Below are 461,373 nucleotides of genomic sequence, written 5' to 3'. Positions count from 1 at the left end.
GCGATCTTTCGCATCGGCTCCATCAAGTTGCCCATCCCTATTTTTATCCATTTCATCAAAGCGGGAATCACTTCCTCTAAATTCGTCTTTGGAGACCAATCCGTTTTTATCGGTATCAAACCGATCAATCATGGTTTGCCAACGACTGGTTGATCCCTCGCGATATTTTTGTGCCATAACTCCGGTTGTCAGCAGTATCAATGCAAGGCCGACTACAATGGGACTCTGTTTTTTTGTCATGGTTTTCTCCTTGGTTTCATTTTTTAATGGTTACGTTCTGCCCGACTTCAATCTTCATCATGTCTTCGCCGATGACCAATGAGCCCTTGTATGTCTTTTTTGTTTCCGCGATGATTTTTTCCAGCGAGCCGCGCGGCCCTACGATTAAATGCGTGTAGACCACCAGTTGGGGTCGAACTTGCTCGAAAACCTTTCCCGCATCGGTGGCATTGGTATGATGCCATCGCGACAGCAAACCTTTGCGTGATGATTCTCTGGTGGATTCCCGCTGACTTTCAGAGATGGCACCCGGCATTACTTCATGAATCAGTAAATCTGTACCTTTCGCGTATTTAATCAGGTTCTCGGAATACATGGTATCGCCGGAAATTACCACGGAGCATTCTTTGTAGTTAATACGATAGCCGAGCGCCGGATACAGGTTCTTTTGCTCGGAAGAGATGCTTGCTGGATGATGCGGTACGTCGAATGCGATTACTCGTACGCCCTCTTTCTCATAAACGATTCCTTCTCCGATATTCTGGGGAATTATCTCGGGTTTTCGTTTCCCCCCCATTGCCATGTAGTCAATGTCATACCGATAGGTCGCCTTAATATTCGCTACTAGCTCTTCCGTTCCCTCCGGTCCAAAAACATATAACGCCCCCTTTCGTTGCATGCTTCTTCCGCTTAAAAAAAGAACGTCGAGATCGCAGATATGGTCAAAATGGTGGTGCGTGAGAAATACGTTGGTTGTCTCTTTGATATAGGATGGACCAAGTTTTACCAATTGTTCCACCATGCCTCGGCCCGCATCAAAGAGCAATTTTTGCCCTCCAGCTTCTATCAGCGTAACTGCATGCTTACGCCCGTACAGCGCATTGTCCTGAAGTCCACCATGAGCACCGCCTGCGGTGCCCAATAGGGTTACCAGTATCTTGGGTTCCATGGTGTTCGGTGTGGCGGATAGACTCCACATCGTCACGGCCATTAACAAGGTTCGGCGGAACAGTCGTGCTATCATTATTTTTTGATCCTCTCTATGGATTGGTTGTTTCATCTTAAACAAACGTAGCGGTATCGGATGAATTGTTGCCTTTTTTTGAATTTTGGACGGAAAATGGGCGCACGTTATGTCGCATTATGACCCTGTGGTTATGAGCGAAATTGTGGGAAACTGATTCGTCATTTCTTCACCGCACAGATTCAACCCGAAGGCAATAGAGCTATGGAAAACACAAAGTTAACATTGATCCGTCTGATTGCGGCCGTTTTAGTGGTTGGCAGCCTGAGTACGCAGGCTGCGCTATTGGCCTATGAAGGGTTCGACTCCACGGGAGATGTCCAGGTCCAGAATGTGATAAGTAGTGTGGGCTTCACCAACAATTCGGATCTGACCAGTTATAGGATGAGAACCTACAACTCCGCCGGTCTTTCTTATGAGGATGGCAATGGGAATACCTTGGATGTGATGGGCCAGTACGGGGGGATGAATTCGCTGGTGGGCGGCACCAAAAACCTGCAAATGGAACTCACCGGCGGTGCGATTAGTAGTGGAACCGTTTATATGAGCTTCCTGTTTGATGCCGATAACGCCACAGGCGGCTTCAACGCAGGGCTTTTGAGCGGGGCGGTGGGAACCGCCAGCAGCATGGGTTCGGTTATGCAAGCTATGGTTCGCGCGACGTCCACAGGATGGGGCAACTTTGGAGTCCCGAGCGGTATTGACGATGTTGGCGGCCCCACGAATGCAGGGCTTCATTTCGTCGTTTCTGAGGTCGATCTGGATGCGGGTACGATGACTACTTACTTTGATCCGAGCGATCTGACCGATGTGGTCGGCAATGCCTCTCATACAGTAGTCTCGGCGGGCGCCACTTTTTCGCCAATCACGCATTTCGGGTTCAGCTTGGGCGCTAATATTGGCTACGTGGACGAAGTCCGGATCGGTACGACACTTGCGGACGTAGCGCCTGTTGCCCCAGTTCTTTATGCTTATGAAGGATTCGACGCGGTTGGGAATATCCGGATCCGGGATATGATCAGCGGCGAGGGCTTTACGAACAATTATGATCTCACCAGCTATCGGATGAGAACCTACGACTCCACGGGGCTATCCTACACCGACGGCCTGGGAAACACTTTGGATGTGATGGGCCAGTACGGGGGGATGGACGGGTTGGTGAGCGGTACCAAGAACCTGCAACTGGAACTCACCGGCGGTGCGATCAGTAGTGGAACCGTTTATATGAGCTTCCTGTTCGATGCCGATAACGCCACGGGCGGCTTCAACGCAGGGCTTTTGAGCGGGGCGGTGGGAGTCTCCAGCAGCATGGGCTCGGTTATGCAAGCTATGGTTCGTGCGACGTCCACAGGATGGGGCAACTATGGAAACACGAGCGGTATTAACGACATGGGCGGCCCCACGACCGCCGGGCTTCATTTCGTCGTTTCCGAGGTGAATCTAGATGCGGGTACGATGACGACCTATTTCGATCCGACCGATTTGTCCGACGTGGCCGGGAGTGCTTCCCATACGGTAGCCTCGTCGGGGGCTACCTTTTCGCCGATAACGCATTTCGGGTTCAGCCTGGGCGCGAATATTGGTTATGTAGACGAAATTCGTATCGGCGACGCAATGGAAGCGGTGATCCCCTATAATCAACTTTCTGGAATCCTCGGCATAAGTGACGATTTCGATACAGATGCCCAGACCTATTCCAACTGGGTGAGCGTGGGATCCGTCGTTACCCGGGTTCAATATGACGGGGGGCTGAAGCTGAACACGCAGGATGCGACCCCGCAGAACGAAGCGATCGGCCTGACGCTTGTCGGCACGATGGTGCCCGGCGAGGAAATCGTTTTTTCCGGCAGCGTCTACAACGATGGTGATCGCGAAGGTTCCTATATCGTTCAACTATGGAACCTGACGGAAGATACCCTGCTGGAGGAATCTGAATATATAATTAAGGCTTCTGATGACGTGGCCTATGTGCCTGTGGATTTTAATGTGCGTTTTGTTGCCCGGTACCGCGACCTTGGGGATGCGGTGCAGGTTCGTCTTGTTGAAATGGCCGACCAACCTTCACGGGATATTTTCCTCGACCATTTTTCCGTGACAGGCGGGAACTTCGACGCCACCCCCAGCGACCTTTCGGCGCCGCCCGGCGCCACCTTTCCCTGGGGGGATCAGTTTCCATTTGGCTTCTATTCTACCTCGGAGGCCGACTCGGACTATGTGCTTGCACATGGGGCAACCGTGCTTGGCCCCTACTATGGGAGTGCCCAGCCTGCTAGCTTGACGCTGGCGGCGAGCAAGGATGCCAACTATTTTTATAAGGTGACTCCCGAATGCATGCAGGGGGTTAATGCTGCCGTGTTTGATACGCCAGGTTATGTCTTACCCAGTGATGCCACCATTGTCGCGGATACGTTGGAAGCCATCAAAGACGTAAAATACAGCAAGAAGGTCGTCATGTGGGACCTGGGCCCCGAGGAGCTGCGCCCCTGGAGAGTGGCTGAAATGCACTACCTCAATGTTGCCTCGTCGGCCTTGCGGGCCAACGACCCCTACGGCCGGCCGATCTTTATGTATGAGCCCGGTAACCGCACGGTTGACTCTTTATCGAAAACGCTTCCCTTTTTGGATCTCTGCGGTAAAGGAACCTACCTGCCGACCGATGGGAACGATAGAAAGTATAACCGTATCTGGGTGCGGTGGTCGATGGAGCAGGAGATCAATGCCATTGCTGCAGTAAAAACGAATGCGGTTCCATTGATAGTGCTTTGGATGGCCGCAGATGCACTCCCCGGGGAGGAACATCTGATTGAAACCTGGTGCCGGCATGATACCTACATGGGGCTCATTATGGGAGGAAAAGGGGTCAGCATTTGGTCGGGATTCAGAAATAGGACCGGATTCCAAAATGATTTCCAGGCTTACCTTGATGGCTACCTCACGGTTGCGGACGATCTGAATAACGATCGCAATCTTGCACCGGTCTTTCTGTACGGTGTAACGGTAGCCGGGGTTTCCTCGGCGGTTACGTCCGGCCCCACTGAGCTATATGAGCCGGAGCAAGGGATGACCTACCCGTCGATCACCTATACCATGCGCGACTATTTCGGCCAGCAATATCTCTTCATGGTCAACTCCGCCACGCAGAACGTATCCGTCACGTTTAGCGGGGTGCCCGATACCCCTCGAACTGACCTTTTCGAGGAGATGGAGTATGCCGCTTCCGGCGGGTCGTTCTCCATTGACCTGGCTCCCTTGCAGGTTGCGGGCTTTCGGTTCGATGGCTATGAGGCGTGGCGCGATCAGCATTTTACGCAGCCGGAGATCGGCGCGGGGCTGGCCGACCCCGGAGCCGACCCCGATGGCGACGGTCACGACAATCGCGATGAGTTCGACGCCGGAACCGACCCGAACAATGGAGACGACTATTTCCATGCCACTATCGAACCTTTAAGTGCAGGAATGGATCTTGTTTTTTCTACGTCGAGCAATCGGTTCTACGACGTCGATTACTCTACGAATCTGATCGGTGGCAACTGGCTGTCCATGCTTGGAAACGAGCAGGGCACCGGGGATGATCTGTCGGTTGAGGACACCCGCCAGTTCCCTGCCGCATACTACCGCGTTCGCGTCAGTCGCCCTTGACGACTCGTGGCTTTTTAAGCGGGTATTGATGCAGTACACATGAGAATGACTCGAGATAAATTTCAGCGATTCCATGTGATGGGAGTGATACAAAATTTTACCGATTGAAAAGAATGCATATGAGGACGAGAGCTATTTTGACGATGGGGTTTGTTGCGGCATTATTTACAGGGTGCGTGCCTGAAAATCCGGTCGAACCTGCTGAAAATATAATTCAAGGAGACTCTTCGCAAGCAGAGGGCACTCCTGCGGGAAAGAAAGCAGTTGATCCAGCATTCTCTCTGCAAACGGATGATGCCTTCGAAAAAGAGAACGTCGTTCTTCAGGTGCTTCCGTGGGTTCATGCGGCGCCTGCACCCATTAAGCTCGGTGCTCCTTTGCCGATTGAGCCCGACTCCGATGGCCTTTTTCTGCTTGAATTTGAAGGCAGTGGACTGCCCAAGGGATTGGACGCCAGTAATTCAAAGGTCTCGATCGATACCGCCCGCCGGATCCGTGGCGATCAGGCGTTGCGCTGGGATTGGAACGCCGGTGCGGAGCTAAAATTCCAGCTGCCTATTGCTTGTGCCCCGAAATGGGATATCAGGGATCAAAATAATTTTCCCGCAACCCGTGTGTTTAAGTTCTGGATCTACAACGAAGAGCCGTTGCCCGAAAAACAACTAAAAATTGTTTTTGGCGATGAGCAGGGCGAGCCCTGTTCTTTTCCTGTTAATCTCGACTTTTCCGGTTGGCGAACGGCGTGGGTTTCCTATCAGCGCGATATGCAGGGAAAGCCTGACCGCGACCTGGCCTATGTCCGTTTTATTGCGCCGGAAGATGTGGAATCCGGGACCTTCTGGATCGATGATATTTCCCCGTCGCTCTTGATCGACAAGCGCCACCAGACCGCCGATTGGCAAGTACCTTTCCTTAGCAAGCACAAGCAGTCCGTGTATGCGTTCGGGGCAGGCGATGTTAACCTGATGTTAGATCGATCGGTCGACAAAGCGTCCTTCGAGGGGAAACTGAGCGCTGCCGACCGTGCTGCTTTCAGCCTGATTGAAGAAAAACTAAGCGCGTTCTATGATCCGAAGGCAGGCGATGTCGATGCCCTTGAACGCAGATTTCTGAACTATGGAATCGTCAAAGATGCCACGGGCGTAATTCGGGGTGCATACCTCCCGTACATTCCCTGTCATAGCGTTGGCTACCCCAAGAGGTTGAAAGCGCAACTCAATGCCATGAAAAAAAATAAATCCGATATGTACGGGTACAGCTCACTCATGCTTGACATCGCGCGAAACTATCTTTACTGGAAGGACGAGCCCTCTGGCAACCGCAACGCAGAGCGGCTCAAGACCCTGTTTGTGCTCATGAGCGAGCACCTACTCGACCAAGGCTGGCAGGCGGGTAGTTCTCAGGGCACCACACACCATTTCGGCTATGCCTCGCGTAATTGGTCTGCAGCTGTTTTCCTGATGCGCAACGAATTGGAACAGGCTGGATTGTTAGAATCCATGACCGATTCTATGGTCTGGTATTTCAGCACAAAGAGGCATTTTCTGGATCCACCGTCCAAAGTGGTTTACAACATGGATTATTTAAATACCTTCGCCTTTTCCGATCTGCTGACGTTGGCCTCGCTGCCAGATTCCCCGTGGAAAGCCCACTTTTTGGGCACATTTTCAAAATCGTTGAGTACTGGCCTTTGCGTGCCATCGCCAGGGAATCAAGGCGGGATTAAGAGCGACGGAAGTTTGTTCCACCATCATATGCACTATACGGGTTACGGATTGCCTGCGATGGGCGGAGTAGTCAAGTTGGTGGATATTTTCGATGGTACGCCCTACGAGTTTTCAACGGAAGTCTATGGGGTTCTCAAGCTGGCCTTTCTTCGTGCACAACTTTGGGGGTACCCGTGGTCGGGTTTAAATGCTTGTGGCCGTCATCCTTTGGTAGCGGAAAATGAGCTAATCAGTTCAATCACGAAGCAGCTGGCTCTGAGTAAGCCGGGAACGGACGGGTGCGACATCGAGCTTGCCGCGGCATATCTCAGCATGGAAGGGGGCGAGGCTCAGAAAATATTTGGGCAAACGATAGAAGCAGAAGACCTTCCCCTAGGAGCTTGGAGTATGAATTATCACGGAGGAGGGATCTACAAGTATGGGAATTCCTCGGTGCAACTTAAAGGGTATGGGAATGGCGTGCGCTCCCACGAAACCTACAAAGACGATAACCGCTACGGTCGCTACGGAAGCCACGGCACCATTATGGTGTTTAAAAACACCCGCAAGCACCCATCGGGGTTTCTCCAACCCGGTTGGGCTTGGTCGCAACCGCCTGGAGCAACCACACTCATGCTTAATCCCGATCAGCTTGAAGGGCACAAAGGCAATAGTGGATTGAGGGTGCCGCAAAATACCCCATTTGGGGGCAGTGCCCATCTCGACAACGAAATTGGCTTATTTGGCTTCCAGCTGGATCGAGTTGATGGGAAGCCCCACGAACAATCCATCCAGATGCGCAAGTCCGTGCTGTCCATCGACGGCAAGCTTATCTGCCTCGGAAGCGACCTTTCCGGTAGTTCGAAATATCCACTCGCCACGACACTTTTCCAGAGTGGTTTGCGCAAGGGCAACGATATCGTGATCGTTGAGGGCTCGAAAATGCCGCTGAAACAACCGATCTCGAAAGGTTGGAAGACGGGCGGAATCTTGCCCTCATGGCTCATTGATCCCTATGGCACTGGCCACTATATTGCTCCAGGTAGCCAGTTTAAGCTAACGATCGGTAAACAGGTTTCAAAGCACAACAAGACGAGAAAACTGACCGAGGGCGAGTTTTCCCTAGCTTGGCTAGAGCATGGTATTTTTGCCAAAAATGCGAGCTACGAATATGTCAGCCTGCTTGATGCTGATGTCGGAATGATGCAGCGGTTCGACAAGCAGATGGCGTCGTCGAAACCGTTCTATTATGTAAAACGTAAAAACGCCGCCACCCATGCGATCCACGTGCCGGAACACAAGGTGTGGGCGCTCGTTAACTTTGAGCCGCTGGCCGATCCGGTCGGCCCGATTCTTGAGGTAAGCCAGCCCTGCTTCGTTTTAATGAAGCAGCTGCCGGATGAATCCATTCGCTTAAGCGTTACGGATCCCCGACTCGAATTGACCGAAACAACGACCGCTGCGCCGGTGGATGTGGTGCTCAGAATCAAAGGGCGCTACAGGCTGACAGGGTCGGAGGAAGGGGTTCTTGCCACGGTGGTTTCAGGGAATACCGAGCTCACCGTTCGCTGTGCCGAAGGCCAGTCTACCGCATTCACGATTGAGTCCATGTAGGTGGGTCGGAAGTCGCAGGCATCATAAAAATGGGTGCCTCCGGCGCCGATCTGCATGTTTCCCTGATTCGATGAAGATCAGCATCCAACGGCTGCTGTAGAACGGAATCGCACCCTCTGATCACGTCCCTATAATCAGCGATATTATCCAATCTTTATCCGCATGCTAGTATCTCGCGAAAACAACGTTGAAACCAAAGGTTAATCTACGACATGCAGCAGATATTTATCACATTTGTTTTTCTTGGACTGGTTGCAGGAACCGGATTTGGCTTCGCCGACTTCGAGTCGGCCCGTTCGTTGAAAAAACGGACGCAGGGATCGATGGAGGACGCGACAATTGAACCGGTATGGGCACCGGACGACTCCGCTCTCTATTACCAGCAGCAGGGCAGTATTGTCCGGATCGATACACAAACCGGAACCAAAGAGTCAGTACTGGATGCCAAGCAACTCAACGGCCGATTCGACGGGAAACAACCGGTAATTCAGCGTTTCAAGATTACCGAAGACGGATCGATCACCTGTCTCGCCGATGTCGGCGGCGTGATCAGGGTGCTCCGAGTGGAGGAGGGCGGCATCCGTCCCGTCGCACCGGAGAAAGACCCGTTCGCCCTCCTGGCACACAAGTCGGCGAAAAATTTAAAGAGCGGCAAGGGCAGCGGCGCGTCTAAAATCTATTTTGTGAACAACTCCAGCGAACCCGGGGAAATCGTCTGGGTTTCCGGAACAGGGGAGCACAAAACCTACGTCACGCTCGAACCCGGGGAAACCTACGTCCAGAATACCCATGCAGGACATCTATTCTCCTGCGGAGAAGTTGCCTTCCGCGCCGAAAAAAAACCGGGCGTCGCCTATCTGGGCTCGGAACCGGAAAAACAGACCGGAAGCACGACGGATCCCCGTCAATGGAAGGCGGAGTTCAAGGATTACAACCTGCACGTCACCAATAGGAAAACCGGCAAAACCATGCAGTTAACGTCCGACGGTTCCGAAGGTTGGAAATATCGAGGTCCTGGACATTGGTCGCCGGATGGAAAATATGTCGTGGTCTTTCGCGAAAAAAAGGGAACCGACCGGCACATTGATATCATCGAATCAGCACCCAAAGGCCAGCTTCAGCCTAGGACCAAATCCATCCGCTACCTCAAACCCGGCGACGAGCTGGACGTGGCCACGCCCTGTCTTTTCGATCTCCGGACCGGAACTGAAATTACGTTGGATAATTCGTTGTTTTCCAACCCCTGGAACATTACGCGCCTGCATTGGGCTCCCGATCGTTTCTTCTTTCTCTACAACGAGCGTGGGCACCAGACCCTGCGACTGGTCGCCGTCCAGGCCGCGACCGGAAAAACTGCCACTTTGATCGAAGAGACAAGCCCCACCTTCATCGATTATTCCCAGAAAACTTTTCTTCATCAGCTCGACGAAACCGACGAAGCCATCTGGATGTCGGAGCGCAGCGGGTGGAACCATCTCTATCTGGTTAACCGCAAAACCGGAAAGACCAAGCCCATCACCGCCGGCGAATGGGTGGTTCGCGAAGTCGAACATGTCGACCCGGAAAAACGGCAGCTCTGGCTCAGGGTTTTCGGGGTTTATAAAGATCAGGATTCCTGCTATTCCCACTTCGCCCGCGTCAATTTCGACGGATCGGACTTTACCATTCTCACCGAAGGAAACGGTGAGCACGAGGTTGCGTTCTCCGGCAACCGGAAGTTCCTGGTCGATACATGGTCACGCGTCGATCACCCGCCCGCCCAGGAACTGCGGAGATCGGCTGACGGACAAAAAGTTACCGACCTTGGAACAGCCGACACCTCAAAACTTCTCGCCATCCACCCGCACTTGCCGGAACCCTTTGTGACCAAAGGCCGCGACGGAAAAACCGACATCCACGGCGTTATTTTCCGCCCGTCCCATTTCGATTCCAAAAAGAAATATCCCGTCATAGAGTCCATCTACGCGGGACCCCACGGCTTTTTTGTGCCCAAAAAGTTTTCCGCCTACCACGGCCCGCAGCAGATGGCTGAGCTGGGGTTCATCGTCGTGAAGATCGATGGCATGGGCACCAATTGGCGCTCCAGGACCTTCCACGACGTCTGCTGGAAAAACCTGAAGGATTCCGGATTCCCCGACCGGATCGCCTGGCTGAAAGCCGCCGCAAAGAAATATCCGTATATGGATTTGTCCCGCGTCGGCATCTATGGCGGCTCCGCCGGCGGCCAGAGCGCCATGCGCGCCGTGCTCGACTATTCGGATTTCTACAAGGCGGCCGCAGCCGACTGCGGATGCCACGACAACCGCATGGACAAAATCTGGTGGAACGAGGCGTGGATGGGCTGGCCGGTCGACGAGAGCTACGAAAAAAGCTCGAACCTCGCCGATGCCTATAAGCTCGGCGGCAAGCTCCTGCTGACCGTCGGCATGATGGACACCAACGTCGATCCTTCCTCAACGATGCAAGTGGTCGAAGCGCTCATCAAGGCCGGCAAGGAGTTCGAGTTCATTCCCTTCCCCTCCCGCGGCCACGGGGCGGGCGGCAGTAACTACGGAGTGCAACAGCGCGCAGAGTTTTTCATTCGACACCTCGGCACGTGCGACCTTCCGCCCGGGGAAAGTTAAAAAATCGACGTGAATAGCGCGAGGTTTAAGAGGGGGTTCTCGGATTATGTCCAGGGCATACTTGATGAGTATTCATTCTTTGGAGGCGCTGGACTCATTCATGCATCTGGAATACGACGGATCGCATATTAGTTTAACCGGCCCGGTATCTGACTCGCTCTGATTCGGCGCCACGTCCCGAAGTCTCTTTTGCCAACAAACCGCTCCTCTGGCTGGAACGGTTTATTGGTTCGGTCTACTTGGACCGGATCGTTATGAATGCGCTTTTCAGCGTTGGAACCTGAAGGTCGAATAGAATTTCCGCCACGCCATCGGACACCGTTACTTTCGGTGTGGTCGTTTCCCATTCAGCCTTTTCATTCAGGACGCGGAAGGTTTTATTCGCGATATCCCGTTCAGGCAGTTTTAGGCATATTTGTTCCGCTGTGTCGTACACCACATTGCTGGCCGCACAGAAGATTCCGTCTTCGATGTCGAGGGCGTGGACGTGCATCGGGTGTCCCGTTGCAATTGTTTGGTCGGAATCCTCGTTGCCCATGGTGAAGAGCAATTTGGTCCAGTATTCCTGACGTACGCGGTTGAAATAGGCCATGTAGAATTGAGCGGTTCCTAACGGATAGCAGCAGGTGTAGATGCTGCCGCCCAGTTCGTTTTTAAACAGGCCGGAGGCGGGGAAGAGTTCTTCGAGACTGGCATTCTTGATGGTCGACAGCACGCGGGTTTCCGGTGCGTAGGCTAGAACGCCGATCGGATCGGTGCATCGCTGAGCACACATACGTGCGTTGACTCCGCCTTCGAGTTCGCCAAAGAAGTCGGGCTCGATTTCTTCGAGGGAATAGGCCGAGTCGTCGAGTTTTGTCCGGTCAATGTCTTTTACTCCGATCAGGGCACCAAAACCGCGTTCCACCAGAATCTCGATGCTTTGCAGGTCCAGGATCAACGGATAGCTGAGCAGCTTTTTGATTTCCTCATCATTGAAGCAGCGCAGGGTCTGGTCGGACACGGCAAAGATGGTTCCGGGGGCGGCATCGATGCTTTTTGTGAATCCATGGCTGATGCCGAGGATGTAGAAGACTTTGCTCCAGTCTACCGAATGTCCTTCGAGTTCGTTGAGCGAGGCCGACGAGGATCCTGAAAGATCTTCGCCGGTGTTGAGTTTTGCGGCAGCCTGTGCAATTCCGTTGCCGGTCTGTTTGTGAGCAGCAATGTCAGGGGAAAAGAGGATTTTTACGCCGCGCGCTTTACGATCGTTCAGTTTCAATGGCATGAGGGCATCGAACAGCGGGCGTTGCTTGGCGAGGGCTTTGCCCATGCCGCGGTCATAGTAGGTGTTCATCCCCATGTTATCAAAGTGGTTGATCGTAATGCCTCGTGATCCGAAACAGATGGCATTGAACATTTCCCATGCGGTATAGGCATGCGTTCCGCTGTACGCACCGCAGCGAGGGGAGTTTTCCAGTTCGGGATAGATGTCGGCATCGCGATCCAGATTGGCAATGGTGTGCCGTGAATACCCCGGGGTGGTAATAAGGGGCAGCTCCTCGGTGTAGGGCGGCATGTGCGGGCGGATGAGATAGCGTTCATCGTCTTGGGTCCAAATATCCATTAGGCCATTCCAGTCGCGACCTTCGATGCTCTGCACATCCGGGATGCTCGACATCAAGCCGATGCGCATTTCGGGCGAAGCGGCTTTGAGGGCCTTAGTCAGCTTTTCGGCCGGCTCGCTCAAGCCCTGTCGCGCCACCTCGAGCCACTGGGCGCGCCAAGGGTGTGGTTTGCCCGGCTGTGTTATTGCGGCAACGGCCTGTTCGCGCGTCACGTCTTCGCCGACCCGCTTGGAAAAGCGGTCAAGGCAGTGATCGCAAAAGCAGCCTCCATAGCCCATTTCGCCGCCATGATTGTGCAATCGCCAGTCGTCTTCGATCCACATGGCCACGGGATTGATTTCCTGGGTCAGGTAGACGAAGTATTCGTTCAGATAGGTCTGCCAGTTCTCGCAGAGCGGGCAAGCGGTCATGCCGTTTGCCACACCGGTTTCGCCGACCATTGGACGGAAGTCCTGTCCTTTGTGAAGCGTCCGGCCGCGAGAGCAGTGGTAAGTGGTGGTCCAGGGGTTCAGGCTCACTTCCACGCCGCGTTCGTTGAGCAGAACTTTGGCCCGTTTGATGGCCTCGACCCAGGGTTTGATCAGTTCGATGGTTGGGTGTCCTGAACTGCGTTCTTCCGGCATGAGCAGGAACATAACTTCGTTGGTGGTGGATTCTTCCACAAAGTTTGTTAGCTGCTTGAGGTTTTGTTCCAGCACATTGAACGGGTCGAGTCCGTAGCGCAGGATAATTTTAAAAGGTTTTGTAGTTCTATTCTCGTCCCGGCTAATCGCACTCATTCTAAATCTCCATATCGATATCTATATTAAAGTTGAGAGATAGATAGTATATGGTCAACCGGGAAGCGCAACGGGGATTTTGCGTACTTATATGGGTCCGAATTGCGTCGGGTTCCTATTCTGGTTATACTGCTTATTGATCCGTATTGATGGGGGACGTTTTACTCTTTGGGGCGGACTGCGCCACCCTTTCGATATGCCGTCGCGGAAAGGCCTGTTATTTTTCGAAACATATCTTTAAATCGGTTGATGGTGTTAAATCCAGACTCCTGCGCAATCCGCGAAATAGGCCAATTGGTCTGCTTGAGTAGTTCCTTGGCCCGCTCGACATGGCAACGACCAATTTCCTGATAGATGCCGTGTCCGACGATATCCTGAAAACGCCGTTCTAGGACTCGCCGGGAAGGAGGCACAGCGTTCACCACGTTCGATACGTCAATAAAGCCCCCGGCATGATTACGGATATATCGCAGCGCATCGGCGACATTTGTGTCTTCAATATTGAGGAAGTCTGAAGAGTTTCGTAAAATAATGCCTTCCGGTGGAATTATAATCACACTCTCTTTCGGTTGTTTCCCCCGCATTTGGGCATCCAGCATTTGGGCGGCTTTATATCCAAATTTTTTCCCCGACAGAGCAATGCTGGACAGGTTGGGGTAGGCGAACTTGCAAAGAATATGGTCATTATCTGCGCCGATGAGGCAGATATCTTCGGGAATCCTGAGCCCCAAGCGTCGGCAGGCGCGTATAATCCCGTACCCCACCCGGTCGTTGGATGCAAAGACTCCAATGGGGGGCTGTAGCTGGCGTACGGCATCAAGATAGTAGTTGGTCTCTATCCAGCTGTCGTCGAGTTGTTTGGAGGGGGATAATGGGCGGATCCATAGCTTTGTGCAGGGTGCATTATTCTGGGCAAGGGTGTCGGCAAAACTATTGCAACGCAGAACGCTGTAATGCCAATCCTTCGGCCCGATAAAGGCGAAACGATCCAGATTGTGGTGCAACAGATGTTCTGCCGCCATTCTGCCGATGGCTGCATTGTCGAACGAGATGGTCGGGAAGGGCATTTCTTGCAATGCGGCTGCAACATTAACGACGGGGATTCCCTTTTCCTGCAGCATGCGAACCTGCTCTTTGTTGTAGACGGGAGCCATAATGCCGTCTCCGTCCCACTGTTTTAGCTCTGCCCAAGAGGTGAGGGAAATGGGTTCCTCGCAATGAATATCAATCTCCCATGGCCCATGTTTTTCCGTATACAAAATAACCCCATCAATGATATCCCGCATAATCTCGGAACTTAGGGAGAACCGTAACGCCACCTTTTTTACTTCTAACATGCCAAACCTCTCATATTTCTTAAATATTTAGCACAGCAGTCGATATTGTCAATCGCATGTTTGAAGTGGATGATGGGGCCGGCGTGCATTTTTTGGCGTGAGTGGAATGGACGGCTTTGGGTCTGGGAGAGTGAATTTAGCTTCCGTCGCAAATAGGGACCAGTTTAGGTCGTGTTTCGAGCACTGTTCCGGCGCGGTGATTTTTGACAACATGTTTGGCAGTTATGGAAACGATGAAACAGAAGAGGGCCGTGAGCGTGAGTAAAAAACCAAATGTCATGGTTGTTCTCACTGTTGATGAACGCAGAAGCCCGCTCAGCAAAAGAGAACTAGAGGTGATATAATGCAGAACACACACGGCCTTGCTTGGGGAATTATATTTTGTTTGCTAGGAAGTCTGGAGGCGAGATCATCGTCGTCCCCAGTGGATTTTTTACGGGCAACTTCGTTCGAGCGCGCTGCCGATCTCGATCATTTTCGGTCGGCGGTTCCGGACGCGATTGAAATGAGCGCCAAGCGTTGTCAGTTTGGACAGCAATCTCTTCATTGGAGGTGCGATGTTGAAAAAGTGCTCGTTGCCGAGCGATTGCAGACGGTGGGGATTGATGAAAGCGGCACCGCATATGGGGGGCACTTTTCGGCCAGTCCTACCTTTATCTTATCGATCTATAATCCATCGAAACAGGACGAGCCGTTGCGGATTGAATTTGGTGCGGGAAATACATTTAACCTGCATTTCGATTTGAGTTTGGACTTTGTCGGCTGGCGTACTTTTTGGGTTCCGTTTTTCGAGATGCAGGGCCTAGCCCCGGAGCCGAAAGCTGCGGTTCAGTTTGATGCCGTGCGGTTTGTCGCACCCGCTTCAGCGAAAGAGTTGTTTTTGGACGACATTGTATTTTCGCAATATGTAGATGACCGTCATGTGTACACGGACCTGCAGGTTCCCTTCATTAAGAAGGGGGGGGAGGGGTCGACGGATCACTGGATGCCCAAGTTGAAGAACTGGCGATTGCTGAAAGAACCCCGCTCAAGTTCGTTTGCCCCAGAAGCGCACGATGAGATGAGCCGAATCTATAATCAGCTGCGCAGTCAATTTTTCGGGCGAGCCTCCGGGAAGCTGTCACCTGCCTATTTTCAGAAGAAGTTTGCGGAATTGGGTGTGGGCGACAAGGGCAAGCCGTTGCGATTCGGTTTTCAGGTTGATCCCATTCGGTATGATTTGGGAGTGGTGGATGAACCGGTGTATCTGAGCATCAAGGAGCTGGGTTCGGAACTTATGAAATTGGTTCAAGCCCATCATGCCTGTGAGACAGCCGATCAGAAGGCGTTGCTGGAAAAGCTGTTTGTCGATGCCGTACAGTATAGTCTGGATCAGGGGTGGCAGAGCGGGAGTTCAATGGGAACCCTTCATCACATCGGGTATTGGATGCGGGACTTCAATACGTCGCTGTTTCTGATGCGCGATGTATTGGAAAGAAATCAGCTTTTGACCGCAGTGGCGGATTCGATGCAATGGCGCCTGAATTTGGGCGAGGTGTTTTTGCCAGCGGAAGAACTCCATGCCGATATTGATTATTACATGACTGAGGCGACCTATCGTCTCATGTCTGTATTTATGACGAAGGATGCTGAACGCAGAGCGATGCTGTTGGAGGCGTTTTCAAGAAATCTCACCACGACATTGGCGATGACCGGCGAGTCGGGGCGGTTGAAGGCGGATGGCACCGCCTGGCATCATCATGGGCATTATCCAGCCTACGCCGTAGGGGCCTTTAATAGATTGCCGAATATTCTGCAGTTACTCAGTGGCACCTCGTTCCGCATTGGAGAAGCCGGGCATGCCAATTTGAAGCGCGCCATGATGGCGGCCACGATTTACAGCAATCCAACCTACTGGGGATTGGGTCAGGCAGGGCGTCATCCGTTGGGCGGGAATATGGATGGGTTAAGTAGAGCCTACCTTCAGCTGGCGCGGAGTGGTTCGCCGGATGGAACGGAAAGGTTGGATCGGGACGTTGCCGCTGCTTATCTTCGAATCTGGGGGGAACCAAAAGATTCCGAAATACGGCAGTTGTTTGCGCAGCAGGCAATCGCTAAACCCGCGGCTCCATCGGGGCATTGGACGTTTCCGTATGCCGCCATGTCCGTGCATCGGCGCGATGATTGGTCGGTCAACTTAAAGGGCTACAACCGCTATGTATGGGCATCTGAAATCTATGTCTTGAACAACCGCTACGGGCGCTACCAATCCAATGGACTGGTGCAGATCTTGCCGAATAAGAGCAAACGCGATAGCGGCTATGAGGAACAAGGCTGGGATTGGAATCATCCGCCGGGAGCCACCACTATTGAGTTGCCGTATGAAGAGTTGGAACCGAAAAAAGAGTTGGTAATGTTCAATTCGTACGAAACGTTTGCTGGTGGCAGCTCGCTGGATGGCAACGGGGTGTGGGCGATGAAGATAAACGAAGCCGATGGATTTACGGTGGATCCGGTCAAGGAAGAGATGAGTTTTCCTGGAAAGCTCAAGGCCCGTAAATCAGTCCATTGCTTTGGGGGTCGCCTGCTCTGTCTCGGATCCGGCATTGAAAGTGTGGATCGTGAACATCCGGTGCATACCACGCTATTTCAAGCCTTTTTGGAAAGCCCTGCGAATGAAATCCAAATCAGTGGCGCACCTACGATTAGCGAGTTCCCGTATCGTACGGAAATCAAGAACGGCAAGAGTACATGGATCATCGATCCGATCGGCAACGCCTATCGGATGTTGGAACCGTCCAGGTTGTTGGTGGCGAAGCGAGAACAGACGGCACCACATAACCGGTATTCAATTTGGACGGGAAAGGACAAAAACCTGAACGGCGATCGGATACAGTCTGGTGATTTCGCTGTAGCGTGGATCGATCACGGAGTGGCTCCGAAAGGAGCCGGATACGCGTATTTGGTTTATCCACAGGTTGGGTCGGTGGATATCGAGACCTTGGAAGAGCGCTTTGCTTCCGATCCGAGGCTGCAGATTGAACGGAAGGATGATCGGGCTCACATTGTTTCCGATCCGGCGCTGAAACTGACAAGCTATGCCTGCTTCGAGGCCGGAACGGTGGGGGATTCTCTGGTGAAATCGGTTTCCACCCCCTGCTTTATCATGGCGAAAGAAGACGGCAGTCAGCTGAGTCTTGCGGTGAGCAATCCCGACCTGAATGCGCCGTTGAGTAAAAAGACAGGACGCTTCGCGGGCGATGCTGAAATGTCAACCGTCGTGTTGGTTCTGGAAGGTGCATGGGGGGGGCTGGCGGGGGATGGAATAAAATCCGTTCAGCGAGGAACCCAAACGGAAGTCACGTTAGATTGCACGCATGGCCTGCCAACCACGGTTACGCTTGCAAGGCATGAAATTAACAACAAGAAGTAGACGAGGAACAGATGAAAAATAAATTTATATTTGTAATTGTACTATTGACCATGCTGGGACTGAAGGCTTCGGCTGCTGAGTCTCCCGCTCCCTCATTCGAGAGGATCTATGAAAACCGGGAAATTCCTTCGTGGTTCAATGAGGATAAGTTTGGAATCTTCGTGGTCTGGGGCGTCTATTCCGTTCCCTCTTTTTATGAAGGGGGTTATTCCGAATGGTACTGGCATTTGCTTGGAACCTCTCCCGCGAATCGGGAGTTTCACGAACGCGTGTATGGCCCGGACTTTACATACGAGCAATTTGCCCCTCAATTTAAGGCGGAATTATGGGATCCCGATTTCTGGTGCAAGCTCTTTAAGGAATCCGGAGCCAAATATGTGGTTACGACCGCGAACTACCACGATGGATTTGCCATGTATCCGACCGCCTATTCTAAAACACAAAATGCAGGGGCTTGGAATAGTATGGAAGTGGGGCCCAAACGGGACCTTATTGGTGAACTGAATGTTGCGGGCGAAAAACTGGGATTAAAGATGGGTCTCTATTACTCCCTGTATGAATGGTATCACCCAAAGTGGTTAAGTGATCCCGCTGATTTTGCTACGAATTGGTTCCACCCAAAATTCAAGGAAGTCGTTTCCCGCTACAAGCCCTGGCATATTTTTCTGGATGGAGACTGGGAGAAAGGGAAGGAAGTTTGGCAGACGGAGGAGCTCGCCCGGTGGCTGTATGATGAATCGCCGGTGAAAGATACGGTCGTCGTTAATGATCGGTGGGCCGGTGGCGATAGCCGCGGCTATTTTGGCGATGTATTTGAAAGTGAATATGGTAATGGGAAATACACGACTCCAGCACACCCATGGCAGGAGGACCGGGGCATCGGAAAGAGCTATGCGTATAACCGGGCGGAAAGTGTCTATGACTATGAATCGCGGGATGAACTGTTGCAGACCTTTAGCAGTATCGTGGGCGGTGGCGGGAATTTCTTGTTAAGCATCGGCCCGCGAGCGGATGGAATCATCCCCTCGTTAATGCAGGAACGCTTGCTGCAAATTGGTGCCTGGCTGAAGATAAACGGCGAGGCCATCTATGGCACAACCGCGAGCCCGTTTTGGCCCCGGACATACGGATGGGGAACCATGTCGCAGAAACCCGGAAAACTTTATCTGCACATTTATAAGGATGACTTAGGTCAACTCCTTCTCCACGACTTTGGCGGAACAGTAAAAAAGGCGGAGTTGCTGCATAAAAAAGGAAGAGTTCCTGTTGAATTTGAAAAAAATGGGGAGCAGCTCTCATTAAGCTGGCCGAATTATTTAAATGACAGCGGGGTGACCATCATCGCTCTTGATGTGCAAGGCGAAATCGCTCGGAATACAATTCCGGTACAGCATGAAAATGGGCAACTTGAATTTAATTGCCAAGCGATGCAAATACATGGGGAAAAAGCCTATGTAAATTATCGGGGATACAGAAACCAACTGGGAATTCAGGATTGGAACGACTCCATGGAGTTTGTCACCGCTGAATACATAATAACAAAACCCGGAAAATATAAGCTCAGCATCATCTATGCATGCGGGGACAAAAGACGAGATTCTGGCGCTGCGCATATTAATGGGGCTGGTAGCGAGTATGTTCTTTCTACGGCAGGATCGACCTTTACAGAAACCGTTGTGGGTACAAAATACTCCAATGACTATCAGCTTTTTGAACTTGGAGAGGTTGAGTTTACAGCTGCTGGAAAATATCACTTGGAAGTTAAGCCTAAAGAAAATGGCGTATGGAAGAATTTTGCATTCCAAGGAATCAAACTGGATCCCATTAAATAAAATAATGGGAAGGACAGAAGTGTGGCGCGGGGAATGATCGGGGCAGTGAAGTCTTTCGCGTTGTTAAGACATAATCCAATAGAAGGGGTATATGTTATGTTTGAAAGTAGAACTATGCGGCATGCTAAAATGAAGCTCAGTTTTTTGAGTTTTTTGCTTATTTGCTGCACGACGATAACCATCTCAGCAACTGCAGAGCAAGCATCGGAGCCGTTTGTTGGCACGGTGGAATCTCTCGAACGCTATGAATGCCCGGAGTGGTTTGGCGATGCCAAATTCGGTATTTGGTCCTGTTGGAATGCCTACACGGTTCCGGGCGTTGGGGACTGGTATGCGCGTCTCATGTATATAGAAGGCTCCTCTCATTACAAATATCATGTAGCTAACTATGGCCATCCCTCCGAATTTGGCTACAAAGACATCATCCCTCTGTGGAAGGGGGAAAAGTTCAACCCCGAAGAACAAATCGAGCTCTTCAAAAAAGCCGGTGCAAAATATTTCGTGGCGATGGCGAATCACCATGACAATTTTGATTTATGGGACTCCAAGCATCAGAAGTGGAATAGCGTAAATTATGGACCCAAGATCGATATTATCGGTGCATGGCGGAAAGCAACTCTCAGATCAGGACTTCGATTTGGACTCACGAGCCATCTGGAACGCACGTGGAGCTGGTTTCAGACGAATAAAGGAGCGGATAAAAACGGCCCTTACGCTGGGATTCCCTACGATGGTAACGATCCGAAATACCAGGATTTGTACCTGAAGCCGGATCTGAATGGTGATGATAACGCAGCGCACCCTGTCAATGCCCCCGTCGAGTGGCGGGAACACTGGCTCGAACGCTGCCAGGATGTGATCCAGCAGCACGATCCGGATATGTTTTATGTCGATGGGGGGGTACCCTTCTATGGAGACGACGAAGGCCGTACGGGTCTCGAAATGATCGCTTATCTATACAACAACAGCCTACGCACGAATGAGGGCAAAAACGAAGCGGTTATGTGTATCAAGAACTGGGCGGCCAAAAAAGGAAGATGGGGCTACTACTGGCCCGGCATTGCAACGCTGGACGTTGAACGGGGTCGCCTGGAGAAGATCAATCCGGATCCGTGGCAAACAGACACGTCGATCGGCGACTGGACCTGGAACCGGAATACCACCTACCGCTCGGCTCGTGAGATCATTCACGAGCTCGTCGATATCGTCTCCAAAAACGGGAACCTCTTGCTCAACGTTTCGCCTCGCGATGATGGTTCTCTCGACGCCGATGCCGTGCAACTCCTAGAAGACATTGGCGACTGGATGGCGGTGAACAGCGAATCGATCTATGAAAGTCGCTATTGGAAAATTTGGGGAATCGACGATTTTCGTATCGTGCAAAAAGAAGGCGCGCTTTATGTCACTACATTTGATTGGCCAACGAGTCGTTCTTTGACGGTTCCTTTTCTGGCTCTTCACGATAGCCCGGCAAAAATAGCTAAGGTTGAGTTGCTCGGGCATAACGGGGCCTTACGTTTTGAAAATCAAGAGAAGGGGCTCGTCATAAGGCTTCCCGAGTGCAAACCATGTGACCATGCGTGGGTCTTTAAAATCAGTGGGGAACGATTTGACGAAATGGATCTGACAGAATTTAATAAAACCCATGTCAATAAAGCCGATAAGACTAAAATCTGGTTTCAGGTTTCTAAAAAACAGACGGTCAAACCTGGAAATAAGGCGGTAAGTTTTGGGAAAGATGACGCCCTCTGGGGCATCAATGCCGAGGGGTTTATCTTCACTAAGATGGGCGACTCAATCGAGATCAGTAAACAACGCGGCATCGATATTGGCGCGGGCTTGGACGGCACTGTCGCAGCAGTTGGAATCGATGGATTGGTCTACTCGCTTAGCCATGATGGGTGGCAACGGGTTGAAGGTATTACGGGGGCAACACGTATTGATGTGGATAAAAAAGGAAAGATTTGGGTATTACACCGTGAGGGCAAAATTGCCTATTACGACGGCAGTTGGCATACGATTACTGGCACCGGAAAAGATATCGGGTGTGGCCCGGACGGCCTGATCGCAATTGTCGCTGGCAACGGTCGTATTCATACCTACGCTGAAGGAGTGTGGACGAAGCACCAAGGGGGGAAATTCGCCCGAATAGACGTTTCTCCGAAGACGGGTCACATGGTAATGGTTGATGTTTCAGGGAAGGTATTTGTTAATAGAATTGGTAATGCCGACGGCACATGGAAAGATTTGCCGATTAGAAAATGGCAACGTATTCAAGAGCAAGCTACAGACGTTTCCTGCGGACAAGTCAACGACGATGAAATTATCGGATGGATCAATCCCGAATAGCAGCAGGGTACAGAAATAAATCCTAGCGGGAATGGATTGGAAAGATAATCGTCCGGAGCAAGTACGTTATGGAAAGTCTATAGAGAACAACGGAGAGTAAAGTTAAAATAGATTGTTAAAACTGAACGCTCCGAAAACTAATCCACGGAAAAAATAATGCACCCCGACCTACAGGTCGGGGGCTGAGCACGAAGCACGTCAACGAGATTGAAGAATATGAAAAATAATTTTAGGTTAACAATTAAAACCATCAGTAAATCCGCTTTGGTGGTTGTGATAGGGGCTTTGGCTGCTACATCCCACGGGGGTGCTAATAAGCTTTCGGGGAATGCGATGGATAGGCCGAATGTCTTGATTGTGATGACCGATGACCAAGGATATGGCGATATGTCCTGCCACGGGAATCCCGTATTGAAGACGCCACATCTGGATCGACTCCATGAGCAGTCGATCCGCTTTACAGATTTTCACAGTGCGCCAGTCTGCACGCCTTCCAGAGGGCAGTTATTGACCGGAATGGACGCGATGCGAAACGGGGCCTGGGCGTGGGCCTTCGGGCATGAAATGATTCGGAGGGATGTGGTAACCATGCCGCAGGTATTTAAGAAGAACGGATATCGCACCGGACATTTTGGGAAGTGGCATTTGGGCGATAACTATCCATACCGCCCGAAGGAGAAGGGTTTTGATGAGTCCATTACCCATGGAGGCGCCGCCACGCACCAGACCCCTGATTATTGGCAAAATGATAATTTCGATGATTTCTATCGTCATAACGACGGGTCGTTCCAGCAGCATAAAGGCTACTGCACCGATGTCTGGTTTGATCTGAGCATGGATTTTATGAAGCGCTGCCAAAAAGCAGGGACGCCTTTTTTCTGCTACCTGCCGACCAATGCGCCGCACACCCCGTATTATGTTGAAAAGAAATACAGCAAGCCTTTTCTGGCTGCAGGGATGGACGAGGAAGTCGCTAAGTATTTAGGAATGGTGGTCAACTTGGATGAAAACATGGGGCGGCTCAACGCCTTTCTTGATGCGAATGATCTAGCCGATAATACGATTGTGATCTTCATGACGGATAACGGGGGAACGACTGGAACCAAAGTCTTTACGGCCGGAATGCGCGGCAGAAAGCAACAGTATTACGAAGGCGGTCATCGCGTTCCGTGTTTTATCCGTTGGCCCCGGGGGGCGTTTGGATCGCCGCGTGATGCTGAGGATCCAGCACAAATGCAGGATTTGTTGCCGACACTTATCGACCTATGCGACTTAAAAGTTGGGAACGCTGCACGTCAGCAGTTTGATGGCATAAGCCTTGCGGATTTACTGTGCGGAGAAACGGAACACTTATCGGATCGCAAGTTGGTTGTGCAATGGTCGAAGCTTGATTTCCCCGCCTATGGCGATGCCGCTGTGATATGGAAAGAATGGCGGCTGGTCCATGACCGAGAACTCTACAACATCGCGTCTGATCCGGGGCAGCAAAACGATGTGGCCAGTCAGCACCCGGAAATAGTTGAGACCCTCAAAGCCCATTATGCCGATTGGTGGAAAGGGGTTGAACCGCTGGTGGCGGACTACGGACGCCCCATACTAGGGGGTGCGGAAAATCCCGTTCGCCTCACGTGTTTTGAATGGCGGAAAAAAACCACTAAAGCTAATGTGACGGTTCAGTATTCTGTGTGGGACGGGCTCAAGGCAAATGGCGAGTGGATGCTTGAAGTAGAGACCCCGGGAAAATACCGGATTGAGTTACGACGCTATCCGCTGGAAGCAAATGCCGCCATCTGCGCTGCGTATCCAGCTAGACAGCGCGAGTTCGTTCACTTTAACGAGTGCAAGGCGTTGCCCATTCTATCCGCGCGACTACGCATCGGGGATTTCGACCAGACGCTTGCGGTTAAGCCGACAGATAAAGCGGTGCCTTTTGAGGTCAATCTTCCTGCCGGGGAGATTCCCCTTAAAACCTGGTTCATGGATGAGACCGGGGAAGAACTCTGCGGCGCTTATTATGTGGATGTAACAAAGCGTTAGGCGGGAATTGCGGAAATTAATTCAAGAACACGGAATGGTAAGCCGCTTGTTTGGAGCCGTGAATAATACGACCTGTTGATGAAGTAAAAATAATCGGCACGGGAACAGCTCCCCGCCAAAAGGAAAATCAATATGAAACTAACGAACACCCTTTATCTTGCCGTACTGATCGGCCTTTTGGGCCGTCAGGATGCGGGGGCGTCGTCGCGTCCAATGGATCTCTTGCGGGCAACCTCGTTCGAGCGAGCGGCCGATCTTGATCACTTCCAAGCGGAGGAGCCTTCAGCGGTTGAGATGAGCCGCCTGCATTCGCAATTCGGTATGCAGTCGCTTTGTTGGAAGTGCGATTCAGCAAACGTGTTGGTTGCAAAGAATATACGACCCTTGTCCGGGAGTGATGGCCAGGCCGGGGAGGCCAAGAGTCATTTTTTATCCAGTCCCACGTTTGTTTTTTCGATTTATAATCCAGAGGCGCAGGTAGAACCGTTGCGGGTTGAGTTTGGTGATGGCGATGGATTCCCCATACATTTTGATTTCCAACTCAATTTCACTGGATGGAGGACGGCCTGGGTTCCTTTTTATGAAATGGAAGGTGCGGTTCCGGAAGCGGGGGCTGGAGTTCAGTTCAGCACCATGCGGTTCATCGCACCGGCCTCGACCTCCAAATTGTTCTTAGACGATATTATCTTTGCTAGCTATTTGGATAACCGACTTGCCTATCCAGATTTTCAGGTCCCGTTCATCAAAAAGAATCGGATTACAAAACTAAGTGGCGGAATGTGGGTCCCAAAACAGGTGAACTTGGACTTGCTGGCGCAAGCTGCCTCGAAAAGAGTTGCTCCGGAAATCCAGGCGGAAATGGATCTGATCTACGACAGATTGTTCAACAATTCGATGGGTGGAAAAGTAAAATCACGGTCGCCGAGTTATTTCCAGGAAAAGTTTTCTGATCTGGGGATTGGTGATCGTGGAATGCCTTTGCGCTACGTTAAACAGGTCTCCGATGTTTGCTATGACCTGATCTTTGACGGTACGCCGGAGTATTTGGATATGCGCTCCTTTGGCACGCTTCTTCTTGAACTAGCGCGAAGTTATCATTCCTGTGATCAATCCGCGGATAAGGCTTTGCTGGAAAAACTATTCATCACAGCGATGCAGTACAGTCTGGAGCAGGGATGGCAGACCGGCAGTGTTCACGGAACCTTTCATCATATTGGATACTGGATGAAGAATTTTGATACCGCCCTCTTTTTGATGCGCGATGTCCTGATGGAAAACAACCTTTTAGAGTCGGTGGGCGATGCCATGCAGTGGCGCCTGAATCTGGGAGAGGTTTTTGTGTCTGCGGAGAAACTTCGGGCAAACATTGACTACTACAATACTCAGGCTACGTTTTGTCTTATGTCTGTATTTATGGAAAGCGATACAGGTCGCCAAGCAACGCTATTAGAGGCCTATGCCAGAAGTTTGACTTCCACGTTGGCCATGACTGGCGAATCCGGCATGTTTAAGGAGGATGGTACGGTCTGGCATCATAAAGGACATTATCCCGCCTATGGCAATGGGGCCTTCGCGAAATTGCCGGATATTCTGCAGGCCTTCTCGGGGACGTCGTTCAGAATCGGCACGGCGGGACATGCCAATTTAAAGAAAGCCATGATGGCGGCCACAATTTACAGCAATCCAACCTGCTGGGGATTGGGTCAGGCAGGGCGTCATCCGTTAGGCGGAAATATTGATGGTTTAAGTAAAGCCTACCTTCAGCTGGCGCGGAGTGGTTCGCCGGATGGAACGGAAAGGTTGGATCGGGAAGTTGCCGCTGCTTATCTTCGAATCTGGGGGGAACCCAAAGATGCCAAAACCCGGCAGTTGTTTGCGCAACAGGCGATCACCAAAGTCGATGCGCCTTCGGGGCACTGGACGTTCCCGTATGCCGCCATGTCCGTGCATCGGCGCGCGGATTGGTCGGTCAACTTAAAGGGCTACAATCAATATGTCTGGGCATCTGAAATTTATGTCTTGAACAACCGCTACGGGCGCTACCAATCCAATGGCCTGGTGCAGATCATGCCGAATAAGAGCAAGCGCGAAAGTGGCTATGTGGAACAAGGCTGGGATTGGAATCATCCGCCCGGAGCCACTACTATTGAATTGCCGTATGAAGAATTAGAGCCGAAAAAAGATTTGGTAATGTTTAAATCCGCCGAAACTTTTGCGGGAGGATGCGCACTGGATGGAGACGGCGTGTGGGCCATGAAGCTGAATGAAGCCGATGGGTTTACGGTTGATCCGGTCAAGGAAGAGATGAGTTTTCCCGGAAAGTTAAAGGCCCGGAAGTCGGTGCATTGCTTTAGGGATCGACTGCTCTGTCTTGGATCCAATATTGAAAGCGTGGATCGTGAACATCCGGTACATACCACATTATTTCAGGCCTTTTTGGAAAGCCCTGCGAATGAACTCCAAATCAGTGGCGAACCTTCGATTAGCGAGTTTCCGTATCGTACGGAAATTAAGAACGGCAAGAGTACATGGATTATCGATCCGATCGGCAACGCCTATCGGATGTTGGAACCGTCCAGGTTGTTGGTGGCGAAGCGAGAACAGACTGCGCCACATAACCGGTATTCAATATGGACGGGAAAGGACAATAACCTGAAGGGCGATCGGATACAGTCGGGTGATTTCGCTATAGCGTGGATTGATCACGGAGTTGCTCCGCAAGGAGAGGGATATGCGTATCTGGTTTATCCACAAGTCGGGTCGGTGAATATCGAGACCTTGGAAGAGCGCTTTGGTTCCGATGCGGCGTTGCAGATTGAACGGAAGGATGATCGGGGTCACATTGTTTCCGATCCGGCCTTGAAGCTTACAAGCTATGCCTGTTTCGAGGGTGGAATTCTGGATGATGCACTACTGAAATCGGTTTCCATCCCTTGCTTTGTCATGGCGAAAGAAGACGGCAATCAGCTGAGTCTCGCGGTGAGCAATCCCGACCTGAATGCACCGTTAGGTGACAAGACGGGGTGGTTTTCGGGCGATCTAGAAATGTCAACCGTCGTGTTGGTTCTGGAAGGTTCATGGGGAGGGCTGGCGAGTGATAAAGTAAAATTCGTTCAGCAAGGAACCCAAACGGAACTCACGGTGGATTGCATGCACGGCCTACCAACCACGGTTGCGCTTGCAAGGCATGAAATTAACAACAAGAAGTAGAGGAGGAACATATGAAGAGAAAATGTATATTAATAATTGTACTATTGACCATGCTGGGACTGAAGGCTTCGGCTACTGAGTCTCCCGCTCCCACATTCGAGACGATCTATGAAAACCGGGAGATTCCTTCGTGGTTCAATGAGGATAAGTTTGGGATTTTCGTGGTGTGGGGTCTCTATTCCATTCCGTCTTTTTATCTAGATGGATACGCGGAATGGTACTGGTATAAGCTTGGACTGAAACCCGAGCTTAAAGATTTTCATGATAGAGTTTATGGTGCGGACTTTCAGTATGAACAATTTGCCCCTCAATTTAAGGCGGAATTGTGGGATCCCGATTTTTGGTGCAAGCTCTTTAAGGACTCTGGAGCAAAATATGTGGTTACGACCGCGAACTACCACGATGGCTTTGCCATGTATCCGACCGCCTATTCAAAAACACAAAACGCAGGCGCTTGGAATAGTATGGAAGTGGGTCCCAAACGGGACATCATTGGCGAAATGAATGTGGCCGGGGAAAAACAAGGATTGAAGATGGGGATCTATTATTCCTTGTACGAATGGTATCACCCCGAATGGATGTCCGATCCCGCAGGTTTTGCCACGAATTGGTTCCATCCAAAATTCAAGGAAGTCGTTTCCCGCTACAAGCCCTGGCATATTTTTCTGGATGGAGACTGGGAGAAGGGGAAAGACGTTTGGCAGACCGAGGATCTTGCTCAATGGCTGTACTCGGAATCGTCGGTGAAAGATACGGTCGTCGTCAATGATCGCTGGGCCGGAGAAGATAGCCGGGAACATTTTGGCGATGTGTTTGAGAGTGAATATGGTCAAACAAAATATATGTCGCCAGAGCACCCATGGCAGGAAGATCGTGGCATGGGAAAAAGCTATGGATATAATCGGACTGAGACTGTCTATGATTATGCGTCGCGGGATGAACTACTGGGAACCTTCAGTAGTGTTGTCGGCGGGGGTGGAAATTTTCTGCTGTGTGTCGGACCGAGGGCAGACGGAATTATCCCGTCCTTAATGCAGGAGCGTTTGCTGCAAATTGGCGATTGGTTGAAGATAAACGGCGAGGCGATCTATGGCACAACAGCCAACCCATTTTGGCCCCGGACATACGAATGGGGAACGATGTCTAAAAAAGAGGGTAAATTATACCTTCATATCCACGACGATGATGTGAGTCAGTTAACCCTTCGCGACTTTGGCGGAAAAATCAAAAAGGCCGAGTTGTTGCATAAAAAAGGAAGAATTCCTGTTGAATTTGAAAAAAAGGGGGAGCAACTCTCATTAAGCTGGCCTAATTATTTAAATGACACTGCGGTGACCATCATTGCTCTTGATGTGCAAGGCAAAATGGCTCGGGAGACGATTCCCCTTCAGTATGAAAACGGCCAGCTTGAATTCAATTGCCTCGCCATGCAGATACATGGAGAAAAAGCCTATATCAGAAATCGTCGATACAAAAAGGAACTGGGCATTCAGGACTGGCACGATTCCACGGAGTTTGTCTCGGGGGAGTATAGGATAACCCAACCTGGTAAATATAAGATCAGCATCATTTACGCATGCGGGATAAGAACAGACCTGCTTAAGGATTCCCATATTATTGGAGAAGGTAGCGAATTTGTTGTCTCTACCGCAGGACAGACCTTTGCGGGAACGGTTGAGAGTACAGACGGATTCAAAAAATATACACCTTTTGAGCTCGGAGAGGTTGTCTTTGATAAGGCTGGAAAATATCACATAGAAGTTAAGTCCAAAGAAAATGGTATGTGGAAAAACTTTGGATTTCAAGGAATCAAACTGGATCCCGTTAAATAAAATAATGGGGAGGACACTTCCGGAGAAACCTCCCTTAAAACCTGGTTCATGGATGAGGCCGGGGAAGAACTCTGCGGCGCTTATTATGTGGATGTAACAAAACGGTAGGTGGGAATTGTGGAAATTAATTCAAGAATACTGAAATGGTGAGACGCTAAAAATGAAATCAAAGTATTGAACGATGAATGACCATCCGATTATTAAGGCGGTTTATGTGCCTGAGTGTCCCGAGATCACCGGAAGCCCCGATGAAGGCATCTGGAGCTCCGCAACCGGCTATCCGCTGTCTAACAGTAAAGATAAAGCCGGTTGTCCTCAGGAGGGGGGCCTGGTGAAGTTTGCGTGGAACCAGCATGGATTGTATGTGGCTGCCAAGTTGGAAGACTCTTGTGTGGTGGCGAAAAACAAACGAGATGAGCAGTTTCATTATATGTTCGGAGATGTATTCGAGCTTTTTTTGAAACCTCGTAATGATGAGTATTACTGGGAAATGTATGCCACTCCACGAGGAAACAAGACGACCTTGTTTTTTCCCGCAGAGCGATCCGGCGTCACCCTCGATAGATGTCTGAACGATCATGACTTTCATGGCTTGGAAACGGCTGCAATCATCCACCGATCAGAGCATGAAAGCGGGTCGAGTGAGCAGGGGTGGAGTGCTGAAATGTGGATTCCGGCGAGTCAGCTTTCACATTACGGTGAACCTTGGGGCGAAACCTCCAACTGGTCGATTTTATGTGGCCGCTACAACTATAGCAATGAAGCGCTGACTGATCCCGAACTGAGTATGCTGCCATCGCTCTCAAAGACAAATTTTCATCTAACGAATGAGTATGCGTCTCTTTATTTTTCGAGGAGTTGAGAGGCGGACTTGAGAATCTGGACCACCGGTTAAGTTAGGTTTTGGCGCATGGCGCCATAAATGAGAAGGATAGGAGCTATGACGAATCAAAGACGAAAACATACGGCAGAGTTCAATGCCTAGGTCGCACTTGAAGCCTTGAGAGGGATCAATACGGTCAGCGAGATCACGGCTAAATATGAAGTGCACCCGGTGCAGGCCGTCGTTGGCATTAAAGAGATTGGGAATTAAAAAGGAATGAATATTTGGTTGGCCTGATGAGTACGGGCTTCGAATTCATCCCGGCGAATTAGGAGAAGGTCATGCGTAAAGAAGGGTTGTTTATCGGATGTTTATTGGTTTCGTTTTCGGCGTTGGCCGATGTTCGGCTCGGGTCGCTTTTTTCTGATGGCATGGTGATTCAGCGTGAAACTTTAGCGCCCATATGGGGGTGGGCGGATCCGGGCGAAAAAATAGAGGTATCCGCGACCTGGGGCGCGAAGGCGATGACCAAGGCGGGGAAGGATGGTTCCTGGCAGGTGGTTCTAAAAACGCCGAAGGCTGGCGTTGGACATGTCATCTCGGTGGTTGGAGATAACAAGGTGGTTATCAAGGATGTGGCGTCGGGCGAGGTGTGGTTCTGTGGCGGGCAGTCGAACATGGATGCGCCCATGAAGGGCTTCGCCGCGAATGCCAAGGAGGAAAAATATCAACCGATTTCTGAGTACACCAAAAAAGAAATTGCCACGGCCAATGATCCGCTGCTTCGACATATAGAAGTGCCAAACATGCCTTCGCCCTACGAAAAAAAGTATAATTTTAAAGGATCATGGAAGGCGGTTGCTCCGGCGAATACATCGGACATGACTGCCACCGGATATTTCTTTGGTCGGGAACTTCGTAAACACCTGAAAGATGTGCCCATCGGGTTGCTGGAATGTGCATGGAGCGGCACCCGCATACAACCGTGGATTTCAACGGGAACCTATCTATCCAACCCAGAAACGGCCGCGTACTATAAACGAGAAATGGCGGATCTGAAGAAACGTTCCTCGGTCTGGACCCTGGAAGATGCCAAAGCAAACCATCAAGTCGCGCTCGAAAAATGGAACGCCAATGGAAAGAAGGGGTATCGTCCAAAGATGCAAGGTGATCCGGTCGAGGATAAGAAGTGTCCTGCCTCGTTGCACAATGGAATGGTTTCCGTCGTTGTGCCCTACGCCATCAAGGGGGTCATTTGGTATCAGGGTGAATCGAATGCGGGCTACATGACCGAATGCTACGAGGACTACTTCAGCACGTTGATCCGCAGCTGGCGCTCGGAGTGGAATCGCGGTGATGTGCCGTTTTACTGGGTGCAGCTTGCCTCATACCGTAATCCGAAGCCTGGGCCGATCGAAAACGATGAATGGGCGAGCATATGCGATCAGCAGCGGCGCTGCCTTAAGCTGCCAAACACGGGAATGGCGGTGGCTATCGATATTGGTGAGGCAAAGGATGTTCATCCACGCAATAAGATCGATATCGGCAAACGCCTCGCTCTTTGGGCTTTGGCAAAAGATTATGATGTGAAGGTCCCTGCCTATAGCGGACCGCTTTACCAAGGATATGAGATTAGTGGACGTAACGTGTTGATCAAATTCAGTCATGTCGGTTCGGGCCTGATGGCGGGGCATAAAAATCTGTTGGAAGACCCCATCGAAGTCGACGCGCCGCTCAAGCGTTTTCAGGTTTGCGGAAAGGATCGGGTTTGGAAATGGGCCGATGTCAAAATTATTTCCAAGGATGCCATCGAAGTATCGCATCCCGAGATTGGGAATCCGATGGTGGTGCGTTATGCATGGTCATCGAATCCCGAAGGCGCCAACCTTTACAACAAGGAAGGTCTGCCTGCATCGATGTTTACAACGGAGTGAAGGCCTGCCTGACATCTTTACCGAGAATGATTGTATGGTTAACTGCTCTACCTGAAGGAATGTATAAGCCAACGAGCTCAGACGGACAGGTTCGCGCAAAAATAACGTTTGCCAGAGAGGGCCAAGGTTATGGATATGAGGAGTTCTATGCCTGGGGACAACCTGTTTTTACCAACTGAGTGGTTTTTCACGACGTGCATTTTAAAAGCCCTCTGATCATTTTAATAGCCGCCGTTTTTTTCTGCCACATTGAATAGATTTCGTGAGCGGCCTCGATGGAGGGGGCCGTAGTTTCAATAACCAACCCGCGTCCATTTTTACGCGCCACATTGCGAATGGGCTCCCACGTCAGGAAGTTGTCCATTTTTTCTTCGGTGGTTAGGTCAACATCAAAGAGCAACGCGGTTTTTGATTGTAATCTCACGTTGATGTCATCCCCAATAAAGGCATCGGGCCCTTGCCAGGTGTCAACGGCTTTAACCGCGGCGCATTCACACAAGACGGGCAGGATATGTCCGGAAGGCGCGGGCTTGGAACAGTAGTGAATCATCAGGTTGCCGTAGCGGTCGGAATAACGGTTGAGAATCGGCAGCACGAAGGCGCGAATGAGGTCGGGCGATAGGTTGACGATTGAATCGCTCGGCAAACGATGGCCATGAAAGGAGGTACCGCGGTTGGTGATGTGTTCGCTTGTGGTTCCCGCAAGTTGACTGCGAACCTGATCGGTCAGTTCCAGGCAAAGGTCGGTCAGGTTGTTGAGAAACTGCATGGTGGCATCGGGCTCATAGATGAGGGACACCATGAATTCGTCGGCAGGGAGCAGCAGCTGGGCGAGGTCGAACGGCGACGCGGAGGGCGGGAAGGAGAGGGCAAATCCTGCGGGAAGATGCTTCAGTGCGGTTTGCAGCGAGTTAAACATTTGGTCGATGATCGGCCCGGCGAGTTCCGGGGTTCCCGCCGCGACGGCGCCTTCCATGCTGGAGAAGATGGGTTCGATGATCGGCTCCGAACCTGCGGGATAGAATGGTTCGGCTCCAAAAAGGCTCGGGACGGCAATACATTGATACCATCCAAAATTCACGGTTGGAATCCAGTCGGATTTCGCCTCCACCTTGGGCTGACGTGCTGCGGCAACCTGCGCCATCGCGGCTTCCGTATGGAGTACCAACTCTTTCTTGTCGGGCTCCGCCCCGCAAGGCGGTGTGATAATGAGAGGAATACGGCCGGTTATGCCTTGAAACACTTCGGCGTAGAGCTTTTTACATCCATTGATTTGTTCTGTTTCGATATCCATTCTATTACCCCTGTAGGTGTCATTTTTCGACAGTTATGAACAAATTATTGCATGTTATGCGCGGAGTGTGAATGGAGTCGAAGAGCATATTTTTGCACTATACAATCAAGTTGTTAAATTGGCTCTTTTCTACTTTGCGTGGATCAATGGAGAGTTTCCGATCGGATAACAGGATTGAGAGGATGTCTTTGAGTGGGCGGTTCATCCGGTTGATCGGCATATTCCCCTTATTCAAAATCTCTCTTTCTCCATCTGGAATCCTTGCTTCGGTACACTAAATGGGATTCGCTTTAGTTAATAATAGAGCCTTCTCTTAGATTAATCGTCTCCACCCCGCCCGGTTTCAGCATTACTTTGGCGACCGGTGTTTTCTTGAAATGTGATTAACAAGATCTAGATCCTTAATATCCAGTTATCCGGTCAAAAAATTGTTCCGGCCTATTTCTATCCATTCAAAGTGACGAAGAGCCCCCACTTGGTCATGCGTAGTAAATGGATTTGCCAATCAATGGTTTGCATTATAAATTTACCAAATGAAATCATTGTTGTTTCTCCATGGGGCTCATGTTCCGCATTGTCATGCGACCGTGGACAAGGCATTGGACTACTACTCGCTGCAGTTGATGCTCGGCGGAGGAGTGGAGCTGTTTTACGATAATGACCGCTATGAGCTGAATTCCCCCTCAATCTGGCCAGGATTTCCTGGGCCACGCATGCGCTTTCACCCGCGAGCATCCAGCGATTCCTGGGATCACCGCTACATTGCCTTTACGGGGCCGCTTTCAATGCAATGGGCGGCAGAGGGCATTATTCCGCGCCTACCCGTAACCCTGGAACAAAAGGATGCCCAGTGGCTGGCGCATCGCTTCGACCAGTTGTTTGTGGAACTGGAGCGTCCGGGCCGCTGGGGACAGGCGTGGGCCGTGCACCATCTGGAAGCCATAATGCTTTATTTGGGCGAGCGAACAGTTACGGCAGGCAAACAAGATCCCCCGTGGCTAGAGTCGGTAATGGAGGAGCTTGGGGCGCTGAATAATAAGATAGATTATGCCGTGCTGGCGCTGAAATATCATATGTCGATGGCCACTTTGCGCCGCCACTTTCGCAGTGAAACCGGGGTTTCTCCGCATCAATACCGGCTCGAGTGTCGAATCGCGGAAGCTCGCCGGTTGCTGGTGGAAACGGAATTGCGGATCCAGGAAATTGCCGATAAATTGGGATATCAGGATGTTTATTATTTCTCCCGGCAGTTTTCAAGCTTCGTGGGCGTGTCCCCTATGTGTTATCGCAAGAGTCGTCAGATTTAGCCATTTGCGCGACTCTATGGGTACTGGTGGCATTCGTCTTTATTTTGAATCTCCTGAACCCAGGCTTTGAGGGTTTTTGCATCTTGCAGAAACTGTACGGGATCATCGTTTCGTACAGACTCAAGCAGTGCAAAATGATCACCTGGGGGAAGGGACACTCCCAGGTGTTTTTTTCAGCAGGCCGCCCCGTCGCATATCCAGCCCGGCATCGCGGGTGCGCCGTTCGGTAATGTTCACGTGGCGTTTCTCGCCAAAGGATTCCACTTAAGCCGATGGTCCTAAAATCGGGGTTAAGCGGAAGAGCCCTGATGTAATTACTTGCTTAATACCGGACTCGACTCCGGGAAGTTTGAAGTCATTACCTTTAGATTGCGGAACAGCATACTCGTGCGAATCATGCATCGTATGGCAATGTAACCCGCTTGCAGAATGCCTCCGGTCCCGGCTGTGGGACTATCGGTTGCTTCGATCACAATTTCCCCGTCGATGGCGCCTGTGATTTTTCCGCCTATCTGCAAGTATTCCAGTCGATGCCATTGATTCTTCTCAATGGGTTTCTGCGTACATCCGTAGGCGACTCCGCGCCAAAACGGATTTTTCAGCATGGCATGGGAGGCAACGTCGTTTCGTGTGTCATTCATTTCTCGGTAATACTCCCAGTGGTAGTCCCGAATGGCGTCGGAGTGTACCGAGTCCATGCTGCCGGTTGTTTTGGGTTCATAGTCATCCATGAATCGTTCGCGGTTCATTCCGCTAGCCTGGGTCACGAGGAGACTGAGTCCGCTTTCTTTCAAGGGGTTGAATTCATATGATACATAGAGGTCCCCTTCAAAAAACTGACGGGTCCAGAGATAGACCTGTTTTTCAAGCGTTGCCGATTGCTGGGGGAGGTTTGGGGTTTCAACCAGCAGGCCATCTTCGGTGATGCTCGGGGCGTCGGTGAATCCCTGGATGTAGAAGGAGTCGAGATCTTTCGGTTTGGTCAGGCTGAGATCTTCGCGTGTTACCCATGTTTCGTCGGGCTTCCAGTCCAGTGTTTTTCGCCCCTCTCCGGCATGCTCCAAACGCAATTCCTTTTGAAATTCTTCGTCGCAATCCGTCGCCTGATCCCGATAGAGTTTCTCGGTTTCGGCCGGCGAAAGAACATGGTCGTAGAATTCGATGCCCGAGTAGCACAGGGTTGGGTTTCCGGTATATAAAGATTCTCCGCAAGGATCTCTGTGGAATGCATCGTGGTATACATCTTCCCGGGCGGCAAGAACCCCGTTGATATAGAGGAAGGCCTGCTCTTGATCAAAATCCCATGCCAAAGTAAGCATGTGCCATTGATTTTTTTTGAAGATGAAGTCTCCGACGCCCACCAGTGCTTTCTGAGGGGATTCCACCAGATCCGGCCAGAAGTTTCCCTTGTAGAATTTGGCATAGAGTTGGACGCTCCATTGGAGTCGATAGTGTAGTGAAAAGTTGGCTTTTTCGTAGTCGGCGGGATTGGGGTTGTCGCTCAGAAAGGGATAGACATCGAAATCCGGATTATCAATCGACATGCATTCCCGGGAGTTATAATAGCTCAGGTCTTCCAGCGACAGGACCCACATGGAGAGTGTTCCACGTTTGTCGTTGAGGTTGTGCTTCGGCAACACGAGCCGGGAGTGAATGCTGGTAGGGTTTAGGCCTTGTCTTCCGCTCAGGGAGAGGGTGCGCCAAGGGCCATTCATGCCCAGGTTCTTCTCGGGTTGGCTCGGATCTTTCAGGTAGTTTATTATGGGTGTTTTCATTTTCTCCTTCGGTTGTTTTTGTTGGAAGTTAATGGCTCTCCACCAAAGACGGGGGCGAGGGCGGATTTTCTTTAACCACACATTACGATTACTCTCAACCGGTAATTCGTAAAATTCTTGAACCCATACGCCCGGCGCTGGATCACTTCCATCTTCGTATGGAACCCTTCCGTGATTCCATTGTTTTTCGTGAACCGCCACATGCAGGCGATTTCTGAACTCCAGTTGTCGAGGGTCTCAGCCAACGTCTCCATGGCCGGGAAGCCGGAGTAGCGTAGCTTCCATATCCAGTTGACCAGCCGCCTGATCAGCGGTTGGCATTGTTTCTTTGTGCGATGCTTGATGTTCAGCAATGCGCAGAGCGATTCCTTGGCCTCGTAGAGGATCCGGACGGCTGGATGGGCATCGAGGTAGCGGTTGAGCCGGAGCTTCTGGTCAGGACGAAGCTTCGAGGCATGCCGGCGCATCAGCGAGAGCAGGCCGCGGTTCGCACGGCCGTCGGGGTCAAGCTGCTTCCATGTCGCCAGAAAGTGGCGAAGCACGGTGCGCACTACATGGAAGCGGTCCGCCACGATGCGGGCATTGGGGAAGTATTTACGGACGATGGCGCGGTAGGAGCCCGACAGATCGATGCAGACCACCTTGACGCGCTCTCGGCCTTTAAGCCCTTTAAGAAAGGGCTCCAACGCCTTTTCCGACCGTCCTAAGGCGAGCTCGAACACCCGATGCTTCTTAAGGTCGCAGAAGGTGGTGACATAGCCGTTCTTCTTCGAAAAGAAGTGTTCGTCGATGCCCAGCACCTCCGGGCATTCCCGGCCGGAGAACATACGCTCCTTGAGCTCAAGGTGGTCGTGGAACCAGCGTTCAACCGTGGCCGTTCCAATCCTGCAGTTGCGGCGCAGCTGCTCCCTGGATATGCCGTCGCGGTGATCCAGATAGACCTGTCGGCGGAACTGTTCCGTGCTTCGGCGGTACGGCAGGATGCCGGGCATCCTGGGACGGAAGTAGCGACCGCAACGCCGGCAATGGTACTTGCGCACGGTCAGGTGCAGTCGGGTTGCGGAACGTCCCAGGCTGGCATGATGCAGCCGTCGGAGGATGCGGTCCTTCGTTCTGAGTTCAGTCCCCTCACAGCCGGGACAGGCCACCGGGCCGACATATTCGGCCTCAATGATCTTCGGGTTGCTGCCGGTCACGGAATGAATCTTGAACCCCGGACCAATGAGCTCTATCTTTCTTTCGGGCATGGCGATCTCCTTTGTTTATCCAACTGCTATGATAGCAGTCAGGGATCGCCCTCGCCCCCGTCTTTGATGGAGAGCCAAGTTAATATCTTAATTTGATAATGAGTATTTCGGCTGTGGAAAAAGGGGTTATCCCATTAGCAACGGCAATTTGGATGTCTTTTCTGAAAATCCCATAGACTACCCATAAATTCAGCTCCTGCTGTAAGTGCCGTGCACCAAACTATCCGCTTTACTTTTCTTGCGGTAGATGGAGAGCAGGATTCCGCCGATGCTGGTCACGACTCCGCCGCAATAGATGAAGACCATGCGCTCGCTAAAGCTATTGGGGATCAGGCATCCGACCATCAAAAGACATCCGAGGATCAAGTTTAACATTCCGACGATGTGATACTGAGTGGCATCATTGTTTTCGGAGTGCTCGGCCACATGGTCGATGGGCGTGCGCATATCCTTGAACAGGGCGTCGATCGATTCCTTGTGCTCGGGCGTTACACGTTTGTAGAAGAGCGACGTGAAGAAGAACCACGAGATGCTGCAAACGAGCGTTACAGCTGTAATGACCATGAAGGTGACGTCCCCGCTCTCGAGCGAATTCATCGGTTGGTCGCCGAATCCGAAAATATATTTTCCGGCGGCATCGGTCGAAATAAACGTCTTGGTGAAAAACGCGGCCGAGAAACCAACGATGACGGTACTCCATCCCGTCCAGACAGGGGTCTTCTTATAAACAAAACCAAACACGGCGGGCACCACCATTGGGGGAATGACCAGCGAGAAGACCAGGTTGGAAAACTCGAACAGCCCAATCGTGCGATTGTTCGCGAGTGTGGTTGCAAGCGTAATGAGCGCAACCGCCAGAATCACGGTAAAGACTCGTCCCATCAGCAGCTGTTCCTTTTCATCGGCTTCGGGCCGGATAAATTCCTTATAGAAATTTTTCACGCAGAAACCGGCGTTGCGATTCAGGGCGGTATCCATGCTCGAAATTGACGCGGCAAACATGGCGCAGACGATCAGGCCCACCATCCCGGTCGGCAGGACGTGCGCCGCAATCGCCATATAGGCGCCCTCGGTCGGGTTCTCCATATTGGGAAAGATCTCCGATAAATCCGGGTAGATGAAGGAGCAGATCATGACCGGAACAAACGCAATGATGGGAACGAGTAAATAGCCCAGGGTGAGCATGGCCGCCGACTTTTTGGCCTCCCGCCCGTCTTTGACTGAAAGAAACTTGGCCCCTTCCTGTGAAAGGTCGGAAGCCTGCATAATGCGCATGATCATGCTCAACAATAAGAACGCGATCCAGATGCTGGGCGATTCGACCACCGAGAAGTTGGTGAATCCTTCAGGGATCTGTTCCATGAAACCATCCACGCCGCCCACGGCCGGCAGGGTGACGGCGCGGATCAACACCGTGGTTGCCCCGACAATAATAATGGTCATCTGCACAAAGTCGCTGGCAATGACCGACCAGGCCCCGGCCCCGAGCGAAACGCACGTGACCACGATGCCGAGGATCAGAATACACCAGTTGAGCGGAACACCGACGGCGGCGCTCATGAAAATGGAAACCGTCATTAGCCACATCGCACCAATCATCATGTTGGCGGGAATCTGCACCCAGATCCAGAACTGCTCCGTAAAGCGGCCGTAACGGCGTTTGATGCCATCGGCTACGGTAATGATTCGCATCTGGCGGTAGCGCTGGGCCAGATAGAAGAAGATGATCAGATAAGCAGGCACCCACAACCAATAGAGATAGATCATGAAAAAGCCCATGTCGTAGACCCGCGTGGCCGCCGCCGTGAAGGTCCACGCCGAAAGCCCCGAAGCCAGCCCGGACATCCCTGTCATCCACCACATCATATTTCCGCCGCCACGGAAAAAGTCGGACGAGTTTTTCGCTACCTTGCGGCACACCATCCCGATCGACATGGTAAAGAGAAGATACAATCCTATCACTAAATAATCCCAATTTCCTAACATGACATTCGCCTGCCTTTTCTCTTACGTTATGTTAAATTCGCTTTGCTGTTCGCCAACAGCATCCAAACGTCCTGCGACGCTCCGTGGTTTCATATTCGAAACCCGCTGAGCCCGTTCATCTGTGGAGAGAGTCGCCTCCTCACTGAACAGCAATCGATGCATAGAGTTTACAGTCTGCCCCGTCATAAAAACCAATTAGCCCGTAATCCCATCCTGATAACATCAAAGACCGCTCTATTTTTCAAATCACACGAATAATGACAGTAACTCTATCTCATATACCAACCGTGAATAGGCTGTATGATGCGAGAGTTCAGGGGTCCGATTTGCGTCAGTTATTTAACATTCTCGACCAAGCAGGGATATGATATGTGCAGGCATTGGGGGTTTCTGGATCAATCGGGGGGCGTGTGAAGGTTTTCTTCGCGAAATCGAAATCAAACTTAGGCGGTGAAAGGCGGTCTTCCGCGCAGAGCTCGGTTGGCGGAGGAGGCCAGCATGCTGGAGCAGGGTGGCGCTTCCTTGACCACGCCATCTTCCCCCAATCTCTTTTTCATGGTGGAAACTAGTCCTTCCCGGTGTAGTCCTGAATTTCTTCAAGGCCGGCGATGGTCTGATAATCTCCTTTACACAAACTCGTCAACTTACCGAAATTCTCCGAAGACCGTCCACTGGGCTGTCCGTTGGACTTCACGAACTGAATCACATTAAATGAAAAATCAACTTTACCCTTTTTTTTCTTCAGACCGCTTTGGAGCTGGATACTGGAAGGTTCATGTTTTCCCCGAGTCAAAAGGAATGCTTCCACAAAATCCTTCGGTTCAAAATAGTGCCATTCCGGACCCGGCATACCTGGGGTATTCGGGAAATAGGTGTGAACTAATGACCAACGACCGGTAAGCACTTTGGGCGGTTGCCCTGCCGCAATACGTTTTTTATTTTCTTCAGCATACAGTTTTTTTGCTTTAACCAGATTTTCAGCCCATTTCCGTCCAGCGGATGTGTTTTTAATCCAATCCTCGGAATCCATTGTCTTCGACAGAGCAACACGCTGATAACGCCAGTCGTTAGTCAATAGAAAGATCGTGTCCGCCTGCTGCTGCATGGCAATCATGGTTGACCGGAACCATTTTTCACCTTGTTTGTAGTGGTTGCCGTAAATATTTCCGCCCTTCTTAATCGGTTCGGCAAATTTACCAATGCGCATATCTTCACTATGATTAGCTCCTCCGGCACCCAAGGTTTTAATCCCATAAGCATTCGATTTTGACCAATCATCCGAGGTGTTCAACGGCTCTAACCAGGCTTTTATCTTTTGCTTATTGATCTGCGTTCCGGTAACCAAGTTAGGAAAGGCAGTCTGTACTCCTCCCGCGAATACACACACATTAAAAAGTGCAGTTGGCCGGACGACCGCGTCGTCGTCATCGATACCGATCTCGGTAAGTCCGGCGCGTCCACCGACCGCGAAGGGTTTCAGCGTCTGGTAGGTGATGTGGGGATGGGCAAGGCGGGAATTGTACTGGGGCTTGAGGTGTCGCGTCTGGCGCGTAACTCCAGCGATTGGCACCGCCTGCTGGAAATCTGCGCGCTCACCGATACGCTGATCCTTGACGAAGACGGCCTGTACAACCCCGCCGATTTCAACGACCGCCTGCTGTTGGGCATGAAGGGCACGATGAGCGAGGCGGAGCTGCATGTGCTGCGTGCGCGTTTGCAGGGAGGGCTTATGAACAAAGCGCGACGCGGAGAGCTGCGCATGCCCCTGCCTGTCGGTTTTTGTTGCGACGCGCGCGACCAGGTCGTCCTGCATCCGGATCGGCAGGTACAGGAGGTGATTGGCGTGTTCTTCAAAACCTATCGGCGCACCGGATCAGCCATGGGGGTGGTGAAATGGTTTCGCGAACAAAAGATTCTGTTTCCCCGAGCCCTTAAAAACGGGCCGAACCGCGGCCAGATCGATTGGACGCCCCTTTCGCATTCACGGGCGGTGCATACCCTGCGCAATCCGCGTTATGCTGGAGTCTATGTGTTTGGCCGTACCAAAACACGAAAGCAGATAAACGGCCCTGCGCAAACCAAACCCAAGCCGATGGAGGAATGGGATGTGGTCATCCCCGATGCCCATGCCGGTTATATCACTTGGCAGGAATACAACGACAACCTTAAAACCCTGCAGGCCTGCGCCAAGGCCCACGGCAGCGACCGGCGCGACCATCCGCCGGGAGAAGGTCCTGCGCTTCTGCAGGGAATGGTCGGTTGCGGAGTATGTGGAAAACGGATGACTGTCAAGTACCACTCAGGGCACGGGAAAACCGTCCCGGACTACCTTTGCCAGAGCAAATCCACCCAATACGGAGCCGATAAATGCCAGGCCATGAACGGGGGCGGGATCGACCGCGCCGTCGGCGAACTCCTGCTCGAACTTGTCGAGCCTATGACGCTCGATCTCTCCATGCACGTACAGCATGAAGTGCAGGCCAGGCTTGAGGAGGCCGACTCCATTCGCCGCCAAGGTGTCGATCGAGCCCGTTACCAGGCCGACCTGGCCCGCGAACGCTTCATGAATGTCGATCCGCGCAACCGCCTGGTTGCCGACCAGCTCGAAGCGGACTGGAACGAGAAGCTCCGTGAGGCAACCCGCATGCAACAGGATTACGAAGAGCAACGGGAAAAGGACCGTCTGAACCTGGATGAGGCAGCCCGTCGGAAGATACGCGCGCTTGCCAAGGACTTCCCACGCATATGGAACGATCCATCAACCTCCGACAAGCAGCGCAAGCGCATGGCCCGCCTGCTCATCGAAGACGTAACACTTACGCGTTTTCCCGAATATGCCCGTGTTCAGATACGGTTCAGGGGAGGGCAGACCCGGTCATTGGACGTCCCGCACCCGCCGACCGCATGGCAGATGCGCAAGACCCCGCCAGAGATGATCACTGAAATCGACCGCCTACTGGATCATTACACCGAGTCCGAAATCGTTCAAATCTTCGTCCAGCGCGGCCGGAAATCCGCTGCGGGATGCGAGTTTAACCGCAGAATCATATTCAAGATATGCAACACCCACGGACTTGCCAACCGCAAAGACCGGCTCCTCGCCAAGGGGTGGAAAACCGCCAAAGAGCTTGCAATAGAGCACCGGGTCGCTCAAACAACAATTAGAAAATGTTCAGACCAATTTGAGAGACGCGCGTGCGGAGGAGAGAGGTATTTATACAAACTAAAGGAAGACCACCATCCAGAAAAATGAAAGGTTGAAGCAATGCGAAACAATGCCGCCAAACAAAACCGTAGATTCCAATGTTCCAATGAGGTGCAGTATGAAGCATAATCGTTCGCTTGGGGGGTGCGTGGCGGAGTTTTCACGATCTCCGTACCCGAACATTCCCAGAAGGCATCGAAGCTCGCAGCGAACTTTCCGTCCCGATCCCTGATCAAATGCTTCGCTTCCACCCCGATCTCACCCATCCATATGGATGCGTTCCGAGCTTGTTGAAGTACCCATTTTTCATCGGGATGGAACGTGGCTGGACTCATAAAAACGCGACGACTTCCAAGGTGAATAAACACCAGCACGTATGCGTCGAATTTCCCTTTCAGCGTATAAACCGGCTTGGTGAAAAAATCAATCGCGACCAAAGTTTCAATGTGAGAAGAAATGAACTTCGACCAAGTACTGTCGGGATTCTTGTACGCCTTATCCGGCACCGGATTTATGCCGTTGCGCTTCATGATATCCCTAATCGTTGTTCGTCCGATTTTAATACCCAGCTTTTTAAGCTCCCCGTGAATTCTTTTGTATCCCCATCCAAGGTTTTCTTTAGCGAATCGAAGGATCAATTGGATGATTCCCTCATTCGTTTCCGGGCGGCCACCTTTTCGCTTAGGTTTCTTGCCCGCCTTCTTCCGCAGCCAACTGCGATAGGTACCCGGCTTAACCACCAGTATGACATCGGAGATTTGATGGTCGATCAGCCCACCCAGCCGCATCAACTCTGTACGTTCTTCGGACGTTGTGATTATTCGCGGATCATCAATTCGATCACGAAGCATTTTTACCTGATGTTTCAGTATCTGAATTCGCGCATCATATCTCGGCATGAAAAATCGCGATATGAGAATGAAAACCACCTGCAGAAACCAAGAATTCTCTTTCAAATTATCCAAATCGTAAATCCCCTAAAACCTCTATCAGTCAATTATTTGCGGGAGGTGATACCTTTCCGCACCCCTATGAAATCAACAAAGTGCAAAAGTATACTGACAAGGAATGAATCGAGCCATCGAAAAGCTGGATTTGTCGGTGGGTTTGTGGGATTCTCCGGATCGTTGATTTATTTGAGAGGTTAGGATTATGCCGACAATTTCCATATTTTACGGGATTCTGATTAAGATGTTTTTCTATGACACGGAAAAACATCATATGCCGCATATTCATGCAGAGTACCAAGGTGATATGGCCGTGTATTCCATCGAGAACGGAGACGTGCTGGCCGGAAAACTTCCGCCTAAAAAGAACAAACTGGTTGTCGCGTGGATCGAAATTCATGAAGAAGATCTTATGGCCGATTGGGAACTTGCTGTTAATGGCCAAAATCCTTTACCAATCCGGGGGTTGGATCAATGATTATTCAGGAAGTAAAACCTCTGGAGGCTGGAGTGCTCCAAGTCGTAGCTGAAGATGGCCGTTCGGGAACAGTCGATGTCAGCCCGTATCTTGATTCTCCTGCGTTTGCTCCTTTGAAGAACTGGGATGCCTTTGTTCAGATTAGGAATGGGAAGTATTACGTTGAATGGACCTGTGGGGCAGATCTGTCTGCCGACACACTTGAGGCCAAAATGAAATGGTCGTGAATGGTTCGAAATGCTGTTCGGGAAACTGGGGTTTCGGAAGGGCCTAAGTTCGCATTGTTATCCAGTCAGGAGTACCGGCATGGATGGTCTTTCAAAAAGCGAAAACTGGGTCGATCTGACCCGGTTTTGCGCTTTTTTATTGCAACGTGTTGCCATCACGAAGCTTAACTGTTCGGAGAACAGGTTCGCATTGCCATCCACATCGTAGCGACCCGGATGGAGAGTCGTTTTTAGAAGGTTCGCATTGCTGTCCAACCGGGCCGACCAATCTTTCTAACGGCGAACTCTACTCGGGTTAGCCTTTTTCATTTCTACGCGTGTTTTCGCCAGTAAATGCGGTATTTTCGGATTCTCCAATGTCGGTATTGTCAATTACCTATGCGGCGGAAGGTGGAACGACATATCCGAGGCGACTGCGCAGGTTTTGGTCAATGAAGGTCCGTTGGCGGAACAGTTTGTGGGCCAGCATCTGGCCTATTTGGATCGCGGGAAGCCGCAGCTCAGTTACTGGTTGAGGGAAGGGCGAGCCAACAATGCCGAGGTTGACTATGTTATCTCGAGGGGAACGCAGATTCTTCCTATAGAAGTGAAGGCTGGGGCCAGCGGATCGCTGAAGTCGCTTCAGCAGTTTGTGTTGGAGAAAGGGAGTGCTCAGGCCATCCGCTTTGACTTGAATCCTCCATCGAAAATGATGGTTGATGTCAAAGCGCGATCTGGAGACTCGGTAGAGGATGTCAGGTTCGAACTGTTGTCACTTCCTCTTTATGCCGTGGAAGCATTGCCATTGCTGTAGCATGCTACGTGAAGAACTGAATATCGCACCACACAGCAATCGGGGTGTGGAGGTTGCAGTTCGTTATCCAGCCAGGTCGACCACGGTTGGGATATGTGGGAGGGCCCCTATGGCGACTTCGGCAGCCGGAAATATCTGATCGCCTCCCTCGATCAGTCGCTGCAGCGCATGGGGCTGGACTATGTCGACATCTATTACCTGGTCCCTACGAAAACTAATCCGTAGCGAAAATGCCTGCAAACATTGAATGAAACCGGAGGATTGGGCTAGAAAGATATCCGTTAGGAGCGGGTAAACAGCTAATAAAGGGTGGTTTCTCTGTGGGACGTGAAATGTGGAAGGCAGGATGCTTGCCGAGAGCGGTACGTGTGTCTCATTGCAGGTCGAGGATCATCTGTTTAATGGTCGCGTGCAGTGGCGGAAGATGAGTTTCGCAGATATCGAAAATTTCTTCTGCATCCAGATCAAAGTAGTGGTGAGAAATGATGTCTCTTACTCCTTTGACACCTTTCCAGTCGATATCCGGATAGTCGGCAAGTAATCGGTTGTCGGTGTGCTTATCGATGTTTTTAACGCTTTCCCCGATTGCGATCAGCTTCATGCAGATGCTGTCCAGCTTTTCCAATCCCTCGGGGGTACTCAAAAAGTCATCGATGGAGTGAATGACAGAAAAGCGGGTGCGAACGACTTCAATCGCATCATCGATTTGGGACAGGATTTCAATAACCAGTTCCTGATCAAACATACACCGCATCCTGTTCAATTCGTTTTTTCAGGAAGGGGTTCATGGTTGGTCTTTTTCTGACGATATCTATCTCGGTATTCAACAGGTTTTTCAGCTCGTCCTTTAAATGGACCATTTGAAATGCATCTACATTCAGCGTTTCAACCACCACATCCACATCGCTGTTTTCTGATGCCTGATTTCGGGCTAAGGAACCAAATACACCGAGCGAGACAATTCCGTATTTGGAACCGTTGGTCTCTTTAAATCCCTGAAGTCGGATCAGTGCCTGTTTCTTACTAATCATGCGGTTCAAATTAGGTCAAAATACGTTATTTGCCAACAGAAATGCTGTTTCAAATGAAAGGAAATGATTCTTTGACCGGAAAACCGAATAAGGTGGTCCACCTGTACGGAAAGTCGTCCGGGGCGAATAGGTCTGAAAATAAAGGACGAAGTGAGTGAATTCGGTGGAAAAGATATCCGGATAGCGTGAGCAAAGTGATAGAAATGAACGATGGAGCCCCGAATAACAGTCGAAGATTTGAAATCAGGGTATAATGGAGCACCACCTTCTGCGACCTTAAGAAGCATCGGGTGTTCGAGCTCGCCTTAGGACGGTCGGAAAAGGCGTTGGAGCCCTTTCTTAAAGGGCTTAAAGGCCGAGAGCGCGTCAAGGTGGTCTGCATCGATCTGTCGGGCTCCTACCGCGCCATCGTCCGTAAATACTTCCCCAATGCCCGCATCGTGGCGGACCGCTTCCATGTAGTGCGCACCGTGCTTCGCCACTTTCTGGCGACATGGAAGCAGCTTGACCCCGACGGCCGTGCGAACCGCGGCCTGCTCTCGCTGATGCGGCGGCATGCCTCGAAGCTTCGTCCTGATCAGAAGCTCCGGCTCGACCGCTACCTCGATGCCCACCCAGCCGTCCGGATCCTCTACGAGGCCAAAGAATCGCTCTGTGCGCTGTTGAATATAAAGCATCGAACCAAGAAGCAATGCCAGCCGCTGATCCAGCGCTTAATGGACTGGATATGGAAATTGCGCTACTCCGGCCTTCCGGCCATGGAGACGTTGGCTGAGACCCTCGACAACTGGAGTTCAGAGATCGCCTGCATGTGGCGGTTCACGAAAAACAACGGCATCACAGAAGGGTTCCATACGAAGATGGAAGTGATCCAGCGTCGTGCGTATGGATTTAAGAATTTTACGAATTACCGGTTGAGAGTAATCGTAATGTGTGGTTAAAGAAAATCCGCCCTCGCCCCCGTCTTTGGTGGAGAGCCCAGAATTTCGGCTAGGGGGGAGAGCCGAGAGCCAGAATCTCGGGCGCTTACCACCATTCGCGTGTTTGCCGGAAATCAAATGCCTGCCTTTCACGATCCGGTAGCTCTTCAGGCTTAGATCCTGACGAGCTACCGATCTGGTCGCTCTCAAAATGTTTGCCTGATTGTTTGCATGACGAGGCAAATGATCGCAGGTCATGTCAATCGATGTCATATTTCGGGGAGAGTAGCGCATCAGGCGTTAGGACTAACAAAAACGGGCCTGAAATGAATTTCAGACCCGTTCAAATTGGTAGCGGGGCTCGGATTTGAACCGAGGACCTTCAGGTTATGAGCCTGACGAGCTACCGGACTGCTCTACCCCGCAATTTTTTGTGTTACAAGGCGAGTGAAAGTATCGGATTTCCGTTTTGATGCAAGGGGTATTTTTATTTTTTTTCGTTTGTTTTAGGCGGGGGGTTGAGGGGCAGGGAAATAATGAATGTGCTGCCTTCGCCTACCTGGCTTTCAACCCGGATGGAGCCGTCGTGGGCTTGGATGATGTGTTTGACGATGGAGAGGCCTAGCCCGGTTCCCCCGAGCTTGCGGCTTCGGGCGGTATCGACGCGGTAGAAGCGTTCGAACAGGCGGTCAAGGTGCTTGCGCTCGATGCCGAATCCTTCGTCTTTGACGTAGATTACGGCGAGTTCTTTTTGTTTTTCGGCGAAGAGCATCACCTTTTTATCGGGGTCGGAATATTTGATGCTGTTAATGATGAGGTTCACCAGGGCTTGCTCGAGCAGGGGCGCGTTGATGGATAGGGTCAGATCATCGGGGCAGGTCAGTTCGATGCAGATGTTTTTCTTGGAGGCCTGCAGCTGGCAGAGGTAAATGGCGTTTTCTAAAACCCCTGCAAGCTGGCTGTCCTCTTTCATGACGCGGCCTTCTTTCTGCTCTAGGCGGGAAAGGGTGAGCAGGTCGTCGATGATGGCGTTCAGACGGCTGGACTGCTGGTTGATGATTTCGAGGAAGCGAAGTATATCGGGCTGATGGTTCCATTCGTCGGAAAGAAGGGTTTCAACAAAGCCTTTGATAGACGTGATGGGAGTCTTTAGTTCGTGCGAAACGTTGGCCACGAAGTCGGAGCGGACGGTTTCGAGATGACGCAGCTGGGTGACGTCCCGCAGGACGATCAGTGCGCCAATGGAGTGGCCGTCGTCATTGAGCAGGACGCGGCCGCTGGCGAGGATCTGTTTTTCGGAGTCGGCGATGAGAGTCATGTCGCGCGAAAGCGGTTTTTGCGAACCGAGTACGGCTTTGATGAATTCTTGAAGGTTGGCAAAGCGAACGGCCTGCTGAATCAATTCCCGGTTGGTTTCTTTGTGGTTCACGCCCAGTATTTCACCCGCCACGCGGTTCATCTGGATGATCCGCTCGCGTTTGTCGATGGCCAGTACGCCTTCGTCCATGCTGGAGAGCACGGCGTTTTGTTCGTTGCGCTGCTCACTGATGGTGGAAAGGGTCTTGTTGAGTTGTTCCGACATGCTGTTGAGCGATTCCGCCAACTGATTGAATTCAACGGTCTGCTGTGCAGGAATGCGGTGGTGGAAGTCGCCTTCGGCAAATCGCCGGGCGGCGCGTTCCATGCCGCGTAAGGGATTGGTGATGCGGCGGACGACGACAATACAAACGGCCATTGAAAGAATGCCGGTCAAAATCGAGGCCACAATGACCCGCTGCGTCATCGTGTTGAGTTCGGCTTTGATCGCTGTCATTGGAAGCGAGGCGCGAACAGCGCAGAGCGTTTCGTGGTTGGCGTCGAGCAACGGGGCCGCAATATACATCATCTCCTGTTTAACCGTTCGGCTGTAGCGCCGATCGAGGCCAACGCTTCCTCCGAGAGCTTGCCGGATTTCCGGCCGGTCGCCATGATATTCCATCATGGCGGGGTTTTCGTCGGAGTCGCCAACGACCTTTCCGTCGGGCATGATGATGGTGAATCGGGTTTCGGCGACCTGCCCGAGTTTTTTACAAAGCGCATGAATAGCGGCTTCGTTGGAGGTTTCAACGAGGGGGGCTATTTGTTCCGCAAACAGGACGGTGCGGGTGTGGATGTCTTTTTCGAGCGCTTGAAAATACAGCTCCGACATCGAGTGGAAGGCATAAAAGGCCACTACGAGGATCGCCAACGCAGTCAGAACCCAATAGGAGGGCAACAGCAACCAGAAGAGGTGCTTCTTTTTCATTCCTCTTCCTTAAAACGGTAGCCTATGCCTCGGACGGTTTCAATGCAGGTGCCGGCTTCGCCCAGTTTCTTGCGCAGTCCGACGATCTGGACATCGACGGAGCGGTCGGTGACGGGGTAGTCGTCGCCGTGAACAGCGTCAACGATTTGATAGCGGGTGAATACGCGACCCGGCTGACTGGCCATGAGCTGTAGCACCTTGAATTCGGTGAAGGTCAGGGTCACATCCGCTCCGCCGACCGCCACTTTATGCCTCGCGACATCGATTGAAATGTCATGCATGCGGATCAAGTCGTCGTTGGCGGCTGGGGCAGAGGACTCAATGCGTCGCAGCGCCGCCTTTACGCGGGCGAGGAGTACGCGGGGGCTGAAGGGCTTGGTTACATAGTCGTCAGCGCCAAGCTCCAGACCCGTAACAATGTCGGCTTCTTCGCAGAGGGCCGTCAGCATGATGATTGGGATGCGCGCGGTTTTGGGGTCGGCTTTGATGCGTTTGCAGACCTCCAGCCCGTCGGCGCCGGGAAGCATGATGTCGAGCAGGATCAGGTCCGGCTGGTACTGGCTCGCCATCGACAGCGCCTCCTCGCCGGAATCGACCACTTTGACGCGGTACTTTTTCCGTTCCAGATTAAACTGCAGCAGCTCCTGAATCGGGGCTTCGTCCTCGACCACTAAAATTTTAATCTTTTCCATGCGCCCAATCTTCCCTATTTACCGAAGGCTAACAAACCTTTAAATGTTAGAATCCTATGAGCCATCTCCGCTTCGCTGCGATGGAACTACGAAGGGGAATTCCTTTGTAGTGTTCCCGAAGTGAAGCGTTGGGAATATCCACGCGGAGAGTGAATTTGACAATGAGGCAAGTTCACCCACATACTCTTTTTCTTTATCAGGAGTAGTAAATGAGTGAATTTGCGCAAATTCCAATGAAGCTGGTCGGGCCGGTTCGTCTTTCCGGCCCCGTGATGGAGGGTGAGTACGAGGTGCCGCTGGCGACCTATGAGGCGCCGTTGTGGCCGTCAGTCAATCGCGGTGCCCGCGTTTCGATGAACTGCGAGGAAGGCATCCAATGCACCGTTGTCGATGAGCGCATGACCCGCTCCGTCCTGTTCGAAGCTGCCGATGCCTCCGCCGCTTTTCAGGCCCTGGAAAAAATCAAGGCGGTGTTCCCGGCGCTTCAAACGGTAGTCGAGGGCACCAGCCGCTTTGCCAAGCTGATCAACCTAAATTCCCAGATTGCCGGGAACCTGCTCTTTCTGCGTTTTGAATTCACCACCGGCGACGCCGCCGGCCACAACATGTGCACCCAGGCGGCTGAAGCGTTGATGAACCAGATCCTCGAACTCCATCCCGAACTAAAATACGGTTCGATCTCCGGCAACTATTGCTCCGACAAAAAGGCCACCGCCGTCAACGGCATTCTCGGCCGCGGCAAATATGTGATCGCAGAACTGACCATCCCCGAAAAAATCTGCCGACGCTACCTCAAGACCACACCCGCCCAGTTGGTGCAACTCAATATTCGCAAAAACCTGATCGGCACGATGCTCGCCGGCGGCTTGCGCAGCGCCAACGCGCATTTTGCCAACATGCTGCTTGGCTTCTACCTTGCCACCGGGCAAGACGCCGCCAACATTGTCGAAGGTTCGCAGGGCCTCACCATGGCCGAGGTGCGCGATGGCGATCTCTACTTTTCCGTCACGCTGCCCAATCTCATTGTTGGCACTGTCGGCAATGGCAAGGGGCTGGACTTTGTTCTGGAAAACATGAAGCGCATGGGATTGACCGAAGACCGCGAGCCCGGCGAAAACTCTCGCCGCCTCGCCTGCCTCTGCGCCGCCACGGTCCTTTGCGGCGAACTCTCCCTGCTCGCCGCCCAGACCAACTCCGGCGAACTCATGGACGCCCATCGCCGCATCGAGCGCGGGCAAAAGGATTGAGCTTGTTTCCGAACTCTTGCGGGGCTAAATTCAGTCCGAATTAAACCGGAGGTTGTTATGTTGCTTTCAGAGTCGGTCAAACCCATCAGCTACATCAAGGCGCACGCATCAGAGATGCTGGCGGACATCGCGAAAACCCGCAATCCGGTGATCATCACCCAAAACGGCCACGCCAAGGCGATCATCCAGGATCTGAAAACGTATGAGCAGACGCAGGAAACGCTTGCGATGCTCAAAATTGTTGCCGCCGGCGAAAAAGCGGTGGCTGAAGGCCGGGTTAAGCCTCTCGACGAGGCCTTCGCGGAAATTCATCGACGCACCCGAGCGGAATGAAGGCTCTCTTTACAGAAGAGGCCATCGACGATCTGGTCGATTTGCATGGTTTTTTGACTTTTGCAGAAAGCCCGGGCCGTGCGACCGAGATTCTCGCCGGCATCCGGGGCGCTTGTCAAAAACTCGCGGAATTCCCTGAGCAAGGGCATGTCTCTCCAGAACTCGAAGGCTACAAGGCGAAGTATCGCGAAATACGGTTCAAAGCATGGCGAATCATCTGCCGCACCGAAGAGAAAAAACTGCATGTTTTCGCCATCGTCGACAGCCGCCGCGACGTGCAGTCCTTTTTGCAGCACCGCCTGTTGAGGTAGCGGCCATTGCCTTGGGAAGAGTTTTTACATGGTTTTTCGCAATGATTTATCCAGCTTTAGTCCAAACGAATCCTTATGAACAGGACATATAATGATGTTTCAATTTAAGCAGGCCGGCTGCGTTGCCGGCGTTCTCCTTGGCATTCTGATTTCGCAGGCGTCCGGTGAGCCGGATGATCCTTGGGAGCGGTTTGTGCCACCGCCGGACAAAAAATTCGATTGGCTGCAGCTAACGTCGGGGGAATGGCTGAAGGGCGATTTTAAGGTGATGTATGCTCATGAGTTGGAGTTCGACAGCGATGAGATGGATCTGCAGACCTTCGACTTCGAGGATGTTAAGCGGCTGCGTACGAGAAACCGGCAGAACGTATTGGTTGAACGGAAAGGCGGTCAGGGAACGATCGTCAGGCGGGGGTTGCTTGAAATCACGGATGGCCAAGTGGTGGTTCTTGACACGGAGGAAAGATTCGAAGTCGAGCGCAAGCGGGTGGTTGCCATTGCATCCGGACGCCGGAGATGGTGGGACATGTGGTCGGGCTCGTTGTCGTATGGACTCAACAAGCGCAGCGGCAATACGGAAACCACCGATCAGACGGTTATGGTTGGTTTGAAGCGGCGTACCGCTCGGAGCCAGCTGCTTATTGACTATTTGGCAAACTACAGCGAGAGCAACGGCGATAAGACCACCGACAATCAGCGGTTGACGAGCAGCTACAGCTGGTTTTTGACCTCCCGGTTTTACTGGCGGATTTTGCAGGGCGAATACTATAGCGATGAGTTTACCAATATTGACAATGAATATTCGATTGGCAGCGGGCCGGGCTATGATTTGATCCGAACCTCGAGAACGGAGTGGTCCATTTACTCTGGATTGGGCTACCAGAAAAAGGAGTTTGAATCCGTCGAGGCCGGGGAAGACACTTCGTCCACTTCTGCGTTTTTTGCGTCTGGGCTGTACTTTGACCAGGACATCACGAGCCGGGTTGATTTTTTGGTGGATTACAGCATGCGCTGGCTCAACGATGAAAACGGACGGTACACCCATCATACGGTTGCCACGCTTTCGATTGATCTCATCAACGACTTTGATATTGACCTGTCTTATATTTGGGATCGTGTTGAGAGTCCTCAGCGCTCCTCGGGCGGCGATCTTCCCGATAAAGACGACTTCCAGTATGTGGTCAGCATTACGTATGAATTCTGACTTCAACGCTCTGCTTTTAGGGTTTCCATCACTTAGATAAACGGTATAAGGTCCTCCGCATTATGGAACCTATTAACCAGCGTAAGCTCGACCACATTAATATTGTTTCGGAAGGCGGGGCGATTGATCGTCGGCAAACCTATTTTGACCGCATCCACCTGACCCATCGAGCGCTGCCCGAGCTCAATCTGGCCGACGTCGATTCGTCCTGCCAATTCCTCGGCAAGGATTTGTCGTTCCCCTTGCTGATCTCCTCTATGACCGGTGGCGCGGACAAGGAACTGGTGAAGATCAACCGCAACCTGGCCATCGCAGCCGAGGCGGAGGGCGTCGCGCTGGCGATCGGCTCGCAGCGCGTCTTCCTGTCCGACGATGCGGCGCGGGCGAGCTTCGAGCTCCGGGAGCATGCGCCGAATGCGTTGCTGCTGGGCAACCTCGGCGCTGTGCAGCTCAACTATGATCTGGGCCTCGCCGACTGCAAAGCGGCCGTGAAGGTGCTGGACGCCGACGGCCTGTATCTGCACCTGAATCCGTTGCAGGAGGCGGTGCAACCCGAGGGCGATACGGATTTTTCCAGCCTTCTGAACAAGATTGCCGAGATTGTGCGATCCTTGAAAAAACCGGTTATCATCAAAGAGGTTGGCGCCGGCATTTCGTCGCGGGATGTCGAACATCTGTTGGCGGCGGGCATAAAGTATATCGATGTGGCGGGGAGTGGCGGGACGTCGTGGAGCATGGTGGAAAGCAAGCGCTCCGACAATCCATCGCTAGGCGAACTGTTCAAGGACTGGGGCATCCCGACACCGGTGGCGCTACGGCAGATGAAGCCCTATCGCCATGAGGTGGAACTGATTGCCTCCGGCGGCATTCGCAATGGAATCGACATGGTCAAGAGCATTATTTTTGGCGCATCGCTGTGCGGTGTGGCGCGGCCGTTCCTGAACCCGGCACGCGAGTCGGCCGAGGCCGTTCAGGTTGCGATCCGTCGCCTGAAGCGCGAGTTCACAACAGCCATGTTCCTGCTGGGCGCAGGGTGCATCAACGATATTAAAGGCAGGGAGGAGCTAGTTCTTAATGAATATTGGAATTGATAGAATCAGCTTCCACACTTCGCACTATTATGTGGATTTAAAGACCCTTGCGGAAGTACGCTCGGTCGAGGTTAACAAATACTATGTCGGGATCGGACAGGAAAAAATGGGCATTCCTTCGCCCGACGAAGACGTAGTGACGCTGGCTGCCAGCGCGGCTTATCCTTTGATGCAGGCCGGCGAACTCGATGAAGTTGAACTGCTGCTCTTCGCCACCGAAAGCGGGATCGATCAGTCGAAGTCGGCTGGAGTTTATGTGCACGGCCTGTTGGAGATGCCTGCGCGCTGCCGGACGGTTGAGTTGAAGCAGGCGTGTTACAGCGGTACTGCCGGCCTGCAGCTGGCGATCGCCTTTGTGGCCCGCAACCCCGGCAAGAAAGCGCTGGTGATTGCCTCCGACATTGCCCGCTACGAGCTGGGCAGCCCCGGCGAAGCCACGCAGGGCTGCGGTTCGGTCGCGATGCTGGTTTCAGCTAACCCGCGGTTGCTGGCCATAGAGCCGGAGAGCGGCTACGTTACGGAAGACGTGATGGATTTCTGGCGGCCGAACTACCGTTCAGAAGCTTTCGTCGACGGCAAGTATTCCACGATGGTCTATATCCATACGCTGGTCGAATCGTGGAAACAGTATGCCGAACTGACCGGCCGGTTGCTCAGCGATTTCGACCGTTTCTGCTACCATATCCCGTTTACAAAAATGGCTGAAAAGGCGCACCAGAAGCTGTGCCGCAAGTTTAAGGTCGAAGCTGACAACGCGACGATGTACACCTTGCTCGACGAGTCGCTGCGCTACAGCCGGGTCACGGGAAACTGCTATTCCGGTTCGATGTATGTTGGCCTAGCTTCGCTGCTTGAGACGGCGGCGGAGGATCTTTCCGGCAAGCGTGTCGGATTCTACAGCTACGGCTCCGGCTGCGTGGGCGAATTTTTCAGTGGCGTGGTTCAACCCGGATACGGCGACTTCCTCTTTGCTGATCAGCATCGGAATTTGCTGGAGAACCGCACCGAGCTGACGTATCAACAATACGAAGACATCTTTAATTACGGCGTGCCGACCGACGGAGGGGAATATGTGTTCCCCCAATACAAGACCGGACCCTTCCGGTTCTCGGGCATCAGCCAGCACAAGCGTGAATATGAATCGTTGGTGGATTAGCGAATGAAAGCAGTGGCGCCAGGCAAAATAATCTTGAGCGGCGAGCATGCCGTGGTCTACGGCAAGCCGGCCATTGCCATGGCGATCGACCGCAGCGCGGTTTTTGAGCTGACGCCCCAGACCGGCGACAAAATTTCGTTTGATCTGCCCGGCGACACCGACAATGGATCGCACACGCTGCTGGCCTTGCGCGACTTCAAGCGTCGCGCAGAAAGGAAATACCGGGAATTCCTGAACGGCGAAATCGGCATCGGCTACGTACTGGCGGCACCGGCCGATCTATTCCGCTTCGCCTTTATTCATACGCTGGACGGGCTGCACCGCAAACTCGATTCCGGGCTCGTGCTCAAACTGCGCTCCAGCATTCCGGTGGGATGCGGGATGGGCTCATCCGCCGCCACGGTGCTGAGCGAAATTCGGGCGATCGGGCACTACTTGCGCACGGATTTCAAGCCGGACTGGTATTATGAATACAGTCTGGAAGCCGAAAAGATGCAGCACGGAAAACCGAGCGGCGTCGATTCCTACATTTCTCTATACGGCGGTTGCGCGCGGTTTCAGCAAGGCGAGGCCGTTTCTATTTCGCTTCCCCGCATGAAGATGTTCATGGTGCAGACCGGTATTCCGGAATCGACGACAGGCGAGTGCGTGATGGAGGTCGAGCGCCGTTTCCGCAACAGCGAAATCTGGAGTGAGTTCGAGAGCGTCACCAATGCCTTTGAGGAGGCGCTTCGCCATAACGACGAGCAGAAACTCCATTGGCTTGTTCGGGAAAACAACCGCTTGCTGGCCACCATAGGCGTGGTGCCGCAGCGCGTACAGTGCTTCATCGCCGAGATTGAGGCGTGGGGCGGTTCCGCCAAGGTGTGTGGCGCGGGTTCAGTGAGTGGAGACCAAGGCGGCATCGTTCTGGTGTTCGGCGATGTTGCTCCTGTTGTGCTCTGTCAAAAATACGGTTATACGGTTTCGCCCGTTCGTGGGGACCCGCTTGGCACCCGCATGGTCTAGCCGATGGCCGATGCGCCCACCATTACAACTTCAGCGCCCGGCAGCCTGATGCTGCTGGGCGAACATGCCGTGCTTCACGGGCGCCATGCTTTGGTTGGCGCCATCAATCGGCGTATCACCGTTCGGTTGCTTCCGAGCAAGGACGATTCCTTCCGCATTATGTCCAGCCTAGGGGAGTATGAAAGCCCGCTCGAGGACCTTGCCGACCACCCCTCGTTCCGCTTTGTGCTGCAGGCGATCCGGCAGCACTTCGGGCAATTCCCATCCGGTTTTGAGTTGCGTATCGACTCCGAATTCTCCGCCGACATTGGCTTCGGTTCGTCGGCCGCGGTAACGGTTGCAACGCACGTCGCCATACTGAATTGGCTCCTCGGCGAGCCACCGGAAAAGGAGTTGTTGTTTTCCGAATCGTTGAAGACGGTTCATGCCGTTCAGGGGCGGGGATCCGGTGCTGATGTAGCGGCGAGCGTGTATGGCGGCATGGTCGGCTATACCACCGCACCGGAGTTCCTGCCCGTGGCGGTTTCGGTGCCGCTGACGGCGGTCTATTGCGGCTACAAGACCCCGACGCCGGAAGTGATTCTGAAGGTCGAACAGCTGCGCGCCGTGAACCTCATAAAATATGAGCGCATCTATTCCGAGATCGACGCCGGCGTGCAAGAGGCGGTGGCCTGCCTTCAGCGCCGCGACCTCGCCGCCTTCGGAAAAATCCTCAACCGCAACCAGCAGCTGATGGCCGAGATGGGCGTCAACACGCCGGAGCTGCAGGAGATTGTCTGGACACTGCAAAGCGATCCCGAAGTGTTTGGCGCCAAGATTTCGGGCTCGGGTCTGGGCGACTGTGCCATCGGAATCGGCAATGCGGAGCTGCCGGGCTTAAACTATCCCGTCCACCATTTGGAAATCACCCCTGTCGGATGCGAATGCCATGAGTGACCAATCCCTTAAAGAGCGGCTCTACACCATTATTTTCGAGGCCGACACACCGGCCGGCAAGCTGTTCGACGTACTGCTGTTTGTTGCCATCATGGCCAGCGTTGTCCTCACCATGCTGAGCAGCGTTTCGGAGATCCGCGCCGCGCACGGGGTTTGGCTGTTTCCGCTGAATGCACTGTTTACAGGATTGTTCACGGTTGAGTATGCCCTGCGCCTGTATTGCACCCGCAAGCCGTTGCGCTATGCCCGCAGTTTTTTCGGCGTGGTCGACCTCTTGGCGATTCTTCCGTTCTACATCGGCATTTTTATCCCGGGGACGCGTTTTCTCGATGTCGTCAAGGTGCTGCGGATGCTGCGCATTTTCCGGGTGCTTAAGATGGCGCAGTATGTGGGCGAGGCGGATCTGCTTAAAAATGCACTGGTGTCGAGCCGTCGCAAAATCGGCATCTTTTTGGTGGTTGTAATGACCATCGTTGTGATCATCGGCTCCTTGATGTATGTTATTGAGGGCGAAGCCAACGGCTTCTCCAGCATTCCGCAATCGGTCTATTGGGCCATTGTTACGCTCACCACGGTGGGGTATGGCGACGTCTCGCCGCACACCCCGCTGGGGCAGACCTTGGCGGCGTGCATCATGATCATCGGCTACAGTATTATCGCCGTCCCGTCGGGCATCATCACCGCCGAACTCGGGCTTTCCGCCGCACAGCATAAAAACGGCCGGAAATGCGGAGCATGCGGCCACGCCGAGCACGACATCGATGCAAAGTTCTGCAAAAGCTGCGGCGAAAAACTGTAGTTCAGTTCCTTATAAAATTGAGCGGAACGCCGGTTTCACTGTCTAACTGAACGCATTGCATGGGAGGGAAACGTTCCCGACCGGAATGCGGTTAATAGTGGAAAGGAGTGTTCAAGATGAGGGCTAACAGGCATGTGCTTGCAATCCTGCTCGGCGGCTTGTTCCTAGCGGGATCCGGTTGTCAATCATGGAGAACGGATGAGGTTGAAGTTCGGAAAAACAACTTTGATTTTGACGGCATCCCCGGACGCGAATATCTGGTAGGCGGTGGATATACGATTATCTACAGAGCTCCGGTTGAAGGCGACCTGTACCTTGCCGATGAGAGCAGCGAACGGCTTTTAGCGACTGTTTCCCTTCAAGCAGGTGAAGAGCATGAAATGGAGTTTGATATCCAAGACGAAAAGCTGTCGGCAAATCTGGATGCGATAGGCATTGATCCCCAAAAGGCGCAGTTCAAGCTGTATTTCGTGCCGCGCTAGGGAAGCTTCACTCGATCTCGGCTGTTCCGATGTGGGGCCGGATTCCGATCCGGCGCCCGTCGTTCGGGAGACGCCGGATCGGAATCCGGCCCCACCATTAACGTGCTAGCAAGTCGAGGCTATTGAACCAGGTTTGACCAAGCTTCTTCCAGCCTCTGGGCGGAAACTTTCTGAGGGGTCTTGATTTCCGGAGCGAAGCGGTTGACGCGGAACTCTTCGAGCATCATTGCAAATTCGATCAGACCGTGCGCCTCGGCAATGTTGTCGTTTTTGAGCAGCGTTTCGTTGAGTCGGTTCTGGAACGGCTCCACTTCAGCCAGTTTGCGGGTGTCGGTCTGGGCGTTGTTGCGGATGCGCTGGATGCGGATCTGCATGGCTTTCAGATAGCGCGGGTAGCGACTGAATACATCGAGGGTCTTCAGGAAGCCGGGGCGGAATAAAAACTCCAGCTGCATTTTCAGATCATGCATCGTGTCAAATTCGGCGCTGAGGCTTCCGATCGCCACCACAATTGTTTCTCGTTGTTCGAGCATGTTTTCGAGAATTGCCGCCGCCTCTGCCGCGGTTTCGTAGAGTGTAGAGCGGGCAGCCAGCGACCGTTCTTTGAAGAGGGTTGCATCCCGTATTTCAATTCGCCCATCCTTTGTTAGCGCATCGACAATCGCGACATCAAAAAGATCGGTCAGGAAATCGCTGTCGATGGACGACAGGGTCAGCTGCATCATCGGGGTGAGCGGGGGACGCTTTTCCACATACTTCACTTGGTCGGCCTGCTGGATGCGGAACAGCTGGGCCAGTCCGGCCCGGTGCGAATGGTCCGCATCGATCGGGCTCAAGAAAACGCAGCGCCCAACACCGGCGGCTTCGGCAGTCAGAGCCGGATAGCCGCGTGTTTTTTTGCTGTCGTCGCTGGTAATGAATTCCGGCAGCGCATCGCCCGGCCATGATTTTTGCGGGGGGAGCGTCCACTTGGCGAACGTCAGCTCGGTGCTGCTGCGGTACGCATTCAGGCGGTGGTCGGCGGAGATGGAGGTATGCACCCGGACAATCTCGTCGTTCTGCGTTTCAATCACCTTCATGCGCAGGAATTCAGGGAAACCCGATTCATCAAAGTCGGATGCATCGACCGGCAGCTTGAATTCGCTCTGAAGGAAATTCGAAAGCGCGGTGAGCAGCGGGCGGTCTGTCACACCTGCGCAGGTGTGACAAAAAGCGCGTGCCGTCTGGTCGATCGGGGCAATGGTGGTCCGCAGGTTTCTCGGCAGGGTGCGCAGCAGGCGGTTGACCTTTTCCTCCAGCCAGCCCGGAACGAGCCAGTCGGGCGCCCAGTCGGGCAGGAAGGCCAGCTTGTCCGTCGGGCAGACGATCGCCATGCCGTCGAGCTCTGTGCCGGGATCGAAGGTGTAGATGAGGTGGAATTCCTCGTGATGGAACGTCAGCTTGTCGGGAAAGTTTTCCAGCGTGATCGGTGTGGCTTGCGGATACATCGCATCCTGTAGGCGCATCGCAATCCGGGCCTTTGATTTGCGAATCCACTGTTCCAGGGTTTGAACGGAATAGACGTCCGGCGGAAGCAAGGCGTCGAAATGCTCGGAGATTGCGTCGAAGTCAAGCAGGGCGCCGGGGCGGCGAATCTTTTCCTCCAGCCCGTGGATGTCGTCGAGCATGCGTTGGTGCAGCTTAAGCCATCCGCCGTGCGTGCTCAGGTTGCCGGGAACCATGCCTTCGCGGATGAACATCTTCCGCGCTTCTTCGGGGTTGATCGGGCCAAAGTGTACGTTGCGTCCGGATAGCAGGGTGAGGCCGCCCGAAACAATGGATTCTTTCGCATAGACAAAGCCCTTGTCTGCATCCCATGCAGGATTTTTGTAGACCGCTTTGCAGAGGTGCGGCGCAACGGACTCCAGCCATTCCGGTTGGACTTCCGCCACGACGCGCGCATAGAGCCGAGTGGTTTCCACCAGCGCAAAGGTCATCACCCATTCAGGCGGTTTTTTAAACAGGCCGGAGCCGGGAAAGATAAAAAACTTGCGGTTGCGCGCGGCGGTAAACTCGCTGCCTTCGCCCTTCAATCCAATATTGGCCGGCAAGCCTGCCAGCAGGCTGCGGTGGACGAGGTCGTAAGTTTGTGGAGCAGGCTTCCCAGCCTGCTCAGGGCAGGCAGAGATGCCTTCCCCACATTTCCAGCCTAGGTCCCGCACGGTCTGTTTCAAGTCGCGCCAGAGGTTGGTCCACTCCATGATGCGGCGATAGTTGATGAAGTTCTTCTTGCAGTATTTGCGCAGCTTGCCGTGCGAGCCGCCTGCGCCCCGCTCGTCCTCGATGGCGTTCCAGAGGTTGAGGATCGTAATGAAGTCGGATTTCGGCTCAACCCACTGCTTGTGCGCCAAGTCGGCGGCATCGGCCTTTTCCGTCGGGCGCTCGCGCACATCCTGAATGGAGAGGAACGCGACGAGCACGAGGGTTTCCGGCAGTGCGCCTTCGTTGTGCGCCTGCACAATCATGCGGGCCAGATGCGGGTCGGTCGGGAAGGCCGAGATGTCGCGCCCGAGCTTGGTGAGCTTGCGGTCCTCGTCGATTGCGCCGATGTCCTGCAACGCCTTGTAGCCCTCTCGCACCAGCGCAGGCGAGGGTGGATCGATCAGCGGAAACTGTTCGATGGGGGGCAGGGCGAGCAGGTTCATTTGCAGGATCACGCCCGCGAGCGACGTGCGCCGGATTTCGGGGTCGGTGTATTGTGCGCAGTCTTCGAGCGTGTCCTTGTCGTAGAGATAAATGCAGATGCCGTCGGTCACGCGGCCGCACCGGCCGCGCCGCTGGCGGGCGCTGGCCTGCGACACCTGTTCGACCTGCAGGCCCTGCACCTGCGTGCGCGGATTGTAGCGGCTCAGCCGCACCTGCCCGGAATCGATCACATAATGGATGCCCGGAATGGTGATGGAGGTTTCGGCCACGTTGGTCGCCAGAATAATGCGCCGCCGTCCGCCGGTCTTAAAAACGCGCTGCTGTTCGCCCATGCTCAGCCGTCCGAAAAGGGGGAGCACTTCCGTGTTTTTAAAATGCTGGCCGTCGAGCTTTTTGGTGGCGTCTTTGATTTCGCGCTCGCCCGGCAGGAAGATCAGCACGTCGCCTTCGTCGTCCACATCCGAGATCCAACGCATGGCGCGCAGAATATGGTTCGAAAGCTCCTCGTCCTTGCCCGGCGGGAGGAAAAAGTCTTCTACCGGATAGGTGCGGCCTTCCACTTCGATGACCGGCGCGTTGTTGAAAAAGGCCGAAAAGCTTTTGGCGTCGAGCGTGGCCGAGCTGATCACCACTTTCAGATCCGGCCGGACCTTGAGCAGGTTTTTAATGTAGCCGAGCAGGAAGTCAATGTTGAGGCTGCGCTCGTGAGCCTCGTCGATAATGATGCAGTCGTATTGCTGCAGATGGCGGTCGCGCTGGGTTTCGGCCAGCAGGATGCCGTCGGTCATGAATTTGATGATCGTCTCGTCGCAGGTCTGGTCGTCGAAGCGCACTTGGCAGCCGACGCCTTTGCCGTAGTTGGTGTCCATCTCTTCGGCCACGCGCCGCGCCATGCCCGTTGCCGCCAAACGGCGCGGTTGGGTGACGCCGATGCGTCCGGTCTTGCCGGCACCGGCTTCGAGCACAATCTTCGGAAGCTGGGTCGTCTTGCCCGATCCCGTCGTCCCGCAGACAATCACGACCTGGTGGTCTTCGATCAGCTTTTGGATGTCCGCGCGTTTTCCGGAGATGGGAAGATTTTCAGGATAGTCCAGTTTAAGCTGCACCGCCGCCCGCTTTTGCGCGCGTTCCAAGGATTGGACATGCACCTCCTGCAGTTTGGCCACCAGCTTGTCGGCCGGCTTGCTATCGTGGATGCACTGGCGCACCCGCCGCATCAGCGCATTCAGGTGCCCGCGGTCGCGCAGCAGCAAGCCGTCGAGCGACTGTTTCACCGTATTGAGAACTTTCTTTGTTTCCGACTGATCCATAAGAGCCGGACATAAGGACACAGGGGGCAGGGCAGTTCAAGGAAGAAGAGGCAGGATAATCGTTGTTATGAGATTGAGACTTCGAGGTGCTCGGCCGCTTGGCGCAGGCGTTTGTCGCGGGTGAAAAGCTGTGCATTGCCAAGTTTACACGATGCCAGCAGGTGGATGTCGATCAAGCCGATCCCAAGACCCATCAGTTTATGTTTCTCAATGAAAAACAGGATTTCATCGTCATCGGCTTTATCAATATGTGGCAAGGCGTGTAGGAGCGATAAGATCTCTTTACGGTTTTTAAGGTTTCCACACGCCAGTTCACCGATGATGAAGGGGTGGATCGCTGCTTCACCGTCGTTAAGCAATGTGGTGAGTGTTGTGTTGCTGGATCGCAGGTGGTCGATCCAAACGGAAGTATCGACCAACACCATTAGGCGGCGCTCCGTCGGCGCGGAACAGGTTTCAGCTCCTTTTCCGTTCCGCCAAGGCTGGCGAGCCTCCGGCTGCTTTCCATAGCGATGAGCGCCTCAAGTCCACGCCGAACCAACGTCGTCTTTTCCTTGATGCCTGTTAAACGCCCCGCCTCGGCCAGAATGTCATCATCAATGTTTAATGTCGTTTTCATGCATATTCATATGGGCTAAAAGTATGGCTTTGTCAAGTCGGAGGAATATTCCGGTACGGCTTCTCCGCCGTTAGGACGACACGGAGGTCGTCCCTCCAAAAAGACAATTATAACATTGCAGGGAGCAGGCGGGACGCCTGCGACACATTTTAACGGGCTGAGGCCTCGGCGGGGACGTCGAATTCCTCGGGGATCTGAAATTAAGGGGTCGATCCTATGAAATGCCGTTTAGTGCAACGAGGGGTGCCGCGTCAGAATAAACGGGCTTGCTTTGTCAGTAAAAGGGTGTAGTTTGTGACAAATAAAGATCATTATTTGTCTCAATATATGTATGAGTAAAAAGGCCCAACAGATTGGTAAAAGGATTCTTGCGCGGATAAAGTCCCGTGGAAGGGGGTGGGTTTTTACACCGTCCAATTTCGAGGATATGTGTGGGCGCTCAACCGTCTCAACCAATCTTCAGCGGTTGCGCGAAGCGGGCCAAATCCGGCAGTTGGCCCGGGGGCTTTACGACTATCCGGAGACTCATTCCAAACTTGGGGTTCTTGCCCCTTCTGCGGATGCCATTGCAAAGGCTTTGGCGGGACGGGAGGCGATTCGGCTTCAGCCGTCTGGGGCGTATGCCGCTAATTTGCTGGGATTGTCGACACAGGTTCCCGCAAGGATGGTCTATCTGACGGATGGAGCATCGCGCATCGTTCAGGTTGGCAACCGTCAAATCATTTTGAAACGCACAACCCCGCGCAACATGGCCCCCGCCGGAAGAATCAGCGGGCTGGTCATTCAGGCTCTGCGCCATCTCGGGAAAGAGCATGTGGATGACGAAATTATTGCGCAGCTGAACCGCCGTTTGGATAGGGCGGCCTGTGACCAGCTGATGAAGGATATCTGCTATGCCCCGGGCTGGATTGCGGAAATTTTTCGCAAGCTGGCGAATGGAAAGGCGGGTGGCGCATGAATCGGTTTGTGAAGCTACCCCTGTCTGAGCAGGCCCTGTATTTCAGGCAGGCATCCGAACGGATGAGTCTTTCGGCGGAAGCCATCGAAAAGGACTTCTGGGTGGTCTGGGTGTTGGGTCGTCTTTTTTCTTCTGAGCTTCTGGCTCCAAAAATCCTGTTTAAAGGCGGCACATCGCTCTCGAAAGTATTTGGGCTGATCGATCGCTTTTCGGAGGATATCGATCTGATTTTAGATTGGGAGGAAGTGGTTTCAGAGGATCCTATGGCCGACCGTTCCAAAACGAAGCAGGATGAGTTTAACAAATTGGTTCCGGTGCTGTGCCGTGAATATATTGTGCACACGTTTTTGCCAGAGGTGATTCGTCTTGTGGGCGGAGTCTGCGTCGCAACGATCGAGGAGCATGCGCCGGATGTGATTAATATCCGGTATCCCTCCAGTTTTTCGAGCGAATATCTTAGACCGGAAGTGAGATTGGAAATCGGCCCGTTGGCGCAGTGGATTCCGAATGCGCGCTATGAGGTGAGCTCATATGCCGCCGAAGCTTTTCCGGATCTGTTTGAATGCCCTCGATGTTCTGTGAATGCGATTAAGGCTGAGCGCACTTTTTGGGAAAAAGCAACGATCCTTCACCATGAAGCTCATCGGCCGGAAAATTCTCCGGTGCCGGTGCGCTATTCTCGGCATTATTACGACCTGTACCTGATGGCAAAGTCAGAGGTGAAGCAGCGGGCATTAGGTGATCTGCATTTATTGAATGATGTTGTAAAATTTAAGCAACAGTTTTATCCGCGTGGCTGGGCGCAATATGAGCTGGCCAAGCCGGGGTCGCTGAGGCTTCTTCCTCCGGAGCGGATTTTGAATGCCATGCGCAAAGATTATGATGCTATGCAGGAAATGATTTTCGGCCGTCGTCCTTCTTTCGATGAGATGATTGTCGGCCTGCGTGAGCTGGAAACCGTAATCAATGCTTTGGAGCCTAAGAAATGAAGTTTGCCGCAGCCCATCTTAAAGCAGTGGCTGATGGGGCGGCAGGGTGGGGGCAGAGTGGAGGGGCCTCTGTCCCGTCCTAGGACGACACGGAGGTCGTCCCTCCAACTCGGAGGAGATATTTATGGGCGTATCAATTCATTTTAGTGGGACGATTCGGGCGGATATGATTGAACCGCTGTGTGCGGAGCTGGCGGATATTGCGACGTCGTTGGAATTCGAAGAATCGGTTCCGGTGAATGACGACGAGAAGGGGCTGCGGGGGATCATTCTGTGTCCGGCGTCGGAGATGGAGTCGATCCCATTTCTTTTCGATTCCAAGGGGCGGATGCACGCGCTGGGCGATTTGATTGCAGGGTGGACGCGGGAAAATGCGATTTTTAGTGTTGCGGTGAAGACGCAGTATGCAGGGGAGGCCTCCCATATCTGGCTGGTGGGTTTGTTGCGTTATATTCAGCGGAAATATATTCCCAACCTGAAGGTGACGGACGAAGGCGGCTATTGGGAGAGTGACGATCCCGAGGAGTTAAAACGCCGAATCGAGTCGCTGGGTGCAATCATCAAGAGCTTTGGTTCTGAGTTAGAAAGCGCTTTCATGGATGCGGTAGTCGATAAGAACGATCCCAATGCACTGGCTGATTTTATTGAGCGGGTGGTTTGTAATTTTCGTGCCAAGGAACAAAACTAATCGTGCTTCATGCTGAAGTTTGGCTCTGCGAGGAGTTACAGGCCAACTTTTCACCATTTGAGACACTTCGTTATTGAACCGTGCCTGCGACACTATTCCCTGCTGGAATTATACTTCGCGGTTTTACAAATCATGCTTCGAAGCATTCCTCATCAGCTGAAGCGCTGGCAGAAGGTGCAGTTTTGGCAGAAGGGTTCGACTAGGTTCCGCTGATCAAATCCCTTGCGCATGGCGCGGGCTCGGGGGCTGTCGAGTGCGGCTCTAATGCCGTCCTTCAGTACATGCCCCAGTTCTAGGTCTCCCTGATAATCCAGGCAGCAGGCCACTATCCGTCCGTCGGCCAGGATGGCGCAATGTGTTTTCAGTGCCTGGCAGGTTCCGCGGGTCCGGGATGATTCCTTTTCCGAATCCGCCGGCCATTCAAAGCGGGAATCCATATGCAGGCTGATTCGTCCGTTAAGCCGTTGTCTTTTTTTGCGGGGATCGAATGCCGGCGGTAAAGTTGATGATCCGTTAATAGCTGCCGAAATGCGCTGCCATGTTTCCGCATTCCAATGGTGCAGTGCCGGTTCACTGCGGGAATCTTCATTCCACAGCCTGAGATTTATGTAGAGGTCGGGACGCTGCTCCATGGCCTGCGTTGAAAAGCTGAGAATAGCCGTCAGCGCTTGCGATGCTTCTTTTGTCGAAGTCATTTCGTGGAGTGCGTGAACCGAAAAGTTAATCTGCCTCAAGTTGGCTGATTCCAGCAAAACCGATGTGCATGTTTCAATCAGCAACCCGTTGGTTGTGATGTTTACTTTCAGGTTCCGGTCGTTGCAGGCTTTTAGAAAGAATTCAAGGCGGGGATGCAGCAGCGGTTCGCCCAGTACGTGTAGATAAACCTCTTCAACCACACCCTGCAGTCCGTCCAGTGTGGTTTGGAATAACTCGTCCGACATCCACTGCCGCTGTCCGGTGATTCCCGGACTTGGACAAAAGCTGCAACTCAGATTGCAGGCGTTGCTGATTTCGATGTAAGCACGTTTCATGGTTTTTAAAGGCCGGGCAGTCTGGGCAGGCTGAACCCGGCCACGATTACCTTTGGGCAGAGGCTTCTGCCGGGGTATCGAATTCTTCTGGGATCTGAATGAGCTTGAGCGCGTTGCGCGCGTCTTCAGTCAGGGTGCCGTCGCGGTAGAAGGTGCGGATGATATCCAATGCCTGCAAACTTTCCGCCATCTGACTTTCCAATTGTTGGAAGTCCAGCAGGTCGAGATCCTCTTCCTGCATGATGTCTTCGAGCGGAAGGTCGCTTTTGGCGTCTTTCGTTGCGTGGTGCAGCAATGCGCCCAAGGTCTGCAGGATTTCGGCGTGGAGGTCGTCGGGCTGGAAATAAAACTGGTTGTCGCAGAAATATTCATAGCAGACGGAGGGGCGCCCCTGTTTAAGCGAGCAACCGGTTGCGGATAGGAACCCGTTCTGCTCATCGAACTGATCGGCTTGCTGATGCACCAATTTGAGGAAAGGGCTTTTAATGGCTTCGACGCACATGACGATGTCGCAGCAAACGGATGTACATTGCGCGCAAAGCGAACTGCATTTCTTGAGCACCAGCTCCTGCATGCCGGATTCCAACTCGATGTATTGTTTAATATAGGTTTTTAGGGCGTCGTTCATAGGAACTGGAAATTTGGGCACAGGGGGCGGGAGAGTTCAAGGTTGAAGGAGCGATGATTGCAGATATTTGATCTCCGGCGTGTCCAGATGGCGGGTTGGATATCGTTCATGTTTTAATAACCTAGGGAAAAGAAAACGCTATGAAGAAAATGAATCGCAGATCATTTCAGAAAACGGCCGTTGCGGCTTCAACCACCATTCCGTTATTCAGTATCGGGAAACCCGGCCTATCGGCCAACAGCAAGGTCAATGTGGCCATGATTGGCACCGGCAATATTGCGGGGCAGGCGTATGGCGGGACGCAGACAGAAAATATTGTGGCGTTGTGCGATGTCGACTCGAGCATGATTGACAAAAACCTGAAAAAACATCCGAGCAACCCCTCCGCCGCCCGATTCAGCGACTTCCGGGTGATGCTCGATAAGATGGGCAAGGAAATCGACATGGTCTGCGTGAATACGCCCGACCACACGCATTTTGCAGCAACCATGGCCTCCATGGAACACGGGATCAATGTCTTTACGCAGAAGCCGCTGACGCACAATATTTGGCAGGCGCGCACCCTGAAAAAGGCGAAGGATGAATACAAAGTGCTCACGAACATGGGCAATCAAGGGCATACCTACAACGGTATCCGCCAGCTGCGGGAATGGTATGAGGCCGGCATTTTTGGACAGATCTCAGAAGCGCATAGCTACATTAAAGGGCCCAACTGGAGCGGTCCCTATTTTAGGCGTCCCGGCGCGCTTCCTCCGTCAAACGATCCTGTGCCGGAAAACCTGAACTGGGAGCTGTGGCAAGGTCCGACGGGCCCGACAACGTTCAATTCGCTCTATCACCCAAAAACCTGGCGCGGATTCAACCGTTATGGAACCGGCACCTTCGGCGACTGGTTTTGCCATGTGGCCGATGCGCCCATCTGGCTGCTGGATCTCTATGAGCCGGTATCGATTGAAGCTGAAAAAGTGGCCGGCGGCGACAAATGGATGGTGGCCGACGGCTGCCGCGTCCGTTTCGATTTTGAAAAACGCGGCACCAAGGAACCCTGCACCTTCTATTGGTACAACGGCGACTCGAAGATTTTCCGTCCGAGCGCCCCCGACGACTGGACTTGGCCGGGCAACATACCCGGTGCCGGCACCTTCTATTATGGCGACAAGAACAATGGGTTCACCGACAACCGCTCCAACAACCCGCGCCTCACCAATAAGGAAGCAGCCATTGAGTTCAAGGCCGCGGGCTATCCCGACGAAAAATATCCGCGCATCAAGGGTGGCCCGATCCTCGAGTTGGTCAACGCCATCAAAGGCGGGCCGGAGCCGGGCGCTAATTTTGACTACGCCGCTCCGTTCACCGAAATCATGCTGCTCGGCATCATTGCCGTGAACCACGGCGGCAAGATCGAGTGGGACTCCAAGAAGATGAGAATCACCAACCGTCCCGAGCTCAACCAATACCTCAAGGATCCGGTGCGCAAGGGTTGGGAATACGGGGATAGCCTTTGGCGCAGCTAAAAAGAAACGGCGCCTGCTTTCTGAGGAAAGCAAGCGCCGTAAATGGGCCGAGGGTCAGTTGGGCTTATTTCACGCCGAACTTATAGACCGATATCGATTTGAATTGCTCTCCAGGGCGCAGAATTGTGGTCGGGAATTGAGAGTGGTTCGGGCTGTCTGGGAAATGCCGGGGCTCTAGGCAGAAACCGCCGTTCAGGGAATAGCGCTTGCCGGATTTCCCTTTAAGGCGTCCGTCCAGACCATTGCCGCTGTAGAACCGCAGGCCCGGTTCCATTGTGGATACTTGGAGCGTGCGACCGCTTCCCGGTTCGTAGATTGATGCCGCCAAAGTGACGCCGCCTTCACCCTTGCTCAGCACCCAGTTTTGGTCATATCCATCGACCAGCAGAAGTTGTTCGTCTTCGTTGCCGATATCCCGGCCGATCGGTTTCGGAATGCGGAAATCGAAAGGGGTGCCTTTTACGGAGCGTATTTCACCGGTCGGAACCCGCTTCTCATTCACCGGGGTGAACGCTTCCGAGTTGATCATCAGTTCATGGCTGAGAATGGTTCCGTTTCCTTCTCCGGCCAAGTTGATGTAGGTGCGGTTCGACAGGTTCACCGGCGTGGCCTTGTCGGTTTCTGCATAGTATTCAATCTGGAGCGTGTTGTCTGCGTACAGGGTGTAAATCACCTTAACCGACAGATTGCCTTGGTATCCCTCTTCCAAGTCTTTCGACAAATACTTGAATTCTATTGAGTTGCCATACACGCGGGACTGCCAGACCACTTTGTCGAAGCCCATGCTTCCGCCGTTTTCATGGTTTCCGCTCTTGTTGACCGGCAGTTGGAACTGTTTGCCGTCGAGTTGGAATTTTCCGTCGGCGATGGTGCCGCTGTAACGGCCGATGACGCTGCCGAAATAGGGGCGGTCAACTGCGTTGATGTAGCCTTCGGCCATGTTGTAGCCTAGCGCAACATCGGCCATGTTGCCGACCCGGTCAGGCACGACAATCGATGTGATCGTTGCCCCATAGTTGCTGACGCGGACTTCCATGCCGCTCTTGTTGCGCAACGTGTATTCACGGATGGTGCTGAAATTGCTCACCGTGGTTCCGCTGGTGCTGCATCCAGCCACGGTAATGCAAACCGCTGCCGACAGAGTGTTGATTATCAAGTTCTTCATCTTTTTGTCCTTATGTTGTTTCGTTTAATTCGACAGAACGAAAAGCAATGGCTGCGCCAGGTCGCAGGCCGCTTTTCTTCGTGAAACAACGCATTTTTAATGCCACATGCAGGACAATTATTGCGGCGCGGTACTAGGGGGTACTAGGCGTTAGCCGTTTTCCGCTGCCGGACAATTTCGAAGAGGCAGACGCCGGTGGCGACGGAGACGTTGAGGCAGTCCACAAACCCCGCCATTTTGAATGAGACCAGGTAATCGCATTTGTCCCGCGTCAGTTGGCGCATGCCTTTGGCCTCCGAGCCCATCACCAGCGCCAGCGGTCCAGTCAGGTCTGTTTCATAAAGATCCTGGGTGCCCAGGTGATCCGAGGTTCCGGCGATCCAGATGCCGCGTTTTTTGAGGGATTCCATGGTGCGCGCCAGGTTGGTGACGCGGAAGATTGGGGTGTGGCTGGCGCCGCCGCAGCTGACGGAAACGGCGGTCGCGGTCACCGGCGCCGCTTTGTCGCGCGGAATAATCACGGCATCCACGCCGGCGCCGTTGGCGGACCGCAGGCAGGCGCCGAGGTTGTGCGGATCTTGAATGCAGTCGAGAATCAAGACCAGCGGTGTTTTCGTTTGGTCCAGCAATGCTTCGAGTTCGGATTCATCTTTGATCAGCGCCTTGGAGCTGGAGCCATGCTTGTTGGTCCGCGACACGTTGTCGCTGCGTCCGAAGTTTGATCCGCGTTTCTGAAACTGGTTGCCGCCACTTGCCATAACTAGATTACCTTTGATTTAAAGGGCCGGATTATATGAAACCCCCGGATTTATGCGACCGGGATCTTCAAAAAATAAAGGGTCGTCTTTTGGGGCGGCGAGCCGCATTGCATCCAGTTGATTGCAATTTACAGTAGGTTCTCACGCCGTATCCTGCTATAGAAGCGCGCTTCTTTATCAAAATTTATACACAAACTAGGTAGTTTCATATGATCGCGACATCCAAAATCACCATGCGCTTCGGCAAGACCGCCCTTTTCGAGGACGTTTCAGTTAAGTTTACACCCGGCAACCGCTACGGCCTGATCGGGGCCAACGGTTCCGGGAAATCGACATTCATGAAGATCCTGACCGGCCAGCAGGATCAGAGCGAGGGGGATGTGGCTATCGGCCATGGCTGCACGCTCGGGTATCTCCGCCAAGATCATTCGGACTTTGATGAACATACCATTATCGATACTGTTTACATGGGCAACCCCGCGCTTTGGAAGCTGCACTGCGAGCGCGAATACCTCTATTCTAAAGACGAGTTAACGGATGAAGAGAGCGACCGCTGCGGTCATATCGAGGAGGAGTTCGGCGACGCCGGCGGCTATACCATGGAGGCTGAGGCGGCCACGCTGCTGGTTGGCCTGGGCTTTACCGAGGATCTGTTTGAACAAAATATGACCGTGCTGCAGGGGGGCTTCAAGTTGCGGGTGCTGCTGGCGCAGGTGCTGTTTGGCCAGCCCGACATCCTGCTGCTGGACGAACCGACCAACCATCTGGACATGGAGTCGATTGAATGGCTGGTTGAACTGCTCAAGCGCTATACCGGCACCCTTATCACGATTTCGCACGACCGCTTCTTCCTCAACCAGGTGTGCACGCACATTGCCGATTTGGACTATCATGAAATCCGCATGTTCCCCGGCAACTACGACGACTTTACCATTGCCAGCCTCGACGCGCGCGAGCTGCAGGAAAAGGCCAACAAGAAGGTCGAAAAGCAGGCGCACGACTTGAAGGCGTTCATTTCCCGTTTCAGCTCCAATGCCTCGAAGGCCAAGCAGGCCACCTCGCGGAAAAAAACGCTGGATAAGCTGGAAATGACCAAGTTCAAACCCAGCAGCCGCGTCTCGCCCTTTATTCGCTTCGCTCCCAAGACCCGTCTGGGGAATAAAGTGATTGAGGCGTCGTCGGTTTCCAAGTCCTATGACGAGGAGCTGTTCAGCGGTTTTTCCTGCACGATCGGGCCGGAAGAGCGCGTGGCCATTATCGGCAAGAACGGCATTGGGAAAACAACGCTGCTGAACATTCTTTGCAACCAGCTGAAAAGCGACGCCGGAGAGATTGAATTCGGCGAAACCGTTGAGGTGGGCATGTTCCCGCAGGATGCGGCCTCCATTTTAGATCCTGAAGTTAGCGCGCTGGACTGGCTCAGCCGCTTTGCCGAAACCGGCACCTCCGAGGTTGAGCTGCGCTCGTTCATGGGCCGGATGCTTTTCCGCGGCGATGACTGTTGGAAAAAAGTGGGCGTCCTCAGCGGAGGCGAGAAAGCCCGTCTGATCATTTCTAAAATCACGATGGAAGGCGGCAATGTACTTGCCCTTGACGAGCCGACCAACCACCTCGATCTGGAATCCATCGAAGCGCTCAACTTTGGCCTTTCGCTTTTCCCCAATACGCTGCTCTTTGTTTCGCACGACCACCGTTTCATCGCCACGCTGGCCACACGCATTCTTGAGGTAACCGAGGAGGGCATTGTCGACTATCCCGGCACGCTGGATGAATACGAAGCGCTGAAAAAGAGCAAAAAAGGCAAAGGATAGCCTTCCGCTTGTCCCTCCATCAAAAGGTTGCTCATTTTGGGTTTTGGCCGTACTCTTCCGTTGTCGAAAGGAGGCGAAAGCCATGAAAAGTGAACGCATGTGGAAAAAGGTGTTGAAGGAGTTTCCCTGTGATGCTCCTGCGGACAAAATCGAATCGACCGCCAGAGTTCTGGAGGGCATGACCTACGAACCTGTGCTGTTGCTTAAAACACCCGGGTTTCTCCGGATAGGCCGAATGGCGCTGGAGAAGGAACTCGACCGCGTCGTCCAGCTCACAACGAAGGAAATGATGGCCGAGGGCTTCGGACCGAATGCCAACTTCAACGAGTTTAAGGCGAAGCATATTCAGCTGCTGATCTATCACTATAGCCTGCTGTGCCGGCTTCGCTCCGATGACCCCGCTGCATGGGATATCATCAACGAGCTCTACGAAGACGATTGATGGAGCCGGTTGGGCCGAAGTTCCCTTGGGGCGGGTTGCCGTCTGTTCGCAGTTGCGTGGCAGGTGGTTTTGTTTAGAATGCGCCTCCAATGGAAACCATCGATGATATCCGGCATCTGCCCGAACTGGACCAGGACACCATCCATATATGGGGCGTTCATGTGCCTGATGTGCTGGATCGGATCGACGTGCTGCATGCCGTGCTTTGCAATGCCGAGCAGGAAAAGGCCGCGCGTTTCCATCGGGAAGCTGACCGGCACTCTTCTATTGCCGCCCGAGGCGCACTCCGCGTTCTGCTTTCCGGCTATACAGGGGTTCCCTCCTCCGAACTCGAATTCCAATATTCAGAAAACGGCAAGCCCTCTCTCGTACCGCAGGCGTCTCGCCTGCTGCGCGCAGGGCAGGGCAGGCGGGACGCCTGCGATACAATCGCGTTCAATGTTTCCCACTCCGGCGATTGGGTTGTGCTGGCCTTTGGACGCAGCCGTCAAGTTGGCGTCGATGTAGAGATGATCAAAGAGGAGATGGATGTAATGCCGATTGCCTCGCGCTACTTCACTCCCGAGGAAGCCGCCTTGATCGAAAACGCAGAACATTCCTGCGCGGTCTTTTTCCAGCTCTGGGCTCGCAAAGAGGCCTATGTGAAAGCCTGCGGCTCCGGGCTCTTCCGCGAGCTGTCCAGCTTTTCGGTTCCGATTGAAAATGGGCGGCTGCCCGACCGCGGGGAGAAAGACGGTTGGATTTTCCAGCGTCTGGAGGCCGGGTCAAAATATGCATCGGCGGTCGTGACGGATAAAGCATTGGACGATGTGCCGTGCTATGACTTCAATGCGCTGAAGTGGTGAGTTTTAAGAATTGACCAGCCGGAAGGGGGCCTGCCTGCTCTGCATCAAATATGGGTGGAAGCTCGGGGGAGCCGTCCAATGGTTCAACACGCTCTCCGGAAAGTACTCTGAAGTTGAGGGGAGTCAACTGCTCCGTTCTTTACCTCTCCATGGCGCGACGAAGCCGATGCCGTGCTGATTCAGAAACGCCCGCAACTTATTTAATGACCGCAAAGACGCGAAGGCACAAAGTCTGATAACAGGGGGAAATCTTTATTTCTTAGTGTCTTTGCGGTCGAACTCCCTATGGAATCCTGTTATTCCTTGCTCCAGTTATTTTGGAGTTTCTATGGGACAGTTAAAGAATACATTTTCGTGGTCGTTCAGTGCATCGGAAGATTTTGAGCAGTGCCGTCGCCGGCGCTACTGGGGCAAATACGGCATGTGGGGCGGCTGGGACCGCAATGCCACCCCGGAACAAAAGGCCTCCTACCGCTTGAACAAGATGGACAACCGCTGGGGCCTGATGGGGCAGGCGGCGGAAAACGCCATCATGTGGGTGCTCAAGCAGCATCAGGCTGGAAAAACCGTCTCGGTGGATGATGCATGGAAAAACATCGCCCGCCCGTTCATGACCAAAAAGTGGACGGAGTCCACCGAAGGCAATTGGCGCAATTCTCCCAAGCACTATTGCTGCCTGCGCGGGCACTACTACAAGACCCTTGGCGGCGATGAGGAAAAAGAAGCCAAGCGCCAGCTGGCGGCGCAGATCCAAAACTGCATCGCCAACTTTATCGAAAAGGTGCTGCCCCGGGTTGGCTCCATTAACCCCGCCCAGGAGTTCCAGATTGCCACGCCGGAGCAGGGGGGCGATGTTGAGCACTTCATTTATGAAGGCGTGAAGATTTATTCCATTCCCGACTATGCCTACAAGATCGGCGACGAAGTGCACATCCACGACTGGAAGGCCGGCAAGATCAAGGCCGACCAGCATAAGCTTCAGCTTTCGCTCTATGCCCTGTGGGCCATCGTCAAGCACGGTGCTTCGCTGGATAATATCTTTCTCTATGTCGAATATTTGAATGAAGGGCAGGTGCTGCCGTTCCAGATTACGGAACAGGAGCTTGAGGAAACCAAAACCCTGATGAGTGATTCCGTCGGCGAAATGACCGAATACCTCGTTGATCACGACCGCGAAAAAAACGAGCCGCTGCCCAAGGAGGAATGGGAGCTGGCCCTCGATCCGGCCAGCTGCGGCCAGTGCAATTATTATGAGCTCTGCAAGCCCGAGCTGGACGCGCAGGAATAGGCTGCATTTTTTTGCGTTTTTGCCGTTGACCGGAAAACGGGTTCTCTATACATTCCCCACCTCTTAAGCGCATCCAAGCGTTTAAAAAATCTGAATTTAAAGCGCACCCATAGCTCAATTGGATAGAGCACCTGACTACGAATCAGGAGGTTACAGGTTCGACTCCTGTTGGGTGCACCACTTTTTTGCCCCGATCATCCAATGATGACGGGGCTTTTCTTTTGTTTTACTGCATTCCTCCTTTTCGTGATGATTCCTGAATATGGGTGATGAAATCGGATGATCTACCAAAGAAGTGGCAAAGATTTGCCAAAGATCGGGGGAGGGACACCCCCCGCGCACTTTTCCCGCTGCGTATATCCCCCATGAGACCGGCAACCCCAGAAGTTGAATTATTACACTTGAGCCGGTACCGTCTGCCTTTGATGCGTCGGCGTTGCCTGCGTTATGCCAATGGCGAGGGAGAGCCACGCAGATCGGGCCTGCATCCCCTACCTCTGGGAGGGGGGAGGAGGGGACTCGCCCCCTTTAGAGCATAGATATACTTTACGAATAGGTACTGCGATTTTCGGAAGTATATCAATAATCCGGTCAGCTCTGGAAATGGTGCGTCATGGTGCCTTATGTGGTCTCAATGCGAAGATATCTAGGGTTTACAGGGCTGAAACCACGATCTGAAATCGAATGCGCGTTGATATACAGCGGGCGATTTGACTGTTAAAACGGTCTAGACGGTCTCGCGCACAAGATATCATACACTCGCGCGCGCGCAAGAGACGAGGCACCCCCCTGCGCACTTTCCCGCTACATATATCCCCCATGAGAGCGGGTAGTCCAAAAAGCCGTTTATTACACTTCCTGTCTTTATTTTGCCTTTGATGGTCGGAACGGAGCGCGTAACGACAAACGTAGTGATGAGCAGAGGGAGTAAGCCAAGTCATGGGGACTATGCCTTCCATGAGTTATCTTGTCATATTTTATTAATTACCAATACATCTTGCTAGCATGGCGGATACGAGTAAATTATTTGTCAGCGTGTGTAATAAATTCGTTTACGTTTGTGGTGGTAACGATGAATGGCGGTAAAGATAATGCTGACTTGTGGCAGTAAGGAATGATCCCCATCCTCATAGCATCGGTAATGCTTCTTGGCTGTCTGATCGACGGTCTGCCCTACGGTTATTTTCAGATTCTTCGATGGGTGGTTTGCGGGGTTTGTGGATACAGAGCCTATCTTTCCTGCACGCTCGAAAAGAAAGCGTGGATGTGGGGTTTCATTTTTGCTGCCGTTCTGTTCAACCCTATTTCCCCAATCCGGTTAGATCGGGGTGTGTGGGCTGTTACCGATGTTTGTCTCGCTGTTTTGCTTTTGCTTTCTCTGAAAGCAATAAGAAATGGGGGCCGCTAAAGCGATACTACGCATGACAGCCCAAGAACTCAAAGAGACTGGCCAGAAGCTGTGCAAGTCCGGCCAATTCGCGGAGGCGATACCTTTGCTGAAATCGGCTGCTGATGCTCTACCCGATGATGAGCATCTTTGGGAGGAACTTGTCGTGGCGGCCAGAGATAGCGGCCAAGATGGGCAAGCGATTGAGTTTGCAAAGCTAGGGATTCGCCACCATCCCCGTTCTTACTGGCTATGGCAGGAATTAGGAAGTCGGTTGGTAAAGGTTGACAAATTGGACGAGGCTGAGAAGGCACTCGACAATGCAAGGTCGCTAAACCCTGGCTCACCCTGGCTATGGCGTTATCTCATAAGACTCCACCAAAAGCGCGAAAACTACGCAAAGGAAATCGAAGCGTGGGAAAAGCTGCGCGACTTAGGCGAGATGGACGGAGCTGATCTAAACTCGCTCGGCATCGCCTACTACAACCACGAAAACTTTGCAAAGGCTGTCGAATTTTATCAGCAGTCTGCGACAAAACTCCCGGACACCTCTGCGTTTTTCAATCTTGGGTTGGTTTTCAACCATCCCGAAGTATCGCAAGACGCCGACGCGGCAGATGCATATCGGTGCGCGTTGATGTTGAACCCCAATTATGAAGCCGCCAAAGAGCGGATTGAGGCAACTAAGAAGAAACTGCTTCCTTTGGCAGAGTCGGCGCGCATCGAAGCGGGCGGTTTGATAAAGCCTGATGAGTGTTTCCAGTTTTACCTGAATCCATTCGAGGTGTTTCAGGTCACGGAGTTGCACGGCAACGAGAACCAGAATAAAAGCATTGAAGTAGATGCGGACGGCGTCGCGCGGCCACAATTACTACCTCGTTCTGGAAGTGCGCTGGACATTAAAGCAATCCAGCGGGCGAAGAAGCGGCTGCTTCAGGAGATTGAACTTAATGATGGCCGAGTACCTTGGTTGGAGAACCAGCCGATTGACAAGTCTCGCGCCTTGGCCTTGGAGGACGAGTTTTTAGGTGAAGAAAAGCAGGGGTTTCATCGGGCGGTGTTCAACAGTCCGCGATTGCTTCGATTCCTTACGCGCGGCGACATTGAGCATTTTCTTTACTCAGACGAATACTTTCCTGAAGAGATTCTGGAACTCTTGGACAACGAGCCGGAGTTTCGCCGTTTTATCAGCAAGCCTTTCGCGCGCCAATACAACTTCTTATTCGCGCGTGCGATCAATAGTCATAAGCTGGCCGTTGTTGAAGCATTGCTCGACGGTCGGCGCTGGGTTGAACCTGAAGACGAGGATATTTGTTTTGCGGGTGCTTACAAACACACCAAAATGCTGATTGAATGGGTCGAAACAAAAGTGCTGAACGCTGCCAAGACGAAACCAGATTATTCTGAAATCGCAGAGTTCATCGAGCATCTAGCCGTGGCCGAAACTTTCAATCTCCTGCCGACTGCGTTCTTTCGGGATGATCAGAGTCGGCTTGTTGAACAAATCCGTTTGATTGCGGTTGCAGCTTACAACAAACATTCCGATTCGGAGTTGTCAAACCGGATTCTTCGCCTTTGCAAAAGATTCAATTTCAAGAGCGCCGATTTAAACAAGCAGCTTGATGAGGATTTCAAGGCGATTGAGGAGATACTTACTGAAAATCGAAAGCACTCCTTTTCCGCTTGGGGTCAGCAAGACCAGGCAATTTACGTTACGCACACTGGAATAAAATTTGCGGGCGTTGCAATCAGCGCCGCCGATGATGATCAAATTCGAATCATTGTTGTCGAGGGACCGGCAGAAAACCATTTCACGACAAACAAGAAAGTTGGCTACCTGGAGATTTCAGGCAAGGATCTCAAGCGCGATCTTCTTCGCGGTACGGAAATTGACCTCACCTTTGAGGTTTCTGAATCACGCGACCTGACATTTCATGCCTACGTCAATTCGTCCGGCCAGGAGTTTTCACAAATCTTCAATCCGACTTATCGCGCCGTACCTGTGAAAGCACTCGCTAAAGAAGCGGAGCTGCTAGATGGACAACTCGAAAAGGAAAAAGCCGAGGCGATGGAGAATGAAAACTATGATGTGGTCGAAAAACTGGAAAAACTCGTTGCTCCGGTGCAGGAACTTACGGGCGCAGCGATGCTGCTCAGCCTGACGCCGGATGATGAAACGGATGAGCGTTATATACTCGAAGATCGAAAACGCAAGCTCGCCCAAGAACTAAGCCAGCTCACGTCCGGCAAACGAATCGAGCGATTGCGGAACGAGTACAGGACGGAGAAAGACGAGGTTGCAGGCATCGTCAACGAAAGCGGAAACGACCATGAACGGCGACAGCTACACGAGGTGGTTGCGCAAGAGCACACGTTCATGAACTCGACAAACTCGCAAAAAATCCAGGCGGCGATTGACCAACTTCACCGGATCAGAGGCCAGATTCTTCGTCGGACGCCGGATTTCTTGGTCAATTGGTTTCAGTTTCTGGCGAACATGCGCGAATCCCTCAACGACCAGCTCCAAGCGAAAAACCTGATCGAAGCGGGCAAGAGACACATAGCTGCCGAAGACTACGACAAGCTGTTGGAGGTGAATGAACGGCTTCACAGTCTTTTGCCGGAAGACGAAAAAGACTCGAAAGAGATGCGGCACTTTACAAATATCACTTGATTTTCTGCTTGTTAGCCATAACGGCGGGATCCGTAGAGCCTTAAATATTGACTTTGCGGGATCTCTTCAACTTGATAAACCTACCTTTGATTTCAATGATGCCCAGTGAAAGAAAAGCAGCGAGGATAATCACAGATAGAGATGAGCGCCAAAGCCATTTCATAATACATTGACTGCCCTCTCCTTTGATTCTGCTGATCTTCGGCTTGCTTGAGACATATTCGATTTCTACGGGGACGGCTTGCGTTAGATCATGTATGCCCCCTTGGTGTCCGTAGAATCTAAACCGCAGGCTTTCGGAGGGCAAGGTTGATTAAGTTCTAATCAGGCCTTGAGGGTTAAGTACATCGCGCGCGCGCGTCAGGACTCTACACGGGGGGACTATTCTGTCGGGAGTAAGGTTTTTGGATCGCTACCGTTTTTTCAAACATTCAACCGCTTAAGGAGCTTCAAGATGTTGAGAGCTACCTAAAGCAAGCCAACCCAACGTATCGCTTCAACGAGGATGCGCGGAAGGAGCTCGCCCGGCTCATTTTCAACCTCAAGCGCGGCGTGCCGTTCCAATTTGGCGTCGGGCAGAGCCACACCATCCGGGCAACGCTAAAAAACAAAATGGTGGATGCCGGGATATTCTATTCATTGGTGTGGGTGATTCTAATAATAATTCTTACAACAGAGTGGTTCGTGGATTTAGTAAAGCCCTTCTGAGTAAAGACAAAAAATCCACCACTCACGTATAACGCTCATCCCCCGCAGCACCCGCCCGCCTAATCATCCGATCCAAGGTTACGACGCTGATTGAAAGACGGGAGGCTGTATCCTTGCGGGTTAAAAGTCGTTCGATTTTTTCTTCATCTGGCCTGTATGTAATTGCAGCCACAAGTCCCGCCGATGTAAGTCCGGGGGCGTATGGCTGAAGCATGGCCGTTGCTGCTGTGGTGATCGCGGTGGGGATTTCAGTTGTTTGCATGTCGTGTGCTCCTGTGGGTTGAAGACGGTGCATGTTCTAACATGACAAGCACAAAGTTTGTCAACCTTAGGAGGTGATATCCTGAGAGCACGGGAGAGAAATGGTGTTGTAGTTTGCGTAAGTTTGAAATCAGAAAGCCAATATCTTCAATGGTCTGGTTTTCGAAAAACACGAAAAAGCACTCTCGATTTTTTTTTAACGAGTGAGCACATTCAGAGAGGCACTTTCGGCTTAGTGCGGGTTCTCTTCCAAAATCTTCAATGCTTCATCGGCCACCTTGCGCCAGTTCTTTGCATTGATCCCGTGCAGCGCTTCGGCGGCTCGTTCACTGGCCGGGGCGAATGATTTTGACTCGCTTGTGAGCATGGACGGCAGGCACTTTTGCAGGGCGGTCTTCAACTGTTCGCGCTGGGGTTTGAAATAGTGCTCCATGACAATTTCAGCGGTGGCGTGGCCGGTGACAGTCTGCACCAACTCCAACGGCATGCCCTGCATTAGGGGCATGGAATAGTTCTTAGTGGCATCGATCATCATTTCAACAATGCCGTCTATGTGGCGCGCGACATGGGGCGTTCCGCCTATGTCCATTCCAAGATGGCGGGCAATGGATGAACGTACCTGCTCCGAATCGAGTTGTTCGCCTTCAATGGCGCTCGACTTGACGATATCCGCCGTAATGGTCAGCAGGTTGGCCTCGCCTCTCAATTGGAAACCATGGGATTCCATTTGTCCGAGCAACCGCCCTTGCCGATGCCGTACATCTGCGAGCAGGGGGGCCAGCCGGTCTGAGTCCCATTTGATTTTAGGCCAATCTTCGAGTTGATGGATGTATTTCATAATCACCGCTCCAGTTGCGGGGATTAATGGTGTTATTTACCGCAAAGGCAAGTTTTAATCACCGCATATCATGCGGTGATAAAGGCCATTATTTACTGCAACCTATGTTATATATGCCGGATTCATTGTTTTCTTGCGCTCTTCCGATCCGTAGTAGACGAAAGCTTAAGCAATCCAATATCATCCTTTCGATAGTGGGAATCCCCCCTGCCTTTCAAATACCCCTGCATCGGACGATTTCCTGCTTCCCCATTATTCGTTTTTTTCGGTTGACGCTTTGCCGCCCACACCATTCCGCCGTGTTGCGTCTTGTCGCGTTAAATTCTTTTTCGGTTTCGGATCGGTGCAAAGGGTTTTGCAATGAATTCCATCCCCGTGCGCCGGCGTTCATCTTCCGATTGAAAAACCTTCTATACGTAGGAGAGTGTCATGTGTCAAAAAAACCTAATGGAGATAAACTATGTTACTTGCTATATCGAATCTGTCATCAGACCGTGTGTTTAAATGTCAACCATGGGAAATCCGGTCTGACGCGCCGCCGGAGACGTGTTGGTATCAACTGGATCTGGATCATGTTTTTTTTTCTCAGGCTTTGAGGGGTCGTTTTCTCTGGGCAGAATTTATTCCAAGGATAATCCGGCCACAAAAATACATTGGATCGTGGCGGATTATGACGGCAGTATCGATCGGCACATGCGCGATACCGTTCTGGACCGCTGTACCGCCTTTAAACCTCGGTTTATATGCCGAACAGCTTCGGAGGGGCCCGTCTGCTCTGGAAGCTGGCGGTGCCGCTCCCGTTGCATCGCAATGACCTGACCGCAAAGCTCATGCGGCACATTAAAAAAAAGCTTCAGCTCTCCAAACTACTGATTGGATTTGATGCCGAAGCGTTCGCAGACCCCTGCAAATACTACGAGGCGGGTACGGATTGGGTGAAGCTGTCGGAATGAAATTCCGGCATCCTGCTTGATGCAGTGGTCTATTGAATCGGCTGATAGCTATAAATGGAACCAATTGGGTGATGCATTCGTGTTTTCCATTGTGCAACCTCCTTCCTCTCAACTGCAACGTGGCTGGAAGTTCGCGTCTACATTGCCTCAAACCGCGATGGGATGAATCTTGCTTAGTTCATCCGCCAGCTTTTGCTGGGTTTCGTTGATGTCGAAAAGTTCCTGCAGTCCAAGCCAGAAGATGGGGCGGTTGTTGAAGAAACGGGCAAGGCGTACCGCTGTGCCGGCGGTAATTCCGCGTTCGCCGCGAACGATGGTATTGATTCGGCGCACGGGAACACGAAGTTCCTGCGCTAGCTTGCTCTGGCTAAGACCGTAGTCCTCCAAAAACTCCTGTAGTGCTTCGCCGGGATGTACATTGATGCTCATGGGCATTCTCCTAGTAATTGTGTGGCATCTGGTAATTATTTAATTCTGATTAATGGTAGTTTGTAAATTCAACCTCCTTGGCTCCATGCGAAGTCCAACGAAAACAGATTCGGTATTGTTGGTTGACCCGGATGGAATAGGTTCCCTTTCGGTTGCCGGTCAATTTCTCCAGCCGATTGCCTGGCGCGGAACGCAAATCGTTCACATCAATCGCCACTTCGATGTAGCGCAGTTTCAACTGCGCCTTCGGTTGCAAGGCGGAATCCATGCGGGAAGCCCGCCCTTCCCAGATTTGTTCCGTCCGCTTATCCTTAAAAGATAGGTAACTACTCAGGTGCTGCCGACATAGCCGGGTGGCTTTGGAATAAGCCGGAAAGCGCCTCGAAAGCACCGGTCGTATTCTTGCGCGCCGTGCAGATGTAGCTGCGGATCCGGCAGAAGTCTTCGAAATGTCCTGTGTCGCGGAAGCAACCGGAGATCTTTTGCTTCACCTTGTTCATGCGCAGGTCGCGTTCGGCGAGGTTGTTGTCGAAGGGGATGTATGAGAAGTCCGGGCAATAGTTCGTACGGGCATTCTTGCGTTCGTCAACATCCCGTGCGGGCCATGCCTTCAGATTCGCGGGCGTGCCGGGCATGCGCACTCCAGTGCCATCCGCGATGCCATAAAGCATAATGCGCGTTTTTTAAATGCTCACCAAATGATTTGTAAAAAGTGGCTATATATATTGACGGTTCGGGTTGGGTTTGATGTATTAGGTCGCATCTAGTGCGGGAAGGCATTTTTTGATTGGAGGAATAGGTATGATTGTAGGAAAGAAGGCGGCAATGCTGTTTGCCGGCACGATGCTGGCAGGGATAACGATGGCGGCAGAGCGCCCGAATATTGTGGTGTTAATTGGTGATGATCAAAATATGAGCAGTATTGGTGCGTACGGAGCAAAATATGCTACGCCTCATATTGACCGTCTGGCGAAAGAGGGAGTTCGCCACACGCGTGCCTACACCACGTCGTCGCTGTGCGTGCCGACGCGCTACAGCTGCCTTACGGGTTCTTACCCGAGTCGCTGTCGCAACAAGCTATTCAAGGAATATGATTTTCAGCCGCCGATCCGCAACGGCGCGTTCTTCTGCGAAACCGACCGCACGATTATGCAGGCGCTGCAGAAGGCGGGATACTATACCGGTGCGGCCGGGAAGTGGCATAACGATTTTCATGAACTGCTCCCGCTGCACGTTATTCCGAATGATGCCGATCCAAACGACCCGGCGATCCAGGCGATGATTCAGGAATCGGTCGAGATTCAGCGCGACCTGATCCATGGCTACGGCTTTGATTATGCGGAATGCATTACCGCCGGGAATGTGGTGGATCAGTATCCCGAAGCTCTGGAGCATCACAATGTGGAATACACGGTGAAAGGTGCAATCGATTTTCTCGAGCAGGCACCGGACAACAAGCCTTTTTTTCTTTGGACGGCCTTCACGCCAACGCATGGGCCGATCGAGCCGATCGAAAGTGGCGATTTAACGGTGACTCCTGAAGGGTTTACGGATAAGGCTGTTGGAGTTATGGGGCCCCGTTCCGCCATTCCTAAAAACAAAGGGGTCGTGGCGGAGATGATGATGTGGATGGATGAGGGGATCGGTGTGATTCTCGATAAGCTGGAAGCGATGGGGGAACTCGATAACACATTGGTCATTTACCTCGCGGATCAGCAGGCAACCGGGAAAGCCACTCCGTATGAATGCGGCAATAATATTCCCTTCATCGCACGCTGGCCGGACGGGGGCATTCAGGCGGGACAGGTGAATGATACGCTGATCGATGTGACGGATATGGCGGCGACTTTCATGGATGTGGCCCAGGCTAAGCCGATTGAAGGACTGCATCTCGATGGCATGAGTATTCAGCCGGTTTGGTTGGGGGAAGTTGATGAGCTTAAGGAGGCGATCTATACGGAAAGCGGGTATTCCAAGTCGGTCGTGACCAAGGATTGGAAGTATATCGCCATTCGCTACAACGATCAGATGCTCAAGCGCGGCATGAATCCAAATTTGAGCGGCACGCTGGCAGAAAATATTGATGCGGGCAACTTTGATCGCCTGTGGATCAAGTCACCGTTTGGGCAGACGTATAAGCGGTTTGGTTTTGCAGATCCCGATCAATTGTTTGATCTGGAGCGTGATCCGATGGAGTCGAAAAACATTGCGATGAATCCGGAGTATCAAAAGGTGCTCAAGGAGATGAAGGTGTATTTGTCGGGGTATGTGAATTCGATCGGCCGCCCGTTCGGCGAATTTAAGCAGTAGGGAGAGTTCCAATGCCTGGAAGTGCTCAGTCTATAACTGGAGAAGATGGATAAATATGAGTCTTCCAATGAAAAGAAGTATGATCCTCGCGATGTTCGCGTTGGCGGCCGTATCCATCTCTCAGGCAGCGGTCATTTGTTTTGATGGCTTTGAAACGGCCGGGCCGGCGTTGGTCGGTCGCAGCCCGGATCAGGTGAATGAGGGAAGCGCTGCCTGGGTGACCTCTGGCGGGGGGGCAACGGCTGCCATCGTCGATGTCGCCGGTGACAAGGTCATGGAGGTGGTGAATACGGGAGCGGACTCCTTTGCGTTGGACATTTCGGGGGAGGTTGTGTTCGGGCAGTTTACGTTTGATTTGCGTTTTACCTCGCAAGCCACGGACACCTCCAAAAACGCTAATTTTCGTGTGGTACCCGGGTCAGGTGCCGGCCTGAATGATTTCAAAGGGGGAGTTGGCTTGGGTACGGCCGGCCTGGGCTTGGATACATGGGGAGAGGTGGCTATCGTTTTTAACGCCGGGACAAGCGAGATCACCTACGGAGACAGCAATCAATACAGCGTGCCCGTAGACGCTTTTGATATTTGGGTTAATGGGCAGCTGGATACCGACAATCAGCTTCGGACTTCCAACTATGGAGGCCTCGACTGTTTTGGATTTAAGATGTTCGACGGCGTCGTCGGGATGGAATTTCAGGTCGACGACTTCGAGCTGAACACAGCGATTACGGTGGGCGGCGTTTCTTTGGCGCCCAGCTTGGTCTACTCTTCTGACGGTGTAAACGAAGCCGTCTCCAATGACGGCAGCATTTCCTCCTCCCTTGCAATCACGCTGTCGGACGACCTCTTCACAGCGGATGTGGTTAGCGCCAGTCATGGGGCCGTCAGCAACACCCCGGCGGGCCTGACTCCCGTTTTAACCCGAGATAGCGACACTCAGGTCACGCTGAGTTTCACCGGCAACGCCACGGATCATACCAGTGCAGAGAGCATCAGCAACCTGATGGTCTCCTTTGCCGACGGCGCATTTGTCGGTGGAGATGCCAGCGCGGTAGCGGGTTCGATCCGTGGCGATCTGAGCATCACATTCGCCGATGCGGTGCCCCCCAACATCCTCATGCTCTGCATCGACGACATGAACGACTGGGTCGGCTTTTTGGGCGGACATCCGCAGACCAAAACACCGAATATGGATGCGCTGGCTGAAAAGGGCGTCATTTTTTCCAATGCCCATTGCCCGGCGCCCGGTTGCTCACCCAGTCGCAGTGCCATCATGTTTGGAGCCGAGCCGACGACAACGGGGCTCTATCCGTTTTATACATTGGTCAATCTGGACGCGGCGGATCTCGCGACACTGGATGCCTTTTTGCCCATGCCTCAGTTCTTCCGCGACAACGGCTACTATACGGCCGGTTACACCAAGGTCTGGCACAACCCGGATAAAGACTATAAGCCGACAGAGCAGTGGGATGTGTATAAATCCTACGTAGATAATTCGCTCAACCTGGTCAATGATCCAAAGTACTATTATTCTCCCGGTTCGGACCGCCTGCGTGCGACGCCAGCCACCAATCCAGTGACCGATTTTAAAGACCGCAAGAGCGCGAACTCCGCGGTCGGGATTCTTCAGCAGACTCATGACAAACCCTTCTTTCTTGCCGTCGGTTTTATTCTGCCGCACACGCCGTTCGTTGCGCCGGTCGAGAACTTCGACCGCTTCGACTTTCCGATCGAAGCCCCGCCGATTCTCGCCGGCGACCTGTCGGATGTTCCGCTCGTCGGCCGCGCCAACGCGCAGCTCTATGCTGACATCCCGTTCAAGGAGGATGACGCCTGGGAGAAATCGCGACGCGGCTATTTGGCATCCATCTCCTTCACCGACGATAATGTGGGTGTGGTGCTCGATGCACTGGCTGCCAGCCCGTATGCCGACAATACCGTCGTGGTGCTCTGGAGCGATCACGGCTTTCACCTTGGGGAAAAACAAACCTTTAGTAAGTTTTCTCTTTGGGAGGAGGCCACACGGACGCCGTTTATCATTTATGATCCGCGCGGCAACGCGGCCAATGGCCAGACTATTGCCGAGCCGGTCGGTCTGATCAATATCTACAGAACGTTGGCGGACCTCACCGGACTGACGCCGCCCGCTTATGTGGATGGAATCAGCCTCGTACCGTGGCTTGACGATCCATCCCTGACGAAGACGACCCCGGCACTGACGACCTGGGGGCGGGGCAATTACACGGTGCGGTCTTGCGACTGGCGCTACACCCGTTATCACGATGGAAGCGAAGAACTCTACCACAACGCAATCGACCCCAACGAATGGATGAATCTGGCCGACGACCCGGAGTTCAGCGCAATGAAAACCCAGATGGCCGTTTACCTGCCGACAATCGAAGCGCCGCAGATCCAGTCCGGCATCGATCTGTATAATGTATCCGATTCCGACAAGCCAAATAACCGCGTCAACAGCTACCTGAGTGAGGCGTCCGAGTATGAAACACTCGGTCTCCAGCCGCCGCTCAATGGATATGAATTTTCCGATTGGGTTGAGAAGGCCGGATATACAGGGGATGCCGCGGAGCCCGGCGCGGACCCGAATACAAACGGCGTCCCCAATATCCTCGAATATGCCATCAAGGTGCCTGACGGCGGAGACGTGCGCGACTATTTGCCGGGCCTTGTTTTTGAGCAGGTGGAAACGACGAACTACCTGTCGATCAGTTTTCGGCGCCGTCTGGATGCCCCCGATCTTCTCTACGAGGTTGACGGCTGCAAAGATCTTTCCGAATGGGATCCTCTTTGGAGCAGCGACACGCCGACCAATACCTACATCCTTTCGACCACGTACAACGCGGACGGCACGCAAACCATCACGGTCCGCCACCGAGATGCAATCGTCGACGAGCCGGTAGGATTTCTCCGGCATAGGGTAAGCGCTCCCTGAGTCGGCTACTCAATGCCCATACGAAATGATCGAATCAGATTTGCTGAATAGAAGGAATTATATGAGGAAGCAGTCTTACATTAAGCGCGGTTTGCAGGGGAGAGGTTTTCTTGTTGGCCTGTTGGTCTTCGCGGGCGGGATCTTTTTCTCTGTTCGAGCGGACGAGGTTCCTCCCAATGTCGTGCTGATTGTCGTGGATGATCTGAACGACTGGTCAGATTCTTTTGGCGGTTATGCGGATGCGAAGATGCCGAATCTGGATCGGTTGGCGGCATCCGGCATGAAGTTTAATAATGCGCATTGCACCGCACCTGCCTGCTCACCGTCGCGCACCTCCTTTTTGTCCGGCCTGCTGCCGTCCACGACGGGGCACTATGCGAATGGGCAGGGGACGGAAGAAAACCTGCGTTTGAAAACGGTGACCTTCCTGAATCAATATTTTAGTGAGCGGGGCTATGAGACGCATCGAACCGGCAAGGTTTATCACGGGGACGAACCTTTTCCGGTGAGCGAATGGGATTCGTCTCGCATTAATATCTCATCCCCTCTTCCACCTACGGAAGATCGACCGCTTCATGGGATCTCTAGTTACTCTTCCACCACGACGTTTGATTGGGGGGTCATTGACAAGCAGGCGGAGGATATGGCGGAGTATCGGTGTGCCACATTCGTACTGAACAAGTTGGAGCAATATGAAACCGACCCGGATCCTTTTTTCATCGCCTGTGGTTTTTATAATCCCCACCTGCCGTGGTTTGCGCCTCAGGAATATTTCGATCGTTTCCCGCTCGAGGAAATTAGTCTGCCGATCACGCAGGATAATGATCAAGACGATGTGCCGGAAATCGGGCGCACCCATAGGGATCATGATGCGGTTGTTGCTGCGGGGAAATGGAAGGAGGGCGTGCAGGGCTATCTCGCCGCCTGTGCGGTGACGGATGATGCGATTGGGCGCATTTTGGACGGAATCGACGCCCATCCCAAAAAGAACAATACCATTGTCGTGCTGATTACCGATCACGGCTGGCATCTGGGAGAGAAGCAGACCTGGCGCAAGTTTACCCTCTGGGAGGAGTCCACTCGCACACCGATGGTCTGGGTTGTGCCGGGGGTGACCGCTGCCGGTCAGGTTTGCGACAAGCCGGTGTCTCTTTTGGATCTTTATCCGACGCTGACCGATCTTTGCGGTCTTCCAGATAATCCGGAAAATGAGGGGAATAGTCTGGCTCCGTTATTGGGCGATCCGAGTGCTGATTGGGATCATGTTTCCATCACGGAGGATGGTTATAAGTGCGTCGCGGCCCGGGATGAGCGGTGGCGCTATATTCGCTATATAGATGGGTCGGAAGAGCTTTATGATCATGATGTCGATCCGATGGAGTGGACGAATATCGCGAGCCAGGTTTCCAGCCAGTCGGTCATCGATCGGTTGTCGGCCCGTTTGCCGAAACGATATGCTGAACCGTCTGATGATCGCGAAACGGGGGCTATGAATTATGATTTTTGGAAGGCTGCCACCGGAGGCGGGGCTTTGGATGCGGACTCGGATGGGGATAGCATCACCGATTGGTATGAATTCGTGGCGGGCTCCGATCCACTGGTCTCCGATAAGGATGAATCGCTGGAGTGGGCTGGGGCAATCACGGCGGACGCGAATCACTGGAACTTTCCTGTGACGCGGGATGGCAGTCATACCGGGGCGCCGCCCATTCTGTTCTCCTATGATCTCGAGACGTGGTATCATGGCGGCGTTTTTTCCAATGATAACTACATGCTTCCAGTGCAGGGTTCCCATGGCTTTGTCCGGTTCCTGCAAGATTTTCCTGAAGAGGGGGGAGAAACCAATTCAGTAAATGTCAGCACCGCCTTCGATGGGGTGAAGTATGATTCGATCACTGCGGCTGGGCTGGACGCAGTGACGACTGGGGGTTCCTGGGTTTTGAATACCGCACGCGGCGCGACCTTTGCGTTGGAGGGGCTTCTGGCTGCTGATCTTGCCCTTCTTATGGATGATGAGGTGAATGTGGCGGGCGATGAGTTTTTTGCCCGGCTGGACTTTGATACTGCCTTTAGTTTGACCGGTCAGTCGGTCGAGGTGGATTTTAATTTCCTGATTCGGCGTTATGGTGCTGGCAAGGGAACGGCCTTTGAATTGCGGGATTCGTCTGATGGTGCAATTGCGCGCTTCGAGTGGTCCAGCGTTGATGATCGTATTTATCTGAACAACGTAGATGTTGGGGGAGAGCACTATTACGGAGGCAGTAACTGGGGCAGCGAGTCGCAACTGCCCAATCAGCGAAGTCTTTCATTCCTGGTCGGAGAGGGCGATGTGACAGTGGATTATGATTCGTACGGAACCGACGGTTCGGACGGCACCAATATTTTGGTTTCCTCTCAGGCATTGCTGGGTACGGCGGCGGACCTGAAATCGCTTGTCATTCTCTCCAGCGGGACGACGGATAGTAAAGAGGGTGTCTATCTGGATGATGTAACCGTGCAATCTTTTCCCTGATGGCTTTTAGTGGGAAATGGTGCGTACTTAAGAAATGGGAAAATAATATGAAAATATGTAGTTTGTGTAGAAAGATCATTGGTTGTGTCAGTATTGTGTTGCTGGCTGTCTCGGCGGGAGCGGAGCCGGTTAAACCTAAAAATATCCTCTTTATTGCGGTGGATGATATGAAACCGTTGCTGGGTTGTTATGGGTATGACTATGCAATTACTCCGAATATAGATAAGCTGGCTGATGCGGGGACGGTCTTTCTGAATGCGCACTGTCAGCAGGCGCTCTGCGGCCCGTCGCGGGTCAGCTTGCTGACGGGCTATTATCCTGATACGACCGGGATCTATGGAATGGGGCCGGATCGATATAAGCTGCGGTTGAAATATCCCGATATCGTGACGCTGCCGCAGCTCTTTAAAAACAACGGATACACCGCGATCGGAACCGGCAAGATTTATGATCCTCGCAATGTGGAGGATGATTGGCAGGGGCCGCAGGATGAAATCGCCTGGACCACTTTTTTCGGAAAGAATCCGTATAATAAAAAAACCGGAGGGCCGACGATTAATGGAAATTATCATGATCCTGCGTTGAAAGATCTGGTTGATCGATTGAAGACCGAAGGCAAGGCGAAGGGACTGAAGGGGAAACCGCTTAATCTCTATATTCGAGATCACGGTGGTGGTCCAGCGGTGGAATGCTATGATGTGCCCGACGATGCCTATGGCGATGGCGGTGTCGCCAATCGTGGCGTAGAGCAATTGGAAAAACTAAAGAAGTCGGGGGAACCGTTTTTTCTGGCGCTTGGGTTTAAGAAACCGCATCTGCCCTTTGTGGCGCCCAAGAAGTACTGGGATTTGTATGATCGCAGCGCATTGGAGCTTGCACCGTTTCAGCATTATCCCGAGGGCGCACCGGCCTGTGCGGAGACCGACTATGTTGAAGCGCGCACGTATAGCGGGGTTCCTCAAGAGGGGGTCATTTCCGATTCGACCCAGCGAGAGCTGATTCACGGTTATCTGGCTTGTGTCTCCTACGTGGATGCTCAGATTGGAAAGGTGTTGGAGACGCTCCGTGAGACGGGGCTGGCTCAGGATACCATGGTGGTATTGTGGGGGGACCATGGGTTTCATCTGGGAGACAAGCAGCTCTGGGGCAAGCATACAACCTATGAGGAATCCACGCGAGTTCCGTTAATTATCTCCAATGCTGGAACGCCTCCGGGAAAATCCGTTTCTCCTGTCAACTTTATCGACCTCTTTCCAACGCTTTGCGAGTTGTATGGATTGGAACTGCCGGCTGAACTGGATGGGAAAAGCCTTGTGCCTATTTTGAAGGATCCGAACGTATCGATCCAGCCCTATGCCGCCAGTATTTATCCGCATCAGGGTAGTTGGGGTATTGCGATCCGAACTGAGCGGTATCGCTATGTCGCCTGGTACTGGGCCAGCATGAGTAAAGAGCGGCAGGGCATGCGGTTCGCGAATGAGCCGAACTCCACAGAGTTGTATGATTACAAAAAAGATCCGCTCGAGCGTAAAAACTTATCGGGGCACCCTGAATATGCCGACATCGAGAAAAAGTTGGCAGCGATGAATCGGCAGCATGTCGAGTTCACGCAGGGCAAGCAGTTTAAGATTGCACCTTCGAGGTAGGAGGCTTTTGCGGTTCGGGGCTTTGGGTGAGTAGGGAGCGTTTTTTTTACGCTCCCGTTTCCGTTTAACTCGTGGTGGAGTTGAGGGTGTGGATTTCGTGGTTGAGGATTTGGATCTGTGGAATGTCGGATTTTTCTGCGCGGATTGCGATCAGCATCTGAACCGTGCTTGCACCAATCTCTTCAATGGGTTGGGTTGCGGAGAATCGTATGTTGGTGTGTCCGTGATCCTTTTCGTAGTCGAAGGTGGCGAAGGGGAGTTGCTTTAGCTTGAGTAGGGGCGGTGTCTGGAGCTGGTTGCAGAAGCTGATGATGCCGTCGAGCATGCGTAGGTCGCTGAGTACCACCGCATCGGCATCAAGGTTGCGGGCCGTATAGATCCCGGCGCATTCGCGGCCGGCTTCTTTGAGCGTTACGGGCGTGCTGTTAAAAATGATCAGCTGCTCGCTGACGTCCATGGCGTATTTTTCCAAAGCCGTCTTGTAGCCTTCCATTCGGCGGTTTCGAAAGGTGGTGTTGAGTCTGTAGCTGATGTAGGCGATGTTCTTTGCCCCTGTGTTGATGAGCTTTTCCGTGAGGTCGAACGCGGCCTGATAATCATCAATGTCGATGCAGTGCGCATTCTCTACTCCCTTTTGGGAGGAGCCCGCCCATACGGTAGGGCATTCCAGGTCGGTAAGGAATTCCTGAAGTTTTCCATGTGTGGCCAGAAAGGGGTCGATGACTATGGCTCCCATGAATTCATACGCTTTGTAGATGTCGCGAATTTTGGTGAAGTCGTCGTTTTCGATCTCTTCACCGTGAATGGCGATATTGATGGTGGCCATGCCGTTGTGTATGGCTTCGGTCTGCATCGCGTAGATCAGCCGCGGGTAAAACTGTTCGTCTTTAATGTCCCAGGTCGGCCAAGGCGATATGACGAGAATCATTTTCGTGGAGTTTGATGCGGCCTTGCGCAACAGCATGGTGCCCCGGCCGGCGCGCCGTTCCACGTAGCCTTCATTTTTGAGGGCGGCCATTGCTTTGGAAATGGTCGTTCTGTTTATTCCAAGTTCTTCGCTTAAAGCACTTTCGGTCGGGAGTAGATCGCCCGGTTGAAACCGGTCGGAGTCAATGAGTTTCCGGATGTGCTGGTATGCAAAATCTTCTTTGTTTTTTTGTCGGGCCATGGTTTTCCTCAAAAAGATCACCATTTAAAGCATGTCTGCGCTTCTTCTGCAATACTATAACCTCCATGTTGTGGTATTTCGTTTGCCGATGGTGTCAGGGCTCGGCATTAAAGATTCTTGATTCAGCTCAGGTTTGTACTGACAGGGGATTGGCTCAAGATGCAAAGCATGAGCAAACAAAGGGCTGGAACTGCAAAAAGTGAACAAATAGGAAAAGGTTGGTTGACAAAGAGTGAGCAAATGAATAAACCATGATGTATGTTCCAAATGAGGGATTAGGTTTGGGGCGTTAATGGATCCGGCATGGGGTCGGGTGAAATAAAATGTATAAGGAGAGGTCATGAAAAAGATAAGTACATTAGCAACTCTGATAGCACTAACAGTGCTTTCAATGCAGACTGCTTATGGGCAGTTAGTCGATTATTCCTTCACCGCTGACGAGGGTTTCGAGACGGGAAGCATCGCGCTTCATCCCGATTGGTACGATCAAAACTCAGATTACCAGGTAGATACCAACGGCACGGGCACCGTATCTGTCAATGGGGCTGAAACCTATAGGAAGGCAATCAACCAAGTTGCATTTCCTTCGAACACACAATATTCGGTGGGTATCGAGTTTACCTTCGACCGCATTTTTACCAATGCAAACGATAAGCATGTTATCAGTGTCGGGTTTAAGGAATCGCCGACCTTCGCTGGCGATCGCGTGGAGATGCAGCTTTCGCACGGCGTCGCGGGGTTTTTTAGATTAAAGACGTCGAATTCCGGGCCCCTTGTGGGGAATGAAAAGTCAGGCGGTTTAAAGGAGGAATTACTCGGGTTTTCTACGAATGAAACCTTTTCCTCGTCCGATAACTTATGGTTCGGTTATGCGATCACTCGCGGTGCTGACGCATCTTCCTGGTCCGGTTTTGCGGTGCTCAGCAACCTGACCGCAGGGACCGAGATTCAGTCATTTACTGTGGCGTTCGACACCACGCAGGATTTTTTCACCGACGACAGTCTCTATGCCTATATCAACAGTGTGAATTCGGACGCACAATCATTTACATCTAACCGCAAGATTGATCGCTTCACTGCGGGGTCGGAGGACGTAGATGTATTTGAGCAGGTGGAAGAGGTCGAATTTACAGCGCAACAAGGCTATGAGCCTGGATCGCTCTTCGGTCAGCAGGGATACTGGACCGGTAATAGTGATCAAACCGATACTGAAGTGGACGCGACAATTAACTATGTCCAGCTGACAACAAACAAGTATAAACAAATGACGTATACCTTGCCGCTTTCGACGACCAACGGAATGCTCGAGGTGGGTGGCGAATTTCGTTTCGACCGGAGCATCAACACCAATGCAACAGGATCGTTCATGACTTTTAACTTGGTGGATAATTTCAGCAACTTCCCCAAATTCATCCGTGTCGATCTGCAGCGGACGTCGGCTGATCAGCTCAGAATGGTATTTACTGAGAAGGAAAATGGGTTTTCTGCTTTTTCCGATCTGTTTGACGAAAGCGCATTAGGGTTGGACGGAGGGGTGACCAATGATTCGTCTGACAATCTCAAGCTCTCGCTCAAAGTTTATCCGGGTATGTCGACTAACGATTGGTCTGCGGCAATGGTGCTGAGCAATATGACGGCTGGAACGCAAGTCCATAGCTTCTCGGTAGAAGAAGGCGAATTTATTGTTAAAGAAAGCTGGCTTGATTCGACCTTATACGGTGGTTTTAATTCGTCGGCCAGCGAGACTGACACATATACAACCAACCGCCAGATCGAAAGCTTTTATGTGGCTGTGGCAACGGGAGGTGCTCCTGTCGTGATTCCCTACGAAGAATGGGCGTCTGAATATGGCGTGGGAGGCATGGATGAAGATCCTGATGAAGACTCCCTGAATAATCTGGCCGAATATGCGCTGATGGGCAATCCGACCAATGCGATGGATCAGGGAGTCTTTTCAACCAGTACCTCCTCTGTGGATGGGACCAATTACTTGAACATGATGCATGCCATGCTGATCGATACCGAAGGCGTTGAATATAACGTCGAAGTTAATGACAGCGGTAATCTGGTTATTGGAAGCTGGACCAACACTGGCATCACTGTGACGAGCGGAGCACTTGCCGATGATTATCTCATCGTGACGAACGCTATCGTAACGGATGACGAGAATCAGGGATTCCTGCGTCTGCTGATTGTTGAAGAATAGACGTTCAAATTAACATCATTATGTCGCAAGAGGGGAGGTTCCTCTCTTGCGATCAAATAAAGGAGTACAGAATGAAAAAATGGATGATCGGGTTAGGGCTGGTAGCGGCCATGAATGTGCAAGCTTCGTTGGTGATAGATTTTAGTGGTGATGCAAACGAATTTCCGGGGACGACGGCGGCTATTACCGATAGCGATTTTTCGGATCTTATGACCAATACGACGGAGTCTTCAACGTATACAGTCGGCACGTTTTCTGCGTTGCCTTCCGGTAATTCGGGATCTGGTGTTACGTTTGACATCGTGGGGGTTTCATCGCAAAAGTTCCGTGCTCAGACCAAAGGGCTTGGGGTTGCTGGAGGCAGTGCAGTCTTGGCCATGGATAATAATGGAGATGGATCTGCGTTGGAATGGTTTTCGCTGAAAATCACCAATGTGTCTGGCTTGGGAGCGGGTGATCAGTTGGTCTTTACTGAGATGAATGTGTTGTTTGGCAGTTTATCTGAAACTTATCGCCTCAGCATAGGCGCTTCTGGTGCCGCACCGGCCGTTACGGATGCTTACTTCACCTCAAATAATGATCAAGACTTTTTGATTAATGATGACGAATTCACATTGGGTGCGGGTTATGCGGGAGATAATAAATTTATCATGGGTTCCGTTACTGTGGATGTGATCCCGGAGCCGGCAACGCTGGGTCTGATAGCAGTCAGCAGCGGAGCGATCCTTTTTATCCGTCGCCGTCTAGTGTTGTAATCGCTCTTCCAGAGCCGTCAATAGTTGGAATGGTTACGTTGGGATGAGTCGACCTGTTTGTGATCCGTCGGTTCGGAATCTAATTAACAGCGATCGCTCTGGAAAACCCCGTCTTGAGGCGGGGTTTCCTTTAGAGAGGAAAATGAATAGTCACCTGATATTAGTAAGCGCATTTGTACTCTGTTCTTTAGCCGCCCAGGCAGGAGAGTGGCAGCGCAATACGTTTCCGGGGCAGGGGCATGTGGATCACGGTCATCCGGCGGGTGCTGGATGGGATCATGTGCAGCAGGGCCTGGATATCGCCGTTTCACCCTTCGACCCCGACCGCCAAATTTTCCTGGACAATGAGTGGGCGATGGTGATGACTTCGAATGGTCAGGATTTTCTTCCTCTGCACCACCCTTATCTGGGCACGTATGAAGCCAAGGCGAGAGCGGTTAAGTTTTCCCGCTACGATCCGAATACGATTTATTTGCTGGTGGCGACCCGGTACTGGAAAAATCTCCCGTCCGGTTATTCTCCAGCCGGGCTTTGGCGATCTCAGGATCTGGGCGAGACCTGGCAGCACATCTATGAGCTTCCATCCGGGTCGTATGAACGGATTGTAAATAAAACAGGAAAGAACCGTATTGTTGAAGATCCGACGATGGTTCGTACAAATCATCTTTATCTGGGTACGACTTCAGACGGACTGCTGCGTTCGACCGATGGCGGAAGCACGTGGTCGACCTTGGTGCCGGAATTATCGGATCGCACGATTAAACATTTCGAAGCCGCTTCGACCGGTGCGGATGAGACGGTGCTCTATGTATTGGCCGATACGCGCCGGATGGCGCGGCATATCGCAGGGGAAAAAGTTCCATTGGATAATTTTGAGAACGAAAGCTACACCGAGTCATGGGAGTTTGACACATCGCTTAAGGGAGCCAATAAGGCCTACGACCTTTTGGGAAGCGTTGACGGTTGGGAGGCCTCTTGTGCGGAAGGTTCCCATGCTGCGCGTTTTGATGGGACAATCAATAATAGGCTGACGGTCTCCGGGATGGTTTATACTAACGCTCAGGAACTGCTGACCGTTTCCTGTTGGTTGAAGACCACCAACCGAACGGATCAGGTGCTTGTTTCCGCAGATCGAAACAACTATTTCGAACTAGCCGTTAATGGTGAGGCCGCCGGCGATGGACTTGCGGGCTGGACCGTTATGGCAGAAGATGGATCAACCCATATGCTTTCCTCCACCACACGAGTGGATGATGGGGAATGGCATCATGTTACGGGCGTGTGGAATAAGGGTAGAATGCGCCTGATTGTTGACGCTGAGGAAGAGGCGGAGGTCTGGGTCGGCGGTGATCTGGGTAAAATCGGCAGTGGACAGGTTTACATTGGTGGAGCGGAATCCGGTGGCGGTTATTTTCAAGGCTTGCTGGATGATGTCCGTATTTATGATACCCAGGGATTCTCGGTGCATCAGGCGCGAGGGCTCTATTATGCGGATGGGAATACGACCTATCCTGTTTCGCAAGGCGAGTTCTGGCGAATTATGATCGATGGCTCCGGAGCGGTGAGCTCGACGACGCGCCTTTATGCGGGATATTCCGATTTTGTAGATATGGAGATCAACCCGTCGGATCCATCGCAGGGCTGGGTGATTCGGCAGGCTTATCCCGCCCGGTGGCCGCACGGCGGGCGGCTGTTAAAGCGGTTTACTCAATGGGGAGAGAACCTGGAGTCTACCACTGCGGAACTTGGGAGTTTGAATAGCGATACATTTGCAAGTGTGCATGCCAATCCATCCAATGCAGATCATCTCGTGCTTTTGTGCGGAGGAGAGATCCGGGATGCGGTGCGTTATTCGCTGGATGGCGGGGTGAGCTGGCTTGGAACGGATCGGTCGGTTGGAGGTCACTGTCCTTCCATCATGGGTTGGACGCCGTCGGATCATGATACCTATGGTCTGGGGCTGCGTGCGGATGAGCGGCGGCAATGGGCATCGAATAATTTTTCCTGGGTTCCGGGGAAAACAAACGAGATGATCATCAGTGTAAAGTGGGTGCTGGGCGGCCTGATGAAGAGCACGGATTACGGAGCCAATCTAGCGACCTACGCCAGTGGCGGCCCAAACAAGGCGATGACTCAGATTGCGGTTTCGTCGACCAATCCCGATCATTGGAGTATTGGTGCGAAGGAGTACGGCGTGGTTGTGTCGCAAAACGCTGGCCAGCTGTGGAAGGGCATTTCGCACCATAACAACGACTTGTTCGATGATCTGGGCGATATTGCCAATCCTCTGCCCGGTGTTTCGTGGGGCGATTCGCGCAACATGACCGGCATGGCGTATGATCCAGGCAACCCGGATCATATGATCGGATCGTACTCGGAAGTCGGGAACATTCTGAAGTCGGTTGATGCGGGGGTGAATTGGGTTGATACCGGGATCAAGCAGCCGGATACGCTCTATCAGAATTGCTTGGTTTTTTGGTCGAATGTCGATCCTAACCGCGTCTACGCCGGGCGACTTCGCAGTCTGGATGGCGGAGTTAGTTGGGAGGATATGGATAAATATATCGTGACCGTTTCCTCTTCGGATCCTGATCTCCTGATCGGCTCCGGCGATATCACGGTCGGGGTGGACGCTGCGAGTTTGGGGTTGTACCGGTCGGTGGATGGCGGGGAGAGTTGGACGGTCTTGCCTGAACCAGCCAAAGAGGCCGTGCCCGGCTTGTCGGGGGCGTATTGGCATGTTTCGGGGCTGAGAAGAACATACAGCGTGCCGCCGCTCAATCTGTTGTCGATCGATCCGCTAACCAGCGCGGGCAATCTCCGGATCCTGATGGCCGGACGCAGCGGGATCTATGAATACAACGAAGGTTCCAATGATTGGACGCTGCGGGATACCGGTCTGGAACCGAACATTCATTTCAGCGCGGTCGAACCGGTTCCATGGATGGGGCTGGTGCAGTTTGATCCACGCCCGGGCTATGAGCACATCGTCTATGCTTCAAAAAGTCATAACCATCAGCAGTTGGACCGGTGGGCTGAGGGGGAGAATCTCAATCATCCGGTTCCGGGGGGATTGTTAACCGAGCCGTTCTACCGTTCAACCGATGGGGGAATCAGCTGGAGTAAGCTTCATGGAGCCTCGCAGCCTGACGCGCCGGAGGCCGTATCCATGATCACGTCCATATTGGTGGACACCGAAGGCCGTTTCTTTGCCTCGACAGCGGCAGGGATGTATATCTATACCCATGATGAAACAGCGACCACGGACAAGACCATTGAGTTTGTCGCGGCGGAAGGCTATGTGAACGCCGATCTGTCGGGGCAGCAGGGATGGAGTGGAGACGCTGGCGTTTTTTCGGTGAACACGAATCTGCCCGGGACGGTAACCGTTTCCTCCAATGCCTGGAAAAAGATTCTATACGGGGCAGGTTCTATCGGCTCCAAATCCGTTGTCGGGGCATCTTTTAACTTTAAAGAAGCCACCGTTGCCGACGCGACCAAGATCGGCTTCCGGCTCGAGCTTGTTGGTGCCGACGGCACCAGTGCTGCGCTTGGCCTGCAGCGAAAGGTCTCCGGGAGCTACCAGTTTAACTTTGCTGAAAACTCCGGCGATAGCTCGTGGTTAAGCGGCTCGGTGGTGCTGGCGGCGTCCGCCCTCGGTACGGCCAACGCCGCCGGTTCGGAATCGGATACGATCTATTTTGAACTTTCGCTCGAGAAGGGAGCAACTTCCAACGATTGGAAGGCTACGGTTTCTGCCTATAACCTGACGGTTGACCCAAACAGATCGCAGCCGCTCGATACCTATTCGGTTGCATTCGCCTCCTCCTCGGAATTTTTCAAGGGAAGCTTGTTGCCCGGAGTGAATTCTGCCGCGCAGCTCGATGCGAATCTCTCAGATGTTCTGGTTGATTCCGTCTACGTCAAGTCGGAGACCTCCGCATTTAGCCGGTGGATTTCCGGCTATGGTCTCTTTGGTTCCGATGCAGAGCAAGGGGCGGATCCCGACATGGACCTGTTGAACAACCTTTCGGAATATGCGTTTGGCGGCAATCCGACCAATGCGAACGACGTCGGCTACGTTCCAACCTGTGGAACAGAGGACGGCCTGTTTGCGTTGCGGCACGTGATGCGTCTCGACAGCGGCATCGACTACAGCGTTGAAATGACCTCCAACCTGGTTTCCGGAGTTTGGACGACAAATGACGTCACCACCGTAAGCGGCCCGATGGATTCGACTTTTAATATGGTAACCAACGCGGTTTCGTTGGACGATCGGCCGCAGGCATACATCCGTCTGACCATTAGTGGAGAGAGTGAATGACGCTTTATGGAGTAACGTGGGTAAAAAGGAAATCAGCCGAATGTCCTGTTCGTCGCGCTTCCTGCCAGCAGGTTGCTGTGCTTCAGGATTATTTGAACAAGGCCATCTCATGGGACGGCGATTTGATATGGTAAAAATGACACAAATGCAAAAAATGTTATCTGTGGATGCGACCTTTCCAATGGCAATGACGGTTCGTGACGGAGTCTTGCGTTACGAAGATGGTACGGAGGTGGTTCTGTGGGGGAGCAACTTCCAGCCTAACCTTTATTGGGAGTATAAGTTCCGCATGGAGCATCTGGGCCTGCCCATGACGCTGGAAACCATGCAGACCATGTGCGACGACGGATTCAAGGATCTTGCAATCATGGGCTGCGACTTGATTCGCTGTCATCTGACTCCCGCCGATTTCACCGATGCCGACGGCAATCTGGTGGATACCCTCTGGCTTGACATGCTCGGCTATATGGTGGCCAAGGCGCGTGAAAACAACGTGTATGTCTATATTACGTTTATGAACCAGATGGAGTACGTTTTCCTCGAAGATTCTTTCGTGCCGAAATACACCTGCGAGCAGTGGATCTTTAATCCCGATTGTGTGGCCAAAACGCAGAATATGATTCAGCAGCTGGTTAACTGGACCAACCCCTATAATGGGTTGAAGCTCAAGGACGATAAGGCCATTGCGGTTTGGGGGCTGATTAACGAACCGGAATACAGCACCTTTACCCAGATGCGGGAACATCCCGAACAGAAGGCGCTCTTCTGCGCATGGACGGAAAAAGAGGGTGCGGCGTTCAACGATATTCACTATGCCCGTTATCGGTACGGCGTGGTGAAAACCTATATTGATTCCATGCACAACCTGCTCCGGGCTGAAGGCGCGCAGCAGCCGGTGGTATGGAATTGCAACTGGCCGCGCATGATCGACGGTCGGCGCGATGTATTCACGGCGATTGCCGACTCCAAGGCCGATGCGGTGGCGTTCTGTCTTTATCCCGGACAGGATGATGTCGGAGATCCCTTTATGGAGCATGCCGCGGATATGAGCGATAAGAACTATCTGCCATTTCTGAAGTATTGTTTTGAGGATTATTACCATCTCGGCTGGGTGCGCGATCCGCAATTTGCAGGCAAGGCCAAGCTGGTCTATGAATTTGAGACCATGTACAACGAAAAGAGTTCCTATCTGCATCCCGCTATGGCCAAGCTGTTTCGCGCGCTGGGTGTACAGATGGCCGCCATGTGGACGCATTGCTTCAATATCTACTCCGCCCATATGGGGTGCTCCCATAATTTAAACCTTAAGACCACACCGAAAAAAGCGGTCGGCTACATCATTGCCGGACAGGTCTTTCATCATCTCCCGCGTGGGTTTGAGTATAAGACGCTAAGCGATGTCCACGATGTCTTTGGTGCGTTCGCGCTCTCCTATGAACACGATTTCAGTGTCGCCAGCACGCCGGATCTGTTCATTCATTCCGGTGATGTTTCGTGGTGTCCGGTGGAGGTTCCGACCATGCCGGCGCGGATCATCGGATATGGATCTTCCCCGTTGGTTTCATACAAAGGTCAAGGCCTCTATATTATCGACATTGAAGCGCGTACGATTCGCATTGATCTCTATCCGCACGCCCGGTTTCTTCGCGAAGCGTGGCAGTGGCATGCCGATGGCCGGTTGGTGACAGAGCTCGACGAAGAAACCGCTGTTCCATTTGAACTCCGGATCCCCGGTTTCGAACCCATTGTCTTTAAAAAACCGCCCGGCACCTACACCTTCCGGCTTGTCGTCGATCATCAATCATCATGGGTCGCGGATCACGTATCATCATGAAAACAGCACACAAAACAAAACCGGAAGACCATGTTCCGTTCGGGCAAAAGCTTGCGGTCGGCGCGGGAGGATTTCCTATCCAGAACGGAGGATTGGTTATTCCGTTTATGGCACAGGCCATTTTCCAGATTTTTCTCGGATTGAATCCCATTTTATTTGGTATGGCGATGACCATTCCGCGTATCTGGGATGCCTTTACTGATCCGGTTATGGGGCGTGTTTCTGATCGCTTCAAATCGCGTTGGGGGCGTCGACGTCCGTTTGTGTTCGGCGGGGCGGTTGCCGTGGCATTGGCCTTTATGTCGATCTGGATGGTGCCGCAAGGCCTGAGCGAAATGGCCACCTTCCTGTGGCTGACCATTGGCAGCATTCTGTTCTTTACCGCCTTCACGGTTTATTCCGTACCTTTCAATGCGCTCTTGTATGAGCAGACTCCCGACTATCATGAACGTACGCGTTTGATGGTTTTCCTGGCGCTGTTTTATAACATCGGCAATCTGTGCGTTAATTGGTATCTGCCCGCCACCAACATGGCGTGCTTCTCCAATACGCTGGTGGGAGCGCGATGGGTTTCGTTGGTGCTGGGTCTTGTGGTCTTTTTCGGTTTGGGCGTGCTGCCTGCGATCTTTGGCAAGGAACGCTTCTATGCGGTAGCCGAAAAAGCGGAGAATAAGATCGGATTCTTCAAAGCGATCGGGCAGGCGGCATCGTCGAAACCCATGTTGGGGCTGGTCGGCATTGTGTTTGCACTGAACTTTTGCGGTGCGGTTGCCGGCAGCATTGCGATGTATATTGTGATCTACTACGTGAAGGGCGGTAATGTAGAGCAAGGGATTATCCTGAACGCTTGGAACGGAACCGGATTTGCTGTAGTCGGTTTTGTTGGAATTTATGTGTTGCGCTGGCTGGCGCTCCATTTCGGGAAACGGCGCACGATGTTCATCGTGCTTGCTTTGACCGCATTAGGCGGCGTGTCCAAGTGGTTTATTTTTACTCCAGAGATGCCGCACCTGCTGCTGCTCGATTCCGTTCTGAATGGTCCGGTCTGGGTTTCGCTCGGGGTCATTGTTCCCTCGATGATCGCCGATCTGTGCGATTGGGATGAATACAAGTTCGGTGAACGCCGCGAGGGCATCATCAGCTCCGTATTCACATGGATCACCAAGTTCGGCGGCTCCTTCACCTTTCTTGTTTCAGGGATTGCCATCCATTTCAGTGGATTCGATGAAAAACTCGGAGCGGACCAGCCCGAAGGCACGATGACCATTCTGCGGATCTTTTTTGTCGCCGCGTCCATTCTGGCACCGATTCTCGCCATGTTCTGCTTGAGGCTCTACACGCTCAATGAAAAAGATGCTTATGAAATTCGGGCCGAACTTGAAGCGCGCCGGGGAGAAGTTTAATGAAGATGACTGTTTATTTGTTGTTGCTTGCCGGTCTGGTCGGCATTCCGGTTGTCGAGGCTGCTGGTCTGTTTCAGAAGATTGAGGCCCGCAAGGGTGTGCTTTATTTCGAGGATGGCCGCGAGGTCAACCTGTTTGGGGTGAACTTCCAGCCTTGCATCAGTTTTGAGCACGGTTCTCGGATGCATAATCAAGGGCTGTTGATGCCGCTGAAGGTCAAGGACCTGAAACAGGTGGCGGATGAAAGTTTCGATCAGATACAGCGTCTGGGATCGGAACTGATTCGGGTTCATCTGACGCCGGCCGACTTTACGGATGCCCAGGGCAATCTGGTCGAGACGATCTGGCTCGATATGCTCGACTACACATTGGCTGGAGCATCGAACCGCGGACTCTATATCTATCTGACCTTCTTGAATCATCTCATCAACGACGGCACGCAATTCCCGTTCAATCGTCAGTCGTTTGCCGCTTCTTTTGAGCGGGAGGAATGGATGGTCGATCCGGCGGCCGTTGCTGCAACAAAGAACTGCATTCGACAGCTCCTGAACCGGCGGAATCCATACAATGGTTTGCTCTATAAAGACCACGACGCGTTGGCTGTCGTTGAGCCGGTCAACGAACCCGCCTACTATTGGTTTGAAAAGTGGAAGGAAACAAACGAAGGCGGCACACGCGAGCAGTTCGAGAACTGGAGCTATGAAAATACGCTTGGCTATATCAACGCGCTCGTGGAGTTGTTCCGAAACGAAGGGCTGACCCAGCCGGTAGTCTGGAACTGTGGTTGGACCGGCCTGATCACCAAACACCGCTCGGCCTACCGTGCCGTCGCGGATTCGAAAGTGGATGCGATTTCCTTTTGCCTCTACCCCGGGCAGTCCGACCTGAAGAAGCCGTTTTGGGAAAATCCCGAAGAATTGAGCGATCGGAACTATCTGCCCTATATCCAGCACTGTTCCGATGACGAGGATGGGTTGGGATGGCTGCGCAGTGAAGCGTTCGCCGGGAAGGCCAAGCTGGTTTACGAGTTTGAAACCTTTTGTAATCAAAGCGGGTATCTCTATCCGGCGATGGCGAAGTTTTTCCGGTCCGCCGGCGCGCAAATTGCGGCGCAATGGACCTATGGACTTTCCGGGTCGGCGGAATACCTCGGCGGCTCGCATGTGCTTAATTTAAAGACGACGCCGCGCAAAGCCGCCTCTTTCATGGTGGCCAAGCAGGTCTTCAAAACGCTTCCGCGGCTTGAACCCTATTCGACAAAAACCACAGACGGCGATGCGTTTGACTCCTTTGCGCTCTCGGCATCCTCTGGATCCAGTTGGGGGCTGAAGGACCATGCGCTGATTTATTCCGGGTGGAACACAGACGAGGTTGCGGATGAGGGAACGCCTCCCGAAACCATCATCGGCCTCGGCACTTCCCCGTATGTGGACTATGCCGGTTCGGGGCTCTACTTTATCGAGCCGTCTGAAAACGATGCGCTGCGGGTGACGATTGAGCCGGATGTTGAATGGCTGAGGCCGCACTGGAAGGAATGCCATACCGGCGACCAGGTCGTGAAGCTCATCTGCGATGTGTCGCACCCCTTCAAGCTCAAGCTGCCGGGGACCGAAGCCCCGCGCTGGATCTACCGTAAAGAAGGCTACCGCTGGCAGTTGGTGGCAGCGCCGAAGGATGCCGTCCAGTTCGAGGCGATGCCGGGCGAATACCTGATTGAAAAACAACAAATGCGCATTGATCGAAAGGTGCTGGAAGAAGGGTGGGGAAACTAATGAGAGTTATTGGTTGTTGGTTGCTGGTTGTTGGTTTATTCGCTTCAATTTCATTTGGTGCCGAAAAGCAGCCGAATGTGTTGATGATCTGCATCGACGATATGAACGACTGGGTCGGTTTTCTTGACGGGCACCCGCAGGCTCTGACTCCGAACATGGATCGGTTGGCGGATAAGGGCGTCAACTTTTCGAATGCCCATTGTGCCGCGCCGGGGTGCTCGCCAAGCCGTAACGCGATTCTATTCGGGATCGAACCGCATAATTCCGGACTCTATCCGTTTTACAACATTAACAATATCGATCCTCAGGTGCTGGCTCCCTATATGCCGCTTCCCGAGCTGTTTAAAAAAAACGGATATACCACCTGCGGCCTGACTAAGGTTTGGCACAATCCGGACCGTACCTACCGTCAGGAGGAGCAGTGGGACGACTATAAATACTATGGCAACAGCAAGCTGAATCTGATCAAGGAAAAGGGGTATGTTCCAGATCCGTACAATAAACGGATCGTGGCGTGTCCGGCGAGTAATCCGCTGAAGGATTTTCAGGATTACCAGAGCGCGATGCATGCCGCTCGCTTTTTGAAAAAAGAGCACGAAAAGCCGTTCTTCTTGGCGGTCGGTTTTATTTTGCCTCATACGCCATTTATTCCGCCGGAGGAAAACTGGGATCGTTTTAAGGAGCCGATCAAGGAGCCGCCATTTAAGGCCGACGACCTTGTGGACATCCCGATGGCCGGACAGGCCAACGCACAGATCTATGTTGAAATCCCAGTGCGCAACGATAATGCGTGGGAGGATCTTCGCCGGGCTTATCTGGCTTGCATCAACTTTACCGACGACAACGTAGGGCGCGTGCTTGATGCGCTTGAAGAAAGCCCTTATGCCGGCAACACCATTGTCGTGCTTTGGTCTGATCACGGATTTCATCTAGGCGAAAAGCGCAGTTTCAGCAAGTTTTCGCTCTGGAACGAGGCCACGCGTACGCCGTTCATTATCCTGGATCCGCGCAATAAAAACGGGAATGGCAAGGTCTGCGCCGAACCCGTTGGTTTGATTAACGTATACCGGACGCTTTGCCAGCTCACCGGGTTGGATGCGCCGGAATATGTTGATGGACAGAGTCTTGTGCCGTGGGTGAACGATCCGTTGAAATCGATGGAGCAGCCCGCCATGACTACATGGGGCAGAGGGAACTATACGCTGCGCACCAAAGAGTGGCGCTATACCCGTTATTTCGATGGCTCCGAAGAACTCTATGACGAATCGGGCGATCCGAACGAGTGGACGAACCTGGCCCAGAATCCCGAATACGACGCGATCAAGAAAAAGTTTGCTGCGTGGTTGCCGACGAAAGAGGCTCCGCAGGTTTCGTCCGGAATGGAACTCTACAATGTTGCGGATGCCGATAGTCCAACCAGAATGATCAATAACTACAAGCGGGACGTGAAGAAATATAAGGCACAGGGTCTTCAGCCGCCGTTGGATTAGGGAATTGTAATGGAATTGATGAGATACATGAGATTAATACCATTGTGTATAGCCTTTCTTTGCGTTGCCTCCTTCGGGGGATCCCTTTCAGCATCTGCACCGAAATTTCAAACGCTGCATGTCGAGGACGGCGTGTTGTTGTTTGAGGATGGGGCCGAGGTCAATCTTTTGGGGGTTAACTTTCAACCGGCGCTGTCGTGGGAATACAATCGGATGAAGCATCATGGGGTGCATTCGCCGATGGATCTGGACGCCTATAAGGCCATGATTGACGAGGCCTATGACGAACTTCAGCTCATGGGCTGCAACCTGATCCGAATACATCTTTCACCGGGCGATATCTGCGATGATGAGGGCAATCTGGTGGAGAACCAGTGGCTTGATTTGACGGATTATGTGCTGGCAAAGGCCGAAGAATACGGCATGTACACCTACATCGCTTTTCTCAATACGCTCGGCGCCGCCCGCGGTAAGGAGACGTTTGTTTCAACCCGCGATGAAACCAAGCCGATCTGGATGGTGGATCCTGAATTTATGGCGAAGGCGGATGGCTATATCCATCAACTGCTCAACCGCAAAAACAGATACCGCGGGGGCGTGAAAATTAAGAATAGTCCCGCGTTGGCTCTGGTTGAACCGATCAACGAACCGGGATATTTCAAGCGCGATGAAATCGACGCCTATCCACAGTGCTTCGCAATTTATCAGGGATGGCTGGACGCGGGAGGAAAAACCGATTCGGCGGAGAGTTATACGGCTTGGCGGACCGCGAACACGAAGCAGTATATCAATCGCATGGTGAAGTTTTTTAAGGATGAAGAGGTTGCGGCGGTGATGTCGTGGTCGCTCGAATGGCCGCGAATGATGGAGTGGACCGGAGAGGATGTATTCGAGGCCGCTGCGGAATCGGATGCAGAGATTGTTTCGATTTGTCTCTACCCCGGGCAATCGGAATCGCGGAATAAATCACCCAAGGAAGTTGGCGATATCAATTACCTGCAGATGCTCCAAAAGGTGGTTGACACCCCCACCTATCACGGTTGGCTGCTTGAGGATCGTTTTAAAGGCAAGGCGCGCATTGTCTATGAATTTGAGACCTATTGGAATTCGTCATCCTATCTCTATCCGGCGATGGCTAAACAGCTCCGTGCGCTTGGCATTCAAGCGGCGGCGATGTGGACCTATATTCTTCCAGGGCAGGCGGAATATGTGGCCGTGGCACATAATCTGAATCTCAAAACAACACCGAACAAGGCTGCGGCCTTCATGGCCGCCAGTGAAGTGATGCGCAGCGAACCGCGGTTCCAAAAATATACAACATCGTCCAAAACGGAGGACTATTTTAAGAATACAGCCCTTTCCTATGAGGAGGGCTGCTCCGCGTTCTCTGATGGTAAAACGCTGATCTACAGTGAATCGATGCCGAAGGACTTTGTTGCCCATCTTCCAGCGCTTGCGGATGATTTTGACTGTATCGTGGGACACGGCAATTCTCCCTATGCTAAATACGGTGGAACGGGACTCTACTTCATTGATTCCCAAAACGGGCGTGGCGTGACCGTCAGCATCATGCCCGATGTCGATGTTTTGTTGCCCTACGGCCAGCGCAACGAAAAGGGTGAAAAAGCGGTTGCGCTTACCGTCGACAACACCCATCCATTTGAGTTGAACCTGCCTGGCTATGGTCGCGTCAGCAAAGTGTACCGAAAAGCAGACCGCAAGTGGACACCCGTAAAAACCAGCCCCGGCCGCGTGCGTTTTGATGCGAAGCCAGGCGAAGAATATGCCGTGAAAAAGTAATCGATAAACCAACGAGACGTATTGTTATGATGAAACTGAATATATTCCACCGAACCGACCCCGGCCGCTACGAAATTTTCAAGCGGCAGCAGGACCTGGTTCATTCGCTGGGGATGAAAACCAGTGTTTTTCTGCACTATTTTGACCTGTTTCAGGATCATATTGTGGCCGATGCCCTGGCGTACCAAGCAGCGTTCGGCGATGAAATCGGGCTGGCCTTGAATCGGTTGGAGGGGCCGGGCATGGACGATATTTCGCGCGGTCTGGAGCACATTTGGCTGTTTGACGAAGAGCAGAAACGGCAATTGATGGAGATGGCCTTGAGCAAGTTTAAGGATGTGTTCGGGCGGATGCCGACAGCGGTGACGTCGTATCACTTCGACAGCTCGGCGTTGCGCATTCTCAAAGAAATCGCGCCGGAAGTAGAAGGCATTGTAGGTGGTTGCTTCGAAGAAGGAGTGCGGGTTTTTCACGGCTGCAACCACTCTTGGTATTTATTCAACGAAGGGATGCCGTGGGGGCCGTGGTTCCCGGCGAAAGGGCACACGTTGCGCCCGGCAGCGGAAACAGAGGATTGGTCAGGCGTGGTGGCCGTGCCGCATTTGGCGCGCGATATGAGTCTTTCCTTCGAAGGGCGCAACGATTTCTGGGCCAGCCATCCGCCGAACGTGATTCGCGGCATGGGGAACGATGCATCGTTCTGTCCCTACGATCTGAATTTGATTGACCAATACCGGATGCAGGCCGATTTCAACGGGCACACCTATTACAACACCTTTGTCGGCACGCAGTGGCTGACCTGGAATCACAACAGCGAATATCCCCCGGAGGTGGCATGGGAGCTCTATACTAAGCAGTTGACCTACTTTAAACAGCTGAAGGAGCAGGGCGAACTCGAAGATTTAACCCTGACCGAATATGCCCGCTGGCACAAAGAAAGCCGTCCGTTTGCGGAACCTGAAGTCTATCTGGCCAAAGAGATGTTGTATCAGTCGCACAAGCACTATTTCTGGCACATCGATACCGATCTCCGCGTATTGATCGATGCCAATCAGGGCGGCTCGATCGGTGATCTGCGTGCATACATCGGCCGCGTTGAAAAAGCGACCGGCCCCGATACCCCGAGCCGCGAAAACGGCGCATATCCCTACCTCATTCAGTCGCAATACCGCACCGGCTACCCGAACCATAGTTTTGACGGATCACGGACGACGCTCAAGCTGGTTAAAAACGGGGAGGAAGTGGATCTCTGCTCTACACCAACAAAGGTGGCATCGGTTGAACGCAGCAGTGCCGGAAGCCGAATGGTGCTGACGCCGGCCAAGGCCGTTTTTCCCGATGGAAGCACGGTGGAGGTTGAGACAACCTATACAATCGAGCCGGGTGGAAAAATCACCATCAAGCGCTCTCTCTCTGGCGATACGGAGGGAATTCTTGCCACTGAATATTTCAAAGGGGCCCCGGGCTGTACAGAATATCCGATCGACCTTCATGGGATTCAATTGCAGGTGATGGATGCAACAGGCACGCAGGAGATGGACTATCTATATCGTCGCCGCCGGCTGGAGGTCGATGCGCCGGAATGCGTCGCCGCCGTCGTTCCGCAGGTGAATGCACGCGTCATGATGAGCGCGGCCAAAGGAGCGAAGCCTTCTTCCGGCCTGGCCCGCGAAGGCAATCTTTTCGAACCCTATTTTGTTCTTGAACTAACTTATGATACTAACACTTCAACGGAGTTTTCCACATGTCTGATCATCACCGCATAACCAAACGATGCCCGGTCTGTTTTTCTCGCGATATAGATGTGTTGCTTACTCAGCGCGATGGGATTTGGGCCTGCGTCAAATGTTCCTTTAATGGAACCGAGGCCGAAATTCGCGGCATGTATCGGGATATTCAAAAAAAATATCATGGAATGATCGAGCGCTACACATTGGAAGATCAGCGGAAGCTGTAGGAGGAACGAATCATGAAGAGAATATCTTTGCTTGTAGGGGTCGTCTTAGTTGCATCCTCGCTGTATGCAGCCAAGCCTGACCGGCCGAATATTTTAATGTTGTGCATCGATGATATGAATGATTGGTGCGGTTTTCTGGGGGGGCATCCGCTTGCTCAAACTCCGTTCATGGACAAGCTTGCGGCTAAAGGCGTTAATTTTACCAACGCCCACTGTACTGCACCGGGCTGTTCGCCTAGCCGGAATGCGATTTTGCTCGGGGTGGAACCGCATAAGTCCGGACTCTATCCCTTCTATGATCTGCGGAATGTGGATCGTGTGGTTCTGGATCGCTATACGAATCTGCCCCGCTTCCTGAAGGAAAATGGCTATACCACCTGCGGCGTTTCCAAGGTGTTTCATAATTCGGATAACACCTATGAAGAAAAGGAGAGCTGGGATGAGTATGCCATGTTCGGGGATCTGAACATTAAAGGCGCTCCGGGCAAAGGGCATATGGCCAATTCAAAAGATAAAAAGGACCATCATGTGCGGGTTTGCCCCGGTGTCAATCCGCTCAAGGATTTCATGGATTATCGAACGGCGTCGCATGCCATCGACTTTCTGGAGAAAGAGCACGAGAAACCGTTCTTCCTAGGGGTCGGCTTCATCAGGCCGCATGTGCCGTTTGTCATGCCCGAGGAAAATTATGATCGATTCCCGGATCTGATCCCTCCGCCGCTCATCAAGGAAAACGATATTGAGGATGTCCCGCCCGTGGGGCAGTTAATGTCAAATCCCAAGAATGCGGATCGTTTAGATCAGCATGACTGTTGGAATGAGGTTCGGCGTGGCTACTTAGCCAGCATCTCCTTTGTCGATGACAATGTGGGTCGTGTAATCAATGCCCTCGAAGGGAGTCCTTATGCAGAAAATACCATTATTATGCTTTGGTCGGATCACGGCTTTCATCTCGGGGAGAAACGTGCATACACAAAGTTTACGCTGTGGGAAGAATCCACCCGCGTTCCGTTTATTATCTGGGATCCGCGCGGCCGGGCAGGCCACGGACATTCCTGTGCCGAGCCGGTGGGGCTGATCAATGTGTATAGAACGATCTGCGATCTGGTTGGGTTGAAAGCGCCAGAGTATGTGGATGGGATGAGTCTGGTTCCATGGCTTAACGATCCTGATCAACCCATGGAAAAACCGGCTATGACCACTTGGGGGCGCGGCAACTATACGTTGCGGACAAAAAACTGGCGCTATACCCGCTATTTTGACGGATCAGAAGAGCTCTACGATCACCGCAAAGATCCGCAGGAGTGGACCAATCTGGCGGGAAACCCTGAATATGAAACCATGAAAAAGAAGCTGGCGGCCGAATGGCTGCCCAAGCAAGAAGCGCCAAAGGTACTCTCCGGCAAGAAGCTGGACAGAGCCTGGGATGCGGATTGTCCAGCAAACTATAATCCATTGAAAAAGAAGTGATGATTAATTTTTGACAACAACGTTCGTTTGCCCGCAGCAAGTCTTCGGGCGCGATCGGGGAAAGGCCGCATGCTAAATCCTGTTTTTAAAGTGTTTGGAGCTGTTCGGGATACACTTGTTTCCCGCATGGGGGCCTGTATCTTCTTGATGGCCATGGGGGGCGCCGGCGCGGTTTCGGGGCAGCAATCAGCCGTCTATCAGTCGTTTGTCGCAGATCCGGTTCGTTCGATTCTTCCCGATTTTTCATATGCCGGATATGCGTATGGAGAAAAGCCGATTCCTGAACCGTCGGTTGTGCTGAATGTGGTTGAGTATGGGGTTCTGCCGGATACCGGCGAGGATCTTACCGAGGTCGTTCAGCGGCTCATCGACCAGGCAGGGGAGCGCGGTGGCGGCGTGATCTATTTTCCGCCCGGTGAATATTGCTTTAACACCGGCGACGCGAAACATTATCTGCAGATCAACCACGATCACCTTGTATTGCGGGGTGCCGGAACGTCTACAGTGTTCCGGTTGGTTCGACCTCTGACGCAGCACGAACCGGCACCTTGGTTGACGCCGGCCCTGATCCAGACCGGAACCCGTTTTCAGGGTACGGAAATGTTCTGGGGCGTACCGTCGTTGAGGGCTCTGGAGGAAGCCTGGCCGGCAGGGGCGTTGGGCGTGGGGCAGGATGACCGGGTCTACGAAGCACCCAAGTTGACCGATGTTGTTGCAGGCGCCCGCAAAGGAGATCGGGCGTTGCAGGTGGCGGATAGCTCGGGCATCAAGGCGGGAGATTGCATTTTGCTGTCGATGCGCAATACCTCGGATGAGGGGGCCTTGATCCATGAAATGCTCGCGCCGATCGAATCGTTCCATGAAAAACAACTCGCCGCTCGATCCGCCGGAAAGCTGCGGACGGCCAGTTACCAGTGGCTCGTCGAAGTGGCTGGGGTGCCCGATTCAAAAACACTCGCTCTTCGGCAGCCGCTGCGTCGCGATATCCAAATGCGCTTTGCGCCGGAAGTATACGCCGCGCCGATGCTGCATCACATCGGTATCGAGCACCTCAAAATTTCCAGTGGTTGGGACGGCCCATATAAGCACCATGGGGGTGCGGAGATGGATTATGGCTGGAAGGCCATCAACATGGTCCGGGTTTCCCATGGCTGGATTCGGGATGTGGTCATCGAGAATTTTACGGTTCCGGTTACCTTGAAGGACAGCCGCAATATCACGGTTCGCCATGTGGTGGTGGAAGACCCGTTGAAAATCGGCGGGCACTATGGGATCAAGTGCTATTCCCATGCGTGCGACAACCTGATCGAAGAGATCCAGTTCAATTCATATCGGACCCATGGAACCGGCGTTGAGGGGAATTCGTATGGCAATGTGTTTAGAAATGTGATCGTTCGGCATGGCGGGCGAAAAAGGGCGGAATTTGATTGTCACGGATTTTGCTTTGCTCCGCCGGCGTGCAACCTCTTTGAAAATATTACAGGGCAGGGGGCCATCTCCGGTGGCGGAGCGCTGTTTAATCTGCCTCACGCAGCTCAATACAACACGTTCTGGAACTGCGAGTGCGATGTGCCGAAGGGCGAAGTATTCGAGTCGTGGGCGGCCACCACATTTGATGTCCCCGCGTACCGGCTTTTTCCCAAATCGATTCTGGTCGGTGTCTGCACCAGAACCGGCACCGCCGTGGTCGAGGGGAGCTCCGCCGACCGGAATGACGAATGGCTTTATGTGGAAGATTTAAACCAGACGGCGGTCGAGCCGTCGTCGCTTTACGAGGCTCAGCTGAAGCTGCGTCTGAATAAAAGCAAGCTCGCAGGAAATTGAACGAACAATAAATGATGAGGTTAAACAAGAAATCCGTGCAGAAGATTATCAATTCAGTCGTTATATTTGTTGCTGTGGGTCTTGTGGGGGTCTATTTTCCGATGTTCTGCAAGGAGGATTTTTTCGGGTATGGCATTGAATAAGGCACAGGCAAAGGTTCTGTCAAAAAAAGTATGAAAACGAAGTGAAGGAATGAAACTGAGGCCTCGGATTGAATAGCACGTGTTTCGGGATGGCTTTTATTGGGGTGGGATTGGTTTTTGACGGTAATTTTGAGTGATTTTGAGTAGTGCTGATTTGAGCAACACACAGTGCAGGGCGGTTGGTGAGTGGGAACTGTATGACCTGGAAACCGATCCCAGTGAGATGAAAAACCAGATCGACAATCCTGAATATGCTGATGTGGCCGTGCGTATGCGCCAGGAACTGGACTCTCTTCGCAGGCACTATGAGGTTCCTGAAAATGAACCGATGGATCTGGGAAATGTCAGTCAGTTTTTCCATTCCAGCGAACAGCTCAAGCGGGCCGGGCGGAATGCGACTGGAAAAGCAGAGGGTAAACTGCAATGAACAAATACGGTTTTACACTTTTCGGTTAGCTGTACATTTAGCCAGTAGATACGGGAGGCTGAATTTCGCTATTCTGTTGGTTAGATGCTGGAGAAGCACGATTGCTCCGCATTCAATAAGCACCGAAATAGCTCGGTACATCAATTATTGGAAAAAACAGGACGAAAATATGAAAAGATTATTGGGAATGGTTGTCGTCGCGGTGTTGGCTGGTTTGGTCATGCATGATGCGGCCGCGAATATCAAGAGTGCAGAATGCAAGCCTACGGTAGATATCCGCACTCGCGCCAGGTTGCTGGGCTATTTGTATGCGGAGGGTAGCTGCGCTAATCCGCTAGGGGGTGGCGATAAGTTTGCCATTGGGGTCAAAGGCGCCCAAAATACGCGGGCGTTATGGTGTGCGCAACAGATGGAGGACAAAGGATTGCTGACGATCGTCTCTTCCACCGATAAGCGGATTGTGTTGAAAGATCTTCCCTGGGAAATTTCGTACGCACCTGTTTCGTGGAATACAAACATCTATATGACCTTTAATGAAGGGCTTCCGCATGATCCAGAGAATCCGGAGCAGTGGGCTCCAGAAGTTTATAATGCTCAGTTTATAGCCGCGATTATTGAAGGGGAGGGCTCTGTTGGCGGGCTGATTGATGATCAGTCAGGGTGGGGGGATAATCCTCTTCATGTTACCGAGTTGTGCGATTTGCTGAATAAGCCCGCATATGCCTGTGATGCCTATTTGGCTAGAAAGGGGAAGGATTTGCGGATTCCGGCTGAAAAGTTTAACGTTGTGCGGGAGTTTGAGTATGTGTCCACAGGGCGGGTTCCTGGTGGACCTGATGGGCTGGTGAAAGAGTCAACTCCGCCGAAGTATGCAACGCCTTGACGGGGCATTTCTAATTAATTGATCCGAGACCTTTCTGTCCTCGGATTACTTCTGCCATGGGGCACGGTTAAAATAGAGTAAGGAAACACATTATGACAAAAACACACACAAAAATAGATCGACGATCGGTTTTGGTACTGCTTGCAGGTACGGGGGCCGCTGCCAATGCACAGATAATGAATAGGTTCGTTAAACCTTCGGCGTCCGATGAACGGCAGCCGTTGTCCTATTTTAATGTTTATCGTGGAAACACGCATTCGCACTCGATATTCACCTGGACGCACGGCGCCCATCGCACCAAGTGCATGTCCAAGCTGACTGAACCCACCGAATTCAAGTCTCATTGGAAGGTTCCCGCCGGAACCGATTACAGAGATTGGAACACGATTAATCTGAATCCAGATGCATATACCAACCTGCAGGGGCTGCCTGCAAACCACTACAGGCTGGCGAAAGAAAACGGGTATGATTTTTATGCAATGACGGATCATAGTCAGGAGCCGACATACCAGCCTGTTTCTAAAGACAACCATGTCTGGAAAACCCTTCAGGCAAGTGCCGATGAGTATACCACGAAGGATTTCGTCGCGATTCCCGGTTTTGAGTACAGCAGAAACGTGCAAACGAATGGAGGAAAGGGGCACATCAATGTATTGAATTCAACCGAATACGTGAATGCCGACCATGGGCAACGCGGGCCTGTTCCTGCCTGGCCTGAAGCCCGCTGGAGTATTCCCCAATTCTACAACTGGGCAAAAACGGCGAAACCGCGCCGGAACAAAGGATGTGTCGTCGTTGGGTTCAATCATCCCCAGGCCAATCAATACAATGATTGGGATCACATCGATCCTGAAATCGTCAAATCGATAAGTACGTTTGAGCTTCATACGGGGTATAAATGGACCCGGTGGGAAGCGTATATGCGAGCGCTCAATAAAGGGTGGAAGGTGGCTCCGATCGGGGTTTACGATAATCATAATATTTATGCCATCACTGATCCTGAAGGCTTTCCGCCGACACAGGTCTTGGCGCACGACCTCTCCTTGGAATCAATTACGCGGGCCTTGAGCGAGCGGCGCACCTTTGTTTCATGGATAAGAGGAGTGGAGCTGCGGTACGCCGTCAACGGATATATCATGGGGTCCACGATCAACAAAACCGACCGCTATGCCTTTGAAGTTCAAATCAAAACGCGCGCTTCCCATCCGGAAGAGCGGGTCAGCAAAATTCAGGTTTTAAGAAATCATCCCCAAGGGAAGGATGACTGTGAGATCGCTGCTGAAATCACGTTGGCTGGGGATCAAGACGAAGTAACCTGGCGGCCTGAAATCAAAGACGCGGATGCAAAGTTCTATCTTGTGCGCGTGTTGCACAACTGCGATGTGGAAAAGGATGGAAGACCCAAAAAAATGGCGGGTTCTACGGTATCGGCGCCTGTTTGGATGGAGGCATAAAGGATAAACATATCGTGCGGTGTTGATGGGGAGGAGTATTCATGCGGCGGCCTTAAGCGTCACATCGGTTGCGGCCAACATAGAACTGGGCGGCGCGGTGGATTCTCCTGCTTCATATTTAGGTGGCGGTTTAGTTTAAAGCGAGCCATGTCGCGAATGGGCAAGTAATAGTTCCTTTTGTGGCATGGCAATATTGTGCCTGTTTTGATTGATTGTTGTGGTTTTAAACACCAGGGCGCTCATTCCAGAATTCGTGTCGCGGGAGAAGTTAAGTTAACAACATGCAGAGGAGATCCATGCCTTTTTTCAAATCCTTTAAAACCTGTTTTCTGATTGTAGCGTTCGTATGTCTAACCCTGAATCTCGCGGCCCAATCATTTATGATGAATCCCTATGGCTGCAAGGATGCCGTACTCCTGAACGGCAGGTGGAACGCGATCATCGACCAGTACGGCCGGGGAGAGGCGAAAAAATTCTTTCAGAACCGCAAGCCGCAGAAAAATACGGAGTTCGTGGAGTATTCGTTCGACGGCGGACTCCGTCTTGACGTGCCCGGCGATTTCAACTCGCAACTCCCTGAGTTGAAATACTACGAGGGAAACGTCTGGTATCAGCGCACCTTTATGGCAAAGAAAGATACGAGCCGACGCCAGTATCTCTACTTCGCGGGAGTGAGCTACGAGGCCGCCGTCTGGCTGAATGGCAAGAAGGTGGGCCGCCATGAGGGCGGCTTTACGCCTTTCCAGTTCGATGTTTCCGACCAGCTTGTTGATGGCGAGAACGACCTGGTGATCCTGGTGAACAACAACCGCAGAGTGGATGGCATACCGGCCATGCAGTTTGACTGGTGGAACTATGGGGGAATCCTGCGGGATGTTTTCTTTGTGGATCGGCCCCGGGTGCATGTGCACGATTACAAAGTCCAGCTCAAGAAAGGGTTTGAGGATGTTATCGCCGGATACGTCCAGCTCGAAGGTGCATCCTCTCCGCAACCGGTGGAGCTTTCGGTTCCGGAACTAAACATCAAGCAACAGCTCACCACCGATGCGAAAGGCCGCGCGTCGTTTGAAATCGCCGCTAAACCTCAACTTTGGGAGCCGGCGGCACCCAGGATGTATCAGGTCGCTTTTACCGTCGGCAGCGATGCCGTTTCTGATGAAATCGGCTTCCGCAGCATAGAAGTCAAGGGGAGCGACATCCTTCTCAACGGCAAACCGGTTTTCCTAAAGGGCATCAACTTCCACGAGGAGATTCCTCAGCGCATGGGCCGCGCCTACTCCGATGCCGACGCCGCCATGATCCTCAGCGAGGTTAAGGCACTAGGCTGCAACTTTATTCGCACCGCTCACTATCCGCAGAACGAACACATCGTGCGCGTGGCGGAAAAGATGGGCCTCATGATTTGGGAGGAAATCCCGCTGTGGCAGGGCATCGAATTCTCCAACCCCGTTATTCTCAAAAAAGCGGAAACGATGCTTCGCGAAATGATCTACCGCGATAAAAACCGCGCAGGCATCATTATTTGGAGCATTGCCAATGAAACCGACCCATCCGAATACCGCGACAAGGTGCTAACCGGTTTGGTCGATATGACTCGCCGGTTAGACGGAACCCGCCTCGTCGGAGCAGCCTTTGACAACATGACGTACCACAAGGACGTCTCCACCTTTACCCTCGAAGACCGTCTCGCCGAGGCCGTCGATGTCGTCGGCGTGAACAAATACATGGGCTGGTATATGCCGTTTCCTGTGGAACCGGAAAAGATCATGTGGGATGTGGCCGTTGACAAGCCCCTGATCATGACGGAATTCGGGGGTGAGGCGCTCTACGGCCAGCATGGCTCCAAGGACGTGGCTCATAGCTGGAGCGAGGAGTATCAGGAAGAAATTTATCGCAAGAACTACGTCATGTTCGAAAACATTCCCAACCTGCGCGGCACCTCTCCCTGGGTGTTGTTTGATTTCCGCTCGCCTTACCGCTGCCATCAGCGCAATCAGGAGGGCTGGAACCGCAAAGGACTGGTTTCCGACAAAGGCCAGCGGAAAAAAGCGTGGTGGGTGGTAAAGAACTTTTACGAGGCGCGCTGAGGAATAATAATGAAAGCACCCATGAAAACTCATCACGAGTGCCGGCGGCAGCTTCATCGCTTAAGCTTCAAGCACGCCCTTGGTCTCTTGACCGTGGCGGCGTGGATGATGGTACCGGATGCTTGGGCTCAGACCAGCCGCCTTGTTTGCGAGGCCGGCTTGATGGCTGCCCCGACCGGTCAGGAATCCCTTCATCCAGACTGGGAAACCCCGCTGGTATTCGGTGCGAATAAACTGCCTCCGCGCAATCCCGCCTGGCCATGCCCGGATGCGGATTCGGGCTGGAAGAGCGACTACGACCATTCGCCGTGGGTGCGCTCGCTCAACGGACTTTGGCGCTTCCATTGGTCGCCCGATCCGGATAGCCGACCCGAGGATTTTTTTAAACCTCAGTTTGATTCGGTGGCGTGGAAGACCATTCCGGTGCCGTCCTGCTGGCAGCTGCAAGGCTACGGCGTGCCGATCTACAGCAATTATACGTATCCCTTCCAACCGAATCCTCCATTCGTGATGGACCCGCCACCGACAAATTATACGTCGTTCCTGCATCGCAACCCGGTCGGCTCCTACCTCCGTGAATTTGAAGTTCCAAAGGACTGGCGCGGTCAGCGGGTGCTGCTGCACTTCGCCGGCGTCAGTTCGGCGATGAATGTTTGGGTTAACGGTCGGAAAGCAGGCTATAGCCAGGGCGCCCGGCTTCCGGCGGAGTTTGATATTACAGACCATCTTCATAACGGTGCGAACCGGCTGGCCGTGGAGGTGTATCGTCGGTGCGACGGCTCCTATCTGGAAGATCAGGATATGTGGCGGATGAGCGGAATCTTCCGCGATGTGTTCGTTTACACCGCACCCGATGTTTCGGTCTGGGATTTCTATGTGCATCCGGATCTGGACGCTACGCTGACGAAAGCGGGCGTGGCTATGAGCTACACGCTCCGCAACGCGGGGGACAAGCCGGGACACGATTTGCGGGTCCGGCTGAGTCTTCTCGATCCCGATGGCCATCTGGTCGGCGGCAAACCCTTGCTGGACGAGCCGGTTCCGCCGGTTCCTTCCGGATTTTCTGATGAACAGACCACCCGCAAGGTAACCGTGCAGCATCCCCGGCTGTGGACGTTCGAAACGCCCGATCTTTACAGCGCGCTGGTGGAACTGCTTCAGGATGGCCGGGTGATCGAAACCCGGCGGATGGATGTCGGGTTCCGTACGGTGGAGATTCGGGATCAGCAGTTTTGGGTCAACGGACGTTCCATCAAGCTCAAAGGCGTCAACCGCCATGAATTCGATCCGGCTGGCGGCTATGCCGTGGCGGTCGAATGCATGGAGCAGGATGTCCGCCTGATGAAGCAGGCCAACATCAATGCTGTGCGTACCGCGCATTATCCCAACGACCCGCGCTGGTATGACCTGTGCAACCGGATGGGCCTGATTGTGATGGATGAAGCCAATCTGGAAAGCCACGGCTTGAGCTACCATAAAAAAGTCCTGCCCGCCGATTCGGATATCTGGCGCCCGGCCTGCGTGGATAGGATGCGGCGCATGGTCATCCATAACCGGAACAATCCCTGCGTGATGATCTGGTCGTTGGGCAACGAGGCCGGCTACGGCGATGTGTTTCTCTCGATGCGCGAGGCCACGCTGTGCGCCGACCCGCAACACCGGCCGATTCATTATGCGGATATGAACCTCGCGGCGGACATGGACAGTCAGACGTACCCGACGACCGAATGGTTGCGGCGGCACGTCGTCGACAAAGCCACGCGAAAAGGGGAACATGGTGAAAGTTCCAATGAGGATCAACACGGGGCGTATCCTTCCGGCAAGCCGTTTTTGATGAATGAATACGCCCACGCGATGGGCAACAGTGTCGGCAATCTTCAGGATTACTGGGATGTGATCGACGCCCATCCCATGCTCATCGGCGGCTTCATCTGGGACTGGGTGGATCAGGCGCTCTATCGCGACCGCAACGATCCGTCCGGGGGCTTTATCTACGGCGGCGACTTCGGCGACATCCCTAATAATTCGAATTTCTGTATCAACGGTGTTATTGGCGCCGGGCGGAAGCCGCATCCGCATTATTGGGAGGTTAAAAAAGTTTATCAATACGTCAAGTTCAAGGCCGAGGACGCAAGCCAGGGGAAACTCCGCATCTACAATGGCTATGCCGCGACAAAGCTCGATGCGTTCGACGCGGTCTGGGTGCTGGAGGAAAACGGCAATGTTATTCAAAAGGGAACATTGCCGCCACTGGACATCGCCCCGGGCGCGGAAGCCCTTGTGCAAATTCCCTGGCAGCAACCGGACTTGCGCCCCGGTTCGGAATATTTTCTGACCCTCCAGTTCAGATTGCCCTCGGCAACCGCATGGGCCGAAGCCGGCCACATTGTCGCTTGGGATCAAATTCCCCTTCCCACGCCGCTGGCGGATACCCCCGCGGCTGCGCCGGCGGGTGTGAGCTTTCATCCGGTCGGCGACGACTGGGTGGCCGAGGCCGGCGGCACCTGTGCCGTCGTGGACGGCAGAACCGGCTGGCTGAAATCCTTGAAGGTTGCCGGCGAGGAATATCTGGTTGCGCCGCTGCATCCGAATTTCTGGCGGGTGCCGACCGATAACGACAAAGGCTGGAAGCTACCGAAAAAAATGGGGGCATGGAAAGATGCCGGCGGCCGCACCCGGCTTCAGTCGCTCGATTCTGCTGGGGATGGTCTGGTTGCCCGACTGCAGGTTCCCGTTGGCAAAACAACGGCTGAAATGAGTTATGTGTTGCGCAACGACGGCAGCCTCCGGGTGGGGCTGGTTCTGAACCGCTCCGACGGGGTGCCCGAACTGCCGCGCATGGGCCTTCAGTTTACGCTGCCTGAAAAATTAAGCCGTGTGAGCTGGTATGGCCGCGGCCCGCAGGAAAATTATTGGGATCGCAAAACCGGAGCCGCTGTCGGCATGCATCGCGACACGGTCGACGGATGGATTACGCATTACGTCCGGCCACAGGCCAATGCCAACCGGTCGGATGTGCGCTGGATCGAGTTTTCCGATGGCGAGGGAACCGGTGTGAACATCAAGGCCGATGGTCGGAATCTGGGCGTCAGCGCCTGGCCCTATTCCATGGCGGATCTTGCGGCCGCCACGCACGATGATCAGTTGCCGGAACGCGACTTCATTACCGTGAACGTGGACGGTTGGCAGATGGGCGTAGGCGGCGACAATAGTTGGGGGCTCCCCGTGCATGCGGAATATCGCCTGCCGCAAAGCGGGCCGCTTGAAGTTTCATGCGTCTTTCGCGCCGGTCCCGGGTTGTTAGAAGGGAGAACAGAAAACGAATAAGTACGTTTGAGCTTCATACAGGGCATAAATGGACTCGGTGGGAGGCGTATGTCAGAGCGCTCAATAAAGGTTGGAAAGTGGCTCCTGCCGGCAGGAAGCATAGTAGATGCCTAACGCGGCTGCGCAGCAGAACCGCAGTTTAATAGGTTTACCAACGAATGAATGAAATCTACGAATGGGATGCCGAAAAAAGATTCGTAGGTTTTATAAATTCGCTGGTTAAACCTGCTCCGTCGGAGCGGATTAAGGGTGGCTCGCTAAGGAACGCAAAATGGATAGTGAGAATGGAAGGAACTAAAGAGATAAGGTAATGGGTAAATATTTGAGAAGAATATTGGGTGTGGTCGTTGCATCGATGTTGCTTGGTTTGGTTCTGCATACCTTCGCCACGAGTGTTGCATCGGTTGTGGCCAACATAGAACTGGGCGGCGCGGTGGATGCTCCAGAGGAGCTTGACGCTGTCGTGGTGAATTGGGTGGGCGATTCATCGGCCAAGTACACGCTTCAGAAAAGTTTGGATCTGACGGAAAACTCATGGAGCAATATTGCGGAGAATATTCCGGGGGTTGACGGCATTATGGTTGTCACGAACGGGTTGTCTGAACCGCAGGCTTTTTATCAGGTTATTGCAGAAACAAATGCCGTGCCCGATGTGGATATCACACCTCCGACGGTTTCGCTGACTTCTCCGGCCGATCAGGATACGGTTGGAGGAACCATTTCGGTGGAAGCGAGCGCTTCTGATGCGAGCGGGATAAAGAAGGTCGGGCTTTATATTGATGATGGCTGGGTTGTAACGGACCAGGGAGCCCCGTATCAATTCGATTATGATACAACGGCGCTTCCCGACGGATCGCATCTAATCAAAGTCCGAGCGGTTGATAACGCTGATAACTATACGGTGACTTCCAACATCACGGTGATTGTGGATAACACGGTCGTTGTGGATAATGCACCTCCGACCGTTTCGCTGACTTCTCCCGTCGATCAGGATACGGTGAGCGGAACCATTTCGGTGGAAGCGAGCGCTTCCGATGCGAGCGGGATAAAGCAGGTTGGGTTTTATATTGATGATGGTTGGGTTGAGACGGACCACGGGGCCCCGTATCAATTCGATTATGATACAACGGCGCTCTCCGACGGAGCGCATTTAATCAAAGTCAAAGCGATTGATTTGGCTGATAATTTTGCGTTCACTTCTAATATCACGGTCGTTGTGGATAATGCACCTGCGGTGATAACGATGACCTCGCCTGAGGAATTTGATTTTGTGCGCGGCACCATTGTGGTGGCCGCGGCTGCCGCAGAGGATGTCGAGGTGAAACATGTTGCTCTTTATGTAGATGATGTTTTTCAGACGCTCGATGAATCTGAACCCTATGAAATGTCTTATGATACAACGGGACTTGCCGACGGTGAACATCAGATTCAAGTTGAGATGGTAGATCTTTCGGACAACTCATCCTTTACGGGTAACATCACGATCATGGTTTACAACACGTCGGTAGACATGCGCACTCGCGCCCGGTTGTTGGGCTATTTGTTTGCCGAGGGAAGCTGCGCTAATCCGTTGGGTGACGGCGACAAGTTTGCCATTGCGGTTAAATATGCTCAAAATACACGGGCGTTGTGGTGTGCGCAGCAGATGGAAGACGCAGGGCTGCTGACCATCGTCTCCTCTACTGATAGCAGGATTGTATTGAAAGACCTCCCTTGGGACATCCCGTATGCACCGGTTTCGTGGAATACAGACATCTATATGACCTTTGATGAAGGGCTTCCAGAAGATCCGGATAACCCGGGGCAGTGGGCTCCGGAAGTCTATAACTCCCAGTTTATTGCCGCCATCATCGAAGGCGAAGGTGGAACGGGTGGGCTGATTGATGATCAGTCGGGGTGGGGCGATTATCCTCTTCATATTACCGAGCTGTGCGATTTGCTGAATGAGCCGGTATATGACTGTGATGCCTATCTGGCAAATGCCGGTAAGGATGTGCGGATACCAACCGATAAATTTTACGTCGTGCGGGAGTTTGAATATGTGTCTATCGGACGGGTTCCTGGCGGATCCGATGGGCTGGTGGCAGCACCGACGCCACCGGAGTATGCAACCCCTTGATGGGGTGGCAGCAACCAGGTATTCCTGACCCTGCTGGGAGGCGGCGCCTTTGGCAATGAAACGAGCTGGATCATCGGGGCGCTTCGGTGCGCCCTGGACGTTCACAAAGATTCAGGTCTCGACGTCGGCATCGTCAGCTATGGTTCATCAAACCGCCAGACCCAAGAACTCGTCACGCAATAGCCTCACCTGCGCTTCATGCAAAAAAACAGGGATGAATTTCCATCCTATAATTCGCACTTTCCCCTTATACCTTGCACTTGCGCTCTCCCCGTGCGCACGGAACTAGTAAATTATACCACTAAACACTGGTAAGCCGATACGTATTATAAGTGTTATGGCTTGCTGTGCGGCACTGTTTGCGATATTTTCCTTACATTTAAGGTCTGGAGGGGTTGGAACAAGGTGATATGGAGTTGTATTGTAAGACTCGGCATAAAGAAATCAGGGATGGGCAACCGGAAGCGACGCACCTGCGGAGCTGGCTGAAGGTTGCTGGTTTCACAGGTGGGGAAAATGCGGAAAACATCATTTCATAGGACTGACCCCTTTTCTAAGCTCACACACCTTCGGCAGGGGGTGACTAAGTATGGGCCTGCACCGCATAAGCCAGTGCTGTTGCTGGCGGTAATGCGGGGAATGGATGAGGGTTGGATTTCGGGGAACCGCATTGAACTGACGCCGGAGCTGGTCGGGGCATTTAAATCAATCTGGCAGGAGGTGGTGACGACGGGGCACTCGCCGCTGATCGCCCAGCCGTTCTTTCATCTAAAAGGTGAGAAGTTCTGGCATCATGTTGAGTATCCAGGGTTCAAAGGATGGAGCGCGGCAACGAGCAGTTGTAAAACTATCGGGATGCTTCAAAAAACCATCAGTCATGTTGAATTGGATCCGGAGCTATTTGCTTTAATGGTCTCGCCCGTGGAGCGGGAGGTATTGCGACAGACCTTGCTGAAAACCTATTTCCCGGATGCATCGCTCTCGAACGGGGTGAGTTATTGGGATCAGGTAAGTGATCAGATCCTTGCGGAATCATCCGTTGAATATCAGGCGCAGATAAAATCCCTGCAGGAATCCCTCGATGCGGCCAGCTATGAAGAAGAGGTGTTCGTTCGGGGCGGGGTATTTAAAAAACAGGTGCCGCGGATCTATGATAACACCTGCTGCATTTCCGGTCTGAAAGTTGAAACCAGCATCAACGCATCGCTGATCGACGCATGCCACATCGTCCCCTTCAGCCAGTCGCACGACGATACCATCACCAATGGTCTCGCGCTTTGCCCAACTCTGCACCGCGCCTTCGACCGCGGCCTTATCGCCATCAATCCCGATACCTATCGCGTCATCGTCTCCACCCGCATGACCGAACCCGTCACCAGCACTTATTCCATCCAGCAGTTCCAAGGCCTGGAAATCAATTTGCCGAAGAGCGAAAAATACCACCCGAGTAAAGAGAACCTGACCGCGCACCTAGAGCGCTTTGTCGGGAATTTTTAAAGGGATGTCGGGAAAACGAGAATCAGGACACATGGGAGTGAACCAATATAATCCAGAGCTGCATCACCGTCGGAGCATTCGGCTGAAGGGGCATGATTATGCCGGCGGCGGGGTGTATTTTGTGACGCTTTGCGCGCATCGGGAGGCGGGGAATATTTTCGCGACGGAGATGGCGAAACAGATTGTTGCGGAGCGTCTGCGGATTACGGAAGAAAAGGTTCCGGACGCGCGGTGGAAAGAATGGGTGATTATGCCGGATCATTTCCATGCGTTAATTCAAATGGATGGCGGCGGGTTACGATTGGGCGATATCATCGGCGGATTCAAATCGGCGGTATCGCGTGAATTACGGCGGGCGGCAAGTGGGGCGAGTGGGACGGAAAAAGAGGCCAAAGGGGCGACGCGGATGTCGCCCGTACGTAGGGGCGAGGTCGGCCTCGCTTCCTTTTCGGGGCGGATATGGCATCGGAATTATTATGAAATGATTGTGCGTTCGGCGGAGGCGGAACAGAAGATCGCGGAATATATCCGGATGAATCCGTGGAAGTGTGTGCAGAGTTTTAGCAACGGTCTGCGGGGTATGGGCAATCCGGCGCTGTGGAATGCGGAAAAACTCGGGGTGCTGTGTAGTCGTAATGCGCCGCGCATCGGGCGCATGCCGGAGGCGGCAGTGTATTTCGGAGGGTGGCATTCGCCGAAGGAAAAGGAGATGTTCGATTGGTTGCTGGAACAGAAAAAACGGGTGATTGCTTGTCCGGCGTGGGGAATTGAAGGAGCGGCAAGCATGCCGAGCGTACTGGAGGCGCTGGAGCAGAACCGCCTGTTGATTCTGGAGATGCGCAATAAAGATGGGGATCTGGCGGCTGCAGAGCAACGGAACCGTTTTGTGATTGAGCATGCGGATGAGATTTTTGTGCCGCATACCACGCCCGGCGGAATGTTGGAGCGGCTTTTGAAGGAATGTCGAAAATGAAATCTACTGACCCCGACAACTACCGCGTCATCGTTTCCAACCGCATGACCGAACCCGTCACCAGCACCTATTCCATCCAGCAGTTTGAAGGGCAGGAAATACATTTGCCGAAGAGCGTGAGATATAGACCGAGCAAAGAGAATTTGGCGGAGCATCTGGAACGCTTTACCGGGAATTTTTGAAGGACTTAGATAATGAGAAATAGAATTGAAAAACGACGCGAACCAATATCAAAGGACCGCTCCCTTTTTTTCAGAAGCCGACGATTGAGGAATAATAGATGAGCAGTCCGAAACCGTTTGCTGAAAGTGTATCTGCCGCCGATAAATCAATAGGCTTTGATTAACTACCACTTTTCATCAACAGGTGCTATTCCTGAAGTTCCTGATATCAACAGCGATGAGGGAACCATAAAAAACCTGCTAGAGGCTGAGTTTAGCATAGACAGCAAAGTAGCGGTTCCATTTGGCGGCCGTTATCTCAGGGCGGGATCAAAGTTTTCCTTTCGCTATTTTCTTATGTTCAACACGCTTTCCCAAGACATAATTATTAACAGTGCTGTATTTTTTGATAAGCAGAATAGTGGACGGTATCGGGAAGCTCTTGAACGTATTTTTGACCTTGCGATTGGGGTCGATACTATAGAAAACATTATATCCAGAGAGAAGAAGGCTGAGCTAGAAAAGGAATTGAAAAGGCAGGAGCGTAGGGGTGCTCGCTATGCTGAAAAGAGAATTGAATTTGAGCGAGAGGTCGATGAACTCATCAAACGGGCTAAAGAGTATGAACTGATACCTGATGGTTTGGATGTAGACGCTTCGCTGGATGAGTTGCGCCATGTTATCAAGGAGTTCTCCGGATCACTTCTTCAACGGCCATCGACTGATGTTGATACTCTGAAGCAGTCAGAAAATCAGGCTCGACTAACGATCCGAAATCTTGAGCGCTTAAATCAGGGATACCGGAAATATAAAGATGCACTTACAAAAAGTGTAGATAGCCTGCGACCTCTCGCTTATATCCAGAATAAGAAAAGTGAAATTGTCCAAACCTCCATCTTTTCAGAGCTGGTAAATGCATTAGAAACAGATCTTCTGGATATCAAGGAAGATGTGAAGAAGCGCACGGCCATAGAAAAGAATCTCAACGATCTTATTGCAGAAGAGAATAGTAAGATTGGTCGTATTCAAAAAGATTTAGCAATCTCTGCTCAAGAGCTTCGGGCATTTAATACAGATCGAGAAAAACATTTTTTTATGGGCAAGCTAGCGGCACAGCTCGATTTATATACGGCTTCGGCGAGTAACCCTGATGTCGATATTAAGGCCACGATAGATTCTGTGACTGAAGACCTGAAGCAGATAACAGTCAGGGATGTTGCAGAGCAGAGGGGCATGACCGTCAGGCTACTGGAAGAAATAATGCAGGAGTATATTAACCTGGCTGGTGATGCTCTTGAAAACTACAAAAGTTATCATCCGCAATTCGATTACAAAGAAAAGGTCCTTTCCCTGCGGAAACCTTTTACAGACTATGTTGATTCCGTTGGCAGTAGCTCAAATCATCTATTCCTACACCTCTTTCTTTTCCTTGGGCTCCATGAGCTTGTGAAATCGAAGGATGTTCCATTTATTCCACCTTTCCTGATCATTGACCAACCAAGCAGGCCCTACTGGGGTGATACAGGTGAAGGCAAGGGAGAGGGTGTGCTGAAAACTGGCGATGATGAGAAGATACGCAAAGCATTCGAGCTCCTTGATTCGTTCATGGATAAAATGCTGAAGAATGGTGGCCCCGGTTTTCAGATGATTGTACTGGAGCATGTGCCTGCTAATTATTGGAAGGGCCTTGATAATATTCATCCAGTGGAAGAATTCATAGGAGGAAATGCTCTGATTCGTCCGGAAGATATTAGTGAATTGACAGATCAGGACTCAGAAGGTGAGGAGAGCTAATGGCAGAGTTTAAATCATGGGAGTATAGGCATCGCGCTCTATGCGCATAAGGGGTCGATCCTTTGATATTTGTATATGAATGCAGCAGATAACATTCTAAAAAATAGCCTCCTTCTGGATCTAGAAACCTCTCCGGATGGAAAGGTGCTGAAGGTTGGGGCGGTATGTGGGGGGGAGGAGTGCTTTCTTAAGGGACGCTTTTCCTCGGCTGATGTGTCGCGGGCGTTGGATGGGTTGGGACGCGATGCGAAGTATGTGCTGGGCCATAATATTTTGGATCATGATTTGCCGATCCTGCGAAAGCAATATCCCGATCTACACCTTCATTCGTTGCCGGTAATCGACACCCTTTTCCTGTCGCCGATCACGTTTCCGCAAAATCCGTATCACCACTTGGTGAAGGATGATAAGTTGCTGAACACGGCGTTGAATGATCCGGTAAGCGATGCGCGGAACGCGGGAAAGTTGTTTGAGGATCAGCGCGCTGTTTTTCTGGAATTGATGGACGGCGATCTGGAGTTGGTCCAGTTTTACGCGTGGTCTTTTTCCGAGGCGATGCTGCCGTTGTTTCAGGCGTTGGGTGTGGCACCTTTGTCGGACCGGGATGCTTCAACCTTCTTCCGCGTTCGGGCCGCAGAGTTTGGGTGTCAGACCGCGGCGGAGTCGATTGCCTTGGAATTCGTTTCCGTGGAGGGCGAGGCTCTGTCCGAGCCATCGGGTCTAAGGAAATGGCTCCGACGGAGCGTCGCCCTCCAGAATGAACCCACCTACTCCGTGTTGAAAACGCCAGCGGCCTATGTGTTTGCCTGGCTTCGGGTCGCGGGTTCGAATTCGATTTTGCCGCCGTGGGTTCGGCATCGTTTCCCCGAGGTGGTGGCGATGGCGCGTCGTTTGCGGGACAAGAGTTGCGGGGATCCCTCCTGTTCCTATTGTCAGGCGAACCATAATCCGCAGACGCAGTTGAAGCGCTTCTTTGGTTTTGATGACTTCAGGGCGCAACCGGCCGCTCCGGATGGAGGAAGCCTGCAGGAGTCGATTGTTCGAACGGGCATGAATGATGAGCCTCTACTGGCGATCTTGCCGACGGGGGGCGGGAAGTCGTTGTGCTTTCAATTGCCGGCGTTGGTTCGGAGTCGGCGGATGGGCGTGCTGTCGATCGTGATCTCACCGTTGCAGGCGTTGATGAAGGACCAAGTGGATAATCTGAACCGCATTACGGAGTCTTCCTTCGCGGCGGCCCTCTATGGCATGCTGACGCCTCCCGAGCGCGGGGACGTGATGGAGCGGATTCGGATGGGGGATGTCGCGCTTCTATATGTTTCTCCGGAGCAGTTGCGGAATGGCTCGTTTCGCAAGGTGATTAAACAACGCGAGATTGGGTGCTGGATTTTTGACGAGGCGCATTGCTTGTCGCGCTGGGGCCATTCATTTCGTCCAGACTATTTGTACGCCTCGCGCTTTATTCGCGAGCTCTCCGCGGAGCAGGCGGTTCCATGCCCTCCGGTCGCGTGTTTCACGGCCACGGCGAAACAGGATGTGGTGGAGGAAATATTAAAACATTTCGAGACGGAGTTGTCGCAGAAGCTGAACCTATTTGATGGCGGCGCGGAACGGGTTAATCTTCAGTTTGATGTCGAGGTGGTGAATTCTGCGGAAAAGCGGGCAAGGGTGGTTGAGTTGCTGCGGGAGCGCCTTCCAAACGAGGGGGATGGCGCCTCAGTGGTTTATAGCGCAACCCGCAAGGGCACGGAAGAGATGGCGGCGTGGCTGCGCCAAGCGGGCTTGTCGGCGGAGGCGTTCCACGCGGGATTGGAGGCTCCGCAGAAGCGCCGGATTCAGGAAGAGTTCATCGCGGGGAATATTCAGCACATTTGCGCGACGAACGCATTTGGCATGGGGATTGATAAGGACAACGTCCGCTTGGTGATTCACGCCGATATTCCCGGGTCGCTGGAAAACTATCAACAGGAGGCGGGTCGCGCGGGTCGGGACCGCTCGCAGGCCATGTGCGTTCTTCTGTATGATAAGCAGGATGTGGAATCTCAGTTCGCGATGAGTGCCTTTTCCCGGCTGACCCGGCATGACATCGCGCAGATTCTACGCGGGCTGCGGCGGGCGAGGCGGGATGATAAAAACGAGGTGATCATTACCGCGGGCGAAATTTTGCGGGACGAGGAGGTGGACGCGGGATTCACTTCATTGGATCCCATGGCCTCCACGAAAATCAACACCGCCGTTTCCATGTTGGAGCGGGGGCGATTTGTTCGGCGCGATGACAATAGAACGAGCGTGCTGCAGGTTCAGCCGTTGGTGCGTTCGGTGGAGGACGCGGTCGATATGATCGCCAAGCTCGACCTTTCGGATCGGGTCCGTCGACAATGGCTGGAGGTTTTGGGGGCGATCTTCAACAGCAACCCGAACGAGGGGCTTAGCGCGGATGAGCTGGCGGAACTGCCGTCCATGGCGGTGGCGGAGGACACTCCGGCCTATCGCACGCTGCGGCACGACACGCTGCCGATCATGAAGATCCTGAATGATATGGTGAACGCCCAGCTGGTTAAGAAAGATACGCTGATGAGCGCCTACGTGAAAGTCCGCTGCGCGAACGCTGCGGAAAAGGTGCTAGCGGATATTCGAGCGTTGGAAGCCGCGATGCTGGCGGTGATGCGCGAGGAGGAACCGGATGCGGAGGGCTGGATTTTGCTTGGCCTGCGGCGGTTGAACCAGCGCCTGCATGATGAAGGATTCGCATGCGCGCCGGAAACCATCATCAACCTGCTGCGAAGTCTGGCGCTGGATGGAAAGGGCCTCGCGGGGAACCGTGGAAGCATTGATTTGAAGTATCGGGATAAGGAGCATTACCGCGTGAAGCTCCAACGCTCGTGGGAGGCGCTATCGGAAACCTCTGAAAAACGACATGCTGTCGCGGCGATTGTGTTGGGCGCCATCATTAAAAAAGTTCCTCCTAAATCCAGCGGCGAGCATTTGGTGGAGTTTAGCGAGAGCGATCTGCTAAATGAATTGAAAAGCGATATGCTTCTGGCGGCCCAGATTAAGGATTTCAACGCCGCGATAGAGCGGGGGTTGCTTTTCCTGCATGAACAGAAGGCCATCATTCTTCAGCAGGGTTTAGCCGTATTTAGACAGGCCATGACCATCGCGATTCTTCCCGAAAGTAAAGGGCGGCGTTTCACGGAGGGCGACTATTCCTCGCTCAAAGAGCACTACAGGGAGCGCAACTTCCAGATTCATGTCATGAATCGATATGCCAGCCTCGGCCTCGAGAAAATAACGACCGCGCTGGGGCTGGTGTCGGCCTATTTCACGATGAGCAAAACGGAGTTCGTGAAGAAATATTTCGCGGGCGAGAAGGAGATGCTGAACCGCGCCACCAGCGCGGAATCCTATCAGACGATCGTCGATGATTTAAACAACCCGGTTCAGGCCGCGGTGGTCTCCGCGCGAACGAATATCAATATGCTCGTACTCGCGGGGCCGGGTTCTGGAAAAACGCGGGTGATCGCGCATCGATGCGCATATCTACTCCGGGTGGAGCGGGTGCGGCCACGTGAGATTCTGGTAGTCTGTTTCAACCGTTCCGCTGCGATCAGCCTGCGGCAACGAATTCGAGATCTGGTGGGCAAAGAGGCGTCCCGTGTGACCGTACAGACTTATCATGGGTTGGCGATGCGGTTGATCGGGGCGTCCTACGCGACCCGGCTTGACGGCAAGGCCGAGGAGCTGGATTTGAACGCCATGATTCCTGAAGCCACCAAGATGCTGCGGGGCGAATGCGATATTCCCGGCCTTGAGCGCGATGAAATGCGCGAGCGTCTGCTCGCGGGCTATCGCCATATTCTGATCGATGAATATCAGGATATCGACGAGCCCCAATATGAGATGATCTCAGCCATCGCAGGGCGCGCGCTGGAGTCCGAGAATGAAGACGCCAAGCTTTCGATCCTCGCGGTGGGGGATGATGATCAGAACGTATATACATTCCGCGGCGCGAACATTCAATTCATCCGGCAATTCGAAAAGGATTATACCGCGCGGGCGCACTATTTGATCGAAAACTATCGGTCGACGGAACATATCATTTCCGTTTCGAACCAACTCATCGCGCTGAACAACGATCGGATGAAGACGGATCATCCAATCCAAATCAACGCGGCTCGGCGCTCCGACCCCGCGGGGAAACTGGTCCAAATCACGCGGTGCGAGGATCCGTTGCATCAGGCGCGGTATGTCCTGAGCGAGATCACGCGGTTCCGGCGCGATGGCGGCGGCGTCGCCGTGTTCGCTCGCACGAAGAAGGAGCTGCACTCCATCCGGGCCGCGCTCGAATACGCGGGAATTCCTTCCGTCATGGCGGCGGAAGGGAAAAACAACGTGCCGCTCCATCGGATGCGTGAGCCGCTGGCCCTTATCACATTGGTTAAAGGGTTGGACCAGCAAACCATTATGGCCACCCGTCTCCAAAAGGAATTCCAGGCGATGGATTGCTATGAAGAAAACAATCCGTGGTGCCAGTTGATGGCTGGGCTGCTCCGGGAATGGGAGCATGAGACCAACAACAATGATCGAACTCCGATTGAAGTGGTGGACTTTTTGTATGAGGCGCTGCAAGAACGGCAGCGGGAGCGCGTGGCGGACGACCACGTTTACCTATCGACCGTTCATTCCGCGAAGGGACTCGAGTTCGACCATGTCATCCTTCTTGGAGGCTGGGAAAAACCGCGGGACGCCGCCGCGCTCGAAGAGGAACGGCGATTGTATTATGTGGGAACGACGCGCGCGCGAAAAACACTAATCTTGTGCGAGCTGGAGCGCGTTCTAAATCCATATACCGCCGTGTTGACGGGGCGGGGCGTCGCGCGGGCGCAAGCGGATGTGTTTTCAGCCCCCCCCGCGGAATCGCTAAATTTAAACTACGCGATGATGGATCTTTCCAGTGCTTGGATTGCGTATCCCGCGCTCTCCGGGGGCATTCGCCAGCGCGTCGCGCAACTTTGTCCGGGCGCGTTGGTCCGGCTTGAGAAAAAAGAAGACGGTGATCGAATCTTTATCACGGATGACACGGGGCACCGAGTTGGGGCCCTATCGAATAGTGCCTCCGAGAAATGGAAGGATCGTCTCCAGTTCATCAAGGAGGCGCGGGTTTCTTCCGTCATTAGTTGGCGAAAGGAAATGCTCGACCGCGAGCCCGAGAAAAACTGCCCGGATGATTGGGAGGTTCCATTGCTGGAAATCGTGTTCCACAATGGGCAGGCAAGATGACGAAGAAAGGGTCAGAAGAAAGGGTCAGGAATGGCACTTAGTTAAGCCGCTTTGACACGATATTTACTGCGGTGCTTCGTCTCTTTCATGGTACTTCGATGTTCGGTCAAAAGTTGATAGGGCTTGGGCCTGCGTTTGAGGCAGCGGGGTTCTTTTCGGTTGGGCCTGAGCGGTACGGTTTTGAGGGCAATTCCCCGGTACAACTCGGCAATCAACTTCCGCTTGTCTTGCTGGGTAGTCCTGGGGTGATTGAGCTGCCCTTCCCAGTTTCTGAGTTCCTGAAGCGCGCCCTTAAAGCTGATCCGCATGGGGTCGGCACCGCTCGTGCCGGCTGCCTTGCAAATCATCCAGCGGGCGGCGTTGTAGGCGATGAAGTACATGAGCAGTTCCTTCTCCACCATATCCGGCGTCTGGCAAGGGGTCAGACCTATGAAATGATGTTTTTTGCTTCTGGCCCCGTTGCCCCCTTATTGAAATGCCGTCTAAATTTCTTCCCGAACCAGCCTGTTTTCTAATGTTTCAGCCCGTTGAATCGTTGCTGGGGCCTTAAGTTTTATCCTCTCCGCTACGTTTGTCTATCATCCTTAAACCTTTTTCAGTCTGCCAAGACTTCTAACTCGGATTTTGTCCAAAGTATAATTCCGAATCTTCAAGTTTCTTAATGGTTAACAGGTTTTTCAGTTCCCGGCCCCTTGGGTCGTCCCCTTTGGGTTTGAATTTTCGGCCCGGATCGCTTACAGCTATTAACGACTGTGTCAACATGGAGCTGCTAATGAAACCTTTACTATGCCATGCCGAAACCGGTGTTTGTCCACCCATTGTCCATAGCAAGGGGTCAGACCTATGAAATGATGTTTTTTGAAGAAAGGGTCAGTCCCGTAATAACGTAATTATAGCTAGATTACTAGATTACGGGACGGACCCTTTCGACGGACCCTTTCGACACGAACAGAAGATTTGACAGAAACGAATCAACTAGCAGGAGAGTGGAATGAAACCAACAATGAGAGGGGTTATGCTTTGCGCGGTTATGGTGTCGCTGGCGAATGGAGGAGAGTCCGGAAAAATCGACTACCCGCAAGAGTTGTCTGCTGAAAAGCAGCAGACGCTCGAATGGTTTAGTGAGTCGCGGTTCGGCATGTTCATTCACTGGGGGCTCTATTCGGTTCCTGCTGGAGAATACCACGGGAAGAAAGTGGACGGCATTGGCGAATGGATCATGAAGCGCGGCAATATTCCGACAGAGGAATATGAACAATTTGCCGAGCAGTTTGATCCGGTAAAGTTCGACGCGGATGCGTGGGTGACGCTGGCGAAGGACGCGGGCATGAAATACATGCTCATTACCACCAAGCACCACGATGGATTCTGTCTGTGGGATTCGCCAACCACAGACTATGATGTTGTGGATCGGACACCGGATGGGCAGGACGTCATCAAGGCGCTTTCCAAGGCCTGTAAAAAACACGACATCCAGCTCTGTCTCTATTATTCCGTTTTGGACTGGCACCACCCGGACGTGAGCTATCGCAATAGGGACGCGAAGCAGGACTTCAACCGCTATGTGCAGACCTACATGAAACCGCAATTGAAGGAACTTCTTGGCGGTGAGTATGGAATGATCCCGATGATTTGGTTCGACGGATTCTGGGAAGAGTGGTGGAAACCTGAAATGGGCAAGGAAATCTATGACTATATTAAAGAGATCAGCCCTTCTACCATCGTGAACGACCGAATCAGTAGTGATTTTCCGCGTACAATAATTGGCGACTATGTTACCCCCGAACAGAATATACCGTCCGTGCCAACTTCGAACATCAAGGTAGGCGATTTCTGGGAAACCGTGCTGACCATGAACAACACCTGGGGCTACCGCAAGGACGACAATAGTTGGAAATCGGATCGTGAACTGATCCGCACCCTGATCGAGGTTGCCTCCCGCGGCGGCAACCTGACCCTGAATATTGGACCGAAGGCGGATGGGACCATTCCTCAGCCCAGTGTTGATGGGCTGAACGCAATGGGGCGTTGGTTGAAAGTCAATGGCGAGGCGGTCTACGGTACATCGCACAGCCCGATTGGTATGATGCCTTGGGGGCGTTTGACCACCAAAGGTGACGATAAAGTTTTCCTGCACATTTTCGAGTGGCCACGCGATCGCTTTAATATGCGCCTGGAGCAGATGTCGGGCCGTAAGATCAAGCGCATATATCTGTTGGAACAGCCGGAGAAATCGCTGGAGTTTGTCCGCTCCGGCATGGAAGTTCGGTTTGCGGTTCCCCAGCCCTGTCCCGATCCTATTGCAACGGTGATCGCGATTGAGTTCGAAACTAAAAGGAAAAATAAATAATGAAGTTTATAAAGAAAGGATCAGTCCCGTAATAACGTAATTATGGCTGGATTACTAGATTACGGGACTGACCCTTTCGAGTGACCCTTTCGAGGAATATCACTTGCGCTCACTCTGGTACTCTGACCCTTTCGACCATGATGGAGCGGATGCCTTCGGTGATCTGGTCGAGGGTCGATGATTTGAGCAGGTAGCCGGAAGCGCCGCGGGAAATGGCGCGCAGTACGTCGGCTTCGTCATCCGACTGGGTGAGAATCATAACCTTTGCGTCGGGCAGGGTGGATTTAAAACAGGGCAGGGAGTCGAGGCCATCCATGCCGGGCAGGCGCAGGTCGAGCAGGACGAGGTCGGGCACGCTGCGGGTGCTCATATCCTGCAGGCTGCGCAGGGCAATCGCGGATGTTCCGAACTGACTGATCAGTTCAATGTCGGATTCATCTTCGAGGGCGGGAAAGATTGTGCTCTACAAGGGGTGGCCGGATCATGACATCAATTGGCTCAACAAGGAGTTCATGGCCAAGAGTCCGGCTGAAAAGGAAGCGATTGCCCGGAAGAAGATGACCTATCCGCTGGCCTGCTATCTGATCGGTGCGCGGGAGAATAGCTATTTCTGTTATGGCTGGGGCTATGGCATTGAAGACGGTCATTTGGTAGACTACCTGGAATACAGTAAAAAGCTCGGAGCCCCTAAAGGCGATGCAATTTCCAAAGGCTGGAAGTTTAAACGAGAATTCGAACATGCCATTGTGGCAGTTGATCTGGAAAAACGGGAAGGGAGAATCCAATGGTTGGAAAAATAAGGCGGCTTCGCCGCGGTCGAAGGTTGGTAGGTCAAAAGTCAAAAGTCTTGTGTTTCTTATGCCTCTTTGTGGCTATTGTTTCTGTCGCCAAAGCAGACAAGCCCAACATCATTTTCATCTTTGCGGATGACTGGGGCTATGGCGATCTGGGGATTCACGGCAGCACGTTTTGCAAGACGCCGCGGCTCGACCAAATGGCGAAGGAGGGGATCGACTTCCAGAACTTTACGGTCAACCACCCTGTCTGTTCTCCGAGCCGCACGGCGGTGGTGACGGGGCAGTTTCCGGCGCGGCATTCCGTGCACCAGCATTTTGCATCCACCGAACACCACATCAAAGCCGGCATGCCGGATTGGCTCGACCCCAAAGCGCCAATGCTTCCGCGCATGCTGAAGGAAGCGGGTTATGCCACTGCACACTTCGGCAAATGGCATCTGTGCAACGACCATATTCCGGACGGCCCGATGCCTCCGGTCTATGGCTACGACGAATTCGGAGCATTCAATCTGCCGAACGAAGCGCCCGAGCAAATGAAGACGAGTGCCGCCTGCCCGCGCGCAGTCGATTTTATCAAGCGCCATAAGGGCCAGCCTTTCTTTATCAACCTGTGGCTTCACGAAACGCACACGCCGCATTATCCGTTGGCGCAGTATCTGAAACAGTTTGAAACCCTGGATGAGCAAAAGCAGGTTTATGCGGCTGTAGTCGCCGAGGGCGATGCCGGCGTTGGTCTGGTTCTTGATACGCTGAAGGAGCTCGGGTTGGATGAAAAGACGCTGGTTGTTTTTTCTTCTGACAATGGTCCCGAATGGACGGGGACTAAAAAAGAGACGGATGATACATCCACCGGTCCCGGGCTGGGTTCATATTATTCAGTTGGCGAAAAAGGGAACCTGAAAGGACAGAAGCGGTCGCTTTATGCGGGCGGAATCCGTGTGCCGTTCCTTGCCCGCTGGCCGGGCGTGGTTCCCGCCGGGAAAACCGACCGCAATTCCGTGATCACTGCGGTTGATCTGCTGCCGACCTTCATGGAAATTGCCGGGCAGGATCTTCCAAAAGGCTACCAGCCGGACGGCCAAAGCATGGTCGCGGCGCTGAAAGGCGAGGGATTCACACGCAGCAAACCCGTTTTCTGGGAGTGGGCGCCTGCACGCAAGCATCCCGAGGTTTGGCCGAACCTGGGCATCCGCGAGGGCAAATGGAAGCTGCTCTACAATGAAAAGCTGGGCAAGGCGGAGCTTTATAACATTGATGATGACTGGGCGGAAACCACCGATGTTTCAGCGGCACATCCTGAAACCGTCGAAAAGCTCATCCTGCAATTGAAGGCGTGGAAAAAGACCCTGCCGACGGAACCGCCGGCGAGCTGCTTTTCCAAACTCAGGAACTCAAAATGATACGGCATCCGTTCGGCAGAGGAGGTCGCCACAAAATAGCGCAAAAAGCACAACGACAGAAAATACGTGGAGTCTTGTGCCTCGTGAGCTTCTTTGCGGCCATTAATATTGCGCAAGGTGTTTATTCAGGCGATTACTCGACTGAATGCAACGAGGTGCTGGCGTTGGGGAAGCTTACGGAAGCTCCCGATGTTCGGGATGCCGCCGGTTTTGAATCAACGGATCATTTAAAGGCCATCTATTTCGATGCGCTCGACTGGAAGGGAAAGCCGACCAAGGTATTCGCCTGGCTGGGGCTGCCCGCAAACCGTTCGGGGAAGGTGCCCGGCATCGTGCTGGTGCATGGCGGCGGCGGATCGGCGTTTAAGGAGTGGGTGGAAAAATGGAACGACCAAGGCTTCGCGGCCATCTCCATCGCGGTGGAGGGGCAAACGGATGTAAAGGATCCGAACTCGACGGATCGGGGGAAGTCTTGGAAGCAACATGAGTGGCCTGGTCCACGCCGCTCCGGCATTTATGGCGATTCGGCTGAGCCGCTGAAGGATCAGTGGATGTATCACGCGGTTGCGGACACCATCCTTGCCAATTCGCTGCTGCGTTCGTTGCCGGAAGTGGATGCGGACAAGGTTGGCCTCATGGGCATCTCGTGGGGCGGGGTGATTACCAGCACGGTGATGGGCATCGACGATCGTTTTGCCTTCGCGATCCCGACCTACGGTTGCGGCAATCTTTCGGAGGCCGAAAACCAGTATGGCCGGGCGCTCGGAAACAATGAAATTTACAAACAGGTCTGGGATCCGATTCTTCGGTTGGATAAGGCGACGATGCCGGCGCTGTGGTTCTCTTGGCCGGGCGACCAACATTTTCCGCTGGATAAGCAGGCTTCCTGTTACGCCGCGATGACGGGCGATCACATGGTGTCGCTCATTCCCGGAATGCGGCATGGCCACGGCGCCGGATGGAATCCGCCCGACAGCTATGCCTTTGCAAAAAGCGTCGTTGGGTCGGGCACTCCGTGGTGCCACCAAACCAGCGCGGCGGTCAAGGGTGGAACGGCCATGGTTTCCTTTGCATCTTCAAAGCCGCTGGATGGCGCCGAGTTGATTTCGACGGTCGATACAGGCATCACTGGTTCCCGCAAGTGGGTAGAGTCGTCCGCAAAGCTGAAGCGGGATGGCGACGGGTGGAAGGCTGCCGCTGCCGTGCCTTCGGGAACAACGGCGTGGTTTGTCAATGTCCGTTGCGGAAAATTGATGGCGAGTTCTGATTTTCAGCAAGTTCTGTAAACATGGGATTGCGGCATCATCAGAAAAGATGCTTTTTTGTCAGGCATCATGCATTTGGGGGATGGTGCCATTTTCGATGCGGGGCATAATGGGTTGTTTTTAGGGAAAGAATCTAGAGGTCAGGCAGTAGGAGAGATGTAAAGTTCAAAGGCTGGGCGATCATTGGCACACGGACCGCCATGGCAGCTTAAGAGGGAACAGGCGCATTTGCCTTTACTGGTTTTTTTGAGAACATAACTGGGTAACAGGATGAGGTTGACTATGAAAAATAAAGTGATCGCAGGCATAATGGCTGCATTGGTCATGCAGGGTGTTGCCGCCGAGCAGGGCATGAATGAAATGTGGGGCGAAAGCACGGTGAAGCTCCGGGCCGAGAATGCGGAGCGCGGCCAGCTTTTCAACGACGGAAACTATGCCATGTTTATCCATTGGGGGCTGTATTCCCAGCTCGGCAATCAAGTGGGCGATAAAACCTACTACGGCATTGGAGAATGGATCATGAATCCGCGTATGGCCGGCATTCCGATTCCGGAATACAAAAAACTGGCAGGAACCTTTAATCCGCAGCAGTTTGACGCAAAATTTATTGCGAAGCTGGCCAAGGATGCCGGCATGAAATACATCGTAATCACCAGCAAGCACCACGACGGATTCGCGATGTATGACTCGAAGGCGTGCGATTTCAATATAGTGAACTCCACCCCATGGAAGAAGGATCCCATGAAGGAGCTGGCGGCCGCCTGCCGGGCGGAGGGGCTAGGTTTCGGGTTCTACTATTCCCACAATCAGGACTGGACCTTCCCCGGTGGGGGCCGCGGTCCTACGGTGGATGAAAATGGGAATCCGGCCACGTTCGAAGACTATTTCACAAAAAAATGTCTCCCGCAGGTTGAAGAGATTACCAGTAACTATGGCCCGATTGAACTGGTCTGGTTCGACACCCCCGGGAAGATGCCGAAGAAGTATGTGCAGCAGCTTGTCGATGTGGTTCGCAAGAACCAGCCCAACGCACTCGTTTCCGGTCGTGCCGGACATGGACTGGGCGACTACCAGTCGCTGGGCGATATGGAGGTTCCGCATAAAAATGTGAAGGGCATGTGGGAAGCCGTCGATACCACCAACGATTCCTGGGCCTATGCCTGGTACGACGAATACTGGAAAACGCCTAAGGAAATCCTGCGCCGCCTGATTGCCTGCGTCGGCCGTGGCGGAACGTATATGCTCAACATTGGCCCGCGCGGCGATGGCTCCGTGCCGGAGCGCGCCGCCCGCGCCCTGCGCGAATCTGGCGAGTGGATCCGCACCTATCCGCAAGTGGTCTACGCCGCCGAACCCTCGCCATGGGAACACGCCCTGCCGTGGGGCGATGCCACCGTTAAGGGCAGCAAGCTCTACCTCTCCGTCTTCGAATGGCCGACCGCGGGGAAACTGTATTTGCCCGGACTGAAAACCAAAATCATTGCCGCGAATTTATTAAAGAAAGATCAATCGAATCCGCTCGAATTTTCGGAGTCGAATGGGTGGACTATATTGGAGCTTCCGCCGGTTGCGCCGGAAAAGCTGGTTTCTGTTATCGAGATTGATCTGGCGGGCACACCCAGGGTCGATGCAACCTTTGGAATCGATCCGAATATCGGCACCGAAATTCTTGCTGAGTTTGCGTCGGTTGACGGAGCTGAGCTGTCCCATAAGCGCTGGATGGAAAAATTCGGCGAATGGAAGAGCGTGCACCATGTCCATAACTGGACGCCTGAAGGCAAAGCGATATTTGATGTCGATGTGCTTCGGCCGGGCGACTACGTCGTCAGCCTGACCTATTCAGGCGAGGGGCGTCTGGTTTGGGGGGTTGATGTTGAAGGCGGAGAGCATATTCAGAACGAGCAGAACTCCTCGCATAATTATCAGGAGTTCCCCATTGGCTGGATTAATTTTCCTGAGCCTGGAAAATACAAGGTTTCCGTATCGAGCCTTGAAGGCGACTGTAAAACTTCCAGCCTCAAGTCCATCCGTTTCAGTCCGGTTCAATAATCCTATAAAACGCAGTAGAAATGAATAAAACGGTGATTTACCCAATAGATATGGTGCTTTCGTTTGATTTTTATTTTAACCCTTTGGGTGACTTTTGTTTTCTTCATTGAACCGCTCCTTCGTCGCTGTTTTCTGCGAAAATTATGCGATGCGCTCCCCTTCGGGTTGCCGGTTTTGCCGCATCTACTTTGGTTTGAGCCCCTCGGAGTAGGCGTCTACGCCGTCAGGTCTCAAATCGCGTATCTGCGGCAAACTTGGCAACTGCATTTTTTAGGATAATGCACAGTCGCTTAACTCTGCGGCCCGATGATGGAGGGAGCAAGTAGCACCATTTTTTATTGCCTATAACTCGCCGTTTTTCATGAAATATGTGGCTGTAAAGCCTTGGCGATTGCTTCGCTTCAGAGCTTTGGCATCGAAAAGCCGAGCAGTGGTGAAGGCAATATATGAACCTGCAGAAACTTAAGCCAGTCACCGTCACCCTAGGCGACCACCGATTGAAATCCTCGAAAAGGTTAAGGATTCAAAATACGAAAAGAAGATCTAGTAAGCCATTCAGTTGATTGCCCGAGCCAAAGGGTGGTACAATCCGAATGTTTTGCGGAAAATAACGCGTTAGTTTGAGGGGGTAGGTGTGCGGTTCTTTGTTTTGTTCAGCTCGATCATAGGCTTTAGCGCGTGTGTCTGCGCCCAGCAGATGGGCGATCCGGATTTTAAACCCCGGTTAGCTGCGCCAACCTACACCGAGGGCAAAGGCCCTTTTGTGGTCATAGACGGTGCCCACTTTAATTTCCATAAGGCGGAGGAGCGCTATAAGCCATTCGCCGAGTTGTTGCGGGCGGATGGCTGCCGTATTGGTTCCAACGCGGAAGCGTTTTCTCGCGGGATGCTGGATTTCGTCGATATTCTGGTTGTCGCCAATGCGCTGCATCCCAGCAACGACAGGAACTGGAAGCTGCCAACTCCTTCCGCCTTCAGTGCCGTTGAAATTGTCGCTGTCAACGAGTGGGTTAAGGCGGGGGGATCGTTGATGCTTATTGCCGACCATATGCCCTTTGCGGGAGCCGCGCGGGATCTGGCCGAAACCTTTGGCTTCCAGTTTAATAATGGCTTCGCGTTTGGCCTTGAGAAAAGCGGCGGCATGCAGTTTGACCGGGAAACGGCTACATTGCAGGATCACGAAATAACCAATGGTTCCCAGCCTGCAGAACGAATCGACCATGTTATGACCTTCACGGGGCAGGCTTTCAGTGCGCCTCCCGCCGCCGCCCCGCTTCTGGTCTTCGGCGAGGGGTGCTATTCACTAATGCCGCAGAAGGCATGGAAGTTTGACGAAACTACGCCCCAAGTCCCGGTGGAGGGGTGGCTGCAGGGCGCAGCTCTGGAGTATGGCAAGGGGCGGGTGTGTGTATTCGGCGAAGCCGCCGGGTTTACGGCGCAGGTGTCCGGTGGACAGGCCAGAAAAACAGGCATGAACGCCGACGGGGCCGAACAGAACGCCCAGTTTGTCCTGAATGTACTGCATTGGTTGTCGGCGCCATTGGCATACGATTCCACAATTCCGGTCGCCCAGGGTAAACCCGAGGCCGACGATTCTGCTGAAACCCTGCCCAAAGGCTATCACCAGTTCCATGACCAGGAAGGCCGCGCCGTTGTGGCAAAAGTGCTTGAATGCGATCCAAGGTACGGCACCGTAAAGCTGCGCCTTGAAAACGGGCGCAGCAAGCAGGTCAAAGTCTCCATCTTCAGCGGGGTCGACCGGGAATACCTCAAGCAATGGATCGACGCGCAGGAGTTGCTCTCGAAGCGATTTGCGATTGCGGTCGAACCCAAGGTTACCGAGCGAGAGGAAAATCAATACGCCACCAACAGGGCGTCTGGGGAGAAACGGTTGTTTCGGATATCCACCTTTCAGGACACGGTTCAACAAATCAGCTTGGCTAATCAAACCGGCACGCCGCTTGAAAACATCCAAGTGGAATGGTGCGTCTACTACCAGCAGGAGAAGCGGATGCCGCGCCGTCCAGGCGACTCCGGTCCGTCTGAAAACGAGTGGCAGGATCGTTGCGAAAAAGGGCGCAGCTGGGTGGCGCTTATCGATTCCGCCGCGACCAAAGTGGTCGGTACGGGCCAATACGCCATCGTCAATACCAAGCTCGTTCGGGAGATGTCCAATCCGTTGCCAGGGATGGAACAGGAAGGCCGGACTGTCGGCATTTGGATCAAGCTGTCCATTGCTCTTCCCGACGGGGATGAGGTTGTGCGCCAATATTGCGAGCCGGAAAGCATCCGGAAACTCGGATGGAAACTGTAAGTGCAGCCGCGCATTCATGAAATCTGAATACTCTGCTCAAATGGGCATATCCGCCTTGAAAGAACTTCATCGCGATTCCACTTAAACTGACCGGCAATTCCACCTTGTTATATTGTTAACAATATGCAAAAAAGATTTCTAGTCAAGGATTCATGTCGGTATGATTCATTCATATAGACGCCGCGTAATGGTAGATTGGGATTTGAATATGTTGATAAATAAACGATTAATCATGGTTGGCCTCGGTTGCCTCTTATTGCCGTGTCACCCCGCCTTTTCCCGTGAGGTAAATCCGGGCGATGATCTTCAGGCGGTCCTGAACCGGGGCGATGACCTGGTGCTGGCTAAGGGGAAGATGTATGAAATTACTCAAACGCTGACCTGTAAAAAGCCGGGTCAGAAGATTTACACCAAAAACGCCCGGTTTCCTTCTGAGTACGCCACCCTGCGATTGGTCAACCCGGAGGAAATGATGATTCTCAATGCGTCCTGCGAGGGGGGCTTGATTGAGAAGGTTGTTTTTGATGGGGACCGCTATCACATTTCGGTGGTGCCCAAACCGAAAATCGGCGGCGGGGGTCAACCGGCGCTGGTTCGTTTTGGCGGTCATGGTGGCGACGGCATGGCGGTTCGCGATTGCGTTTTTATGAATACGCGAACCTGGTCGACGCTGAAGATGCAGCAGGGCGCCGAAAAACTGGTGGCTGAGAATAATCTGTTCCTCGGTGCCGGGGTTGATCCGCGGGGGAATGGCCGCGATCTGAATGAAGAACCCTTCGCATGGGCGGATGCGATCTCTTGTGCATCCAGTAATTCAGTGATTCGAAACAACCTCATTATTGATCCGACGGATGTTGGCGTAGTGCTCTATGCCGCGGCCGGAACGGTGGTGGAAGACAATGTCGTAGCCGCCATTTCCCGCGAATCCATGGGCGGCGTAAACATGGTGGATAAATATCAGCTCTATGCACTCAATGAAGAGAAAACCTTGATCAGTTATCGCGGAGTGAAAGTGCGCAACAACATGATCGATGCCTTCGGCGGCCGTATCCATATGATGCTTCCGGTGGGTTGCGTGGTGTGGGTGCCGCATTGGCGCGGCAACATTCTGACGGGCGGGGAAGTGACCGGCAATATTCTCGATGGCGGTGCCGGAGGCTATGGCATTGTGGCGCACGGGATTACCGACTGGAAAATCATCGGCAACATCAGTAAGGCCACCTATTCCGGCCTGGCAGAATATGGAGAACACCCGAATCCCCCGGACGATCCCGCCGCCTTTCTTTACGACGCGCCCTCCGTCATAGACTGCACGCTGCAACCGGAGTTTGTCCCGGCAAAACGGCACATTGAACATTTGCTGCGCACGCAGTTTGCACCGGAAGATGCGAACGGCTATCAGATGCATGATTATGGCGAACCGGAAGGGATTGCGGTCGTGAAGGCGGCCTATCTGGAAATGTTGGGCCGTGCACCGAATCGACAGGAAGTGGCGGAGGGCATTAAACTGCTGGCTTCCAGGAAACTGAATGCCGATGGACTTCGCAGACAGCTGATGACCGGTGTAGAGTTTAAGAAATATTTTGGTGAGGTTGAACCGGAGGAGTTGCATCCTTTCCGAGTCAAACTCTGGTTTGATATCTGTGATAAACTGATACGAAAAAACGGCGGCATGCCTTCGGCAGTTACACTTTACAAAGAAGCACTTGATGAATTGGGGAATAAATAGATGAAAATGAAATTGTTTAAGGTGATTATCCTTGTCCTGTCATGTGCTGCTTTGGGTCAGGTAGAAGGCAAAAGTGAACGTCCCAATATTGTGCTGCTGTTGATCGACGATTGGGCGTGGTACGGCAGTTCCGTGCGAATGGATGACGCAATGTCCAATTCGCAGATGCCCTTGGCGCATATGCCGAATCTGGAAAAGCTGGCGGCACAAGGGATGAAATTCAGGAATGCGTATGCCGGTGCACCACAGTGCGCTCCGTCGCGGGTATGCATCCAGACCGGGAAGACGTCGGCTCGAAGCGGCTATACCCTCGTCCTGGGTAAGAATCAGCCTGATTCTGATTACGACACGCGGAAGACGTATGAAAAGCTGCCGTTGATACCGAATACTTCGGATATATCGATCGATGCCGATGCGTTTACCATTCCCGAGGCGCTGAAGCCGCTCGGCTACGTCAGCGCTCATTTGGGGAAATGGCATATGTACAGCGACCCCGGGGCGGAAGGTTATGTGGTGAATGATGGCGATACGGATAATGTGCCCGGAAGCACCATTGCGAAGCTCAAGCGCATGCCGGAGGATCATTCCGACCCCAAACTCATGTTCAGCATCACAGAGAAGTCGATCAACTTTATGCGCGACCAGGTAAAGGACGGAAATCCGTTCTATCTGCAGGTTTCCCATTATGCGAACCATGCCTTTCATGAATGTCTGCCGGCAACGCGCGAGAAATATGTAAATTTACCGGAGGTGCAGGCCTATTATAAGAAAACAAAAAAGACGGCGGATACCGTCAATTATAAGCAGGATCCGGCGGTCTGGCTGGGTATGCTGGATGATCTGGACGGTCGTATCGGTGCGGTGCTCGATGAGCTCAAAAAGCTGGGTATTGAGGATAACACCTATGTGATTGTGGCTTCGGATAACGGCTATCGACACAAATTTTTCCCCGGGCAGGCGCAACCGATGCACGGTGCCAAGTGGTGGGTCTGGCAGGGCGGTCTTCGCATACCAATGCTTGTTAAGGGCCCGGACATTAAGGCTGGTGCCGTGTTCGATGCGAATGTCATCAACTATGATTTCCTGCCCACGTTTGTCGACTGGGCCGGCGGAAATCCGGAGAGCCTGAAGGATATTGACGGCGTCAGTTTGGCCGGTTACCTGCGCGGTAAAAAACCGGACAGCGCCTTCCTGAACCGCTATCTTTATTTTCACAATCCACACTACCGTTCAACGATGCCGAGTTCGGCGATCGTCAGCGGTTCAAAAAAGGTGATGCATTTTTACGAAAGACCGGACATTCCTATGCTGTTCGATTTGAGTGCCGAAGATGGGGAAGTCTCAAATATTGCAAAGAAAAATCCGGAGCAGCATAAGCAGTTGTTCAATGAGATGATGCGCTATTTTGATCAGGTCGGCGCACGTATGCCGAAAGTCAATCCGGACTATGATCCGGATCATTATAAAAAGCTGAAGGATTACGATCAGCGCATGACCTGGGGTCCTTTCGAAGGAATGCGTGCGTTGGATAATGATGAGCAATAGTCGGGATTTTAGCGTAATCAAGTTCAGCTGTAGTTCGTTTTTAAGCAATAAGGATTTCTTTGAAACAGCTATGGCGGCGACCGTCTCATTTTTTAATTAAAACCTATAATCTCTATCGCCGAACTGCGTTTCCAATGTTTGGAAAAGTTACAGGTATATTTTTCCAAACATTGGAATTCAAGGAGCCAGCTTTCGGGCTGGACGCGTTGCATGATTTAAACGTTAGCGAATGGCTGTCGCCAAATTGGACCATTCGGTGACACCGGCGGCATTCACGGCGCGCACGCGATAGTTGTAGGATTGTCCCGCAATTGCCGAGGTGTCGGTATACTGGTAATTACCGGTTTGGGCCAGTTGGGTAAATGAGCCCGAACCCGCCGCCGCTCGTTCAATGATAAACAGCTCCTGTTCGCTGCCGCTCCATTCGAGCAGAATGCCGTTGTGCGATACGGTGTTGAGGTAGAGCGGGGTGGCTGCCGACGCGATAGAAGGTCTGACTTCTAGCTTGAGAAAGCCCTTCGGTTCATCATCCACGGCATTTCCGCTTCGGGCGGTTACCCGAGTGGTTTCGCCGGAATAACCATTGGTTGCCGCGTTGTCGGAAATGCTCAGTACCATCGGGTTTGTGGAAAGAAGCGCGGTATCGGAATAGGGCGGCTGAAGCACCAGCGTATCTGCCCAGTCGATCAGATTCGTGGATTCGCTGACAACGACTTCAATATCGCCGGCATTGCGGTTGAAATCAAAACTCATGGTCAGAACGTTGTCCTGAATCGCATAGCTTCCAAGCTGCTGCGCCATCGGGGCATTGGTGCCCCGCATGAATCCAGCCGTGTAGGTGGCGGGATCACTTCCTAATCCATATTCCAAAATCAATGGCCATGCGTTTGTTGGCCCGGCTCCGGCAGGATCTATTTCGTTCAGACCTTCGATTCCGGTAATCCATTCAGTGTAGCTTGATTCGCTGCTTGCGGGAGAAGATACCGGTTTGAAATTTAATTCAAGAATCGGATCCCCAACGGAACCTTCAACCGCGTCGAAGGTCAGGTCCGCGTCGAACGTGCCTTCGTTGTCCCAGCGAATCAGAAAGTGGGACATCACTTTGTTTGAGCCTCCGTCGATGGCTGGACGGCCGGGATCATTGTTCAGATCCGCGAGGATCTCGGCGGTAACGTCTATTTCTTTATATCCGATGTCTTCCGTAGGCGTTGCAACCACATTAAGTCCAGTGTTCGTCCATCCGCCCAGATTAAACCAGTCCCTCTGCTCAGAGAGCGGGCTTCCGCTCCAGACATCCGCGGCTTCGCTGTGATAGAGCGAGACTGCTCCACCCGTTGCCTCTGCATTGGCGTTTGCTCCTCGGTAGTAAAGCTTCAGCACAGCGGATTCGATTTTGTCGGGTGTGATGGTGTCATCAACATCAAAAGCAAAAATAGATCGGCGTACATTGTCATCGCCGAACACATCGCCCACCTGCGCGTTACCGGTTGAATTGTTCGATCCATTTCCGGTGGTGTCGGTGGCGTTGTCGGCCCAGACCGGATAGTCGATGCCGATTCCGGTCGCCGGGGTTACGGTCACTTGATTCGTTCCTGTGCCCGGATCAACAACATCCAGCGTGCTGAGGTCGGTCGTGCTTAAGCTGATGTCGCTGAACGGGAAACCTGCGACAGCGCTCGCCTCGGCTAATGTGTTATATTTTACACGGTTATAATAATAGCTCGGAGTCGGGTCGGAATCATTTCCGTTATTCCAGACCATGGCCCGGATGGTTCCGTCTTTTCTGCGGATGACGACATTGTCGATGTAGAAGTGGTAGGTTCCCGGAGAACTGTTGAAAAGACCGATGTACTGTGGCCTGGCCGTCGATGGGGCAATATCTCCGACCCCTGCTGCAACGCGTATCCATTCTCCTTTTGGCATCGAATAGAGATTGAGCATGCTGCCGGAGGAATGGATGCCTCGCTCTGTACTGAACAACGGTTTCGAGCTGCGGGAAGGAGAGCAGAAAAAACCACTCACCTGGTCGGAATCAGCGGCCACATAGAGGTCATATTCGATCACGTCGCTGGCCTGAATATGAATATCGTATGCATTGAGTGATTTGAAGGAGGGGTCGGAAAAGCCAACCGAGACGCCGTTGTTCGGATTTGAAATCGATTCCGTTTGCGTCGCCGTTATTTCGAGAATATCGCCGAAAGGTGCGGGGTTTGTATAGGGGGGCAGGCTGTCACCGGTCAGCGGCATAAAACTGGCCGTAACATCGCCGGAGCCAAACCACTGATCCTGCCGCGCGATCAACGCGTCACGTTCGGAGGTAAAGACCGAGGCAACGTTTGTTGCTTCCCCAATGTCGGTCCACAGGTCATACAATTCCAGCACATGGTCGTCGCCGACCAGCCGGTTGAAGTGTAGCTTCCAACGCTCATTTCGCGTCGATGCCCAATAGTCGTCAAGACCGAAATAGCAACCCTCATAACCCAGCCGGGCCGATGTCCGGCTGAACAGGTTCGAGGTTAAATTAATTCCGTCAAGATCCGTGCCGTACAGGGGCTGCCCCGTCATATTGATCAGCGTGGGATACCAGTCGATGTATTGCGTGAGGTTGCTGTAAACATTGTCCCCGGAGCTATAAGGCGCTTGATTTGCATCCAACATACCCGGCCACCAGATTGCCGCGGGCACATGAATGCCACCTTCCCAAACCTGGGTTTTCCCCCCTCGGAACAGGCCATTATCCCCTCGACCGATTACTCCGCCATTGTCACTGCTGAACACAACAATGGTGTTGGTGGTCAGTCCGAAAGCGCCGATTAAAGTCGGCGGAGAGTAGAGAATGAAAGAGTCTTACATTGAAATCTTAGCGAGAAACAATGGCCCCGAGTCATGCGTCGACGATCCGCGAGGACGTGGCGAAGCGTTGACAGGGGAAAGCATAAGCCGAATTATTGAGCTCCGAAATCACCAGTTACCAGATGGCATACCCAGTGGACTGCAGGGGACGCGAAATGGAATGCCGCGTAATCGCGAGTGGCATACCACTCTGGCGGAGTCAAAGAACCTTGGCCTGTGTGGACACTCTCCGCGCGGAAATCGGGAGATCTCGGGAAGGAGGCTCGCCAAGCTTGAAGCACCTGGTAGAGGCATCGCTGGAAAAGGCTAATCGCCGAATACCAGCGATGAGTTCCCCCGAGAAGTCGGATGACTTCATAGTACCTGAGAAGTTTGCGAACAAGGAGGCTTCGGTTTCTGCGGAGCAGATGGAGGAAAGGAAGTCAACCAAGAGGAAATCAGTGAATGAAGCTGCGGCAAGGACTCAGAGCCGAATAGTCGCATCGAATGAATTTACAGGTTGCGTAGTGGGCATCAAAAGGAAATGGCTTCGATACAGGTTTTCCGCTCAAAACGCCATTACTTGAGGTAGGAGCCGTATGCGTTAATGTCGCACGTACGGATCTGTGCGGGGGGCGGTCGGTGACGACCGTCCCTACCGCGACCAGCTCGTCGAGCTTGTCCAGCATGGCACCGACTGATTTATCCATCGAATAAATCATGGTATAATAAACCAGATCAGCGAACCCATTGATTTGCCCATCCAGCGCTTCTCTATCAAACTCGAAATCGGGGGTGCAGCGCATTTCGTCCGCATCCCGGATCAGAGCGCCCGTCAACGGGCTGGCAAGCATCATGACGTTGGTCCAGGCCAGCGTGGGATGCTCATCATCGATGATGTTGCACATCTCCTCCAGGTCGGAGCGCATAATATCATAGGGCGCATGCACGCACCCGTGAGGAACGTAGCAGAAGAACGGATTGGCCTGGTTGGTTTCAACAAACGCCAGCGAATGCTGTGAAAGCAGATCCGTCAGATAGCCCGGTTCATCAGGCACGTAATCTCCGTCATGCCACCAGTTAACGTCATGATAAAAATTGATGAATTTATCAAAATAATCGACCAGACCGCTGTAAAACCCGACATAGCGATCAAAGCCGTAGGCATTGACGCCTTCGCCCCACGCCCTGGGAAAACTTTTATCAAACAGGCCGTTATCTAATGGGGCGGTATTCATCTGATGCACATCGCTGTAGACCGCTACATCATTATAGTTAACGACCTGACTTTTCCCATTGGTGGGTTCATTGGGATCACTGCTGTGCCATTTTCCAAAACAGCCCGTGGCGTAACCCGCCGCCTGGAAATCCTTGGCAATATTCGGAACGCTGTTGTCCAGTGTGCCGTTTACATTAATCCCTGCCCCGACCCGCGTATAATGCCGACCGGTCAACACGCCGGCCCGGCTGGGCGTGCAGACATGATGCGTCAGGTAGTTGGAAAGATAGATGCCTTCATTGCAGATGCGGTCAATATTCGGCGTGTAAGCCAGGCTGCCGGCCGGCGCGTTGTATCCGATGTCCGCATAGCCGAGATCGTCCGCATAAATAAATACAACATTTGGCGGATGGTTGGTTGCTCCCGCAACGCAGGCGGAAAATATAAAGCATGTTACACACAATTTTAGAAAGATACATTTTACCCCATACGACCGCTTGGGCCCAAGCCCGACTTGTTCTTCCATAACCACACTCCTTGTTTTAATGCAGAATGTTAACAATCTGGCGGTCGTCGTGAAAGTTTAAAGTGTGAAAATGAGCATGAGCGAGGGGCGACCATTCTCACTTCCGCCCCTTTTCATAAGCACTTAGGTTAATACCCCGTTGCTTGCTGCGGGGAGTTTCATTCTATAGGGACTACCGGATCAAGAGGGGGAAGCTGCAACGAATGTAGGAAAAGCAACTAATCCATTTCCTCGAAATATTCGTTGCTGACGTATTTCGGTTTATAGAGTCGGTTGGGGTAGGAACGACCAAAATTACATAGTTTGTTAAGTACGTTTTTATCCGTGGAAACGAGTTAGAATCTATTATTGAAACCTTGACGGATTGTTAACAATATGCAATAAGGGGCGAATGTATGTAATAAACTCTATACTGAAGGTTGGGGTAATGGGATGCGTCCTGTTGTTCTCCAGTTTGCTGACCCGCAATGGATATGGGGAAATACACCCTCTGCAGGCGAAACTGGATGCCGGAAAAAATATCGAGCTGCAACCCGGGCAGGTGGTCAGACTTACTGAATGTCTGACATTTCATAAGGCTGGGCAACGAATAGAGACCCTAGGGGCAAAGACGGCCGCGGACTATGCAAAAATCGTGATGGCTGATGGGGGGCAGGGCGCATTGATTAACGCGCATGGAATTTCCGGCGCCACACTATCGAAGCTGATTCTGGATGGGAATCGGCCGGGTTTCCAATCCTTGGAAGGAAAGCTGACCGGCGAGCCGATGCTGTCGTTTGGCGGAGAAGGGGCAGTGGGTCAGGAAATCCGCAACTGCATTGTCATCGATGGTCGCTGCGCCGGAGGCTGGGGGGCCATTCATGTGCAGGAAGGTGGGGCGGCTATTGTCATCCGCGACAACGTTGTATTTTCCGCCGGAGCCGATATTCGTGGTAATGGACGATCGCCCTACGAAAAACCATTTGGTTGGGGCGATGGGATTTCATCGGCAAGTCGGGATACTAAAATCCTGAACAACCTGATTATTGATGCGACCGATGATGGAATCATGCTTCAGGGCGCGCCCGGGTCGTTGGTGAAGGATAATGTAATTGTCGCACTCTCCCGTGAGATGCTGGGCGGCATTGTCCTGATTGATCCCTTTGGCTATTACGAACTGGATGCTGAAAAAAGAACCTATGATTATCGCGGCATTGTGGTTGAGGATAATCTGATTGTGGCTGCTGGAGGCCGCATTCATGCGGGGTTTCCAATGGGTGGAAGTCCGTGGAATGCCGGCTTTGACGGCACCACGTTGCTGGGCGCGCGGGTACTGAATAATCATATCAGTGGCGGAGCCGCCGGATACGGATATGTTGTTCGCGGGGTCGATAATTTTGAAATTAAAGGCAATACCAGCGATGCAACCTATTCCGGTTTAGGGGACGGACTTCCGGGCAAGCCGCCCGATGCCCCGATGGCGTTCATGTACGATCCGCAGAACATTGGAAACAGTGAATTGCAGTCGGATTTCGTGCCGATGACAAACAGCCTTACCGCGGTGCTGCGCGCAAGTCGCAGCCCCAGGGATTCCCGGAATGCGCTGGGGTATCGCGATCAGCCTTATCCGGATGACGAAGTCCTTGCCGTGGTGAGGATGGCATTTGTTGAGATGCTGGGCCGTGATCCTACTGATGTGGAATCCAGACATTGGAAAAAATGGCTTCAGGAAAATAAAACGAATGCAGATACACTGCGTCGGAATCTGATGGCACGACCTGAATTTGTTCAGAAGCATGGTTATATTGATCCGTTGAATTTGCATGAATGGAGAAACAGCCGCTGGCTGAACTTGCTCAAGGAAACCTGTTCAACCATTCAGTCGGGCGGCATCGACTGGCCGAATGCCCGTGCATGGAATGAGACCTTAATGAAGGCATTGTATGAATAAGCTGTGTCAAACTTTATTGTGTTTTCTTGCTGTTGCTGGGACTTCCTTTTCAAAAGAACCGGTAAAGATTGGCGTGGCCGGATTGTCGCATTCCCATGTTTTGCTTTTGCTTAGGGATCAGGAGCGAACTGATATTAAAATTGTCGGAATTGCAGAGCGGGACGCGGCTCTTGCAGAGCGATATGCCACTAAGTTCAAAATCGATAAAAGCCTGATCTTTGATTCGCTGGAAGACATGCTGGATCAGACGAAGCCCGAGGCGGTGGTCACGTATACTTCGATTTGTGAGCATTTGGCGGTGGTAGAGGCCTGCGCCTCGCGAGGCATTCATGTGATGGTCGAAAAGCCGCTGGCCGTTTCAGTTGAACATGCTGCGAAGATGATTGAACTGAGCAAAGCAGCGGGAACCCTGTTGCTGACCAATTATGAAACCTCCTGGTATCCCTCGAATCATGCGGGGTTCGAAATGGTTGAGCGTGGAGAACTGGGCGACTTACGGAAAATCATTGTCTATGACGGGCATACGGGGCCGAAGGAAATCCGCGTCAATGAAGAGTTCCTCGATTGGCTGACTGATCCCGTTCTTAACGGCGGTGGCGCTGTTACGGATTTCGGGTGTTATGGCGCGGATCTGATCACATGGCTGATGAAAGGGGAGCGGCCCGTTAGTGTGTACGCCAGTTTGAAGCAGTATAAGCCCGACGTATATCCCAAGGTGGATGATGATGCGACGATTGTTCTATCGTATCCGACCATGGAAGGTGTGATTCATGCCTCGTGGAACTGGCCCTTCAGCCGCAAGGATATGCATCTGTATGGAACAACCGGATATGCGTTGCTGGATGACAAAGAAACGATTCGGTATCGGTTTGAAAAAAGAGTTCCGGAGCAAACCAAAATTATACCGAAGGAAAGCGCACCCTTTTCTGATCCGTTTACTTTTTTTGTGTCCGCGATCAGGGGGGATACAAAGGTTGGGAAAACCGATTTGTCATCCCCTGAAATTAATTTGGCGGTGGTTGAAATTCTGGAAGCGGCAAAGGAAAGCAGCCGGACCGGTAAAAAAGTCGTATTGAAATGAAATTCCGCCTCTTCAGAAGAGGGGAATGATTTGCTAATGGAGAAAAAATGATGAATAGAATATTAAATAAAAAGATCGCAGTTGTGGCGACTGTTTTAATGGCCGGTGGTCTTTGTGCCCATGCCGGAGATACGATTCTTGCGGGGGAAAACCTTGCCGAAATTGACGCGAATGTGGCGAAACTTGTTGAGCAGATGACACTGGATGAAAAGATGGTGTTCATGCACGGGGACCCTATCAAGCTGGGCTATGACGGGCCACCGCCGATTGAACGTCTGAACATTCCGCCTTATATGGTTGCCCACGGTCCGCATGGCGCGCGGCCAATTTATCCGGATCCAGAGACCGGCCGTCGGACAGTCACCCCGGGAACCTTTATGGGGGTATCTATGAACTACGCCGCCTCCTGGGATCCGGAACTGGTCGAAAAGGTTGCCCACGGTATGGGGCAGGAGATCCGCAGCATGGGCAACCACGCCGTGGCTGGTCCAGCCTTCAATATTGTGCGCGATCTGCGCTGTGGCCGTTCAACCGAATACTTCACGGAAGATCCCTTCCTCAATGCCCGCATTGCTGTTCCTTTTGTAAAGGGACTGCAGGATGAGCAGGTCATCGTTACCTTGAAGCATCTGATCTGTAACAACCAGGAGTGGTCGCGCGGGTTCCTTGATGTAAAGGTGAGTCATCGTGCCTTAAACGAAATCTATTTCCCGGGATTCGAATATGCCGTTACCGAAGCGGATGCCATGGGCATCATGAGTTCATATAATAAAATTAACGGTAAATGGGCGGCTGAAAATCCGTATGTACTCGATACAACGCTGCGCAAACGCTGGGGCTTCAAGGGCTTTGTTTTGTCCGATTGGGGCGGTACCCATTCAACCGTGGACTCGGTCAAGGCCGGTCTGGATCTGGAAATGCCGCGAACAAGCTGGTACGGCAAAAAACTCAAAGCGGCGGTGGAGTCCGGCGAAGTTTCGATGGAGCTGATTGACGAACGCGTGAGCAATATTCTGCGTACCATGTACGTTGCAAAATGTTTTGACCCGGATTTCAAAAACCCGCCGAAGTCGGTTTTCAAAAGCGCTCCGATGAAAGCCTTGGCGCACGAGCTGGCCCTCAACTCGATTGTGCTGCTTAAGAATGAAGACGGGGTACTCCCGTTTGATAAGGCTGCGGTTAAGAAAGTTGCGGTGATTGGCCCGCATGGGGACTACGGTAAACATTTTGATGAAGGAAAATACGACTACACGTTGTTCCAGCTCGGCGGAAGCGCCAATGTGAAGGCGGACCAGGAGGATATGATCACCCCGCTGAAAGGCATTCAAGCCTATCTCGGTGATGCGGTGGAAGTCGTCTATGCACCAGGGGCCTATGCCGAATTCGGCTGCGGACCGATTGCTTCAAAATACCTAACCACGAAAGAGGGTAAGCCGGGGCTCAGCGCCGTTTATTACGACGGCATCGGTTTTAAAAAAGAGCAGCGCAGCGCTGTGGATTCCTCCATCTCTTTCCAGTGGGATAAGGATCCGCTGATTCCTGAAGCCGGCCGCCGAATGGGTTCGGATCAAAAGTTTTCCGTCCGTTGGGAGGGCCAGCTGAATGCTCCTGTGACACGCGAGTATATGATGGAAGTTCGCTTCGAAGGTCGGGCTTCCCTATACATTGACGGTAAAAAAGTGTTCACCGGTAGAGATATTAACAATCGGTGGGCGCAACAGGTTAAAATCGAGCTGACCGAAGGGCCGCATGATATTCGTGTTGAATACGAAAAAATCGGCCGTAAAGGCATCATGAAGCTTTGGTGGGACTATGAAAATATCGCGTGGACCCAGGAGGCCGTTGAGTTGGCCAAAACATCTGACGCGGTTATTCTCTGTGTGGGTAACTCCGGAAACATGGAGCGCGAAGGACGCGACCGTTATCAGGGACTGCAACTGAGTGAAGCGCAGGAAAATCTGATCAATGCCGTGTCTAAAGTAAACAGCAAGGTTGCGGCCATTACCTTTACCGCCGGTGTGGGCATGGAAGACTGGATTGGTGGTGTTCCTTCGGTGATTCAGGCCATGTATCCGGGTGAACAGGCCGGTAAAGCGCTGGCGGAGATCCTTTTTGGCGATGCCAATCCGAACGGTAAGTTGACGGTATCGATTCCGAAAACGGTTGCGCAGTATCCGGAAGGGTATTGGGGCGCGGATCTGAAGGAAATCGAATACAAGGAAGGCATCTTTGTCGGCTATCGCTACTTCGATGAGCACAACATTGAACCGCAGTTCCCGTTTGGACACGGACTGAGCTACACCTCCTTTGAATACGGTGAGCCGAAGGTCGAAGTAAAAGGGCAGACGGCTAAGGTTACGTTCGATGTTACTAACTCCGGGAAACGAGCTGGTGCCGAAGTGGTACAGCTCTATGTTCACGATGTTGAATGCAGCGTGCCGCGCCCGAAGAAGGAGCTGAAGGCATTTAAGAAGATCGCTCTTCAGCCTGGAGAAACTCAAAGCGTAACGCTGGAACTCGATGATCGCTCATTTGCCTTTTTCGACGAGTCGACCGAAAGCTGGGTGGTGGAGCCGGGGCAATTCGACCTGCTCCTCGGCAGCTCTTCACGCGATATCCGCAAAAAAGCGGCATGCAGTATCAAATAGAAGTTTAATCAAAATCCCCTGCCTTTGAATCAAAGGCAGGGGTTACTTGTTTCGGCCCATGGATACCGCATAAGGGAACGTTGATATGAAAGGTGGGTTGAAGGCTTCGAGAGGATCGCGCTGTGCGCTGAGTTTAACCCTTATACTCAGTTTGGGCGCCTGGAGTGCTGTCGCTGAATTTAAGACGACCGGTCACGACGAGCTGGATGCGATCCGCCAATCCATTGCTTTCGATAAAACCAACCGTGAAAACTACAAGCTCAGGCTGTTTATGCTGAAGCAGTGGGTCTGCAGTCTTCAACAGATGGGCGCCAATACGGAAGCGTTCCTGGAGGTGTCGGAGATTTATAAGAAAAATTCCCCCTGGAACCTGATGCATCTGGGGGGAAAAGAAAAACCATTGACTGTTAAACAGGAAGCCGAGATGTTTCCGGCGATTGATCGAGGCTATGAAATTCTCGATGTCCTCTATGCGGAATGCAATCAGCTGAGCCCCGAACCGGTTGTCCGGACTGACAGCGCGGTTCCAAAGGGTGGAAACAAAACGTCCAATGTTCGGAAAGAAAACTGGCCGCTCTACCAAAAAAATAATCAGCATAAAGGGTTTGTGGAAACTGATGTGGTGTTGGCCGGCAAAGAGGCCTGGAAGTTTCCGGTCGGTTTTGCGGCTTATGCACAGCCCGTGGTGGAAAATGGGATCGTCTATGCCATTTCCCCCGGCATGCGCACGATGATGTACAGCCTTGACCTTGAGACCGGAGAAGAGCGTTGGACCACCAAGCAACTGGCGGACATTGTTCAGGACCAACTCTATTGGACGCCGGCCGCTGGCTCCACACCGCGCGTGCTGAAAGATAAAATCGTTGTGCGTGATATCGGATCGCGCGGCAATAAAGGCGATACGCGCTATGCGATGGTGATTGATAAAAAAACAGGTGAGATCGAAAAACGTGTTGAAACAGGCCATGTGGATTACCGGACCGGTTATGCCCCGATTGTGGCGAACGAACGCTTTATTGTATTCCCGAACGGGCCGCATGATATCCACGAAAATCCGCCGGTAAGTGGAGCTTTTAATCGGCTGACCTGTCGGGATATTGCCTATGGCAGAACCATGTGGAACCAGTATACGGGCGCAACAATGTGCGAGCCGGTGCTCAAGGGAAATACCGTGGTCACCGGAACCATGAACGGAAATATATTCTGTATGAATCTGCGGTCTCCGGTTAAGGGCGAGCGCCCCGGTTCGGTTCGTTGGCAGTTCCAGGCCGAAGGCGGCGTAAACAAGACGCCCCTGATTGCGGATGGAAATGTGATCTTCGGTTCCAACGGCGGGATGATCTATTGTCTGTCAGAGGAAGACGGAACGGTGCTGTGGACGTTCAAGACGGATGCGCCGGAAAAACGGGCGATGATAAATTTCTCCCCGCCGGTTTGTGCCGAAGGTAAAGTATATATCGGCAGTGCGGACACATTTCTCTATTGCCTGAATGCCGAAGACGGCCGCGTTGAGTGGAAATATAAATGCAACGACTGGATCCGTTCCAGGCCTGTCGTTGCCGGCGATCAAATCTATGTTTGTTCGTTCGACGGCACCCTGACCTGTCTCAAGAACACAGGTAGGAAGGCTGAGAAAATCTGGGAGAAAAAAGTCGGCACCCACCAGACGCTAGCGGATCTGACCTGTAGCCAAAACAGGATTCTGGTTTCAACCACGGATCTGTTTCTTTGGTGTTACAGCGATGCAGGGGATTTGCTCTGGAAAAAGAGCCTCATTGAATGTGCGTACGATGGGGAACACAGGATTCTATTGGAACAGGTTGCCGGCGGAGCCTACTTCCAGTCGAAGGTTACCGCGGCGGATGGAACCATTTTCTTCGGTACGCCGTCGCGGTTTACACATGGCGTTGACGCTGAAACCGGAGAGGAGTTGTGGCGCTTCGAGCTAGGAGCGGCCGTCTCGGTGGCACCTTCTTATTCGAACGGAAAAATCTATGTCGGCCAGCAGGGCGTGGAGGAATATTTCTACTGCCTGGATGCCAAAACGGGGCAAAAGATCTGGAAGCAGTCGATCGGCTGGGTATGGGGATCGTGCAACATTGCCGAGGGCAAAGTGCTGGTGCCGTGTATTGACGGATACGCAACCTGTCTGGATGCAGAGACCGGCGCAATTGTTTGGCGGCACCGCACCAACAGTTCGCTGTGCACCGAACCGACAATCGATAACGGCACGGTGACCTTCGGGGGATGGGACCGGTTTATTTATAACTTTGATCTGCACACAGGAAAGGTGAACTGGAGTAAATATTTCGATCACGGTTCCGATTCCGGCGCCATGATCGCCCATGAAGGGAAACTCTACTTCCCGTCGCCTGGCAACGAGTTCCGATGTCTGGATGCCAAGACCGGCGAGCTGGAGTGGAATATTTATGTAGAAGCATCGATCTTCAATGTGACTCCAGCCTTTAAGGATAATCATGTCTTCGCATCCGCGATGATCGGCCGGATGCTGGGCAGCACGCCGGTGTATTGCAATGTCTACCGCATCAATCTGGATACGCAGGAAATCGTCTGGACCCATCCCGGCGGCGGCCACACGGCGCCTTTGGTTGCAGGCGATAGAGTCTATGTCGGCTCGCTGACTTCTCCCTATTTGTACAGCCTGGATGAAAAAGGCAATGGTGACGGCTCCACGGAATGTTTCTGGAAATTCAGAATGGAAAATCGCATGGAAGAAGCTTGTATGGCATTTTATGGCGACAAGGTTTACACACTGAGCTCGGGGGGCTGGGTTTATGCCGTGGAATAAGCCCGAGGCCAGACAAAAGTGACTATTATGAAACAGCTGTTAGATCTAAACATGACGGAACGAATAAAGGCGCTTAGAGAGCGGGCGCTTGCATCGCCTCGTTATTTGTCTCTGGAGCAGGCCAGGATTATAACGCGCGTCTATCGGAAGTCGCCCGATCTGCCCGTAAATCTCAAACGCGCCCGGGCCCTGGCATGCGCCTTGGAGGAGATGCCCATTGCCATTGATCCCGAGGAATTGATCGTAGGCAACCGCACACCCGATGGACGTGCAGGTGTGGTTTTTCCAGAGGCAGGAATCAGCTGGCTTGAGGAGGAGATAGAGACCCTCCCGACCCGCCCGCAGGACACCTTTGAAGTTCGTGAACAGGATATCCATGACTTTCGTACGGCCATTCTACCCTATTGGCGGGGCAAAAATTTGGAGGACGATATCTACGCACAATACGGTGCGGAGATTAAGGCCATTGAGAAGGTTGTGAAAATCAACCAGAAGGATCATGCTCAGGGGCACATCTGTCCCCATGTGGCCAGCTGGCTGCGCCATGGCCCCACAGGACTGCTGCAGCAGGCAAGAGAAAAGCAGACGCAGGCTTCAGCCGAAAAGGTGGAATTCTACCAAGGCGTCTGTCTGGTTTTAGAGGGGGCGATCTGCTTCATCAAACGATATGCGGACCTGGCCGATCAGCTCGCTCAATCCGGGACGGATGAAGCGATCTCGGGGAATTTGAGGAAGGTCGCTGACGTTTGCCGACAGCTTGCCGAGGGGCCGCCGGCGTCGTTTCGTGAGGCGCTCCAATCCGTTTGGTTCCTATTCGTAATCCTCCACATGGAATCCAATGCATCCTCGTTTTCGCCGGGACGCATGGACCAGTATCTCTATCCCTACTACGAACGGGATGTGCGGGATGGGGGACTCACCGAGCAAGCGGCGTTGGAGCTGATCGAATCGATCTGGATCAAGTTCAATCAGATTGTCTATATGCGCAACGCCCATAGCGCCCGTTTTTTTGCGGGCTTTCCCATTGGTTTTAATGTGGCCATCGGCGGACAGACCGATAGGGGTGCGGATGCGACCAACTCGCTTTCCTATCTCTTCCTCAAGGCGCAGGAACATATCGGATTGCCCCAGCCCAACCTATCCGCCCGGCTTCATAAAAACTCGCCCGACGATTTTGTGGATGCCTGTACCCGTGTGATCGGTTTGGGCAGCGGCATGCCGCAGATCTTCAACGACGAAAGCATTGTTCCCGCCCTGGAATCCCAGGGCATCAGTCACCGGGATGCCATGAACTATGCCGTGGTGGGCTGCGTGGAACTCACCACCCAGGGCAACAATCTGGGATGGAGCGATGCGGCCATGTTTAATCTGGTCAAAGCGCTGGAGCTGACCCTGAACAACGGCCGGTGCATGCTGACCGGGCAGCGCATGGGCTTGGAGACGGGAGATCTTTCGGACTATGACAGCTATGTGGATTTGGAAGAAGCCTATGGCCGCCAGATACAGTTCTTCGTCGACAAGATGATCAAGGTCTGCGAGTGGATCGAAGCCATGCACCAAAAACACCTGCCCTCTCCCTTCCTCTCCACGGTCGTCGACGATTGCATGGCAAGGGGACTGGATGTCACCGCCGGCGGGGCGGTTTACAACCTCTCCGGCATCCAGGCCATTCAGGTCGCCAATGTGGCGGACAGTTTGGCCGTATTGAAACAGTTGGTCTATGGGGAGCGGCGACTATCCCGGGAGGAACTGCTCGCGGCCTGCCGGAATAACTTCCAAGGGGAGGAAACCTTGCAACAGGTCTGTCTGCATCAGGCACCCAAGTACGGCAACGACGTGGTATGGGTGGACGAGCTGGGAGCCCGGTGGCTGACGTTCTTTGCCGACCAGTTGCAGCGGTTCACCAATGTGCGCGGCGGACCCTACCACATGGGTCTCTATACCGTATCGGCCCATGTGCCCATGGGAAAAAACGTCGCTGCCACACCGGACGGACGGTTGGCCGAAAGCCCTTTGGCCGACGGCGGCATGTCCCCCATGTACGGCCGCGATTGCCTGGGACCCACGGCGGTGCTTCGTTCCGTAGCCCGCGCGGCTTCGCACCGGGCGAGTAACGGAACCCTTTTAAACATGAAGTTCCTGCCGGTGTTCTTTAAGACGCGGCAGGGGCGGAAACAGTTCTTGGCCCTGCTCAAGGCCTTCGTCCGGATGGGCATTCACCATGTACAGTTCAATGTGTTGCGCAGGGAGGATCTATTGGACGCACAACGGAATCCCGATGCCTACCGGGGGCTCACCGTGCGCGTCGCCGGCTACACGGCCTATTTCACGGAACTCGCCGAGGACTTGCAGGACGAGATCATGGCACGCACGACTTTTGGAGATTAACGAACCTATGGTACGCGGAACAATTTTTGATATCAAACGCTTCGCCGTGCACGACGGTCCGGGTATCCGCACCACGGTTTTCCTGAAAGGCTGTCCCTTGGCCTGCCACTGGTGCCATAACCCCGAGGGCATCGAACCCGGAATTCAACTTTGGTACCATGAAAGTCGCTGCATCCGTTGCGGGCAGTGTGTGGAGGTCTGTCAGGAAAAGGCCTTGCGCGCAGATCCATCCGGAGGATCTTTTATTCAGATCAATCGGGAACGTTGCGCGCTCAACTCTGACTGCGTGAGCCGTTGTCCCACCCATGCCCTGGAATGGGCCGGCAGGGAGGTGACGGTCGGCGAAGTCATGGAGGAGGTTGAGAAGGATCGGCTGTTCTATGAGATGTCCGGCGGCGGTGTCACGTTAAGCGGGGGGGAGCCCCTCCAACAGGCGTCCTTCTGTCGGGAAATCCTAAAGGCCTGCAAGGATAGTGGACTGTCGACCGCCATGGAAACCTGCCTTTTTGCACCTCGGGAAACAGTGGATACGGTGATCCCCCTGGTTGACCACTTTCTGGTTGATCTCAAACTTTGGGATGGGCAGGCCCATCGGCAGTGCACGGGAGAAGACAATACGATCATTCTGGAAAATTTCCGATATCTGGCCGAGCGGCATTCGCATGTGACCGTGCGTATCCCCTTGATAAAAAACTTCACGGATGCGCCGGATAATATTGAGGCCATTGAGCAATTTGTTTTCTCTGTCAAAAGCGACATTCCGATTGAGAAACTGGATTACAATCCATTGACACCCAGTAAATACCGAAGGTTGGGAAAGGAGTTCCAATGCAGCTAAGAGATAACGCGGCTTATGAACAGGATAACCGTGTGGTACTGACCCTTGATGCCGGGGGAACGACGTTGGAATTTTCAGCTTTGCAGGGAGGACGCGAGGTCGCCGAGGCCGTGATTCTCCCGAGTGTGGCCGATGAACTCGAACCCTGTCTGCAACAACTCGAACGCGGCTTTCGCAAGGTGCTGGAACAGATTCCGGGACAGGCCGATGCCATCTCCTTTGCCTTTCCCGGCCCCGCGGATTACAAACAGGGCATCATCGGCGACCTGCCCAACCTGCCGGCCTTTCGCGGCGGGGTGGCGCTCGGCCCCTTCCTTCAGGAGGTTTTCGGATTGCCCGTTTTCATCAATAACGACGGCAACCTCTTTGCTCTTGGGGAATATGTCTTTGGTTTTCTCCCCGACGTCAACCAGCAGATCCAGGCACATGGCGGGAGCAAACGTTTCGAAAACCTGATCGGGCTCACCCTCGGAACCGGTTTCGGCTGCGGTATCGTTTGCGGCGGGCAGCTTCTGTTGGGGGATAACTCCAATACGGCCGAGATTTGGCTGATGCGCAACAAGGTCCAGACCGACTGCTGCGCCGATGCCGGGATCGGCAGGGACAAGCTCCGTGTTTTCTATGCTCAAAAGACGGGGCAGGATCTGACCGACGTTCCCGCACCGGATGTGCTCTACCGTATTGCCAAAGGAGAAGCCGAAGGGGATTCGAAAGCAGCATGTGAAGCTTTTGCACTCATGGGCCAGGTGCTGGGCGATGCGATTGCAAATACCGCCAGTCTCATCGACGGGCTCGTGGTCATCGGCGGTGGGATCAGTGGTGCTGCTGACTTATTCATGCCCGCCGTTATGGCAGAACTCAACGGTCGGATCGGCCACCTCCACGGGGCGCAGCTACAGCGAATGCCCTTCCATGCAAGCTATCTGGAAGATGATGCGGCCATAGCCGCCTTCAGCAAGGGCGATCCGCGCACCTTGGCTGTGCCGCAGTCATCAGCGACCGTAACCTATGACGCGCTGCCGCGGATTGGTGTGGGATTGTCCACCCTCGGCATCAGCCGCGCCACAGCTCTGGGAGCCTATGCTTTCGCAGTAAGCCATCTGGGGTGATCAAAAAAGCTTGCACCGCCTTTAATGGGGATAAATTGTACATACGCAATTCCAGAGGTTGATTTTATGCCGCGGAATAAGATTATAAGGAAAGAAAGACCATGCAGATTAAACCATTAGTTAAACCGATGCTGTTGCCGATGGCGTTTTTCATCCTGTCGTTCCAGATTACATTTGCGGCTCAGGCCAAACGACCGGAGCCGGGAACGCCGCGCATCAACGAGACACAATTCGAGACGCAGGACTATGTTATCGCGACACATGATGTGCGCGACTACGGCGTAATTGCCAATGATAAGGACGATGATACCCAAAGCTTTCAGAAAGCCATTGATGCCTGTGAGCAGGATGGTGGCGGAGTCATTTTTGTTCCGGCTGGATATTATGTTTTTAGAGATCGGCTGATTTTAAAGTCGGGGGTACATCTGCGGGGGGAATGGAGTAGTCCTGATGTCGAAAACCTTCCGCGAACGTCTACGCTATTTGCCATCTATTATGGCAGAGGAGAGCCTGACGCTGAGCCCTTCATCACGCTGGGAGAAAGCTGTGGACTGAAGGACCTTGCGCTTTGGTATCCGGAACAGAACTTTGCTGAACCGGTGCCGTATGCCTGGACCATACAACAACGCTCAGGGCTGAGCGCCGGGTTGGAAAACATCACCGTTTACAATTCATGGAACGGTATTCAGGCCGGTCCGAGCCATAATCAGTTGCTGACCATAAAAAACCTGTTTATGACCACGCTGCATACAGGATTCCTACGGGATGAGATCTATGACTGCCAGAAGCTGCAGAAAATATATATGCGCCCGAAATACTGGATGGAGTCGAATCTTCCCGGATCGCCTAAAACACCGGCTGAGCAGGTCGCGCTGAAAAAACATCTATTGAAGGAATCCACGGGCGCGGTGATCACCCATTATGACTGGACGTGGATGTATGATTGGGTCATTGAGGGGTTCCATACGGGCATCGAGGTCAGTCGCTCCAAAATCAAGACCGAAGATCGGGGTCCCAATGGCGGTTTTGTGAATCTAAAGCTGATTGATAATTTTATCGGTATGCAGGTGGGGGATGTCAACCGATGCGGATGGGCCGATACGGATGTGTATATTCGCTCCCGTCTGAAAAATGCGATCGGTATTAAAGTCACGGCGCCTTTAAAGAGTGTGGCTCAGTTTTTAAATATTACGTTTGAAGGCTCGTTTAAATATTGCGTGCTGTCGGAAGCGTCCCTGGGTGTGGTCAGCATGTCCGGGTGCTCGTTTAACGGTTGGGCGGATGATGGCTATGCGGTGTATGCCGAATCCGGTGTCATTCAGTTGATTCAGAACGATTTTTCACAATCGGGGAATCATATTTATCTGGGGAATGGAATTAAGAGTGCAGCTGTATTGGGCAACCGATTTAAAGGGGTTCCGGACATTGGAAATAACACAACCAAACGTGCGGAAGTCATTATTGATCATACCGGTCTGGATCTTAAACAATGCGATCTATCCCGGTTCGAATATCCGGACGCGATCTATAAGCCGGAAAAGGCCGATCTTTTTAATGTGCGCGATTTCGGGGCCAAAGGGGATGCGGTTACAGATGATTCAACAGCATTCGTCAAAGCCTTAAACGCGGCCGAGAAAAACGGGGGCGGAACCGTTTATATTCCGGTTGGAAAATATGTTCTGAAGAAGGAACTGATTATTCCGTCCAATATTGAAGTGCGCGGGGTGTTTGAGAATTGTCATCACACCAAAAATGGAAACAGCTGGAGAAAACAGTCCAATAAAAAAGTGTATAGCGGACAGAGGGGAAGCGAGCTGTTTGCGTTTCCTGGGAAGGGCGATGAACAAGGCGCCCCGTTTATCCGATTAAATGCGGGAGCATCGCTGCGCGGGCTGACCATTTATTATCCTGAACAGAAATGGTCGGACTACGAAAAAAGCAAAGCCTTTACTCCGTATCCCTGGACGGTCCAGTCGCTCGGCCCTAATGTCCGTATGAAAGATGTGCTGCTGGTTAATTCCTACAAAGGCGCCGATTTTGGAACGTATGACAGCACGGGGCATAATATTGATTATTTATGTGGAGCGGTGCTGAAAACGGGCCTCTACATCGATAACTGTTTCGGAAAAGGGTTTGTAAAAAATGTGCAGTGGAACCCATCGTTCTGGGGATGGTCGGGGTACCCCGACAGCCCGGGCGGCAGCCGGGAACTGCGGGACGTCGTCCGGTACACGCTGACCGGATTTGTTTTCGGTTATTCAGAACAGGAAAACATGCTGCAGAATTTTTCGTTCGGAACCAAAACCGGCATTCATTTTATCGGTAATCCGGAGCACGGTGGAATCAATGGAACCTTGATTGCCCACGGCATTGACCATAGCGGCGTGTCGATGGTGTTTGATGACGTCGGCGATGATGCGCAATTTGTGAATTTCCAGATTGTTTCCATGGAAATGGATGCGCGGCGACGGTATCTCGATATCCGCGACGGCGTGAAAGGGAAAGCGCAATTTTACAGCCTGCTGGGATGGGGTCACAACCCCTGCGCAGAAACCGGGATCGAGATGCACAGTGGTGATTTCTACTTCTTGTTTTCGAGTTTCGCGAGCTTTGGGCTGGACTATGGCATCAAACAAACCGGCGGCACTTTAAAAGCGGTAGGAATGCGCTTCGGCGAACCGATCAGAAGCCCGATTGCCGGCGGGTACGAATCAGGGTTATACGGCTATTTCGGAGAGGGGATCGACGGGGCTGAAATTATCGGCGCCATCAAAAAGAAAAACCCTTCCGATGGAGAGGCCTTTATCAATAAGGCCGGATCAAAGGTAAAGATCATGCACTCGATTCCACATGATGGATTTTGAGAACGGCAATGTGTCAAAGAGTAACTCCATGAGTAGGTTAAAACGGCTCCTCTGGCGTAGCAGGTGGGAGGTCCGGTTTCTCCGAAGTATGAGGAGGGCTTGCCCCTGAACCTCGGATACACGCCCTTTGCGTCCCGCAAAGAAGAGCATGCTACACTTTGAGGAATGCGTTGCGTATATATGTCGCCGTACCGGCGCCTCTCCATATCAGGGAAACTTCCAATCTTTGGAAAAATGATGACGCCCCCGATAACTCCTTTGTTGGTGGGGGTGGGGCGACCTAGACAACGGATGCTTGAGTTCGAGAGCTGAACCTTTCGAGCGTGTGGGTCAGATGAAAATGACGCTGAATGTTGAACGTTTGAGGCCGTGTGTTGAGTAAATCGGATTCCAATATGGTTCAGTTTTATTTGATCGATAATTCTAGAACGATGAAAAGGTGAACATGATGACAAAACAAAATCTATCACGTCGAAGGTTTTCGACGACGGTTGGGGCTGCGGCGGTATGCACCAGTGCTGCTGTAGCGGCACCGAAGTCGCTTTTGGCGGCGGATCATAAAAAAGGAAACATCCAGTTTTCAATGTATCTCTATACCTTGATGAATTGCCCTTGGACCAGAGAGGAAATGGATCTGGTTGAAATCTGCCGAAGAACCAAATCTCTGGGTATCGATGGGCTGGATTTTATCGGGACCGGATACCATAAGTCCTGGGAAAATATTCGGAAGATAACCGATGACCATGGACTGAAAACCATTTGCTTTACGATGGGGGTTGGTCAGCTTGAATCACCGGATGCCAAAGAGCGTATAGTCGGTGTGGAAGAATTTAAAAATCGTCTGGAGGTTGCCCACACCCTGGGTTCGGACCGGATTATGCTCAACCAGGGCGGAGTACGTTCGGGTAATGATTCGGATACAAATCGGAAATGGATGATCGAGGGGCTCAAGGATGCCATGCCGCTTGCCAATGCGGCGGGCATTGAAGTGACGATAGAAACGCACAACAGTCCAACGGCACCGTTCAAAACATCGGCCCATTTTTCGGAAGCCATTGCCGAGGTGCCGGATCTGAAGGTTTGTTTTGATACGGGAAACAGCTTTATAAACGGCGAAGATCCGTTGCAGGGCTATTTGAATAATAAAGAGCACGTCACCCACATGCATTTTAAAGATGTGAAAGGGGAACTCGGTAAAGTGAAGAGCGGTCCCTGTGTGCCGGGAACCGGTGTGGTTGATCTTCCGGCGATCATCAACGCGATGAAAGAAAATCGCTACAATGGCTATGTGAACCTCGAGAAAGGCGGCCCGGATGGATTCGAGGTGTACAAACAATCCATGGAACTCCTAGGGCCGCTTATCGCATAATGTCCCTCAGATGTTCAAAATCATGAACACATTGTAAAAAGTGTTCATGGTTTTTCATCTCCGATTTTCTCGTTAAAAAGACGGTAAATGACTACCCGCGTTTTTTATCTGCCGTTGAATGTAATGCCATAGATCACGGACTCTCTTCTTTCAGGTATTTAGATAATAAAAAAAAGGAAACATGAAAACGATAAAGATGAATACGCAAAAAAAAGGGAGACAGCTGGTTTATGTATTTGTGGCGGCTGTACTGCTGAGTATGGCGGCTTCTGCAGAATTTGACTATATAGGTCAAGATGATGAACCCAGAGTAACCGATAAATTGACACCCTATGAACTGTCTGTGCCCTCGGTACGAACTACCGACCGGATTGGCTGGAGTGCAGATGGGAATAATAATGATCCGGATGACTGGTGTGCAACGCCGGTCGCGTTGTGCATTATTGCGGCCAGTGGATATCGTGATCAGCTGGTTCATTTTTCGTATAATAATCGGCTGGACCAATTCAATACGAAAAAAATGCGGGAGAATAATGAGAGCACGCTGGGGGCGGCGACTCGGTTCGGGTTGGATACGAACCTGTTTTATGATCTGTGGGCATCGGATACGAATACCGGCAAAAGTCCAGCAAACGCCCTTCGTCCCGGTCATGCCGCTTCGGGCGTATATCCTGGATATGACGCGGCTTTTGAGTCGGCCATTCAGGAAGTGTTGGCCAGCAGTGAAACAAACCGTTTTTTCTGGATTCAGGCCGGTCCCTTTGAATTCGCCTACCGGGTTCTTCAAGAGGCCGTCACACATCGGGGCGCTACGGCAGAAAACCTGCGCAACACGATTCTGGTTTCCCATTCCGGAGTCAATGAACAGTCGAATAAGTGGAGAAATGAAATCGATGCGATTTCGGGAAACAAGCGAGCTGCGGCCGGCGCACAGATGTGTGTAGAGGAGTATGGTGTCGGGTTCTACTTCACCGGAGCTCAGGGCAGGGATCGGTTCGGCAGCAAAACGAATATGGAAGCCTGGGACTTCGTGGCGTGGATGAAAGACTCCGATGACGAAGCGTTCCAATGGATGCATAACCGATTTGTCGTTTTTACCGATTTCTTTCAGAATGAAAACCCGAAAAATGCGAACAGAAAGGGACTGGACGCATCGGATGCCGGTATGGCTTATACCTTGTTAATGGGTGATTATAATGGCAACTTAGCAAAGTTTTCCGGAGTCGTGAGTAATTGCAACTGGGAGGCATCAGGAACCGCTCCTGTGGCTTCAAATGACTGATCCGATATGACGGTCAGGATAAACTAGTTCTTCAGGTAGATTCGATCTACAGTCACGAGCTCTCCAATCACCTGAAAAAGTGAATTTCCATCCATTAACCGACAGATTATTTAATATGAAAACTCTTCCTTCCTCCCTAATATTCGTCAGCTGTTTAGCATGCTGCGGCTTCGCAGCACCGGCCGGAAAACCAAATATCATTGTTATCTTTACGGATGACCAAGGCTATGGGGATCTTTCCTCTTATGGAGCGGAGGGGTTTGTAACGGCTGAAATTGATCGCATGGCTGCGGAGGGCATGCGCTTTACGGAATTTTATGCGGCGCACTCGGTGTGTACACCGTCCCGGGCGGGGTTGCTTACCGGGCGATATGCCGCGCGCTGGGGAAATCGCGGAAGTGTGTTCTGGCCCTACAGTAGCGACGGGATGCCACCAAGCGAAGTGACCCTGGCGGAGATGCTCAAGGCCCAGGGCTACGCAACGGCGGCCATCGGGAAATGGCATTTGGGACATCTCCCTGAATATCTCCCGACCGCGCAAGGATTCGACGCTTACCTCGGCCTCCCATATAGCAATGATATGTGCCACGATGGTGGAATGCCACTGGCCGACAACGTGAAGTTCCTCGGGGGGATGACCCTCGAGGATTACAAAGCCTACCAGCCTCAAGGGAAGCATTGGAAAGTGGCTCAAAAGGAAGGTCGCGCATTCAAACACATGCCTCCTCTTGTGTTAAACAACGAGGTAATTGAGTGGCCCGCTGATCAATCGCAACTCACGCGTCGTTACACCGAAAGAGCAATTCAATGGATCGATACAAATAAGGAGCAGCCCTTCTTTATCTATCTTGCGCATTCGATGCCCCATACGCCGCTTGCAGCATCGGAACCCTTCAAAGGAAAAACGGAGCGGGGACTGTATGGTGATGTCATGACGGAAATTGATTGGTCGGTCGGGCAGATATTACAGGCCCTGCGTGAGCGCGGATTGGAGGAAAAGACACTAGTCATCTTCACGTCTGACAACGGCCCATGGCTTCAGCGGGGTGATGACGGCGGAAGTGCCGGTCCACTGAGAGCGGGGAAGCGAAGCAGTTACGAAGGCGGCCACCGTGTCCCGGGTGTCTTCTGGTGGCAGGGCCATATTCCATCCGGTGTGGTTTCCGATTATAATGCAACTGCTCTCGACCTTTTTCCGACGTTGGCCAAGGTGACAGGAAGCGAGCTTCCAACGGATCGCAAACTGGACGGCATGGATATCAGTCAAGTTTTACTAGGAGCCGAAGACCAACAGGCGCTCCGGAAGAATTTTATCTATATGAACGGGCAGGCGATTCGTGTCGGCGATTGGAAATACCGTTTCGCAGATAAATATGGAAGCGGGGTCGAGGTGCCGAATGGAGAGGTAAACGTGAAGGTCGAACAGCTCTTCAATTTGAAAAAAGATATCGGAGAACAAAACAACGTAATCGATCAATATCCGGAAAAGGCGCAGGAGCTGAAGAAGCAGTTGGAACAACACTGGAAGGACGTGGAAAAAGATCGTTAACCAACGATTACTGGCTTTTGCCGCTCATGATAAGGGTTTCACAAAGGGTGATGTTGAATATAAGGTGAGTCGATGAATGTAATAACCGTTATAATCGTGGTTTTCGGGATTGCACTATTTATACTCTTTATTCTTATCGAAGATGCCTTCGATAAACTCGTCGATTGGTTATTCTCCCTCGTGGGTCTGCAATCCGGGAATGGTCCCTTGTTAACGAAAGCTTCCATGGAGGGAGAAACAATCGTTCTCTCTCTGGAAAATCAGGGGAAACACAGGTTTAAGCTAGTAGGGATAGAGGGGCGTGACGGCAATCAAAAAAGGTGCTTCCCGACGCCCTATCTGGATATAAACGATGTTCACAATCCACAGGCTGAGAAGCGCGTTCGTAAACAATTTGCTAAATTCACCCTTGGCTCGGGCGAGTCAAAAAAAGTGATCCTGAACAAGGCCGAACTGATTACAATGAATTGTCAGGCGCTGACTGTTCTTGACACAAAAGGGCGCGCATGGCCCGTAGTCGGTTTCCATGCGGACGCTACCTTTTCCGACACGGGACCCTGAATTGCTTAAGACTTCTCTCATTCCGTTATTTCAGAACGGGTTCGAGAATGATCGTTCTGGGGCTGAACAGCTCCGTGCTGCTGATCCCATCCAATGCGCTCAGCTTGAGGTCGTACTTGCCGGGCTCTAAGCTAAGAGTCCCTAAAGAATCGCCGACCATTACCGTCTTTTTGGATTTGGTGGAATCCATTTTCATCAGCTTCAGCTCTTCGTTGATATAGCGCTCATCGATCTTGCCTTCATAATTGACCGTTCCGGTGAGCTGCTGATCGCCGATGGTGATCTGGTAGGCGTCATCGAATTTTCCTTCAGGTGGAAGGTCATAGATAACGTGAACGTTATACTCGGCCTTTTTTTCTACGCTTACCTTCCAGGTCACGTGATCTTCAGGCTTCTTCCAATTCGTGAAATAGGCTTCAAACCCTTTTCCTTTTTTGTACGATAAACCATCACTGACAAAAGGCGTGTCATAGACATGAAGCCGGTTATTAACAGTAGCTTCAAGCGGGCGGCGGTTTTCCCCCTTTGGCTCAGAGGAAAAACTCAGTTTGATCACGCTATGGTAGGGGGTATCCGGTTCGACAGGTACGTCGATGGTTAGAAGGCCGTCCTTTTGTTTGACGGAAAGCGATTGATTATTTTCCGTTAAGACGACTGAATCCGGCGTACTCATAAGTCCGCCCACTCTGAGCTTACGATCTGCCGGCCAATCAAAGACGTGCAGATAAAGATCGTTGTCCTTGCCCGTAACTACGCCCCAATTATGCACGGCGAGTGGCGTCATGCCGGCCCCACGAATAGAATCGCCGTTGTTTGCCCACCACGTTTCCATTTCTTTATAGGTTGTGATGTCGCCATCGGTCCAGGTGCCATCACCTTTGGGTCCGATATTGATCATCATGACCCCATCCTTGGACACCACCGTGGCCAACATTTTAAGCAAGTAATCGGTAGGACGACGGTTATGTTCATCAAATTTATTATAACCCCAAGAATGTAAGGTGGACTGAATGCACTCCCAGTCGTTGTCTTTATACGGGAAGACGATGGGGCTATCGGGCCCGCCTTCATAATCGCCATAGAAATGCTGAATTCTGTAATTCACAAGCGTGTCAGGCGCTAGTTTTCTGACGGTTTCCAGAACGCGAATGTTATATTCCGGCGGCATCCAGGAGGCCGTATCAAACCAGATAAATTCCACATCATAATCCTGAAGCAGTTCAATGACCTGTGGGATAGATTTATTCACATAGTAATCCCAAGCCTTAATCATATGGGCTTTGACTTCGGGTGTATCCTGCTCATACCATTTGCCATTCCCCATTTTCTTTTCATTAGCACTGGTTGCTGGATTACCCGGAAAATCCCAATTGTTTTGGGTATTGCCCGGCATATACCAATCCTGAGCGTGCGAATAATAAACACCGAATTTAAGGCCATGTTTTTTACACGCCGCTGACAATTCTTTCAGGGGGTCTCTGGACCACTTGGAGGCATCCTCAATATCAAAGTCAGAATGTTTGGAGTGATAGATGGCAAAGCCGTCATGATGTTTTGCGGTGATCACAAAAAACTGCATACCCGCATTTTTTGCGCGGAGCACCCACTCGTCGGCATTAAATTGCTCGGGTTGGAACTTGCTCGCCGCCTGTTCGATGTAATCCTTTTTGGGGATCTTATAGACGCGGGCGATATGCTCGGCATACTGACCGGTCATTTCCTGCCCTTCGTATCCGCCTCCGAGAACTGAATAAGCACCCCAGTGCATAAACTGGCCGAAGCGCGCTTCTTTCCACCACGCGACCCGCTGTTCCCGTGTCTTCATCGACTCGGTCCACCATTCCGGAACATTCGTCTTGTCTCTATAATTTCTGAACTCCAGCGAGGGCCTGGTCGTATCAAAAACAGGTTCTTCAGCCGTTGAGGAAAATGGAATGGAGATCAGTAAGCACGCAATGCCTGTCCCGATTGTTTTAAGATCCTTTATAGCTGGCGTACTAGGATGTACAGGATTCCTTTTATTCATGCCTTTACGCTCCCTCTGAACTGGGTTTTAGACGCATCAAATTCGAATGCCGCCACCGAACCATAGTGGTCAAAGTGCTGAGTTTTCTTTTTTCTTAAAATTGCGGGACGGCTAAGCCGGTTAACCGCAATAGAATGATTATGAATGTGTTTTTAGACGGTTTAGAAAACAACGTAGTTCTTGTGAATCAATATTCCGAAATAGAGCGTTGAGGTCAAGTTGTAAACAATATACAAACTTATGGACAGTGTCAGTCACCCATTCTCCGTCTACAAGGAAAGCAATGATTATTAAAATGAAACGACCAGTATTTTCCAATCTTTGGAATCCCATACGCGGGCTGACCTTGTCTTTCATAAGTCTGCTTTGGTTTGTTTGTGCAGCAGTTTCGGCTCCCGTCGATACTCATCCACACATCATTGTGACAGAGCCGGAATTTGCGCAGTTACGCGCGCGTTCTGGAAAATGGCCGTGGTCGGCCATGAAAGAAAAGGCAATTCATGATGCGACGAACTTATCCTTTCCGCGCACGGAGGAAGTCGCGCCCCCCACGGGTAGAGACAAGCCGATCGCGGCCTATGAACTCGACTGCTATCGCATTCAGGACATCGTTAGCGCGTGCGCGCTAGCCTATATCCTCGACCCGGACCATAAGTCTATTTATCTCCGGAAGATGGAGACGGAGGTAGCCGGCGGGATGAATTATTTACGCGCGGAAAAAGAAAAACAGGGACCGGGCGGCGGAGGTCATCTCTACAGCGTCCGGCCGGCCAGCACTGCCTTTATGACCTATATCGCCCTGGATATCATGCATCACGACCTTTCTGAGTCGGTTCGAAAGGCCATGGAGGAGGACTGCGACTATATTGCCGATCACCACAAACCGTCCTGGCGGGAAAGCCGATATGCCATCGAAGGGATGAAAGAACTGTATCATCAGGGTAATACAAAATTATTCGAAGAGAAGAAGAAGGCCTATCGCAACTATATCCTAAAAGAGACTTCCGAAAGCGGCGTTTTTGCCGCCGGACCGGGCTATACGCGAAGTCGGTTGTACATGGATAAGCGCATCCAGAAAAAAGCCTTTATGGATGTGTGTGAAGTTCAGGGCTATCATGAGTTTTATTCCGAGCCCAAATTTCAGGTGCTGTATGAATGGGTCTTTGGCTATGTGATGACGCCTTTCGGAAAAAGTTATACGTTCGGCGATACCCCGCCGACCAAAGAGTTTGATCACTGGTCCGTCGCCGCGCTGCGGGCCAATCGATTCTCCGAAAAGGCGCAGCGCTATGCCGCCCACACCATTGGCACCTATAGAGACGAGTTTGTTAAAGGGCGCCTGTTGCACTATCTCTTATGCGATGTGGCTCCGTTGGACGCAGAAAGCCCGCCCAGTCGCATTTTTAAAGATGGCGGGGCCTGGCTGATGGAAGATGCCGATTCGGACCGGGCGCTGGCCGTCGCACTATGGAACCTGAACATGCATCCGGTAAGCCATGCCCACAAAGATGTAAACGCGATCCACATCGCCGCATACGGGGAGCATATTTTCCGCAATTCCGGGTACGACGGGTGGGCCAATGGCGAATGGAAGTGGATCCATAATACCGCGGAATCCTCCAATGTCGTTTTAATCAATGGCGTCGACCATGTGGATAAGCAGGGCGCTGGAATTACGGAAGGTTTCGTTGGATGCGACATTGAATACGCCAGTGGCAGTTCCGGTAAGGCCCTGCCCAACGGACACCATCAGCGCAACGTTGTTTTTGTGAAACCGCGGGATGGAAAGAGCGGCTATTTCATCCTCATTGATGAAGTTCATGCCACCGATGCTTCTGCTTCGGTGAATGTGGTACTGCATCCCAACTCCGCATCAGATCCGGTTGTGGTCGCCGAAAAGCAGACCTATCAATGGAATATAGAAGGCTGCAACTACAGTGGCCATCCGGTTCAGTCGACGGTCTTCCAGGGCACCCCGCCAGAGAGCGTGGAGATCAAAGTCGGCTATAAGGGCTCTTATTCTAATTGCAGTCAGTTTTATGGAAAATATCTCTACGCAACCTATCCAACCGATGAACAAGGACAGGCCGGCATCGTCTCCGTCATCTTCCCGCATGATGACGCGCATCCGGTCGCCGGTATGACGCGCGTCTCTTTACCGGAAGCGAGTGGAGTCGCGCTTGATCATGGTGACGGCGTCATGGATACGGTTTTAAGCGCATCGCAACTTGAAGAAGTTACCCGCGAAGGGGTTTGCTTTGAGGGAATGGCGACCGTCTACCGTCAGGTTGCTGGAAGTCTACAAACCTATTTCATTCGCAAAGGAACTAAATTCAATGATGGAGCCTCGGAACGCAGGGGCTTCGAGTCCGATGCGGAGGTCAGCCTGTTTATGAATGATAAACTGGGACGGATCATTTCGGCAGGCGCGAATGTGAAGTTCTTCTGCTCGGGCATCACCGCGGTAAACATAGACGGGAATCCGGCTCCTTTGACAGGTTCCGGAGCTGGATGGCTTGAGGTACACGTGGCATCGGGCTCTCATACGATACAGCTGGTTGTGCGAAGCAGATAAGGAATGGATGAAACGAATGTTAAATAAGCGGTTTGATTTGAATGGTAAAGTGACTTTGGTATTCCTTTTTTGCGCAGCGGTTATGGCCTGCGCGGATCAGAATCCGAAACCGGAATCGGTCAAATCCCTTACGCAGAAGGTGGCCGACTGGCAGATCGAAACCTTTGAGGATTCCGGGGAATATCGCGCGCTTGCTGGTAAAGCCATGCAGCGGTTTCAGGAGACCGGTAAGAGGCCCGGTAAGCACCATGATCTGTCTTGGAACATGGGGGCGCTCTATGCGGGCATGAATGAGTGGCGTTCCATTGCGGATCATCCGGAGAAGTATACCGCTTTCCTGGAAATGATCGGTGAACGCAATGAGTGGCAGTTGTACCGGCGACCCTATCACGCCGACGACCATGCGGTCGGCCAGCTCTACCTGTCGCTCTACGAGGAGTGCAACGATTCGGCTATGCTCCAGCCGACACGACAGCAGTTCGACTCGATTCTGGAAAACCCCAGAACCGGAACGCTGGATTGGAGAGCTCGGCCGACGGATGCCCACCATCGTTGGGGCTGGTGTGATGCGCTGTTTATGGCGCCTCCGGTTTGGGCGCGTTTAGCGAAAGTTACGGGAGACCGAAAATATCTCGATTTCATGGATCAGGAATACCATGCCACCTATGACCTTTTGTGGGACAAAGAAGATCATCTCTTCTGGCGGGATTCTTCCTGCTTCCCGAAGCGAGAAGCCAACGGAAGCAAACTTTATTGGGCGCGAGGAAACGGCTGGGTGTTCGGCGGACTGGCTCTGATGATTCCCGACCTTCCGCGGGATTGGGACGGACGCGCATTTTATATCGACCTCTTTAAGCAGATGGCCAAAAGCCTGGTTACGTGTCAGCGAGAAGATGGCACCTGGTCCATGGGGCTGCTTGGAGGGGTTGAGGGGTATCCCATCAAGGAGGCCAGCGGCACCTCATTCTTTACCTTTGGACTGGCCTGGGGCGTGAATAACGGAATACTTGATCGCGCCACGTTTGAACCTATCATTATCAAAGCATGGAATGCGCTGACGGAATGTGTGAGCGAAGAGGGGATGCTCGGCTACGTTCAGCCGGTCGGTGTGGCGCCCGGGGATTCGTACGGCGAAAAAACTGAGGTCTACGGCATCGGCGCGTTTTTAGTGGCGGGAACCGAGGTTTATAAATTGGTCGGGGGTGAAATTTCGGAGTCATCTGTGGAGCAATAAAAGGTTCTGCTGAAGTGACTTTCGTCGTGCTCGTTTACTACATCCTTTGCGCTTCTTGCGCCTCTTTGCGGCTATCGATTTATCAGCATTGATCCGTTGCACCGATTCCCCTGCAACAGATCAACGCGTGAACCTCTCTCTTTGTTCGTTGTTTTCTGCGCAAATTATCAATCGCAAACTCATGGCCCTGCTTCGCAAAGTGAACCGTTCCTGCACCCTAAAACCTTTTGCGAAATTGGTTGTTATTCGCGCCCAATCATCTGCGCGCAATTGTCTCTCAATTGTGAGGCTAAAAGAACGATGGTTAGAACTTTCATGTCTTATTTTGTGCGCGAAGCGCTTTGGTGCGGAGACCCCGTCTCCGCTCTTTGCTGGGCTGGTCGTGCGAAAAGCGCCGACGGGGTCGGCGCACTCCAGAGCGGCTGCGCCGCACTCCTCAACCAGTCTCAAAAGGCTCGTGACTCCGAACGAACTACGTGCGTTACCCTTTGTAGTGCTCCTGGAGTTTAACGGAGGGAGTATCTGTCAGTCGGTGCAGGGAAGGGGCTTCGCTCGAACGCCAATGGGCTCTGTACATTTTACGCTTGTAAAATGTTAACAATCTGAGATTATGCATCCTGTTAGGTTTAACCAGTGCTTTCTAAATCACTCAACCGAGAGGTCGATCTTAAATGAAGTCATCTACAATCAGGTCTTGGTGTTTCGCCCTTTTGACCATCCTTCTATCCTCGTTGGCCCTGCCTTCAGCGCTGGCGGCGGATAAACCAAACGTCCTTTTCATCTTCATTGATGATCAGGGATATTATGACCTCGGGTGTTATGGCGCGACGGAGGTTAAGACGCCGCGGATTGATGCGCTGGCGAAAAATGGAGTTCGTTTTACCGATTACTATTCCGCCGCGCCGATTTGCAGTCCTTCGCGAGCCGGCCTGATTACAGGGTGTTATCCGCGCAGAACCGGTAACGAAATCTGGGTGCATCGGCCGGATGCGACAGAGGGCATTCCGGCAGAACGGCTGACGGTGGCCGAACTCTTTAAAGGTGCCGGGTACGCCACGGCGTGTATCGGCAAGTGGCACCTGGGTTTCAAGGAAGAGTTCCTGCCGCTCAATCAGGGCTTCGATCATTATTACGGTATTCGGCACAACATGGATTCATTCGAGGTTTCTCATTTTGATGACATGGGCGGTATGCCGTTTTTCAACGACGAAGAGGTGGTCGAGCGCGGCGTGGGACCGGCACAGCTGGCGAAAAAATATACGGATGAAGCCATTTCATGGATTGAAAAACAGGCGGCCGCGGACAAACCGTTCTTTCTTTATTTGCCCCACACCATGTTGCACGATCCACTCGGTGTGAGTCCGGAATTCAGAGGCAGTTCTAACTGGACGGCCCATCAGGAATATGGCGATGCCATTCAGGAAATGGATTACCACGTGGGCCGGCTGATGAAGACGCTCGAACGTCTTAAAATCGATAAGAATACGATCGTCCTGTATGTGTCGGACAATGGACGCTGGCCGGGACGAAACGATCAGCAGCCGCTGCGCGGTTCCAAGCTGACCACCTACGAAGGCGGCCTGAAGGTTCCCGCCATCGCTTACGGGCCGGGGCTTGGCATCCGCAAAGGGTTTGAGGCCGGTGCGGTTTGCCACGCGATGGATTGGTATCCCACGCTGGCTTCCATTGCGGGCATTCCCATTCCTGAGGGAGTCATTCTCGACGGTCGGGACTTGAGCGCAATGCTGGAAGGCAAAACCGACGACATTCCCGCTTTCGACAAATCGGTTTCCCTGAATGCCGAAATACCCCTGCGGCGGTGGTATGAACTGGATCAGGAATGGTCCGGAAAATTTACGCGGGAGGAGTATGCCAACGCCTTTTTCTATCACGGCAGCCATGGCGCGCTGGCCGCCGTGCGTTCTGGGAAATGGAAGCTGGCTTTGCATCCGAATCTCGTGCTGTATGATCTGGAAAACGATCCGGGCGAAACCACAGAGGTTGTCGCCACATGGCCGAAAGCGGGCGAAAAGCAGGCGAAGAGCGTGGCTGAGGCATGGCGGATTAAAACCAAACTGCGCGGCATGGTGATTGAGTTCCAACGAGAGATGAATAAGAAGGCGGCGGAGCCGCGGTCTTAAGGTCGGAATGACGAAAGTCGAAGGTCGGTTGCAAGTGCATCGGGTCGGTTGATTGGACTTTTGACTTTCAGACTTTTGACTTTTTGACGTACGTAAAAACGGAAGGAATGTGATGATGAATCGAATATTTAAATGGATGATTTTTCCAATCATTGGAACTATGACAGCACAGGGCGCGGCACAGCAGGCGCCGCTTCGACAGGCTTCCTCCTCCGCTGAAGCTTCGGCGGACAGGCAGGACCGGCCGAACATTGTGGTGATTCTGGCTGATGACTTTGGCTGCGGCAGCGCCAATTGTTATGGCGCCAGCGTTGAACATATTAAAACACCGAACATGAATCGGTTGGCCGAGGAAGGGCTGCGGTTTACGGATGCCAACACGCCGGCTTCCGTTTGCAGTCCGACCCGCTATGCGTTCCTGACTGGGCGTTATGCCTGGCGCGGCGTGATGAAGCACAGCGTGCTGAGTCCGCCGGAAGGACCGTTGGCGATTGAACCGGAGCTGGTGACGCTGCCGGAATATCTCAAAGAGTTTGGTTATCAGGCGGCACACATCGGTAAGTGGCATCTGGGTTACACGAACATGAAAATGGTGAAGGATCTGTCTGCGCAACCTCTGGAGCCGGGGCCCCGGTCGCTCGGGTTTGATTATCATTTTGCCATACCGAACAATATTGATTGGCTGGACCGGATCTACGTGGAGAACGAATCCATCTGGGGACTGCGTTCCAAAGGTAAAACCCCGTACGGGAAAAGTTTTTACAAGGGACAGCAATATCACGGGTATGACGCGCCTCAGGCGATTGCAAAAAATGTTACGCAGGATCTGTCGGACAAGGCCGGTGAGTGGATTGCTAAAACCGTCAAGGATGAACCGGGCAAACCCTTCTTCCTTTATTTTGCGCCGGTCGCGGTGCATCACCCGATTTCGCCCAGTGATGAATTCATCGGAACGAGCGGGATCGGTGCATATGGCGATTTTATTCAGGATCTGGATAACAGCGTAGGGGATATTATCCAGGCATTGGAAACCGCAGGTGTTCTGGAAAATACCCTCTTGATTTTTACCAGCGACAATGGCGGCGATGTTTGCCCGGAAGAGGAGCTCGCCCGGGAAAAGGGCTTTAAAATGAATGGCGACCTTAAAGGGGATAAGCACCTGATTTGGCAGGGCGGTTTCAAGGTGCCCTTTATTGTCCGATGGCCGGGAAAGATTGCTGCGGGGTCCGAGTCGGATCGCATGATCAATCTGGTCGATATCTATGCCACGCTGCAGGAGCTGCTGTCCGGGAAAGTGCTGGATCCGAAGACCGCCGCGCCGGACAGTTTCAGTTTCTATTCCGAGCTGGTGAATAACGCTGCGAAAAAGGATGCCCGGAAATCGATGGTCCAGAATGATGTGAAGGGCGTTAAAGCGATCCGAATGGGCGATTGGAAATATATCGAGAACAAGGCGCTGCGGCCTGCGGATAAGGCGAGGCAGAAAAAGAATCCCAAGCTGGCCAAACCTGAACTCTACAATTTGAAAAAGGATTCTGCTGAAACGGAAAACGTCATCGATCAGTTCCCGGAGATGGCGGAAAAGATGCAGAAGGCGCTCGATCGTATTCGGGAAAAGGGATCGGAACGCATGGCTGTAAAGGGCTGAACGAATGACTGAGTGCCACATATCAATTTTAACGGCAAGCCTGTTGGCTTTGCCGACGTGTTTTGCCGCCGACGGGATGGATCACCTGAACCTGTTCATAGGAACGGGGTATAACGGGCATACCTTTCCTGCGGCCATCGTTCCATTCGGCGCGGTTGCGCCGGGGCCGGATTGCTCGGTCGGCGAGTGGCATTCTGCAGGGGGGTATCACTACGACAAGACCACCATCCTCGGCTTCAGCCAGACCCATCTGAGCGGCACGGGATTGATTGATTTGGGCGACTTTATGCTCATGCCGACCGTGGGCGATGTCCCCTTGAAGCCTGGCGCGGAGCATAAGCCGGAGAGCGGCTACCGTTCGCGTTTTTCGCACGATGATGAAATGGCGAAGCCGGGCTACTATCAGGTGCGGTTGCAGGATTACGGCATTAACGTCGAGCTGACGGCCACCGAGCGCGTCGCGATGCATCGCTACACGTTTCCAGAAGGCGAGAACCGTCAGGTGCTGATGGATTTTAAACACTACATTCCGGGGGCCAGCGGGGTTAAGCATGCCTACGTCCGCGTAAACGACCCGTATACGGTGACGGGATACCGGATCACCGATTCGCGCTGGGCCACCAGCCGGTTCACGTACTTCGCTTTAAAATTTTCCGAGCCGATGGCGAATTACATGATTCGCGATGAGGTCCGTAACTTGGACTATCCAAATATTCCTGAACTGGCATCATCAAAAATGATCGCCGCCTTCGGTTTTGCGCCCGGCAAGATCCTGCAGGCTAAAATTTCCGTGTCGCCGGTTTCCATGCGAAACGCGATGGAAAATCTTGAAACGGAAATCCCGCATTGGGATTTTGGGAAGGTGCGGAAATCGGCAGAAGCGAAGTGGGCGAAGGAATTAGGAAAAATCACAGCGGATGGCCCAGAGAACGATCTGGAAACCTTTTATTCTGCACTCTACCACACCATGATCCATCCCGGTATTGATCAGGACGTCAATGGCGAGTATCGGGGCATCGATAAAGAGATTCATACAGCCGACGGATTCACCAACTATACAGTTTTCTCGCTGTGGGATACGTTCCGGGCGTTGCATCCGCTCGATACGATCATCCACCCGAAACGCACAGGCGACTTCATTAAATCGATGCTCTCGCACCAGTCGCAAAGCTCGCACCACATGCTGCCGAGTTGGGCGATGCACCATAATGAAAATTTCTGCATGATCGGCTACCATGCGGTGCCGGTCGTGGTGGATGTCTGGATGAAGGGGCTGGTTGATGTTCCATCGGAACAAATTATGGAGGCGCTGCTGGCGACTACCACGCAGCCGGGCGCCCCGAAAATGAAGTTTAATAACTATCCGCAGTGGTACGGCCAGCAGCACTATCTGCGGCTGGGCTATTTCCCCGACGAGTTGACCCGCTCCGGCACTTCGCTCACATTGGAACATGCCTACGATGATTGGACCGTAGCGCTGATGGCTGAAAAAACGGGTAATAAGAAGGTCACCACGGACTACCTCGCCCGAGGGCAGAGTTATCACCGGGTATGGGATCCAAAAACTGGTTTTTTCCGCGGGAAGCTGGAGGACGGGACGTTTTATGAACCCTTCGCTCCACGCGCTTATCATCGTGAAGATCCGAAAGATCGCGAATTCACAGAAGGGAATGCCTGGCAGTATCTCTTTTTTGTCCCGCACGATGTGTACGGCCTGATCGATCTGGTCGGCGGCCCAAAGAAATTCGGCGAGCGTCTCGATACACTATTCACAATGCCGCCCAATGAAGATGGAACGGCGGTAGGCGATGTGTCCGGACTTATTGGCGATTATGCGCACGGAAACGAACCCTGCCACCATGTGGCGTACCTTTACAACTATATCGGCCAGCCCTGGAAGACGCAGGAAAAGGTCCATCAGATTGCACGGGAATTCTATAAACCGGAACCGGCCGGCTACATTGGCAACGAGGATGCCGGACAGATGTCGGCCTGGTATGTGATGAGCGCCATGGGTTTTTATCCCGTCAATCCCTGCGGAGGAATTTATGTGATTGGTTCTCCTCTACTTCCAGACTTTACGCTTCCGTTGGAAAATGGGAAAACCTTCCAGATTAAGGCACAGGGACTATCCGATAAAAATATCTACATCCAGTCCGTGAAACTCAATGGAAGACCCTTGAACAATATGTGGATCACCCATGCGGATATTATGCGTGGCGGCCACTTGGAGTTTAAGATGGGATCCAGGCCCAGTAAATGGGGCGTTAATTCAGAACCGGTCCCGTTGGCGGACGGAAAGTAACGCCGCCACGATGTGTGGTGGCTTCCCGAATTGAATATACATAGCAATAGGTAAAACAATGGATTACAGAAACGTACGCGAACAGGTAACTGACCGGCTCAGAGAAGAAGTGCTTCTGGGCAAATTCGAGACGGGCGAAGCGTTGCGCGAGATTCCCTTGGCCGAACGGTTTAAGGTCAGTCGTGGACCCGTCCGCGACGCGTTGCTTCAGCTTTCACAGGAAGGGCTGCTCGAAAGCGTACCGAATAAGGGCGTGCGGGTCGCAAAACTTTGGGAAGGGAAGCTTGTTCCCGTTATGGCGAAGGTGCGTTTTGATTTAGAATGCTTTGCCATTTCCGAATTGATCAAAAGTACCCCCGAGGGTTTTTTCGATAAGATAAACCGGAATCTGCGGATGTTCAAAATGGCCTGCGAAGACAAGGATATGTCCGCGGTGGTTCAATTGGATCTGCAGTTCCATCGCCTGCTGTTACGAGAATGCGGCCATGTTGGATTGGAATCCGTCTGGCTGCCGCTGCTCGGCGGTATGCGCCTCCCGTATTCCAGGCATGGATTGCTTACGGAAAGCCATCAGGAACATCGGCAGATTGCTGATGCGATCGAGAAGGGCGATAAAAAGGCCGCCATTGCGGCGCTGAAAAAGAATATCGTCAAGCCGTTCGACGGTAAATAATTTATACATTCATCACGTAGGTACGGATGAATGGCGATTTTTTAAGTGTTAACAATGGACAATCAGGAGAGATGCATATGAAAATTCCGGAACAACCCAGATCGTTTGAGTTATGGATTAATGGCGAGTGGACGCCATCTGAAGGCGGGGCAACCATCCCCCGTATGAGCCCGGCGCATGATTGTGAGGTGACCCGGGTTCCGGCAGGAACGGCGGCGGATGTGGACAAAGCCGTAGCGGCGGCTAAAGCCTCTTTTGAATCCGGCACGTGGGCACAAATCTCCGGCGCAGAACGTTCTGCGGTACTTTATGCCGTCGCCGATCGCTTGATTGAGCGCAAAGAAGAACTGGCGCTGTTGGAAACACTGGAAAGCGGCAAACCGTTGACGCAGGCCGGATTCGAAGTCGAATGGGCGGCGGGGCTTTGGAAACATGCTGCGGCACTTTGCCGCCATCTCTACGGCGAAAGCTGCAACACGCTCGGTGCCGGAACCATTTCCATGACCCTTCGGGAGCCGATCGGAGTGGTCGGGCTGATCACGCCGTGGAACTTCCCGTTGCTGATTGCCAGTCAGAAAGCGCCCTATGCCTTGGCCGCTGGTTGTTCCGCGGTTATTAAGCCCTCCGAACTGACCTCGGCCACCACGTTGCTGCTGGCAGAGATCCTGAAGGAGTGCGGCGTGCCGGACGGCGTGTTTAATGTGGTGACCGGTTACGGCAACCCCGTGGGCCAAACCCTGTGTGAACACAAAGATGTCGAAATGATTTCGTTCACCGGATCGATTGTCGTCGGTAAGGCGATTGCCGCGACTGCGGCGTGCAACCTCAAAAAGGTCTGCCTGGAACTGGGCGGTAAAAATCCGATGATTGTGATGGACGACGCCGATCTCGATTCCGTGGTCGATGCAGCCCGTCTTGGCGCGTTCTTCAACATGGGAGAATGCTGTAACGCCAGCAGCCGGATTCTCGTGCAGGAAGGTATTGCCGACGAGTTTGTGAAACGCCTGACAGATTTTGCCAACGAAATGAAGGTCTGTGATCCGCTGGAAGACGATTCCAAAATCGGAGCGATCATCAATGAAACCCAGGAAGCAAAAATCCTTGGTTACGTCCAGACTGGACGCGAAGCAGGAGCAACGGTCTGCATGGGCGGGGGAAAAGTGGAATCTAAAAAGGGGCGTTATCTTGAGGTGACCATCCTTGATCATGTTCCGGCGGATTCTCCGGTGGCGACCGAAGAGGTCTTTGGCCCCGTACTTTCCATCGTGCGTTTCCAAACCTTGGAAGAAGCCATCGCCATTGCCAACGGAACGGACTTCGGTCTCTCAGCGGGCATCTTCACCAACGACTATAATCAGGCCATGACGGCATCGCGCCAGTTGCGAGCCGGAACCGTCTGGGTGAATACCTGGCTGGAGGGCCATGCCGAGCTGTCGTTCGGGGGCTACAAGCAAAGCGGGCTTGGACGGGAACTCGGAAGCCGGGCGGTTGAAGAATATACGGAAGAGAAGAGCATCCTGTTCAGTCTGGGAAAACGGCAACCGTGGTGGTAGCGGATTCGCCGCAGTCTGAAGGTCGGAACGTCAAATATTCCGACTTTCTGATCTTTGACCTTGAGACCTTTGACTAAAAAATAACGGAGAGAGAAAAATGGATACAATAGGAATTATATATGCAGTGATTTGTGTAATGGCTTGGGGGTCATGGTTGGTTCCTTCAGAGAAGGTGAAGTTTCCAAATGAACAGGGGAAAACCTTTTTCGTTGCACTGGCGACCACGATTATCGCGTTTTTGGTTGTTCTAGGCCGCGGCGAGCTCGGCCAATTGTCAACCGGGATCGCATGGGTGCCGGTGCTTGGCGGCCTGATCTGGGCCATCAGTGCCTATTGCGCATTTGTGGCTTGCAACCAGATCGGGATTGCCAAGGCATTCGGGATCTGGGCACCGCTGAATATCATCGTCTCCTTTATCTGGAGTTTGACCCTGTTCGGTCAGTTCCGCGACTGTTCGATCATGACCTGGGTGGTCGGGCTCGTGTCGTTGATTTTGATGATCGTCGGTGTGCTGATGATTATCGGTAAAGGCGGCGAAGAAGAAGACTCCAGCAAGTCCAAGGTGAAAGGACTTCTGGGTGCTGTCGGTGCCGGGATCCTGTGGGGGACCTTCTATATTCCGGCCGCATACGTATCGGAAACGAGTACGGAGCTCGCGCAGATTTCTCCCTGGGCTTCGGCCTTGCCGCTGGCGGTTGGCATGCTGATTGGTACCTCCATTATGGTCGCGCTGACACGCACGGCTCCGAAGCTGGAAAAACCGCTCGATTATATCAAGGCTATGAGTTCAGGCGGACTCTGGGCGTTGGGCTTTTTCATGATGCTGCTGATGGTTGCCGCGATCGGCCCGGGACCGGGCTACACCCTCGCTTCGCTTTGTGTGGCCGTGAATGCGCTGTGGGGCGTCTTCTACTTCAAGGATCCCGCGCCGAAGACCAAAGCGGGCAAGTTAACGCTTCTGGGCGTTTTGATTGCCACGCTGGCCGGCACGGTGCTTGGCAACTTTGGAAGCCTGGATGATATTTTAGGAATCAACGGAAAACCAGTAGTAGAAGAAATACAGAAATAGCATGACAAAAACACATATCAGATATGAGATTGACGGAGACGTGGCAACCATTCTTCTGGCACCCCCGGAAGGCAAGCCACCGACATTGGATAACGATGTTCTGGAAGAACTGGAACGTTGTATTGCGAAAGCGTTGGAAGAGATGCCGAGAATGGTCCTGGTCCGCAGCGCCTCCGAACGTTTCTTCTGTGTGGGAGCCAATATCAATATGCTCCAGCATACCAATGAACAGACGATTGTACCCTGGGTGATGCAGGGGCATCGCGTGCTCAATATGCTCGAAGATCTTCCAATGCCGGTCGTTTCTGTGGTGGAAGGCTTCGCCATGGGTGGTGGGTTGGAACTGGCCGTGGCATGCGACCTAATCTTTGCATCGGACACCGCGCAGCTGGCGCAGTCCGAAGCAGGGCTGGGCTTTATTCCCGGCTGGGGCGGCACGCGTCGCCTGGCCGGCCGGATCGGTTCGGTGAAAGCCAAATATTATTACTACAGTGGAAAAATGATGGATGCTGCGAAGGCCGCAGAGATTGGCTTGGTCGATTTTGTGGGAAACAAAGTAGCGCTGGAACAGGAGCTGGATGAATTTACAGCTTTAGTAATTTCCAACAATCGGAACGCGCTCCAACAATTTAAAACGATATTAAATGATCAGGAACGGGCGGCTCGTGATGAAAACGCCGCCGTGGAGGCGTTCCGTTCTGTCAGCTGCCTGCAGGATCCGGATACCAAACAACGGCTGCATGATTTTTTATCGAAAAAAGGAAAGAAATAGAATGATTACGAAAAACGCATTGGATGGCATTCGCATCCTCGACTTTAGCCATGTGTATCAAGGCCCCGTCGGCACCCAAATTCTGGCGGATTATGGCGCGGACGTCATCAAGGTGGAACGTCCCGGTTCCGGTGACTGGAGCCGGTCATGGGGCCCGTTCATCAAGGATGTATCCCTGCCATTTGCTAACCTGAATCGGAACAAGCGATCCATCACCGTCGATATGAAGCAGGAGGCCGGCAAGGAGATGATCCGCAAGCTGGTCAAAGAGGCCGATGTGCTGGTGCACAACTTTCGCCAGGGCGTTATGGAAAAACTCGGTTTTGGCTATGACGAACTCAAGAAAATCAATCCCGCACTGATTTATGCCTCGTCAAATGGATGGGGCGACACAGGGCCGTATGCTGAGCGCGGGCGCGCCGGGCACGATATGATGGCGCGTGCTGAAGGCGGTTGGTTTACCTTTTATGATGCTGAAAAACCGCCCATTCCCGGTGGCATCAGCATCGACTATCCGGCTGGGCTGAACCTGATGATCGGTATCCTAACCGCCCTGTTGTACCGCAACCGGACCGGCGAAGGGCAGTACCTTTCCACCGACTTGCTCAGTGTGGCGTTCCATGCCCACGCGTGGGATGCGGCATCGCGCTTGAATGCGCAGAAAATTGATCGACCTGCTGCCGTGGGCGGAACCGAGGAGGCTATACACAAGGCGTTTCAGACGCTCGATGGCTTCATTGAAATATCGCCCGTTTTTTCAAAAAATGCTCTGAAGGATATCTCAACCGCCTTGGGACTCGGAGATCTGTCGGAGAAACCGGTGTTCAGCACCGAAGAGCTGCAAATCGAAAATAAAAATCAGCTCAACGCCCTTTTGGCTCGTGCTTTTCTGGGGAAAACCACCGATGACTGGATGGACGAGCTCGAAAGCAAAGGCGTGTTGTGTGCCCGAATCAACAGTTTTGAAGAGGCCGCCCGCGATCCTCAGATTGCCTGCAACAAGATGATTGTCACTATGGAAGATCCCGAGGTGGGCGAGCTGAAGCTTTTAGGCACGCCGGTGCGATTGAAAGGCACGCCGCCCAAACTGAAACAGTTTCCCCCGCGGCTGGGTCAGCACAACCATGATGTGGCGTTGGAAATCGGCTATACGGAAGAAGAGGTTGCTCGCATGACAGAAGATGGAATTTTCGGATGATCGTTGATAATGAAATCAACCTTGGTTGTCTGGCGTCGGACCTGGCAACCTTCTGGGAGCTTTCCGGGCAGAAAATCCGTCTGATAGAAGAGGAATACACCACAACCCAGGGCGCTCCGGTATTTACCTGGCAGGGAAAATATATCCCAAAGGGTTGGACCGACTGGACGCAGGGTTTCCAGTTTGGTTCGGCGATCCTTCAGTATGATGCCTCCGGCGATGAAGAATTTCTGGCGCTGGGGAAACGGCAAACCGTGGAGCAAATGGCCCCGCACGTCAGTCATGTCGGCGTGCACGACCACGGTTTCAACAATGTTTCCACCTACGGAAACCTGTTGCGCCTGATGAACGAAGGGAGGATTCCTTCGGACGAATTTGAACGCCAGTTTTATATGATGGCCCTGAAAGTTTCAGGCGCTGTTCAGGCCAATCGCTGGACCGATCTTCCGGACGGTGGTTATATGTATAGTTTTAATGGTCCGCATTCACTCTTTGTCGACACGGTCCGCAGTTGTCGCAGTCTGATGGTGTCGCATCTGCTCGGCCATTCCCTGATGGGCGAAAATGATCGTAGCATCAGCTTGCTTGGCCGGACGATCGATCATCTGAAAGCCACGGCCAAATATTCCGTCTTCTACGGCGAAGGGCGCGATTCCTATGATGAATGGGGGCGTACGGCGCACGAAAGCATCTTTAATGTGAACGACGGCAACTTCCGCTGCCCGAACTCGCAGCAGGGTTTCAGTGGGTTCACCACCTGGACCCGCGGTGTGGCTTGGGCCATGCTCGGCTTCCCCGAACAACTCGAACTGCTGGCAGTGCTGGATGACGCTGAGCTGGAACCGTTCGGAGGGCGCACAGAACTGGAAGCGATTTGTTTGAAAGCCGCCAAGGCTTCCTGCGATTGGTTTATCGACAATACCCCGACGGATGGTATTCCGTATTGGGACGGTGGCGCGCCGAACCTGCATCGGCTGGGTGATTATCTGAACCGCCCTGCCGATCCATTCAATGAGTGGGAGCCGGTTGATAGTTCCGCTGCAGCAATCGGTGCCCAGGGTCTACTGCGTCTCGGCCGTTATCTGGGGCGGGATACTGAAGAGGGGCAACGCTATTGGCAGGCCGGACTGACTGCCTCAAAAACCATGTTGGGCGATCCGTACATCAGTCGTGACGAAACCCATCAAGGACTCTTGCTGCACTCCATCTATCATCAGCCGAATGGCTGGGATTATGTGCCGGAAGGTAGCAAGATAGCCTATGGTGAATCCTGCATGTGGGGCGACTACCATATGCGAGAGCTCGCGCTGTATCTGCATCGAAACCTCAAGGAACAACCTGATTGTTATTTCTTTGGGGGGTTAGTGAACTGATTCGAAGCCGATACGCTATTGGTTTCATGGTGGGTTCACAGGAAATGTCGTGCCAGATGACGGGATGCAAAATAAACAGCAAGAGCATTCATTTTATGGAGCTATAACATCGAAGGGAAATGCATATGAAAATTAAAACACTGCCTATTTTTATGGCCTTTATTGTGATGGGTGTCGCAGACGCGATGGGGCCGATGTCCGATGCGGTAAAAACACAATATGATCTGAGCAACGTAATGGCTACGATGCTTTCTTTTTTCGTCTTCATTGCTTTTGCGGCCTTCAGTGTGCCGGGCGGATTGCTGGCCGCGCGGATTGGAATGAAAAAGCTTTTGTTGCTCGGACTCGGCCTGAACGCCGCGGCAATGCTGGTGCCGAGCTTGATCGCTCCTGGCTTCGCTCTTCTGCTGCTCTGCATCTTTGTCTTGGGTATCGGGACCACCTTTCTTCAAGTTGCTGGCAATCCGATCATGCGCGAAGTCAGCGGAGAAGGCGCTTATAGCCGCAACCTGAGTTTCGCTCAGGGTTTCAAGGGGCTTGGCAGTACGGCAGCGACCTATCTGGTAACTGCGATCACCGCGATCGCTTTGTTCCAGAATATGGGCTGGCGCGGTATGTTCCCGATCTTTTTTGTCTTGATGGCGGTCGCTTTTGTGACGGTCGCTTTGGTTAAAGTGGAAGAAAGTAAACCTGAAACTCCTCCAAGCATTGGAAGCAGCCTGAGTCTGCTCAAGGAACCTGTCTTCGCATTGGCTGTTCTCGGTATTTTTCTCTATGTCGGAGCGGAAGTCTGTATGGCGCGGTTCCTTTTTCCCATATTGAAAGCCATGGGCATGGATGAGGTTACGGCAGGAAAGTTTGGGCCCGCGCTCTTTTTTGCATTGCTGACAGTCGGCCGTATTGTCGGCGGAATCATTCTGGGCAAGGTAAAACCGCGTCCGGCCTTTCGCGTATCGGCGCTGCTTGGAGCAGTGGGCGCGGGTCTGCTGATGACCGGCAATACCTCGCTGGCGATTGCCGGTGTGATTTTGGGCGGGCTTGGTTTTGCCAACATCTGGCCGCTGCTCTTCTCGATCACGGTTGAAGAACGTCCGGAACGCGCCGGTGAACTGAGCGGACTGATGTGCATGGCCATTTCCGGCGGCGCGCTGGTTCCGCTATTGATGGGCGGCTTGGTTGACGCCGGACTCAACGCAATTTCGTTCGTGATTCCTTGTGTCTGTTTCATCTACCTTTTTGTGCTGTCCCTTAAGGGCGGGAAAGCAAACGCTTAATCTGGAGAGTTGATTATGAATTATGAAAAAGACCAACGTATCGTCCTGACGCTCGATGCCGGCGGAACCAATTTTGTGTTTTCCGCGATCCAGTCGAATAAGGAAATTATTGACCCCGTACGCCTTCCTACTGAAACGCAAGAGCTCGGGAAAAGCCTCGAAACCATCAAAAACGGTTTCCGGAAAGTCATGGATAAGCTGGACGAAAAGCCGGTGGCGATCAGTTTCGCCTTTCCCGGTCCGGCCGACTATCCCAACGGCATCATCGACAATGTCGGCAACCTGCCGGCGTTCGCGGGCGGTGTACCGCTGGGGCCCTGGCTGGAAAAACAGTTTGAAATGCCGGTTTACATCAACAACGATGGCGACCTGTTTGTTTACGGTGAGGCCATCGCAGGGCTGTTGCCGAAGGTGAATCAAATGTTGGAAGAAGCCGGAAGCCCTAAGCGCTATCAGACGCTGTTTGGTGTTACGCTAGGCACCGGGTTTGGTGGTGGAATGGTTCATAAGGGACAGCTCTTCATCGGCGACAACTCCAACGCGACCGAAGTGTGGCTATTACGCAACAAGGTGCGTCCCGAATGTTTTATTGAAGATGGGGCCAGCATTCGCGCCGTGAAAAACAGCTATGCTAAAAATGCCGGTATCGATCCGGCCAATGCCCCGAGTCCAAAGGAGATTGAAGACATTGCGCTCGGAAAGGCTGAAGGCGACAAAGCCGCTGCCATCGAAGCCTACCGGGAACTGGGTGAAGTAGTCGGCGAAGCGCTCTCGGTTGTTGCCACCTTATTTGATGGCCTTATTGTGCTCGGCGGCGGCCTCTCCTATGGGCATAAGCTTTTCATGCCTGCCGTGCTCGAAGCAATGAGGGGTTCGATCAAGAAGTACGATGGAAGCGAACTCGACCGTATCGTTCAGAAAACCTTCAATCTCGAGGATGCTGGCCAGCTTGTTGAATTTACGAAGGGTGAAACCAAGCAAATTACAGTCCCAGGAATCGGCGAAACGCTGGCTTACGATCCACTGAAGCGGATAGGCATCGGTATTTCCGTGCTCGGCACCAGCGAAGCCGTAGGCATCGGTGCCTATGCCTATGCGCTGAATCAACTCGATTCATAAGTTTTCATGAGGCGTCCAATTTATGCAACATGCATCATTTTAATGTTGGCTGTCTGCACTCAGGCGGCGCGCCCGAAGCAACCCAATATTCTGTGGATCTTCAGCGACGATCATTCGCACAACGCGATCAGTGCGTATGGCAGCCACCTAACGGACCTCGCTCCGACACCGAATATTGACCGCATTGCGGACAAGGGGGTGTTGTTTAGAAACAGCTTCGTATGTAACTCCATCTGCGGACCCAGTCGGGCGGCAATCCTGACAGGAAAGCATAGTCACATGAATGGCTTTCGCTCGAACGGAGACCAGTTTGACGGTGGCCAGCAGACCTTTCCACGAATGCTCGGCAAGGCGGGTTACCAGACGGCCGTAATCGGGAAGTGGCATTTGGGCACGGAACCTCAAGGGTTTGATCACTGGGAAATACTTCCCGGGCAGGGGCACTACTATAATCCGGACTTTATTACGGAGAAAGGGGAACACCGCGAACAGGGCTATGTGACGGATCTGATTACGGATAAAGCAGTCTTCCAGCAAGGTCTATCGCCAGGCTCTCTACATAGAGCTATTTATCATCGCGGAAGAAAATCATGGGGGCAAAGGTGTATTGTACTATTCCGGCAAAGAGGAATTCTACATGCCGGAAGGAACAAGGAGTTACTACGAGCTGAAGACCGATATGATTACGATGACCGAATATACGCTCAATGGAAAGCTGCGGGGAGACGCGTTCAAGGGATATATGATTATTGTTACTGATTCCCGTGGGGTAATCATAGCTTCCTAAGCCACTAAAGATGATTGGCTGGGCATGGTCGAAAATCTGAGAGCGCTGCCGGTGGGGAAAACGTTTAATGAAAACGGAGAACGCACTACGCCGTCACGACCTCCGCGTTTTTACTGATTAAATGCCGGATTATGATGCTTTTTGATGAGGAAGGTAAGATATTAGAAGGAAAGAAAAGTGGATGCTTTGCCAAGCACTCGTATCATATCTGGGCTTAAATTTCTCCGGCAAGAGCATCGTGAAAACCTGAAAAATACTCAAATAACCGGTCATATATCTTCGCATTGCGCAGGGTCTTTGTATGCGTCTCTTCGGCGACCGCCTTGACAGGGTTACTTTCCGGCGGTTCCGCGGATTGATTTCCAGCGGGTAGGCGTCCAGTCGGCAACTTCGGACTGTTGCATGGTCGGCAGGGTGCTGAGGGTTTCACGCAGGTAGTCGGCTGGATTGATGTCGAGCTTTCGGCAGGTTTCAATGAGGCTATAGATGACGGCGCTGGTCTGGCCGGATTCCGGACTACCGAAGAAGAGGAAGTTCTTTTTGCCGATGGCGGTCGGGCGAATGGCGTTCTCGACGAGGTTGTTGCAGATTTCGAGTGTGCCATGTTCGAGGTAAAGATTGAGTGCATCCCAACGTTCGATGGTGTAATTGATCGCTTTACCGAAGTTGCTTTGCGGGAGCTGGCGCGGTTTTTCCTGATCGAGGATTTTCTTCATCTGTTCGAGATGGGATTTGGCATGTGCCTGGCGGTAGCCGGTTCTACGTAACGGGATGATTTTGGAACGGGATGTTTTCGGACTACCACCATGTCCAGCCTTTTTCTTGAAGTTGAATTCTACGCAGTCGGCCAGCTGTTCGGGGATAAGTGCGGCATAGTGCCTTCTGCAAATCTCTGGAGAATTGCCCATGAGGGTCGCTATTTTATAAAGCGATACATTGTTCATGGCCAGATGGCTGCCGAACGTGTGGCGGAAATCCAACGCTTTCCATGCCAATCCCTTCCTGCCATTTATTTGACGAAGCATCCGGCTCATGTTGTCCTCTTCCCATCGCTTAATTTTTTGCTTTGGGGCGGGGAAGTGCCATATGGATGATTGGGGGAACTCGTACTCCGATAGGATGTCGTAGAGATCCTGCGAAATGGGAACAACCCGGTTGGTTTTTGTTTTTGGCTGCCAAAACTTGTCCCCATCCTTTTTTGGCCGAATCCGGATCAACCGGTTGTCCATATCGATATCCTGCTTCCGCAGCCAAACGATTTCTCCGCGCCGCAGTCCCGAATAAATCATTGTGGCCACTGCCGCATGAAGTTCAGGTCGGTCGAGCAGCGCTTTCAGCTGTTCGGCGATGTCGCCTGGTTCAAGGAAGCTGATATCTGCCGCCGGGGGCTTCCGCCGGGGAACCGCGCCAGCCGGATTTGGATAGCGTTGGTCTGGGGAAACATATTCATGGACGCGGATCGCGTATTCGAACATGGCATGCAGTGTTTCCCTTGCACGATTGTATGAGGTTGGTGCCCAGTTGCGCAATCGCGCCGCCAAGATAGCGAGACAAAACTGCCGGGGAGATATCTTCGAGGTATTGGCAGGAGATTGTTGTTTTATTCAAAGCCATGCTCAATGGCTTGGCTCCCCGCGTGCCGGGGGCATGGTCAACCAGCTCGGGCAGAATATCGCCAAATGTCGCCCGCAAGTGCGAGCGGCGGTTGCGGTAGTGCCGGTAGCTGATTGAGTTTTCCAGATGTACGAGGAAGTCCTTCAGAAAATCAATGAGCAATGTTTTCTGCGGCCTTATATGCCGGCCGGTCATCAGTTCGTATTCGATTTTCTTGAGCTTGTCCTTCGCTACGCTCTCATTGCGGGTTTCGAGCGAATAGCGGATGCGCTTTCCGTTCTGCCGGTAGTAGACGTGCCAGACGCCTGATCGTTTGTGTATGCTAGCCATGGCCGATTATCCTTTCTTTCCCCAATGATGGGGAATCTGTCCCAGATATTTCGGTGCCCATGGCATCAAGCCAGACTGCCTGTCCGGGCCGCGCATGTCGGCAGATTGGCCGTGCCTGCGGACCGTGTGGGTGGATTTGTGTCCACAAAATGTCCACAAACGCGGTTTCGGAGCAAAAAAGAAACGGCTCCAGGAATCGCATAAATGCTTTCACTGGAGCCGCTTAGGATTGGTAGCGGGGCTCGGATTTGAACCGAGGACCTTCAGGTTATGAGCCTGACGAGCTACCGGACTGCTCTACCCCGCAATCTTCTTGTGTTTAACAAGGCGGATGAAGGTAACGGATTTAGTGAGCCAAACAAGGGTTTATTACAGTTTTTTAGATATCCATATTTTCAATTCAGCCGATTCCTTTCCGTCAACCCCGAAACCCCATTGATCATTTATCTGTCATGGGGTATTTGTAAGTTGACCACTTTCAAAGGTTTATCTAGAGCAATGGCATCCCCCGCCCCCACGGACCTCGTCGTAATGTGTGTAAAACTATTTATTTTTCTAGTGCATCAGGGATACGAGATTTTGTATGCGTCTCTTCGGCGACCGCCTTGACAGGGCTACTCTCCGGCGGTTCCGCGGATTGATTTCCAGCGGGCAGGCGTCCAGTCGGTAGCTTCGGACTGTTGCATGGTCGGCAGGGCGCTGAGGGTTTCACGCAGGTAGTCGGCTGGATTGATGTCGAGCTTTCGGCAGGTTTCAATGAGGCTATAGATAACAGCGCTGGTCTGGCCGGAGTCAGGGCTGCCGAAAAAGAGAAAATTCTTTTTTCCGATGGCGGTCGGCCGAATGGCGTTCTCGACAAGGTTGTTGTCGATTTCGAGCCGCCCATGCTCAAGGTAGAAGTTGAGCGCATCCCAGCGTTCGAGGGTGTAGTTGATCGCTTTACGGCAGCTGCCGGAACCGTTCGGTTTCGAGAATGGTTTTGATTCCTTCCATAACGGGTGTTGCGTGTTCCCGTCGATATGCGGCGGGGTCGAGGTCGGGGTTGTTGCGCAGTTTTCTTTCAACCCGGTAAAGTTTGGCAATGCGTTTCACGATGTCCTCCGCAGTCGGATTGCCCGGAACCTCTCTGAACTTGCGGCGGGCATGCGCCCAGCAGGCGGCATGAATGATTGCGGCTTTTTCTTTTGCATGCGACTTCTTATTCAGCCAGCTGGTATAGCCAGCGTAGCCATCGGTTTGCAGCAGCCCGGCATAATCAACCAACATCGAGTCAAGGCAGGTCGCAGCGCGACTAGCATACCATTCAAAGAGCACACCTTTGCCTGGCGAATGATAAGCCCATAGGTATCCGTTGGGACAGTAGTCCTTTTTCGGATCTTGATATTTGATAAAAGTCTCGTCGGCCTGAATGTATCCGCTCGCGCGGATTTCATTTCGAAGTGCTTCATAGATCAGAGATAACCATTGGGCTACGAGATACATCCATCCGCCCATCGTTTTCCGACTGATCTCAACTCCAAAGCGTTGCTTAAAAATTTGTTCCTGCCGATAAAGCGGGAGGTGGTCGCAGTATTTACTCAGGATGATATGAAGAACCAGTCCGGTGGAAGCGTAGGAGTTTTCGATCAGTTGCTTCGGCGCGGGAGCAATCAGCGGAGCAATGGAACGGTCGTCGCGCTTCTTGTATTTGTTGCGAATGATGACCGTGCGAAAGAAGTGCGTCGGCGTGACATCTAGTTTTTCGGTGCGGACTTCGGCAATCTTTTTGTACAGCTCCGGATGGGCAAGAACTTCATCTGGATCAATAATAATGGTTTCGGTCGGGAGGTCTTTGGGAATGCGCGCATCGAGCCCCTTGCGCTTCCCTCGTTTTGATTCCTTTTGTTCTTCATCCGTATAAGAAGCACGCCCCAACCCATTATTTTCATTCGTATCCATGCCCGATAAATTATCAGGCTTTGGCTGGCTTGCCTATGGGGTCGGGGAAGAGGCGCAGACGAGATTTTGAATGAGCGGTTTATTCACATGGTGGTACTCCGACCTAGTGTGCTTGTTTCAGGCCACCTGATCCCTCCTCGTCAAACTCGGAAGCCCCATGAAGAGTGTGGCTGACGTGGGGCACATGTTAGTTGGCCATGATTAGGTGGTTATGTCGCCTAGAAGGCACCATGCCCCACGACCCCCTCGAAAGGGTGGTGAAATTAAATTGGTTCACTGTCATCCCATAGAGGACGCTAACGGAGTGTCAGCTCCCGTTTTTGTTAAGGTTTCTGATGTTTAGTTTATTTAGTCGATTCCGATTTTTTGTTGAAGAGTAATGATGATTCCCCGTTTTAAACAGTTGGCTGTCCCACAGCATTTAGATGAACCCCGGCAGATACGCCTGTTCCGGTGCTCCTCGGATGCGACCGGGTGGTTTGGCTGTCCCATAGGATTCCAGCAAGGCGGGCAGGTTCCAGCGACGCCAAAGCGAGACCCTTACGACGGTGAACAGGCGCTTGAAGCTGTGATCCCATCCGTGCATGAATTTGAGACAGCGCATCAGCAGATGGACGAGCAGCCCGGTCCATACCTGCCAGCGTACGGCATTAGCGCTGTAGCCGAGAAAGTCGGAGAGCTGGAGCGTCTGTTTGATTTCCTTAAAGAACACCTCGATATCCCACCGGCAGCGGTAGAGCTCCGCGACCGTCCACGCGCTCCACTCCAGATGGTTGGTCAGGAAGACCATTTCGACATCCTTGCCGTTGATCTCCACGAGGGCTACAACGCGGCGCAACTCGCACGGGTAGGCCTTCTTCGATTTTTCGATCATCAGCTCGATGACTTCGTCGCGAAGGATGCGCTTGTTTTTAGTCGTTTCGAGGGAGCGCATCACCGTGTACTGCATGTTGTCTTTCGCTCGACCCGCCCAATTAATGCCGCGCTCCGTTAGCTCAAAGAGATGCTTGAATTTGATATAAGCCTTGTCGAATACAACGATTTCTCCGGCTTCAAGGTCGGCACACAAGCTCAAGGTCTTGCGGCTGTCATGGTGTTTTGCAGTGTCGACAATGGCACATCGTGGAAGGAAGCTTTGCAGGTCCAGACGCATGTGGCACTTCGCGGCGGCCTTGCGGCGGCGGTGCTTTGCCCAGTCCATGCTATTGGCCACCAGCTGTATCGTGGTCGAATCGAGCGCATGGATCGCCTTGCTGAAGCGACGGAGGTATCCACTACGCACCTTTCCCTTCGCAAAACCAGGCACCGTGTCCATCAGATGCTTCATCATGCTCCAATAAAGCTCTTCGGCCATGTTCGCGTCGCGCACTTGATTCGCATGGCTCAGGTTGTTGCGGGACGGTGGAACCGCACCGCGGATGGTGGAGAGCGCCGCCGCATTCATCTGGAGCGCGTCGCATACATCGTTAAGCCCGAGCGCATGAGCAAAGTGGGCATAAAGCAGCGAAACCACATGGCTCCATGGCGTGTACGTCCGGCTTCGGGCATCGACGCCATGCTTCTTCGCAAGGTTCGTGACCATGTGTCCGGGAATCAGATTGCACAATTGCTTCAAGGTTGTATACCTATGTCCGGCTGGTTTGTGTTTTTGTCTCTGTTTTTTCATACCCTCCGAGTGGAGGATTTAGAGCTCACAAGCCAGCCTTTTTATTTAAAATCTATGGGATGACAGTGAAATTGGTTTTAATATTTCTATTACTCAGAGATGACCCGGAAGAATTCCACATTGTTTGTGATCGGGATGATCCACCGGACTTCGATTACCCCTGAGGTCGTCGCAAGAGCAATCCAGTTGGTGTTGACGAGGCTCTCTGTGCCCTGCAGCGCGTATGTGGCTGTTGTGGACAATTCATTTCCTGAAATACTCAGCGCTCCATCGGCGCTCATTTCAATTTGAAGGTTTGCGGGTGCGGTTGATTGCCCAAGAGGCATCAACGTAACCTGATCGTAGTATACAACCTGCTGACTTTTTGCTTGTAAGTATGTGCTAGGGTAAACCAATCCTGCGATGTCCGAGTAGAGCACCGTAGACAGTGTTCCGTTGGTATTGACGTCGATATTCAACCCTGTGGTCGTAACGTTCCACATGTTGTTGCTGTTTACCGTCAGTTTTATGGTAAAGCCGTTTGTGTATGAGTCTGTACTGAGCATTCCGTTACTTAGCAGAGGAATGCTCGAAATAGAATTGCCCGCATTATTCACAAAATCCATACTCGCTGTTGCTGAGATGCGGATTCCCAACGCTTTCGGATCATTATTCCATAAGCTTGTGCCATTTGTCGTGTTGCCGACATTATTCTGTACGCCGAAGAACCAACCATTATTTTTTGGTGCGATAGCATCTGAGGTGCTGTCCACGACCCATGTTAGTGTGAAACCTTCTGCGTTGCGCACATCCACCCCGCCAATGGAGGCGAAGCCAACGGTGGGTATGACGGTTCCTGTTTTCGTGAAGGAAATCAGCCCCGTCGCCACATCCGAGAGATTGGTGTTGCCCGGCTCGAGGCCACCTGCATTCTGAACAATTTGGAACGCGGGACCGATGTCATTGGAATCATTTCCATCAAAGTTGTTGTGCAGTAGAAAGTCGAAGGTTTCCTGATCGTCGGAAACTAATACGGAACAGCTGTCGTTGTATCCGCCGTCCATGGTTGTTGCGGTGATTGTTGCGGAACCTGCTCCCATTCCCTTGACTAAACCATTTGCATCAACGGTCGCGACTGAGGGGGTATCTGAACTCCAATTTACGGTCTGAAAGGTTGCATCGGATGGAACTACTATTGCTGTAAGTTGAACCATGTCGCTTACCTTCAGAATTGCGTTTGTATGAGACAAATTCATGCCTGAAACCGGATTTGCTTCACATAGCCCGAACTGTCTTTCTCCGATAAATATGGGATCATGGATATGCTCGAAACCCTCATACGTTATATTCTGAACATTCGCCAAGGGGATGGAATCGACGTCCAGCCGCACAGGCACGGCAGAAGGGCCTCGGCGGATGTCGCCATATTCTGCCGGCATGTCATCCTCAACCATCCATTGTTGAGAACAGGGGATATCCTTTATGTTATTGCCGTTTTCCGCCATTTCCCCATAGATGGCATGCACGTTTTTGATCGTGGAGGATGGATCCCAGGTTAAAAAATTGTTTTCCCCCGTTTCATTTTCAATGGTGCTCGTCCCGGCACTGACGGCATGCAACGATGACACAGCTAACACGCCATCAATATGAAAGGTGCCTTGCACTGAACCTTTCGTCGAAAGCTGGACCCCGTTATGCCCGTTGGTAATCGATATGTTTTCTGCGTAAACATGATCGTTATCCGGAGCCAACGGCTGATCATCTGCGCCATTAGCGCCTTCAAAGCGAAGCGTTACGCCCCCGGTTCCTGAGAGATTTTTATAGAGTATGTTTCTGCCGGCTCCTTGCTGTACCAATCCGTACCCATAGTGGGCATCTTTAATGTACGCATTTTTAACGATTCCATCTAAGGGTGCATCTGTTTCGTTCCCGGCAACGTGGATGCCGGGCATGCTCGTATGCCAATCAATAATATTAAAATCGGAAAGCATAAAGTTTTGGACAAGAGTCAGGTTGAACGCGACCGCCTTGTTTTTCGAGTTTGGGGTGATATTTTTCATATCCACCGTAAACCTGCCGTTAGAACCTCTAACGCTTATGTTTTCTATCGTACTGCTCGACTTCCCTATTTTGAACAGGCTTCCTGTAGATTCAGTGGGTGTTAGTACGAGGGTAGCTCCGGAATCGATAATGAGGTGGACATTGGATTTTATTTCGACACCAATAAAGTAGAATGTTCCTGCCGGGATCGTAACGATTCCTCCGTTGGGCAATGCCGTCATGGCATTGATTGCGTTTTGTATGGCAACTCTGTCACTGGCGGTATCGGTGCCATTGGCTCCATAATCCGCAACAATATCCACGCTTGGTCCATTGAAATTGATGGTGTCGGTGAAAAAATCGCTTTCCGACACCTCCGCAAGCGATGTGGATAGAATTGAACAAAACGCCAATGCCGAGCCGGTTATCTTGTTTGAAAGTGAACCTTTAGGCATCATGTTATCTCTCCCTTTATTCTTCCCCATTGAGTTGATGTTGATCAGGCACGTGTTTGGTTTGGGATTGGCCTTCTTTCACTTAGTTTCTTCCATGCTAACTTTTTGCCATTATGCGTTCCTAAATAGATTACTCTCAAACCACTCTGGGAGAAGGTGTTTAACCACGAAATACACCAAATACACGAAACCTGTCCTGAGCATCTATTTCGTGGTTCATAAATCTGCTGCGCAGCCGCGTTAGAGACACATGGATGATTGTTTACTTTGAGTTTTTAAAGCCGTTGTTCTGTTCTGTTTTTACATGGGTGGTATCAGCGGATTCAGTGATAACAAGTTCTGTTTTGAATCCAGTAGCGGTATTATTTTCAATGGTAACATGATCACAATATTCCATAGAAAGCGCCGGGTCTCCCTCGGATTGCGGATAAGTGGAGCTGAATTCTATTTTGTTGCCGGAAACGAGAAGCCCATCTACAGAACGAGCTTTGACCATATGGCCATTAAAGCTTTTGATGGTGTTGTTTATGAAATGGATGTTTCGATGGTAACGGCCTTCGCCCAAGTGTTGATCTGATTTGAGCAGAGGGGAGGCTAGTACGGGATAGCGATCGTGGTTGTCGTAACCAATATTTACAAATTCATTATTGCGGATGGTGACGTCCTCAACCGCGCCGGATTCGTACCAGCTGTTATTGTCGCCCTCGATCAGGATGCCGTGCATCTGCGAGGAGAGGTAGTTGTTTTCGATCAGCACCTTGCCCTTGGTGGTCACTAAAATGCTGCGGGCACGATTTTCCCGTACAATGTTGTTGCGGAAAATAAAGTCCGGATACCAGGTCAGATTTTCGACTGACAAGGGAACATCAGGAAGTTGCGTCGGCATTTCGGCTACGGTCATGACGAAGCGGTGTTCGTTCAACTTACGTACGTCGGTGATGGTGGTTTCAAAGAAGGGCAGGACGGTCTTGCGCGATGTCAGGACAATCCGGTCTCCGGCTTCACCGAAGGTCAATCCCCATTGCTGGGAATGGCTGATGTTGCAAAGAAACTCGTTATTGCCGAGATATTCCACCACCGGAACATAAGCGCCATGAACGTTGATGGCGTCGTCGAGCATATGCTCAAACAGGCAGTCTTCCACCTTAATCAATCCCTTGCATCCAATGAAGTGGGTGGCATCTGCCCGGGAGGAAACAACACGTTCTTTTGTGGAAGTCACCTTCATGTCATTCAGGGTACAGTTTTCGGTGCGTTCGACGATCAAGCCCATACCACCGGCTGCATATACGGTCACATTTTCGATTTGCAGGTTTTTGGAATTCGTTACATGAATTGCTGGGCAGAGACGGCTGGTGGGATGTACTCCATAGGAGATCATCACGCTGCCGATCGGCGGCGGCTCTTTTTTGAATCCGCCTTCGAGTTTGATGCGGTTTTTTCCTGTTTTACTGGCCTTGGTTCTGGATGAATTTAAGCTGTATTTATCCGTGTCGAAAATAGGGGCGCGCGTTTGTGGGTCGAACACAATGGTCATGCCAATGGGATCCTTCTGCCCCATCCGGTCGAACAACAGTTGGCCATGCTGGAATATGTGCGGATAAAGTTGTTCGTCGACTTCGAACACAGCGCTGTTTTTTTTCAGGTCTCGTTCAACCACTTTCATTTCTGCGTGGAAGGGCTGTTTCCAATCTATGGAAAAGTTTTTCAGGGTAATGCCATCAACGCTTTCGATGGTGAAAGGGATCACCCGGCCATGCATCATGAAAACCGAGCCGCCGCCATCAATGGTAATATTTTTATGGTTAAACAGAGGGAAAACCATGCGCTTCAGCCCGTTGTCATGGTTGGACACGGCCCGATGCATCTCCAATGCATTTTCTGAGTGAAAATCATATTGCCCTTTTGGGAAGCTGAGCGTGACATCGGGTTCGTCCTGTACGCTTTGAATCAGGTTGTTGAGCGCATAGGTGGAATCTTTTCCCGGAACGACACCATGGCTTGCCACATCAATAATGCGTGCCTGTGAGCAGAGCGTGCTTAAGAATAGTCCGTACAGAATTAGTTTAGTCATACATTTCATAGTCGTCTGTCATGGTTAAATATGTAGTGTGTAGTGAAGAAGCTTGCTGGTAAGAAGATAAAAACGGTGCAAGGAAAAGAGGAGAACCTTGCACCGCCAAACGGGCACCCACGGGGGGGAATCCTGTTTATATAAGGCTGTATATGCTTACAGTAATAAACGTCTGCGAATGAAAAGAATGCCCAGTCCGGTAGCGGTGATGAGTCCCAAGGTAGCTGGCTCCGGAATCGCTGACGTACTTATTTCGTACGAAGAAACTTGGTAGGGTCCCATTATCTCACTGTGTTTTGATGAGCGGAAACCAACGTACACTGTTTCGGCGTCGTATATTGCTGTTTGATCAGTTCTTGTCTCTGAGAAAGAACCGATGAGCGTCATGCTATCATTGTATGCCGCTTGGGTTACCGAAAATTCGCCACTCGTTGCGCTTTTAGTAAAGGTGGAGCTTAAATAATACCAAGTGTCCGCAACGTAATCAGAGTCGGGGAAAAGGGGCGATTGGTCTTTGAGCGACGTGTAAAATTTATTCCCGAAGTCTATGTCGCCCCCGATTCCCATATCCATAATAATTCTTCCAACCTCCGTGCCTGTGGTCTTCACTCTAACCGTCGTTGTGACGGAGTCTCCTGCGTTGAGAGCAATTGCATTAGTGGTAAGCACCAGTTTATAGTCAGTTGCAGGTCCTTCTGCGTAGCCATCTTGATTGATCCAATTCACTCCTTTATAAAAGGTGTCACCATAGGCGGTGTCAAGGCCTTCGCCAATGGTTCCTCCAGTGAAGTCAGTGCTGAATATAACTCCTGCATTTGCAGAAAGCATTCCCAGGCTCATTATGAGGGTTAAGATTGTTTTCATTTCTATCTCCTTGTTATTTGTTTGTTTTTTTTTGTTTTTTGCAAGGTGCCGACCTTGCCTGCCATTGTTGAAAAAGGTCTATGGGGTGTACGAGCAAGCTGTTGTCTTGCAGTGTGCGGTACTCATGCGGTTTGCCGAAATCGGCAAACCGCATGTTTTCCAATTACTGGCTGATCACCCGGAAAAATTCCACCGTGTTCGTTGCTGGAATATCCCAGTTGACTTCGGCAACTCCAGAGGTGGAGGCAATATCAATCCAGTTGGTGTGCACGAGACTTTTTGTTCCCTGCAGGGTGTAGGTGCCATAATCGGATAACTCACTGCCCGAAATGTTCAGGTTTCCGTCTCCCGTTCCCATACCGATCTGAAGTTTTGCCGGGTCTCCGATCCACCGATCTCCCAGTGGCCTTAATGTAACCTGATTGTAATATACATCTTGCTGACTTTTGGCTTGTAAGTAGGTGCTGGGGTAAACCAATTCGGCAATGTCCGAGTAGAGTACCGTTGACAGGGTGCCATTGGTATTGACTTCGACCGTCAAACCTGTGGTCGTAACGTACCACATGTCGTTGCTGGTTACCGTCAATTCGATGGTAAATCCGTCCGTGTATGAATCTTTACTGAGCGATCCGCCAGCCAGCAGCGTCTCGCTTGTAACCGCATTGCCCGCATTATTTACAAAATCCAGACCTTCTGCTGCTGAGATGCGAACTCCCAACGCTTTCGGATCAGCATTCCACAAGCTGCTGCCATTCGTCGGATTGAAAACGCGGTTTTGTACGCCGAAGAACCAGCCATTGTTTTTCGGATCGATAGCATCTGAAGTGTTGTCCACGATCCACGTGAGTTTAAATCCTTCAACTTTGCTTACATCTATACCTCCAGTGGAAGCAAAACCGACGGTGGGTATGAGTGTTCCGGTTTTCGTAAAGGAAATCAGACCCGTGGCCGCATCCGATAGATTCGTGTTGGCCGGATCGTTGGCACCGTTATTCTGGACCAGCTGGAAACCGGGGCCGATGTCATTGGAATCATCCCCGTCAAAGTTATTTGAAAGCGCATCTGTTTGGGTAATTGCTCCGAGCGGAAGAGTGGCGGAGACTGGAATGTTGTTGGTATAGTTTTCAAGATGAGCGGCTTCATTCCAGACTATTTGTAGGGTTCCGTTTGCTGTTTCGCCTCCCTTCAAAATGCTTTCGCTATTATCGAATACAATTGAAACCAGGTAGTTTGATGGGGACTGATCGATGAGGGGTAATGTTGGAGGTACCGTCGGGCAGGAAAATCCGGAGTGAGATGTGTTTACAAAGTTTATGGCGCTAATCTCAACATTGGTTGGGGATATGCTGTCCGCGACATACGACAGGGTGATGTCACCGGAAACCGGTGTGTCATCTAACGCAATCATATAAAGCCCATCTGAAGGTTTCAGGGAAAGCTCAACAGGTGGCGCGTCGTAGATGGCAGATACCGAAAGTATACTGGTCTGGCTAGCCTGACCGATTTCGTTCCAGACGATTTCTACCCGCCCGGTGGACGTTTCTCCATTGGATAAGCCGGTTCCGGACAGATCAAACCGAATGTTGAGGGATCCTTTGTCTGTTTCATTTGTAAGTGTCAGCGGGGATGAAAAGTCAACCATACTGAACGCTCCGGCATGCTGCTGTTCGATTACGTTTACGGCTGTGATTTGCACATCGTTACTGGTGACTATTCCGCGATAAAGTGCGGCAAACACCGTGCCGGTGGTCATGGTTGCGGGGGCGTCCAAGGTCATGGAAAGTGCGTTGGGTGGAGTCAGGAGCAATATAGAATTGTCATTGGTGCGCTTTGCCGGGGCGATGTCTGCATCTATTTGGTACGAACTTACTTGGTAGGGACCAAACACTTCACTGTGTTTTGATGAGCGGAAACCAACATACACACTTGTTGAATTGTATAGTTCCAAATTCGTCTTTGTAAATGAGTTAGAACCCAGAGGTGTCATGCTCTCATCGAACGCCGATAGGGTTACGTCAAAGTTCCCGCTCGTTTCGCTTTTAGTATGGGTGGAGGTTAAATAATACCAAGTGTCTGCACTAAATCCGGCATTGCCGAAAAAGGTTGAGTTTGCTGTGTACGACAAGTAAAATTTATTTCCGTTAATGCCGTTGCTGTCACCGATTCCCACATCCATAACTAATTTTCCTGCGAGCATGGCAGAGGTCTTTACTTTAACCGTCTGTGAGATGGAGTCTCCTGCGGCGAGAGTGACTGAATTCGTGGTAACCACTAGTTGAAAGTCTTTAGCAATCCCTACAATGTAGCCATCGTGATTGGTCCAAGATGGATTCGAATAAGTCCAAGTACTACTATCACCATAGGCGGCTGTAAGGTCTTCGCCAATGGTTCCTCCGGTGAAGTCCGTGCTGAATATGGTTTTGTTTTCTGCATTTGCAGAAAGCATTGTCAGACCTAATATTAGTGTGACGAGTATCTTCATTTCTATCTCCTTGTTATTTATTTGTTCCTTGCAAGGTACCGACCTTGCGAGCCACTGGCTCTTTAATTCAAAATGCGATCCATATTTTTTAATTGTTGATTGCGGGATCAATATTTCTTGTTGAAATTAAATTTTAGTAAATGAATCCAACGGTTGCAGGGTTGTCTGCACATCTTTTTACGGTGTTCAGTAAGGCGGGGGAGTTTGCTGTAAAGATTCCTTCCGTATTCCCATTTATTTTGTCTTTAGCTGTGCCGAAGGTGCTATAGATTTCCGCTGGTGCAAAATGATTGAAGCGGAGATGCCTCTGAGTTGCTTTTTCGTCATACTTGTCTCGTGAGCGCACGGCTCCGGCGAAGTCTCGGCCAGAAAAACATGCTTCGTCAGAAACTTTAGGATTCATCGCGGTGCCCTGGCTTGAGACCATGACGCTGTCCTTCGGTGAGTCTAGTGTGACGACTTCCGCCATCGCATGTCCACATGCCAACAAGGTTGCCCATGGGATTATTGTTTTCATCTTTTTCACTCCATTGTTTGCCGTTGTCTGCCGACCTACTCATCGAAGTGAGATAAATCTGTCACTGATTCTGAAATCTGTAAACCCTGTATTATTACCGTATTGAAAGGGTTGGTTGATTGTGGGATAAATAGTTCTTTGTGAGTTGCGTGGCGGTTCCCGTTTGCGCATTTAGGTGGTGAATTCAATCAGGTGGGAGTGCCGTCGGAATTCTTTTTCGGCGAACATGGAAAACCTTACGATGTACTTGTGAAAGAAGTAAAAAAAGCCGCCTGGTTAGCTCGGGTAATTGAGTCGATCGATCTTTTTATGAGGAATGAAATATGAAATGCATTATTAATTTTTTTTTAATCGCAATAGCGACTTTCTGTGTCGCGGGGGCAAGGGCGCAGGAGAAACCTAATATTCTTTTTATTATGTCGGATGATCATACGTCGCAGTCCATTGGGGTGTATGGAAGCCGCTTGGCCACCCTGAATCCGACACCGACCATCGACTCGATCGCCAAAGAGGGTATGGTGATGGAAAATGCCTTCTGTCAGAATGCGATTTGCACTCCGAGCCGGGCTTCTATCATGACTGGGCAGAGCAGTGCGGTGAATGGAATCTTTACGCTAGGGGGGCACCTGCCTCCTGAGCGGCAATATCTTGCTATTGAAATGAAGAAGGCCGGATATGATACCGCTGTGATTGGTAAATGGCACCTGCACGATAAGCCGGAGGCTTTCGATTATTACAAAGTCCTGCCGGGGCAGGGCCTCTATTTTGATCCTGTTTTTTATGAAAAGGGTGCAACCGGTGTGGTGAATGTGGAAGGTGGTAAAAAACCCGGAAAATTCCAAAATGCTGTAAGAATGAAAGGACATTCTACGGATGCAATTGCCAATTCCGCACTGGATTGGTTTGCGAATAAACGGGATAAGAAGAAGCCGTTTTTCCTGAAGTTACATTTTAAAGCGCCTCATGATTTGTTTGAGTATAACCCTCGCTACGAATCGTATTTAGCCGATGTTACAATTCCTGAGCCTGAAAATATGCGCGATCGTAAAAACCATGGTTCCATTGCAACGCGTGGCTATAATGATGAACTGGTTCCATACCTTGGAACATCTGTGGGTCGCCGTAACCCACGACGTAACTATACGAAATCAGGTGCTTGGGCGAAGGGGCTTGATAAATCAAAAAGCGATGAAGAAATTTTAGGCGATGCGTATCAGGGATATCTGAAGGCTTATCTGCGTTGTGTAAAAGGAGTGGATGACAACCTTAAGCGCATTATTGATTATCTGAAGGCCGAGGGTCTTTATGAGAATACGGTCATTATCTATACCGGAGATCAGGGTTTTTATCTCGGGGAGCATGATTATATAGATAAACGCTGGCCTTATGAAGAATCCATGCGCATGCCGTTTATTGTGCGCTATCCGGAATCCGTCAAAACCGGACGTAGTGATGCCATGGTGGAAAACATTGATTATGCGCCGACCATGCTGGATTTTGCTGGAGTACAAACGCCGGACTATATGCACGGACGAAGTTTCAGAACTGTTCTGGAAACCGGCAGGGAACCTGCAGGCTGGAAGCAGTCTGTTTATTATCATTACTGGCTGCACATGACATCCCACGAGAATCCGGCCTGTATTGCTATCCGCACCAAACGGTACAAGCTGATTATGTTTTATGGAACGAATTGGAAAGGGGAGCCACAACCGGATACTCCGCCGGGTTGGGAGCTTTATGATTTAAAAAACGATCCAACCGAAGACAATAATATTTACGACAATCCGGAATTTGCCGATGTTATTGAAAAGCTGAAGAAGCAACTCAAGGCGCGCCGGGCTGAGCTGGGCGAGGATGACCCGAAATTTGCTTTCAATCGGGTTATTGATGAGTTCTGGGACTATGATGAGGCGGATCGCGCGAAAGCCATAACGATTTCTCATGAGATGCGGGAACGAAAGAGTAGATAAGCAAAGTAATGGCTCTTCTGGAGATAGCTGATGAGTTCAAGGAAAGTTATCGCAACTTCAGGCGTCAGGATGGATATGAATATCAGAAAGAACGGGATTGCGATGGTAGCCGTTGCGGTTTTTATAACGGTCCCCATAGGGATGGCAGCTCAGCAACCTCCCAATATTGTATTTCTTTATGCGGATGACCAGGGATGGAACGCTTTATCCTCCCAAATGGATCCAGATATTCCGGGATCTAAAAGTGATTTTTTCCAGACGCCGAACCTAGACCGTTTATGCAAGGAGGGGATGCGGTTTACGCAAGGGTATGCTCCTGCACCTCTTTGTACCCCGTCGCGCAACAGTGTTCAGTTTGGTGTCACGCCTGCCAAGGCGCGTGTCACGATCATTAATTTTGATGAATCACGCCAGTTTGGCAATCCGGAGCAGGCCCTTGGAAACCTGATTAAACGGGCGGACTCCCGTTATGTGACCGCGCACTTCGGTAAATGGCATATTCATGATGTTTCACCTGCGGAGTGCGGTTATGATTTTTCGGATGGTGAAACAACCAATGTGGAAGGGAACCGAAAGCCAAATGATGACTTGAACGACCCGACCGATCCAAAACGCGTGAAGGAGCTAACTGCTCGAGCTATTGATTTTATCAGAACCCAAAATAACGCAGGCAACCCGTTTTATTTGCAGGTTTCGCACTATGCAGACCATGCTGTATTCAGGTCGTCTCCGGAAATGAGGGCTAAGTATGATAAATTAAAACCCGGCAAGATACATGCCGATGCTAATTTTGCGGCGATGAACGAGGATCTGGATCTTGGTGTTGGAGCGATTCTTGACGAATTGGTCCGGCAGGGCATCGCAGACAATACCTATGTTGTTTATACCTCGGATAATGGATGGCAGCTCGATAAGGAGCGTTTTGCCGTTCCAGAGAATAAGAGCCGTCCTTTGAGATATGGAAAGAACTATGTCTATGAGGGGGGCATTCGAGTACCTTTTATCGTTAGCGGGCCGGGGATTGAACCTGGTTCTGTTTCTCGTGTGCCTGTAATAGGTTATGATTTAATGCCGACCTTTCTCGATATGATTGCGCCCGGAACTAAACCGCCTGCCTACACCGAAGGGGGGAGCATGCTGCCCATCCTGAAAAATGAAGGGAAAGGAATCATTAAGCGTCCTGATGATTTTTTCGTGTTCCATCGTTCGGTTGCAAAAAGGGGCGACGGCACTGCTTTTCGTGAAGGAAGCTATAAAATCATTGTCTATTGGGAAACTCAGAGAATTCTCTTGTTTGATTTGAGTAAGGATATTGGGGAGCAAGATGATATCAGCAGCCAACATCCGGAACTGACCCAGAAAATGTTCAAGAAAGCGCAAAAATACTTAGAACGTGTTAATGCTGAAAAGGTAATTGCACGAAAAATCACACACAAAAGTGCGCGGCATAGAAAAAGGAAGCGTTTTTTTGATTGTTAAAATTTAGGTGTGTGGCCTCCACGTCCGGTCCGTATAGACTGGACTTTTCAGACCAATGAAAGGAGACCACACAATGGATAACGTATCACTGATCGAACTACTGGCACAAGCCGAGGATTTCGAGGCTGGAGCAGCGGTTGAATCATTTCTTCGAATGGCGGCTCAGTAGACCTCAATCTCCCTGATCTGCACGGGCGGGCCGTCTATGAGGTGCAGCAGTTTCAGGCGGACATAGCGTATGGGTGTTGGCTGAAGTTCATACGCATAACAGATGCGGTCTTCGATCGTTTGTCGAAATTTCATGGGCAGGGGATTGAACTCTATGCCGTCTTCAGAATGCGACATCGCATAGCTGGGTTTCGCCCGGTCGAGCCGGTCGACAAAAAGCTTTACCTGTGTAACTTCATGCACTTTGCCAAGGTCGATGGTTATGGTGGCCGGACGTGAGGCGGCAGACCAAAAACTTTCCGGTGCAATGTTTCCATCGACTACAAGATCGGGATTGTGCAGATACTCCATCCCTTTCCTTACAATCGGTTGACCCAGTGCCAGGTTAGCGGGAATAAGGGCTTTGAATCTGCTTTTCGCTGCCGGGTCACGCGTTAACTTCATGCCCAATGTGGCCGGCAGGCGACGTCCGATCCAGTCAGGCGAAGCCTCGAGTTCATGGAGCACATGCAACGTTATGGCATCTACAGCATCCGGGTCTCCATATGCGACAGCAAAGTTGATTGCGCCGGTTAACGTTTCTTTCGGCAGCCTGAGATAGCGTAAGGCAAGCGCACGGAATTCTGGCCTCTCATCAACCGTCCAGTGGAGAAGCACGGAAGTGGTAATAGGAGTCAGAACGCTTTGACTGTAGATTCTCAGCAGTTCTTCAACATGGTCGTATTCCTGTTCGGGCGTTAATGCGTTGTTTAAATAAGCCTCGTTGAGTTTTTTAATCAAACGGTACTGGGGGGTCAGTTTGGCACGGAGTGATTCGTCCGCTTCAGCATATTGACCATTGAAAAAATACAATAGACCCAACAGGTTTGAAGCACTGCTGTTCTTGGGGGCTTGGACGCTCGCCATCTTGGTGAGCCTGAGCGCTTCCTCCAAATTTCCAGCGGCTAATTCGTTCAGTGCTTTGTCAAGTATGGCAGGAGCGGCCTGTCTCCCTCGTTTCTCCAACTCCTTTTGTTTTTTCTGAAGTTCAGCCAGTGTGGATCGGGCTGTCTGTTCGCTTTTGTGTATAGATATGAATGCAATGGTGATTGCTGTGGCGAGGGCCAGCAAAAACAGACCGGATAGGTTTACCACTTTTTTCTGCCGCTTGTAGAAGAGGCGGATTTCTTGCATGAGGCTGGCATTTTCCGCGGCGGTTGAAAATCCGTTCAGGTAGCTGGTAAGGTCGTCACGAAGTTCCCTGACCGAGCGATAGCGTCTCGCGGGATCGGTCGAAAGCGCCTTCATGGCAACCGCCGCGAGTGCGGGCGGTATATTCCGGTTTGGGTATCGTTCATTCGGAGAGATGATATTTCCTTTGGCGGTGTTTTCCAGCATCTCATCCGCGGTCTTTCCGTCAACCGGGGTATGGTTTGTGAGCATGTTGTAGAGAATGGCTCCGAGCGCATAGATATCCGTCTGGCAGGTTTTTTCTCCCCGGGCTTCCACCTGAACTGGAGCCATATATCCGGGGGTTCCCTTAATGTGGCCGGAAAGCGTCATGTTGTTCAGCAGATCTGGGTTGAGGAGCAACCGGTCGAATTCGCCGCCGTCATATTCGGCGTCGCCGATCAGTTTGCCCAAACCCCAGTCGCAGACCACCACTTCCCCGTGCTGGCCAATCTGGATGTTGTCGGGCTTGAGATCCAAGTGCAGCACATTCCGCGAATGGGCATAGTCTATGGCATCGCAGATTTTCAGAAAGATGTTCACGAACTGATTGGTGGTTTCCGGAGGCAGGGCTTTGTTGAGCCGCGAGAACTTTTCCTCGATAATCTGATTCAGGCTTTGGCCGGTTTTCAACTCCATTGTGAAGTAGGGGGTGGAGTTGGTTGCCAGGCCGATATCGTGAATGGTAATGATGTTCGGGTGGTCCAGTAGCGCGGTCAGGCGTGCCTCGCGCAAAAACGGTTCATAAAGCTCTTCAGGAGAATTGGCATTGAGCGTTGCCATGGCGACATACCGGGCGGTCTTCGGATCGTGAACCTTGAATATGGATTTCATGCCGCCGCGCGCAACCAGCGTTTTATCGGTATAGTGGGGGGGCTCCGGTTTTAACCCTGAAAAAATCGGAAGCAGATCCGGTGCGGACAAGGCCGCATCATCTGATTTAGCATCGAAAAGCGACCGCAACCCATCCCGTACCAGGTCTTCCGTTTTATGGTTTTGTTCGGTCATGTCCAAAATCAGCGTCTACGAATTAAAACTCAAGGTCTTCCCGTAATTGTTCAATTTCCTTAATCAGGCGAAGTTTGACCCGGTTTTTCAAGGTACGTACTGATTCTGGGTTGATATCCAGAATTCCGCCGATCTCCTTGGCGGATTTGCCGGCAAGGGAAAGTTCAAAGGCCCGGATGGCCACTCCGGTAAACAAGGTTTTAATGTTATTCAGTGCCAGGGTTGTAATGTGGGTTTCCCACTCAAGCTGGACGATTTTCTCGAGTTCCGGCTGGGAAATGATCTGCTTTTCCTCGTGAAGGTTGGTGGCCATTTCGCGCTTGGTTTCATAGCGTTGGTTTTTCTTGATGGCGTTGATTGCTTGGTTTCGGATCAGGGCGCTCAGCCAGGTACGGAATTTGGTTTTATGCTTTTCGCCGTTGAAGGTGGAAAGGTGCTGCCAAATACGCACCAAGATTTCCTGGGTTACATCATCGATCTCAGTGATTCGGAACGACATCTGGTGCAGAACCACATGGATGAAGTCCGTGTAGTATTTCACGAAATCATTCCACGCCTTCGCATCGTCGGGATTCTTTGCCCGTTGCAGCAGAGTTTGCCTCGTGACCCATCTGTCTGACATATATGTGTCCCTCTTGGAAGATGCCTAGAAATGTATTAATTCACCTGACTGCTATTTTGCACTGTTTCAAACATTATAATTATCACAATTCAGGTTTGGCAGGCGAGACCTCGTCTCGATGAAAACAACTGCTTTTGGTGTCCAGTCAAATCCATGCTCATACATAATACGGATTAAAAATTGGCTCTCGCTGTTTCGTTGCCAGGTTTCGGGTTGTACATGGAATATGAAGGATTCGGCTAAATTGCCCAATGCTATTGTGCTGGCTTTCAAGGTCTCGGTCGGGGACGAGCAGAAACGGTTCTATATCAGGAAAGAAGGTAGGTTTATATGCGAAATTTATTCAACGCAGCGATGTTGGCGGCCATGTTGGTTCTGTCGTCGGTTTCCGCAGAACCGAAGGCGGATCGCCCCAATATCTTATGGATCATGAACGAGGACTGGTCGCCGGACCTTTCGTGCTACGGAACCAAGGGCATTCACACGCCTAATGTGGACAAACTCGCATCGGAGGGCATCCGTTACGAACGGGCGTTTACGACGTCGCCGGTCTGCTCCACATCGCGTTCGGCCATGATGACCGGATTTTATCAAAACTATATCCAAGCCAACCAGCACCGCCTGAAAAAACAGGAGAAGCAGCCTCTCCCATATGGCATTAAACCGATTCCTCAATTATTCCAGGAAGCCGGCTACTATACCTGCCTGTTGAGCCGGAAAATCGACTGCAACTTTCTTCCCAGCGAAAAGGCAGAGCTCTTCATGGGGAGCGACTGGTCCGAACGTGCGCCGGGGCAGCCTTTCTTTGCCCGCGTCACCTTCGGCGGCACCCATCGCGCCTTTCACCGCGATCCCGTTCGACCGATCAACATCAAGGATGTCGAACTGCCTCCTTATTATCCCGACACCGACTTTATCCGTCGCGACTGGGCAACCGGTCTGGAACAGATGCAGCTGGTGGACCGCGAAATCGGCGCGCTGCTCAAACGGCTTGATGCCGAAGGGCTGGCCGACAACACGATAGTCTTTTTTCTTGGCGACCACGGGCGTTGCCATATTCGCGGCAAGCAATTCCTCTACGATGGCGGCATCCTGATTCCGATGATGATGCGTTGGCCGGACAAAGTTAAGCCGGGGCAGGTGAATGATGACATGGTAATGTCGATCGATATTTGCGCCACTATTCTCGAAGCCGCCGGGATTGAAGCGCCGGTTCCGCTGCACGGAAAAAGTCTTTTTAGCAAAGAGGTCAAAGAACGTCAATATGTCTTTGCCGCTCGCGATAAAATGGACCAGACGCACGACTCCATGCGCGCGATCCGCTCCAAGGATTATAAGCTGATCCTCAACTTGATGCCGGAGCGTCCTTGGTGCCAGTTCAATAACTATAAGGAAGGCGCATACCCGATGCTCGCGGAGATGAACGTCATGAACATGAAGGGGCAGCTTACGCCGGAACAGGCCGCCTTTTTTGCGCCAACCAAGCCGGCGATTGAATTGTTTGATCTGCGCAAGGATCCTTTCGAAGTACACAACGTTGCAACCGATCCCGCCTATGCCGAGGTCAAGGCCGAGCTGCTGGCCGAGCTGGAAAACTGGCGTACCCATGTAATCAAGGACCAGGGCGTTTCTGATGAGTTCCGCGCGCTGAATGTTTTTCCGGAAACCTGCCCGACATCCACCGTCACGGAGTGGGTTGAAGCAAACGGCAATAACTATGACTTTAACAAGGTGGGCTGGCCCTCGTGGTATCCCACTCGCACGCTGAAAGAGTGGGAAAAGGTCCGTGCACTGTGGGAACCCTACCTTTTCCAGGGCCCAACAGAAAATCTTCCGAAACCCGCGACCACCAAAAAGGTGAAATCAAAGAAGACTAAATCGAAAAAGAACTGACCGGGTTGAATCAAGCCATAATGCGCGAGGGAGTTAAGCATGTTTACGAATATATCGGGTAAAGCAGTGCTGGTGAGTATTGCATTGGCCTCTAGTTGTATTGCGGCGGATAGGCCGAATATTATTTATATTCTGGCCGATGATATGGGGCCGGGCGATGTGGCGGCCTACAACAAGGACAGTAAAATCCCGACGCCACACCTCGATCGCATGGCGAAAGAGGGCATGATGTTCATGGATTCGCATACGGGTTCCGGAGTTTGCACGCCGACCCGCTACGGCATCATCACCGGCCGCTATGCCTGGCGTACGCGCCTGAAGTCGCAGGTGCTGCAGGGCTTCAGCCCGCACCTGATCGAACCCGGCCGAGAAACGGCCGCTTCGCTGTTAAAGAAGCAGGGATATAATACCGCCTGTTTCGGGAAATGGCACATGGGCATGGACTGGCAAAGCACCGACGGCAACGAGCTCAAATCTTCGAAGCCGGTCAATGTCGATCTTTCTGCACCGATTCAAAATGGTCCGCTGGATGTCGGCTTTGATTATTATTTCGGCATCTCGGCTTCATTGAATATGGATCCGCATGCCTATATTGAAAACCGTATGTTTCAGGGTACGCCGGAATATGTGAAAGATCTGAAGGGCATGGATGCGCTCGGCTACATTCAGCCGGCCAAGCCGGGATGGATTGCCAAGGAGTTTAAACAGGATCAGGTGCTCCCCGATATTGCGAAAAAAACGTGTGAGTGGATTCGCGAGCAGGCCGGAAACCCGTTTTTCATTTATATGCCGCTCAATTCGCCACATTCTCCGATTGTTCCGAGCAGTCTGTTCAAGGACAAAAGCGGCCTCAACGTGCACGGCGATTTCTGCATGGAAACCGACTGGGCGGTGGGTGAAGTGCTCAAGACGCTCGACGAGCTGGGTATTGCCGACAACACTCTTGTCATCTTCACGGCCGACAATGGCACGTCACCCAAGGCCGGCTTTCCAGAAATGGCGAAGAAGGGGCACCACTCCAGCTGGATCTATCGCGGCATGAAGGGAACCAACTGGGAAGGCGGACATCGCACACCGTTCATCGCTCGCTGGCCGGATGAGGTCAAAGCGGGAAGTCGTTCGGATCAGTTGATCTGCACCGCCGACTTCCTGGCCACCTGCGCTGAAATTGGTGGTGCAAAACTGGGCGATGAGGCTGGCGAAGACAGTGTCAGCTTTTTCCCGGCGCTCAAGGGAGAGCAAATCCCCGGCGGAAAAAACCGCCTCGTGATTCATCACTCTGATAAAGGCGTTTTCTCGATCCGCAGCGGGAAATGGAAAGTAATGTTCGATGATTTTGGCGGCTCCGGCCGCGGCGATCCCCGCAAGGATGAAGCGATTATCAACGCAGCTTCACTTCAGCTCTTCGATATGGATACTGATGCGGTTGAAAACGTGAATCTGGCGGCGGCGCATCCGGAGGTGGTGGAACAGCTTAAAATGAAACTGGCGGGTGTAATCAAAAATGGACGCAGTACGTCGGGAGCAGCACAGCCGTATAAAATGATAGGTAGAAAAGGCGAAGAGTGGTCGCAACTCAGCGTGGTTCAGGAATATCTGGATTAAGGAGAGAGCATGAAGACGATTTTAGGAATAGTTATGGCAACGGTGTTGGCTGCCGGTGTTGAGGCCGCGTCGCTTAAAGGTTCGCGGCCCAATATTGTTTTTGTGATGACGGACGATCAGGGGCAAAACCTCTCGTTTTGTGGCCATCCGGATTTGCGCACGCCGCATATTGATAAGTTTGCCGGGAAGGCGCTGCGCTGGAAAGAATTTCATGTCAGCCCGAACTGTGCACCGACCCGTGCGGCTCTGATGAGCGGGGCCCATGAGTTTGGCAGCGGGGTAACGCATACGACCGATGAGAAGGAAATGCTGGCGCTGACGACAACCATTTTTCCGGAGCTGCTCCGTCAGGCCGGTTATGAAACCGGGATCTTCGGCAAGTGGCATTTGGGGGATATTGAGCCGTACCGTCCCGGAAACCGAGGATTCACGGAGGCCCTGACGCACGGTGCCGGAGGAATTGGTCAGAATTATGGCGGAAGCAACGTCGATTTCCCGCCCAACCAAGATCGCAAAACCCGCTATTTTGATTCTGTACTGTTGCACAACAAATCGGTGGTAAAGACCAAAGGCTATTGCGCCGATGTTTTTTTCCATGCCGCGCTGGCCTGGATGAAAGAGCAACATAATGAGAAGAAACCCTTCTTTGCCTATATTTCCTCTAACACGCCGCATGCTCCGTTGATTGCGCCGAAAAAGAATATGAAACGTCTCGAGGAGCGGAACGGTAAAGCAAACGGCCGCTTGGCGATGATCGAAAACATTGACGACAACTTCGGAATCATGATGCAAAAGCTGGAAGCGTGGGGCATGCTCGATAATACACTGGTCATTTTTACAACCGATAACGGCGCGCCGTTTAAAGGGCCGTTGACTCCCGATTCCGGCAAGCCGTCGAAAAAACCAAAATCGATCAAGACGCCCGAGGATTGCCGATTATATAATGCAGGTTACAAGTCGGGCAAAGGCTCTCCGTATGAAGGTGGCGTGCACGTGCCCGCCTTCTGGCAGTGGAAGGGCGTCCTTCCGGAAGGTAAAGACGTGAAGGCGCTGACGGCGCACATCGATCTGTATAAAACCTTCTGTGATCTCGCCGGTGCGGACTACAGCAAGGTTGGACAGAAACTCGAAGGCCGTTCATTGGTGCCACTGCTGGAGAATCCGGATGCCGAGTGGCCGGATCGCATGCTGATTACCCATACCGCCGGGATTGGCAAAGATATTGACGCCGCACGTGACCGCAAGTGGGCCGTTCGGACGCAACGCTGGCGTCTGGTCGGCAAAGAGCTTTACGACATCGAAAACGATCCGTTCCAAGATCACAATGTGGCTGCGGAATATCCGGAAATCGTTGAACGCCTCTCCAAGGTTCATGCCGATTGGTGGGAAGATGTGGTGCCGCTGATGATCAACCAGAACAATACGTGGGACAAAGAACCTCCGATGGTCACGCTCTATAATGAGCAGATCAAAAAAACCGGAACGATTCCGGAATGGATGCCTCCCGAAATTTAGTATGGCGGGCAACAAAAGGGACAAGGATGCAGATGCGAAGTGGAAGCACGGTGGGAATGGTTGTTTTGAGTGCGGCGCTTTTCGCAACTGTCGCCTCAAGTGCTTCCAAGCCAAATATTGTTTATATTTTGGCCGACGATTTGGGTATCGGCGATGTGCAGGTGTACAATCCAGACAGTAAAATCCTGACCCCGAACATCGATCGCCTGGCAAGCGAGGGAATGAAGTTTACCGATGTACATACCGCCGACGGCGTTTGCACACCATCCCGCTATGCCATTCTCACCGGACGCTATTGCTGGCGTTCGGAGTCCAAGGCGGGCGTGCTGCGCGGCATGTCGAAGCACTTGATTGAACCTACCCGGGAAACGGTGGCAAGTTTTCTGAAAAAACAGGGCTATGCGACCGCGTGTGTCGGCAAGTGGCATCTGGGCATGGATTGGAATCCAAAAGACAGAGAGGCGACCCAAGGCAAGGCCACGGATCTTTTCGGGCCGATCCAAAACGGACCGTTGGATTTGGGATTCGATTATTATTTCGGCATGTCCTGTTCGTTTAACCTTTCGCCGCACGCTTTTATTGAAGGGCGCCAAATTCAGGGCACCCTCGAGCGTTTTCAGGACAAGGCTGCTCTCGTTGCTCGCGGCATCGACGGGTCAACCGGATGGGTGGCCAAGGAGTTTGAGCAGGATCAGGTGCTCTCCACGTTTACAGAAAAAACCTGCGACTGGATCAGGCAGCATGCCGATAAACCTTTCTTTGCATACATGCCACTCAACTCGCCGCACTATCCGCTTATTCCGCGCGATGAGTTCAGAGGAAAAAGCGGGCTGAGCCTGCACGGTGATTTTGTGATGGAAACCGATTGGGCCGTGGGCGAAGTTCTGAAGACGCTTGATGAACTGAAGCTGGCCAATAACACCATCGTGATCTTTACGTCCGACAACGGCGTTGCACATAAAGTGGGCAATGCGGAAATGCAGGAGAAAGGACATTTTTCCAGCGGGATCTACCGCGGGTGCAAAGGAAACATATGGGAAGGCGGCCACCGCGTTCCATTCCTCGTTCGTTGGCCGAAAACCGTGAAGGCAGCATCGGTCTGCGATGCGGCCATCGGTACCGTGGACTTGATGGCCACCTGTGCGGAACTCTGCGAAGTTCCAATGGCTGGAAACGCGGGCGAAGACAGCGCGAGTTTTTTGCCGGCGTTGAAGGGCGAATTGATTCCTGGGGTTGAAACCCGGGCGCTTGTGCACCATTCGGACAAAGGCACATTCGCCCTGCGCCGAGGCAGGTGGAAGCTTGTGCTGGATGATGGTGGCCCTTCACCGCGCGTTAACCCCAAGGATCAGCCGATTGCCAACCATGATGTGAAGCAGATGCTGTTCGACATGGACAACGACGTAACCGAATCTACGAACGTTGCCTCGCAGCATCCGGAGACCGTGGAATCGATGAAGAAAGAACTGACAGCATTTGTTGAAAACGGACGCAGCACGCCCGGGCCGAACCTGCCTACCGATGTGGCGACCGCAACCTGGCCGCAGCTGGCCTCGCTTCGCGTCTACATGAGCGGGGAAAACGCCAAGGTTAAAGACGAGGCGCCCAAAGCCAAACGTAAAAAGAAAAAGCAGTCCAAATAAGGAGCATGGTGTGAATTTAAAAGGAAAAATAATCTGTGCGATAGCGCTCTGCGGAGTGGTCTCCGTGTCGTTGGCAAAAAAACCGAACATCGTGCTGATTATGGCCGATGATATGGGGTACGAATGTGTCGGGGCCAATGGCAGCGAGGATTATTTGACTCCGGTGATCGATGACTTGGCGGCCGAGGGACTTCGTTTCGAACAGTGTTTTGCCAATCCCATTTGCACGCCGTCGCGGGTCAAGATCATGACGGGAATTTACAATGCACGGAACTACGTGAGTTTTGGAAAACTCGATCGCTCTCAGACCACGTTTGCCCATTTGTTGAAAGAGGCGGGGTATGCCACGGCAATTGCCGGAAAATGGCAGCTGGGTAGCGAGGTCGATTCCCCGCAGCATTTCGGTTTTGATGAAGCTTGCCTATGGCAGCATACGCGCGGGCGGAAGCGGAAGGGCGGGTTTGATACGCGCTACGCGAATCCGCAGCTGGAGATCAACGGCAAAGAGGTTGATTATCTGAACGGCGAATATGGCCCGGATATCTGCGCGGACTTTATCTGCAGCTTTATTGAAACCAACAAAGATAAACCTTTCTTCGCCTACTACCCGATGATCCTTACGCACTGGCCGTTTGATGCGACGCCGGATTCAGATGACTGGGATCCGAAATATATGGGATCGACCACCAACAAAGGGCCCGGCGACGAGACGGATCAAAAGCGGCACTTCAAGGATATGGTTCAGTATATGGACAAGTTGGTGGGCCGGATTGCGGATGCGCTGGATCGCGCTGGTGTGCGTGAGAATACGCTGGTCATTATCGCGGGCGACAACGGCACCGATAAGCCGATCATCACCCAATGGAATGATCGTGAGGTGGTGGGGCGCAAGAGTGAAACTGTGGATGAAGGCACGCGCGTGACAATGGTGATGAGCTGGCCGGGCGTTCTACAACCCCGGGTTGATAAAACCGAGTTGGTTGAATTTTCAGACATTCTTCCCACCCTATGCGATCTTGCCGGAGCAGCTTTGCCCAAGAATTATCCGGGCGACGGCCAGAGCCTGACGCCCGTCATGTTCGGGAAAGGCGAGCGGCATAAAAAATATGTCTGCCTTAAGTACAGAACCACATGGGTGCGTAACCTGAACTATGGAATTCTTCCTGATAAAGGGAATAGCCAGTACATCTTCCAGAAATACAATGGGCACTATGAGTCGGAAGATCTCGATTTCGCGAACATGACCGAGAAGGAGCGCATGATCTTCGAAGAGTTGAAGCCTGTACTCGACGGGCTGAAAAAGTCGGTCGCTGAAAAGAAGCCTAAAAAGACGAAGAAAAAGAAAAAGGACGCGTAATGAAACTACTGAAATTTATTCCACTGCTGTTTATAGGCTCCTCATTGTATGCAGCGGAACAGCCCAATATCCTTTTTGTAATGTCGGACGATCATACCTCGCAGGCCATTGGCGTCTATGGCGGCCGACTGGCCGGGCTGGACCCGACCCCGACCATCGACTCGCTGGCTAAAGAAGGCATGGTGATGGATAATGCATTTTGTCAGAACGCGATCTGCACGCCGAGCCGTGCGTCGATCATGACGGGGCAGAGCAGCGCGGTGAACGGGTGCGAAACGCTGGGACGCCGGTTGGAAAAGGAAAAGCAGTACCTGGCGATTGAAATGAAGAAGGCCGGATATGACACAGCCGTGATCGGCAAATGGCATCTGGGTGCACGGCCGGAAGCGTTCGACTATTGGAAAGTGCTGCCCGGTCAAGGTGCCTACTTTGACCCCATCTTTGCCGAGACGGGAGCCACGGGTACTTTTACCGGCAACAAAGGCATCATGCACGATGCCGTGCAGATGAAGGGGCACTCCTCGGACTGTATTGCCGATTCGGCACTGGACTGGTTCAAAACCATGCGCAATCCGGACAAACCGTTTTTTCTGAAGTTGCACTTTAAAGCGCCGCACGGTGGGTTCGACTATGCACCGCGCTATGAATCCTATCTGGCGGGTGTCGAAATTCCAGAGCCCGAAAATCTGTTTGAACTGGGGAACCACGGTTCGATCGCCACGCGCGGCCATAATGACGAGCTGCTGACCTATATCGGCTCCTCGGTTAGCCCGCGCCACCGCGAGCGCAACTATTGCATGTCGATTATGAAAAAGGATCCAAGCCTCACGGTCGAGGCCGCAACAAAAATCGCGTACCAGACCTACATGAAAAAATATCTGCGCTGCGTCAAAGGGGTGGATGACAACCTTAAGCGGGTGATTGATTATCTGAAAGCCGAGGGCCTATATGAAAACACAGTAATCATGTACACGGGCGACCAGGGTTTCTATCTCGGCGAGCATGACTATATCGATAAGCGCTGGCCTTATGATGAATCGATGCGCATGCCGTTTATCGTTCGGTTTCCAACGGCTGTAAAAACAGGACGTTCCGACGCCATCGTTGAAAACATCGACTATGCTCCGACCATGCTCGATTTTGCCGGCGTTCCAACCCCGGACTACATGCAGGGCAAAAGCTTTAAGTCCATTCTCGAGACCGGACAGGAGCCGGATGGCTGGAAACAGTCGGCCTACTACCACTACTGGATGCATATGTCGGCCCACTTTAATCCGGCCTGCATTGCGCTTCGCGACAAGCGCTACAAACTGATCCTCTACTATGGTTGCGTTTCCAAGTCAAAGGTGCCGGAAACCCCGCCCGCCTGGGAGTTCTACGATCTTAAAAGCGATCCGAGCGAAATGAACAATCAGGTTGATAATCCGGAATACAAGGACGTGATCGCAAAACTGAAGGTTGAGTTAAAGAACCGCCGCACCGAGCTCGGGGAATATTCAGCCGAGAAAAACCAGTATAACGCGGTGATCGACGAGTTTTGGGACTATGGTCCTGAGCAACGCGCGAAGGCCATCGAAGTTTCGGCGGCCTACGCCACATCGAAGCCGATGCGCAAAGAGATGAAGTCGAAGGGCAAAAAGAAGAAGGAGACCAAATGATTTCATCTGATCCATATGCTTTTAAACGCAAAGGCCTCGCGTCCGCTGAGGTTCGCAAAGGAAATCACTCCTTTGCGATGTTTTATGCCCTTTGCACCATTGCATTAATTTCCGCAGGTTCGGTTCATGCGGCAGAGATGCCGAACATTCTGATTCTCTATGCGGACGATATGGGCTACGGCGACTTTTCGGCTAATGTGGGGAAGGACTCAAAGGTACAGACGCCGGTTCTAGATCATCTGGCTTCCGAAGGCATGCGCTTCACGGATGGGCATTCCTCTTCGGCCAACTGTTCGCCGAGCCGCTATGCGATGCTGACCGGTCGGCACCACTGGCGAAAGTTTTTTGGCATTGTGAATGCGTTCGAAGACAGCCGCTTTTCTCCGGAGCGTCTGACCTTGCCGGAAATGCTGAAGGAAAAAGGGTATGCAACCGGGGCAATCGGAAAGTGGCATCTCGGCTGGAACTGGGAAGCGATTGCCATCAATTCCAAGCTTCGGATCAACACCCCGTATGGCAAAGCAAAGAACCCCGAAGCCTATGACTGGACCAAGCCGGTTCCCAATGGGCCAACCGCCCATGGGTTTGATTATTATTTCGGGGACGATGTCATCAACTATGCACCGTATACCTGGATTGAAAATGACCGGATTCTGGAAATGCCCTCCGAGATGTACGATGACACCAAATGGGAAGCCCCTCCGGGCGGTGGGAAGTTCGGATCGCGGGCGGGGCCGATGGCGCCGGGATACAATCCTTGGGACAACATTCCAAAGACGCGCGACAAAGCCATTGAGTTTATCAATAAACAGGCAAAGAGCGACAATCCGTTCTTCCTCTACTTTGCCTTTCCATCACCCCACGCACCCGTTATTCCACATGCGGCATTCCAAGGGAAGAATCAGGCCGGGCCTCACGGGGACTACGTTTATGAAACGGACTATGTTTGCGGCGAAATTCTCCAGGCATTGGAAAAATCCGGGCAGGCCGATAATACCATCGTGGTTTTCTCCACCGACAACGGGACCGAATCGCTCGGCTATAAAGTGGATGTGGCATATGACCATTGGGTCTCCGGCCCGTTGCGCGGGCTGAAACGCGACATCTATGAAGGCGGACACCGCCTGCCATTTGTTGTGCGCTGGCCGGGTGTGGTCAAACCGGGTTCGGTTTCCGATGCCTTGGTGAACCAGGTGGATCTAATGTCGACCTTTGCTGCTGTGACCGGGTATGAGCTGCCCGATGATCAGGCGGAAGACTCGTTTAATATGCTGCCGGTTTGGAAGGGTGAAACCGGCAAACTGCGCGACATTAGCATTCATAACACCCGCGATGATCAATGGGCGATCCGACAGGGCGATTGGATTCTGGTGAATGTGGATCATGTCACCACGCAGATCCGCGAGCGGGCCAAACCGGACTGGTATAAAAAACATGGATATCCCACCCCCGAAAAATCGGTGGACGAATTATACAATCTAAAATCCGACATTGGTCAGCGGAACAATGTTTCAGCGCAACACCCGGAAAAGGTTCAAGAACTGAAAGCCCTCCTGAAAAAGATCCGTGAGCAGGGTTATTCATCTCCAAGGATTGGAAAACAGCCGCGATAGTTTCCCATGCATTAGAAGTGGCCAAATAAGATATGTTTTTTGCGCATATGTCGGTATCAGCGACCAGCTATGCGGGTATTGTTAGTGCATTGCATGAATTGAGGAAGTGATGATGAATCGATTGGCATTGGTATTGGTTTTATGTGTATCCGCAGCTTATGCGGCAAAGCGCCCGAATGTGATTCTGATGGTGACCGACGACCAGGGCTACGGCGATATTGCCGCGCATGGCAACCCGGTTATTCAGACTCCGGAAATGGACCGGCTCCACAGCCAGTCGATCCGGTTGACCGATTTCCATGTGGATCCGACCTGCGCGCCGACGCGCGGGGCGCTGATGTCCGGCAAGTTTTCGCACCGCGCCCGCGTGTGGCATACGGTTCGTGGCGGAAACCATTTGCGCGAAGGTGAAATCACTATGGCGGATGTCTTTAAGCATAACGGCTACGACACCGCGATGTTCGGCAAGTGGCATCTGGGCGCCAACTATCCCTACCGACCGATGGATCGTGGTTTTGATGAATGGCTGGGGTTGGGCGACGGCGGGCCGAACACCTCCGACTGCTGGTTCTGGAACGACCGCGTGAACGACATGTATTGGCACAACGGCGAGCGGGAATACCGCGAAGGATTCAACCCGGACGTCTTTTACCGCGAAGCCGGGGAATACGTAAAAAAGCACAAAGGCGAAAAGCCGTTCTTTATCTATCTGCCGACCTATGTGCCGCACAAGCCGTATAGCTTCCCTGCTCCCGACTTCCATGAGAAATATCTGGCCATGGGGCTTGAGAAGGAGCTTGTCGCGTTTTATGCGTCGATTGCGCGTGTCGATTGGAACATCGGCCAGCTGCGAAAGACGCTGGAAGAAAAGGGCATTGCGGACAACACGATTCTGATTTTCATGACGGACAACGGCAGCACACACACCGAAGTGTTCAATGCCGGCATGTCCGGGCATAAGGGCAGTACCAACGAGGGCGGCCACCGCGTTCCGTGTTTCATCCATTGGCCGGCCGGGAAACTGGGCGCACCCCGGGATATTTCAAATCTGACCGCGCACATCGATGTGCTCCCGACGCTGATGGAGCTGTGCGGCATGCAGTCGCCTGAGCCGATGGATCTTGATGGCAAGAGTCTGGTTCCGTTGTTCCATGGCAAAACACCCGACTGGCAGAACCGCACGCTGGTGGTTGAAAAGCAGCGCCAGCTCGAATATAACCGCAAGTACAATGCGATCATGAACGGATCGTGGCGGTTGCTGGGTCACAGCAAGCTGTACGATATTTCAAAAGATCCTGCCCAGAAGACAAACGTTGCCAAGGAGCATCCGGAAGTGGTGGAAAAGCTGCTCAAGGATTTTGAGGCGTATTGGAAACGCGTCACGCCGGATGATCGAAGCTTCCCGACGCCGATTGCCGGCACACCGTATGATGAAGAACTGCTGCTGGGCATTTCCGAATTGCGCGACGGAGATGGCTACGCGCATGGGTATTGTGCTGAAGGCCGTGAAGCGAAAGGCATCTGGCATATCGAGGCCGCCGTTGCGGGAATCTACGAGATCGAAGTCCGCCGCTGGCCGAAGGAGGCTGAAGCTCCGTTCGACGGCGTGCCGAAAGTAAATAAAACGGTCGATGCATGGTCAACCCGGGGCCCGAAGACCACCTTTCTCACGTCGGGAAAGATTACCGCGCTTCCCATTGGATCGGTTTCTCTCAAGGCCGGTGAATTTTATGAAAAGAGAGCGGTGGGTCCCGAGGATAAAGCGTTAATCTTCGATGTGGAATTGCCGAAGGGCGTCGTGACAATCGATGCAGTATTTTACGACAAGAATGATAAACGGATGACTAATGCGTACTATGTGTATGTTCGCAAAGGATAGGAGCAAATCATGAAACGAAGAAACTTTAATCAACTCATCACCGCCGGTAGCGCGATGGCGCTCTCCGGTAAAACCCTCGCCAAAAAAAGCAACCGGCCGAATCTGCTTTTCATCGTCACGGACGAGCATAACTTCCGGACACTCGGATGCTATCGCGAACAGCTGAGCAGAGAGCAGGCGGAGATGTGGGGCCCTAGTAACGTGGTTGAAACACCGCACATCGACTCCATTGCAAAACGCGGAACGCTGTTTAACCGCATGTATGCCAGCGCAGCGGTCTGTACGCCGGCGCGGGCTTCGATGTTTACCGGGATGTACGGCCATCAGCTGGGCATGCCGAATAACTCGTCCAAACCAGGCGATGGAAAATATCTGCATGCCGATGTTCCCACGATCGCGAAGACCCTGAAAAACGCCGGCTATATGACGGGCTATTCCGGCAAACTGCATCTGGCAGAAAACACCGAGAAGGAAGAATTCTGGCAACCTTATCCTGTTGATGCTCCGGGCTACAACTACGGCTTTACCGACAATAAATTCATGTTCAATGGCGGACACGATAAATACAAGGGGATCGATAAATCCGGCGCACCGTATCGTTCCAAGCTCAAGAATCCGCAGCCGGCCGGAACCGATGCCGCCGGTCAGCCGATTTTTAAGGACAGTAAATGCAGTGAAGTGAAATTTACTACGGATTGGCTTGCCGACCGCGCCATCGAGTTTATCGAAGAGAACAAGGATAAGCCATTCTACTATGTTTGCTCTATCCCGGATCCGCACACCCCGGACATCGTGCGCGAGCCGTACATCAGCATGTACAAGGATATGAAGTTTGAATTTCCGCGCACGTTCGATGTGGCGCGGTCAAAGGATCTGCCGAGTTGGCAACGGCCGGACGGCAAAGCGAAGCCGGATGAGCTGGCGGCGCATTTGACCCATTATTTTGGCATGGTTAAATGCATCGATGATAATGTCGGCCGCATACTCAGCAAACTCGACGACGAAGGTATTCTGGAAAACACGATTGTTGTCTTTTGTGCCGATCATGGCGATCTGATGTATGAACATGCACGTATGAATAAAGGCACGATTCACGAAACGTCCGCGAAAGTTCCGTTTGTGATTGCGCATGGCAAAGACCTGAAGAATCCGCGTGTTCCGCGTGGCAAGGTTGTTCGGGAAGCGTGCAACACAACGGACTGGATGCCGACCTTCCTGAGTCTGTTGGAGGTGCCTTGTCCGCCCGTGGCCGGACGCGATGTTGCCCCGTTGCTGGCTAAAACACCGCCGGCCGACTGGAACGATGTAACCTTCTCGAAGCTCGGCTATATTGCCGCCATCGATAAGCGCTACAAACTGGTTCTTTCCGGCAAGAATCAGCCCTGGCTCATGGATATTGAGGCGGATCCTGATGAGTTGACCAACTATATGGAGAACTCGGAATACGCGGATGTCGCTAGGCGGATGGCCAAGGAACTGAAACGATTTGTGGAAACCTGCGAAGCAGGGAATCAAACGGATGTGGCAAAACTGGATGCCATTATCAATGGCTAAGTCCCGCGCACGGGCTGTAGCGAGAGAAAAGGATAAACAGGTATGAAACGGATTGTATTAAGCGCTTTGGTTTTGATGCTTGCAGTTGCCGTCGGTGCAAAATCCCTAAAAGGGTCGCGCCCCAATATTGTTCTGGTGATGACCGACGACCAGGGATCGCTGCTGTCGTGCATGGGGCATCCGATGCTCCAGACGCCCAACATCGACCGGTTTTCCAAACAATCGCTTCGGCTGACCGAGTTTCATGTCAGTCCGACCTGCGCGCCAACCCGTGCGGCGATCATGAGCGGGCGCCACGAGTTCAAGAACGGCGTGACGCATACCGTGCAGGAGCGTGAGCGGATGGCGCTGACCACCGTTACGATTGCGCAAACGCTGCAACGCGCGGGTTATGCGACCGGCATCTTTGGAAAATGGCATCTGGGCGATCCGGATCCCTATCTTCCGGGCAATCGCGGCTTCAGCGAAGCGTTGACGCATGGGGCGGGCGGAATCGGACAGCTCTATCCGGGCAGCTGCGCGGATTTTCCGCCGAACGTGAAGTTGCGCTACAATGATCCGGTGCTGCTGCACAACGACACGATTGTGAAATCGAAGGGTTACTGCACCGATATCTTTTTTGCATCCGCCTTGGGATGGATGAAGCAGCAGCTCGATGCTGAGAAGCCGTTCTTTACCTATCTCGTTCCGAATACGCCGCACTCGCCGCTGATTTCGCCTGAAGCAAATCTCAAGCGCCTGAAGGATCGCGGCCTTGATCTGGATAAGAACGTGGAGGGCCGGTTCGGGATGATTGAAAACATCGACGACAACTTTGGCCTGATGATGAAAAAGCTGGAGGAGTGGGGCGCGTTGGAAAACACGCTGGTTATCTTTACCACCGACAATGGATCGCAGGTCAGGGACGGTAAGGCAAGGTCGCCATGGAACAACGGCTTCAAGACGGGCAAAGGGTCGCCCGGCGAAGGCGGTACGCACGTTCCTTGTTTCTGGTACTGGAAAGGGATTTTGAGGGAAGGCGATGTGAATGCCCTTGTGGCGCATATCGACCTCTATAAAACGTTCTGCGATCTGGCCGGAGCAACCCTCGCAGACGATGTCCAGGAGCTGGACGGACGGACCCTGCTGCCGCTGCTGGAAAATACGGATGCAAAATGGGACGACCGCATGCTGTTTGTCCATTCCGGACGATGGGGCAAAGGCGTTGCGCCTCAACGCGATTCCCGCTGTGCAGTGCGCACGCAGCGCTGGCGTCTGGTCGGCGGCAAGCTCTACGACATCGCCAACGATCCCAAAGAGGACACGGATGTTTCCAAACAACATCCCGAGGTGGTGGAACGATTGAACGCCGCCCGTCTGAAATGGTGGGACGAGACGCTCCCGCTCATGATCAACGAAGACCGCTCCTGGGATGAGGACCAGCCCCCGCTTTACACCCGATACTACAAACAGCTGGAAGAAAAGGGCATCCCGCTCTGGACGCCTCCGGAACTTTAAACCCTGCGGATCGCATGATGAAACCAACCTGCTATTTTATTTTTGTGATGTGCCTGGCCCTGAATGCCGGGGCTGTTTTGCTGGATTTTACCCAGGTCGGTTATACGAATATAGGGTTAATATCCTCTGGTTCAGTGGTGGCCGGCGGATCGGATACTTCAACGGTCTATACGGTTTCCGGTCTGGATGTTGACGGGGACGGCACGAATGATTCGTTCTCCATTCAGATCGAAATTTCAAGCGGCAATGGTGCAATCAGCTGGGATGCCGGTGGTGGCGAATACGACCACAACGGTGGGGCATTTTCAGCCGGGGAAGAAATTACACTGTCCTTGATGGGCATCTCCGGAACGGCGTCTGGAGGAGGTGCCATAACCAATGGTGGTTTTGGTTTCGATGACTTAAAGGTAAAACGCTTCCAGTCAGGAGACACATATTCTGTATATGGAGACCAGACGGTTTTATTTACTAATGCGGACAACAACGCCGAACTGAATGGAACCGACCATTCGGTGACCATGACCGGCGTTAGTGGCACTTGGAACCTTGAGTATTATAATTTCACCATTAACGTCGCTTCCGATGGACCGTCACAACCCCCAGTTCCCCCGCCGACTGCGAATGGGAAAAATCTGATTTGGATTATTACCGACGAACATAACCTGAGAACGTTGGGTTGCTATCGTGATACGATGACGCAGGAGATGGCGGAGATGTGGGGCGATGGTTTTGTGGTTGAGACCCCGCACCTGGATTCCATGGCGGATAACGGCACGCTCTTTACGCGCATGCATGCGAGCAGGGCGGTCTGTACGCCTTCGCGGGCCTCTATGTTTTCCGGGCAATATCCATTGGCGTTGGGCATCCCTAATAATTCGAACACCATCGGCGATGGGAAATATCTTCACGCCGACGTGACCACGATTTTCGATGTGCTGAAAAGCGCCGGCTACCTTACCGGTTATGTGGGGAAGTGGCATCTTAGTGAAGGGGGAAAGGTTTTCGAAGAAGCGGCCGGCGGGAAATGGTGGGAGCCTTATCCCGAAGATGATCCCAACGATACGTACGGCATCATGGCCAATAAATTCATGTTCAACGGCGGCCATGACAAATGGTACGGCATCGTCGAAGGCGGGCTACCCGCCACCGCGAACGGAACGAATGTGGCCACGGCCAATGGAGATCCCTATCTGGCCAATAATAATACCATTGCCGTCACTGGCGCCACCGATGCGTGGGGACAGCCTCTTTACACCGACGGCATCACAACAAATGTAAAATTCGCGACGGACTGGTTGACTGACCGGACGATTGATTTTGTCAGCGATTTTAATAGCGGGGCGTATAATACGGTCAGCAATACCTTCGGCTCATTCTTTCACGTGCTGAGTATTCCTGATCCACATACGGCAGATTCGGTTCGGGAGCCTTATGCCAGTATGTATACCCATATGGACTTCCAGCTTCCGCGCACTTGGAATAATCCTAATTATAATCCGGCCGATCCATACTCGCCTTATCTTGATAACCCGGATTCATGGATGGTGGCCGACGATAAGGCCGAGGATTTGTACAATCCTGGCGCTTCCGGCAGCTACACGATTCAGGATGGCATTGCTCAGTATTTCGGCATGGTTAAATGCATCGACGACAATATCGGAAGATTAATTCAACACCTTGATGATGAGGGCTTGCTGCAGGATACCATCCTTATGTTCAGCGCCGACCACGGCGATTTATTTGGGGAACATCAGCGCGTAAATAAAGGGACGCCGTGGGATATGTCGATGCGCATCCCCTGTATTATAGTGGACGGAAGTCAGCTGCTTTCAGCGGTAACCAACAACTACCCGCTGGTTCCTCGTGGAATGATCGTTGAGCAGTCTGGAAATAACACGGACTGGATGGAGACGTTCCTCAGCCTGCTCGACGTGAGCCGAATTCCAGAAACGCACGGCCGCGATTTGACGTCGTTGTTCGCTCCGGCCGCTTCCAAAGAGAGGAATGAGCCCACGGTGCAGAGTCAGGGTTGGATGGCCTCGACCGATTCCCGCTATAAGCTGGTGCTTGATGCCGCCGCTAATAACGCCTCTTGGTTGTTCGATCTCGAGCGCGACCCGAAGGAATTTACGAACTATATCGATCATGCCCAGTATGAAGGCGTCGTGCGCAAGCTGGCCCAAGGGATTAAGGATTACATGGATGCTCATCCGGAAGATGTGGATCCGGATCGGATCACGGAATATAACCGACTGCTGTCTGGCTGGACGCGCTATGCGGAGGTTTACGGCCTCAATCCGGATCAAAGAGGTGACGAGGATGAGGATGGTATTTTGGATCTGAACGAATACATTTTCGGCAGCGATCCGACCAATGGTAATTCAGTGATCGAAACCGGTATTGAATTCAATGGACCCAACAGCTGGCCCGGTTTTACGCATCGTGCCCGTCATCCGGTTGATCCTGCCTATCCCTACAGAGCGGAATGGAGCACCAATCTCGTCTCCGGAGTTTGGAACACCAACTTCGGTGCGATCGCCGAACAGTACGATGAACCCGGATTTATCACTGTTGAGCGCACACTGGAGCGAGAGGATGATGCACTGTATTTCCGCCTTGCCGTTCCTTTGCCCTGATTCACGAGGGAAAAATAGTTGATGAACTGTTCCGTATAGGCGGTGCAGCCTGTAATGGTTTGAAATAAAGGAAGCGGATATGAAGACGTGTTTAAAAATAGTTCTAATGATAGCTGCCAGCGCTCTGAATATTAAGGCTATTAATCTGGTTGATTATTTCCTGCCGATGGAGCCGCAGGGGCCGATGGTTTCCGAGGGTATCTGGGGCGACGCCAATGTGCTCCCCCGCGATATCAACAACGGTTTGGAAGATTCAACGGTCGAAAACTGGTGCTATTGGGATGGATCTATTGTCGAAAGCGACGACGGCCGCTTCCACATCTACGCCAGCCGTTGGACCCAAACCATGTCGCACAGCGAGGGCTGGCATCTGGGGTCGAAAGGGATGCATGCGTCCAGTGACCATATTATGGGGCCATACGAGGATCATGGTTTGGTCTACCCTCAGTGGATGGATGGTCTGGGGCACAATGTTAGCGGGCTGCGGATGCACGATGGTCGCTATGCCGTAGTGACCAGCGAGGTGACCACGGGCGAGGTGTTCGTTGCCGAATCGCCCGACGGCCCGTTTGAGCTGCTCGGCCAGATTAAATGGGACGCCAACGGGTTTGAACCCGGACTGGCGCGCTACAACAAGAACGGCCGCATGTCCAATGTCCGCATTCTGCTTCGCCCGGACGGACGGTATATGCTCATCGGCCGCTCCACCGCCGTCATGATCAGCGACGACGGCATTCTCGGCCCGTACAAGATCATGAACGACCGGGTCTACAAACCGTATCCCGAGCTGCCCCAGACCAAAAACGAAGATCCGACCATCTGGTGCAGCGACGGGATATATCACATTGTCTACAACCACTGGCCCTCCAAAACATCACACCACTTTTCGTCTGAAGATGGGCTCACCGATTGGAAATATCGTGGCATTGCCTTCAAAAAAGAGGAAACCAAAATATTTAAATACACCGACGGAACCATCAATGACTGGCAGTACATTGAGCGCCCGGCCGCCTATGTAGATCCGAAAACCGGCCATGTTACCCACTTCATCTTTTCCGTGATTGATGTGGGTAAAGGGAAGGATCGCGCCAACGATAACCATGCGAGCAAGATCGTTGTGGTTCCATTCGATGGCGAAGCCTTTGATCGCGATATGCAGGCGATCGTCCATGCCGAACAGAAGGGAAATTAAATGAAGGATGTGGTTGTGTTTGAGAGAATCACTTTGGAGTGCGGCGGCTCAACGCCGCTTTTAAATTCAGTACGGCAACTTTTAAAGCGCTGTCGAGTCAGCGCACTCCAAAGCGGCTTCGCAGCATGTTTCATCGCTCTGAGTGCTGTTGCCGAAAATCCAAATATTCTGCTGATTATGATCGATGATCTCAACCGGCAGGTTGGATGTTTTGACGGCCCGGCGATTACGCCCAACATCGACCAATTGGCTGCGTCAGGCATTAAATTCAACAATGCCTATTCAGCCTGTCCGTCCTGCAACCCATCTCGGGTTTCACTCATGACCGGCCAGCGCCCTGAAAAAACCGGCGTTTACAGCAACGTAAATCACTTTCGCTCAACTTCACCGGCGAAGGACCTGACAACATGGCCGCAGCTGATGAAGGCCAACGGTTACAACACCATTGCCGCCGGGAAGATTTTTCACGGTCGAGTAAAGAAGCTCAATCCGAAGAAATCCAAACAAAAGGATGAGTCAGATTCCATTTCCTGGACCTATCAGCCGATTGTTGACGGCGGACAGTTCTTTGGCCCGAATTTTGACGAACAATTCCACGATAAAGACGGATTGCCTCGTTGGGTCTACAACACCACCGGCCCCGAGGGGGTTGATCCCAAAGATCGTAAAGCACTCAAGGGAACCTGGGTCTACGGCCCGATTGATGTTGAACCGTCCAATACACTGGATTTCAACACCTGTGAATTCGGGGCGGCTTGGCTGAATCAGGATCAGTCCGACCCGCAGGTCAAGGCCGCGCCGTCGGCAGATGAAAAGCCGTTCCTGCTGGCCTGCGGTGTATTCCGCCCACACATTCCGATTCTGGCTCCACAGGAGTTTTTCGACCTGTATACCACCGAGGAAAATAAGCACCGGCTGGAACTCCCTTATCTGCCCGCAGACGACTGCGATGATCTGCCCAGCGGGGCCGGAAAAAACAACCATTGGTACAACCGATACCTGAAACCTTTTCCGAAAGAGCAGGTTAATCTGCGCCACGCCTATCTCGCCGCCACATCTTATGCCGATGCCGCCGTCGGCATCCTTTTGGAAGGACTTGCTAAAAGTAAATACGCCGACAACACCATCGTTATCCTGATGGGCGACCACGGGTATGATCTCGGAGAAAAAGACCACCTTGGAAAATCCGTCGTCTGGAAGAATGCTTCCAGCATGCCGATGGTCATTCGAATGCCGAAAGGGGCAAGCGGCACGGTCGCCGCCGCGGTTTCCATGATCGACATCTACCCGACCCTCGTTGAACTGCTTGACCTCAATGCCCCGCAACCGCTCGATGGAACCAGTTTGGTTCCGCTGCTGAAAGATCCGGGGGCAAAGCGCGATGTTCCCGCAGTGATCACCAACACAGGTGGAAACCAGATCGGTGTGGTGTTGGATCAGTGGCATTACATCAGCTACAACGATGGATCGGAAGAGTTGTACGACCACAGTGTCGATCCCCGCGAGATCACCAACCTGATGTACCCGGCCAACTTTTCGGAGAAATATCTCGAAGTAGCCAAGCGCCTGAAAAAGTTTATTCCGGAAAACCGAAAGTAGGGGGCAAATTGTGAACAAAAAAACTTCAATCAAGATGCTGATGGCGCTGGCCTTTTCTGCCCTTGCAGCGGTAGCGGAAAAACAGCTGGTCGATTATTTCCAACCCATGGAACCGCAGGGCCAACTGGTTTCCAATGGAATCTGGGGCGCGGCCAATGTGCTGCCGCGCGACATCCAAAACGGACTGGAAGATCCCACGCTCAAAAACTGGTGCTATTGGGACGGCCGCATTGTCAAAAGCGACGATGGTCGCTACCACATCTATGCCAGCCGCTGGACGCATGCCGTTTCGCATAGTGTCGGGTGGCACGACGAGTCCAAAGGAATCCATGCGGTTAGTGATAACATCATGGGCCCCTATGAAGACCAAGGGCTGACTTGGCCGCATTGGAAGGACGGCATCGGGCACAACGTGGTCGGACTGCGTATGCATGACGGGCGTTATGCAGTTGTGACGAGTGAATTAACGCCCGGAGAAATCTTTGTTTCAGATTCGCCGGACGGTCCGTTTAAACTGCTTGGCCAGATCAAAGTCGATAACAATGGGTTTGATCCGGGACTCGCCCGATATCCGGCGGATAATGCCGGTGCCGCGAAGCACGGTAATACCGGCCACATGTCCAATGTGAAAGTCCTGCTCCGCCCCGATGGGAGGTATATGATCATTCCGCGCTCAACCGCGCCGATGATCAGTGAGGATGGCATCCTTGGCCCGTACAAGATCATGGGCGACCGCGTCTTTGTGAAACAGTTCCCAGAATTGAATGTTCATCATGTGGAAGATCCGACGGTCTGGCACAGCGGCGGCATGTATCATATTGTGGTTAATCACTGGCCTTCAAAAACCTCGTACCACTTTTCATCTATGGATGGCATCCATGACTGGAAATACCGGGGCATCGCGTTCAAAAAGGAAGAAACCAAAATCTTCCGTTATACCGACGGCACCGTGAATGACTGGGTCTATGTGGAGCGTCCGACCGCCTATGTCGACGAGGAAACCGGTCACGTCACCCACTTTATCTTCTCGGTCATCGATGTGAAAAAAGGACAGGATAAGGCCAACGACAACCACGCCAGTAAGATTGTCGTCGTTCCGTTCGACGGCGAAGCCTTCGACCGCGATATGCAAAAGATTGTTGCAGGGGAATAAGGAGCATGATGATGAAAACACACTGGATTTCATTTGGAATTGTGTGCGCTGCAATGGCGCAGGCCGACGCGAAAAACCTGATGGATTATTTTCAACCCATGGAACCGCAGGGGCCGTTGGTTTCGGAAGGGATATTCGGGACTCCGGAGGTGTTTCCGAGGGATTCACTGAATGGACTGGAAGATTCCAATGTAGAGAACTGGGTCTATTGGGATGGTCGGATCGTGAAAGATGATGCGGGAAAATACCACCTGTATGCCAGCCGATGGGATCAGAAATATTCGCATAGCCAAGGCTGGCATGAAGGATCGAAAGCCGTTCATTCGGTCAGCGATAACGTGATGGGCCCCTACAAAGACACCGGGCTCGCCTGGCCGCACTGGCAGGAAGGGAAGGGGCATAATGTCATCGGACTGCGCATGCACGACGGACGCTACGCGATGGTCTGCAGCGGCATCACCTATGGCGAGGTCTTCACCTCGGATAACCCCGATGGTCCATGGGAGCTACTGGGCAAAATACAGGTGGATGAAAACGGGTTCAGCCGCAATCTGGCTCTGCTGGGGCTTGGTGAAGGCGAGCGCGAGCGCCTGTCGAATGTTTCGCTGATCCTCCGCCCAGACGGGCGTTACATGATTGTGCCGCGCTCGACCTGCACCATGATCAGCGATAACGGAATACTCGGACCCTACAAGATTATGCATGATCGCGTTTACCGGAAGTATCCGGATTTGCCGCAGTCGAAGAACGAGGATCCAACCGTTTGGTACAGCGGCGGGATGTATCACATTGTCTACAATAACTGGCCTTCCAAGACCGCCTACCACTTTACCTCTGCGGATGGGATCAACGATTGGACTTATAGAGGTGTTGCCTTCAAAAAAGATGCCATGCCGTTTCGGTATACCGACGGCACGGTGAATGACTGGTCGTTCATTGAGCGTCCGATGGCGTTTGTGGAAGATGGCCACGTGACCCACTTTACGTTCTCGGTCATCGATGTGAAAAAGGGGAAGGATAAAGGCGGGGATAAACACGGCAGTAAGATTCTTGTGGTTCCGTTTGATGGCGAAGCCTTCGACCGCGATATGGAGAAGCTGGTGGCAGATGAAATGGAGTAGTTTATGAAAATAATTGGATATGTTCTGTCAGGATTTGCGATTGTAATATCAATGAGCGGATGCCAGACCACAACAGCAAAGTTGGATGATGGATTTCCTTGGATCCTTCCCTCAGAAAAGCCGGATCGTCAGCTGAGCGCAGCGCTGGAACGCAATTATGATCGTTATCCTGCTGCACGGCCGGAGGATAATGAGTTCTTTTCCCTTTTTAAATACACGGAGCTGAAGGGGCTGGATTACAACAACTTTGACGGCACCATCACCCGTCGCGATCCTTCCAAGGTAATCTTCAAGAACGGGAAATATTATGTCTGGTACACGCATCGCGACACCGGGCATAAGGTCGGTTTTGTTAAAGGGGCTACGGAGGAGGTTCCTACGCGTGACTGGGATCTCAGCGAAATTTGGTATGCGACTTCCGAAGATGGATTTACTTGGGCCGAGCAGGGCGTGGCCATTCCAATGGCCGAAAAGCCAAATCCCGGTTGGCGCTCGGTTTCCACCGCCGATGTTCTGGAGTGGGAAGGAAAATACTACATGTATTACCAGGCCTTCAGTATCTGGCCTGAAGAAGCGGGCGATTACTGCCCGGTTGCCGTTTCCGTGGCCGACTCTGTGGATGGCCCGTGGACGCCGGTCAACCAGGTGGTCATTCCCAATGGTCCCGAAGGAACCTGGGACAGCAAATCCATCCACGATCCGTATCCGCTGGTGCATGACGGCAAAATCTATATCTACTACAAGTCCGACTTTGACGAGAAGACGCACCGCGTTCGGATGCAGGGTGTCGCCATTGCCGACAACCCGCTGGGGCCATTCGAAAAACATCCGCTCAACCCGGTGCTCAACTCCGGGCATGAGACCACGCTGTTCCCATACAAGGAGGGGATTGCCGCTTTGTGCATCCGCGACGGCAACGAGCATTTCACGGTCCAGTGGTCGCTCGACGGCGTGAATTTTGAGGTAAAGGCCATCACTTCTATGATGCCCGCTGCGGGTGGACCATACATTCCGGATGCGTTTACGGATACGAAAGACGGCCGAGGCATCACCTGGGGGCTATGTCATAACATCAGAGCCACCCGTGGCAACAAGGGCGATGGCCGAGCAACCGTGCTGATGCGTTTTGACTGTGACCTGAGCCAGGATGTGCAAGATCCGGGAATGAAGAAGCACAGCAACTATTTCCGCCCCGAAATCTACTATTCCATGGGGTTGAGCAAGGTGCAGAAAGAGCGAATTGAAAAAGAGAATGCAAAGGTCAAACAGGCCTCTGGGGAATAGTGGAGACGAATCGGATGAGATGGATGTTGGCAGTTGTTCTATTTGTAGCAGTGGGCTCGTTGGCCGTGGAAACGCAGGTTCGGCAGCAGCGCCTGTTTAACGAGGGCTGGACGTTTTCATTGTCGGATAATCCGGAATACCGGGAGCCGGGATTTGATGATTCCGATTGGCGAAGGTTAAACGTGCCTCATGACTGGAGCATTGAAGGAGGGTACCAATCCGATAAATATCTGGGCTTCCGCGGCGGATTTTTTCCGGAAGGCATTGGGTGGTACCGCAAAGAATTCACCATTCCGAAAGAGAAGCAGAATAAGCAGTTTACCATCCAGTTTGACGGCGTGTTCCGGAATTCGGAGGTGTGGGTAAACGGGCGCTATCTGGGACGCCGTCCGTTCGGTTATGCTTCGTTTCAATATGATATCACATCGGCGCTGGAATTCGGGGGTAGGAATGTAATTGCGGTACGGGTGGATAATTCTGTGCCGGCTGGATCGCGCTGGTATTCCGGTTCGGGGATCTACCGGAATGTACATCTTATTCAGACCGCATTTGTCCGTTTTCGGAATCGTGACGGCGTGTTTATTACCACACCGGCGGCAGAAGTGGATAAAGCAGTGGTGAATACAAAATATAAAATCATCGGCAGCTTTTTCTCGGACAAGGAAATCAAGCTGTACAAAAAGAATAAATGGCTCCGAGAGGAAGACCGATGGAGCCATGAGCCGATTCCGCATGACTGCACTATCCGCTCCATTATTTATGATGCCGACGGCAACGAAGTTGCGCGCAGAGAAAAGAAGGCTGATATCTACAACTACGACAAGGATTTTACCATCGGTCTCGATATTGAGGTGATGCAGCCGAACCGCTGGTCCGACACCAATCCCTACCTCTATACGCTGAAGAGTGAGATCGAATTCGACGGAAAGGTACTGGACGACCAAGTGACAAGATTCGGTGTTCGCAAGGTGGAATACGTTAATGGGAAGGGGCTGTTTGTTAATGGCGAGCGTACTATTCTGAAAGGGGTATGTCTTCATCATGACGGCGGCAGTGTCGGCTCGGCTGTTCCGGAAAAAGTGCTGCGTTACCGCCTGCAGAAGCTGAAGGATATCGGATGCAACGCAATACGCACCTCACACAATCCGTTTGCGCCGGAGTTTTATGATTTATGTGATGAGATGGGCTTCTATGTAAAGGATGAGATCATTGACGAATGGACCAGCGCGTGGGGCTATAACTTTACAGAGAACAATACCTCTAAAGCGGGTTATGCCTATGGGTTTGATTTTAATCAATGGGCGCAAACGGATTTGACCGAAACCATTCAGCGCGATCGCAACCATCCAAGTGTAGTCATGTACGGTATCGGCAATGAAATTCCCGATTTCCGTTCCGAGCCGGAAAAGACGCAGGAAAACTGCCGCAGATTGCTGGAAATCTGTCGCCGTGCGGACAGCTCCCGACCGGTGGCGCTGGGCAACAACGGGGCACTGGCCGGCAACATGAAAGAGTTTGAGGTGCTCGGCTATAACTATGTCCGGGAAAACTATGGACAGGAAAAACAGGCGGAAGAGTGCTACCGGCTCGAACGAAAACGTTACCCGAACCAGCTGATGCTGGGTAGTGAAACGTCGCGCAACGAAGTCGATTATTATACGGCTTCACGCGATATCCCGTATGTGATCGGCCAGTTTATTTGGACGGGCATTCAGTATTTCGGGGAAGTGAAGGCGCCAAAGAGCGGTCTGCGCGGTTGGCTGGCATCATTGTTGAATATGCAGTGCGAGCTTCTGCCGGGCGGCGCGTTGTTTGACGCGGCCTGGAATGAAGGAGTTAAACCCGTAATCAACATTACCGCTTCCGAGCTCCCGTTTGATACCAGCCGACGGTATGAAACCGTTCCGGTTACCGGCGAGCGGGTCTACAATGATTCCTCTGAGCGGTTTTCCTGGAACTGGAGCAAGGGGGGCAAAAAGTATGTGACCGTCTACAGCAACTGCGAAGAGATTGAACTGAAGTTGAATGGAAAAACGCTGGGCCGGCAGAAGGTGGACTTCATGAAGTTTCGCACGGAATGGGACGTGGAGTATGAAGCCGGTATGTTGGAAGCGGTTGGATATGGCAACGGGAAGACGGTGCTGAGCCAGAAACTCGAAACCGCAGACCAACCGGTGAAAATCATTGCCAAACCCGTTTGGAACTCCATGAAAAAAGACGGCGTGGACATCAACCTGATTGAAGTCTCTCTCGTGGACGCCAAAGGGCGTTTGAATCCGGAAGCAACCAACCGCATTAACGTTGATGTTTCCGGAAGCGCGGAGCTGCTCGGCATCGACACCGGCAACCTGTTCTATAAAGGTTGCTTTCAGGATGCTGAACGCGAAGCCGCCAATGGCACCATGTTGCTGGTTATCCGCTCGAAAGAGGGAACCTCTCCGGCAAAAATCATCCTTACGGGTAAGGGGTTGAAGTCAGCGTCTCTTGAGTTCTGACATTTCTCTGAATCGAAACGGAAATGACGATTCGAATTGCCGGAGAACTGATATGAAATGTGCATTGAGTATTACACTGTTTTTCGCGCTCACGGGTGCAGCTGCGGATGCGTGGCTTGTCCAGAATCAAGATGATTGGACTGAACTGCATACATTTGGTATGTATATTAAAAGTTTATTGTAACTATCCTTCTGGTGACTGGATTGAGCAAGCGAAGTACTTTCTCCGCTATGGTTATATAAGGGAACCCAACCAATCGAGAAAGCCTGCTCCGGTGAATGCCGGCGAATGAGGTCAAAGCGTAATGCAAAGTGGATTTAACGTTTTACACATGAAAGAATATGGAGCTCAAAATCATAACAGATTGTTCTGACGTTGACTGGAAGACCATTACTGAGTCACTGAAAGAAGTTGGAATGGCCTATCATGAACCAGTGGTTCACCGAAGCGCTTTTGAAGCCACTCACACAACGGTGTTTGTTAATGAAATTTCCAACTGCTTGGATTTGGAAGAGCAATATCGGATGGAGAATATCAGGGAGCAATTTACGATGTTGCTGCCCTTCCCGAAACCCAAGGAAAAGGAATTGGAAAAACCATCATTTAAACCATTTCAGATAAACTTCCAACTTGTAACCTTATTCTTTATGCAACCTCTGGAATGGAAGGATTCTATAAGAAATTAGGTTTTCGGTTAATGACTACAGGAATGGCTGTATTCACAAATCCACAAGCAATGGAAAGATTCACGGAATAACATCTCTAACCACCACCAAGCCCCACTAGGTAAAGCGAGGAACTCAACGAAGCGAAAGACAAGCAGGACCGAAGCTCCATCTGTTGAAGAGGTGAGGGCTGGCCGTTTGAACGGAGGTGAGGACGACCTCACCGCTCCATCATTTATCGGGGACGACCCCAAGACTAGAAAGGGAAGAATTATGACTTGGGCTATTCTTGTTCTCGCAGGACTGTTTGAAATGGGATGGGCTATTGGGTTGAAGTACACGGCTGGATTCTCTCGGCTGTGGCCGACTGTTTGGACGGTTTTGGCGATGATTATCAGTCTGTGGCTACTGGGTATTGCTATGGAGACACTCCCGGTCGGCACAGCCTATAGCGTATGGGTCGGCGTAGGTGCTGTCGGCACCGTGATCCTCGGAATCGTACTGTTTGGAGAGCCAGCCAATACGGGGCGCCTGATAAGCGTAGCGTTCATCATTGCGGGTATTGTAGGGCTCAAACTTTCAATGCCGGCTTAATTTCCCTTAAACCCCGCTAGAGGTGGAGCTTCCGACCAACCTGAGCGGAGAGGAAGTCAATACCGGAATTTGCATTAGAATTGCGAATTGTTATTACTGATCCCCAGTATTGAATCATGAATAAAGGCGGGATCGATTATCCCGCCTTTGTCGTGTTCCAATGGTTCGACTGGCTCACCGCGGGTGATTGGGGCTTAGTTGATCAGAACCGATTTTCCGGAGCCGGCAACCACTTCGCCTACGATGATGGTGCGTTGCTTGTTGGCTTTGAGGGTTTTCAGAGTCTGCTCGACGTCCTTCTTTCCGACCATTAGCACGTAGCCGATACCCATGTTGAAGACGCGGTACATTTCTTCGTGGTCGACTTTGCCTTGCTCTTCGATGAATTCGTAGATGGCGGGCGTCTTCCAGGCGGCGCGGTCGAATACGGCGTCAACGTTGTCGGGCAGTACGCGCGGGACGTTGTCGTAGAGACCGCCGCCGGTGATGTGTGCCATGCCGTGGATGCTGACCTTCTTCATGACCGCGCTAACGGGATTGAGGTAGCTCTTGTGAATGGCCAGCAGGGTTTTCTCAAAGGTCACCTTGGTGCCGGGCACGAGGTCGGAGAGCTTCTTGCCGGCGGTCTCGAAAATGACCTTGCGGGCGAGGGAGTAGCCGTTGGTTTGCAGGCCGGTGGAGGGAAGGCCGATGAGGACGTCGCCCTTTTTTATTTTCTGGCCGGTGATGAGCTTCTTTCGCTCAACGGTGCCGACGATGGTGCCGACGAGGTCGTACTCGCCGTTCGGGTAGAGGCCGGGCATTTCAGCGGTTTCGCCGCCGAGCAGGGCCGCGCCGTTTTCTTTGCAGGCTTTGCAGAAGCCGCCGACGACGTCTTCAAACACTTTGGGCGCCAGCGAGGCCGTGCCGAGATAGTCGAGGAAGAAGAGGGGATGCGCGCCCTGAACGAGGATGTCGTTCACGCAGTGGTTGACGAGGTCCTGGCCGACGGTGTTGTGCTTGCCGGCCATGTTGGCGACTTTCAGTTTGGTGCCGACGCCGTCGACGCTGCTGACCAGCAGGTTTTCTTTGCCGGGCGATTTGAACAGTCCGCCGAACGAACCGAGCTCGCTGACCACGCCGGAGGTGTTGGTGGCTTTAACTTTTTTTCCGATCCGCTTGAGCGAATTCATCATTACGTCAATATCCACGCCCGCTTCGGCGTAGGCTGATTTTTTCTTCTTGGCCATTTTAGCAGTCCTCTATCAGTTAAATTTAATCGGGTCAGAATCTATTTCCGACACGCAGATGTCAACCCCGTTGCCCAGCGCTTTGCGGAGAATTTTTCCAAAAACGGGGAGATAGCCGCGTTCGGTGTTGGTATGCTCGCAAAGAATGACGTGCGAACCGTTTAAAGTCGAAGCCAGCACGTTATGGTGGCTCATCTCCCCGGTCAGGTAGCAATCGGCCTGAATGCCCTTGAAAGCATCGGTTCCGGCCCCGGCGCAAAGTGCGACGGTCTGGACGGGTCCATCTTTGGATGCTGATGCGATCCGCAATGTTTTCAACCCTAGATGCTTCTTTATGCGTTGGGTCAGTGTTTTGAGCTTAACCGGTTTTTTCAGCTCAACGAGGCGTCCTTGGCCGGCATCGGAGTTTCCCAAAGGTTGGAGAACCGAAACCTCGCCTTCGCCGACGCCGTCAGCCAGCCAGTCGTTCACGCCGCCGATAACCGCATCGAGCGCGGTGTGGGGGGAGTAGACCGCAACGTTTTTCTGAATCAGCTTCATGACCGTGCGGTCGTAGGCATTGTCCGCATTCAGGCGGCTCGCGGGGCGGAACAGGATCGGGTGGTAGGCCATGATCAGGTCAACCTTTCCTGCAATGGCCTCGTCGGCCACGGCTTCGGTCAGGTCGATCGTCAGCAGGATCTTTTTCACGTTGCGCGGGCGCAGCGGATTGATCAGCAATCCAACATTGTCCCAGTCTTCGGCAATGTGCAGCGGGGCGATGTCTTCCAAGGTTTGAATAACGGTCTGTAGTTTCATGGCGCACATTATGCATAACCCGCCAAAAGCCGGAAAGGCAAATGTGGGAAGGCTGAACTTGATTTCCTGCGTATTGGTTTTAAACTTCATGTTACCTAACTAAGGAGTACAACATGAAGAAATGGAAATGCGAAGTATGCGGATACATTCACGATGGCGACGAGGTTTGTGAGAATTGCCCAAAATGCGGAGCGGCTGCTGAAAAGTTTACTGCACTCGATGATGCTGCGGCCAACTTGATAGAGCGCTCTCGCTATACCAATGCGCTTCATGCGCAGTTGATCGACCTAGCCCGCCAGATTGAGCGCGTTTGCGAAGCCGGCATAAAGGATGCGCTCGATCCGGGATGTGTGAAGGTTTTTGAGCAAAGCCTCAAGGCGTCCTACATTCAGATGAAGCTTTCCATGACGGAAATGCAGGGCCATATGAACAAAGGCAAGTGGGGATAGATAAAAAAGTTCGTAGTCCCGCCTTTAGGCGGCTCTGCGCACGAACCGTCTAAGGGCGGGACTACTTACCTTGAACAAAAAAAACGCCTCGGATTGCTCCGGGGCGTTTTTCGTAGACGAAGCATCTTGCTTCGTTGGGTATTTTCAGGCGTGTAGCCCGTGCAAACGGAGCAGGATGCTCCGTTTACGTTCTTATTTGAGGGCCATCTGGATGAAGATCATCACGAAGAGGGCGACGGTTTCTACGATACCAAGCGTGGTTAGGTAGTTACCGAATCCCTGGCCTGTTTCTGCCATGGCGTCGGAGCCTGCTGCGCCGGCCTTGCCTTGGTACCAAGCAGACATGCCCATGGCAATGCCTCCGATGATGCCTGCGCCAAGAACGGCCGGCCACATAACCGCAGCTGTTTCAGCTAGAGCCATTTTGTTGAAAGACAGAAGCAACAGCAGTCCGTAAATCGTCTGAGACAGTGGCGCGCCGATAAATACGAGTAGAATGAACGGAGCAGGCTTGCCTTGCAGGTAGCATTTTTTCCATGCGCCAATACCAGCCATGCCGGCCGTTCCGGTGCCCAGTGCGGATCCAATGGCTGCGAATGCGAGCGCGGCGGCTCCGCCGAGCTTAATCATTGCGGGTGCAAGTTCAGGTGCTAGATCTAACATAATATTTCCTCCGGTTGATGAATTCTATTTGTTAAAGGTTGTCGTTTGATTTTTTAAAAGGATTGAAGTGTATACCTGCCCACTCAACGCCGGCATGGCTGGAAAATTCGAGAGTGTTCAGTCGAATGCCGTGAACCATCACGCCCATCGCCCCGAGAATAATATTCAAGGCATGGCCGGCGAAAAGAATCAGGGCGCCTCCAATGGTAAACTTAATGGCTTCCCCCTCTGGGAAGGCCATTCCGTTGAAGGCCTGGGCAATCGCCAAAGAGGCGGCGCCTACAGCATACAAGCGAACGTATGAGATGATATCCACGAAGTTGTTGATGACATCCAGCGCAAGCGTAACCAGCCCGAAATAGGATTTGGTCATTACCAGACTCAGGACGATGAGGCCGATGCCGGTTCCAAGCATTGGAAGCTGCGAAGCGGTCACCCAGGTCGGGAGCTCAATATTCAGTACCATGTTCAGCACCACGCCAAAGAGCATCCAAGTGCAGCAGAGCCATCCAAGATCCTGCAGGCAGGCAACGGAATTGATCTTGCGAATCAGATTCCATACATGCGCGATAGAAATATGAATGGTTCCGATGGAGAAGCAGATGAACATGACGTTCTTGGCGGCCAGATCGGAGTTCCAGCTTCCATCAGCCATCTTGCCCGTCATATAGCTGCTCGAGAGCGCCTGAAAAGGAGCGGGAAGGCTTTCAAGCCGGATGCCGAAATAGTTCCCGGTGAGCACGCCGAAGATAACGCAGAAGGCGCTCATGACCATCATCAGGTTCAAGCCCGGCTGTGCAGCGGCGTTGCCTTTGGTTTTTAATTTTCCAAAGAGTGTCAAACCAATGAACAGCAACCCATATCCTGCATCGCCAATGATGAAGGCAAAGAAGATGCTGAGGAAAATAAGGAACAGGGCGCTAACGTCCAGCTCCTTGTAGCCCGGCACCACGCCGATCATATCGAGCGCCGCCTTGATGGGGGAAACCCATTTCGGATTGCGGAGCAGGGTGGGTGGTGCGTCTTCGGCATCAACATCTTCGAGTTGGTAGCCCCAGCCGTTTTCCTGCGCCGCCGCAATAAGGTCATCCTCGCGGTCTACGGGATAGAATCCCTTCAGGTAAGCAACAGCCTGTTCGGCTCCCATTCCGCTCTGCACTTCCAAATATTTAACCGAATCCGCGGCGTTGCTAGCTACCTGCTCGACGAGCAGTTTGTCGCCGGCATATTTCTGGAATTCAATTTCGGTTTCTTCCAGCGCTTTTTTTGTTTTTTCAATGTGGTGGAGGATGCGCGAATGCGAACGATCCGGCAGTTTCACTTCGTGCGCCGGAATAGCGAATTCTTCCCGGCTGACGGCCAGAACGTAGATCAAGGTTTTATCGCGGCTGATTTCGCTGATCGCAATGCCGTCAGGAACTTCTGGCGTGTCCTTGACCGGAAGCTCGTAGAGCTTCACAAAAAGGCCACCTTCGTTGAGCTTGACGATTTCTCGGGGATCAAACTCGCCGAACGGGGTGATGCGGCCGTGTTCGTGTTCCAAGGCTTGGAGGGTTTCCTTCAGTTCCTTTTCCTTGTGGATTAACTTCCAGACGGTGTCTACCAGTTGGTCGCCATCTTTGCCTGTCGGGTCGGCATCGGGGCGCGAGGTGAGCACTTCCCGGGCACGCTGCACATAAAGCAAATGGTTTCGGGCTTGATCAAGCTCGGAACCTTCCGGCGCTTGGACATGCTCCACATGAACCACTTTAAGCTCGCGCAGCTTTTCAAGCGTCTGCTTCTGTTGCGTAGGGGTGCAAAGGAGCGTCAGTTTTTTCATCTTAACGATCATGCGTTTTTCCCTTTGGCAATTTTGGAGCGGGCAACGGCGGCCGTCTGCTGGTCGCCCATAAAGATGCGGATTACGCGGATGTTTTCCTTGGCTTCCGGAATCTTCACTTTTTCGAAGAGGTTCACACGCTGGGTGGTTGTGCGAAGCTCGTCTCCGAGCAGGCGGTGCTGCTCTTCGAGGATCTGGCGCTCAACGCGAAGCCGCGTCAGCTGTTTAAGTGTTCTGGTCCCTTCATCAGTCCAGGGCTCTGTTTCAAACAGGTTAATAGGAATCTTTTTAAACACGAGGTCGTCGAGAATCGGGATGCTCACACCGGCAATATTGCCAAGCGAAGTTTTAAGCGTTTCAAGCTCGGCATACGGGCTGAGATCGATCGGCTCGGAGTAGAGCTGAATCCACGAGCTGAGTTTGGCGCGGGCTTCCTGTTCTTCATCGCGTTTAACCAGAATTTCCTGGTCAAGGCGCCGCATCTCCATCTGAAGCTGTTGCTTCTTAAGCTGGAGTGTCGGGAGGTAGCGACTGAATCGCTTAAGCGAATCACGCTGCGTCTTGAGCTCGTTTTTGGTTAACTTGATTTTGGCCATTTTTACCGTCCGTCCACGGGTTACGCTTTTTTCTCGGGCTTAGCCTTTTCTTTCTTGTCGGATCCAGCCTTCGGTTTTGCGTTTTCTTCCTGCTCGGGCTTAGCCTTCTTTTTCTTGTCGGATTCAGCCTTCGGTTTTGCGTTTTTTTCCTGCTCGGGCTCAGCCTGTTCCTCTGGCACCTGATCGGCCTTGGGGGCGCCGGCCTGCTTCGGCCAGAACTTGTCAGTGTATTTGGACTGAATGCCGGTCTCAGCAGGCTCAAAGCAGTCGGCCAGAATTTTCCAGCCATTATCAAGCGCTTCTTCGAGCGGAGTGTTCATCGAAATGTCCATCATGCTGGCTTCGAACTGTTCGCCATATTTAAGCAGCTTGCTGTCCCAATCCGACATGCGGAATCCCATAGACTGTTTTTCCAGGGTTTCTTTGTAGTTCGCATAAAGCTGAATCATGGTATCCATGATAACACGGTGGTCATCGCGGGTACGGTCGTTAACCTGCTGCTTCAGACGGGACAACGAACCGAACGGCTCGATGCGGCCGTTTTTCAGGTAGAACTGGCCTTCGGTAATATAACCGGTGTTATCCGGTACAGGGTGCGTTACGTCGTCACCCGGCATGGTGGTCACGGCCAGAATGGTGATCGATCCACTGCCTTCAAAGTCAACGGCTTTCTCGTAACGGGCGGCCAGCTGCGAGTAGAGATCGCCCGGATAACCACGGTTCGAAGGAATCTGTTCCATGGTAATCGCCACTTCCTTCATGGAGTCGGCAAAGTTGGTCATATCGGTCAGGAGCACGAGTACGCGCTTGTCTTCCTGGGCATACTTTTCAGCAACGGCCAGCGCTACGTCCGGCACGAGCAGACATTCAACCGTCGGGTCGGATGCGGTGTGAACGAACATAACCGTACGGGAAAGGGCGCCGCTTTCGTCCAGCTTGTCGCGGAAAAAGAGGTAGTCGTCGTGCTTTAGGCCCATGCCGCCGAGAATAATCACGTCTACTTCGGCCTGCAGGGCGATCTGCGCCAGCAGTTCGTTGTAGGGTTCGCCGGCCACCGAGAAGATCGGGAGCTTCTGCGATTCAACGAGCGTGTTGAATACATCAATCATCGGAATGCCGGTACGAACCATGTTGCGCGGAATAATACGCTTGGCGGGGTTAACCGAAGGGCCGCCGATGTCGATCATGTTTTCTTTGATCTCCGGGCCGTTGTCGCGGGGTTCGCCGGATCCTGTGAAAACGCGCCCAAGCAGGTTTTCGGAGAACGGAATCTGCATGGTCCGGCCGAGGAACTTAACCTTGGCGTCGGTTCCGATGCCGCGACCGCCGGCAAACACCTGCAGGAAGACATTTTCGTTTTCTAGGCGTATCACCTGTGCGAGGGAGACGCCTTGTGCCGAGTCAACCTGTGCCAGTTCGCCGTTAATTACTCCGTCGGCTTTAACAACAATCACGTTACCCGTGATCTGATCAATCCGATGATAAACTTTATTCTGCATAGTCAGAAACCTCCGCGAGCGTTTTAGTCATTTGCTCTTCAATCTTATTAAATTCATCAGACTGGAATTCACTGTTGTTCCAGTCTCGGCAGGTCTGTGTGAGCTGCTGGAAGAACGAGCGGGCCTGCCCCTGGTCTTTAAACTTCATTTTGGTGTCTACCAGCTTCAGCAACCGGTCGAATACATATTTCTGGCGCTCCACAGAGTTCGCGGCATCGGTTTCGACAAAGGCGTTCTGTTGAAGATACGTGGCGTCGATGTATTCTGATTTCATGTACTGAATGAAGTCGTCGATCGACGTGCCTTCTTCACCGACCACTTTCATCATCTGTCCAACTTCGGAACCGTCGCGCAGCATCTTGCGGGCTTTGGCCACTTTATCGAGTTCCACCACCGAAGGATATTTGCTCCAGGAATCAAGCGGGTCAATGGCCGGGTAGCGACGGGCATCGGAACGGGCGCGGGAAAGGCCGTGGAAGGCTCCCACCACTTTAAGCGTGGCCTGCGTTACCGGTTCTTCAAAGTTGCCGCCGGCTGGGGAAACGGTTCCGCCGATCGTGACCGATCCGGTTTCGCCGTTGTTCAGGCGAACCACGCCGCCACGTTCGTAGAAGGAGGCGATTACCGATTCGAGGTAGGCCGGGAAGGCTTCCTCTCCGGGAATCTCTTCCAAGCGGCCGGACATTTCACGCAGCGCCTGCGCCCAGCGGGACGTGGAGTCGGCCAGCAGCAGGACGTCGAGGCCCATCTGGCGATAGTATTCGGCCAGCGTCACACCGGTGTATACCGAAGCTTCGCGGGCGGCCACCGGCATGGAAGAGGTGTTGCAAATAATCAGCGTACGTTCCATTAGTGATTTGCCGGTACGCGGGTCGGTCAGTTCGGGGAATTCACGAAGTGTTTCCACCACTTCACCGGCGCGTTCTCCGCAGGCCGCGATGATTACAATGTCGACCTCGGCGTGACGGGACATAATCTGCTGCAATACGGTTTTGCCGGCACCGAAGGGGCCCGGAACACAGAAGGTTCCGCCTTTGGCGACCGGGAAAAAGGTGTCGATCGTGCGCAGGCCGGACGCCATGGATTCGGTCGGGCGCAGGCGTTCCGCGTAGGCCTTGATTGGCATCTTGATGGGCCATCTCTGCATGATCTGGCATTCGCGGGCGTTGCCTTTGTCGTCTTTCAATACAGCAACGACTTCTTCAACCGTGTATTCGCCGGCGGTAACGACGGACTCAACCGTCCATTTGCCGCGGATGCCGAAAGGAACCATTACGCAGTGGTCGAACATGCCTTCAGGAATGGTGCCGAGCGTGTCGCCGGCAGTCACGGTGTCGCCAACGTTGGCGACCGGAGTGTAGGCCCATTTGGTGTCGCGGGGCAGCGCGGGCAGGTATTTGCCACGTTGCAGGAAGAAGCCGCACTCTTCAGCCAGGCGGGGAAGCGGGTTTTGAAGTCCGTCGAAGACCTGGGTCAGCAGGCCTGGCCCCAGTTCCACCGAGAGCAGGTCGCCGGTGAATTCAACCGGGTCGCCGATTTTCAGGCCGACGGTGTCTTCAAACACCTGGAGCTCGGCCGTGTTGCCTCGGATTCGGATGACTTCCGCTTTCAGTTTCAGGTCTCCGTTGCCGACGCAGGCATAGGCCACTTCGTTCTGGATAACAGGCGTGTTGAATTCAACCTTCAGCAGGTTGCCGTTCACCCCGATGATTTTGCCGATGTTTTCGCTCATAGTCTTTTTTCCTCTATCCCTATAAAAGCAACGACCGCAGAGGCTAGGCTTCTGCGGTTTCTTCTTTTTCCGTATTCGCCGTGATGACGGCTTCGATCTTTTCTTTGCCGGTGTGCACGTCCATGCGGTTCCAGCGTTCGACAATTTTCAATTGGATGCCATAGCCCAGCACCTTTTCAAAGCCGAAGAAGTTTTGCCCGATCAGCTCGTCGGTCAGCTTCCAGCGGCCGCGGTCGAGCGTCTGCTCAAGCTCAACGGGGTCGGTGCGGGTGAAAGCGTCCGAGACGAACGTTTCGATGGTGCCGCTGAATCCGTCGTGGGGCTGAAGGTATTCCTTGAAGTCAATCCCCAGCTTCTGTCCGCGGTGGCGCGCAATCGCATTGCGGATCTGGCACTCCAGATCATAAATCATTTTGCAGAGCGGGCAGGGGGCAATGTCGGCTTCTTTGAGCAGTACCTTGCGGAGAATTTCAGTCTCGCGCTCGGTGACCCATTGCGCGCAGTTGCTGACATACTCCTCCGTCGAAAACGGCGGTTCGTCCCCGATCTGGAGGTTCGGCAAGCTGGCGACAAGTGAATAGTAGGCCATCGTCAGTTCCGGTTAGGCGTTGGTGAGCTGTTCGCGGGCAACAACGCTGACCGTTTTTGCGAGTTCTGGACGCAGGAAGGTGGCCAGTGCTTCGGCCACGGCTTCGCCGGTATAGTCGAGGTATACGTTTTTGTCCTTAAAGCTTACTTTGAAGCCGCTCAGGATTTCCGAGTCGGACGTCAGCTCAATGCTCTGTCCGGAACTCTTGGCGATGGATGCGCAGTAGGAGGTCAGGGCGGCTTTGTCGTTTTCGCTTACCACCAGTTGAACGCTTCCGCTTCCCATGGCAACCGCGCTGGTAATCATTTTTTCGAGCACGTTGCCGGAGAGGGCTCCGTCGACTTCTTTGCCGAGAACCGCAGTCACGACTTTTTCGCAACCCTGTCCAACAGTGATCAGCAGGTCGCGGGCGGCCTGTTCAAGGGTTTTAACTGAACGTTCGGCAAATGCTTCCGATTCGGTTTTTGCTTTGGCTAGGGCGGCATTGGATTTTTCTTCAGCTTCGGCAATGATTTTGGCGGCTTTGCCCTTTGCCTGAGAGATGATGGTCTCGGCCTGTTCATTGGCTTTTTCGACCCCTTCTTTTTGGATTTGCTCGATCAAATGCTTCAATTCTTCGGCCATTGTTTTCTCCGGTTCTTTGGTAAAAGGTTATCGATAATATTGGATTGAATGAAACTGGCAAGCCCGTTTTTACAAAAACATATAAAACACCATTGTTTTAGTCGGTATTTAAAAATAGGCTAGTTTTTTCAGTAGTTGAAGTGTAATTTCCCCAGTGATTTCAAGGCTTTCTGTAGAAATGTTGCTGAGGTTGTCCGCCGAGGTGTGCCAGTAGTCATTCAGCCCCGGTTCGGATCCGAATTTAAAATCAATAATGTCGATGGCCGGAACTCGGGCGTCAAGAAAGGGCTGATGGTCGTCGGTGATGATGGAGTCGCGGGCAAGAGAGAAACGATCCCGGTGGCCGGTGGCATGGGCGGCCTTGAGCAGTTCTTTAACCAAAACCTGCGAACTGTTGTAGGGGACCGTGAAATGCAGATCCTTGTCGCCAATCATGTCGAGCAGCACCATGGCCTTAATCGCTTTGATTTCACCGGAACGTTGCATGGATTTAACCATATGGCGGCTTCCGTGCAGTCCGTCGCCCGGAATATATTCAGCAATGCCTTCTTCGCCGTCAAAAAACGTAAAGATGAGTCCAATGTCCGGAACCTGCCCCGCGTCTCGTGCCAGCGCCGCCATCCGCGCGAGCTCCAGCAGCACGCCGGTGCTCGATCCAGAATCGTTCGCCCCCGGAAAATCATCAATTCCGGGCATTGTGTCAAAATGCGACCCTAGAACGATCCAAAGGTTGTTTTTCCCAGGAATTCGGCCGGACACATTGTGGAAGGTTTTTTGACCCTCTGGTGTTTTGTCCTTAAAGGTGTCTATTTCGACCTCAATGCCGAATGCTTCCAGGCGCTGTAAAATATGTTCGGCCGCTTTCTTTCCGTTGGGCGTTCCCGCATCGCGCGGAGTGAACTCCAGCAATGCCGCAACCTCGTCGTAGGCGCGCTGTCCCTCGAAAGGCGGAAGCTCAACCATTTCCGGTTGGCATCCTAGAAAAATGGAGCCCATGACCGCAAAGGCGCAAAGGCGCGAAGCATTAACGGCTTTGCGCCTTAGCGCCTTAGCGGTCGAACGGTTTATTTGCATGGGTTTATTTCCCGGCGACGGCTTCTTCTTTGGACTTGAGGATGCGCTCGACGACCGAATCGCAGAGTGCCTTGTCTTCCTTAAGGGCGCGGACGGCGGAGTCGCGGCCTTGGCCGAGCTGCGTTCCGTCCATCGAAAGCCAAGAGCCTTTCTTGTCGATGATGCCGACTTCGATGGCCATGTCGATCACTGAACCGGTGTAGGAAATGCCTTCAGCGTAGAGAATGTCGAATTCGGCCTGCGTGAACGGCGCCGCCACTTTGTTTTTCACCACTTTAACGCGAGTGCGGTTGCCGAACACTACGCCAGCCGAATCCTTCAGCTGTCCGATGCGGCGGATGTCGAGCCGGACGGAGGAGTAAAACTTGAGTGCGCGTCCGCCGGGGGTGGTTTCCGGGCTGCCGAACATGACGCCCACTTTTTCGCGGATCTGATTGGTGAAGATTACGACGCAGTCGGAGTGGCTGATGGCGGAGACCAGCTTGCGTAGCGCCTGCGACATTAGGCGGGCCTGCAGACCCACGTGGGACTGTCCCATTTCGCCTTCCAGCTCGGCGCGCGGCGCGAGGGCGGCAACGGAGTCGATCACCACTACGTCGAGCGAGTTGCTCTTCACCAGCGCTTCGCAAATGTTAAGCGCCTCTTCGCCGGAATCCGGCTGGGAAACCAGCAGGTTGTCGATGTCGACGCCAATTTTTTTGGCGTAGCCCGGGTCGAGCGCGTGTTCAGTGTCGATAAAGGCCGCCGAACCGCCGGCTTTCTGTGCGTTGGCGATTACGTGCGAAACCAGCGTGGTCTTGCCCGAGGATTCCGGACCGTAGATTTCGACGATGCGACCGCGGGGCAGCCCGCCAATGCCCAGTGCGATGTCGAGGTTCAGTGCGCCGGTGGAAATCGATTTGATATGCCGGTTGGCGCAGGCGTCGCCTAGTTTAACAATCGCCCCCTCGCCATACTGTTTCTGAATTTGCGCGACTACGGTGCTGAGTGCGGAAGCACTGTCTTTGGGGGAATCTTTTTTTGCGGCCATGCTGTTTTCTCCTTGGTCGGCGATACCGGGGTTAAATAAGCCGTGAAATTTATCAAACCCCGGCGAAGTGTCAACGCCACCCGCAGTTAATCCATTAGAATTTTTATCTAATACCAGAGATACGCCGGAAATATGATCCATTAGCTATGGAATTGACGTAGGGAAGGGTATTGTGCAATTTAGCTTTTCAACTAAACGGGATGCATGACCTCTACAGCGGAGAAACAGTTATGAGCATAAAAAACAATAAGTTGGTGATGGTTCTTCTCGCGATCTTCATTTCTCCGCTGGCCGCCTATTTCCAAGTCGGCATAACGTTGCATTTCTGGGTCACCCTCGCGCTCTACTTCCTCGCGCTGGGCTGGATTTATGCGCTGTGGCTGGTGCTGACCGACCAGTCGGCGTAAGCGCTCCGCGTTGCTTGATTTTGAACTGTTGCCATGGATTGGTGGACGACCGGTGTTTGGTCGCCCGCTCCAATAGGCATTTTCCAGACCCTCGCTTAAAACACCCCAAAAAGACTCGCGTTGAAGGGAGAGTGTGGGATAGTCGCGCGCTTTTAGCGAATTAACGGGATTAAAAAATGACCAAAACCAACAAGTTTTTCAAACTGACGATCGAGCGGCCCCGCAACATTAAGAACGACATTCTCTCCGGCCTGACCGTGGCGCTGGCCTTGGTGCCGGAAGCGGTGGCGTTCTCGTTTGTGGCGAAGGTTGATCCGGTGGTCGGCCTCTACGCGGCCTTTATGATGGGCTTGATCACTGCAATCTTCGGCGGTCGGCCGGGAATGATCTCCGGCGCAACCGGTGCAGTGGCCGTCATTTTTGCTCCGCTGATGATTGAGCTGGCTCAGCCGGGCATGCTTCCCGAGGGCGTGACCAAAGAGGGCTACCTGTTTGCCGCCGTTATCCTGATGGGTGTTTTACAGATGCTGTTCGGCATACTGAAGATGGGTAAGTTTATCCGTCTGGTCCCGCATCCGGTCATGCTTGGCTTTGTGAACGGTCTGGCGATTATCATCTTCAAATCGCAATTCGAAATGTTTTATGTCGGCCACGGAGAGCATGCACATCTGCTGCCCATTATTGATTTCTCAATCATGGGAGGCATGATTGCTCTGACCATGGCGATTAGCGTTTACCTGCCCAAGCTTACCAAGGCTGTGCCGGCCACACTGATGGCCATTGTTACGGTAACGGTCATTTCAATCGTGTTGAAAAAAACGGGCATCCACGAAGCCCGCAATGTACTCGATTTTGTCCAAGGCATGGATCCCTCCAAGGAAACCATTGCGGCCGGCCTGCCCACCTTTGGCATTCCTTCTGTCGCCTTCACTTGGGCCAATATTAAGATGATTCTGCCGTATTCGGCGCTCGCGGCGGCGGTTGGCCTGATTGAATCGCTGATGACGCTGACGCTGGTCGATGAAATCACAGAAACCCGCGGACGCGGCAACAAAGAGTGCATTGGCCAAGGGGCTGCCAACCTGGTGAACGGTTTCTTCGGCGGCATGGGGGGCTGCGCGATGATTGGGCAGAGCATGATCAATATCCGAGGCGGTGGCCGAGGACGTCTGTCGGGCATCGCTGCTGCATTGTTCCTGCTCGCTATTCTGCTTGTCGCTGCGCCGTTAGTGGAGATTATTCCGTTGGCCGCACTCGTTGGCGTTATGTTCATGGTGGTGATTGGAACCTTCGAATGGTCGAGCTTCCGGGTATTGCCCAGCGTTCCGAAAATGGATGCTTTCATCATCATCCTTGTTTCCGTTGTAACCGTGCTCCACGACCTCGCGATCGCCGTGCTCGTGGGCATCATTGTTTCCGCGTTGGCATTCGCCTGGGAGCACGGCAAGAAAATCCACGCCAACATTCGAACGGACGAACATGGCACCAAGGTGTATCATCTGGAAAGCGCGCTCTTCTTCGGTTCAGCCCAGTCGTTCAAAGATCTGTTCGATCCGCTCAACGATCCGCAAGACGTGGTGATCGATTTTGAAAATGCGCGCGTCTACGACCATTCCGGTATCGAAGCCATCAACAACATTACCGAACGCTACGCGGATCAAGGCAAGTTCCTGCATCTGCTCAACCTGAGCAAGGAGTGCCTGAAACTGCTCAACAAGGCCGACAACATTGTTGAGTTAAGCTTTATCGAAGACCTCGAATGGCACATCGCTGACGATAGGTTGGCGTAGCCTCCTCGTCATTCCTCCTGATGGCTCGTTCTCGATGAATCGAGAACGAAGATCGAGGACGAGGAGGATTTTTTAATAGATATGCGGCACAAAGTTTTGCTCTTCGTGCGGGGGGCGCTCATAGGCGCTTTTATCTTTCCGGGGGGGAAGCTTGATCGGTTCCGGGGTGAGGTCTTTGTAGGGGATTAAGCTGAGCAGGTGCGAGATGCAGTTCAGTCGCGCCTTCTTTTTGTCGTCTGCCTCAACCACCCACCATGGCGCTTCTGGGATGTCGGTGAACTCGAACATTTCATCCTTGGCCTTTGAATATTCCGCCCACTTCTCGCGCGACTTCATATCCATCGGGCTAAGTTTCCAGCGTTTGGTCGGATCGTCGATCCGCGACAGGAAACGCTTCTCCTGCTCTTCGTCACTGACCGAAAACCAATATTTGACCAGAATGATTCCGGAGCGAATGATCATGCGCTCGAACGAGGGGCAGGACTTAAAGAATTCCATCACCTGCTCCTCCGTTAAGAATCCCATGACGCGGTCGACGCCACCGGCGTTGTACCAAGAGCGGTCGAAGAGAGCGATCTCGCCGGCGGCGGGAAGCTCGGGGACGTAGCGCTGGAAATACCACTGGGTCTCTTCGCGTTCGGACGGTTTGCCGAGGGCGACCACCCGGGCAACGCGCGGGTTGAGGCTTTCGGTGATGCGTTTAATCACGCCGCCCTTGCCGGCGGCATCGCGCCCTTCGAAGAGCACGACCACCTTGAGGCCTTTGTGCTTCACCCATTCCTGCAACTTCACCAGTTCTATCTGAAGGCGTTCCAGTTCGGACTCGTAAAATTCCTTCTCCAGCTTTCCGTTTTTTTTGTATCCCTTTTTCCGCTTCTTATCGTCCGACACAGCACGCCTCCTTTAAATGGAAATAATTCACCGGAAAGTTTAGAACGCGCAGGGAAAAGCGTCAAAGGGAAAGAGCCGCTGAAGCATTAAGCGGAACGCCGTTATTGGCGTTCTTTCTGAAGACGCTTCAGCTTACGACGTTTTTCGGCAGTCTGGATAGCGTCGCCGCCGATGTGCTCCTCGCCTCGGCTGCGGGCAAGTTCGATCTGCCGCTCGCGTTCCATGAAGCGGGCTTTACGGTCGGCGGAAAACTGGCCGTGGCAGTGGGGGCAGCTGGCTCCCTTTTCGTACAGAGGGCTCTGCTTGTCGTTTTCGGTAATCGGCATCCGGCAGGCGTGGCACTGATCATAATCGCCTTTGACCAAGTCGTGCCCGACGGCTACGCGGTTGTCGAAGACAAAGCATTCGCCTTGCCACAAGGAATCTTCTTGAGGGATTTCTTCCAGATATTTTAAAATGCCGCCTTTGAGGTGGTGCACCTCGTCGAAGCCCTGTTCCTTGAGGTAGGCGGTGGACTTTTCGCAGCGGATGCCTCCTGTGCAGAACATGGCAACCTTCCGGTGTTTAGAGGAATGGAGGTGGTTTTCCACATAGCTGGGGAATTCGCGGAAGGATTCCGTTTCGGGGTTAACGGCATTTTTGAACGTGCCGATGCTGACTTCGTAATCGTTGCGCGTGTCGATCAGCAGCGTTTCCGGATCGCTGATCAATGCATTCCAGTCTTTAGGGGCGACGTAGGTTCCCACGGTATGGCGTGGGTCGATGCCCGCAACGCCCATGGTGACGATCTCTTTTTTGAGGCGCACTTTGGTGCAGTAGAAGGGGTTGGCATCGTCGAACGATTCCTTGTGCTCGAGGTCGGCCAGGCGCGGATCCGATTTTAGATGGGCGAGAAGTGCGTCGATCGCCTCGCGCGAACCGGCCACGGTTCCGTTAATGCCTTCGCCGGCCAGCAGCAGCGTGCCGCGTATGCCATGCTGGTTCAGGAAATCGAACAGCGGTTGGCGCAACGCTTCAAAGTCGTCCAAGGCTGCAAATTTATAAAGGGCACATACAACAATTGTTTTCATGGCGGGGTTGTTTATCGGTAAATATGTGCAAGTTCAATGAACAATAACTGAAAACAACGGCTAGCTGTGGAAGAACACCTCTCGATGGATCTGTCGCAGGCCGACGTCGTTGGCTTGCAGCCATTCCGACACCTCGTTCACCATGTTTTCGAGGCCGCAGCAGTAGTAGTGCGTTTCGCTGCAGGAAGGAAGCCGGCCGAGCAGATCGGTAATGCGGCCGTAGTGGTGGCTGGTTTTTTCGCGGGAGACAGCCAGTAGGCTAGGGCAAAATTCACGAAGGCTGGAAAATCCGACGGCATCGGCTTCGCGCCGAACGCCGTAAAGGCAATGGACGGGCGACTTGCTGAAGGTTTGCATGTACGAGAGGAAGGGGGCGATGCCTGTGCCTGTGGCTAGAAAGATAAACGGGGCGTCGCCGATATCCTGTCAGGGACGGAACCAGCCAAAGGGCGGCGTGAGCCGCACGGCGTCGCCGGGCAGTCTGGCCATCAGCCAAGGAGAAACCTCGCCACCCTCCATCATGCGTATCACAAAGCAAAGCTCGTCCTCATTCGAGCCAGACGCAATGCTGTAGGGGCGCGATTTGCCGTCGGCGGTGTAGAGGGCAACACAGTCTCCGGGAATGAATTCCAGTCCGTTGCGCGCCAGAGCCAGTTCAAAAAGCTCGCCACTGATAAGCCGGACCTGTTTTACCGCATGCGTTGTATCGTCTAGGTTAATCATGAAATTCCTCGGGGTGAATGCACGGAGGTTATCCATGAAATCGACGCTAATTGCAACTGCGTCTAAATAGCGGGGTTTAGTGCCAGCAACTGACGGTACAGCTTTTCGGTCTCGGGCATCGCGACGCCGGCGGCTTTGGCAGCCCGGATAGGATTCCCGTAAATGCTCTCGATTTCCATCGGCTGGCTTCGGTCAAAATCAAGCTTCATGCTGGGTGCATAGGGTTCCATCTTTTCGGTATCCGTCATCATTTTTTCGATGAAGGCCGGATCTATTGGACGAGCGCAGGCCGTGGAGGCCGTGGCCACTTCGTTCATTAATGCCATGCACAAGCCACGGGTTTCCGGATTCTTGATCAGTTGGTCGGTCAGCTCGTTCCGGACAACGGACAGACCGTTGAAAGGGATGTTCCAAACCAGTTTTCTCCAGCGGGCAAGCGGGAGGTCTTCAACCAGCTTTATCGGAATGCCGGCGGCGGCCAGTCGCCTTCCCAGTAGTTCAAGACGCGGGGTGATGCCGCCGGGCATGCCGTCGGACCGGTATTCGCCGAGGGTGATTAGTCCATAGTCCAGATGACGGATATGTCCTGGAGCAATCTTGTTGGAGCAAAGAAAGCACAAACCTCCGATCACATTTTGTGCGCCGGCAATGGAAGCCATTTCCTCTTCGCTGCCAAGACCGTTCTGCAAAGTAAGCACAATATTCCCGTCTTTGGCGGCATGTGGGAGTATATCGTGCAACGCTGCGTTGGCCGTGGTCTTCAGCGCCACCACGACAACATCGCAATGCGGCAGGTTGGCTGGGTTGCTGTAGGCCTGAACATTTGGAAGTTGGAACCCGCCGTTAACAGATTCGATGATCAAACCATTGGCGCTGACATGAGCATAGTCGTTATGAAGCAGAAAATGGACGTCCGCTCCCGCGTGTTGAAGCAAGCCTCCGTAGTACCCGCCTACGGCACCGGTTCCAATAATTGTAAAGCTGTTGGGCTCGTTCATGGGAAAAGAGTGTCACAGCATCGGGGGCTAAAAAAAGAAAAACCAGCTTCCTATGTTATTTCCGAAAGCCGGTTCTTTTCCGTTGTTCAGCTGGGGTTCGCTAGGATTCCTGAAGCTTCAGTTTGCTCCCGGATTTAATCCATTCTCCTAGGATAATCTTGCAATACGCTCCTGTTGAGAGCTGCATCGAAGCAGCGCGACGTTCCAGTTCCTCGGCCATCTCCAACTTCATGTTGATACCGATGGTCTTTGTACCTTTTCCTGCCGGATTAGTAGCCATAATCTGCCTCCTTCGCTTTCGTTTCGACTTGTTAAATCATACATCCATATTGAGCATTTGCAACAAAAGTTTTGATTAATAAACTCTTGTTTCGTCAGGCGTCGTTGCCCAACTCTTTCATAAGACAGTATAGAGGGTGGAGCGTTGAACTTTTTTTTGAAAAAAAGTGATTGGCAATAAATACGAGTGTTTTAAGGGGTTTTCCGCCTCTGGCGAACGGCTTCATAGAGGAGGATGGCCGCCGCGGTGGAAACATTTAGCGAATCGTTTCTTCCAAGCATTGGAATGCTGGCTTTATGGTCTGCACCTTCAATCCATGTCTGCGAGAGGCCCTCGTCTTCCGCGCCGACAATGATGGCGGTGCCGTTTTTCATGTCAATGTCCGTGTATTCCTGCGTGGCGCCCGGAACCGCGGCCAGCGATTGGATGCCGCGTTTTTTCAGCCACAGGAGGGTTTCTTCGGTCGATGCCTCAGCCACCGGCATGAAAAACAGCGTGCCGATGCTGGCGCGGATTACATTGGGATTGTTGATGTCGGTTTTGTGGTCGCAGGCAATGACCGCATCGACGCCGGTGGCATCGGCTGTGCGCAGAATGGTGCCCAGATTGCCCGGTTTTTCAAGATCCTCGGCAATCAGCAGCAATGGATTGTCGGGCAGTTTTAGCTCGTCGAGTTTTTTGCCCACCAGCGGGGAAAGCGCCATAAGTCCATCTGACGTGTCGCGGTACGACATTTTGCGGAAGGCCGTTTCCGAACATAGATAAACGGTTACGCCGCTGCTGCGGATCTTGGAAACCAGTTTGTCTGCCTCAAGGTCTAGATATAGCTCTGGACAGCAGTAGAGTTCTTTAAACCGCCAACCGCTATCGCTGGCGCGAAGAATTTCGCGGTATCCTTCCACGAGGGTTTCTCCGGTTTGCCGCCGCACGTTGCTCTTGCGTAGCTTGACCGCCGCTTTTACACGCGGATTTTGAGGGCTTTCGATGATTAGGGCATTTTCCATTCGGCTACCAGTCGTTTGGCGAACAAGGGCAGTTCGGGGTCGCGCGCGCCCATTCCAAGGATGGCCTCGCCCGGTTTTGCCCGCTGTTCAAGTTCGGTTTTCAGGATCGTGTAATCCGGTACGAGAAGAGCAGGAACATCCCGCGCGTTGAGGCGGGCGACCAGTTCTTCCGACGACGTTTTGCGGTCGACGGTTCCGCCTGCATAGTAGACCGGCAGGATCATGATGGATCCGCCGTTTTTATTCCAGTGGAGGGAAAATGCTTTGACCAGCTCGTCCATGCCTTGAAACAAAGGCGTAAAGCCGTGAGGACGCCAGAACGCATGAACCGTGCCGTATGCCTCAGCAACAGCGGAAAGGGATGCCTCAATTTTCGCTGGATTATGGGCATAGTCGTCAAGGACTGTGGCGCCTCCTGCTTCGCCTGCGATTTCCAACCGGCGTTCAATGCCCTTGAACTGTGCGATGGCATCGCGCACGAGTCCCATATCAAGGCCGAGCTTGGCACAAAGAGCCTCAGCGCAGCGGGCATTTTCGTGGTTGTGCTTTCCGAGCATTGGAACCGTCAGGTCAATGTTTGCAGCAACGGGCCCCCGAATGGTGATGCCAGAGGTCTGGCATTCAAACTGGTCGAACAGGGCGTGCAGCTCGTCGAGTTCGTAGTGGTCTTTGAAGATGTTGGTGATAATCGTATGGGTTGGGTGGAATGCGAGGAACGATTTGTCAGATTCGTCCGCCTCGATAATCCAGAGGCTGGATGAGCCCTTGCGGACATTCCCCGGAGTTGAGGGGGTTTTCCAGTTCAGAACGGATGCTCCGTTATAGACGGACGGGTCTTTTCCAAGGCTTTCGAAAATCCAGCCAAGGAGGCCGGTGGTGGTGGTTTTTCCGGCCGTTCCGGCGACGGCAATCAATTCGCCGTCTCCGACAAGCTCCTTCAGGAATATCGACCGGTGGAGCAAGGGAATGTTTAAAGACCTGGATTGTTGGAGGTCTGGATTGTTGGATTCTATGGCGGTGCTAAACACCACGGCATTGGTGTTTTCGGTTATGCCGCTTCCATCCTGATCAGAAATAATAATGCCGAGATTTTCCAGACCTTGGAAAATTTCGGCATCGGGGCTGTAGGCCCGGTCGGAGCCGGTTACTTCGAATCCGGATTGGGCGGCCAACTGGGCAAGGCCGTTCATGCCGACCCCGCCTATGCCGATGAAGTGAATGCGCTCCATGCTGAGAACCTATAGGCCAAAGGTTTCCAGTTCTTCCTCGAAATGTTGTCCCTTGTCATCTTCATTTCGTTCTTTCTGCGACATTTCCATGTTCTCTTTCTCTTCGTCATCGTCTTTTCTACGGTTTTTGAAGGCAGATCCAGACCATTCCTTCCCGGGCCAGTCTGTTTCTCGCATATCGATGGAGTCGTAGAGCCGTTCGCTTTGCACCTTTGATTCCTCCAGATTGGCCAGCACATAGGGGGTCATGAGCACAATCAGTTCGGTCTGTTGGTTTTCTTTGGTGGTGCTGCTAAACAGGTAGCGCCCAATGAAGGGAATATCCCCAAGGAGCGGAATCTTAGTTACGGCATCACGAACCTCGGAACTGATCAGCCCGCCGAGCGCAATGGTGTTGCGGTCGGGTACGGAAATCTGGGCTTCGAATTCCCGGTTGAGAATGATGGGAACATCATTTCCGTCAATCGAAACGGTTCCGCCCACCTGATCGGCTTGCTGCAATATTTCCATTACAACGACGCGCTGGGGATTGATGCGGGGCGTGACGGTAAGGTTGATGCCGATGTCTTTGTATTCATAGTTTGAGCTTTGTGTGCCCGAACTGTTGGCGTACGAGGAGGTTGAAGTAACAATCGGGCGCTGTTGGCCAACGGCAAGGCGGGCCTCGGTATTGTCGGTGGTCATGATGACCGGCGTTGAAAGCAGACGTACGTTGCTGTCGCTGGCGGCCAGATTAATAGCGATCTCGGTATTGATGCCCGTGAGGTTTTGGTAGTAGGTCAGCGCACCGGCCGCCACCGTTCCTAAGCCGTTGGTGGAGCCGATGAGATTGCTTCCGTCCCACGCGCCTACTTTTTCGCCAGAATCGTTGCGGTAGAGCCAGTCGATGCCGTGGCGGAGTTCATCGCCCAGAGTAACCTCAAAGATCGCCGCTTCAATCATCACCTGCTCCAGCATGATGTCCAAACCGGCAATTACGGTCTTGATGGCTTCGATGTCGCTTTTGCGCCCCATGAGCAGGATGGCGTTAGAGCGTTCATCGGCCAGGATTTTAGTGTCTTCGGATAGCCGGTTTAGATTTTCAAAGGACGCTGCTTTATTGATAGGTGCGGCATTCGGGGTGACCCGGCTGCTGCTGCTTCTGGAGCTGGACGATGTCGAACGGGACGACGGGCTGCTGCTTCTTGAACTGCCGGAGCCACTGCTGGTGCTTCTCGAGCTGGAGGTGCCCGAGCGCGAGCTGGAGGCCGCACCAATAAGGTCGTTCAAGGTTGATGCCAGATCTTGGGCGTCGGCATATTCTAGGTTAACCACCTCAAAGGTGGTGGCCGGCTCGACCTCAACGTCGAGCACATCGATGATGTTGTCGAAGAAGGAAAAGTTTTCTTCTTGCGAGAAGATCATGATCAGATTGGTCCGTTCGTCGGCCATTACTTTGACGGTGCCTTGTATAAGCACGGTCGCACTGCCTTCGGTCTGCGAAATTGTGGCCTTTGTTGGGGCTTCGGTCTTGGTCTGGGAGGTGCGGGCGCGGATGACACCGGGCGGTGTGCGGGCGTAGGGATTTCCTGCGGGGGCTGTGACGGTAGCGCCTGTCGTCTTTTGATCGGCCTGCGCCATTTGAATGATTTCGTTGAGCTTGGCGGCAATCGCCGTAGCTTCGGCAAACTCAATTTCGTATATGCGCGGCTCGATCCGTGCGCTGGCTTGGTCGATAAAGTCGATCAGTTCGCGAGCGCGCTTAATGTTGGCTTCGGTATCAGTGATCATCAGGCTGTTGCTGCGCTGCAGCGCCAGGATTTTTCCATAGGCATGCATGACGTGCTGGATGGCCGCCTGAACTTCCGGGATTTCAACATGCTGAAGCTGAACGATCTGGGTTACAAATTTATCGGAGCTCAGCAGCTCATTATCTTGACCCATAGTGATTTGCAGACCTTGGCCGCCCAGGTCGCCTTGGGTGGCGGCAACAACCTTGATGTATTTGTCGCCCATCGGAACCAAGGCAATATTGTTCATGGCGAGAATGGCTTCAACAACCTTGATGCTCTCCGACGTGGTCAGTTTGTTGGCCTTGAGCGTGACGGTGGCCTTGACCGCATCCGTTTTGAGGTAGATTTTATCCGTCCATTCGCAGTACATGGTCATGACCGTATCGAGGTCGGCCCCTTCGAATGCAAAATCTTGAAGCTTTTCAGGTTTCGCAGCTTTTTTAGGGAGTTCCTCCACCTGGTCAGCACCCGCGACAGATGGAGCCGCAGGGCGTCCCAAAGGAGGCGTAGGGCTGTCATTCTGAGCGAGAATGAGGGTTGGGGAGGTGAATGCGAAAATAGATAAAGTCAGCAATAAGGTTTTTCTGTATTTCATAGGAGGAATATAACCCAATAGTTTTTGATTTATTGCAGTCTAATTGCCTGTTTGAAGAAAGCAAGACGCTATAGCGTGAAGATTGCCCCATGAAAAAAACCGCTCCGGGGTAAGGAGCGGTCTTCTCAACTATTAGAGGCTTCAGCCCTTATTTCTGGTAGATCGGGCGCTTCTTGTAGGTGGTGTGCAACAGTTCGTGCGCCTTGTGGCCCAGAGGTTCGCCGAGGTAATCTTCGTACACGCGGATGATTTCCGGGTTGTGGTGCGAACAACGTAGAACACTCTTTTCGTCGTCCGTGTAGATGCCCTTTGTGCGCTGTGCACGGATTTCGTCGGTAGCGCCGTGGGGCTGTCCGCCGCCGCCGATGCACCCGCCGCGGCAGGCCATCACTTCAATGAAGTGGTACGGCAGTTCTTCGCCCTTGTCGCGCGCTTCGCGAACCTGGTCGATCACCGCTTGGCAATTGCCCATCTGGTGAGCGACCGCAATACGCACCTTGGTGCCCTTGATGTCGATCTCGGCGGATTTAACGCCTTCCATGCCGCGGACGGCCTGGAACTCAACCTGTTCGAGATCTTCTTTGGTGATGAGGTAGTAGGCCGAACGCAACGCCGCTTCCATTACACCGCCGGTTACGCCGAAGATGGTTCCTGCACCGGTGTATTCTCCCAGAAGACTATCGCAATCGGAATCCGGCAGATTCACGAAGTCGATGCCGGCTTGCTTGATCATGCGTGCCAATTCGCGGGTGGTGATGGAATAGTCGATGTCCTGGTGGCCCGAGGCAAACATTTCGTCGGAACGGGTAATCTCATATTTCTTGGACGTGCAGGGCATAACCGAAACCATGATCATATCTGCTGCGTCAATGCCTGATTTTTCGGCATAGTAGGTTTTCGCCATTGTGCCGAGCATGCATTGCGGCGACTTGGCGGAGGAAAAGTTTTCCGTGAAGTCGGGGGCAAATTTTTCCATGTAGTCGGTCCATGATGGGCAGCAACTGGTAATCAGAGGCAATGTTCCGCCTGTGGTGAAGCGTTTGACGAACTCGGAGCCTTCTTCGAGGATCGTGAGGTCGGCCGCCCAGTTGGTGTCGAACACGGCGTCGAAGCCGAGCCGCCGCAGAGCCGTGTAGATTTTGCCGGTAACGATGGCGCCCGGCTCCATGCCGAAGGCCTCGCCGAGGGCAACACGAACCGCCGGAGCGATCTGTACCATCACGTGTTTCTTGTTTTCCTTGATTTCGTTCCAGACGGCCTTGGTGTCGTCCTTCTCGTAGATTGCACCAACTGGGCAGTGTGCGGAGCACTGGCCGCACTTGATGCAGGGGCTCTCCGCAAGGGTTACGTCCGCTGCCGGAGCAAGGCGGGTGCCATCGCCGCGACCGATGAATTCGAGCGCGTATACGCCCTGCATTTGTTGACAGACGAGTACGCAACGTCCGCACTTAATGCATTTTTCCGGGTTGAGCACGATCGACGGAGTCGAGGTGTCGGGCTCGATGCGCTTCACGCGCTCTTCGAACGGGATCTCGCGGATGCCGAAGTCGGCGGCCAGCGTTTGCAGTTCGCAGTTGCCGGAACGTCCGCATTTCAGGCAGTCGTTCGGGTGGGTGGAAAGAATCAATTCCAGAACCGTACGGCGGACTTCCACCACTTCCGGATCGTGGGTGATGACTTTCATGCCTGGGCCAACGGGCGTTGCACAGGCGCGGAGCATTTTCGGGGAGCCTTCAACCTTTACCACGCAGATGCCGCAGGCGGCCCACGCATCAAGGTCGTCGTGATAGCAGAGGGTCGGGATTTTAACCCCTACTTGTTTGGCTGCATTCAAAATGGTGGTTCCTGCCGGAACCGCTACGGGAATTCCATTGATTTCACATTCAATCATAGACATATGTTTACTCCTTATCCCTTGAGGATTGCGTCAAATTTACATTTATCGAAGCACTGGCCGCATTTGATGCACTGATCCTGATCAATGACGTGAGCTTCTTTAACGGCTCCGCTGATGCAGTTGACAGGGCAGACCCGGGCGCATGCGGTGCAACCGATGCATTTATCTTCAATAATCGTGTAGGTCAGCAGGTCTTTACACTTGCCTGCCGGGCAGGTCTTGTCGTTGATGTGTGCCAAGTATTCATCTTCGAAGTAGTGCAGCGTCGACATGATCGGGTTCGGCGACGTCTGGCCCAATCCGCAGAGCGATGCTTTACGCATAGCCTGTGCGAGGGTTTTCAGCGTGTCGATGTCTTCCAGCGAGCCCTGGCCCTTGGTGATCTTGTCGAGAATGTTGTAGCAGGTGCGTCCGCCAATACGGCAGGGGGCGCATTTCCCGCAGGATTCATCCACCGTGAACTCAAGATAGAATTTGGTTACGTCAACGATGCAGTCGTCTTCGTCCATCACGATCATGCCGCCGGATCCCATCATTGAACCGATGGACTGGAGGCTTTCGTAGTCGATCGGGGTGTCGAGGAATTCTTCGGTGATCACGCCTCCGGAAGGTCCGCCGGTCTGTGCCGCCTTGAATTTCTTGTCGCCGCTGATGCCACCGCCGATATCGTAGATGATTTCGCGAAGGGTGGTTCCCATCGGAACTTCGATCAGGCCGGAGTTGTTGATTTTTCCGGTCAGGGCGAAGACCTTGGTGCCCTTGGTGGTTTCGGTGCCGATGCTGCTGAACCAGGCCGATCCCTTAAGAAGGATCATCGGGATGTTGGCCCAGGTCTCAACGTTGTTGATTACGGTCGGCTTGCCCCACAGGCCTTTGACGGCGGGGAAGGGAGGACGCGGAATCGGCATGCCGCGCTTGCCTTCAATCGAGGCGAGCAAGGCGGTTTCTTCGCCGCAGACGAATGCGCCGGCGCCGAGGCGCAGCTCAATGTCGAAGCAGAAGTCGGTGCCGAGAATGTTGTCGCCGAGCAGTCCGTATTCGCGGGCCTGGTCGATGGCGTTGTTCAGGCGTTTGATCGCCAGCGGGTATTCTGCACGGATGTAGATGTAGCCCTGGTTGGCGCCAACGGTGTGACCGGCGATGGTCATGGCTTCGAGAACCGAATGGGGGTCGCCTTCGCAGGTCGAACGGTCCATGTAGGCGCCCGGGTCGCCTTCGTCGGCGTTGCAGACGATGTATTTCTGGTCGGAATCGACGTTCTTGGTGAATTTCCATTTCAGGCCGGTCGGGAAGCCCGCACCGCCGCGGCCGCGCAGGCCCGCCGCTAAGAGTTCTTCAACAACCTGGTCGGGGGTCATGTCGAATAGAACCTTTTCGAGGGCAGCGTAGCCTTCGCGGGCAATATATTCGTCGATGTACTCGGGATTGATCACGCCGCAGTTGCGCAGCACGATGCGCTGCTGCTTCTGGTAGAATCCGATTTCGGCGGCCTGCAGGCTTTTTTTCTGTCCCTTGTCATAAAGAAGCGCTTCAACCTTGCGGCCTTTGATGATGTGCTCGGATACGATTTCCTTGGCGTGCTCCGGGCCGACTTTCACGTAGAAGGATTCGTCGGGCAGGATTTTGACGATCGGACCCTGTTCGCAGAAACCGAAACAACCGGTTTTAACGAGCTGGGCTTCGGCGTCGACGCCCTGTGCTTTGAGTTCTTTTTCGAGCTCTTCGTAGAGCGCGATGCCGTTGCTGGATTCACAAGCGGTTCCAGCACAAACGAGAATGTAGTTTTTGTATGCCATGGTTGTGCCTGCCTATTTAATGATGTCTGCTGCGGGTTTGTCGAAAATGTGGTCGCTCACGAGCGCCTTGCCGATGATGTGTTCCTTCACGATGCGGCGGGCAACTTTGTCGTCCACGTTTCCGTAGATCACGCGAGGCATTCCGGGAACGTCGACTTCAACCGTCGGCTCCGAGAAGCAGAGGCCCATGCAACCGGTCTGGGTGATCTTGGTGTCGGTTACATTGTGGCTGTTGAGTTCGTCGAGGAACGCATCGAATGCGTCCTTGGCGCCGGCCGCGATGCCGCAGGTGCCCATTCCGATGATGATCTGCGCGGATTTGCCTTCGTCGTCGCGCTGGGTCATTTCTTTCTTTTTTGATTCGCGCAGGTTGCGCAGTTCTTCGAGTGTCATTTTAGCCATTTTGCCCACCTTTCGTTTTAAAAATCGGACGGATCGGTCGAATCTGTCCTATCCGTTTATTTCTTCTTCGTTCGTTTCGATGAACTGCTTCAGCAGTGTGAGGCTCTCAAGGTCGTTTAGGTCGCCGAGGGCTTCCTGAAGTTCCTGTTTACTCACAGTGTAGCTTTTGCTGTCCACGCTCCGTTCAATTTTCAGGTTTCCATCAAACCCATATGTCAGCAGTGTGATCATGGCCGTGGTGAAGTTTCCAAACATTGGAAGATCCACATTGGTCTGATCGAGATTAAAGGCAACCGTCGTTCCGACGCTTTCCTCTGATTCGATCTGCGCGTTCCCCCCGGTCATTTCCGAGGTTTGAAAAAGGAAGGGGAGGCCGAGGCCCACTTTCCGGTGCTTGTGCTTCAGGCCGTCCGACCAAAACGGGTCTTTGGCCTTTTCGAGCGTTTCAGCACTCATTCCTTTTCCGTTGTCCGCAATCACAACTTTAAGATTTGTTTTCGTCTCCTCGACGTTAAGGGTGATTTCCTTCGCATTGGCCTCGATTGAGTTTTGAACCAGGTCGGTTATTAAATCGCAAATCGTGGCGTGCATGTTGTGCGTGATTCGTGATGAGTGAGCCGTGACTTCCTTTTCAGGTTTCACGTTTCAAATTTCACGTTTCACTCTCCAATCCTTATTTATCTTCAAACTGTTCGATGATTTTAACCATCTGCTTGTTGCTGACGCCGCCGAACACTTCACCGTTAACTGTAACCACCGGAGCCAGGCCGCAGCAACCGATGCAGCGGACCGCTTCAACGGAAAATTCGCCGTCTTCCGTTACGGTGTTGAGGCCGACGCCCAGCTTGCGCTCACATTCGTCGATCAAATTCTGCCCACCCTTAAGGTAGCAGGCGGTGCCCATGCAGACCGCAATCCGGTTTTTGCCCGGCTTGGTCAGCTTAAAGAAGTGGTAGAAGGTGATTACGCCGTAGATCTTGGCCACCGGAATGTCCAGCGCGGCGGCAACTTCGAAAGCGGCTTGGCGCGGAATGTAGCCAAACTCTTCCTGTACACGGTGCAGGACCATGATCAGGTTGCCCGGTTTATCGATCCACTTTGCGATGAAAGCATCAATTTCCGGTGTCAGAATTTTTTCGTTCTCAGCAACTGCAGTCATATGTTTTCCTCAGTATCGGCCCTTGGCCGAAGTTAGCTGTTATCGGTTAATGGTTATTGGTTTTAAACTCATCATGCTTAGCGAATCCAACCTAAGCTGAAAACTAATAACCAATAATTGATAACCTGCTCTTCCCTAAAAAATCTGGGTCAACATATAGGAACGTAAGGACCGGTAAACAAAAAAAACCACGTTTCGCGTTGTTTATACGTGATGTAGGTAATATTAATAACAATATTAAGCCATAAAAATCGAAGTTATGTTATGGCTGTAACAATAAATCGGGGTATGTGGTATGAACTCGAACCAAGAAGTGATTAGAAGGCTTTCAAGATACCGCAATGTGATGCGCAAGATGAAGGCGCTGGGGCTGATCAAGGTGTTTTCAGACAATCTGGCCGACGCCGTCGGCGTGTCTCCCTCGTTGGTGCGCAAGGATTTCTCGATGTTCAACCTCACCGGCAACAAGCGAGGCGGCTATCGCATCGACGACTTGGTTTCCAAGCTCAACGTGCTGCTGGGAAAAGACAAGAAGCAGAAGATCATTATTGTCGGATGCGGCAAGCTGGGGCAGGCGCTCATGAACCACAACGGTTTCCCGCGGGTTGGAATCCGCGTCGTCGCCGGCTTCGACTCCGATCCCGAGGTGCTCAACTCCGAAGCGCCCATCCCGATTCTGCACATAAAAAAAATCCGCGAGTTTATCGAAGAGAACCAAATCAGAGTCGCAACACTCACGGTTCCGGAGCCGGCCGCGCAGGGCATGGTTGACACGCTCAAGAAAACCTGCGTGAAGGGCGTCATTAATTTTTCGCCGGTTTCACTCAAAAGCTCAGAGGATTTTCTGGTGCACAACATGAACATTGAGCAGGAGATCGAAAACCTGTTCTACAACATCCACTTCGCCGAGACCACGGTTGTGAAAGTCCAATGATTTAGACAGCTATACGCTGTTTATGTGGGATTAGGAGAGGTGAGGTGTGATGAACTGTTGCAACCTGTTTTTTTCTGAAAGAACTGTCACTCGTTAATATAAGCTCACCATTAGCACACCACTTATTAGTGTGTTCAGTGCAAGTTGTATGACTAGGTTTCCAATGTTAGGAAAACTGTAAAAGCACGGGATTCAAAATCCCGCGGAGAAATCTGTGTGGGTTCGAGTCCCATCTTCGGCACCATTACCTTTTATGCTGTTTTTGTTGGGTATAGACATAGTCGATTGTTTCAAATTGTTGTTTTCAGTTTCTAACAGATCGAACTGTGAAAGCCGAGTTAATACCACAATAACCCACGGGTGCTTAGCGAAGGTTCTCGGCTCTCCACCAAAGCAACGGTGATTGGAATCAAGTCCTAAACTCTGGATTTTTGATCGCTGAATTAGCCGCAATGTTCGCGGAGGATCTAGCTCATGTTTTTTCGTAATCGGACGTTATCAAATTCGAAAATTATGTTTCAATGATTGTATGTTGTGTAGACAATCCAGCTTGTTATGAAGAGCGTCATTCCCATCCTATTCCTCGCGGTTTATTTGGTCGTTTCTATGGGACCAAATGCTTATGCAGAGACGAACCAGTTTGATGCATCGGGCTTCAGTGCGGCAGATTTTTCAACCGTTCCATTCCATTCCATTCCCGAGGCAAAAAAGCGGATTCAGGAGAGAATAGAACAGATTGATTTCCAGTTGGATACGCTGCCTCAGTTGAATGAGCCATTGCAGTTGGATGCTTACGGTTATCATGGCGGGTACCTCCCTGCATTGGACGAACTGCCGGAAGAACCGCGCTGGACGGTTAAAATCCAATTTGAAGAGCCGTATATGAAGGTCAATCCGATCATTCTTGTTCCGGCGATTGACCGTAGCGTAACTCCGATCCGCAGCTACGGATTCCCCAAACGATTCCGGGTCTTGAGGGAGTTTCCAGACGGCAGTACAAAATTGACACACGAGTGGATGGAAAAAGATTGCCCGGATCCCGGCCGGACACCTCTTATCCTCGATGGCATAGGTCGGATAAGTTCAAAGATTATTATCGAGGTGTATCGAGGCGACCGGGTGGGCGAAAAAGAAGTGTTTGCTCTGGATGAAATTCTGGGCGTTCGAAAACACTTCACGCCACAGGCGGAATCGGTTGAGGTCAGTTCGGAACTTGAGTCGCTGCCTTATTGGGGGGCAGCATATTTAATCGACCGTAAAACCAGCTTGGGACTTCCGCTTGGCTATCAGGCCGAAGCTGAAAATGTAGCGACCGATTATTCTATCGTTCTGGATCAACAGCCTTCAGCTGAGAGTTATATTGAAATCGAAATCACCGAAAGTTCGCCCGTCAATGAAATCATTCTTTACCCGGCGGTGCCGTCGGATGGAGTCCTGATCCCCGGCTACGGATTTCCCGGTAAAGTAAGGGTGGAGCGGCAAATATCCAATGCGGACGGAGAAAGAAGAGGCGTTTATGCGAATCCGGATCAGTGGAATGAGGGGAATCCGGGTCATAATATTGTTCGTATTCCGATACACAAACATGGCCGTTGGTTTCGGTTGTATGTCTGCGATCTGCCCGTAGTAGATGGGAAACCTGTTTTTGCACTGGGAGAAATTCTGGTGCAGAGAAATGAATTTGTTTATCCCATCCAGAAAATAGAGTTGCATGGATTTCCTGAATCGGCGCAAAAACAGACGCATCTGTTGATCGATCAAAAAGCCAATGGACAGCCGGTCATGTTGATGCAGGACTGGCTGGATCAGTTGACGGAGCGCAGCCGGTTAGAACAGGAACTGCATGATTGCCTGACGGCGGAAGACCGACTGGGTGAACGCTGGAATAGAACTTGGCGAAAAATGGCGTGGTCTACTGTTATTTTTATTCTTGTATTGGCTCTGTCGGGCTTCGGCTTTTCCCTGATTCAGCGCTATCGGTTGCGGCGGCGCGTAGAAGAAGAGCATCGGCAGATGGAGCTGGAGCAGATGAAGGTGCGGTTTTTTACCCACATCTCTCATGAACTGCGTACGCCTCTAACGGTTATCCTGGGGCCATTGGAAAAGCTGATGAAGATGCTTTCGGAACCACTTCAACTGGAATATGCCTCCCTTATGCACCGGAATGTAAAGAAGTTGCAGAAACTGGTGGATCAGCTACTCGAGTTCAGGACGCTGCAGGAACAGAATCGTGACCTTTCGCTTAGCAGTGCGGATTTGGTGCGCTTTGTTCGCAATAGTTTCCAGATATATCATTCCATGGCGACGGATAAATCCATTCACTATCGTCTCAGCATTCCGGATGAACCGGTGCACGCTTTGGTGGATGCCGGTAAATTTCAAAAAATACTGGATAACCTGATTTCCAATGCCCTGAAGTACACGCCGGAGAGCGGTTCTGTTCATCTTCTATTTAAAGTTGATGAAATAGATGGGATACGGGCCAGTCTGCAGTTCATCGTTGAGGATACCGGTGTCGGCATTACCGAGGCGGATCTACCCCATGTCTTTGAGCAGTTTTACCGAGCCGACGGGCTGCAGCCGATTCAGGCGGTCGGATCCGGGATCGGTTTGGCTTTGGTAAAAGAGCTGGTTGATGTGTGGGGTGGTGAGATTGCTGTAGAAAGCCCAATTAATGAAGGGCATGGAACGCGATTTACAGTTCGGTTACCGGTTGAGTTCGCTGAAGCAGAGGATGTGGAACCTGAGGAGATTCTGCCTCCTGAAGAAACCGCTTTATCCAATGCTGAAGATTCTGTTTCTGACCGCATGCATCCCTCTGGCCCACGTATATTGATTGTTGAGGATAATGAAGAAGTGCGGCTTTTTATTCGGTTGGAACTGGCCGAAAACTACGAGGTCTATGAGGGCGTTGATGGGGAAGATGGCCTGAAAAAGGTCATGGAAATCATGCCGGATCTGATCGTCACCGATGTAATGATGCCGAAAATGGATGGTGTCGAGTTCTGCAGGCGCATTAAGCAGGATGAAATTACCAGTCATATTCCGGTGATCATGCTTACGGCCAGAGGGTCGCAGGAACATCAGCTTGAAGGGTTGGAAACAGGGGCGGATGACTATGTAACCAAGCCGTTTTCCTCGCCGCTTCTCAAGGCACGGATTCACAACCTTCTCGAATCACGCCGCTTGCTGAGGGAGCGTTTCAGCCGGGGAATCTCGGTGGAACCCAGCGCGATTACCGTGACTTCAGCGGACGAAAAATTTTTGCAACGTGCAATCGGGGTGGTGGAGGAGCACATGGAAGATCCTGAGTTCTCCGTTCAGAGTTTTTCCAAGGCCATGCACATGGACCGAAGTACGCTGCTGGTGAAACTGAAAGCGTTGGTGGATCAGTCACCGCAGGCTTTTATACGGATTTTGCGGCTGAAGCGCGCGAAACAGTTGCTGGAACAGGGATCGGATCCGGTAGCAGATATTGCTTTTCAGGTCGGATTCCATGAACCGACCAATTTCAGCCGCGCATTTAAGAAGCAGTTCGATAGGTCTCCGACAGAATGCAGGAAAAACGGTACTTCCGGCTCGGAATGATCCGCACGACATGATTATCCCCATGTGCCCATAGCCCAATCCGGCAGAACCGGAATTCAAACAGGGCTGGAATCGGCAAAATATTTTTGCGGCAAAATATTTCCCCCTTTCATTCGCATGAAAGAACTACCTGTTTTAAAGGATGTGCCATCACGTAACCTGTTTGTATTTAGTGTTATGTGAAAAATGATCAGAAATGACGGCGTGGTGATTACCGTTTTTTTTAAGAATGGGGTATTAATCGACACTCAAGTCAAAGGGTATGCATGCAGGGCGGTTCCGTTCTGGGGAAAACCCCGAGGTAATTGGTAAAATAACCGGAGGAAAATAATGAAGATTAAGTCAATTGTTTTAGTATCGGCTATGCTGGTGTCGGTCGCATCATATGGGCAAACCGTGTTGTTCGGAGGATTCGATGATGGTTCTGGTGTTTCTACGCAGCATGTTTCGGTTGCGGGATTTGTTGGTTCAACCATGTCCGGTCAAGCGGCAGATACTGGCAATGGGGCAACCAACGGTCTGTGGGGAACCACGAACCTGCTGCCCGCCGCCAACACGAGCACGAATATTTCGATCAGGAAGACGATCAATCCCATCCTGCAGGTGACCATCCAGAATAATTATTTTCTGGCACTGACCAACCTTGACCTGTCATTAGGCCAGATCCATGTTCAAAATCTTCGCGACAACTGGAAGGCCTGCCGGACGGGGACGGTGACCTATGTAAGCGGCAACCTCGACGATACCAACGGTACCGTGGTTGGAACGTTCTATATTGAAAGCGCCAGTGGTGTGTGGGAAGGCGATGAAGTAGTCCTTTCATCGGGGCTTACCGATACGCTTCTCGCGCCCGGCGAATCCGCAACCTTTGAGTTGAGCTACACCGGAAACACCGGCGCACACTTCATGTATGTCGACAATCTGGGCATTTCCGGGACCGTCGTTGCCGGACAGCCGCCGACCAGTATCCTGATTGGCGGGTTCGACCATAATGAAGATCCGGTGATCCAGGACGCTTCCGTGGCCGGTTCCGTTGCGGTTTCCATGACCGGGCGGAATAAGAACCGCGACTATACGGGTGATACATCGGGCTTGTGGGGTTCTTTGTTTGTTGAACCGTTCTCCTCAACGACCAACGATGCGCTTAATCAGGCCTTTGGCGATCTGGGAGATTTTACCCTGACAATTGAAAATAACTTTGCTGTGACCAATCTGTATCTTGAAAACCTCCATTGGAACTCATTTCGGGATCACTGGAAAGCTGAGAAGGACTTTATCCTGTCGGCTTCGGGCGATATTGCTTCGAGCGGGGTGGTAAGTAATTCCCTCGGCGCAGACGGGAGCTGGAACCAGTTTGATATTGACCTGAGTTCTGTTCTCACCACCACCAAACTGGCTCCCGGCGAGTCGGTAACGTTTACGGTGGCCTGGACTAACTATGAAGGAAACGTAGCCTTTCTGGTCGATAATTTCGGGGTTTCCGGAACAATCGGCGTTGACGGGCCGGCAGAACCGGCTGTTATCACCAGTTTCGTTTATAATTCCGATGGCACAGTAACGCTGGTATGGGATTCGCAGGTCGGAGCCAGCTATGCTTTGCGCCATAATGGCGATCTTGAGAGCGAAGTTTCCTTCTGGGCGGTTGAAACCAACGGGGTTCCCAGCGGCGGTGTGGAAACGATGTATCAATCCAGCGAAATCTTCTCCAATCCGGCAGAATTCTTTGCCATCGAGACTGAGTAGGCCAAGGTTGTTCTGGGAGCGGGGGCTTTCCAGCCCCCGAATCGGGGACAAGAATGTCCCCGCTCCAGTAAACGGGTGGATGACTATAAAGGAATAAAAGTGAAAAAAATAATTGTTAGGTTATTGGTGATGCTGACTGTTGTCAGTTCGCATGCAGGGCTAAACTACTCAACAGACTTTAAGGGTTCTGAGGATGCATTGTGGACCGAGGGAGGTAGTGTGGGTTCCGGTGCTGACTGGGATGGGGATTGGAGAATTAAAACATATGACCTCACTGGTGATGGTGTGGTTCACTTTGACCAAATTAGAAGTGCTGAGTATAGTATCTCACATGCGCAGGGTACTTCGTTTGGCGCGGGTGAGACTCTGGACTTTACCATTGAACTCGGAGGAATCACTGCAGGTAATGACTGGACTGAAGGGTTTGTTCTCGGTTTATCTGCAGATGGCGAGACGGCCGGTCCGACAGTGGGTGTTGATGTTTTTTGCCTTGGAAATGGAACGTTTTTATTGAATGACATTACCGCGACGGGCAAAACGGGCGGTTACGGAACCGGCGTATCCTGGGGCTTAGCGTCGACGGCGTTTAATCTCAGCATTACCAAGTCTGCAACGGCTGATGAGTTTAATGTTTCAGCATCTGTCGCTGGTGATACCGGAGCTGGCTTCAGTTACACTCTCACCGATGCCGAGCTTTATGCTGACTCGGAAGTCTTCGCATCAATGACGTTTGGAAGAGGTGACAAAGTGGGGCTGATTGAGCTTGATTCATTCAGCGTTATCCCGGAGCCGGCAACTCTGGGTATGATTGTAGCATCCGGTGTTAGCATTATTTTCATTCGCCGTCGCATCATGATGTAGTTTCGGGAGCGCGCAAAATCTGTTTGTGCGCGTTTTTCATTTATTCGGTTCATGTTCCATCTACGGGGACATGAACCTTTTTTGAAGGATGGGAATGCACAAAGTCATATTCAGCATGTTGGTTTCGGGGCTGTTGGTATTGGGCACCAACGGCCAAACGGTTTTGCTGGGCGGCTTCGACAACAACGAAGGCATCCTTTCGCAGGATTCCAGTGTTGCCGAGCATGTCGGCGTGACGATGAGCGGTTATAATGCCGGGCGGGACTATGAGGGGGACCCCGCTGGGTTGTGGGGTTCGCTGAACCTTGAACCTGATGCTTCAACGGCAAACTATGCGGTCAATCAAGCGTTTGGGGATTTACCGGATTTTACCATCACCGTTGAAAACACGTCGCTATCCAAGTCCGTGGACTTGAGTCAGTTGCACTGGGTATCCAAGCGCGAACACTACAAAGCGGAATCTGCGTATACGATTTCTGCTTCCGGCGATATCGCTTCATCCGGAACGGTCTCGAATAGTCTGGGGGTCGGTGACAACATTTGGCGGGCATTTGACATCGATCTTACTCCGTTGCTGTTAACGAATACGCTGGCCCCGGGGGAATTAGTGACCCTTTCCCTGGTATGGACCGGACAAACGGGCAGTCGCAGCTTTATGGTGGATAATCTGGCGATTTCCGGAGCTTTGTCATCAGAGACGGTGACGCCACAGCAAACCGTAATCGTTAAGTGGGGTGCCTCGAGCGGTGATACAGGTATTGTAACGGATATCCAGCAACGTACCGATGCGTTTGATCTCACCTACGATCCTGTCAAAATAATCAGCCCCGATCAAGGGCCCAGCTATTATCCGAATCCGGTCGGGAAATCGCCGTTTTTTTATGGAGCTAACTCGATCAACAACCGGGAGGTTGATGTGAAGGATTCCGGAACCGGGGACTACATAGAACTAACCCCGGCCATTGATTCGGGTGATACCTATTCAGCTATGGTGATCTGGCAGGATTTTCTCACCAACTGCACGTGGATAGACACTGTTTCCATTGATATAGAAAAACGGTACTGGGACACCGATAGCAGTTATCGTTTACTTGTACAAAAAGAGAGCGGTGAATGGTATGCCGGTCCCGCGCGGAGTCTGGGATCAAGCATGGAGGAGGCTGGCTTACTTCCGTGGTATGCATTTACACCGTTTGTGGATGGAACCGCGACGGTTGCTTCCGTGAGATCTGCTATTGATTTGACCAACATCACGGCGGTTGGTTTTTACATGGAGTCGCAAAATACGAGTGACAGCAGTCATATCGTCGGAGGTGGTCTAGTCTATTTTCAGGTAACCTCCACAACGAATGCACTTCTGGATGCTGAACGTGGTCTGGATAGTTTTGATACCGGCCATACGGTAATCAAAGTCTGCAGCGGTATGCTCAATGGGGAGAGTGTGATTGTCGGCGCAAGCTATGAGGGTGCGGTGCTGGCCATGGATTATGATGGCATTCTGCTTTGGACCAATCCGCTTTCCGGATATATGGTGCGCGATCTGTGGTGTGATGACCTCAATGGCGATGGAACAGACGAAATTTTAACAGCCGGTGCGGATGGCAGTGTTCACTGTTTAAACCTTTCTGACGGAAGCTCGTTCTGGAGTGCGCCGTTCCAGCCGAATGATGTGCCGATGAATGCGGTCTGTACCATTCGCGGTTCTGGGGGCAGTAAATACATTGCCTGTGGCGGCTTTGATAAGAATTTTTATTGGCTGAATGCCGACGGGACGCTCCATAGCGCCGTCGATTCCTCCACTTATTCCACCCTGAAACCGTGGGGCACCGCGGCCTATTATCTCGATCGGTATATCGGCTATGCCCATACGCCCAACTTCCTGCGCCCGGTTCCTCAGGCGGACGGTACAGATCATCTGATGATGCTCGGATACATGCACATGCAGTTCAGGGGGAAATTCTATGAATTTGAACCGCTTTCAGCTTCACCGACGATCCCTTCAATATCCCCGAATACCCAGGATGCCATAGGTGCCTTGGAAATTTCCGATCCGGACGGCGATGGAAATTTCTCGATCTTTATGGGCGGAAACTCATTCAGCATTGTCGTGGAGGAACTGGATCTTGGCAGCGGCACAAATTATTATCATAGCGAATCGTTCACCGATCCGTTTAAAACGTACCGGTTTTCTGCGCTAACGGATATTCCGGATGGCAACAGCTATAAACATTTTGCGCTGTGCGGAAATAAAATTGTGCTGTTCTCCCCGCATCTCGCCGTCAGGGAAGAAAGCATCCTGATGCCGCATGCCTTTCATCATATGTGGAATGATCATGATAAAAACAGAATAGTGCTTTCAAGCTGCCAGAGCGGGGGCAGCGGCATCCACGTCATCGATACCTCTAAACCTTACTGGAAGCAGGAGGTTCAGGATCTGTATTCGCCCGGCAAAATGGAATCCATGCAGGATAACTATAATACGATCCGCGACCAAGTCGGCAACTTTGTCAGGCCGGCCTGGGAGCGGGAGCCGGATCAGGTGATTGAGATTGGAAGTGGCGAACATCCTGTTGCGGTTGCGCTGCGCGAAAAGTACGGAGTTGCAAATCCTCTGTTTGTAGGCTTTGCGCATACGACGAATGTCCAGACGCAGGAATGGAAGAACGCGGCCGCGCCATCCAGCGTTCTTCCTTTGGTTGATCCTGCGGATGAACCGTATCTTCATAAATTTGATAACGGCATAACGTATGGTCGAACGCAGCAGCAGCTGCTGGATCAACATTTCCAGCCAGCGATCGACAGCTTCACATATGGCCTCAGTTTCAGGGCGGGGCACGGCAACGATCCTTATTATTATCAGCCGGAAACATTGCTCGAAGTCATTGATCGGAGCTATGCGAAAGATCCGAACCGGAAAACGGTTCTTTCCTGGGCCGAGGTACAAAGTACAGACAGCAATATGAAATATCCGCTGGGACGCCTGTTTATGCCGGTGGCCGAGCGCCTGAAAACACACAACGGAATCATGTCGTTTAATAACAAGCATATGTTCTGGAGCAGTACAGTTCATAAAGCGGCCTGGAGTGATTTTATTTCCGGTAAAGTCAAAGAAGTGTTCCGGCCTTGCATGGAAGAGAGTACCTCGAAAACCGCTGAACTGAGTCTGTCCGGGCGGATCGGTTTGTGGGCCAGCGGATGTTTCGACAGCTGGGGTATGCGGACAACCCGTGATAATACCAGCTTCGATCGGACGCGGGAAATTGCGGCTCAGATTGTTCCCAATCACTTCCTGCGGCACATGGTCTATCGCCTGGCCTACGGAGCCCGTTTTTCACACAGCAGCTACACGGATGCCGACTATCAAAGTCTGATCTGGGAACTGGTGGCCAGCGGGGCGCTCTATATTCCTCGTCGCGAGGAAATCGTCAGTTTTTCCCCGGTGCATATCAGTATAACTGATCCGGATGAACGTTACATTGCGGGTAATGAAATACCGAAATGGACGACGTATTATGATGAGGCGGAGCAAGCGGCCAATCCAATGGTATTCGGTCGATTGGAAGCCTGTTGGAAGGGTGGGAAAAATACCGATTGGGATTTTTCCCGCTATGCCGCCGGAGTCAAGGATCGCCGTCAGAACTTTATTCCACCGTTCCCGAACGGGATGGTGCTGAACACGCCGGTTGAGAGCGGGATGTATGCATCACCGGCGGACTACCGCAACCGATTGGTGGATAATCTTCATCCAATGTACAAGTACATTTTGAAGGAGCACATCACCGACGGAAAATATTACATTGAAAGAGACGGTTTAGTTCAGCATGCGGCTAACGGCGCCTATTTTGAAACGGTCACTAATGATCTCCGGCAGGGGGCGGAAATGCTGCCGGTTACTGTTTCCGGAGATGTCGCGTGGGTCTGTGCTCAGACGGCAACCAACCACCTGCGGTTAACCCTGATTGACAGCGGATATCTCAACCCTAAGGACAGAACGGCAACCGTTACATTCAATACGGTAACGCCGTTCGCTCTGACGGATGTCCTGAAGGGTGAAACGCTTCCAATATCTGGGGAATCGGTAGAGATCGACGTTCCATTGGGCATGTTCCGCTTTATTGATATTGAGCTGTCACAACCGTTTTATCCTGCGGCACCGACCTGGACCGAGTTTGTTGCAGGCCATCAACTCGACGGCAATCCGGATAGTGACTTTGACCAGGATGGACTTACCGATTTTGTGGAGTTCGGTATCGGCGGAAATCCCCGGACAGCAGATCGGGCTGAAATTATGCCGTGGCTGGAAGTGACTTCAACGAATGGACCGGCACGCTTTAGTTATTGGGGCTTCGATTCAACGGCTTCGGGAGTGGTTTATGATCCGCAATGGACCGAAGATCTGGTCAGCGGTCCATGGCAAACGAACTGGAGTGCCTTATCCATTATACCTAACAGTACTTCGGCTTACAGTAGGTTTGAGTACAATCTCGATTCTGCCGGTAAGACCAACGTCTTCTTCAAGCTGGATCTGATTCAAGATAATCTGGAGGAACAGTGACTGTAAGAACAATTCTCAAATCTATAGCGGTTGTGGCGGCCTTGAATTCGGCTGCGGCAATGGGCGTTTCGACTGTGTATATCGACTTTGGACCCAGTGGAGATACGTATTCAGATGTTTCGGAAAAATATAACAACTTTTCCGGAGCCGGGACGAAGAGTTTGGTGGACACCAATAACGCGTCATCGGCGATTTCTCTTCAGTATGCACTATATGGAGGCACCTATAATTATGCATCAGGGACGGACCGAGATCCGATTCCCGGGATCAGCAGTGATCTTACCACCGACCGTATCTATGCCGGTACGGGAGGTGCAGCAGACGTTGGCGAGTTCGGATGCACCTTAACATTTTCCGGGCTGGATCCTGCCGGTACATGCAATATTACGGCATGGCCTAGCCAAACCGGTGTTTCCTCGACCTGGAAGGTTGCGGCAGGATCTGGAGATGCTGCGGAATATATTCAGGATGCTACTACCCGGAATAATGCCTTTGAATGGAACAACATCACTCCAGATGCCAGTGGAAATGTCGTGATCACGGGACGCGCCACATCGAACTCCAAGTGGAAAAGTGTCGGTTTGTCAGGAGTAGCAATCACTGCCATTCCGGCTCCGGTGACGGTCGATCTTTCTTTTGAAAACGGCACCAATGTGATGGTGAATGCGAAAAGTCTGAACCAGAGTTTCCAGTACAGTTTGCAATGTTGTACGAACCTTGTATTAGGTAGCTGGGAGTCGTTTGGCCAACCAGTCGTTGGCGTCAGGAGCAACAGCTGGAGCGATCTTCGTAATGTGCCGTTTTCATTTTATCGTCTGAACGGGCAGGACCAGAAAATCGACATGGCGCTGATTCGCAGTCAGTTCATCGAGTTTTATTCGGCGCTGGCCCCGGCGGATTCCGTAACTCAGGCAAATCTTGACAGCATGCTTGCTGGCGGCACGTGGGCGGATGTCGATTATGAAAGCGAGGCAACAGCGAGTTGGCCTACAACGCTTCATCTGAGCCGCCTGCTCTCCATGGCCGAGTCGTATGCAAACCATGATTCCTCGTTCTATGAGGATCCTGTTCTTTTGGGTGCCATTCTCGATGGCTTGCAGCATTGGTTGGATGAAGACTATTACAATTCGAACTGGTTCAACTGGAAAATTGCTGTGCCGCTCCTGTTCGAAAGAACATTTATTCTGCTCGATGATGACCTGCCGTCAGCAATGTACACGGAGGCCCGCTGGAAGATTTTCAACAGTACGGCCATGGATATGACCGGTGCCAATCAGGTGAGTCTTGCCACGAAGGTTTTCATGCGCGGATTACTCGATGAAGATGCTTCGCTGATGATTCGGGCCAGTGAGATTCTATGGAGTGAACTGTATGTGACTACAGATGAAGGGATCCAGCCCGACTGGAGCTTCCATCAGCATGGGCCGCAGCAACAGTTCGGGAACTACGGCCTGGGGATGACTGCGATGATGATTGAGCAGGGGTTGACGATGCGCGATACGCTCTATGCTCCCGCAGCGGATCGGTTGGCCATTCTTCGTAATTTTATGCTGGAAGGGGAATCATGGGTTTTGTGGAACGGTCGGATGGATATCAGTGCCGTAGGGCGCATGATTTATCCTGGGTCACAGCTGGGCAAAGGATCCAAGTTGAAGAGTCAGCTTCTGGATATGATCAAGATTGATTCAGCGGCCACGGCTTTGTATGAGCAAGCCCTTGCTCCGACCAATGCCATCGTCGGGCATAAATCCTTCTGGCGCTCCGATATGGCCGTTCATCGTCGTCCGGATTGGTATTCTTCCGTGAAAATGTGCTCCACCCGGGTGGTCGGAACCGAGACCGCCAATGAGCAGAATCTGTTGGGTATTCATCTGGCCGACGGGGTTCATTACGTCTATCAGGACGGCGCTGAATATGAAGATGCTATGGGGCTGTGGGATTGGCATCGTCTGTCGGGAACGACATGCGACCAAGGCAATCACAGTTTAAAGCCGACGGGGTATGACAAAGACTATGGCGAGTCTGCTTTTGTCGGTGTGTTGAACGACGGCACAAACGGCATGGCGACCATGATCTACAAACGTAATTCGCTCTCCGCCCGTAAGTCCTGGTTTTTCGGTGAGGACTCGGTCGTTTGTCTTGGGGCCGGAATTGGTGGCACCACTCTGGGCTCGGTATACACCTCCGTTCAGCAATCCTGGTTGAATGGTCCCGTGGTTACGGCTTCCGGAATTCTGACGAATGGAACCTATGTATTGGCCGCCGATTCATGGGTGCAGCATAACGGGATCGGGTATCACATGCTCCAGCCATCGACCCTGCATTTTGACACCGTGACCGGGAACTGGCTCGATATCAATTCGACCTTCGATGACGGCCCGGTTACCGGGAGCGTTTTCAGCATCTGGATTGACCATGGAACCTCCCCTGTGGATGGAACGTATGCCTACACGCTGTATCCCCGAACCGATGCCGCGGATATGGAATCCAAAATCCAGGCAGACAACACCACGGTCCTGACCAATAGTGTCTCGTTGCAGGCGATTGAGAGCAACGCCGGGGTACAGGCGGCATTTTATTCCGCAGGAATCTTGACCACACCGGACGGCATGCTGGTCGAAGTGGATCAACCCTGCCTGCTGATGCTGAAGGAAGATCGGTTTATAGCCTGCGAGCCAACCCAGCAACTGGCATCGTTGACGGTAACGGTTGATGGAATTTCTTATCCCGTTTCCCTGTCTGCCGGTGGTTTTGCCGGTCGGCAGGTTGAGGTCGAATTCTAGTCGGCTCCGGCCCGGGGGAAAGCTTTCCGGACGACGCCGAGGTGTATGGCGTGGGCATATTCCTCCGCATTTCCCGCATTTGACGGTTTAAGCCAAGGGTTTGTCGGATAGCGTTAAGCGGTTTCAGGGCGGGTCGTGATAGTTTTTAAACTTATATGGGTGGCGTATGCCCTTGTGGTTCGTGGTCCATCGTAGATGGAGGAAGAAAATGAAAAAATGGCTGTTGGTGATTTTGTTTGCAGTGGGGGCAGGGATTCTGATGCCTGCACGGGCTGAGGTCCTGTTTAATGACGATTTTGATACGGATGGGTTAGCTGATTTTACCTTTGTCGATTTGGCCGGTTCAAACGCTGGGAAGACCGGGCTCGTGACCGGAGTGTCCGGATTCGCCGGGCATATCGGGGATACAATAAATTATGGCTCTAACAGTCAGCCCGGAGCGTACTTAATGCCCACCGGAATTATCGTCGATCCGGCATCCAACTTCACGGTGACAGTCGATTTTAAATTTGAACATGAAGCTTCGTATGATGACGCTGTTTTCGTTCTTGGAGACTTGGCCGGCGGCAATTATTACGCAACCTATACTTCGGAAGATGCCGGCGGCAATGATGTGTGGATTGCGGTAAACGGCATTCGTAAAAAAACAGCAGGGCAGGAGACTGTTTCCAACTGGGGAGCCGGATTCGCGGATGATACCTGGTACAGCGCAACGTATAGTTGGACAGCTGCGACCGAGACTCTGTTGATGAGTGTCGCGCCTCTGGCTGGTGGTTCTTCTCAGGGGTATGCTGAGGTTTTGGATAGTTCAACCACCTTTAATATTTCGCTGACAAACTTCACCGATGGTGTGCAGTTCGGTTTCGGAACACACAATGACCGGGCCAGCTTCGATAATGTAGTGATCACTGGCACGGCGGTTGAGCCTCCGCCACCGCCGCCGCCCCCGCCGCTGGACGCGGTGTTCAGTGATGATTTTGAAAGTGGTGTCCTGACCAATTTTACGCAGGTTGATATGGCCGGTGGAGCCGGCTTCAGCGTCTCCACCGATGGTGCAGATGGAACGTATTCCGGGCAGGTCGGCGGAAATGTGGGCACGGCTGGCGGAACGCAGCCGGGCGCCTGGCTCCAGGCAAAAGATCTCTATCTTTCCGCTACGAACGATTTTTCGGTCGCCTACGACACCAAATTTATGCACGAAGGAACTTGGGATGACTGCGTCCTTGTTTTCGGAGATCTGAATCGCCGAAACTACTATGCCTCTTATATGAATGAGTCCCTTGCCGCCAATGAAGTCTGGTACTACAGCGGCGGTTCTCGTATTTCCTCCAATACGGTTGGCGCATATGCCGGCACGGCCTTTGCTGATGACACCTGGTATTCGGCGACCTATACATGGACGGCGGAGTCGCAGACCCTATCATTCAATGCAACTATACTGAGCAACACCACCTCGTTTGCATCTTGGTCCATGGTGATGAATGGTTCGGGAGCGGCCAACACATCGTTGACCAATTGTCCGGACGGGGTGCAGATCGGATTCGGGACGCATAATGACGGAGCCCGGTTTGATAACATCGTGATTTCCGGAACGAAGCTGCCGGTTCCGGTTCCCGACCCGATACCGGAGTGCGCTGTCGAGATTGCACCGGATGGAGTGTGGACCTGGTTTAACGATGAGCGCGCCATTTGGCATCAGGGTTATCTCTTCTCAGGCTATGTGAAGAAAAACGGTGAGTACGGAATTTCCCGCTTCGATCCGGACACCGGCACCTCGGACCATATGGTGATCAGCACTTCAGCTTCAAGGCAGACGGACGACCACAACAACCCGTCGATAACGGTTCTTCCGGATGACACACTCCTGATTGCCTATTCAAAGCATATCAATGGCAATGTCGACCAATTCTTCTACCGGACATCCAAGGTCGTTGCGCCGGCGGCGGATGCCGACTGGAATGACGAACAGACACAGGTTCTGGGGGACTCCGGCACAAAGAACGCCTACAACAATACGTACCGGCTCACCGGGGAAGACAACAAAATCTACAACTTCCATCGGTATATCAACTTCAACCCGACAATCACGGTGTCGACCAATAATGCCGTATCGTGGGAAGCCCCGGTTCATTTCATTAATGCCGGAACGGACAGTCAGCGTCCGTATCCGCGCTACTGTTCTGATCATACGAACCGCATTGACTTGATCTACACGGACGGTCATCCGGATAAGAACGCGAACTCCATTTACCATCTGTATTATCGGACCAACGCTTTCCATAAGACCGATGGGACGCTGGCCGGTGCATGGGCCGACCTTCCTCTTTCGGTCGGTGACGGCACCATCGTTTACCCGTACACGGCCACTGCTTGGGGCGCCGGCGAAGGGCCGGACGACTGGATCCCGGCAGGACGCGGATGGACCTGGGATATCTGTTATCAGGACAACGGGGATCCCGTGTGTGTCTTCCAGGTTTCAAAGCGCGATGTGATGGGTGCGAGCGGATTCGAAGATGACCGGATCTACTATTACTATGCTCGTTGGACGGGGTCGGAATGGCAGCGCCGCTTCATCGGGCAGGGCGGTTGCCCGATCTACGATACACAGCGGGAATACGGCGGCGGCATGGCCCTCGATCCCGATGAACCGAATGTGGTTTATGTCTCCTCCAATGCCGAAAATCCGTTCGACCTTTCGAGCGTCACCAATGTTCCGCTGAATTCGTCGGAGCGCTACGAGATCTATCGCGGAGTGACCGAAGACGGCGGCCTGACTTTCCACTGGGAGGCGGTCACCACAAACTCCCTCAAAGACAATCTGCGTCCGATCGTGCCGGAAAACCACGGCCTGCATCGTCATCTGCTCTGGTTCTACGGCACGTATACCACCTTTTTCAGCTTTGATTGTCAGGTGCTTGCCATTCTCGATGAGGGCACTGTGAGTCTGGCCGACTGGCGCTCGGAATATGGAGTAACCAATGGGCTGGTGATTGTCGATTCCGACGGCGACGGCCTGACGGATCTGGCGGAATATGCGCTGGGCGGAAATCCAACCAATGCGATGGATACGCCGGCCCCAGTCCTGATCGATGGGAAATACCGCTTCCATTATCTGCGCGAGCGCCCGGATGTAAGTTCGGTGGTTGAGGTGTCGACCAACCTGAGCGACGTAGCTGATTGGAGAGAAGTGGCGCGTTACGAGTATGGCACGGAGCCGGTCAACGACCCGGACTTTCCCGTTGAGTTTACTGCAGGGGAACCTGCGGTTCTTACGGTTCCCTTGAATCCGGAAACCAACGGCCCTGCGCTTTTTATGCGCCTGCGGGTTGAGGCTTTGGAATATTAATATGGAGACGATTATGGAAAGAAAAAGTATATTCACCTTATTGATTGTCTTGTTTGGAGTCTGCGTGTGGAGCAACGCGAGTGCATCCCAATCACCGTTGCCGGAGTCGGTGAAGGCCATCACTCAAAAGGTTGCGGATTGGCAGATCGCGACCTATGCCGACATGGGGAAATACCGTGCGTTGACCAAAGCGACAACAGGACGCTGGCACAATCGCGACAAAGCCCATGACGACAACGACTGGACGTGTGCGGCTTTTCATATGGGTCTTTACCATTATGGCCGGACGGTTGGTGAAGTGCGCTATCATGATTGGCTGAAGGATCTATGTGTCAAAAACGGGTGGAAGCTGCGCGTCCATCCCAAGGGGATCGAGCACGCCGACGACCATGCAATGGGGCAGGTCTATCTCTATTTTTATGAACAGGAAAAAGACCCGGCAATGATTGCCGACCTGCGCTCACGCTTCGATGCGATCCTGCAAGAACAGAACCCGCGCAGAAAATATTGGACGTGGTGCGATGCCCTCTTCATGGCACCGGCAACCTGGGCGCGCTTGGCCAAGGTAACGGGTGAACAGGACTATCTCGACTTCATGCACAAACAGTACCTGTTGAGCTATGGCATGCTTTGGAATCCGGAAGACCAACTGTTCTACCGCGATAAAAAACGAATGCCCAACCGCGAAAAAAACGGGGCGAAAGAATATTGGGCACGGGGCAACGGTTGGGTGTTTGGTGGGTTGACCTACATGATTCCCGATTTGCCGAACGACTGGGAGGGGCGTGCTTTTTACATCGACCTGTTCCAGAAAATGGCGGTCTCGCTAAAGCGAACGCAGCGCAGCGACGGAACTTGGTCGATGAGCATGATGGCGGATGAAAAGGATTATCCGGTCAAGGAAATCAGTGGTACCACCTTTTTTGTGTTCGGCTTGGCCTGGGGAGTGAATGAAGGCCTCCTCGACCGGGCAACCTACGAACCCGTTATCATGAAGGGATGGAATGCGATGGTTGGTTGTGTTAACGACGAAGGCATGCCGGGGCATGTGCAGGGTATCGGTGCCGGCCCGGGGGATAGTTATCCCGATTATACGGAGGTCTATGGGGTTGGCGGCTTTCTGGCAGCAGGTGCGGAAATGTATAGATTTCTTGAAGCATCCGCCCCTTAAACGAATAATCTATAAAATATCGGAACCATAATGAAAAATACCGTGTTGAAAGCTCTACTGCTTACAGTGGTCTCCATATCTGGAGGCACGTTTGCCCTCAAGGTTGATCCATTACCGCTGGAGCAGCGCAAAGAGGTGGTGAATCTGCCGGGCATGTGCAGCGTCCAGCCTGGCGGACGTTGGGACAGCGGGATCGTAACGGGTAACGGCGTGATGGGGGCGTCGGTACTCGGACAACCCTATGAAGAAAAAGTGATTTTTAATCACGAACGCCTGTTCCGTCCGTTTCTGGATGAACGGCCGCTTCCACCGAAAATTTCCGGGGCTCTGCCGGAAGTGCGACGCCTGATGAAGGAAGGAAAAACAAACCAGGCGCTTGGCTATTGGCGGAAGGTGATGGCGGAGAATGGTCATCCGGAAATTGTAAAAACCCCTGCCTATCATCCGGCCTATGCGATGATGATTCGGCGTAAAGAGGACGGCAGGGTTTTCGACTATTTGCGGAGCGTCGATTTTATGACCGGCGAAGCCGTCGTTCGCTACCGTAACGGCGACGGGCGCTGGATCAACAAAACCTTTGTCTCCCACACGGACAACGTGATCGTTCAGCAGTTCGAGTCGCCGGACGGCAAACCGCTCAGCCTTGATCTGAGCCTGGTCGATCAGACCCATGGGCTGACGGATGACATGGCCCGCATTATTGCCGACTTTTCCAAGGATTGGATGACGGCGCGCTGCAAGTATAGAAAGACGGTGCGGGGTTACGAAGGGACGACCCGCGTTATTGTTGACGGCGGAAAGGTTGAACAGCGTGGCGACGAGGTGCATTGCCTAAACACGAAGCGCGTTCTGTTGCTGACGCGCATCACCGATCTGGATGATTTTGAGCAATCCGAAATCGGGAAGATGCAGAAGAGTCTGTCGGAACTGCCGGCAGATTATGATCAGCTTTTGGCGCGGCATGTGAGGTTGCATGGCACCGCCATGAAACGGATGGTTCTGGATATAGACACGTCCGATGACCGCTATCTGTCTTCGGAAGAACTGATCGCGAAGCAGGCTGGTTCCAAGGAGATTGTTCCGGCCTTACTGCAGAAAATGTTTAATATGGGCCGTTATGCGCTGCTTTCGTCCAGCGGATCCTTGCCGCCGACGCTGAGCGGGATCTGGAATGGGAACCAATCGCCGGCTTGGTCGAACGATTTTACGCTGGACACCAATCTGAACCAGCAGATTGCCGGTGCGAACACCTGTGGCCTGCCGGAAGCCCTTGCGGCGTACCTGAACTTGATCGAAGAGATTGCTCCCTCGTGGGAAGTGAATGCGCAGAACATCTACGGCTTCCGGGGCGTCATGGCCGGCGCCCGTACGTCCGGCAGGGAAAACTATCACACCCATTTCGGCAAGTGGCCGGGGCATTGCTGGACGGCCGGTGCAGCCTGGTTGATTTATCCGATCTACGAGTATTACCAGATCACCGGCGACAAGGAATTTCTGCAGCGGCATGCGCTGCCGCTGATGGAGAAAAATGTAGAATTCTACGAGGATTTCCTGACGGAGTACGATAAGAGTGGACGGTTCCTGTTTGTGCCGTCCTATTCACCGGAACATTTGCCGATGCAGTCGCTGAATGCCGTGCAGGATATTGCGGCGGCCAAGCAGTCAATTCAGAATCTGGTCGAGGCCTATGAAGATCTCGGCATCAAGGCGGATCGCGTTGCGACGCTGAAGGGGATGCTTCAAAAATTCCCGCCGTATCTGGTGAACGAAGAAGGGGTGTTTCAGGAGTGGGCGTATCCGGGAACCCAAGAGGCTTATGATCATCGCCATATGTCGCACAGCTATCCGGTTTGGCCGGCGCATGAACTGAATTGGGAGGGTGATGCAGTGCAGGTTCAGGCGATGCGGGTTGCTCTGGAAAAACGTCTGCCGCAGGGCTGGTCCGGCCACGGCTTTGCCGTACGCGCATTTTGCGCGGCCCGAACCAAATACCCGCAACTGTATTGGCAGAATCTTTACACGCTGATGCACTTTGGGTTTATTCAGCCCAACCTGATTACGCTGCATGATCCGGGCTGGCTCCCGAACACCGACGTGTTGTGCGGACTGCCCGGACTGCTTGCCGAGGCGCTGGTCTATTCCGAACCCGGCGTCATTGAACTTCTGCCCGCCTGGTCGCCGAAACTGCCGAACGGTTCGATCTCAGGCATTCGTTGCCGCACGCAGGCGACGGTCGACTCGCTGGAGTGGGATCTGGACAAGATGCAGACCGCGGCAACCATCACCTCGCTTAAAGACCAATGGGTGACCGTGTATCTGCGTCAGGGCATCAAGGAACTCAAAACGAATGCCGAAACTGAATCCTCGGAGCATGGGTCTATTGCACGCAAAGTATTTCTGAAAAAAGGAACGCCTGTTCGACTCCATATTCTCATGGAGAAAAAGGTCAACACCTATCCCGTGAATGCACCGGTGTTTACGGTGGATCTCGCGATAGAGCAACATGCTGAACGAATGGAAAAAAGGAAGAAGAAATAATGAAGAGCGTCTTGTTTATACTACTGTCCGGGATTTTTTGTGCGGGAGTCTTTGCGGCTGACCGACCGAATGTCGTCGTGATTATTGCAGATGATTTGGGATATGCAGATATGTCGTTTCTGCCGGATGCGCCGGCGGATGTGAAGAAGTATGGAACCCCGGGATTTGACCGGCTGGCGCGGAGCGGAACTTATTTCCGCAATGCGTATGCCGCGGGGTCGATTTGCAGTGTGTCGCGTGCCGGGCTGCTGACGGGGCGCTATCCGTATCGCTGGGGAAACTATTATTTCGGGCAGGGCAGTTTGCCGGAAGGCACCTGTACAATGCCGCAGGCTTTGCACGATGCGGGATACAGGACCGCCAAGTATGGAAAGACGCATCTCGATGGCTGGGGCCCCCGCCTGCTTCCGACACAGCACGGCTTTGATGAGTTTCTCGGGTTCCTCGGATCGACCTGGGATTACATCCGGCTGAGCTCAAAAGACGTGGATGCCTATAAGGCGCGGGCGGGTTTCAAACGCATGGGGTTCCAGTTGGTCGGTCCTTTATTGAAACTGAACGGGCTGGGCGCGACGATGAAGGACGCCGAATATGTTTCGTTTGAAAATCAGTCCACCACCGGCATCTTCACGGATCAGGCGTGCGATTACATTGACCGGAAAAAAGACGGGAAACCGTTCTATCTGCATGTTTCCTATAATGCGGTTCATCATCCATCCTATGTGGTTGAAGAAACCTGGGCCCGGAAGGTCGGGGCGCGTTATGTGCCTTGGGATCGCGATGTCGCCGAGTGGCAGTTTCCGTATTGGGAGCCGAACAAAGAATCCAACGATGAGTTCCATAAAAAGTGGGGCCATATGGGGACGGTCGATCCAGAGGGGCGGCGCTGCTATCTCGCCAATCTGCTGGCTCTCGATTCCGGAATTTCGAAACTTCTCGATTCGTTGGAAAAATCAGGTCAGCGGGAAAACACGCTGGTTGTCTTTATGTCCGATAACGGGGGGACCATTAACACCTATGCCAACAATGCACCGTTGAGGGGGTATAAATATATGCTCGGTGACGGCGGCATACGTGTGCCGATGATCATCAGCATGCCGGGAACGTTCCCGCAGGGAGCCGTGAATGAATCCGCCCTCGTTTCAGCTATGGATATTTTTCCGACGCTGGCGGAACTGGCCGGTATTGAGGTGCCGAAGGATCTGGATGGAAAAAGTCTGCTGCCCGTGTTGAGGAATAAAGTGGATACACAGCATCAATGGCTGGCCTGGGCCCAGAACAAGAACTCCTGGGTCCTTCGTATGAATAAGTGGAAACTGACCCACAACGCCGGCTGGTCTCATGCAAATTATAAACTCGATGAAAAGGGCGATGCCTTTTCGGCAAATGAGTTGATCCGATATCCCAATGAAGCGCAGCTGTTTAATCTGGAAACGAATATTGGCGAGACGATCAATCGAATTGATCAATATCCGGAAATCGTCAATGAAATGCGTGCGTTTTACGCCTCCTGGGAGGAACAAATGCCGGAACCGTTCCGATTGAAGAAATAGAGAAATTAATATGATCACCCAAAGACAGTTTTGTCTGATCGGTTTTCTGCTGGCTCTGCCTGCCTTGAATTTAGTGGCCGGAAGCTCTGTGGATCTGTCCGGAGTGTGGGGCGTGCGGCTCGATCCGGAAAACCGGGGCCGGGCGGAAAATTGGTTTAGCCAATCTTTCGAGGAAACATTGATTCTGCCGGGCTGTCTTCAAGCGCAGGGCTATGGTGAGCGGCCGGGGCCGGACACCACGTGGTGGGCACCGCTTGATCTTTCGCTGCGGAATCCTTGTATGGCAAAATACAGCCATGTAGATGAAAATTTTAAGCTGATTCAATATCTGATGCCGCAGCATCATTATATCGGTAAGGCATGGTATTCCCGGGAGATTGAAATTCCCGGATCGTTTGCCGGCAAGCGGATCACGCTCTCTTTGGAGCGTTGTCATTGGAAGTCGACCGTCTGGGTGGATGGACTTGAACTGGGTTCCACTGATTCGCTGGCGGTACCGCACGTGTATGATATCAGTCGGTTTTCGCCGGGAAAACACCGGGTCTCGGTCTGTGTCGACAATGGGCATATCTATGATCTGGGCACACAGCCGCACAGCGTGTCGGATCAGACGCAGGGAACCTGGAACGGGATCATCGGAGCAATTGCACTGAATGCAACGGATCCGGTTTATCTGAAGTCGGTTCAGATTGTTCCGGATCTTGAATCAAAAACCGCAAACGTCGTTGTAGAAGTCGGTAACCGGACCGGGAGATCCGGTCGCGTGTACCTCGTTGCGGATGCCAACGGCTATAATGCTGGAAATGCCGATGACCCGGCACCGGTTACACATGCCGCACCCTTCTCTGCATCCGAATCGACGATTCTCTCGTTCCCGTATCCGATGGGGGACGGGATGCAGCTTTGGGATGAATTTGAACCGAAACTCTACCGGATGATGGTTTCGCTTAAAGCGGGGGTGTTTCAGGATGAGCGGTCTGTTTCATTCGGAGTCCGTCAGTTTACAACCGACGGCGAATATTTCTATGTGAACGGGTTGAAAACCTTTCTGCGTGGCAACGTGGATTGTGCGGTGAATCCAAAAACCGGCTATGCGCCGATGAGCGTTGACCGCTGGAAAGAAATCTTTCAGGTGTACAAAGATTTCGGGCTGAATTTTGTCCGGTTCCATTCGTGGTGTCCGCCGGAGCAGGCTTTTATTGCGGCTGATGAACTTGGGATCTATCTCGCGCCGGAGGTTCATGAATGGACGACCGTGAAGCCGGGGGCAACGGCTGATTATATCAAAAAGGAATCCGGGCGGATGCTTCTGTATTTCGGGAACTACGCCTCCTTTACGATGATGGGCATGGGCAACGAAAGCCGGGTTGACGAGAAGGTTGCGACGGATTTGATCCGCAGCTGGAAGCAGCAGGATGGCCGGCATCTCTATACTATTAAAGCCAGTGCGGCATCCAATGCCGGTAAGCCCGATGAAATGGATTTTGAGGTGCTCGGTCACATCAAGGATGACCGATTTGCGGGTGGTCGCATCCGCACGCGCTACCAGGCCTTCTGGCCGCCGTTGCCGGAAAACAGCGATCTTTGTGTCGTTCCGCCGCAGACGACCACCGACTGGCGTGAGGGGGTTGCGTTTTATCACTCGAAATTCAAACGTCCGGTGCTGGCTCATGAGATCGGACAGTTCTGTGCCTATCCGGATCTTTTCAATGAGCTTAAAAAATATACGGGCTATCTGCGCCCGACGTATCTGGAGGTTGCGGCCGATCAGCTGGCAGAGCGGGGCATGATCGGCCGGCTGGCCGACTTTGTCCGCGATTCCGGCAAATGGCAGGTGGAGCTGACTCGCGAAGAGATAGAGGCCGTTTTTCGCACCCCCGGCTACGCCGGATTCCAGTGGCTGGGTCTGAATGACTTTACCGGACAGAATACCGCGCCGGTTGGTTTCACCGATGCATTCTATGAACCGAAGTTGTATGTGACCGGAGCTGAAATGAAGCGATGGTGTGCGCCGACGGTGCTGCTCGCCCGGCTTCCCCGGCGGACGTATCAAACCGATGAGTCCTTGAACGTCGGATTGGAGATCAGTCATTTTGGAAAACAAAAACTGAACCTGGATGATCTCAAAATCAGGGTTCGCAATGCCGAGGGAACCGTCCTGAAAGAGAAATGCATTTCCGCGGGATCGTATGGTCAGGGAAACGCTCAGTCGGCAGGAACGTTCGCAATGTCTCTGGCCGGTCTGCGGGCTCCGGCAAAGTACAATCTGGAAATGCGTTCTGAATCGAACGGACTTACCAATGACTGGAATTTCTGGGTCTATTCAAAGGAAGAAGCCAAGCCGTTTCCGTCTGATTTGATCGTTGCTCGAATGTGGAATGCAGAAACGCTGGATGCGCTCAATGCCGGGAAGACGGTTCTGTTACTCCCGGTCATTGGAACGTTGAAAGGCGATCTGCCAACATGCTTTACGACCTACTACTGGACCAGCTTCGGAAAAAAGGGCGGACAGTCATCCGCCTGTGGCATAACGCTCAATCCGGCTCATCCGCTGTTTAACGCCTTTCCGACGGAGTCACATGCTAACTGGCAATGGTGGGATCTGCTGTCCCGCTGCCAGCCGATGATCCTTGATCAATTTGAAGAACCGAATCCGTGGCCGAAAGAGTATCAGCCGCTCGTTCAGACCATCGATACATGGAAGTTGAATCGAAAAACGGCGCTGGTGACGGAGGCAAAAGCCGGCCAAGGAAAGCTGCTGATTTGTTCCATGGATCTGGAATCCGATCTTGAGAAACGTCCTGTGGCGCGGCAGTTCCGTAAATCGCTGATTCAATTCCTTCAGTCGCCGGATTTTAATCCGCAGACCAAGGTGACGGTCTCCGAGATCGCTGCGCTTTTCGATCAGTCCCGTCCGGACGTGCGGGAGAGTCTGCAGGGGCTGCCTACCGATCTGCTTCAGTAAGAATTAAGGTATAAACCTATTATCATAGGAGGATATTTTGAGTATGAACAACCGTTACATCATGATTGCATTGAACCTTGCCGTGGGGTTTATGCCGCTCTTTTCACTGGGGTTTAATCCAGATCAATACAATGTGCTTTGGAAGACGCAAAGCAAGAATTCCTCGGAATCGATGCCGGTGGGTGGACATAGCATCGGCCTGAATGCCTGGGTGGAGGATGGAGATATTCTCTTCTATGCGCAACGAAGTGGATCGTTTGATGAAAATAATGAATATTTCAAGTTAGGGCGCTTTCGAGTTCAGTTAACGCCGAACCCGTTTGAGCCGGGCGCATCCTTTGAGCAGGAGCTGAAACTGCATGAAGGATTTGTTCAGCTGCGGGGTAGCAGTAAGACTTCGGAGGCCACGGTGAATATTTGGGTGGAGGCCTTGCGTCCTGTGATTCATGTCGATGTCCAAGGAGAAACAGAAACCACCGCAGTCGTTTCGTATGAGGGGTGGCGGAATGAGGCGGTCGAGCTGCCTGATGAATCTCAGGGAGCGCGTTTTGGCTGTTTTAGCTGGGAAGGCTATCCGGGCCAGGTGATCTCCTATCCGGATGTGGTCGAGCAGCAGGATAACGGAGTCCTTTTCTATCATCGCAACCGTGACGATCAATTGCTAATCGATTTTATGATTCCCTATTTGGGGTTGGATGAGGTGAAAAATCAGATTGTTAATACCCAGAAAGGGCGCACTTTTGGCGGCTATCTGACGGGGGATGGTTTTGTGCAGGATGGAACCGGTGAGGCAACCTATGTGTTAACGCCCTACAAAGCGTGGAAACTACGTTCTGTCAACGTGCGGAATGATCACCATATCCGCATCTATACGCATGTTGCTCAGACCGATTCGCTGAAACGCTGGCAACAGGATTTGGAAAAACAGCGATTGGAAGGGGAGAGCGATGCGGAGGCGCGTTGGCAAACCCTCAACTGGTGGAATGCCTTTTGGAATCGCAGTCATTTGGTGATTAATGCCGATGATACAGATTCCAAGGCTTGGACGCTGGGCCGTAACTATCAGCTGTTCCGCTATCAGATGGGTTGCAACTGGTATGGCGAATATCCGACCAAGTTTAATGGTGGAAATTTCACCTTTGACCCTTCGTTGGTGAAAAGCAAAAAGCACTATTCTCCTGATTTTCGCAACTGGGGGGGCGGAAGCTTTACCGCTCAGAATCAGCGGTTGCTCTACTGGCCTCTGCTTAAAACCGGCGATTTTGAGGCGATGATTCCGCAACTTGAATTTTACCGGCGTATGCTTTCCGCCGGAAAAGCGCGTGTGAAAACCTATTTTGGTCATGAGGGTGCCTATTTTTGCGAGCAGACTGAAAATTTTGGATTGCCCATTTTGACGGCCTGGGGCTGGAAAGAACCGGAGGCAAAAAAACGCAATAGACCGCCTGACTTGGAACCCGGTGTGTTGCAGAATAAATATATCGTCTATCACTATGAATCTCAGCTCGAGTATTCTTACATGATGCTCGAATACCACCGGTACAGCGGTGCCGATATTTCTGACTACATGGAATTCATCAAGGAATCCATCCGCTTTTTTGATGCCCATTATCAGATGCGTAATCAGCAGCTAACGGGACAAGCGTTGGATAAAAACGGAAAGTTGGTGATCTATCCATCCACCTCCTGCGAAACCTATAAAAATGCAAAAAACCCTGCGGATGTGGTGGCGGGACTCGAAGTGTGTCTCGAAAGCCTGCTGGCACTGAACGACAGCGGTTTGACGGATGAGGAGCGCCGATACTTTACGGGGATGCAGCAACGCCTTCCCGGCTATTTTTACGATACCGTTGACGGCGACCAAATCCTTAAGCCGGCAGAATCATGGAAGGGTATTATAAATAACGAATGCCCGCAGTTCTATCCCTTATTCCCTTTTAATCGCTTTACCTTGAATGACGAGGATGCGATGGAGGTCTTCCGCAATACCTGGAAGCACGGGACGTTTAGAAAAGACACGTTCTGCAGTTGGCATCAGGACGGCATCTTTCTTGCCCGTATGGGGATGGTCCAGGATGCCGTCGATTTCAATACAAAGAAAATGAGGGATTCCGGGCGACGTTTTCCGACCTTTTGGGGGCCGGGGCACGACTGGGCGCCGGATCATAACTGGGGTGGATCCGGGATGATCGGACTGCAGGAAATGCTCTTGCAGACGGTTGATGATGAAATCCGCCTGTTCCCCGCGTGGCCGAAGGAATGGGACGTCGATTTTAAACTGCATGCTCCGCAAAATACGGTAATCGAAGGGGTGCTCAGAGACGGGCAGTTCACCCTTAAATCCATCACGCCGGAATCGCGGCGAAAAGATATCATCAATATGTTGGAATAACCCACGCTGAAACGGGATTGCGCGAGCGAAAAGTTCAACATTGGCGCGGACTCGCTAACGCTCCGTTCATCTTGTGATTTTATAGAAAGGAATAACGATGAAATTTGAAAAGAAGTTATGTATGGCAGGTTGTATGTTGGGGCTTAGTGTTGCAATGGCACAGGCGATTGTCGGCGTGCAGCGAGAAGGGGTTGATGATCACTTTGTTTCGCACCCTCAACCGGTTTTGTCCGAGCCCGTTAAAATTGATAATTTGTTTCCGGGGCATGGCTTAACCGATCCGCATGCGTGGATCGAGGATGGCCGGCTTTATCTGTTTGCAGGGCGGGATATTTCCTGGAAGAACGATCGGGACTGGCTGATTGATTGCTGGGAAATCTGGTCCACGGACAATCTGTATGACTGGAACTATGAGTCCGCTATATGGCCGAAAGACAACTATATGGGGGAAAAAGGAAACTGTTGGGCTGGCGATATTGCGGCGAAAGACGGGACGTATTATTGGTACTTTTCCAATAAGAATATGGATATCGGTGTGATGGTCTCCGACTCCGTTAATACGGGCTATCGAGATGCGCTTGGCCATCCGCTGCTTGCCGAAGACACGGTTCCTTCGAAAGTGTATGATCCGGATGTGTTTGTAGAAGACGGGAAGTACTACATCATTTTCGGCGCAGGGGGGTATTATATTGCCCAGCTGGCGGATGATATGATTTCCCTGGCTGAAGAGCCGAAGTATCTGCTGAAAGGGGGGGATAAACCCACGACCTTTAAGCGTAACGGCATATACTACCTTTTCTGGGATAACAGTTATGTCATGAGTGATTCTATTTACGGCCCGTACTCCCGCCGACACCAGTTTGTGCAAGGGGGCCACAGCTCGGTGTTTGAATGGAACGGGCAGTGGTACATGCTGACGGAGAATAATGATATCGGTTATTTTTTCAGGGGCATCTCGCTAAAGCCGCTGTTCTTTAATGAGGATGGAACAGTGATTATTCCGCCGGATGATATGAAATATCCGGGAGCGCGGCGGGACTGGACCTTTGAGCACGCGGCTATCGCCTGGCAGGCCGTGCAGGGCACGACACTGGAATGGGATAAAGCAGCGAAAAGCATTAAAGGTGAAATCAGCGGATATGCGGTTATTCAGCCCAACCTTTGTTTGATGAATGAAGCGAAAAATATGACCACGTTCCGTATCCGCCTGAAAAACCAAACCGCCGCCAAACAGGCGAAGGTAACCATTGTGACCGGCGAAACGGGACGAGACTGGCGCAGTGCGAAAATTGATTGGGATGCCGCCTATTCCGTGGTCTTCGATTTGTCGGACAATCATGAGGACTTTGTTGATTATAAGATTCAACTGGATAACTTCGGATTTGATCGGCTTTTGAAAACCGTCCGGATTGAGCCGGCCTTAGGTGTTGAGGAAGGTTCGTGGGAAATTGACTCGATCGGTATTGAGTAATCAGAACCCAAACCGCCTTCGATGCGTCATCATTTGATGCGATGAAAATCGAATGGCTGCGCGGCAAAGGAATGCAGCATATGAAAACGGGAATGCGAGGAATTATAGTCGGGGGAATCCTCTGTGCACTGGTCTGCGCAGCTGATGCTAAACCAGTCCAACCGTTGGACGATCTGAAGGTTACCGAGAGTCGTTTTGCAACGGTGGAGGTGCTGACGGATCATAGCATCTTTGAGTATCATCTCGATAACTCGGGAGAGCGGGATGTGTCATTGGCGCTTCAGGAAATATTTGATCGGACGGCCGGGCTGAATGATACATCGGCCACGTTCAACTTCCTGCCTGGCGTTTATTTTATTGATGGCCCGATCAACGTGCATCTCGTCAGTCTTGAATTAAGAGGGCATGGGCACGGGGGACTGGATGTGCATGGGATGTGTCTGAAGAGCGGGACTGTTTTCCAATTCGGGAAACATACCGGACCGGACTGCATTACCTTTCATCGGGCGGGGCATTCCAAATCATTCCCAGCCGGGGAAGCGCCGTGGAAACAGGTGAACAGCAAGGTCGCGGTGATCGGCATGACCTTTGTGGGGTATAACAACACGGGGGTGGATACGGATAAAGGCTACAGTCGTTTTCGTAAGGATGAGCCCAATTTCCGCGGGTTGAACTGGTGGCCTGCCGAAGGACGATATGACGATGAGGAAAAGGAAGGGCAGCGGGCGCTCGTATTTCCAAAGGGCTGGAAGAATGAACTGTTACGGGTGAACAGTTGTTATTTCACGGATCTATATGTCGGCTTGGAGATCGCGTATTGCGACGTGAGCTATATCACCGACAGCTGGTTTGCGCAGATGGTTTACGGCATTCGTATAAAAGGGGGATCCGCTGTGGTCCTGATTAAAAACAACTGTTTTGCCGACCTTGAGACCGGGGTGATTATTGGAGAAACCAAGGCTTCAAATCTGAATGGAAATGGTTTCGCCTACGTGAGCAAATGTTTTGAACTCCGTAAAATAAATGAATCAACGGTCAGCAATAACACCCTCACAAACTGGAAAAACTCAACCGGAGCGGCCGCGTTCGGAGCCTTCTGTCATATCGGTTCTTCTAAGAATCTGGTGATGACGGGAAACAGTATTAATCAGGAGATCGATTCGCGGACCAAAACCCGAACGGTCGATGCAGCACCGAATGGGCGGGCATTCATTAATATTGAAGATTCTGAAAATCTGATGTTTGCAAATAACGTTGTCAATACGATCCAGAGCCAGACGGTGGTACGGCTTCACAATGTGCGGTTTTCCGCAATTATCGATAATATTATTACCTACGGTGCCGGCGGAAATGCAGTCGCTCAGACTGGAACCTGTCAGGGCAATTATTATCGACCGATTGATCCCGAGAAGAGTGCACCATTTGAGCCATTTAAACCTTAGTTCTGAACACGGCCAAAAATACCTGAATGGCGAACCGCTGGTGAAAGCCGTCAGAAGAAAAGGAATATATGAAAAAGATAATTAGTTGTGGGTTTTTTGCAACGTTGATTTCGGTGACCTATGGTTATTCGAAGCCTGAATATGCACCGGAATATGTTCCGCCGGCTGCCAGTGGGCAGGCCGAGATCAAGGTGGGAGCCGAGGGAGCGGATTTGTCAGGTGCCTGGACCATCCGGTTGGATGACGAAAAGAAACCGGTTGGTGAACAAGAGCAATGGTTTGATCAGATGGGCTTTAAGGAAAAGATCAACCTGCCTGATGCGTTACAGAATGCAGGGTTTGGATCGCCCGTGACAGTTGATACCGAATGGATGGGCGTTTCGGGACATCATCTTTGGTTTACGAAGAAGTATGACAAGTATCGGGAAGAGGGGAATATTAAGGTTCCGTTCTTCCTCCAGCCGGAACGACGGTTCATTGGCGATGCCTGGTATCAGAAAACGATCGTGATCGGTAAAGATGCCCCGAAGAATAAAGACCTGATACTGGCGCTGGAGCGCCCGCACTGGTCATCAACCGTATGGTTGGATGGCGAGGAAATCGGAACGAACAATTCGTTGGGTGTGCCGCACGTTTTCAATCTAGGCAAAAACTTGAACAGAGGTGCGCACAACCTGGTTGTTAAGGTCAACAACACATTGCTGTTGCCGGTGGGCAGCCGCGCACACAGTGTGTCGGATGAAACCCAAGGCGCCTGGAACGGAATTATCGGAGATATAAACCTTTCCTGGCGTGCTCCGGTATTTATTCAGCATGTTAAGGTTGAAACAGATTATAGAACCCGGTCAGCCAAGTTGGAGCTGTTTATTGAAAACAACACGGGAGCTGCTCAAAAAGCAGGGGTTCAGGTTCTAGATCAGAAAAAAGCCCTTAATCTGAGTGCAGGCCTGAATGAAATTGCTATGACAGTAAATTTCGGTGCGGAAGCTGAGTTGTGGCGTGAGTTCCATCCGGTACTGCATGACTTGGATATTTCCCTGAAATCGAACTTCGGTGCTGAGTCGAAGGAACTGAAGGTTGGTCTTCGTAGTATTGAGGCGGAGGGACAAAAGTTTCTGGTAAACGGGAACGAAACCTTCATGCGAGGTACGCTGGACTGCTGCATTTTTCCTAAGACCGGATATCCTCCGATGGATAAGGAAACCTGGCTGGAGCATCTGGGAAAAATGAAGGCGTCGGGCATTAACCATGTTCGTTTCCATTCGTGGTGTCCGCCTAAGGCCGCTTTTGAAGCAGGCGATGAGCTGGGCATGTATCTGATGCCGGAGATTCATATCTGGGGAAATCCAAGCGATCCCGCGTTCGGAACATGGGTTGTCGATGAAGGGAAACGTATTATTGATGAATACGGAAACCATCCCTCTTTTATCTTTTTCACGCATGGCAACGAGCCCTGGCGTGGGGAGCTCAATTCGACATTCCTGTCGAACTTGACGAAAGAGCTGAGAACCTATGACTCCCGTATGCTCCATACGGCATCCGCCAATACGATTCAGTCGGAGTTCGATGAATTTACATGCACGACCCAGCCAAGAGGCCGGAATGGCTGGAAAGGTGTAGGGTTCAATGTTCCTCACAATAATCCCTTTATTCAGCATGAGGCGGGACAATGGTGTGCCTACCCAAACTTTGATGAAATGAAAAAATACATCGGGCCGCTAAAGCCGAAGAACTTTGAAATCTTTCTGGAGCAGGCAGAAGAAAACGGAGTGCTTCCGCTATGGAAAAGATTTCTCCATGCATCCGGCAAACTCCAGATGCTTTGCTATAAGGAAGATTGCGAAGCGGCTTTGGCTTCAGATGGTATTTCCGGAACACAGCTTTTGGGGATTTCCGACTTTTCAGGGCAGGGGACATCGCTCGTGGGATACCTCGATGCGTTCATGGATGAAAAGGGCTACTTTACAAAAGCGCAGTTTTTTAAGTTCTGGAACTGGAGTGTTCCGCTGGCCCGGATGAGTTCTTATGTTTACAAAAATGCGGACTCGTTGAATGTGCCGGTCATCTATGCCTACTTTGGTGAAGGCGAATTGAAAAACCAGACGTTGATATGGGAAGTAAAAGATGCGTCAGGAAAGGTCTGTATTGCTGACGAGTTTATGAGTCTAGATATTAAGAGCGGCCGTAATCAGGTCGGAGCAATCTCGACTTCATTGAAAAGTTTGAGCGCCCCGGCAAACTATACGCTGTTGTTGCGCCTGAAAGGTACGGAAGTGGAAAACAGCTGGGAATTCATGGTGTGCGAGGATGCACCGAAAACAAAACCAGGGAACGTCATGGTTCACCGAAAGATGGATGCAGAGCTGGAGGCTGCACTGAAAGCAGGGAAGTCCGTTTTGTTTATGCCGGAGGAATACAGTCGGGCGCATCCTAAGCTCAGCTTTGAGCCGGTCTATTGGAATAAATTTCTTTTTGCGCACAACAAGGATCGCGTCACCCTCGGGCTGCTGATCGATGACGCCCATCCTGTTTTCAATAATTTCCCGACGGCAGAGCATACTACGTGGGGCTGGGAAAATATTCTGGGCAATTCGTATGGGCTGGTGATGCAGGAACTTCCCCAAGATGGAATAATTGTTCGGCCGATCGACGATTGGAACGAAAATCGACAGCTTGGCTTTATCATGGAATACAAAGTTGGCAAGGGGAAGATACTGGTCTGTATGGCAGATCTGTTCAAACTGAAGGATCATGATCCGGCTGCAAGGCAGCTCCTGAATTCGCTTTTGGGCTATATGAACAGCCGTGCATTCGCTCCGGATACGGAGATGCAATTGAAGGATCTGTCCGACGCGTTAAGCTATTCGAGCAACACATCAATGATGCTCAACATCGGAGCGCGCATTCAGGCGGTAAACCATGCCTGGAAGAAAAGTCAGGGTCAGGCAATTGATGGGGATGAAGGTACCGATTGGTTGGGCAAGTTCGATGGTTCAGGCTTTATCACGATTGATCTGGGCAAAGAGACCACCCTCCAGGGGTTATTGCTGACCAATACTAACCTCAAAGAATTTGAGGTTTATCACGGCAACGATCTGAAAAACCTTACCATGGTGACGCTGAAAGATGCGGATTTCAAGGACTGCATGTCTTTGACGCTGGATGCTGATGCAGCGACTTCTTCGAAGAAAGTCTGGTTTAAAGGGGAGAGTGTCGGGCGATACTTGCGGATTTATATCAAGAGTTTACATGGCCGGACCATTAAGTTCGGCGAAATCGATGTTATTTTCGTAATCATGTAAGGGTCCGGAAATTAATTTACGGCGACAATGACGGAAACATTGAGTGAAGTTGAACTAGTTCGCCGAAAAGATATCCGTTCGAAGCCGATTAATTGGTGAAAATCAGCAAAGAACAAAGGGGAAGCAACCGCCGAAGCGGAGCGCAGATAATTCCCAAAGATAATTGGAAGCGAAAAGCGACCAATTTTAGGGATGAAAGACCGATTCAATCACGTGTTCAGAACACAGTCGAACTTCCGTTCTGTATAAACGGTTTCGGGAGTTTTGATGATGTTGGCGAGGCATAGAACTACGCCGCTTTGTGGTAGTACCACGAAATGATTCCGTAGTGGTGTTGCTCACGCTTGAACAAAAACGCAGGAGGAAGCAAACATCGAACCATTTTTTAGTTCAACCTTTGGGCAAGCCCGTATATGTTCCGTCTAATCCACCGCTGCGGCTTGCTGAGCATCAAGCATCGAACCAAGAGGCTAGATTCGGTTTGTGGAGGAAAATCGTTGCCCCCCAGCATTAACTCGATGTCTACTCGGGTCGATCAGCGCAATATCCCGAATGTGGCAAATCTGTTTGCATATACGTTTAATTGACGAAATTTGATGAAGGCCTGTCCATTAAGTCCCCTTTTCCAAGTATAAATATTAAAGCTTTAAGAGGTATGTATGAAGAGAGGCGTTTTCTATTTGATGATATCGATATTAACCGCAGGAACAGGCGTTGTTCCCTGTGCCGGGGAGAGCGTTGTGCGGGAGCGGCCGGCGGAGTGGAAGAATCTGGTGCAGGGGGGGGCGTTTAAGGATTTGATTCTGCCGATGCCTGTTCGAGAGGGTATGACCAGTGACACTTGGGGCGGGGACAATGTAAAGCCGCGCGACATTTTTAATGGCATTGAAGATCCTGAATGGTCGTATTGGTGCGGTGATCCGATCAAGGGCGATGACGGTGTTTATCATCTCTATACGGCACGTTGGCCGGAAAACCATCGGAAGGGCCATTTCGGCTATTTTGATTCGGAGATTGTTCATACAACTGCGCTGGATCCCTTGGGGCCATATGTATTTCGAAGCAAACTGGGCGAGGGCCACAATCCGGAGATTTACAAAAGCAAGCGCGGGCGCTACATCGTCTATTCGTCCAATGGCCGTTATTTTATCTCGAAGGATCTCCACGGGCCTTGGGTAAGGTGCACATATGACTTCCATGCGCGCGAACGTTATGTATTCCCCAACTATTTGAACTATTCCTTTGCGTCGCGTAAGGACGGTTCGTTCATCGCGGTTTCCCGTCGTGGATGGATCTGGGCCAGTCCCGACGGGGAAGAGGACTGGTATAATGTGAGTTCCGAGTCGGTGTATCCCCATATTGACATGGCGGCAGCCGAAGATCCCGTGTTGTGGAAGGATGATATTCAGTATCACATCATCGTAAACGACTGGAAGGGGCGCATTGCCCATTATCTGCGCTCCAAAGACGGCTTCCATTGGAAGCGAGAGCCGGGCGAGGCCTATGTTCCGGGGCTGGCGCGCTATGAAGACGGAACGCTCAACGACTGGTATAAATATGAGCGCATTCGCTTTCTGCAAGACGGGTACGGGCGACCGACCCATGTGCATTTTGCGGTGATCGACAGCACCAAGTATGAAGATCAGCCGTACGACATTCATAACTCCAAGCTGATTGTTCTGCCGATGCGAACGTCCCGGTTGCTGGACATGCTGAACAAGGAGTCGATTACGGCTTCCACCGGAGAAATTCGGATAAAGATCAAGGCTGAAGAGGGGTTCGATCCGCACAAGGATCTCAATTTGGAGTCGTTGCGCTTCGGTGCCTCGGATGAGGTTAATTATGGCCGGGGCAGCAAGCTCCTGCGGAAGGAAAATGCCGGGAAGGATCTTGTCCTGGTCTTTAGCGGAAAAGAGAGCGGTTTAACGGCCGAAAACTTTGCAGGTAAACTGCTGGGCCGGGATTCAGATGGCAAGCTGCTGTTCGGTTGGTCGGCACTTCCTGCAACATCCATGCAGGTGCCGTTGTTGTCCGCGCTGTCCCCGAAATTCGAGTTCGTCAAGGAAGGGCTTGAAGCCTATGTGGAAGTGACAAATTTCGGTGAAGTGAAATCTAGCAAGTCGGTGGTCAAACTAAAGGTCGGGGATGAGCTGTTCGCCAAAGGATCGGTGCGCCCCTTGAAGCCGTTTGAAAAATCAACCGTGCGTCTCGTTTGCAAAAAGCCACTAGCTGCCGGGAGTCAGGCAGAGGTTGCGGTGTTGCTTGAAAGCAATGGCCTGCCGACGGAATCTTTCTCGAAAAAAGTCCAACTACCGGACAGCAGGCTTTGATGGGGAGCTGGTATCCAGATGCCATCGTTTCAAATTTAAATAGAACAATGTTTAACCAAATAGGATTTTTTAAATGTCCACTTTACTTCGAAAGCAGTTTTTGACCAAACACGCAAAATCGAGCGCTGCATTGATTAGTCTCGGTATCCACGCCGTTTTAATCGTACTGGCTCTTTCCTTTGTCGCTGTCACGGTCATTCAGAAGGATGATCAGGTTTTTGAAGCTGTACCGGTGAAGCGGCCCAATATACGGCTTAAAAAGCTGCAGGTGCCCGTCAACATTAAAAGGAGGAAGACTCAGAAACCCAAGTTGCGCAAGCGCATTGTGGTACAGCCTAAACTTAACCAAGTTATGCCCGACATCAAGATGCCCGAAATCACCGGACTCAAGGGCGGCATGGGGAACGCTGCGGGTGCTGGACTCGGCGGGGCCGGTGGTTTGGGCTTCTCCATGCCGGAGATGAAGCTGTTCGGCGTGAAGAGCCGCGGGGAAAAGGTATTCATTATTCTCGATGCATCTGGTTTCATGATGACCGATAAAATGGGCGGTATCCCGGCCTATACGATCATCAAGTCGGAACTCGTTCGAATCCTCGAGGGGCTCAACTCGACAGTCCTGTTCAATATTGCCATTTACGGTGGAGGCGACGTTGCTCTGTTTCCTTCGCTGGTTCCCGCTAATGCCGAGAACGTGGCCAAGGTTGGGGAATGGCTCAAACCGCTGAATGCCGTAACGAAGGGTATGGGCGACAAAGACTACGGTGCCAAGACAAGAGGCAAGGGCGGAGTGGGAATTGGTGGCGACTTAAAGGTGGAGCCGCTCACTAATACGCCCGGCGATTGGGCGCGGCCAGCGTTGCTGGGGATGCGGCAACAGGCCGATGTGGTCTTCCTTCTGACCTGCCGATGGGGACTGATACGCGGCCATGCTAAAACCAGAAGCATCGACTGGAGCGAGTCCGATGAACAACGCTTTAAGGAAAATGTTGCAAAGGCCAAGAGCCTTTTCAGGAAGGATAACAGCAACCGTCGCGCCAAGGGGAAGCCCCCGCGCGTCATTGCGGGGGGCGACAATGCTCTCTTGCGTGCCTATGTGCCTTCAGCGAGGCTGAAGCCCAGCAGCAAGACGTTCCATAATTACAGTCCCAAGGAGATGGCCGAGGCCTTTGGAAATATCCAGGCAGAGCGCAAAGCCGAAGCGCTGACTAAGAGCGGAGTCGGGGAAAAAGGCAAAAACAAGTTTTCCTTCAATGTCATCCACTTCGTTTCGGAGAATGCCGGATCAGGCAAAGAGGAAAAATTCGTGAAGCTGACCAACCTGACCCATGGTGAATATAGCCGGGTGAAAGGAATGGCCGCGATCCAGAGCTATGTCTCTGAAAATGTTGAATAAAGACAGGCTCGCAAGCCATGTTTAGTTTGAGGCCCGGTTCAAGTAACGCCCACATGTTCAAAGCCGTGCGTGGCAGTGGCACGGTGGTTGCTGTAAAGGAAATCGGCCGAGGCCTGGTTGAGTTTTCCCTACTTACGAAAGCAGGGGGAGATGTTGCTTTTGAAGTGAAATTTTGAATGCATACGGAAGGAAGATGATGCGGATTATGAAGCAGGGAACAGGACTGGTTATGGGGGTCGGGTTGCTGTTGTTGTGCGGGGCAGCGGTTTCGGCGAATACAACGAACTACGAACCGACTTGGGAATCTTTGGGGAACTACGAAGCGCCGGAATGGTATGAAGATGCCAAGCTGGGATTTTGGGTGCATTGGGGCGTTTACTCGGTGCCGGCCTTCAAAGGCGACCATGCCGCGGAATGGTATGGGCGACGGATGTATCAGAAAGATGGGCAGAGCCAGTTCAACAGGGCGTACGCCCAGCACAGGCACCATCTGGACAAATATGGTGATCCTGCCGAGTTCGGCTACAAGGATTTTATTCCCATGTTCAAGGCGGAAAACTTTGACGCGGATCTGTGGGCCGATCTCTGCATCCGGGGCGGCGCGAAGTTTTTCACCATGATGGGCGTGCACCACGACTCGTTTTGTCTTTGGGATACCAAGCTCTCTAAGTGGAACTCGGTGAACATGGGGCCGAAGCGCGATCTCGTGAACGAGATGGCGAAGGCGGTCCGCAAACGGGGGCTGAAGTTTGGAGTTTCCAATCACAGTGCTTGGAACTACATGTTTTTCCAGTGGAACCACATTAACCAATATGATGCCAAGAATCCGGCCAATCAGGATCTGTATGGCAACCCCGTCTATCCGAAGGAGCTGGCCGAGGCCCGGTTCAGGGAAGGGGAGACTCGCGGGGAGTGGTTCGAGCGGGCACGGAACACGGTTACGCCAAGCCAGCGCGACCTGGATCGTTGGCTGGCCCGGACCAAGGAGTTGGCCGATATGTATCAGCCCGATCTCTACTATTTTGACTGGGGGATGAATCCGCCGGCATTTGAATCGCGCCGCAAGGAGTTTGCTGCGCATTATTACAACAATGCGATCCGGTTCGGGCAAGGGGCATTCGGTTCGCCGAACGTGGTGCTGAACTACAAGAATGGCAGCACCTTTAAGCCGGGCTCCGCAGTTCGTGATTTCGAACGGGGAGGCATGGACCAGATTGCCGGCATGGCCTGGCAGACGGATGATTGTGTTTATGACGATCATAATTGGGGTTATGTTCCCGACACTCCAATCAAGCCCACCAACCAGATTGTCGACCAGTTGATGGATATCATCAGCAAGCGCGGGGTTTTGATGCTTTCCTTTGCCCCGAAGCCCGATGGAACCTTTCCCGAAGAGCAGAAGACCATGATGTATGAGTTGGGGGATTGGCTGGAGGCATGTGGCGAGGCGGTCTATTCAACGCGGCCTTACGTGGTCCACGGCGTAGTCGGCGAGCAGTGGGGTAAACGGAACGAGCATGGCGTCAAGCTGTATGAATCAACGATCGAGGACGTTCGTTTCACCCGCAACAAGGCCAACTCCGTGCTTTATGCCACCATGCTCAAATGGCCCGGCGAGAAACTGGTGCTGGAAACCTTCAAGGGGGTAGACCTGTCGGGCGTGAAGTTCGTCTCGCTGCTGGGCACGGACGGCGAGCTCCTTTGGGAGCAAACCGAAGCCGGATTGGAAATCCAACTCACTAAAGAGCCTTCCTACGGAATGGCCTATCCGATACGGATCGAGTTTGAAACGCGAATTCCTGCGCCTGCTAAAACCATGCCGCGGGGTGAGAGGAAATGACTTCAAGAGAACGGGTACTTGCCGCATATGATCATCAGCCTTTTGACCGCACGCCGGTCTGGTGCGGCATGTCGGATGCGTTTTGTCTCAAGGCGCGGCGCGAGTTGGGGTTGAGTGAAGAGGGCTTGCTGGAGCGCTTTCACGATGATTTCCGCACGGTACGTGCCCGCTACGCGGGGCCGCAAGTTACGTTCTCCGATCCGGATGTACACACGCGTACTGTATTTGGGATCGAACGCAAAGGCATTGGGTGGGGGCATGGCATTTCCATTCCGTTAAGGGATGTTGGGCTGGAGGAGGTTGAACGCTATGAATGGCCCGATCCCGCATGGATGGAGGTCTCGCATTTGCGGGAGGAAATCGGGTGTTGGGAAGGGCAGTATGCCGTTATGGGTGGCGAGTGGAGTCCATTCTGGCATGATGTGATCGACCTGTTGGGCATGGAAGAAATGTACATCCTGATGTACGAAGATCCTGACGTTGTCCATAGGGTGTTCACCAAGGTCGTTGATTTCTACTATGCGGTAAATCAGCAGACCTTTGAAGAGGCCGCCGACCTTATGGATATTTTCTTTTTCGGAAATGATTTCGGTTCTCAAAACGGTGCATTAATCAGTCCCTCCATGTTTCGCACCTTTATTCAACCGCATCTCAAGCGTCTGATTGATCAGGCACATGGTTTCGGGTTGAAGGTTCAAATGCACTCCTGCGGTTCAGTCCAAGAGTTGATGCCTTGTTTTTTGGAAGCCGGGTTGGATGGTCTGCATGCGCTCCAACCGGACTGTCGCGATATGGATATTCGCGCATTGAAGGAAACCTTTGGCGATCGATTGGTGCTCAATGGCGGTATTGATTCCCACCATGCACTCATTTGTGGAACTCCGGAAAGTGTGAGGGAGGAGACGCTTCGGGTGCTTGGAATCATGGTTCCCGGTGGAGGCTATATTGCCGGGGCCAGTCACGACTCGATTCTGGAGGAAACACCTCTCGAAAATGTATTGGCCATGTTTGATGCCGTACGGGAATTTCATGGCATCGATTGACTGGTTGACGCGTTTTATTCCTGCCGGCAGCCGAGTTGGCTGCAAAGGGCGGAGGTCTTCTTTTCTTGCTTTGTACTTAAACTGGAAAGAAATGTTATGAATGAAAAAATGAAGATACAAATTTTTGGTCTTTGGGGCATTCTGGTTCTGGGGGGCGCTATAACTTCTCTGGCAGTTGTCTCATCAAGTGAGAATCCTCCCGATGGCTTTGAGGCGCTTTTTAATGGTGGAGATTTCAGGGGATGGTACGGGTTCAATCCGCATTCTGTAACCAATCTGGCGGGGGAGGCGCGCGAGGCGGCGTTGGCAAAGATGCGCGCTGATTTCGCAAACCATTGGCGTATTGAAAACGGAGAGTTAATCAACGACGGCTCGGGGCCTTTTGCCTGTACGGATAAAAGCTACGGTGACATAGAGTTGATGCTGGAGTTTAAGGTCAAATATGGAGGGGACTCCGGCATCTACCTGCGAGGAACGCCGGAGGTGCAGTTGTTGGACCGGTTCGCTGCGTATAACCCTGCAAATCCGGATTTCAGACCCTTTTTTGGCTCGGGCGGACTTATTCATAACCCCCCGAAGACACTTGGTCGGGATGCTTTAATTGCCTTTGATTCTGTTTCTCACAATTGGCAGCCGTTGCGCATTGTCCAGGTTGGGGCGCGTACCTGGGTGTACCTGAATGGCAAGGGAGTTGTTGAGGGCACCGTAATGGAAAATTATTGGGACAGGAGTAAGCTGTTGCCTGCGACGGGTCCCATTTTGCTTCAATCCAACGGTCGCGAGGTTCGTTTTCGGAATATTTTTGTGCGGGAACTCAGCTCGGGCGAGGGGAAGAACTTTCTGGCTGACAATCCACCGTTGCCGGAGCCGGATTTTTGCGACGAGCAATATGGTCCGGAAGCGAGGCAGGTGCTGCATTTCTGGAAGGCCAAGTCCAGTGGGCCGACTCCGCTTGTGGTGTATTCCCATGATGGCGGCTGGTGGGGGGGCGGCCGTTTTCAGCGTAGGGACTTAGGCCAGCTTCAAGCGTTCTTGGATGCCGGAATTTCGTATGCTGCGGTGGCCTACCGCTTTACGTTTGAAACAGAGCCGGGCGGTGAAAATCCGCCGATCAAAGGCTGTATGGAGGATGCAGCCAGGGCCGTACAATATCTCCGTAGCAAAGCCGAAGCGTTTAATATCGATACGGAGCGTATCGGGCTGACCGGGGGGTCTGCGGGCGGTTGCACCTCCCTATGGCTTGCAACTCGCCCGGACATGGCTGATCCGTCTAGCGGTGATCCGGTCCTTCGCGAATCCACGCGTGTCTTTTGCGCTGGGGTCAATGTCCCTCAGACCACGATTGATCCCGTTCAGGCGAAGAAATGGATTCCCAATATCGCTGCGCAAACAGCTGCTTTAGGTGTTAAAGCCGATAGAAAGAAAGGGCTTTCTGCGGAGGAGGTCCTGATGCAGAACCTCGAGAATTACAGGCTGTTTATTGAAGAGTTCTCTCCTTATGCCCAGATCAGTAAGGATGATCCGCCACTCTATCTGTTTTACCAGAAGGCACCCGAGATGGGGGTAGTGCAAAAAGATACCGCACACTCTTCAAATTATGGATTGCCGTTTCATGAGCGCTGCCGGGCTCTCGGAGTCGAGTCGTACCTCTCCTATCCCGGTTGCGAGCCGATTGAGTATGACAGTGCCGTGGACTTTCTCATTAAGAAGCTGACCGGGGCAGAGTAGATGTTTAAGGCATTCCGTGAACAATCGGTTCCGGGGCGGATCGTTCGTACCTTAAATCTGGGAAACCTTCGATGAACTATAGGATAAGAATAATATGAAAATAGCAGTAAGAATACTAGCCGGTTGTTTCGTTTGGGTTGCATGCTCAACTGCCTTGGGGGCAGAGGTCTATAGCCCGAAGGTTGAGGATGGGTATTACATTCTGACGCCGGCACCCGTGCCGGCTCCGGAAATAAACGGGCCGGAGGTGTTTGGGGTTCGGCCGGGGTCTCCTTTCCTCTACACGATCCCCGCCATCGGCAGGCGCCCTGTTGGATTTTCCGTTGACGGGCTGCCGGATGGATTGAATGTGGATTCCGACACCGGCATCATCAGCGGCACCATTCTTTCGGAGCAAAAAAAAGATTACATCGTAACACTCAACGCAAAAAACATTTTCGGAGCGGACGAGAAAAAGCTCAGGATATCGGTTGGGGATGAGATATGCCTGACGCCGCCCATGGGTTGGAACAGCTGGAACTGCTGGGGCAACCAGGTGGATCAGGAAAAGGTGCTGGCATCGGCACGCGCCATGAAAGAAAAGGGCCTGATCAATTATGGCTGGACCTATATCAATATCGATGATGCATGGCAGGGTGCGCGCGGGGGATCATTCAGCGCGATTCAAGGCGACCCCGCCAAATTCCCGGATATTAAAACCATGTGCGACGAGGTGCATGCGATGGGGTTGAAGGTTGGCATTTATTCCAGTCCTTGGATAACGACCTATGCCGGGCGGATCGGTGGCTCAAGCAACAACAAGGCGGGGGAATGGAGCCGGGAAAAACATGCTGCGGATAGAGAAACCAAACGGGCGAACTTTGTTGTTGGTGAATATACATTTGATGAGCAAGACGCAAAACAGTGGGCGGCGTGGGGGATTGATTATCTGAAATATGATTGGAACCCGAATGATCCGGAATGCACCATGCGCATGGCAACGGCACTGAAAAACTCCGGAAGGGACATTGTTTATTCGCTCTCCAACACGGCTCCGTTGGAATATGCAAAGCTGTATGCAAAAGAAGTGAACTGCTGGCGGACCGCCGGGGACTTGAAAGACCGCTGGGATCAGGACGGGGCTCATCTTAATGTGGTTGAACAGTGGGAACTGCACCGAACGTGGATCGATGAAGGCGAGCGCGGGGGGCCGGGCCATTTCCCGGATCCCGATATGCTGGTGGTCGGCAACGTGATCGAAAACAATGTCGGCAGGGAGCCGCGGGCATCGCGCCTGACGCCGGATGAGCAGTATTCGCACATCTCCCTCTGGTCGTTGTGGTCTGCTCCTCTGCTAATTGGATGTCCGATTGAGCTGATGGATGAATTCACTGTCCGCCTGCTTTGCAATACCGAGGTGCTGGATATCCAACAGGATGAAAAAGCGGTTCCGGGAAAGTCTGTCGTAGTTGAAGAGAACTGCGAAATACTTGTGAAGGATCTGGCAAACGGGGATCTGGCCGCAGGTTTTTTCAATAAGGGACCCGACATGCGCGAGATGGCCATTGATCTTAAGGAACTCGGCTTTGCCGAGAAGGTTCAAATCCGTGATGTTTGGCGGCAGAAGGAAATTGGGGAATACACCGGAAGTTTTGCGGCCAACGTTCCGCCGCACGGCGTTGTTCTGGTTCGAATTAAGCGATGAGGTTGGTTCGTCTTGCAGACATAATCTTGAAGAGAAGGAATGTGATGAAAAAATATTGGTTTATTTCGGCTGCGCTGTTGGTGGGTATTTGCGGATCGGTTCAGGCAGTCGGACTGGCTGGGCGCTCACCGTCCAGCGAAGCACTTGCCGGCAAATGCTTTGTTCGGGGAGGCCAATTCAAGGACCTGATTCTGCCGGCTCCGATTGTCGATGGTTTGGAATCGGAGGGGCTCTGGGGATGCGAAAAGGTGCTGCCGCGGGACAGGGACAACGGGATCGAGGACAACGAATGGTGCTACTGGGGCGGCAACCCCATCAAGGGCAAGGATGGCAAATACCATATCGCGGTCTGTCGTTGGCCGGAGAAAGACGGGCACTGGGGCTGGCCGAAGTCGGAGGTGGCCCATTGCGTTTCCGACCATCCGATCGGCCCCTATGTGCTTACAAAGATCCTCCTCAAAAAGGGGCACAACCCAGAAGTCATGAAGATGCCGGACGGAAGTTTTGCGATGCATATCAATACCGGGGATGTCTACACCTCTGATCAGATGCCCGGGCCTTGGAAACTCGCCGGGAGGATAAAGATCAATGCGCGGGGGCTCCGTCCAAAGATGTACAAGGGCTCCAACCTGACCACCGAGTTTCGGCCGGACGGCAGCATTCTTCTGATGAGGAAGCGCGGCGATATCGCCATCAGCAACAACGGTGTTCTCGGGGCCTATAACCTGGTCTCCGTCGATAACTTCCACAGGATCAGCGGCTATGCGGAAGATCCGGTTGTCTGGAGGAGCCTGCACCAGTATCACTGCATCTACAATTGCGCCATGGATCGTCAGAGCGGCTACATGCGCTCGCTGGACGGAATCCATTGGAAGAACGAAGAAGGGCTGCCCTACGACACCTCCTCCACGTTTTACACCGACGGCACCAAGAACGAGTGGTATAAATTCGAGCGGCCGAAGGTGGTTCAGGATAAACTGGGCCGTGCCACCCATCTGTCTCTGGCGGTGATTGATATCAATAAGTTTGAAGACGAAGGCAACGACATCCACAGCTCCAAGAATCTGATCCAGCCTCTTGTCGTCGAGAAACAGGTGTCAATCATCGACAATGATCCGATTAGCGCCGCGACGAAGACGATTGCCGTCAGGATCAAGGCCGAGGATGGGTTCAATCCTCAAAAGGATCTGGACATGGCCTCGCTTCGTTTCGGGGCCGATTTGCTGGTTAATCATGGCGGCGGCTGCCGGGCGGTCGATTCGAAAGCCGAGGGCAAGGATCTGGTTATTACATTCGAAGGAGAAAACGGACTCAGCCGTTTCGATTTCGATTTTAAGCTGCTGGGGCAGACCAAGAGCGGCGAGTTGGTCATCGGCTATGCTTTGCTTCCTGGGCAATCTCCGACCGCAGCGGCCTTGGTGGCCTTGCCTGTAAAGGTCAAGGGCAAGGACGGCGCCAAATCGCTGGAAGGAATAATTGAAAACAGCGGATTGTCCGTTTCCGAGCCAGTGCAGGCTATTTTGAAGGAACACAGCCAGACGGGTTGGAAGGAACTCAAGCGTTTCGAGATTCCGGCTCTCAAACCCTACGGGAATAAAACCGTGTCGATGAAGATCGACAATCCGGATGCAAATGCCTGCGAGTATTCCATCCAAATCGTCGACCAGAAAACCTGCGAAGGATTCTGGCGCATGGTGGACGACACGGACGACTCGGTCGAATTCTCAGGCAGCTGGATTCAATCCAAACCGGGTTCGAACTATTACATGAACCATGAGCGAACGAGCACAAAAACCGGGGACTCGGTCAAATTCACCTTCACCGGAACAAAGGCCCGGGCCTACGGAACGCTCGACCAAAAGAAGGGTGGCACTTTTGACGTTTATCTCGATGGCCGGTTTATCGAAACCATCGTCTTGAGATGGGGCGGGCCAATGAGCAAGCTGTATCAGACCCGATTGCTGCCCGAGGGCCAACACACGCTGGAATTCAAGGTGGGAGAAAAGTTCAGGGAGTGCAGCGATGCCTACATCGATGCTTTTGCCTTTGAGTCACCGGCCAATGAAATCCGGTAAGGGCAGATGGAAACCCGGGATTCCGAACCGTTGCGAAAGTGGACGGTTTCAAATTTAACAAAAGAAGGTACTTCGTGAAAAGTAGCGCATTGAGATTAACTGCGGGACTATTTGCCGCTAGCCTGTGCGGTGCACAAGGCGGGGCGTCCAAGCCGAATGTGATTGTGATTCTTGCGGACGATCTCGGGTATGCCGATGTCGGATTCCATGATGTTGTGGCCGATGGGGTATGCACTCCGAATCTGGATCGGTTGGCGGCGTCCGGCGTGGTGTTTAGGAATGCGTATGCGGGTTCGCCGGTTTGCAGCAATTCCCGTTTGGCGTTGTCGACAGGCCGATACCAGCATCGCTGGGGCGCTTATTATTACGGTGAAGGCGGGATGCCTTCGAGCGAGAGTACGATTGCAGAGATGATGCGCGAGGCGGGCTACCGCACAATGAAGGTCGGCAAAACCCATATGAACAACGGGCCGAAGGAAAATCCGATGAAGCACGGTTTCGATCACTGGCTGGGTTTCATCAATCATTCTTGGGATTTGCATTTGTTGAGCCGGAAGGATGTCGATGCCTACAATCGCAAAAAGGCGGGCAGCGCGAAAATGGCCCGCATGGCGCCGATCGGTCCGCTGACGCGCGATTCCAATACAAAAGAGTCGTACGAAAACACAACTACGACGGAGGTATTCGGGCGCGAGTCGGTCAGGTTTATTAAAGAGAACTGTGAACAGCCGTTTTACCTCCAGTTGGAGTTTAACGCGGTGCACACCCCTTTGACGCGTCCGCCCAACCAGTCGCTGGCGGGGAAATACGGTATTCCCATGCGTCCGTTTGACCGTGATGCCGCAGAGTGGGCTTATCCGCATTGGGATCCGGTGATGCAACCGGATTATAATGCGTGGTACTATCAGGCGACCCATCTCGGTATTCTGGATCCGTATGGCCGCAAAATTTACCTCGCGCATCTTGAACAGATGGATGCAATGATTGGTGAGGTCATGACGGCACTTGAAGAGCAGGGCGTGGCCGACAACACAATCATTTTCTTTTCGTCGGATAACGGCGGCTCGGATCAGTCGTATGCCAATAACGGGCCAATCAGTGCGTATAAATACTGCCTGATGGATGGTGGCATTAAAGTGCCGATGGTCATGGTGTGGCCGAAGCGTTTTAAACCGCATACAACGCTGGATGCGGTGGTAACGCATCGCGACCTTTTTGCCTCTCTCTCGGAAATCACAGGTGTTGCGCCGAAGAAACCGCTCGATGGGAAAAGTCTGCTGCCGTTAATCGACGGGAAGGTTGAAGCATTGCACGACGAACCGTTGTTCTGGGATTCCGGCAAGCAGGACAATTGGGTTGTCCGGCAGGGAAAGTGGAAGCTGGTCTACAGAAAAGGGACTAAAAACTACAAGGCTTATGAGTTGGATGAAAACGGTCTGGTTTCACAGTTTCGAACGGTTCCGGTTGCCAATGGCATGCAGCTTTATGATCTAGAGGCGGATCCCGGCGAGATGAAAAACCTGAACACTGAATATCCGGAAAAACTGGCCTTGCTGAAAAAGCAGTATGAAAGCTGGCGTGGGCAGATGATGGATCCGATCAAGGGAAAGCTGGCGGAGTAGACATGAAAAAAAACAAATCAGATTTTACTCGGTATGGTGGAAATATTGTCCAGCGGTGTTTGTTCGGCTATGAAAACACGTTTGTTGGCCTCATCCTTTTGTTGTTGGGGGCGTTGTCGTGTCATTGCATGGCGGATTCCGCAGCTTCGCCGGTGTTTGGAATTGACAGCAAGAACATTCGGATTAGCTATCTGGTGGAGAAGGATGGAACGCTGGAGCTTCAAAAAGCCGTTTGTCTAGACGGTAAATGGACGTCTCCACTGGGTGGCCCGTTGTTTCCCTATGGTCCGTGCCATCCGACCAATCATCGAGGAAACGGGGTGCGCTTTAAAAGTGCAATGGAAGTGATCCAAAGCAATGGCGACTTCAGGATCGAGCCGATTTATGTTGGTCATCAAGTTCAGGAGGAGTCATCCGATATTCAGCACCTCACCATAAGGCTCAAAGATCGCGTGTATCCCATTGATGTGGAACTGCACGTTCGTGCCTATGTGGAGCATGATATTTTTGAACAATGGTTGGTTGTTAAAAACAGAACCGACAAACCCATTGCGGTTCCGCGCCTTGATTCCATGTATTGGCAGGCCAATGCGAAAGATGGTGTGTATCTGGAATGGTATGAATCCTGGCAGGCACATGAAGCCGGTACCGTAATGCGCGAAAAATTGACCAAAGGAAACAAAGTTTTGGAGTGCCGCGACGGCAACCGCCACAAAGAAGGTCCAATGCCGCATATGGTTGTGGGGTTCGGGGATTATCCTGATGAAGAAACTGTGCCGTGCCTGCTGATGGCTCTGGTGTGGTCCGGCAGCAACCGTTTTTCTTTCGAAATCAACAGCGAAAGCTATATGGAAACATCCATCGGGTCGAATCCGCCCGGACACCCCAAGGTGGCTCCTGGGCAGTCATTGGCTTCACCGGCCATGGTTTATACCTTGAGTTCTGCCGGAAAGGGGCAGGCCAGTCGAAAGCTGCATCGCTGGGCGCGCAGCTATCTCATCCGTAACGGCGATCGACTGCGGCTTGTCGATAACAATTCATGGGAAGGGTGCCAGATGAAGATTGCCGAGCCGGACATTGCACAAATGATTGCAGACAGTGCCGGTTTGGGCATTGAACTATATGTGTTGGATGACGGTTGGTTCGGAAATAAATTCCCCCGCAACAGGGATAATGCGGGGCTGGGCGATTGGCAGGTGAATACGAATAAAATTCCGCATGGAATCAGTTGTTTTGTTGATCTTGCCCGGAAGGAAGGGATCCAGTTCGGGATTTGGGTGGAACCTGAAATGGTCAATGCTCAAAGTGAGCTGGCTCAAATGCATCTGGAATGGTTGATGACCTCTCCCGGAAGGGAGCCTGTTCTGCAACGGACGCAGTTGACCCTGGATGTTGCCAATCCGGCTGTCCAACAATTCATGTTTGAAGTCGTGGACACTTTGTTGACGGAGAATCCGGGCATCCGTTTCGTGAAATGGGATGCCAATGCCAATATCAACAATGCTTATTCTCCGTACCTCGGTTCTGAGCGGCAGGGCGAGATGCTCAATGAATATATGGCTGGTTATTATGGGGTCATAAAACAGCTTGCGGAAACACACACGCATGTTGATTTTCAGGCCTGTGCTGCTGGTGGAGGCCGTTCGGACTATGGGGCGATGCGCTATAGTCATATGCATTGGCCCAGCGACAATACCCGACCTTCGTTCCGCTTGGGTGCGCAGTGGAATTTTTCGGTGTTCTTTCCGGCCATCTGCACGACAGCCCACGTTACGCATCGTGGAGATTTCGGCACAAAGTATCGGTTTGACGTCAGTATGATGGCACAACTGGGCATGGAAGTGGATACGCGTAAATGTACCTCCGCTTACATCGAGGCATCCAAACATGGCATTGCAGCCTATAAGAAGGTGCGGGATATCGTGCAGTTCGGTGATCTGTATCGGCACCAAAACCCATTCGATTCCACAACTCCCTCGCTTAATTTCGTTTCGTCCGACAAATCCCGTGCGTTGGGGCTGGCGTATCAGATCGGTGAGATTGAGGAGCCGCTCAGGTTTGCCTCCCCCATTTCCGGACTCGATCCAATGCATGAATATGAGATTAAGGAGATCAATTTACCGCCGGACGATGCTTCTCCGCGTCTTGCTTTCGGGGTGAGCGGGCAAAAAAGCGGCGCTCGGTGGATGGATGAAGGGGTTGCCCTGATATTTACCCGCAAATATGATAGTGCGGCTTTTACATTGGAATTGGCCGAATAAAGAATGTGAAGGAAGTCAGCAGATTCTGATTTGGAATTCATATTGTGCACCAATTTTTTTTTAACGGAGAAGCGGATAATGAGAAAACGAATCAACTTAATGTACATGGCGGCTGCCGCAAGCGTGATGATCTCGGCGGCATCTGCCGTTGAAACAAAAACCATCTATCTGTCGGGGGAAGGACCTGAGAATGCGGTGCCGTGGCAGTTCCTGATGGAAGAGGGCGCACGTGGCGGCGGGGTCTGGTCGACGATCCGTGTTCCGTCCTGCTGGCAGCAGGAAGGGTTCGGCACCTACTATACCGGGCAAGACCAGCATCCAAACAAAGCCGAATACAAGGTTGAGTTTTCGCTCGGGCCCGATTTGAAGGGGCAGCGTGTGCTGCTTGTTTTCGATGGGGTCATGGTCATGACGGATGTAAAGGTCAACGGCAAGAGCGCGGGGCCCACGCACCACGGAGGTTATTACCGGTTTTCGTATGACATCACGGATAAAGTGAATTTTGGGAAATCCAATCTGCTGGAGGTTGCGGTTGATGAAGTCTCCTCCAATGCCAGGCTCACGAAGGCCGAACGGAGGGGGGACTACTGGATGTTCGGCGGCATTTTCCGGCCGGTCTTCTTGAAGATTGTCCCGCAGGAATATCTTCAGAAGGTGGCTGTCAACGGTACAATGGATGGCCTGCTGGAAGTGCAGGCCTACGGGAAGAATATTGCGGAAGGAGATTCTGTCCGCGCGCAACTGCTCGATCCCGATGGCCAGCCGGTAGGCAAGCCGATGATGGCTGCGGCCGTGCAGGGCGACGGTGTGACGAAACTATCCGCAACGTTTCCTGATGCGAAGCTATGGTCAACTGAATATCCGAATCTTTATCATGTCCGGGTGGAGTTGCTGAACAACAATGCCGTGGTTCATTCCGAGACAGAGCGTTTTGGATTTCGCACCTTCGAGGTTCGGCCGGGCAAGGGCTTTTTCCTCAATGGGCAACGCGTCATTCTCAACGGCGTTGCACGCCACTGCTTTTGGCCGACCACGGGACGTACGGTGTCCCGTGCCCAGAGCTTTGCCGACGTCAAGCTGGCCCGTGAAATGAACATTAATTTTTTCCGCTGCGTGCACTATCCGCCGGACAGCCACTTCTACGATGCGTGCGACGAGCTGGGCATGATTGCCAGCTCCGAGTTGAGCGGATGGGTTTCTCCGATGCCGACCGAACCCGGCAAGGAGCTGGTTCGTGCGATGGTTCAGAAGGATGTAAATCATCCCAGTCTGGTCATTTGGAGCAACGGTAACCATGCCGGTGGTAATCCGAAGTTGAGTGTTGAATATCATAAATGGGATCCGCAGGAACGTCCGGTTGTGTGGAACCATATGCGCAAGCATCCCAAGGTGCCGGGGGTCGATGTGCTTGGCGACCAAGCGGTGGATACGCGTTTCTACCCCTCTTACGGTGATCTGGTAAAGCGTCTTGGAGGGGGTACGCATGTGGTCATGTCCGGTGAAACCATTCACGCCATGTATGACGGTGGCGGTGGCGCAAACCTAGCCGAATACATGCGCCTGATTCGCCAAAGTCCGGTTGGCGGCGGTCTTGCAATCTGGGCCTGGGCCGATGGTGCGATCGTCCGTACGGATCAGGATGGCGTGCTGGATGCCGCGGGCAACCAGGATCCCGATGGCATCGTGGGGCCCTACCGTCAAAAGGAAGGTTCCTGCGCGACGGTTCGCGAGGTCTTTTCGCCGGTGCGGATCGATTTTGAAAAGATTGCTGACGGCTTCGATGGCCGGATTCCCGTCAGCAACCATTATCTATTCACTTCGCTCGACCAGTGCGCGTTTGAGTGGCAGTTGTTGAATTTCTCCGAAGACCAGGAACAGATCGTGACGGCTGGCAAGCTGGCTGGCCCGGCGGTCGCACCGGGCGGCGCTAGCGGCACTCTCAAGCTTCCGCTTCCCTCAACGTGGCAGGCGACTGAAGCTCTCCGCTTGAAGGCCATTAACCATCGCGGCGAGGAAATCATGTCCTGGACATGGCCGATTGAATCCCGCAAGGCGACGCTCGCGAAGACCTTCCCGGAAGGAGTCGGCAGCGTCTCCGCCAACACGTTCGAGGTGACTTCCGGCGATACGGTTTTTAGTTTTGATCCTGAGCGTGGCACGCTGAAATCGGTTGTGAAGGGCGGCAAAGCATTGCCTTTCGGCAACGGTCCGCACATTTATGCGGCCAAGGATAAGATTCTGGAAAAGGCGGATGGCCGCTCCACGGCCGCAAAAAAGGCGCTGCCGGATTTTTTGAACGTTGATCGCGCAATCAGCGTGAAAACGGGCAAGGTTAAGATGCCGCTTGGCAATTGGAGCGCCAGGTCTTTCGCTGAAGACAAGAACCAGGTCATCGCAGCGCAATCGGAGAACGGAAGCAAGATCCGCTGGACGGTCAAGCCCGGCGGCATTCTGCAGCTTGACTATGACTACATGGTTCCTGCTGACCAATATAACTACCTGGGCATCGGCTTCGATCTTGATGAGGCTCCCGTTAAAGGGAAAACATGGCTGGGCGGCGGTCTGGCACGCGTTTGGAAAAACCGCCTCGAAGGCCCGGAATACGGCCGGTGGAGCAATGGATATAATGACGGCATCCCCGGGGAGGTCTGGGAACTCCCTGCTTTCAAGGGCATCTTTAAAGACGTCCGCTGGATGCGCATCGATACAGTGTCCGGGAGCTTTACCGTTGGCTTGGCCGATGAGGACCGTTTCCTGGGGGTGCTGCGCCCGAAGAACAGCGATATCGCCGTTCACGCGCTCTGGTCGTACCCCAAGACCGGCGGCCTCTATGTCTTCGATATTATTTCGCCCGTGGGTTCAAAGTGGAGGCCGGCCAAGGAGTTTGGTCCCAAGGCGAATCCGTTGACCGCTTTCGAGGGACCGCTGAAAGGATCCGTGTTGTTCCGTTTTTAACCATTTGGTTCGGCATGCGGGTGTTTTGAAAAAACTCGGGAAAGAGAAGGCGCTTGCTCGCGACAGTCTGTGGAAATATGGGAAATACAGTTACAACAGCAATCTTGTTTTTTCTTGCCTGTGGTCGGGAATTGGCCATGGCTGCCGATGCACAGCCGTTGGTGTCCTTGGGCACCGATGGTAAATTGGTTTGCGCGCAGGATGAAAAAGGAAATCGTATTCCTGATTTCTCCCGGGCCGGATTCGGTCGAGGGGGAGTTTCAATCCCCAATATACCGATACGCCTCACTCTCGGTCCGTTGCCGGGGAGCAGGGACGATACAGCCCGCATCCAGGCGGCCATCGACAAATTGTCGATGTATCCGGCGGGCCGTAACGGGGTGCGTGGCGCGCTGCTGTTGAAACGCGGTGTTTTCCGGGTGTCCGGCACACTCAGGATTGAAGCTTCGGGCGTTGTCATCCGTGGCGAAGGACAGACGCCGGACGGCACAACCATCCTGGCTACGGGGAAAAAGCAACGCAGCCTGTTCAATGTGGTTCGCGGGAAAGACATCGTCGAATACAAAGACCGTCGCCATAGGATTACGGATTCATATGTCCCTAGGGGTGCCATGTCGTTTCCCGTGGAATCAACCCGTGGACTCGACGTTGGTGACTCAATCATTGTGCACCGACCAAGCACGAAGGAATGGATCCGTGACCTCAAGATGGACCAGATTGTCGAACGGGAAGGAACAATAAAGCAATGAAGTGATCTGTACTGAGGCACGAAGGGAACGATCAGCATCATTGTCAGGTTCATGTAAGCTGCGGAGAGGCGGCATGATTAAAGCGTCGGAGACGCGCTTGATCATCCGTGGAGGAAGGGGCCCCCTTATATATAGGGCAATGCTTAAGCGGCTTTGCCGCTGGTATCGGTTATTCGTTATTCGTTATGAGGAAAAGAGGATGCCTGCGAGTGCAGGTATCGTTTTCCGAGCTTCTTTCTCTCTTTTTTTATCCTGAATTTCGACTGTTTTTCCATTTTTCAAACGTCTGGACAGACCGCTGCGTTGCCGCTTCCAAAGCTTGGAAGCGGGAGGCCTTTATCGTGTCGCGGCCGTCCCGGCTGCGGGCTGAAACAGTCGGTCTACTAGCCCGTGCCGCGCGGACACGGGATAAACTCACGCCAGCGAATGAGACCGCCGCAGGTTTTGCATTTCCAGGGTTTACGGTGCGGTGGTTTCCCGGGGGGCAGCAACTCGACAAGAATCTCATAGAGCGCGCAGATGAGTTCGCGAATCCGCTCGAGCGGTACGCGGCAGTTGGACGCGAGGAATCCGTAGTGCCGCACCTTCATGAACCCGTGCGGCAGGACGTGCTGAAGATAGCGCCGCATGAACTCGAAAATCTTGAGGCTCATTGTTTTCCAGGCTTTGGAACCGGAAGGTTTGTATTTGAAGGTCACCTCGCCGTCGGCCACGCGGATGATTCGGCTCGGCGCGATGGCCACGCGAAAGACATATTGCGCGAGATACTTGAGCGCCCGCTGGCCGTTGCCGACGTTGCGGACATCGACAACCCAGTCGGGGTTCCACACGCACGGCGGCGCGGCGAGCCCTTCTTGTTTGAGCAGCTCCATGAACTTGGCGCGGTAGATTATCGAGAGCGGTTTGCCATGGATATAAAACTCAGCACCGGAGCTTTTCCATTCGGTCTCGTCTTTTGAGAGCCCGCCGCCGGGCACGATGAAGTGCACGTGCGGATGGTATTCAAGCTGTCGCGTCCACGTGTGCAGGATGCCGGTAAACCCGGCGGTTTCACATCCGACAAAGCGCGGATCTTTCGCCAGCTTTTTCAGAGCGCCGGAGGCCGCTTTGAAGAGCGCGGAATAAGCCGCCTTTTGGTTGGACCGGATCAGCGAGCGGAGTTCCTTGGGCACGGTGAAGGTGATCATGAAATAATTAACCGGCAGCGCCTTCTCAAGCTGCTTGATCAACCACTCATCCGACTTTCCGGCCTGGCAGGTCGGACAGTGCCGGTTGCCGCAGGAGCTGTCGGCATAGTGGCTTTCGCCGCAACCGTCGCACGAAAATGAATGTTGGCCGAAAGCACCGGTGCCGCAGTTGCGGATAGCCCGGATCACCTTCCGATGATTTGAGGGCATGTCCGCACCGAAGCGCGCAAGATAGGCCGCGCCGTGAGTCTGGAAAAGGTTCTGAATGGGATTAGGCATCGTCGAGCCCTCCCATCAGGCGGTTGATGCGCGCGGCGGCATCACTGTTGCCCATGTCGGTGACATGAAGATAGATCATGGTGGTTTCAAGGGAGCTGTGACCGAGATACTGCTGAACAATGCGCAGGTTAACGCCCGCCTCGATCAGATGCGTGGCATAGGAGTGCCGCAGCGTATGAAGCGTAGCGTGTTTTTTTATCTTGGGGAGCTCTTTAAGAATCCGGCGCATCATTTGCTGAACCGACGAGCGGGCCATGGGCGTGGTCGCCGTGCGTCCCTTTTTACCATCACGGCCAAGCGCCGGGAAAAGCAGGGCTTTATTACGATGTGTTTTCCAATATTCAACCAACAGATTATAGGTGGATTTCGGCAAAGGAATATAGCGGTCCTTCCCGCCCTTGCCCTGGCGGACATGGAGTGTCATGCGTTCTTTGCAGATATCATGAACCGTAAGGTTCAGTGCCTCCTGCAGACGCAGGCCGCACGAATACACCGTGGCCAGAAACGCGCGGGCCTGAGGCGTACGTGCCGCGCCCAGAATCAGGCGGACCTCGTTAATGCTAAGAACCGTCGGCGGCGTAGTCAGGCGCTTGATCTTCAGCAGCCGAAGCGTCTCCCAGTCCATCGGGAGAGTGTGGGTATAGAAAAACTTAATCCCGCTGTAGGCAATGCGCATCGTCGATGCACTCCAGCCCTGGTCATTTTTACAATACAGGAAATATTCACGCACCTGCTGTTCCGCGATCTCCTCTGCCGGCACATGCCAGAAGTTGGAGAGTTGGCGCACCGCGCGCGAGTATGATTTTTGTGTACGATCGCTGTAGTCACACAGCTGCATGTCCTCTATCATCTTATTTTGTAATTTGTTGTTCATATCAGCTTCCTTTCGCTCTGTTATGAGGACGCTGAATACGTCCTCTTTCAGAGTGGAAGCTATATGATTAACAGGGATTGTTTAACTGCCGCGCAGCGGCTTACTTGAACCAGGCAGTGGAGTGCGGGGCAATATGACCTCCACTGCGAACGAAGCATAACGGCCGTCAAGGGGAACCGTATCGCCATCGATGCTCCAGTCATGAATGCGATGGAGGACATCTATGGCGGCGGCTATGTTTATCCATTCAAGGAGGATGGTCGGTCCATCTTGGTGGGGATAGAGCATCTGAGACTGGTCTCCGAATATGAGAAAGGAAAGGAAGACCGTGATGAAGTACATGCGTGGATCGGGATCACGCTGAATTCCAAGCATAGCTGGGTGCGGAACGTGACCACCGTGCACTTCAGCCATGGCGTGTATCTAGGGCGGAGCGCCAAGTTTGTTACGGTGCAGGATTGCGCCTGTCTGAAACCGGTCTCTCTGATTATAGGCGGGCGACGCTACCCGTTTTGTGTCTCCGGTCAGTATTGCTTGGTTCAGCGTTGCTACAGCGACCACTCCCGTCACGCGGAGGCAACCAGCAGTCTGGTCAGCGGGCCCAACGTTTTTCTGGATTGCCTTGCCGACAACACGCACGCCGATACGGGGCCGCATCATCGTTGGGCTGTCGGCATTCTCTGGGATAATCTCAAAGGAGGGCAATTCAATGCGCAGGACCGTGGTAATTTGGGCTCCGGACATGGCTGGGCGGGGGCACTGCAGGTTTTCTGGAATTGCGAGACCTCGTCCATATGTGTTCAGGAGCCGCCCTCGGCACAAAACTATGCCATTGGTTGCACGGGCAGAATCAGCCGGGGGCGCTTCAAGGATCGCAAGCCGGGGCACTATGAATCGCATGGAAAGCACGTAGAGCCCAGGAGCCTCTATCTGAAACAATTGGAAGACCGGCTTGGCACACGTGCGGTTGAACATGTTACCACCAAGGCACAACGTGTGGGATCGATCTACGAAGCCCTCAGAAGGGAGCTTGCCCAGTAGTCGGGGGCGGAAGAAGATGCTGGTGCAATCTATCCGCCTTTTAAACTGAATATTCAGGGAATTCTATTTTTATGAAAATAAAGTATATAGCACTTGTTAGTGCGGTTGTGGTTGGTGCGTCTGCTGTTCTGGCGGAAGGCGGCCGGGATTATGCAGAGCTTCGCCGTGAAGCGGAACGGAAACTCGATGTTCTCCGCGCAGCCGCGACCCGTGCCCAAAGAAAGGACGTTGATGTCGAGCGCGAGTTGGTCACCATCACGACGGCCGAGCTGTTTCTCAAGGCGGCGGAATGGGATCGGACTCATCCGGAGGAGCTTGAGGAGATTATAAAAACGAGTTGGTGGCGGGCGGCCAAGGATGCGCCTCGCCTTGCGAAGGAGCTTCCAAATAAGCAGCTGGGCGAAGTGATTGAAGCACTGGATGCCGCCCAGAAGGAATTCAATGATGTGCTCGACAGGCACATCAAACGCCGCCCGTCCTTTGAACTCGATATGACGGATTTGGAAGAAAAGGAGGGTTACTATCACCAAAATGGGCGTCCGGGTTTTCCTTCCGATTTTTGTGCGAAGCCCGACGATGAAAAGCTCAACCGCGCGTTCGGCCACATCGGCGACATTTATATTTCGCTGTCGAATCTCAAAGGTGAAGGGCAGGAACCCGTCCTATATTACAATCCCAGCGAAGACGAAAAGCTGGGCAATATTTTCATGGGGCAGAGCGGGGCGCCGGGTTGGTTGAAAAAGAAATATCCGGACATCACCGACGGCAAGCACCATTTTACCGGGTTCGATACGGATCATCCGGCCGCGCGACAGGCCTGGGCCGATGTTTTCGCCGGGCTGGTTCCGCGGTTTGCCGGGCGGAAGGTCAGCCAAGCGGGCTATCTTCTCACCAACGAGCCGCATTGGTACACCTGCACGACGTGCTGGGGATCGGAGCCTGTTTCTGAAAAGACCAAGGCCAAGTTTCGGGAGTGGCTTGAAAAACGGCATGGGAAGATCGAGGAGCTCAATCAGCTTTGGGGTGCCGACTTTGCTTCCTTTGCTGAGGTCATCATCGAGGTGCCCATTGACGCCGCATTGCGCGGCAAGCCGATCTGGTACGACTGGTGCCGTTTTAATATGGATCGCATCACGGATTGGTTCGGTTTCCTGAAGCGGCAGATCCAGCAGCATGATCCGGATGCGAAAACCCAAATTAAACTGATCCCTGGAATATTTTCCGGAAGCTGCCGATGCCATGGGCTGGACTTCGAGGCACTATTGCGCATGCAGGAGATCATCGGCTGCGACGCGAGCGTCATGAACACCTCGCAGGGCGGCAAGAAGGAGGCATGGATGGATCGTTATGCCTGCAATTGGCGCGACCAGACCATGCCGCTCGATTTTTTCCGTTCCATCAGTCCCGATAAGCTGGTGTATGACAGCGAGTGGCATGCCTTGTCCAAGCAGAATATTCGCGATCCAAACATGCCTCCGGAATATGTGCGCTGTGCCCTGTGGCTGGCTCATCTCCATGGAACGGGGATGAACAATACCTGGTATTGGGGGCGAACAAAGGATGGTGCTGTATCGAAAAAATTCCAGGGCGCCTTCTATGCTTCGGCGCTGATGCAGCCGCTTGTGATGGATTCCTTCGGGCGCACCATGAAGGAGCTGAATGCATTCGCGCCCCAGGTGGTCGCTATGGCGAAACAGCCTAAACGGGTGAGGATTTTCTATTCTGAATCCAGTGCGATTCAGGGCGGCTCCTATATGGGGAAGCTTTTCGAAACCTACAAGAGCCTGTACCATAGCGGTATGCCGATTGGTTTCGTGACGGAAGGAATTCTCGGCGAAGCAGATTATCAGGATATTCAACAGTGGCCAATGGTTATCGTGCCCTATGCCGACCATGTGACGGCTGGCGAACAAAAGGCGCTGGAGCAGTATGTGGCTAGGGGTGGAAGGCTCTTGGTGGTTGGCGATGAATGCCTGGTGAAAGATGAATACGGCCGTTCGCTTGCCCCTATCAAAGCGGAGGCGGGGCGCTTGCTACGGCTTGCCAAAGCCGATGGCGACACCTTGCTCGAGCACCTTGAAACAGCCGGGATCGCGCCTGCGATCAAACTCCGGGAGACCAACGAGGTTGGCCCGCCAGGCTGTGTCTGGCGCACGGTTCCCGGAGGGAACGGACACGGTTTGTTGATTCTAAACCTCGGCAGAAGCAACGCTTCGATCCAGTTGGAATCTGTCTCCGAATGCCGGGATCTGATCACCGGGAAGCAGCACCCGGTCGACTTCGCCATGGAGCCGTTCGGTGTCAAACTGCTGTATGTGTCGAAAAGAAATTGAGACTAGAGATTGGTGAAGTAAGATGCGCAGGGCGTTCAACGCTTTGGGAGCTCTGTGTTCTTTGCATATGGATTTAGGATTGGGTTAACAGGATTTCACTTTTTGTAATGTTGTATTTCTGATGCGGGTGCGCCAGTATCTTTCCATATGTCGAATGACCAATACAACACGAGACAGACCATGATTGAGCGGTTGCAGGGGAACCAAGACGAACAATCCTGGGAAGATTTTCTCCGTATTTACCGTCCCTATATCCATGCCATCATCCGAAACATGAACATTCCGGAGCATGAGGTGGACGACATTGTTCAGCAGGTGATGCTCAAGCTTTGGAAATATATCAAGTCCTATTCGTTCGAAAAACGGTTCCGGAATTGGCTGAGCAGTGTAACGGCCAACTGTGTTAGGGATTATATCAATACCAAGGTCAAGGCTGCCGAGCGGTTGGAAGAGATGTCCCACGACCATAGGCTCTCCTATCTGTCGGCGGTTCGAATGCCGGAAATTGACCGGATCGCCGAGCGGGAGTGGGGGCTCTATCTTACCAATCTGGCGTTGGAGCGGGTTGGCGATTTGTTTTCGGGCAAGGCCATGCAGGTTTTTATGATGAGCCTGGAAGGAATGGGCGCCGAGGAGATTGCCCGGAAGATGGAGCTGAAGGAAAATTCCGTTTACCGGTTGAAAAACCGGGTCAAGGTTCGCCTTGCCCTGGAGATTGAACAGCTGCGTTCGGAGCTGGAGTAAGCGCGTAAGCACGTGTGCGTAAAAATCTCGACTCTGTCAGCTTAATCAGGAAACCGGTAAGTCTCCGTGAGGTCTCATTGGGACTAACGAACCTGACGAATAAGTCTGATGCAACCAGCGAGACCATCTGCTGATGGCCGCCGATGCTGAGTTCTGCATTCCACATATCAGGTGTTGCCTTTGCGACTCCCCGCCATTCCTGTACCGGATAAATCCGGTTCCCTCTCTCCTTCATGCGTAAATTTTCCCTATGGGAAAACTGTGATGGGAAGCTGCTGTCGCACCGAGCAGGAAAAATAAAAAATGAACAGCCGTGTCCAGTTTCGAGGGATCAATGGGTAACAAGTATGCATGTTATTGTTTGAGCACGTGTAGGTTGGGTGCGGCTATGGGCAATGTGTTGTGTAAGGCGAAAGAAACCTCGCACCCTTGAAGTAGTAGTGGTTCAAACCTTTTTCATGAAACCAACCAAAAAAGGAGATAGCATGAAAACAAGCACGTTTGCTTCAACGTCCATCGTCGGTCTCGCCCTCTTATTTGCGGGGATGATGATCACGGGAACCGCATGGGGCGGTTACACCATGCCTGCCAGTGAAAACAACGGGCAGGTGAGGTATCTGTATCCAAGCGCAGATACAGAAGCGGATTTTTATGCCGCTCAGACGGACCTGCGTAATAATTATGGCGGCGGAACCATCGTGTTTACGTCGGGAACCTATACATACAGCTGGATTGAGATAAAAGCTGACATTCACGTGCGGTTCAAACCGGGTGTGACGATTTATCTGACGGGTAATAATGCAAAAATGTTGTGGTTCAATGTCGGCGCCAACAACTCAAGTGTCGAGGGGCTTCCCGGAGCGGATATGCCGAAAATCTTTCTTCCGGAGCAGATCTCTGTATTCGGTGATATTCAGTGTCATGCCATCGGAATAGGTTCGAGCAACTTTAAGGTTAAAAACCTTGAATTCTACACCCGTGGCTCCTGGGGGAATATTATTGGCATAGGTGGTGACAGTGGAATGTCAGGGGGTTTAATAGAAAACGTCCATTCGATTGCCTACACCAAACCACTGCATCCTGGCTGGTCGCTTATTCAGGCGGCGGTCTGTGCAAACCTCACGGTGAGAAATATATCTGCGGACGGGGGCTATACCCTTCGGTTGGAACAGGACCTTGGGCAAGTTGGAACCTATGGGCTGAGAAACATCTATGCTGAGGATATCGTCAATTATAACGGACGTGGTGCCGTTGTGATTGTTCCCAATGGAGGCGTTCTTTCTGGTGGAAATCAAAACATCACGATTAAGAAAGTCCGTTCCTATAGCTCAAGCTGGGGGCTGTGTGTGGGTGACAAAACGTATAACGGTGACTTGGGTACCTATCAAAACACTACGGTTTCTGATGTTGAATGCCACTATGGTCTGGATTCCCAGTTCAGGAAATATCCCGAATATTCCTATCTGCCGGCTGACCAGCTGGCGTTGGCGACCGACATGGTGCAGGCTGATTTTATCGAATTCATGAATGGCCCCAGTCTCGGCGTCGTTTTCAATTCTTTGTCATGGTGTACGGTTACTGGTGCACGGGGCTATGATTTCCCGGCCTCCTACAACATTGCCAACTCAGCCGCTTCCACGGCCAATCCTTTCGGCTTTAGTCCCAATGCGGATGTCTATGTGCGGAGCGGAATCTATTTGAACACCAATTTTGGCGCCCAAAATAAATTGGCTTGTTCGTCGGCAGGCGGCGACCATTCCTACGAGTCCTATTTGAAGTTTAATTTCAGCAATCTTCCCGATCCGAGTGCGGATGTCAGCAAGGTGATTCTTCGTTTGAAGTGCGCAGGTGCCGGAGGAGGCGGGAATATTCATACTGTCTATTTTGTCAGCGATGACGCCTGGAAATGGTCTGAGATGATCTGGAACACCAAGCCCGCCCGTGGAGTCGCGATGGATTCTTCGTTGCAGCCTGTTGTTGCGGGGCAATGGATCGAATTTGATGTCACCGAGCAGGCGATCACCGAAAAGAATGGCGATGGAAAATTTTCGGTTGTGATCGTTTCCAGTGGAGGCAACTATGTCACCTATCATTCGGACGAAGCGGCAGCGGCAGACCGTCCGCAACTCGTGGTAACCATCGAGGAACCGTGGACCAACATCCAGTACGACAACTTTGAGTCGGGACTCGGTAATTGGACGGTCGGTTCTGAGGGGTCCCTCTATACGGGTGGAACCTATGCCGCCGGCGGCAGCAATGCGCTGGATCTGCAGGACAATAACGAAAATTCCGTTGCCACAACCGCTAACCTCGCACTGTCGGGCTATGAAACAATCCAGGTGGATTTTGACTATGCTTGCGAGAGCATGGATGACAATTCCGAGGATTTCTGGCTGCAGATTTCTACCGATGGCGGTGCCACCTACACCACGGTGGAAGAGTGGAACCTGAATGACGAATTCGTCAATAACCAGTTCTATTATGAATCGGTAACGATCTTTAACCGTCCACTGAGCAACCAGACGCGCCTGCGTTTCCGCTGCGATGCCAGTGGCAATGCCGACGATGTCTACCTCGATAATATCAACGTGTTTGCGCAGTAAGGAATAGGATAAGCATGCAAGGCGATGCACTCGCCTTGCATATTTTTTATATTCAAGGTTTAAGTGTTTCTGAAAAACAAAAATGGGTGTGTGATGAAGAAGATATTTAGCGTTAGCGCGGTCATTATTTCTGCCTGCTTGCATCAGGCGTTGGCTGTAGATCCGCCGACTGGGTTCACGGCTTTGTTTGACGGTACCACTCTGAATGGATGGTATGGGTACAACCCCCATGAAGTTGTCGGCCTTTTCGGGATGGCGCTCGATACAAAACTCGCGGAAATGCGTGCCGATTTTATGAACCACTGGAGCGTGGGAAACGGTGAATTGATCAATGACGGTTCCGGCCCCTACGCTTGCACGGATCTGGATCTGGGCGACATGGAACTTCAACTGGAATTCACGGTTGGGTGGGGCGGTGATTCCGGCATCTACCTACGTGGAAATCCGGAGGTGCAGCTTTTGGATCGCTTTGCGGAATATGATCCTGCAGAGCCGGAGTATCGACCGCATTTTGGTTCGGGCGGACTGATTCATAATCCGCCTCAAACGTTTGGCAGGGATTCCATGCTTGCATTTGACGCTGTTCCTCATGCCTGGCAGCAGATGCGCATCGTCCAGATCGGGGCACGCATATGGGTGTATCTGAACGGTAGAGGGGTGGTCGAGGGCGTGGAGATGGAAAACTATTGGAATCCAGGGCAGCCGTTGCCGACCACGGGACCCATCCTGCTTCAGGCCAACGGCAAGCCCGTCCGCTTCCGGAATATTTTTGTGCGGTCCTTGAGTTCGTCGGAAGGTGCGGAGTTCGTGTCTGAAAACCAGCCTCTGCCGGCACCGGATTTTTGCGATGTGCAATATGGTCCGGATGCAATACAGGTACTGCATCTTTGGAAAGCCAGCTCCACCGAGCCGACTCCGCTGGTGGTATATTACCATGATGGCGGCTGGTGGGGGGGGGGACGTTTCCAGCGCAGGGATTTGGAGCAGCTTCAGGCGTGTCTGGATGCCGGAATTTCATATGCCGCAGTTTCCTACCGTTTCAGCTTCGAGGCCAATCGGGACGGATTTGATCCTCCGATTGCTGGATTTAATGGTGATATGGCCCGAGCACTGCAGTATCTGCGCTACAACGCTTCAGCCTTTGAAATCGACAAAAATCGGATTGCCCTTTATGGGGGATCGGCCGGAGCCTGCTCGGCACTGTGGCTCGGGTTGCACGATGAGATGGCCAACCCTAACAGCAGTGATCCGGTTGAACGTGAATCAACACGGGTTACTTGTGTCGGTGTCGGCTCCGCCCAGACCTCGCTTGATCCTGTGCAGGTTTTGGAGTGGATTCCCAATGGTGGGGTAGATCCTGCTGTTTATGGCGTTACTGCGGAGGGTGACCTTACTGCGGCGGAGGTGTTGTTGCGGGATCGGGACAGCCTTTTGCCTGAGATCAATGAGTATTCGCCGTATGCACAGGTTTCCAGCGATGACCCCTCAGTCTATTTGTATTACGTGTATGTGCCGGAGATGGGAGTTGATCAGAGTGATACGGCCCATTCAGCAAACTTTGGACAGGGGCTCTATGATTGTTGTCTCCAGCTGGGGGTTGATTGCGAATTCAGATATTCCGGAGCTGTTGTGGAGCACCCAACATTTCTGGATTTTGCGATTGAGAAGCTGAATCCAACCTTGGGTTTCAGCATCGTTAAGAAGGTCACCGTTGATGCGTATGTGCGGGGCGGGGAATATGCGGACATCAACTATGGCACGGAAACGGTTCTGGCCTGCAAAACGGTTTCTGATCCCACCAGCAAATACAACCGACAGGCCTATCTGAGGTTCAAAGGCCTCGACTCTCTTGATGTGAAAAAGGCGGTTCTGCGCCTCAAGGTTGCATCCGATGGAGGTCCCGGCGATACGCATACCGCCTATTTTGTTAGTGATGACAGTTGGACGTATGCGGGAATGACCTGGAACAACAGACCGGCATTGGGGGCAATCATGGACTCTGCGCTGCAGGTGGCAACGGGTTCGTGGATTGAGTTTGATGTAACCGACCAAGTCACTACCGAATGCAATGGAGATGGGAAACTTTCGGTTGCGATTATTTCGGACGGAAATAATTACACAACGTATCATTCGGATGAAGCTGCCGCTGCGGAAGACCGTCCGGAACTCGTAATAACCACTGACCCCCCATGGACTCATATCCAGTATGACGACTTTGAATCGGGGCTCGGCAACTGGACCATCGGCTCGGACGCTTCCCTGTACACCGGCGGAACGTATGCCTCCGACGGCAGCAATGCGCTCGACCTGCAGGACAATAATAACAATTCCGTTGCTTCAACCGGAAATCTTGCACTGTCTGGATACAGCAAGGTTCAGGTGGATTTCGATTACGTGTGTGTGAGCATGGATGACAGCTCCGAGGATTTCTGGCTCCAAATCTCGATGGATGGCGGTGCCACCTACACCACGGTGGAAGAGTGGAACCTGAATGACGAATTCGTTAACGACCTGTTCTATTATGAATCGGTTACCATCTTTGGTTATACCCTGACCGACCAGACACGCCTCCGTTTTCGCTGTGACGCCAGTGGCGACGCCGACGATGTCTATATCGATAAGATCAACGTGTTTGCGCAGTAATCGGCAGAGGGTTGATCGGGAATGTTGTTTAATAGGGCATGGCGATTTTTTTGACCATGCCCGTTCTTCGTTATTCCGGCTCCTGTGTTGAGTATTCTTCCTCGATCACTTTAATATCGCTTTTTCGGATGGAATCAACCAAAGACGAAGGATAATCGTCTTTTCCGAGGGTGACTTCCTTTACTCCCATCTCCTTTAAGGTTCGCCGTAAATTGCCTTTTGGGGCAATGATCGTTCCGGTGAGGCGTAATTCCTTAACCTTGATTCCTTGAAATTCCTGGGTCAGTGCAACCGAAGCATGGCTTAGATCCAGGGAATTGAGCTGAAGGAATTCAAGAACATTTAAGCGCTCGACGCTTGGCAGTTTTATTAAATAGATGCCGTACGGCGTGTTGGAAAGATCAAGATGAAAGCCTTCAGGGGTTTCTGTCAACTTGAGATTGGGAACTCGGTTTGGTTTAACATCATTCAATCTAGCCAGCATGGCTCCGACGGGCTTTATATGCTCCTTTGGATCAATGTCGGGTTTCGTTCCCGTGTGGTAATAGAAAAGATATATCGCCTTGCCAAAGGATACGGCAGGGAGGGTGACAATGAGTTGCGCAAGGTCTGATTCGGAAAGAAGGGCGTTGTCGTCTGGTTTGGTTTTTGAATACTGCCGGGATAGTTTGAGCAACCGCTCTGCTTTTTTATTCAGCGCTGGAAGTTGCTCGAAGCTTTCGCAGGCAAGGTTGAACTGTTGCAGCACAAAGTGCAGGTCGGCCTTATGCCGAAGAAGGGTATTCCGGATTTCCGGATCTTCCGTTTGTGCAAGAATTTGATCCGAGAGCTTAATCATGGCTTTGGCATCCGTATATCCTCTCACACCTTGGGATGCCAGCGACAGGCTCGTAAGCTTGTCATACATTTTTCCGGATTTTTCCTGTTCCTGGATAAAGAGTGAAAGATTGGTTTCCGCCGTTTGCTTTTCCTTTTTGATCATCTGGTTGTCAAAGCCCATGACGACACTTAATAAGACCAGGGAGATGAGGAGCCAAGTGGTAAGGTTCCGATGGCGCAGGATCAGCATCAACGCCCAGTTGAAAATGTTGAATGGCTCGGCATCGGTGGGATACCCTTTCAGAAAGCGGTCCAGATCGCTCTGAAGTGCTTGGACGTTCTCATACCGGTCATCAGGTTTGTACGAGAGCGCTTTCATAGCTATGGCGGCTAGACCGGGGGGTGCGGTGTCTTGCGTTTTCCGCTTGCGAATCGGCACAAGTTTCCCATCTCGGGTGTTTTCCATTCTTTCAATAGAACTTTCACCGTTGACCGGAAGCTGAAAGGTAATCATGTAATAAAGAATGGCGCCCAGCGCGTAGATGTCGCTTAGGTGGGTTTTCTCCATGTTCAGGATTTGTTCGGGTGCCATGAAACCCGGAGTGCCTTTCACGGTGCCCGTAAGGGTCATGTCGTTCAGGATATCACCGTCTAGTTGGCCGAGTTCAGCTTCGCCGCTTTCGACGTGTTCTTCGACAAGGGCCAGTCCCCAGTCGCACAGCAGAACCTCGCCGAATTGGCCGACCCGGATGTTGTCGGGTTTGATATCCAGATGGATCACGGTGCGCGAATGGGCATAGGCAACGGCATCGCAAACTTTGTTGAAAATGGAAAGCAGCGCCTTCTGGTCATAGGGCACGGTATAATCTGGGTCGCCCTTTTTCCGGTTGGCAATGATATCCTCCAGGCTGTCGCCCGGTATCAGCTCCATGGTGAAGAAAGGGGTGCCGTCGGCGCCAATGCCCATGTTGTGGATCGGTACGATGTTGGGGTGGGTCAGGTTGGCGGTCAGTTGTCCTTCGCGAAGGAAGCGTTCTTGATCTGTGATTGTTTCGGTTGCCACAGGTTGTGCCAAGGCGACATGGCGGTTCAGGTATTGGTCGTAAACGCGAAAGATACGCTTTTCTCCGCCTTCTGCCATGAAGTTGGAAGAGGCGTAGCGCGCCTCGGGGGCTTTGAGCGCGTTGAGGATTGGAGTTAGCGAATTCTGCTCCTTGTCTGAGAGCGGATCTTCGCGGTGTTTGAAAAAGTCATATAGCAAGTCCGCGTGTTTTTTGTCCTGTGGGCCGTCGTCGTGCATAATTCAAATAACATAGCGCTCCCGAAAACATTGGCAAGAGCAAAAAAAAACAGTGCAAAAATCAGGCGTTGTCGTGTCCAGTTTAGAACAGTCAGCAGGTAACAAAAGCGCTGTCATTAGTCGCTCTATTCAAATCCCATCATGTTTGCGAGGGGTTTTTCAACGCAAGACGCAACGCACTGAAAAGTGCGCGAAGCCAATGGATGCCAAGATGAGATTTTTCGCATTACGCAATATAGTAATCCTGGGACTCGCTATTTATGGAACTCTGGGCACTGCGCGGGCGCAGGCTCTTTTGTCCGATGACTTTGATGACGGGAATCCCGCCACTGCTTCTAACGGAGTTAACGGAGGTTTTGTCCACGCTGACAACGGCGGCGGCACAGGCGCCGTAGCTGAGTCAGGGGGAATGATTACCGTTTCGGCAGAAACGGAAAGCAATAATTCCGGAATCTACAGCGGTACAGCGCTGAACCTGAGCAATGAGACGTTTTTTACGGTGAGCTTCATCATCGACGGTGTGGATGGCTTTAATAACAATGGGGTGTTTCTTGGCATCACTGAAGACAACGCCACGTTTTTCCGCAATGTCGATAATTTTGGCGTTGTCATCGGAAGCAGCAACTATGGCGACGGATCGGATGATGTTTTTCTCGTGGCCAACGACGGGAGCGGCTCGCCGGCCATCCAGGCCACTCTTCTCGAAGACATAGACACCGCCTCGTTGACGGATGGATTCGAGGTAACCTTTACGGTCAAGGATAATGAGACCTATTCCTATGCCGTCTCCGGAATCTCCGGAACCGGGTTGTCCATCGGGCGGGGTGAGTTGACGAACATAACCTATGCGGGGCAGTTCGATGATGCCGATCATGTTGTTGCTTCCATTCAGACCAGCGGTCAACCGCGCAATCTGGTGGTGGACCGGATCGAAGTGACTCCATCCACTCCGTTTCATCATTTTCGGGATGACCAGTTTGTCGATACGGACGGAGACAGCTATTCCGACGAAGCGGAGCAGGCCTTTGGCACCGGCACAAATAATCCATCGAACTTTCCGGATTTCACCTCCGCAATCACCAAACCCAATGTCGTGATTATTTATGCGGACGACATGGGTTTTTCCGACATGTCCTTTTACGGACGGCTGTTTGGGACGCCCAGCCCGGCCAGTACGCCCAATATGGATGCCTTGGCCGCTGCGGGCGTTACCTTTACCCAGGGTCACTCCAGCAACGGGGTTTGCACCCCTTCGCGTTATGCGCTTTTGACCGGCAAATACAATTGGCGTGAATTTGACGGGATTTCCGGGTTCTACGGCAAGCATCCCGACATGCCCCATCTTCCCAAGGCCAGTGATGTCACGATCGCTGAGTTCCTCAAAACCCAGGGCTACGACACCGCCGCCTTCGGCAAATGGCATTTGGGGGGACGGTGGTACAAGCCGGGAACCAATACCCGGATTCTTGACAATCCGTCCAGTTCCGGCGGAGTCGACTGGACCCGCCGGATCGAGGAACACGCAACCGATGTCGGGTTCGACTCGTTCCGGGGAATGGGATGTGTGATCAATTATGGCCCCTACGTGTATATGCAGGATGACCGGGTCGTCGTCTGGGACGAAACTCTGGACGATGGCTATGATCTTCCTCCCACCGATTTCCAGAACGGGGGAGCTGCGCCCTGGAACGGCGGATTCCGCCCGGCAACGACGAATGACACCTTTGCCTGGTTGAAGAGCGAGGATATAAATACGACGATCCTTGGGAATCGTTACAGTTTCCGCGATGGTTTGGGTGATCCCTCCTTCCGTCAGGTCGATGTCGGGCCCATCATGGTACAGGACTTTGAAAAGTATATCGGCAACCGTGCCGCGACCGAGGACGCCGATCCCTTCTTTGCCTATGTTGCACTCTACTCGCCGCATTTGCCCTATGCAACCCGACCGGAATTCGTCGGCTCCTGCGGGATTCCCGGTTTTGACTACGGAGACTTCCTTGTCGATGTCGACGACCGTATCGGCCGCATCGTCACCGCCATCGATAATGCCGGCTTCGGCCCAGACACCCTCGTTGTCTTCACGTCCGACAACGGGACGGAAAACGGCCCCATGTCGGACAGTCTGGCGTATGGGAGGGATTCCAATGGGCCGTTTCGCGGCAACAAGCGCGATGTTTGGGAGGGGGGCACCCGTGTGCCGTTTGTGGTGCGCTGGCCGGGTCAGGCCGTTCCGGGCATGATCTCGAACGAGCTCATCTGGCAGGGTGATATCTTCGCGACCATTGCCGCCTATCTGGGTGCGGACCTGCCCCACGCTACGGCACCGGATGGCGAATCGTTCCTCAATATTATCCGCGGCCAGCAAAAGCCTTCGCCACGGCGTCCCTACATTGTGGTCAGCTCCAAGGGCGACTACCGAGGGCTCAAGACGACGGAGGGCTGGAAGCTCATCGATGCCGTCGGCGGCAACAGCAAGGGAACGTCCTGGGATTCGAGCAACGAACCCATTGAACTCGTCAAGGGTACGAACCGTGGAGTTCCCAAACAGCTTTTCAACCTCAACGCCGATCTTGGCTCGGACAACAACCTGATTGCGGATCTGACCAACGAGACGGATATACGGAACGCGTTGCTGGCCCTGACCGGCACCGATCTGCTGGGCGAGATGGATGCCCTGCGCGGGGCGTTGTCCACTGAAGTCTATTCTCGCGAACCGGACAACGATGCCGATTCCATGGCCAACAGCTTCGAAAACCAATATCCAGGACTCGACCGCGAAGATCCCCGCGACGGCGCCGTCGATTTTGAGCCAGACGGTCTGAGCAACTTGCAGGAGGAAACGTTCGGTTGCAACCCCGTTGATGACGATACCGATGCCGACGGCCTCAAGGATGGTACGGAGGTGCTCAAACTGGGCACGCGGCCGGGCAACGCCCATTCCGATGGCGATTCACTGGAGGACGGGGATGAAGTCCTGTGCTACGGCACCGATCCGCTCCTCGCCGATACCGATGGCGACGGCGTGAGCGATAGTGATGAACTCGATGCGTTTTCCAATCCGCGGAATTCCGGTCAGAAGCCCAATAGCGGTGTGCCGGTTGAAACGGCGTTTGATCCATCGGTTGTTCAAGTCGTCGGGGTTGCCGGCACCGCCGGCGATCCGCGGGCGGAGGGGGCTTGGGATTCCGGAGCGGACGGTCCTGGGGCGGGAACCCTTTATGTGCGTGAACGCAAGGTCGATGGCAACGATCTGGAATGGCGATCCCGCCTTTTTGTGAAATTTGATCTGAGCGGACTCAGCAACAACTTCCAAAATGCCCGTTTGCGCGTTCATCAGGTGGACCGGCTTAATGATAGATATAGCGGCAACCTGGAGCTCTCCCGGGTAACCGATGCCTGGGATGTTGGAGGTTCCGACTATCCGCTTTTTGAGAACACCGGGGTGGCGGACGCTTTTGATTTTGGTAACAATGAGGATTTTGGAACCGCAATCGATGCTTCCGGTTTCTTTAGCGGGACTCCGGGTGTTGCAGGAACCGATGATTCGGGCTTCGATCCCGCTGGACGGGTTAGTGCCATCGTCGGCGGATGGTACAACGGAACCACCACCAATCATGGCTTACGCATTGCGTTTAGCGGACAAAGCTCCATTGGCGCCGCGTTCGCCGCCTTGGATGATCCCGCCACGCCGGGGGTGAATGAAAAGCTCCAGCTCTTGGTCGCCACCCAGACGCCGGGGGGCGGCAGTTTCGATTCGGACGGGGACAAGTTGGCCGATGCCTTTGAAATGGCCCAGGCGGGAAATCTCACCACAATTGACGGAGCGCTCGATGACGATGGCGACGGTGTGGTCAATGCCGTCGAGGTGGCTCTCGGCAGTTCCATGTCCGACAAGGGATCACGTCCCAAGGCTTATATCGAGGTCTCCCAGGGATCGTCGGTTGAGATGGGCCACCTGCGCGCCAGGGAAGGGGGCGCTGGATATCTGGTCAGCTATTCGACGGATCTGGCCAACTGGTCTCCGGCTTTGGAAAGCATGTTGAGCGTGAAGGAAGTCGTCGATCAGAGCAATGGCTACGAGCGGGTGACCTATGAATTGCTTTTTGATGGCCATGACCACCTCTTTTTCAACGTTACCCCGGTTTTCCCTTAGACGTATTTTGGGTCACCCGATAACCAATCGAAAAAATATGGTGTCGTGTCCTGTTTCTGGGGGAACAGCGGGGAATAAATGGATGTTCATTGGGGAGATTTTTCCGAGAATTGTTTATATGTTATCGCTTGATGCGATCGCAAAAGATATGGGTTTTAAATGATGAGAAATGTGTTGAATATGGTTGTTGTCATTGTTGTTTCTGTTTGTTTGCGCCAAGCGTTGGCCACAGACCCGCCGGACGGGTTCACCGCTCTTTATAACGGCACAAGTCTGGATGGGTGGCACGGATACAACCCCCATGAAATAGACGGCCTTTCGGGGGCGGAGCTCGAGGCAAAACTCCAGGAAATGCGCGCTGATTTTACAAACCACTGGAGTGTGGAAAACGGTGAATTGATCAATGACGGTTTCGGACCGTATGCCTGCCAGGATCAGGATTTGGGCGATATGGATCTGAGATTGGAGTTCACGGTTGGGTGGGGTGGTGATTCGGGCATCTACCTACGCGGAAACCCGGAAGTTCAACTCTTGGACCGCTTTGCGGAATATGATCCAGCAAAGCCGGAGTATCGGCCGCATTTCGGTTCTGGCGGACTGATCTACAATTTTCCAGGAACGCTCGGGCGGGATCCTTTGCTTGCTTTTGACAAGGTTCCCCATTCATGGCAGGAAATGCGTGTTGTCCAGATCGGCTCGAGGGTTTGGGTGAATCTGAACGATCGCTGGGTTGTCGAGGGTGTGGAGATGGAAAACTATTGGAGTCCGGGGCAGCCGTTGCCCTCAACGGGGCCCATTCTGCTTCAGGCCAACGGGCAGTTGGTCCGTTTTCGGAATATTTTTGTGCGGTCTCTTGATGCTGCGGAGGGCGTGGCGTTTGAGGCTGAAAACCCACCTCTTCCTGAACCTGACTTTTGCGACGAGCAATATGGCCCGGATGCCACGCAGGTGCTGCACCTCTGGAAGGCCAGCTCCACTGAACCGACGCCGGTAGTGGTATATTACCACGACGGTGGCTGGTGGGGAGGCGGACGCTTCCAGCGCAGAGATTTAGGGTTGCTTCAGACGTTCCTTGATGCCGGGATTTCATATGCCGCAGTTTCCTATCGCTTCAGCTTCGAGGCTGATCGAGAAGGATTCGATCCTCCAATTTCGGGAATAAACGGAGATGTTGCCCGGTCGCTGCAGTATCTGCGCTATAACGCCTCAACGTTCAATATCGACACAAACCGAATTGCCCTTTATGGAGGTTCGTCCGGTGCCTGTTCAGCGCTTTGGCTCGGTTTGCACGATGATATGGCCGACCCCGGCAGCAGCGATCCGGTTGAACGGGAATCCACCCGGGTGGCATGTGTCGGTGTCGGCTCCGCCCAGACCTCGCTGGATCCCCCGCAGGTATTGGAGTGGATTCCCAATGGAGGGGTGGATCCGGCTGTTTTTGGCATTGAAGCGGAGGATGAGCTTGCCGCTGCGGAGGTCTTGCTGCGTGACCGGGACACTCTTTTACCTGAGATCAATGAGTATTCGCCGTATGCACAGGTCTCCAGCGATGATCCCCCTGTCTATTTGTATTATGTGTATGTGCCTGAGATGGGAGTTGATCAGAGTGATACAGCACATTCAGCCAACTTTGGGCAGGGGCTTTATGATCGTTGCATCGAGCTGGGCGTTGAATGCGAGTTCAGATATCCCGGTGCTACGGTGGAGCACCCGACGTTTGCAGATTTTGCGATTGCGAAGTTCAATCCGGATTCCGGGGATCCACAATCTTTCGATGAATTTTTCAGCGGGGATAATACAACGGTTGATCTCGCTGCGGGTTGGGGTTCGTCGCCCTATCGCATCAGTGATGAGTCCGGCCTTGCATCGCCGCTCGCGGATGCAACGGAAGATACGATCGGTACGATCTCGCATGAGTTGGGATACGATGCCGATATTCAATATGTCAGCTGGTCGGTTAACACGTCGGCTGTATTTGAATTCACTTTTAATTCGCCTGTTGATCTGAGCGATATCTATGTCTGGAATTACTCGCAAAACGGCTTGGTAAACCGGGGCATTGGAAAGTACGAGATTCAGATTGATACCGGCTCCGGTTTCGGAACAGCAATAAAAAGCGGAAGTCTGGTTGAGGCGACGTATGAGGCCGACGCACACGTTGCCCAAGAGATTGATCTCGGCACGACGGTCTTCGGCGTGGCCGGGGTGCGTATTGTGGCAAAGAACCTAGGGGGCAATACCATCGGGGTTGATGAGGTTGCTTTCCGCAAGGGTTTGGAACCGGCGGGCTACACTACGCCTGCCAGCGAAACCAATGGAGTGGTGCGCTACTTGTATCCGGGCGGGAACATCAAAGCCGACTTCTATGCCGCGCAGAATGATCTGGTCAACAACCATGGCGGTGGAACCATCATGTTCACGGCAGGAACCTACTCCTACCATTGGATCGAGATTGAAGCGGACATCCATGTGCGGTTTGAACCGGGGGTGACGATTTATTTGACGGGTGATAATGCCAAAATGCTGTGGTTCAATATTGGAGCTGACAATGCAAGTGTCGAGGGAGCATACGGAGAAGAGCCGAAGATCTATCTTCCGGAGCAGATTTCAGTATTCGGTGATATTAAGTGTCATGCCATCGGAATAGGTTCAAACAATTTTAAAATTAAAAACCTTAAATTCTACACCCGAGGATCCTGGGGGAATATCATTGGCATAGGTGGTGACAGTGAAATGTCAGGGGGTTTAATAGAAAACGTCCATTCGTTTGCCGATCCCCAACCCCTGCATCCAGGCTGGTCGGTTATTCAGGCGGCGGTCTGTGCAAACCTTACTGTGAGAAATATATCTGCGGACGGGGGGTATACCCTTCGGTTGGAGCAGGACCTTGGGCAAATCGGAACCTATGGCCTGAGGAACATTTATGCTGAGGATATCGTCAATTATAACGGGCGCGGTGCCGTTGCGCTGGTTCCCAACGGGGGTGTTCTCGAAGGTGGGAACCAAAACATCACGGTTAAACGAGTTCGCTCCTATGGCTCAAGCTGGGGGTTGTGCGTGGGCGACAAAACGTATGAAGGTGATTTGGGTACTTATGAAAACAGTAAGGTGTACGATGTTACATGCCGTTATGGTCTTAATACCCAGTTTAGAAAATATCCCGAACTGAGTTATTTGCCAGCTGATCAACAGGCATTGGCAACGGATCTGGTGCATTATGATTCGATCGCGTTTATGAATGGCCCCAGCCTTGGTGTCGTTTTCAACTCCATGCCGTGGTGCACCGTTTCCGATGTGCGGGCCTATGGTTTTCCCGTCTCCTATGGCTACGAAGCATTCTGTCTGCTGGACAACAACTTTGATGGGGACGGTTCCAACGATATCGGCCCCGGTTTTGAGACCGCATCCATCAACAATCCGCAGAACACAGACCTAATGGATGCATCGATGGGCGTGGTTTCTTTTTCGGCTCCAACAAACAGCCGTCCCAATGTTACCCTCATATCCACAAGTCCGTTGGATCTTGTCGCCCATGAAGGATTCACCCTAACGTGGAACCTCGAAGGCATAGCATCCGATGCATTCACCATCAGTAAGAACGGTTTGTTTCTTGGTGTGCAGAACAATAAAAGCGATGCTTGGAACAATGTAACTTCACTTGGTGTTGCCATCAGAAGCAGCGCTGGTGTAGGTGATTTGGATCTTGTCTACAGCAAAGCCGGCTCCAAAGGCTCTGAATCCCCGCTGTTGGCATCCGGGGCAATTACCGATGTATCTATAATGGATGGATTTTCAGTTTTACTGACGGTCGCCGACGACAATACATGGAATGTTTCGACGACGGGTTTGAGCACCAATGCCAATGCCAGTGGAACCTTGGGTAATGTAACCTATAGCGAACTGGCGAGTTCCCTTTTTGCCTGTACTTCTTTTCAGTTGAACAAAGCCGATGCGTTGCACTCCCTCGCATACGGATCGGTATCAGTTGCTCCGCACGCAGAGAAGCCTGCGATGCCCGTGATGCCTGTGATGCCTGTGATCCTGAAGTTTGGCATGGGAGCCGGTGGGGCGCTGAGCATTTCAGGAACCAATATGAATGCTTCGGCCGCCTATACGCTGCAGGGCAGGGCGGATCTGTTGGAGGGGGAATGGATCGATATCGCCACAACATCCGGGGTTTCGCAGGTGGACTGGAGCGGGATCACATCCACAAGCAACTCCATGTTTTACCGCGTTAAACTGGCCCAGTAGCCTTTGCTAAAGGCGCGGGCTCTTCTGCTCACTGGTCTCCGGCTTTGGAACGCATGCTGAGCGTGAAAGATGTCGATGATTCGGGCACTGGCTCCGAGCGGGTGACCTACGAATTAACGTTTAATGGTTATGATCATCTTTGCTTCAACGTTACCCCGGTTTCCCCTTGGATGCATTTGGGCTGCCCGATCACTAATCGAAAAAAAATATCCTGTCGTGTCCAGTTTCTGGAAATCAGCGGGTAACAATAAGTAGCATAAAATGATTGTCGTTTTGTTTGTGCCGGCGGTGCATTTCTCAGTGGCTTCATTTCTGTGCTTTCGGGGCTTTCGGGAGCTCCGAGGAAGAGATGAGAAAACACATAAAGGAGAAACAATGAGAGTAAAAATCGTTACGTTATTAAGTTCCTGTGTGCTAGGCATCGGTTCGGTCCATGCAGCAAGCATCAACTGGACGGATGGGGCGTCCTTCAACGGGGACGACAACCAAAATAATATTAGCCTTGAGGGGGTGCTGGTCAAGGCCGCCAACCTTGGGGGCAATGAGGGGAATTTGGATGTCTTGGTCGACAATGGCACGAGCACCGAAACCATTACGTTTGTAGACGACAACGCTTTGTTCCCTCAAAGTGCCTTCAATGTCCCTACTCCCGATACGAGCGATGCCAACTGGAACAAAGTAATAACTCGGGCTGATTATAAAAATTCATCTCCCTTCCCGTTCTCCCTTACCGACCTACTCGTCGGACAGGAATATCAAGTCGAGTTTTTTGTGTGGGACACGCGTAGTAGCTCTTCTAACAGAACGTTTTCAATCGACGATGGTGTGGGGATTCCCTCCGCAACCCATACTCAGGGGGATGGGGTTAGTGTAATTGGCACCTTCACCGCCAGTGCGACGACGCAGACCTTCCAAATCACCCAGAGCGCTAACGCCCCGACTATGAATGCCTATGTATTGCGTGCCGTAGGTGGAATAGATCCTCAATTACTTTTCACGCCTTCCGATACGCTGGATATTGAATTGTTTTACCCGGCCACCCTAGCAACAGGTGCGGTAGATGTGGCTTTTTCTTACGGAGATGGCATCAATAATGTTGAGATTACCTCGGTAAGTGTGATTAATCAGCAGCATGCAGGTGCTTACAGTGTGGTTGGGTTCTCATCACCTCTGGAGCTTACGGATCCGGACTCCAATGAAACGCTGAGTGTTCAGTTTGACGTGACCAGCGCTTATCTGGCAAACGGAGATTCCTCTACAGGTCTCGTTGAGGTGGTTTGGAATGAAATCAGCGGGGATACCTATACCAATACGTTGCCGGTATCCGCCACATACACCGTGTTGCCGGCGGAACTGATTCTGACCAATTCGCTCGATATGACTCTTGAAATATCTGACACATCGGTTTCGAATAGTATTGCTGTTTCCTGTACCCCCGACGCTGTGGATCCGACGAATGTCGAGATATCGGCGGTACTCTTTGCAAATGAATCGCATAGTGGATTTTCCTGTGCGACGGTTCCTCCGACATTAATTCTCAGCGAGTCGGTTCCCTCGAGCACGTTGAACATTGCGTTTGACAACAGTGTTGGTGGTCTAGGCGGTGGAGATATTGCAACCGCCACCGCGCAGGTGATCTGGAACGAAGCGGGGCATGTCGAGAACCACACCAATACTGTCGCGGTTTCGGTTTTCCGCGAGAAAGTCATTGCTACAATTACTGTGGTTAAGGACACTGATCCGACGGAATCCGATATTCTTAACTCCAATGTTGTGGTTGCCGTTAACTGGGGCACGACCTACGATGCGGACGGTGACGGAACTGTCGTTGGTGTTGCCACGGGACTTGTTGCGAATGGAGTCCTTTTTACAACGAATCCCATGATTGGCGACCAGAATATCCCCGATGAGAGCCAGACGGATGTGGATGTGACCCATGGAGAGGCTGGAAGGGGTCTGCTGCAAGTCACGGCAACTCATGTGGATGGCTACAGTGCTTTTCCCGCATCACCTACCGCATCACTCGACGCGAGCATTAAAAACATCTTTGCCTCGGTTGGCGTTAGCGTCAACAGTGACTATGAATTTGCCTTCACCGATCTGCAGGAGGGTGCAACCTATAGTCTTCAGTTGTTTTTCTCGGCAGCAGGTCAGGCACGAAATCAGGAGATCTATCAGAAGGGCAATCTCTCTCCGCTCACGTCTTGGGTCAATGCATCCGATAAAGAAACGATCATTACGCTAACTTGGGAGGCTGTCTCGTCGACAGAGACCTTCAGTTTCCTTCCTTTGGTTAAGGATGAAGTTCTGTCGGGGTATCTCTTTGCGAGCAAGGTGACCATTCCTTCTCCGGAGATGGGGGTGGCTACCGGTTCCGGCGGCAATATCAATATTTCGGCTAGCCAGCTGATTTCTTCAGATACTTACACCCTGCAGTGCACGGAAAGCCTCGTATCGACCAATTGGGTTGATATCGCGACCACATCGGGGGTGAGCGAAGTCAACTGGGACTATACGCCCACAAACAATGTCGAGTTTCTGCGGATCGTTTCCCCATAACCGGGAAAGAGCGACTTTGCGGTTTGCCGAAGGCCAGCAAACCGCACCTATTTCTTTGGCAGTTAAATGTTGAGAATTCTGTGATGTTACCGGTTATGGGATACGGTAACTCGATTTTGTAATTGTGTCGGTTTTTTTGATTAATCTAAGCATGAGCTTGTCTTTGAGAGGCTTGAAGAAGAGTGGCTTTTGCTGTCGCAGTAGCTTTTGTGGAAAAACACAAAAACACACATTGATGTGTCCGGTTTAGTCCGTTCAGCAGGTAACAAAAATGAAGGGAACTAAAGATACGATGATTGTTGCTTTTATTTTATGGAGCCCGTGGGCATTTCGGCGGAAACAAAAAGTACAGATAAATAAATCAACAGGGAGATGAGGAAATGAAAAGAATTATTAAAGTATGTATGTGCGCATTGATGGCAGGGTTGATGCCTCCGGCTTTTGGAGGAACGATTGTGCAGCAGAATAATTTCGATGGGGACAATGGTAATGATATTGGTCCTGAGTTTACAATCGCTTCAATCAATAACCCTGAAAATACGGATCTTATGGATGCATCAGCGGGGGTGATTTCCTTTTCAGCGCCTGCGGGCAGTCGTCCTAACGTCACCTTGGTTTCCAGCAGTTCGCTGGATCTGAGCGGTGACGGCGGATTTACCGTGAGATGGAATATTGAAAGTATCGCTTCTACGGCTTTCCTCCTGCAGAAAAATGGTCTGTTCCTTGGTGTTCAGACTGATAACAGCACGGCCTGGAACAACGTGGTTTCTCTTGGTGTCGGCATCAAAAACGACACGGGAGCAGGTGATCTTGATCTTGTTTACGCTGTCTCCACCAACAAAGGTTTTGAAGCAACGTTGGTCGCGTCTGGTGGGCTCACTGATGATTCCATAATAGATGGATTTACGGCTGTTCTTACCGTAAACGATGATAATACGTGGCGCGTATCTACGACGGGGTTGAGTGCCGATGTAAACACAACCGGAACCCTGAGCAATGTAACCTACAGTCAGCTCGCCGGTACGCTCTTTGCCTGCACCGCGTTGCAGTTGAATAAATCCCAGCCCGTGCACACCATTACATGCGGCTCGATGTCCGTGGAAGTTCCTGCCAGGCCGGCAACCCTGTCGCTAACCCCCTCCGATCAGCTTGACATTGAATTGCTTGAGCCGGCCACATTGGCAGCCGGCACAGTGGATGTAACATTTTCTTATGGTCCTGAAAGCAACAACGTGCAAGTTACTTCGGCAACCGTGATTAATCAGCAGCACGCCGGTGCTTACAGTGTGGTTGGTTTCTCATCTCCCCTGACGCTTACGGATCCGGCGAGCAGTGAAGCTTTGAATATTAAGTTTGACGTGACCGGCACCGGTCTAACGGGCGGAGAAACCTCCGCGGGTACGCTCGAGGTGGTCTGGAATGAAATCGGCGGGGACAGCAATACCAACACGCTGCCGATATCTGCCTTGGTTCGTGCTGCGGTCGGTGTGGTTTGGACAGAAGGCGCTTCCTTCATCGGGGACGACAACCAGAACAATATCAGTCTTGAGGGCATCCAGGTCAAGGCCGTCAACCTCGGCGGGAATCTCGGGGACCTGGATGTTGTGGTCAACAACGGCACGAAGTCCGAAACCATTACGTTTGTGGACGATAACGCGCTGTTCCCAAATAGCGCCTACAATGCCGTGAGTCCCGGCACCAGCGACGCGAACTGGAATAGCGTAATCTTCCGGTCTGATTATAAAGGAAATCAATCTCCATTCCCGTTCACCCTTACCGATTTGTTTGTCGGGCAGGAATACCAGGTCGAGTTTTTTGTGTGGGACACGCGCAAACCTGATACTGCCACCAGAACGTTTTCTTTGGACGATGGCAAGGGGCGTTCTTCCGACACGTATACGCAGGCGGATGGCGTCAGTGTGATTGCCACCTTTACTGCCGATGCGACGACGCAGATTTTCCGGATAAGCCAGAGTGCCGGAAGCCCGAACATGAATGCCTATGTTTTGCGCGCTATTGGCGATGCCCCGGTTGCGGAGGTCCAGATGAGTGCCGGATCCGGCGGCAATGTCAACGTTTCAGCCGGACAGATGAGTGCTTATTATACCTATACACTGCAGGGTACGGAAAATCTCGTGCAGACCAACTGGGTTGATATTGCAACCACGAGCGGGGTTGTGGAAGTCAACTGGACGGATCTGGTGACCTCGAATGATGTTCAGTTCTTCCGGGTGATTTCCGAGTAGCGGATAAACCTGCAAGCTGAACAAAACAGCCTCTGGGAATGGCGTCATTTATTGCCGCCAGATTCTGGAGGCCTTTTGCGTTTTAAGGCGGTCTTTTCTGTTGAGCAACGAGTGATCCGCAAAGCCGTGTTTGATGATCATGTCGACCTCCGCCGCCGTGGTGGAGTGTTTGTTGACGGCAGATGCAAAAAAAATCATTAACGTGTCCTGTTTAGGCCGCTCGGCAGGTAACAAGGTTAAAGTGTCCAGTAATTCATGTGTGTTGCATCTGTTTTATGGAGCCCGTGGGCATTTCGGCGGAAACAAAAAGTACAGATAGATAAATCAATAGGGAGATGGAGAAATGAAAAGAAGTATAAAAGCATGCATGTGGGCTTTGGCGGCAGGGCTGATGTTCAGCGCCTATGGCGAAATGGTTACGGTGCAGCAAAATAACTTTGATGGAGACAACGGCAATGATATTGGCCCGGGGTTCAAAATCACCTCTATTAACTCGCCTCAGGACACGGATCTTATGGATGCGTCAACGGGGGTGATCTCTTTTTCAGCTCCATCGGGATCGCGCCCCAACGTTACTCTGGTTTCCGATACTTCGGTGGATGTGAGCAGTTATGCCGGGTTCACCGTGACATGGAATGTTGACAGTATCGTTTCTTCTGATTTCAGCATTGAAAAAAACGGTCTGTTTCTCGGTGTGCAGGCTGACGGTAGCGGTGCCTGGAACAACGTGACTTCCCTTGGAGTTGCCATCAAAAGCTCCGCGGGCCCTGGTGATGTGGATCTCGTCTACGCTGACGGTTCCGTCAAAAGTTCTGAAGCAACGCTGGTCGGGGCTGGTGGGCTCACGGATGCTTCCATAATAGATGGATTTACGGCTGTTCTTACCGTAAACGATGATAATACGTGGAGTGTTTCCACGTCGGGTTTGAGCACAGATGTGAACACAAATGGAACCCTGAGCAATGTAACCTACAGTCAGCTAGCCGGCACGCTTTTTGCCAGCACTGCGCTACAGCTGAATAAATCCCAACCTTTGCACACCATCACATGCGACTCGATGTCCGTTTCGGCTGTTTTTGATCCGTCCGCGCCGGCAACCCTGTTGCTGTCGCCCTCCGACCAGCTTGATATTACGTTGGATGCCCCTGCTAGCCAGGCCACCGGAACGGTGGATGTGGCGTTTACGTACGGAGGAGCCAGCAACAATGTTCAGATCACCGAAGTAAACGTGGTCGATCAGCAACATGCCGTTGCTTTCAGTGCCGTTGATTTCTCATCGCCTCTGGTGCTTACGGAACCGGCGTCCAATGAAACGCTTAATATTCAGTTCGATTTGGCCGGTACCGGCTTGGCGGATGGAGAAACCTCCACCGGCCTGGTTGAACTGGTTTGGAATGAAGTCGGAGGAGATACCTTCACCAACACGCTTCCCGTGTCCGCCACATACAATGCGCCGGCGGCTGAGCTGGTTCTGCCCGGTTCGCTCGATATGGTTTTCGAGGCGCCGGCCTCATCGGTTACGGACGACCTTGCTGTCTCATATTCCGCGGACACTATAGATCCGGTCGACATCGAAATTACGGCCGTTGATTTTGCGGATGCATCACATAGCGGATTTTCCTGCTCGACGGTTCCGCCAACATTGACCCTCAGCGAGTCGGCCCCCGCGAGCGCACTCTCCATTGCGTTCGACAACGGTGTTGCCGGGCTGAACGAGGGAGAAACCGCCACTGCCACCGCACAGGTAATCTGGAACGAAGCCGGACACGCTGTGAACCAAACCAACACCGTGGCGGTATCAGCCTTCCATTATAAAGAGGTTGAGGACGGGACGCTCCTGTACAATAACTTCGATGGGGTCAGCGGGAATGACATTGGCCCGGGATTTAAAACTGTCTCCATCAACGAACCTCAGGAAACGGGGCTCACGGATGCATCCACCGGGGTAATCTCTTTTTCTTCGGCAGATAAGCGCCCTAACGTGACTCTGATATCCGACGCTGCGATGGATTTGAGCAGTTATAGCGGGTTTACCGTAACGTGGAACGTGGACAGTATTGTTTCTACGAATTTAAGCATTAGTAAAAACGGGTTGTTTCTCGGCGTGCAGGATAATGATAGCGATCCGTGGAACAAGGTGAGCTCTCTTGGCGTTGCGATCAAAAGCGACGCGGGTGTAGGTGATCTGGATCTGGTTTGGGGTAAAGGGGGAGACAAAGGCTTAGAGTCCGCCTTGTTGACCACCAATGTGCTCACCGATGCATCAATAACAAACGGGTTTTCGGCTACTCTAACCGTAAGCAATAACAATACGTGGAGCGTTTCTACGACGGGGTTTAACACCAATATCACCGCAAGCGGAACATTGGTCAATGTGACCTACGGAGAACTGGCCGGCACCTTTTTTGCCAGCACGGCTTTCCAACTGAACACAGAAAAACCCTTGCACACCATCACCTGCGGTTCGGTGTCTGTCATCGCTGTTCCGGGGCCGCCCGCGCCGTCACGCCTGGTGCTGTCGCCTTCCGACCAGCTTGAGATTACAATCGAAACGCCTGCCACCTTGGCGACCGGCGCGGTGGATGTGGCCTTTTCTTACGGCGGAAACAGCAACAATGTACAGATTACCTCGGCAACTGTGATTGATCAGCAGCATGCCGGTTCATTCAGCGTGGTCGATTTTTCGTCTCCTCTAGTGCTTGCCGATCCGGCGTCCTCCGAACCGCTGAATGTTCAGTTCGATCTGACCGGCTCCGGTCTGGCCGACGGGGCAACTTCGACCGGCATGGTTAAGCTGGTTTGGAATGAAATCGGCGGGGATACCTTCACCAACATGCTGCCGGTTTCGGTTACCTATCTTGGACCTGAATCCTTTGTCTATATGCTGTTAGGCGGATTCGATGAAAATACCGGCGCAGTTAAGCAGGACGAAAGAGCCATTGGCAACGCTGCCGTAACGCTGAGTGGCTATGGTTCCGGTTCATCATCGGGTGCGTCGGACGGGCTTTGGGGCTTGTCGAATCTGGGCAGCCCGGATGCGGACACCATCGGCGGCGCAATCAGAGGCACGGTCAATCCAAACTTGACGTTGGTTATATCGAATACTTCTGCCGATGAAAACCTGACGTTGGATGCGATCCACTTCCAGGGAAGCCGGGGAAGCTCTACGGCAGTAAAGGTTTCGACCTTGTCCTATACGGCAGGGGATCTGACGGACGCCTTCGGGGATTTGGGCACGGACGGTGCCGGCGGATATCAAAGCTTCAGGGGCTATGAGTTCGATCTCAAGACCCTGCTTTCCGATCTGACGCTGGCTCCATCAGAAACGGCAACATTCACGCTGACGTTTACCGGGAATACGGGCTCCGCATATACTCAGGTGGATAACGTTGCCATTTCCGGTTTAGTGGGTGACGCGCCCGCCACGCCGGCGGTTCTTCAGATTGGCATGGGGGTTGGCGCTGGCCTGAGTGTTTCGGGCAGCAATATGACTGCATCGGCCACGTACATCTTGCAGGGCACGGAGAGCCTTGTGATCACCAATTGGTATGATATCGCGGTCACATCGGGGGTGACCGAAGTCAGCTGGGAACATACGCCCACGAATAATGTCGAGTTCCTGCGGGTTGTTGCACCGTAGCCGGGAAATAAACCGACCTTGCGGTTTGCCGACGAGCGGCAAACCGCATTTAACCAAATAAGTACAAGGAGAATATAATGAGAAAAACATTAGCAGCATGTATGATCGGACTGGTGGCAGGGGCCATCATTCCTGCTTACGGAGAAGTTATTCAGCAGAATGACTTCAACGGAGTTGCCGATGACATTGGAGCGGCGTTTGAAATTAATTCCATCAACGGTCCACTAGACACGGATCTTATGGATGCGTCTACCGGGGTAGTGTCTTTTTCAGCACCTTCCGGTTCTCGTCCTAACGTTACGTTGGTTTCCAGTGGCGCTTCGGATGTGAGCCTCGAAGATGGATTCAGTGTGTTCTGGAATGTTGCCAGCATCGCATCTGACGCATTCACCATCTCCAAAAACGGAATGTTTCTCGGTGTGCAGACCGCCAATAACGATGCTTGGAACAATATTACTTCTCTTGGTCTTGGTATCAGAAGCTCTGCCGGAGTCGGCGATTTGGATATCATTGGATCCAACAGCGGCGCAAAAATTACCGAAGGTTCCCTCGTAGCTTTAGATACGATTACGGATGCGTCGATCATGGACGGATTTACGGCAACCCTTACCGTAAAGAGCGACAATACCTGGAGCATTTTGACGACAGGTTTGAGCACCGATGTGAACACCGGCGGAACCCTAAGCAATGTGGCCTACAGCGATCTGGCTGGCAGCCTCTTTGCCAGCTCCGCACTGCAGTTAAACAAAAGCGACGCTTTGCACACCATCACCTACGACTCGATGACGCTGCAAACGATTCCGGAACCGGCAACGTTGGGTATGGTTGCCGCGTTTGGCGGGGCAGTCTTGTTCATCCGCCGCAGAATCATGATGTAGTTGAATTATAATTAAAAATGGTCCTCTTTATTGGGCTGCCATTTTACGGCGCAAGGTTTCCCTCCTCTTTTCCTTGCGCCGTTTTTTTTGTTCATGTTCTATCTGCGGGGAGTGCTTTCCATCGTTTCGCTCAGGTGAAGCGTCACTACTCCACCCATGCGCAAGGCGTCGCGCCGTTTCACCGCCAACAGGCGGGAAGCGGTTCCGCGAGTTTGGGAGTCTGCCGGACGAGGTCGTTTATGAATAGCGGCGATATTTGACTGGTCGGGTGTCCAGTTTCTTCGGCTTTGCTGGTAACAATAGAAAATCTGAACGACGATAGTGTCTCGGAGTTGTTAAGGCTCCGGCGAGGAAGAAACCAAATTTGAAACGGGATCATATGAAGAAACGTGTTTGTTCAATATTAATGTTTGCTGCGGTTGCGACCGTTGCTGTTGCGGGGTCGCGTCCTAATATTATTCTGGCCATGGCCGATGATATGGGGTGGGGGGATCCCTCGTACAATAGCCTGCACGTTACCTATACCGATGGAACACCGCACCCGGACCAGGGCTGGATCAGCACTCCGACCATGGATGCCATGGCGGCGAGCGGGATTCGTTTTGACCGCTTCTATTCGGCGGCTCCCGTCTGTTCCCCGACCCGGGCGAGCTGCCTGACGGGCCGCAACCCCTATCGGCTTGGCATTACCAAGGCGAATGTCGGACGGATGGGGCTGGGAGAAACACCGCTGTCTGAAATCCTTTCAAACGCCGGCTACCGTTGCGGTCATTTCGGCAAATGGCATGTTGGAACTTTGACCACGCTTCGGAACGATGCCAACCGCGGGGCGCCGGGGAACACATCGGTCTATTCCGCTCCATGGCACCACGGGTATGACGTCTGCTTTGCGACGGAATCAAAGGTGCCGACTTGGCATCCCTACCGCGTTGCCGAAAACGGAGCGGCGTTGCCGACCAGCTTCGATGATCCGAATTTCTTTGGAACGCACTATTGGCGCATGCCCGTTGACGGGGACTATGCCAACGCCAAAGAGGGTGATCCCGTTCCTGTCGATGAGATAAACAACGCGGTGGACGGCGATGATTCCCGGATGCTTGCCGGGCAGGCCATCAATTTTATTCGCAGGTCGGTAAGCAACTCCGAACCGTTTTTTCTCGTTCTCTGGTTTCATACGCCGCACAAACCCCTCGTGGATCCCAATGGAGTTGAGGCGATCGATTCCAGCGCGGCCTGCAAGGCGGCTATCGAAGACATGGATGAGGCGCTGGGCATGGTGCGTGACGAACTGACCGCCCTTGGTGTGCGGGACAACACCATGTTCTGGATGACCAGTGACAACGGACCGGAAAAAGGGGTCGATTCTCCGAATGAAACCGACGTGAACCGTCCTTTGCGCGCCGGCCTTTTCCGTGACCGTAAGCGGTGGCTGTATGATGGCGGCGTCCGTGTTCCGGGCATTCTGGAATGGCCCAATGTAGTGACTAACAATTTTGTCACGGATTATCCGGCGGTCACGAGCGACTATTATCCCACCATTCTTGATTATCTTGGTCTGAGTGCGCCGACCCAGCGACCGCTGGATGGTATTTCACTGCGTCCGGTGATTGAGGGCACGGCCGTTGCACGACCGAAACCGATGGGCTTCCTCTATCCAGGTACTGCGTCATGGGTGGCGGATCGCTACAAAATCATCAGAGTTGATGATCCAACCACTTCCGCTCCCGCGACCGATGGCTGGGAGCTGTACGACATGGACAACATCGAATACAACGCAGATGTTGAGACCAATGCAATCGCGACGGCATCCACGATTGGTTCGCAAACGCCGGAAATCCAAGCGGTCTATAATTCCATGATTGCTGAATACAATGCATGGCGATCTTCGGTAAGTTCGGATTCGTCCTATATTTACGCTACTCAGCCCACGGTTGTGCTGTCCACTGCGTCAGACAGTGCGCTTTTGCCATTCACGGTGTCGGCGCAGTTCAGCGAAGCGGTTCAAGGTTTAGGGGAGAGCGACTTTGTCATCGAAAACGGTTCGATAACCAATTTGATCGGAGATGGAACCAATTGGACGTTTATGGTTGTCCCCGAGGCGGATGGCGCCGTTAAGGTTTCGTTGCCGGAAGGGGCCGCCTTCGATGCGGACGGTACTCTCAGCGCTAAGGCAAATACCCTTTCCGTGCTGTATGGACTTCCTTTCAATGGCGAGTTGGTGGAGACCAACCTAACTCAGGTTGTTTGGCAAACCGTCGATTATGAAGGCAATGTTCCGGGTAATCTGGACAACAATCTGGAAAAGTTTTTCAGTCCCTATGCAACCACGTTGTATGCGCGAGGCAATGGTTCGATTCCCTTGCGCAGGACACGGGCATTTACCCGATTCGATCTTTCCGCGTTGGCCGGCAAGACGATCACCTCCGCACACCTTGAGTTTAATGGATATTCCCTGAACGATAATACGGCGGCGAATCTGGAGGTGGTTGCCCTCGCATCGGATTGGGCTGTGTCCGGCACGCCGTTGCCCACCTTTGATCATGCCGCGGTCGGCAGTGCGGTAAGCGGCGGAAACATTATTACCGACCTCGGTTCCGGCAATGCCAAGGATTACAGCGTGGATGTAAGCGACATGGTGGCCAACTGGGTTTCCGGAACATGGACCAACTATGGGATGCGGATCCAGCTTTCCGATTTTACCGCGGACAATGGCTTGGGGGTCAAGACTTCGGATACGGGCGCAATTCAACTTTGCGTCAGTGTGTATTCGGAAACTACAGGATTGCAACTTTCGCCCGCGAGCGAACTGGCGATGCGTCTGGAGGCTCCGGCCGCCGTGGCGACGAAGCCGATTGACATATCCTTTGTCTACGGATCGGACAGTAATAATCTAGAAATCACCTCGGTCGATGTGATTCAGCAGCAACATGCCGGTGCGTTCCGGGTGGTGGACTTTTCCGTGCCGCAGACGCTCACCAGTCCGGCCCCGGCTACCGTTCCGCTGAACATTGAGTTTAATGTGGCTGGCACCGGTTTGCTGGAGGGGCAAACCTCAACGGGATTGGTTCAGGTGGTATGGAACGAAATCGGCGGGAGCGACTGTACGAATTCGATTGCGGTCACGGCTTCCTACGAAGCGCACATCGACGAGAACAGCTTGTTGCATAACAACTTCGATGGCGACAGCTCCAATGACATCGGCCCCGGCTTTAAAATAAGCTCCATCAACGCTCCGCAAAATACGGGGCTTGCAGATGCATCTACTGGAGTGATTTCGTTTTCCGCTCCTTCGGACAGTCGTCCTAACGTTACCCTTATATCCACGAGTGCGCTGGATCTGAGCATGAATGAAGGCTTCACCGTGATCTGGGATCTCGGGAGTATTGTGTCCGATGCGTTCTCTATCAGTAAAAACGGTCTGTTCCTTGGAGTGCAGAACAACAATAGCGATGCTTGGAACAATTTGACTTCACTGGGGCTTGGTATCAGAAGTTCTGCCGGAATCGGTGATCTGGATCTTATTTGCAGCAAAAGCGGCACCAAAGGCTCCGAATCTCCCCTTTTGGCATTGGGAGCTCTTACCGATGCGTCTATACAGGATGGGTTTAGAGCCATACTTACCGTAAACAACGACAATACATGGACTGTGTCAACGACGGGCTTGAGCACCAACGTTAACGCCAGCGGAACCTTGGGAACGGTAACCTATAGTGATCTGGCCGGCTCGCTCTTCGCCAGCACAGCGCTGCAGTTAAACAAAGACGATGCTTTGCACACCCTTACCTATAATTCGGCATCCGTTTTGGCGGTTGTTGATGAACCGGCGGCCTTGTTGCTGTCGCCCTCCGACCAGCTGGATATTGATTTGCTTGAACCGGCCACCTTGGCGACTGGAAGCGTGGATGTGGCCTTTTCCTATGGATCCGGGGGCCAAAACGTACAAATCACTTCGGCAACCGTAACTGAGCAACAGCATGCCGGCGTGTTCCGAGTGGTTGGTTTTTCGGGGGTGGAACTTACGGATCCGGCTTCCGGTGAAACTCTGAATATTGAGTTTGACGTGGCCGGCACCGGTCTGACGGGCGGTGAAACGTCCACGGGTCTGCTTGAGGTGGTCTGGAATGAAATCGGCGGGGAGAACAACACCAGCACGCTGCCGGTATCCGCCACAGTTTGTGCTCCGGGCGTTATCTGGACGGATGGACTTTCTTTTCTTGGAGGCGACAACCAAAACAACATCAGCATGGAAGGCGTGCTGATTAAGGCGGTCAACCTCGGCGGTAATCTCGGGGACCTCGATGTCGTGGTCGACAAGGGCACCGCGTCCGAAACCATTACGTTTGTGGACGAGATCGCGCTGTTCCCGAATAGTGCCTACGATGCCGTGAGTCCCGGCACCAGCGACGACAACTGGAACAGCGTGATCTTCCGTTCTGACTATAAAGGCAATGAATCTCCCTTCGAATTTAATCTTTCAGACCTGATCATCGGCTGGAAATACCAGGTTGAGTTTTTTGTTTGGGATACGCGCAATAGCTCGATTGCCGACAGAACGTATACGATCGATGACGGAGAGGGGAACTCTTCGGCTGTTCATACGCAGGCAGATGGTGTAAGTGTGATTTGCACGTTCACTGCCGATGCGGAAACGCAAACTTTCCGGATCAGCCAGAGTGCCGGAAGCCCGTCCATGAATGCCTATGTATTGCGCGCAATCAGTAATGCCGGTGTTCCGGGGGCAGTGGTTCAGGTTCGTGTCGGGATTGGTAGCAGTATCAATCTTTCTGCCAGCAACCTGAATGCTTCGACCATATACACGCTGCAGGGGCGAACCAACCTTCTGCAAGGGATTTGGGAGGGCATCTCTTCCACAACGGGGGTAACCCAGGCGGACTGGGTCGACCTCGCGTCCACAAACGGTTCAATGTTCTACCGGATCCATGCATTCCCGTAATTCGAAAAGTTGACAATTAGAAGAGATGCCATGAAAAAATATGCTTGTTCAATTTTGATGTATGCAACTGTTGCGATGGCCGCCGTTGCATCTCCGCAACCCAATATTATCCTGGCGATGGCCGATGACATGGGGTGGGGCGACCCCTCGTACAACAGCTTGCACGTCACCTACACCGACGGAACGCCGCATCCGGATCAGGGTTGGATCAACACCCCGACTCTGGACGCGATGGCGGCGAGCGGAGTTCGTTTCGACCGTTTCTATTCGGCGGCTCCGGTCTGTTCTCCGACCCGGGCGAGCTGCCTGACGGGTCGCAATCCCTATCGGTTGGGGATTACCAAGGCGAATAAGGGGCACCTGGAAATGGATGAGACCCCCCTTTCGGAAATCCTTTCGGCTGCGGGCTACAGTTGCGGGCATTTTGGCAAGTGGCATCTGGGTACATTGACCACCCTCCGCTATGACTCCAACCGGGGAAAGCCCGGGGAAACAGCGAACTATTCCGCCCCCTGGCACCACGATTACGATTCCTGCTTTGTGACGGAAGCGTCTGTGCCGACTTGGCATCCCTACCGCATACCCGTAAACGGAACCCCGCTGCCGACCAGTTTTTCCGATACGAATTTCAACGGAACGCATTACTGGCGCATGCCGACTGCGGATTATGAAACCGCCGGAGAGGGTGATGTGGTCCCGGTTGAATATGTCAACAATGCCGTGGACGGCGATGATTCCCGTATGCTTGCACGTGAGTCCATCGATTTCATGCGCAGTGCCGTGAGTAATTCCGAACCGTTCTTTCTCGTGCTTTGGTTCCATACGCCGCACAGGCAGCTGGTCGATCCTGAAGAGATTGAGGATGTTGAATCCAGTGATGCTTTAAAAGATGCCATCGAAGATATGGATGAGGCGCTGGCTATGGTTCGGAACGAGTTGGGCGTTTTGGGAGTGCAGAGCAATACGATGTTTTGGGTCACCAGCGATAACGGTCCGGAAGATGGAACGGACTCGCCGAATGAAATCGATCCAACCCGTCCGTTTCGTTCTGGACGTTTTCGCGAGCGCAAGCGGTGGCTGTATGACGGCGGCATTCGCGTTCCGGGTATCCTGGAGTGGCCCAATGTGGTGACCAATGCGTTCGCGACGGATTATCCGGCGGTTACGAGCGACTATTATCCCACCATTCTCGACTATCTCGGACTGAGCGCACCCACCCAGCGGCCGCTCGATGGTGTTTCTCTGCGGCCGGTGATCGAAGGTGCGGCCGGTGATCGGCCGAAACCGATGGGATTCCTCTATCCCGGTACGCAATCGTGGGTGGCAGACCGCTACAAAATTATCAGTATTGATGGCACGACAGATGGGTGGGAGCTATACGATATGGATAACACCCCCTTCGGCGAAGATGTCGAAGAAAATGCGTTGGCTACGGCATCCACTATCGGCACGCAGCCTCCGGAATTACAGACGGTTTATAATTCCATGATTGCAGAGTATAATGCGTGGCGGTCTTCGGTCGATGTGGATTCCGCCTATATCCATTCCTCCCAGCCCACGGCCGAGTTGGCCTCCCCGTTCGATACCGTTGTCGGGCCGTTCTCCGTTACGGTGGTGTTCAGTGAAGCGGTCAGTGGACTGGAAGAGAGCGATTTTGTCATCGAAAACGGTTCGATAACCAATTTGACAGGAGATGCAACCAACTGGACGTTTACCGTTGTTGCCGCGGCGGACGGCACCGTTACGGTTTCGCTGCCTGAAGGCGCGGCGTTCGATGTGGACGGCAATCCCAGTGCCGAGGCAAACAGCCTTTCTGTTTTCCATGGCGTTCCCCCGGGCGGCGAGGTGGTGGGAACCAACTTGATCCAGCTCGTTTGGCAAACCGTCGATGCCGATGGCAATGTCCCCGGAAACCAGGACAACAATCTGGAAAAGTTTTCCACTCCGGAAGGAGCCTTCACAACTACGCTTTATACGCGTGGTGCTGGAACGAGTCCCCTGCGGAGGGTGCGAATCTTCTCCCGGTTCGATCTTTCCGCTTTGTTGGGCAAGGCGGTCACCTCGGCCTATCTTGAATTCAACGGCTATTCCCTGAACGACAACACGGCCGCGGACCTGGAAGTGGTGGCCTTGGCATCGGATTGGGCGGTGTCCGGCACGCCGCTACCCACCTTTGAACACGCCACGGCAGGCAGTGCGGTGAACGGCGGCAGCATTATTTCCGATCTTGGTTCCGGCCTGGCCAAGGATTACAGCGTGGATGTAACCGAAATGGTGGCCAACTGGGCTTCCGGGACATGGGTCAACCATGGGCTGCGGATCCAACTCGCCGATGTGGCAGCAAACAATGGACTGGGCATCAAGACTTCCGGAATGGGAGCAATCCAGCTCCGCGTGGCGTTTTTGACGGAAGCCAGTGAGTTGCAGCTTTCTCCGGAAAGCGAACTGGCGATCAGCCTGGAAGCTCCCGCCACTGTGGCCACGGGTACAGTCGACGCCTCCTTTATCTATGGTTCGGATAGCAACTATGTGGAAATCACGTCGGTTGAAGTGATCCAGCAACAACACCCCGGTGCGTTTCGCGTGGTTGGTTATACGCCGCCTATGGAACTTACGGATCCGGCACCGGCGAGCGAGACGCTGTACATTGAGTTCGATCAGTCCGGTACAGGGCTGGCGGAGGGGCAAAGCTCGACGGGACTGGTTGAGGTTGTCTGGAATGAAACCGGCGGGAACGCCTGTACGAATTTGCTTCCGGTTGTACTTTCCTATTTCGCGCACATCGATGAATCCTGTCTGCTGCAAAACAACTTCGATGGGGATGGCTCGAACGATATCGGGCCGGACTTTGAAATACAGTCCATCAACAATCCACAAAACACCGGTCTTTCGGATGCCTCCACGGGAGTGGTCTCTTTTTCCGCGCCTTCGGACAGCCGTCCCAACGTGACCCTCGTGTCTTCGAGTCCGTTGGATCTGAGCGCCAATTATAGTTTCACCGTGACGTGGAATCTCGAAAGCATTGCATCCGATGCGTTCACTATCAGCAAGAACGGCCTGTTCCTTGGGGTGCAGAATAAAAAAGACGATGCATGGAACAATGTGACTTCTCTGGGTATTGGTATCAGAAGTTCCGCCGGTGCCGGTGATTTGGATCTCGTCTATGGGAAGGGCGAAAACAAAGGTTCCGAGTCTCCCCTTTTGGCGTCAGGCACCCTCGCCGATGCATCGATACAGGACGGGTTCACCGTTGCATTGACAGTTAACTACGATAATACGTGGAGCGTTTCAACAACGGGGTTGAGCACCAATATCAACGCAAGCGGAACCTTGTCCCATGTGACCTACAGCGAAGTGGCGAGCACTCTTTTTGCAAGCACGGCGTTGCAGTTGAATAAAAACGTTGCCTTACACACCCTCACACACGACTCCGTATCCGTCACCCTGCCTGTGGAGGGAGCGGCTTCGTCTGCAATTCTGCAGATCGATCTGGCCAGCGGAGGCATTCTGAACATTGGGGGCAGTAACCTGACCGCTACGGCCACCTATATGCTGCAGGGCCGGACGAATCTTCTCGAAGGGATCTGGGATGATATTGCGACCACAACTGGGGTAACCCAGGCCGGCTGGAACGAGCTGGTATCGACGAACAATTCGATGTACTACCGGATTCATGCATCCCCGTAATTCGAAAACGAAAATATAATTTTCAGGATATGGTTTGTCTCCGTTGTCCTGCTATCCAGCCGCTGGGCCGTATGAAAACGCCTGAGAACAACGGAGCTGATGTTGAAATATTGCGAGATGGAACCATTCAACTGAATGTAGGAATTGTGCCCCTGTTTTAATCGTGTGGCACTTGTCCAAATTCCAGCAATCAACAGGTAACAAGATTGACGGCATTTACGAGGTGTCGCACTTGTTGACGGCTATCATCTATCACTTATTTCCGGTCGGCGTGAATACGTTAAACGGGAAAACTTCACCTGTTCGGGAGGCGGAGTCGATGAAGGGGTGTTGTGCTTAAGCATCGCAATGCTCCAATGAGCGCCAAAGGCAGGAAAAAGCGAAGGAAAAGAAAGTTATACGTATTGAGAGGTTGTTGTGAGAAATAGCAGAAAATCTTTCGGAGTGGTTAAGGGAGCGTCGAGCGGGTTCATGATCAGTCTGTTGATTCATGCCGCGGCTTTTCTGTTGGCCGGCATGCTCGTGGTGTTTACGGTTCAGCACAAGGAAGAGAAAAAATTTGTGCCGCCCAAGCCGGTTGAGCGACCAAAGATGAAGCTCAAGAAGCCGAAAGTTAAGGTTAAGAAAACGGCAAAGCCGAAGGCGACCACACGTATTGTAACCAAAGTCATGCGGGCCTCGATGCCGGATATTCAGCTTCCGGAAATGAGCGGGATGGGTGATGGCATGGGCGGTGGGGGCGGTGGATTTGAATTGGATATGGATTTTGGAAATCTGACGGCTCTGGGATCGACGAGAAGTATCGGGAACGATCTAGAAGGTACGTATTGGGATCTTAAATTTACCCGGGGAGGAGTCTTCTCTCCAATGGAGGGTGAGGAGTGGAGGGAAATTTTTCATAAATTTTTCCGGACATGGAACACTTCGATTTTTTCAAAGTATTATCGTTCTCCCCAAAAGTTATATACGACGTTTTTGGTGATGCCTCCGACTATTTCAGCTCTCGCCCCTGTGGCATTCGGCATGAGTGATGACATGGCGTCCGGCGGACATTGGGTTGTGTACTACAAAGGTAAGATTTACCACAAAGAAGGGATAACCTTCCGGTTTTGGTTGGGAGTTGATGATTCGCTTGCTATTCGCATCAACAAAAAGGTTGTGGTTGCAGGATCGTTTATTAGTCCAGAGGATGGAGAGAGTGAGCGCGCTCCCAAGATGTACCGCAGCCTGTGGGAATCAGAGTCGATGGATTCCGAAAAATATGTGATTGGATCTTCACTGGCCACGGTGGGGGATTGGGTTACGCTTGAGCCCGGGGTTGAATATGATATGGAGGTGGTAATCTCTGAAAATGCCTCCAGTGGTGCATCGTTCATTGTCGCTGTGGAGGAGCAGGGTGTTGAATATCCGGAAAATTCACAGGGAGGACCCATTCTGCCGATTTTCAGGACGTCTGAACTTTCTCGTGATCAATTGGATATAATTTATAAAAACCTGTGTGAAGACGAGGTGTGTTGCACCAATGGACCAATATTCAGGGATTTTTGATTGATCGTAAACAAGGTGTTCATATGAAGGGCAAACATTTGATTAGAATAATTTTTGCGACCGTCTTTGCTGCTGGTGCCTGCTTTTCACAACATGCGTGGCAGCTTAATGATGGGGAAACATTTGAGAGTGAGTTTGTGAAGGTGCTCGGTCGGGAGGCTTTATTCCGAGGCGCCGATGGCAGGAACGTCAAGGTTCCGCTCGATCAATTCTCTCCAGAATCACGAAGGCTAATCGAGTTGGAGAAACCTCCTGAGCTTGAGTTTTCCTTTGTCAATATCAGTGATAAGAAAATTTTCCCGGCCGGAATTAACGAAAAGACCCAGCGACCTGCGGAGATGCGTTGTCTGTATGGAGTCAAGATCAAACAAAGGAGCGCCGGAAAATACAATTATGAACTTAAGCTGGAGCTTTTCGTTATTGGCCAAGAGCGGCTTGGTGATAAATATATTTTACTTGATAGCAATGAGGCCGATTTTTTGCTGCCCGAAGAGAACGGCAGAAGATTTGAGTTTCGTAGTGATAGAGAGGTGGTTTTGCAAAACTATACGGATAATGATGATATCCGTGGAGAGAAGTATTATGGGTTTTTGGCCATTGTGACGGATGAGAGGGGGGAAGAGGTTGGCATGCGTGCATCGCATGACTGGCTGTATGAAAACATTGGGAACCTCAGGAATCTTTCAATCAACAACTATATGGATGATGCCTGTCTGCGAACGTTTCCGACCCGTCCGAAATCCACTCGTTACTAGGGAATGCAGACAACGAGGGTGCTGCTGACCTTCTAAACAATAATTAAACGGGTGCTTGTGAGCAATGCAATGAATTGCCGGTTGGCAGGACCCAATGTATTGATGGTATATGCGGATCCGGGAAACGGTGAATGAAAACCACGTGAAGGACGGTCGAGTCATGAAGAATTTGGCATTTGGAATTGCTGTTGGAGCACTGTTGTTGGGGCCGGTTGCAGCGACACTGGCCAAACCGCTCCAGCCCTTGGGGGAGTTGAAGGTCTCGAAGGAGCGCTTTGCCACGGTTGAGGTGCTGACCGACCACGGCAAGTTTGAATACCATTTGGACAATACCGGCGAACGGGATGTGTCGGCGGCGTTGCAGGCAATCTTCGACAAGACTGCCTCGCTCAAGGATACCTCGGCGACGTTCAGTTTTCTTCCGGGTGTTTACCACATCGACGCGCCAATCACGGTAAATCTGGTTTGCCTTGAGCTTCGTGGCAACGGCCATGGTGGACAGGATATCCATGGGATGAACCTGAAGAGCGGCACCATCTTCCGGTTCGGGAAGAATACGGGGCCGAATTGCATTACGTTCCAGCAAACAGGGCATTCCAAATCGTTCCCCGCCGGAGAATCTCCCTGGAGTTATAAAAACAGCAAGGTGTTCGTCAACGGCATGACGTTCGTGGGCTACAACAATACCGACGTTGATACCGCGAAAGGCTATAGCCGCTTCCGCGGTGACTCGCCTAACTTCCGCGGCCTGAATTGGTATCCGGCCAAGGGGCGGTACGGGAACGTTGAGAAAGAAGGGCAGCGGGCGTTGTTTTTCCCAAAGCTCAAAGGGAAAGGCCGGGCCAAGAACGAAATGCTCAGAGTCCACAACTGTGTATTTACCGATCTGTATGTCGGGATCGAGACGGAATACTGCGACGTCTGCTACATTACCGACAGCTGGTTTGCGCAGATGGTCTACGGCATTCGGTTCAAAGGCGGTTCCGCCGTGGCCATGATTGAAAACAACTGCTTCGCCGATTTGGAAACCGGGGTGATTATCGGCTCAACAAAGGCCTCGAACCTGAACGGAAACGGCTTTGCCTACGTGAGCAAATGTTTTGAAATGCACGACATCAATGATTCGACGATCAGCAACAACACGCTTACGAATTGGAAGCTTTCAACGGGAGCGGCCGCCTTTGGCGCGTTTTGCCACATTGGCAAATCGAAGAACCTGGTGATGACCGGCAACAGCCTTAAGCAGGAGATCGATTCCCGTGCCAAGACTCGGACGGTGGATGAAAAACCAAACGGGCGAGCGTTCATCAACATTGAAAATTCCACGAATCTAATGTTTGCGAACAATGTCGTGAATACCGTCCAGTCGCAAACGGTCGTGCGTCTGCACAATGTGAGCAGCTCGGCAATCGTCGATAATCTGATCACCTTTGGCGAAGACGGGAATGCCGTTGCACAAACCGGAAAAAGCTCCGGCAACTTTTATCGGCCAGTTGATCCTGAAAAATCCGCGCCGTTTGACGATTTTCGTAAATAGATTCTTTTTCACATACATGGGAAATGAAAACGACCCCGTGTCCAAAGTTGCGGGTTCTTCAGGTATTCATAGCAGATGGCTTTATTACGAAGTGAGCGAATTTGATTGGAAAGGAATATGAAATGAACCGAAAGATAATCATTGCGGTGCTGGCAACTGTTTCTGTCGTTGCGTGCACGCAGGCTGAAAAGCCGAATATACTGTTTGTCATGTGCGACGACCATGCGACGGCGGCGGTCGGCACCTACGGTGGCCGGTTGGCCAATCTCAATCCCACGCCGAATTTGGATCGTTTGGCCGGCAAGGGCATGGTTTTCGAGAATGTCTACTGTGTGAATTCGATCTGCACCCCCAGCCGGGCATCGATCATGACCGGGCAATATTCCAATCGCAACGGCGTGCTGGATCTCTACAGCTCGCTGCCGGCGGAGAAGAGCTATCTTTCGCGGGAAATGCAGCGGGCGGGATACGCCACCGCCGTCGTCGGCAAATGGCACTTGAAGGAAGATCCCGCCTATTTCGACTATTTCGCAGTGCTCCCGGGACAGGGCGAATATCATGATCCCATCCTGCATGTCAGCGAAGGGGGAACTCCGGAGTTGATCCGCTTTGACAGCACGCTGTCCAAAACGATTCCCGTTATCCATAAGAAGGGGCATTCCTCCGATGTTGTGACGGACGTTTCCTTGGAATGGCTGGAGAATGGGCGCGACAAATCCAAGCCGTTTTTTCTGATGCACCACTTCAAGGCGCCGCACGATCTGTTCGAGTATGCCAAACGCTATGAAAACTATTTGGCGGATGTGGAGATCCCCGAGCCGGTGAACTTGTATGACCAGCCCGGGCCGTATTTCGGTTCCGTTGCCACGCGTGGGAATAACTTTGGTTCAAGCGTTTCCGGTCGCACGAAGAAGGGGTATGCGAGAAAATGGGCGAAGGACATTGCAAAGATGACAGACGGCAAGACGCTGACCGAAAAAGAAAAGACCCATGAGGCTTATCAGCTCTATTTGAAGAAATATCTTCGTTGCGTCAAGGGCATCGACGATAACCTGCAACGCATCCTCGACTATCTGGGAAAGAACAACCTGATGGACAATACGGTGATTGTTTACACCAGCGACCAAGGCATGTGCCTGGGCGAGCACGACTTTATCGACAAGCGCTGGATGTATGAAGAATCCATCCACATGCCCTTCATTGTTCATTATCCGCCGTTGGTTAAAAAGGGCGCACGCAACGACTGGCTGCTCAACAACACGGACTTTACGCCAACCTTGCTGGAACTCGCTGGAGTCGAGCGCCCGGATTATATGCAAGGGCATAGCGTTGTCGGGGCGCTCAAGGGGCAGGCGGAGCCGAAGGACTGGCGGACGGCCACCTACTACCGTTACTGGATGCACATGGCGCATCATCGGAATCCGGCCCATTTCGGAATCCGCACCAAGCGATACAAACTGATCTTTTTCTACGGGACGGACTACACGGATATCTACAAAGGAAAGTCCGTGACCAAGTATGGCGGCAACCGTTTTGCCCCGGACACCCCGGTTGCATGGGAACTTTACGACCTCGACCGCGATCCAAACGAAATGCATAACCGTTACGCCGATCCCGAATATAAGGAAATTATCCAAACGCTAAAAGGAGAGCTGGCCACCCAGCGGCTGGATCTGGGTGATACGGACAAGGTCTATCCCCGAATCAGGAAAATTGTTCAGGAAAATTGGAACCTTTGACGATGAGAAAATGAATATGAGATATTATGCATCATTGCTCAGGAGCGGTCGTAACTTGTTAATGGCGGCAGTTGCCCTGCTCTTAAACGCGTGCGCCACGGCCCAGAGCGATGGCAAGTTGGGTGGGCAGTCGTGGCCCGTAACTGAATTTGGAGCGACCGGCTCGGATGAAACCAATGATACGGCTGCGTTTCAAAAAGCGATCGACATCTGTCACCAGTCCGGTGGCGGTGTGGTTGAGGTGCCGAAAGGCGCGTACTATGGTGGAACGATAGAGCTCAAAAGCAATGTTACGTTAAGTTTTGATGACGGTGCCTCCTATCTCGGCACGAGAAATATTGACGATTACAAAATGGATTGCGAAATGGCTGTGGAAATACCGTCTTCGTCCACTGCGCAGATCTATGCCTGCGATGCGTCCAACATTGCAATCACCGGAAAAGGGGTCATCAGTGTGCGCGGACAGCTCGAATATTTTAGCAAGGAAACAAAAACGGGTAAAAACCGAGGCCTCCGTCCGATGAACATCCGCTTCATTCGCTGCGCAGGCATTCAACTTACAGGCATTACCCTTAAGGATTCGGCCGCCTGGAACACACACCTTGTGGATTGTGAAGATGTGGCAATACAGGGTGTAACCATTGCGAGCCGTTGTAACGGAAACAATGATGGTATTGATATGGATTCCTGTCGCAGGGTGCTGATCGAAAACTGCGATATCAATGTTGGTGATGATGCCATTTGTCCGAAGGGGACGCTGGAACATCCCGTAGAAGATCTGATGATACGCAATTGTCGGGTGAGCAGTCATTGGGGCTGTTTCAAAACCGGCACATCGTCATTTGGTGGCTTCAGGAATATAACGATTACTGATTGTTACTTTTACGACTGCCCCGGTGTTCCGATCAAGCTGCTTTGTGTTGACGGCGGGATTATGGAAAACGTGACCATCTCCAATATAAAAATGGAGCGGGTGTCCGGCCCGATCTTTATTCGCCTTGGAGCACGTAACCGGAGTTATAAGTCGGCCCGGGAAATGTCCCATCGCAAAGATGACCAGTCCGAAAGCGATGCGGCGAATATTATCAGGAATATTACCCTGAAAAACATAGTTGCTGATCTGACCACTGAAAAATTGGAGTCTAATACCATCTTCATTACCGGAATTCCGAACCAAAAGGTTGAAAACGTTACGCTCGAGAATATTACGGTAACCTATCCGGGCGGAGGGAAGGCCGCACATTGCAATCGTGTTGTTCCCGAGGATGAAGCGCGCTATCCGGAAAAAAGAAACTTCGGAGTGCCTCCATCCTGGGGTCTCTATGCCCGCCATGTTGATGGCCTGACGGTGAAAAACCTTAAAATGGCGCTGAAGAAGGACGACTTGCGCCATGCGGTATACACGGATGACGTGACCAATCTTCAAATTGACGGTTTGGCCCTCTCTCCTCAAAAGGGTTCGGCGGAACGCTTGAAATTGGTCGATACCCCGAATCTCGTCATCCGAAACATCAAAGATCTCGATTGATCCGGAACCGCTCTGGAAGGACAAATAATGATGATTGTAAAACGTATTGTGTTGATATCCTTGCTCATGGGGGCGGCAGCATATGCCGACCATGATAAGCGGCCCAATGTGATTGTTATTCTGGCGGACGACATGCGTTATGACGGCGTGGCCGCCAATGGCAATGCACAGGTAAAAACCCCGAATCTGAATCGGTTGGCGGAGAGGGGATCGGTGTTTGATCATGCTTATCTCCAGGGCGCGAATACGGGCGCGACCTGTGTTGCCAGTCGTGCCCAGTTGCTCTGTGGGCGCGGAGTGTTCCGGATAGAGGGCGGGAAGGGCAGTACCTTTGCCCCATCCCATAAGACGATCGCTCAGGCGTTCAGCAGTGGCGGATATTTTACCTTTATTACTGGGAAATCGCATAATCAACCGGAATCGGCCATGCGCGGCTTCCAGGGCGGCGCCAGGTTGTATGGTTTGAGCAAAGGGGCGTATTACGTTACGAATAAAGACGAACGCCGTTCGCATTTCGGCCTGTCCTATCAGGATTATCGTGAAGATGGGCAGTATGATGAAAAACATCTGTATCTGGTGGGGTTGAAGGGTGAAAAATGCTCCAATCCTTCCGAGATTAAAAACCATGAAGGACTGCATAGCTCGGATGTGATTGGCCAAGCCGCGGTTGACTTTATCCAGTCGTATGATCGTTCCGATCCCTTCTTCCTCTACCTGCCTTTTCATGCCCCGCACGATCCTCGGCAGGCGCCGGCGGAATATCTTGATCTGTATCCGCCGGAGTCGATTGCCCTTCCGTCGAATTTTTTACCGAAACACCCCTTCGACTTCGGTGAGTTAAAGACTCGTGACGAAAAACTGGCTCCCTATCCCAGGACCAAGGAGGACACCCAAAAACAGTTGAGTGAATACTATGCGATCATCACGCATATGGATGCTGCCATCGGCCGGGTTTTTGCCGCGCTGAAAGAGCGTGGGCTGGTTGATAACACGATTGTGGTCTTTACGAGCGACAGTGGATTGGCTGTTGGCAGTCATGGGCTGTTCGGCAAGCAGAACCTGTATGATGATGGAGGCACACATGTTCCTATGATTATGGCTGGCCCCGGTGTGCCATCGGGCAAAAGAACCGATTCTCTGATGTACACCTATGATCTCTATCCGACGCTTTGCGACCTGACCGGAGTCAGCATCCCGGATTCCGTTACGGGCGTGAGCCAGAAGATGGCCATTGAAGGGAACGTGAAGGAGTCCGTACGCGATGATTTATACTTTGGTTTCAAGGGCACGGTCCGTGCGGTCTGCAATGAGCGTTTCAAATTGATCGAGTATGCATATAAAGGGAAGCGTTTAACACAGTTGTTTGATCTGGAGAATGATCCTGATGAATGCACGAATCTGGCCGACAATGCCGAATATGCTCAAATACTGAATAGGATGCGCAAGTTGCTTGAAGGGCATCGGGGCGATGAGACTGAATCGTGGCGAGATAAATTCTGGGAAATATACAACGGTAAATGAACAGTATGCGAAGTGAGAAAGTAAAAGGTAAAGAAATGGGTCTATATAAACGGTTTTTGATCACATCTGTAATCGGAATGGTTGTTTGCTCCGGTGCCGCGGCCGAGACGCCGAACGTTATTCTTATCATGGCGGATGACTTGGGCTACGGGGATATCTCCTGTTACGGCGCAAAGCTGATCAGTACGCCCAACATCGACAAGCTGGCCCGCCAAGGATTGCGTTCGGAAAACTATTATTCTGCTGGTTCCGTTTGCACACCCACACGGTATTCGGTTTTGACCGGGCGCTATCCTTTCCGGAAAAAAGAAATCACCACCGACCAATGGAAAGGATATGCGTTGATCGAATCCGAACGCACAACCCTTGCCAACCTGTTTAAGCGGCAGGGCTATAAAACCGCCGCGGTCGGTAAGTGGCATCTCGGCTACGGGAGCGAAGGCGTGCCGGACTGGGGAGGTGTCTTGAAACCCGGCCCCAATGAGCTGGGATTCGACTATCACTGGGGACTGCCAAGGAATCACAACGACAATATCCGTGGCTATGTGGAAAACCATCGACTCCATGGGCTCGATCCTGACACGCCCTTTAAAACGGCATCCGATACGGAGCGGGTTCAGGGGTTGCTGCAGGAGCGCTTGGACGACGAGGTGAACGCGGTCTTGACCGGGAAGGTCGTGGATTTTATCCGTGCCAATCAGGAGAATCCTTTCTTTGTCTATTTCACGCCCACCATTGCGCATACGCATATCACGCCCAATGTTCGTTTCCGAGGCACGAGCAAGGCGGGGCAGTATGGCGACTTTATTCAGGAACTGGATCATTATGTGGGTGAAATCATGAACCTCCTTGATGAGTTGAAGCTCACCGATAACACACTAATCATTTTTACCAGCGACAATGGCGGTCAGCTGAACGACCATTCCAGTGCCGGGAAAGGATTGAAATTGGCCGACGAGTCCGGTGACGTGGCCTTGAAGTCGAGAACCGCGAAAAAGGATGCACGAAAGATGGGGCACAAGACCAATCTGGATTGGCGCGAGGGGAAAGCCAGTCCCTATCAGGGGGGCTTCCGTCTGCCCTTTATCGTCCGCTGGCCCGGTAGGGTTGACGCCGGAACCACTTCAGCCAAGCTGATCAACTCGGCGGATTACCTAGCCACCTGCGCCGACCTGCTTGAGCTGGACTTTCCCGAACCATATGGAGAGGATTCATTCAGCTTCGTGGAGCTGCTGACAGGGGAGCAGGTCGATCAGCCCCGCACAAACGTCGCCCTGCATTCTGGAAAGGCGCGGTGCTATGTGGAGGGCGATTGGAAGGTGATCGATTTTAACTATGGCCGGAAGCCGAAGAAAAAGGTCGAGCTCTACAATTTGCGCAATGATCCGGCGGAATTGAAAAACCTAGCCAAGTCGAATCCCGAGCGTCTGAAAGCCATGCAGGACAAGTTGAGGCAAATCTCGAAGCAGGGGCGCAGTCGTTGAATTTGGCAGGAAGTAAAAAAAGATGATGAATAATATAAGCAAGGTGTTCATTTCGATCATTTTGCCCGCGGTTGTGTGTGCAGCAAAAGAGGAGGCCGTTCAGTACAGGCTTGTAAAGCATCCCCGGCATATACCTGATGGATATGTTTGGAAATCGGAAGTCCCAGAAGACTGTCCCTTTGAAAAATCGGAACTCTTCGATCGGATCTATATTACAGGTGAGTTCAGTGATTATCTGACCGGGGATACGTTTTATCCGTCATGGGCCGACGATGGAAATCTCTATTCCCCGTGGACCGACGGGTGCACAGATGATCTGATTTCCTGGTCTTTCAGCGGCAGAGGAGAAAAGGCCACTACCGGGCATGCGGTTATGATTGGTGATGATCCACTCAACCTTATCATTACAAATCCATCCCCGCCCAAAGTCGCAAGCGCCTTACCTTTTCAGGGGCGTTATCCTGCGGGATCGCTGGTTCATGATGGCGTATGGTATTACGGTACTTACTGTCTGACTTCAGGCTATTCTAACCAGTTTGCCAATCCGAAGCACAATGGGTTTTCATACAACTGGCCTGTTCTAGGGCCGTTGCCGGGATTCCAGATCTCCCATGATTATGGCAGGACCTGGGCCCCTTCGCCGCTGACTCCAGCCGATCCGCTGTTCCCAGAGCCCAAAAAGCTGGGGGGCGCGGTAAAGATGGGTGCTCCTCATTTCGTCGATTTCGGCAAAAACATGCAGTATTCCCCGGATGGGAAAGCCTATCTGGTCGCGATGGGTGCTGTTGATGACGATCCTAAGCCGCGCCCGTGTATAAAGCCCAAGACCGGGCAGGCGTATGAGATTGCCGAACAATGCCCGGGAGATGCGGGGTGCAAACATGCAAATTTAAGCTGGATATCGGCCGATCAAATTTATCTCGCGAGGGTTACACCTTCGCCGGAAACGATTAACGACGTGAACGCATACGAGTTTTTTGGCGGTCATGATGCGGAGGGAAATCCCGTCTGGAGCCGTGATTTTGACGATTTAAAGCCCCTGCTTGAATGGAATAACAACATGGGGTGTGTGACGGTGTCCTATTTCCCTCCACTGAAGAAATATATTATGTGCGTAACCGACGGCTGGCCGACGGTTGCGGAAATGGACTCATATATCCTTGAGGCGGATGAACTCACAGGCCCGTGGCGGATTATCACATATCTGGAAAACTTCGGGGAGCAATCCTATTTTCTGAATTTCCCCAGTAAATTCATCGGCGACGACGGTAAAACGGCGTGGCTGTGCCATTCTGCAAATTTCAGCATGGGCAGAAATGGACATAAGTTCGGCGTAAAGCCGGAAGGCGGCAGGTATGGATTGAGTCTGCACCAGATCAGATTTCTCTCGAAGGGGGAACTGGTTCCGGAACCAGTCGATAAACGTGATCCGGATATTCTGGAAAAGAGTATAGCCGGGACTGCGCAGGTTTCCGTTAGTTCCACATTACCCGGCACTTCAGCAGAGGCTGCTGTGGACGGAAAAATAGAGTCTGAAGGGTGGGCGGCACTGAACGAAAATGCGGGAGGCTGGTTGAAGCTCAAGTGGGAAAAGAAGCAGACCGTGGGCAGAATTGTGCTATTCAACCGCTTCGCCGGGCGCGGCCAGGTTACGTCGGGCTTATTGCTTTTCAGCGATGGTACATTCATTCATGTAGACCGTAGTCTCCCGCTCTTCGGATATTGCTACGGATTGGAAATTTCGTTTGAGCCTAGAAAGGTCGATTGGGTTAAGTTTATCGGCCTGACGTCGTATCGGAAGTCTAAAACTAAAACCCTGGGCTTATCGGAGATCGGCGTGTTTGCTGAATAGCGGTGTTAATCAATTTGGAGATATTTATGAATCGTAAGAATTTTATTGGAACAACGGCAGCCGGAGCACTGTTTCTGCCCTCGCTGAAAGCGGCGGCACAACAGAACGCTAAACTACGTGTTGCCTGTGTAGGTGTCGGCGGGATGGGGTTTAACGATCTTCGAAATCTTGCAAGTCGCTCCGTTGAGATTGTCGGAATCTGTGATCTTGATTCAGAGGCCATACGCAGGGCCAAAACAAAGATCTGCCCCGATGCCAAGACTTTTACCGATTTCAGGATCATGCTGCGGGAGTTGAAGGGGGATATTGATGCTGTGAGTGTTTCTACTCCTGATCACACTCATTTCCCGATTGCGATGATGGCCATGCAGATGAACAAGCATGTGTATGTGCAGAAACCGCTGGCGCATACGGCCGAAGAGGTTCGGATTATGGTGAGGGAGGCCCAAAAGCGAGGGCTGGTTACTCAGATGGGTAATCAGGGGCATGCATTTGAAGGAATCCGATTAATCCGGGAATGGTATGAGGCCGGGCTCATTGGAGAGGTAAAGGAAGTTGTTGCCTGGACAAACCGTCCTGAGAGGGGGGCCGGCTTTATGCCGGAAAGAATGGAGTATCCACTTGCCGAACCGGTTCCAGAAGGTTTTGACTGGGATCTTTGGGTCGGGCCTGTAGCGGATGCGCCGCCGTATGCCTCTAAGGTGTACCATAATCGATATTGGCGGGGGTGGTGGTCCTTTGGTATGGGCGGTCTGGGGGATATTGGATGTCATACCCTGGATACGCCGTTCTGGTCGCTGGATCTTCAGATTCCCCATAAGGTTGAAGTCGAGGTGGATCACGTGAATCCGATCTTTACGCCATCGGGATCGGTTGTGAAATATTTTTGTAAACAGAAAAAAACAGGCCGGGTGATTCCCATGACCTGGTATGAAGGACCGAAGCGTCCTGCGGTGCCTGAATCTTTTGGAGAATTCGAGCTCAATGCCGAAGGCGGTCTCATGTTGGTGGGTACAAAGGGGATTATTTATCACCCGGGTATGCGGCCGGACAGTCCGCGTCTTTTCCCAGAGGAACTGTGGCAGGAGTTTCGGACGAATCCGGAGGCTCGCCCGAAGAAATCCTATCCAAGGATCAAGGGGGGCCATATTGCAGAATGGGTCCGGGCGTGCTTAGGGGAAGGAGCCGCACCAGGATCGAACTTTGATTATGCCGGGCGTTTAAGCATGATGATTATTCTGGGAACGCTGGCAATCCGGACCGGGAAGAATGTTGATTATGACATTAGGAAGGGCAGGATCACCAATAACCTTGAAGCCGATAAACTGCTCAAGCTGACTGCACGAAAAGGCTTCCGTGCAGAGGACCTTAGAATTGGATCATGATATGAAAAAAAAATGATACCTGTAATCTGTGCCGTTGTGGTTTGCTCCGTTGCTGCAGCAAAAAAACAGAACATGCACGCTTTGTTTCCGTTCATGTCAATGGGCAGAAGGTTCAGGCGAATGTCGAAGTTACCGGTCCTACCCGAGCTGCTCCCGAGCAGGGGATGCGGAGCGCGGTCCGATTGTGATTCAGGGGGACCATGGCCCGATTGCATATTAAAAGTATGCGGGTTACCCCTTTGAGTCTTGATTGAGACTGTAGAAGTGGAGGGCCTGGATGAGCCAAAGATCAGGTTCCCCGAATGCAGTTAATAAAACAAACATAAGGGCGTTTATGAAAAAGATATTTCTACCACTGATGGCGGGCGCCCTTATGTCGACCATCGTGCAGGCGGGAATCACTTTGCCGGACGATGCGGTTATGAGTTATTCCGACAGCAACCCGCTGCGTGCGGCGCTCAAGCCCGTCCCAACGACCGCAATTTTTAGGATGGAGGGCTATTGCCTGTGGGATCCGTCGGTCGTGAAGGTTGGCGACACCTATCACCTGTTTTGCTCCCGCTGGTCGCACGAGCTGGAAGCAAAGGATAACAAACAGGCATGGAAAAGCTGCCACATTATCCGCGCAACCTCGAATTCGCTCTTCGGACCCTACAAGTTCAAAGAAGTGGTGATGGAGGCTAAGGACCACCCGATGGGTAAGAAGGGCCTTCATAACGTAAAAGTCATGCAGGTGGGTGAGCGTTTTCTGATGTATTACATCCACACCCCAGGCGGAAACTCCGGGTTTTCGTGGGCGGACAACATTGACGGACCCTGGCATTCGGAAAAGAAAATCGCGATGAAAGCAAACAATCCGGCGGTTCTTGTTCGGGACGACGGCAGCGTCTATGCCTTGCATAAGTTCAAGGTCGAGAGCAAGGAACTCGGTAGGCATGGGGTTTACATGGGAGCCTATGAAGCAGCTTCCCTCGAGGGACCCTTTAAGAAAGTTGCCGCGGGGCGTAACCTGCTGCCGTACAATATGGAACTTGAAGATCCGACCATCTGGTGGGCGAACAATCAATACAATGCGATCTGCACCGATTGGATGGGCAAAGTGACGGGGATTGGCAAAGCCGTCGTATATTACACGTCCAAGGATGGAATTAATTACGAGCTGTTTTCAAAAATTCCGGTTTGGTCCCAGGCAGATCCGGTTCCGATGGAGGATGGGTCGGAGCATTGGGTTACCCGCGTTGAACGACCTCAGGTATTTCTGAACGATACCGGCGAAGTTGTTGCTTTGCTGGCCGCATTCGGAACCAAAGAATACCGCCACGACTATATTATGATTCGCCCGGTCGATGGTTTTATGCCGACGAATTGATCGGGATGTCCTGAGCATCCCGGCAATCAAATGCAATAAAAGGTCATTTATTGGCCTTTTTTGCTTACGCGTGTCCAGTTCAGAGCTTCCGAAAGGTAACAAGGGCAACATCGACATCATATGGCGAAGGGCCGTGTTTCGATGGAAAAAATGTTATTAAGGGAATAGGCATGAACAGAACTTTTTTTAGCGCATTTATCATCGGGATGGTTGTCGGGCTCGGGAATATTGCTTTTGCGGCAACCGCTCCCAATATCGTTTTTATGATGTGTGATGATATGGGGTGGGGCGATACGGGCTTTAACGGTAATAAGATCATCAAAACGCCGAACCTGGACCGTATGGCCGAAGGTGGTGCGGTGCTGAATCATTTCTATTCGGTTGGCCCGGTCTGTTCTCCGACTCGGGCTTCTTTTCTGACCGGCCGCCATTATTGGCGATTAGGGATCTGGAAAGCGAATCAAGGGCATTTGCCGCAGGAGGAATATACGATTGCGCGGATGTTAAAAGCGGAGGGTTATACCACCGGGCATTTCGGGAAATGGCATTTGGGAACCCTCAGCAAAACCATGTCTGCCAAGGGAGCTGCCCGTAAGCCTGAAATCAACTATGCTCCGCCGTGGGATCGTGATTATGATGAATCCTTTGTGGCTGAATCGGCCATCCGGACCTGGAACCCGACCGAGGGCAAGCAGTACCAAAACAATCCGTATTTTGAAAACGGCATAGTGGCCACCGAAAATCTAAAGGGTTGCGATTCGCGGATACTGATGGATCGTGCGATTCCATTTATTCAAACCGCCGTAAAAGAAGATAAACCGTTTGTGGCGGTTGTCTGGTTCCACGCTCCGCATGAGGAGGTTGAAGCCGGGCCGGAATATCTCAAAATGTATGAGGGCCACGGCGAAGCCGCGCATTATTATGGCTGCATCACGGCGGTGGACGATCAGGTCGGGCGTTTGCGTTCTGAACTGGAACAACTGGGTGTGGCCGATAATACCGCACTCTTTTTCTGCAGCGACAACGGGCCGGAGGGGTCAGAACCGAAAGATCGCTCAAAAACACGCAGGGCGGGGCGTACCGGAGGATTCAGCGGGCGCAAGCGCAGTCTCCATGAAGGGGGCGTGCGCGTACCGGCGCTGGCGCTGTGGCCGGGGCATATCACGCCGGGATCAAAGATCGATGTGCCGATGTCGGTGCTCGATTATTTGCCGACGGTATGCGCCATGGCCGGAGCCGGGCTTTGTGAGCAGCGTGTACTTGACGGTGAAAATATTTTGCCGATTCTTGTCGGCGGGAAACTGGAGCACACCAAGCCGATTCCGTTCCGCCATGGCAATAATGCCTGCTTGGTTCAGGGAAAGTTCAAGCTGATTATCGAGTCGTCGAACGATGCTTCCAAAGATCACCTGTTCGACCTTTCGAAGGACAGGAAGGAATCCCACAATGTCCTGAAGCAGTATCCGGAAAAAGCGCAGAAAATGCGCGCGGAGATTCTTGCGTTCCTGAAGTCGGCCAAGAACAGCCACAGCGGTGCGGAATATGATGTTGCCGGATACAAACCCGTGGATTATTGGCACAAGCTTGGAGCTAAAAAGTCCAAGGCGAAGAAGAAAAAAACAAACGTGACTATGCAAGCGGCTGCCAAGGTCAACTAATTTGAAAGTGTTGCATATATGAAAAGAAGTAGAGTCGCATGTTTCGTTGCAGCATGTCTGGTTGGCACGGCCTCCTGCCTGAGTGCCCAGCGGAAGAGAATCGAGGCTAGCTGGGAATCCATCCAGCAGTATCCGCGTTGCCCAGAATGGTTCGCCGATGCCAAGTTCGGTATTTACACCCACTGGACCCCTCAGAGCATCCCGGCAGCGGCCGCGAACGCCGCGGGGTACCCAACCTACATGTACAATGACAAAAGGAATCAATTTAAGTTCCACAAAAAGACCTATGGAGACCCATTGGAATTCGGGTTTAAGGATTTTTGTCCCCTGTTCACGGCGCATAAGTTCGATGCCGAGGAGTGGGCGGATCTTTTTGCGGCGGCGGGGGCCAAGTTTGCGGGGCCGGTTGCGGTGCATCATGACAACTTCGCCATGTGGAATTCCAAGGCGACCAAATGGAATGCGAAAAACATGGGGCCGAAGAAGGATATCAGTGGTCTGCTCGCGGATGCGTACAAAAAACGGGGCATGAAGTTTATTGCCACGTTCCATCACTGTTGGACGTGGGGATACTACGCTCCGGCCACCCTGTTTGACGGAAAGGATTCCGAGACGTGGGCGCTTTATGGCGAGCCCCGAGAAATCAAACGCGACTCAAAGGGCAATTATGCGAACGTGGGTTTTCCCACAAAACGCTATCTCGATCAATGGCTCGGCATGGTGAATGAGGTCGTCACCCAATACGAACCGGAAATGATCTGGTTCGATATTGGTCTCGACGGGCGGAAATGCATTACTCCGGAATACCAGCAACGCATGTTTGCCGATTATTATAACTGGGCGAACGCGAACGGCAAGGAGGTCTGCATCGGCCACAAAGAGGCGGCACTGCTACCCTATGGCGGGATCAAGGACTATGAACGCGGACGGTCGGAATATCTGCGCCCAAACCTCTGGATGACCGATGGAACCATTGGGCGCTCCTGGTTCTACCAGCCAAGATTCAACGGCCAATGGCATGATGCCAACTGGGTGGTTGATATTCTGATGGATATCGTTTCGAAAAACGGCGTGCTTCTGCTCAACGTGCCGCCCCGCCCGGATGGCTCAATCCCGGAGGAGGGGGCTGTCGAATTGAAGAAGATAGGGCAATGGCTGAACACCAATGCCGACGCGGTTTACAATACGCGGCCGTGGACGGTCTACGGCGAACCGCATAAAAAACTTTCCGAGCGTAATGGTCGAGGCGATGAAGAGAAAAAGGTGGTCTATTCTCAGGAAGATATTCGTTTCACCCAATCCAAGGATGGGAGGACGGTTAATGTTGTCGTTCTGGGATGGCCGGAAAAGGAATTCACCGTCAAGTCTATCAAGGTGGATGACGCGGGTGGGGCTGCCTGGATCGAACTGCTGGGATGTGAAGATACGATCAGTTACCGGATCAACGACAAGCGGCAGCTGGTCATTGTTCCGCCAATAGAAAAACCAAATGAAATTGCCTATTGCTTCCAGCTTAACGGATTCAAGTTGTCGGTTCACAAAGAGGCCGACAAAGAGGCGTTTGCAAGGGCAGAGGATGGCGTGGGATATTCCAACGTCGCAGAATAAGGAAGGCGAGAGAGGTTATGATGTATGAATTAAAAAAATGGATGCTGATGTGTGCAGTTGCCGGAGCGGCTCTAAGTGGAGTTGCGGAACAGAAGCGATCCAATATTCTGTTTATTTTCAGCGATGACCATGCGTCGGAAGCCATTTCCGCCTATGGTTCGTGGCTGAAGGATTATGCCAAGACGCCGAACATTGATCGGCTTGCAAAAGAGGGGATGCTGTTCAGGAACTTGTGTTGCAACAATTCCATCTGCTCGCCAAGCCGGGCGAGCGTAATGACGGGGCAATACGACCACGTCAACGGTGTTATGAAACTAGGGGGAGCGATTAAGGCATCGTCGCCCTGGTTGTCGAAGGAGTTGAAGAAGGGCGGCTACCAGACGTGGCTCGTGGGCAAGTGGCATATAAAGACCAAACCCCAGGGCTTCGACGACTACCGCGTCGTGGAAGGCCAGGGCACCTATTTTGATCCAAAGTACGACGGGCCCGGGGGCATCAAGGAAGAGGTCAAAGGGTATAGCAGCGATAAATATACCGATAAGGCCTTGGACTGGTTGCAGGATCGGGATCGGACCAAGCCCTTCTGCATGATGCTGCAGTTCAAGGCTCCGCATCATCCCTACGATCCCGCGCCTCGCCATATGAAGTTGCTGGAGGATGTTGCCGTTCCGGAACCGCCGACGTTGTATGAAGACATCGATGCATCAAATTCCAAACTCAAGCGCTACATGCTGGAGCGGACCAAGTTTCACATGGTGCTCACTCCGAAAAGCAAGGGCGGGAAAAAACCAAAGCCGAATGAATCATTCGGATACTATATCCGCCACGTCGAGGACATGGAGCCTCATGAAAAAACGAACCAACGCGACTGCTGGCGGGTGGCTTACCAGCATATGGTTAAAACGTATATTCGTTGCATAACCGCAGTCGATGAAAATGTTGGGCGCATGATTGACTATCTTGAAGATGAAGGTCTCATGGAAGAGACGATTATTATCTATACTGCGGATCAGGGGTATTGGCTCGGTCAGCACGGGTTCTATGACAAGCGCCTGATTCTCGATGAGTCGTTGAAGATGCCGTTTCTCATCCGCTATCCCAGGATGATCAAGGCAGGTACGGAGAATCAGGATCTTTGCTCCAACGTGGACATCGCCCCTACGCTTCTGGAAATGACGGATCTTCCCGTGCCTGGAAAAATGCAGGGACGAAGCATGGTTCCATTGCTGAAAGGGAGCTCCCCGCCCGATTGGCGTGATGCAATCTGGTACAACTATGTCGACCAGCCTCAGCATTATGGCATTCGAACCAAACAATTTACCTTGGTCCATTTTCATGGTTCGGATGAAATCGAGTTCTACGACAACAAGCGCGATCCGAACCAGACGCGAAGCGTGCATGACAACCCGGAGTACAGGGAGATCATCCAGTCTGCTGAAATTCAGATGAAGCAGGTCATGGCCGACGTGGGCATAAAGCAAAGCCAACTGGACGGATTTGCCAAGAAAAAGAGTGGGAAAAAATGAAGAATGCGTTGTTGTTCATCATGGCGTTGATGGTCTGTGGTGGGGGTGAAGCTCAACCGCTGAAAGGCAAACGTCCAAACATTATCCTGGTGATGACGGATGACCAGGGGCCTTTGCTCTCGTGTATGGGGCATCCGGTTTTGAAAACGCCGCACATTGATCGCTTTGCCGAAAAGTCGCTGCGTCTGACGGAGTTCCATGTCAGCCCGACGTGCGCGCCGACGCGCGCGGCGCTGATGAGCGGCCGGCATGAATTCAAAAACGGGGTAACCCACACGATCAAGGAGCGTGAGTTGATGGCGCTTTCAACAACCACGTTCCCGCAGTTGCTGCAACAGGCAGGGTACGAGACAGGGATCTTTGGTAAATGGCACCTTGGCGACATCGAGGAATATCGACCGGGCAACCGCGGATTTACGGAGGCGTTCACCCATGGTGCGGGAGGAATCGGCCAGAAATATCCCGGCAGTTGCGCCGATTTCCCCCCCAACAAGAAGAATCGGTACTACGACAACGTGTTGCTGCACAACGATACGGTCGTGAAGACGAAGGGATATTGCACCGATGTATTCTTCCGCGCGGCGCTGGGCTGGATAAAAAAGAATCATGAAGCTCAAAAACCGTTCTTTGCCTACATCGCGCCCAATGCGCCGCATAATCCGCTTATCGCACCGAAGGAAAATGTCAGGCGCATTGATAAACGTCATCCGGGACTCAGTAAGGATACATTAAACCGCTGGGGCATGGTTGAAAATATTGACGACAATTTCGGTCTCCTGATGGAGAAGCTGGAAGAGTGGGGTGCACTGGAGAATACGCTGGTTATTTTCACAACGGACAACGGAATGTGCACCTCGGATGGAAAGACCGAAGCCGCGTGGACGGGCGGGTATAAGAGCGGAAAAACATCGCCGGCCGAAGGGGGGACGCACGTGCCGTGCTTCTGGTACTGGAAGAACGTGCTGCCCGAGGGCAAGGACGTGAATGCGTTAACGGCGCATTTCGATCTCTATAAAACCTTCTGTGGTTTGGCTGGCGCAACGATTTCTTCCGGCATTCAGGAGCTGGACGGTCGAAGTCTGATCCCCTTGCTGGAAAATCCCGATGCCGAATGGAAGGATCGCATGCTCTTTGTACATTCCGGGCGCTGGGACAAGGGGGAAGAACCGCAGAGGGACGAGCGCTACGCCGTGCGCACGCAGCGGTGGCGCCTGGTCGGCGATGAACTCTACGACATCTCGAACGATCCATATGAGAAGCAGGATGTCGTCGCGCAGTATCCGGAGGTGGTGGAGCGTCTCAATGCCGCTCGCTTCACGTGGTGGGAAGAAACTTTGCCGCTTATGGTGAATGAAGACCGGGAATATGCTGGCGAGGAACCTCCGTTTTTTGAGTTGTACGACAGTCAGAAAAAGGCGCAGGGCATTCCGGAGTGGGTGCCGCCTGAAATTTAAGCAATTAAATGAGAAATTGATTATGAGTAAAACAATGAATCGTTGGTTGGTTGGACTGTGTGTTGCGGCATTGGGCGCCGTTTATGCGGATCGACCCAATGTGATCATGATTTTTGCCGACGACCTTGGCCCCGAAATGCTGGGTTGCTACGGGCAGAAGATTGTGAAGACGCCGCATATTGACCGGCTGGCCGCCGAGGGCATTAAGTTCACCAATTACTACGGTGGAACCTTCTGTGCGCCATCGCGATGGACGCTGCTGACGGGCATGCATGACGGTCGCATGGGAGGTTGGAAGCAGACCCAGGCGGGATTGCCGATCGAACGGGATGCCGGCAGGATTACGGAGGAGGAATACCGGAAGCGGATGGAGGAGATCAAGGCCAGTGCGGATCCGATTACTCCGAACGAGGTTATGCTAGGACAGATCGGGCAACAGGCCGGCTACAAGACCGCGCAGGTCGGTAAGTTGGACCGGGGATTCCTGACCTGGCACGAGCGCGTGAAGCGCCACGGTTGGGATCATTATGTGGGTTATTACGATCACGTCCGCTGCCATGGGTATTATCCGCCCTATCTCTGGCGCAATGGCGAACGCTTTGAACTGGAAGGCAACCCCTTGTCGAATTGCGGAAAGATGTCCGAAGAAGGCAACGAACCCGTTGGTTCGGGCGGGAAAACCTATTCCCAGAATATCTTTATCGAAGAAGTTCTGAGGTACATCCGGGAAAACAAAGACCACCCGTTTTTCCTCTATCATCCGACCCAACTTCCGCACGGCCCCGTCGCGATTCCGGAACTGCATCCGGACTTTGCCGATGATCCGCGGTTGTCGCTGTCGGAGAAGAAGTATGCCTCCATGGTGAAAATGCTGGACGATCACGTCGGTCTCATCATGGCGGAATTGAAGAAGCAGGGTCTCGACGATAAAACCCTCGTGTTCTTCGCCTCCGACAACGGACATGCCACGTATTATAATCATGGCAACGAAAGCTTGAATACGCTGTTTGCCAAACAGTTGAAGCCGGACGGTACCAAGACGAATCTGACCGATGACAAATGGCGCCTGTCGGAATTCGAGGATGTTTTCAACGGCGCCGGCGGACGTGCCGGGCAGAAGCGCAGCGGTTTCCAAGGCGGCATCCAATGTCCGCTGATTGTACGCTGGCCGGGCAAAATCAAAGCCGGAGGGGCAACCGCATTGTTGAGTGCCCATTATGACTTCATGGCAACGATTGCCGATGTGATGGGGGTTCCTGTGCCGAAAGGCAAAGACAGTATTTCCTATCTCCCAACGCTGTTGGGGCAGGAGCAGCGGCAGAAGCATGATTATGTGATTGTTGGCACCCGAATGCGGACCATGGGCAGCGGTGCGGTGATTGATAAGGACGGGTGGAAGGTGATTGAAGTTGGCCCTGCGCATAAGCCGAGTTACCAGCTCTACAATATACTGAAGGACAACAACGAATACTATAATCTGGAAGATCAGCATCCGGAGAAGACGGAGGCTCTTGCAAATATCCTTAAGCGAGAGATAGATTCGGAGCGACCTGACCTTGTGGCGGGTCCTAATCCATAGGGGAAAATCATGAAACTGAAATGGATGGTTATAATCGTTTCTGTAATGGGCGCATTGGTAGCGAGTGGACTATCGCCCTACGAAAACCGCATCCTGTCCGGGCAGGAAATGCACGTGATGCTGTTTGCTTTTGCAAAGGACGGAAAAGTTGACGACGCAAAGGCTGCGTTGAAAACACTGAATAAAAAGATGGTCGCTAAAGCGTTCAAGAAAAAGGGCATCACAAACCTCAGTTCCTACGCCAAGGTGCTGCAAGGTAAAACAGCATTCATGGTCTACTTCGATTATGAAGGCGAAAACTATCTTGATGCAGTAAAGGGATTCGAAGCGGTTGAGCAGGTTGTGAGCATGAAGATGTTGCTCACCCCGCACCCGCGGGCGGTACAAGATGATCAGGCTTGGTTGCAGTTGGAATGGATCAATTACATATTCGGCGCAAAGCCTACCGATGCAAAGCCGGAAAAGATTGCCCAGACCACGCGAATCAAACCTGATCGCGAGGATTATTACCGCACAATCCACCAAACCGTTTGGCCCGGTGTGTGCGATCATATGGCCCGTGCCGGCAGCCACGACTTTTCCATATTTCTGGTTGAGCTGGGTGATGAGCTCTATCAATTCTTCTATGTCGAGTCCTATGCTACCGAAGCGCAGAATGAAAAAATGGAAAACTATGACGACCCGATTGCCCGTCGTTGGTACAACGTTGCGGCACCATGTCTCGATCCATTGCCCGGTGCTGTCAAATGCTGGGTGCCCATGGAGCAGGTTTCGGAGTGAAAAATGAGTTTAACTGCACGTAGAGTGAAAGAGGGAATGAAACAGAAAATTATATCGGCGGCGTTGTTGGCCGGTATGGTTTGTCCGGTAGCTAACGGGCAGTACGAGCCGACGTGGGAGTCGTTGTCTAATTATGAAGCACCGGAATGGTATGAGGATGCCAAGCTGGGGTTCTGGCCCATTTGGGGGGTGTATTCTGTTCCCGCGTTCAAAGGGGATCATGCGGCGGAATGGTACGGTCGCTGGATGTATTGTCAAGAGGGTCAGAGCAGTAGCAGCAATCAGGGATTAGCCACGCATCTACATCACAAGGAAACGTACGGCGATCCCGGAACATTCGGCTACAAGGATTTGATTCCGATGTGGAAAGCTGAAAAGTTCGAGCCTGACGATTGGGCGGATCTTTGTGTAAAAGGCGGCGCAAAATTCTTCACGATGATCGCGGTTTTCAGCGACAACTTCTGCCAGTGGGATTCAGAGGTGTCGCGCTGGAATTCCGTGGATATGGGGCCGAAACGCGATATTGTGGGCGAGCTCAAAGTTGCCATGCATAAAAAAGGTCTTAAGTACGGGGTATCCAACCATTCCGGCTGGGGCTATAACTTTTTTCTCTTCAATCATATAAACGGGTATGACGCGAAAGATCTGTCGTTGAAGGATCTGTACGGTGCGCCGATTATTCCTGATGAGGTGTGTAGGGCCCGCATTAATGAAGGGGAAGCGCATAAGGATTGGCTGGCGCGCACGCGTTATAAGGTTTCACCAAGCCAATATGACCTGGACGAATGGCTGGCTCGAACCAAAGAGCTGGCGACACTTTATACGCCAGACCTGTATTATTTTGACTGGGGAATCCATCATGCCGCTTTTGAACCCTACATCCGGGACTTCGGTGCGCATTACTACAACCTGGCCGTTGAATCCGGCATGGGCGAGTTCGGCTCGCCGCAGGTGGTGATCAACCATAAAAGGCCGTTCAGGAATAATTCTGCCGTCCGCGATTTTGAGCGCGGCGGCATGAAAGATATTGCCGATAGGGTCTGGCAGACGGACGATTCCATTTATTATGGCAATAACTGGAGCTATGATCCGAACGTTGTCATAAAGCCGACGGATATGATCGTCGACCAATTGATGGATATCATCAGTAAACGCGGCGTATTGATGCTGGCGATTGCGCCGAAGGCGGACGGCACCTTCCCGGAAGACCAGAAGAAGATGATCTGCGAGCTTGGGGCATGGCTGGACGCATGCGGCGAAGCTGTTTATGCAACGCGTCCGTATGAAGTGCTCGGTGAGGTTTCCGATACCTGGTACGACAGAGACGATCACTATCACCTGAAGTTTGAAGGTAAACCTGATGATATCCGTTTCACGCGCAACAAAGCCAATACTGTTCTTTATGCCACCTTCCTCGAATGGCCGGGTGACAAGGCCGTGATTAAAACGCTGAAAGGCGTGAATTTAAGCGGTGTTAAGTCGGTTAAGCTACTGGGAAAACGGCGAGGGTTGACGTGGTGCGGGACGAAGGATGGTTTGGAAATCCGGATGCCGAAGAAAGCCCCGAAATATGGAATGGCGTATCCGGTGAGGATCGAGTTCCGCGGCCGCATTCCGTCTCCGTCCACGTCCGAACCTCTCGGCCTGGATGAAATCACCATCAACTGATCAGTCGGACGGCCGTGTGTAATTTGAAGGTTTAAAAAAAAAATCTGTAGGGCAACTTCAATGAATAAAAAAATAAAAAAAGGCGTGGCAGGATTCGCTGCCGCACTGGCAGCTACAGGTTGCTGGGCTGGGAATTGGACCGATCGATACAATGTGGAATGGGATAGTCCCAGTACGAACGTTGCGGATAATATGCCGCTCGGTGCGGGGGACATGGCGTGCAATGTCTGGGTAGAGAAGGGGGAGCTGCTTTTCTATATACAGCGGAGCGGCTCCTTTAGTGAAATTGGCGAGCATATCAAACTCGGCCGTGTGCGACTGACTCTGGAGCCGAATCCGTTCCGAGACTACCAGCATTTTTCGCAAAAGCTGGTTTTGCAGGATGGTAACATAGCCATTTCAGCTGAAGGTAAGGATGGCAATCAGGTGGACATCACGATGTGGGTGGATCAGTTTACCCATTCGGTTCATGTGACTGTTGATTCGGAAAAGAAAATTGATTACACGGTTGCCTACGAATCCTGGCGCTATAAAGACAAAGACCTCACCCCCACCAAGGACGACATAGAAAAGCAGTCTCATAATATTCATGTTAAACCCAACCCCTTGTTCGGTTCCTTTTCCTTCATCGGGGCTCCGTTTGAGGTCATCAAGCTAAAGGATGATTTTCGTTTGAAGGACAATCGTATTCTCTTCTACCACCGCAATCCCTCCGATCCTCTGTCGCCGCGCAAAGCCATTGAGCAACAGAAGCTTGAAAAATACAAGGACCGGATCGTCAACTACAACAAGAACCGTACCATGGGGGGCATGCTCTTTGCCGACAACGCCGTTGCGGCTGGTCAAGGCGCAGGCACTTACTTCAAAACAGATTTTAAATCGTGGCGACTCAAGAGCAAGGCTCCGGCAAAGCAACACCATATTTATGTCGTGACCCATGTGGCGCAGGAAGAGGCGTATGAAAATTGGGAGTCTGCTCTGCTGGAACGCTGTCAAAAGGCCGAAGCCACGCAAGGCGATTTCGACAAAAACGCGGCTTGGTGGAACGCGTTCTGGCAACGCAGTTGGATTGTGGTTGAACCGGAAAAAAAAGATGAGGCCTCGAAACATTGGCAGGTCGGCCGGAACTATAATCTTTTCCGCTATATGCTGGGCGGAAATATTCATGGCGAATTCCCCACGAAGTTTAACGGCGGCAACCTGACCTTTGACCCCGCCAATGGATTCGATCCGGACTGGCGCATGTGGGGCGGGGATTTTATGACCGGACAGAACCAGCGTTTGATGTATTGGCCCTTGCTCAAGTCGGGTGATTTTGATGCTTTCGAATCGCAGTTTTCAATGTACAACAAGGCCCTGAATGGGGCCAAGATTCGGGCTGCGGCGTATTTCGGTCACGGTGGGGCGGTATTCTGTGAGAATACGGATGCTTCGGGCCTGCAGTTGCCTTTCCTCTATGAATGGCAAACCGATAATGAGAAGAGCCGGTATCGGCGCATCGATGTCCCTTTCGGGAAAAAGGAGCAATACCTTACCGGCGATAAGAATCACGATAAAGACCTGTGTGAAATCGGTCTGAGCCAACATCCGGCCATGACCTATCACCATACCGCACAATTGGAATTTTCCTATATGATGCTCGAATACTATCGCTATAGCGGAGATGCCATTGAGCGTTATTACGATTTCATCAAACAGTCGCTTGTTTTCTTTGACGAGCATTATCAAATGCGGAAACGAATGCGGGATGGAACACCGCTGGATGAGAACGGAAAATTGGTGATTTACCCTTCGCAGGCGGTGGAAGCCTACCATCCTGTTGCCAACCCGATGGATGTTGTATCCGGTTTGCACGCCTGCCTCAATAGGCTCACCGAAGAGGATTTGCCCTTCGTTCCGGAGTCGGACAAGCGCTATTACCGGGAACTCCTGCAAAGAATACCCGATGTGCCTTTTGGTGAGTATGAAGGCCGGCGCGTGGCATTGCCGGCAGAAACGTATCCATCGTCCTCCCGGTTTGCCCAACTGGAGTCGCCCCATTTTTATGCGCTTTTTCCGTTTGATTTATACGCTATTAATGATCCGGAAATGGATGCATTTCTCAATACTTGGAAGTATTTTCCTCACATTGACAAAGAAGGCTATGTGTGTTGGAAGCAGAATACCATTTTCTTGGCTCGGATGGGTAAAATTGCAGATGCTCACAACCATGTTTGCAAAAAGTTTGGCGACAATGAGGCAGGAAACAGGTTTCCGACCTACTGGGATGCGAAATTTGACAGTATTCCGGATCATGATTGGGGCGGAAGCGCGATGTCCGGTTTGCAGGAAATGCTCATGCAGTGTTTTGATGACAAAATCCACATTTTACCTTGCTGGGACAAAACGGTGGATGTCGATTTCAAACTGCATGCCCCGAAACAGACCACCGTGGAGGTGTCGCTAAGGAACGGGAAGATTGAGAAACTGGTTGTTACCCCCGAGTCCAGGAAGAAGGATGTCGTTCTTTTCTAAGCGTCTGTTATACGGAGGCAGAGCTATGATGTTTAGAATTTCCGTGGTTTTACTTTTGGGAGCGACCCTGTTCGCGTCTGCAGAAACGAAGCGGACTTCTTCCACGGTTCCGGCCGAACGTCCCAATGTGGTCATTCTTTATGCGGACGATATGGGTTACGGTGATTTTTCTGCGAACGAGAGTTCTTCGAAAATCCCGACACCGAACTTTGACAAGCTTGCGGCGGAGGGTGTGCGTTTTACTGACGGGCACAGCTCGTCCGGCATCTGCTCGCCCAGTTGTTTTGCGCTGTTGACCGGGCAGCATCACTGGCGCCGGTTTTTCAAAATCGTGGATTCGTTCGGTCCATCGGTTTTTGAAAAGGGGGAGTACACCCTGCCGAAGATGTTCGGGGCGAAGGGCTACAGCACCGCCGCGATCGGCAAGTGGCACCTAGGCTGGAACTGGAATGCGGTCAAGAAGCCTGGAGCAAAGCTGAAGAATGTCCGTTGGGATCGGCCCGATGGTCGGGTTCTGATGCGCAAGTCCTATACGGTAAATGCGATAGACTGGATGAAGCCCGTTCCCGGAGGCCCGTTGGATCAGGGGTTTGATTATTATTTTGGCGATGGCACCATTAATTTCCCGCCCTACTGCTTTATGGAAAACGACCGGGTATTGGAAGTGCCCACCGAGATGGCGGATTTTTCAAAATTCGAGCCGGTGCCGGAAGGGGATTGGGGGAGTCGGCCGGGGCCTGTCGCCGTCGGATGGAATCCGTACAACGTATTGCCAACCATAACGGATAAAGCGGTCGAGTGGATTGGGAATCAGCAGGCGGACAAGCCGTTCTTCCTTTATTTTGCTTTTCCGTCGCCGCATGAGCCGGTTGTTCCGAACAAGGAATATCGCGGCAAGTCGCAGGCCGGACCCTATGGTGATTTTGTGTTCGAGTCCGACGCCATGGCGGGGCGCATTATGCAGGCGTTGGAAACGGGCGGTTTTTACGAAAACACCATCGTGATTTTCACCGCCGACAACGGCGCGGAGCTTATGGCCTATGAGCGGCAGAGAATTTACGGTCATTGGAGCTCCGGGCGGTTGCGTGGCGTGAAGCGTGATTTGTGGGAGGGAGGGCACCGCGTCCCGTTCGTCATTAAATGGCCGCGTGTGATCGAGCCGGGAACGGTGTCGAACGAAACCATCAACCAAGTCGATTTGGCGGCCACATTTGCGAGGATTATCGGCTACGGGCTGAACGCAGAGGAGGCGATCGATAGCTATGACCTGCTGCCGTTGCTGAAGGGCGAAAAATATAATCAGCCGTTGCGTAATGCCACGGTTCAGAACACGAAGAAAGGGAGTTATGCCCTCCGCCAGGGCGATTGGTTGTTCATCAACACGAAGAGTGGCGAACATTCCAACTGCCCGGACTGGTTCAATAAAGAGCGGGGATATGAAACCGGCAAAACCTCGGGGCTGCTTTACAACCTGAAAGAGGATCCGGCAGAGCATCACAATCTATATGCCGACTACCCTGAGCGAGCGGCGCAAATGCATGCGTTGTTGAAACGGTATGTCGATGGGGAAGGATGCGCTCCTCGTGCGTGCGAATACGTGAAAGCAAAAGAGGAAATCCAATAAAACGAATGAAGGTCTTTTTGTCGCTTGTACTTGCGTTTTCTTGTTCGGTGTATGCCGCGCCGGAACGTCCGAACATTGTCGTGGTGATGGCGGATGACCTCGGGAAGGGGGATCTGGGCTTCTATCACCGGCAAAGGACGGGCGAAGGGAGTTCGCCGGTTCCAACGCCGAATCTGGATCGATTGATTGCATCCGGCATGCGTTTCAGCGATGCCCATTCCCCGGCCGCGCTTTGTGCGCCGACCCGTTTTTCCATGATGACTGGGAACTATCCCTACCGCAACAACAGCGCGCAGGGGATCTGGGGCGCGCATGCCGACCCGCAGATTGATCCGAACTACACGACCGTCGCACGCATCGCGAAGGAGGGAGGGTACCGCACCGCCTTTTTCGGGAAGTGGGGGCTGGGCGGTGCCTGGAAGGGCTGGCCAAAGGATTATTCCAAACTGACGGCGGGGGCGCTGAGCTATGGATTTGATTATTCAGTGGAATTGCCGCAGGGCATTCAGGGGGCTCCTTATGCACTCTACGAGAACCGCGAGTTTCTGAAGCTGGAGCAGAATTCCATTATGACGCATATCCCGATCGAACAGACCGGGTATGACTTGGTGTTGGATCCCAAAGCCAAAGACCGCGATGGCATGGGCGACTCGAACTGGGATCTGAAACGGGTGGGCCCGGTGCTGGCCCATAAGGCGGCAACCTTCATTGACGGGCACGTTTCCGCTCATCCTGATCAACCATTTTTTGTGTATTATTGCAGTCAGGCGGTGCATACACCGCATTGCGCGGCGGAGGAGTTCGATGGCGTCAAAATCGCCGGAAGCACGCCGGGACCTTTGGGTGATTTCATTCATGAGTTGGATGTCCAAGTCGGTATGATTCTGAAGGAGCTGGAAAAGACCGGAACCGCCGGGAACACCTTGTTCATCTTTACTTCCGACAATGGCGGGCTTCCGGCGCACTGGGATCAAAAGCTGGCCGCTGCCGGGCATAAGTCCAACGGTGATCTTTCCGGTCAAAAAGGTTCGATTGAGGAAGGCGGGCACCGTGTGCCGTTCATCGCCGTATGGCCGGGGCAAATTAAACCCGGCTCGAAATGCGATGAGCTCATCGTTACCCATGATGTTGTATCGACCATCGCCGCGGTAGTCGGGGAAACAATCGACCGGGCCGTGGTTCGCGATTCAATGAACCTGTTGCCTATTCTTGCCGGCGGGAAATCTTCAGCGGATCGGCATGTGATCACCCAAAGCGGGGGATTGACCTATTTCGCGATCCGCGATGGGGATCTGAAATTGATCATCGACGGCAATGCAAAAAAGCTGAGCAAGAAGGAGCTATATAAACTGCGCGGATTTAACCGGGAAAACGTATGTCCGGTTGCGCTGTATGATCTCGATGAGAATATTCGTGAAAACCAAAAATTCAACCTGATCAACCATCCCGAATACAAGGAGCGTGTGGCCGCCATGTTTGAAAGGTTCTGCGAGTTGCGTTCCAGCGGTGAACCGACGGTGTGCGATAAAAAATGAGGAAAAGATCGAAAAATAGTTCTGCCATTGGAGAGGTGAAAATAACGTGAAAAAGCGATATCTCGGAATCATCGTTCTGTCCGTGATGACCTGCTTTGTTATGGCTGGGCCGGTTAATGATGCCAGTTTGATTATGTGGCTCAATGCGGACGATATCATGGGGCTGAGCGATGGCGAAACGGTGAACACATGGCTTGATTCATCGAACGTCAGTCCCGCCAATAACGCGATCCTTTCGGATGGCTCCCCCTCCTATGTGGCCGATGCCGCCAGCGGGGTGGCGGGCGTCTGTTTTGGCGATGGCGACGGCATGATTACCACTGCCAGCCTAACGAGCGGCGACTATACCGTTTTTACGATCTTTAATTGCGTCGATGCTGGCGCCGGGAAAAGGGCGGTGCAGGGCGTAGATAACAATTGGGTCGTCGGTCCCCTTTATGGAAAACTTACGTTCTATGCCGATGGGTATGTAAGCAGAAGTCAGGAGGTCATAGAACGCCAGTACTATGCTGTAGCAGCAGTAACGGATTCCGGTGCTGGCAAATCCGGTTTCTACGTCGATGGCGAGGCTGTCGACACCGGAATTCCAATCGTTGGCTACCCCGGTGCGATCTCGCTGGCCACTGGCGGTCGCTATGCGCAGCCACTCCATGGAACCTTGGTCGATGTTTTGGTTTATAATCGTCTGCTGACCCCTGCGGAAACCGCTCAGGTCAATGACTATCTCGCTTTTAAGATTGACCGTTTGAACGCGCTGGTCTACGAGGGGGAAAACGGCTTGGAGTACAAGGGCTACGCCAACGAAGGACAGGAGAACGCGATTAACACCGTTCCCGACTTTTCGCGTGCGGGTTATCAGGGCGGCGGGGTTGCAATCCCGTTTGTTCCGGCCGTAGTGACCATCAGCAATAATAACGGCTCCGCCGATGATGCCACGCTTATCCAAGGGGCCATCGATGCGGTTTCCTCCCTGCCGCTTGGCTCCCATGGGTTTCGTGGCGCGGTGTTGCTCAAGGCGGGGGAATACTCCGTCTCCAATACCCTGAACATTGCTTCGAGCGGGGTCGTTATCCGAGGCGAAGGATCGCAGGAAACCGGCGGCACGAGAATCACCTATGCCGCCACCGCGCAATCCAACCTGTTTGAGGTGGATAATGCAGGGGATCTACCTCGCGAGGTCGCCGGCACACGGCAGTCGATACTGGATGCTTATGTTCCTGTCGGTGCCACGAGTTTCAATGTAGCGAACGCTGCCGGGTTTGCCGTCGGCGACCGGGTTATCGTACAAAACACCATGAACCAGCAATGGATCGATGACCTCTCAAACATGGGACAATGGGGTTGGACGCCCGAGGGTTATCAGTTGCGCTTTTTCCGCACCATTACAGAGATCAATGGCAATACGGTAACCATCGACGCTCCGGTTATGCAGGCCATCGAGACTCGATACGGCGGCGGTGATATCTACAAATTCAAATTTATCGGTCAGTTGGAAAACATCGGGATAGAAAGCTTGCGTTTGGAGTCGACCTACACGAGCAGCACAGACGAAAATCATGGGTGGTCTGCGATCTATGCCAGACGATTGAAAAACGGCTGGGTTCGGCAGGTGACGGGGCGGTATTTCGGCCTTGGCCTTATTAATCTGCAAACGTATTGCCGGTATATTACGGTTGAGGATTGTGCGATGCTGGATCCCATGTCTATCACCACCGGAGGGCGCAAGTATCCTTTTGTTCTCGATGATTCGGACTACGTCTTCATGCAGCGCTGCTATTCCCGCGGTGCTCGCCATGCATTCGCGTCTGGTTCAGCCGCGCCGGGCCCCAACGTATTTGTGGATTGCCGTTCCAGCGAAGACACGAGCGACAGCGGGCCACATCACCGTTACTCAACCGGCCAGTTGTACGACAACATTATGGCAGGATATCTCTTCGTGCAGAACCGCGAGGATTCTGGTAGCGGGCACGGTTGGGCCGGGGCGCAGGTTATGTTTTGGAACTGTCTCGCATCCGCCTCCCTCATTTGCGATGCCCCGACGGGGGGCATGAACTGGTGCGTAGGCTCAATCGGTCCGCAGGATCAAGGGGTGTGGGCTCCCGAGGAACCTTTTGGGATATGGCAATCCCACAATACTCCCGTACAGCCCCGTTCGCTCTATTACACTCAACTTGCAGAACGCCTTGGAACCGGTGCCCTCCACAATACGGTTGTTCCGGTTCAGGAGGAGGGGGACATCTGGGATGAACTGGAAGTCTGGGCCGGTGACGGTCTCTTCTCGGATGAGGTCGTAGTCTGTGCGAACGCTCCGGTTGTTTATTCCGGTGCAACGTTTGGCCTTAAGGGGATCTGCCGAAATCTCCGGATGTTGGAAAACGGTGTGTCCTGCACCTGGCGGCAGCTCTCCGGGCAGGGTACGGTCGTCTTCGGTGACGCCTCTGCGGCCGAAACCTCTGCAACCATCATCGGTCCGCCCGGGAACTATGTGATCGAACTGGTGGTTGATGATGGAGCCGTTCCGGTATCCAGCACTGCCAGCATTACGGTCGTGGAGCTGCCGCACTTCGAAATCGTTTCGGGACGACCGCTTCCCTCCACAGGAGAATTTGTGTTGTCATGGCAGGCGGTTGCAGGCGAAAGCTATGCGATCAAGGCCGCCACAAACCTGGTCGGCGGAATGTGGGATTTGGTTGCCGAAAGTATTTCCGGCGTTGAGCCGCTCTGCACCCGAACTGTGCGGACTGAAAACGCCCAAACCTTTTATCGCGTTGAGTTGGAACAATGATCGGGCGGGGGACTGAACTATAAAAAACATGAGGTGTAGTGTCCTGTTTATTAGCCCGCTAATGGTATTCTTTTACATGTTAAAAGGTAGATGCTCTGATTTTAATTCAATTGCTGGAGAGCGGATGCTGTTTCGGAATTTGATCAGTTTTGGCTGAGGATGGGGTAGTGGTAAGGAGCCGGTGGTAATGAGAGCTAAATGGTTGATAAAAGCATGGGTATTGGTTTTTGGCGGATGGGTGTGTCAGGCGGATTCTGATTGGATTGATAACTACAACGTGGTGTGGGAAAGTCCGTCTGCGGATCAGTCCGGCCAGATGCCGCTGGGGAACGGAGACATTGCCGCCGGCGTTTATGCCATCGAAGATGACGCGCTCTTCATGCTGTTGTCCAAGAACGATGCGCTCACCTATAACGGCGATATCTTTAAAACGGGGCGCGTAAAGATCGCGCTCGACCCGAATCCCTTCGCCAAGGGCAAGCCGTTTCGGCAAACCCTCGACCTCAAAACCGGATCGATCCGCATCGAGGCCGACGGAACAACGTTGCAGTTGTGGGCCGATGCCAACCGTCCGGTATACCATGTGCAGATTGAGTCGCCCGTGGAGGTGTTGGTTTTGGTTGCTGCCGATCCATGGACTCGGTTTGATAGTTGCAGACACAACCGCACCAGCGAACCGCTGGAGATGCCGACGCAGGATGTGGTTTTATCTCAAAATGGATACGTGCTGACCTATTATGCGGTGGGTGACCGAAGCGTCTATCCAACGGAACTGAAATACTATGAAATCGAACACATGGCATCGGAATATTCCGATCCCTATCGCTTCAACACCTTCGGCAACCTGATCGAGAGTTCGGAGCTGGAGCTGAAGGATGGTGCGCTGTATGGGTCGGGAAAAACGTTTGATATCCGCATTCACGCCAAGTGTTCGCAGGAGCCCGATCCTGAAAAGTGGATTGGAGACTTTGAAAAGCAGGCCGCCAACCCGACGGATGTCGCGGCGGACTGGAAGGCACATTGCCAATGGTGGTCTGGGTTCTGGAATCGGGGTTGGATACAGGTTAACGATAGTGGCATCGCACCGGACGCACGCGGCAAGCTGGATCACGAGGTCTACAAGGCCAAGCGCAACGTGAAGGACAACGGAGCCATGGTGGCCCAAAGCTATAATGTCTTCCGCTACCTGATGGCGTGCCAAAGTCGCGGTCGGATTCAGACTAAGTTCAATGGAGGCATTCTGAGCCAGCCTTTGCGCTACACGGCGACGGAATACAAGCAATATAAAAAGAAGTTGGCGGGCGACTGGCGGATCGAAGGCGAAAAATATATTTCCAGCGAGGATCAGCGGCTCTGGGGCAGACGCTTTACCCACCAAAACCAGCGCCTGTTGTATTGGCCTCTGCTGATGAGCGGAGATGCCGACCTGATGCAACCGTTCTTCGACTTTTACTGGAACCTGCTCCCGATGCGCCGTGCGGTCTGCAAGGCTTGGTTCGGGCATGACGGCGCATATTTTCGTGAAAACATGGAGCTGACTGGAGGGGAGCGCGACTGTGCTCCATCCGCGGACCGGAACAATCGCCTCCAAGAAAAACCAATCAAAACGCCACAAGGCGGGAACGTGAAGGGATCATACCATCACAGTTATTATTTTACGGCAGGTCTGGAATCCGCAGCCATGATGATCGACTATGTGAAATATACTCAAGATGATGTGTTCCGTGATGATGTCTTGGTTCCGTTCGCTCGCGAAATCCTGACGTTCTACGATAAACACTATCCGCGGGATGGAAGCGGCAAGCTGCGGATGGATCCTTCCCAGGCGCTGGAAACCTGGTGGGTGGCCATCAATCCGGCAAACGACATTGCCGGACTCCTGTACAATCTTGATGGCTTGCTTGCCATACGGGCGGGAACGGATGAAGACCGGGAAACCTGGAGACGATTCAGGCAAGAGATCCCGGAGGTTCATCTACAGGAAATCGAAGGCCGAATGGCGATTGTTCCGGCGTTGGAGTGGTCGGTGAAGAAAAACACCGAGATTCCGGAGCTCTATCCCTTGTTCCCATTTACCCGGTTCTCGGCTGCTTTGGGGACCAAGGATATCGCCGAATGGACCATGGAGAATCGTATAGAGAAGAATGCGCGCGATTATAAATGCTGGACGCAGGATCAAATCGGCTGGGCCTATGCCGGGAATGCGGCGGAAGCGCAAGACGGCTTGATTCGCCGTTTCCTGCACACTTCACCTCGATGCCGGTTTCCGCTTTATGGCAGTCAAAACCCTGACTCCTGCCCGGACTTCGACCACTTCGGTTCCGGTTCCATCGCTCTGCAACGCATGCTCGTCCAAGAAGCCGCCGGGGAAATCCACCTGTTGCCTGCCTGGCCTAAAACCTGGGATGTGGACTTCAAGCTGCATCTGTCCGGCAACGCCGTCATCACCGGATTGGTGAAAGACGGGAAGTTGCAGCAATGGGCAATAGAACCGGCTTCCAGAAGCAAGAACGTCGTTGTACACGAACCTCAGTAATGATCATGATGTGTTCGCGCCAAAATTTCCTGAACTCAGTCCCTGGCGGTCTTGCGGTGTCTGCCGCACTCCTTTGGACTAGCTCGAAGTCATATGCCGAAAACGACACGCTGGATCGGCAGTGGGTGGCGGTTGGAAGAAACGGCAAGCTGGAATACAAAAAGACGCCCCGCGAAGATCGTATTATGGATTTTTCCCATGCAGGATATATGGGTGGTGGCGTTGCGCTGCCGAAGGTGCCGGCAAAGAAGATTGTGGGGCCATCCGGCGGAGACGATACGGCCCGCATCCAGGCGGCGATCAATCAAATTTCCGAAAAGCCCCTTGTTCGGGGTTTTCGCGGTGCGGTGCTGCTTAAGCAGGGAACTTTCCGCTGCAGCGGGGCCTTGAAGATTGCGGCTTCCGGCGTGGTGTTGCGGGGGGCGGGCATGGACAAAGGCGGCACGACCATCGAGATGGTTGGCGAACCGCATGTGTGCATTCATATTGAAAGCAATGAAAAAAACAGTTTCCTTCCCGTCGACAATGCCGCTCCGATTCGGATCACCGATGACTACGTCCCCTCGGGCACGATCATTCTTACATTGGAAGACGCATCGGATTTGACCGTTGGTGATGCAGTTATAATTCGCCGTCCCATCACTTCGGAATGGATTTCGTTCATGGGGATGGACACGTTGGTGAGGGATGGAGAAAATCAAACGTGGATCAACCCCGGCAGTGTGCTGAACTTCGAACGGCGAGTGCGGGGCATTCGCGGCAACCGCATTGCGCTGGATGTGGCGCTGTCCGATAGCATCGATGCCCGGTTTACAGGAAGGGAAGGGGCGACGGTCGTCAAAGCTGCTCCATCGACGCGCATCTCGCACATCGGAGTTGAAGGAATCCGGATTATTTCAAAGCCTCCAGTCGGCGACCTGACGGTCAAGAAATACGAAGGAATAGAACTAAGGTATTGCAAGGATTGCTGGGTGCGTTATGTGTCCAGCCATGAACCGGTCACCGTCGTGCGCGTCAATAGCAGTGATTGCACCCAGGTAACCTTGCAGGAAATCGAGATCTTTCATTCTCAGCAGATCAAAAAGGGAGCCGGTTATCCTGCCGATTTCCTGGTGCGCGGCTCGCGGGTGCTGATCGATCGATGCTCCTCAAAAGGGGATGGCGCGTTCTTCTACTCCTCGCTGGGTATGAGCGACACCTCTGCCGTGATTTTGAATTGCGACTTTCATGGGAAGGGTTCCGTTCAGCCGCACATGCGCTGGAATACCGGGCTGCTGGTGGATGCCTGCCGGGTGCCTGACGGGGGAATCGAATTTATTAATCGACGCACAGCGGGAAGCGGCCATGGCTGGACTATTGGATGGGCGGTGGCCTGGAACTGTGTGGCAGGTAATTTTAAAAATGAGCAACCGCCCGGATCAATGAATTGGGTCGTCGGGTGCTCCGGGAAAACGGAAGAGGGCGAAAACTTTTTGTCGCATGGCCAACGTGTAACGCCCGGAAGCTTGTACCTTGCGCAGTTGCGTGAGCGGTTGGGGACTGCGGCGGTCAGGAATATCGGTTACGGATTAGGTGGAATATGAAATCGTTGAACTGGAAAATGATAATGAATGATACAGTGCGGGTTTCGAAAAACCGAATGGGTTGGGTATTTGTCCTGCTGTTGTTGGCTTTTGCCGGAAGCGCAGTGGCAGAGAAGCTGAACTTTAATCCGGACTGGCGCTTTATCAAAGAGGATGTGGCCGGCGCGGAGGCAACAGGTTTTGATGACAGTGGATGGAAGCAGATATCTGCTCCTCATACCTATAACGATGTGGATACGTTCGACGACTGGTCGCCCGCAGGGCACAAGGGCGAGATGGACCAGTGGGGTGGCAAGACGTGGTATCGAAAACACTTTACGGTTCCGGCGGAGTGGCGGGACAAGGTGGTGATCATCGAGTTTGAAGCCGTTCGACAGATCGCCGACGCCTATTGCAATGGTGTAAAGGTGGGGCACTGTGAAAACGGATTCATTCCGTTCGGCGCCGACTTGACCTCGCACCTAAAGTTTGGCGAGCCCAATGTGATCGCGGTCGCGTGTGACAATGCCTTCGTTAAAGACACCGATTTTGGCGGTGACCGAAATAAGGTGTGGCATAATTTCATGGGCGGCGCGAAATTACCATGGAACAATCCGCATTGGCACCCGGCGCACGGCGGTATCTACCGTAACGTCTTTCTGCATGTGAGCGACAAATTGCACTTCACCCAACCGCTGTTCAATAACATGGAGACGGTCGGCACCTACGTCTATGCAGTAAACCCTTCCCGCGAATCCACCGGCGTCGGCATCGAAAACGAAATCGTCAACCAGACCGGCAAGGAGCAGCCCTTTTCGCTACGGAACCGTTTATTGGACCGGACTGGCAAAACCGTGCTGGAGTTGAATGAAACAACCACGTTGTCGGCTGGTCAAAAGAAGATCGTTAAATCAAGCGGCAACTTGGTTAATCCTGAACTGTGGGAGCCCGGCTATCCCTACCTCTACACCCTCGTCACCGAAATCATCCGGGATGGCCAGGTGATCGATCGCAATGAGGAGCCGTTTGGTGTTCGCTGGATCGAACTCACGACCGATCGCGGATTCTACATCAACGACCGTCACGTCAAACTGCAGGGGTGGGGCATGAAGTCGGTGGACGGCTGGCCGGGGCTTGGGGCTGCCAATCCTGACTGGATGCACTATTACACCTTGAAATTGATTGCGGATTCCGGCGGCAACTTTGTGCGCTGGGGGCACACGGCGGGTGGGCCTATCCATCTGCGCGCCGCCGATGAGCTGGGCATCGTCACCCAGCAACCCGGCGTGGATGGCGAAGGGGATACCGAAGGACACGCCTGGGAGATCCGCTCCAAGGCGTGGAAGGAAATGGTGATCTATTACAGAAACAGCCCGTCGTTGCTGGTTTGGGAAGGTGGAAACCAGAGCACCTCCAAAGAACACACCGAGGAACTGAAGTCGGTAGTGGACTTCTACGATCCGTATGGCGGTCGTGTCTACGGTCATCGGCGCGCGAACAATGTGGTCAAGCCCTACTGCGATTTGACCATCAGTACGGAAGGCTCCGGCTATATCAAGGAACTGCCCACGCTTGAAGGCGAGTACAACCGCGAGGAATCACCGCGCCGCGTTTGGGACCGCCATACGCCTCCATATCAAAAATGGCACGCCAAAGGCAGCTATGATTTAAGTGCCGAGGAATACGCCATTAATCAGTTGTTCCACTATCAGAAGATTGCTCCGCGCAGCCATGGTGGTGGTGCTAATTGGATCTTTGTGGATTCCACCAGTGGCGGTCGCGTCGAAACTGAAGTTACCCGCACCAGCGGGGAAATGGACGCGATGCGTTTGCCCAAGGAAGCCTACCATGTCTGTCGCGTCATTTTCTCCGACGAGCCGGATATCCATCTCATCGGCCACTGGAACTATCCCGCCGGAACCATTAAGGATATCAATGTTGCTGCCGATTGCGATGAAGTCAGCTTGTTTTTGAACGGAAAAGAAATTGGCAGGAAACAGGCGGCAACCGAAATGACGAATCCGCTGAAAGTCAAAAAGAAGAAGGGTTCTTCCAACGTCGCGCCCAAAAGTTGGAAACACCCAATGCTGTTTACCTTCGAGCAGGTTGAGTGGAAGCCCGGAGACCTGGTTGCGGTAGGGTATAAAGACGGTAGAGAAGTGGCGCGCCATGAAGTCGCGACCGCGGGTCCGGCTGTCGCCCTGAAACTGACGCCGTTAACGGGGCCGACCGGATTGTTGGCCGACGGCAGCGACGCGGTGGTCTTTGATGTCGAGGCGATTGATTCGAACGGCAATCGTTGCCCAACCTTTATCGAGCGTTGCGATTTTACAGTCGAAGGGCCGGGCGTTTGGCGCGGCGGCTACAACAGTGGAAAGATCAAATCCACCAACAACAGCTATCTCGATCTGGAAGCCGGAATTAACAGAGTGATTGTACGAAGCTCGCTGACTTCAGGAACCATTACGCTAAAAGCGAGCTCCAAGGGATTGGAGCCCGCAACCTGCAAGGTTGAGGCGCTTCCTATCCACATCGACGGCGGCGTAGCAAGCCACCTCCCACCGATTCCGGAGCAAGGCCGGCTGGCGCCGCTCCCGCTTCCTGTCGAGGAAGCGGCTTCGAGGTTCGTAGCCGAAGCTCAAGCGGATGGCAGTTTCTCCGACCTAATCGAAGATCTGTCCTATTCCGGTCCCTCAGGCGATGCGCGCATTCAGAAAACCAAGGCGGGGGCTCCGATGTTCTCCGATCACGAACAGAAGCTTCCGAAACTTCCCGAATGTCTCATGGGCGGTGAGTATATTCAGCTCCCGAATAGCGAGTGGAACTATTCCGCCGTTGACCTGCTACAGTTCAACGTGAAGAAATCCGGCAACGTCTACATCGCCCACGATTCCCGTCTGGAAACAATGCCGTGGATGAAAACCGGTTTTGCTGACACAGGGAAGGAACTGGTCAGAGGCAAAAACCGTTGGAGATTATTCTCGAAAAAGGTCACGGCCGGTGAATCTGTTCTGCTCGGAAGCAATACCGAAACCAAGGAAGACAAGCGTTGGATGATGGTCGTATTCGTGGTTCCAGAGTCATAGTGGAATAGACGGCTCCGCTAATTCGAGTTTGCTGAAAAGACATCAGTTGTTGATGAGTGGATTGATAATAATAAATCACTAGTGTCCTAATGTTAGTCGAACAGTTGCTGTTGGTTGCAAAAGCCGTCCCCCTTCCTATCTTCGATCGCTGAAATGGGAAAGTGGATCGATACGCATACCGAGCCCAGATGGTTTGATGCAGATATTCTGCCATGTAATATTGAAGCGCTGCTCAAGGCGGCAAAAGGAGATGTTTAATGAGTGAGGTAAAAACAGCCAGTCCTAGTCTTTATTTATGGTTTATCTGCGTAGTGGCCGGTGCCGGAGGCATTCTCTTCGGATATGATGTGGTTGTTGTGTCGGGGACGACTTCTGCGGTGACGGAGCTTTTTCAGTTTACGCCGGGGCAGACCGGGTTTTTTGTCAGCAGTGTCCTGATTGGCTGCGGGCTTGGCTCGTTTTGTTCCGGATTCATTGCCGATAAATTTGGACGAAAGGCGCTTATTATTCTTTCCTCCATTTTGATCTTCATTTCTGCGATATGGAGCGGGTTGTCCGGTAGCGCGGTTCAGCTGATTGTCGCCCGTTTGATCGGCGGACTCGGGATTGGGGCCGCTACTATGGTTTGCCCGCTTTACATTTCAGAAGTGGCTCCGGAAAAATACCGGGGCGGGTTAGTGACACTCTATCAGTTCACCATTACAGCCGGGATTGTAATCTGCCTGCTTGTTAACTGGAAAATTTTTAGGTTTGCAGAAGCGAATGTAGATGCAAAGTCAATGTCCTCGTTTTGGAAGTGGTTTGCGGTAGACCAGCACTGGCGAGCGATGTTTGCAGCTGAAGCGATTCCGGGCATTCTTTTTTTGTTGTGTACTGCATTTCTTCCGGAAACACCCCGTTGGTTGTCAAAAAAAGGTTTCACAGACAAAGCCCTGAGGGTTTTGCAACGTATTAATGGAGTCGAACGCGGGGCAGCAGTGAGCAATGAGATCCAGACTGCAATCGGCCAGGAAAGCGATGTTCATGTGTGGGACCTCTTTACCGCCAAACTGTGTCGGCCACTGGTTCTTTCCATGCTGGTCTGTTTTTTTGCCGAAGCCTGCGGGATTGCGGCGGTGTTGTATTATGCCCCGAATATTTTTGAAACGGCTGGATTTACTCAGGGGGACGCTTTGGGCAGCTCACTGTCGATTGGAATTGTGAATATGGTTGCGACGGTATTTGCTCTGTTCTTTATGGATATTCTTGGCCGGAAAAAGCTGTTGATTATCGGTTCTGTCGGCGCACTGATTTCGCACATTGTCATTGGCACTCTGTTCCTTCAAAACAGCATGGGGATGCCGATTGTGATTGCCGTGAATGCGTTTATCGCTTTCTTTGCTTGCGCGATTGGTCCGGTGAAGTTTGTGTTTATCTCCGAGGTCTTTCCAAACCGGATTCGCGGTATGGCGATTTCGTTTGCCAGCATTGCCATCTGGGTAACCAGTGCTTCCGTTGCTCAGTTGTTTCCAGTTATGGATGCAACTATGCCGACCGGTTATATCTTCTATGTCTTTGCGGCCATTGTTCTGATTTCCATTCCGTTCTATATCTTCAAGTTGCCGGAAACCAAGGGTTGCACGATCGAGGAGCTGGAGCAGGAGTTTATTAAGCATTAATTCGAAACAGAGAAGGAGCGTTATTGTGAAATTTAAAATGGGAATTATTTTGTCTTCCGTGCTCGCCTGTCTATCAGTGAGCGCATTGTCTCCGTATGAAAATTATCTTCTCTCAGGCAGGCAGACGCACGTCATGTTATTTGCCTCGGCGAAAGATGGGCGGGTCGAGGCCCTGCAATCTGCACTGAAAACGCTGAATGAAAAGAAGGCAATTAAAGCATTCAAGAAAGAGGACATTACCAACCTCAGTTTTTTTTCTACAGAAGTTCAGGGGAAGCTCTGTTTTATGGTCTATTTTGACTATGATGGATCGAGCTATCTGGATGCGGTAAAGGCGTTTGAGTCGGTTGAGCAGACAGAGGCGTTGAAGCCGTTGCTTGTTGCCCATCCTCGTGCGGCGCAAGACGGAAACAGCTGGTTGCAGATGGAGTGGATTCACTGTCATCCCATAGATTTTAAATAAAAAGGCTGGCTTGTGAGCTCTAAATCCTCCACTCGGAGGGTATGAAAAAACAGAGACAAAAACACAAACCAGCCGGACATAGGTATACAACCTTGAAGCAATTGTGCAATCTGATTCCCGGACACATGGTCACGAACCTTGCGAAGAAGCATGGCGTCGATGCCCGAAGCCGGACGTACACGCCATGGAGCCATGTGGTTTCGCTGCTTTATGCCCACTTTGCTCATGCGCTCGGGCTTAACGATGTATGCGACGCGCTCCAGATGAATGCGGCGGCGCTCTCCACCATCCGCGGTGCGGTTCCACCGTCCCGCAACAACCTGAGCCATGCGAATCAAGTGCGCGACGCGAACATGGCCGAAGAGCTTTATTGGAGCATGATGAAGCATCTGATGGACACGGTGCCTGGTTTTGCGAAGGGAAAGGTGCGTAGTGGATACCTCCGTCGCTTCAGCAAGGCGATCCATGCGCTCGATTCGACCACGATACAGCTGGTGGCCAATAGCATGGACTGGGCAAAGCACCGCCGCCGCAAGGCCGCCGCGAAGTGCCACATGCGTCTGGACCTGCAAAGCTTCCTTCCACGATGTGCCATTGTCGACACTGCAAAACACCATGACAGCCGCAAGACCTTGAGCTTGTGTGCCGACCTTGAAGCCGGAGAAATCGTTGTATTCGACAAGGCTTATATCAAATTCAAGCATCTCTTTGAGCTAACGGAGCGCGGCATTAATTGGGCGGGTCGAGCGAAAGACAACATGCAGTACACGGTGATGCGCTCCCTCGAAACGACTAAAAACAAGCGCATCCTTCGCGACGAAGTCATCGAGCTGATGCTCGAAAAATCGAAGAAGGCCTACCCGTGCGAGTTGCGCCGCGTTGTAGCCCTCGTGGAGATCAACGGCAAGGATGTCGAAATGGTCTTCCTGACCAACCATCTGGAGTGGAGCGCGTGGACGGTCGCGGAGCTCTACCGCTGCCGGTGGGATATCGAGGTGTTCTTTAAGGAAATCAAACAGACGCTCCAGCTCTCCGACTTTCTCGGCTACAGCGCTAATGCCGTACGCTGGCAGGTATGGACCGGGCTGCTCGTCCATCTGCTGATGCGCTGTCTCAAATTCATGCACGGATGGGATCACAGCTTCAAGCGCCTGTTCACCGTCGTAAGGGTCTCGCTTTGGCGTCGCTGGAACCTGCCCGCCTTGCTGGAATCCTATGGGACAGCCAAACCACCCGGTCGCATCCGAGGAGCACCGGAACAGGCGTATCTGCCGGGGTTCATCTAAATGCTGTGGGACAGCCAACTGTTTAAAACGGGGAATCATCATTACTCTTCAACAAAAAATCGGAATCGACTAAATAAACTAAACATCAGAAACCTTAACAAAAACGGGAGCTGACACTCCGTTAGCGTCCTCTATGGGATGACAGTGAAGAATTTTCTCTTTTTCGGCAGCCCTGACTCCGGCCAGACCAGCGCTGTTATCTATAGCCTCATTGAAACCTGCCGAAAGCTCGATATCAATCCGGCAGTCTACCTTCGTGAAGTCCTTACGGCTTTACCGACCATGAATCAATCCGAAGCGGCCAGTTGGACGCCTGCCCGCTGGAAATCAAACCGCGAAACCACCTGCGAGTAACTCCGTCAAGGGGGACTTCGAAAAGACGCATACGAAGGAGTTGCATGCCGTGCCGGTCAGCATGGTTCGGATCCCGTTCGGGCGAGTACACGAGGGGTTCCAATGTTTTAGAGCGGTTTAGGAAAAACTGTAGCCGCGATCCAAGATCGCGGTTTGGGCAGAGCGGGCGTTTCAAACGGAGGGCGAGATCATGGATCTCACCTACAAGAAAGGTGCCGGCTATCGCCTTTCATAATCCGCTCTATTTCTTCTGGTTATAGTTGAATTGTTTTCCCATGTAGGGATATTGGTCGAAGATGTCGCCTTGGCCGAGGGTGCGGGGATCCTTCTGGTCGGTCAGATCCTGTTCCATCTGGGCGCGCAACCGTGTTTTGGCGGCGGCAGATTCCGGATTGGCGGCGAGGTTGTTGATGCAGTGGCGATCTTTGTCCCTCTGGTAGAGTTCTTCTTCCGGGCGTTTGCCGAAGCACATTTCGTAGTAGCGGTAGTCGGCATCGGAAGGCGCCAGTCCGGTCAGATAGGACTTGGTGGGCGAGCCGTCGCAGTTGCGCAGGCCGTATTCCGGGTTGCCGGTCGGCCAGAGGTCGGGCTTAATGTTGTGCACATAGAGGAACTCCTTGGTGCGGATCGCCCGGACGGGGTAGGCCAGATCGGTGCCGTCTTCGCTGACGCGTCCGGTGTCGTGGCGTTCCTTGCCAAGCAGGGCGTAGGTGCGGGCCGGATCGATCTGGCCTGATCTGGGCGATTGCAGTGCGTCGAGGAAGCTTTTGCCAGTCATCTGTGGATGCGCCGCTTCGCCGGCGACTTCCATGAAGGTGGGGGCCACGTCGGGGAAATTGACAAAGTCCTTCACCACGCGTCCGGGCTGAATGACGGTATGCGTCTTTTCCCCGACCTCATAGGCAGCCAGGCCAATACCTGATAACTTGTTGGGTATGGATACGAATGAAAACACTACGCCGGGGCGGGCTTCATATACCGAGGAAGAACGCCGGGAACTGATTGAGGAGTTTAAATCGTCGGATTTGACGCAGGCGGCATTTTGCAGGGAATGGAATCTCAATTCCAAAACGCTGGCCAGATGGCTGCGCATCGAGCGGGACGAAAATGAGGTGTCTTTTTGCGAGGTGGAACTCGGGAATACTTCTGCCCCGGGAAACAAAGTGAGCGTCCATCTGCCCAACGGCATCGAAGTGACCGTGCCGGTTGGTTCAGCGAAGGAGTTGGCCGATGTGTTCCGGGAGGCCGCGACATGCTTGGCCTAAGTGGATCATTGCGAGTATTTTTGGCTGTGGAGCCCGTGGACCTGCGCAAAAGTTTTAATGGGCTGCATGGCGTTGTGCTCGACCGGTTGAAGGAGGATCCGTGTTCGGGAGCGCTGTATGTGTTTACGAATCGGCGACGGAACCGAATCAAAACGCTCTATTGGGATGGAACAGGCATGTGGGTGATGATCAAGCGTCTGGAGCAGGGATGCTTTACTTGGCCAACGGGGATTGGCGAAAGTGAAAAGCTTGCACTGGCTCCCGAGGCACTGGCGCTACTGCTGGATGGAGTCGACCTAAAGCAAGGCTCGTTAAAGCCTTGGTACCAACGCTGAATTTTTTGAATATTTCCGATCTTGATGCCCCCTTTTCCGAACCGGTTTTGGTATAATATGCCGCATGGTTTACAGTCGGGTACATTTTAATCAGCTACTGGAAGAACAAGCAATTTCCCGTTCGCAGATTGATCAGCTCAAAACCGAAAACCGCCTGCTTCAGGAGAAGGTCCAATGCCTGATGAAGAGGCTCTTTGGCAGTAGTTCAGAAAAACTCAGTCCCGATCAGCTGGAGCTCGAACTTGAAGAGTTTCGCGAACTGCAGGAAGCTTTGGATCTGGCCGAATCCAAGACCGAACTGGCCGAAGAGGAACAAAAGCAATCCAAGCGAGGGAAGCGCAAGGGGCTCGATGCACGCATCCCCAAAGATCTGCCGACCGAAACCATTATTATCGATCCGGATGAAGTGATCGCCCATCCAGAGCTTTACAAAAAGATCGGCGAAGAGCGCCTGGAACAACTCGATATCACGCCGACTCAATTCATTAAAATCGTAACCATCCGCAATAAATACAAGAAGCGTGACGACCGTTCCGTTGCCCCGTTGATTGCACCTGCTCCAAAGCAACTGATTGAAAACTCCTACGCCACGGTCGGCCTTGTTCTTCATATCATCCTTGGTAAATACTGCGATCATCTTCCGCTTTACCGGCAGGAACAGATCTTCAAGCAACGCTTCGGCGTTGAAATCAGTCGAAAAACCATGGGCGGATGGATGTATCTAGTTGCCCAGTGGTTATCGCTGATCTATGAAGCGCTTCGAAATGAAATCCGCGCGAGCGGATACATTCAGGCCGACGAAACATTCATCAAATATCAGGACCCGAAAAAGGACTACTGTCCCAACGGATACCTATGGGCTTATCATTCGCCTGCCGTCGGCGTGCTCTTTGAATGGCACGCCAGCCGTGCGGCGACCTGCCTTGACTCGATGCTGATTGGTTACTCCGGGCTGCTGCAGACCGACGGCTACGCCGGGTACACCAGCTGGCTGAACAAGAAATCACATGCGGCAGAAAAGGCCTCGATCATTCATGCTGCCTGCTGGGCACATGCCCGACGCAAGTTTAAGGAAGTTCCCGGCAACCCGACCGCTGAGGACGTCGTAAAACTCATCGCCAAACTTTATCGGGTTGAAAGTAAGCTACGCGACAACCCCGATCTTGACCGCGCTGCTTATCGACAGGAGCACTCCGCGCCCGTCCTGGAACAGATAAAATCGATCCTCGAAACCGAGCGCTTCCGGCAACTACCGCAAAGCAACTTCGGCAAAGCGATCCACTACACCCTCGAGCGCTGGGATGCGCTCAATCTTTACCTCGAACACGACAAACTCGAAATATGCAACAACCTCGTCGAGAATGCCATCCGGCCCACCGCCATCGGCAAAAAGAACTTTCTATTTTTCGGTAGCCCCGACTCCGGTCAGACCAGTGCAGTCATTTACAGCCTCATCGAAACCTGCCGCAAACTCGACATCAACCCGGCAGTCTACCTTCGTGAAATCCTTACGGCTTTGCCGACGATGAATCAATCCGAAGCAGCCGATTGGACGCCTGCCCGCTGGAAGTCATCCCGCGAAAACACCTCTGCGTAATCCTGTCAATGCGGTGGCCGAAAAGACGCATACGAATGACGCCTTTCCAGTATGCAATCATCGGAACGTGGAAGCCTTCGTCATAAAGCTGTCCCTTGATGCGCGGGAAGGGCATGCCGTGGTCGGAGGTAGCAATGATGAGCGTGTTGTCGAGCAGGCCGCGCTCTTCCAATGCTTCGACGGCGAGTCCGAGGTGGCGGTCAAACCACTGGACTTCAAGTGCATAATCCAGCAGGTCGCCACGGACGGTGTCGTTGTCGGGGAAGAAAGGGGGCACAATGGCGTCTTCAAGTTTCATGCCTTCCTTTTTCCAGGAATCCTTCTCGTAGCCGCGGTGCGGTTCATAAGTGCCGAGCCAGAAGCAGAACGGCTCGCCGGCGGGCTTGCCGTCCAAGAACGCTGCAAAGTTGGCGGCATAGTCGATGGTTTTGATGCCTTTGAAGGGGGGCTTCAATTTAATCTTGTCGAAGGACGGGCCGGCGGGGTTGTGTTCGGTGGCATACGAGCCCGGGCCCCAGCCCTTGCCGGTCAGGCCGGCATGGTAGCCGGCCTCCATCAGCAGGTGCGGGTGACAGTTTTTCGATTCATGGTCATTCTCCTTATGGGGTTTAAAATAGTTTTTATTCGCAGATCTTTTGACTGAAGCTGGACAATAGGGTTTCCTTCGAAGCGCTCCATACCAACCCGGCACGATGGCCGGGCGGTCATGCGTCCATCTGCCGGGAGAGGGCCAGTAGCTCTTTGATGGGCATCTTGTCCAGCTTCCGTCTCAGATTCCACTTGAGCAGATCTTCAGTCGCGGCCTTTCCTGAAATCCCGACCCCGCCGGCTGCTGAGCAGATGCCCAAGACAGCCAGCGTATAACCGGACAATATTATGACTAATCCTCCCCCAATTGTGAGTACACCCACCTCCAACCAGCGCATGGCCTCGTCCCGATCAACATATGCTACCGAGAGGAATCCACATCCTGTGATGATGGCGCCGATCCAAACAATAGCCGTCCCAATCGTAACAAGGATCGGAGCCGCCCAAACCGCGGCAAGACCGATAGCGACAGCACCAATGCCTGCCAGATAGGGATGGGAGCCTGCAGCGCCTTTCAGCTTTCCCCAAACGTCCATCACAGGGACCCGTGACTCAGGGGCTGGATCAACATCGGCATAAGGCTCGATATGTTCCACGTTCCCCCTGTCGGGCCCTCCAGTGGGTCGAGGCCCAAGCCGGGTTCCACAGTTGGGGCAGAAGGTGGAATCGACCCACTCATCATGCTCAAACCCCCATGCACAATGCTTGCAGTGTTTAAATGCCATACGGCACCTCCTTTTGTCAGTATTCGGACGGGAGCAAGCAACAACTTGAACTTCGATCCGCCTCGGTGATCAGCCAAAGACGCTGTCCATCGGGCAGTTTATAGGCAGAGAGAATCCGCAACCCTTGCTCGATGGCTTCCACATTGGCCTGCTTATCTTCTTCGCACAGATCGCCGAAATCCCCGGCAACGTGCCGCTCCAAAAACTCGGTGCAACCCGTGCCGTTTTCTTCTAGCGCTGCGAGTGCGCCCGGGGTGGCGACGAGCTGGCCGAGTGGGAAGAGGGGCTTCATTGTGGTGTCATGCATGAGCCACCTCCTTTCCCTTGGCTTCCCACGGGCACTCCGAACATTTCACATTTTCCGCCCCGCGCTCCATGTAGCAGGCGAAGCACGGAAACAGGACGGAGCCGCAGGCCGCGCAGGGGAACGGTTTGTTCTCCCTGTAGGCGGTCTCTGCTCCGCACCCCGGGCACCACTCGGTGTAGGCCGGTGCTTCGGGCTCGACGCCGTCGTTGATCTCCAGGAAGCCAGGGCCGTTTCCTTCGGGGTCGGCCAGGACGAACACCGTTTTCTCTACAGTCTTACCGCCTTGCTGTCCCTTTGCAGAGAATCCAAAGAATTCTCCCGTGTCATCTACGGCGCCCTCGGTGATCGTCAATCCGGTCAGCTGGGGAACGAGCCGGTCGAGGCACGCTTTTACATAGTCTGTCTGTTTCATGGTTTTGTCTCCGTTTGGTTAAGAAGAAGGGGAGCCGTCATGGCTCCCCGTTGGTTATTGGATTTCGTTGATGCCGCCCATGAACAGCTCGTATTCATGGGCGGCGCTTCCGCCGTCCTCTATTTCGCTGACCGCCAGCGTGTAGAGGTCGATGATTTCGCACCGATGGTCTGGGTGGGCGGCGATGGCCTTACGTGCCTCGGACAGCAGCTCAGCTTCGTAGTCCATCACGCGGCCTTTGCGAGTTCCTGCTCCATGGCGTCGCCGACAATGTAATCGAATGCTCGCTGCGCCTGGCACCCCGCTTTTATGAGCAACGACTGATCGGCTTTGAGCCGGGCAAGCCATCCCTTGAGATAGGCGGCCTGGTTCTTCTCGGTGGACATCAGGATGCCGCAGTAGCCGCACAGGAAGGCGGCGCTCATTTCGGAAACCAGCTCCTCTTGCGAATATTCATGTGATCCGAAGCCGTGCGGCTCCATGATGGCTTTCCGGCCGACGCGCGACTGGTGGCCTGTCGAATGGCTGAGTTCGTGCCACATAGCGGCCCAAAACTCGTGTTCCGATGCAAACCACTCCTTCGGCGGCATCGACACGGTGTCCATCGACGGGCTGTAGCTCGCTAGTGTCCGGGCATAGTTGATGTCGGGTTTGTCGGGCATGTCGGCCAGCAGACGTTCCGCTATTTCGAGCGGTTCGTGTTCGCTGCGCTTCGGCACCACGACCTCCGGCACCTTGCCGTCCAGTCCGTCGCATTGCGCCGTATTGAACACGCGGTAGTAGCGCAGCACGCAGTGGGACTTGGCGTCGGGATCCTCCTTCTCATCGGCTTCGATGAACTTAAAGAAGACGACCGGAGTAGCGCGCTCGCCTTTGCGCACCCAGCCGCCCAGTTCAGTCACTTGCTTGAAGCTCAGAAAGAATGGGCTGGCATAGCCGAGGCTGTGCAGCAGGAATACATTGACGCCGCGGTAGGGTTTCTTGCTGATCAGATTCCGGGGCATCAACGACACCGATGCCCATGGTTTTTTCCAGGGCAGTTCGCCGGTCTCGTTGATGCGGTCGATCATGCGCTGGGTGATCATTTCGTTAATCTTTTTGAATCCGTTGCTCATGGCTATGTCTCCTTGGGTTGTTTGTGAAAATGAAAAGGCCGCCCCGCAATCGGGACGGCCTTGGCCGAGGGGAGAGAGCGGCTATGCACCGTCTCGCTCCTTGAGCCAGTTGGTGGGTTCCGGCGCATCCCATTTGGCAACGGGTACGCCGTCGGGCACGCGCACCTCGGCGATGGTTCCGTCGTTGTTGAAGCGCACGCCGACGGCCTCTTCCACCTCGGGACCATCCTCGGATGGATAGACGAGGATCTGCATGCGCTCGGCCACCTCGCCGTAGACGTCCTGCGCCACCACAACGGGGTGTTCGCTTTCCGGCACCGCGATGTCGAGCTCCACGCCGTAATCGGAGCGGTGTTCGTGCAGTGTTGCCATGTAGTTGTGCTTGTTCATGGGGTATCCTTTCTACGCCTTCAGGAAGCTCCCGGTGAGCGCGGTTTTTCCGTTGAGGATGGCCTCGGCCATATCGACCGGGCGCACCGACGTGTTTTCGTGGCCGGGATCGACCACGGTGTTGCCGCGCAGCCGGCGCATCAGGTAGACCATCAGCACCAGCTCTTTCAGCGGCTCGTCCGCCAGCACCGGGAACGGGGTAGGGAACGTTTGCCCCTTGGGCACCCGGACATAGCGATGCTCCACGAACCAGGCATCCAGCTCCGGTGCTGCCTCCTCCAGTCGCTCCGATGCCAGCTCGGCGGTACGGCGCACCAGATCGCTCTTCTTGCCCGCCACCTTCCAGCCATGGGCACGCAACGCATCCCGGAACTCATCGGCCGTCTCCATTTTACGCCACGTAATTCCAAACTTCGGAATCTCCTCCTTGCGAAGCCGGGCGGATGTGGTGACGGGTTTAATCCGTTCGAGGTAACGCACATTGCTGAACCGCAGCGCCACCTGTTCCCGGTCGAGGATCTCCTGCAAACGGCCGATGGGCATGCTGAAGCAGTAGTCGCCGCCCTCTGTCCGGTATTGCCGGGCGATGGCCTTGGCTATCCTGCGCTGCTGTACAACGTTCGACAGCTCCGGTTTAAAATGCACGGTGGATCCCTTCAGCTCACAGCCATATTTAACATGGCCGCCGGTATGCGCCTGCCCGGGGTTGATGACCAGTTCGAACCAGTTGATCCGATCCGTAAACCGCAGGCGATTGTGGTCATCCAGCTGATCCGTCACCGCCTGCGGTTGTCGGAAGTTGCGGCACTCCAGCCCGGCATGAAGCAAGGCCTGCTCTTCCGCCGCAAAGTCCTCAACCGACAGCAGGGCCGTCAGGTCGAGGTCGCGCATGGCATCGTAGCTGCCTATTTTAAGCTTCGGATGTTTTACCTTCAGGAACGCACGCATTTCGGAAAACCCGTTGCGCCCGTCACTCAGCAACGCCCAGGCCTTCTCCTGCGTCCATCGCCGGGTCAGGAAGGCCTTCGCCTGCTTCACGGCACTATCGAAGCTGACGCCCTCCACGAAGTAGACATCGCGAGCCACCTGCTCCAGCGTACGCTCCAGGGCGGGGCGTTTATCATAGAGCGGGTTGTCTCGAACCGCTATGATGTCGTAGTTCAGGCGCTGCGGCGATAGTTCCGGAAAACGCCGGTCCGCCCGGTTGAGGGATCGGGCCAGCAGTTCTGCCGCCTGGCACCAGTCCCCCGTCAGCCCCATGGCCGATACCGGGTGGACGCCTTTTAATAAAACATCCGCCAGGGGCACCTCTACGCGGCTGAACCTAAGCCGCGAGAACGCCGGAATCTTCGTGTCCGGCTCCAGCCGGATTTTCAGACCATACAGTTTCATGGGTTTCTCCTTTCATGAGGGCTTCGATACGGTGGGCGGTGGACATAATCCGGCATGCGGCCGACTTGATGTCCGCCGAGGACAGGGCAGCGCGTACCGCGAGGATGCGCGCTTCCTGAAACGCAATAATGCGCCGCAGATCGTCGGGCTGGGTAAACAAGGTTTCAAGTTCGTCCAGCCGTTCGATGTTCTCTCCGGTAAGACCCCGGATGCTGTCGCTTTCCAGACATTGGAGATCGATGCGACCGCCTACCTTTTCCAGCAACTCCGTCGGGATCCGCCCGGGATGGGCGGACTCGATACGCAGCGCAATGTAGGCCAGCGGTGTTATGTTTTCCGCTGTATCGCACAGGTCGTTCCATGCCTTGAGCTTCACCATTTCCGACAGGTCCGATCCCAGCAGGATCTCCGCCTTCTCGAACAGGTCGGTGGTGGTGAAGAGCCGATAGATGGTCTCCACCCGCCCGAAGGTACCGCCGTCGGCAAAATAATCCGCCAGCAGGTCAATACACACCTCCATCTGGTGCAGCAGCTCTTCGCGGTTGATGCCCTCGTCGTTCAGCCCCATGGGAATGCTCGACAGGATCACGCACTTGGCACTCTTAGAAAACGCCGGCGCAGCTTCGCCCAGCAGGGCTTCGCGCGCCAGTTCGACGGATCGGTTGGCGAGCAGGTTGCGGTAGATGAACCCGAGCCTGCGGCCGTCCAGCTTGACCTCGCCATCGGTCTCCTTCATGACGAGAACTGCCAACCGCGACAGGAATTCGCCGAGGGTGGAGAGATCCGCTTTCAACGACTGGAAGAACCGGGCGGCCCGGGCCAGCAGCACCTTGATCTGGTACCCGACCTCCACGGTCTCCTCCGCATCCACGGTCTTGATCTTGGCCTCCGGATTCCATACGCCAATGCTCGGCGCGTCGTCGCCGTTGATATGGCGCAGCACCTTGATGCGGTCGTCCTCGTCCATATCCAACGCTTCCGGGGGATAGAGGAAGGTCGCATAGCGCCCGATCAGCGCCGCATCCATCTGCTGGGTGCCGTTGTATCGGCTTTGCAGCGGATTCATGGCGCTCCATACCCAATTGACCTCGGTCTCGAAACCCATGATCTTGCGACTACGGATAATCTCCAACCATTTGGCCTGCAGCTCCGGCACCGCCCGATTGATCTCGTCAATCAATACGAACTCCTTATCCCACACCGTGACGGCGGACTGGACATATTCCACCTTGCCCTGCTTCAGGCTCTCCACGTTCGGGAACCCCAGCACATCCTCGAAAAGTGCCTTGCTTGCATCATAGGCCATGAAGCGCACGCCCAACGCCTGAGCCACCTTTGCGGCGGCATGCGTCTTGGCCGCACCGTGCGCGCCCACCATCAGCAGCGGGTCGCCGGTCAGCAGCGACGCCAGCGCCAGGTTTTCATCCGCCAGGCTCCAGCCATGGATGCCCAGCCGTTCAAACAGTCTTGTGTCCTTCATGGTGCTTCTCCTGTTAGTTGTTCAAGTTGGTCGATCACCCCCGGCTCGACAAACGCCACAGGGCCGTCGATGGGCATGTTGAAGATCCGCGTAGCGGCCGCCTTGCGGATATGGGCGATCCGCCCGGTTCTATATGCGTCCTCCGGCTTGATGGTGCCGCTGGTGAACGTGGACTTTTCGGGGTCGCACTCGACGAGCGCAATGTATCCCTTGTTCCACAGCGCGGCGTGCTCCGGGCACAAGTCCCAGCCCGTGACCGTGTGGCGCTCCAGGCTGTTTCTTAACCGCTTGTCCAGCAGGATGGCGCCCGTATCGAACGCCTGCCCGCAGACGGGGCACACCTTTTGTTCCATGCCGACATGGCTCTTTGTGTTCATAATGAATCTCCTTGGGTTAAAGGTTGAAGGGTCTTGATGGTGCGGATGGCGGGAACCTCGGCCTCGACGATCTTGTAGTCCCGGCAGAACGCCACGAAGGTGTCTACGACATCGTCGCACAGCCGGTCGAACGAGCGGACCAACCGCACGCGCTCGCGCAGCGGCTCCAGGTCCCACTCGCTGAAGTCCTCGCCCTGGTCCACGGACTTGCCGGGCCAGGTGATGATCTGAGGCTGGGGTTCGGGCAGCACCTGCAGCAGGCCGATGCAGCCGTCGGTGGTGCACGGCGTATCCACCGTGTGCCACGTCAGTTTGCCGCACAGGTTGCAGCGGGCGGTCTTGGCGTTCGGCTTGTCCAGCCCGCCCCGGTAGAGCACGAGGTATCCACCGCTGCGACCGTTGAAACCGGCCTGCCACATCCAGTCATATTCCTGCGCCCAGTCCTGCAGCAGCCCGTTAAGGGCGGCGGTCACTTCGCTACACCTCAGGATATCCCACGCCTTGGCCATCACCTCCGCCGGAAAGCCCAGCGTGTGTATTTTAAGGTTGTTGGCGTAGGAGGTACTTCGGTTCCAACGGTTCATCGTGTCGTAGCGGAAGTGACCCGCCAGGAACGCGGTCATCGCCGCGCGGCTGCGCCTATCGACGTTCTGTTCGAAACGTTTCATGATTTCCCTTCCGTGATTTCGTTGAGACGCACGACCTCGCCGAACGGGGCGAGGGCGTCGCCGTTGTTATGAACGCCGAACAGGATCGTCAGCAGCCGGACCCCGGCCTGCTTCAACCTCTGATAGTTCTCGTTCGATAAGCTCGCGTATCCGTCGGTGATCACCACCGCCTTTAAAAAACCTTCGTCGAGAATGGTTTCAGCCACGCAGTTAAAGTCCGTCCCGCCGGTGGTCTTCACTCGGCCTTCCATCAGTTCCGCCATGCCGATCTCCGACACCGCGTTCGAAAACTGATAGACGGAGCGGATATTCCGGCGGTACCGCGCCAGCAGGCCGCAGATCTCCGGGAGCGACTGGTTCACCGACCCCGACACATCGAGGAAGATCGCCACGCCTTCACGGGTTCTGTTTATCTCCGGCTGACGATTGCGGAACACCCCCGGCCAGATATCGGCACCCAGCATCACCATGTCGCGACGGCTCGGGTTGAGCGGGAAGGGGGAGGTGGTGCGTCGTTGGTTCCGCTCCTCGCAGAAGAACTCGTCCAGCCGTTTCCGGGTGGTGTAGCTGAGTAACAGTTCCTGCCGGATGCTGCGCTTGGTCTTCATGATTTCGATGACCAGCGCCTTCAGTCCGTTGAACTGGTTGCCCCAGCTTCCTTCCTCGCTCCTGACTTGTTGCGCCACCTCGGTGGCCACGCCCTGCAGTTGCTCCGGCTTCCAGGGGTTGGAACCGCCATGCGACCCCAGCAACACCGGCTGGGCCGCATCCGCTAGCACCAGCATCTTCAGCGTTTGGATCACCTCGCCCGCACTCAGCTCGCTCGACATCGTCCAACGCGGATAGAGGTGCTGGTAGAGGAAGGCAAAGCGGCTGTTGTGGTTTTTGCTGCCCGGGCGCAGGATCGACTCCAGCCCTTTCGGCTTGTAGAACCGTTCGAACAGCGAGCCACTGCCTGATGCCTTGGCGTAGAACTGGCTGATCAGCGCATTGATGATGGCGTCGCACGCAATGTTGCTGACGTCGTCCCGGACATGGATAAAGTGGCCGAAGGCCGGGTGCAGGATTTCATGAAAGACGAGGCAGAAAAGATCCTGCTCCGTCTTCACGTGCTCCCGCACGAAGGCCGGGTTGTATTTCAAGGCTCCCGCAGCATTGATGCACGCCGTTGGGATAGTGCTGTCGGCAGCGACCGACGATACGATCCCGGCAATGAACGAGTCGCTGCCCAGCTCCCGTTTCATGAGCTGGCGTATGGTTTCGAGGGTAATGGTGTCCATGGGGAATCTCCTGTCTTGAAATGATGAAGGCCGCCTCCCGGATTGGAGGCGGCCGTTTCTTCGCGCTTCCAGCGAGCGCTTGGCGGTGCATAAAGCCGATGTGTTCGCAACAGTCATAACTGCCACGATGTTGCGTTCGCTGGCTGGTGAGAGTTGGAACAGTTCAGATCATGTCTGCAACTGAGCCAACTGCCGGAATACGGGCATGCCGATCTTCCAACAGTTGGAACCGTTGTCATCATTCATGGCGTTGCTGTGGCCAGCTTCCGGTCGTATTCCTGCTCCGCATCCACTTTCCGCCAGCCCCAGCCATACGTGGTGTTCACGACGCTGATCTGGGCATCGACCTCCGGTCCGTCCTCGTAGACGTAGGCCCGGGTGATGCGGTCGACTAGCTCCGCCGTTCTGCCTCCACCGACATATTTTCCGTCCGCGGTCTTAATGACTACCTTGGCCATATGGGCCTCCTTTCTATTTGGACTGTCTTGCCAGCACCTCTACGGCCTTCTCCAGCACCCAGCGGTCCTCCGGCTTCTGCTTGCCGGAGTCGATGTGGCACCGGAGGTTGCGGGCCAGTAGGTCGGCCTTGGCCTTGCGTACTTCCCGGTTGTGGCGGGCGCTGTCGTGATGTCGTTCGGGCAGCTCTATCGCTATGATTTTCTCGGTGGTCAGGTAGGCTCCATATTCTTTCATGGTTCGCTCCTCCCTATCCGAAGTGGCACAACCCGGCCTCACGCAGAGACAGGGCGGTGTCGCCGATCACGATGTGGTCGAGCACTTTGATGCCCATGATTTCGCCGGCACTGATTAATTGCCGTGTAATCTTGATGTCCTCGGCACTGGGCGTTGAAATGCCGCTCGGATGGTTGTGGGCCAGGATGGTGAACGATGCGCCGCTTTGAATGAGCGGGCGGAACACTTCACGAGGATGCACCAGGGCCGAACTAACGGTGCCCAGGCTCACGAGATGCTTCTCGATCACCCGGTTCTTTGCATTCAACGCAATGACAATGAAGCACTCCTGGGCAGCGTTCTTGATCTCGGACAAGAACCGTTCTACCTGGACGGGCGAGGTAAGCACGGTGCCGTCGAAGGCTGCTTCCTTAAGCATAAGATCTGTCTGTAATTGTAGTACCATTTTCATTTCTCCTTTTCGTTGTGTTTAAACTGAAAACCCCGCCGTGCCGGGATGGTGGGCGGGATTGTCTTGGTTGTTGTGGGGAGTGGACTTAGGCCGCTTGGGCGGCAGGCGTGACTTCACAACCCCATTCTTTGCATGGCCCGGCACTGCCGGCATAAGGGCAATCCGTACAATAAAACCCCGTCTCTGCCGGGACATACAGTTCGTGTTTTACAATTTGCTGCGCCTTCGAGATCAGCATCGCCATCCTTTGTTCCTGTCTTTCGGAACGCTGGGTTTCATGCTGTTCATAGGATGGCTCTTTGGTCTTGGTTACTACCCGGAACTCGACAGAGGGTCTTGACCGATACATCTGATTCCATGCGTAGCTATAGACCGTCGCCTGGAAGTTCTTGTGTGCCTGGCCTGCAGCCCATTTACGGGCAGCAGTCTTCCAATCCACAATAACGGGCATGCCTTCACGCTCCACTACGAGGTCGAACTCACCAATAATCGGGTCTTCCACCACGCTTCCATCGGGAGCATGCACGGGGACGCAGAACGCCTGGGAAACCGACAGCACTTTCTCGGCCGGATCAATGTGGTCGATGAAACACCCGATCATGTTCCGACCCTTTACTGATAATGACTCTGCATCATCCTTGGCACCGAACTTGATTTCCTGCTCCTGATTGGCTTTCTTCCATAGCTCCGAGAACATATCCAAATGGCTGTCCCGGTCGGGTGTTTCCCCTGCCTTGAGCCACTTGAAATAATGCTCCAACGTCCGATGCGCCGCCGTACCAAATGCCAGTGAGTGGCTCACAAACGGCTTCTTCAACTTTGCGATGCGCTCGAAGTAGAATTGCAGGCTGCAGATGTTCAGTAGCTGATTGATCTGGGAGGCCGAAACATGCGGCCGCTTGCGCAGCTCCATAAAGTATGCAGGGGATAGTGACTATTGTTTTCGCGCGGATCATGCACTTCTTTGAAGGCGGCTTGGAATGAGGATAGCAGCTCATCCTGAATAGGAAGCAGACCGTCCACGTAGGGTGATGCAACGCCGGTATAGGCTTTGTCGAGGTGCTTGGCCGTGATGATGGCCCTCGCATCGGGAACCAGTTCCTTCGCCCAATGGCTGGCCGCCGCCCGGGGATTCTTGTCCGTTGTTCGTGTCCAGCCGGCTTCTTTAAAGTAGCTGGCGAATCCGCTGCTTGCCTTAAGATGCGTGTCCACTAGTAGCGGAACATATCCAAAATAGTCGACCCAGTCAGGTTGCAGAGATAGTAGCGCCGCATTGAGTGCGATGCATCCGTAGTTGGGTTGGTCTGGCGAATGATGCATCGGCTGGAAACCGAGGCATTCAATCACGAGAGGGAGCCTTTCGGCCTGCTGGCAGGCGTGCCAGCCCAAAAAGCGGTCGCGCGGATAGGACTGGCACTGCGCCCGCCTCCACAGGAACGCCCCCAGCCAGAATTCCTTTTTGTAGAGAACGATCTGAGCTAGGTCATAGTCAGGAGCCTTCAACGCAAGGCATTCATACCACGGACCCATGTATGCCTTTGCGGTTTCAGCGAATTTGTCACTGGTGGCGGCGTATACGTAGATTTCTTTAGGATCGATGTTCGTCATTTTCGTCCTCCTTCGGGTGGTGTGCAGATAACTTCGGTAACTTTTTGAATCCGCTTCATTTCGTTGTCCTTGTTTGGTTGTGTGAATCCTGATCCGGCTGCCTAAGGGATTGAGAGTCTGTGTCAACCAAACTCTTTACCCATCGCGTTACGTGGTCGTTTCCCCCTTGCGCCTTGCTCCAGCCCATTTTCTCGAGGTACGGGGATTCTGAGTCGGATTTTTTTAGATAAGCTTCGGTGGCCACAGGATGGACTCCAAAGCATCCAAGCCAGTGTTCTGGTAGCATTCGCATGACGGCGAATAGTACGATGGGGCCCCAGCTCAAACCAGCGACAGGAGAAGGCTTCGGCAAGATCATCTGAATCTGGGCAATCTTGTCGAGGTCTTTGATCTCTATGCTGGTCCACTCGTTCCAATGGGCGAATAATTTGTTTGGGATGCCCCAGTCCACTGTGCCAATCCATTGATTCTGGAAGAGGACCACCTGCCGCATCTCTTTGTCTTGCGCCGTTTCGGTGGAGAGCCTGTAGTACTTGTGCCCAATCGCGTTATCCAATAGCGCGTAATTTTCACTGCGAGCCGCCAGCACTTCTAAATCATCGATGTAGATTCGCTCATTCGTTCTGTCAACGGTTTGGGCGAGTTGCTTTGCCTCGGAGCATGTCAGAATTTGGTACTTACGATTACTCATCGCATATTTCTCCTTTGTGTTCATCGTTTTTGGGGATGACCCCGGTATCCTCTCTCGACCTCGTCGAGGGTTATTTTTGCTGAATCTGTTATTGTTGTTCCTCTGTGTTGAAGGGGCTTTTTTTCTTTCTCTCTGTCATTACGTGATTTGGAAGAACTCCGGTTGCCGGTTGTGTTTTTCATTGTATGTTGTTCTTCACGCCTGTGAGGCCCTCCTGTGGATTGCAGCGAGTTTTTTATCTCCGAAGATCGGTATCGGGGCCGGATGCGGATTCAGGTATAGTAGCTTTTGATAGCGCTCCTTCTCCGCACGGTAGTGACCGGGCAAGCGGCTTAGTCGCGACTCGTTTTTGCAGGCGGGGTCAACCCCCATCGGGATCAGCCGCCGGGCATACAATTCAGTTTCGATCTTCTCTGTCCACGCCTGTGCATCGGTGATGCCATCGGTCCTGATCCACCCGTGGATCGACTTCCCGCCGCTGTCGATCAGTGCGGCCACGGGCAGGGGCACCACCGCCCAGAATGCAAGTTGATCTTCCTTGCTGAGATTGTCGAACTCCACCACGGTGTAGCAAAACGCCTTGACCGCCGCGTCGCACCGGAACGACAGCCCTCCGCCTTTTTTTTCGCCCAGGTTGCCTGTGAGGGGGTTGGGAATGATGTGGGGAAGGCCGGATGTCCCATGCCCGTGAATATGGTCTATCCAGTCTTTCGCAGGTCTGAGCCCGGTATCGTACCGTCCACCAAGGAAAAGGATGTCTTCGGGGTTGAAAAGGACTTGTAGGATGAAATGGGCATCGTACTTTGGCACTTCAAGCAGTTGTACCGGCGAGACTGCCCTGAGATCCTGCTCGCTGATCCCTTTGCCTTGTTTCAGGAGGTGTTGCAGGTAGGCGGATTTGATCACGGGGCGGGGTTTGTGGGGAACGGAAGGCCGTCCACCGGTGGAGGTGACCCCGGTAAGATCCTGCCTTGCGCGCCGTATAGCCGCATCGATCTCGTTGTCCGGAACCGGGCGGTCCCCGTCGGGGATTGAGTTGCGGATATCGGTGAACATCCGTTCGTCTGTCAGTCCCGCCATGACTCCGTGGTTAGCGACACCAAGTAGAGCAGGGTGACATCCTCCGCCACCGGGTGATGGGATAGATTGGAGGGCCTTATTGTACTTTTTGTTTTGCTTCATATTTCTGTCTCCTAAACGCACTAGGGATGGTCGTAGTTGTGGAGGGTGTGGAGGGATCTGTTCACTTGCTGGGAGAATAGTTCCTTCGGAGAGTTCGAGTGTGCTCATATATTTTCTACTACCGTTTTTCCATGAATTGAGTTAGAGGGGTATGCGTCTTTTCCCCGACCTCATAGGCAGCCAGGCCAATACCTGATAACTTGTTGGGTATGGATACGAATGAAAACACTACGCCGGGGCGGGCTTCATATACCGAGGAAGAACGCCGGGAACTGATTGAGGAGTTTAAATCGTCGGATTTGACGCAGGCGGCATTTTGCAGGGAATGGAATCTCAATTCCAAAACGCTGGCCAGATGGCTGCGCATCGAGCGGGACGAAAATGAGGTGTCTTTTTGCGAGGTGGAACTCGGGAATACTTCTGCCCCGGGAAACAAAGTGAGCGTCCATCTGCCCAACGGCATCGAAGTGACCGTGCCGGTTGGTTCAGCGAAGGAGTTGGCCGATGTGTTCCGGGAGGCCGCGACATGCTTGGCCTAAGTGGATCATTGCGAGTATTTTTGGCTGTGGAGCCCGTGGACCTGCGCAAAAGTTTTAATGGGCTGCATGGCGTTGTGCTCGACCGGTTGAAGGAGGATCCGTGTTCGGGAGCGCTGTATGTGTTTACGAATCGGCGACGGAACCGAATCAAAACGCTCTATTGGGATGGAACAGGCATGTGGGTGATGATCAAGCGTCTGGAGCAGGGATGCTTTACTTGGCCAACGGGGATTGGCGAAAGTGAAAAGCTTGCACTGGCTCCCGAGGCACTGGCGCTACTGCTGGATGGAGTCGACCTAAAGCAAGGCTCGTTAAAGCCTTGGTACCAACGCTGAATTTTTTGAATATTTCCGATCTTGATGCCCCCTTTTCCGAACCGGTTTTGGTATAATATGCCGCATGGTTTACAGTCGGGTACATTTTAATCAGCTACTGGAAGAACAAGCAATTTCCCGTTCGCAGATTGATCAGCTCAAAACCGAAAACCGCCTGCTTCAGGAGAAGGTCCAATGCCTGATGAAGAGGCTCTTTGGCAGTAGTTCAGAAAAACTCAGTCCCGATCAGCTGGAGCTCGAACTTGAAGAGTTTCGCGAACTGCAGGAAGCTTTGGATCTGGCCGAATCCAAGACCGAACTGGCCGAAGAGGAACAAAAGCAATCCAAGCGAGGGAAGCGCAAGGGGCTCGATGCACGCATCCCCAAAGATCTGCCGACCGAAACCATTATTATCGATCCGGATGAAGTGATCGCCCATCCAGAGCTTTACAAAAAGATCGGCGAAGAGCGCCTGGAACAACTCGATATCACGCCGACTCAATTCATTAAAATCGTAACCATCCGCAATAAATACAAGAAGCGTGACGACCGTTCCGTTGCCCCGTTGATTGCACCTGCTCCAAAGCAACTGATTGAAAACTCCTACGCCACGGTCGGCCTTGTTCTTCATATCATCCTTGGTAAATACTGCGATCATCTTCCGCTTTACCGGCAGGAACAGATCTTCAAGCAACGCTTCGGCGTTGAAATCAGTCGAAAAACCATGGGCGGATGGATGTATCTAGTTGCCCAGTGGTTATCGCTGATCTATGAAGCGCTTCGAAATGAAATCCGCGCGAGCGGATACATTCAGGCCGACGAAACATTCATCAAATATCAGGACCCGAAAAAGGACTACTGTCCCAACGGATACCTATGGGCTTATCATTCGCCTGCCGTCGGCGTGCTCTTTGAATGGCACGCCAGCCGTGCGGCGACCTGCCTTGACTCGATGCTGATTGGTTACTCCGGGCTGCTGCAGACCGACGGCTACGCCGGGTACACCAGCTGGCTGAACAAGAAATCACATGCGGCAAAAAAGGCCTCGATCATTCATGCTGCCTGCTGGGCACATGCCCGACGCAAGTTTAAGGAAGTTCCCGGCAACCCGACCGCTGAGGACGTCGTAAAACTCATCGCCAAACTTTATCGGGTTGAAAGTAAGCTACGCGACAACCCCGATCTTGACCGCGCTGCTTATCGACAGGAGCACTCCGCGCCCGTCCTGGAACAGATAAAATCGATCCTCGAAACCGAGCGCTTCCGGCAACTACCGCAAAGCAACTTCGGCAAAGCGATCCACTACACCCTCGAGCGCTGGGATGCGCTCAATCTTTACCTCGAACACGACAAACTCGAAATATGCAACAACCTCGTCGAGAATGCCATCCGGCCCACCGCCATCGGCAAAAAGAACTTTCTATTTTTCGGTAGCCCCGACTCCGGTCAGACCAGTGCAGTCATTTACAGCCTCATCGAAACCTGCCGCAAACTCGACATCAACCCGGCAGTCTACCTTCGTGAAATCCTTACGGCTTTGCCGACGATGAATCAATCCGAAGCAGCCGATTGGACGCCTGCCCGCTGGAAGTCATCCCGCGAAAACACCTCTGCGTAATCCTGTCAATGCGGTGGCCGAAAAGACGCATACTTAGAGGGTTCCACCCCCTCCACTAGAGTGGCTATAGGGGGAGAAGGAGGGGCAAAAAGCAGGCTTCCCTTTGTGACTATCCTCCACCTGTTTTCGGTCGCACTCCGCTGTTTAATTACCTGCGGGTTGGGCAGCTTTGACAGGCGTGCCAAATACGTCCCTGCGGCACCGGTGAAGTACAGTAGTTTGTCAGCTTGTCGCCCTGCTGACTGTCGGAGCTCCTTATCCAGATTGGCGGCGGTTCCCACATAACAGCTTCCTGCGGCTCCATTTTTTTAAGATCTTCCCAGAAGGCAAACTTGTCGTTTATCTCTCTGAGATGTGAAGCTTTCTCCTCTGATTGTTTGGATATTTCGGAAAGAATAAAGTGGTGGATTTTTTTTGCGGGATACCCTTTCTTTATAATGGTGATGAGTTCCTTCTTGGCCGATGTAGAGAGCATCGTTTCGATACGGTAGGCTTGATGCGCAAGGTTGTAGAGGGGGGCATAATGCCTGCTCAGACTCGAATCAACGGCTCGGATGAAATCTGAATAGGTTCTCTCTTGTTCCTCAGTCAGTTTAATATCATCACTTTTTCTATTGTTACTCATACGAACTCCTTCTTGATCTGCTCCCAGTTCTCCGCGGTCATTCCCTTAAGCCTCTCTTTGATCCAGTCCGGTACCGTTCGGATTTCCTCGTACTCGGCATCCGCTATTCCATCGTATAGGGAAAGAGTTGCGCTTTCCGCTGTTTCGTCGGTGATATGGAGATAACGCTGGGTCATGGCCGGATTGCCGTGTCCTACGATTTTCTGAACAACGGATTGCGGAACGCCTCGTTGCGCCTGAAGGGAAACGTAGGTGTGACGCAACGAGTGGAAGCCGACCTCGATGATGGCCCGGGGGTGGGTGGGGCGTTCGCCTTCCTTCCCGTTGCGCAGCCATTTATTGTATGTTTTCCAGAACTCAGGTGTTGGTCCTGTTCCTTCGCGATGCGTTTTTATCCCGCAGGCTTCGAAGTGTTTTTGTATGCGCCTGGCAATTTTGGGTTGCTGACTGAGTCTTCCTGTATTATTCCGGTATGTGTAGAGTTTGGCATGTTCGGGGAGGACGAAGCCTTTGCGGCTTCGTTCCGGGGATTCGAGGAGCCGCGATACCAACTCGGGTGGCATTCCAACTTTTATCGGTTTCGAATCTTTAAGGTGTTTAGCCTTATTGGGGATACGTAGGATTTGTCGTTTAGGAAAAGCTATCTCCGACCATTGCAGCGTACAGCAATCACCAAGGCGTAAGCCTGTCGATGCTCCAAGTAGCAGGAGTGTCTTCAGTTCGCCATCTGCGGAATCGATAATAGTGCGGAGTTCGGGGATGGAGAGTTCCCGCCGGCTTTGCTGTTTGCGGTCTTCCTTTCTCAGATCCTTGAATGGATTAATGGTCAATCTTGAGTCGGCGACACTATCTTTCTTTAGAACGTCGAAAAGGAGGATCAGCAGGCCAAGATGGTTGTTGAAGGTCGTGGCCGAAAAGCGCTTCCTCAGCTGAGAAATATATTCCGATGATATCTGGGGGGTGACGTCACGTAGGTATTCAGCTGGTTGATCGTTCTCGTACAGCCATGCGAGAAAGGCCTGCCAATGACCCTTGTAGTTTTTCCACGTATCGATCCCCGCGCTTGGTGCATCGGCATGGTTGCTGTTGCGGAAGGCTTTCCAGGTATTTGCAAGGCTAAGTGGGGGGGCGGCGGAGTCTTCAGCCTTGGCTCTCGCTTTCCCGGTTTTGTCCAGCTCGGCTACCAGAACGGCAAGGCGGTCTTCCTTTGCGGTTAGAACATGGCGGGTAATGATGCGGTCTTGTTCGTGGCGGGCATGGTTTATCTTTGTAACGGGGTCACCTTTTTGAATTCCCTCGGCAGGTATGTTTCTCGAATGTTTAAGAGGGATGCGCCTCTTCTTCTTTTTAGGGTTGCCCTTTCCATCTTCTTCTCTCGTGGGTTCCCAGTATTCCAGCCAATAAGTTCCATCCTTGACGGTTGAGCCGGCTTTGTAGCGCTTTCGCTGCTTGTCGCGAATGAATAGGGATCCTTTTCCTTTTGTGGATCGCTTGCGTGCGGTAGGTTTCTTGTCGATGTCCATGGTCGTTCCGATAATTGGTGTGATCCGATATGTTATAATCTGAAAGGAACTGTAGGTTTATCAGCATCGGTTTTCAATAATAAACACACCATAAGCACACCATGAATTCGTAAAAATACATTAAACGGCGGTCAATGATGGTGTTTATGAGTGTGGTGTAAAAGGTCGAAAACCTTTTTTACAACATTCATTTTTCCGAGGCCAAGCTTCCCCTCACAAAGGCCGAAACGCAAAACGTTGAAGTTTGAATTTAAATGCGGCACATTCATCCTTCATTTACAGGAACAGGAAACAGTATGAATCAATCAGCTTTGAAGAACTGGGGGTTCCCAGTTGGACGTACGTTTGTCGCTGCGGGGCCCTGCAGCGCGGAAACCGAAGAGCAGGTGCTGGAAACGGCACGGGCGCTGGTGAATAAAGACATCGGCTTTATGCGGGCGGGCATTTGGAAGCCCCGCACCCGGCCGGGAAGCTTTGAAGGTGTCGGCCTGAAGGGGCTGGCGTGGATGGATCGCGCCCGCACAGAAACCGGGCTGAAGATCGGCACCGAAGTTGCAGAACCCTCGCACGTCGAAGCCTGTTTGGAATACGGCATGGATGTGCTCTGGGTCGGGGCGCGAACCACCACGAATCCCTTTTCGGTGCAGGCCATTGCCGACGCCCTGCGCGGCGTCGACATTCCCGTTCTTGTCAAAAATCCGATGAGTGCGGATATCGGCCTCTGGGTTGGCGGAATCGAACGGCTCGCCAATGCCGGGGTGACGAAGCTTGGAGCCATTCATCGCGGCGTAAGCTCGTCGCTGGAAATGCGCTATCGCAACGCGCCGGTGTGGACAATGCCGATCGAGCTCATGCGCCTGATGCCTGAGATTCCGTTGATCTGCGACCCCAGTCATATTTGCGGCAAATCGGAGCTGGTTGCAGCCATTGCTCAAGAAGCCATGGACCTGCTGTTTGACGGTTTGATGGTGGAAGTGCACCCGGATCCGTCCAGCGCTTGGTCGGATGCATCGCAGCAACTGACACCCGTTGAGTTTCTTTCCATGATGAACTCATTGGAAATGCCTTACGAGCAAAGCGACAGCACCGTTTTTCAGAATAAAATGACCGGGCTGCGCAATGACGTGGACGAGGTCGATAGCCGGATTCTCGAATTTCTGGGCCGGCGCATGGATATTGTCCGCGATATGGGCCGGCTGAAATCGGAGCAGCACGTCTCTACGCTCCAGCCGCGCCGCTGGCAGGAAATCCTCGATGATCGCATCAAAAAAGGGCAGGGGCTGGATTTGTCCGAAAGTTTTGTTCAGCAACTAATGCAATCCATCCATGAAGAAGCCATCCGACACCAGGAAACCGACCGCATCGAAGGGGCGGGGTAGCGTTCTGAGCGGAAACAAAAAAAGCCCGTCGTGATGACGGGCTCTTTTGATGCACGGATGCTTCGGGTTATGTGCCGAGCTGGTAGCGCACGTAGCGCTTAACCGTCAGTGTATCGCCGAGTTCCTTGCCTTTTTCGGTAACGAGGTTCGTGATGGAAACTTTATCTTCCTTCACGAAGCCCTGTTCAACAAAGCAGATCGTGGAGAAATACTTGTTGATCTTGCCTTTCAGGATGTTTTCCATGATGTTTTCCGGTTTGCCTTCGAGCTGCTTGCGGAAGATGTCCTTCTCGGCTTCAACGGTTTCGGCAGGCACTTCGTCGCGGGTCAGGTATTCCGGCGCGGCAGCAGCCACGTGGAGGGTAAGATCCTTGGCGAGTTCCTTATAGACCGGGCTTTCGATGGTTTCAGCTTTTTCGCAGCCGAGTTCCAGTAGAACGCCAACTTTGCCGCCCATGTGGATGTAGGAAGCGATGGCGCCGGTTCCGTCAACGTCCCATTTAACGTTGCGACGCAACTGAAGTTTTTCGCCGATTGAACCGATTTTCTCTTCAATCTTCTCCGCAATGCCAGCGCTCATGGCATCAGATTCGAAGTTAAGCGCTTCGCCGCGAAGTTCTCCAACGAAATTCTGAAAATCTTCGTTACGGGTAACGAAGTCGGTCTCGCAGTTCACTTCAATCATCGCGGCACTCTGAGCGTCGTCGGAAAGGATTGCGGTAATAACGCCTTCTTTGGCTTCTTTGGAAGCACGCTTGGCCGCAACGGCCGCGCCTTTTTCACGAAGGGTTTTGATGGCTGCATCGAAATCACCATCGCTGGCCTGCAGCGCATTTTTGCAGTCTGCAATGCCGAGGCCGGTGGCGTCGCGCAATTCTTTAATCATGCTGGTTGTAATAGCCATGGTTATGAATCTCCTAAATTATGCGTCTTTTTTGTCTTCAGATTTTTTTTCCGCCGGAGCTTCAGCCGCTTCTTCAGCCACTGGAGCCTCTTCCTTTATTTCCTCAGCAGGCGTTTCTTCAGCTACCGGGGCAGCTTCTTCTACAGGGGCTTCAACAGGAGTTTCTTCAACGGCAACCGGTGCGGCTTCTTCAGCCTTCGGCTCTTCGGCAGGAGCTTCTTCCTTGACGGCTTCTTCGGCAGTGGCTTCAACAGGAGTTTCCGCAACGGCAACAGGAGCGACTTCTTCTGCCTTCGGTTTTTCGGCAGGTGCTTCTTCCTTGACGGCTTCGGAAGCGGCTTTTTCAGCTTCCTTGGCGGCTTTGGCTTCAGCTTTCTTTGCTGCGGCGGCTTCAGTTTTCTTTACGGCGTCGGCTTTCTTCTTTTGCTCTTTGATTTTCTTCAGCACTTCTTCGCGCTTCTTCTTCTCTTCGGCTTCCTTCTTCTGGCGTTCTTCGCGGGCAATCTTGGCTTTTTCGCGTTCTGCCGCTTCAACCTTTTCACGGGCTTCGCGTTCTGCCTTGGCTTTCGCGGTATATTCCGCATCGGCGGCCTTGATGGTTTCGCCAAGCACTTCGGCAATCAAGCCAACGGAGCGGAGGGAGTCGTCGTTGCCCGGGATCGGGTAGCTAACGAGGTCGGGGTCTGCATTGGTGTCCACCAGTGCAACAATCGGAATGTTGAGGCGCTTGGCTTCGGCCAGGGCCAGATGTTCGCGTTTCAGGTCGACCACAAAGAGGGCGCCCGGCTTTTTTTCCATGTCGGCGATACCGCTGAGGTTGCGCTCAAGCTTGGTCAGTTCGCGGCGCAGGACGGAAACTTCTTTCTTCAGCAGTTTTTCCATGGTGCCGTCTTTTTCCATCTTCTGCAGTTCACGCATGCGTGAAACCGAAGAGCGGATGGTTTTGTTGTTGGTCAGCATGCCGCCGAGCCAGCGATGGATCACGTAGGGCTGGTTGGTGTCTTCTGCGGTGGTCTTGAAGATTTCGCGAGCCTGTTTCTTGGTGCCGACGAAAAGGATTTTCTCGCCGCGCATAATCACGTCGTTCAAGAAGGTTTGTGCGAGTTCGAGCTGCGAAAGGGTTTTCGTCAGGTCGATGATGTAGATCCCGTTTTTCGCGCCATGAATATAGCGCTTCATTTTGGGGTTCCAACGTTTGGTCTGGTGACCGAAGTGCAGGCCTGCGTCGAGCAAATCCTGTACGCCGACAGTTTTGGTGAATGTATCCGCCATGTTACCTCTCCTATAGTTTAATGTTGCTTAAACAATCCGCTTTGACACACCACGAGGTCAGGTGGCCTTCGCTTCCAACCGGCTCTTTCCGGCTGATTAAGTTGCGGAATATACGAACCGCCTCCCCGCGCAGCAAGGCTAAATGTGCACTATTCTTCTGGTGCCGCTGGGTTTGTGAAAAAAAAAGACCCCGAACGCCGGAGGCATTCAGGGTTCATGTCATATTAAAATGGGGATTTCGGCTATTTTCCGAAAACTTCCACTTCGATGTAGTGGTTCATGTCGGAACCGGTGCTTCCGTTGGAATAGAGGCGGATGAATTGTCCCTTAACCCCTTTGGCGTCAACCAGCTTGCCCTTGTTGGTTTCAACGTATTCCTTGTCCTTGCCCACGCCGAGTCCGGCGGAGTTGTCGTGGTCGTTGTTGAACACGGTCTGGACGTTTTCAATAAAGTCGGCGTCGTCGGCCACTTGAATGATCACATCGCGGTAGGCGCGGGCCTGGGCGTGGTAGTGCCACAACGCGACAGCGTAAATAGATTTTTTGCCGCCGAGATCGATCTGAACCCACTGTACGCCCGGTCCGAGTTCAACGTAGGAGCCGTCCGCGCCGTCCTTGTCGGCATCGGTAAGATATTCGAGCTCGCCGATTACGGGAAAATCGTCGGAGCTGGTGACTTCCATTTCTGCAACAACATTAACGGTGCTGGCAGGAACCATGATTTCCGGAATGACGATCTTGCGCTCTAGATTCGGAGTTTTAATGCTTTTGGGCGTGCCGGCAAACAGCGGCTTGGGCAGTTCCAATTCGAGTTTATGCATTTCCTCTGCAATGGCGGAACCTGCGAACACGGCCGTCAGTGCGACAACCGATGCGATCTTCAATTGATGTTTCATATTATATGCCTCCTATTAAAAGCGGATAACCTATATCCGACGTGGTTTGGGTGTCTCGTATATAAAACGCTGCGTTTTGCATATTTCAGACACCGATTTCTACTAATGATTCGTCCTGTTTCACTACATAGGCAACCGTGCCCGGATTTGTCCGGCAAAGTTGCTCGATTTTATCCGCCTCCATCATCATGAATGCGGTGGAAAGTGCGTCCGAGGCCGCGGCCGACGAATGGATGGCCCAAGCGGCCAAGTGCTGTTTCGCCGGTTTTCCGGTCTTCGGATTAAGAATGTGTTCGCCTTTGACCTCTGTGCCGGAGCCGCTCAGCGCCTGGTTTTTCAGTTTCACCGTTGTGAGACCAACCTTTTCGCCCCACGGCCCGCCAACGCCGAGATTCCATTCCTTGCCCATCGCCAGCACCGTGCTGGTGCCGCCGTTGATTACGGCTTCCGGAACTTCCCAGTCGGCCAGCACTTCGGCCGCCTTGTCGATCGCGTAGCCTTTGCCGATGCCTCCGAGATCCAGCGAGCCGGAGCCTTCCTTTTTCCAGCCTACAGAAAAGTTGGGCCGATCGACTTCCAGCCACTGGAACCCCGTTCCGATGGTGGGATCAAAAAGGCCTCCCGAAACTGAGTGCGCCCAAACGGCGCGTTCCAGACATTCGAGTGTTTCGATGGCCACCCGGACGGATTCGCCGGATTTCAGCAGGTTGATCTGTCCGACGTCGCTTCCGGCGTTGTATTTGCTCAGCAGGTTTTCAATACGGTCGAATTCGCGGAATACCGCTGCCGAGGCCTGTCGCGCGTATTCGCGCTCCTGCCCGGCAACGATCACCTCAAACTCGGTCGTCATCGCCTCGTGCGAAAAGCTGTGTGTGTGGGGAGTCATAAGCAAAATGATTTAGAGCAAAATGATTAGCTTTGCTTCGGCAAGTGGAATGGGGTTGTTTCTGGTCATTTCTTAAGGGTGCGGAATTCAATGTTGTGATGGTTCAGGTTTATCCATTGAACGGATTTAAGATGGGTATGCGCAAGGAAGCGGAGAAGATCCTTTTTGTATATGTTGATGTTTTTCGTGGCAGCGGTGATTTTGTATGCGGTTCCTTTGCTTAACATGTGAACTCTTTGGACTCCCAGCACCTTGCCTCTATGAATAACTTCAACCGGAGAGAGAATCCTGTCGGAACCGCCAAGAAAATGCGCAACGGCATCGGTGTAAAGCGCTGTATCAAGAAACGCACCCCACTCGCCAAGCAAATCCAGAAGGGTTTCCTGAAGGTTTTGGGTTCTGGAATCCAATAACTCCCATTCCGAATCGATAATGGTAAACTGTTTTCGTTTTTCCGGAGTAAGCCGGGTAGAAACGAATTCGTGCTGAAGCGACTGTGATCGGAAGTTCAAGAGCGTGCCGTGAAACAGACCAAGCAGCATCAGATAGTGCAAGAGCTGTTTCCGGTGGCTTTCATGGAAGGCCTCTACGGTCTTGGCCTCGTAGACAATGCCGCTCTCAACGAGCAGATCGGCAAAGTAGCTTTTGCAATAGTCCTTGTGGGATACCTGAATCTCAACCTCGGTTTTGCTCAAAGGAAATCCGTTGCCTGCACAGGCCTCGCGCAGGGCGTTTTGATAGATTTTCTCATGGCAGAACCGGCCCAGTTCGCGATGAACGCGAAAAGCCAAACCCATCACCATTTCATTCATTGCATGAAACTCGGTTTGGCTTACGCGTTTAATCGGGATTTTAGTCTGAACAGGCATCCTGAGGAATCATTTTGCTCTTAATCATTTTGCTTCTTGTTCGCGCGGAGGCAGCCCATTGTCGCAGCGATGATGCTAAGGACTGCCGCAATACGGTGGACGACGATGGCTATGTGCTGTCCGTGCGTTCCGAGAATCGGGAACATTGCAATCAGGACGCTGCCAATCAGAACGATTCCGCTGAGCAACAGGATCCAGAACCAAACGTTGCCTCCAGATTTCGCGCGGAGCAGAGCCCATACGGTGAGAGAAACTGCGTAGAGCGCGCCAAAGCCGACGTGACTCAGCAACGGGAATCCATTCAGCGGATAGCTGATCGGCCAGCCGAACAGGAAGCCCGTAGCGGCAAGAACCAGCATAGATGCAATCAGGAAAATCAGCACCGGCTTAACCGGAACCTCTTTTTCTTCCAGTTTGGTGACCAGTTTATAAATGGCCGGGAGACCAACCGCCAAACCAATCAGTGCGAGCAACAGTGCGATGTTGCTCATGAAGCATTTAAAAGCTTTGCGCACTGTGAAGGTTGCGCCGAAGAGCTTGTTGAAGCCGCTGTCCACATCCTGGAACTCGTGCATCGGCATCATTAGGGCGCGGTCGGTCAAGAGCGGGCCAGTGGCCGTAACGTTGCCGAACAGGAAGCCGGAGTCGGCCGAATGGCATTCCTGGCAGGTCTTGGCGCCAAGCGACTGAGCGGTTCCGCGAACATCGTGGCCGATGGCCCACGAAACCGGTTCCGCGGCCGCATCGTCTTCGTCAACCAACTCGCCCGATGCAGCCAAGGTGAACTTCCGTCCGTTGGAAATATAGCAGGTAGTGCTCCCGAGCTTCTGAAGCATCACGGTGAGCTGCTCTTCATTGAAGGAGAGCGAGGTGCCGACCGTATCGACGACGGCGCGCTCAACAAACGTGTTGATGAGCGGTTGTCCATCCTTGGTGTACCAACCCGAAGCCAGCGTAGTGTTCGTTCCTGCGAGGTAGCCGTCTGCGTCTATCGAAAAGACCTTGCCTTTTGTGGCCATGACGGTCTCCAGCGGCTTCAGTGCGTCCATGATTCCTAGGATAACGCCTTCGGCATCGTAATCGACTTCTTCGGCGTTTACATCAAACTCGGGAATCATCGAAACAACGTTGCTTTCGGTGGCCCAGACGAATGATTCCTGCGTCTCCATGCTTCCGGCAACATTGAGTCCGCCGTCGGCGTTGCGGCGATACAGGCTGCCGCCGGCAGCAAACAGAGGTTCGCCCAGCGCAAATTCCGCGTTGCCGAACCGAGACAGAACATCGCCCACTTGCTGTTGCGTGTCGAGAACGCCTGTGGCGGCTTTTTCAATTAACTCGGTGTCCAGCGGGTGGCCGTCAGCATAGGCCCAGAAGGCGGGCCACATCATGCGGCGGGGCTCGATCTTGCCGTCTTCGTTGCGCACGTAGACCGGCTCAACAATAAACGGCGACTCGGTGAACCATTGCGCACGGCCATAGATGCCGAGTTTGTTGGCGCGCGAGGTGCGGACCACGTGCGGCTCGTTGCCCGGCTTTATGCCCGAGTGGCATGCTGTGCAGGTCATTTTTTCAAAGTGAACCGGAGGAAGTCCCTTGTGATGGGCGACCGGAGCGCCAGCTTGGCCTGCCATTAAACCTTCTTCGGAGTGGCAGGCGGCGCAGCTCATCGTTTCGGTGGTGCCTCGCAGGATCTGGTGGTCTTCGCCGTTGCGGTGGCAGTCCACGCACGAAAGGCCGGCGGCGGCATGCACATCGCCGGGGACATCCATGCGTTGGGCGGCTACCGGATGCGAGGAATGGCACTGCAGGCAGTTTTTATCCTGCGGTTTGCCGATGTCGAACCACATCCGATATTTGGAGTCGAACAACGATCCGTCATAGTTGACCGTTGGCGGAACACGGTAGGTGTGGTCGTCCGGGCTTTCGCCGGAATAGATGTCCCACCAGTCCGGCATGCGGGAGGCCATGCCGCCGACTTCACCGATGCCGGATGCCGCCGTGGCGGCCCAGCGGAAGTTTTCGCGGCCGATCTGCTTGGCCCATTCGGTCATATCCTGCCGGTGCGAGTTGTTGTGGCAGGCCAGGCAGTTCATTTCGAGTCCGCCGGAAATTTGCCAGCGGGCATCGATGTCCGCCATGGTATCTTCGGGATCGCTGATCGATCCGCCGGGCAGGTGGGAGCCGAAGCGCTTGGTGAATTCCCAGGCGGAAAGGTTCATCCGGTCGGCCGGAATCTGCGTGCCGCTTTTTTCATCGACTACGATCCACGGCTCGGTTGCGCGGCCTTGGCCGGCGCTCTGGAAGTGCGTGCCTCCATGAATCTCTTCATAGTCGTGGCACGCGCCGCAGGTCATTCTAGCCGAGAAGGGCATGGTGTCCGGCACAGAGGAGACGATATTTTGTCCGTCTTCAGCCGTTAGCGGAATGCGATGAACGGGGGTGGTTCTGCTTCCATCGAAGTGACTCGCGAAAACAGATACCGCCGTTCCAAGAATGGGTAGTATCAGATGTCTTGTTTTCACGCGTGAAAGTCCGAAGGTTTGAATTCAATACGCTGGCCGGATGCAACAGCGCGGTTAACGGCCAATACGGCAACCGCGGTTTCGTAGCCTTTTTCGCCGGGGCAGTTGAGCTCGGTGCCGTAGCGGATGGCATTGAAGAAGTTTTCCAAGTGCGGCTGGTGGGCCGGCTTGGTCAGGTCGACCGGCAGCGGCCACGCGGCGGCTGCCGCGGTGACGCGGACATCGACCGCAACATTCTTGGTGGTCGACTTCTTGATCGGAGTGGCCTTCTGTCTAAGCAGGCCTTTCTGCGCCAACGTATCCCATTCCGGGGCGTGCGCCTCGCGCAGGGCGGAGTTGCCGCGGGCCGGAACTTCGGCAATTTCGATGGTGCCTTCGGTGCCTCGGAAGGCCTCGGAAAAACCACGATGACCGGTGGTGGTCTGTGTTTCGTAGAATGCGCGGGCCACTCCATCCGGAGTGTCGTATTCATAGATGCACATCACGTTGTCGTACCACTCGCGGTGCTTGTAAAAGTCCGTTCCGCCGGAAGCGATCACGGATTTCGGGTTGGTTTCCCATACCCACTCAAAAAGGTCGATCTGGTGGGAGCCGAGATCGACGATCGGGCCGCCGCCGTATTTTTTGTACCAGCGCCAGTTTCGGAACTCCATCATGGAGTTGTAGCCATACTTATCGAGTTTTTCGGCCGACATTTCATATTTTTTAGGGAAGCCGATGTCATCGGCTTTTGCACGGTTCCACTGAGCAACGGCCGTCGTTACGGTTCCCAGCAGTTTTTCCTGATGGATCAAGGTTTCAATCGCGTGGATGTAGCGCGGGTTGGAGCGGCGCTGATGGCCGATCTGCAGCAGCTGGCCGGTGGCTTTGGCCGTGTGCACCATCGTCGCGGCCTTTTCGAGCGAGTTCGACATTTCCTTTTCGGAATAGACGTGCAATCCGGCTTCCATGCAGGCATTGGCGTGTTCGGCGTGCATCCAGTCGGGGGAGGCCACCACTACGGCATCAAGCTGATCTTTTTCGTTGGCGATCAGTTCCTTGTAGTCTTCGTACACGTTGATTTCGTGGCCGTACTTTTTAATCATGTTGCCGGTGTATTTCTGGGAATATTCCCAGATGTCGCAGACCGCCTTGAAATTAATGTTTGGAATGCGCAGGCAGGACTCGGCCAAAATGCGGCCCTGCGCACCGGCGCCGATCAGTGCAATGTTCAGCTGGTCGGGATTTTTTCGCGCTGAGAGCTCAGCGTTTTCAACCGCCCGCGCCTTGAGCGACGCGAGCATGGTGCCGGCCATGGCGGCCGTCTGCATAAATTGGGTTCTGTTCAGTTCCATTTTCCGTCCCCTGGATAATTTGTGAAATTAACTAACAAACTGCTTTTCTACCGCGATTGCATAGATCCAGCAATAAAAAACATCCTCGATTCCATGTGGAATGCAAGGGAGTCATTCCTTGTATTTAAGCGTTATAAGATATACGCGATTCAACTCATTGTCTTGTAGAATTACCGCTCAAAATTGTATGAAACATACATTGGTCCATTTTGGGTGTCCAGCCGTTCGGGCAAATACCGCATTCTTTCTTAAACCTATAACACAAAGCTTTCCATTCGCGTGTAATTTTGTAGAGCCGTCTGCTGAATGAACGCGCTAAAGTTTTCCGTTGTCCTGCAAATATCTTTGTTCCAGCGCTTCCAATGGCGAGAAAATTACGTAAGATCCGTTGCTTAATTTTCAATTGCAGGAACATCTATTATGAAAACCAGAGTTGACCAAAAATTTGCGGAATTGATGAAAAAAGGCGAAAAGGCCTTCATTGCTTATCTTTCCGCCGGAGATCCCAACCTTGCCGACACCGTCGACATCGTGTTGCGCCTGGAGGATGCCGGCGTCGACCTGATCGAGCTGGGCCTGCCTTTTTCGGATCCGCTTGCCGACGGGCGAGTCAACCAAGAGGCGGCCACGCGGGCGCTGGATGCCGGATCAACTTTTGACGGGGTCATGGACTGCATCGCGCAGATCCGCGAGCGCAGCGAAATCCCGATGATTTTCTACGCCTATATGAACCCGTTGCTTTCGCGTGGCTATGAAAACTCCATAACGGCGGCGGCGCAAGCGGGCATCGACGGCTTCCTGCTGCTCGATCTTCCTTTAGAGGAGGCGGGGCCGTACCGCAAATCGCTAACGGAAAACTCGCTCAACGCTATTCAGCTCGTAACACCCACCACGCCTGATGAACGCATCGGCAAGATTGTGAAGCGCGCCAATGGTTTCATCTATTGCGTTTCGCGCGAAGGGGTGACCGGGGTGCAGGACAAGCTGGCCGAAGGCGCCGGGGCGCTGGTGCAGCGGATCAGGGACCAGTCGGACGCGCCGGTGGCGCTCGGATTCGGCATCGGCACGCCGGAACAGGCGCGCGGCGCCGCAAAATTGGCCGACGGGGTTGTGGTCGGAAGCGCCATTGTAAACGCATTCCACAACAGCCCGCATACGCCCGAGGGCCGCGCGGCCGCGACCGCAATCGTTAAGCAAATGGTTGATGCGGTGAAAACAGTTTAGGCAAAATTGATTGAACAGGCTCAAGGAGAGAGATAGATGGGCGGACGTTACGCAGTAATCATGGCTGGTGGAAAAGGGGAGCGGTTTTGGCCGCTGAGCACATCGAAGCATCCAAAGCAGCTGCTGGCACTCGTCGGCGACAAGCCGCTGATCGCGCAGGCGGTTGACCGCCTTGACGGCATCGTGCCGCCAGAAAACGTTTTTGTGGTGACGAACGCCGAGCTGGTTGACGCCACCCGCGAAGCCGCGCCGCAGCTCCCGCCTGAAAACATCGTGGGCGAGCCGATCGGGCGCGACACCGCCGCGGCAGTAGCCTGCGGCGGGGCGCTGGTCAAAGCCAAGGATGAAAACGGCGTGTTTGCCGTGCTGACCGCCGACCAGGTGATGGGGGATCTAGATATCTTTTCCGCCACCATCAAAGGAGGCATGGATCTCGCCGAACAGAACGATATTTTGGTCACCATCGGCATTGAACCGGTTTCTCCGAGCACGGGCTTTGGCTACATCGAATCGGGCGAAACCTTTCAAATCCAGGAAAACGTCGAGTTCCGCAAGGCGGTTCGCTTTGTGGAAAAACCTGATGAAGCCACCGCCGCCGAGTATGTGGCCTCCGGCAAGTTTTACTGGAACTCCGGCATGTTCATCTGGTCCGTTGCGTCGTTGGAAAAAGCTTTTGGCGCGCACTGCCCGGAAATGCTGGAGCTGATGGACACGCTGGCCGGCTTCGCTAAGGACGGGAAAATCGTTGAAGGCATGGACGCGACCTATCCTGACTTGGGGAAAATCTCCATCGACTATGCCCTGATGGAAAAGGCCGCCAATATTATGATGGCGTGCGGCACCTTTGCCTGGGACGACGTCGGCTCGTGGCCGGCGCTTGAAGGCCACTTTGATCAAGACGGCAACGGCAACACCAAGATTGGAATTGTGGAGACGCTGGACGCCTCGGGCAACATTGTGCTCTCAAAGGATCGGCTTACGGCGGTGATTGGCGTCAAGGACCTGGTGGTCGTGCAGGCCGAAGGCGTAACGCTGGTCTGCCCGAAAGACCGCGCGCAGGACATCAAGCAAATGGTGGTGGCGCTGCGGGAAAAGGGCGGGTACGACGGCGTACTTTAATGCATTGCCCGGTGTTGACATTGCGGGCGAAACCACCTAAAACATTCCCAAGTTTCAGAACGGAACATCCCTGATAGTCTCCCAATAATTCCTAACTCAGTTTTTAATTTCAGCTTTTCATGCCGAATACTGGACGCAATGCAATGATTCTCGGAGTGACCGGCGGCATTGCTTGCGGAAAATCAGAAGTGGGTCGGATTCTCGGCGAAATGGGTTTTTCTGTGTGCGATGCAGATGTTGTGGCGCACAATCTGATGGCGAAAGGGGCTCTGGCATTCCAAAAGGTGGTGGATCATTTTGGTTCAGGCATTCTATCGGAAGAAGGAGAGATATTGCGTCCAGCCCTTGGGCATATTGTATTTGAACATCCCGAACAGCGAGAAATCCTGAACGGTCTGGTTCATCCGGCAGTCCGGCATGCTTTGGCGGAATGGATTGAGCAAATGCAAGCCGAAGGACGACGGTCCGCGGTGCTTCTTCCTCTGCTTTTCGAAAGCGGGATGCAGGATCTTGGATGGAATTCAATCCTGTGTGTTTCCAGTCGTGAAGCGGATGTCGTCCAACGGTTGGAGCAGCGCGGATTGAGTCGCGAGGAATCAGAAAAAAGGGTTCATTCCCAAATGCCGCTGGCTGAAAAGGAAAGGCTTGCGGATCATGTTGTTCCAAACGATGGAACGCTGGAAGAGCTTGAATTGGCCGTGCAAAAAACAGTGCAGGCCATTAGTAGGTAAAGGTAAATATGAGTGAAGAAAACGAAGTTGTTGTACCACCAGTCGTAGCCGTTGAGCAGACAGAAGCCCCGCCGAAAAAAAAACCGGCACGAAAAAAGGCATCGAAAAAGAAAGCCGTGGCAAAGAAGGAGGTTGCTAAGACTCCCGTCGAATCAGCCAACGTCGCGCCGACAGTCGCTTCCGCCGAATCAGCCAACGTCGCGCCGGCAACCGCTCCCTCCACCGATGGCCAAACTCCAGCGGCCGGGCAGGGGGGCTCTACTCAACCCGAAAGACCGCAACGCGACCGCGGCCATCAAAAACACGGCAAGAAAAACCGCAATAAGAACAACAATAATAATCGCCGCGAGCGCGACCAGCCTCCGGCAAACATCGATAACCTGCCTCCACTTTCTCTGCACGAAATGCAGGGTACATCAATCAACGACATCAAGGCGCTGGCGGAAGAATACGGCATGCAGGAGTATGACGGCTTCGGTAAGCATCAACTCATTTTCGAACTCCTCAAACTGCACGGCCGTCGAGGCGGCCCCTTGCTTGGGCGTGGCGTGTTGGAGATCCTGCCCGATGGCTTTGGCTTCCTGCGGTCGCCGCTCAACAGCTACCAGCCCGCGCCGGACGACATCTATGTTTCCCCATCGCAGATCCGCCGCTTCGGCATCCGCACCGGCGACTATGTGACCGGTTCCATCCGTTCGCCGAAAGAAAAGGAACGCTTTTTCGCGTTGCTTCGCGTCGATCAGATCAACAAGGAAGATCCTGAAATGGCGCGCAAGCGCGTACCGTTCGAAAACCTGACGCCGCTCTTTCCGGACCAGCGCCTCGTGATGGAAACCGATCCGAAGGAAATTTCCATGCGCGTCATGGACATCGTCACGCCGATCGGCAAAGGCCAGCGCGGTCTGATTGTGGCGCCGCCCCGCACGGGTAAAACGGTGCTGATGCAGAAAATGGCTAACAGCATCTCGAAGAACAATCCGGAAGCAAAGCTGATCATCCTGCTGATCGACGAACGCCCCGAGGAAGTAACGGACATGCGCCGCAACACCCAGGCGGAAGTGCTGGCCTCAACCTTCGACGAACCGCCGGAACGGCACACGCAGGTGGCCGAAATCGTGATCGAAATGTCGAAACGTCTGGTGGAGCAGGGCAAGGATGTCATCATCCTGCTTGATTCAATCACCCGTTTGGCGCGCGCCTACAACACCACGTCGCCACACAGCGGCAAGATTCTGTCCGGCGGTGTCGACTCCAACGCCCTGCACAAGCCCAAGCGCTTCTTCGGCGCGGCCCGCAATATCGAAAACGGTGGAAGCTTGAGCATCATTGCCACGGCGCTGGTGGATACCGGCAGCCGCATGGACGAGGTAATCTTCGAGGAGTTCAAGGGCACCGGCAACATGGAGCTAGGCCTCGACCGCGAGCTGGTGAACAAGCGCATCTATCCGGCGATCAACATCGAACGCTCCGGCACCCGCAAAGAAGAGCTGCTGCTGCATCCCGATGAGCTGCATCGCATCTGGACGCTCCGCAAGGCGCTCAAGGATGTGCCGCAGGTCGAAGCGATGGAGCTACTCATCAATCGGCTGAAAAAAACCGGCACCAACCTAGAGTTCCTGATGACCCTGCAGGGAAATAAATAGAAGGATTCCATCCGGTTTGAAAAGAGCGGCCCGCACGGCTGCTCTTTTTTTTTATGTGCTTTTGACAGCGACGCCTGAGCCATCTATCATGCCTTTCGAACAACGGGGGCAGTATGCAGAATGCTTTAAAGATGAATGCCATTGTTTTGGCCGGCGACCGCCGGGCCAGTATTGAGCTGCACAGCGACAACAAGGCGTTTTTCGAACTCAACGGTGCGCCTCTTTTTATTCATGTCTTGCGGGCGCTGCAGCAAGCCGGGCAGGTGGGCGATACGGTCGTTGTCGGGCCGGCGAACCGCATCAAGGAAGCGCTCGAACTGCACGGCATGGATTATGTGCGGGTGGTGGAGCAGCGCGACAACATGATTGAAAACTTCAAGGCCGGCTATGTGGCGGCGTTGGGGCAGTCAGACGACGTGGATTTTTGGAGCTTGAAGGGTACGGATCATGAACGCATTCCGGCTCTTGTTGCCCCGTGCGACATCCCGCTCCTGACGCCTGCAGAGGTGGACGAGTTTATTGAACGCACCAACATGCATGAGTACGACTATTCCATTGGAGTCACTTCTGAAAAAGTGTTGTCGCACTATCATTCATCCGGCGGGAAGCCGGGCATCCAGATGATTTATTTCCATGTAAAGGAAGATCTGCTGCGCCACAACAACCTGCATATCGGAAAGCCGCTCGCCTTTGATCATCTCGACTACATTGAAAAGATGTATGAATGGCGGTACCAAACCCGCACGGCCAATATTTTGTGCATGTTCTTTTCGTTGCTGTTTGCGGGCTGGAGGCTGATCAAGGGGCTGCGGGTCTTCATCGTGCTACAGCTTTCGCTCTACTATGACCGGCACGGCCACCCGAAGCTTTCCGACCGGGTACGGTCGCTCATTTGCTTCAACCGGCTGGCGGAAGGAATCGGCAACGCGCTGGGCGCGCGGGTTCAGGTGGTCTACACGCACTTTGGCGGCGCAGCGCTGGACGCCGACAACGAAAAGGATCTAGCGGTCATCGAAGAGCGCTACGACGAGTGGGTGGAGTATCAATCGATGCTCAAACCCTAGCCGAGCGAAATGTCTTCGACGATGATGCGGTTGCCGTGGACTTCGACGATGCGGATGGGGGTTTGCCGCGGAATGTAATCCCCATAAGTAACTACATCGATTTTCCGGTCGTTAAAATAGGCCGTACCGCCGGGGCGCAGATCAGAACGGGCGACGCCTTCTTGCCCAACCAGCTCCTCGTGATCCTCGATGTCGGGCGAGACCGAGTCTAGCGTCAGGCTTTGGAACATTCGGGTTTGGGGCACGAACTTGCCTACAATCGCCACCAAGGCAATGGAGCCGATAAAGGAGAGCACCACTTTCAGGAAGGGCAGGGTAAAGGTTTCGGGCTCGAATGAAATCGGCTGCCATTTTCCGGGCATGTGTTCGCTCATGGCGCTGATGAACGAGATGAAGATCAGCAGCAGCCCGCTGAAGCCCATAAAGCCAAAGCCCGGCGTGATGAATATTTCGACCGCAAGCAGGATGATACCAAGGAAAAACAGCAGTACATCCTCCATGCCGGCCAGACCTGCAATATGGTGGCCGAAGAAAAACAGCAGCAAACAGGAAATCCCTGCGATGCCGAAAATGCCGAAGCCCGGCGTTTTGAACTCCAGCCAAAGTCCGCCGAGGCCGATAATCATCAGGATTGGCGCAATGCCGGCAATCAGGCGGGCGATGCGTTCGGCGGCGGTTACGCGCAATGTGCGCTTTTCGGCGTTGGGCAGTCCGATGGTTTCCAACAAGGCGTCAATATCTTTCACGGTGCCTTTGGAAAGCAGCGGGTGCTGGTCTTCGCCGACGAGCTGCTGGGCCTCTTCGTTGGTGAGTGTCAGCAGACGGCCTTCCTTGCTGATCACCTTGCCGTTGACGCTGTATTCCATGTCAGCCCGAACCATGGCCTCGGCCAGCTGAGGGTCGTGCCCGCCTTGTTCGGCGGCGGAGCGGACCATGGCGGCCACGGCCGAAGTCATTTTTTCCTCAACGGCCTCAGGCATTTCCTGCACGCCGCCCATCGGCGTCATCATCATCGGGGTAGCCGCTCCGATAACGCTGCCGGGTGCCATGTAAATGTTCGGGGTGGCCAGAGCAATGATGGCGCCGGCGGAATAGGCATCGTTTTCTACAAAGGTATAGGTGGGAATATCGGTTTTGGTGATGACCGAAATAATGCCCTCGGCGGCGTTGACGGCGCCGCCGGGCGTATCCATTTCAAAAATGATGGCGTCGGCATCGTTGCGCACGGCTTCATCGACGCCGCGCCGGACGACGTAAAGCAGGGCGGGCTCGATCGTTTTCTTGATCGGGATAATGTAGACCAGCTGCGTGGTGTTTGTTTCTTGCGCGTGTGCGTTACTGAGCACCAGCGTGGTCAAAAGGGCGAACAGTATTTTGCGAAACATGGGCGACTCTCCCGTTAGTCCGTACCATCATTTCCAAACCTTGGAAAAAAGAAAGGCAAATCTTCCAATGGTTGGAAAATATGCGTTTGCATTACGGTAAGCTTCCCGAAGGGAATCAGGCTCCGGTTTTGCCTGCTGGACGGCGTTCCCCGGACAGTGGACTGTAGGCGGCCCGGCCAAGAGTCTACTTTATAAATGTTCGCCGAATAATCAGGAAAACTCCACCCATGCCACAGATCATCGAGAGTGCGGCAGGTTCAGGAATGCTCACCGAAAGGTTGCTGATTTCGATATTCATCGCACTGTTTCGACTGCTTGTGACACCAAGCTTTACTTCCTCGGACAGGGTCATTTGCGCAGATGCATCAACCTCATCGAGTAATGTTGTCCACTCTTTTGCTCCGGTCTCCTTCCATTCAACCGAAACAAGTTCATTGGTCGTAACGATAATTCGTACGGAATGAGTGAGTGCGTCGGCTTTGGAATCGGCCTGGTTGTTGTTCATGAAATCATCGAGCGAACCGGTTCCGTCGATGTATTCGTACCCATCGTATCGCGTGTCTCCCATGGAACCGCGTAGGGCAATCGAGTTTATGGTGCGGTCAACACCCCCATTCCGGTCTTCGTTATCGTCGGAATAATTACCATGTGCATCGAAACCTATGCCTAGTACGCCACCTGCTAAGCCTTCAATGTTTGTACGGTTGGCATAACCAAGGGATCCTCCGAAACCTCCGATGGCTGGAACAGCGGTTTCTGCATCAAAAAGAGCGATTGCGAAACCGTCCATCATATAAGAGGGGCCCCAGGTTGAGAGGTCGAAGCCGATGGTAAATCCATCGGATGTGGAAATATGTTCTTCCATATAATCGAAAGAATCTCCTTCTCCGGAGAGGGTTAGCCCGCCATTGATGACGTCAGCTTGCGAGCTGGCAACACTCGCTACGGTAAAGAAGATCCATATGCCAAGGCTTTTCCCGAGAGAATTGCTTGTTTTTTTCGACTTCATGTTTTCGTCCGTTTGCATTAAAAAAACGCGTCTCTATTGCTGAATAAGTGCGGCATTGTAGCGTTCCTTTTTTCGGTTGCAATCTGTCAGTGCATAAAAATATCTGTCCGGTTTTTCGGGTTCGGTTTTTCGTCCGTTTTTTTATGGGTTTTTCAACCTTTGAAAACCGGTTTTCAAGGGTTGGAAGAGGGATGAATCCATGCAGGTGTTGCCTGCCATACGGTAAAAAAACGTGGCCGATGGGAAGCAGGATTCGTGGTCTGCTTCATCTGCTGGTGACCGTCTTTACCGTTCCCGCGATGAACATGGCATGCAAAAAGCCGAGGTGATTAACCTCGGCTTTTTGTTTTATAATCTTGTTTTTTCTACGGTATGACGACCTGTACCCGATAGGCGTTGTTTGCGTTGGTTGTCACGGGGGCATAGCTGGTTTCGGGGCCTGCGGCCACGACGGTGTAGATGTTGCTCCAGATTCCGCTGGCGAGGTCTGTGGAGACCCGCACGGTGTATTCGCGACCTGGAACGGAATCCCAGCGCAATTCAAAACCTGAGCCTGACACGGTCTCTTCAATCTCGAAGAGACTGCTTGAGTTTCGTGGATTGGTTCCGGCGATATATTCTTCGAGATCGTTGAATTGGTCTCCGTCTGAAGTGGGATCCTTCATATTTGAATAGTCTTCCGGCTTATATTGATTGTCGGGCACGGAGTCTTCCAAATAGTCGGGCAGCCCGTCCTCGTCCTTGTCTGCCGTGGAAGAATGCAGGATGAAATTGAGTGGAAGATATTCATTGGCTGAGCGCTGGAAATAGCTGGCCTCGGCGAGATCATAGGTATTGGTCATGAATTCCCCTTCATATCCTGATGCTCCGGCAAAGAAGGAGAGCGGGGTATTAGTGGGGACAAAAATATTCCAGGCCCCCCATTGATAGACCGCGGTTCCATATTGATTCGTGAAGGAATCGAACGCAGCAACCGTTAGGTCGGAAAGTGCCGATCCATCGACTTGATCCTGTGCCGTAAATTCAACTTGGTATCCTGCAAGGATTTGAATGTCTAGGTCGGTTTCGGTGCTTCCAACCTCTGGATGAATCGGCTTGACCAGATTGTGTGATCCAACATCCCCGAGCCAGGTGTCGGGGGTTTGCCACCCATCGCTATCTGCGCGCAGATAGAGGTCGCTTCCACCCGGAACCACAAAATCAAAAGCTCCTGCTTCCCAATCTGTATACCCAGAGCCGACAAACTCTAACTCCCCCGATCCGTTTATGCGAAACGCACTGATTTGAACATAGCCTGCCGGGAAGGAGTCCGCGGTTAAGACAATGCCTTGAAGGCGCGCGCCTTCTTCGAGATAGAAGTCGATTCCGCTCACGGGGGCATTCACGTCAATCGGAGTGGCCGCTGCGCGGTTTGCAACCAGGCAGTTGGTGTAGTAGAGGTCGATCCAGCTGCCTTGTGAGTTCTCCGTTCGGACATTCCATATTCCAGCGGAAGAGAGCAGGGTGTAATGCCCGTCGAAGGCTACAGTGCTGCTGTCCCATCGTTCTTCCCAGCTCCCGCCGTCAGGGGCTGGGGCGACCAAGATGGCTTTTCCGCCGGCGAGGGGAGATCCGCTTTCGGTATAGACGTGCCCTGAAATCAGAAACCCTTGTTCATAGGCCAAATCCTGTTCGTTTCGAACCTCCCCAGTATAAATATCTCCTAGATACTGATACCCTGCATGGATATAAACGTAGTGTTGCTTTGCAAGGGCATCTTCGTTGCATTGAACACCATAGGAGCTAGCCAACACCCCCGCTTCGTACATCCCGTTACCGACCGTGTAAGCCACAACCGTCTCGTTGCCTGAGAGGTTGACCTCCATGCCGACGATGGGGAGGCCCGTCGCCTGGTTGGTTACCGTTCCGCGAATGAGTGCTTCTGCAGGTTGGCAGTAGAGGTTGAGGTTGGTTGCTCCCTCGAGTAAAATGCTATTATTGGTCGCCACCAGCCCCCGCATCGTCAGGAACGAATTGGCACAACTGATCGTCAGGGCATCCCACGGATTTTCTGCAACGGGTAAAACCAGCGAAAAGCTTCCGTCTGCATCAGAAATATCGATCGAGAACGCATCATCGCCATCGTCGTCAAAGCTTGGGTATTCACCTTCAACAACGGCACCGGCGAGAACGTTGGTTTCATCGCCGCCGCCATCGGCCGGTTCAATCAGGTATACGGTGCCCGTGATGTCCGCCAAGTCGTAGGCAGGAATCGCGGGGACCACAAAAAGCGGGCGCATCAGGTTGTTGGCGCCGGTGCTGAGTCCATTGGAAAAAATTGCTAAAGAGAGGGGGGCTCCTTCGGGCGATTCGGCGGTGAACATATATCCCGGAGCCGCTGCAGACGCACCAAGAACATCGTTGGAGGAAACCCCGCCGGGGATATACAGGGAAAAGGCGCCGTTTTCATCGGACCAAGTGCTGGGGGCAGCACCGGTGGTATCCGAAAAATATTGGAGCTCCACGTACGCACCGGCAATGGTATTTGAGGTTACAACGTCGCGGACCTCTCCGGTAATCCAAATGGGGGAGGCCGATTGGGTTACGGAGAAGGGCGTCGAGTTGCTTGCAACGGGAGCGCCGGTTCCATCCAGCTCAACCGCCTGCAAGATATAATCGCCGATCGAATGCAGATAGTTTTTTCCGTAGAAGGAGATTGCACTCTCGATGGCGCCGTTGATGGCTCCATCGTTGTCGTCCATGAAGGTTTCCGCACCGAAGGCGTTCGTGGTGCCATCCTCCAGATTGAACTGGAGCGCAAGCGGCTCGGCAGCATCGAGGGTTCCATCCCCGTTCAGATCCACGAAGATCGAAAGTTCGACCTCCGCCCCGGCGGTCACGTTCGATGCGGACAGGTTCACAAAGCCCTGGTCCGTCCAGTCCATATGGGTTGGCGAAACCGATAAATCGACCGCCCACACGGCATTGGCCATGGCTATTGCAATAAGAACTAGATGCTTCTTTTTCATGACACTATCTCCTTGTTGATTTGCTTTTAAATACTTATTCACTCGACGGTGGTGTTGGCTAGTCCTCAATCCAGACCTTGATTTTATAGAACGATTCGGGCAGGTCGTTGCCGAAGGTGATCTGGTCGTCGGGATACGGTAAGTATAGGATGCGATCCTGGAAGCCGTTGACGAGGTTGGTGCTCCACTGAACCGCGTAGGCGCGGCCTTCCACAGAGGGCTCCCACTTCAGTGTGATCCAGACGTTGGCTCCGTCTTCCTCCACGTCGCATTGTGTGACGCGCAGGTAGGAGGTGCCGTCGTTCGGGTCGGTTCCGGCGATGTATTCGGAATAGTTGTCGAAGACATCCGCGTCGGCATCCGCATCCGCAACGGCGTTGGTGACGCCGCCAAAGTGTTCAAGTTCCCAGCCGTCGCGCATGTCATCGCCATCGCTATCGGAGGCGTAGAAATCCATTTCGATGGCGCCCATATCGACAGTGCCGTAGCGGATGCGTTCCCAGTCGTTGAAATCGAGGTCGGTTTCAACCGTGCTGTTATCGCCCGCATTGAGGCAGGGGGAATAGTTGCCCAGAAAATAATCGCTTCCGCGGTGCAGGGGATTCGGTGAAAGGGAAAGAAACAGCGGGGCATTGGTAATGTTTCCGTTTTGCCCGTGGAGTAGGTCTGGGCTGCACGAATTTTTGAAGGTTCCATACAGCAGGTTATTCCCTTCGGTCGTCGCCGTATTGTTCCAGACAATGGAGTTGTAGATGGTGCCGCCGCGGACTCCTCCTCCCGCATCGGCATGATTTTCCGCGACGGTGCAGTTGCGAAGCTCGGTGCCGAAGCTTCCGCCGCCATTTTGTTCCGCCTGATTATGTGCGATGGTGCAGTTCTGGGCGGTGCCGCTATAGATTCCTCCACCCGCATAGCCCGTTGCCTGGTTGTGGCTGATGTGGCAACGGTCGGCGATGCTCTGGTATAGCCCGCCACCCGATGGCGCGGTATTGCTGCTGATGGTGGAAACGATCACCCGGCAGTTGTAGGCACCGCCGCCATAGGTGGTGGCGGTGTTGTTGGAAAGGGTGCAACCCGTCAATGTGCCGCTATGGAGTCCCCCGCCATATTGGGCGTTGTTGCCTATGAGGGTCGAATCTTCCACTGTAGTAAAATACGCCGCTCCGCCGAGGGAGGTCGCGGTGTTATTTTCCAGCGTGCAGTGTTCAACCGTTCCTTTGTAGATGCCGGCGCCGTTGTAGGCGATGCAGTTGCTGATGGTGGAATAGGTGATGCGCGGTGCGCCGTTTTCGCAATAGATGCCTCCCCCGTTGTTGCCGGAATCCTCCCCGTTTTGAATGATGAAGTTTTCGAGGATGCATGCGTGGACGCCGAGCATAAAGCAACGGTTGTTGCCGCCCCCATCGATGATCGGAATCGCGCCGTCGGCGGAATCATAATCATAGCCTTTCAGGTAGATCGGCTTGTTGATCTCAATCGCTTCCGAAATGGAGTAGGTATTTCCATCCACCAAGACGCGGCCTCCATAAATATTCTGGGCATCCACCCCGGCCTGAATCGTTTGTTTCGCTGTCGCCCAGCTTTTCCCGTCGGCAAGGTCGTCTCCCGAGCTGTGAACGTGAATATCCGAATCATCGCAGTTTACGACTTCCACGGCCTGGGTATAGGAGGCTCCTTGCGGGTAGGTTTCGTTAAAGGCGGTGAGGATGACGTCGTGGCTGGCGGAGTTCGGGCCCGACCATGCGTGGGGCAGAACGCCTATCGCATTTGTGACGCGGGTGCCGTCGGTAAAGTCGACGATGGTTTTGGAAACGGGTCCGTTGAACAGGGCGGTATAGTTTCCTACGGTATTGATGACAATTGGCGAGGGACCGAAGAATGCCATTTCGATCGGGCCGGAGAGGAACGCGCCGATTTCATCGCACCCCATGGCGGGCAAGGTGTTCCACGCTTCGCCGTCGAGGTCGGTTCCGGTTGCGTACGCCGCATCGCCTTTTCCGATGCAAGGGGAGTTTGCCGCAATGTGCGAGCTGGAGACCAGCAACGGATTGTTGGTGATGCACCCATGAATTCCGTACGGGGCATCGGGCGAGCAGGTGTTGTAGATATAGTTATAGTAAGAACTGCCATCGTCAAAATCGTTCATGCCGAAGGAGGCGGTGTTGCCCCAGATAATGCAGTTTTTAGGCGATCCTCTATACACCCCACCGACCTCGCTGGCCGAATTGCCAGTGACGGTGCAGTTGAAAAGTGTGGTGGAGTGGGTGCCTCCGCCGATATCGTCGGCGGTATTTCCACTGATGGCGCAGGCAGTCGCGCTGCCGGAATACGTGCCGCCGCCGAGCGCAGCATGATTTCCGCTGAGGGTGCAGCGGGTGGCGGTGGTGTAGTCGAAGCCTCCGCCGTTCTTTCCGGTCGAATTTCCGACGAAGGTGCAGTCGGTGGCGGTTCCTTTTCTCATGCCGCCGCCTCCATTAACCGAAGCGTTGCCGAAGAAAACACAATCGTTGGCGGTGCCTTCATTCATGCCACCGCCATAGCCATTGGAATCGTTGTGCGTGAAGGTGCATCGATTGGCGGTGCCGAGGCTCATGCCTGCGCCATTGCCATAGACGGAACCGGCAGAGTCGTTTTTGTTTTCGGTAAAGGTGCAATCGTTGGCGGTTCCGGCATACATGCCTCCACCGGCATTGCGGGCGATATTGCCGACAAACCGGCATCGGTCGGCGTTACCAATATAAAGGCCGCCGCCCTCTCCAGTGGCTGATATGTTGTTGGAAAAGACGCAGTCGATGGCGGTGCCGTAGGCCATGCCCGCGCCTTGAGAGGCCTGGTTGTTCAGGAAGATGCAGTTGTGGATTTGCGGAGATAAGGAATGGTCGCAGAAGATTCCGCCGCCCAAATATCCATTCAAACTGGTGCTGTCGTATCCGTTGCGAACGGTAAAGTCGGACACGGTGGTGTGGTTGTCTGCGATCTCTATGCAGGTGATTCCTGTGTATGTATTGATTGAACCGCCATCAATGATGGTTGTTGCGGCTCCGTTTACGCTGCTCAACCGGATCTCTTTATCGATTTGGATCGTTTCGGTAAGGGTGTAGACCCCGTTGGAGACGAGGACCAGGCCTCCCGTTTGATCTTGCGCATCGATGCCGGCCTGGATGGTCTGCTTGGCGGTAGACCAGGTTGTTCCAACGGAGTCGTCGTCCCCGTTGGGGGCCACGTGAATTGCGGTGTCGTTTTGGTTGGAAACTTCAATGACGTTGGTGACCGAATAGCTGGCGCTATTATAGTCGTTCCAACCCGTGACGACCATGTTGTAGGTTCCCGGAACCGTCCACGTGTGGGAGATTGGAATCACCGCAGTATTGATTGCAGTAAACCCATCCCCAAAATCGAGCAGATCGCGCTCGATCGCGCCTTGGATATCGATCGTATAAAAGGCCGTGAAATAGGTGGCGACATGGGTCGGTCCGACGATAGTAATTGTGGGTGCGCCAACGGGCGGGTAGGCCGGTTGGTCGCAACCCATGGCGGGCGGGGTTTGCCAGGGATCGCCGTCGATGTCGGCGGCGCTGGTGGAGTAGGCCGCGCTGCCGCCGTTAACACAGGGCGAGGCGGCGGAAATATGGGAGGCGGATACCAGCTGAGGCATGTTGGTAATGTTGCCGTCGGTTCCGTGGGTCAGTTCCGGGGCGCAGGAATAGTTGGCGGTGGATGCCGCGATGTTATCGTCGGATATCAGCGCGGTATTGTACCAAAGAATGCAGTTGTTGGCCGTTCCGTTATACAGACCTCCGCCGGTGGTGGCCGCGAGGTTGGCCGTAAAGGTGCAATGGGTGGCGATCGTGCCGTAGGCGCCACCGCCGCTTTCCAGCGACTTGTTGCCCCGGAAGACGCAATTATTGGCCGTGCCGGAATACATACCGCCCCCAGGAGCGGTGTCGCCTCGATAGTCTGGAATCGTTTCATTGAAGAGAAATTGGCAGTCGTTGGCTTCGGTATCCCGCGCGCCGCCGCCGTAGATGGCTTTGTTTCCTTTAAAGATGCACCGATTGGCGATGCCGCCGCGCATTCCGCCGCCGCCAATATTTGCGCTAACGTTGTTTATAAACAAACAGTCGTTGGCGATGCCGTCCTGCATGCCTCCCGGACCATTTCTGCCGGTGTTGTTGGTAAAGGTGCAGCTGTTGGCCGTTCCGCGCCACATCACCCCGCCGCCGGATCCGCCACTGCTATTTTCGGTGATGATGCAGTTGGAAACGATGGGGTTCAGGCCGGAGCAATAGATGGCGCCGCCGCTCGCGTCCCGGATGGTGAATCCTTCCACCAGGCAGTGCTGGTTGTTTAGATAAAAACGGTCGCCTTGAATGGTGGTGACATCGGAACCGTTCAGGCTTTGAATACGGATCTCTTTATCCACGATGATTTCGGTCGTGACCGAATAGGTGCCGTTACTGACTAAAACGAGTCCCCGAGCAGCGTCCTGTGCATCAACGCCGCCTTGAATGGTTTGTTTTGCTTCTGCCCAGCTCTCCCCTGAGCTAAAGTCGCTGCCCGTCTGTGCTGAAACATAAATCGTGTTGTATTCATCGCTTCGCGCTAACACGAGGTTGGTTACAGCAATGCCCTCTGGATGAGTGTCGTTATAGCCGGTGAGAATGACGTTATAGTTGCCCGTTGACCATGAATGAGACATGGAGCTGCATATTGGATTGGTCAAGAAGGTGCCATCGCCGAAATCGAGCACGGTTTCGGTTACCGCCCCCTCGACGAGGGCGTTGATCGTGATGGTTTCGTTGACGATGACCAGCTCGGGGGTTTCGAGCGTGGGAATGATTTGTCCTGATACAAAGTTGGCATACACTTCGTCGCAACCCATCGTCGGGGCGTCCTTCCATGTTTGTCCATCAATGTCTGTTCCGATGGCATAGGTCCCATCGCCCGCACCCAGGCATGGAGATGTGAATGAAATATGAGAGGAGGAGACCAATTGCGGGTTGTTCGTGATGCAGCCGTTGTATTCGGGCGTGGCTTCAGGGTAACAGGAAAAAAAGCCCTGAGAGCTGGAGACATTCGCATAGGCGTTCGCCCGATTGTTCCAAATGATGGAATTGTTGAGCTGTCCGCCCGAGGTTCCGCCACCCTTGTCCGCCGCGTTATCGGTGACCGTGCACTGCGTGAGCGTTGCATACGCGCTTCCGCCGCCTTGATCCAATGCGGTATTCCCGAAAATAGCACAACCGATAGCGGAACCACCAAATAGCCCGCCCCCATGAACTTGCGCAACGTTGTCGGCCACGATGCAGTTGGTGGCGTCAACATAATAGAAAGCGCCGCCGGTTTGGGCTTCATTATTTTTGATGATGCAGTCGGTGGCACTACCCTTATAAAGACCACCGCCGGAGGAGGCCTCATTTTCAGTGAGCGTACAGTTAAAGAGCTTCGACTCTTTCGCCCCGCCGCCGCTGGCGGCCGAGTTCGACGTAAATGTGCAACCCGTTGCGGTGCCTTTGTATAAGCCGCCGCCGCCGCCGAGGCTGTACGTGGCCGTATTGCCCTCAAAGATGCAGTCTGTAATGGATGGGATGTTGTCGGAACAATAGACCCCGCCGCCACTGTTCGAACTTCCGTTTTGAATGGTCAGCCCGGAGATCGAGCAATCGCTGTTGCTCAGGTTAAAGCAACGCCGCTCGTTTTGCCCATCGACGATTGTTGTCCGAACGCCCGTGTCGCCGAGATAGGTATAATAACTGAGGATCTGAATGGCATTGGTGACCAATATTTCGGAGGTGGGCAGATAGGTTCCCGGGGATACCCAAACCAAATCGCCATCGATGGTTGCATCAACCGCGTCTTGAATATTCTTTGCTGGAGAAGCCTCATCGGTATACGGAAAAACCGATGCCGCGCTTGAGTTTACATCAACAAACAAATTTCTTGCCTGAGTGACGGAACCCAATGTGGCTCCCAAGGCGATAGTTGCTCTAAAAATGAAGGATATCAGTCTGCTGCTTTTCATGCGCTTTTCCCCTGTTTGTGATGCTTTGGGTAGTATTCGAAAGAGTAAAAAACTCACTCCTAGCTGATCATAATGGGTGAAGGCGCGCAAACAAAATACCTATAATAATGCAGGTGATTGAAGCGTAGTCAAAATAAGGGCTCTTAAAACTTCCAGAGACTGGAAGAATGCTCGGAGCTCGACATAATAATTATGGACATAATAATTTTTAAAAACTTCACGCGCCGACTTATTTTTTCGAACCCTTCTGTTTCACCAGACACGGGCGGCGTTTCCAATGCCTGGGAAAACGGAGTCGCCCTTCGGTTGCCTCCGTACTCCAAAACATTTTCGTCTTTCCTTGTTCGATATTCTGCGGTTCAAGGCCGCTACGCAGCCACCTAGTTTTTCACTCTGATTTTGTAGAAGCCGCTGGCTTTGTCGAAGTGGTTGGTGTCGGCATAGCTGTCGATGGGGTAGTAGAGATTGAACCCGATGAAATCATATTCATTGGTCAGCGTTTCGGCCCAGGCCACATCGTAGGCGCGGCCTTTTTTAGCTTCCCAGCGTATGATTACGCTATCGTTGGTCATCTGCTGTTCCGTAATGTGAAGATAATCCAAGCCATCGAGCGGGTCGGTTCCGGCAATGGACTCTTCAAGGTTGTTGAAGATGTCGGAGTCGGAGTGCGCATCCGCCACAGCGTTGGTAATGCCACCGAAGTATTCCAGTTCCCAACCGTCATCAAGTCCATCGGCATCATAATCGCCATTGCTGACCCATCCTTCAATCGCGCCCATCTCGACGGTACCGTGCTGGATGCGGTCCCATCCATTGAAGTCGAGGTCGGTTTCAACATAGCTGTTGTCGCCGGCGTTGATGCAGGGCGAGAAAGGATCGAGATAATAGTCGCTTCCGCGGATCAGCCAATCCGGTGCAAGGGCAATAAACAGCGGCGCGTTGGTGATGTTTCCATTTTGCCCGTGGATGAGATCCGGACTGCACGTGTTTTTAGCCGTTACACCTCGTAGATCAATGTTGGCAGTCCAGGCAAAGTTGCTCCAGATAATGGAGTTATAGACAGAGCCAGCGTAGCTTCCGCCTCCGGTGTCGGCACCATTCTCGACGACGGTGCAGTTGCGGAGCGCGGTGTTGTACGTTCCTCCCCCATATTGGGTGGAGGAATTATAATGGATCGTGCAGTTGTGAGCGGTGCCAAGATACATTCCTCCACCGTTGGCCGTGGCTCTGTTGGTGCTGATGTCGCAACGGTCGGCCATGCAGTTGGCCAGTCCTCCGCCGGAGGGCGCGGCGTTGCTGCTGATGGTGGAAAAGATGACCGTGCTGTCATAGGCTGCACCGCCCTGGGTGGTGGCGGTGTTGTTGGAAAGGGTGCAGCCGGTCAACGTACCGTCGTAGAGCCCCCCGCCATATTGGGCGGTGTTGCCACTGAGGGTAGAACCTTCCAGTGTGCTTTGATACGCCGCACCGCCTTGGGAGGTCGCGATGTTATTGGCCAAGGTGCAGTTTTCGACCGTTCCTTTGTAGATGCCGCCGCCGTAGTAGGCGGTGCAATCGGTGATGGTGGAATAGGTGATACGCGGTGCGCCGTTTTGGCAATAGATTCCGCCGCCATAGCCAGAGGAGAACTCGCCATTTTGGATGACGAGGTTTTCGAGCACGCAAGCACTATAGCCGAGCTGGAAGCATCGGTTGCTGCCGCCCGCATCAATCACGGGAATCGTCAGTGTTCCGATGATATCATCGTTGTCGCCCTTCAAATGAACTGCTTTGTTTACGTTGATGGTTTCAGTGATGGCGTAGGTGCTGGCATCGATCAGCACGCGGCCACCGTAAATATTCTGGGCATCGACTCCGGCCTGAATGGTTTGCTTGGCGGAGGCCCAGCTGGTTCCGTCGTCGGTGTCGTTGCCGAAATGCTTCACATAGATATCTGAATCCGCGCGGTTTACCACCGCCACGGTTTGGGTATAGGAAATCCCCTGTGGATAAGTTTCGTTGAAGGCGGTGAGGATGACGTCGTAGTCGGCGGAGTTTGGCCCGGCCCATGAGTGAGAGAGCA

The 461,373-nt window shown here is 52.8% G+C and carries 307 protein-coding genes, 3 tRNA genes and 4 pseudogenes (2 of these 314 running past the window's edge); 205 read left to right on the top strand and 109 right to left on the bottom strand.

Features of this window, described 5'->3' with window-relative positions; translation table 11 throughout:
* Positions 1-240 carry the 5' portion of an amidohydrolase family protein gene (locus tag SCARR_RS05520; RefSeq protein ID WP_136060505.1) on the bottom strand. 3,000 nt of this gene lie to the left of the window's left edge, so only the first 240 of its 3,240 coding nucleotides appear in the window; it begins with the start codon at positions 238-240; its stop codon lies off the left edge, out of view.
* A 16-nt stretch (positions 241-256) separates the two neighbouring features.
* Positions 257-1,243: an MBL fold metallo-hydrolase gene (locus tag SCARR_RS05515; protein WP_168433024.1), complete on the bottom strand. Its 987-nt coding sequence runs from the start codon at positions 1,241-1,243 to the stop codon at positions 257-259.
* A 204-nt stretch (positions 1,244-1,447) separates the two neighbouring features.
* On the opposite strand from SCARR_RS05515, the gene SCARR_RS05510 reads away from it, so the two are divergent.
* The 3 genes from SCARR_RS05510 (at position 1,448) to SCARR_RS05500 (ending at position 10,826) form a co-directional block, all read left to right on the top strand.
* Positions 1,448-4,882: a hypothetical protein gene (locus tag SCARR_RS05510; protein ID WP_136060503.1), complete on the top strand. Its 3,435-nt coding sequence runs from the start codon at positions 1,448-1,450 to the stop codon at positions 4,880-4,882.
* A 119-nt stretch (positions 4,883-5,001) separates the two neighbouring features.
* Positions 5,002-8,202: a chondroitinase family polysaccharide lyase gene (locus tag SCARR_RS05505; protein WP_168433023.1), complete on the top strand. Its 3,201-nt coding sequence runs from the start codon at positions 5,002-5,004 to the stop codon at positions 8,200-8,202.
* 212 nt (positions 8,203-8,414) lie between these two features.
* Positions 8,415-10,826 (top strand): prolyl oligopeptidase family serine peptidase, encoded by a 2,412-nt coding sequence (locus SCARR_RS05500; protein ID WP_222846189.1) that lies wholly within the window; start codon positions 8,415-8,417, stop codon positions 10,824-10,826.
* A gap of 235 nt (positions 10,827-11,061) precedes the next feature.
* On the opposite strand, the gene SCARR_RS05495 is transcribed toward SCARR_RS05500, so the two are convergent.
* Entirely contained in the window at positions 11,062-13,212 is a 2,151-nt protein-coding gene (locus SCARR_RS05495; protein WP_136060501.1) for a hypothetical protein, read from the bottom strand.
* Between the two features lie 161 nt (positions 13,213-13,373).
* On the bottom strand, positions 13,374-14,549 hold the full coding sequence (locus SCARR_RS05490) for an AraC family transcriptional regulator (RefSeq protein ID WP_136060500.1): 1,176 nt from the start codon (positions 14,547-14,549) through the stop codon (positions 13,374-13,376).
* Between the two features lie 424 nt (positions 14,550-14,973).
* Between SCARR_RS05490 and SCARR_RS05485 the strand changes: the two genes are divergently transcribed.
* The 8 genes from SCARR_RS05485 (at position 14,974) to SCARR_RS05450 (ending at position 31,978) form a co-directional block, all read left to right on the top strand.
* On the top strand, positions 14,974-17,961 hold the full coding sequence (locus SCARR_RS05485) for a chondroitinase family polysaccharide lyase (RefSeq protein ID WP_168433021.1): 2,988 nt from the start codon (positions 14,974-14,976) through the stop codon (positions 17,959-17,961).
* A gap of 11 nt (positions 17,962-17,972) precedes the next feature.
* Positions 17,973-19,793: an alpha-L-fucosidase gene (locus SCARR_RS05480; RefSeq protein ID WP_136060498.1), complete on the top strand. Its 1,821-nt coding sequence runs from the start codon at positions 17,973-17,975 to the stop codon at positions 19,791-19,793.
* Positions 19,794-19,922: 129 nt separating this feature from the next.
* Positions 19,923-22,142, top strand: coding sequence for an alpha-L-fucosidase (locus SCARR_RS05475; RefSeq protein WP_168433020.1), 2,220 nt, complete (start codon positions 19,923-19,925; stop codon positions 22,140-22,142).
* Positions 22,143-22,475: 333 nt separating this feature from the next.
* Positions 22,476-24,179, top strand: a complete 1,704-nt coding sequence (locus SCARR_RS05470; protein WP_168433019.1) for an arylsulfatase — start codon at positions 22,476-22,478, stop codon at positions 24,177-24,179.
* A 132-nt stretch (positions 24,180-24,311) separates the two neighbouring features.
* Positions 24,312-27,389, top strand: a complete 3,078-nt coding sequence (locus tag SCARR_RS05465) for a chondroitinase family polysaccharide lyase (RefSeq protein ID WP_136060495.1) — start codon at positions 24,312-24,314, stop codon at positions 27,387-27,389.
* A gap of 11 nt (positions 27,390-27,400) precedes the next feature.
* Entirely contained in the window at positions 27,401-29,221 is a 1,821-nt protein-coding gene (locus SCARR_RS05460; protein WP_136060494.1) for an alpha-L-fucosidase, read from the top strand.
* A 181-nt stretch (positions 29,222-29,402) separates the two neighbouring features.
* Positions 29,403-30,083 carry a DOMON domain-containing protein gene (locus tag SCARR_RS05455; RefSeq protein ID WP_136060493.1) on the top strand — a complete coding sequence of 227 codons (681 nt, stop codon included), beginning with the start codon at positions 29,403-29,405 and terminating at the stop codon, positions 30,081-30,083.
* A 302-nt stretch (positions 30,084-30,385) separates the two neighbouring features.
* Positions 30,386-31,978 (top strand): sialate O-acetylesterase, encoded by a 1,593-nt coding sequence (locus tag SCARR_RS05450; protein WP_136060492.1) that lies wholly within the window; start codon positions 30,386-30,388, stop codon positions 31,976-31,978.
* 187 nt (positions 31,979-32,165) lie between these two features.
* On the opposite strand, the gene SCARR_RS05445 is transcribed toward SCARR_RS05450, so the two are convergent.
* Entirely contained in the window at positions 32,166-33,272 is a 1,107-nt protein-coding gene (locus tag SCARR_RS05445) for a uroporphyrinogen decarboxylase/cobalamine-independent methonine synthase family protein (protein WP_136060491.1), read from the bottom strand.
* Positions 33,273-33,805: 533 nt separating this feature from the next.
* Between SCARR_RS05445 and SCARR_RS05440 the strand changes: the two genes are divergently transcribed.
* Positions 33,806-34,579, top strand: a complete 774-nt coding sequence (locus SCARR_RS05440) for a helix-turn-helix transcriptional regulator (RefSeq protein ID WP_136060490.1) — start codon at positions 33,806-33,808, stop codon at positions 34,577-34,579.
* Positions 34,580-34,893: 314 nt separating this feature from the next.
* Here the strand turns inward: SCARR_RS05440 and SCARR_RS05435 are convergent, their stop codons facing one another.
* The 4 genes from SCARR_RS05435 to SCARR_RS05420 form a co-directional block, all read right to left on the bottom strand.
* Positions 34,894-36,354 carry a DUF1961 family protein gene (locus SCARR_RS05435; RefSeq protein WP_136060489.1) on the bottom strand — a complete coding sequence of 487 codons (1,461 nt, stop codon included), beginning with the start codon at positions 36,352-36,354 and terminating at the stop codon, positions 34,894-34,896.
* Positions 36,355-36,425: 71 nt separating this feature from the next.
* Positions 36,426-37,601, bottom strand: coding sequence for an ISL3 family transposase (locus tag SCARR_RS05430; RefSeq protein WP_136060488.1), 1,176 nt, complete (start codon positions 37,599-37,601; stop codon positions 36,426-36,428).
* A gap of 189 nt (positions 37,602-37,790) precedes the next feature.
* Positions 37,791-39,587: a sodium:solute symporter family transporter gene (locus tag SCARR_RS05425; protein ID WP_136060487.1), complete on the bottom strand. Its 1,797-nt coding sequence runs from the start codon at positions 39,585-39,587 to the stop codon at positions 37,791-37,793.
* Between the two features lie 565 nt (positions 39,588-40,152).
* Entirely contained in the window at positions 40,153-40,878 is a 726-nt protein-coding gene (locus SCARR_RS05420; protein WP_136060486.1) for a hypothetical protein, read from the bottom strand.
* A 24-nt stretch (positions 40,879-40,902) separates the two neighbouring features.
* Here SCARR_RS05420 and SCARR_RS05415 point away from each other — a divergent pair, with 24 nt between their 5' ends.
* Positions 40,903-42,840: a recombinase family protein gene (locus SCARR_RS05415; protein WP_136060485.1), complete on the top strand. Its 1,938-nt coding sequence runs from the start codon at positions 40,903-40,905 to the stop codon at positions 42,838-42,840.
* Here the strand turns inward: SCARR_RS05415 and SCARR_RS05410 are convergent.
* Positions 42,738-43,757: a transposase gene (locus tag SCARR_RS05410; protein ID WP_136060484.1), complete on the bottom strand. Its 1,020-nt coding sequence runs from the start codon at positions 43,755-43,757 to the stop codon at positions 42,738-42,740. The two genes, SCARR_RS05415 and SCARR_RS05410, sit on opposite strands and share 103 nt — an antisense overlap.
* Positions 43,758-43,944: 187 nt before the next feature.
* Between SCARR_RS05410 and SCARR_RS05405 the strand changes: the two genes are divergently transcribed.
* The 4 genes and pseudogenes from SCARR_RS05405 to SCARR_RS05390 form a co-directional block, all read left to right on the top strand.
* Positions 43,945-44,217, top strand: coding sequence for a DUF4160 domain-containing protein (locus SCARR_RS05405; protein ID WP_168433018.1), 273 nt, complete (start codon positions 43,945-43,947; stop codon positions 44,215-44,217).
* Positions 44,214-44,444 (top strand): DUF2442 domain-containing protein, encoded by a 231-nt coding sequence (locus SCARR_RS05400; protein WP_136060483.1) that lies wholly within the window; start codon positions 44,214-44,216, stop codon positions 44,442-44,444. The genes SCARR_RS05405 and SCARR_RS05400 overlap by 4 nt, the downstream gene beginning before the upstream one ends.
* A gap of 307 nt (positions 44,445-44,751) precedes the next feature.
* Positions 44,752-45,237: a DUF4143 domain-containing protein gene (locus SCARR_RS05395; protein WP_136060482.1), complete on the top strand. Its 486-nt coding sequence runs from the start codon at positions 44,752-44,754 to the stop codon at positions 45,235-45,237.
* Positions 45,238-45,321: 84 nt separating this feature from the next.
* Positions 45,322-45,435, top strand: a pseudogene (locus SCARR_RS05390) (L-glyceraldehyde 3-phosphate reductase); the annotation flags it as partial.
* Between the two features lie 175 nt (positions 45,436-45,610).
* Here SCARR_RS05390 and SCARR_RS05385 read toward each other — a convergent pair.
* Together SCARR_RS05385 and SCARR_RS05380 are read right to left on the bottom strand one after the other, a co-directional pair.
* Positions 45,611-45,982: a HepT-like ribonuclease domain-containing protein gene (locus tag SCARR_RS05385; protein WP_136060481.1), complete on the bottom strand. Its 372-nt coding sequence runs from the start codon at positions 45,980-45,982 to the stop codon at positions 45,611-45,613.
* Positions 45,975-46,268, bottom strand: a complete 294-nt coding sequence (locus SCARR_RS05380; protein ID WP_222846188.1) for a nucleotidyltransferase family protein — start codon at positions 46,266-46,268, stop codon at positions 45,975-45,977. Before SCARR_RS05380 ends, SCARR_RS05385 begins: the two co-directional genes overlap by 8 nt.
* Positions 46,269-46,540: 272 nt before the next feature.
* On the opposite strand from SCARR_RS05380, the pseudogene SCARR_RS05375 reads away from it, so the two are divergent.
* Positions 46,541-47,209 (top strand): annotated as a pseudogene (locus SCARR_RS05375) (ISL3 family transposase); the annotation flags it as partial.
* Between the two features lie 328 nt (positions 47,210-47,537).
* Here the strand turns inward: SCARR_RS05375 and SCARR_RS05370 are convergent.
* From SCARR_RS05370 to SCARR_RS05360, 3 genes are all read right to left on the bottom strand, one after another.
* Positions 47,538-47,614, bottom strand: a tRNA-Met gene (locus SCARR_RS05370).
* Positions 47,615-47,675: 61 nt separating this feature from the next.
* The gene (pnpS, locus tag SCARR_RS05365; RefSeq protein WP_136060479.1) at positions 47,676-49,472 is read right to left on the bottom strand and encodes a two-component system histidine kinase PnpS; all 1,797 of its coding nucleotides are present in this window, start codon (positions 49,470-49,472) and stop codon (positions 47,676-47,678) included.
* The gene (locus tag SCARR_RS05360; RefSeq protein WP_136060478.1) at positions 49,469-50,164 is read right to left on the bottom strand and encodes a response regulator; all 696 of its coding nucleotides are present in this window, start codon (positions 50,162-50,164) and stop codon (positions 49,469-49,471) included. The genes pnpS and SCARR_RS05360 overlap by 4 nt, the downstream gene beginning before the upstream one ends.
* 209 nt (positions 50,165-50,373) lie before the next feature.
* Between SCARR_RS05360 and SCARR_RS05355 the strand changes: the two genes are divergently transcribed.
* From SCARR_RS05355 to SCARR_RS05310, 10 genes are all read left to right on the top strand, one after another.
* Positions 50,374-51,411 carry a hydroxymethylglutaryl-CoA reductase gene (locus tag SCARR_RS05355; protein ID WP_136060477.1) on the top strand — a complete coding sequence of 346 codons (1,038 nt, stop codon included), beginning with the start codon at positions 50,374-50,376 and terminating at the stop codon, positions 51,409-51,411.
* A 57-nt stretch (positions 51,412-51,468) separates the two neighbouring features.
* Positions 51,469-51,744, top strand: a complete 276-nt coding sequence (locus SCARR_RS05350; protein WP_136060476.1) for a type II toxin-antitoxin system Phd/YefM family antitoxin — start codon at positions 51,469-51,471, stop codon at positions 51,742-51,744.
* Entirely contained in the window at positions 51,741-52,055 is a 315-nt protein-coding gene (locus tag SCARR_RS05345) for a type II toxin-antitoxin system RelE/ParE family toxin (RefSeq protein ID WP_136060475.1), read from the top strand. Before SCARR_RS05350 ends, SCARR_RS05345 begins: the two co-directional genes overlap by 4 nt.
* 91 nt (positions 52,056-52,146) lie before the next feature.
* Positions 52,147-53,259 (top strand): DUF481 domain-containing protein, encoded by a 1,113-nt coding sequence (locus SCARR_RS05340; RefSeq protein WP_136060474.1) that lies wholly within the window; start codon positions 52,147-52,149, stop codon positions 53,257-53,259.
* Positions 53,260-53,321: 62 nt separating this feature from the next.
* Positions 53,322-54,350, top strand: a complete 1,029-nt coding sequence (gene fni / locus SCARR_RS05335) for a type 2 isopentenyl-diphosphate Delta-isomerase (RefSeq protein ID WP_136060473.1) — start codon at positions 53,322-53,324, stop codon at positions 54,348-54,350.
* Positions 54,334-55,506 (top strand): hydroxymethylglutaryl-CoA synthase, encoded by a 1,173-nt coding sequence (locus SCARR_RS05330; protein WP_136060472.1) that lies wholly within the window; start codon positions 54,334-54,336, stop codon positions 55,504-55,506. The genes fni and SCARR_RS05330 overlap by 17 nt, the downstream gene beginning before the upstream one ends.
* A 3-nt stretch (positions 55,507-55,509) precedes the next feature.
* Positions 55,510-56,514, top strand: a complete 1,005-nt coding sequence (locus SCARR_RS05325; protein WP_136060471.1) for a mevalonate kinase family protein — start codon at positions 55,510-55,512, stop codon at positions 56,512-56,514.
* Between the two features lie 3 nt (positions 56,515-56,517).
* Complete coding sequence (locus SCARR_RS05320) at positions 56,518-57,450, top strand: mevalonate kinase family protein (RefSeq protein WP_136060470.1); 933 nt, start codon at positions 56,518-56,520, stop codon at positions 57,448-57,450.
* Positions 57,443-58,249, top strand: coding sequence for an ion transporter (locus SCARR_RS05315; protein ID WP_136060469.1), 807 nt, complete (start codon positions 57,443-57,445; stop codon positions 58,247-58,249). Before SCARR_RS05320 ends, SCARR_RS05315 begins: the two co-directional genes overlap by 8 nt.
* Positions 58,250-58,365: 116 nt before the next feature.
* Positions 58,366-58,731, top strand: coding sequence for a hypothetical protein (locus tag SCARR_RS05310; RefSeq protein WP_136060468.1), 366 nt, complete (start codon positions 58,366-58,368; stop codon positions 58,729-58,731).
* Between the two features lie 119 nt (positions 58,732-58,850).
* Here SCARR_RS05310 and hrpA read toward each other — a convergent pair whose 3' ends face one another.
* The 3 genes from hrpA to SCARR_RS05295 all read right to left on the bottom strand — a co-directional run bounded on the left by hrpA (position 58,851) and on the right by SCARR_RS05295 (position 63,345).
* Entirely contained in the window at positions 58,851-62,726 is a 3,876-nt protein-coding gene (gene hrpA / locus SCARR_RS05305) for an ATP-dependent RNA helicase HrpA (protein WP_136060467.1), read from the bottom strand.
* 65 nt (positions 62,727-62,791) lie between these two features.
* Complete coding sequence (locus SCARR_RS05300) at positions 62,792-63,151, bottom strand: type II toxin-antitoxin system VapC family toxin (protein WP_136060466.1); 360 nt, start codon at positions 63,149-63,151, stop codon at positions 62,792-62,794.
* A complete protein-coding gene (locus SCARR_RS05295) occupies positions 63,151-63,345 on the bottom strand; it encodes a type II toxin-antitoxin system VapB family antitoxin (RefSeq protein ID WP_136060465.1) in 195 nt (64 codons plus the stop codon). The genes SCARR_RS05300 and SCARR_RS05295 overlap by 1 nt, the downstream gene beginning before the upstream one ends.
* Before the next feature lie 331 nt (positions 63,346-63,676).
* Here SCARR_RS05295 and SCARR_RS05290 point away from each other — a divergent pair, with 331 nt between their 5' ends.
* The 3 genes from SCARR_RS05290 to SCARR_RS05280 all read left to right on the top strand — a co-directional run bounded on the left by SCARR_RS05290 (position 63,677) and on the right by SCARR_RS05280 (position 65,980).
* Complete coding sequence (locus SCARR_RS05290) at positions 63,677-64,303, top strand: DUF6088 family protein (RefSeq protein ID WP_136060464.1); 627 nt, start codon at positions 63,677-63,679, stop codon at positions 64,301-64,303.
* Positions 64,300-65,292: a nucleotidyl transferase AbiEii/AbiGii toxin family protein gene (locus SCARR_RS05285; RefSeq protein ID WP_136060463.1), complete on the top strand. Its 993-nt coding sequence runs from the start codon at positions 64,300-64,302 to the stop codon at positions 65,290-65,292. Before SCARR_RS05290 ends, SCARR_RS05285 begins: the two co-directional genes overlap by 4 nt.
* A gap of 124 nt (positions 65,293-65,416) precedes the next feature.
* Complete coding sequence (locus SCARR_RS05280) at positions 65,417-65,980, top strand: hypothetical protein (RefSeq protein WP_136060462.1); 564 nt, start codon at positions 65,417-65,419, stop codon at positions 65,978-65,980.
* A 152-nt stretch (positions 65,981-66,132) separates the two neighbouring features.
* Here SCARR_RS05280 and SCARR_RS05275 read toward each other — a convergent pair whose 3' ends face one another.
* On the bottom strand, positions 66,133-67,011 hold the full coding sequence (locus tag SCARR_RS05275) for a radical SAM/SPASM domain-containing protein (RefSeq protein WP_136060461.1): 879 nt from the start codon (positions 67,009-67,011) through the stop codon (positions 66,133-66,135).
* Positions 67,012-67,057: 46 nt separating this feature from the next.
* Complete coding sequence (locus tag SCARR_RS05270) at positions 67,058-67,639, bottom strand: hypothetical protein (protein WP_136060460.1); 582 nt, start codon at positions 67,637-67,639, stop codon at positions 67,058-67,060.
* A gap of 140 nt (positions 67,640-67,779) precedes the next feature.
* Here SCARR_RS05270 and SCARR_RS05265 point away from each other — a divergent pair, with 140 nt between their 5' ends.
* A complete protein-coding gene (locus tag SCARR_RS05265) occupies positions 67,780-69,153 on the top strand; it encodes a Gfo/Idh/MocA family protein (RefSeq protein ID WP_222846187.1) in 1,374 nt (457 codons plus the stop codon).
* Between the two features lie 64 nt (positions 69,154-69,217).
* On the opposite strand, the gene SCARR_RS05260 is transcribed toward SCARR_RS05265, so the two are convergent.
* Positions 69,218-70,318 (bottom strand): aldose epimerase family protein, encoded by a 1,101-nt coding sequence (locus tag SCARR_RS05260; protein WP_136060459.1) that lies wholly within the window; start codon positions 70,316-70,318, stop codon positions 69,218-69,220.
* Positions 70,319-70,461: 143 nt separating this feature from the next.
* On the bottom strand, positions 70,462-71,076 hold the full coding sequence (gene rlmB, locus SCARR_RS05255) for a 23S rRNA (guanosine(2251)-2'-O)-methyltransferase RlmB (RefSeq protein WP_136060458.1): 615 nt from the start codon (positions 71,074-71,076) through the stop codon (positions 70,462-70,464).
* Between the two features lie 209 nt (positions 71,077-71,285).
* Between rlmB and SCARR_RS05250 the strand changes: the two genes are divergently transcribed.
* From SCARR_RS05250 to SCARR_RS05225, 7 genes are all read left to right on the top strand, one after another.
* Positions 71,286-72,887 carry an ABC-F family ATP-binding cassette domain-containing protein gene (locus SCARR_RS05250; RefSeq protein WP_136060457.1) on the top strand — a complete coding sequence of 534 codons (1,602 nt, stop codon included), beginning with the start codon at positions 71,286-71,288 and terminating at the stop codon, positions 72,885-72,887.
* Positions 72,888-72,969: 82 nt separating this feature from the next.
* Positions 72,970-73,329, top strand: coding sequence for a hypothetical protein (locus SCARR_RS05245; RefSeq protein ID WP_136060456.1), 360 nt, complete (start codon positions 72,970-72,972; stop codon positions 73,327-73,329).
* Positions 73,330-73,418: 89 nt separating this feature from the next.
* Positions 73,419-74,174, top strand: a complete 756-nt coding sequence (locus SCARR_RS05240) for a 4'-phosphopantetheinyl transferase family protein (RefSeq protein ID WP_136060455.1) — start codon at positions 73,419-73,421, stop codon at positions 74,172-74,174.
* A 328-nt stretch (positions 74,175-74,502) separates the two neighbouring features.
* Positions 74,503-75,462: a CRISPR-associated protein Cas4 gene (locus SCARR_RS05235; RefSeq protein ID WP_136060454.1), complete on the top strand. Its 960-nt coding sequence runs from the start codon at positions 74,503-74,505 to the stop codon at positions 75,460-75,462.
* A gap of 103 nt (positions 75,463-75,565) precedes the next feature.
* Positions 75,566-75,642 (top strand) — tRNA-Arg (locus tag SCARR_RS05230).
* 934 nt (positions 75,643-76,576) lie between these two features.
* Complete coding sequence (locus tag SCARR_RS29460; RefSeq protein ID WP_407984769.1) at positions 76,577-76,870, top strand: DUF6804 family protein; 294 nt, start codon at positions 76,577-76,579, stop codon at positions 76,868-76,870.
* Positions 76,857-79,523, top strand: a complete 2,667-nt coding sequence (locus tag SCARR_RS05225; RefSeq protein WP_136060453.1) for a tetratricopeptide repeat protein — start codon at positions 76,857-76,859, stop codon at positions 79,521-79,523. The genes SCARR_RS29460 and SCARR_RS05225 overlap by 14 nt, the downstream gene beginning before the upstream one ends.
* Positions 79,524-80,253: 730 nt before the next feature.
* Here SCARR_RS05225 and SCARR_RS05220 read toward each other — a convergent pair.
* Complete coding sequence (locus SCARR_RS05220) at positions 80,254-80,493, bottom strand: hypothetical protein (RefSeq protein WP_136060452.1); 240 nt, start codon at positions 80,491-80,493, stop codon at positions 80,254-80,256.
* 231 nt (positions 80,494-80,724) lie between these two features.
* Positions 80,725-81,330 (bottom strand): DUF4172 domain-containing protein, encoded by a 606-nt coding sequence (locus SCARR_RS05215; RefSeq protein ID WP_136060451.1) that lies wholly within the window; start codon positions 81,328-81,330, stop codon positions 80,725-80,727.
* A 743-nt stretch (positions 81,331-82,073) separates the two neighbouring features.
* On the opposite strand from SCARR_RS05215, the gene SCARR_RS05210 reads away from it, so the two are divergent.
* On the top strand, positions 82,074-82,283 hold the full coding sequence (locus SCARR_RS05210) for a hypothetical protein (RefSeq protein ID WP_136060450.1): 210 nt from the start codon (positions 82,074-82,076) through the stop codon (positions 82,281-82,283).
* A gap of 147 nt (positions 82,284-82,430) precedes the next feature.
* Here the strand turns inward: SCARR_RS05210 and SCARR_RS05205 are convergent, their stop codons facing one another.
* Genes SCARR_RS05205 through SCARR_RS28790 form a run of 3 tightly spaced genes read right to left on the bottom strand, consistent with a single transcriptional unit; the run spans position 82,431 to position 83,383 of the window.
* Positions 82,431-82,712: a HigA family addiction module antitoxin gene (locus SCARR_RS05205; protein ID WP_222846186.1), complete on the bottom strand. Its 282-nt coding sequence runs from the start codon at positions 82,710-82,712 to the stop codon at positions 82,431-82,433.
* Positions 82,713-82,761: 49 nt separating this feature from the next.
* Positions 82,762-83,103 carry a type II toxin-antitoxin system RelE/ParE family toxin gene (locus SCARR_RS29035; protein ID WP_281281120.1) on the bottom strand — a complete coding sequence of 114 codons (342 nt, stop codon included), beginning with the start codon at positions 83,101-83,103 and terminating at the stop codon, positions 82,762-82,764.
* Complete coding sequence (locus SCARR_RS28790; protein WP_136060448.1) at positions 83,039-83,383, bottom strand: IS66 family transposase; 345 nt, start codon at positions 83,381-83,383, stop codon at positions 83,039-83,041. The genes SCARR_RS29035 and SCARR_RS28790 overlap by 65 nt, the downstream gene beginning before the upstream one ends.
* 130 nt (positions 83,384-83,513) lie before the next feature.
* Here SCARR_RS28790 and SCARR_RS05190 point away from each other — a divergent pair, with 130 nt between their 5' ends.
* The 4 genes from SCARR_RS05190 to SCARR_RS05175 all read left to right on the top strand — a co-directional run bounded on the left by SCARR_RS05190 (position 83,514) and on the right by SCARR_RS05175 (position 92,127).
* Positions 83,514-85,022, top strand: coding sequence for a sulfatase family protein (locus tag SCARR_RS05190; protein ID WP_136060447.1), 1,509 nt, complete (start codon positions 83,514-83,516; stop codon positions 85,020-85,022).
* 67 nt (positions 85,023-85,089) lie between these two features.
* On the top strand, positions 85,090-87,969 hold the full coding sequence (locus SCARR_RS05185; RefSeq protein WP_222846185.1) for a sulfatase: 2,880 nt from the start codon (positions 85,090-85,092) through the stop codon (positions 87,967-87,969).
* 61 nt (positions 87,970-88,030) lie between these two features.
* Entirely contained in the window at positions 88,031-90,481 is a 2,451-nt protein-coding gene (locus SCARR_RS05180) for a sulfatase (RefSeq protein ID WP_168433017.1), read from the top strand.
* Between the two features lie 47 nt (positions 90,482-90,528).
* Entirely contained in the window at positions 90,529-92,127 is a 1,599-nt protein-coding gene (locus SCARR_RS05175) for a sulfatase (RefSeq protein WP_168433016.1), read from the top strand.
* A 64-nt stretch (positions 92,128-92,191) separates the two neighbouring features.
* Here SCARR_RS05175 and SCARR_RS05170 read toward each other — a convergent pair whose 3' ends face one another.
* Positions 92,192-93,295, bottom strand: a complete 1,104-nt coding sequence (locus SCARR_RS05170; protein ID WP_168433015.1) for a LacI family DNA-binding transcriptional regulator — start codon at positions 93,293-93,295, stop codon at positions 92,192-92,194.
* 340 nt (positions 93,296-93,635) lie between these two features.
* Between SCARR_RS05170 and SCARR_RS05165 the strand changes: the two genes are divergently transcribed.
* The 23 genes from SCARR_RS05165 to SCARR_RS05055 all read left to right on the top strand — a co-directional run bounded on the left by SCARR_RS05165 (position 93,636) and on the right by SCARR_RS05055 (position 134,275).
* Positions 93,636-95,501, top strand: coding sequence for a hypothetical protein (locus SCARR_RS05165; RefSeq protein ID WP_136060443.1), 1,866 nt, complete (start codon positions 93,636-93,638; stop codon positions 95,499-95,501).
* A gap of 71 nt (positions 95,502-95,572) precedes the next feature.
* Complete coding sequence (locus SCARR_RS05160; protein ID WP_168433014.1) at positions 95,573-96,256, top strand: PEP-CTERM sorting domain-containing protein; 684 nt, start codon at positions 95,573-95,575, stop codon at positions 96,254-96,256.
* Between the two features lie 142 nt (positions 96,257-96,398).
* Positions 96,399-100,580 (top strand): LamG domain-containing protein, encoded by a 4,182-nt coding sequence (locus tag SCARR_RS05155; protein WP_168433013.1) that lies wholly within the window; start codon positions 96,399-96,401, stop codon positions 100,578-100,580.
* A 145-nt stretch (positions 100,581-100,725) separates the two neighbouring features.
* The gene (locus SCARR_RS05150) at positions 100,726-102,414 is read left to right on the top strand and encodes a glycoside hydrolase 5 family protein (protein ID WP_136060440.1); all 1,689 of its coding nucleotides are present in this window, start codon (positions 100,726-100,728) and stop codon (positions 102,412-102,414) included.
* On the top strand, positions 102,411-103,817 hold the full coding sequence (locus SCARR_RS05145; RefSeq protein WP_168433012.1) for an MFS transporter: 1,407 nt from the start codon (positions 102,411-102,413) through the stop codon (positions 103,815-103,817). Before SCARR_RS05150 ends, SCARR_RS05145 begins: the two co-directional genes overlap by 4 nt.
* Positions 103,817-105,589 (top strand): glycoside hydrolase 5 family protein, encoded by a 1,773-nt coding sequence (locus tag SCARR_RS05140; protein ID WP_136060438.1) that lies wholly within the window; start codon positions 103,817-103,819, stop codon positions 105,587-105,589. The genes SCARR_RS05145 and SCARR_RS05140 overlap by 1 nt, the downstream gene beginning before the upstream one ends.
* Complete coding sequence (locus SCARR_RS05135; RefSeq protein WP_136060437.1) at positions 105,589-107,079, top strand: sulfatase; 1,491 nt, start codon at positions 105,589-105,591, stop codon at positions 107,077-107,079. Before SCARR_RS05140 ends, SCARR_RS05135 begins: the two co-directional genes overlap by 1 nt.
* Before the next feature lie 27 nt (positions 107,080-107,106).
* Positions 107,107-108,879 carry a hypothetical protein gene (locus SCARR_RS05130; protein WP_136060436.1) on the top strand — a complete coding sequence of 591 codons (1,773 nt, stop codon included), beginning with the start codon at positions 107,107-107,109 and terminating at the stop codon, positions 108,877-108,879.
* Between the two features lie 26 nt (positions 108,880-108,905).
* Entirely contained in the window at positions 108,906-110,645 is a 1,740-nt protein-coding gene (locus SCARR_RS05125; protein ID WP_136060435.1) for a hypothetical protein, read from the top strand.
* Entirely contained in the window at positions 110,624-110,836 is a 213-nt protein-coding gene (locus SCARR_RS05120) for a hypothetical protein (RefSeq protein WP_136060434.1), read from the top strand. The genes SCARR_RS05125 and SCARR_RS05120 overlap by 22 nt, the downstream gene beginning before the upstream one ends.
* A gap of 12 nt (positions 110,837-110,848) precedes the next feature.
* A complete protein-coding gene (locus SCARR_RS05115; RefSeq protein WP_136060433.1) occupies positions 110,849-112,306 on the top strand; it encodes a sulfatase in 1,458 nt (485 codons plus the stop codon).
* Between the two features lie 69 nt (positions 112,307-112,375).
* The gene (locus SCARR_RS05110; RefSeq protein ID WP_136060432.1) at positions 112,376-114,130 is read left to right on the top strand and encodes a DUF4955 domain-containing protein; all 1,755 of its coding nucleotides are present in this window, start codon (positions 112,376-112,378) and stop codon (positions 114,128-114,130) included.
* A gap of 297 nt (positions 114,131-114,427) precedes the next feature.
* The gene (locus tag SCARR_RS05105) at positions 114,428-114,700 is read left to right on the top strand and encodes a sulfatase/phosphatase domain-containing protein (RefSeq protein ID WP_168433011.1); all 273 of its coding nucleotides are present in this window, start codon (positions 114,428-114,430) and stop codon (positions 114,698-114,700) included.
* Between the two features lie 169 nt (positions 114,701-114,869).
* On the top strand, positions 114,870-115,583 hold the full coding sequence (locus SCARR_RS05100; RefSeq protein WP_136060430.1) for a hypothetical protein: 714 nt from the start codon (positions 114,870-114,872) through the stop codon (positions 115,581-115,583).
* Positions 115,584-115,759: 176 nt separating this feature from the next.
* On the top strand, positions 115,760-117,037 hold the full coding sequence (locus SCARR_RS05095; RefSeq protein WP_136060429.1) for a CehA/McbA family metallohydrolase domain-containing protein: 1,278 nt from the start codon (positions 115,760-115,762) through the stop codon (positions 117,035-117,037).
* A gap of 296 nt (positions 117,038-117,333) precedes the next feature.
* Positions 117,334-119,124 (top strand): glycoside hydrolase family 2 protein, encoded by a 1,791-nt coding sequence (locus SCARR_RS05090; RefSeq protein WP_136060428.1) that lies wholly within the window; start codon positions 117,334-117,336, stop codon positions 119,122-119,124.
* A 21-nt stretch (positions 119,125-119,145) separates the two neighbouring features.
* A complete protein-coding gene (locus SCARR_RS05085) occupies positions 119,146-122,451 on the top strand; it encodes a glycoside hydrolase family 2 TIM barrel-domain containing protein (protein ID WP_222846184.1) in 3,306 nt (1,101 codons plus the stop codon).
* A gap of 310 nt (positions 122,452-122,761) precedes the next feature.
* Positions 122,762-124,570: an Ig-like domain-containing protein gene (locus SCARR_RS05080; protein ID WP_136060427.1), complete on the top strand. Its 1,809-nt coding sequence runs from the start codon at positions 122,762-122,764 to the stop codon at positions 124,568-124,570.
* A gap of 639 nt (positions 124,571-125,209) precedes the next feature.
* A complete protein-coding gene (locus tag SCARR_RS05075) occupies positions 125,210-126,067 on the top strand; it encodes an HNH endonuclease (RefSeq protein WP_168433010.1) in 858 nt (285 codons plus the stop codon).
* 31 nt (positions 126,068-126,098) lie between these two features.
* Complete coding sequence (locus SCARR_RS05070) at positions 126,099-127,040, top strand: transposase (RefSeq protein ID WP_168433009.1); 942 nt, start codon at positions 126,099-126,101, stop codon at positions 127,038-127,040.
* The gene (locus tag SCARR_RS05065) at positions 127,037-127,222 is read left to right on the top strand and encodes a hypothetical protein (protein WP_136060424.1); all 186 of its coding nucleotides are present in this window, start codon (positions 127,037-127,039) and stop codon (positions 127,220-127,222) included. The genes SCARR_RS05070 and SCARR_RS05065 overlap by 4 nt, the downstream gene beginning before the upstream one ends.
* A gap of 156 nt (positions 127,223-127,378) precedes the next feature.
* Positions 127,379-128,995: a DUF3732 domain-containing protein gene (locus tag SCARR_RS05060; RefSeq protein ID WP_136060423.1), complete on the top strand. Its 1,617-nt coding sequence runs from the start codon at positions 127,379-127,381 to the stop codon at positions 128,993-128,995.
* 75 nt (positions 128,996-129,070) lie between these two features.
* On the top strand, positions 129,071-134,275 hold the full coding sequence (locus SCARR_RS05055) for a RecQ family ATP-dependent DNA helicase (protein ID WP_136060422.1): 5,205 nt from the start codon (positions 129,071-129,073) through the stop codon (positions 134,273-134,275).
* Between the two features lie 41 nt (positions 134,276-134,316).
* On the opposite strand, the gene SCARR_RS05050 is transcribed toward SCARR_RS05055, so the two are convergent.
* Positions 134,317-134,655, bottom strand: coding sequence for a hypothetical protein (locus tag SCARR_RS05050; protein WP_136060421.1), 339 nt, complete (start codon positions 134,653-134,655; stop codon positions 134,317-134,319).
* A gap of 611 nt (positions 134,656-135,266) precedes the next feature.
* Between SCARR_RS05050 and SCARR_RS05045 the strand changes: the two genes are divergently transcribed.
* Positions 135,267-136,625: an alpha-L-fucosidase gene (locus tag SCARR_RS05045; protein WP_136060420.1), complete on the top strand. Its 1,359-nt coding sequence runs from the start codon at positions 135,267-135,269 to the stop codon at positions 136,623-136,625.
* A gap of 109 nt (positions 136,626-136,734) precedes the next feature.
* On the opposite strand, the gene SCARR_RS05040 is transcribed toward SCARR_RS05045, so the two are convergent.
* On the bottom strand, positions 136,735-137,043 hold the full coding sequence (locus tag SCARR_RS05040; protein WP_342803683.1) for a response regulator: 309 nt from the start codon (positions 137,041-137,043) through the stop codon (positions 136,735-136,737).
* A gap of 7 nt (positions 137,044-137,050) precedes the next feature.
* On the opposite strand from SCARR_RS05040, the gene SCARR_RS05035 reads away from it, so the two are divergent.
* From SCARR_RS05035 to SCARR_RS05005, 7 genes are all read left to right on the top strand, one after another.
* The gene (locus SCARR_RS05035) at positions 137,051-137,425 is read left to right on the top strand and encodes a putative glycoside hydrolase (protein WP_136060418.1); all 375 of its coding nucleotides are present in this window, start codon (positions 137,051-137,053) and stop codon (positions 137,423-137,425) included.
* A gap of 68 nt (positions 137,426-137,493) precedes the next feature.
* Positions 137,494-138,822, top strand: a complete 1,329-nt coding sequence (locus SCARR_RS05030) for a sulfatase family protein (protein WP_222846183.1) — start codon at positions 137,494-137,496, stop codon at positions 138,820-138,822.
* Positions 138,823-138,905: 83 nt separating this feature from the next.
* Positions 138,906-140,108, top strand: coding sequence for an alpha/beta hydrolase family protein (locus SCARR_RS05025; protein WP_222846182.1), 1,203 nt, complete (start codon positions 138,906-138,908; stop codon positions 140,106-140,108).
* Between the two features lie 288 nt (positions 140,109-140,396).
* Positions 140,397-142,136 (top strand): alpha-L-fucosidase, encoded by a 1,740-nt coding sequence (locus SCARR_RS05020; RefSeq protein ID WP_407984804.1) that lies wholly within the window; start codon positions 140,397-140,399, stop codon positions 142,134-142,136.
* Between the two features lie 634 nt (positions 142,137-142,770).
* Entirely contained in the window at positions 142,771-144,450 is a 1,680-nt protein-coding gene (locus tag SCARR_RS05015; protein ID WP_136060416.1) for a hypothetical protein, read from the top strand.
* A gap of 208 nt (positions 144,451-144,658) precedes the next feature.
* Complete coding sequence (locus tag SCARR_RS05010; RefSeq protein WP_168433008.1) at positions 144,659-146,179, top strand: right-handed parallel beta-helix repeat-containing protein; 1,521 nt, start codon at positions 144,659-144,661, stop codon at positions 146,177-146,179.
* Positions 146,180-147,724 (top strand): sulfatase-like hydrolase/transferase, encoded by a 1,545-nt coding sequence (locus SCARR_RS05005; RefSeq protein WP_136060414.1) that lies wholly within the window; start codon positions 146,180-146,182, stop codon positions 147,722-147,724.
* 222 nt (positions 147,725-147,946) lie between these two features.
* Here SCARR_RS05005 and SCARR_RS05000 read toward each other — a convergent pair whose 3' ends face one another.
* Together SCARR_RS05000 and SCARR_RS04995 are read right to left on the bottom strand one after the other, a co-directional pair.
* Positions 147,947-150,523, bottom strand: a complete 2,577-nt coding sequence (locus tag SCARR_RS05000; protein WP_281281167.1) for a sulfatase-like hydrolase/transferase — start codon at positions 150,521-150,523, stop codon at positions 147,947-147,949.
* Between the two features lie 491 nt (positions 150,524-151,014).
* On the bottom strand, positions 151,015-152,301 hold the full coding sequence (locus tag SCARR_RS04995; RefSeq protein ID WP_136060412.1) for a sulfatase-like hydrolase/transferase: 1,287 nt from the start codon (positions 152,299-152,301) through the stop codon (positions 151,015-151,017).
* Between the two features lie 427 nt (positions 152,302-152,728).
* Between SCARR_RS04995 and SCARR_RS04990 the strand changes: the two genes are divergently transcribed.
* The 12 genes from SCARR_RS04990 (at position 152,729) to SCARR_RS04935 (ending at position 172,729) form a co-directional block, all read left to right on the top strand.
* Positions 152,729-154,231 carry a right-handed parallel beta-helix repeat-containing protein gene (locus SCARR_RS04990; RefSeq protein WP_168433006.1) on the top strand — a complete coding sequence of 501 codons (1,503 nt, stop codon included), beginning with the start codon at positions 152,729-152,731 and terminating at the stop codon, positions 154,229-154,231.
* On the top strand, positions 154,224-155,312 hold the full coding sequence (locus tag SCARR_RS04985; RefSeq protein WP_136060410.1) for a Gfo/Idh/MocA family protein: 1,089 nt from the start codon (positions 154,224-154,226) through the stop codon (positions 155,310-155,312). The genes SCARR_RS04990 and SCARR_RS04985 overlap by 8 nt, the downstream gene beginning before the upstream one ends.
* Positions 155,313-155,359: 47 nt before the next feature.
* Positions 155,360-157,960: a glycoside hydrolase family 3 C-terminal domain-containing protein gene (locus SCARR_RS04980; protein WP_136060409.1), complete on the top strand. Its 2,601-nt coding sequence runs from the start codon at positions 155,360-155,362 to the stop codon at positions 157,958-157,960.
* Positions 157,961-158,045: 85 nt separating this feature from the next.
* A complete protein-coding gene (locus SCARR_RS04975; RefSeq protein ID WP_136060408.1) occupies positions 158,046-160,769 on the top strand; it encodes an outer membrane protein assembly factor BamB family protein in 2,724 nt (907 codons plus the stop codon).
* Between the two features lie 27 nt (positions 160,770-160,796).
* Positions 160,797-163,157 (top strand): glycyl radical protein, encoded by a 2,361-nt coding sequence (locus tag SCARR_RS04970; protein WP_222846180.1) that lies wholly within the window; start codon positions 160,797-160,799, stop codon positions 163,155-163,157.
* Positions 163,158-163,164: 7 nt separating this feature from the next.
* Positions 163,165-163,995 carry a glycyl-radical enzyme activating protein gene (locus SCARR_RS04965; RefSeq protein WP_168433005.1) on the top strand — a complete coding sequence of 277 codons (831 nt, stop codon included), beginning with the start codon at positions 163,165-163,167 and terminating at the stop codon, positions 163,993-163,995.
* Positions 163,986-165,104 (top strand): ROK family protein, encoded by a 1,119-nt coding sequence (locus SCARR_RS04960; RefSeq protein WP_136060406.1) that lies wholly within the window; start codon positions 163,986-163,988, stop codon positions 165,102-165,104. The genes SCARR_RS04965 and SCARR_RS04960 overlap by 10 nt, the downstream gene beginning before the upstream one ends.
* Before the next feature lie 101 nt (positions 165,105-165,205).
* Positions 165,206-167,968: a glycosyl hydrolase family 28-related protein gene (locus SCARR_RS04955; RefSeq protein WP_136060405.1), complete on the top strand. Its 2,763-nt coding sequence runs from the start codon at positions 165,206-165,208 to the stop codon at positions 167,966-167,968.
* Positions 167,969-168,413: 445 nt separating this feature from the next.
* Positions 168,414-169,337 carry a sugar phosphate isomerase/epimerase family protein gene (locus SCARR_RS04950; protein WP_136060404.1) on the top strand — a complete coding sequence of 308 codons (924 nt, stop codon included), beginning with the start codon at positions 168,414-168,416 and terminating at the stop codon, positions 169,335-169,337.
* A 181-nt stretch (positions 169,338-169,518) separates the two neighbouring features.
* Entirely contained in the window at positions 169,519-170,619 is a 1,101-nt protein-coding gene (locus SCARR_RS04945) for a hypothetical protein (protein ID WP_136060403.1), read from the top strand.
* A 115-nt stretch (positions 170,620-170,734) separates the two neighbouring features.
* Entirely contained in the window at positions 170,735-172,168 is a 1,434-nt protein-coding gene (locus SCARR_RS04940) for a sulfatase family protein (RefSeq protein WP_136060402.1), read from the top strand.
* 72 nt (positions 172,169-172,240) lie between these two features.
* Positions 172,241-172,729 (top strand): hypothetical protein, encoded by a 489-nt coding sequence (locus SCARR_RS04935; protein ID WP_136060401.1) that lies wholly within the window; start codon positions 172,241-172,243, stop codon positions 172,727-172,729.
* Between the two features lie 25 nt (positions 172,730-172,754).
* Here the strand turns inward: SCARR_RS04935 and SCARR_RS04930 are convergent, their stop codons facing one another.
* Positions 172,755-174,755, bottom strand: a complete 2,001-nt coding sequence (locus SCARR_RS04930) for an alpha-L-fucosidase (protein ID WP_136060400.1) — start codon at positions 174,753-174,755, stop codon at positions 172,755-172,757.
* Positions 174,756-175,050: 295 nt separating this feature from the next.
* Between SCARR_RS04930 and SCARR_RS04925 the strand changes: the two genes are divergently transcribed.
* From SCARR_RS04925 to SCARR_RS28785, 15 genes and pseudogenes are all read left to right on the top strand, one after another.
* Entirely contained in the window at positions 175,051-177,330 is a 2,280-nt protein-coding gene (locus SCARR_RS04925) for a heparinase II/III domain-containing protein (RefSeq protein ID WP_168433004.1), read from the top strand.
* 7 nt (positions 177,331-177,337) lie between these two features.
* Positions 177,338-178,564 carry a glycoside hydrolase family 88/105 protein gene (locus tag SCARR_RS04920; RefSeq protein WP_136060398.1) on the top strand — a complete coding sequence of 409 codons (1,227 nt, stop codon included), beginning with the start codon at positions 177,338-177,340 and terminating at the stop codon, positions 178,562-178,564.
* Positions 178,565-179,274: 710 nt separating this feature from the next.
* A complete protein-coding gene (locus tag SCARR_RS04915; RefSeq protein WP_222846179.1) occupies positions 179,275-180,705 on the top strand; it encodes a sulfatase family protein in 1,431 nt (476 codons plus the stop codon).
* 112 nt (positions 180,706-180,817) lie between these two features.
* Entirely contained in the window at positions 180,818-182,353 is a 1,536-nt protein-coding gene (locus tag SCARR_RS04910) for a sulfatase-like hydrolase/transferase (protein ID WP_136060396.1), read from the top strand.
* Between the two features lie 4 nt (positions 182,354-182,357).
* Positions 182,358-184,658 (top strand): GH92 family glycosyl hydrolase, encoded by a 2,301-nt coding sequence (locus SCARR_RS04905; protein ID WP_136060395.1) that lies wholly within the window; start codon positions 182,358-182,360, stop codon positions 184,656-184,658.
* A 58-nt stretch (positions 184,659-184,716) separates the two neighbouring features.
* Positions 184,717-185,331, top strand: a complete 615-nt coding sequence (locus SCARR_RS04900; RefSeq protein ID WP_136060394.1) for a GntR family transcriptional regulator — start codon at positions 184,717-184,719, stop codon at positions 185,329-185,331.
* 77 nt (positions 185,332-185,408) lie between these two features.
* On the top strand, positions 185,409-186,884 hold the full coding sequence (locus tag SCARR_RS04895; protein ID WP_222846178.1) for an aldehyde dehydrogenase family protein: 1,476 nt from the start codon (positions 185,409-185,411) through the stop codon (positions 186,882-186,884).
* A 97-nt stretch (positions 186,885-186,981) separates the two neighbouring features.
* Positions 186,982-187,953: a GRP family sugar transporter gene (locus tag SCARR_RS04890; RefSeq protein ID WP_136060392.1), complete on the top strand. Its 972-nt coding sequence runs from the start codon at positions 186,982-186,984 to the stop codon at positions 187,951-187,953.
* A gap of 1 nt (position 187,954) precedes the next feature.
* Positions 187,955-188,725, top strand: coding sequence for an enoyl-CoA hydratase/isomerase family protein (locus tag SCARR_RS04885; protein WP_136060391.1), 771 nt, complete (start codon positions 187,955-187,957; stop codon positions 188,723-188,725).
* A 1-nt stretch (position 188,726) separates the two neighbouring features.
* On the top strand, positions 188,727-189,923 hold the full coding sequence (locus tag SCARR_RS04880) for a CaiB/BaiF CoA transferase family protein (protein WP_168433003.1): 1,197 nt from the start codon (positions 188,727-188,729) through the stop codon (positions 189,921-189,923).
* Positions 189,920-191,296: a glycosyl hydrolase gene (locus tag SCARR_RS04875; RefSeq protein WP_136060389.1), complete on the top strand. Its 1,377-nt coding sequence runs from the start codon at positions 189,920-189,922 to the stop codon at positions 191,294-191,296. Before SCARR_RS04880 ends, SCARR_RS04875 begins: the two co-directional genes overlap by 4 nt.
* A gap of 125 nt (positions 191,297-191,421) precedes the next feature.
* A complete protein-coding gene (locus SCARR_RS04870) occupies positions 191,422-192,570 on the top strand; it encodes an MFS transporter (RefSeq protein WP_168433002.1) in 1,149 nt (382 codons plus the stop codon).
* Positions 192,571-192,585: 15 nt separating this feature from the next.
* The gene (locus SCARR_RS04865; RefSeq protein ID WP_136060387.1) at positions 192,586-193,689 is read left to right on the top strand and encodes an ROK family protein; all 1,104 of its coding nucleotides are present in this window, start codon (positions 192,586-192,588) and stop codon (positions 193,687-193,689) included.
* A 6-nt stretch (positions 193,690-193,695) separates the two neighbouring features.
* A pseudogene (locus tag SCARR_RS29240) lies at positions 193,696-194,202 on the top strand (sulfatase-like hydrolase/transferase); the annotation flags it as partial.
* Between the two features lie 124 nt (positions 194,203-194,326).
* On the top strand, positions 194,327-194,476 hold the full coding sequence (locus SCARR_RS28785) for a hypothetical protein (protein WP_246044428.1): 150 nt from the start codon (positions 194,327-194,329) through the stop codon (positions 194,474-194,476).
* A 332-nt stretch (positions 194,477-194,808) separates the two neighbouring features.
* On the opposite strand, the gene SCARR_RS04855 is transcribed toward SCARR_RS28785, so the two are convergent.
* The 11 genes and pseudogenes from SCARR_RS04855 to SCARR_RS04805 all read right to left on the bottom strand — a co-directional run bounded on the left by SCARR_RS04855 (position 194,809) and on the right by SCARR_RS04805 (position 208,435).
* A complete protein-coding gene (locus tag SCARR_RS04855) occupies positions 194,809-195,951 on the bottom strand; it encodes an IS66 family transposase (RefSeq protein WP_136060385.1) in 1,143 nt (380 codons plus the stop codon).
* Positions 195,923-196,420 carry a hypothetical protein gene (locus tag SCARR_RS04850; RefSeq protein ID WP_136060384.1) on the bottom strand — a complete coding sequence of 166 codons (498 nt, stop codon included), beginning with the start codon at positions 196,418-196,420 and terminating at the stop codon, positions 195,923-195,925. Before SCARR_RS04850 ends, SCARR_RS04855 begins: the two co-directional genes overlap by 29 nt.
* Before the next feature lie 230 nt (positions 196,421-196,650).
* Positions 196,651-196,727: transfer RNA gene (locus SCARR_RS04845), tRNA-Met, on the bottom strand.
* A 307-nt stretch (positions 196,728-197,034) separates the two neighbouring features.
* Positions 197,035-197,178, bottom strand: coding sequence for a hypothetical protein (locus SCARR_RS28780; RefSeq protein WP_281281166.1), 144 nt, complete (start codon positions 197,176-197,178; stop codon positions 197,035-197,037).
* Positions 197,179-197,262: 84 nt separating this feature from the next.
* Positions 197,263-198,358: pseudogene (gene tnpC, locus SCARR_RS28775) on the bottom strand (IS66 family transposase); the annotation flags it as partial.
* Positions 198,359-198,779: 421 nt separating this feature from the next.
* Positions 198,780-200,024, bottom strand: coding sequence for an IS4 family transposase (locus tag SCARR_RS04830; protein WP_136060381.1), 1,245 nt, complete (start codon positions 200,022-200,024; stop codon positions 198,780-198,782).
* An 89-nt stretch (positions 200,025-200,113) separates the two neighbouring features.
* Positions 200,114-202,501 (bottom strand): Ig-like domain-containing protein, encoded by a 2,388-nt coding sequence (locus tag SCARR_RS04825; RefSeq protein WP_168433001.1) that lies wholly within the window; start codon positions 202,499-202,501, stop codon positions 200,114-200,116.
* Positions 202,502-202,760: 259 nt separating this feature from the next.
* The gene (locus SCARR_RS04820) at positions 202,761-204,572 is read right to left on the bottom strand and encodes an alpha-1,3-galactosidase-related protein (RefSeq protein WP_222846176.1); all 1,812 of its coding nucleotides are present in this window, start codon (positions 204,570-204,572) and stop codon (positions 202,761-202,763) included.
* 156 nt (positions 204,573-204,728) lie between these two features.
* On the bottom strand, positions 204,729-205,436 hold the full coding sequence (locus tag SCARR_RS04815) for a PEP-CTERM sorting domain-containing protein (RefSeq protein ID WP_136060378.1): 708 nt from the start codon (positions 205,434-205,436) through the stop codon (positions 204,729-204,731).
* A 163-nt stretch (positions 205,437-205,599) separates the two neighbouring features.
* Positions 205,600-207,918 (bottom strand): hypothetical protein, encoded by a 2,319-nt coding sequence (locus SCARR_RS04810; RefSeq protein WP_136060377.1) that lies wholly within the window; start codon positions 207,916-207,918, stop codon positions 205,600-205,602.
* A gap of 133 nt (positions 207,919-208,051) precedes the next feature.
* Positions 208,052-208,435 carry a hypothetical protein gene (locus SCARR_RS04805; protein ID WP_136060376.1) on the bottom strand — a complete coding sequence of 128 codons (384 nt, stop codon included), beginning with the start codon at positions 208,433-208,435 and terminating at the stop codon, positions 208,052-208,054.
* A gap of 323 nt (positions 208,436-208,758) precedes the next feature.
* Here SCARR_RS04805 and SCARR_RS04800 point away from each other — a divergent pair, with 323 nt between their 5' ends.
* Together SCARR_RS04800 and SCARR_RS04795 are read left to right on the top strand one after the other, a co-directional pair.
* Positions 208,759-210,405, top strand: coding sequence for a sulfatase family protein (locus SCARR_RS04800; RefSeq protein ID WP_136060375.1), 1,647 nt, complete (start codon positions 208,759-208,761; stop codon positions 210,403-210,405).
* 30 nt (positions 210,406-210,435) lie between these two features.
* Entirely contained in the window at positions 210,436-211,884 is a 1,449-nt protein-coding gene (locus tag SCARR_RS04795) for a sulfatase (RefSeq protein WP_136060374.1), read from the top strand.
* A gap of 162 nt (positions 211,885-212,046) precedes the next feature.
* On the opposite strand, the gene SCARR_RS04790 is transcribed toward SCARR_RS04795, so the two are convergent.
* Positions 212,047-214,269 carry a protein kinase domain-containing protein gene (locus SCARR_RS04790; RefSeq protein WP_136060373.1) on the bottom strand — a complete coding sequence of 741 codons (2,223 nt, stop codon included), beginning with the start codon at positions 214,267-214,269 and terminating at the stop codon, positions 212,047-212,049.
* A 22-nt stretch (positions 214,270-214,291) separates the two neighbouring features.
* Positions 214,292-214,891: an RNA polymerase sigma factor gene (locus SCARR_RS04785; protein ID WP_136060372.1), complete on the bottom strand. Its 600-nt coding sequence runs from the start codon at positions 214,889-214,891 to the stop codon at positions 214,292-214,294.
* Between the two features lie 354 nt (positions 214,892-215,245).
* On the opposite strand from SCARR_RS04785, the gene SCARR_RS04780 reads away from it, so the two are divergent.
* The 19 genes from SCARR_RS04780 (at position 215,246) to sugE (ending at position 243,845) form a co-directional block, all read left to right on the top strand.
* Complete coding sequence (locus SCARR_RS04780) at positions 215,246-216,784, top strand: sulfatase family protein (RefSeq protein ID WP_407984803.1); 1,539 nt, start codon at positions 215,246-215,248, stop codon at positions 216,782-216,784.
* A 39-nt stretch (positions 216,785-216,823) separates the two neighbouring features.
* The gene (locus SCARR_RS04775) at positions 216,824-218,389 is read left to right on the top strand and encodes a sulfatase family protein (protein WP_136060370.1); all 1,566 of its coding nucleotides are present in this window, start codon (positions 216,824-216,826) and stop codon (positions 218,387-218,389) included.
* Between the two features lie 9 nt (positions 218,390-218,398).
* Complete coding sequence (locus tag SCARR_RS04770) at positions 218,399-219,904, top strand: arylsulfatase (RefSeq protein ID WP_136060369.1); 1,506 nt, start codon at positions 218,399-218,401, stop codon at positions 219,902-219,904.
* A gap of 26 nt (positions 219,905-219,930) precedes the next feature.
* Positions 219,931-221,547: a sulfatase family protein gene (locus tag SCARR_RS04765; RefSeq protein ID WP_168433000.1), complete on the top strand. Its 1,617-nt coding sequence runs from the start codon at positions 219,931-219,933 to the stop codon at positions 221,545-221,547.
* Positions 221,548-221,557: 10 nt separating this feature from the next.
* Complete coding sequence (locus tag SCARR_RS04760; protein ID WP_222846175.1) at positions 221,558-222,904, top strand: sulfatase-like hydrolase/transferase; 1,347 nt, start codon at positions 221,558-221,560, stop codon at positions 222,902-222,904.
* On the top strand, positions 222,904-224,562 hold the full coding sequence (locus SCARR_RS04755; protein ID WP_136060367.1) for a sulfatase family protein: 1,659 nt from the start codon (positions 222,904-222,906) through the stop codon (positions 224,560-224,562). The genes SCARR_RS04760 and SCARR_RS04755 overlap by 1 nt, the downstream gene beginning before the upstream one ends.
* A complete protein-coding gene (locus SCARR_RS04750) occupies positions 224,559-226,175 on the top strand; it encodes a sulfatase family protein (protein ID WP_136060366.1) in 1,617 nt (538 codons plus the stop codon). The genes SCARR_RS04755 and SCARR_RS04750 overlap by 4 nt, the downstream gene beginning before the upstream one ends.
* Before the next feature lie 109 nt (positions 226,176-226,284).
* Positions 226,285-228,054: an arylsulfatase gene (locus SCARR_RS04745; RefSeq protein WP_136060365.1), complete on the top strand. Its 1,770-nt coding sequence runs from the start codon at positions 226,285-226,287 to the stop codon at positions 228,052-228,054.
* 9 nt (positions 228,055-228,063) lie between these two features.
* Positions 228,064-229,608, top strand: coding sequence for a sulfatase-like hydrolase/transferase (locus SCARR_RS04740; RefSeq protein ID WP_136060364.1), 1,545 nt, complete (start codon positions 228,064-228,066; stop codon positions 229,606-229,608).
* Between the two features lie 42 nt (positions 229,609-229,650).
* Positions 229,651-231,105, top strand: coding sequence for an arylsulfatase (locus tag SCARR_RS04735; RefSeq protein ID WP_136060363.1), 1,455 nt, complete (start codon positions 229,651-229,653; stop codon positions 231,103-231,105).
* Between the two features lie 14 nt (positions 231,106-231,119).
* Complete coding sequence (locus SCARR_RS04730) at positions 231,120-233,741, top strand: sulfatase-like hydrolase/transferase (RefSeq protein WP_136060362.1); 2,622 nt, start codon at positions 231,120-231,122, stop codon at positions 233,739-233,741.
* A 79-nt stretch (positions 233,742-233,820) separates the two neighbouring features.
* On the top strand, positions 233,821-234,933 hold the full coding sequence (locus SCARR_RS04725; RefSeq protein ID WP_136060361.1) for a glycoside hydrolase family protein: 1,113 nt from the start codon (positions 233,821-233,823) through the stop codon (positions 234,931-234,933).
* Positions 234,934-236,532 carry a sulfatase gene (locus SCARR_RS04720; RefSeq protein ID WP_136060360.1) on the top strand — a complete coding sequence of 533 codons (1,599 nt, stop codon included), beginning with the start codon at positions 234,934-234,936 and terminating at the stop codon, positions 236,530-236,532.
* A gap of 10 nt (positions 236,533-236,542) precedes the next feature.
* Positions 236,543-237,685 carry a glycoside hydrolase family protein gene (locus tag SCARR_RS04715; RefSeq protein ID WP_136060359.1) on the top strand — a complete coding sequence of 381 codons (1,143 nt, stop codon included), beginning with the start codon at positions 236,543-236,545 and terminating at the stop codon, positions 237,683-237,685.
* 5 nt (positions 237,686-237,690) lie between these two features.
* Complete coding sequence (locus SCARR_RS04710; RefSeq protein WP_136060358.1) at positions 237,691-238,806, top strand: glycoside hydrolase family protein; 1,116 nt, start codon at positions 237,691-237,693, stop codon at positions 238,804-238,806.
* Positions 238,807-238,809: 3 nt separating this feature from the next.
* Complete coding sequence (locus SCARR_RS04705; RefSeq protein WP_222846174.1) at positions 238,810-240,090, top strand: glycoside hydrolase family 117 protein; 1,281 nt, start codon at positions 238,810-238,812, stop codon at positions 240,088-240,090.
* Positions 240,091-240,104: 14 nt separating this feature from the next.
* On the top strand, positions 240,105-242,585 hold the full coding sequence (locus SCARR_RS04700; RefSeq protein WP_136060357.1) for a glycoside hydrolase family 2 TIM barrel-domain containing protein: 2,481 nt from the start codon (positions 240,105-240,107) through the stop codon (positions 242,583-242,585).
* A gap of 342 nt (positions 242,586-242,927) precedes the next feature.
* Positions 242,928-243,272: a hypothetical protein gene (locus tag SCARR_RS29660; protein ID WP_222846173.1), complete on the top strand. Its 345-nt coding sequence runs from the start codon at positions 242,928-242,930 to the stop codon at positions 243,270-243,272.
* Positions 243,273-243,524: 252 nt separating this feature from the next.
* Positions 243,525-243,845 (top strand): quaternary ammonium compound efflux SMR transporter SugE, encoded by a 321-nt coding sequence (gene sugE, locus SCARR_RS04690; RefSeq protein WP_136060356.1) that lies wholly within the window; start codon positions 243,525-243,527, stop codon positions 243,843-243,845.
* 194 nt (positions 243,846-244,039) lie between these two features.
* Here sugE and purM read toward each other — a convergent pair whose 3' ends face one another.
* Both purM and SCARR_RS04680 read right to left on the bottom strand, forming a co-directional pair.
* A complete protein-coding gene (gene purM, locus SCARR_RS04685) occupies positions 244,040-245,074 on the bottom strand; it encodes a phosphoribosylformylglycinamidine cyclo-ligase (RefSeq protein WP_136060355.1) in 1,035 nt (344 codons plus the stop codon).
* Between the two features lie 15 nt (positions 245,075-245,089).
* A complete protein-coding gene (locus tag SCARR_RS04680; RefSeq protein ID WP_136060354.1) occupies positions 245,090-245,962 on the bottom strand; it encodes a Nif3-like dinuclear metal center hexameric protein in 873 nt (290 codons plus the stop codon).
* Positions 245,963-245,985: 23 nt separating this feature from the next.
* On the opposite strand from SCARR_RS04680, the gene SCARR_RS04675 reads away from it, so the two are divergent.
* The gene (locus SCARR_RS04675; protein ID WP_136060353.1) at positions 245,986-246,321 is read left to right on the top strand and encodes a rubredoxin-like domain-containing protein; all 336 of its coding nucleotides are present in this window, start codon (positions 245,986-245,988) and stop codon (positions 246,319-246,321) included.
* Positions 246,322-246,513: 192 nt separating this feature from the next.
* Here SCARR_RS04675 and SCARR_RS04670 read toward each other — a convergent pair whose 3' ends face one another.
* The 9 genes from SCARR_RS04670 to recA form a co-directional block, all read right to left on the bottom strand.
* Complete coding sequence (locus SCARR_RS04670; RefSeq protein WP_136060352.1) at positions 246,514-246,984, bottom strand: V-type ATP synthase subunit K; 471 nt, start codon at positions 246,982-246,984, stop codon at positions 246,514-246,516.
* Between the two features lie 31 nt (positions 246,985-247,015).
* Positions 247,016-248,815 (bottom strand): V-type ATP synthase subunit I, encoded by a 1,800-nt coding sequence (locus tag SCARR_RS04665; protein ID WP_136060351.1) that lies wholly within the window; start codon positions 248,813-248,815, stop codon positions 247,016-247,018.
* Complete coding sequence (locus tag SCARR_RS04660; RefSeq protein ID WP_136060350.1) at positions 248,812-249,399, bottom strand: V-type ATP synthase subunit D; 588 nt, start codon at positions 249,397-249,399, stop codon at positions 248,812-248,814. Before SCARR_RS04660 ends, SCARR_RS04665 begins: the two co-directional genes overlap by 4 nt.
* A gap of 20 nt (positions 249,400-249,419) precedes the next feature.
* Entirely contained in the window at positions 249,420-250,898 is a 1,479-nt protein-coding gene (locus tag SCARR_RS04655) for a V-type ATP synthase subunit B (protein WP_136060349.1), read from the bottom strand.
* Positions 250,888-252,630: a V-type ATP synthase subunit A gene (locus tag SCARR_RS04650; protein ID WP_136060348.1), complete on the bottom strand. Its 1,743-nt coding sequence runs from the start codon at positions 252,628-252,630 to the stop codon at positions 250,888-250,890. The genes SCARR_RS04655 and SCARR_RS04650 overlap by 11 nt, the downstream gene beginning before the upstream one ends.
* Before the next feature lie 43 nt (positions 252,631-252,673).
* Positions 252,674-253,219 carry a DUF2764 family protein gene (locus SCARR_RS04645; protein ID WP_136060347.1) on the bottom strand — a complete coding sequence of 182 codons (546 nt, stop codon included), beginning with the start codon at positions 253,217-253,219 and terminating at the stop codon, positions 252,674-252,676.
* Positions 253,220-253,231: 12 nt separating this feature from the next.
* A complete protein-coding gene (locus tag SCARR_RS04640) occupies positions 253,232-253,843 on the bottom strand; it encodes a hypothetical protein (RefSeq protein ID WP_136060346.1) in 612 nt (203 codons plus the stop codon).
* A 108-nt stretch (positions 253,844-253,951) separates the two neighbouring features.
* Entirely contained in the window at positions 253,952-254,917 is a 966-nt protein-coding gene (locus SCARR_RS04635) for a M28 family peptidase (protein ID WP_136060345.1), read from the bottom strand.
* Between the two features lie 4 nt (positions 254,918-254,921).
* Positions 254,922-255,947, bottom strand: a complete 1,026-nt coding sequence (recA, locus tag SCARR_RS04630) for a recombinase RecA (protein WP_136060344.1) — start codon at positions 255,945-255,947, stop codon at positions 254,922-254,924.
* Between the two features lie 230 nt (positions 255,948-256,177).
* Here recA and SCARR_RS04625 point away from each other — a divergent pair, with 230 nt between their 5' ends.
* Positions 256,178-256,354: a YqaE/Pmp3 family membrane protein gene (locus SCARR_RS04625; RefSeq protein WP_136060343.1), complete on the top strand. Its 177-nt coding sequence runs from the start codon at positions 256,178-256,180 to the stop codon at positions 256,352-256,354.
* A 176-nt stretch (positions 256,355-256,530) separates the two neighbouring features.
* Positions 256,531-258,144 (top strand): SulP family inorganic anion transporter, encoded by a 1,614-nt coding sequence (locus SCARR_RS04620; protein WP_136060342.1) that lies wholly within the window; start codon positions 256,531-256,533, stop codon positions 258,142-258,144.
* A gap of 72 nt (positions 258,145-258,216) precedes the next feature.
* Here SCARR_RS04620 and ppk2 read toward each other — a convergent pair whose 3' ends face one another.
* The 14 genes from ppk2 to SCARR_RS04550 form a co-directional block, all read right to left on the bottom strand.
* A complete protein-coding gene (gene ppk2, locus SCARR_RS04615; RefSeq protein ID WP_136060341.1) occupies positions 258,217-259,035 on the bottom strand; it encodes a polyphosphate kinase 2 in 819 nt (272 codons plus the stop codon).
* Between the two features lie 101 nt (positions 259,036-259,136).
* On the bottom strand, positions 259,137-260,105 hold the full coding sequence (gene trhO / locus SCARR_RS04610; RefSeq protein WP_136060340.1) for an oxygen-dependent tRNA uridine(34) hydroxylase TrhO: 969 nt from the start codon (positions 260,103-260,105) through the stop codon (positions 259,137-259,139).
* A 60-nt stretch (positions 260,106-260,165) separates the two neighbouring features.
* Positions 260,166-260,507, bottom strand: coding sequence for a hypothetical protein (locus SCARR_RS04605; protein WP_281281165.1), 342 nt, complete (start codon positions 260,505-260,507; stop codon positions 260,166-260,168).
* Between the two features lie 24 nt (positions 260,508-260,531).
* Positions 260,532-260,828: an FAD-binding oxidoreductase gene (locus tag SCARR_RS04600; protein ID WP_168432999.1), complete on the bottom strand. Its 297-nt coding sequence runs from the start codon at positions 260,826-260,828 to the stop codon at positions 260,532-260,534.
* Positions 260,829-260,890: 62 nt separating this feature from the next.
* Complete coding sequence (locus SCARR_RS04595) at positions 260,891-261,826, bottom strand: putative 2-dehydropantoate 2-reductase (protein WP_136060337.1); 936 nt, start codon at positions 261,824-261,826, stop codon at positions 260,891-260,893.
* A 100-nt stretch (positions 261,827-261,926) separates the two neighbouring features.
* Positions 261,927-262,106: a hypothetical protein gene (locus SCARR_RS04590; RefSeq protein WP_136060336.1), complete on the bottom strand. Its 180-nt coding sequence runs from the start codon at positions 262,104-262,106 to the stop codon at positions 261,927-261,929.
* A 191-nt stretch (positions 262,107-262,297) separates the two neighbouring features.
* Positions 262,298-263,110 (bottom strand): TrmH family RNA methyltransferase, encoded by an 813-nt coding sequence (locus tag SCARR_RS04585; protein WP_136060335.1) that lies wholly within the window; start codon positions 263,108-263,110, stop codon positions 262,298-262,300.
* On the bottom strand, positions 263,095-264,339 hold the full coding sequence (locus SCARR_RS04580) for a Mur ligase domain-containing protein (protein WP_136060334.1): 1,245 nt from the start codon (positions 264,337-264,339) through the stop codon (positions 263,095-263,097). Before SCARR_RS04580 ends, SCARR_RS04585 begins: the two co-directional genes overlap by 16 nt.
* A 9-nt stretch (positions 264,340-264,348) precedes the next feature.
* Positions 264,349-266,706, bottom strand: a complete 2,358-nt coding sequence (gspD, locus tag SCARR_RS04575; RefSeq protein WP_136060333.1) for a type II secretion system secretin GspD — start codon at positions 266,704-266,706, stop codon at positions 264,349-264,351.
* Between the two features lie 148 nt (positions 266,707-266,854).
* A complete protein-coding gene (locus tag SCARR_RS04570) occupies positions 266,855-268,603 on the bottom strand; it encodes an NADH-dependent [FeFe] hydrogenase, group A6 (RefSeq protein WP_222846172.1) in 1,749 nt (582 codons plus the stop codon).
* 11 nt (positions 268,604-268,614) lie between these two features.
* On the bottom strand, positions 268,615-270,399 hold the full coding sequence (locus tag SCARR_RS04565) for an NADH-quinone oxidoreductase subunit NuoF (RefSeq protein ID WP_136060332.1): 1,785 nt from the start codon (positions 270,397-270,399) through the stop codon (positions 268,615-268,617).
* Between the two features lie 12 nt (positions 270,400-270,411).
* Positions 270,412-270,801, bottom strand: a complete 390-nt coding sequence (locus tag SCARR_RS04560) for a (2Fe-2S) ferredoxin domain-containing protein (RefSeq protein ID WP_136060331.1) — start codon at positions 270,799-270,801, stop codon at positions 270,412-270,414.
* Positions 270,802-270,849: 48 nt separating this feature from the next.
* Positions 270,850-271,443 (bottom strand): ATP-binding protein, encoded by a 594-nt coding sequence (locus SCARR_RS04555; RefSeq protein ID WP_136060330.1) that lies wholly within the window; start codon positions 271,441-271,443, stop codon positions 270,850-270,852.
* Positions 271,444-271,474: 31 nt separating this feature from the next.
* Entirely contained in the window at positions 271,475-271,960 is a 486-nt protein-coding gene (locus SCARR_RS04550) for an NADH-quinone oxidoreductase subunit NuoE family protein (protein ID WP_136060329.1), read from the bottom strand.
* Positions 271,961-272,255: 295 nt separating this feature from the next.
* Here SCARR_RS04550 and SCARR_RS04545 point away from each other — a divergent pair, with 295 nt between their 5' ends.
* The 26 genes from SCARR_RS04545 to SCARR_RS04415 all read left to right on the top strand — a co-directional run bounded on the left by SCARR_RS04545 (position 272,256) and on the right by SCARR_RS04415 (position 326,284).
* A complete protein-coding gene (locus tag SCARR_RS04545; protein ID WP_136060328.1) occupies positions 272,256-272,894 on the top strand; it encodes a redox-sensing transcriptional repressor Rex in 639 nt (212 codons plus the stop codon).
* 555 nt (positions 272,895-273,449) lie between these two features.
* On the top strand, positions 273,450-276,482 hold the full coding sequence (locus SCARR_RS04535) for a hybrid sensor histidine kinase/response regulator transcription factor (protein ID WP_136060327.1): 3,033 nt from the start codon (positions 273,450-273,452) through the stop codon (positions 276,480-276,482).
* Between the two features lie 330 nt (positions 276,483-276,812).
* Positions 276,813-278,225: a hypothetical protein gene (locus SCARR_RS04530; RefSeq protein WP_136060326.1), complete on the top strand. Its 1,413-nt coding sequence runs from the start codon at positions 276,813-276,815 to the stop codon at positions 278,223-278,225.
* 99 nt (positions 278,226-278,324) lie between these two features.
* Positions 278,325-279,086: a PEP-CTERM sorting domain-containing protein gene (locus SCARR_RS04525; RefSeq protein WP_136060325.1), complete on the top strand. Its 762-nt coding sequence runs from the start codon at positions 278,325-278,327 to the stop codon at positions 279,084-279,086.
* A 94-nt stretch (positions 279,087-279,180) separates the two neighbouring features.
* Positions 279,181-283,641, top strand: a complete 4,461-nt coding sequence (locus tag SCARR_RS04520; RefSeq protein WP_136060324.1) for a PQQ-binding-like beta-propeller repeat protein — start codon at positions 279,181-279,183, stop codon at positions 283,639-283,641.
* A complete protein-coding gene (locus SCARR_RS04515; protein ID WP_136060323.1) occupies positions 283,638-286,424 on the top strand; it encodes a polysaccharide lyase family 8 super-sandwich domain-containing protein in 2,787 nt (928 codons plus the stop codon). The genes SCARR_RS04520 and SCARR_RS04515 overlap by 4 nt, the downstream gene beginning before the upstream one ends.
* A 208-nt stretch (positions 286,425-286,632) precedes the next feature.
* Positions 286,633-289,770 (top strand): BNR-4 repeat-containing protein, encoded by a 3,138-nt coding sequence (locus SCARR_RS04510; RefSeq protein ID WP_168432998.1) that lies wholly within the window; start codon positions 286,633-286,635, stop codon positions 289,768-289,770.
* A 13-nt stretch (positions 289,771-289,783) separates the two neighbouring features.
* A complete protein-coding gene (locus tag SCARR_RS04505; RefSeq protein ID WP_168432997.1) occupies positions 289,784-290,941 on the top strand; it encodes a glycoside hydrolase family 88/105 protein in 1,158 nt (385 codons plus the stop codon).
* Between the two features lie 30 nt (positions 290,942-290,971).
* A complete protein-coding gene (locus SCARR_RS04500; protein ID WP_136060320.1) occupies positions 290,972-293,479 on the top strand; it encodes a glycosyl hydrolase family 95 catalytic domain-containing protein in 2,508 nt (835 codons plus the stop codon).
* On the top strand, positions 293,479-295,032 hold the full coding sequence (locus tag SCARR_RS04495; protein ID WP_136060319.1) for a sulfatase family protein: 1,554 nt from the start codon (positions 293,479-293,481) through the stop codon (positions 295,030-295,032). The genes SCARR_RS04500 and SCARR_RS04495 overlap by 1 nt, the downstream gene beginning before the upstream one ends.
* A 10-nt stretch (positions 295,033-295,042) precedes the next feature.
* Positions 295,043-297,997, top strand: a complete 2,955-nt coding sequence (locus tag SCARR_RS04490; RefSeq protein ID WP_136060318.1) for a sugar-binding domain-containing protein — start codon at positions 295,043-295,045, stop codon at positions 297,995-297,997.
* A gap of 43 nt (positions 297,998-298,040) precedes the next feature.
* Positions 298,041-300,389: a DUF5703 domain-containing protein gene (locus SCARR_RS04485; RefSeq protein WP_136060317.1), complete on the top strand. Its 2,349-nt coding sequence runs from the start codon at positions 298,041-298,043 to the stop codon at positions 300,387-300,389.
* Between the two features lie 97 nt (positions 300,390-300,486).
* Entirely contained in the window at positions 300,487-301,860 is a 1,374-nt protein-coding gene (locus SCARR_RS04480) for a family 43 glycosylhydrolase (RefSeq protein WP_136060316.1), read from the top strand.
* 80 nt (positions 301,861-301,940) lie between these two features.
* Complete coding sequence (locus SCARR_RS04475) at positions 301,941-303,302, top strand: right-handed parallel beta-helix repeat-containing protein (protein ID WP_222846171.1); 1,362 nt, start codon at positions 301,941-301,943, stop codon at positions 303,300-303,302.
* A 68-nt stretch (positions 303,303-303,370) separates the two neighbouring features.
* Positions 303,371-306,604 (top strand): discoidin domain-containing protein, encoded by a 3,234-nt coding sequence (locus SCARR_RS04470; RefSeq protein ID WP_136060315.1) that lies wholly within the window; start codon positions 303,371-303,373, stop codon positions 306,602-306,604.
* Positions 306,605-307,287: 683 nt separating this feature from the next.
* On the top strand, positions 307,288-308,934 hold the full coding sequence (locus SCARR_RS04465; protein WP_136060314.1) for a glycoside hydrolase family protein: 1,647 nt from the start codon (positions 307,288-307,290) through the stop codon (positions 308,932-308,934).
* 73 nt (positions 308,935-309,007) lie between these two features.
* Positions 309,008-310,327: a vWA domain-containing protein gene (locus SCARR_RS04460; protein ID WP_136060313.1), complete on the top strand. Its 1,320-nt coding sequence runs from the start codon at positions 309,008-309,010 to the stop codon at positions 310,325-310,327.
* A 193-nt stretch (positions 310,328-310,520) separates the two neighbouring features.
* Positions 310,521-312,167: an alpha-L-fucosidase gene (locus SCARR_RS04455; protein WP_136060312.1), complete on the top strand. Its 1,647-nt coding sequence runs from the start codon at positions 310,521-310,523 to the stop codon at positions 312,165-312,167.
* Positions 312,164-313,210 (top strand): uroporphyrinogen decarboxylase family protein, encoded by a 1,047-nt coding sequence (locus tag SCARR_RS04450; RefSeq protein ID WP_136060311.1) that lies wholly within the window; start codon positions 312,164-312,166, stop codon positions 313,208-313,210. Before SCARR_RS04455 ends, SCARR_RS04450 begins: the two co-directional genes overlap by 4 nt.
* 96 nt (positions 313,211-313,306) lie before the next feature.
* Positions 313,307-314,938, top strand: coding sequence for a family 16 glycoside hydrolase (locus SCARR_RS04445; protein WP_222846170.1), 1,632 nt, complete (start codon positions 313,307-313,309; stop codon positions 314,936-314,938).
* Positions 314,939-315,032: 94 nt separating this feature from the next.
* Positions 315,033-316,622 carry a putative Ig domain-containing protein gene (locus SCARR_RS04440; protein ID WP_136060310.1) on the top strand — a complete coding sequence of 530 codons (1,590 nt, stop codon included), beginning with the start codon at positions 315,033-315,035 and terminating at the stop codon, positions 316,620-316,622.
* 44 nt (positions 316,623-316,666) lie between these two features.
* On the top strand, positions 316,667-318,697 hold the full coding sequence (locus tag SCARR_RS04435) for a hypothetical protein (protein WP_136060309.1): 2,031 nt from the start codon (positions 316,667-316,669) through the stop codon (positions 318,695-318,697).
* A gap of 74 nt (positions 318,698-318,771) precedes the next feature.
* Positions 318,772-320,319: a sulfatase family protein gene (locus tag SCARR_RS04430; protein ID WP_168432996.1), complete on the top strand. Its 1,548-nt coding sequence runs from the start codon at positions 318,772-318,774 to the stop codon at positions 320,317-320,319.
* A 2-nt stretch (positions 320,320-320,321) separates the two neighbouring features.
* Positions 320,322-322,580 carry an alpha-galactosidase gene (locus tag SCARR_RS04425; RefSeq protein ID WP_136060307.1) on the top strand — a complete coding sequence of 753 codons (2,259 nt, stop codon included), beginning with the start codon at positions 320,322-320,324 and terminating at the stop codon, positions 322,578-322,580.
* Between the two features lie 78 nt (positions 322,581-322,658).
* Entirely contained in the window at positions 322,659-325,535 is a 2,877-nt protein-coding gene (locus tag SCARR_RS04420; RefSeq protein ID WP_136060306.1) for a glycoside hydrolase family 2 TIM barrel-domain containing protein, read from the top strand.
* 137 nt (positions 325,536-325,672) lie between these two features.
* Positions 325,673-326,284: a pectate lyase family protein gene (locus tag SCARR_RS04415; RefSeq protein ID WP_136060305.1), complete on the top strand. Its 612-nt coding sequence runs from the start codon at positions 325,673-325,675 to the stop codon at positions 326,282-326,284.
* Positions 326,285-326,667: 383 nt separating this feature from the next.
* On the opposite strand, the gene SCARR_RS04410 is transcribed toward SCARR_RS04415, so the two are convergent.
* Together SCARR_RS04410 and SCARR_RS04405 are read right to left on the bottom strand one after the other, a co-directional pair.
* Positions 326,668-327,750 carry an IS91 family transposase gene (locus SCARR_RS04410; protein WP_136060304.1) on the bottom strand — a complete coding sequence of 361 codons (1,083 nt, stop codon included), beginning with the start codon at positions 327,748-327,750 and terminating at the stop codon, positions 326,668-326,670.
* Entirely contained in the window at positions 327,743-328,624 is an 882-nt protein-coding gene (locus SCARR_RS04405) for a site-specific integrase (protein ID WP_136060303.1), read from the bottom strand. Before SCARR_RS04405 ends, SCARR_RS04410 begins: the two co-directional genes overlap by 8 nt.
* A 201-nt stretch (positions 328,625-328,825) precedes the next feature.
* Between SCARR_RS04405 and SCARR_RS04400 the strand changes: the two genes are divergently transcribed.
* The 5 genes from SCARR_RS04400 (at position 328,826) to SCARR_RS04380 (ending at position 337,988) form a co-directional block, all read left to right on the top strand.
* Positions 328,826-329,665: a hypothetical protein gene (locus SCARR_RS04400; RefSeq protein ID WP_136060302.1), complete on the top strand. Its 840-nt coding sequence runs from the start codon at positions 328,826-328,828 to the stop codon at positions 329,663-329,665.
* Between the two features lie 71 nt (positions 329,666-329,736).
* On the top strand, positions 329,737-331,998 hold the full coding sequence (locus SCARR_RS04395) for a beta-galactosidase (protein ID WP_136060301.1): 2,262 nt from the start codon (positions 329,737-329,739) through the stop codon (positions 331,996-331,998).
* A 147-nt stretch (positions 331,999-332,145) separates the two neighbouring features.
* Positions 332,146-332,742 carry an RNA polymerase sigma factor gene (locus tag SCARR_RS04390; RefSeq protein WP_136060300.1) on the top strand — a complete coding sequence of 199 codons (597 nt, stop codon included), beginning with the start codon at positions 332,146-332,148 and terminating at the stop codon, positions 332,740-332,742.
* 485 nt (positions 332,743-333,227) lie between these two features.
* Positions 333,228-335,345: a CBM96 family carbohydrate-binding protein gene (locus tag SCARR_RS04385; protein WP_168432995.1), complete on the top strand. Its 2,118-nt coding sequence runs from the start codon at positions 333,228-333,230 to the stop codon at positions 335,343-335,345.
* A gap of 93 nt (positions 335,346-335,438) precedes the next feature.
* Positions 335,439-337,988: a CBM96 family carbohydrate-binding protein gene (locus SCARR_RS04380; protein WP_136060298.1), complete on the top strand. Its 2,550-nt coding sequence runs from the start codon at positions 335,439-335,441 to the stop codon at positions 337,986-337,988.
* A gap of 70 nt (positions 337,989-338,058) precedes the next feature.
* Here SCARR_RS04380 and SCARR_RS04375 read toward each other — a convergent pair whose 3' ends face one another.
* Positions 338,059-340,107 (bottom strand): serine/threonine protein kinase, encoded by a 2,049-nt coding sequence (locus SCARR_RS04375; protein ID WP_136060297.1) that lies wholly within the window; start codon positions 340,105-340,107, stop codon positions 338,059-338,061.
* Between the two features lie 211 nt (positions 340,108-340,318).
* On the opposite strand from SCARR_RS04375, the gene SCARR_RS04370 reads away from it, so the two are divergent.
* From SCARR_RS04370 to SCARR_RS04355, 4 genes are all read left to right on the top strand, one after another.
* Positions 340,319-344,260 (top strand): sulfatase-like hydrolase/transferase, encoded by a 3,942-nt coding sequence (locus SCARR_RS04370; protein WP_168432994.1) that lies wholly within the window; start codon positions 340,319-340,321, stop codon positions 344,258-344,260.
* Positions 344,261-344,419: 159 nt separating this feature from the next.
* A complete protein-coding gene (locus tag SCARR_RS04365; RefSeq protein ID WP_136060295.1) occupies positions 344,420-348,511 on the top strand; it encodes a family 16 glycoside hydrolase in 4,092 nt (1,363 codons plus the stop codon).
* A 375-nt stretch (positions 348,512-348,886) separates the two neighbouring features.
* On the top strand, positions 348,887-351,070 hold the full coding sequence (locus SCARR_RS04360; RefSeq protein ID WP_136060294.1) for a hypothetical protein: 2,184 nt from the start codon (positions 348,887-348,889) through the stop codon (positions 351,068-351,070).
* A gap of 380 nt (positions 351,071-351,450) precedes the next feature.
* The gene (locus tag SCARR_RS04355; RefSeq protein ID WP_136060293.1) at positions 351,451-353,316 is read left to right on the top strand and encodes a hypothetical protein; all 1,866 of its coding nucleotides are present in this window, start codon (positions 351,451-351,453) and stop codon (positions 353,314-353,316) included.
* Positions 353,317-353,364: 48 nt separating this feature from the next.
* Here the strand turns inward: SCARR_RS04355 and SCARR_RS28045 are convergent, their stop codons facing one another.
* On the bottom strand, positions 353,365-353,514 hold the full coding sequence (locus tag SCARR_RS28045) for a hypothetical protein (protein ID WP_168432993.1): 150 nt from the start codon (positions 353,512-353,514) through the stop codon (positions 353,365-353,367).
* Between the two features lie 145 nt (positions 353,515-353,659).
* Here SCARR_RS28045 and SCARR_RS04350 point away from each other — a divergent pair, with 145 nt between their 5' ends.
* The 32 genes from SCARR_RS04350 (at position 353,660) to SCARR_RS04195 (ending at position 410,869) form a co-directional block, all read left to right on the top strand.
* Positions 353,660-356,956: a hypothetical protein gene (locus SCARR_RS04350; protein WP_136060292.1), complete on the top strand. Its 3,297-nt coding sequence runs from the start codon at positions 353,660-353,662 to the stop codon at positions 356,954-356,956.
* A 77-nt stretch (positions 356,957-357,033) separates the two neighbouring features.
* Entirely contained in the window at positions 357,034-357,834 is an 801-nt protein-coding gene (locus tag SCARR_RS04345) for a hypothetical protein (RefSeq protein ID WP_136060291.1), read from the top strand.
* A 379-nt stretch (positions 357,835-358,213) separates the two neighbouring features.
* The gene (locus SCARR_RS04340; RefSeq protein ID WP_136060290.1) at positions 358,214-362,788 is read left to right on the top strand and encodes a sulfatase-like hydrolase/transferase; all 4,575 of its coding nucleotides are present in this window, start codon (positions 358,214-358,216) and stop codon (positions 362,786-362,788) included.
* Between the two features lie 30 nt (positions 362,789-362,818).
* Positions 362,819-366,475, top strand: a complete 3,657-nt coding sequence (locus tag SCARR_RS04335) for a sulfatase-like hydrolase/transferase (RefSeq protein WP_136060289.1) — start codon at positions 362,819-362,821, stop codon at positions 366,473-366,475.
* A 483-nt stretch (positions 366,476-366,958) separates the two neighbouring features.
* The gene (locus tag SCARR_RS04330; protein WP_136060288.1) at positions 366,959-368,023 is read left to right on the top strand and encodes a hypothetical protein; all 1,065 of its coding nucleotides are present in this window, start codon (positions 366,959-366,961) and stop codon (positions 368,021-368,023) included.
* 23 nt (positions 368,024-368,046) lie between these two features.
* Positions 368,047-368,778 carry a hypothetical protein gene (locus SCARR_RS04325; RefSeq protein ID WP_136060287.1) on the top strand — a complete coding sequence of 244 codons (732 nt, stop codon included), beginning with the start codon at positions 368,047-368,049 and terminating at the stop codon, positions 368,776-368,778.
* 160 nt (positions 368,779-368,938) lie between these two features.
* Positions 368,939-370,315: a NosD domain-containing protein gene (locus SCARR_RS04320; RefSeq protein ID WP_136060286.1), complete on the top strand. Its 1,377-nt coding sequence runs from the start codon at positions 368,939-368,941 to the stop codon at positions 370,313-370,315.
* 122 nt (positions 370,316-370,437) lie between these two features.
* Complete coding sequence (locus tag SCARR_RS04315) at positions 370,438-372,054, top strand: sulfatase family protein (RefSeq protein ID WP_136060285.1); 1,617 nt, start codon at positions 370,438-370,440, stop codon at positions 372,052-372,054.
* A gap of 10 nt (positions 372,055-372,064) precedes the next feature.
* Positions 372,065-373,582, top strand: a complete 1,518-nt coding sequence (locus SCARR_RS04310) for a glycoside hydrolase family 28 protein (protein ID WP_136060284.1) — start codon at positions 372,065-372,067, stop codon at positions 373,580-373,582.
* Positions 373,583-373,609: 27 nt separating this feature from the next.
* Positions 373,610-375,103 carry a sulfatase-like hydrolase/transferase gene (locus tag SCARR_RS04305; RefSeq protein ID WP_136060283.1) on the top strand — a complete coding sequence of 498 codons (1,494 nt, stop codon included), beginning with the start codon at positions 373,610-373,612 and terminating at the stop codon, positions 375,101-375,103.
* Positions 375,104-375,138: 35 nt separating this feature from the next.
* Complete coding sequence (locus SCARR_RS04300; RefSeq protein ID WP_168432992.1) at positions 375,139-376,587, top strand: sulfatase family protein; 1,449 nt, start codon at positions 375,139-375,141, stop codon at positions 376,585-376,587.
* 22 nt (positions 376,588-376,609) lie between these two features.
* Positions 376,610-378,439: a discoidin domain-containing protein gene (locus SCARR_RS04295; protein WP_136060281.1), complete on the top strand. Its 1,830-nt coding sequence runs from the start codon at positions 376,610-376,612 to the stop codon at positions 378,437-378,439.
* Between the two features lie 26 nt (positions 378,440-378,465).
* Entirely contained in the window at positions 378,466-379,824 is a 1,359-nt protein-coding gene (locus SCARR_RS04290; protein ID WP_136060280.1) for a Gfo/Idh/MocA family protein, read from the top strand.
* 334 nt (positions 379,825-380,158) lie between these two features.
* The gene (locus SCARR_RS04285; protein WP_136060279.1) at positions 380,159-381,193 is read left to right on the top strand and encodes a glycoside hydrolase family protein; all 1,035 of its coding nucleotides are present in this window, start codon (positions 380,159-380,161) and stop codon (positions 381,191-381,193) included.
* Positions 381,194-381,363: 170 nt separating this feature from the next.
* The gene (locus SCARR_RS04280; RefSeq protein WP_136060278.1) at positions 381,364-382,851 is read left to right on the top strand and encodes a sulfatase family protein; all 1,488 of its coding nucleotides are present in this window, start codon (positions 381,364-381,366) and stop codon (positions 382,849-382,851) included.
* A gap of 18 nt (positions 382,852-382,869) precedes the next feature.
* Positions 382,870-384,459 carry an alpha-L-fucosidase gene (locus tag SCARR_RS04275; protein WP_136060277.1) on the top strand — a complete coding sequence of 530 codons (1,590 nt, stop codon included), beginning with the start codon at positions 382,870-382,872 and terminating at the stop codon, positions 384,457-384,459.
* A gap of 17 nt (positions 384,460-384,476) precedes the next feature.
* A complete protein-coding gene (locus SCARR_RS04270) occupies positions 384,477-385,985 on the top strand; it encodes a sulfatase family protein (RefSeq protein ID WP_136060276.1) in 1,509 nt (502 codons plus the stop codon).
* Positions 385,982-387,439: an arylsulfatase gene (locus tag SCARR_RS04265; RefSeq protein WP_136060275.1), complete on the top strand. Its 1,458-nt coding sequence runs from the start codon at positions 385,982-385,984 to the stop codon at positions 387,437-387,439. The genes SCARR_RS04270 and SCARR_RS04265 overlap by 4 nt, the downstream gene beginning before the upstream one ends.
* A 22-nt stretch (positions 387,440-387,461) precedes the next feature.
* On the top strand, positions 387,462-389,018 hold the full coding sequence (locus SCARR_RS04260) for an arylsulfatase (RefSeq protein WP_222846169.1): 1,557 nt from the start codon (positions 387,462-387,464) through the stop codon (positions 389,016-389,018).
* Positions 389,019-389,027: 9 nt separating this feature from the next.
* The gene (locus tag SCARR_RS04255) at positions 389,028-389,798 is read left to right on the top strand and encodes an L-rhamnose mutarotase (protein ID WP_136060274.1); all 771 of its coding nucleotides are present in this window, start codon (positions 389,028-389,030) and stop codon (positions 389,796-389,798) included.
* A gap of 36 nt (positions 389,799-389,834) precedes the next feature.
* Complete coding sequence (locus SCARR_RS04250) at positions 389,835-391,466, top strand: alpha-L-fucosidase (RefSeq protein ID WP_168432991.1); 1,632 nt, start codon at positions 389,835-389,837, stop codon at positions 391,464-391,466.
* 60 nt (positions 391,467-391,526) lie between these two features.
* The gene (locus SCARR_RS04245) at positions 391,527-393,980 is read left to right on the top strand and encodes a DUF5703 domain-containing protein (RefSeq protein WP_136060272.1); all 2,454 of its coding nucleotides are present in this window, start codon (positions 391,527-391,529) and stop codon (positions 393,978-393,980) included.
* 25 nt (positions 393,981-394,005) lie between these two features.
* On the top strand, positions 394,006-395,604 hold the full coding sequence (locus tag SCARR_RS04240) for a sulfatase-like hydrolase/transferase (RefSeq protein WP_136060271.1): 1,599 nt from the start codon (positions 394,006-394,008) through the stop codon (positions 395,602-395,604).
* Between the two features lie 5 nt (positions 395,605-395,609).
* Positions 395,610-397,139 carry a sulfatase family protein gene (locus tag SCARR_RS04235; protein ID WP_168432990.1) on the top strand — a complete coding sequence of 510 codons (1,530 nt, stop codon included), beginning with the start codon at positions 395,610-395,612 and terminating at the stop codon, positions 397,137-397,139.
* A 46-nt stretch (positions 397,140-397,185) separates the two neighbouring features.
* The gene (locus SCARR_RS04230; protein ID WP_136060269.1) at positions 397,186-399,924 is read left to right on the top strand and encodes a LamG domain-containing protein; all 2,739 of its coding nucleotides are present in this window, start codon (positions 397,186-397,188) and stop codon (positions 399,922-399,924) included.
* 187 nt (positions 399,925-400,111) lie between these two features.
* Positions 400,112-402,460, top strand: coding sequence for a DUF5703 domain-containing protein (locus SCARR_RS04225; RefSeq protein ID WP_136060268.1), 2,349 nt, complete (start codon positions 400,112-400,114; stop codon positions 402,458-402,460).
* 56 nt (positions 402,461-402,516) lie between these two features.
* A complete protein-coding gene (locus SCARR_RS04220; protein ID WP_136060267.1) occupies positions 402,517-404,043 on the top strand; it encodes a hypothetical protein in 1,527 nt (508 codons plus the stop codon).
* 23 nt (positions 404,044-404,066) lie between these two features.
* The gene (locus SCARR_RS04215) at positions 404,067-407,108 is read left to right on the top strand and encodes a glycoside hydrolase family 2 protein (protein ID WP_168432989.1); all 3,042 of its coding nucleotides are present in this window, start codon (positions 404,067-404,069) and stop codon (positions 407,106-407,108) included.
* A 257-nt stretch (positions 407,109-407,365) separates the two neighbouring features.
* The gene (locus SCARR_RS04210; RefSeq protein ID WP_136060265.1) at positions 407,366-408,766 is read left to right on the top strand and encodes a sugar porter family MFS transporter; all 1,401 of its coding nucleotides are present in this window, start codon (positions 407,366-407,368) and stop codon (positions 408,764-408,766) included.
* Positions 408,767-408,791: 25 nt separating this feature from the next.
* The gene (locus SCARR_RS04205; protein ID WP_136060264.1) at positions 408,792-409,229 is read left to right on the top strand and encodes a hypothetical protein; all 438 of its coding nucleotides are present in this window, start codon (positions 408,792-408,794) and stop codon (positions 409,227-409,229) included.
* Positions 409,230-409,270: 41 nt separating this feature from the next.
* Positions 409,271-410,515, top strand: coding sequence for an IS4 family transposase (locus SCARR_RS04200; RefSeq protein WP_136060137.1), 1,245 nt, complete (start codon positions 409,271-409,273; stop codon positions 410,513-410,515).
* Positions 410,516-410,659: 144 nt separating this feature from the next.
* On the top strand, positions 410,660-410,869 hold the full coding sequence (locus SCARR_RS04195; RefSeq protein ID WP_168432988.1) for a transposase domain-containing protein: 210 nt from the start codon (positions 410,660-410,662) through the stop codon (positions 410,867-410,869).
* Between the two features lie 241 nt (positions 410,870-411,110).
* Here the strand turns inward: SCARR_RS04195 and SCARR_RS04190 are convergent, their stop codons facing one another.
* Complete coding sequence (locus tag SCARR_RS04190; protein WP_136060262.1) at positions 411,111-411,824, bottom strand: alkaline phosphatase family protein; 714 nt, start codon at positions 411,822-411,824, stop codon at positions 411,111-411,113.
* On the opposite strand from SCARR_RS04190, the gene tnpA (SCARR_RS04185) reads away from it, so the two are divergent.
* The 3 genes from tnpA (SCARR_RS04185) (at position 411,805) to tnpC (SCARR_RS04175) (ending at position 414,066) form a co-directional block, all read left to right on the top strand.
* Entirely contained in the window at positions 411,805-412,134 is a 330-nt protein-coding gene (gene tnpA / locus SCARR_RS04185) for an IS66 family insertion sequence element accessory protein TnpA (RefSeq protein WP_136060242.1), read from the top strand. The genes SCARR_RS04190 and tnpA (SCARR_RS04185) overlap by 20 nt on opposite strands.
* On the top strand, positions 412,122-412,469 hold the full coding sequence (tnpB, locus tag SCARR_RS04180; RefSeq protein WP_136060241.1) for an IS66 family insertion sequence element accessory protein TnpB: 348 nt from the start codon (positions 412,122-412,124) through the stop codon (positions 412,467-412,469). The genes tnpA (SCARR_RS04185) and tnpB (SCARR_RS04180) overlap by 13 nt, the downstream gene beginning before the upstream one ends.
* A gap of 64 nt (positions 412,470-412,533) precedes the next feature.
* The gene (gene tnpC / locus SCARR_RS04175) at positions 412,534-414,066 is read left to right on the top strand and encodes an IS66 family transposase (RefSeq protein ID WP_136060261.1); all 1,533 of its coding nucleotides are present in this window, start codon (positions 412,534-412,536) and stop codon (positions 414,064-414,066) included.
* On the opposite strand, the gene SCARR_RS04170 is transcribed toward tnpC (SCARR_RS04175), so the two are convergent.
* From SCARR_RS04170 to SCARR_RS04085, 19 genes are all read right to left on the bottom strand, one after another.
* On the bottom strand, positions 413,978-414,757 hold the full coding sequence (locus SCARR_RS04170) for a sulfatase-like hydrolase/transferase (protein ID WP_342803671.1): 780 nt from the start codon (positions 414,755-414,757) through the stop codon (positions 413,978-413,980). The genes tnpC (SCARR_RS04175) and SCARR_RS04170 overlap by 89 nt on opposite strands.
* A 13-nt stretch (positions 414,758-414,770) precedes the next feature.
* Entirely contained in the window at positions 414,771-415,379 is a 609-nt protein-coding gene (locus SCARR_RS04165) for a hypothetical protein (RefSeq protein ID WP_136060259.1), read from the bottom strand.
* Between the two features lie 16 nt (positions 415,380-415,395).
* Entirely contained in the window at positions 415,396-415,686 is a 291-nt protein-coding gene (locus tag SCARR_RS04160; RefSeq protein ID WP_136060258.1) for a hypothetical protein, read from the bottom strand.
* A complete protein-coding gene (locus tag SCARR_RS04155) occupies positions 415,679-416,098 on the bottom strand; it encodes a hypothetical protein (protein WP_136060257.1) in 420 nt (139 codons plus the stop codon). Before SCARR_RS04155 ends, SCARR_RS04160 begins: the two co-directional genes overlap by 8 nt.
* A gap of 54 nt (positions 416,099-416,152) precedes the next feature.
* The gene (locus SCARR_RS28040; RefSeq protein ID WP_168432986.1) at positions 416,153-416,326 is read right to left on the bottom strand and encodes a hypothetical protein; all 174 of its coding nucleotides are present in this window, start codon (positions 416,324-416,326) and stop codon (positions 416,153-416,155) included.
* Positions 416,326-417,213, bottom strand: coding sequence for an ArdC family protein (locus SCARR_RS04150; RefSeq protein ID WP_136060256.1), 888 nt, complete (start codon positions 417,211-417,213; stop codon positions 416,326-416,328). The genes SCARR_RS28040 and SCARR_RS04150 overlap by 1 nt, the downstream gene beginning before the upstream one ends.
* An 81-nt stretch (positions 417,214-417,294) precedes the next feature.
* Positions 417,295-417,603 (bottom strand): hypothetical protein, encoded by a 309-nt coding sequence (locus SCARR_RS04145; RefSeq protein WP_136060255.1) that lies wholly within the window; start codon positions 417,601-417,603, stop codon positions 417,295-417,297.
* Between the two features lie 12 nt (positions 417,604-417,615).
* On the bottom strand, positions 417,616-418,995 hold the full coding sequence (locus tag SCARR_RS04140; RefSeq protein WP_136060254.1) for a hypothetical protein: 1,380 nt from the start codon (positions 418,993-418,995) through the stop codon (positions 417,616-417,618).
* Positions 418,928-420,475 carry an AAA family ATPase gene (locus SCARR_RS04135; protein ID WP_136060253.1) on the bottom strand — a complete coding sequence of 516 codons (1,548 nt, stop codon included), beginning with the start codon at positions 420,473-420,475 and terminating at the stop codon, positions 418,928-418,930. The genes SCARR_RS04140 and SCARR_RS04135 overlap by 68 nt, the downstream gene beginning before the upstream one ends.
* The gene (locus SCARR_RS04130; protein ID WP_136060252.1) at positions 420,472-420,852 is read right to left on the bottom strand and encodes an ATPase; all 381 of its coding nucleotides are present in this window, start codon (positions 420,850-420,852) and stop codon (positions 420,472-420,474) included. Before SCARR_RS04130 ends, SCARR_RS04135 begins: the two co-directional genes overlap by 4 nt.
* The gene (locus tag SCARR_RS04125; RefSeq protein WP_136060251.1) at positions 420,849-421,436 is read right to left on the bottom strand and encodes a hypothetical protein; all 588 of its coding nucleotides are present in this window, start codon (positions 421,434-421,436) and stop codon (positions 420,849-420,851) included. The genes SCARR_RS04130 and SCARR_RS04125 overlap by 4 nt, the downstream gene beginning before the upstream one ends.
* An 80-nt stretch (positions 421,437-421,516) precedes the next feature.
* Entirely contained in the window at positions 421,517-422,800 is a 1,284-nt protein-coding gene (locus SCARR_RS04120; RefSeq protein WP_168432985.1) for a VWA-like domain-containing protein, read from the bottom strand.
* Between the two features lie 242 nt (positions 422,801-423,042).
* Positions 423,043-423,258 (bottom strand): hypothetical protein, encoded by a 216-nt coding sequence (locus SCARR_RS04115; protein ID WP_136060249.1) that lies wholly within the window; start codon positions 423,256-423,258, stop codon positions 423,043-423,045.
* A gap of 13 nt (positions 423,259-423,271) precedes the next feature.
* Positions 423,272-423,493, bottom strand: coding sequence for a hypothetical protein (locus tag SCARR_RS04110; RefSeq protein ID WP_136060248.1), 222 nt, complete (start codon positions 423,491-423,493; stop codon positions 423,272-423,274).
* A 13-nt stretch (positions 423,494-423,506) separates the two neighbouring features.
* Positions 423,507-423,944 carry a JAB domain-containing protein gene (locus SCARR_RS04105; RefSeq protein ID WP_136060247.1) on the bottom strand — a complete coding sequence of 146 codons (438 nt, stop codon included), beginning with the start codon at positions 423,942-423,944 and terminating at the stop codon, positions 423,507-423,509.
* An 85-nt stretch (positions 423,945-424,029) separates the two neighbouring features.
* A complete protein-coding gene (locus SCARR_RS04100) occupies positions 424,030-424,857 on the bottom strand; it encodes a RecB family exonuclease (protein WP_136060246.1) in 828 nt (275 codons plus the stop codon).
* Positions 424,803-425,552 carry a hypothetical protein gene (locus SCARR_RS04095; protein ID WP_136060245.1) on the bottom strand — a complete coding sequence of 250 codons (750 nt, stop codon included), beginning with the start codon at positions 425,550-425,552 and terminating at the stop codon, positions 424,803-424,805. Before SCARR_RS04095 ends, SCARR_RS04100 begins: the two co-directional genes overlap by 55 nt.
* A gap of 55 nt (positions 425,553-425,607) precedes the next feature.
* Positions 425,608-426,243, bottom strand: a complete 636-nt coding sequence (locus SCARR_RS04090; protein WP_136060244.1) for a hypothetical protein — start codon at positions 426,241-426,243, stop codon at positions 425,608-425,610.
* A 195-nt stretch (positions 426,244-426,438) separates the two neighbouring features.
* On the bottom strand, positions 426,439-427,425 hold the full coding sequence (locus SCARR_RS04085; RefSeq protein WP_136060243.1) for a hypothetical protein: 987 nt from the start codon (positions 427,423-427,425) through the stop codon (positions 426,439-426,441).
* A gap of 209 nt (positions 427,426-427,634) precedes the next feature.
* On the opposite strand from SCARR_RS04085, the gene tnpA (SCARR_RS04080) reads away from it, so the two are divergent.
* The 3 genes from tnpA (SCARR_RS04080) (at position 427,635) to tnpC (SCARR_RS04070) (ending at position 429,896) form a co-directional block, all read left to right on the top strand.
* Complete coding sequence (gene tnpA / locus SCARR_RS04080) at positions 427,635-427,964, top strand: IS66 family insertion sequence element accessory protein TnpA (RefSeq protein ID WP_136060242.1); 330 nt, start codon at positions 427,635-427,637, stop codon at positions 427,962-427,964.
* Complete coding sequence (gene tnpB / locus SCARR_RS04075; RefSeq protein WP_136060241.1) at positions 427,952-428,299, top strand: IS66 family insertion sequence element accessory protein TnpB; 348 nt, start codon at positions 427,952-427,954, stop codon at positions 428,297-428,299. Before tnpA (SCARR_RS04080) ends, tnpB (SCARR_RS04075) begins: the two co-directional genes overlap by 13 nt.
* Before the next feature lie 64 nt (positions 428,300-428,363).
* Positions 428,364-429,896 (top strand): IS66 family transposase, encoded by a 1,533-nt coding sequence (gene tnpC, locus SCARR_RS04070; protein ID WP_136060240.1) that lies wholly within the window; start codon positions 428,364-428,366, stop codon positions 429,894-429,896.
* 148 nt (positions 429,897-430,044) lie between these two features.
* Here tnpC (SCARR_RS04070) and SCARR_RS04065 read toward each other — a convergent pair whose 3' ends face one another.
* Positions 430,045-430,521, bottom strand: a complete 477-nt coding sequence (locus SCARR_RS04065; RefSeq protein WP_136060239.1) for a hypothetical protein — start codon at positions 430,519-430,521, stop codon at positions 430,045-430,047.
* Positions 430,518-432,044, bottom strand: coding sequence for a tyrosine-type recombinase/integrase (locus SCARR_RS04060; protein WP_136060238.1), 1,527 nt, complete (start codon positions 432,042-432,044; stop codon positions 430,518-430,520). Before SCARR_RS04060 ends, SCARR_RS04065 begins: the two co-directional genes overlap by 4 nt.
* A gap of 296 nt (positions 432,045-432,340) precedes the next feature.
* Between SCARR_RS04060 and SCARR_RS04055 the strand changes: the two genes are divergently transcribed.
* Positions 432,341-433,423, top strand: a complete 1,083-nt coding sequence (locus SCARR_RS04055; protein WP_136060237.1) for a bifunctional 3-deoxy-7-phosphoheptulonate synthase/chorismate mutase type II — start codon at positions 432,341-432,343, stop codon at positions 433,421-433,423.
* Positions 433,424-433,490: 67 nt separating this feature from the next.
* Here the strand turns inward: SCARR_RS04055 and tsf are convergent, their stop codons facing one another.
* The 7 genes from tsf to SCARR_RS04020 all read right to left on the bottom strand — a co-directional run bounded on the left by tsf (position 433,491) and on the right by SCARR_RS04020 (position 442,106).
* On the bottom strand, positions 433,491-434,327 hold the full coding sequence (tsf, locus tag SCARR_RS04050; RefSeq protein WP_136060236.1) for a translation elongation factor Ts: 837 nt from the start codon (positions 434,325-434,327) through the stop codon (positions 433,491-433,493).
* A gap of 18 nt (positions 434,328-434,345) precedes the next feature.
* Positions 434,346-435,599, bottom strand: a complete 1,254-nt coding sequence (gene rpsB / locus SCARR_RS04045) for a 30S ribosomal protein S2 (RefSeq protein WP_136060235.1) — start codon at positions 435,597-435,599, stop codon at positions 434,346-434,348.
* Positions 435,600-435,841: 242 nt separating this feature from the next.
* Positions 435,842-436,495 carry a discoidin domain-containing protein gene (locus tag SCARR_RS04040; protein ID WP_136060234.1) on the bottom strand — a complete coding sequence of 218 codons (654 nt, stop codon included), beginning with the start codon at positions 436,493-436,495 and terminating at the stop codon, positions 435,842-435,844.
* A gap of 85 nt (positions 436,496-436,580) precedes the next feature.
* The gene (locus tag SCARR_RS04035) at positions 436,581-437,345 is read right to left on the bottom strand and encodes an FAD:protein FMN transferase (RefSeq protein ID WP_168432983.1); all 765 of its coding nucleotides are present in this window, start codon (positions 437,343-437,345) and stop codon (positions 436,581-436,583) included.
* 101 nt (positions 437,346-437,446) lie between these two features.
* Positions 437,447-438,193, bottom strand: a complete 747-nt coding sequence (locus SCARR_RS04030; protein ID WP_168432982.1) for a GxxExxY protein — start codon at positions 438,191-438,193, stop codon at positions 437,447-437,449.
* A gap of 77 nt (positions 438,194-438,270) precedes the next feature.
* On the bottom strand, positions 438,271-440,772 hold the full coding sequence (locus SCARR_RS04025) for a cytochrome c3 family protein (protein ID WP_136060231.1): 2,502 nt from the start codon (positions 440,770-440,772) through the stop codon (positions 438,271-438,273).
* Positions 440,769-442,106, bottom strand: coding sequence for a Gfo/Idh/MocA family protein (locus SCARR_RS04020; protein ID WP_136060230.1), 1,338 nt, complete (start codon positions 442,104-442,106; stop codon positions 440,769-440,771). The genes SCARR_RS04025 and SCARR_RS04020 overlap by 4 nt, the downstream gene beginning before the upstream one ends.
* A gap of 420 nt (positions 442,107-442,526) precedes the next feature.
* Here SCARR_RS04020 and trpA point away from each other — a divergent pair, with 420 nt between their 5' ends.
* The 5 genes from trpA to SCARR_RS03995 all read left to right on the top strand — a co-directional run bounded on the left by trpA (position 442,527) and on the right by SCARR_RS03995 (position 447,887).
* A complete protein-coding gene (trpA, locus tag SCARR_RS04015) occupies positions 442,527-443,330 on the top strand; it encodes a tryptophan synthase subunit alpha (RefSeq protein WP_136060229.1) in 804 nt (267 codons plus the stop codon).
* Positions 443,331-443,366: 36 nt separating this feature from the next.
* Positions 443,367-444,449 carry a mannose-1-phosphate guanylyltransferase gene (locus SCARR_RS04010; RefSeq protein ID WP_136060228.1) on the top strand — a complete coding sequence of 361 codons (1,083 nt, stop codon included), beginning with the start codon at positions 443,367-443,369 and terminating at the stop codon, positions 444,447-444,449.
* 119 nt (positions 444,450-444,568) lie between these two features.
* Entirely contained in the window at positions 444,569-445,180 is a 612-nt protein-coding gene (gene coaE / locus SCARR_RS04005; protein WP_136060227.1) for a dephospho-CoA kinase, read from the top strand.
* Between the two features lie 8 nt (positions 445,181-445,188).
* On the top strand, positions 445,189-446,823 hold the full coding sequence (gene rho, locus SCARR_RS04000) for a transcription termination factor Rho (protein ID WP_136060226.1): 1,635 nt from the start codon (positions 445,189-445,191) through the stop codon (positions 446,821-446,823).
* 113 nt (positions 446,824-446,936) lie between these two features.
* Positions 446,937-447,887 (top strand): nucleotidyltransferase family protein, encoded by a 951-nt coding sequence (locus SCARR_RS03995; protein ID WP_136060225.1) that lies wholly within the window; start codon positions 446,937-446,939, stop codon positions 447,885-447,887.
* Here SCARR_RS03995 and SCARR_RS03990 read toward each other — a convergent pair.
* The 5 genes from SCARR_RS03990 to SCARR_RS03970 all read right to left on the bottom strand — a co-directional run.
* On the bottom strand, positions 447,884-449,272 hold the full coding sequence (locus SCARR_RS03990) for an NfeD family protein (RefSeq protein WP_136060224.1): 1,389 nt from the start codon (positions 449,270-449,272) through the stop codon (positions 447,884-447,886). The genes SCARR_RS03995 and SCARR_RS03990 overlap by 4 nt on opposite strands.
* A 184-nt stretch (positions 449,273-449,456) precedes the next feature.
* Positions 449,457-450,281 (bottom strand): L-type lectin family protein, encoded by an 825-nt coding sequence (locus SCARR_RS03985; RefSeq protein WP_136060223.1) that lies wholly within the window; start codon positions 450,279-450,281, stop codon positions 449,457-449,459.
* Between the two features lie 365 nt (positions 450,282-450,646).
* On the bottom strand, positions 450,647-453,289 hold the full coding sequence (locus SCARR_RS03980) for a hypothetical protein (RefSeq protein ID WP_136060222.1): 2,643 nt from the start codon (positions 453,287-453,289) through the stop codon (positions 450,647-450,649).
* A gap of 58 nt (positions 453,290-453,347) precedes the next feature.
* Entirely contained in the window at positions 453,348-459,311 is a 5,964-nt protein-coding gene (locus tag SCARR_RS03975) for a NosD domain-containing protein (protein ID WP_136060221.1), read from the bottom strand.
* Between the two features lie 380 nt (positions 459,312-459,691).
* Positions 459,692-461,373 carry the end of a right-handed parallel beta-helix repeat-containing protein gene (locus SCARR_RS03970; RefSeq protein ID WP_136060220.1) on the bottom strand. The gene runs 4,228 nt beyond the window's last position, so the window shows 1,682 of its 5,910 coding nt (coding positions 4,229-5,910); its start codon lies off the right edge, out of view; its stop codon occupies positions 459,692-459,694.

Origin of the sequence: Pontiella sulfatireligans, from assembly GCF_900890705.1 — a bacterium.
Classification (GTDB): Bacteria; Verrucomicrobiota; Kiritimatiellia; order Kiritimatiellales; family Pontiellaceae; genus Pontiella; species Pontiella sulfatireligans.
Note: the sequence above shows the minus strand (reverse complement) of the source record. Positions and strands in the feature narration are given on the sequence as shown.

Coding starts and splice junctions, on each gene's coding strand:
- SCARR_RS05515 (WP_168433024.1), bottom strand. CDS start 1,243: ATGATAGCACGACTGTTCCGCCGAACCTTGTTAATGGCCGTGACGATG.
- SCARR_RS05510 (WP_136060503.1), top strand. CDS start 1,448: ATGGAAAACACAAAGTTAACATTGATCCGTCTGATTGCGGCCGTTTTA.
- SCARR_RS05505 (WP_168433023.1), top strand. CDS start 5,002: ATGAGGACGAGAGCTATTTTGACGATGGGGTTTGTTGCGGCATTATTT.
- SCARR_RS05500 (WP_222846189.1), top strand. CDS start 8,415: ATGCAGCAGATATTTATCACATTTGTTTTTCTTGGACTGGTTGCAGGA.
- SCARR_RS05495 (WP_136060501.1), bottom strand. CDS start 13,212: ATGAGTGCGATTAGCCGGGACGAGAATAGAACTACAAAACCTTTTAAA.
- SCARR_RS05490 (WP_136060500.1), bottom strand. CDS start 14,549: ATGTTAGAAGTAAAAAAGGTGGCGTTACGGTTCTCCCTAAGTTCCGAG.
- SCARR_RS05480 (WP_136060498.1), top strand. CDS start 17,973: ATGAAAAATAAATTTATATTTGTAATTGTACTATTGACCATGCTGGGA.
- SCARR_RS05475 (WP_168433020.1), top strand. CDS start 19,923: ATGAAGCTCAGTTTTTTGAGTTTTTTGCTTATTTGCTGCACGACGATA.
- SCARR_RS05470 (WP_168433019.1), top strand. CDS start 22,476: ATGGATAGGCCGAATGTCTTGATTGTGATGACCGATGACCAAGGATAT.
- SCARR_RS05465 (WP_136060495.1), top strand. CDS start 24,312: ATGAAACTAACGAACACCCTTTATCTTGCCGTACTGATCGGCCTTTTG.
- SCARR_RS05460 (WP_136060494.1), top strand. CDS start 27,401: ATGAAGAGAAAATGTATATTAATAATTGTACTATTGACCATGCTGGGA.
- SCARR_RS05455 (WP_136060493.1), top strand. CDS start 29,403: ATGAATGACCATCCGATTATTAAGGCGGTTTATGTGCCTGAGTGTCCC.
- SCARR_RS05450 (WP_136060492.1), top strand. CDS start 30,386: ATGCGTAAAGAAGGGTTGTTTATCGGATGTTTATTGGTTTCGTTTTCG.
- SCARR_RS05445 (WP_136060491.1), bottom strand. CDS start 33,272: ATGGATATCGAAACAGAACAAATCAATGGATGTAAAAAGCTCTACGCC.
- SCARR_RS05440 (WP_136060490.1), top strand. CDS start 33,806: ATGAAATCATTGTTGTTTCTCCATGGGGCTCATGTTCCGCATTGTCAT.
- SCARR_RS05435 (WP_136060489.1), bottom strand. CDS start 36,354: ATGAAAACACCCATAATAAACTACCTGAAAGATCCGAGCCAACCCGAG.
- SCARR_RS05430 (WP_136060488.1), bottom strand. CDS start 37,601: ATGCCCGAAAGAAAGATAGAGCTCATTGGTCCGGGGTTCAAGATTCAT.
- SCARR_RS05425 (WP_136060487.1), bottom strand. CDS start 39,587: ATGTTAGGAAATTGGGATTATTTAGTGATAGGATTGTATCTTCTCTTT.
- SCARR_RS05405 (WP_168433018.1), top strand. CDS start 43,945: ATGCCGACAATTTCCATATTTTACGGGATTCTGATTAAGATGTTTTTC.
- SCARR_RS05400 (WP_136060483.1), top strand. CDS start 44,214: ATGATTATTCAGGAAGTAAAACCTCTGGAGGCTGGAGTGCTCCAAGTC.
- SCARR_RS05385 (WP_136060481.1), bottom strand. CDS start 45,982: ATGTTTGATCAGGAACTGGTTATTGAAATCCTGTCCCAAATCGATGAT.
- SCARR_RS05380 (WP_222846188.1), bottom strand. CDS start 46,268: ATGATTAGTAAGAAACAGGCACTGATCCGACTTCAGGGATTTAAAGAG.
- pnpS (WP_136060479.1), bottom strand. CDS start 49,472: ATGAAAAAGAAGCACCTCTTCTGGTTGCTGTTGCCCTCCTATTGGGTT.
- SCARR_RS05360 (WP_136060478.1), bottom strand. CDS start 50,164: ATGGAAAAGATTAAAATTTTAGTGGTCGAGGACGAAGCCCCGATTCAG.
- SCARR_RS05355 (WP_136060477.1), top strand. CDS start 50,374: ATGAGTGAATTTGCGCAAATTCCAATGAAGCTGGTCGGGCCGGTTCGT.
- SCARR_RS05350 (WP_136060476.1), top strand. CDS start 51,469: ATGTTGCTTTCAGAGTCGGTCAAACCCATCAGCTACATCAAGGCGCAC.
- SCARR_RS05345 (WP_136060475.1), top strand. CDS start 51,741: ATGAAGGCTCTCTTTACAGAAGAGGCCATCGACGATCTGGTCGATTTG.
- SCARR_RS05340 (WP_136060474.1), top strand. CDS start 52,147: ATGATGTTTCAATTTAAGCAGGCCGGCTGCGTTGCCGGCGTTCTCCTT.
- fni (WP_136060473.1), top strand. CDS start 53,322: ATGGAACCTATTAACCAGCGTAAGCTCGACCACATTAATATTGTTTCG.
- SCARR_RS05330 (WP_136060472.1), top strand. CDS start 54,334: ATGAATATTGGAATTGATAGAATCAGCTTCCACACTTCGCACTATTAT.
- SCARR_RS05325 (WP_136060471.1), top strand. CDS start 55,510: ATGAAAGCAGTGGCGCCAGGCAAAATAATCTTGAGCGGCGAGCATGCC.
- SCARR_RS05320 (WP_136060470.1), top strand. CDS start 56,518: ATGGCCGATGCGCCCACCATTACAACTTCAGCGCCCGGCAGCCTGATG.
- SCARR_RS05315 (WP_136060469.1), top strand. CDS start 57,443: ATGAGTGACCAATCCCTTAAAGAGCGGCTCTACACCATTATTTTCGAG.
- SCARR_RS05310 (WP_136060468.1), top strand. CDS start 58,366: ATGAGGGCTAACAGGCATGTGCTTGCAATCCTGCTCGGCGGCTTGTTC.
- hrpA (WP_136060467.1), bottom strand. CDS start 62,726: ATGGATCAGTCGGAAACAAAGAAAGTTCTCAATACGGTGAAACAGTCG.
- SCARR_RS05300 (WP_136060466.1), bottom strand. CDS start 63,151: ATGGTGTTGGTCGATACTTCCGTTTGGATCGACCACCTGCGATCCAGC.
- SCARR_RS05295 (WP_136060465.1), bottom strand. CDS start 63,345: ATGAAAACGACATTAAACATTGATGATGACATTCTGGCCGAGGCGGGG.
- SCARR_RS05290 (WP_136060464.1), top strand. CDS start 63,677: ATGAGTAAAAAGGCCCAACAGATTGGTAAAAGGATTCTTGCGCGGATA.
- SCARR_RS05285 (WP_136060463.1), top strand. CDS start 64,300: ATGAATCGGTTTGTGAAGCTACCCCTGTCTGAGCAGGCCCTGTATTTC.
- SCARR_RS05280 (WP_136060462.1), top strand. CDS start 65,417: ATGGGCGTATCAATTCATTTTAGTGGGACGATTCGGGCGGATATGATT.
- SCARR_RS05275 (WP_136060461.1), bottom strand. CDS start 67,011: ATGAAACGTGCTTACATCGAAATCAGCAACGCCTGCAATCTGAGTTGC.
- SCARR_RS05270 (WP_136060460.1), bottom strand. CDS start 67,639: ATGAACGACGCCCTAAAAACCTATATTAAACAATACATCGAGTTGGAA.
- SCARR_RS05265 (WP_222846187.1), top strand. CDS start 67,780: ATGAAGAAAATGAATCGCAGATCATTTCAGAAAACGGCCGTTGCGGCT.
- SCARR_RS05260 (WP_136060459.1), bottom strand. CDS start 70,318: ATGAAGAACTTGATAATCAACACTCTGTCGGCAGCGGTTTGCATTACC.
- rlmB (WP_136060458.1), bottom strand. CDS start 71,076: ATGGCAAGTGGCGGCAACCAGTTTCAGAAACGCGGATCAAACTTCGGA.
- SCARR_RS05250 (WP_136060457.1), top strand. CDS start 71,286: ATGATCGCGACATCCAAAATCACCATGCGCTTCGGCAAGACCGCCCTT.
- SCARR_RS05245 (WP_136060456.1), top strand. CDS start 72,970: ATGAAAAGTGAACGCATGTGGAAAAAGGTGTTGAAGGAGTTTCCCTGT.
- SCARR_RS05240 (WP_136060455.1), top strand. CDS start 73,419: ATGGAAACCATCGATGATATCCGGCATCTGCCCGAACTGGACCAGGAC.
- SCARR_RS05235 (WP_136060454.1), top strand. CDS start 74,503: ATGGGACAGTTAAAGAATACATTTTCGTGGTCGTTCAGTGCATCGGAA.
- SCARR_RS29460 (WP_407984769.1), top strand. CDS start 76,577: ATGATCCCCATCCTCATAGCATCGGTAATGCTTCTTGGCTGTCTGATC.
- SCARR_RS05225 (WP_136060453.1), top strand. CDS start 76,857: ATGGGGGCCGCTAAAGCGATACTACGCATGACAGCCCAAGAACTCAAA.
- SCARR_RS05220 (WP_136060452.1), bottom strand. CDS start 80,493: ATGCAAACAACTGAAATCCCCACCGCGATCACCACAGCAGCAACGGCC.
- SCARR_RS05215 (WP_136060451.1), bottom strand. CDS start 81,330: ATGAAATACATCCATCAACTCGAAGATTGGCCTAAAATCAAATGGGAC.
- SCARR_RS05210 (WP_136060450.1), top strand. CDS start 82,074: ATGCCGAACAGCTTCGGAGGGGCCCGTCTGCTCTGGAAGCTGGCGGTG.
- SCARR_RS05205 (WP_222846186.1), bottom strand. CDS start 82,712: ATGAGCATCAATGTACATCCCGGCGAAGCACTACAGGAGTTTTTGGAG.
- SCARR_RS28790 (WP_136060448.1), bottom strand. CDS start 83,383: ATGCTTTATGGCATCGCGGATGGCACTGGAGTGCGCATGCCCGGCACG.
- SCARR_RS05190 (WP_136060447.1), top strand. CDS start 83,514: ATGATTGTAGGAAAGAAGGCGGCAATGCTGTTTGCCGGCACGATGCTG.
- SCARR_RS05185 (WP_222846185.1), top strand. CDS start 85,090: ATGAAAAGAAGTATGATCCTCGCGATGTTCGCGTTGGCGGCCGTATCC.
- SCARR_RS05180 (WP_168433017.1), top strand. CDS start 88,031: ATGAGGAAGCAGTCTTACATTAAGCGCGGTTTGCAGGGGAGAGGTTTT.
- SCARR_RS05175 (WP_168433016.1), top strand. CDS start 90,529: ATGAAAATATGTAGTTTGTGTAGAAAGATCATTGGTTGTGTCAGTATT.
- SCARR_RS05170 (WP_168433015.1), bottom strand. CDS start 93,295: ATGGCCCGACAAAAAAACAAAGAAGATTTTGCATACCAGCACATCCGG.
- SCARR_RS05165 (WP_136060443.1), top strand. CDS start 93,636: ATGAAAAAGATAAGTACATTAGCAACTCTGATAGCACTAACAGTGCTT.
- SCARR_RS05160 (WP_168433014.1), top strand. CDS start 95,573: ATGAAAAAATGGATGATCGGGTTAGGGCTGGTAGCGGCCATGAATGTG.
- SCARR_RS05155 (WP_168433013.1), top strand. CDS start 96,399: ATGAATAGTCACCTGATATTAGTAAGCGCATTTGTACTCTGTTCTTTA.
- SCARR_RS05150 (WP_136060440.1), top strand. CDS start 100,726: ATGCAAAAAATGTTATCTGTGGATGCGACCTTTCCAATGGCAATGACG.
- SCARR_RS05145 (WP_168433012.1), top strand. CDS start 102,411: ATGAAAACAGCACACAAAACAAAACCGGAAGACCATGTTCCGTTCGGG.
- SCARR_RS05140 (WP_136060438.1), top strand. CDS start 103,817: ATGAAGATGACTGTTTATTTGTTGTTGCTTGCCGGTCTGGTCGGCATT.
- SCARR_RS05135 (WP_136060437.1), top strand. CDS start 105,589: ATGAGAGTTATTGGTTGTTGGTTGCTGGTTGTTGGTTTATTCGCTTCA.
- SCARR_RS05130 (WP_136060436.1), top strand. CDS start 107,107: ATGAGATTAATACCATTGTGTATAGCCTTTCTTTGCGTTGCCTCCTTC.
- SCARR_RS05125 (WP_136060435.1), top strand. CDS start 108,906: ATGATGAAACTGAATATATTCCACCGAACCGACCCCGGCCGCTACGAA.
- SCARR_RS05120 (WP_136060434.1), top strand. CDS start 110,624: ATGTCTGATCATCACCGCATAACCAAACGATGCCCGGTCTGTTTTTCT.
- SCARR_RS05115 (WP_136060433.1), top strand. CDS start 110,849: ATGAAGAGAATATCTTTGCTTGTAGGGGTCGTCTTAGTTGCATCCTCG.
- SCARR_RS05110 (WP_136060432.1), top strand. CDS start 112,376: ATGCTAAATCCTGTTTTTAAAGTGTTTGGAGCTGTTCGGGATACACTT.
- SCARR_RS05100 (WP_136060430.1), top strand. CDS start 114,870: ATGAAAAGATTATTGGGAATGGTTGTCGTCGCGGTGTTGGCTGGTTTG.
- SCARR_RS05095 (WP_136060429.1), top strand. CDS start 115,760: ATGAATAGGTTCGTTAAACCTTCGGCGTCCGATGAACGGCAGCCGTTG.
- SCARR_RS05090 (WP_136060428.1), top strand. CDS start 117,334: ATGCCTTTTTTCAAATCCTTTAAAACCTGTTTTCTGATTGTAGCGTTC.
- SCARR_RS05085 (WP_222846184.1), top strand. CDS start 119,146: ATGAAAACTCATCACGAGTGCCGGCGGCAGCTTCATCGCTTAAGCTTC.
- SCARR_RS05080 (WP_136060427.1), top strand. CDS start 122,762: ATGGGTAAATATTTGAGAAGAATATTGGGTGTGGTCGTTGCATCGATG.
- SCARR_RS05075 (WP_168433010.1), top strand. CDS start 125,210: ATGGATGAGGGTTGGATTTCGGGGAACCGCATTGAACTGACGCCGGAG.
- SCARR_RS05070 (WP_168433009.1), top strand. CDS start 126,099: ATGGGAGTGAACCAATATAATCCAGAGCTGCATCACCGTCGGAGCATT.
- SCARR_RS05065 (WP_136060424.1), top strand. CDS start 127,037: ATGAAATCTACTGACCCCGACAACTACCGCGTCATCGTTTCCAACCGC.
- SCARR_RS05055 (WP_136060422.1), top strand. CDS start 129,071: ATGAATGCAGCAGATAACATTCTAAAAAATAGCCTCCTTCTGGATCTA.
- SCARR_RS05050 (WP_136060421.1), bottom strand. CDS start 134,655: ATGTACTTCATCGCCTACAACGCCGCCCGCTGGATGATTTGCAAGGCA.
- SCARR_RS05045 (WP_136060420.1), top strand. CDS start 135,267: ATGAAACCAACAATGAGAGGGGTTATGCTTTGCGCGGTTATGGTGTCG.
- SCARR_RS05035 (WP_136060418.1), top strand. CDS start 137,051: ATGTCGGATTCATCTTCGAGGGCGGGAAAGATTGTGCTCTACAAGGGG.
- SCARR_RS05020 (WP_407984804.1), top strand. CDS start 140,397: ATGGCTGCATTGGTCATGCAGGGTGTTGCCGCCGAGCAGGGCATGAAT.
- SCARR_RS05010 (WP_168433008.1), top strand. CDS start 144,659: ATGTTGATAAATAAACGATTAATCATGGTTGGCCTCGGTTGCCTCTTA.
- SCARR_RS05005 (WP_136060414.1), top strand. CDS start 146,180: ATGAAAATGAAATTGTTTAAGGTGATTATCCTTGTCCTGTCATGTGCT.
- SCARR_RS04995 (WP_136060412.1), bottom strand. CDS start 152,301: ATGGAAGAACAAGTCGGGCTTGGGCCCAAGCGGTCGTATGGGGTAAAA.
- SCARR_RS04990 (WP_168433006.1), top strand. CDS start 152,729: ATGGGATGCGTCCTGTTGTTCTCCAGTTTGCTGACCCGCAATGGATAT.
- SCARR_RS04985 (WP_136060410.1), top strand. CDS start 154,224: ATGAATAAGCTGTGTCAAACTTTATTGTGTTTTCTTGCTGTTGCTGGG.
- SCARR_RS04980 (WP_136060409.1), top strand. CDS start 155,360: ATGATGAATAGAATATTAAATAAAAAGATCGCAGTTGTGGCGACTGTT.
- SCARR_RS04975 (WP_136060408.1), top strand. CDS start 158,046: ATGAAAGGTGGGTTGAAGGCTTCGAGAGGATCGCGCTGTGCGCTGAGT.
- SCARR_RS04970 (WP_222846180.1), top strand. CDS start 160,797: ATGAAACAGCTGTTAGATCTAAACATGACGGAACGAATAAAGGCGCTT.
- SCARR_RS04965 (WP_168433005.1), top strand. CDS start 163,165: ATGGTACGCGGAACAATTTTTGATATCAAACGCTTCGCCGTGCACGAC.
- SCARR_RS04960 (WP_136060406.1), top strand. CDS start 163,986: ATGCAGCTAAGAGATAACGCGGCTTATGAACAGGATAACCGTGTGGTA.
- SCARR_RS04955 (WP_136060405.1), top strand. CDS start 165,206: ATGCAGATTAAACCATTAGTTAAACCGATGCTGTTGCCGATGGCGTTT.
- SCARR_RS04950 (WP_136060404.1), top strand. CDS start 168,414: ATGATGACAAAACAAAATCTATCACGTCGAAGGTTTTCGACGACGGTT.
- SCARR_RS04945 (WP_136060403.1), top strand. CDS start 169,519: ATGAAAACGATAAAGATGAATACGCAAAAAAAAGGGAGACAGCTGGTT.
- SCARR_RS04940 (WP_136060402.1), top strand. CDS start 170,735: ATGAAAACTCTTCCTTCCTCCCTAATATTCGTCAGCTGTTTAGCATGC.
- SCARR_RS04935 (WP_136060401.1), top strand. CDS start 172,241: ATGAATGTAATAACCGTTATAATCGTGGTTTTCGGGATTGCACTATTT.
- SCARR_RS04930 (WP_136060400.1), bottom strand. CDS start 174,755: ATGAATAAAAGGAATCCTGTACATCCTAGTACGCCAGCTATAAAGGAT.
- SCARR_RS04925 (WP_168433004.1), top strand. CDS start 175,051: ATGAAACGACCAGTATTTTCCAATCTTTGGAATCCCATACGCGGGCTG.
- SCARR_RS04920 (WP_136060398.1), top strand. CDS start 177,338: ATGAAACGAATGTTAAATAAGCGGTTTGATTTGAATGGTAAAGTGACT.
- SCARR_RS04910 (WP_136060396.1), top strand. CDS start 180,818: ATGATGAATCGAATATTTAAATGGATGATTTTTCCAATCATTGGAACT.
- SCARR_RS04905 (WP_136060395.1), top strand. CDS start 182,358: ATGACTGAGTGCCACATATCAATTTTAACGGCAAGCCTGTTGGCTTTG.
- SCARR_RS04900 (WP_136060394.1), top strand. CDS start 184,717: ATGGATTACAGAAACGTACGCGAACAGGTAACTGACCGGCTCAGAGAA.
- SCARR_RS04895 (WP_222846178.1), top strand. CDS start 185,409: ATGAAAATTCCGGAACAACCCAGATCGTTTGAGTTATGGATTAATGGC.
- SCARR_RS04890 (WP_136060392.1), top strand. CDS start 186,982: ATGGATACAATAGGAATTATATATGCAGTGATTTGTGTAATGGCTTGG.
- SCARR_RS04885 (WP_136060391.1), top strand. CDS start 187,955: ATGACAAAAACACATATCAGATATGAGATTGACGGAGACGTGGCAACC.
- SCARR_RS04880 (WP_168433003.1), top strand. CDS start 188,727: ATGATTACGAAAAACGCATTGGATGGCATTCGCATCCTCGACTTTAGC.
- SCARR_RS04875 (WP_136060389.1), top strand. CDS start 189,920: ATGATCGTTGATAATGAAATCAACCTTGGTTGTCTGGCGTCGGACCTG.
- SCARR_RS04870 (WP_168433002.1), top strand. CDS start 191,422: ATGAAAATTAAAACACTGCCTATTTTTATGGCCTTTATTGTGATGGGT.
- SCARR_RS04865 (WP_136060387.1), top strand. CDS start 192,586: ATGAATTATGAAAAAGACCAACGTATCGTCCTGACGCTCGATGCCGGC.
- SCARR_RS28785 (WP_246044428.1), top strand. CDS start 194,327: ATGCCGGAAGGAACAAGGAGTTACTACGAGCTGAAGACCGATATGATT.
- SCARR_RS04855 (WP_136060385.1), bottom strand. CDS start 195,951: ATGTTCGAATACGCGATCCGCGTCCATGAATATGTTTCCCCAGACCAA.
- SCARR_RS04850 (WP_136060384.1), bottom strand. CDS start 196,420: ATGGCTAGCATACACAAACGATCAGGCGTCTGGCACGTCTACTACCGG.
- SCARR_RS04830 (WP_136060381.1), bottom strand. CDS start 200,024: ATGAAAAAACAGAGACAAAAACACAAACCAGCCGGACATAGGTATACA.
- SCARR_RS04825 (WP_168433001.1), bottom strand. CDS start 202,501: ATGATGCCTAAAGGTTCACTTTCAAACAAGATAACCGGCTCGGCATTG.
- SCARR_RS04820 (WP_222846176.1), bottom strand. CDS start 204,572: ATGACTAAACTAATTCTGTACGGACTATTCTTAAGCACGCTCTGCTCA.
- SCARR_RS04815 (WP_136060378.1), bottom strand. CDS start 205,436: ATGAAAACAATCTTAACCCTCATAATGAGCCTGGGAATGCTTTCTGCA.
- SCARR_RS04810 (WP_136060377.1), bottom strand. CDS start 207,918: ATGAAGATACTCGTCACACTAATATTAGGTCTGACAATGCTTTCTGCA.
- SCARR_RS04805 (WP_136060376.1), bottom strand. CDS start 208,435: ATGAAAACAATAATCCCATGGGCAACCTTGTTGGCATGTGGACATGCG.
- SCARR_RS04800 (WP_136060375.1), top strand. CDS start 208,759: ATGAAATGCATTATTAATTTTTTTTTAATCGCAATAGCGACTTTCTGT.
- SCARR_RS04795 (WP_136060374.1), top strand. CDS start 210,436: ATGAGTTCAAGGAAAGTTATCGCAACTTCAGGCGTCAGGATGGATATG.
- SCARR_RS04790 (WP_136060373.1), bottom strand. CDS start 214,269: ATGACCGAACAAAACCATAAAACGGAAGACCTGGTACGGGATGGGTTG.
- SCARR_RS04785 (WP_136060372.1), bottom strand. CDS start 214,891: ATGTCAGACAGATGGGTCACGAGGCAAACTCTGCTGCAACGGGCAAAG.
- SCARR_RS04780 (WP_407984803.1), top strand. CDS start 215,246: ATGTTGGCGGCCATGTTGGTTCTGTCGTCGGTTTCCGCAGAACCGAAG.
- SCARR_RS04775 (WP_136060370.1), top strand. CDS start 216,824: ATGTTTACGAATATATCGGGTAAAGCAGTGCTGGTGAGTATTGCATTG.
- SCARR_RS04770 (WP_136060369.1), top strand. CDS start 218,399: ATGAAGACGATTTTAGGAATAGTTATGGCAACGGTGTTGGCTGCCGGT.
- SCARR_RS04765 (WP_168433000.1), top strand. CDS start 219,931: ATGCAGATGCGAAGTGGAAGCACGGTGGGAATGGTTGTTTTGAGTGCG.
- SCARR_RS04755 (WP_136060367.1), top strand. CDS start 222,904: ATGAAACTACTGAAATTTATTCCACTGCTGTTTATAGGCTCCTCATTG.
- SCARR_RS04750 (WP_136060366.1), top strand. CDS start 224,559: ATGATTTCATCTGATCCATATGCTTTTAAACGCAAAGGCCTCGCGTCC.
- SCARR_RS04745 (WP_136060365.1), top strand. CDS start 226,285: ATGATGAATCGATTGGCATTGGTATTGGTTTTATGTGTATCCGCAGCT.
- SCARR_RS04740 (WP_136060364.1), top strand. CDS start 228,064: ATGAAACGAAGAAACTTTAATCAACTCATCACCGCCGGTAGCGCGATG.
- SCARR_RS04735 (WP_136060363.1), top strand. CDS start 229,651: ATGAAACGGATTGTATTAAGCGCTTTGGTTTTGATGCTTGCAGTTGCC.
- SCARR_RS04730 (WP_136060362.1), top strand. CDS start 231,120: ATGATGAAACCAACCTGCTATTTTATTTTTGTGATGTGCCTGGCCCTG.
- SCARR_RS04725 (WP_136060361.1), top strand. CDS start 233,821: ATGAAGACGTGTTTAAAAATAGTTCTAATGATAGCTGCCAGCGCTCTG.
- SCARR_RS04720 (WP_136060360.1), top strand. CDS start 234,934: ATGAAGGATGTGGTTGTGTTTGAGAGAATCACTTTGGAGTGCGGCGGC.
- SCARR_RS04710 (WP_136060358.1), top strand. CDS start 237,691: ATGATGATGAAAACACACTGGATTTCATTTGGAATTGTGTGCGCTGCA.
- SCARR_RS04705 (WP_222846174.1), top strand. CDS start 238,810: ATGAAAATAATTGGATATGTTCTGTCAGGATTTGCGATTGTAATATCA.
- SCARR_RS04700 (WP_136060357.1), top strand. CDS start 240,105: ATGAGATGGATGTTGGCAGTTGTTCTATTTGTAGCAGTGGGCTCGTTG.
- SCARR_RS29660 (WP_222846173.1), top strand. CDS start 242,928: ATGGAGCTCAAAATCATAACAGATTGTTCTGACGTTGACTGGAAGACC.
- sugE (WP_136060356.1), top strand. CDS start 243,525: ATGACTTGGGCTATTCTTGTTCTCGCAGGACTGTTTGAAATGGGATGG.
- purM (WP_136060355.1), bottom strand. CDS start 245,074: ATGGCCAAGAAGAAAAAATCAGCCTACGCCGAAGCGGGCGTGGATATT.
- SCARR_RS04680 (WP_136060354.1), bottom strand. CDS start 245,962: ATGAAGTTTAAAACCAATACGCAGGAAATCAAGTTCAGCCTTCCCACA.
- SCARR_RS04675 (WP_136060353.1), top strand. CDS start 245,986: ATGAAGAAATGGAAATGCGAAGTATGCGGATACATTCACGATGGCGAC.
- SCARR_RS04670 (WP_136060352.1), bottom strand. CDS start 246,984: ATGTTAGATCTAGCACCTGAACTTGCACCCGCAATGATTAAGCTCGGC.
- SCARR_RS04665 (WP_136060351.1), bottom strand. CDS start 248,815: ATGATCGTTAAGATGAAAAAACTGACGCTCCTTTGCACCCCTACGCAA.
- SCARR_RS04660 (WP_136060350.1), bottom strand. CDS start 249,399: ATGGCCAAAATCAAGTTAACCAAAAACGAGCTCAAGACGCAGCGTGAT.
- SCARR_RS04655 (WP_136060349.1), bottom strand. CDS start 250,898: ATGCAGAATAAAGTTTATCATCGGATTGATCAGATCACGGGTAACGTG.
- SCARR_RS04650 (WP_136060348.1), bottom strand. CDS start 252,630: ATGAGCGAAAACATCGGCAAAATCATCGGGGTGAACGGCAACCTGCTG.
- SCARR_RS04645 (WP_136060347.1), bottom strand. CDS start 253,219: ATGGCCTACTATTCACTTGTCGCCAGCTTGCCGAACCTCCAGATCGGG.
- SCARR_RS04640 (WP_136060346.1), bottom strand. CDS start 253,843: ATGGCCGAAGAATTGAAGCATTTGATCGAGCAAATCCAAAAAGAAGGG.
- SCARR_RS04635 (WP_136060345.1), bottom strand. CDS start 254,917: ATGCAAATAAACCGTTCGACCGCTAAGGCGCTAAGGCGCAAAGCCGTT.
- recA (WP_136060344.1), bottom strand. CDS start 255,947: ATGGCCGCAAAAAAAGATTCCCCCAAAGACAGTGCTTCCGCACTCAGC.
- SCARR_RS04625 (WP_136060343.1), top strand. CDS start 256,178: ATGAGCATAAAAAACAATAAGTTGGTGATGGTTCTTCTCGCGATCTTC.
- SCARR_RS04620 (WP_136060342.1), top strand. CDS start 256,531: ATGACCAAAACCAACAAGTTTTTCAAACTGACGATCGAGCGGCCCCGC.
- trhO (WP_136060340.1), bottom strand. CDS start 260,105: ATGAAAACAATTGTTGTATGTGCCCTTTATAAATTTGCAGCCTTGGAC.
- SCARR_RS04600 (WP_168432999.1), bottom strand. CDS start 260,828: ATGATTAACCTAGACGATACAACGCATGCGGTAAAACAGGTCCGGCTT.
- SCARR_RS04595 (WP_136060337.1), bottom strand. CDS start 261,826: ATGAACGAGCCCAACAGCTTTACAATTATTGGAACCGGTGCCGTAGGC.
- SCARR_RS04590 (WP_136060336.1), bottom strand. CDS start 262,106: ATGGCTACTAATCCGGCAGGAAAAGGTACAAAGACCATCGGTATCAAC.
- SCARR_RS04585 (WP_136060335.1), bottom strand. CDS start 263,110: ATGGAAAATGCCCTAATCATCGAAAGCCCTCAAAATCCGCGTGTAAAA.
- SCARR_RS04580 (WP_136060334.1), bottom strand. CDS start 264,339: ATGGAGCGCATTCACTTCATCGGCATAGGCGGGGTCGGCATGAACGGC.
- gspD (WP_136060333.1), bottom strand. CDS start 266,706: ATGAAATACAGAAAAACCTTATTGCTGACTTTATCTATTTTCGCATTC.
- SCARR_RS04570 (WP_222846172.1), bottom strand. CDS start 268,603: ATGTCTATGATTGAATGTGAAATCAATGGAATTCCCGTAGCGGTTCCG.
- SCARR_RS04565 (WP_136060332.1), bottom strand. CDS start 270,399: ATGGCATACAAAAACTACATTCTCGTTTGTGCTGGAACCGCTTGTGAA.
- SCARR_RS04560 (WP_136060331.1), bottom strand. CDS start 270,801: ATGGCTAAAATGACACTCGAAGAACTGCGCAACCTGCGCGAATCAAAA.
- SCARR_RS04550 (WP_136060329.1), bottom strand. CDS start 271,960: ATGACTGCAGTTGCTGAGAACGAAAAAATTCTGACACCGGAAATTGAT.
- SCARR_RS04545 (WP_136060328.1), top strand. CDS start 272,256: ATGAACTCGAACCAAGAAGTGATTAGAAGGCTTTCAAGATACCGCAAT.
- SCARR_RS04535 (WP_136060327.1), top strand. CDS start 273,450: ATGAAGAGCGTCATTCCCATCCTATTCCTCGCGGTTTATTTGGTCGTT.
- SCARR_RS04530 (WP_136060326.1), top strand. CDS start 276,813: ATGAAGATTAAGTCAATTGTTTTAGTATCGGCTATGCTGGTGTCGGTC.
- SCARR_RS04520 (WP_136060324.1), top strand. CDS start 279,181: ATGCACAAAGTCATATTCAGCATGTTGGTTTCGGGGCTGTTGGTATTG.
- SCARR_RS04510 (WP_168432998.1), top strand. CDS start 286,633: ATGAAAAAATGGCTGTTGGTGATTTTGTTTGCAGTGGGGGCAGGGATT.
- SCARR_RS04505 (WP_168432997.1), top strand. CDS start 289,784: ATGGAAAGAAAAAGTATATTCACCTTATTGATTGTCTTGTTTGGAGTC.
- SCARR_RS04500 (WP_136060320.1), top strand. CDS start 290,972: ATGAAAAATACCGTGTTGAAAGCTCTACTGCTTACAGTGGTCTCCATA.
- SCARR_RS04495 (WP_136060319.1), top strand. CDS start 293,479: ATGAAGAGCGTCTTGTTTATACTACTGTCCGGGATTTTTTGTGCGGGA.
- SCARR_RS04490 (WP_136060318.1), top strand. CDS start 295,043: ATGATCACCCAAAGACAGTTTTGTCTGATCGGTTTTCTGCTGGCTCTG.
- SCARR_RS04485 (WP_136060317.1), top strand. CDS start 298,041: ATGAACAACCGTTACATCATGATTGCATTGAACCTTGCCGTGGGGTTT.
- SCARR_RS04480 (WP_136060316.1), top strand. CDS start 300,487: ATGAAATTTGAAAAGAAGTTATGTATGGCAGGTTGTATGTTGGGGCTT.
- SCARR_RS04475 (WP_222846171.1), top strand. CDS start 301,941: ATGAAAACGGGAATGCGAGGAATTATAGTCGGGGGAATCCTCTGTGCA.
- SCARR_RS04470 (WP_136060315.1), top strand. CDS start 303,371: ATGAAAAAGATAATTAGTTGTGGGTTTTTTGCAACGTTGATTTCGGTG.
- SCARR_RS04465 (WP_136060314.1), top strand. CDS start 307,288: ATGATATCGATATTAACCGCAGGAACAGGCGTTGTTCCCTGTGCCGGG.
- SCARR_RS04460 (WP_136060313.1), top strand. CDS start 309,008: ATGTCCACTTTACTTCGAAAGCAGTTTTTGACCAAACACGCAAAATCG.
- SCARR_RS04455 (WP_136060312.1), top strand. CDS start 310,521: ATGATGCGGATTATGAAGCAGGGAACAGGACTGGTTATGGGGGTCGGG.
- SCARR_RS04450 (WP_136060311.1), top strand. CDS start 312,164: ATGACTTCAAGAGAACGGGTACTTGCCGCATATGATCATCAGCCTTTT.
- SCARR_RS04445 (WP_222846170.1), top strand. CDS start 313,307: ATGAATGAAAAAATGAAGATACAAATTTTTGGTCTTTGGGGCATTCTG.
- SCARR_RS04440 (WP_136060310.1), top strand. CDS start 315,033: ATGAAAATAGCAGTAAGAATACTAGCCGGTTGTTTCGTTTGGGTTGCA.
- SCARR_RS04435 (WP_136060309.1), top strand. CDS start 316,667: ATGAAAAAATATTGGTTTATTTCGGCTGCGCTGTTGGTGGGTATTTGC.
- SCARR_RS04425 (WP_136060307.1), top strand. CDS start 320,322: ATGAAAAAAAACAAATCAGATTTTACTCGGTATGGTGGAAATATTGTC.
- SCARR_RS04420 (WP_136060306.1), top strand. CDS start 322,659: ATGAGAAAACGAATCAACTTAATGTACATGGCGGCTGCCGCAAGCGTG.
- SCARR_RS04415 (WP_136060305.1), top strand. CDS start 325,673: ATGGCTGCCGATGCACAGCCGTTGGTGTCCTTGGGCACCGATGGTAAA.
- SCARR_RS04410 (WP_136060304.1), bottom strand. CDS start 327,750: ATGCCTAATCCCATTCAGAACCTTTTCCAGACTCACGGCGCGGCCTAT.
- SCARR_RS04405 (WP_136060303.1), bottom strand. CDS start 328,624: ATGAACAACAAATTACAAAATAAGATGATAGAGGACATGCAGCTGTGT.
- SCARR_RS04400 (WP_136060302.1), top strand. CDS start 328,826: ATGAATGCGATGGAGGACATCTATGGCGGCGGCTATGTTTATCCATTC.
- SCARR_RS04395 (WP_136060301.1), top strand. CDS start 329,737: ATGAAAATAAAGTATATAGCACTTGTTAGTGCGGTTGTGGTTGGTGCG.
- SCARR_RS04390 (WP_136060300.1), top strand. CDS start 332,146: ATGTCGAATGACCAATACAACACGAGACAGACCATGATTGAGCGGTTG.
- SCARR_RS04385 (WP_168432995.1), top strand. CDS start 333,228: ATGAAAACAAGCACGTTTGCTTCAACGTCCATCGTCGGTCTCGCCCTC.
- SCARR_RS04380 (WP_136060298.1), top strand. CDS start 335,439: ATGAAGAAGATATTTAGCGTTAGCGCGGTCATTATTTCTGCCTGCTTG.
- SCARR_RS04375 (WP_136060297.1), bottom strand. CDS start 340,107: ATGCACGACGACGGCCCACAGGACAAAAAACACGCGGACTTGCTATAT.
- SCARR_RS04370 (WP_168432994.1), top strand. CDS start 340,319: ATGAGATTTTTCGCATTACGCAATATAGTAATCCTGGGACTCGCTATT.
- SCARR_RS04365 (WP_136060295.1), top strand. CDS start 344,420: ATGATGAGAAATGTGTTGAATATGGTTGTTGTCATTGTTGTTTCTGTT.
- SCARR_RS04360 (WP_136060294.1), top strand. CDS start 348,887: ATGAGAGTAAAAATCGTTACGTTATTAAGTTCCTGTGTGCTAGGCATC.
- SCARR_RS04355 (WP_136060293.1), top strand. CDS start 351,451: ATGAAAAGAATTATTAAAGTATGTATGTGCGCATTGATGGCAGGGTTG.
- SCARR_RS28045 (WP_168432993.1), bottom strand. CDS start 353,514: ATGATTTTTTTTGCATCTGCCGTCAACAAACACTCCACCACGGCGGCG.
- SCARR_RS04350 (WP_136060292.1), top strand. CDS start 353,660: ATGAAAAGAAGTATAAAAGCATGCATGTGGGCTTTGGCGGCAGGGCTG.
- SCARR_RS04345 (WP_136060291.1), top strand. CDS start 357,034: ATGAGAAAAACATTAGCAGCATGTATGATCGGACTGGTGGCAGGGGCC.
- SCARR_RS04340 (WP_136060290.1), top strand. CDS start 358,214: ATGAAGAAACGTGTTTGTTCAATATTAATGTTTGCTGCGGTTGCGACC.
- SCARR_RS04335 (WP_136060289.1), top strand. CDS start 362,819: ATGAAAAAATATGCTTGTTCAATTTTGATGTATGCAACTGTTGCGATG.
- SCARR_RS04325 (WP_136060287.1), top strand. CDS start 368,047: ATGAAGGGCAAACATTTGATTAGAATAATTTTTGCGACCGTCTTTGCT.
- SCARR_RS04320 (WP_136060286.1), top strand. CDS start 368,939: ATGAAGAATTTGGCATTTGGAATTGCTGTTGGAGCACTGTTGTTGGGG.
- SCARR_RS04315 (WP_136060285.1), top strand. CDS start 370,438: ATGAACCGAAAGATAATCATTGCGGTGCTGGCAACTGTTTCTGTCGTT.
- SCARR_RS04310 (WP_136060284.1), top strand. CDS start 372,065: ATGAATATGAGATATTATGCATCATTGCTCAGGAGCGGTCGTAACTTG.
- SCARR_RS04305 (WP_136060283.1), top strand. CDS start 373,610: ATGATGATTGTAAAACGTATTGTGTTGATATCCTTGCTCATGGGGGCG.
- SCARR_RS04300 (WP_168432992.1), top strand. CDS start 375,139: ATGGGTCTATATAAACGGTTTTTGATCACATCTGTAATCGGAATGGTT.
- SCARR_RS04295 (WP_136060281.1), top strand. CDS start 376,610: ATGATGAATAATATAAGCAAGGTGTTCATTTCGATCATTTTGCCCGCG.
- SCARR_RS04290 (WP_136060280.1), top strand. CDS start 378,466: ATGAATCGTAAGAATTTTATTGGAACAACGGCAGCCGGAGCACTGTTT.
- SCARR_RS04285 (WP_136060279.1), top strand. CDS start 380,159: ATGAAAAAGATATTTCTACCACTGATGGCGGGCGCCCTTATGTCGACC.
- SCARR_RS04280 (WP_136060278.1), top strand. CDS start 381,364: ATGAACAGAACTTTTTTTAGCGCATTTATCATCGGGATGGTTGTCGGG.
- SCARR_RS04275 (WP_136060277.1), top strand. CDS start 382,870: ATGAAAAGAAGTAGAGTCGCATGTTTCGTTGCAGCATGTCTGGTTGGC.
- SCARR_RS04270 (WP_136060276.1), top strand. CDS start 384,477: ATGATGTATGAATTAAAAAAATGGATGCTGATGTGTGCAGTTGCCGGA.
- SCARR_RS04265 (WP_136060275.1), top strand. CDS start 385,982: ATGAAGAATGCGTTGTTGTTCATCATGGCGTTGATGGTCTGTGGTGGG.
- SCARR_RS04260 (WP_222846169.1), top strand. CDS start 387,462: ATGAGTAAAACAATGAATCGTTGGTTGGTTGGACTGTGTGTTGCGGCA.
- SCARR_RS04255 (WP_136060274.1), top strand. CDS start 389,028: ATGAAACTGAAATGGATGGTTATAATCGTTTCTGTAATGGGCGCATTG.
- SCARR_RS04250 (WP_168432991.1), top strand. CDS start 389,835: ATGAAACAGAAAATTATATCGGCGGCGTTGTTGGCCGGTATGGTTTGT.
- SCARR_RS04245 (WP_136060272.1), top strand. CDS start 391,527: ATGAATAAAAAAATAAAAAAAGGCGTGGCAGGATTCGCTGCCGCACTG.
- SCARR_RS04240 (WP_136060271.1), top strand. CDS start 394,006: ATGATGTTTAGAATTTCCGTGGTTTTACTTTTGGGAGCGACCCTGTTC.
- SCARR_RS04235 (WP_168432990.1), top strand. CDS start 395,610: ATGAAGGTCTTTTTGTCGCTTGTACTTGCGTTTTCTTGTTCGGTGTAT.
- SCARR_RS04225 (WP_136060268.1), top strand. CDS start 400,112: ATGAGAGCTAAATGGTTGATAAAAGCATGGGTATTGGTTTTTGGCGGA.
- SCARR_RS04215 (WP_168432989.1), top strand. CDS start 404,067: ATGAATGATACAGTGCGGGTTTCGAAAAACCGAATGGGTTGGGTATTT.
- SCARR_RS04210 (WP_136060265.1), top strand. CDS start 407,366: ATGAGTGAGGTAAAAACAGCCAGTCCTAGTCTTTATTTATGGTTTATC.
- SCARR_RS04200 (WP_136060137.1), top strand. CDS start 409,271: ATGAAAAAACAGAGACAAAAACACAAACCAGCCGGACATAGGTATACA.
- tnpA (WP_136060242.1), top strand. CDS start 411,805: ATGGATACGAATGAAAACACTACGCCGGGGCGGGCTTCATATACCGAG.
- tnpB (WP_136060241.1), top strand. CDS start 412,122: ATGCTTGGCCTAAGTGGATCATTGCGAGTATTTTTGGCTGTGGAGCCC.
- tnpC (WP_136060261.1), top strand. CDS start 412,534: ATGGTTTACAGTCGGGTACATTTTAATCAGCTACTGGAAGAACAAGCA.
- SCARR_RS04165 (WP_136060259.1), bottom strand. CDS start 415,379: ATGGCATTTAAACACTGCAAGCATTGTGCATGGGGGTTTGAGCATGAT.
- SCARR_RS04160 (WP_136060258.1), bottom strand. CDS start 415,686: ATGCATGACACCACAATGAAGCCCCTCTTCCCACTCGGCCAGCTCGTC.
- SCARR_RS04155 (WP_136060257.1), bottom strand. CDS start 416,098: ATGAAACAGACAGACTATGTAAAAGCGTGCCTCGACCGGCTCGTTCCC.
- SCARR_RS28040 (WP_168432986.1), bottom strand. CDS start 416,326: ATGGACTACGAAGCTGAGCTGCTGTCCGAGGCACGTAAGGCCATCGCC.
- SCARR_RS04150 (WP_136060256.1), bottom strand. CDS start 417,213: ATGAGCAACGGATTCAAAAAGATTAACGAAATGATCACCCAGCGCATG.
- SCARR_RS04145 (WP_136060255.1), bottom strand. CDS start 417,603: ATGAACAAGCACAACTACATGGCAACACTGCACGAACACCGCTCCGAT.
- SCARR_RS04140 (WP_136060254.1), bottom strand. CDS start 418,995: ATGAAACTGTATGGTCTGAAAATCCGGCTGGAGCCGGACACGAAGATT.
- SCARR_RS04135 (WP_136060253.1), bottom strand. CDS start 420,475: ATGAAGGACACAAGACTGTTTGAACGGCTGGGCATCCATGGCTGGAGC.
- SCARR_RS04130 (WP_136060252.1), bottom strand. CDS start 420,852: ATGAACACAAAGAGCCATGTCGGCATGGAACAAAAGGTGTGCCCCGTC.
- SCARR_RS04125 (WP_136060251.1), bottom strand. CDS start 421,436: ATGAACCGTTGGAACCGAAGTACCTCCTACGCCAACAACCTTAAAATA.
- SCARR_RS04120 (WP_168432985.1), bottom strand. CDS start 422,800: ATGGACACCATTACCCTCGAAACCATACGCCAGCTCATGAAACGGGAG.
- SCARR_RS04115 (WP_136060249.1), bottom strand. CDS start 423,258: ATGGCCAAGGTAGTCATTAAGACCGCGGACGGAAAATATGTCGGTGGA.
- SCARR_RS04110 (WP_136060248.1), bottom strand. CDS start 423,493: ATGAAAGAATATGGAGCCTACCTGACCACCGAGAAAATCATAGCGATA.
- SCARR_RS04105 (WP_136060247.1), bottom strand. CDS start 423,944: ATGAAAATGGTACTACAATTACAGACAGATCTTATGCTTAAGGAAGCA.
- SCARR_RS04100 (WP_136060246.1), bottom strand. CDS start 424,857: ATGGAGCTGCGCAAGCGGCCGCATGTTTCGGCCTCCCAGATCAATCAG.
- SCARR_RS04095 (WP_136060245.1), bottom strand. CDS start 425,552: ATGACGAACATCGATCCTAAAGAAATCTACGTATACGCCGCCACCAGT.
- SCARR_RS04090 (WP_136060244.1), bottom strand. CDS start 426,243: ATGAGTAATCGTAAGTACCAAATTCTGACATGCTCCGAGGCAAAGCAA.
- SCARR_RS04085 (WP_136060243.1), bottom strand. CDS start 427,425: ATGAAGCAAAACAAAAAGTACAATAAGGCCCTCCAATCTATCCCATCA.
- tnpA (WP_136060242.1), top strand. CDS start 427,635: ATGGATACGAATGAAAACACTACGCCGGGGCGGGCTTCATATACCGAG.
- tnpB (WP_136060241.1), top strand. CDS start 427,952: ATGCTTGGCCTAAGTGGATCATTGCGAGTATTTTTGGCTGTGGAGCCC.
- tnpC (WP_136060240.1), top strand. CDS start 428,364: ATGGTTTACAGTCGGGTACATTTTAATCAGCTACTGGAAGAACAAGCA.
- SCARR_RS04065 (WP_136060239.1), bottom strand. CDS start 430,521: ATGAGTAACAATAGAAAAAGTGATGATATTAAACTGACTGAGGAACAA.
- SCARR_RS04060 (WP_136060238.1), bottom strand. CDS start 432,044: ATGGACATCGACAAGAAACCTACCGCACGCAAGCGATCCACAAAAGGA.
- SCARR_RS04055 (WP_136060237.1), top strand. CDS start 432,341: ATGAATCAATCAGCTTTGAAGAACTGGGGGTTCCCAGTTGGACGTACG.
- tsf (WP_136060236.1), bottom strand. CDS start 434,327: ATGGCTATTACAACCAGCATGATTAAAGAATTGCGCGACGCCACCGGC.
- rpsB (WP_136060235.1), bottom strand. CDS start 435,599: ATGGCGGATACATTCACCAAAACTGTCGGCGTACAGGATTTGCTCGAC.
- SCARR_RS04040 (WP_136060234.1), bottom strand. CDS start 436,495: ATGAAACATCAATTGAAGATCGCATCGGTTGTCGCACTGACGGCCGTG.
- SCARR_RS04035 (WP_168432983.1), bottom strand. CDS start 437,345: ATGACGACCGAGTTTGAGGTGATCGTTGCCGGGCAGGAGCGCGAATAC.
- SCARR_RS04030 (WP_168432982.1), bottom strand. CDS start 438,193: ATGAATGAAATGGTGATGGGTTTGGCTTTTCGCGTTCATCGCGAACTG.
- SCARR_RS04020 (WP_136060230.1), bottom strand. CDS start 442,106: ATGGAACTGAACAGAACCCAATTTATGCAGACGGCCGCCATGGCCGGC.
- trpA (WP_136060229.1), top strand. CDS start 442,527: ATGAAAACCAGAGTTGACCAAAAATTTGCGGAATTGATGAAAAAAGGC.
- SCARR_RS04010 (WP_136060228.1), top strand. CDS start 443,367: ATGGGCGGACGTTACGCAGTAATCATGGCTGGTGGAAAAGGGGAGCGG.
- coaE (WP_136060227.1), top strand. CDS start 444,569: ATGCCGAATACTGGACGCAATGCAATGATTCTCGGAGTGACCGGCGGC.
- rho (WP_136060226.1), top strand. CDS start 445,189: ATGAGTGAAGAAAACGAAGTTGTTGTACCACCAGTCGTAGCCGTTGAG.
- SCARR_RS03995 (WP_136060225.1), top strand. CDS start 446,937: ATGCAGAATGCTTTAAAGATGAATGCCATTGTTTTGGCCGGCGACCGC.
- SCARR_RS03990 (WP_136060224.1), bottom strand. CDS start 449,272: ATGTTTCGCAAAATACTGTTCGCCCTTTTGACCACGCTGGTGCTCAGT.
- SCARR_RS03985 (WP_136060223.1), bottom strand. CDS start 450,281: ATGAAGTCGAAAAAAACAAGCAATTCTCTCGGGAAAAGCCTTGGCATA.
- SCARR_RS03980 (WP_136060222.1), bottom strand. CDS start 453,289: ATGAAAAAGAAGCATCTAGTTCTTATTGCAATAGCCATGGCCAATGCC.
- SCARR_RS03975 (WP_136060221.1), bottom strand. CDS start 459,311: ATGAAAAGCAGCAGACTGATATCCTTCATTTTTAGAGCAACTATCGCC.